This is a genomic window from Microbulbifer pacificus (assembly GCF_033723955.1).
Classification (GTDB): Bacteria; Pseudomonadota; Gammaproteobacteria; order Pseudomonadales; family Cellvibrionaceae; genus Microbulbifer; species Microbulbifer pacificus.
The window spans coordinates 2,503,700-2,965,072 of sequence record NZ_CP137555.1; the positions used below are offsets into that span (position 1 = coordinate 2,503,700).

A 461,373-nucleotide genomic window follows, 5' to 3' on the forward strand; every position below is an offset into this window, starting at 1 on the left:
TTTGTCTAGGGTACGCTGGCGGTTCTTCTGTGCGCTGGCGAGCGCCCGGTGTTTTTCTTCCAGTTGACTGCGCTCGCGGGCGAGGGTGTCCTGTTCGCGCTGGATGCCGGAACTGACGGTGGAGAGCTGGTCGAGGGTGCTGACGTATTCGTCGATGACGTGGCTGCGTTGCTTGAGGAAGTAGTCGTGGTAGCGGAGTTGGCGGGCGATGTGCTGGGGATCTTGCTGGTTGAGGAGCAGTTTGATCTGCTCCTGGCGACCGAGTCGGTAAGCGGCGGCGACTTCCTGCTCGACCCGCCGCTGCATACTTCGGCGGGAATCCTCGAGCTGTTTCTCTTCCTGTTTCAGTTCCTGCAGCTTGTCGCCGCGGCTTTTCATGTCCGCCTTGATCTTGTCGATGCGCTGCAGCAGTTCCGAGATGTCCTTTTCGTTGGCTTCCAGGTCTTTCAGCAACTGGTCGCGCTCACCTTTTACCTGGTTCAGCTCCCGCTGCAGGGTATCGATGCGCTGCTTGATTTCCGCCAGCCGCGCCTGTTGCTCTTCATCGGCCGCCTGCGCAAAGCCGGCGGGGATCAGGGCGAGCGACAACAGCGCGGCGAGGACAAACCCGGAAAATTTCATTATTAGAGTGACACCGTTGCAGGGGCTTGCGGCCCCGGGTTAATTAATCTTGATCAGCGGCTCGCCGCTCATTTCCACCGGCTGTGGCAGGCCCATCAGCGACAGCATGGTGGGCGCCACATCCGCGAGGCTGCCGCCGTCGCGCATAGTGACGTTGCGCTCGCCAATGTAGACGAAGGGCACCGGCAGGGTGGAGTGCTGGGTGCTTACCTGGCCGGACTCGCCGTCGAACATCTCCTCGACGTTGCCGTGGTCGGCAGTAATCAGCACTTCACCGCCGGCCGCCAGCGCCGCCTTGGTGACGCGATCCACGCATACGTCCAGCGCTTCCACCGCTTTCACTGCCGCTTCGAACACGCCGGTGTGGCCGACCATGTCGCCGTTGGCGTAGTTGCAGATGATCGCGTCGAACTTGCCGCTGTTGATGGCCGCCACCAGCTGGTCGGTTACCTCGAACGCGCTCATTTCCGGCTTGAGGTCGTAGGTGGCCACGTCCGGGGACTTGATCAGGATACGCTCCTCACCATTGTAGGGCTCTTCGCGGCCGCCGCTAAAGAAGAAGGTCACATGTGCGTATTTTTCTGTCTCGGCGATGCGCAGCTGGGTCTTGCCCTGATTCTGCAGGTATTCGCCGAGGGTGTTGCTCAGGCTCTCCGGCGGGAAGGCGCAGCTGGCGTTGATATTCGCGGCGTATTCGGTGGTCATCACGAAGTCCGCCAGTTTTGGGGTAACGGCGCGTTCGAAACCGTCGAAGTTCGCATCGGTAAACGCACGGGTCAGCTGGCGCGCGCGGTCCGGGCGGAAGTTCATGAAGATCAGTGCGTCGCCGTCGTGTACCGGTGCGGGTTCGCCGATCAGGGTCGGCGCCACAAATTCGTCATTTTCATCGCGGGCGTAGGCGGCGGCGAGACCGGCGAGGGCGTCGTCCGCCTGGTATTTGGCTTTGCCCTGGGTAATCAGGTCGTACACCGGCTGCACGCGATCCCAGCGGTTGTCGCGGTCCATGGCAAAGTAGCGGCCGCTGAGGCTGGCGATACGCGCGGTGCCGAGGGCGTCGCACACCTGGGTCAGGCGCGCCAGCGGGGTTTCCGCGCTGCGCGGCGGGGTGTCGCGACCGTCGGTAAAGGCGTGGATATACACTGCTTTGGCGCCGCGCTGGGCAGCGAGGGTGGCCATGGCAACAAAATGGTCGTCGTGGCTGTGCACGCCGCCATCGGACAGCAGGCCCATGATGTGTACCGCGCCGTTATTGGCTACCGCCTTGTCCACCGCGGCGGTGTAGGCCGGGTTGGTAAAGAAGTCGCCGTCCTTGATCGCCTTGTTGATGCGGGTGAAGTTCTGGTACACCACGCGGCCGGCGCCTAGGGTCATATGGCCCACTTCGGAGTTGCCCATTTGTCCTTCGGGCAGGCCCACCGCCATACCAGAGGTGTGAATCAGGGTTTTCGGGCGGCTGGCCCAGATCTGGTCCCATACCGGGGAATTCGCCGCCACAATGGCGTTGTACTCGGCGTGTTCGCTATAGCCGAAACCGTCCAGAATCAGCAGTACCAGGGGACGTTTGGGCGAAGACTCGGTTGCCATGGGGTCAGAATCCTTTGGGTTGAATGGGTGGTGGATCGTTCGGCTTCACTGCCGGAGGACGGAACTCTTGAACGAGTTGTACCGCAGGTGGCGGATTTTAACCTGTTTGCCCCATCGAGGTCAGTATTTGCGCAGCTATTGCCACGATAAAGCCGGCAAAAGGTTGATTAAGAAATGGTCATTCTCGTGTATACTGCGCGCCTTTCCGTATCCGGGTCGCAGGCGCTTCTTTATTCGAGTCGCCGGTACTCGGGCCGTCGGCGTTGTTGAATTACAATGCCCGGCGCAAACGTGACCGACCGAGCGGTCGGTGGTCGCAAACAGAACAACAAACCAGAGATTTTGGGGGCGGAGTTGGATTTTTTCGTCTTTATCAGCGAGCAGTGGCTGCTGGTGAGCCTGTTGGTGGCGCTGATTTACGCGCTGGCTATTTCCGAGCGGATCAAGGCGGGCAAGCCCGCATCGGCCCATCAGGCCACCCTGCTGATCAATAGTGACGGCGCCAAGGTGATCGACCTGCGCGACCGCGCCGAATTCACCGCCGGGCATATCGTGGATGCGATCCACATCCCCCACGGTGAGATCGAAAAGCGCATGGGCGAACTGGCACCCTATAAAGACAAGACCCTGATCCTGGCGGACAAGCTGGGCCAGCACGCGGGTCCTGTCGGTCGCCAGCTGAAAAAGGCGGGCTACACCGTGCGTCGTCTCGAGGGTGGCATGTCCGAGTGGGCAAACCAGAAGTTGCCACTGGTGAAGGGCTGATCCGCTCCCGAGAAAGGAGTGAATCGGCAAGATTTACATCGCGAAGAGGTTTCCGGTCGTGAAAGAAGTCGTCATCTACACCACCCGCTTTTGCCCCTTCTGCATCCGCGCCAAGTACCTGCTGGACAACAAGAACGTCCCCTACAAGGAAATTGCCGTGGACGGCAAGCCGGCTCTGCGCGCGGAGATGACCGCCAAGGCCGGTCGCCACACGGTGCCGCAGATCTGGGTCGGCGGCCACCATGTGGGTGGTTGCGATGACCTGATGGCCATCGAGCGCAGCGGCGAACTCGACAGGCTGCTGGCGTGACGAACGCCGCCCCGGTCGATCAATTCAGCCGAGAAATTTGCACACACGCCTTGAAAGGGTATTTCGAGGCCCCCATAAGTAAGACCCATACAGGGAGTCTTCTTTCAGGGAAGGCAGTCTACAAACTAATTTAATAACAGGCTTTAACATGGCTGAAGAACTCAACGGCGCTGCGGCGAACGCAGAAGCACAACAAGTCCAATTCGCAATGCAGCGCATTTACCTGAAAGACCTCTCCTTCGAAACCCCGATGGGTGCCGAGGTTTTCAAAAAGCAGTGGAAACCGCAGGTAAACCAGGAGCTGAACACCAAAACCGCAAAGATCGACGAAGATCTTTACGAGGTGGCGCTGACCCTGACCATCACCGTGAAACTGGAAGAAGAGACCGCTTTCCTGGTGGAAGTTCAGCAGGCTGGCCTGTTCGCGATCAAGGGCCTCGAGGGCGCTCAGCTGGCTCAGGCCCTGAACACTGCCTGCCCGACCATCCTGTTCCCTTATGCACGCGAAGTGGTAGACAACGTTGTAACCAAAGGCTCCTTCCCGGCCCTGATGCTGCCGCCGATCAACTTCGACGCCCTGTTCGCCGCTGCCCTGCACCAGGCCCAGCAACAGGCCGCCGCGCAAGGCGCAGAGAAAACCGACGCTTAAGTCGCGTTTTTTGCACAAAAGGCTCCTTCGGGGGCCTTTTTTGTATCTGGTAGCCTTATCGTCATGCGCGAAGGTGCTGATGCTTGGTACGCGTTTGCGAGACCTTCAAAAACAGGATGTTTTTGCAGAGCCCCCATGGATGGGTTGAGGGGGGGCGCCTAGCCCGTGTCTCGCAATTGCCCACCAGGTAGCAGTGCCGCAACGATCCATAAAACGGAGTGCCCAATGAGCTGGGATTTCCCCCAACCCTATATCTACAAAGTCCGTGTGGAACACGAGCATGTCGACGGTCTGCACCATGCCAACAACGCCGAATATGTACGCTGGTGTGAGCGCGCGGCCTGGTCCCACAGTGTCGAGCTGGGGCTGGATGTCACCAATTACCAGTCTATGGACCGGGGAATGGCAATCCGTCAGGCGGAGTACGACTATATACTGGCCGCCAGAGAGGGCGACGAGCTGTTGATCGGCACCTGGCTCACCATGGTGGACGGCCGGCTGAACATGACCCGGAAGTTCCAAGTGTTTCGCGCCAGCGACGAGGCACTGGTGCTGCGCGCTACCTGGCAGATGGTGTGTATCGAGCTCTCCAGCGGCAAACCCAAGCGGATGCCGCAGACCTTCAAAGACATCTATAGCCCTGCGGTGGTGTCGGAGCCACAACCGCAATAGGGCCTGATAGCAAAGCCAGCTAATCCCAACGGAGCGCCTGTATGAGCGAAGAGATCACCCTCACCAAAAACACCGGCGCCCTCAAGGGCAAGACCATCTTCATCACCGGCGCCAGCCGCGGTATCGGTCGCGCAATCGCACTCAAATGCGCCGCTGATGGCGCCAACATTGCCATCGCCGCCAAATCTGCCGAGCCGCACCCAAAGCTTCCCGGCACCATCTACACCGTGGCCGCGGAAATCGAGGCTGCCGGTGGCAAGGCCCTGCCCATGCAGGTGGATGTGCGCGAGGAGGACCAGGTCGCGGAGGCGCTGAAAAAGACTGCCGACACCTTCGGCGGTATCGACGCGGTGATCAACAACGCCGGCGCCATCAATCTCACCAACGTCGAGTCCACCCCGCCCAAGCGCTACGACCTGATGCTGGATATCAACGCGCGCGCTGTGTACCTCACCGCGCACCTCGCCATTCCCTATCTCAAGCAGGCGGAGTGTGGACACATCCTCAGTCTGTCGCCGCCGCTCAATCTCGAACCCCGCTGGCTCGGACCCTTTGCACCCTACGCACTGTCCAAATTCGGCATGACCATCCTGAGCCTGGGGCTGGCGGAGGAGCTGAGCAAAACCAATATCAGCGTCGCCACCCTGTGGCCGCGCACCCTGGTAGCCACTGCCGCGATCGAATTCGCCGTTGGCAGTCGCGAAATGTTCGACCAGAGCCGCAAACCGGGGGTGATGGCGGATGCCGCCTACGAGGTGCTGATCACCCGCAACCAGGGGCTGAACGGCGCCCAGCTGATCGACGAAGTACTGTTGCACGAACGCGGGGTGGAAGATTTCACCCAATATGCGCACAATCCCGCCAAGGCCGGCGAACTGGCGGTGGATCTGTTTCTCGATCCCTGAGCGTTTGCCGGTGCGTGAGAGAGGTATGCGGGGGATAGTGTGGAAAAGACTGATCTGGACGAGTTTCACGGCGCCATGGGTGCGCTTGGTGACGTAAAGCCACTGGCGCCCAAGCAGCGTGAGAGTGCGCTAAAGAAGGACACTGCGGATCCCCTGAACCAGCGCGCCCGCCGCGAGGCCGCTACCGCGCAGACCTACCGCGAACTGAACCCGCTTGGTGGCGAGTACGTCGAACCCGTCGAGCCCCACGACCCTATTGAATTCAAGCGCGACGGTGTGCAGAACGGTGTCTACCGCAACCTGCGCCTGGGTAAATACACCATCGATGCGCGCCTCGATCTGCACCACCACACCGTCGATATGGCGCGCAGCGCACTCTACCAGTTTGTGCGCGATTGTATGGAGGCGGATGTACGCTGCGCGCTGGTGACGCACGGAAAGGGCGAGGGGCGTAAAACCCCGGCGATGCTGAAGAGCTGCGTCAACGCCTGGCTGCCGCAGCTGCCGGAAGTGCTCGCGTTTCACAGCGCGCAGAAACAGCACGGCGGCCTCGGTGCCACCTATGTGCTGTTGCGCAAGAGCGAACGCAAGCGCCAGCAGAATCTCGAGCAGCACCAGCGACGTACCCGTCCTTAGTTAAGGGCACGAAACGCCTGAAAACGTAGCGAGCGGGTGGCTGACAGTGGCCGCCGGAGCGGAGGCAGCGGAGTGTATGAGCGATACATGAGCATGCTGAGCACCGCCGGACGCTGTCAGGCACACGCGCAGTAGTTTTCTGGGGTTTCGTAATCTGTTTGTCACGTCTGACAACTAATCTACCCCCACAACGAAATTTCGCTTGTCCGGCTGTTTCATCGCGCAGCCGCTTAAGTTTTCGTTGTTCTTCTCTCTTTGCATCGCACCAATTTTATTGGTGATTTTATGCTTCCAAGTTTGGGGGCTCCTCCAGTTGGAGGATTGGAATCGACATTCGCCCTGCGAATGGAGACCCTTCTTGAATAGTTTGGGCGGCCCCAGTGGCCGCCTTTTTTATTGAACGGCTTGATAGCCCGCCGGTTTGAACTCCAGGCGGGTGCCGTCGCTGCCCTCGAGGATCAGGGTGTCGCCGCTGGTGCGGGCGTGCGTGACGCGGGGCATGGCCAGCAGGAAATCTTTTTCCAGTTCGCCGCTGTCACGGCGGCCCACCATGCGTGAAATCTTCGGCGGCTTCAGCCAATGAATGCTGCCGCTATCCGCCAGTTCGAACTTGCCGAGGTAGGGGTTGGAGCCGGCACTGCCGCGCACGAAGCCGAGCTTGTCGCAGGTGAAATAGGGGCGGTCGCGCCACATCTTCTGCCAGAACATGCGCTGCTTGTGCTCGCGCCCATCCACTGAGAGGTTTTCCAGAATCCACTCTCGTTCACAAACACCGCTTTCTACGGTCTCGGCCATCGCCGCCGGCTGGCTGCTGTTGCTGCCACAGCCGGTAACAAAAAGAGTCATCGACAGCGAACAAAGCGCGGCTAGCCTGGTGGCCTTGTGCGCGGGGCGGAATGAGGGGAACAGGGGCAACTGAAACAGGGGAAGCATGATTCCATCCGGTGGCCGTTTGTGCCATTTAACATCAATTGACTGCCGGCGTCTGTGACCCAACCGCTCTCAATTTTGGCGGGTAATGTCAGTGTTGTAATGTGGGCGGGGCTGCTAAAGCCCCGCCTTGATGTATTCGATATAGATATCGCCGGACACGTCGCGCAGGATCAGGCGGCCGCCGCCGCTTTTCACAAACGCCTGGCGGGTGCCGGACAGCGCCCGCAGGTACTGGTTTTCCTGCTCCATCACTTGTGGCGGACCCGCCATTTTGGTGGAGGCAAAGCTGGCAGTGTCCCACAGCAGTCCGCCATTGGTGGTGACCTGCAGGGAGCCGCGATAGGTATTCAGGCCGCTCTTGCCCATGGCCTCGCCGCCGGGGCTGCACAGAAAGGTAAACTCCCGCGGCTGGTCGATGGGGATGGCCTGGCCGTTGATGCGCAGCAGGCGCAGCTCCCACTTGTCGCCGCATACACTGCTCACCGTGCCGGGCGTCTGGCTGGGGCCTGATTCCTTGTCCCCCATATTCATACAGCCCGCGATTACGATGGCGAGGCCAATAAACCACACCGGAACCACTTTGTTCATGCCCTTCCCCTTTCCTTGGCGTTGGCCGCTCCCTGCTGGCAGTTAAATCAAGCTTAGCCAGTCCAGCGCAGGGCGAGAGGTTTACCGCGCCAAGCGGACGTGGAGGCGGTCGCATAAATCGGAATTGTTCTGCGCCGGGTGTGGGGCGGCGGGATTAATCGGGTTGGCGCACGCAGCGCACCACCATTTTCGAGTCCAGTTCCTGCTCGAAGCAGCGGAAACGGGTGCCGTTGACATTCAATGAACGGGGCGCCTCGCGGCTGCCGCCGCGGGGCCTTCGATCGGATGACCTCACGGAGAGGTACGCCGGATCCATATGGGGGGGGACCGCGCTGCTGAAAGCGCGGTCTGCGTGACTTTCCCTGGGCTCGGTTGATGTACAACCGGCAACAACTCCTGTCGCGATCGCCACAGCCAGCAGAATACTTCTCAATTTCTGCACGCTGATACCTCGATGGCTGGTCCGAGAAGCGGCGTCACTGCCGCCCTCTCTTTTCAGGTTAGAAGAGGCTGCCGCCAAAGTGTGAAATTAGGCGCCAATTTGTTTAAGCCTGCGCCGGAAAGCGATTTGTTGCGACAGGGGTTGAGTGAGCCGGAGGGAACGCAAAATAAAAAAGGGGCCCGGTGGGCCCCAATCAATGAAAGTGCAATGCAGTTTCAAGATGACGTCAAAGACATGACTTAGAAGTTGTAGCTACCTGTGAGAGCAACAGTGCGCGGTGCGCCGTAGTAGCCGGTGACCCAGCCAAAAGCGTTGTAGCCAGCGTTGCGGTAGGTTTCGTCGCCGAGGTTTTTGCCCTGCAGTGAAACCTGCCAATTGCCGTCGCCGCTGAAGAAGGTAGCACCGGCATCCAGTAGGGTGACGGAGCCTTCATCCAGCACGCTTGGCGCAGCGTAGATCTGGATGCCGTCGCGGTAGGAAACGGAGCCGTTCAGCACCAGTTCGCCGCCGGCCATATCCATCGCGTAGCTCAGCTGACCCAGAGCGGTTTTCTGCGGGCTGTACTGAAAATTGTCCCAGAGGTCGGCAATGTTCTCGCCAGCGTTGATTACCTCGATGTACTCGGCATCGGTGTAGCCCAGTACCAGGTTGGAGGTCAGACGGTCGGTGATGGCTGCCATCATCTCCAGTTCGAAACCCTGAATTTCAGATTCACCCGCATTCAACACCGCACTGGAGAAGCTCTGGGTCGCCGCAGAGAAGCTCTGGACGGTGACCTGCATATCTTCGTAGTTGGTGTGGAACGCGGTGGCATTCAGGCGCACACGATCTTCCAGCAGCTGGGTCTTGATACCGATTTCGAAGGTATCAGCGGTTTCTGGGTCATAACCATCCACGGTCTCCGGGTTAACGGAAGCGTCACCGCGCATGTCGAAGCCGCCGCTCTTGAAGCCAGAACTGAAGCTGCCGTAGACCATGGTGTCTTCGTCGATCTGGTAATTCAGGCCGGCCTTGGGAGAGAACTGACCCCACTCGTCGCTGTTGCTGTAATCGGTCAGAACCGCGTAGGGAGTGGCCGAGGCAGGTGTGCCGTCGTAGTGATCGGCAAACATCGGAGAGTACAGGCCGAGGAAGTTCGCCTTGTACACGTCCCCAGACTTTTCATCGCGGGTGTAGCGGCCACCGAGAGTCATGTTCAGGGCATCGGTCAGGGCGTACTCGTAGTTCGCATAAACGGCCAGGCTTTGGGTATCCACCGCACCACTGACGTTCTGGGTAATACCATACATACCCAGCACAGCATCAAAACCACCCTCTGCGGTACCGTCGTAGTAGTAGATACCAGTTACCAGGTTCGCCTTGTCACCGGACCAGTTGAGCTGGAATTCCTGGGTGAACTGCTCGTCCTCGTAGTAGGCGGGAACGTCGAAGTCCGGGCGATTGATGGAGTCGAAGTCGATATTGGTTACCGTGTCGCCGGTGCGGCGGGAGGTCATGGACTTCACGGTGATACTGTCGGACGCCTTCCATTCGGCAACAAGGGAGATGCCGCCAGTCTCAACAGAGTTGTCCGACGGCATATTGGATTCGTGGTCGTAAACATTGCCGAGCGGTGTTTCGTCTCCGGTGGGCGCATTGGACATCAGGTAGCCAAAGCGTGCGTTGGAGTCGTCTTTGGTGGTGTCTGCGGCAACCCGTACCCACAGATCGTCGTTCGGAGTGAATTCCAGCGATACGCGACCGCTCAGAATATCTTTGTTGTAGTTGTCGGCTCCGGTATGGATATTTTCACCGTAGCCGTCACGCTGATAACTGGCGACGGCGAAGCCTACAGCGGCCTTTTCGGAAAGCCCGGTCTGTCCGCTCAGGATCAGGTCGCGCTGGTTATAGGAGCCGATGCCACCGCGCACGGAGAATTCTGTGTCGCCGCTCAGCTTCTTGGTCACGTATTTGACCGCGCCACCGATGGTGTTTTTGCCGTACAGGGCGCCCTGCGGACCGCGCAGTACTTCGATGCGCTCAACATCGAATACATCCATCACCGCACCCTGCGGGCGGGCAACGTAAATATCGTCCACGTAGATGCCGACACCCGGTTCAAAGCCCCACAGCGGATCCTGCTGGCCGATGCCGCGAATGTAGGCGGTCAGGGTGGAGTTGGTACCGCGGCTCACCTGCAGGGTGGTATTGGGGGTGAGCTTCTGGATATCGCTCAGGTCGGCAACGCCGTTCTCGATCAGGGCGTCTTCGCCGAAGGCGGTTACCGCCACCGGCACTTCCTGCAGGGACTGCTCACGCTTCTGCGCGGTGACGGTGACTTCTTCCAGCTGGGTATCCGCGTAGGAGAAGCTGGCACCACAGGCGATCATGACGCCCACAGCAAGGGGATTGAACTTGTTTAATTTGCGCATGACTCTCTCCGATCACCAGATTATGGTTTTTATGTAAGTTTCGGACTTGCACTGTAGCTGCTGTCTTTGTCCTTGCCTGCTAGACCAAGGTATGACGAGCGGGTGTACCCACGGACAGGACAGCCGCCCGCCTATCGGTTAGGCTTGAATCATAAACAGAATAACGAATGAGGCGCCAATTGTTCAGCCTTACCCTGCTGGCCGCCGTGGGCCTGAGCTATCTGCTGCTGCTGTTCGCCATCGCCTTCTGGGGCGACCGGCTGCCTATTGCCCAAATCCGGCCCATCAAACCCCTGCTGCTGGCGCTTGCCGGTACCTATACCAGTGCCTGGATGTTCTTTGGCGTGCCCGCACAGGCGGTGAGCGAGGGCTGGCTGCTGCCCCCCACCTTTGTCGGCGCGAGCCTGATGCTGATCTTTGGTGCGCCCCTGCTGATGCGCTTTGTGCGCCTGTCCAAGCAGCAGGGCTCCACTTCCATCGCGGACTTTATCAGCGCCCAGTACGGCGGCTCTCAGTGGCTGGCGGCGGCGGTGGCGCTGCTGGCGGTCGTGGCCATCGTGCCCTATCTGTCCCTGCAGCTGCGGGCGGTGGCGGACAGCTTCCTGCTGCTCGCCGATAGCGGAGTGGGCTCGGACAGCGTCGGGCACACCGAAAACAGCGCCTCGGTGGTGACCGCGGTAGTAGGTGCTACCCTCGGGCTCTTCGCGCTGCTTTTCGGCACCCGCCATATCGACAGCAGCGTGCACCGCAACGGCATGCTGCTGGCGGTGGCTTTCGAGGCACTGGTGAAGATCGGCGCACTGGTGGCGGTGGCCTGGTTTGTTGTCGATTCCGCCTTTGCAGGTACTGCGAACTTGGCGCGCAGTGCGCTCGCCAGTGAGCGGGTGGCGGCCATCGTCGATGCCCGCCCGGCGGATACCGGTTACCTGGCGGTGGTGGTACTGGGAATGGCAGCCATCTTCTGTCTGCCGCGACAGTTCCACATCCTGATGATCGAGAGTGACGACGAGCGGGATATTGGCCCGGTGCGCAAGCTGATCCCCCTGTATCTCGCACTGGTCTCCGCGGCGGTGTTGGCGGTGGGCTATGGCGGCCTGCTGTGGCTGCCCGACAGCTACACCAATGCCGAACGCTTTGTACTGGGAATACCGCTGGAGAGCGGCACGCCCTGGCTCGCACTGCTGGCGTTTATCGGCGGCCTCTCCGCCGGTTCCAGTATGGTGATCATCGCCACCATCGCCCTGTCCACCATGATCGCCAACACCATGGTGGTGCCCTGGTTGCTCACGCGGCTACAACAGCGCCCGGCGGGTGTGGCGCTCGGCAGCGACCTGCGCCGGGTGCGGCGGGTGATCATCGGGTTGCTGATGCTGGCGGCATTCGGGGTGAGCGAGCTGATCGGCTCCGGTGTCAGCCTCGGTACGTTTGGTTTGTTGTCGCTGGCACTGGTGGGACAGCTGGCGCCGGCGATGGTCGCCGCGGTGACCTGGCCCGCGCGCTGGCCGCGACTGCGCGCCGCCGGTGTGATCACGGGGCTATTGATCGGCGCGTTGGTGTGGGGGCTGTCGGCGCTGCCCGCAGCGCTCGGCCAGGCGGATCTTATCGCCACAACACTGGGCTTAGACTGGAATGCACTGACCTCCAGCTGCGTGTTTGGCCTCGGGCTCAACGCACTCGCGCTGGTGGGGGTGTCACTGCTGCAGGGGCGCTGGTTGCCCGGCGGTACCGCGGCGGCATCGGCACCTGTGGATAAAACGCGGCTGCGCCAGCTGCTGGCGCGCTTTGTGGGAGAGGATGCCGCGGGCCGCGCGCTGACATCACTGGATGCCGAGGGCAAGCCGGTGGCAGCGGACGCCCACGACACCGCCCAGGGCTATCGCGAGACGGTGGAAAAAATTCTCGCCGGCATCGTTGGCAGTACCAGCGCGCAGCGCCTGGTACGCCAGTTGAGCGAGCCGGAAATCACCGCGCAGCAACTGGATCAGGCATCGGACATCTACCAGTTCGGCCGCGGCCTGCTGCAGAGCAGCATCGACAATATCGACCAGGGTATCTCGGTGGTGGATGCCAACCTCAACCTAGTGGCGTGGAACCGCCGCTATCTCGAGCTGTTCCACTACCCGGCGGAAATGATCTACGTGGGCCGTCCGGTGGCGGAGCTGGTGCACTACAACGCGAGCCGCGGCGAGTGCGGTCCCGGTGAAGTGGAGGAGCATGTGCAGAAGCGGGTGGAACACCTGCGCAACGGCACCGCCTACCGCGTACAGCGCAACCGTACCGACGGCACCGTGCTGGAAATCCGCGGCAACCCGCTGCCCGGCGGCGGGTTCGTGACCACCTATACCGATGTGTCCGACTATCAGCGCGCGCTGGCGGAACTCACCGAGATTCGCAATTCTCTCGAGCAGAAGGTGGCCCACCGCACCGCCGAGCTGGAGACGGTCAACGATGAGCTGCAGGGGCTGAACCGCGAGCTACAGGCCGCCAGTGCCGGCAAGACCCGCTTCCTCGCCGCCGCCAGTCACGACCTGGTGCAGCCGCTGAACGCCAGCCGCCTGTTTATCGACGCCCTCGCCGGCCATCCGCTGGAAGACAGTAGCCGCCAGCTGCTGACCCGTGCCGATCGCGCGCTCGCCTCCGCCGAACAGCTGATCACCGACATGTTGCAGATCGCGCGCATGGATGCGGGGGACATCCGCCCGAGCTTTACTGCGGTGTCGCTCGACAGCATCCTCGACGACGCCGTGGCCCAGGCGCGGGTGGCCGCCGGCAACCGCGGTATCCGCCTGCGCTACCGCCGCAGCCACCTGTGGGTTCACAGCGATGAAAAAATGCTGCGTAGAGTGGTGCAGAACCTGCTGGATAACGCGGTGAAGTACACCGCCCGCGGCGGTGTGCTGGTGGCGGCGCGCAAACGCGGCGCGGACATTTCCCTCGAGGTGTGGGACACCGGGGAGGGTATCGCGCGCGAACAGCAGCAGGCCATTTTCCGCGAGTTCTGCCGTCTCACCCCCCAGGACAGCGACAGCGGTACTGCCCGCCAGCACGGTTATGGTCTCGGTCTCGCCACCGTGGAGCGCCTGTGCCGCTTGCTCAACAGCCCCATCAGCCTCTCCTCGATTCCCGCGCGCGGCAGTGTGTTCCGGGTGCGACTGGCGCGAGCCAGCGCCAGGGTGGAGCCGCGCCCGAATCTCGTCGCCGCCCACGGCCGCGGTGCCCGCCTGGACCTGCAGGTGCTGTGTGTGGATAACGAGCCCTCGATCCTCGAGGCGATGGCGGCACTGCTTGGCGGCTGGGGCTGCACCGTGCACTGCGCGCGCAACCGCGCCGAGGCGCTGGCGGCGGCGGAGCCGGATCTGCTGTTGATGGATTTTCACCTGGACGATGGCGACAACGGTATCGACCTGGCGGCGGAACTGCTTTCACGCTGGGGCGGGGGCATCCCCTGCGTAATCATCTCCGCTGAAAACACCAATACGGTAAAAAATCGCGCGCACAACGCCGGCTGGCAGTTCCTGCAGAAACCCCTGCGCCCGGCGGCGCTGCGCGCGCTGTTGCAGCAACGCAAGAATTCCCGCCACGGGGCCACTGCGACCAAGGTCGTATAGGCAAGCCGTTGTGCTGGACGCAGTCTGGCGGAGAGTGGTTTTAAAAAAATAAGGTATCCGAGCGATGAAAAAATACCTGTTGGAAATACTGATGTTCAGCGCCTATGCGCTGTTCGCGGCGAGCTGGGTGTCCGGGGCGATCCTAACCCCCGCCATCCAGTCATCCTTTGGCGAGGAAGGCTTCGCCAATGCCACCTGGGGCAGCAATGTCATCACCATTGCCAAGATCATCGGCAACCTCGCCGCCGCCGCGCTGTTGATGCGTCTCGGTGCCAAGCGCGCATTTGCCATTGCGATCGTTCTGATCGCCGCCGGCGGCCTCGGCGCGCTGGCGGGCAGCTACGGCGAATGGCTGCTGTCGCGCCTGGCCCTCGGTCTCGGCGGCGCCCTGGCCATTGTGTATTTCGCGCCGGTGGTACTGCACTATTTCTCCGCCGGTGAACGCCCATTGATCAACGGCATCAACGCCGCGGCCTTCAATACCGGTAACCTGTTGGCGCTGCTAACCACCACTACCCTGCTCAGCTGGTTTGGCAGTTGGCAGTCGCTGGTGGTGCTCTACGGCGTGATGGTGCTGGCGCTGGGGGTGCTGTGGTGGCTCAGCGCGGAGAACTTCCCGTTGTCCGGCAGCGGCGGCCAGCCTGTGGAGAATTACGGGTTCAAGCAGGGCGCCCGGGAGAGTTTCAACTGGTGGCTTCCGCTGGCGTACTGCGGTGTGCTGTTTTGCTATATCGCGGTGTTCGCACTCTTTCCGCTGATCGACGGCTTTGCGGTAGCTAGCCACCACCTTTCCGCGGTCATGATTGCTGCGGGCATGGTGGGTACCGTGGCCGGCATCATCGTCACCAAACGCTATCCGCTGCGTCTGCCGGTACTGCGCTACGCCGGCCTCGCACTGGTGGTGTTTGCCACGCTCATGGTCACCAGTCGCGACCCCATTATTGCCTACGGTGCCGCTGCCCTGGCCGGCTTCTGCATGTTCCTGCCGATGACCGCGCTGGTAACCCTGCCGCAGGAATTGCCGGGCATGACACCGGCAAAAATCACCGTCACCTTCGCCATGTTCTGGTCCATTTCCTACGGGGTGGAAACGGTGCTGATGTACGGTGCCGGGGTACTTGCGGACATTACCGGAGAGCCGGCAACGGCGGCCTACTTCGCGGTAGCCTGTTCCGCGTCACTGTTTGTTTTTTCTTTCCTGTTACCGGAGAGCGGCAAAAAAGCCGACGTGCAGAACCTGGAGGCCGACAATGCGACAGCTTGATCCAAAGCTTGAAGAATGGCTGGTGGCGGTCAATGCCCAGATAGCAAATTTGAAAGCCGCCGGCTTCGAAGCCACGCCGGTAAATGCGCGCGAAAGCTTGGCCAACCTGACCCGCACATTTGTCGAGCCGGGCCCGGAAATGGCGGTGTCGGATACGCTGGTCACCGGCGGCGAATACTCGGTGCCGGCACGGATTTATCAGCCTCGAGATCCGGTCGACGGTGCCGCGATCATTTACTGTCACGGCGGTGGTCATATGGCGGGGAGCGTTAGCGTCTACGACCCGATTTGCCGTCGGATCGCCGAGGCGTGCAAGCGCCGGGTGATTTCGGTGGAATACCGGGTCGCCCCGGAAAATCCCTATCCAGCGGCCCTGAATGATCTGCTCAGCGTGGTGCGCCATCTGGGTGGCGCACTTGATCGCAAGGGCATTCCCCACAATGGCCGCTGGATTTTGATGGGCGATTCCGGCGGCGGCGCCCTGTGCGCGTCGGCGAGCCGTTTGCTGCAACACCAGCCACACAATATCGATGCCCAGGTGCTGATTTACCCCAGCCTGGATTACACCATGCAGACCCCTTCCATTGAGGAAAATGGTCGTGGTTACCTGCTGGAGAAAGAGAAAATTCACTGGTATTTCCAGAATTATTTTCAGAATGCGGAGAATCCATTGCTGGTATCACCGCTGCATGGGGAATTCACGCGCAAAATGCCGGCGACGCTGGTGGTTACTGCGGAATTTTGTGCGCTGCGGGATGAGGGCGTGGAGTATGTGCGCAAGGTGCGTGACGGTGGCGCCAATGCCGAGCATTTGCACTTTAACGACATGATTCACGCGTTTTTGAATCTCGAGAATTTAGTGCCGGATGCCTGTGGGCAGTTATATCGCCATATTGCTGAGTATTTACGGGGCGTCTAGCTCAATGGGTAGGTGCTTTGATCTGGTTTTTTTTGCGGTCAGGCACCGGGTATCCGCTTTTGAAACCGCTGTGAATACGTCCCTGTACGCTGCGTCGGCAACATCCCTGTTGCCGACGCTTTCAAAAGCGGATCCCCGCCACCTGCCCTTCAATTCAAAGTAATTTCCTTCGTAAGTGAGTTGAGCACTGCTTACGAAGCGTGGAATCTCAAAGCGAAGGAGGAGCGCCGGGTGCGGGTTTTCAGGAGCGTCGCAAACAGGATGTTTGCGCCGCAGCGCCCAGGGATGGGTTGAAGGGGGGCGCCTAGCTCGGTCCTGAAAACCCGTACCCGGCGATCCACCGCCACAGAGCTGAGTTCAGAGTTCCCAGAAAAAGCTACGAAGTGCTTAAAGCTGAATCAGCGCCTGAGCCTCACGAATCAACTGCTTCCGATCCCGCAATTCTAGCTTGCGCAAAATCGCCGTGACGTGGCTTTTTACCGTGGGCTCGGTGATGTCCAGGTCAAAAGCAATCTGCTTGTTCAGCATCCCCTGCGCAATCATCTGGAATATTTTCAGCTGCTGCGTGGTGAGATAATTCAGTTTCTCTGCCAGGGCAGATTCGGTTTCCGCCTGCAAGGCCTCTTCGCTGAACCACTGGTCTCCCGCAAGTACACACTCGATACACTGCAGAATCTCATCCGGTCGCGCCGTTTTGGAAAGGAAGCCGCTGGCACCGAGGCCTGCGGCCTGCTGTACCACCGTGTGCTTGTCGCTGCCGGATACCACAACCACCGGCACCGCCGGGAAATCATTGCGGATGCGTGCCAGCCCGCTGAAGCCCTCACTGCCAGGCATATTCAAATCCAGCAGCAATAAATCGATTTCAGACTGGGAAAGACGCTGAAGCGTCGAATCCAGATCCTCGCTCTGCAGCAGATCCGAATTCGGGAAATGATTGGAAAGTGTGGTCGCCAATGCATCGCGGTAGAGCGGATGATCATCGGCGATCAGTAATTGGTAATTCACGGCAGCACCCTGAAGAATGAAAGAACCGGGTGCAAAAGATACTACTGCGCGGTCCATCCACCGTCCACCGGCAGGGACGCACCGGTAATGGTGCTGGCGAAATTGCCACACAGATACAGCGCCAACTCACCGATGGCTTCAGGGCTGGTGGCTTTCGCCACTGGCTGTTTCGCGCCCACTAGTTGCGCACGTGCCGTGTCCATATCCAACTGCTGCTCGCGGGCAATCGCCTCGATCTGTGGCTGGATCAGCGGTGTTTCCACCCAACCCGGGCAGATCGCATTGGCGGTCACATTGCAGTCCGCATTTTCCAGTGCCAGTACCTTGGTGAGCCCCACCAGGCCGTGCTTGGCCGCGCAGTAGGCCGCCTTGTTTTCGGATGCGACCAGGCCATGGACCGAGGCGATGTTGATGATTCGCCCCCAGTTCGCCGAGCGCATGGCGGGCAGTACGTCACGGGCGAGAAAGAAGCCGGCGCTCAGGTTGATCGCCAGGATCTGGTGCCACTTTTCTGCGGGAAAATCGTGGGCCGGCGCAGTGAACTGGATACCGGCGTTGTTGATCAGCACGGACGGGTTGCCGATGGCCTCGCGGGTTTCGGACACCAGCTGGGCACAGCCGGCTTCACTGGAAATATCGGCATCGCTGAAGCCGGTGCGACCGCTGTAACCGGAAAATTCTGCGAGCAGTGCCTGACTGGTATCGGCATCGGTGAGTCCGTGGAGCATCACATGGTGCCCCGCGCGGGCGAAACAGTGGGCAATGGCGAGGCCAATGCCGCTGGTGGAACCGGTGATGAGTACGGTGTGTGGCTGATTGGGCTGCACGGCAAACTCCCGCATGCTTATTCATTCTTTGGAGAAATCCTAGCAGCGGCGGGAGTCCTGGGTCTGTATGACCAAGGTATGACGTGTGCCGTCATACCTTGGGCATTTGAGGCTAGCTGCGTACCTCAGCGGCGGTGTACCGGACGGCCGGCGGGACGATGGTAGGCACCACCCGGGCGACCGGGGCGGTTGTAATAGTGACCACCGTGGCTCGGGCGATTGTAATAGTGGCCGCCATGGTAGGGGCGGTTGTAAGGACGGTTGTAGTAGTGGCGGCCGTGATAGCGGTAGTAGCCACCGCGGTAGTAACGGGGATAGGCACCGTAGCGATAGTAGCGCGGCGATGAGTAGTAAAAGGAGACATTGCCGGACGGGTAGACGTAGGGGGTTGAATAGGGGTAGCTGGAATAACCCACGCTACCGGAACTGTAGTAGCCATCGGATACACAGGCACCCAGAGTGAGGGCGCCGAGCACGGTTGCGGCCAGCAGGCCTTTCTTGACGATTCTGTTCATGAGGATACCTCCGCGGACAGACAGCCGGTGCGTAGCGCAGCCAGATGCACGGTTACACCGGGACGGATTCGATAGTGAAATGCGATTCAGCGTGGTTGGTTGATACGCGATGGGCGCATATCCATGCGGTAGTCACCGCCGCGCATGTAGTAGTTGGCATGCCGCACGTTATGGCAGTGGCCGTTGTCGTGGCAGTGGTAGTAGCGGCCCTGGACACTGTAATAACCCGGCCGCTTGTCCGGATTGATGGCCGTTGTGGTGCCGGTCATGTTCTCCATGCTGGTGCAGCCGGACAGCGTCAGCAAGGTCGCAGCCCCCAGAGCACCTGCTAATCCTGCGAATGAACGCTTCATGAAAACCTCCACGCCGAGTGGCGGGTGTACCTTTCAACTTTCTTAAACTTTCGATCCGATCACCGGCCAAAACTGGCAGGCAATAAACCGAAACCCAAGTGGAAGGTATTTAAGGGTCGCGAATCGGAGATCACGAAGATTTTCGGTGAATAGCAACAACCAAAAAGTAATTAAAGGCCGGCGGGTTAGGCTGAAACCAGCTGCTGCAGCTGGTTATCCAGCAGTTGCTGCAGCTTGGGATTCAGCCCGGTAACCTCCGCTCCCCAGCTGGTGGTGTGGCACTGGATGCGATTTTCCAGGGATTCGTCGCCCTGCAGTTGCGGGTGCAGCGTCAGTCCCCGGGACTGGCTCAGCAGCTGCTCGCCGTTCAGGTCGAATTGCTCCGGTTTGGTGGGCAGTACCGCCAGCGCCAACTGCAGGCCGGTGGCGCGGCTGGATTGCTGCAGGCCGCGCAGTAGCAGGCCGGCGCAGACCGCGCGGAAGGCGGCGTCGTCGCCGGCAAAACCGAGCCCCACGGCGGGACCGGCGCTGGGCAGCGGGCGCGCATCGTAGATACGGGTCAGCAGTTGCAGGCGCTGTTCCAGTTCCACCTGCAGGCTGTCCAGCGCGTTGCGCGACAGCTGGTTGCCCAGCTGCGCCCAGTTCAGCGGGCGCAGGTACAGACCGGCGGTTACTTCCGGTGGCGGTTTGGGTTGGGCCCTGGGGACCAGCAGCGGTTTGCGCTTGTGCGGCTGCGCCGATTGCAACTGGGTGACCGCCAGCGCACAGGCGGCGCTGAACGGCAGGGCGAAGATCAGGCACAGCAACAGGCTGGCCCAGGGATAGCCGGCGGAGGCACCGGGCTGGATATTCAGTGCCACACTGCCGGCGAGGCTGTCGTGCAGTACCACCGGTTCGGTGATCATCTCGCCACGGTCGCGCTCGCCCGCTTGTGCCAGCGGGCTGGAGTCCACGTCCTGGATGGTGACACCGCGTATCGACGGCAGGGCCAGTGCCTGCTGGGCCAGCAACTGCAGGCTGATACGATCGCCGGCGACGATCTGTTCCAGGCTCTGGCTCGCCAGCAGCTTGGCTGCAGCAGTGGCGCTGGCGCGGTCGCGCAGGGTGGCGGCGGCCTTCTGCTGGCCCCAGGCGTGGCCTAGAGTGGCGAGACAGAAGCCGGCGAGGGTCAGCCAGATGGTGGCGGCCAGCAGCTGGCGCTGCTGGTTGCGATTCAGGCCGGCGAGCCACTGGGGCAGGCCGGTGGACAGTGCAGTGAGACTGGCGAGGAGTTTTTTCATCTTGTTATCAATCGCGATCAGTACATGGCGCTGATTTTAGCGCGATTCTTCAGCGAAAAAACGCGCCGGGCTATAATGCGCAGCTATTTCCGGCCGCGGTGATTTCCCAATCGCGGCGGCCATCCCAGGCAGAATCCAGCAATAATCAGTCCAAGAGTCAGACATGGAAGCAAACGCTCACTCCCCTTTCTTCTCCTCCCTGGCCGCGCTGTGCCAGCAAAGCTTCGCACTGCAGGCTGTGGGCGATACCCCGGCGGCGGTCACCGCGCCCTGGTGTCTTACCCTGCTGGCGATGGAGATTGAGGGCGCGCAGCTGCAGAAACTCGCGGAGTTTCTGCGCGAATGTCATTGGCAGGTAGTGGCGGTGGATATCCTCGCCGCCCGCCCGGGGTGCAGCGTTGTGCGCCTGCAGCTGGATGGGGATATCGCGTTCGACGACGCGCGCCTGGCGTTGCTCGAGCTCGGTCAGGAACTGGGACTGGAGCTGGCGTTGCAGGCGGGCCACACCCAGCGCGCGCCCAGGCTCGCCTGTTTTGATATGGACTCCACCCTGATCCAGGCGGAAGTCATCGACGAGCTGGCCAAGATCGCCGGCGTCGGCGACCAGGTGGCGGAGATCACCCTGTCCGCGATGCGCGGCGAGCTGGATTTCCAGCAGAGCTTCCGCAAACGCATGAGCCTGCTGAAAGGCTTCACCGAAGCGAGCCTTGCGGAAATTGCCCCGCGCATCCCGCTGATGCCCGGAGCCCAGCGCCTGTTGCTGGCGCTGCGCGCGCTCGGCTGTAAAACCGCCATCCTCTCCGGCGGCTTCACCTACTTTGCCCACTATCTGCGTGACAACCACCTGGCAGTGGATTTTGTGCACGCCAACCAGCTGGAATTCAACGGCGGCGCGCTCACCGGTGGTGTGATAGACCCGATTGTGGACGGCGCGCGCAAGGCGTTGCTGTTGCAGCAAATTGCGTCAGAGCTGGAGCTGCCCCTGGAGCAGGTGATTGCGGTCGGCGATGGCGCCAACGATCTGCCGATGCTGTCGCTGGGGGCGCTGGGAATTGCCTTCCACGCCAAGCCGAAAGTGCGCGCCGAGGCGCCACAGGCCATCGATGGGTTCGGGCTGGATGCGGCGCTGTATCTGTTTGGTCTGAACGACCGTCAGATCAGTGCGTTACTGGGTGAGTCTGCAGAGTAATGTTCAGAACGGCTGGGCGAGCGCCAGTACCGGGGCGAAGTCGCTGCTGATGCTGGCAAAGGGAATGGAAGGCTTGCGTTCCCGCTCACCATCGCGGTAACACACATCCCGGTCACAGGCGACCGCGGCCAGTGCCATGAGTATTACCAGTGCCGTTGCGGTGAGCTTGCGCATGGGATTCCCTGTATGCGAGTTGCTGTGTCTTCCGGGTTGATGCCAGTTAGACGACCGCTGGCGAAAAATAGTTGCGGTCGGGCGCAAGAGATTAAGAGAAATGCGCCGGAGGTGATAGTCCGGCGCAAAAAATGCCGCCACTCAATCTTGTTGTGTGATTGGGTGCTCCGATTCCAGCTCCGCGACCTCACGTGCAACCTGCCCCGGCGAACCGGTGCGGCGCGCCAGCACATCGTAGGCCACCGGAACGATGTAGACCGTAAACAGGGTCGCCGCCAGTACCCCGAACAACACCACGGTACCGATCACCGCGCGGGTTTCCGAGCCGGCGCCGGAGGACAGCAGCAACGGCAGTGAGCCCGCGGCGGTCGTAATACCGGTCATCAGGATCGGGCGCAGGCGGGTTTCCGAGGCCTGGCGCAGTGCCTGGCCGAACTCCATACCGCGATCCCGCAGCTGATTGGCAAATTCCACGATCAGAATGCCGTTCTTGGCCGCGAGTCCCACCAGCATGATCAACCCCACCTGGCTGTAGATGTTCAGGGTCTGATTTGTGAGCAGCAGGCCTGCCAGCGCGCCGGCCATGGCCAGTGGCACGGTAAACATGATCACCAGCGGGTGCACGAAGCTCTCGAACTGGGCGGCGAGTACCAGGAATACCACCAGTGCGCCCAGCAGGATCGCAAACAGAATGGTGCTACCGGAATCCTCGAAACTTTTCGACTGGCCCTTGTAGTCAATCACCGGGGTGCCGTCGATGTTTTCCGCCACCAGCGTGTTGAGGTAATTCAGCGCTTCGCCCAGTACCAGCCCGTCCGCCAGGTTGGCATTCAGGGTAATGGCGCGCACCCGGTTGTAGCGCTGCAGTTGCGGTGAGTCGGCGTACTCGCTGACCTCCACCAGGCTCTGCAGCGGAATCAGCGCACCGCTGGTGCTGGAGCGCACGTAGATGTTGTCCAGGCTGTCCGGGGTGCGCTGCAATTCGCGTTCCCCCTCGAGGATCACGTCGTACTCCTCGCCACTGTTGATAAAGGTAGTGGCGCGCAGCGAGCCGAACATGGTCTGCAGTGTGGTGCCCACGTCACTGATCTGTACCCCGAGATCCGCAGCGCGTTCGTAATCCACATTGATACGCAGCTGCGGCTGGGTTTCCTTGTAATCCCAGTCGACCCCCAACAGGCCCGGGTTGGTGTTTTCCAGCGCGCGGTTCAGCTGGTCGCGCCAATCCGTCAGCTGTGGATAGCTGCTGCCGCCGAGCACAAACTGCACCGGCGTGCCGAGGCCGCCACCGAAGCCCTGGCGCATTACGGGTATCGCGCGCACCCCGCTCAGGTCGCTCACCGCCGCGCGCACCTGGTTCATCAGCTCGAATCCCGAGGGGCGTTCACCCCACGGCGCCAGGGTGAAGATCACCATGCCGGTATTGAAGGTGGCGGAGGTGCCGAAGGAGCGCGGCGAGCGCACCAGCAGTCTGCGTACATAACCTTTTTCCACCAGCGGCATCATGCGCGCCTCGATGATGTCCATGTACTCCTGCATGTACTGGTAACTGGCGCCCTCGGGGCCATTCACCAGCAGGAAGAAGGCGCCGCGGTCTTCCCGCGGCGCGTACTCGCTGGGAATCAGGCGGAACGACAGCGCGGCAAATGCCATCACCGCCACAAATACACAGCCGGCAATCCAGTGGTGGCGCAGGATGCCGTCCAGCCCGCGGCGGTAGCTGTGCTGGATGCGGGTCAGCTTGTCGTCCATAAAGCGGGTGACCGGGCTCTGCTGATCACTGGGGCGGATAAATTTGGCCGCGATCATGGGCGACAGGGTGAGCGCGGTGATGGAGGAAAAAATCACCGCCGCGGACATGGTCAGGGCGAATTCGGAAAACAGCCGGCCTATGTCACCTTCGAGGAAGGTGATGGGCACGAATACGGCGACGAGTACCAGAGTGGTCGCCACCACCGCGAAACCCACCTCGCGGGTGCCGCGATAGGCGGCAAGCAGCGGCGGCTCGCCGTATTCGTCCATACGCCGGAACACGTTTTCCAGCACCACGATCGCGTCGTCCACCACCAGGCCGATGGCCAGCACCAGTGCCAGCAGGGTCAGCAGGTTGATACTGAAACCGAAGGCGTACAGCAGGATGGAGGTGGCAATCAGGGATACCGGCACCGTCACTGCCGGTACCAGAGTGGCGCGCCAGTTGCCAAGAAACAGGTAGATCACCAGCACCACCAGGATCACCGCGGTGATCAGGGTGGAATACACCTCGCTGATGGCTTCGGACACAAACACCGATGAATCGTAGCTCTGGCTTAAGCGCATGCCCTCGGGCAGGGTTTTGTTGACCTTTTCCATCTCCGCCTTGGCGGCGTCCGCGACGGCGATGATATTGCCGGTGGACTGGCGGGTAATACCGATGCCCACCATGGGCTCGCCGTTGCCGCGGAAGGTGGAGCGCTCCTCCACCGATCCCAGTTCCACCCGCGCCACGTCGCCGAGCCGCACCACATGGCCGCTGTCGCCGGTAGCGACGGCGAGACGCGCGAAGTCCTCGGCGCTCTGGAACTGGCGCTGCAGGCGCAGGGTGAACTGGCGATCGCTGGACTCCATATAACCCGCCGGCAGCTCGCGGTTTTCTGCGCGCAGCGCGCGCTCGATATCTGCACTGGTGATGTTGTGCGCGGTCATTGCGCCGCGGTCCAGCCAGATTCGCATGGCGAAGTCTTTGGCACCGCCCACCCGCACCCGGGCGACGCCGTCCAGTACCGAGAAGCGATCCACCAGGTAGCGGTTGGCGTAGTCGGAAAGCTCGGGAATGGTCATGCGATCGGACGTGAGGTTGAGCCACAGCACCACGTCGTCATTGCTGTCGACCTTCTCGATCTCGGGCGGATCCGCCTCCACCGGCAGATTGTTCAGCACACCGGCCACCCGGTCGCGCACATCGTTGGCCGCGCCGTCCACATCGCGGTTGATGTTGAATTCGATGGAGATGGTGGAGCGCCCGTCGGTGCTCGATGAGCTCACCGTCTTGATGCCCTCGATACCGGCGATACGGTCCTCGATCAGGCGGGTAATACGGGTCTCCACGATATCGGCGGAGGCACCCGGATAGTTGGTGGTGATGGAGACAATGGGTGGGTCGATGTCCGGGTATTCCCGCAGCGGCAGCCGCTCGAAGCTGATCAGGCCGAATACCACCAGCAGCAGCGACAGGACAAGGGCAAATACCGGGCGTTTGACCGCCGTATCACTGATGATCATTGCGCGCCAGCCTCGCTTTCAGTCTGTACCTCTACCGCCTGGCCATCGCGGATGTGCAGGGTGCCGCGGGTGACCACCTGCTCTCCCCGGGACAGGCCGGCGAGTACCTCCACCTTGCCCGGATAGCGGTGGCCCAGCTGTACCTCGCGCTGGCGTACCACGTGGCCGCCCTGGGTTTGCTCCACCACAAATACAGACTGGTCGCCGGCCAGTGGCACCAGCGCCGCCTCGGGAATGGTGAGGGCGTCGCGGGGATCGCTGATAATCCGCACCCGCAGCAGCATGCCCGGTTTCAGCCGTCCATCGGGGTTGTCGATGCGCGCGCGCGCGGTGAAGGCGCGGGTCTGCGGATCCACCCTGGCCTCCACAATCATCACCTCACCGTTGAATACCTGTCCGGGGTGGGCCTGGCTGACGGCCTCGATGGCCATACCTCCATCGATCGCGGAAAGTTGCCGCTCGGGCACGGTGAAGTCCAGTTTCAGACGGGCAATATCCTGCAGCGTGGTGATTTCCGTGGTGGGGGTTACCAGGCTGCCGAGACTGATATTGCGCAGTCCCAGCTGGCCCGAAAACGGCGCGCGGATAATGCGGTCATCGATGCGCGCTTGCAGGCCGTCGATCAGTGCGCGGGTTTCCGCCACCTGGGTGTCCGCGGTTTCCAGTTGTTCGCGGGTGACGAGGTTTTTGCCCGCCAGCCCGCGCAGGCGCTGTGCATCGCGCTGATGGCGTTGCAGGGTGGCGCGGGCGCCGGCCAGTTCCGCCAGCTCTTCGGCGTGGCTCAGTTCCACCAGTACATCCCCGGCCTTGACCTGCTGCCCGCTCTCGAACGCAATGCGACTGATATGTTCGGTAACCGCCGCGCGCAGCGAGACAAACTCCCACGCATTGGCGGTACCCAGCGCTTCGATAGGATTGGAGATCTGTTCCTGTTCCACCGCAGCCGTGCGCACGGGTACCGGTTTGCTTTCGCCCCCTCCCTGAGCCAGGGCGGAAGTGGCGATAACGGAAGTGAAGAACAGTGCGAGAACAGGGCTGAGTACGCCGGTCGTTTTCATGTGTCGGGGGGTACCTGATTTGCAAGGCACAGAGACCGGGGTCATTACTGGACCGGTGTCTGATCAGTGTATTTATTGCGAAACGATGGTTTATATCCCGGCTTTTTTACGTGGCGATTTTATATGCACAGGGCCGGGTAGTTTCTGCTGCGCGTATTGCAGCAACATCTGGACCAGATTGGTAGAGAGAAAAGGCAGGAGTAGGGAGTTTTGCGGTGACTTGCCTCCGGCCGCTTCCGCGGCAGCGGAAGTGGACGGAGGCGAAGGCTAAGGCGAAGGGGGCGGCGGTTACTCGCCGTCGTCACCGTAAATGATTTTGCTGTTCACCTTGACGGTCAGCGGGTGGTAGCCGGGCTTGGCTTTCTCGAAAATGCGCTTGGCCTCGTCTTCCTTGCCGGTTTCCATCATCGCGCGGTACAGCGGGCGCACGAACTTGTTGCGGCCGATGCCGATCAGAAATTCCTCCAGGCGGGCATTGGCCGGGGCGTAGTCGTTGCGCACCGCGATCATCAGCCAGCTGAACGCCACTTCATTGTTTTTGGACTCGGTGAGATTGAAGGTGCTGTCCAGTTCCTTCAGCTGCTCCTCACTCAGTTTTTCCGGCATACCGTCGAGGAAATATTTCCACTGGTGGAAGGTCCAGCCCTTGGTGTCGATGTCGCTCGCCTTGATCTCGCCGTTCAGCCACTGCTGGCGCAGCGGGTCGATCTTGGTAAACGCATCGGATTGCGGGTGCGGGGCCCCTTCCGGAATGCCCGGTTCGAACACCCACTGGTTGATGCGCTCCGCGCTCAGTTTGTCCGGGTACTGCTTCAACAGGGTGTCGTTCAGGTACTTCAGGAAATCTTCCGTGGTGATGCTCTGGAAGGCGAAGTTATTGAAGTAGCCGAGCAGGAACTTGTCGAAATTCTCGCGGCCGACCTTCTGTTCCAGTTCGTACAGGAACAGGGAACCTTTCTCGTAGGGAATATTCGAGAACACTTCGTCCGGATCGCGGCCGCGCATGTCGATGGCCATGATCTCGTCCTTGTCCTCGCGGTCGTCCAGGTCCGCTTTCAGGTCGTCGTAACCCAGTGCCATTTCCATCTGGTAGCGGTCGTCACCGTACACCAGCTGCATGATGCGGTTGGTGAGGTAGGTGGTGAAGCCCTCGTTCAGCCACAGGTCGCGCCAGCTGGCGTTGGTCACCAGGTTGCCGGACCAGGAGTGGGCCAGCTCGTGGGCGATCAGTGCCACCAGGCTCTTGTCACCGGCGATCACGGTGGGGGTGATGAAGCTGAGGCGCGGGTTTTCCATGCCGCCGAAGGGGAAGCTCGGGGGCAGGATCAGCAGGTCGTAGCGGTCCCAGCGGTAGGGGCCGAAATTCTCCTCGGTGGCCTCCAGCATGGACTCGGTGTCTTCGAACTCCTTGGCGGCCGCTTCCAGCAGCTCGGGCTCGGCGTACACGCCGGTGCGCTCACCCATGGGCTTGAAGTCCAGGTTGCCGATGCCGATGGCGATCAGGTAGGACGGAATCGCCTGGGGCATATCGAATTCAAATACGCCATCCATTTCCGAGTCCGGATCGTTGTTGGCGCTCATTACCGCACGCAGATCTTTCGGGGTGTGGATGGTGGCCTTGTAGGTCATGCGCACCTGGGGTGAGTCCTGTAGCGGGATAAAGCTGCGCGCGTGGATGGCCTGGGCCTGGGTGAACAGGAAGGGGTGCTTCTTGCCGGCGGTCTGCTGCGGCTCCAGCCACTGCACGCCGGAGGCGCCGGGGGAGGTCTGGTACTGGATGGCGACCCTGTTGGCGCCCTTGGGCAGTTCGATTTTCAGCGGGGTGCCGAGGTGCGGGTCGGTTTTGCCGAGGCTGAACTTCACATCCTGTAGATTGCTGCCGACACCGGCGCGCACGGCTTTGATGTCGATATCGCGGGTATCGAGGATCAGCGCCGGGTTTTTCTGGGTGAGGCGCTGGATGTCGAGAATGGCCTCACCCTTGAGAACCTTGCTGTCGAAGTCGGCGGTGAGGTCGAGGTCAAGGTGCTTGACGCGGTAGTCGTCGGTGTTGGCGAAGGAGTGGTAGTCGACGCCGGACTTGGGCTCGGCACCAGAGGCGAGCGGTGCGTCTTTCTGCAGGTTCTCGGGTTTGTAGTCGGTGACGCTGTCGGGGATCTGGTCGCCATTCTGGCTGGCTGCCGGGCGCTCTTCGATCTGCTTCTGGTGGGCGCTATCGTCGCTTTTACTGCAGGCGGTGAGGGTGGCGAGGCTGCAGGCGAGCAGTCCGGTGCCGATCAGGCGGCCGAGGCTCGGGTTGAACAATTGGGGCAGCATGCAGGGCTCCGTGATTGTTGTAGGTGAGAATTGGGAATTGGGTAAATTCGTCGCGGCACAGAATAACCAACAGAAAGGGCGACGTGGAAATCCGGCGTCTGCCCTTTCGTTTTTGGCTTTGTTAGCTCCGGTCAGTCCAGGCTGAAATCAAAGTCCATCTCATCCGCCGGTGGCTGTACATAGTAGCCCTGGATGTAGTCGGTGCCGGACTGCCACAGGGTGGGCAGCATGCTGGCCTGTTCGACGTGGGGGACGATGACTTTGGTGTCGATGTCCTTGAGCTGTCCGACCAGCTTGACCAGGGCCTCGCTGTCCTCGCCTTCATCCTGTACTTCGCGCACAAACGAGGCGTCGATCTTGGCGATGTCGACCTTGACGTGCTCAAGCGCCTTGAACGGGCTCAAGCCAGTGCCGAACTGGCACACGGCGATACGGCAGCCCATGTCCTGTATCTGTTTGGCGAAGTCGCGGGCGGCGTGCAGGTTGCTGTTGATGTCTTCGGCACGCAGCTGGAAGGTGACGACTTTGGGCGCCACCTTGGAGGCCTTGAAGGCGACGCCGAGCCAGGCGGGGAGGCTGGGGTCTTTCAGTGAGGCGCCGGTGAGGTGCAGCAGCAGGGAGACGTCCTGGCCTTTGGCGGTCTGCGCGGCGGCGGCTTTCATTGCGGCGAGGATTACCCAGCGGTCCATTTTGCTGGACAGGCCGGCGTCGCCGAGGGCCTCGAGGAAGGCCATTGGGGCGAGTTGCTCCTTGCCGTCGACTAGGCGTACCAGCACTTCGTAAATTTTTTCGCCGCTGCCCTGCAGGCTCAAAATCGGTTGGAACAGCAGTTTGAGGTTGCCGGCTTCCAGCGCCTGGGTGACGCGCGCGCGGTGGTAGGTATCGGTGTCGCCCTGGGTTTCGCTGTCGGGCTCGAACAGGGCGAAGGTGTTGCCGTTGTCCTTAGTCACGGCCTGGCTGTGGGCCTTGGTGGCCTGTTCCAATACCTTGTCGGCGTTGCCGGAGGTTTCGCTCAGCAGGGAGATACCGGTGGAGGCGGTGATGTGCAGGGTTTTGCCGGCGGCTTCAAAAATGGTGTCGGCGACTTTCTGCAGTAATTCCCTGGCGCGGGACTCGGCACTGTCCGGGGTGGTTTCCGGCATCAACAGGCAGTAGCTCTGCTCGCCGTAGCGGGCGGTGACGTCACCGCGGCGCATACTGGACTGCAGCAGTTCGGCAAATTTCTTGTGCAGGTCGTCGGCACCGGCGACGCCGACAATCTGCTGAACGGACTCCTCGAAACGGTCGATTTCGATATACATCAGGCCACCGGTGCGCTGGGAGCCGGCGGCGGACTGGATGGCATTGTCCAGCAGTTGTACAAAGCGCTGGCGGTTGTACAGGCCGGTGGCGGCATCGCGGAATTTGGCTTCGCTGAGCTGGGCTTCCAGCTCCTCGGTGTTGCCGCTGCTGGCGGCAATGCGCACCTGCAGGCAGCGCTCTTCCTCATACACGGTGGAGAGCACTTCGGCGCGTGTGGGCAATGGTGTGCCACTGACCGTGCGCGCGGTAAACCGCCACTCGCGGGCTTCCACTTCGTTGTTGCTGATGGCGCACTGGCGCAGGAACTCGCGGGCATCCGGCTGCTCGCCCTCGGTGAGCATGTCGATCAGCGGCTGGTATTCCACATCGTCGCGGTCCTTGAAACCGAAGCGCTCGGCAAAGGAGTCGTTGGCATAGACGATCAGGCCGTCGGATACGTAGGCGATGGCGTCCTTGGAGCTGTCGAGGAGCTCGCGGGTTCGCTTGAGGGTGGCGTGGTAGCGGCGGTCGTTGAGGCGCGATTTGCGGCGCTCTTCCAGGGCGGTGAGTTCGCGCTGGATCACCAGCAACAGGTGCTGGTCTTCATCTACGGTGACCACGTCGCGGGCGCCGATCTTGAGTCCTTCCACCGCCGGCTGTGAACCCTCGCGCTCACTCAGCAGAATGGTGGGCACATCCTTCTGCAGTTTGCTGATGGTGCGAATGGCGTTGGCTGCCGCTACCTGTTTGCTCAGCTCGGTCGCGATCAGCAGGTCCCAGGTGTGTTCCTGCAGGAGTTTGGTGAGGGCCGCCTCGCTCGCCACGTGCTGGGCCCGGTTGGGGCGGCCGGCGTTTTGCAGCATGCTCACCAGGCGCTGTGCTTCGGCCGGGTTGTCGTTGATCAGAAGAAGGCGGATGGTGTTGTCGCTGCTCATTGTATTCCTGTTGTACTGCGTTGCGGCGGTGCTGTCTGTTTGTTTAATACCGCTTCCATGCCGTACCTGGGATCTGTCGGGAATCTATCGCGCAGGGCGGCCCAGGTGCTCCTGCGATCAGCCGCGAACCCGGTAGTGTGTCTGCCGCGGGCCGCGGGCACAAGTGTGGGGAATACAGTCTGAGATACGGTTCCCCAATTCCGCACAAAAAACCGCTGGCGGGCCCGTTGCGTCCGCCCTTCAGGAAAACTCAAAAATCGCGATGCTGCCGGTAGTCATACTGCGCTGATGCAGGGTGACGTTGCGGGTCTGGCCGGCGGCGACAATGTCCACGCTGTCGCCGCTCTGGAACAGCGGGGTGGGCAGTACCAGCTCCGGGGGCAATCCCGCGTTGCCGGTGAGCAGCCCTGCCATCGGGCCGGTGCGGCGCCCGTCTTTAGTGTACCGGTGTACCCGCACCGCACTGGTGTAGCCGCCGAGAAGTTCCACGCCCACGCGGCACTGGTCCGGCAGTCCGTAATGCCAGCGCACCAGCGCCACTTCCCAGCGCTCCTTTACCTGCACGGCGATAAGGTCGCCACTGTGCAGGCGTCCCTGGATGTCCGGTGGCAACCGCAGGCCAGCACCGTTGTCACTGGTATTGAGCAAGGTCGCGGGGATTGGCTGGTAGCGCTTCTGTACGCGCGCGTTATCGGTCTGGCGCGCGGTGGAGGGGGCGCTGGGCAGTGCGCTGGAATACGCATCCGGGACCGACACCTCGTAGTCTTTGAGCGCGCGACCGGTGTGGAAGTCGATCGAGCCCACCTCCATCACCAGGTTTTTGCTGCGGGACGCACTGTCCCGGGTATCGAAAGCTGCAACCAACTCCGGGGCCACTTCGTCGCCCTGTTTCAGGTGGTGGCAGATAGCGCTGATGCCGAGGATCACCTCGCAGCGGATATCCACCGGGGTGCGCTGGTCACTGCGGCCTTTTTCCCCCGCCCACAGGCCCTGCACCCGGCTCAACAAGTCCGGCGACAGCTTGCCGGGTCGTCGCAGGCGTCGCTGCAGCTGTCGCAGGGGGGCAGTCAGGTCGATGGACCAGCCGAATGGCGCGGTGAAATGTTTCAGGTCCACCCGGGTGTGTTGCAGGCGCACGGCGGGAATGGGCGCCTGGTCGAGCCTCAGGTTCGCCAGTAGGCTCCGGACCGCAGGGTTGATCTGATCCTGCAGTCTCGCGCCCGAGGCCCAGCGCGCACAGCAGGACCACAGCTGGCGCTGGTCTTCAACCGTGAGTTGCAGGGGGTTCGCACTGGCGAACAGCGCGGACTGCAGGTAGGGCTGGATGACCTTTTCCCCGCGGGTAAAGCGGTTGGCGCTGGCCCGGGTGCGCGCCAGCGGGTCCAAAACCCTGCGCTGGTCCAACTGCTGCTCGCGGGCCAGCTGCACCAGCTGCTGCATACGGCTCCAGCCGCTTTTGGGGGTGGCGAGATAGAAGTGGCTGCTGATCTGCACCAGGCTGCGGTAACTGTCGATACCACGGTGCAGTGCGCGAGCCAGGTGCCGGCGGAAAAACAGTGTGTGCGGCTCTTCCGATACCAATTGCAGGCAAACACTGGTGTAGGCCAGCGCCTGGTGTTGAAACAGGATCGCGGCGATGAGCAGGTCGCGGCGCTGCTCCTGGGGGTGTGGTCCGGAGCCGCCGCTGTCGGCAGTGGCCCGCGTCAAGGCATCGCAGTGGGCGGCCACGATCGGGCGCAATACCTCGAGGCTCGCCAGGCGCAGGCGCGCTGGCGCGTTCCAGCGGGTTATTTCCGCCAGCAGGCTGCGTAGTGTGCCGGCATTGCGCTGGGCTTTGCCGTCGATAGGGTTTTGCTGCAGGAGGCTGTCAATCCAGCGCCTTAGCTGGCGGTGGTTGCGGCAGCCGCAGGTGAGCGCTGTCAGGTCGCGGGGGCCGGTGGCGAGTTTTTCCTGGGCGCTGGGCGCACGCGCGGCTTTGCCGCCGACGGACTGGGCGGGTTGATCGGTGCGCGAAACGTGCGCAGCAGCGACGCTGTCCGGATCGGTGTCGATTCCGGTGCTGTCGGCTCTGGCTCGATCGTCGATGTTGGTCTCTGAAGTTCCCGAGGCGTCACTGCCGGGATGGGCGCGATGCCCGATTTCTAGTTCTGCTGCATCCTGCATGGGAATAACCGGGTGTTATGTGCCTGCAGTATAAAAGGCGCCCGGATATACACAAATGTGTCAGAGGTATATTGCGACGAAAATGCGTATTTAATGCCAAAAAAAGGTTTGAAGATTCGTGAAGCGGGCGCCAATTAGCTCTTTTGGGCTAGCCCTTTTTTGCTGATTGGCGTGTGGCTGCCCGTTACAGTGGGGTCTTGGATTTTTCCGCCGGGATCTCGCGCACCAGCTTTGGCACCAGATAGCCGGGCAGGCGCTGGCGCATGGCTTCCACCAGGGCAAGCGCGCGCTCGTCACTCACTTCGAAATGCGCCGCTCCCTGCACCCGGTCCAGCTGGTGCAGGTAGTAGGGCAGCACGCCGGCGTCGAACAGGGTTTCCGACAGCTCCGCCAGCGCATCCTCGCAGTCGTTCACGTCCTTCAACAATACGGACTGGTTGAGCAGGGTGACTCCGGCGGCCCTGAGTTTGCCGAGCGCCGCGCGCACCTCGCCGTCGATCTCATTGGCGTGGTTGCAGTGCAGTACCAGTACCGGTTTGAGACGACTGCCGGCGAACCAGGCGAGAAATTCTTCGTTGACCCGGGACGGCGCCACGATGGGCAAGCGGGTGTGGATGCGCAGCTTGTCGAGCTGCGGGATCTGCGCCAGCTCGCCGGCGAGCCAGGCAAGCTGGCGATCGTTCATTACCAGCGGATCGCCACCACTGAGGATCACTTCGCGCAGGTCCGCCTGTTCGCGGATATAGTCCAGCGCCTGCTGCCACTGGTTGCGGTTCAGGTGGTTGTCGCTGTAGGGAAAGGCGCGGCGGAAGCAGTAGCGGCAGTTGACGGCGCACTGGCCGGCGGCGATCAGCAGCAGGCGGCCGCGGTATTTGTGCACTACACCCGGTACCGGGTTGGCATTGGCCTCTTCCAGCGGGTCGTCGCTGAAACCGGGGGTGGGCTGCAGTTCGGCAGCGGTGGGCAATACTTGCAGTAGCAGCGGGTCGCGCGGGTTGCCGGGCTGGATACGGCGCAGCAGCGGGCGCGGTACCCGCAGCTGGAACAGCTCGGCGGCGGCGCTGAGTTGTGGCAGTTGCTCCGGGGCCAGTTGCAACAGTTCAAGCAGTTCCCGCGGGTCGGTGACCAGATCGGCCATTTCGTCCTGCCAGCGGCGCGCGGGCAACGATTCGCCGCCACTGGCGGTGATTTCGATGCTGCTAATTTCACGGGTGGGCTGGGCGTGCTGTATCATAGGCGGCTATTTTTGGCGCGGTCGGCGGCGGTACTGCTTTTTTGACGGGTATCTTTACTGGTCTGACCCGGTGTGGGGCGCGCGAAGTTTAATCAATCTGACGGCAGAATGCTGATATTTCGAGGAACCCATGGCTAGTTATTCCACTAACGAATTCAAAGGCGGTCTGAAGGTGATGTTGGACGGCGACCCCTGCTCCATTGTGGAGAATGAGTTCGTGAAGCCCGGCAAGGGCCAGGCCTTCAACCGTGTGAAGCTGCGCAACCTGAAGACCGGTCGCGTGTGGGAGCGTACTTTCCGCTCTGGTGAGAGCCTGGAGTCCGCGGACGTGATGGACCGCGAGATGGAATACCTCTACAACGATGGCGAGTTCTACCATTTCATGGAGCCGGAGTCTTTCGAACAGCATCAGGCGGATGTCAGTACCGTAGGCGATGCGGCGAAGTGGCTGAAGGAGCAGGATATCTGCACCGTGACCCTGTACAACGGCTCGCCACTGGCGGTGACTCCGCCCAACCACGTGATTCTGGAAATCGCGGAAACCGATCCGGGCGTGCGCGGTGATACCGCTCAGGGCGGCACCAAGCCGGCGACCCTGGTGACCGGTGCGGTGGTAAAAGTGCCGCTGTTCCTGGAGATCGGCGATTCCATCAAGGTGGATACCCGCTCTGCGGAATACCTGGGTCGCGCCAAGGAAGACTGATCTTTGCTCGCTGCCATTTTCGCCATTCTTTTGGTGCGGTAGCGGCGAGCCACCGGGGATGGGTTTTCAGGACCGCTGTGAACCCATCCCTGGGCGCTGCGGCGCAAACATCCTGTTTGCGACGCTCCTGAAAACCCATCCCCGGCGCCTCGCCTTCAATTCTGATTTCTGTGCCTTTCGGAAACTAAACTGAATCCGCATCCAGTTTTTTGGATTTTTTTTGCATGCCCGAAATTTCCTCCTGGCAGCCCACTGCCTCTCTCGACAATCTCCGTCGCCGCGCAGCGCTGCTGGCCGATATCCGTCGCTTTTTCAGCGAGCGCCAGGTGCTGGAGATGGATGTGCCCATCCTCTCCCGTCGTGCCACCAGCGATCCGCACATCGATTCGATCACCGCGAATTGCAGTGGCGAGGTGGCATATATGGCGACCAGTCCGGAGTTCGGGCTGAAGCGCCTGGTGGCAGCGGGTATCGGTGACTGTTACTACCTCGGCAAGGCGTTTCGTAACGGTGAGGCCGGTGGTCGCCACAATCCTGAGTTCTCGATGCTGGAGTGGTACCGGGTGGGCTGGGATGACCATCGTCTGATGATCGAGGTTGGGGAGTTGCTGTCGTGGGTGCTGAAAATCCCGAAGGTGTACTCCTATAGTTACCGCGCGCTGTTTCTGCAGCATATCGGGGTAGATCCGCACCGGGCATCGTTCGAGGAGCTGCGCGCGGAGGTGGCGCGGGTGCTGGAGTTGTCGTTTGAGCCCGCGGGGCGGGATGAGTGTCTGGATCTGCTGATGAGCCATCACATCGAGCCGAATATGGGTGACGGGATCACGCTGGTGTACGACTTCCCGGCGACCCAGGCGGCGCTGGCGCGGGTGGAGGAGGATGAACTGGGGGTGCCGGTGGCGCGGCGGTTTGAGGCTTATGTGAAGGGCATGGAGCTGGCGAACGGTTACTGGGAGCTGACAGATGCGCCGGAGCAGCAGCGGCGCTTCGAGGCGGACCACCGCTACCGCGAAGATAACGGCAAGCCGGTGTATCCGTTCGAGGATCGCCTGGTACAGGCACTGGAAGCGGGGCTGCCGGATTGTGCGGGAGTGGCGCTGGGGTTTGACCGTCTGCTGATGCTGGCCTGCGGTGCAGGCCGCATCGATGAGGTGATTGCGTTTCCGATCGAGCGGGCGTGATGTCCCGATAGGTGCTGTCCGGGTACGCGGGAATCAGGCGCTCTGGCGATCGTCGTCGAGGGGGCTGTTTTCCGCGTCGCTGACGATGTGGGCACTGCCGCGTTCGGGGGTAAAGTCATAGCGGGCCACTTCGCCGACGGCGTAGAAGCCGACGTTCAGCCATACATCCTGCTGGTCCTCTCCCACCAGTGCCACCGCGTGTTTGTGGTGACTGCGCAGCACTTCGTTGACCAGGTGCTGCACCATGGTGCTGCCGATTCCGCGGTCGCGGTATTCGGGCAGGGTGCCGAGGTCATAGAAGCCGAGGGCGTCGGCGGACGAAAACAGGCAGCCGGTGGCGGCAGGTTTGCCCTGAAATGTACCGAGGAAGTACTTGAGGCGGCTGTGCTTGTGTTCCGGCAACTCGGCGAGCTGACGGTAGAATTTCTTGATCTGGGCGGTTTCCCGCGGGCAGTTCTGCATTTCCGCGATCAGCTCGCCGTAGGCCAGCAGGTCGTCGGCGTTGTGCACCGCCTTGATCTCCAGCCCCTCCAGCGATTTCTCATCGGTGGCGAGCTGCTTCACTTCCGCCGCCATCGCAATCACCGGCGCCTGCCGGACCAGTTGCAACTCCGCCAGCGCCTCGTCGTCCAGCGGTTTGTTGGCGCAGTGCCACAGGGAGAAGGGGCTGTGGCGTTCGGCGAAATAATCCACCACAAATCGCTGCAGGATGCGCGGCTGCATCACCGCATTGCTGACCACCTGGTTGAAACGGGTGGAGAGCAGGCCGCTGTCGGTGCGCAGCAGACCGGTGATTTCCTTGCTCTGTTGCGGGTTGAGCAGATCGGCGCAGTACCCGGCTTTGTTTTCCAGGTTACGGCACACGAGATTCTTGGCGCTGAGACTGTATTTCATGGTTACAGGATAGTCTTGCCGGTTGTTGGGCGTATCATTGTTCGCAACCTGTGACAGCAGAATCAGCCCAATTGATCCACCTGCGACAGCGCGCACTGGTCCATCGACAGCGCCGGCTGCTCGCAGCTGGCGGTGCCGATCACCTTCGCCGGTACCCCGGCCACCAGGGCTTTCTCCGGCACTGCTTTCAACACCACACTGCCCGAGGCAATCTGCGAGCAGCGGCCGATCTCTATATTGCCCAGGATCTTGCTGCCGGCGCCGATCAGTACGCCACAGCGCACCTTCGGGTGGCGGTCGCCGGACTCCTTGCCGGTACCGCCCAGGGTTACCGATTGCATGATCGAGACGTTGTCTTCCACCACCGCGGTTTCGCCGATGACGATGCCGGTGGCGTGATCCAGCAGAATCCCCTGGCCCAGTTGCGCCGCCGGGTGAATATCCACCCCGAACACCACCGAGATACGGTGCTGCACGAACAGTGACAGCGAACGGCGCTGTTGTTGCCACAGCCAGTGCGCCACGCGCCAGGCCTGCAGGGCGTGGAAGCCTTTGAAAAACAGGAAGGGCTCGTACAGCGACTGGCACGCGCTGTCGCGCTGTTCGATGGCGGCGAGGTCCGCGCGCGCTGCCAGGCCAATGCTGGGGTCCGCTTCCAGTGCCTCGTCGATCACCTCGCGGATCAGTAGCGCTGGCGCAACCGGGCTGTCGAGCTTGTTGGCGAGGTGGAAGCTCAGCGCCGACTCGAGGGTCCCGTGGTTGAGAATGGTGGCATGCAGAAAGCTCGCCAGAATCGGCTCCCGCTCCACCTGCACCGCCACATCCTGGCGGATCTGCTGCCACAGTTGGTCCTGCGCTACCGCAGGCATGAGAATTTCCATTCTGAACAGCTCCTTTTACTTGTTACATGGCACCTGTTACACCGCTACGGTTATACCGCACCGAGGGTGAGCGGCGGCTCCTGCAGTGCCGACAGCTGCTCGCGCAGTGCGAGTATATGTTCCGCCCAGTAACGCGCGGTATTGAACCAGGGGAAGGCGCGTGGAAACGCCGGGTCCTGCCAGCGCCTCGCCAGCCATGCCGCGTGGTGCATCTGGCGTAGGCAGCGCAGCGGCTCGATCAACTGTAGCTGCTGTGGATCGAAAGCGTAGAAGGTTTCGTAACCCTCCACCACCGCGTCGAGGTAGGCGGTTTGCTCGGCGCGATTGCCGGAAATCAGCATCCAGATATCCTGGATCGCCGGGCCCTGCAGGCAGTCGTCCAGATCCACAAACCAGGGCGTGTCGTCGCGCCACAGGAAGTTGCCGCTGTGGCAGTCGCCGTGCAGACGCAGGGTGGTCCACTCGCGCTCGAACAGCGGCGCAATGCGTTCGATGATGTGCGCGGTGGTGGTCTCGTAGGCTTCGCGATTTTCCCGCGGCAGGAAATCACCGGCGAGAATGAACGCGCGACTGTCGCGGGCAAAGTGTTGCAGTGACAGCGACGGGCGATGGTCGAATGGCTTGGCCGCGCCGAGGGCGTGGATGCGCCCGAGCATGGTGCCCACCTGTTCCAGGTGGTCAAAGTTATCCAGTTCCAGCTGGTGCCCGCCGCGGCGCGGAAACAGCGCAAAGCGGAAGCCATGGGCTTCATGCAGGGTGCGGCCGTTGTATTCCAGCGGTGCCACCACGGGAATCTCCGCCTCTGCCAGCTCCTGCGCGAAGCTGTGTTCTTCTAGAATCTGCGCGTCGGTCCAGCGCCCCGGGCGGTAGAACTTGGCAATCAGAGGCTGCGCCTCGTCGATTCCCACCTGGTAGACGCGGTTCTCGTAACTGTTGAGTGGAAAAATGCGCGCGTCGGAGAGGAGGCCGACGCTTTCAACGCAGTCGATCACCCGGTCCGGGGTGAGCGCATCGTAGGGGTGTGACATTTCGGTCATGTCGGTCATGGCGGCGCTCCGGTGAGCCTCGGGAAGCTCATACAAATTGGGGCGCTATGCTAACGCGGTTGGCGGATACCACCAACACCATCACTTCCCCGGAGCACGGTGTGCCCCGGGGCGAGACGCCGGTTTATTCCCGCAGCTTATTCCGAGGCAGTTTGCGGGCCGATGATGCCGCTGACCTCGACGATCTTGTCCGCGGGGAATCCGCCCAGCTTGGCATGCTTGGCAATGATCTCCTTGTTGGGGGCCTGATACACGCAATAAAACTTGTCTTCGGCGACGTAGCTCTGCTGCCATTTGATATCCGGCCCCAGTGTTTCCAACACCGCGCGGGACTTCTGCGAGATGGATTTGAGTTCGTCCTGGGTGAGGTTCTGCGCGCCGGGAATGGTGCGTTCGATGATGTACTGGTGGCTGTCGGCGGAAAACGCGGTGGCGCTGGCAATCAGTAAGGCAAATGCAATCAGTGAGTAACGCATGGGAGTATCTCCTGTGGGGAAAATTTTCATTGGATAACAGCTCGGTGAACAACCTCGATTGCTGTATGAGGTCTGCCCGTTATCCAAGCAGCCACTGGTCGCGCTCACAATGAATTCCCTCCTGACCTTTACCTGAACTGGTGATTGCCGTTAAATCAAGGCGTTAGCAGTAGAAATGAACTGCTCACACTGTGCGGAAACGGCAGCAGACCGGATTCGGGGCGGCATATGACGACACTGTGTTTCGGCGAGTTCGAACTCGACAATAAAAAAAACCGTCTGCTGCGTCGTGGCAAGAAGGTGGCGATCCAGGAGCAACCACTGCGCCTGTTGTCCCTGCTGCTGGCGGAGCCAGGGGCGCTGGTGACCCGGGAACGGATTTACCGTGAGTTCTGGCCGGATGACGCCACCGGCATCCTCGATGACAACCTCAATACCCTGGTGCGGAAACTGCGCCAGGCCCTCAATGATTCGGCGCGCAGCTCGCGCTTTGTGGAAACCATACCCAGGCAGGGCTATCGATTTATCGCTCCGGTGGTTGTGCAGGGAGCAGAGCCGGGTATCGAGCAGAGTGTCAAGCCGACTGCCGAGCAGCAATCCGCGCGCATCGAAACGGGAGTTTCGCGTCACTTTGTGCGTCCCGCGGTCGCTGTGGGCGCGCTGATGCTGCTGGCTGTGTTGGGTTATTTGCTGTCACCTTATTTTGTTGCTCCGAGTAGTGCGGACCGGCACTTCAATTCCGTCGCCGTGCTGCCCTTTGTGAACGCCAGTGATGACTACCAGCGGGATTATTTCAGCGACGGTCTCGCCGACGACATACTCAATCGCCTGTCCGGTTTTCCCGGATTACATGTCGTTTCCAGAACCTCCTCCTTTGCCCTGCAGCAGTCCGGTCTCGATGCGCGCAGCATCGGTGAGAAGCTGAATTCCGATGCGCTGGTCGAGGGCAGCGTGCGCAGGGATGAAGAACAGCTGCGCATCAATGTGCGGCTCATCGACACCGGCAATGGTTATCAACTGTGGTCGCGCAGCTACCAGCGGGAGCTGACGGATATCTTCTCGGTGCAGGAGGAGATCGCGCTGGAGATTGCCAGTGCACTGGCCGGTGAATTGCAGAGTGGCGTGGAGGCCAACTTGCAGCCGGACCGGATTCCTCCCGCCGCTTACGACAACTATCTCAAGGGGCGTTTCTACTGGCACCAGCGTTCGGAACGCGATCTGCATGCGGCGGTGGATTGTTTCGAGCAGGCCATTGCGCTCGCCCCGGAGTACGCACCGGCCTGGGCAGGGCTTGCGGACGCTCTCGCGGTACTGGGTTTCTACGATTACCTGCCGCCATCCGAGGCGTTTACCCGCGCCCGCGGCGCCGCCCGCCGCACCCTGCAGCTGGACCCGGTCAATGCCTCGGCGGAGGCCAATCTCGGTTATGTGGCGCTGTATTACGACTGGGATCTGGCGGAGGCGGAAGCGCGCTTCCTGCAGGCGATCGCGTTCAAGCCGGACTCCTCCAAGGCGCATCAGTGGTACGCGAACCTGCTGGTGGCGGCGGGGCGGTTTGCGGAAGCGGAGCGGGAGATGCGCAGGGCCACCGAGCTGGACCCGCTGTCACTGATTGCCAATGCCGCCCTGGGCTGGGTGCTGTATCACGCGGGGTCTCACCAGGCAGCAATGGAACAGCTGGCGCTGGCGCAGGAGCTGGATCCGGATTTCGAACTCATTTACCTGTGGCGAGGCTGGACGCTCGAAGACATGGGTGACCTCTCCGGCGCTGTGGATTCCCTGCGGGAAAATGTAGCGCGCTCCGGCGGCAGTGCCATCGGCGTGGCCTCGCTGGCGCGGACACTGGCGCTGGCGGGGGATGAACAGGAAGCCCGCGACCAGCTGGCGGAACTCGAACTCTCCGGTGGGTATCTGCCGTCTTACGAAATGGCCAAAGCCTATCTCGCTTTGGGAGATTTGGCCGAGGTGGATCGCTGGCTGCAGCGCGCGAGGAACCAGCGCTCACATTCACTGGTGTTCCTCAATGTGGATCCGCAGCTGGCGGCGTTTCGCACCACGCAAGACTATGCGCAGCTTGCCCGACAGGTGCTGCCGAAGCCTTAGCCAGGCTGGCATTACACAGTGGGATTTGAGGAGGGGAAGCCGGGGGCCGATGTTGTCGAGCCCCCGGACAAGGGCAGTCAATTAAACCGCGACTTTTTCCAGCGCCAGACTGCCGATGGAATAGCCCGCACCGAAAGAACAGATCACGCCCTTGCTGCCTACCGGCAGATCATCGCTGTGCAGATTGAACGCGATCACCGAACCCGCGCAGGCGGTGTTGGCGAAGCGGTCCAGCACGATCGGCGCGCGTTCGATGCTGGCGTCGTCACCCATTAGCTTTTTTGCAATCAGGTTGTTCATGTTGATGTTGGCCTGATGCAGCCACCAGCGATCGATGGCGGCCGGGGTCATGCCCAGCTCCTGTACCTGGTTCTCCAGGTGTTCAGCGGCCATCGGGCAGACTTCCTTGAACACCTTGCGGCCATTCTGGCGGAACAGCTTGCCGTCGCCATAGGGGTCGACATCCGCGGCGCGGGCGGTGTAGCTGAAGTTGGAGCGAATATTGTTGGAAAAGACGGTCTTCGCCTTGGTGCCGAGGATTTCCCACGCGGTGTCTGCGTTGCAGAGATCCTTGCGCTCAACCACCGAGGCCACCGCCACATCGCCAAAAATAAAGTGGCTGTCGCGATCGGTGTAATCCACCTGGGGTGACGCCAGTTCCGGATTGATCACCAGCACCGCCTTGGCGGAACCGGAGCTGATGGCGTCTACGGCGCGCTGCAGGGAAAAGGTCGCAGAGGAGCAGGCGACTTCCATATCGAAGGCAAAGCCGTCGATGCCGAGTGCACCCTGGATCTCGATGGCGATGGCGGGATAGGAGCGCTGCAGATAAGAGGCGCCGACGATCACCGCATCGATGTCTTCCGGTTTCTTGTTGGCCTTTTCCAGTGCCAGCTTGGCCGCCTTCAGACCCATTTCCGCCTGCAGGCACAGCTCGTCATCGGCGCGCTCCGGCAGGTAGGGGCGCATACGCTCGGGGTCGAGAATCCCCTCCTTGCTGACCACATAGCGGCTCTTGATACCGGAAGCCTTTTCGATGAATTCCGCGGAGGAAAAGGGTTTGGCTTCCAGCTCGCCCGCCTCGATAGCGGCGGCGTTTTCGCGGTTGTACTTTTGCGCGAAGGTATTGAGTGCCGTCACCAGCTCTTCATTGGTAATGGTGTCCGGGGGGGTCCACAGGCCGGTACCGCTGATCACAATGCCCCGGGGCATCTTGTATTCGCTCATCATGCTAAATCCCGTACTTCACGCCTGCTCGGCGAGCTTCTTTTATAACGTTAGCAGCCGGTGATTTTTTGCACAGTGGCTGCAAAGGGCGACTATTGTGCCGCCGCGGGTCGGCCCGGTCTAGGAATGTGTACTAGGGTACCGAATGGTCAGAGGGGGGAATTGGCTGGATATCAAGGGGTTCTGGCCAGGGCGTAAGCACTCACCCGACTTGCGCCGCTGTCCAGGAGTGACTGGGTGGCCGCCTCGAGAGTGGCGCCGGTGGTGATCACGTCGTCCACCAGGCCGATATGCAAGCCTTGCACCCGGGAAGAGGCGGCAAAGCTGTGTGCAAGATTCTTCAGCCGTTCGTTGCGGCGCAGCTGCTGTTGGCTGTCGGTCCGGGTCACCTTGCGCAGGGCGTGGTTATCCACAGGGACCTGCCAGTGCTTGCCGAGGATATCCGCGATCAGCTGCGCCTGGTTGTAGCCACGGGTGAGTTGCCTGCGCCAGTGCAGCGGTATGGGAACCAGTAGATCCGGGGGGGCGGCGGAGTGAAGCTTCTGCCCGATCTGTTCTGCGGCCAGTTCGGCCAGGGTGCGCCCGGCGGCGAAGTCCCGCTGATATTTTAGGCGCTGGATCAGCTGTGCCACCGGATAGGCATAACTCCAGCAGGCATAGCTGAGCTTTTGCGGTGGCGGCTGTTGCAGGCACCGTGGGCAGGTTCGGTCGCCGGTGTTCTCGAGCGGCAACGCGCACTGGGTGCAGGCGTGGCGGATGATCGGCAGGTCGCTGCGGCAGGGCGCACAGATGCCGGAATGAATCTGCTGACTCGCGCCACACAGCAGGCAGCGGGCGAGACTGGATTCCAGACTGCGGTCAAGCAGCTGGCCAAAGAGTCGCAGCATCCTGGGGCAATCCTCCCTGATTGCTTGGCCGTGTCACCGCAATTGCGGACTTGTAAACCTTGCCTGGTTCTCTCGGTTGACAGCGAAAGGGCCACCGCTACACTTGCAGGCCTTCACAGACCGAAAAGTCCGATCCCCGGCCAAAATTGACGCTTGAGTCGAGTGGCCTCCGAGGAGAGTAATCCCAGTGACTGCCAACCCGCAAATGTCCAACGCTTCTTCCAATTACGGCGAGGTTCGCCACGACTGGACTCGCCAGCAGGTGCTGGACCTGTTCGCACTGCCGTTCAGCGATCTGATGTTCACCGCGCAACTGGTGCACCGCCAGCACTTTGACGCCAACCGGGTGCAGGTGAGCACCCTATGTTCCATCAAGACCGGCGCCTGCCCGGAAGACTGCAGTTACTGCCCGCAGAGTGCCCGCTACGACACCGGCCTCGAGCGCGAGAAGCTGATGAAGGTGGAAAAGGTGGTGGAGGAGGCGCGCGCGGCCAAGGCCAGCGGCGCCACCCGTTTCTGCATGGGCGCCGCCTGGCGCTCGCCCAAGAACAAGGACATGCAGTACGTCACCCAGATGGTGCGTGAGGTGAAAGCCCTGGGTCTCGAGACCTGCATGACCCTCGGCATGCTGAGCGACGAGCAGGCCAGGGGCCTGGCGGACGCCGGGCTCGACTATTACAACCACAACCTGGATACCTCGCCGGAATACTACGGCGACATCATTACCACCCGCACCTACGAAGACCGCCTGAACACCCTGGCGAATGTGCGCGCGGCGGGTATGAAGGTGTGTGCCGGCGGCATTATCGGCCTCGGTGAAGAGGAAAAGGATCGCGCCGGCCTGCTGATGCAGCTGGCCAATCTCCCCGAGCACCCGGAATCCGTGCCGATCAATATGCTGGTAAAAGTGGCCGGCACCCCGCTGGAAAACAACAAGGACCTCGACCCCTTTGAGTTTATCCGCTGTATCGCCGTGGCCCGCATCATGATGCCGAAATCCCACGTGCGCCTTTCCGCCGGTCGTGAATCCATGAACGACGAGATGCAGTCGCTGGCGTTCCTCGCCGGCGCCAACTCTATTTTCTACGGCGAAAAACTGCTGACCACCGCCAACCCCGAAGCCAACAAGGATATGCAGCTGTTCGCGCGCCTCGGCATCAAGCCGGAGGAGTACCAGCAGTACGAGGACGAGACAGTAGTGGAAGCGGGACTGCAGGCACAGATTACCGAGCAGCAGAATGCCCCGTTCTTTTACGACGCCGCCAAGGCATAAGTTTTAAAACGTTGTGACTGATGCCGTGAACAGCCTGCAGGATTTTCTCGACGCGCGCCTGGCGGAACGCCGGGCGCAGCAGTTGTACCGCAGTCATAAAACACTGGCTGCCGCCCCCGGGCCGGTGGCAATCGTCGACGGCCGTGAGCTGGTCACCTTCAGCAGCAATGACTACCTGGGTCTCGCCGTCCATCCGGAAGTGATAGCCGCCCAGCAGCGCGGCGCTCTGCTCGGTGCCGGTGCCACCGCTTCCCATCTGGTCAATGGCCATTTCGAAGTCCACCAAAAACTGCAAGACAAAATTGCCGAGGTCACCGGCCGCGAAGCGGCGCTATTGTTTGGCAGCGGCTATATGGCCAACATGGGTGTAATCAACGCGCTGATCGGGCGCGGCGATTATGTGGTGCAGGACAAGCTCAATCACGCCTCGCTGATCGACGGCGGGCGCATCAGCGGTGCCGAATTTCTGCGTTTTGCCCACAACGATCTCACCGCACTGGAACGACAACTGCGGCGCGCGCGCGAAAAAGGTAATGGCAAAATCCTGCTGGCGGTCGACGGCGTCTACAGCATGGACGGCGACACCGCGCCGCTCGCGCAGATGGCCGAGCTGTGTCATCGGTACGACGCCTGGCTGATGGTGGACGAGGCCCACGGCTTTGGCGTCATGGGGAGTGAGTTTTTTCCCTGTGCCGGCAGCGCCGCTGCCGCGGGGCTCGACCAGAATACGGCGCCCATCGTTATGGGGACCCTCGGCAAGGCGGCCGGTAACGGCGGTGCATTTGTCGCGGGTTCGCGGGCACTGATCGACTACCTTACTCAGTTTGCGCGCACCTATATCTACACCACCGGTATGCCGCCGGCGCTGGCTGCCGGCTGTCTGAGGGCGCTGGAGCTGATGCAGGAATTACCCCTGCGCCAGACATTAAATAAACGCATCCAGTATTTCCGCGAGCGCGCGGCGCAGTTGCAATTGCCGCTGGAAAATTCCACCAGTGCGATACAGCCGCTGGTGCTCGGCTGTGAAAAAAAAGTATTGGCGGTCAGTGCGCAGCTGCAGCGTGCCGGTTATCTCGTCGGCGCGATACGTCCACCCACGGTGCCCGCGGGTACCGCGCGCTTGCGCATTACCCTTTCCGCGTCTCACGGTGAGGCACAGATCGACGGCCTGCTGCAGGCGTTGGTGAGCGCACTGGTTGCGGTGGAGGCAACGGTATGAATATTGCGTTGATCCACGGCTGGGGTGGGGATTCCCGCTGCTGGCAGCCGCTGCTGCGTGAGCTGGATGGTTTTTTCAACGAGACAGTGGCGCTCGATTTGCCGGGGTTCGGCGCGCGCGCGCAGGAACCCTGGCCAAAAACTGAAATTTTACTGGAACAGCTGGACGCACAATTGCCGGAAAACTGCCTGCTGCTGGGCTGGTCCCTGGGTGGCATGCTCGCGGTGCAACTCGCAGCACGCAGCAGAAAAGTCCGAGCTCTGGTCACCATCGCCGCCAACGGCAGTTTTGTTTCGCGCGACGGATGGCCGGGAATGGAAGCGGAGGTGTTCGCAGAATTCTGTAATGCCCAGCGCGAGCAGCCGGAAAAAAACTGGCAGCGGTTCTGTGGGCTGGAAGCCCGCGGTGATTCTGATATGCGCGGGCTGGTGAAGATCCTCAAGGGCTGGCAGCCACCATCCATTCCGGAAGGCTGGTGCGATGCGCTGGAAGGTCTCGGCGACCTCGACAACCGCACAGTGCTGCCCGCGCTGAAGATTCCGGCATTGCATATTTTCGGCAAGGGCGATGCGCTGGTCCCGTCGGCAGCGGCAACAGAGATTGAAAAAATGGGCTGCGAGGTGGCGTTAATTGCGGGGGCGGGGCACTGCCCGCATCTGAGCCGCCCGGCAGAGATCGCCGCACTGGTAACCGGTTTTTCCGGGCGCGAGAGCGGACAGCGGGCGCCGATGGATAAAACCTCGGTGGCGCGGGCCTTTGGCCGCGCTGCAGAAAGCTACGATGCCGCCGCCCATCTGCAACGCGCCGTTTGCCGGGAGCTGATAGACCGCGAACCGCAAAACCGTGTTGGCGAAAACAGGTCGCCCAAGCGGATTCTCGATCTCGGCAGTGGCACCGGTTACGGCAGTGAGTTATTGCGCAAGCGCTACCCGGATGCGGAAATCATTGCACTGGATCTGGCACCGGAAATGCTGAGTTACGCCCGCACCCATCGACCGGTCAGCAACGGCTATGTGGCCGCGGACGCGGAGCAGCTGCCACTGGCGGACGGCTGTATCGATCTGGTGTTTTCCAGCTTTGCGCTGCAGTGGTGCTATCGCCTGCCGCAATTGTTTGCGGAAATCCGCCGCGTGATGGCACCGGGCGCCAATGCACTGATTTCCACGCTGGTGCCGGGAACCCTGCGCGAACTGGAGCGCAGCTGGACGGCGGTGGACGACAACGTACACGTCAATCGCTTCCTGCCGGCGGAGGAGTGGCAGCGTGCCTGCGAACACAACCGGCTGGATTGCACGGTGACCACGGAGCAGCGCGTGTTGCATTTCGACAACATCAAGACCCTGATGCGCGAGCTGAAGAGTATCGGTGCCCACAACGTCAATCGCGATGCGGGCAAGGGATTGCTGAGCCGTGAGAAGCTCTGCAAACTCACCGCGGCATACGAGCAGCAGCGCAGCGATACCGGCCTGCCGGCGACCTATCAGGTGCTGTATCTCACCCTGGCCCAGCGGCAGTCGCAAACGGCCACGCTGCACGCGGCTGCCTCCCGCTGAGCGGGGTTATTTTTCTGGAACGAACGCGACAATCCGTGTCGGTCCACCGCTGCCACCGCGAATTTTCATCGGCAGTGCAATCAGCGTGAATCCTGTTTCCGGCAGGTCCGTCAGGTTGGCGACATTTTCCAGCGCCGGAATATTCTTGGCGAACAGGGTGCGGTGGGTTTCGAACAGGCGTGAGGCGCCGTAGTCGATGCTCGGCGTATCCAGACCCACCGCTTTTATCTCGCGCTTTTCCACCAGAAACTGTGCCGCCTCCGGTGACAGGCCGGGAAAATTCAGTTTTGCCACTGCCTGCTCGCCGCGCTCGGCGGTACCCATATATTTCTCCGGGTCCGGCCAGAAGCGCGCAGTACCGGTGTCGAACAGCACGATACTGCCTTTTGCGATATTGCCGTGCCGCGCTTCCCAGCGCTCGATATCGGCGACGGTGATCAGGTAATTGCGGTCCTCACCGATGCGGTCCGCCACACGGATTACTACACCGGGGCCGATCAACTGTTGCAGTGGGATCCTGTCCACAGACAAATGATCGCGGCTGAAATGTACCGGCGCATCCACATGGGTGCCGCCGTGCTCTGCGCCGGCCAGATTGTAGGCGGAGTAGTAATAGCCCTTGTCGGTTTCACCCGCGAACACGGTGGTCTTGGCAAACTTGTCGGCGGTGGGCCAGTAGATAGTGTCGTCGGCAAAGTCGTGAGAGAGGTCTACCCAGCGTCCCTGCGGAAAGTTCTCCGCAGCGGCGACATTCGCGAGCACCAGGCAGAATACGGTGAGCCAGCGGGTAATTGTTGCGGGGCAATGGCGCGTCTTGCCGTTCATTCAACTCTCCGTGTTTTTCCGATTATTTTCTCGCTGCGCGGAACTTGAACCGGTTCGCCCGTGAGGGGATAGTGATCAGCTTATTCGTCATCCCAAATTGATCAACGGACGCACCAGCAGTTGAAAGCCTATACCAAAGCGCCGTCTCTGCCAGCCGACCGCACCCGCGCGCTGGTGCTGGCGCGGCAGTATGTACACAGCCCGTGGAGTGGCGACGTCGCCGGCCTGATCGGGTATCTGGGCGCGTTGCAACTGGATGCCATTCAGGTGATCACCCGCGCCCATCTGCACCAGCTGCATGTCCGTCTGCCGCGGCTGCGAGAGGCTAATCTGATTGGCGCGCTGGAAAGCGCCGAGCGTGAGCGGCAGATTTTCGAGTACTGGTCCCACGCCGCCGCCTACCTGCCTGTGGATAACTACCGCTTTGCGCGCATCCGTATGGATCGTATCCGCGACGGGCAAAAACACTGGTTCGAGAGGAACGCCAGGCTGTGCCGTTTCGTACTGGATCGCATCCGCGCCGAGGGCCCGCTGAAGGCCAGTGATTTTGTGCGCGCCAAGGGCGGCTGGTGGAGCTGGAGCGAGGAGAAAAAAGCGCTGGAGCAGCTGTTCCACGAGGGCGAGCTGATGGTGAGCCACCGCGAGGGCTTCCAGAAGGTGTTCGACCTGCCGGAGCGCCTGCTGCCCGCAGATGTTAAGACGTCAGCGGCGAGCGAAGCCGAATACGGACGCCATCTGGTGGGCAGCTTTTTGCGCGCCCAGGGGCTGGGCCGTGCGGAAGAGATCAGCTACCTGCGCAAACATGACAAAGACCTGGTTGTGCAAGCAGTGGAAGGGATGCTGAAAAGCGGTGAATTGCTGCCAGTGGGCAAGGAACTGATACTGACCGAGGATATGGAGGTAGAGCCGCCAGCGGCGCCGCGCAAGGTGCGGTTGCTGTCGCCGTTCGACCCGCTGGTACTGCAGCGCAAACGCCTGAAGCGGCTGTTTGGTTTCGACTACCAGCTGGAATGCTACGTGCCGGGCCCCAAACGGAAATTCGGCTACTTCTGCCTGCCGATCCTCTACCGGGATGGCTTTGCGGGGGTGGTGGACCTGAAGGCGGACCGGGAAGCGGGCCTGTTGCGGGTGAAGGCCCTGCACTGGCGAAGTCCGCCGGGCAGCGCTCTGCTGTCCGGATACAACAAGGCCCTCGGCGATTTCGCCCGTTATCACGGACTGGCCGCCGAGGGCCTCTGATCTATTAACGGGATCGCAGCTACTCGTCGTCAGACCTGAACGACCACATACACCTCATGACCATCGCGCTGGGTGGGCATAAAGTAGTGGCCGCCGTAGCGGTAATACTGGATACCGTTGATCACTTCTGCGGTGTAACCCACCGGCAGGTTATCCACTACCTGGCCCGGTGCGTAAGCCGGCTGGGTCGCGCCCACCACCGGGGCCACAGCCACTGGTGCGGCGCTGGCCACTACGGTTGCCGGTTGCGGTACCACCACATAGCGGCCCATATGCGGATGCCACTGGTAGTAGGCGCTGCCGTACTGGTAATAGGTAAATCCGCCAATCTGGACCTGCACCGCGCTCGCCGGCAGTGTCAGCACCGCCGCACCGAGGGGCGCGTTCACCACCATGTATCCGGCGGGCGCCGGGCGGTAGTAATAGCCGCCTTGGTAGTAGTAGGGCACGCCACCCACTGCCACGTTCACGAAACCGGCCGGCAGAATGGGCACGGTAACGCCAATGCCGATACGCGGGCCGCCAAAGCGCGGGCCCCAGTAACCGTGGCCGTGATGGTGGCCGCGGTAGCCTGAATGCGCGTCTGCTGGTGCCGCGAAGGCAAAAGAGAGCAGCGCGACAAGTCCTGTTCCGAACAAAAGGAATTTGGCCGCTTTGTTCATGGAATCCCCCTGCGAGCGAGTGCTTACTATTGAACAAATAATAACCGCATTTACGAAGGGGCGCTACGTGCCACGTCCGCACCTGCGTTAAGAATTGTCAGCCCACCACGGAAGTTATCCACAGGATGTGGAAAAGTCTGGTGGTAAATTCGGGCGTCGGTTACCCGCAGGGGAGGTACCGGTTCGGCGCAAAATGCACCGAACCGGTTTGTTGATTTCAGCGCTGGTTGCGCTGAACGATACCCATCAGCTTGTACAGCAGGTGCGCGGCCCCGAATTCATAGGCGTGAAAACCTTCGATGGGCGCGAACTCCAGCAGGTCGAAACCGATGATCTGCCGCTGTTTGGCCACCGACTCGAACAGGTTCAGGGTCTGGTACCAGCCGAGCCCGCCGGGCACCGGAGTGCCGGTCGACGGGAAGACCGAGGGGTCCATGCCGTCGATGTCCAGGGTGAAGAACACCTTGCTGGGGAAGTTCTCCGGCAGCTCAAACGACTGCACCTGGGTCGGTACCAGCTGGTGCGCGTCCAGGTAGCCGACGTTGTACTGCTTGCGCGCGTCCATCTCTTCTTCGCAGTAGGCGCGGATGCCCAACTGGAACAGCGAAATACCCGCCTCACACACCAAGCGCATGACGCTGGCATGGCTGTGCTTGTGGCCTTCGTAGCGGTCGCGCAGGTCGGCGTGGGCGTCGATCTGCACCACGCCGAAGTCGGTGATCCCGGCATCCAGGTAACCCTTGATGATCCCCCAGGTGACCGAGTGTTCGCCGCCGATGCCCACGGGCATTTTGCCCATGGCCAGGATTTCGCGGGTGGCGCTGGCGATGTTCTCCATCACCTGCTCGGCGGGGCCGCTGACATCCACCGCTTCGCGGGTGTAGATCCCGAGCTCACAGGGGGAGGAGAAGTTGTCGAAGGTTTCCAACTGGTGGGAGGCTTCGATGATCGCCGCCGGGCCCTTGCCGGTGCCGCCGCCGTAGGAGACGGTCTCTTCGTAGGGGATTGGCAGGATGTGAAACAGGGCGTCTTCTGGCCTCGGTTGTTCGATTTCGGAGCCGAGGAAAATATTGGGGTCTTCGGTGTGCATAATTTTGGCCTGGTGCTTCTAGGTTGAGTGGTCCTATAGAACCTCTAGTGGCGGCCGAGCACCGGGTATCTGTTTTCAAAACCGGGCTAGGCGCCCCCCTGGGAATACATCCCTGTACGCTGCGTCGGCGACGTCCCTGTCGCCGACGCTTTTGAAAACAGATACCCGGCACTCGGCCTTCGCATTGCGTGTATACCTTCGTAGCCTCACTCACATGGCCTTACGAAGTAATTAAATTGGAATTTAAGGGAAAGTACCGGGTACAGGTTTTCGGGAGCGTCGCAAACAGGATGTTTGCGCCGCAGCGCCCAGGGATGGGTTCACAGCGGTCCCGAAAACCTGTACCCGGTGCTTTCCCGCCACCGAGCTCGCTAAAAAGCGAGAAGCAGCGGGCTATCAAAAATCAAGAAAGACGACCCTTAAAGTCCTCATAACCGAATTCTTTAATGAGCCTGAGCTCATCGGTATCGGAATTCCACAAAGCAATCGAAGGCAGTGGGATGCCGTTGAACGTGTTTGTCTTGACCATGGTGTAGTAGGCCATTTCCTCAAATACGATTTTGTCGCCGATTTTCAGCGGATCAGCAAAGCTGTATTCGCCAATACGGTCGCCGGCGAGACAGCTCTGCCCGCCCAGCTGATAGCTGTGTGGCAACTCCCCTGGCAGTGATGCACCGGTGATTTCCGGGCGGTACGGCATCTCGATCACATCCGGCATGTGGCAGGTGGCAGACACATCGAGGATCGCCTGGTTTTTGCCATTCCAGGTCAGGTCTACAACCTCGCCCACCAGCACGCCGCAAAACAGCGCTACCGCTTCGCCGGGTTCCAGATACACTTGCACGCCGTGCTTCTCGGAAAACGCCTTCACCGCGGCAATCAGCTCTTCCACCTGATAATCACAGCGGGTGATATGGTGGCCGCCGCCAAAGTTGATCCACTCCATCTGCGGAATCAGATCGCCAAATTTTTCCTCTACGGCTGCAATCGTGCGCTCCAGCGGTTTGAAATCCTGTTCACACAGGGTGTGGAAATGCAGGCCGCTGATGCCGGTGAGATCCTCACCGTCAAACAGCGAGCGCACTATACCCAGGCGCGAGCAGGGGGCGCAGGGATCGTAGATCGGCGTGTGACCTTCGGAATGTTCAGGATTGATACGCAGGCCGAACTGCAGCTCGGGACGCTTCTTCTGCGCTTCCAGGCACAGGGACTTGTAGCGCTTCCACTGCGAGAAGGAATTGAAGATCACATGGTGGGCGAACTCGAGAATTTCCTTCAGCTCCTGCTCCTTGTAGCCGGCGCTGAACACGTGAACCTCTTTGCCGAGATCCTTGCCACCGTACTCCTCGAATCCCAGTTTCGCCTCGTTAATGCCACTGGCGCAGGTGCCGGAAAGATATTCAGCGACAATGTGCCCGATGCTGAACATGGAAAACGCTTTCAGCGCGGCCAGTACCTTGGCACCGCTGCGTTGCTGCACATCGGCCAGGACTTCGAGGTTGTCGCGCAGGGCGATTTCATCCACCACGAAGCAGGGTGTAGGCACACGGCTGGGGTCAAATTCGCCGAAGTAGTCTTTGCGGGGCGTCAAATCCATAACAATTTTTCTTACAGCTGCAATTGGCAAAAATCCCGGACCTTGCGGCCCGGGATTGGCGGTCTTAGACGAACGGCTTGTCGAGCCAGGTCTCCTGCCAGGGCAGACCGTACTTGTTCAGGTCGGCCATAAAGGGATCCGGATCCAGCTGCTCCATGTTCCACACGCCGGGCTTCATCCACTTGCCTTCCATCATCATCTTGGCACCGATCATTGCCGGTACACCGGTGGTGTAGGAAATTGCCTGGGACTGGACTTCCTTGTAGCACTCCTGGTGGTCGCAGATGTTGTAGACATAGTAGATCTTGTCTTCGCCGCCACCCTGCGGGGTGCCCTTGATGATGTTGCCGATACAGGTCTTGCCCTTGGTCAGCGGGCCGAGGCTGGCCGGGTCGGGCAGCAGCGCCTTCAGGAACTGGATCGGCACGATCTGCTGGCCCTGGAATTCGATCGGCTCGATGCCAGTCATGCCCACGTTCTGCAGTACTTCCAGGTGTTTCAGATAGCTGGCACCAAAGGTCATCCAGAAGCGCGCACGCTCGATTTCCGGGAAGTGTTTGGACAGGGACTCCAGCTCTTCGTGGTACAGCAGGTACAGGTCTTTTTCGCCGATGCCTTCGGGGAAGGCAAACACCCGCTTTTCTTCCATCGGCTTGGTGGTTACCCACTGGCCGTTTTCCCAGTAGCGACCGTTCGCAGTGATTTCGCGAATGTTAATTTCCGGGTTGAAGTTGGTGGCAAACGGCAGGCCGTGATCGCCGGCGTTGCAGTCGAGGATGTCGAGGGTCTTGATGCGGTCGAAGTGGTGTTTCTTCGCGTAGGCGGTGAACACACTGGTGACACCAGGGTCGAAGCCACTGCCGAGCAGCGCCATCAGGCCGGCTTTTTCGAATCTGTCCTGGTAGGCCCACTGCCAGCTGTACTCGAACTTCGCCTCGTCCAGCGGTTCGTAGTTGGCGGTATCCAAGTAGTGCACGCCGGTTTCCAGGCACGCATCCATGATGTGCAGGTCCTGGTAGGGCAGTGCCACGTTGATGACCATGTCGGGCTTGACCTTCTCGATCAAGGCGACCATTTCGCTCACGTTATCGGCGTCCACTTCCGCGGTGTCGATTTTGCGCGGCAGCATGTCTGCGATTTTGTCGCACTTGGCTTTGGTACGGCTGGCGAGGGTAATGTTCTCGAACACTTCCTCTACTTGCGCACACTTGTGTGCTACCACCTGACCGACGCCACCGGCGCCGACAATCAGAACGTTGGCCATTTTGTTCTCCCTTTTTTTAGCTTCTTTCAGGTCTTGTGAAACCTGGTAGACAAATTTGTGGCGAGTCTGCTGGTGGTACCCTTTTACTGGGCCACCAGCAGGTCCTTCCCATCACGTTCAGCACTTCGAAGTAACCAAGGAGTAAAAAGGCTACGAAGTACGAAATCAAAATAGAAGGAAATTAACCTTCTACCTTGAGACTTATTTAACGTGACGAATCACTTCTCGAAGTAGGTATACCCACTCATGCTCGCCGTATAAGTGTGCAGAATTTCCTTGCGCTGCTGCGCGGTAATTCTGCCACTCTTCACCGCGCTTTCCGCCAGCTTGCGGAAACGCTCGAACAGGTCCTGCGGCGAGTACTCAACATAGCTCAATACATCGGCAATGCTGTCACCGTGAATTTCACGGCTGTAATTCACATGGCCGTCTTCTTCAATGTGCACACTTACCACGTTGGTATCGCCAAACAGGTTGTGCAGGTCGCCCAGGGTCTCCTGGTACGCGCCAACCAGGAACGCTCCGAGAATATACTCCTCGCCGTCCTTCAATGCATGCAACGGCAGTGTCTTGCGCACATCCTGACGATCGATGAAGCGGTCGATCTTGCCGTCGCAGTCGCAGGTAATATCCGCAATGATTGCCGAGCGCGTCGGCGCTTCATCCAGGCGGTGTACCGGCGCCAGCGGGAACAGTTGATCGATCGCCCAGATATCCGGCAGCGACTGGAACACGCTCATGTTGGCGTAGTAAATGTCCGACAGCACCTCCGGCAGTGCCTGCAGGTCCATCGGTACCTCTTCCACTTCGTCCAGCAGTTTGCGGATCTTCTGCGCACACTGCAAAAACAGGTTTTCCGCCAGCGCGCGGTCCCGCAGGCTCACCTGCCCGTGCAGGTACAGCGCGCGGATCTCATCGCGGTAGTAGAGCGCATCGTTGTAGCTTTCCTGCAGGTTCTTTGTCGCCGCGTTTTTCAGCGCGTGCTGCAGGTACTTCAACATCGGGTGGGAATCCTCGCCGATGCGGTCGTCCTCAAGTTCGATGGGCTCGAAGCTGGTGGTGTCGAGAATGTTGAACAGCAGCACCGACGAATAGGCTACCGTCGCGCGGCCCGACTCGGTAATGATCACCGGGTGCTCCACGCCCTCGCTGTCCATGGTGCCCATGATGGCTTCCACCACGTCCACGCAGTACTCGTCCAGGGAGTAGTTCTTGGAGTGGGTATAGTTGGTCTTGGAGCCGTCGTAGTCCACCGCCAGGCCGCCGCCCAGATCCAGGAAGCCCATGGCAGCGCCTTCCTCCACCAGATCCGCGTAGTAACGGCAGGCTTCCAGCACGCCGGTGCGGATATCGCGGATATTCGGTACCTGGGAGCCCAGATGGTAGTGCAGCAGCTTCAGGCAGTTCAGCATGTTGTGTTCGCGCAGCTTGTCGACCATCGCGATCAGGTCGTTACTGCCGAGACCGAAAATGCTGCGGTCGCCACTGGTGGCATTCCAGTAACCGCCCACCTTGCTCGCCAGCTTCACGCGCACACCGATATTGGGTTCCACTTTCTCGCGCTCTGCACAGCGGATGATGGTGTCCACCTCTGAGGGGGTTTCCACCACAAAGAACACCTGCACACCGAGACGCTGGGCCTGCAGGCCCAGGTTGATGAACTCCTCATCCTTATAACCGTTGCACACGATCAGTGCCTCGGTGTTGTCGAGGATCGACAGCGCTGCAATCAGTTCCGCCTTGCTGCCCGCTTCCAGGCCGTGGCCGAACTGGCGACCGACCTTGGCGATCTCCTCGATCACCTGGCACTGCTGGTTCACCTTGATCGGAAACACGCCGCGGAACTTGTTGCGGTAGCCGCAGCTCTCGATAGCGCTGCGGAAAGAATTGTTGATGCGCGCGACCTGCGCTTCCAGCAGGTTCTCGAAACGCACCAGCAGCGGCATACCCAGCCCGCGCTCGTTGGCGCCGTGGGCGATGTCCATCAGCGACACGGAATGCGTCGTGCCGGCCGTGTTGGTTACCTCAACCGTGATCTCACCGGCGTCGTTCAAATTGAAATAGCCAGCACCCCAGTTGCGGATGCCGTAGAGGTCTGCGGAGTCTTCGCAGGTCCAGTTTTCGATCTGTTGCTGTTTCATGGCGCCTCGTTCGTAAAATGAGGGACGGTAAGGATAATCAGGGGCGCGAATCTTGGGGCCTGAGTATGTGGAAAGCAATAACTATAGAAAAGAAACATGGCCGTTTTTTAAAGGATAAAACTAAATTTTTATTCAGTTTTTTAGTCCAAATTAAACTATAGGACCGAAAAACTAACCTGGTGATAGGAAGAGTCTCCGGCGCCACAAATAAAAAAGGCGACTCGAGAGAGTCGCCTGGGCAATAACCGAATTTTCATTCGGTTGTTGGGGTTGGATGTGACAATCCTTACCTGAGAGAAACCTGTGATCTTTGCGCGTCAAATAAATCCGGGGTTGGCGACGACCAGGTAACCGTGACGGTGGTTGTCCCAGCGGTAGTAGGTGTCGTAGGCCACGAAATAATTGAGGCCGCCGAAGTTGACGCTTATCGCAGTACCCGGCAGGGCTTGCACAAAGGCACCGACGGGAGCCTGGGCTACGACATAGCCTGCGCCATAAGGACGGTAGAATATGCCGTCGCTGAAGTAGTAGCCGAGGCCGGCGAAGGTCACGCTCACGTAAGATCTGGGCAGGCGCGTCCAGCGATAGCCATAGCCGTAGTGCGCCGGGCGGTAGCGGTGTTTGTGCGCCAGCTGCACCGGGCGGTAGGGACCGTGGTGATCGTGACCATTTCCACGGTAGTTGTGACCGTGGTTATGTCCGCGATTGTCGCCGCGGCCGCGATCATGGTCACGGTTCTTGTCGTAACGGCGATCGTAGCCGACGTACTTCACAAACTTGTGGTCGTCCTTTCCGTTGTGATGGTCGCGGCGCTCATCGCGTCTGTCGTCACGTCGATCTTCACGACGGTCCTCGCGGCGCACTTGCTGCCGGTCTTCGCGGCGATCATCGCGACGATCACTACGGTCATGCTGTTGCTGCGCGATTTTGCGGCTGTGGTCATTGGTGTGGTGGCGGTCGTCTCTGTCCGCCAGTGCCGGGGCAGCGCTGATAAGCAGGCTGGCGGCGATAAAGGCTGAAGTCAGTGTTTTCATGGTCGCTCTCCACGGCCGCCAGGGGCGGCTTCGGTGTGTTTTCGCTTACTGTGGGGGCCATTCTGTCCCCTTTACACTGAATCCTTCCTGAACCGTATCCACTCTTTTGCCAGGCAATGCGCGAAAAACCGAATCAGGCCGCGGTTTTTTGTGGTGAATTGCGCATTTGTTCCCGCTCGCGCCGGGGGGTAATATGCCGCGCGTAGCAACCTCTGGCGGAATCCCGACAATGCAAGTCTTTCACCATGTGGCCAGCCTGCGCGAGGCGCTGAAGGCGGCCCGTCGCGACGGCAAGACCATCGGCTTCGTGCCCACCATGGGTAACCTGCACGATGCGCATATCGAACTGGTCAAGCGGGCCCAAACCATGTGTGACGTGGTGGTCGTGTCCATTTTCGTCAACCGGCTCCAGTTCGGCCTGAACGAGGATTGGGACAAGTATCCCCGCACCATGGAGCAGGACATGGCGCGCCTGCGCGGCGCCAACTGCGACTTCCTGTTTCACCCGGATGAGAGCGAGATCTATCCCAACGGCATGGACCTGCAGACCAAGGTGATCTGCCCGGCGATGACCGATGTGCTGTGCGGCGCCAGTCGCCCGGGGCACTTCGAGGGGGTGACCACGGTGGTGGCGAAGCTGTTCAACATCGTGCAGCCGGACAAGGCCATCTTTGGTATCAAGGACTTCCAGCAGCTGGCGGTGATCCGTCGCATGGTGGAGGACCTGTGTATTCCAGTGGAGATCGTGGCGGCGCCGGTGCACCGCGAGGACGACGGCCTGGCGATGAGTTCCCGCAACGGCTATCTCACCGAGGAGGAGCGGCCGAAAGTGGCGATTCTGAACCAGACCCTGAACTGGGCACGCGGGGAGATCGAAAACGGACGCCGGGATTTTGCCGCGCTGGAAGCTGAGTCAAAAAGCCGCATTGAGAGCGCGGGCTTCCGGGTGGATTATTTCTCCATCTGCAACAGCCGCGACCTGCAACCGGCGGCGCACGACGACCGCGAGATCACGCTGCTGGGAGCGATGTACACCAGCGCCGCGCGCCTGATCGACAATGTTTCTCTGAGTATGTAACGGGAGGCTGGTATGCAAATCGAGATGCTGAAGGGCAAGCTGCACATGGCGGCGGTGACCCAGGCGGAACTCTGGTATGACGGTTCCTGCGCGATCGATCAAGATCTGGTGGAGCTGGCGGGCCTGCGCGAGTTCGAGAAAATTGATATCTACAATGTTTCCAACGGCGAGCGTTTTCACACTTACGTGATTCTGGCGGAGCGCGGTTCTGGCATCATCTCCATGAATGGGGCCGCAGCGCGTCGGGTCCAGGTCGGCGACCGTGTGATTATTGCGGCCTATGCTCAGATGTCGGAATCCGAGGCGGATTCATTTAAACCGAAACTGGTTTATCTGAATGAGAAAAATCGGGTTGAACGTAGTACCAATACGATCCCAGTGCAGATGGCTGAGCCTGCCTGATTTTTTGAAGTTCGGTGGTTTGGGGTTTTTGTAGTCCTGTGGTGGCAGAGCGCCGGGGATTGGCTTTCGGAACCGAGCTAGGCGCCCCCCTTCAATACATCCCTGTACGCTGCGTCGGCGACGTCCCTGTCGCCGACGCTTCCGAAAGCCAATCCCGGTCACTATGCCTTCAAATTGAAGTTTTCCACTTCGTTAGCATTTTTCTTTAAGTCGCCCTTGCTATAAACAAAACCGCTTAGAGTCTACGGCTCTGTCTGCCAGAGGGTTGTGACGGACAAGTCACCCGCCTACCATGAACACAACAAAAAGGTAGGAAGCCCCCAAAGCCAATGTCATCCCTGACCCAACCGAAAACCGGCGATCCGATCCCGTGGACGCAGCTGCTGAAAAGCGGCTACCGGATTTTCGTCGGTTCCCACGCCGCCGTCCCCAACGAGCTGATGGCAGACCTTATTGCCAACAGCCGTGGCCTCAACGATATCGAAGTCACACAGGTATTCACCCTCTCCGACAATATCTGGGCCGAGCGCAAATACGCCGAGCTGTTTACCGTCAATGCGCTGTATATTGGTGGAACGTCTATCCGCAATGCGGTAGCGGAAGGGCGTGCGGATTACACGCCGACGTTTCTCTCCGAAGTGCCCAAGTTATTTAGCGACAACGTATTGCCACTGGATGCCGCACTCATCATGGTCAGCCCGCCGGATGAGCTGGGTTACTGCTCCCTCGGCGTCAGTGTGGATGTAGTTTCCTCTGCGGTAAAAAATGCCACCAAGGTTATCGCCCAGATCAACCCGAGCATGCCGCGTACCAACGGCCACAGCTTTATCCACCGCGACCAGATCCACGCCTGGATGACAGCGGATGCACCGATACCAGAATCACCGCCACCGGAAATGGATCAGGCCGTTGAGCAGATTGGTCAGTACGTGTCGGTACTGGTGGAAAACGGCTCGACCTTGCAGATTGGCATGGGCAAGGTCCACGACGCGGTGCTGCGTTATCTGGGTAACCACAAGGATCTCGGTGTGCACTCGGAAATGATTTCCGACGGTGTCGCGCGATTGATGAAAAGCGGCGTCATCAACAACCGCAAGAAAACATTTCACCGGGGCAAAACCATCACCAGCTACTGCATGGGCTCCAAAATGCTGTACGACTTTGTCGACGGCAATCCCCATGTGGAGCTGTACCCGGCAGAGCATGTCAGCTCACCGGTAAATATTGCACGCAATGAAAAAATGGTGGCGATCAACAGCGCTATCGAAGTAGACCTGACTGGTCAGGTGGTTTCCGATTCCATCGGGCGCTTGTTATACAGCGGTATCGGCGGGCAGGTGGACTTTATCCGCGGTGCGGCCCTGAGCAAAGGCGGCAAACCAATCATCGCGCTGCCGTCCACCGCGCAGGATAAAAACGGCAAGTTGATTTCCCGCATTGTGGCCTCTCTAACTCCAGGGAGTGGTGTGGTCACTTCCCGTGCACATGTGCACTACGTCGTCACCGAATACGGTATTGCCTCCCTGCGTGGGAAAAGTGTTCGGGAGCGGACCCTGGAAATGATCCGGATCGCCCATCCGGAATTTCGACGGGAGCTGCTGGAGAAGGTGCGGGAGTTTTACTGGGTGCCGGAATACCAGGCGCAGGCACCTACCTCGATTGCTGAACTTGGGCCGGTGGAGCAGAAGGAGTATGTTTTCGATGACATTACTTATACGCTGCGCCCACTCAGGCCAGCGGACGAGCGTTTGTTGCAGGAGTTTTTCTACACCCACAACAAGGAAACCCTGCTGATGCGCTACAACCACCACGTCACCCAGATGTCGCGGGAAAAATCCTGCAGCCTGGTGAGTGTGGACCAGCGCCGGGATCTGGCCTTGTGTTTTACCGACCGCGACGGCGCGCGCGAAGTGATTCAGGGCGTGGGCCGCTATTATTTTTCCGAGGCCGATAACAGCTGCGAAGTGGCATTTGTCATCAAGGAAAGTCGCCGCGGCAAGGGCATTGCATCCACACTGCTGAAAGAAATGGAGAGCATCGCGCGCAAACGCGGTATTGCAAAAATGTTTGCCTGCGTGCGCCGGGACAACAAGCCCATGCTCTCGATTTTTGAAAACAACGGTTTCACTTATCGCCCCGGCGATACCATGGACGAACTCTATCTGGAATTGGCACTGAGCGGAGAAAAGGACTGAGCATGCCCACCGTAGGATTTTTTTCAGACCCCGCCTGCCACCGCCACGACATGGGCGACGAGCACCCGGAAAGCCCCGCGCGCCTCGACGCCATCCAGGACCAACTGCTCAGCAGCGGTATGGAATATGTACTGCGCTTTTTTGACGCCCCCCAGGCCAGCCGCCAGCAGCTTGAACGGGTGCATACCCCGGAATACGTCGAATCCATTTTCGCCCGCGCACCCAGCGACGGTATCGAAGTTCTCGACGAAGACACCCGCATGTGTCCGTATTCATTAACCGCCGCACTGCATGCCGCGGGCGCCGGCATTGACGCCGTCGACCGCGTCATCAATGGCGAAATCCACTCCGCTTTCTGCGCGGTCCGCCCCCCCGGCCACCACGCCGAACGCGACAAGGCCATGGGCTTCTGCCTGTTCAACAACATCGCCATCGCCGCCGCCCATGCCCGTGAACATCACGGTCTCGCCCGTGTCGCCGTCCTCGACTTCGACGTACACCACGGCAACGGCACCGAGGACTTTGTCGCCGGTCGCGAGGGCTATCTGCTGTGTTCCAGCTTCCAGTCCCCGCTCTACCCCTTTACCGGCACCGGCGACCTCCCGGACAACATCATCAATACGCCGCTAGAGGCGGGCGCCGGCGGCGATGCATTGCGCCAGGTGGTGGAGCAGCAGTGGCTGCCGGCACTGGAAAAATTCCAGCCGCAAATGCTGTTTATCTCCGCCGGTTTCGATGGCCATATCGAGGACCATATGGCGCAGCTGCGCTTCAAGGAGGACGACTATTTCTGGGTGACGGAAAAACTGCGGGAATATGCCGATAAAAACTGCGAGGGTCGAATCGTTTCGTCACTGGAAGGCGGCTATGCGCTATCCGCATTGGGGCGAAGTGTGGTTGCACACTTAAAAGGCCTGATCGGCAGCTAAAAGATCGAACACTCAACACTAGATGTAAAGGTTGAGTGGCGGGTTTGGGTTTTCAGGATCGTCGCAAACAGGGCCGAAGGCGCCGTGCTAAAGCGGCCGGGTACTTTGCGCCGAAGCGCCCAGGGATGGGTTCACAGCGGTCCTGAAAACCCACACACGGTGCTCTGCCGCCACCGACGTATCACAAGTGGATACCCCGGAGCAAAAATCACTCCTCATAAATCGAATAGAACTTCTTAACGGACCCGATCGTTTCCCAGGTTCCGCTAAAACCGGCCGGAATACAGAACGCATCACCGGCAACGACCCGCTCACTCACCCCCTCGGAATCGGTAATCTCCGCCTCACCCTCGATGATGTAGCAGAACTCATCCTCAGTGTAAGTAAGTGACCATTTGCCCGCGTCCGAAGACCAGATGCCGCAAAAGAAATTCTCTTTCTTGTTGGTAAAGAAATGCTCTGTCCATTGCTGCGGATTTCCCGCCAGTACCTTCTCCGGCGCCACCGGCCCCGCTTCCCGCACTGCATTACCTTCCGCCACCCGCAACAATTTCGCAGCCATATCTACTCCAAATCAAAAATGTGATCACTTATTTATGGGTATTGTGCCTCCCCATCCTAAAAAAGGCACGGTATTCCAAGCATCGAGTGGGAAAGCGAAAAGTGGTCAGGCTATGATGGTACGACACGGCTCGTGACAGCGTTGTCATTCGGCAGTCGCCAGTGGTATAACTTATCGTGATAGCTGTACCAAATCGCCGCTTAGCCGCGCCTATCGCTGAACGCAACAGGCCGCTAAATGACCGCGATATCTGCAAATACTGCCTCACTGAGTGAGGCCGTACAGCATCCCGATAATACTAATAAGGGAGAAAACGATGTCTGAAGTGCACATTTACCCGGTGCCCGAAACCTTTGCCGCGAATACCCTCGTCAACAGCGACGACTACCAGCGGATGTACCGCCAATCCGTGGAAGATCCGCAAGCATTCTGGTCCCAGCAAGCCAATGACTTCCTGCAGTGGAGCAAGCCATTCACCAAAGTGGTGGACGAAGATCTAACAAAGGGCCACGCAGCCTGGTTCGCCGACGGCGAGCTGAACGTCTCCGCCAACTGTATCGATCGCCACCTGCCTGCCCGCGCCGAGCAGACCGCACTGATCTGGGAGGGCGATGATCCCGCCGACAGCAAGCACATCACCTACAAGGAATTGCACGAGCAGGTGTGCCGCCTGGCCAACCTGTTGAAGGCCCGTGGCGTGAAGAAGGGCGATCGCGTGTGTATCTACATGCCCATGATCCCCGAAGCGGCCTACGCCATGCTCGCCTGTACCCGTATTGGCGCCGTGCACTCTGTGGTGTTCGGCGGCTTCTCTCCCGATTCGCTGAAAGACCGCATCCTCGACTCCGACTGCCGCTTGGTGATTACCGCCGACGAAGGCGTGCGCGGTGGCAGAAAAGTGCCACTCAAGGCGAATGTGGATAAGGCGCTGGCCCACTGCCCAAATGTGCACACCGCCATCGTGGTGAAGCGCACTGGCGCCAATATCGACTGGGACAGCAAACGCGACATCTGGTACGGGGAATCCGTCGCCGAACAGAGTGCCGACTGTGCGCCGGAGCCGATGAATGCGGAAGACCCGCTGTTTATCCTCTACACCTCCGGCTCCACCGGCAAACCCAAGGGTGTGCTGCACACCACTGCGGGTTATCTGCTGGCCTCCACCATGAGTTTCAAGTACACCTTCGATTACAAAGAGGGCGATGTATTCTGGTGCACCGCCGATGTGGGCTGGATTACCGGCCACAGCTATATCGTGTACGGCCCGCTGTGTGCCGGCGCCATTTCCCTGATGTTTGAAGGCGTGCCCACCTATCCGGACGCCTCCCGCTGCTGGCAGGTGGTGGAAAAGCACAAGGTAAATACCTTCTACACCGCACCCACCGCGATTCGCGCACTGATGGGCGCCGGCGACGACTTCGTCACCAAGTGCGACCGCAGCTCCCTGAGACTGCTGGGCACCGTGGGCGAGCCGATCAACCCCGAGGCCTGGGAGTGGTATTACCACGTGGTGGGAGAGAAGCGCTGTCCGATTGTGGATACCTGGTGGCAGACCGAAACCGGCGCCCACATGATCACCCCGCTGCCCGGCGCCACCGCGCTCAAGCCCGGTTCGGCCACGCGTCCGTTCTTCGGCGTGCAACCGGCGTTGCTGGATGAAAAAGGGCAGGAAATCGAGGGCCAGGGTGAGGGCGCGCTGGTAATGAAGGCCAGCTGGCCGAGCATGATCCGCAGCGTGTACGGTGATCACCAGCGCATGATCGACACCTATTTCTCCACCTTCCGCGGTTACTACTTTACCGGCGACGGTGCGCGCCGCGATGCCGACGGTTATTACTGGATTACCGGGCGCATCGACGACGTACTGAACGTCTCCGGCCACCGGTTGGGCACCGCGGAAATCGAGAGCGCGATCGTGCTGCACGAGGATACCGCCGAGGCGGCGGTTGTAGGTTACCCGCACGATATCAAGGGGCAGGGTATTTACTGCTATGTGACTCTCAAGAATGGCCGCGAGCCTTCCGAGGAGTTGCGCAAGGAGCTGATCGACCTGTGCGTGAAGGAGATCGGTCCCATCGCCAAGCCCGACATCATCCAATGGGCCCCGGGCCTGCCGAAAACCCGCTCTGGCAAAATCATGCGCCGCATCCTGCGCAAGATTGCCTGCAATGAACTGGATTCTCTGGGTGATACTTCCACTCTTGCTGATCCTTCGGTGGTCGATGAGTTGGTGGACCACCGGGCTAACAAATAACCTCCGTTCTCCGTCGCTACGTCTGGTCCTTCTTAGCCGGATTGGTGGCGGCGGAGTACTGGGGATTCGTTTTCGAAACCGCTGTGAATACATCCCTGTACGCTGCGTCGGCGACGTCCCTGTCGCCGACGCTTTCGAAAACGAATCCCCAGCATTCCACCTTCAATTCGTATCTCAATACTCCGTAAGTCTCCCCTGAAACAGCTGCAGCAGAAATTTTCAGGTAGAAGGCTAAAAGTGTATTACTCAATACTTTTTACGTAGTCATTCGGTTCATGCGAAGGGCAAGTGCTGGGTGAGGGGTTTCAGGAGCGTCGCAAACAGGGATGGGTTGAAGGGGGGCGCCTAGCCCGGTCCTGAAAACCCTCACCCAGTGCTTGCGCGCCACCTGACGAAAACAATGCGTACCACTGACTATCAGTTCGCGGAAAGGCAGACAAACCCCCCAACCGGTGATTTAATTGCTCCCAATGGTATTGAACCTAATCAAGCAGCACCGGAGGCAGCATGCAGAATATTCTCGTCATCCTCGACAAGCCCAAGCACGAACAGATCGCCTTACAGCGGGCGCTGGAACTGGCGGAGAAGTCGGGGGCGAATTTGCATCTGGTGAGTTTTGTGTACGAGCCGCTGGTCTCCATGCCCATGCTGTCCGGCTCCATTCTGAATATCAGTGAGGAATTGGAGAAAGAGCGCGGCAAGTGGCTGCAGGCACTGCAGAGCGAGTACACACTTCCAGCTGGTTCCACCGCCGAAGTTGCCTGGCACCACGACATCCCCTACTGGACCCTCGAATATCTGGAAAATAACGCCTGCGACCTGGTGGTGAAAACCGCCCAGAAGCAGTTCGGTCGCGGCGGCTTTGGCTCCATCGACTGGCGCCTGATCGAAAGCCTACCAACTCTCCTCTGGCTCGCCGTCAGCACCCATTGGGTCAAGCGCGACCGCATTGTTGCCGCTCTCGACCCCGCAGTGAGCAACCCCCTGCATGTGGAGCTGAACCAGCGCGTGCTCGCCCTCGGAGGCGCGCTCAGCCAGTTGCTCGGTGCCGAGCTGGAATCGGTCGCCTGTGTGCCGATCCACAGTGAAGTGGCCGACCTGGACGAGTTTCGCGAGCAGACCGGTGCCCTGTTACAGGCAGTGGACAAGGTGATCGCCGAAAGTGGCGTCACCTGTAGCAGAACCCATTTTGTCACCGGCAAGCCCGCCGCCGAAGTCAACCGCGTGGTGGACCGAAACAAGGCGCGCGCGATTCTCGTTGGACGTGGTGTGCGCAAGGGGCCGCGCGGCTTTGTACTGGGCAACACCGCCGAGCGCATACTCGGTCGTGCCAATACCGATGTGTTGATCGTACCCTGATTGTTCAGGCTCGAACCAAATAACAACAAGCGAGCAGGCCCATGACACTTCGTAACTGCATTGCCACAGCCTTGGCCATGCTGATGCTGTCCGCAACTGCGTTAGCGGCAGATACCAGCAAAACAAAACCGACATTTGACCCGCAGCTGGCGGCAGAGTTGGGGGCCGATGAATACGGTATGCACAAGTACGTGATGGCGTTGCTGAAGGCCGGGCCCAACCGCGATCAGGATCAAGCCACCGCCGCCGAACTGCAGCGGGCGCATATGGCGAATATCCAGCGTTTGGCGGAAGAGGGCGTGCTGGTGCTGGCAGGCCCGTTTCTGGATGGCGGCGAGCTGCGCGGGATTTACATATTCGATGTGGATTCCGTGGAAGAGGCGCGCAAGCTGACAGAAACCGATCCCGCGGTGAAAGCGGGGCGCCTGGTGATGGAGTTGCACCCCTGGTACGGATCCGCAGCGGTAAAGAAGATTAACCAGCTACATGGAATCATCGCCAAGCAGGCGCCGTGATCGCCAAAAGGAAGCGCCCCAGTCGTGAATGAGCAGCAGTATCTGTGTGAGCACTACCGCTTCAATGCGGAGCAGCGATTAAATGCATTCAATTTTTTCGTGGTCCTGTCCATGTTTGTTGATGGCGGCGTATTCACCGCAGTGGAAAAGAATTTCCACCCGCTGATTGTGATGCTGCTGGGCGGATTTGTGGTGATCGTCTCTGCGGTGTTCTGGGTCATGGATCTGCGCAGTCGTCAGTTGTTGAGTCTGGCGGTGCCCGGGCTTCGCGCCATGGAGCAGCAGTTACCGGAACAGGCGCGGGTGTTTACCCGTGACCTGAATTCCCACGGTCGCTTTATCCGCTATACCACCGCCATCCGCGCGCTGATTTTGGGGCAGCTCGCGTGCGGTACTGCGGTGGTATTTTACGGTCTGCTTTCGTATTTAAATTTTCTGTAATCACTTTCTCTCCCCGTCATTTTTCATCCCACCCGGATATTTTCCCTGTCGCTTCTATACTGAGTTTCCGAAACGCGGAGCAGGTTACGACAGGAGATTCCCATGCTGGACCATATTGGTCTGATCGTACACGACTACCAACGCAGCAAGGCATTTTACCAGTTTGCACTGGCGCCACTTGGCTACGAGCTGGTGATGGAGATGGGGGACTGGGCGGGGTTCGGTTGGGGCGGCAAGCCGCAGTTGCTGATCAAGGGGGGCTCCAGTACCGCGCCGCCGGTGCATATCGCGTTCAGTGCCGAAGACCGGGATACAGTTCAGTCATTTTTTGATATGGCGCTGCAGGCCGGCGGCAAGGACAATGGCGCCCCCGGGTTGCGCCCCGAATATCACGACAATTACTTCGCCGCCTATGTGCTTGACCCGGATGGGCACAATATCGAAGTGGTGTGCCACATTCCCGCGGATGCCTTTTAGCGTACCGCGGCGCCAGCATTTGAATGAATAGCGATAAATAACGAGGTTTGCATGTCTCTAGCTCTGATCCTGTCCTTTGCCGCCAACGGCGCTGTCGCTGCCGCGCAGTCACCGTCCGGTTCAGTCAATGAACAGGAGTCAGTGGAGGAAGTTACGGTCCTCGGTCGCCAGCTGAACCTGAATGGCAAGGCGATTTCCGCGTCGCAAGGGGAGGTGGGGCCGGCGGAGATCGGCGCCTGGCCGCTGATCCGCACCGGCGACCTGATGGAGTTTGTACCCGGTATGGTGGCTACCCAGCACTCCGGCAGCGGCAAGGCCAACCAGTATTTCCTGCGCGGTTTCAATCTGGATCACGGCACGGATTTCGCCACCTTTGTCGACGGTATGCCGGTGAACCTGCGCACCCACGGCCACGGTCAGGGCTACACCGATCTCAACTTCGTCATTCCGGAAACTGTCGAACGCCTGCGTTACCGCAAGGGGCCCTACTACGCGGAAGTGGGGGACTTTTCCTCCGCCGGTTCCGCCAGTTTTGTGCTGGCGGAAAAACTGGATAGCGGCCTTGCCGAACTGAGCCTCGGCGAGCACGGTTATCGCCGCGGTGTGGTGGCGGACTCGTCAGAATCCGGCGGCAGAGATCTGCTGTTCGCCGCCGAATGGCAGAGCTATGACGGCCCCTGGAGTGACGTCAGTGAGGACGTCAACAAGGTCAACCTGCTCGGCAAGCTATCCGCTGATGTTGTTGGCGGCCGCGCACAGCTCACATTCATGGGTTATGACAACCAGTGGAACTCCCCGGACCAGATTCCCGAGCGCGCCGTGGACCAGGGCATCATCGACGCCTACGGTTCCCTCGATACGAGCCTGGGCGGCGACACCCGTCGCTACAGTCTCTCCGGGGGCTGGACCGGTGCGCTGGCGGGCGGTGCGCTTGCCGCCAGCGCCTATGCCATCGATTACGACTTCAGCCTCTGGTCCGACTTCACTTACTTCCTGGATAACCCGGCCAGCGGCGATCAGTTCCAGCAGCGGGACGACCGCCGTATCTACGGATTCGAACTGGCACAGCAGTGGCAGCGGGAAGAAATTGGCTGGCAGCTGGGATTGCAGGGGCGCCGCGACGATATTGACCGCGTGGGCCTCTATCACACCGCCTCCCGCGAGGTACTGGGCACGGTGCGGGAAGACCGAGTGCTGGAAGACAGCCTGGGAGTCTTCGCGGTCAATCAGATCCAGTGGAGTGGCGCCCTGCGCAGTTATATTGGTCTGCGCTACGACCACTACGACTTCGATGTGGAGGCCGGGCTCGCCGCCAACAGTGGCCGTCGCAGCGACGGTAAATCCTCGCTCAAGGCCAGCCTCGCCTGGCAGCCCTGGCCGGTGTCCGAGTTCTATCTGAGCTATGGCCAGGGCCTGCACTCCAATGATGCCCGCGGCACTGTGATCAAGGTGGACCCGGTGTCTGCTGGGGCGGTGGATGCGGTGGACCCGCTGGTGGAATCCCGCGGGGTTGAGTTGGGTTCACGGCTGTTCGTGACCGACCAGCTGCACGCCACCCTGGCCCTGTGGCAGCTGGATCTGGATTCCGAACTGTTGTTTGTAGGTGATGCCGGCAATACCGAGGCCAGCCGTCCCAGCGAGCGACAGGGCGTGGAGGCGGGGCTCTACTGGTTTGCCTCTGAGCGCATCAGCGGCGAGCTGGAGGTGTCCTATACCGAGGCGAGCTTCGGGGATTTTGACCCGGCGGGGGATGAAATCCCCGGTGCCATTCCCCTGGTGGCCAGTGCCGCGCTCAACTATAGCGGTGACAACGGCTGGTTCGCCTCCGTGCACCTGCGTCACTTCAGCGCCTATCCCTTGATCGAGGACGCCAGCGTGGAGTCCGATGGCTCATCGCTGGTGAACCTGCGTCTGGGGCGGGATGTGCACAACTGGCGGCTGCAACTGGATCTGCTGAACGCCCTGGATTCCAGCGACCACGATGTGGACTATTTTTACGCGTCGCGCTTGCCCGGGGAGGGTGCCGATGGGGTAGAGGATATCCATTACCACACCTTCGAGCCGCGTACCCTGCGCGCCTCGTTGCGTTATCGCTTCTGAGGCGGTTTGAGGGAGGGCTCAGAGTGCGGTTGCCGGCCATTCAGCCTGCGCTGGTCTCACCGCCCTCGGCCATTTCCGCATCCAGCCGCGCCAGCAGCTGTTCCGCCCAGCCAATCCAGGCCTTCTCCGTCTCTATCCCCAGCAACAGTGGCTGGTGGGATATCCACAACTTCTGCTGTTGCTCCGGAGGGCGTTGGTAAAAGCGCGCGTTCTGCGCCTCGTAGGTGGCGAGTGTGGCGCGGTGCTCGTTGAGGTGGCGTTGCAGTTCCGCATGCATCTGCGCCGGGGGCAGATGGTGGCCGGCGAACACCTGGATCAGAAAGGGGTCGCGGATCTTCTGTGCTGCGGCGGGTTTCGCCGCCCAGGCTTCGAGGGCAGTGCGCCCGGCAGCCGTAAGGCTGTAAACTTTCTTGTCTGGACGACCGTCCTGCAATTCTTCCGCGCAATCCAGTAGTCCCTCACTGTGCAGCTTGTGCAGCTCCCGGTACATCTGCTGGTGGCTGGCACTCCAGAAGTGATTGACGCTGCGCTCGAAGCGGCGCTTCAGGTCATAGCCACTGCCGGGCTCGATATCCAGCAGGCTCAATACGGCGAATCTCAGTGACATGGTGTGGGCAATGGTGACTCTGGGATGGCGAGGATTGGCCGGCGCCGGGCTCGGGATGTGCGCATATGATGGCACAGTGCCCGCAGTGTACTGGCTCACTGGCCTGCTGGCACGGGATGCGTGGGACTTTGGGCTGAGCCCAATAGGATGGATTGGTCTCTAAATATTCCATAATGAGTTAGCCATCCTTCATTGTTTGAGTATTTAGGATGGTAATGGATTGGATAACAAAAAATTAATATACAGCCACTAGTATTTGCCGTGCCGACGGATATAATCGCCGGCGCCACCAAAAGTGGTTGAATAATGTGCAATTAGCATCTCAAACACAGTTCCGCGGCCGTTCGCCAAAAGCCCCACGCCGCCTATCGGGTCAGCAGTCACCATGTCGCCGCAATCTTTGTCTCAGGCCACCGAAGCCATCCCCGTCTCGCCGCCCGTTATGGTCCTGGAGGATGAGCAGCCGGTAGAGACGCCTCAGTCCACCAACACCCGGTTCAATGAGCAGCGCAACCGCCGCACCCGCTGGAACGAGTGGCTGCTGGATGTGTTTGCCATGAACAGCTTCTCCTGGGCGATCGCGATCCCCATCGAGCTGGTGTTGGCTGGCATGAGCTGGAGCGAGCACCTGAAGGTGCGTCTGCTGGCGGTGGTATTCAACACGCTGATCGCGCGTCCGTTCAGCCTCTACCGCAACTGGGTGGTGGGGCGTTTCGGCCGCGGCGGCGCCCTGCACAACTACGGCGTCGATACCTTTGTATTCCTCAGTTTCCAGCTGCCCCTGTATATCCTGAATATGTTGCTGGGGGGTGCTTCCAGTGGCGAGATCGCCACCGCCTGTATTACTTTCATGCTGATCGCCGGCGCTCTCGGCCGCCCCTACGGCATGTATCTCGACTGCCTGCGCCGCCTGTGGCTTAGTCGGCGGGTTGAGGCGGACAGCGCCGTGACCAGCTGAGGCCTGTGCCTGCGTGTAATGGCGCCACTCCTGACTTAGGTACTTCGAGTAACTAAAAAGGCGCCAACCATCTTTCGTCCATCGCCATCGGGATTTATGGCGTAAAATAGGCTTGTATGACCAGGGGCTTTGAGATAGAAACCATTTTTGGAACATGAGTCCCACGAATACAAACGATCTGTTCGTTACGCCGTAATGGACAGGACCAGGGGCCCCGGATAATTGCTGCTGACGCCACCAGGGCGCAGGTGAAAAAACACGGGGTTCGGGCCGGGTTGCAGGATTAACCCGAAATTTACCAGTGGTTACAAGGAACGTATGCCATGACCTACTGCCGTCCGGCGAGTAGTAGCTGTGCCAATGCCAGCTCAGACCAAGTTCACAACACCCATCCCCCGTTTGCCCGTGCGCAGCGGATCCTGACTGGCGGCCTACTGTCAGTATCGCCGCCACTGGCGTTTGCCTTCCCCGGCGAAGCCCTGCTGCTGGAACCCCGACTATCACTGATCTGGCTGCTGTTAGCTGGGGTTGTGGTGGTGGCAAGCGTGGTCGCGTGGCTGCGGGTGCGCGCTAAGCTGCAGGCTGTGGAAGATGCCGCTGCCGCCAAAGTCGCAGACCTGCAGGCGGAAAACGCCAAGCTTTTCCGCCAGGTACAGGCGCGGGTACAGGAATTGATGGAGCGCGACAAACGCCTCGAAGAGGCGCGGGTCTCCACGGAGCAGGCAGAGGAAGAGCAGCGGGATTTCCTCTCTCTCACCGGGCACCGAATGCGCAAACCCCTGGAAACCCTGGTCAGTACCCTCGGACTGCTGGCCCGCGGTGGCAATGAGGAAACCCGCCACCTGGCCGAGGCTGCCCTCGGTCAGTGCCGCAGTCTGCGCAGCAATATTGAAGAGATCCAGCGCGCCGGCCAGGCCATCCACGAGGCACCGGGGGCAATCCTGCCCCAGACATTGCTCGGCAGTGACGATTCCACACGCGAGCTGGAGATCCTGCTGGTGGAAAATGACGCACACTCCAGCCTGCGCCCGCGACTTGAGGCCTGCGGGCACAAGGTGCGCCGTGAAACCAACGGTGTGGACGGCGCCGAGGCTGCGCTCAAGGGCAACTTTGATCTGGTGCTGATCGACATACATCTACCGCTGATTGACGGCGTGGAAACGGCGAGCAAGATCCGCGGTGATTTCGCCAATGACAACCTGATCATGTTTGGCATGCTCGAGCAGGTAGGCAAGGGAGACAAGGAGCGCTACGCCGGACGTGGCCTCTCCGGTGTGCTGCCTTCCCAGCCCAGTGATAGCCAGTTGGCGCAACTACTGAGCTGGGTGGAACAGAAAACGCGTAGCATTACGCCCGCAAACGGCAAGTTCACTCGCGCCAACAAGGTGCTGAACCCCAGCACCCTGGAGCGCCAGCGCGATACCCTGGGGCATCTGGCCTTCGCCGAACTCTTGGGCGATCGTCTGGCCAATCTGCCGAAAAAGATTACCGTCTTGACCAGTGCTTTGACTGGCCGCCATTGGCTCGACGCCCAACACCAGGCCCAGGCTCTTGCTGCTGAAGCGGAGGGCGTGGGGCTGGAAGTGGTGGCCAGCCGTCTCAAGGCACTGGCGGCGCGACTCTCCATCGACAGCGAGCGAGAATATTGCCGACACCAGCGCACTGAGATATTGGGGCTGATGCGTACTTCTATCCAGCAGCTGAAATCCTGGCGGGAGAATAATGTACATACGGAGTGGGCTTTGAGGTAAACGCCGTGGCAGCCGCGACCGGGCGTGGCAGCATACGGTTATCGCCGAGGCAGATTGCGCCTACACTAAGCGCTCACTTTTATAATGGAACTCGTGCCCATGTCCGAGCAGTACCCTGCCCCGCAACAGCTCGAGCGCGAACGCGCCGGTCGTGATATCGCCACCCTGGTTTACCTGATCCAGGCGATCAGTCTTTTTACCGCGGTGCCTTTTTTCGTTGGGGTGATCATCAACTACGCCAAGCGCGGCGATGTACGCGGCACCCTGGCGGAGTCCCATTTCCGCTGGCAGATACGCACCTTCTGGTACAGCCTGCTATGGTTTGTGGTCGGGTGGGCCACCGTATGGATCCTGGTTGGTTTTGCGGTGTGGGGGATCAGCTGGGTGTGGATGGTATATCGTGTGATCCGTGGCTGGCTGACCCTCGCGGACAACCGCCCCGCTTATTCGTAAGCGAACAGACATTAACGAATTGATGTAACGCCGGAAAACGGTGAGAGAAAAGTAAGCGAAAATTTGATGAGAGAAATGTTGAGCGGCCAATTGGCCGCTCTTTTTTTGCCTTAAAAAATGCCCGGCACAAGCCGGGCATGCTGGGCAGGGTTAACGAAAGAAAATACGACGGCGACGCAGGACGCCGGCGATGCCGAGCATCAACAGCATCCACGTGGAGCTAGAGCCGCCTTTTTTCTTTTTCTTCTTGGGTTCTTGAACTTCAGGAGTTTCGGTAACGCCGGTTTCCACTTTGTTGATGGTCAAGTTGAAGGCCTGTGTGGCCGTATCACTCGGGGATACAGAATCTTTCACCACCAGGATGACTTCCTGCTCGCCGGAGAAATCGCCATCGGCATTGATGGTGACGGTACTGCCGGATTCGTGGCCGGAAACCTCGTAGCTAAAGCCTTCACCCTGCAGTTCGATAATGTTGCTGACGTTGTTTTCGTCGGCGTAATTCACCGTAAAGCTGGCTGACTCGCCTTGATCCATCACGATGTCATCCACAGGTGACAGCTGGATATTTCCGGTTACATCCAGAGTCAGTTCGATCACTTCGTTGTCGGAACCGACCAGACCGTTATTTAGCGCAATGTTGTGCACCGCACCTGCAGCCTGTTGCGATACATAGGCCTGGAAATTAACCGAAAATTTCGAAATCTCCGGGCCGGTGTAATCCATACAAACCACGGTTTCGTTGTCGATTTCACTGCTGATGTTATCGAAGGCAACACTCTCACCGCCGGAGATATCCACCGGCTGGTCGCCATCCACAATCATGCGTCCGATGTAGGATTTAAAGCCGATGGAGCCCTTGTCGTCCACGAGATTCAGGTTGTCGTACGCGAACATCATTTCGTACTCACCCGGCTCGTAGTCGATGTCGGTGCGCAGGAACATCTCGAAGTCCACCATGTGGCCCGGCGCGTTTTTGCGCTCGACGTTATCCCACTCCAGTACCAGCCACTTGCGGTCCCAGGTATAGGAGTTGGTCACACCGGCGTTGAGCTCGTGCTGGTTGTTGGTGCTGTCGAAGCGTGTCAGGGTCTGGTCGCCGACCCAGAACGGCGCGATCAGGTCTTCCGGCAATGGCATATAGCTCAGGCCTTCCGGGAGTTCCTGGTGGATCGACGGCAGACGACGATTGCCCCAGTAGACCGTGCCCGCGGGGCTGATCTTGATGGAGTCGTACTGCTTGGTGTTGAAGTACGGGAAGGTCACATTCTCATCGGTGGCCATCAGGTCCTTCAGCGAATACTCGAAGCCGCTGCTATAGGAACCTTCGACGCCTTCCAGGGTGCGCCAACCCAGCGGACGCAGGTCGAGGTAACCCGGGTAGGGGGAGCCCGCCGCTGTCAGTGAGCACATGCTGTCGTTTTTCGAAGTGGTGACCTTGTAGCTGCGCGCCACATCGCGAGTGGTTTCCTGAACACCGTCCAGCGCCAGGACATTGTTGTCCAGGGTCACTTCCGCCGGTGTACTGTGGCTGGCGACGACGGATTCCGGAATGATCTCAATGCCTTCCGGGAAGGCGACATCCAGTGCAAATGCCCGCGCTTCCGCTTCGTTGTTGGCAATGACGTTGATCGCGAAGTCGACGGTATCTCCGGCCTTGGCGGTGGGCTTGCTGGAAGTGAACGTCACATCGTCGTCGACCTGGGTAATGATCACCGGCACGAAACCGACATTGCCCGCGTCGTTGGCATTACTGCCAACATCAAAGCCGCCAAAGTAGTAATCGCCGATTTCCATCTCCGGCAGGTTGTAGCTCACATCGAGCTTGTACTCTTCAAAGCCGGAAACCTTGCTCGGCGCGGAAACGTTCAGATTGCCGTTGTCGTGGCCGACGACAGCGGTGACCAGCTGGATGTCCCGGCCCTCTTTTTCGCTGACGAGGTCGGATACCACTGTCCAGTAATTGCCCGGCAGCGGGTCATTGATGGTGCAGAAGTTGGCCGACAGGTAAGTCGTGGACATGCACAGCAGTTCGTCGTCGGAAGGCAGGCCGTCCCCGTTGCTGTCCATACCCATGAAGACCAGCGCGCGGTTGGTGTTTTCGCCAACCACATGCGCGGCAATCATCTTGCTGCCTTCTTCCACCGCAGTAAGGGTGACAAGTACATCTTCGGGATTATCGAATGGATCGGCACCGGTGGGGTCCGGGTACAGGAATTTACTCGTTACATCCCCTTTGACCAGGCCGAATGAATGCGAAGTAAAGTCGGTGATGTCGCCGGTTTTTACCGGACCCACGGAAACCCGACCGGAAGTGCGGTGCGCATCCACCTTCACGTAGCCTGGCAGGCCCGAGGTGTCTTTATAGGTCCACACCGGCAGTTCCAACACCGGGGAATTGCTGTTGGACGGGGTCAGTACCACCTGGCCCTGGTTGCCGGTGGGAGCGACGTAACTGACCGCTGAAGCAGTGTCTTTGTTGTGGCGGGCGGTGACGGTAATCGAAACTTCCTCACCTTTTTTCACGCTGAAGCTGGCCGGCTCTACGGTAATTTCAAACGTATCGGTGAAGGTTTCGGTGGACGCGGTCCAGTTGCCGTCTTCGGTCGCGGTGAAGGTGCGGACCCAGGAGCACTCCCTGTCGCAGGTGTTATCCACCATATACGCGGTATTCAGGCGCTTGGGGAATCCGCCCATGTTCGGATCGGCGGCGCCCATGTTCTCAATGGACTCATCCAGTAGCAGACCGGCCTTGTTGGCCTGATCGACGCGCATGCGGCCGGCGCCAGACTCCTGCAGCCCGGACATGTAGCCGTCGGATGCGTAGTTGTTCAGGAACATGGCCGATTCCAGATCGTTGGCGGCGGTCATGAGCAGCGCAGACTGGATCTGCATCGCACTCCAGTCCGGGTGCGACTGGCGCAGCAGCGCCGCGGCGCCGGCGACATGCGGGCTGGCCATGGAGGTGCCGGACATGGTCTGCCAGTCGGACGTGCGCGGGCTGTTGGTGAACGGCTGATCGTCGGAGGACGCCGCATAGATATCCACACCCGGTGCGGCAACATCGACAAACAGAGTATCGATGCCGAACCAGGAGGGGCCGCGGCTGGAGAACCAGGCGAGGTATTGCCCGTCTATGTTTTCTTCCTGGGCCGCCGCCGGGGTAATGGTGGCGGAGTGACCGCTGCCGGAAGACATCCACTTGACCAGCTCCAAGCCATCCGCGTTTTTGATATGAATGGCCGGAATGGTGTAGGAAACGAGGGGAAGTTCGTAGGTGTCCTGGTAGGAAGCCTGGCTGTACACCACGATGCCTTCCGCACCGCCCTTGGCCACGTTCACGCCCTTGTTGTACAGCGGCTTGGAGCTGCGCTTACACACGACGATGACATTCTGCTGGCTTTCGTCGATGTCGGTAGTGAGGGGGTCGTCCGCTAGGTCAAAAAAGCCTTCCGGATACTCCTTGTCACAATTTGCCTGGAAGGAGCTGAGAGGCTCGTTGGGGTTGGTGAAGTCGGCGGCATTGACCAGTACCCCGCTCAGTTCTTCAAAAGTGACGGCGCGCCCGGTGATGGCTTGCGGAGGCGTGGTGTCGCCACCGGCCATGTCTCTCAGTTCTTTATCCGAATAGCCCACCGCGGATTGGGCGGTGTGCGCGGCGACCGTGGTCAGCCAGGGCGAAGAGTGGTCTGCGGAATAGTACTCGGGGCCATTGTTACCTGCGGCCACCGCGATGAAGACGCCACTCTTGGCGGTGTTGTAGAACGCCTGCTCGATGGGGTCCATCCATGGGTCTTCTTCCAGGCCGCCGATGGAAAAGTTGATCACGTCGACATTGTCGATGGCCGCCTGCTCGATGGCCGCAACCAGTGTGCTCATTGGGCATCCGGCATACGGGTCGCCGGAACCGCCCGGCCAGCACACCTGGTAGGAAATGATATTCGCGTGTGGCGCCATACCGGAAATCTGGTCGAACACCAGATTGGTTTCGATACCGCTGGACTGTACGTCGCTGCTGGTGATCTTGTACGGCACATTGTGCAGGATATTACCGGCGGCGGTGCTGGCCACGTGAGAGCCGTGGCTGTTGTAGTCCTCACCCACCGGCGGGCGGGATTCTTCGTACACCGGATCGCTGAAGGTGTCGGTAATTTCCGGGTAAGAGTAAACGCCGATCAGTTTATCGTTACACATCTCCGGGTGGTCGACACAGTCGCCGAGGAACTGATCACCCAGCGGGTTGGTGTGTACGTAACCGTCGCCGCCCACTTCGGCAAAAGAGGGATGGTCGGTATTTACACCGGTGTCGATGATACCGACGACCACGCCTTCACCCTTGTTTTCGCCGGTGCCCGCGGCGCCGTTTGCCCACACGGCGTGGCCGCCGGTCTGCTCGATGGTATTGAAGGTCTGCAGCTGCTTGATGGTGTTGCGGGTAATGCGCTTGACGCCGGGAACCTTGGCGAGGCGCTTGGCCTCATCCTGGGTCATCTCGGTGGTGAAACCGTTCAGGGCGACGGTAAACGCGTTTTTGACCGGAACAGAGAGGCCCTGTTGGGTCATCGCATTGTTCAATACCTTCGCGCGCGCCTGTTCCAGATGCGAGCGATAGCTGGCGATCTCCGGCTGATTCAGGTTGAGCGGACCGCGCTGGTTGCGCGCAGCCTGTACCAGAGTGCGAGTGGCGGGTTGTCCCGCGATGCCACCCTCGTAGGCAGAGATCGGCGCTTCCTCGAGCTGCACGATGTAGGTTTGCTTACCGGTGATATTGCGCTCTTCGCTGAAAACGCGGTGCTGCTTTTTCACCTGTTGGTTGGTCTGCTGATCCCAATCGTATTGTTTTAATGGCTGGACAGTTTTCTGCTGATTGGGTGCTGCCCACTTCGCCAGGTTTTCCGTAGCGAAATCTGACTGGGTGGCACCTACCGTGGCGCTGATACATAGCGCCGAGGCAACGGCGATAGCCATTTTCTTCTTGTGAAACATTGATTGTCCAACCTCTGAATTACTTTGCGTGACCAATCGGGCATGCGGTTTTTATTGCATGTTTTGATTTTTAGGATTAACGAACTGAAGTGTCTTTTTGTCAGTCGCTAACCCCTATTTAACGATTACCCACCTCATCTTTCTTCCGTCTGATACAAGTCGTAACAAACGGTTGTTTTTTGAACGTCGGGGATTGCGGTGCGAGATCTGGTACTGGGCAATTCGAAAAAGAATTGGCGGCGTTTTGACTGGGAGTTCGCAAGGGGGCAGGAATAGCGGGAGACTGCAGGGCGCAACAGCAGCGCGATCGTGTTTCAGAAACAGGATAAAAAAAGGGCCTGCCTGTTTACCAACCGATAAAACAGGCAGGCCCCGATCGAACGCAAAAATTGCCCGGCGTGAGCCGGGCAAGCTGGTCCGTGATTAACGGAAGAAAATACGACGGCGACGCAGGACGCCGGCGATGCCGAGCATCAACAGCATCCACGCGGAGGTAGAGCCGCCTTTTTTCTTTTTCTTCTTGGGTTCTTCAACTTCAGGGGTTTCGGTCTCGCCGGTTTCCACTTTGTTGATGGTCAAGTTGAAGGTCTGCCTGGCCGCATCGCTCGGCGCTACAGAATCCTTAACCACCAGAGTGACTTCCTGCTCACCAGAGAAACCGCCGTCGGCGGTAATGGTGACAGTGCTACCGGACTCGTGGCCGGAAACCTCGTAGCTGAAGCCCTCGCCCTGAAGCTCGATAACGTTGCTGACGTTGTTTTCGTCGGCATAAGTCACGATGAACTGAGCGGACTCGCCCTGATCCAGCACAATGTCATCCACCGGAGACAGCTGAATGTTGCCGGTAACGTCCAGGGTCACTTCCAGCACTTCGTTTTCAGAGCCGACGAGGCCGTTGTTCAGCGCAATGGTGTGCACCGCACCGGCAGCTTTCTGGGATACGTAGGCCTGGAAGTTCACTGCGAACTTGGAAATTTCCGGGCCGGAGTAGTCCAGACATACCACGGTATTGCCATCTACCACTTTGCTGACGTCGTCGAACGCAACACTGGTTCCGGCGTTCACATCCATCGCAATATCGCCATCTCTTACCACGGTGCCGAGGTAGGATTTGAAGCCGATGGAGCCCTGGTCGTCCACGAGGTTTACGTTGTCGTACGCAAACAGCATTTCGTACTCACCCGGCTCGTAGTTGATCTGGGTGCGCAGGAACATCTCGAAGTCCACCATTTGACCCGGTGCGTTGGCGCGCTCGATGTTATCCCACTCCAGTACCAGCCACTCGCGGCTGTAGGTGTAACTCTGGGTTACGCCGGCATTGAGTTCGGCCTCGCCGTAGCCGGAGTTGTAGCGCGTAACCTGGTTATCACCTGCCCAGAACGGCGCGATGATGTGCTCAGGCATACCCAGGCCGTTGCCGTTGGGGAGTTCCTGGTGCATGGTGGACAGACGGCGATTGCCCCAGTACACCAGGCCCGCCGGGCTGATCTTGATGGAGTCGAAGTGGTTGGTGTTCAGGAACGGAATGGTGACATCCTGGTCGGTCGCCATCAGGTCCTTGAGGGAGTACTCGAAGTAGTTGCGGTAGCTTCCTTCAACGCCTTCCAGTGTGCGCCAGCCGAGGTCACGCAGGTCCAGGTAATCCGGATACGGAGAGTTGCCGGCCGTCAGCGTACACATGCTGTCGTTTTTGGAGGTGGTTACCTTGTAGGTGCGCTCCTCGTCGCGAGTGGTTTCCTGGATGCCGTCGAGTGTCAGTCGGTTGCTCTCCAGAACCGGCTCCACCGGGGTGCTGGCGGTGGGCGCAATGGACTCGGGAATGATCTCGATGCCTTCCGGGAAGGTGGTGTCCAGAGTGAACGCGCGGGCCTCTTGTTCATTGTTGGCAATGACGCTGATGGAGAAGTCCACGATATCACCGGCTTTCGCGGTGGCCTGGCTTGAGGTGAAGGTTACATCGTCATCCACCTGGCTGATGATCACCGGTACGAAGCCGATATTGCCCGCATCGTTGGCATTGGTACCGATATCGAAACCACCGAAGTAGTAATCACCGATTTCCATTTCCGGCAGGTTGTAGCCCAGGTCCAGGGAGTACTCGGCGTAACCAGTGGTCTGGCTCGGGCCGGACACGGTCAGGTTGCCGTTGTCCTGGCCGACGACTGCGGTCGCCAGCTGGATTTCGCGGCCCTCATCGGTCTGGCCGTAGCCAATATTCACCAGGCTGGAAACCACGGTCCAGTAAGTACCCGCCAGCGGCGCGTTTACGGTACAGAAGTTGGCTGCGGTATAGGTGGTGGACTGGCACAGCAGTTCGTCGTAGGACGGCAGGCCGTCGCCGTTGCTGTCCATCCCCATAAATACGATGGCGCGGGTGGTGTTTTCGCCGATAACGTGGGAGGCCACCATGGCGCTGCCTTCCGGCACTTCGGTCAGGGTAACCATGACCTGTTCCGCGTCGTCAAACGGGTCGCCGCCGGTGGTGTCGGTGTAGACCAACTGGCTGGTGACATCCGCTTTTACCATGCCGTAAGTGCGGGCGGTGAAATCGGTAATTTCATCGGTAGTCAGCGGGCCTACAGGAACGCGTGCGGAAGTCCGGTGCGCATCCACCTTAACGAAGTCCGGCAGGCCGGTGGCATCGCTGTAGGTCCATACCGGCAATTCCAGTACCGGAGAGTTGCCGGAAGTCGGGGTCAGTACTACCTGGCCCTGGTTGCCGGTCAGGTTGATGTACTGGGTTTCCGAGGCGGTATCGCGATGACGGGCAGTAACGGTCAGGGTGACCTGCTCGCCTTGCTTCACGGTGAAGCTCGCCGGCACCACGGAGATCTCGAAGTTGCCGATAAAAGTTTCGCCGCTCGCGTTCCAGCTGCCGTCTTCGGTCGCGGTGAAGGTACGCACCCAGGAGCACTCTTCGGTACAGGTGTTATCGACCATGTACGCGGTGTTCAGGCGTTTGGGGAAACCACCCAGATTCGGGTTGGCCGCTTCCATGTTTTCGATGGATTCGTCGAGCACCAGGCCGGCCTTGTCGGCCAGTTCCACACGCATGCGACCGGCACCGGTGTCCTGAAGGCTGGAGTTGAAACCATCGGTTTTGTAGTTGTTCAGGAACACCGAATTTTTCAGGTCGTTGCTGGCGGTCATCAGCAGCGCAGACTGGACCTCCATGGCGGACCATTCCGGGTGAGACTGGCGCAGCAGGGCGGCAGCGCCGGCCACGTGCGGGCTGGCCATGGAGGTACCGGACATGGACATCCAGTCGCCAGTGCTCGGGTTTTTGGTAAACGGCTGGTCGTCGGAACCTGGCGCGTAGATATCCACACCGGGAGCACCGATATCTACAAACAGGGTGTCGATACCGAAGTAGGACGGTCCACGGCTGGAGAAGTACGCGGTGTACTGTTCTTCGAGATCGCCTTCAAGCGCAGAGGCACCGGTAATGGTGGCGGTGTGCTCGGCACCGGAAGCCAGCCAGTTCACCAGCTTGAGTCCATCGCTATTTTTGATGTGGATGGCTGGGATCGTGTAAGGGACGTCAGGAATCGTCGTGTAGTTGTCGTAGTAAGACGACTGGTTATAAACGATTACGCCCTCGGCGCCGCCCGCGGCAACGTTGACCCCCTTGTTATACAGTGGGCTGGAGCTGCGCTTACACAGAACGATCACCGGTTGCTGGCTTTCGTCAATCGCGGTTTCCGGGTCATCCGGGAAATCGAAAAAACCTTCCGGGTATGCGGTGTCACAGTTGGCCTGGACATACGGCGAGGTGTTATTCGGGTTGGTGAAGCTGGCGGCATTCACCACCAGGCCGGTCAGATCTTCGAAGGTGATCGCACGGCCGGAAATGTTTGCCGGAGCTGTGGTGTCACCACCGGTCATGTCTTTCAGTTCTTTGTCGGTAAAGTCGACTTTGGACTGCGCAGTGTGGGCCGCGACGGTGGTCAGCCAGGGAGATGAGTGGTCGGCACTCTTCAGCTCGGGACCGTTGTTGCCCGCGGCTACAGCGATAAATACACCGCTCTTGGCGGTGTTGTAGAACGCCTGCTCGATCGGGTCCAGCCAGGGGTCTTCTTCCAGGCCGCCAATAGAAAAGTTGATCACGTCGACGTTGTCGATGGCAGCCTGCTCAATCGCAGAGATCAGGGTGATGGAGGGGCAGCCCGCGTAGGGGTCGCCGGAACCACCTGGCCAGCACACCTGGTAGGAAATGATGTTGGCGTGCGGTGCCATGCCGGAAACCTGCTCGAACGCCAGGTCGGTTTCCAGACCGGTGCCCTGTGCGGTGTTTTCGCTCAGCTTGTAAGGCACATTGTGCAGGACGTTGCCCGCTGCGGTACCGGCTACGTGGGAACCGTGGCTGTGGTAGTCCTCACCGACCGCGGGGCGGGTTTCTTCAAACACCGGGTCGCTGTAGGCAGCGGTAATTTCCGGGTAGGAATAAACACCGATCAGCTTGTCGTTACACAGGTTGGGGTTCTCGACACAGTCGCCGAGGAACTGTTCGCCCAGCGGGTTGGTGTGCACATAGCCGTCGCCGCCAACGGCTGCGAAGGACGGGTGGTCGGTATTGATACCGGTGTCGATGATACCGACAACGACGCCTTCACCCATATTTTTGCCGGCCGCAGTGGCAGCCTGTTCCCAGGTAGCCTGGGCACCGGTCTGCTCGATGGTGTTGAACGTCTGCAGCTGCTTGATGGTGTTGCGGGTAATGCGCTTGATGCCCGGAACTTTGGCCAGTCGCTTGGCTTCTTCCTGGGTCATTTCGGTGGTGAACGCGTTCAGGGCTACCGCGTAGGTGTTTTTCACCTGCAGTGACAGGCCCTGCTGCTGCACTGCATTGCTCAGCACATTCGCGCGGGATTGCGCGAGGTGGCTGCGGTAGCTGGCGATTTCCGGCTGGTTCAGGTTAAGCGGACCGTTCTGGGTGCGCGCGGCCTGTACCAGGCTACGGGTTGCAGGCTGGCCGGCGATGCCGCCGTCGTAAGCGGAGATCGGGGCTTCCTCGAGCTGCACGATATAGGTGTGCTTGCCGCTGATGTCGCGCTCTTCGGTAAACACGTGGTGTTGTTTCTTCACCTGCTGGTTGGTTTTGCCATCCCAGTCGTATTGTGCGAGCGGTTGAATCACTCGCTGCTCGTCGGCCGCGGCCCACTTCGCGAGATTCTCACTGATAAGGTCTGTCTGTGACGCGCCTACGGAAGCGCTGATACACAGAGCTGAGGCCACGGCCACAGCCATCTTGTTTTTATTAAACATAATTTACCCAATATTGGTTCTTGTCTTCGCACCGTCGAGGCATGCGCGTCATGCAGGACATTGACGTCACACTTGCTCGTTTTTTAAGCATCAATTCATGCCGGTGCCTTTCGTGCCTTTAAATTGCCACTGTGCATAACGAACGAATGTCTGATTTTTCCGTGGTGCGTGACAAACTGTTACGCTTGCTGACTTTTCCAGCAGTGAAATCGGCAAAGAAAAAACTGTATTGCGCGGCAGTGACAGAATTTACTGGGGGATGTGCGATGCGGAATTCGGGGGCGGGATGGCGAAACGCCGCAATTGAGTAGGCGGGGCGAGTAGTAAAACCTCAGTACAGTGCTAAAAAAATGCCCGATGCACATATTGTGGATCGGGCATTTTTGGCAGCGGTAAATTCCGGGGCAATCAGAATTTATTCAACATCGCCAGCATAAACAGGTCCGCCGGCAGCAGTTGCCCGTTCACCGTGAGATTGCCGTTTTCCAGTTGCAGGTGCATGGACAGCTCGCCATTTTTTTCCTGCAGGAAACCGTATTGCTTGAGTGCGCTGGCCTGCATGATCAGCGGCGACTGCATCAGTGCCTGCTCTGCCCCGCTGATATTCGCAGAGCCGTTCAGCGCGTCCAGCCAGAAAAGATTGTCGTTGGCGGTTTGGTTGCGCGGCATGCCTTTCCAGTCCACATCCAGTTGCAACTGCATCGGACCATTGGCGGTGGCGATATCCAGCTGCTGTTGCATCTGCAGCGGACGGTCGAACACCTGCGGCCAGCTGCGCTCGGCCGCCGGGGTCAGCAGCAGGCTGTAGAGGTAGTGGTGCAGGTCGTCGTAGCCGATCGCCGGCAGGTTGATCTGCTGGGTCAGGCTGCTCGCCGGGGTGGCGGATTGAATCTCCGGCAACTTCAGCGCGGTCTGTACGTTCAGGGTGCGGTCGGCCACCAGCTTGCCGCTGTAGTCGAAGGTCACACCCCGCAGCTCCAGCGGGCCGGAATCGTTGTTGGCGCGCACCAGAGGCAGTTTGAGCTGTAGGGTACCGGCACCACTGGCATCCAGCGCGAACTCGCCGCTGCCGGATTGCAGGTACAGCGCCTCGCGGTGGCCATCCATGCGCACGAACTCGCCGAGCTTGAAGCTGCTCTCCTGCTGCTGGCCCTGGTAGTCGGTAACCAGGCGAATTTTGGCTCCCTGGAACTGGATCTGCTGGTCGCCCTCGTTGCGGTCGATGGGCAGCAGGTGCACGGTGTTGGTGACGGTGTTGTTGGCGCCCACCAGTGTCTCCACCATCACCGGGCTGTTCTTGAGACCCGGCCCCAGATCGTCGAGGGAACCGTAATAGGCCTCAAGCTGGCGGCGCAGCGCCGGTTCCAGTTCGTTGCCGGTCAGTCGGGTTTTGGCATAGAGCACACCGATACGGGGGCCGCCGCTGGTAAACAGCACCGGACCATGCTTGATCTCGGTAAAGGCCTCGGTTGCACCGTCCTTGCCCTTGAGCAGGGTCAGGGCTTCGGCGCTGAACCAGCCGCGCTGGTAGCCGCTCAGCTCGATATTCGGCTGGTTGGCCAGTTGCTGTTGCAGAACCTCTTCCACCTGGGGACCGATCAGGCGCGGGGCGATCAGGGCGGCGAGCAGTACCAGGGCGGACAGGGTTATGAGGAGGTAACGTAGGGCTTTCATTTTTAACGCAATGTCACTGAGGCAAATAAAAAGGGCGTTCCCAATTTAATAGGGCGTTCCTTAGAGAACGCCCTACGAGAGGAGAACGCCCGATGGTAGCAGATCGAGATGAAACCAGAGACCGTTAATCGCCCTCGATGGTTCCGCACTCGCCGGCAATGGCCCTGGCGACTTTCGAGTTGCTTTCCCGCCCCAGGGCGCGGGAAATGAAGTTGCCCGCGGCCGCCAGCTTGCTCAGGTCTACCCCGGTGTGAATACCGAGTCCGTCCAGCATATACAGCACATCCTCGCTCGCCACATTGCCGGACGCACCGCGTGCATAGGGGCAACCGCCGAGTCCCGCCACCGCGGAATCCACCACGGTCACACCCACCTGCAATGCCGCATACAGGTTGGCCAGCGCCTGGCCGTAGGTATCGTGGAAGTGCACCGCAAGCTTGGCGAGCGGCACCTGTTGCGCGACCGTCTCGAGCATGTAGCGGGCCTTTTCCGGGGTGCCGACGCCGATGGTGTCGCCGAGGCTGATTTCATAACAGCCCATGTCCAGCAGCGCGCGGCTCACCTCTGCCACCTTCTGCGCTTTGATCTCGCCCTCATAGGGGCAGCCGAGCACGCAGGACACATAGCCGCGCACCGGGATACCGTCAGCGCGCGCCTGCTCAGCGAGCGGGCGGAAGCGCTCCAGGCTCTCCTCGATGGAGCAGTTGATATTCTTGCGGGTGAAGCTTTCCGAGGCCGCACCGAACACCGCTACCTCGTCGGCACCGGCCTCCCGCGCGCGCTCATAACCCACCATATTGGGGGTGAGCGCGCTGTAGATGACCCCGGGTTTGCGCTGGATGCCGGCGAGTACTTCCTCGCTGGCCGCCATCTGCGGCACCCATTTGGGGCTGACAAAACTGCCGGCCTCAATCACCTTGAGGCCGCTGTCACTCAGCAGATCGATCAGCTGCACCCGGGTGGCGACAGAGATGGGCTGCTTTTCATTCTGCAGGCCATCGCGCGGACCCACTTCGACGATCTTTACCCGATCTGGCAGGTTCATTGTGCGTCCTCCGCAGCGAAGTCGATCAGCAGGCTGCCGCCGTCCACCAGTTCGCCGGCTGCGCAGAAAAACTGGTTCACAATGCCGTCTGCCGGTGCGCGCAATGTGTGCTCCATTTTCATCGCCTCCATCACCAGCAGCGGCTGGTCTTTCTGCACCTGCGTACCGGGTTCCACCAGCAGGGTCACGATGGTGCCGTTCATCGGTGCGTCCAGGCCGTGGGCGGCATCTGCGCTCTCGCCGATATCCGGCGGCAGGATTTTGAAATCCAGCTGTTCGCCGCTGATAAACACCGTGCCCTCATCGCCGTTGGCGACGCTGGAATAATTCACCCGGCGGCCATCCAGCACAGCCACATTTTTCCCGTGCAGTGTGGTAATGGTACCGCACTGCGCGTCCACGGCGGCACTGCACTGCCACTGCAGGTTGTCTTCATTGCCGGCAAAGCGGATCTCGACTTCGCGACCGTGTACCTCCACCTTCTGGCTGCGCCACAGGGTCACGCCGTTGCGCCAGTTGCTGCCGCTGTGCCACGGCGAGAACGGGTCAGACTTGGGGGCCGCGCGGTGCTGTGCGCGGGTTTCCCGGTGCTGCAGGAAGGCGGCCATGGCGGCGCACTGCTGCGACCGCAGCTGCTGTTCCTGCTGCAGGATTTCCTGCTCAAAGTCGCCGATAAAGTGGGTGTTGACGCGGCCGTTGACGAAGGCGGTGTGATTGATCACCCGGCGCAGGAATTCGATGTTGTGGCGCAGCCCGGCGATCTGGTACTGCTGCAGTGCGCGGTCGAGCTTGGCCAGCGCCTCGCGGCGGTTGCTGCCGTGCACGATCAGTTTGGAAATCATCGGGTCGTAGTGCACGCTGATCTCATCGCCGGTCTGCACACCGGTGTCCACACGCACGGACGGGCTCTCTGCCGGTGGCTGGTGCCGCAGCAGTTTGCCGGTGGCCGGCAGGAAATCGTTGTCCGGGTCTTCCGCGTAGATACGCACTTCGAACGCGTGGCCGACGATGTGCAGGTCGTCCTGGGTGAGCGGCAGTCCATCGCCGGCGGCGACCGCCAGCTGCCAGGCCACCAGATCCTGGCCGGTGATCATTTCGGTTACCGGGTGCTCCACCTGCAGGCGGGTGTTCATTTCCATGAAATAGAAAGCCCCGCTGGCATCCAGCAGGAATTCCACGGTACCGGCGCCGACATAGCCGATGGCGTTGGCTGCGCGCAGCGCCGCCTCTCCCATTTTTTTGCGGGTTTCCGCCGGCAGACCCGGCGCCGGGGCTTCCTCGACCACTTTCTGGTGGCGGCGCTGTACCGAGCAATCGCGCTCGAACAGGTAGACGCCCTTGCCTTGTTTGTCGCAGAACACCTGGATTTCCACATGGCGCGGGTTGACCACGTAGCGCTCGATCAGCATATGGTCGTCGCTGAAGGCGTTCTGGGCTTCGCGCTTGGCGGCGGCGAGGGCTTCGTGGAAGTCCTTGGGGTTGTCGACGCGGCGCATGCCCTTGCCGCCACCACCGGCGGCGGCTTTCAGTAATACCGGGTAGCCGATGCGGTTGGCGTGGCCCTCGAGGATGCCCGGGTCCTGGTTGTGGCCGTGGTAACCCGGCACCAGCGGTACGCTGGCTTCTTCCATAATGCGCTTGGCGGCGGACTTGGAGCCCATGGCTTCGATGGCGGCGGCGGGCGGGCCGACAAAGATGATGCCGGCTTCTTCGCAGGCGCGGCAGAATTTGGCGTTTTCGCTAAGGAATCCGTAGCCGGGGTGGATGGCGTCGGCGCCGGTCTGTTTGGCGGCGGCGAGGACTTTGTCGATGTCGAGGTAGGATTCTCGCGCCGGTGCGGGGCCGAGATGTACGGCTTCATCGGCCTGCTGTACGTGCAGGGCGTTGGCGTCTGCGTCGGAGTAGACCGCGACGGTGGCGACGCCGAGGCGGCGCGCCGTGCGGATAATACGACAGGCAATTTCGCCGCGGTTGGCGATCAGCAGTTTGCGAATCATGTCTGGCTCTGTGGTGTGGTGCTCTGTTTGGAGTCCGTGGCGGCAAAGCACTGGGGACTGGTTTTTGAAACCGCTGTAAATACATCCCTGTACGCTGCGTCGGCGACGTCCATGTCGCCGACGCTTTCAAAAACCAGCCCCCAGCACTTTGCCTTCAATTTGAATTTCTGTACTTCGTAGCTTTTGGATACCGAACCTAATTCGGGATGACTGTCATCCCGGCCTTGAGCCGGGATCCAGCTTTGGGGTTTATTCCTCGCTGGTATTCATCCAGCTCGGGGCGCGTTTCTCTAGAAACGCGCTCAAACCTTCCTGCCCTTCAGGGGAAACCCGTACTGCCGCGATCAGCGCGCTGGTCTGTCCCTGCAGTTCTTCATTGATCACTCGGTTCGACATGGACATGGCCAACTGCTTGGCCATGGTGACGGCGTTGGGGCCGTTGTCGATGATGCTGTTCACCAGCTTTTGCACGGTCAGATCCAGATCGCTTTCGTGTACGACTTCGGAAACCAGGCCGATTTCCTTGGCGCGTTCTGCGGAGAAACGCTCGGCGGTAACGAAGTAGCGGCGCGCCTGGCGGGCACCGATGGCGTTGATCACGTAGGGGCTGATGGTGGCCGGCAGCAGGCCGATTTTGACTTCGCTCAGGCAGAAGCTGGCGCGCTCGGCGGCGACGGCGATGTCGCAGCAGCTGACCAGACCCACGGCTCCACCAAACGCGGCACCCTGCACGCGGGCGATGGTGGGTGCTGGGAACTGGTCGAGCTTGTGCAGCATAGCGGCGAGCGAGGCCGCGTCGCTGCGGTTTTGCTCTTCGCTGAACTCGGCCATGCGCTTCATCCAGTTGAGGTCGGCACCGGCAGAGAAGTTCTTGCCGTTGGAGGCGAGAATCAGCGCGCGGATGCCGCCACTGCGGGCGAGGTTGTCGAAGGTCTCGCCGAGCTGGCGAATCAGGTCATCGTCGAAGGCGTTATGAATTTCCGGACGGTTCAAAGTGACCGTGGCAACGCCTTCGTTATCGATTTCGCACAGCATTTTTTCGCTCATGGCTTTCTCGCTCACAATAGTTCCTTGCTTTCAAAATTTTCTACGGAGCTCGTAAGGTCCAGATACCGGGATTAGGTTGTGGGACCTTCGCCGGCATGGATGCCGGCGCAGAGCGTACAAGGATGTATTCACAGCGTGTCCCGCAACCTATTCCCGGTAGCTGGGCCCGCGCTGAAATATCCCGGAGCAGCAACCTACATTCGGAAGACTCCGAACTTAGTCTCTTCAGGCTCCTTATGCGTCGCCGCCGCTAAACACAGCCCTAGCACGGTGCGCGTGTCTTTGGGGTCGATAACGCCGTCGTCCCACAGTCGCGCGGAGGCGTAGTAGGGGTGGCCCTGGTGTTCGTAGTCGTCGATGATCGGCTGCTTGAACTTGGCGATTTCTTCCGCGCTCCAGTCCTCGCCCTGCGCTACCATCTGGTCCTTTTTCACCTGTGCCAGCACGCCCGCCGCCTGCTCGCCACCCATCACGGAAATACGCGCGTTGGGCCACATAAACAGGAAGTTGGGATCATAGGCGCGGCCACACATGCCGTAGTTACCTGCACCGAAAGAACCCCCGATCAGGATGGTGATCTTCGGCACTTTCGCGGTGGCCACCGCAGTCACCATCTTCGCACCGTGCTTGGCGATACCGCCGGCTTCGTACTGCTTGCCCACCATGAATCCAGTGATGTTCTGCAGGAATACCAGCGGGATATTGCGCTGCGCACACAGCTCGATAAAGTGCGCGCCCTTCTGTGCGCTCTCGGCAAACAGGATGCCGTTGTTCGCCACGATACCCACCGGGTAACCGTGGATGCGCGCAAAGCCGGTGACGAGCGTGGTGCCGTACAGCGCCTTGAATTCATCAAATTCGGAACCGTCCACCACGCGCGCAATAACCTCGCGCACGTCGTACGGCTGGCGGGAATCCTTCGGCACGATGCCGTAGATATCTTCCGGCGGATAAATCGGTTCTACCGGCTTGGTGATATCGAGACCGGGATTCTTCACCCGATTCAGGCGCGCCACGGAATTGCGCGCGATCTGCAGCGCGTGGGTATCGTTATTGGCAAAGTGGTCGGAAACCCCGGAAATCTTGCAGTGCACCTCCGCACCACCCAGTTCCTCCGCGGACACCTCCTCACCGGTAGCGGCTTTCACCAGCGGTGGACCGGCCAGGAAAATCGTGGCCTGCTCCTTCACCATGATGGACTCATCCGCCATCGCCGGCACATAAGCACCGCCGGCGGTACAGCTGCCCATCACCACCGCAATCTGCGGGATGTTCTTCGCCGACAGATTGGCCTGGTTGAAGAAGATGCGGCCGAAATGCTCGCGATCCGGGAACACATCGTCCTGGCGCGGCAGGTTGGCACCGCCGGAATCCACCAGATAAATACACGGCAGATTGTTCTGCTCGGCAATCGCCTGCGCGCGCAGGTGCTTTTTCACCGTCAGCGGATAATAGGTGCCGCCTTTCACGGTGGCATCGTTGGCCACAATCACACAGGGCTGGCCGGTCACGGTGCCGATACCGGTAAGGATGCCGGCTGCCGGCACGTCTTCACCGTAAACGTCATAGGCCGCCAGCTGTGAAAACTCTAGGAACGGGCTGCCCGGGTCCAGCAGGGTGTCGATGCGATCCCGCGGCAGCAGTTTGCCGCGGGAAACATGTTTTTCCCGCGCGCGTTCATTGCCGCCCTTGGCGATGGTTTCCAGCTTTTCCCGCAGGTCGTCGACGATCTTCTGCATCTGTTCGCGGTTTTCCGCAAACGCCGCATCGCGGGAATTAATCTTGCTCTGAATCTGATTCATAGATAACACGAGTCCAATTCGTAGTCAGGACCTGGATGCGAAGGTGCTGCTGCCGGTACGGGTTTGCTGGACCTTCTGCGACATGGATGTCGCGGAAGAGCCCCCATGGATGGGTTCACGGCGTGTCCAGTAAACCCGTACCGGCAGTGGCACCGCCACCGAATTCAAAAAAATACTTAGCGAGTCTCGTTAAACAACTCGCGCCCAATCAGCATGCGACGGATTTCGGAAGTACCCGCGCCAATTTCATACAGCTTGGCATCGCGCAGCAGACGACCGGTGGCGTACTCATTGATGTAGCCGTTGCCGCCCAGAGTCTGAATCGCCTGCAGCGCCATCTGCGTCGCGCGCTCCGCAGTAAACAGGATCACCGCCGCAGAATCCTTGCGCGAATCCTCACCGCGGTCACAGGCGCGGGCCACCGCGTACAGATACGCGCGGCTCGCGTTCAGGTCCGCGTACATATCCGCAACCTTGCCCTGCATCAGCTGGAACTCACCGATCGCCTTACCGAACTGTTTGCGCTCATGAAGGTAAGGCACCACGATATCCAGACACGCCTGCATGATGCCTACCGGGCCACCGGACAAAATCGTGCGCTCGTAATCCAGGCCGCTCATCAGCACGCGCACACCGCCGTTCAGCTGACCGAGAATATTTTCTTCCGGCACCTCACAGTCCTGGAACACCAGCTCACAGGTGTTGGAACCGCGCATACCCAGCTTGTCCAGCTTCTGCGCCTGAGTGAAACCCTTGAAGCCGCGCTCCACGATAAACGCCGTGATACCGCCGGAGCTGATGCCCGGCTCGGTGCGCGCGTAAATTACATAGGTCTCGGCATCCGGACCGTTGGTAATCCACATCTTGTTGCCGTTCAGGATAAAACGGTCGCCTTTCTTCTCCGCCTTCAGCTGCAGGCTCACCACATCGGAACCGGAGTTTGGCTCACTCATCGCCAGCGCGCCCACATGCTCACCGGAACACAGCTTCGGCAGATATTTCATCTTCTGCTCGTGGGTACCGTTCTTGCGGATCTGGTTGATACACAGGTTGGAGTGGGCGCCGTAAGACAGGCCGACAGACGCGGAAGCGCGGGAAATCTCCTCCATCGCCACCGCGTGCGCCAGGTAACCCATGTTGGTACCGCCGTACTCCTCTTCGACGGTCATGCCAAGCAGGCCCAGCTCGCCGAATTTTTTCCACATATCGGCCGGGAACAGGTTGTCCTCATCGATCTGCGCCGCGCGCGGGGCGAGTTCCGCCTGGCAGAACTTGTAGACCATGTCCCGCAGCATATCGATGTCTTCACCGAGGCCGAAGTTGAGGGTTGGGTATGGAGTATTCATTGGCTGCTCCGCTTTGAATCCGTCAGGGGTACTTATTCAGGTTGATTGGGTTGGGTTCAGGTCATCTGTTGTTTCAGCGCCACCTGCGTGCGGGCGGTCGCCTCGTCCAGCTGCGACAGCATCTTTTCGATATCGCGCTGCTGTTGCAGCAGCTGCTGGCGCTTGGAATCGATACGCTCGAGGAGGCGGTTGAGCTGTTCGACATTGCCCTTGGCGGGGTCGTACATGTCGATGATTTCGCGGCTCTCGTCGAGGGAGAAGCCGAGGCGCTTGCCGCGCAGGATCAGCTTCAGGCGCACCCGGTCCTCGGGGGAGTAGATCCGCGTCTGCCCACGCCGCTCGGGGCACAGCAGCCCCTTGTCTTCATAGAAGCGGATGGTGCGGGTGGTAATCCCGAATTCCTGGGCCAGCTCGGAGATGCTGTAGCTGTCGGCGGTGGTGTTGCTCATGGGGCCTTTCCTCAGAAGTGCCTGAAGGATAGTTGACGTTTACGTTAACGTAAACGTCAATCTGGGCCAAAATGTGACCAAACTGTTCTTTGGGGTTCTGTAGGTGGGGGCCGGGACTCGGGGCCAAGACAGGGTGGGAGCTGGAATCCAAGGTGGCAAAACTTGACAGGTAACATTCCGCTGGTCAGGTACATCAGAGCCCACACCACATGTCGCTGTGAGGGCTCTGATGCAGGATTGAAACGACTGCTGGTCAGTCTTCCTCAAGCGTGTTGGTTGCCAACAGCGCGATTCTCTTCAGGGCTTCATCCAGTCCGGGCACAAATTCAGCTCCTTCCACGACTTGAATGCTGGAGTTGGAAAGGTCGTCCCCAATTGGCTGATAACGTCCGCCGAGGCAGTCCGCAAGAAAAGATTCGCTTGCGGCAAAAAAAGACAGGCGGTTTTCAGGCTTCTGGAAACCATGCCCTTCATCGGGATACAGGATATAGGTCACAGGCAGATTGTTTGTCTGCATTGCGGCTACTATCTGATCGGATTCTGCCTGCTTTACTCGTGGATCATTGGCACCCTGGCCAATCAATAAGGGCTTGGTGATCCTGTCTGCAAAATTCAGCGGTGAGCGATCTGCAAGAAGTTTTTTACCTGATTCCGTTGCCGGGTCACCGAGGGCGGTATGCAATACCTTCTTGAATCCCTCCCAATAGGGGGGCACGGAATCAAGCAGCGTTTGCAAATTTGATGGCCCGACAATGTCCACACCACAGGCAAAGGTTTCCGGTGTAAACGTCATGCCGACCAGCGTGGCGTAGCCGCCATAACTGCCGCCCATGATTGCTACCTTGTCCTTTGTGGTTATTTTGTTGTCTATAGCCCATTGCACGGCATCGAGCAGATCATTGTGCATGGCGCCGGCCCATTCACCATTGCCCGCATTCACGAATGCTTTGCCGAATCCTGTGGATGAGCGGTAATTGACTTGCAGTACAGCGTACCCGCGATTGGCGAGCCAGCGGGTCGCCGAATCATCGGCAAAATTGTCACGACTCCAGGGACCTCCGTGAACCACCAGGACCAGGGGCACGGGAGATTTAACCTTGCCTCCTAAGTCCGCCTCCACTGGCAGTGTTAGGTAAGAGACCAAATCTAGGCCATCTCTCGACGCAATGGTCTGTGGATAAATCCTGGGCAACTCAAAATCATTCAGCTCTGGTTTACCTTCGAACAGTGTGTTCAGTTTTTGTGTACTGCGGTCGTAAACCTGATAGGCGTCTGATGCGGTGTCGCGGGAGGCGTTGATTAGCCAGTGCATTCCGTCGAGGGTTGTATCAAGGATCGTGAGGTCGCCATCGGCCTGCATTTCCAGTGCCGCGACTTCCTGCTTGATGTCTTCTGTCAGTCCCATCCACTCGTGCTTGTGATAATTGACGGAGTAGGCCATGGGTGCGTGGTTTACCGGGTTCATCACGACATTGGAGATATCCGCCTTGTCCGATTCAGCCAGCACCGTAAGTTTGCCGGATTCGAGCTCCATATGTGCAAGTGCCGCTTTGTCACGTCCGCGACTGTCCTGTAGATAAATCCCGCGATTGTCTTTGTCGAAGCCCAGGATTTGAGTAGTGAGCGCATCTTCACGGGGGATTTCGAAAAGATCGATCCATTCATTCTCCACTCGTTGCGAAACGTTGTATCCGCCCGCGGTTGTGGGCTTGAGGCCCAATCGGACCTGCAGGTTGTGATCGACAATAAATTCCGCAAAGCCGGTGTTTTCGACCAGTAAGGTTCGCTCAGCGGTTTGCAAATCGATCAAGTAGGGATCGTGCCAGCGGGAGTCCCGGTCATTTATGCCGGCGACAATTTGCCCGGGATGATCCTGGCTTTGCGCAAGCATGGTTGCGGAAATTTCGTTGTAAGGCGTGAGGTCTGTAACTGCATCGGTACTGAGATCGATGCTGAACAGGTGCCAGTTTTCATCGCCGTGGTTATCGCGAATGAATAGCAGGTGTTTACTGTCCAGCGCCCAGAAGTGACGCCTGATTCCACGACCTTTATCGGCGGTGACGGCTTTGGCAGAACTGAAGTCACCGGCGGGTGCAACCCAGATATTCATCACGCCATCCAGCGGCGCGAGAAAACTCATCATCTTGCCGTCGGGACTTAAACGTCCTTGCCAGCGTGTGGGGTTGCCGAACAGCAACTCCCGGTCGATCAGTGGCGCGGGCTTTTCTATTTCGTTAGCCGCATCAATATTTGCTGTAGTTTCTTCTTTTTTCGGGGCGCATGCCGCGATCATACCTGCGATTGCGAATACACCAATAACTCTCCAGTTTCTGTCCATGGCCAGATTCCTTCGGTATACGGGGGTTAATGGGGTACATCAGTGCAACAACGCAGCGAGCATTACACAGGAACAACGGGTAGGGCAATTTGCCGGGGAGGGATGAGGAGGAGCACAGCGGCGGGCGCCGCTGTGCAGAGGGGCGTGAGAAAACGGATTACTGATTGCTTGGTAGCATTTCAGTCGCCAGATACTCACGGTAGTAAGCACTGGCCAGCAGCTGCTTGGCTTCCTCGATATCCGGCGCGAAGTAGCGGTCCTTGTCGTAGAAAGGTACACGTTCGCGCAGGGCGGCCTTGGCGCTTTCCAGTTTCTCGGTGGTCTTCAGCGGTGCGCGGAAGTCCAGGCCCTGGCAGGCGGCCAGCAGTTCCACCGCGAGGATGCCGCAGGTGTTGTCGGCCATGTCGCGCAGGCGGCGGCCGGCGAAGGTGGCCATGGACACGTGGTCTTCCTGGTTGGCGGAAGTGGGCAGGGAGTCGACGCTCGCCGGGTGCGCGAAGGTCTTGTTTTCGCTGGCCAGTGCCGCGGAGGTGACCTGCGCGATCATGAAGCCGGAGTTAACCCCACCGTTGTCCACCAGGAACGGCGGCAGGCCGGACAGGTTGGAGTCGATCAGCAGGGCCATGCGGCGCTCGGACAGGGAGCCGATTTCCGCAATCGCCAGCGCCAGGTTATCCGCCACCATGGCCACCGGTTCTGCGTGGAAGTTGCCACCGGAAATGATGTCGGAGTTTTCCGGGTTCTCTTCATCGGTGAACACCAGCGGGTTATCGGAAACACCGTTGGCTTCCGCCAGCAGTACCTCGGCGGCGAAGCGGATCTGCTGCAGGCACGCGCCCATGACCTGGGGCTGACAGCGCAGGCTGTAGGGGTCCTGCACCTTGGCGCAGTCCACGTGGGAGTCGCCGATCTCGCTGCCTTCACCCAGCAGGTCGCGGTAGCTCGCGGCCACATCGCGCTGGGCCTTCTGGCCGCGCACCAGGTGAATGCGATCGTCGAACGGACGGCGCGAGCCCTTGGCGGCTTCCAGGGTCAGGGAGCCGGTTACCACGGCGCCGGCGAACAGGTCTTCTGCGGAGAACATACCCTGCAGGGCGAAGGCGGTGGACGCCTGGGTGCCGTTCAGCAGTGCCAGACCTTCCTTCGGTGCCAGCACCATCGGGCGCATTTCCGCAAAGCGCAGGCCTTCGGAAGCCGGCTTGCGCTCGCCGTTGATAAAGCATTCGCCCTCACCCAGCAGCACCACGCTCATGTGGGCCAGCGGCGCCAGGTCGCCGGAGGCGCCCACGGAACCTTTTTCCGGAATGGCTGGGTAAACGCCGGCATTCACCAGTTTGATCAGCGCCTCGATCACCGCCGGGCGCACGCCGGAGTAGCCGCGCGCGAGGGAATTGATCTTCAGCACCATCAGCAGGCGCACAGTGTCTTCAGTCATGAAGTTGCCGGTACCGGCAGCGTGGGACAGCACGATGGCGCGCTGCAGGGTTTCCAGGTCTTTCTTTTCGATGCGGGTGTTGGCCAGCAGACCGAAACCGGTGTTGATGCCGTACACGGTGCGGCCCTGCTCCAGCACCAGCGCCACGGTTTTGGCGGAGGCTTCAATGGCCGGGTAGGCGTCTTTGGCCAGGCTCAGTTGCACCGGCTCACGGGCAACGCGACGCAGTTGTTCCAGACTCAGTTGGCCGGGGTTGATTTCCAGTTTGTACATAACTCTTGCTACCGCAAATATTTGTTCATTGTCGTCATACCGGCGCAGGCCGGTATCCAGTGTTTGGGTGCGCTGCTTTCTGCTGGCACCGCAGCTGGATCCCGGATCAAGTCCGGGATGACGGTTTAAAAATGTTGGATCAGTCTTTCAGCATCGGCAGGTCTAGCCCCTGCTCGCGCGCGCAGTTCTTGGCGATGTCGTAACCCGCATCCGCGTGGCGCATGACGCCGGTGGCCGGGTCGTTCCACAGTACGCGGCCAACGCGTTTGGCTGCGGCTTCGGTACCGTCACACACGATCACTACACCGGAGTGCTGGGAGAAGCCCATGCCCACGCCGCCGCCGTGGTGCAGGCTCACCCAGGTGGCGCCGGAGGCGGTATTCAAAAGGGCGTTCAGCAGCGGCCAGTCGGACACTGCATCGCTGCCGTCCATCATGGATTCGGTTTCGCGGTTGGGGCTGGCAACAGAACCGGAGTCGAGGTGGTCGCGACCGATGACAACTGGCGCTTCCAGTTCGCCATTCGCAACCATCTCGTTGAACGCCAGTGCCAAGCGCGCGCGGTCTTTCAGACCGACCCAGCAGATACGCGCGGGCAGGCCCTGGAACTGGATGCGCTCGCGCGCCATGTCCAGCCAGTTGTGCAGCTGCGGATTGTCCGGGATCAGCTCTTTCACCTTGGCGTCGGTCTTGTAGATGTCTTCCGGGTTGCCAGACAGTGCCGCCCAGCGGAACGGGCCGATGCCTTCGCAGAACAGCGGGCGGATGTAGGCCGGTACGAAGCCGGGGAAGTCGAACGCGTTCTCCACGCCCACTTCGAATGCCATCTGGCGGATGTTGTTGCCGTAGTCGAGGGTGGCAGCGCCGCGCTCTTGCAGGGCGAGCATGGCCTGCACCTGGATGCCCATGGATTTTTTGGCTTCGCGCACCACCAGCGCTTCGTCCTGCTTACGCATTTCGGCGGCTTGGGCCATGGTCCAGCCTTTCGGCAGGTAGCCGTTCAGCGGGTCGTGGGCGGAGGTCTGGTCGGTGACGCAGTCCGGCAGGATGCCGCGCTCGACAATTTCCGGGAATACGTCGGCGGCGTTGCCGAGCAGGCCGACGGAAATGGCTTCGCCGTTTTCCATGGCTTCGTTGATCATCGCCAGCGCTTCGTCGAGGCTGGTGGCTTTCTTGTCCACGTAGCCGGTGCGCAGGCGGAAGTCGATACGGGTTTCGTCGCACTCGACGGCGATCATGCAGAAGCCGGCCATGGTGGCGGCCAGAGGCTGGGCGCCGCCCATGCCGCCGAGGCCGCCGGTGAGTACCCATTTGCCCTTGGCTTCACCGTCGAAGTGTTTGCGCGCAACCGCGGCGAAGGTTTCGTAGGTGCCCTGGACGATGCCCTGGGAGCCGATGTAGATCCAGGAGCCGGCGGTCATCTGGCCGTACATGGCCAGGCCTTTTTTATCCAGCTCGTTGAAGTGCTCCCAGTTGGCCCAGTGGGGAACCAGGTTGGAGTTGGCGATAAGGACGCGCGGCGCGTCGGCGTGGGTTTTGAAGACGCCGACGGGTTTGCCGGACTGCACCAGCAGGGTTTCGTCGTCCTCCAAGCGCTTCAGTACTTCAACGATTTTGTCGTAGCACTCCCAGTCGCGCGCGGCGCGGCCGATACCGCCGTAAACAACCAGATCTTCCGGACGCTCGGCGACATCGGGGTGGAGATTGTTCATCAGCATGCGCAGGGGCGCTTCGGTGAGCCAGCTTTTGGCGTTCAGCTGGGTGCCGGTGGGGGGAATGATTTTGCGGCTGGGGTCGTGGCGCTTGTCGGTCATGGTTGCCTCGTCTTTTTTCCAAATTCTTGAGTGGAATTTAGTTTTGTGGGCTTTTGGCCCGGAGTTTTAAATCTGGTTTTGTTGCGGCGGCTTGTCGGGTTCGGGGTTTCAGGACCGCTGCGAGTACATCCATGTACGCTTCGGCGCCGCCATCCATGGCGACGACGATCCTGAAACCCCAAACCCGACAAGCCGCCTTCAATTCGAATTTCTGTACTTCGATTCTCGTTTCTCGTCATCCCGGACTTGATCCGGGATCCAGTGGTCGGGCGGAGTTCCGACGCTGGATACCGGCTTTCGCCGGTATGACGCTGGGAATTAAAACCTCAGCTGTGCGCCCAATCGGTATCGGTTCCCGGGGTGTACCAGTCGCGCAAAGCTGACTGTGCCGGCACTGCTTTTGGTGCGTCGCCAAATCTGCAGGCAAGCGGTACCCGGTTTGATCTCCAAGGCTTTGCCGACCACTTCGTCCGCGCCAATCGCCTCTACGGTGGTGTCCACTTCGGTCAGTGGCGCCACGCGGGTGAGGTATTCGTTGGGGGTGGCGGCGCTGAAGTCCTGCTGCAGGTATTCCGGCACCAGTGTCGGGCTGGTATAGCGTTCCTCGAACTGGATCGGCAGGTTGTTGTCCAGGTGCACGATGATGGAGTGGTACACCGCGGCGCCTTCGGCGAGGCCGAGGGCGACGGCCACTTCGGTGTGGGCGACGGTCTGTTCCAGTTTGAGGATACGGGCGGCGTAGCTGTGGCCGCGGGCGGCGACTTCGTCGGCGATGTTGCGCACTTCCAGCAGGGAACCGGCGGGTACCGGTTCGGCGACAAAGGTGCCGAGGCCCTGGGAGCGGACGAGGACGCCTTCGTCGGTGAGCTCGGACAGGGCGCGGCGGGCGGTCATGCGGCTGACGCTGAAGTCCTGGGACAGCTGGTTCTCGGACGGCACACGGAAATGCGCGGGCCACTGGCCGCTTTCGATCTGCGCGCGGATATGCGCCTTGATCGCGGCGTAGCGGGGCTGGCTGCTTTCTGTGGCTGTCGCCTGACTGCTCATACTTGTATGGTCTTCGCCTGCTCGGGTAAAGTGCCTACCCAGTTGTACATTCTTGTATATACAAGTTTGTTGATGGCGCAACTATGGATTCAGACCTGACCGCTGTCAATAGGGGGTCAATAGGCGCCAAAACCGACAACTCGGGCTATCGTTAGAATTAACGCCAACTCAGTGAGCGAACATGACTGAACGCTGTGATCTGCTGATTACCAATGTCCACGCGGCCACCATGGACCCGTCCCTGCCGGGTGCCTACGGGGCAATTGAAGACGCCGCGGTGGCGGTGACCGGCAATAAGATTGTGTGGATTGGTCCGCGCCGCGAGCTGCCCGAGAGCACCGCCGATCAGATCATCGACGGCGAGGGGCAGTGGCTGACCCCGGGGCTGATCGATTGTCACACCCACCTGGTGTATGGCGGCCACCGCGCCGGCGAGTTCGCCCGCCGTCTCGGCGGCGAGAGCTATGAAGAGGTCGCCCGTGCCGGTGGCGGCATCCTGTCGACGGTGCGCGCAACGCGCGCGGCCAGTGCCGCGGACCTCTACCGCAAGGCCGAGCCGCGCCTGAAGGCACTGATGCACGAGGGTGTCACCACCATCGAAATCAAATCCGGCTACGGCCTCGATCTCGACACCGAGCTCAAGCAGCTGCGCGTTGCCCGCCGCCTCGCCCAGCATTACCCGGTGAATATCCTCACCACCTGCCTCGCTGCCCACGCGCTGCCGCCGGAGTACGACGGCCGCGCGGACGACTACATCACCCTGGTGTGTGAGGAAATCCTGCCCGCTGTGGCCAAGGAGCAGCTGGCGGATGCGGTGGACATGTTCTGTGAAAACATCGCGTTTTCCGTCGAGCAGTGCCAGCGTGTTATCGACGCTGCGCATCATCTCGACCTGCCGGTAAAGGTTCACGCCGAGCAGCTCGCCAGCACCGGCGCCACCCGTATGGCGGCGAAGGCCGGTGCCCTGTCGGTGGACCATATCGAATACATCACCGATGAAGATGTCGCCGCCATGGCCGAGAGCGGTACCGCCGCGGTGCTGCTGCCCGGCGCCTTCTACACGCTGAAAGAAACGCGCATGCCGCCAATCGAAAAATTGCGCGCTGCCGGTGTGCCCATGGCCATTTCCACCGACCTCAATCCCGGTACCTGCCCACTGGGTTCGCTGCGGTTGATGATGAACATGAGTTGCAACCTGTTCGGCCTGACGCCGGCGGAGGCTCTCGCCGGTGTCACCCGCGCCGCCGCCCGCGCCCTCGGTGTCTGCTGCTCCCGCGGCGTGCTGCGGGCCGGCCTGCGCGCGGACATGGTGCTGTGGCCGATGGAAAGCCCGGACCAGCTCGCGTATGAATTGGGTGCATTGCAACCTGCGGAAATATTTTTTGGGGGACGCCATGTTACAGCTGGCTGATATGCGCCTGTGGAGCGGTCGGGTCGACAGTGAAGACGGCAAGGCCGGGCGCCGCTGGCACCAGGACATAGTGCCGCTGCACCTCGATAGCCCGCCGGGCTTCGCCATTCTGGGCTTTGCCAGTGACGAGGGCGTGCGCCGCAACAAGGGGCGCGTCGGCGCCGCCAAGGGCCCGCGTATCCTGCGCCTGGCGCTGGCCAATCTGCCCAAGACGTTCGGTGCACCGCTGTATGACGCCGGCAATGTGCGGGTGGAGAAAGAGGACCTGGAATCTGCCCAGGCCATGCTCGGCGCCCGCATCACCGAGCTGATGAGTTCCGGCCACTTCCCCATGGTATTGGGTGGCGGCCACGAGATCGCCTTTGGCAGTTATCAGGGTATCGCGCGCTGGATGCGTGAGCAGCACCGGGACAGTACCCTGGGCATCATCAACTTCGATGCCCACCTGGATATCCGCCTGCCGGCGCCCAAGGGTTCTTCCGGCACGCCGTTTTACCAGATCGCCGAGCAGTGCGACGTGAATGGTCGTCCCTTCCACTACCTGTGCGTGGGCGCCGCCGCTACCGCCAACACCCCGGCGCTGTATCACCGCGCCGAGGAGCTGGGGGTGCAAGTGATCTCCGACCGCGAAATCGTGCCCTGGCGCCTGGAACTGGTGCAGAAGCAGATCGAGGACTTTATCGACCGGGTGGATTTCGTCTATCTCACCATCGATCTGGATGTGTTCCCGGCGGCGGTCATGCCGGCGGTAAGCGCACCGGCGGGTCGCGGCGTCGCGTTCGAGCTGTTCGAGCCGCTGCTGGATACGGTGCTGGAGTCGAAAAAGGTGTGCCTGGCGGATATCGCCGAGTTCAACCCCTACTTCGATATCGAGGACCACGCCGCGCGCACTGCGGCGCGGGTGATCTTCCAGATCGCCAACGGCATCAAGGGCTGACCGCACTCGCCAACTGGCGCCCCGTCTCGGGCGCCACCCACCCTTTTCCAAACCCCTCCTGAATTCGCCATCGGCGGTTGGTATTGCCCGCCAATTGGTACGCCCGTCCAGAAAGTGTGACGCGCGTCGCAATTTATTGCGGTTCACTGCGAAAAAACCGCAATAAAGTCGACACTTGCAACAAATATGTGGAATAAATTTTGCCGGTGCATAGTGGCGCCGCAATCATTGTGCTAATTTCCGGCCGCAGAACTCTGAGAATAATCCCGGGGTAGGGATTGCAGGGCAGTAGGTCGGTGAAACGTATCCGGCACCCTATAGCTGTGTATTTCGACAGAGCAATAAAAAACTTTTAGGGGATATTTATGAGCAAGTTCCAACTGAACGGGCGGCGTCCCATTGCGCTCGCGGTAGCTTTTGCCGCAGGTGCGGTGGTACCGGCTTTTGCCAATGCCGTCGAAATGGATGAAATCATCGTTACCGCGCAGAAGCGCGAGCAGAACGCGCTGGAAGTACCGGTAACCGTAGACACCTTCTCCACCGCCGATATGGAAAACACCAATGCGCTGAAACTCAGCGACATGGCGGACTATATCCCCGGTTTTGAAGCCGGCTCCGGCGTCACCCAGTCTGCGCTGAGCATTCGTGGCGTCAGCAGCTCCAACATCAGCGCCGGTGGCGACCCGTCTGTTGCCGTTTTCTATGACGACGCCTACGTGCCGGCGCCGGCCACTTCCATGTCCTTCTCCGACATGCAGCGTGTGGAAGTATTGAAGGGCCCGCAGGGTACCCTGTTCGGACGCAACGCCGCGGCCGGTACCGTCAACCTGGTACCGAATCCGCCACAGCAGGATTTCGAGGCCTTCGTATCCACCCGCGTTGGCAACTACGGTCTGACCCAGCTTGAAGGTATGGTCAATGCCCCGCTGGCGGACAACTTCTTCGTGCGCGGCAACCTGATGAGCTTCCAGCGCGACGGCTTTGTGGAAAACGTATTCCCGGGTGGCGATGACGCCGGCGCGGAAGACATCGTTACCGGTCGTGTTGCCGCCCTGTGGCAGATCACCGACAAGACCGCCGCCCAGCTGTCTTACGACTGGGACGAAGTGGACAACGCTGCGCGCCAGGCCATCGGTGTCAGCGAATACGCCTACAGCACCAATCCGTTTGACCGCAAGGTGGAAAACGACGTGGTAAACGGCGGCGAGACCCGCTCCATGTCCTCCGTCAACGCCAAGCTGACTCACGCGTTCGACGACGCCTGGAGCATGAAGTGGGTGTCCAACTTCCGTCAGTGGGAAACCACCAACCGTGAGGAAGAAGACGGCACCGCGGATATCACCCGCTACCTGGACACCAACAACGTGTTCGATTCCGATATCAGCTACCACGAGCTGCAGGTGAACTTCAGCGGCGACCGCCTGAAAGCGGTTATGGGTGCCAACTACTCCCACGAGAACATCTACCAGCGCACCGATGTGACCGCTTCCGCCGAGTCCATCACCCGTCTGGTGACCACCGACATCGTCAATAACCAGGACCTGCGCGATATGATCGCTTACGGTGCCGCCATGGAAGCGGGCGGTATGCCGGGCGATGGCGGTGTGGGTGACGCGGCCGCAGCTTACGCGCTGGGCGCGCTGGATACCGTCGACCACCTGTGGGAAGAGGGTGACTGGAACACCTTCACCACGCTGGTTGGCCTGGGCCAGGTACCGCAGGCAGACGCCTATTACGACGCGATCGCTGCCCAGCTGGGTACCGGCATGCTGTTCGGCCCGCAGGAGTTCGCCGGCAAATACTGGACCGAGTCCGTGGAAAACACCGGTGACTTCACCAACTACGGTGTCTACGCCGATTTTGACTACGAGCTGAGCGAAAACTTCAGCGTGCTCGCCGGCCTGCGCTACAGCACTGACGAGAAGTCCTTCACCTGGGAGACCCCCGGAACCAGCTTCCGCGATATGCGCGACGGTGTGGAAGAAGTGATTTTCTCTGCTGCGGACGCCTACAACGTGGGCGAGGGTGTGCGCCGCGCCTCTGACAAGTGGAGTGCCACCACCGGTCGTGTCGTGGGCCAGTACCACTTCACCGACGACGCCATGGCGTACCTGTCCTACTCCACCGGCTACAAGTCCGGCGGTTTCGACTCCCTCAACCTGCTGACCGCGGACAACCCGATCGAGCCGGAAGAGGTGGACAACATCGAGCTGGGCATCAAGGGTGATCTGCTGGAAAACCTGCGCGTGCAGCTGAGCTACTTCGACATGACCGTCGACAACCGCCAGCGCAGCGTCGAGAGCAAGCGTCCGGAATCCGCCAACGCGCTGCCGACCGTGATCAACGGCGACCAGCAGTTCAACGGCGTGGAAGTCACCGTCGACTGGATGGCAACCGAGTCCATGCGCTTCGGCCTCGTGACCACCGTGCGCGATGCGGATTCCAAGTGGGAGCCCTACTACGATGCACAGGGTGAACTGCAGTCCGAGCGCCAGAAGTCTTCCGTAGACACCGCCTACACCGTCACCTTCGACTGGGCGCCGGCAGTCTCCGTGGGCGACCTGAACCTGCACCTGGACTACATCTTCGCCGAGAACAGCGACCAGCTTGAGCCGGGCTTCGTTGCCAGCTTCAGCGACATCGAGGGCGTAGGTGCGGACGACAAGCGTCTGAACGGCCGTATGGTGTGGATGAGTGGCGGTGGCCAGTACGAGCTGGCGCTGTGGGGCCGCAACCTGCTGGACAACGAGCGCACAGGTATCCCCAGCGGTCGTACCATGTCGGTGTTCGGTACCCCCTACACCTCCGTGTCCGAGCCGCGCACCTACGGTGCCGAGGTTCGCTACAACTTCTAAGGGGTTTCATTACCCAGGGGTTGCGGGTCCAGCCCGCGACCCGGAAGTGCGAAAAAGCCGCCCGCTATGCGGGCGGCTTTTTTTGTGCTCGTGCTCAGCGCTCCGGTACCTCGGGCTCGCTGTGGGTGGGCTCCGGCGGCTGTTGCCGCGGCGGGCGCCGCGCCTCCAGATAGCGCTCGATATACGGCTTGTGGGTGTAGATCACATCTTCCGGCAGCCGGTGCAGGTCGAAGAAGCGGTAACCGTAGATTTCGCCGTCGCGGATCGCAATGTGCTGTTCCTTGAGACGCCCGCGGATGGCGATATTGATGATCCCCGAGCGCGGCACCTTGTTGACTTCCAGCACCTCGAAATCGTCGATCTTGATGTTGAGTTCCTCGCGCAGCTCCCGCCGCGCCGACTCCTCGAACGACTCGTTGCGCTCCACCCAGCCACCGGGCAGGGCCCACTTGTCCTGGTAGGTATGGCGCACCAGCAGCAACTGGTTGTTGCGTTCCACGAAATACACCATCCCCACCACAAACTTGTCGGTGAGCGCATAGGAGATATTCCAGCGGATCTTCGGCGGCAGCTTGCGGTAGAGCTCGTACTTGAGCCCGGGAAAAGCCAAAAACGCCCCCGTCACCAGCAGGCCCACTGCCAGCAGCACGAAAATGGTTCTTTTCAGGAGTGATCGCATGTTCCCGGGGCGGCTTCTTTCATGGCAATAACAGGTAGAGTGTATCCGACAGGTATCGGGGCTTTCGAGTTCTGTTTGGGAGGCGGATTTTTACCGGTACCGTTGCAGACCCGACATTTGTTCGGGCTATAGTGCTCTAAGCGCCCGCTTACCCGCTCAAGGGTCAGACAGCAATAATAATCCGCGGTTTCGCCAGTCCGGGTGTGTGATACATCCACCGCGCGATACCGCTGCCCAGCAAAGGAATGACTTAATGGCGTCAAAAACCTCGCGAATCACCCCGCCCCGAGGCGTTCTGCGTAATAGGTGCCGATTACTGGCTGGCCTGCTGATGGCCGTTGTCGCCACTTCTGTCACGGCGCAATCCCCGGCGTTGGTGGGCGAGGCTGCACCGGTCAAATCGACGCCTGCGGTGATCGAGCCGGCGCAGCTGGAAACCATTGTGGTAACAGCGATCCAGCCGCTGGTGGAGAAATATCAGGTGCCGGGCGTGGCGCTCGCGCTCACCATCGACGGCGAACCCTACTTTTTCAATATCGGCGACACGGCAATGGAGGGCGGGGCGCCGGTGACCGAGCGCACCCTGTTTGAAATCGGCTCGGTGAGCAAAACCTTCACCGCCACCCTCGCGGCCTATGCGGAAGTTAAGGGGGCGCTGGATTTTCGCAAGCCCGTGAGCGCCTACCTGCCAGCATTGCGCGGCAGCGCCATGGATTCCATCGCCGTGCTCAACCTCGCCACGCATACCGCCGGACATTTCCCTCTGCAGGTCCCGGCGGATGTGCGCAGCGACGAGCAGTTGCTGGATTACTTCCGCAACTGGCAGCCGCAATATACACCCGGCAGCAAGCGTACCTATTCCAACCCCGGTAGTGGCCTGCTGGGGCTGGTGGCCGCGCGCAGCCTGCACCAGCCCTTTGCCAGCGCAATGGAGGAGCATATTTTCCGCGGGCTGGGGCTGTCGGATACCTACATCCGGGTACCCGCCGAAAAAATGGCGGGCTACGCCGAGGGCCACAACAGCAAACATCAGCCAGTGCGTCTCGATATGGGGCTGTTGGGTGAAGAGGCCTATGGCGTGCGATCGAGCGCCGCCGACTTGACCCGCTATCTGGCGGCGCAGATGCAGCTGGTGAAGGTGAGCGGGGATCTGGAAAAAGCGCTTGCACAAACCCGCCGCGGTTATTTCGAAACCGACCACTATGTGCAGGATATGGTATGGGAACAGTACCCTCTGCCGGTAAAGGCGTCGCGGTTGCTCGCGGGTAATGCCCGGGACATGATCGGCGACCAACCGGTGGTTGCGATCTCTCCCGCGCTGGCCGTGCAGAAAAATGTACTGATCAACAAGACCGGCTCCACGGGCGGTTTCTCCACTTACGTGGCGTTTATCCCGGAAAAGCATTTTGGCTTTGTGCTGCTCGCCAATAAATATTTTCCCAACGAGGAGCGGGTGGAGGTGATGTACAAGATTCTGGAATCGCTCATGCCTGACGTCACTGCGGCGGAAACTGATGCAAAGCAGTAAGCTCCGCAGAGTTTCTTACCGGGGTTGGTGATACCGGCAGATTTTTGGCATGCTGCGTGCATTCAGTAATGCGTTTATTGGTGTACGTGGTACCGGGGAAAATTCGAATGCAGGAAGTAACAGCAAAGATTATGCCGCGGGATGACCGCCAGTTTATTGGCAAAGTGCACTCGGAAGTCGACAAAAGAACCGGCGTGCGCCTGGTTACCTGTGAATTTGATGCGGCCGGCTATCAGCCGGAGCTGTATGCAGAGCTGGGTATCGCCATGCCTGAAGCCATCGTGGGTTCGGTGCCCAAGCGTCAGGCGGAATTTCTCGCGGGCCGATATGCCGCGGCGCTGGCGTTGCAACATCTCGCCCCGGTGCGCAATCAGGATGTACAGGTTGGCATTGGTGAACAGCGCAACCCGCTGTGGCCGAGCGGTGTGGTCGGCTCCATATCCCACGTAGGCAGTGTGGCGGTGTGTGCGGTAAGCCGCCGTATGGACAAGGATTACCTGGGGATTGATGTGGAAGTGTTGATTCCCACCCGGGTCTGCCGCGAGATAGCAGCGATTGTGGCCACCAGGCAGGAGAGGGAACTGCTCAGCGTCGAGGGTCTGTCCGAGAGGGTGGCGCTCACCCTGATCTTTTCCGCCAAAGAGAGCCTGTTCAAGGCACTTTATCCGAGCGTGCGCGATTATTTCGGTTTCGAGGTTGCCGAGGCGGTTGAGCTAAGACTTGCGGACCATACGCTGGTGTTGCGCCTGGTCGAGCGCTTCGCCAACAAACACAATTTGCCGCGGGATTACCAATGCCAGTTCACCCTGGGGGAGCACTGGATCCAGTCGGTCACCTGCGGGCAATTTCCGCATCGAGCGAACCTGAAGGCGATCGACTGACCCAATCCCATGGGTTTTTGAATTGCCTATCCCAGTTTTACCAGCAACTCCACTGCCTTGCTTAGCTGGGTTTCACTCAATCCCGAAGTCAGCTCTTCGGCGATGTGCGTGAAACTCACACTGGCATCCTGGTAGAGCGACTTTCCGGTTTTCGACAACCTGACCAGGCTCTGCCTGGCATCGCGCGGGTTCTGCACCTTTTCCACCACACCGTTTTTCTCCATGGGCAGCAGCAGGCGGGTGACGCCGGATGCGCTCATACCGAGATATTCCGCGAGTTCTATTCTGGAAACCTCCTGTGGGCACTGGCACAGGTAGTCCATGACCAGATATTCGGTCAGGCTGATGCCGTGGACGCTTAAACGGTTGCCGGCCTTGCGGGCCAGTTTGGCGGAGAGAATGGCGTTCTGGATGATAAACGCTGAGCTGGTATTAGGCATGACAGTTATGCTGCATTAATAGTTGATCAAGCAAGTATATGTGCGGCATTTGTTCTGTCAAGGATAGTGTTGCCGCCTATTTTCCGACATCGCTTCCGGCAGTTGCTTCGATCACTTCGCGGATGCCATTGGCACACACGGGGCAAAACTGGTTGTCGCCGCCGTCGCGCAGCATCAGGCAGTTAAGTGTCGGCCGGTAGTACTGGGTGGGGCTGTAATTGGCTCCCTGAAAGGCACCGACTTCGTTGATGTAAGGCTCTTCCAGCAGCCAGCTCTGGTCTCCTTTCAGGGTATCGAGATAGCGCTGTTTCTGCCACGGCGTTGGCAGGGGCGTTGATGCTTTGATCAAGTGCGCCCACTTGAGATTCTTTTTATCCAGCAGTGCGGTGATATTGGGCTCGTGGGGTTCCACCACTTTTTCCGCGTCCGCGTAGCCGGGGGTTGCGTGGAAGTATTCGTCTGCGAGACCGGCGAGATGGTGGCCGAGTTCGTGTACCAGCAGGAAGCGCATGCGCGGCTCGAACACCGGAACCACGGTGTAAGCGCGATAGATGCCACTGGCACTGTAGGTGCTGGAATTGGTCAGGATCACGATATTGTCGTAGGGCACCTGCATGGCAGCGTTGCGCAGGCGATGGTCTTCCATGGTCAGCGCGTAGCGGGCCATCCCCAGTGCATTGGGGTTGACCTTCAGCGCGGTGTCGCCACCGAGCGTGGCTTCGCTTGAGGGAAGGAACAGGGCGCGCACATTGAATTTTTCCCGCAGGCTTGCGTATGGCTCGACGCCAAACAGCGTCTCACTCGCCTGCTGCGCGGCATCAAAAAATTTTTCCCGTTCTTTTTCGGTAAAGCCTTCAGCAATAAACAATAGATCCAGGTGGCTTTCCGGCGCGCCGTGAATTTCAAGATCCCGCGCGATCGTCGGCAGTTCAGATAGCGCAGTAACGGGTTTGGTATTTGCGTCGATGGAGGTCTGCCAGACGCGCTCGAAAGGCTGCCCCTCCTGATCCAGCTTTCTGCGCGAAATTATCAGAGTGGAATCATTTGCCGGGGCCGGAAAGCGCACCGATTCCTGGAAAGTCTTGCGGCTGCTGGTGGCCTCCACGCCGTGGGACCAGTCGGAATACACCGAGCTGTAGCTGTAGGAGAACCAGGGTTTCGCTGCGCCGATTTCAAACAGTTCGACCTTGTAGTCGCCCCGTTCCAGGCCATCTTGTGTGGGCCCACTCCAGCGCTGGGGTTCCTCCAGCAACTGCTCGATTGCAAAGGTTTCCGCGGCTGCGTTGCCGCCCTCATGCATGAAGTCCAGCCGCCATATGGGCGCGGGCGTAGGTGCCGGCGAACCGGCCGCAACCGGCAGGGCGATCAGGGCCGATAAGGTGAGAAGCAGCAGATGCAGGTTGCGCATGAGGGCACCAATACAAAATAAACCGGCCACACGTTAACGGCCGCGGCGCGCGACGGCAACCAGTGCAGCATTGCCGGACGTGGTACTCCCCCCATGCAGCCTATATGATGGACCGCAGGCGACAGCGCTCAATGTGCGGTCGCCTGCAGTTCATCTATTGCCTGTATGCAGTGAAAAATAATGAAGCAGATACTCCGGTCACGCCGCGTTACACCCACCCTGTGGTCATTCTTCGCTCTTTTGGTCGTTTCGTCGGTGCAGGCAGCGCCCTCAACTTCAGCGATAAAGCAGTCATCAGCCTCGATACAGCCCGCAGCCACGGCGGAATACCGGGTAGCGCCGCGCCCCGAGTGGGTACAGCCGCTGGAAATGCCAGAGGGCAGGGACCATGGCCAGGCACTGGCGGACGACGGTCTGCGCAATCTGCTGCTGGATACCCAGATCAACCTCACCGGTGACAAGAAAGAGCGTTTTTTCCGCATTGCGATGCAGCCGTTACGCCAGCAGGGTTTGCAGCAGATCTCCAGTATCAGCCTCGGTTTCTCTCCCGCTTACGAAGAACTGGTCATTCACGATGTGACCGTGGTGCGCGATGGCCAGCGCAGTGACCGGCTGGCAACCGCGGATATCAAACTGTTCCAGCGGGAAGAGGAACTGGAGCAGGATATGTACGCGGAGCACTGGACCGCGATGCTGCTGCTGAAGGATCTGCGCATCGGCGATATCGTCGAGTACAGCTACTCGGTGCGCGGCAGCAACCCGGTGCTGGGTGACAAAAATTTTGGCCGCGAATTGCTGGCCTGGGGCGTGCCCATAGAACACATGTACATCGGCCTGCTGACTCCGAAGGACCAGCCGCTGTACCTGCGCGCGAGCGACGGGACTACCGATATCCGCAAGCGCAATGAGGGCAGCCTCACCCGCTACTCGGTGGATATCCGCAACAGTGCGGCGCTGCGCCAGGAAGACGGCGTGCCCGAGTGGCTCACCCCCTATCCCTATCTCGAATACACCCAGTACGCCGACTGGCAACAGGTAAACGGCTGGGCGAACACCCTGTACGGCGCTGCTGCCGATCCGGTACCGGCGGAATTCGACCGCTGGCTGCAGGGCCTGCATGGCAGCCCCGCGCACAAGGCCGCGGCGGCAACCCAGTGGATTCAGGAACACATCCGCTATTTTGGCATCGAGCATGGAGTGAATTCCCACCTGCCTTCATCGCCGCTGGAAACCTACGACCGGCGCTTCGGTGACTGCAAGGACAAAACCGTGCTGCTGATCGCCGCACTGCGCAAGCTGGGCATCGATGCGTATCCCGCGCTGGTGTCTTCGGTGGAAAATCTGGAGCTGGACACGCGCCTGCCGTCCCCGGGACATTTCGACCACGTGATTACCACCTTCCTGCTCGACGGCAAGCGCTACTGGGTGGATCCCACGGCCACCAGCCAGAACGGTGAGCTGGAGGGTATGTCGTTGCCGGACTTTAACTGGGGGCTGGTGGTGAATGGCGAAAGTGAAAAGCTCACCAGAATTGAACCCGTAGTGCCAGCACAATTGAGCGGGCGCGTCAGTGTGGAGGAAACCTTGACGCTGGACGACAATCGCCAGTCGGCGGTGTTTGAGGTGGTCAGCCACTACGTCGGTTGGAGTGCCGAAGACATGCGTGCATATGCGGGCTACCGCGATGTGGATACCATCACCAATGATTTCCTGCAGTTTTACGCGCGCTACTTCCCCGGTATTGAAATGCTGGAACCGGTGGCCATCAGCGAAGTCGAGGGGCGCAACGAATTGCGCGTGCGGGAAAAATATCGCCTGCGCAACCTGGGTGAAAAAAGTGGTGGCCAGAACCTGCTTAAGCTTGCCGCTGCCAGCGTGGTGACAAACATCTCCCTGCCGAAAACCCGCCAGCGTGAATATCCTTTCCGCCTGCCGGGGCAGCTACAGGTGGACGAGCGCTTTACTGTGATTGCGAAAAACAGTGGCGACCTGCGTTGGTTGAACGGGCAGAGCGCCGAGAACATTACCAATCCGTGGTTTGAATTTTCCCGCGATGTAGAGAAAAGCCCGAAAAAACTTACGGTGAATTACCGCTACCAGTCGCTGGATAAGTCGGTAGCGCCGGAGCACTTCGGCGAATACCTGCAGGCCATCGACCGGCTCGACTCCGGCCTGACCTATTCCGTATGGCTGGCGCCGGCATCGGTGACGCCGAACGAGCGGCGCGACCGCGCGCGCAATCTCGCGCGAGACCTGCTCGAGCGCAAATAAGGCGCGCAAGTCAGACTCGGATAAAAATAGGCGGGTGGGAATAAATATGGTTAAGTTCAAAAAATACTGGCAGTGCGCGGGGACGGCTTCACTGCTGGTTGCACTGCTGAGCGGTTGTGCCGCACCGGTTGCTGTGGACGACGGCGCAACAGATTCCGGCGTGCGACGTGCGCAGGCATCACCTGTGCCGTCCGCTGAGGATCAGTTTTCCCTGGAAAATTATGCCGAAGCGGACGCGCAACTCGCAGCACTCGCGCAGAAAATCCGCCTGGATCCTGACTCGGTGCCGTACACGGATTTCTGGTCTGCCTACCTGCATAGCTCTCACCTGATCACCGCGGTGGATACCCGTGAGGCATTCCAGCAGGAGATGGCACAGCTCGCCGCCGACGACAGTGATTGTTCCGCGATGGACTGGGAGCTGTGGAGTGCGCGCAATTTCTTTGAGCTGGAACCGCACCTGGCGGCCGAAGAGTGTTACCAGTATCTCGGCGATACCGAACTGGCACGCCAGCATGAAAACGCCGTGCAATATATTCTGCGTGGTGTTTTGGGTAGTGGCGATGGCAAGGGTATCGATACCGCCTACGAAATCGCGTTACTGGATCACGCGGATGAAATTCTCTACCTCGCCGGCTACCAGGTGCGCGACTCGGTATTGCAGCCGGTGGCAGGTGGCGTGGGACTGATGTATGTCGTGACCGCGGAAGATCCGGAAACCGGCGTGCAGAGGGAGGTATTTTTCGAGAACGAGCGCGCAATCAATATCCTGCTAGGCGCCACCTATCCCTTTGCCGGTGTTGGTGGCAATTATGTCGCGCAGGTGCTGCGCCCGCTGGCGGAGGGCGGTACCCCCTCGGCTCAGGTGGGCCTCGGACGCATGCTGGAAGACCGAGGTGAGCTGGAGCAGGCAGCACAGCTGTTTCTGAATGCCACCAGTGCCGGCAGCGAAACCGGGGAATTCCGCCTCGGTGTACTGGCACTGTCCGGCAAGCTGGCTTCGCTGTCGCGGGAGGACGGGGTGGACTTCCTGATGTCCGCGGCGGAGAAGGGGAATGCCAATGCCATGATCGGGCTCGCGTTTGCCTATCGCCAGGGGCTCGGGGTGGAGCCGAGCGAGGAGTTGTTCGAGCAGTTTATGGCGGCGGCAGATCGGCGCCTCGAACCCGGCAGGGCGTGGATGCTGTTATCCACTTACTTTTTTGCCGAGCGCTGGGACGTTTCCCTGCAGCAGGGTATTCAGTTTGTACGCCGCGCCGCAGAGGAAGGGTTCCTGCCGGCACAACTGGTGGTATTGCAAGCGGACCTGAATCGGGAGTGGCAGAGCGCGGATCTGGAAACTCTGTTGCCACGCCTGCAACCGATTGCGGAAGCGGGAGATACCGCCGCGCAGGTCGCCTATGCAAGACGGGTGTTATCCGCGCCTTTACCACAGCCCGCGGAGCGCATTGCGCTGGCCAACGACTTCTTCGACGCTGCGCTTGCGGTGCACTCGGATGCCGCCCATGCCCTTGAGGGCGACCTGAAGTGGGCCGAGCGCGATTTCCACGGCGCAGAGCAGGCTTACTGGCAGGCAATGTCGGATACTGCGGGCCAGCTGGGCATGGCAAAACTGCACCAGCAGCAGCGCCTGCCCGGTGCCGATGCCGAGATGGCGGTGCTCTGGTACATGATGTGTGCCACTGCCGCCGATAGCGAGTGCCTTTACCAGCTGGGGAAATTGTTTCTGAATGGCGATGGCGTGGAGCGCAATCCCGAGCTCGCGCGTACCGCGTTTACCGAGGCGGCGCAGAAGGGGCACCGGCAGGCAATGTTGGAGTTGGAAAAAGGAAAATCGCGACAGTAATCGTGTTTCGCAATTAACTTGGGAAATTTGGACTATCGTCTGTAGACGAGTGTACGTCAGATGTGTGGAAGTCCGCGCAAGGCGGCGTTTCATTGCACATTTGACCAATAAATAACCTTTGTATAGGGTTGCGCCTTCATATACCTCTGTACAAGGTTTTTTCCAATTTTGCCCGAGGCTCGACGCATGGTTTCCAGTAGTGGAACTGAACAGAAGACTTCTGACCGCAGTGAGCATAAAGCCGCGGGTAACAAGAAGGCCGAGAAGCGCGAAATCGCCAAGGGCAAAATACTGCATGCCACCTTGGACCTGATCGCGGATGAGGGGCTGGCTTCCCTGTCCCACCGCAATATTGCCAAGGCCGCCGGCGTACAGCTGGCGATGACTACCTATTATTTCGGTACCCTGGAAAACCTGATCGAATCCGCGTTCGATTTACACGTTGAACGCGTGCAGCCATGGCGCGACGAAATCGAGCAGCGGGCGGACGATTGTTATCGGCAGTTTGCGTTGACCTCTGGAGGTGGCGAAACACCTGTCGAGGATATGGACGCCTATGTCGAGGCGTTGACGGCGCTAGTGGTCGAAATCATTTTCGAAGAAGCCACAGAAAAAAAGAAAATGATCTCCGCTGAATGTCAGTTTGTATTCGCGCAATACTTGCCGGATGCGCTGGACAAAAAAGTTCGTGCGCTGGATGAATCCCTGTGGGATATCGCCGAGAAAAGTTGCCGCCGACTCGGCAGCTCTTCACCGCGGGTCGATGGCCAACTGTTGCTGTTCACCATGCGCGAACTGCAGCTGATCTCGGTGAGAAGCCGGTTTCCCCCGGATCTGGAAATGATGACATCCTGTGTCGGTCGATTACTGCGTGGTTTTCAATTGCAGGACGTGCCGGCAGTGGCTGCCGATACTTAATATTGATCCTAGCGCCGGTGGCAAACGTCATTACCCGAAATCTGAGGTAATGGCAAAGTTACCCCCCACCGGCTTTCAATGGTCCCCAGTCAGTGCACGGGGGCCATATGCAAGATTTCTCCTTCACCACCACCAAAACCATTGCCTGTGCCGCGGGTGCCGCGGCACAGCTGGCAGAGTACTGTCGCGCTACCGGCGCCAGCCGGATTATGCTGGTGACCGATACCGGAATCCTCAACGCCGGGTTGCTGGACAACGTACTGCCGGGATTTGACGGCCTGGATCTGCGCCTGGGTATTTTCGACCGGGTGGAAGCGGACCCCAAAAGTGCCACAGTGGAGGCGGCGGTGCAGGCAGCGCGGGGCCTAGGGGCGGAAATGATTGTCGGCTTCGGGGGTGGCAGCTCCATGGATGTGGCCAAGGTGATGGCGGTGCTGGGGCACCCGGATTGCCGACAGTCCCTCGATGAACTCTACGGTGTGGACAATGTACGTGGCCCGCGCCTGCCACTGTTGCAAGTGCCCACTACCGCCGGCACCGGCTCGGAAGTAACACCTATCGCCATCGTCACCACCGGCAAAACCACCAAGGCCGGTATCGTCTCACCTCTGTTGCAACCGGACACCGCATTGCTGGACCCGCTGCTCACCCTCGGCCTGCCACCGGCGGTGACCGCCGCCACCGGTATTGACGCCATGGTACACGCGATCGAGGCCTACACCTCCGCCCACAAAAAGAACCCGGTGTCCGACATGCTGGCGCGTGAGGCGCTGCGCCTTCTCGCCGGCAATATCGCCACCGCTACCCACAACGGCGCTGACCTCGAGGCCCGCTCTAATATGCTGCTGGGGGCGCTCTATGCGGGGCAGGCCTTCGCCAATGCGCCGGTGGCCGCGGTGCACGCGCTCGCCTATCCCCTCGGTGGGCACTTCCATATACCCCACGGGCTCAGTAACTCGCTGGTGCTGCCGCAGGTGTTGCGATTCAATGCTCCGGTGGCTGCGCCGCTGTATGCCGAACTGGCGCCGCTTATCATGGGCGGTGACTGCGGCGGTGGTAGCCCACAACAGCTGACCGAACAACTGATTTGCTGGCTGGAATCTCTGATCGCCGAGCTGCGGCTGCCGAACCGGCTGCGGGACTGCGGGGTAACCGAAGACAGTCTGCCGCGATTGGCCGCCGATGCGATGGAACAGCAGCGCCTGCTGGTGAACAATCCGCGTGCCGTGAGCGCGGCAGATGCACTGGCAATTTACCGCGCAGCCTACTGAAAAACGGGAAACAATAAAATTCATGCAGCAACAAGCAACTCCTTCCAATGACCACTTCAGTCGCGGCCACTACCGGGTTTTCTACCCCATTACCACTCGCTGGCACGACAACGATATCTACGGCCATGTGAACAACGTGACCTATTACAGCTACTTCGACAGCGCGGTGAACCGCTACCTGATCGAGGAGGGTGGACTGGATATTCACAACGCCGATGTGGTCGGGTTTGTGGTCAACTCCAGCTGCGACTACCGCGCGCCGCTAGCCTACCCCGAAGCGCTGGAAGCGGGTATTTGCGTGGAAAAACTGGGTAACAGCTCGGTGATCTATCGCGTGGGAATTTTTCGTGCGGGTGCGGAGCGGGCGGCGGCCAGCGGCAGTTTTACCCATGTGTTTGTGGAAAGAGCGCAGAATCGATCCGTTCCCATTCCCGCGATAATTCGCAAGGCGCTTGCGGCCATCGCCTAGGATTTTGCAACGAGGCAGATGGGAAAAAGACGCTGCCCCGGTACCGTATCCTGTGTGGGCAGCGCAAAAAACGACGATCAGAGAGAACTGTTGTGGTGCCTGCTTGGGGGTTGAGTTGTTAGTGGGTGAGTATACCGTCCATTAGTTGAAGTATTTTTTTACTGATCGCGGTGTTGTCCTGAAAGCCGCGGAACAGTTCACTACCGTGGCCATAGGCAAATACCTGCACATCCACGGCGTCGTGACCGCGGGTCGTCCAACCGGTATTTGAATAGCGGCTGCTTATTCGCACCACGGCATCATAGGTGGCTTCGGAGCTTGCCTGGCTCTCCTTCAGCGCGAGCAGCTCCTGCGCCTGTAGTGGGTAGCCAAAATTTTCCTGCCAGCTTTTTCCCGGATCAGCATCCGATTGCAAATCGCGGCTGAATTCGGCCAGGCTCTTTCGCTGTTGCGCGATGACCTCGGTGCGCCATAGATATTCCTTGTCGGCTGCCAGACTCAGGCCACCGGTGGAGTGATCGGCGGTGAGCACCAGCAGAGTATCCGGGTTTTCCTGGATAAATTTTTCCACGATCTCAATACTGCGCGCGAAGTCATCCATCTCGCGCATGGCGCAGGCAATGTCGTTGGCGTGACCGCACCAGTCGATCTGGCTGCCTTCGATCATCAGGAAAAAGCCGGCCTTGCCACTGTGCTTTTTCAGCAGCGCGAGAGCCGCGCCGGTCATGTGGGAAAGACGCTGCGGCGTGTCGCTGTCGATTGCGCGCGCCAATCCTTTATCGGCAAACACACCGATGGCCGGAATCCCGGTGATGTTTTCCAGCTGGCTCAGCTCGGTTGCACTCTGGTAACCGAGATTGCGGAATTCCTGCAGGATGTCGCGATCACGGCGCTGGAAATACTGCTGGCCGCCACCCAGCATCAGGTCGACGGTGGGGCGATTGTTGATTTTGATATCGATGAAATCGTTGGCAATTGCATCCTTGTTGCCGCGGGAATTGTTGTGGGCGACGAAGCTCGCCGGGGTGGCGTGGTTCAGTTCTGAGGTCACCACGATTGCGGTGTTTTTCCCGAGCCGCTTGGCGTGTTTCAGCAGCGACTGCAGCGGCTTTTGCTCGGTATCGACACCGATGGCACCGTTAAATGACTTTATTCCGGTAGCGAGTGCGGTGGCCGAGGCGGCGGAGTCGGTGACGTAGGTGTCGTCGTCGGGATAGGTGCTGGCGGTGCCTACCAGCAGGCGGTCAAATACCGTGGGGTCGACTTCCTTGGTTTCGGGGTTGTCGACGAAATAGCGGTAACCGCTGGTGTAGGCGGGGCCCATGCCATCGCCGATCATGAAAATAATATTGCGCGGCTGGGGCTGGGATTGCGCCTCGGTTCGGGTATGGGATTGCTGTTCGGTTTTACTACAGCCAGCCTGTGCTGTGAGACACAGCAGCAGCAGCAGAGAAAGTCTTTTCACGGAGTACTCCAAAAAAGCGGTGGCCGGAATGAAGGGCGGGGCGGGATCGCCGCCCCGTCCAACCCGGTTACAGGTTGTGCTTGTAACGCAGGTACATGGTGCGACCGATCACGTCGTACCCCAGCCAGTCGGCGTGATACGGGAAGTCATTGCGATAGGTGTTGTACTGTTGGAACAGCGGCGGCATTTCGTCGGTCAGGTTGTTTACACCCACCGTCACACGCCCCTCCCACGGGAACTCGTAACTGGCGTTGAGGTTGACCGTTTTGTACGCATCCAGGGTGTCGTAGGCCTGCTCCTCGGTGCCGTCGGGGTACTCGAAATAGTCGTAGCCCTTGGCACTGCCGGTGTAGAAGTAGGTCAGGTTCACCGCGAGGTTGTCTCTGCGCCAGCCGATGCTGCTGTTGGCTTTCAGCTTCGGTGTGTAGAACAGCTTGGTGGCATCTTCCACTTCACCGCCCACATACTCCTGGTACAGTTTTTCCGCCACGTAGGAGGTTTCTACGGAGAACCTGAGCTCACCCAGGTCGCCGAGTTCGAAGTCCTTGCTGAACTTGGCATCGACACCGCGGGTGGATTCGAACGCGGCGTTGATCGGGCCCTTGCGGATACACAGCAGGTTTTCCACACCGTCATCGACGATGTTGATAAAGCCGAGTCCGTTGAACTGGCTACAACTGCTGTAGCTGCCGGTCATGTTGTAGTTCGGGTCCTCGATGATTTCGCGGTTGCTGACACTGCGCACCGCACCGCGCAGTTCGATTTCCCACACGTCGAGGGTCATCTCGATATCGTCGGTGGGGGTCCACACCAGGCCCAGGTTCCAGTAATCCCCTTTCTCCTCTTCCAGATCCATGTTGCCGGCGGAGTAGGCGTCGTAGGCATCCTCGATCACCTCACCGGTGGGCAGCACCAGGTTCTCGGCGCCGAAGCCGAGGGTGTCGCCGGCGTACAGGCGGTGCATGTCCGGGGCGCGGAAGCTCTTGCCCCAGCTGCCGCGGATTAGCATGTCCTCGTAGGGGTGGTACATCAGGCCGATCTGCGGAGTGTAGGCACCCCCCACACTGGAGTCGTCGTTGTAGTGGTCATAGCGCGCGGCGGTAGACAGTTCCAGGGATTGTCCGCCTGCGGTGTTGAGCAGTGGGATCGCCAGCTCCACCGCCAGCGCACTGCGGGTGCGATCGCCGCCGCCGTTGGTGCCGCCCTGACCGAGCAGGCCACCGCTTACGGTATCTTCGTCCTGCTTGTCCTCGTAGCTCTCGCTGGCCCACTCCACGGAAGTGGCAAACGCGATGGGGCCGGCGAAGCCTTCCATCAGGTCGCCGGACAGGGTGGCCTGGAACTGGTTGATGGTTGCTTCCGAGTCGGTGACCGACACATCCATGATGCGCGCAGCCTGCTCGTCGGTGAGCTGGTCCATCGGATACCACTTGTCGGAGGTATCGTTGGGATCGAAGGTGATCATCTCCAGCACAGCGGCACCGTTGACCATGTGGATCTTTTCACGGTCGTAAAGGTTGAGGCCAGAGGACCAGGACACGTCCAGGTCGTAATCGTTGAACAGGGTGCCGGAAGCGCCGGCGGTGAGCGCGTACTTCTGTACCGTCGAGTAGTACATGCGTTCACCGGGAAAGTCGACGAAACGGCGGCGCACCTGGAAGCGGTGATAATCGTCCATGCCCTCGGTGGTGTAGGCGAGGCGGCCGCTGTCGGCATCCATGTAAATGTCTTCGGCGATGCTCTTGTCGGTCTTGAAGCGGTCGGAAGTCTTGTAGGAGCTCTGCAGGGTGCCGAACAGGCTCCAGTCTTCGTTCAGTTCGTATTCGGTGTTCACTACCAGGTTGATGCGCTCGTCCGCGGGCATCACGCCCTCGGTGGCGTCGCTGTCGTAATAGCAGCGGTAGGATTGCTCCGGCAAAAATACGGCGCCGTCGCCAAGCACCTGGTTACACCCCTCTTCGGTGGCGTAGACCCGTGAATCCGGGTTGAACACGCGGTCGTAGTCGCGCAGGTAGAGCGCGGAGCTGGACGGGCTATCCAGATGGTCGGGACCATTGCCCCACATCGTTTCACCGTCTTCATTGGTGTAGTAGCGCGGGGAATAGAGGAAGTCGCGATCCCGGTTCAGCAGGGATTCGATCTTCTTGTACTCCAGCATCACCATGGTGCTGGTTTTTTCCGTGGCAAAGCCCTGGGTGAAGGCGAAGTCGGTCTGCTCGAACCCGCCCTGCTGCGGTGCGGTGTAGCGGGCATCGATCTCGGTGCCCTCGTAACCTTTCTTGAGGATGATGTTCACCACCCCGCCGATGGCGTCGGAGCCGTAGATGGCCGAGGCACCGCCGGTCAGGATCTCGATGCGCTCTACCGCACTGGCGGGGATGTCGGAAACGTCGGTGAAGTTGGTGGAGCCGCCGTAGGCGGTGGGGAAGGAAGCCTGGCGGCGGCCGTTGATCAGCACCAGGGTGCGGTTCACACCCATACCGCGCAGGTTTACCGAGCTGGCGCTCTCCACATATGAGCCGTCGCCGGTGAAGTTGACCCCCGAATTGGCGGTAGAGGTCTGCAGCACATCGGTGATGGTGGTGAGGCCGCTCGCCTCGATATCCACCGCAGATATCACCTGTACCGGTGCCACCCCTTCCAGGTCGATGCGCTTGATGCGTGAACCGGTGACCTCGATCCGCTCGATGATCTGGTCGTCGGTGGCAGGTGTGGTGTCTGCCGTTTGTGCGCTGGCGGCGCCAGCCAGCGTCCCGAGGGCACCGCTGGCGGTGAGCCCTATGGCAAGTGCGAGTTTGTTCGCTTTCAAGTTACATCCCTCCGAAGCTTGTCGTGTGGTTATTATCTGTCCGCTGCCACCGCTCACCTGGGCCGGGGAACTCCCCGAGCGCGGGACGGCGGTGATGCTGGAACTTCTTTTTATGGGATGGCGGGTTACACGAATAGAGAGTGGGTGTCCGGAAGACTCTGCTGAATCTCTTTTAATATCTTTTTTAAGAAAATCAGTGGGTTACAGGTTGCCGTATATCGGTTCGCGGTTTTCTGTACAGGGGCGTCAGGTATAATTTCCAGTCAGCCAACACGGGGTTAAGCGGGGAAAAACGGTGAGCCTGGGGAGAGTCAGCCGGTGAATAATGTGCCGGAATACCAACTCGGCGGCGTCCGGGTAAATCTCAAAGCGCAGAGCGTCTGCCATGGCGAGCAGCGACTGGAGCTTTCGCAGAAAAAGTATTTCGATGTGCTCCAGTGCCTGCTGGAGCAGTACCCCAATTGGGTCACCCGCGAGCAGCTGATCGAGCTGGTTTGGGCTGGCAATCACTACGTGGGCGACAAGGCGATCAACAATGCCATCTGGCATATTCGCAAGTCGCTGGCGGAAATCGACCCCGATACCCAGTACATCGTCACCAAGCGCGGCCACGGCTATCGCTTGGCGGTGGAGCCGGTATTGGTTGCCGTAAATCCCGAGCCGGAACCTGCAGTGAAGGCTGGTCGCATTCTTCCCAAAGGCTGGTGGGGACTGGGAACCGGGCTGGCACTCGCTGCGCTTATTGCCTGGCTGGGGGTGTTGCACCTGGCGCCGGAGCCTCCGCCGCAGTTGCTGCCCCCAGAGCGCCTGACCAATTATCCCGGCAGTGAGTTTACTCCCGCGGTCGATCCCGGCGGCCAGTGGCTGGCTTTCACCTGGGCGCGTCCAAACCGGGATACCGATCTGTACATCCGCGCGCTGAGCGGCGAGGGGGAACCCAGGCAGCTCACCTTCAGCGCGCAGAGCGAGCACAGCCCGGAGTGGGCTCCGGACGGCAAGGGGCTTTACTACGTCGAGCGGGACAGCGCCGGGCCCAGCTGCCGGGTCAACTATCTGGAACTGGCGACTCTGGCGCGCAGGACCATCAGCAATTGTGTGTTTGAGCTGAACACCCACCTCGCCATCCACCCCTCCGGTTCGCCACTGGCGGTCAACCGGGTGGAACCGGGCATCTTCAACAGCGGTATCTACCTGATTGACCTCGAGGATCCTTCGCTTCCCGCACGGCGTCTGTCCTGTGGTGACGGGTGCAAATACGAAGATCGGGACATGGCCTTCTCCAGTGATGGCGCCCTGTTGGCATTCACCCGCAGGTCGGACCTGCTGTCGGAAAATATATATCTGCGCGACCTGCGCTCTGGCAGTGAGCGCCAGCTCACCCGCAATGAGAGCGATATCAAGAGTTTCAGCTGGGATCGCAGCGGTCGGCGCATCGTCTACACCAGCAAAGTGGCGGGCAAACGCCGGGTACGTTTGGTAGACCTCGAACACGCCGGCATCCGGGATCTCGACCTGCCCGGGGCCAGCAGCCTGAGTCGGGTGCCTGGCAGTGACCGTTTTGTTTACAGCGCAGGGAATACTGGCAAGTTCATCAGCTATCTGGATCTCGGGGGCGATCTGCGCGCGGCGATGCCACTGCTGCACGCCAACTTCAACCAACGCAGCGCGCACTACTCGCCGGTGCATCGCAAGCTGGTCTACTGCGCCAACGAGTCCGGGGCGATGGAGCTGTGGGTCAGCAATCTGGACGGCAGCGAGCGCGAGCAACTGACCAGTCTCGGAGGCGAAGTGGTGACGCCGCGCTGGTCCCATCGCGGCGATCGCATCGTATTTACCGCTTCCGACAACGCCGAAGACGGAAACCAGTTGCTGGTCATTGACTTCACCACCCGCGAAATCCGCAAGGTGACACCCGAGCATCACAATTACAGCCACCCGACCTGGTCGCCAGACGATCGCTTCCTGTTCGCCTCGGTATCCGACGGCGGTGAATACTATGCGCACCGTTTTGATCTGGCCGCGGGCGCGGACGAGAAACTCGGTGACATGCCGGTACTGAAACTGCTGCCCATGGGCGATAACCGGGTGCTGTTTACCGCCGGGGCCGAGGGCGGGTTGTGGCAGGCCGGGCTCAATGCATCGGCAACCGAGTGGCAAAATCCGCGGCAGTTGCTGCCGCCAGCGACCTTCGCCTCCCTGTACAACTGGGATGTGCATGGAGATAACGTCTATTTCCAGCGCAATGCCGGCGGACAGAGTCAGGTAATGAAGCTGGATCTCGCGAGCGGTGCCACGACGGCGCTGGCACTGGTGCCGCGCGGTTCCCTGGACCGTCTTAGTGACTTCAGTTATGTGCCCGAGCGGGACTGGTTGCTGTTCACCCAGCGCGAAGCCTATCAGTCCGATATCTACCAGTTTGAACTGCGGGATTGAAGTTTCAGCAGACCACGAATCGCATGCTCGGCTAGAATCACTGCGGTCAAAGCGGAGGTCTGGTTATGCCAGAGTCGAATTCAACACCGGAAATTCTGTTTGTATCCCACGGTGGCGGGCCGTTGCCGCTGCTCGGCGATCCCGGGCATGGGGAAATGGTAGATTACCTGCAGAACATTTCCCGTCGCCTGCGTCGTCCGTCGGCGATTCTGGTGGTAAGCGCACACTGGGAAGAGCGTGTGCCCACCATCACCTCCGGCGCCAATCCTTCTCTGATCTACGATTATTATGGTTTCCCGCAGGAGTCCTACAGTATCCAGTATCCGTGTCCCGGTGACCCGGGGCTGGCACAGGACGTTCACGCATCGTTGACGCGGGCGGGTATCACTTCTGCAATGGATGAAAGCCGCGGCTTTGATCACGGCCTGTTCGTGCCGCTGAAACTCCTTTTTCCACAGGCGGACATTCCCTGCATCCAGCTGTCCCTGAACAGTAACCTGGACGCCGCGCAACACTTGGCCATTGGCGTGGCGTTGCGAGGGGTGGTGCAGGAAAACCTGCTGGTGATCGGTTCCGGTTTTTCCTTCCACAACATGCGCGCATTTTTTGCCCCTGAAACGGCGGAATCCAAAAGGCTAAATGAATCGTTTGAGCAGTGGCTGCACGAGACCTGCACCAGTGCGGCAATGAGTGAAGCCGAGCGCACGCAGAGATTTGTCGATTGGGAGAACGCAGCGGGTGCGCGCTTTTGTCATCCGCGCGAAGAGCACCTGCTGCCACTGCACGTGTGTTACGGGTTGGCGAGCAGGCCGAGCACGGAAGCGTTTACCCTAAACATTCTCAACAAGCGCGCGAGCATGTATCTCTGGCAATAAACAAGCTGACTCGAAGTCTACTCAATGCGCGCCGCCCGATACGGTGCTAAGTAGAAGGCACCACATACTTAACACCGCCAGGAAGTTAATCGTAAACACGACGCCACGCAGGCGGATGTTCGTGGTGAAGATTTGCACCGCGCTGTGGATAACTCTTCCGGCAATAAATATCCATGCTAATAAAACAAACGCCGGCTGATACAGCGCAGGTGCGGCAATCACCACAAGGCAGGCCGCATAAAAGAACAGCGGCCATTCAAACTGGTTAGAAAGATTGGCGCTGACTTTTGGCTCGATCGATTGCCACGGATTCGAGCCATCTTCCTTTTTCCCGATATTCCAAATTTTGGGTGCTCGCATCAGTGTTAGTACGGCATACAGCAAGGCTGTCCACGCCACATGCGCCGCCATCGGGATTAAAAGTTCATTGCTCATAGGGTTGTAACCGAATGCGCCGATAAAGTGGCCGGGTTGAAAATTTTTCGACCAGAACCTGATCCATTACTTATCGTCTCCATGTATAAATCTCGATTCATTGTCGGGACCGGGTAACAGACAGTGGTCGTATTTACCAAAAAACCGGTAGCGATTTAACGCAATCCGGTCGTATAGCCAGTCCCTGAGTTTCCGGGGAACCACTGCGAAAACAGCAAATGTCGGCCATGGGAGTGGCAGGGCGCGCAGGATTCCGAGCAGTGCCGTTGATTTTGTGTATAACCGCTCACCATTGATATATACCATGGTTTCGAAGGTGTCCGTAGGCAGGCCGTAGTACACGAGTATTGCCTGCCCCTCTCTGGATTGCACCGTGGCCAGTTTAAAGATTCTGTTCCTGTCGAACCTGATAAGGAATCTCGCCCACGCCGAGCAGAGCTTGCAGACGCCGTCAAACAAAACCACTTTGTCGTTTTTATGAATGTATGGGGCGGGCATTCAGGCGTGCCTTTCAGTTTGTGCTCATGATAGGGGCCGGAATTGAATTGTACGCGCGGCACGGAAAAATTGAGTAAGCTTGCGCAATTACCCCCAAAGTCCTGATGTATTGCCCGAGGCCGAGTTTTGCGCCCCTACAGTCCACCTACCGAACCCTATCTGGATGTCGTCTACAGCGATGCTTTTCTGCTGGTGCTGGACAAGCCCAGCGGCCTGCTCACCGTACCCGGCCGCGATCCCGCCCACAAGGACTGTCTCGCCAGTCGCGCGCAGGCGGAATACCCGGACGCCCTGATCGTGCATCGCCTAGATATGGATACCTCGGGGTTGGTGGCGATGGCCCGTGGGGCCGAGGTGCACCGCCAGTTGAGCGCACTGTTCCAGAATCGCCAGGTGGAGAAGAGTTATCTGGCGCGCGTGTGGGGTGAGCCGCAAGGGGACAGTGGCGAGGTGGATCTGCCCCTGATCTGCGACTGGCCGAACCGGCCCAAGCAGATGGTGGATTTCGAGCACGGTAAGCCGTCGCTCACCCGCTGGCAGAAACTCGACAGCGATGGCCAATCGAGCCTGCTACAACTGACGCCGGTTACCGGAAGATCTCATCAGTTGCGCGTGCACATGCAGGCGCTCGGCCACCCGATTCTCGGCGATCCTTTTTATGCCCATGCGGAGGCACTTGCGGCGGCACCGCGGTTGCTGCTGCATGCGCAGGAACTTGGCTTTGAACATCCCGTATTGGGAAAATCTATGTGCTTCCTGTGCAACCCGGGAGCGGAGTTTCAATTTGGGGGACGGTGATCGGGAAGGTAGTGGCAGAGGTGACTGATCCCGACTGAAAAGCTCCTTTGGATTCACTGGGGAAATCTACCGAGGTTGGCCTGCTTCGCAGGTTGTGCTGCGTTGGTGTTTTATTATTGAGTCTTCGGGGCTGGGCGGGTGTGCTTGGCGGAAGGGCGCAATTTGGTCGCACAGGACACAACTATCGATGTCAGTTTGTGCATGTTCAGCATTTACATCGGTGAAGAAGTCTGTGCGAAAATTTAATGTGCGAATGGTGTGGCCTGAAGAGAAATAAGAATTGTCGTCGGTCATGCCGCCAGAAATTTCTGGTGGAAAATTTCTGAATAGAGATTGTTTCATTTTTCATTTTATTTATTTCTGTTGGTCTATATTGGAACGGATGTGCTAAGGCCGTGGCGAAGTATGCGGTGCCACGGAAGAATAAAACGTCCTAAATAAGGATATTTAAATGAAAAAAGCAATCTTAGCGGTACTTTTGTTTTTTGGGGTGATCGCAACAGCATCGGCAAATGATGCGCTAATTGCCGAGCGTCTGAAAGAATATTGGGCGGCGTATTCATCAACGGACTTTGTGAAGGCTGCCGAATTTATCCTTCCTGCGGATCTAAATGATTTGAAAAGCGAATTGCTGCCGGTATTTTTGGCTGCTAATGAGAGCCAGGATGTGGAGGTTAGGCAAATGGCACAATATTTTTTTGCTGATATTCCCCCAGGGAAATATACCTCAATGACTTCATCGGATGTCTTTTCTGCAATGAATACGCTCATGGCAGGCCTTTCACCCGATATGTTTTCGCTGTTGCAGGGGGCTGAATTGGAGGTGGTTAGTACCTCAAAAAACGCTGATGGATCTGTTGCTGTAAATGTTGCGATTAAAGTAGCGGGAGACTTCGCGGAAGATGTCATGTATCTCCGTCAGGAAAATGGCGAATGGTTCATGCGCGTCAATGAAAAGCCCAGCGTTACCGCAAATGGCTTTCGTCAACTGTTTGGGCAATAAGCGAATTCCGTCCGCCTCAGTGGGGGGCATAACAGCTGCTTTTACTGGCTACAGTTAACAATTTAAATCGTGTGACAAGGGCGACCAGAGTCGCCCTTGTTGATGAATAAATTTCTTGTAATTTTTCTGCTATTCAACCGGCCTTACTGGGGAACGTTCTCCGGCGTTGCCAGCATATCCTCCACCAACTCATCGATCTGGGCACGGGTGACATTCGGCATGCAGATCACGTGGCTCTGGCCGTTGGCGGTGGCGAGCTGCCATTTCTGCTTCACCGACTCAGCTACCTGTGGGAAAACCACGGTAATGGCATTGGGATTGCGCCAGGCGCTGATGCCGGCATTGCGCATACGGGTTTCGGCATAGCTGGCAGTATCCAGGGAGTGCTGGACGCGTGCCGCCAGTCCCTCCACACCCTGTGAGCGAATGGTGTGCCACAGCACCAGTGGGGTGAAACCATTGCGGGAGCCGGTGATGGTGGTGTCCAGGTTGCCGATATAGGAGATGGAGCGCGCAATGCGATCCACATTGCACTTGCGCGCCAGCACGATACCGCAGGGAATCGGCGAGCCGAAAAACTTGTGGCCGCTGATGGAAATACTGTCGGCGCCATCGGCAAAGTCGAACGCCGGGCGCGGCTCCATGAACGGCGCCATGCCGCCGCACAGCGCCGCGTCACTGTGGACGTAGCGTTGGCTGAAAGCCAGCTCGTCGAGGATGTGGTTGATCGTGTTCAGGTCGTCGCGGGCCTCGGTCATGGTGGTGCCGATATTGGCGAAGATGATCGGCGGAATATCCCGGCGCGCGCGCAGGGTTTCGCGCAGATCGTTGTAATCCATTTCGCCGTTTTTTTGCGAGCGGATCATGATGTGCCGCATGCCGAGAAAATGCAGGTTTTTCGCCACGCTGTAGTGAGTGTCCTGGGAGTAGTACACGATACCCTTGGGCAGCAATTCGCGGGCGAGGTACAGGCCATACAGGTTGCCTTCGGTACCACCGTTGGTGACGTAGCCCCACCAGTCATTTTTCGGCGCGCGCAGCAGTTCGGCAAAAAAGGTAATGACTTCCCGCTCGAAACTGCGGCTGTCTACCCGCCAGGTGGAATCGCCGAAGGGATCGCCGAGGTTGTTGAGCGGATATCGCAGGAATTCCACCAGATCCTCGAATTCGAAATCCTTGGATACCGGGTAACCGAGATACGACTGGGTATTTAAGCGGGTGCTTTCCAGAAATGCCTGCAGGCGGGCGCGATCGGAAGTGGAGAGTGCCATTTTGAATAAACCGTTTTTTTTATAGGAATAGTTTTGCGGCCTTGAATGAAAAAAGGCGGTCCGAAGACCGCCCTTTTGCTTGCGCGGCCGGTTATTTTTTGCCTTTCATCGCTGCGGCCAGCAGGTCACCCATGCTGCCGCGGCCGCCGTTGCCGGCGGGCTGCTGGCGGCTCTTGTTGTTGTGACGCTGCGCCTGGCGGCTCTCGCGGTGATCGCCTTTCTGCACACCGCCACTGCCCTGTTCGCCGGGCTCGTCAGACATGCGCATGGACAGACCGATACGCTTGCGTGCCACGTCCACTTCCATCACTTTCACCTTGACGATATCGCCGGCCTTGACCACCTCGTGCGGGTCCTTGACGAATCGTTCGGACAGCGCGGAGATGTGTACCAGACCGTCCTGGTGCACACCGATATCCACAAACGCGCCGAAGTTGGTGACGTTGGTTACGGTTCCTTCGAGCACCATGCCCGGGCGCAGGTCTTTGATCTCTTCCACGCCGTCTTCGAACTTGGCGGTGCGGAATTCCGGACGCGGGTCGCGACCGGGCTTTTCCAGTTCCGCGATGATGTCTTTCACCGTGGGCAGGCCGAATTTCTCGTCGGTGTAGTCCGCCGGATTCAGCTTGCGCAGGAACGCGGAGTCGCCGATCAGGCTGTTGATCTCGCGGCCGTTTTTCTCGGCGATGCGCTTCACCACGATGTAGGATTCGGGGTGCACGCCGGATTTATCCAGCGGGTTTTCGCCGTTGTTGATACGCAGGAAGCCGGCGGCCTGTTCGAACGCCTTGGGCCCGAGGCGCGGCACTTCTTTCAGCTGGTCGCGGCTCCTGAACGCTCCGTTCTGGTCGCGGTAGGTCACGATGTTAGCGGCGATGGAGGCGGTGAGGCCGGACACCCGCGCCAGCAGCGGTGCGGAGGCGGAGTTCAGCTCGGCACCGACGCCGTTCACACAGTCTTCCACCACCGCGTCCAGGGAGCGCGCCAGCTGGGACTGGGATACATCGTGCTGGTACTGGCCGACACCGATGGATTTGGGGTCGATCTTCACCAGTTCGGCGAGCGGATCTTGTAAACGGCGCGCGATGGAGATGGCGCCGCGAATGGTCACGTCCAGATCCGGGAATTCCTTGGCGGCGAATTCGGAAGCGGAGTACACGGAGGCGCCGGCCTCGTTGACCATCACTTTCTGTGCGGTCAGCTTGTACTGCTTGATGGTGTCGCCGACAAACTTGTCGGTCTCGCGGCTTGCGGTGCCGTTGCCGATGGCGATCAGACCCACATCGTATTTGTTGCAGAAGGCAGCGATGATCGCCGCGGATTCCTGAATGCGATTCTGCGGCGGCGTCGGGTAGATCGCTGTGTGGTCCAGCACCTTGCCGGTAGCGTCCACCACCGCAACTTTCACCCCGGTGCGCAGGCCCGGGTCGAGGCCGATGGTCGCCTTCTGACCGGCGGGCGCCGCCAGCAGCAGGTCTTTCAGGTTGCGGGAGAACACCTTGATGGCTTCCTCTTCCGCCATTTCACGCAGCTGGCCCAGCAGGTCGGTTTCCAGGCTGGTGAGCAGCTTGATACGCCAGGTCCAGCGCACCACCTCACCAAGCCACTTGTCAGCGGCGCGGCCCTGGTCCTCGATCTCCACATGGCGGGCAATCATCACTTCACACGGGTGGGCCTGGCTCGGGGTGCGCTCTTCGTCACCCTCGAGGCCCAGATTGATGGCGAGGATGCCTTCATTGCGGCCGCGGAAGATCGCCAGCGCGCGGTGGCTCGGTACCTTGGCGAAGGGTTCTGCGTATTCGAAGTAGTCGCGGAACTTGGCGCCTTCCTCCTCCTTGCCGTCCAACAGCTTGGATCTGACCAGACCGTCGCGGCTCAGGAAGTCGCGCAGCTTGCCCAGCAGCTCGGCGTCTTCGGCGAAGCGCTCCATCAGGATGAACTTGGCACCGTCCAGCGCGCTCTTGATGTCTTTGACGTGCAGGGCGGCATCTTCGTTGTCGCTGTTGAGATACTTCTGCGCTTCCTCTTCCGGGTTCAGGGTCGGATCGCTGAACAGCGCATCGGCCAGTGGCTCGAGGCCGGCTTCGATGGCGATCTGGCCCTTGGTGCGGCGCTTGGGCTTGTAAGGCAGGTAGAGGTCTTCGAGGCGGTTCTTGGTGTCGGCGGCGTTGATCTGCGCGGCGAGCTCGGGGGTCAGCTTGCCCTGCTCGTCGATGCTTTTCAGGATCGCGGCGCGGCGATCTTCCATTTCGCGCAGGTAGCGCAGGCGCTCTTCCAGGGTGCGCAGCTGGGTGTCGTCCAGCTCGCCGGTCACTTCCTTACGGTAGCGGGAGATGAAGGGCACGGTGGCACCCTCGTCCAGCAGTCCCACGGCGGCGGCCACCTGTTGTGGACGCACGTTGAGTTCTTCGGCGATACGGGCGTTGATATCCAACATCTTGTTATTTACATCCTCGGAGTTTCACGGTTCGACGGCAGCGCCGGGCCCGGTCGCAAATACGGGCGCGCAATTGAGCTTTGGCAGCGATAGCGGATGGACGATGAGAGTCCAACTGCGGGTGCTGGCCGGAAAATTCGGCGGCCATTATGGGCCAAGCGGGAGCGCTGACCAACATTGACAGGCGTGGAAATTGCGCCGCAAAAATTGCTCACGGTGTCCGTTTGCGGTCAATCGCATTCTGCTGCGACGGCCTGCACCCGAGGACAGTTCCAATGTCGCACAACACCTGTAGAATGCCCGGCTAGTTAAATTTTGATCAATGGACGCGTCTGTGAATCCAACGAAGAAAAGCACAAGCAAAAACAAAGTTTTAGGGATCGTTGTTTTAGCAGGTATCGCTGCGGTAGCCGCAGTGATATTGATGGCTCCGAAACCTGAGGAAAAAGTTGCCGAGACGGCGGTTCCGCCGGTGGCGGACATCCTCTTTGCAAATCCCGGCCGCCACACCCTGCTGGTGCCCAGCCAGGGCTCGGTGCACGCGCGCCACGAGATTGAAGTGGTGGCCCGTGTGGGTGGTGTGATTGAAAGCGTGAGCGGATCTTTCGTGCCCGGTGGCTTCTTCCAGCAGGGCGATTCCCTGCTGCAGATTGAGGCGGCGGACTACCGTCACCAGCTGACCCGCGCTGAATCCCAGGTGGCCGCCGCCGCGGCGTCCCTAGCCCAGGAGCAGGGGGTGTCAAAGCAGGCCAAGCGCGAGTGGCGCGATCTGGGCACTACCGCTGCCAATGACCTGTTCCTGCGCAAGCCGCAATTGGCGGCGGCGGAAGCCGCGCTGGCCGCGGCCAAGGCGGACCGCGACCAGGCCAAGCTGGACCTGGAGCGCACCGGGGTGAAGGCACCGTTTGCCGGCCGCGTGGTGGAAACCCTGGTGGATATCGGCCAGTTTGTCTCCCCTGGCACCAAGCTCGCGCGTATTCACAGCACCGGCGTTGCGGAAGTGCGCCTGCCGCTGACCGACCACCAGCTGTCCCTGCTGGAGCTGCCGCTGGGTCGCGCCATTGAGAATGGCCCGGCGGTGCGCATGACCGCCAACCTCGCCGGCGAGCCGCGCGAGTGGCGCGGACAGATCGTGCGCACCGAGGCCGCGATCGATCCCAACAGTCGTTTCGTCTACGCCGTGGCCCAGGTGCAGAACCCCTACCAGGGCGACGCGCCGCTGATCAACGGCCTGTTTGTGGAAGCGCAGGTTGCCGGCAAGACCTATGACGACATCACCCTGCTGCCGCGCCAGGCGCTGCACGAGGGCAGCCATGTCCTGGTGCTGAACGAGGAAAACCAGCTGGGCTTCAGAAGCGTGGAGCTGCTGCAGGCGGTGGGTGATCAGGTGTGGCTGCGCGGTGAAATCGCTACCGGCGACAAGATTGTGGTTTCGAGCCTCGGCTATTCCCGCGAGGGCATGGTGCTGACGCCCAACCCACTGAATGAAAAGCCCACCTCCAGCCTGATACTGGGTAATGAAGCGCCTGTGGATAACGACGCTGAAGAATCCGCCGAGGAAGCTTCCGGCAGCACCACCGTATCCGCACAGGGAGCGCACTGATCATGGATGGCATCATCGGATGGTTCGTCCGCAACAGTAAAGCTGCCAACCTGCTGATGTTCATGATCATCATCGGCGGGATTTTCGGCATGATGCATATCGGCCGCGAGGTATTCCCGGCCATCAACCCCGGCGTGGTCAAGATCGATATCAGCTACCCCGGTGCCGGCCCCGCGGAAGTGGAGCAGCAGGTCACCCAGCGGGTGGAGCAGGCGATTGCCGAAGTGAAGGGCATCAAGGAGATCAACTCCTGGTCCGCCCGCAGCCACAGCACCGTGCGTATCCAGGCGGTGGACGGTTACGACGAGCTGCGCCTGCTAAATGACATCAAGGTGCAGGTGGACTCCATCAACACCTTCCCCGCGGATATCGAGCGCCCGGTAATCGCGCTGGAAGAGTGGGAACAGCAGATGATGATGATCGCCATCGGCGGTCCCGTCTCCCCGCGCCAGTTGAAAGAGACTGCGCTGGATCTGCGCGACAAGATGATGCTGCTGCCCGGCGTGCGCCGTGTGGATGTGTGGGGCGAGCGCGCCGATGAGGTTTCCATCGAAGTCTCCGAAGTGGACCTGCGCCGCTACAACCTGTCGTTCGACGATGTGGCCAGCGCCGTGCGTCGCTCCTCACTGGATCTGCCCGCCGGTCGCGTGCGCTCCGACCGCGGCGACATCCAGGTGCAGACCCGCGGTCAGGCCTACACCGCGGAAGACTTTGCGCGCATTCCGGTACTGAGTCGCGCCGACGGCACCCAGTTGCTGTTGCGCGACGTGGCCACCATCAACGACGGCTTCGAGGAAGAGGGTTCCGTCATCCGCTTCAACGGCAAGCCGGCGATGAACCTGCGGGTGATGCAGGGGGAGCCGCTGGACGTGGTGGCCACCGCCGAGGCGATCCGCGAATTCATGAAGGAGACCCGCGAGACCCTGCCCCCGGGCATGGAATTCGAAACCTGGTTCGACTTCTCCGACGCCTACGAAAGCCGCATGAGCATGCTGTTCTGGAACGCGGTCACCGGCTTGTTGCTGGTGTTCGTGTTGCTGATGCTGTTCCTGCGCCCGGCACTGGCGGTGTGGGTGACCATCGGTATTTTCACTGCATTTATGGGCGCCTTCTGGCTGCTGCCGGTCACCGGCATCACCCTGAACATGCTGTCGCTGTTCGCGTTCCTGATGATTCTCGGGATCGTGGTGGACGACGCCATTATCGTCGGTGAGGCGGTGCACGCCGCCCACGACCGCGGTGAGGTGGGCCTCAAGGCGGCGGAAGCGGGCGTGAAGAATATTTCCGCACCGGTGATTTTCGCCGTGGTTTCCACCATGGTGTTCTTCGTGCCGATGCTGTTCCTGCCCGGCTACACCTCGCAGATGATGATGTCACTGCCGGTGGTGGTGCTGCTGAGCCTGAGCTTCTCGCTGATCGAGTCCCTGCTGATCCTGCCGGCGCACCTTGTGGGCCTGAAACCGGAAAAACCGGCTACCTCCGGGTTCGGTAAAAAGATGCAGGAAGTGCGCGGCAAGTTCGCGGCGGGCATGAAGGCCGCGGGTGACAAGTATTACCTGCCGCTGCTGGAAAAAACCCTGACCAACAGCCGCGCCACGGTAATGGTCTTTTTCATGGCGCTGATCCTGTCGTTCGCGCTGTTTGCGGGTGGCTATATCGGCAAGGCGTTCTCGCCGGAAGTGCCGTCCGACCTGCTGGAACTCCGCACCACCATGGCCCAGGGCGAGTCGTTTGCCGAGTCCAAGCGCGTGCTGGAACAGTTCGAGCGCGCGGGCGAGCAGTTGGCGAAAGACCCGGAAATGCTGGCGCTGAACGGTGGCAAGGAGTTCGTACAGAACACCATGGCGTTCTTGTGGCGCGGCAATGTGTTGGTATTGCTGCAGCTGACCGACGGTGAAGAGCGGGATGTGACCTCCGAACAGCTGGCGCTCAAGTGGCGTGAATACGTGGGCAAGTTGCCCGCCAGCGTGGAAGAGATGAATATCCAGCACACCATCAACGATGGTGGCAAGGGTATGTCACTGAACCTCAGCACCGCCTCCGGCAATATGGACGAGATGCGCCGCGCGGCCGACGAGGTGAAAAAGGCCCTGAACAGCTTCTCCGGTGTCTACGATGTGCGTGACAACCTGATCGCTGCACGTCAGGACATCGAGATCCAGTTGAAGCCCCATGCCACCAATATGGGGATCGGCCTCGCCGACGTCGCCAAGCAGGTACGCCAGGGCTTCTACGGTGAAGAGGTCCAGCGCATTCCCCGCGGCCGCGAGGACGTGCGCGTAATGGTGCGCTACCCGCAGGAAGAGCGCACCAGTGAAGACCAGATCGACCGTATCCGCGTCCGTACCAACGACGGTGAAATCCCGTTCAGTGCGGTGGCCGAAGCGGTCTACGTTCCGGGTTACACCACCATTCGCCGCAATGACCGCGAGCGTACGGTGCAGGTCACCGCGGAACTGATCCCCGGTACTTCTCCGGCGAACGAGATCCTCAAGGAGCTGCGTGACAAGAACCTGAAGAAATGGGAGAGCCAGTTCCCCGGCTTCAGCCTGAAGACCGCCGGTGAGATGCAGGAAGAAGAGGAATTCGGCACCTCGATCGTGGCGTTCTTCTTCCTGTCGATCTTCGCGATTTACGGACTGCTGGCGATTGCCTTCCGCTCCTACTCGCAGCCGCTGCTGATCCTCACCGCGGTGCCGTTCGGCTTCTTCGGTGCGATCCTGGGCCACCTGCTGATGGGCTATAACATCAGCATCATGTCCATGCTCGGCTTCCTCGCCGCCGCCGGCGTGGTGGTGAACGACAACCTGGTACTGATGGATCGCATCAACCAGCTGCGTGCCGAGGGTATGGCGGTGATGGATGCGGTGGTGCAGGCGGGGCGCGACCGCTTTCGCCCGATCATCCTTACCTCGTTGACCACCTTCGTGGGCTTGTTGCCGATCATGTTCGAGCGCTCGATCCAGGCGCAGTTCCTGATCCCGATGGTGGTGAGCCTGGCGTTCGGCGTTCTCTGTGCGACCTTCGTCACCCTGCTGCTGGTGCCGAACCTGTACAAGGTCATCGAGACCATCCGCATCAAGGTCAAAGGCGACAAGATTGCCGATGAACTGCCAGTGAGTTTCGAGAAAGTCTGAGGAAATTGCGGAGCACAGTGGCGGCCATTTGGTGGCCCTGTGCTCCACAACCTCATCGGCAATCGTTCCGCACAGGGTCACCGAACGCCCTTCGCTTTCACTCTTGTCGATACCGCCTACAACTTCTTCCCCGCCTGTATTACCCTTCACGCAATTCTTTTCCGCGAATCAGGAAATTTCCTTGCGTATTCCCCGTATCTATTCCGCCGAGCCGTTGGCGGGTAAATCCGAAATTCAGCTGGATGAAGCGGCCTCCCGCCATCTGGTTAAAGTCCTGCGTCTTGGCCCCGGCCGCCCTTTGATCCTGTTTGACGGCGAGGGTGGTGAATACGAGGCGGAGCTGCTGGATGCGGGTAAAAAGGCGCTGGTGAAAATCGGTGCCCACTCCGAGGACGACCGCCAGTCGCCACTCGCCATTACCCTCGCCATCGGCATCTCCCGCGGCGACCGCTTCGACTGGGTGATCCAGAAGGCCACCGAGCTGGGGGTGACCGCTATCCAGCCCCTGTTTACCGAGCGCTGTGAAGTTAAGCTCAGCGGCGAGCGCCTGGAGAAAAAGCTCAGCCAGTGGCAACAGATCGCCATCAGCGCCTGCGAACAGAGTGCGCGCAATCGCGTGCCGGAAATCCTGTCGCCACAGAAATTCATCCAGTATCTGGATCAGTCCAAGGACGCCGCCGCGTTGAAGCTCGTGCTGCACCACCGCACCGATTCCACCCTGGTGGAACTGGAACAGCAGGCGGGCCGGCCAGACGCCGCGCTATTATTGGTGGGCCCCGAGGGCGGGCTCTCCGCGGAAGAAATCGAACTGGCGCTGCGGCAGGGATTCCACCCGCTGCGTTTGGGACCGCGGGTATTACGTACGGAAACTGCACCGGTAGCCGCGCTATCGGTGCTGCAATTTCAATGGGGCGATTTTTAATCGGAGCACACTATGAAAGCACTTGTCTGGCTGATCGGCGCCGCCATCACCGTGATGTCGATTCTCATCATTCTCAAACCGCAGATCGCCCGCGATATCGGCGAGCGTATGAATCCGCAGCTGTTTTACTTTGCCGCCTGGGCGCGGATCGTGATCGGTATGATTTTTCTGGCAATTTCAGATACCCGCAGCTGGGGTACCCTGTTCAATGTGCTGGGGATTCTCCTGATCGTGGTGGGTGCCTTTGCCCTGCAATCCGGTTACGAGCGCACGCGAGAGTTTGTATTGGGTATCGTCCACGGCAACGAAAATTTGGTGCGTGTGGCCGGCGCCGTTGGTGTGTTGATCGGTTTGTTGCTGATCTCCGCCAGCTGACAGAAAAAAATCGGAATATTCGATGTTGAATCCCTATTCAAATACCCGGCTGGTGATTTTCGACTGCGATGGCGTACTGGTGGACAGTGAATCCATCGTCTGCCGGGTGCTGGCCGAGGAAATGACAAAACTCGGCATGCCGGCGACCGCCGAGGAGTTGGATGAACAGTTCAGCGGCCGGCCGTCACAGGATTGCATTCGCGATATTGAAATCCGCTATGGTGGCCCACTGCCAACATCCTATTTCAATGCCACCGAGAGCCGTATCCGCGAGGCCTTCCACAGCGAGCTGGAAGCGGTGACGGGTATTTACGAGGTGCTGGAGAAATTAAAGGCTACCGATCTGCAAACCTGCGTGGCCTCCTCCGGGCCGCATGCAAAAATGCAGATCACCCTGAATAAAACCGGGTTGTGGGATTATTTCGCCGGGCGCATCTTTAGCGCCGACGATGTGGGGCGCGGCAAGCCGTGGCCCGACCTGTTCCTGCACAGCGCACTCCAGTTCGGCATCGCGCCCGAGCACTGCCTGGTGGTGGAAGATTCCATCGCCGGGGTAAAGGCCGCGGTGGCTGCCGGCATGCCGGTGATCGGCTACAGTCACAACGGCGCGCGCGCGCGGCAGCTGGAAGCCGAAGGTGCGCGGGTCATCAATGATATGCAGTTGTTGGTGGATTATTTCTAGGGAATCGCTGGAAAACGTAGCGATTCCCCAGGCGTTACTGGGTCAGTCGCACCAGCACCGAAGCGCTGCGCCGCGTGTTCTTGTCGTCGACAAACGTGCGGGTGTAGCGCAGTTCATAAATACCCTGGGACAGCAGCTCGTCTACCAGCCCCGGCGGTAACTCCACGGTTTCCTTCAGTGGCTTGCCCACCTCCGCCATCACCGGCTGTGAAACCTCGTACACAACCTGGTCGCCAACTACGAACTGGCCCGCGACCGAATAGGCATTGATCTCGCCGACATCGCTGTTGAGGTTCCAGGCCATCATCAGCTTCCGGGATTTGCCACTGGCCGTCTGGATTGCGGGTGAGGCCTCTACCTGCACCAGGCGGCCACCGGCGTCGATATCGAACAGGATATGGTTGGACAGGCTGCCGGCGGCACCGGCAAACACCCGGCGATAGCCGACCCGCCGCACACCCTTGGCGTACCAGCTGCGCGCCTGCACAGGTGAGATCTGCACCAGTTCGGTTATTTCCCCCCGGTCTCCGCTAAACTCGAGAATTTGGTCCACCACCGCCAGTTCCTGATTATTGTCGAGGTTCACGAACACGCCTCGCGGCGAGGCTGCACCGCCTTTGCTCGCCACCCGCCAAGTCACCTTTTCCTGATACCCCGCGCTGGCGTCCAGCCAGGCATCGCCTGGGTCGACAGTGACAATCTGCTGGGCCTGAATTACCGCTGTGCTGACAAAGACGGCTAGTCCTATTGCGGTGGCACCAAGCGTAGTAACGATGTTCTTGTTCATGGCGATCTCCCGTGGAGCCCGTGGAGATAGCCCCGCGCAGACGGGGCGTAGTGTTGCAAGAGTAAGGTGCAGCGGATCTTGTCAGAAATAGGCTGACGGGCACTTTGGCACTCCTTGCATTGGTCTTTTCTTCTGGCTCCTTTGGTGCGGGTAACCAGCACGCAAGTTTCTACGGAACGACAGCGCCTGATCCTACAATCCGCCGGACGCCTGCCATCTGAACTAAAGAGGAGCCGGCCCCATGCCCGATATCCGGCAGCGCCCCCGCTGGGCGCCGATACTGGTGGTTATTCCCGCCCTGCTGCTCTGCGGCTGTCCCGATCCGACCCGGAAATACACCCTTGATCCGCGCGATTTGGTGAGCAATGGGCTCGGCGAAAAAATCGCGCGCGAGTCCGAGCCATTTGGCGATGATATGGTGCGCTACCTGATGGGGCAGAAGCGCAGGGACGGTGCACTGTTCGTATTGAATGTGGATTTCGAGCCCGGCGGCTTTGCGCCGAAGATGGATACCCTCGGCGATATCGAGGCGCTGCTGGTGATCATGCGGGATTTCCCCGCGCTGAAAATCGTGATTGAGGGCCACACGGACAACGCCGGTGATCAGGACAAAAACCGCAAACTGTCGGAGTGGCGCGCCAGCTGGGTGCGGCAGTTCTTACTGGAGCGCGGCATCAGCGCCGAGCGGGTGGAGGCCGCGGGGCTGGGCGATTCCGATCCGGTTGCGGACAACAGCACGCCGAAAGGGCGGGAGCAGAATCGCCGGTTGGTGGTGCGGGTAGTGGACTACGCCGGCAAGCCAATCAATGTGCACCTGGATCGCAATAAATTGAACCGTGATAAAGCGAAACCGGAGAGATTGAACAAGGAAAACTGACCTGCTTTGCGCTCAGTTTTCCGTGCAAGCTTTCCCTCTCAGCTTTTTTTGGCCAGGTACCAGAAGCACAGTGCAAACCCGGCCAACCCGAGCCACGAAGACAGGGCGATGTCGCCGAGATACGGCACCTTGCCCGGTGCACTCACCGCGAGCACCGCGACAATCACGCCCATCAACGCCTCGCCGGTGATCAGGCCCGAAGCCAACAGCAGGCCATTACCCTCCGCCTCAGGGGTGCCGCGACGTTTCTGTTGCCAGTGTGCCAGCAGCCCACCGAGGAAAATCGGAATCGACAGCCCCAGTGGCAGATACACGCCCACCGCGACCGCGAGTACCGGAAAGCGGAACTCGGCACCGCGCCGCTTCTGGTATTGATCCAGCAGGATCAGCACCACCGCGAGAGCGAAACCGATAAAGATGTAATTCCACTCGATTCCCGCACCGAAAATGCCGGTGGACAGGTCGCGCATCAGGCTCGCCTGGGGCGCAGACAGCGGCGTCGCTTCGGGGTTGAGCGGGCTCACACGGCCAATACCGTAACCCTGGTCGAGTATCGACAGCACAAACGGAATCGCGCCGGCCGCCGCGAGCACACCGATAATCTGGAATACCTGCTGCCGCCAGGGGGTGGCACCGAGTATGTGTCCACACTTCAGGTCCTGCATATTGTCGCCGGCGATAGCGGCGGCAGAGCAAATCATGCCCGCGAGATACATCACCGCGATCGGGCCGAGCTTGGCGGCCATGCCCTCGTTGCCCATCAGCTGCAGCAGGATCAGTGCGGAGACAATAACGGTGGCAATGGTGACGCCGCTGATCGGGTTGTTGCTGGAGCCCACCAGGCCCGCCATGTAACCGGCCACCGAGGCGAACACAAAACCCAGCACCAGCATCAGGCCGGACATGATCGCGGCGATCCAGTAGCGCTCGGGGTATCCGTCCAGCGCGTACAGAAAAATAAAATACAGCGGCACCGCGGAAATGAGTATCAGCAGGCCCACATAGGGAATCGGCATATCCTGCTCGGTGCGAAGCGGCACCTCCCCGGCTCTGGACTGGCGGTGGGCATTCAGGGATGCCTTGACGCCGTCCACCAGCGGTTTGGCCAGGGTAATCAGCGACCATACCCCGCCCACCATCATCGCGCCGACACCGATGCGCCGGCACTGCTGCCAGGAGGTACCGGCGAGATTTTCCCAGTCCTCAGCGCTCCAGCTTGTCATATCACCGCTGACACCGGCGAGTTGCATCAGCTCGTCGCCGTTGATCAGCCAGTTTAGGGGTACCCCGATCAGCGTCCCGATAACACCGCCGATAAACACCAGTGCGGCCACGTTCAGGCCGACGATATAGCCCACACCGAGCAGGGCGGGACTGAGGGTAATATCGCCGGTGAATAGCCATTTGCCACCGAGCCAGCTCTTGGTGGTGGCGACACTGCCGGCCAGCAGGCCTATACCGGATTCCAACAGCTTGATCAGGCCGCCGAGCCCGGCAGCCGCGAGCAATACGCGAAAGCCACGCTTGGCCTCGGCGCTGGGGTGGTACTCCGGGTGGTCCTTGTCGGTAATAACGCCTCCGGTTTTAAGCACCTGCGAGGTGGCCACGCCCTCGGGAAACGCCAGATCCGTCTCCACAATCAGCGCCCGTCGCAGCGGGATGGTAAACGCGACCCCGAGTACCCCGCCGAGAATCCCGATCATGGTCATGGTGCCCCAGTGATAACCGCTCCAGGCCCCCATCATCACCAGTGCCGGTAGCGTGAAGATGATCCCCGCGGCCAGGGATTCGCCGGCGGAGGCAGAGGTCTGCACCATATTGTTTTCGAGAATGGTGGAGCGGCGGAACAGACGCAGCAGCCCCATGGAGGTGGCGGCGGCGGGAATGGAGGCGGAGACGGTGAGACCGACCAGCAGGCCGATATAGGCATTGGCGGCGGCGAGCACCGCCGACAGTATGGCGCCGAGGATCAGCGCCTTGATGGTGATTTCACTGATCACCTGGTCGGCGGGTACGAGGGGACGATCGGCCATGGACAACTCCCTGTCGGTGAGTTTTAAAATTATTTCCCCTTTAGATAGCAAAAAAAGGGGCAAATTGCCCCTTTTTTATTGGATTTGTGTGGCCAGATCAGGCTGCGCTTTCCTGGAATCCCAGTGCGCGCAGGATGTCCGCGCTCGGCGCCACCTGGTTCATGGTGTAGAAGTGCAGCCCCGGTGCGCCGCCTTCCAGCAGGGTTTCACACAGGTCGGTGACGATTTCCAGGCCGAGTTTTTTCACGTCTTCCGGATCGCGGTAGCTCTCCATGCGGTACTTCAGCCAGCGCGGAATTTCCGCCCCGCAATTGCGGGAGAAGCGCGCGAGGTTGGTGAAGTTGGTGATCGGCATGATGCCCGGGTAAATCGGCGCGTCGATGCCGGCCTTTTCGCACTGGTCGACGAAATAGAAATAGGCGTCCGGGTTGTAGAAGTACTGGGTCAGCGCGCTGTTGGCACCGGCCTCGAACTTGCCTTTCAGGAAACGGATGTCGGCATCGTAGCTGTCTGCTTCCGGGTGAATTTCCGGATAGGCCGCCACCTCCAGATGGAACTGATCGCCGGTGTGGCGACGGATAAACGCCACCAGTTCGTTGGCGTACACCAGCTGTGCGACCGAGCCCATACCGGAAGGCATATCGCCGCGCAGCGCCACGATGCGGTCCACACCGGATTCCTTGTAGCGTTCCAGCAGGCCGAGTACGGTTTCCTCATTGTCGCCACCAAAGGACAGGTGCGGTGCAATGGAGACACCATCCCGGCGCAGGTTGCAGACAATGTTTGCGGTGGTGTCGCGGGTGGTGCCGCCGGCACCGTAGGTCACTGAGAAAAACGCCGGGGTAAACGCCTGCAGTTCTTCGCGGGTCTTGTACAGTTTGTCCCGGCCCTCTTCGGTCTTGGGCGGGAAAAACTCAAAACTGATTCTTAAATCGCTCATTATTCAGTTCCATTCCCTCGGGCTTCCTGGATCCCGGATCAAGTCCGGGATGACGGTGGGCGTCATGCCGGCGCAGGCCGGCATCCAGCAAACAAGGGTCAATTAATATTTGTAGCTTTCCGGCTTGTAGGGGCCGTCAACAGAAACGCCGATATATTTGGCCTGGGTTTCGGTCATGCGGGTGATCACGCCACCGAAGCCTTCCACCATGTATTTGGCCACTTCCTCGTCCAGCTGCTTCGGCAGTACTTTCACGTACAGCGCGGAAACTTTGTGGTCCGCCGGCAGGTCGGCAAATTTTTCCTGGTACAGGTGAATCTGGGCCAGTACCTGGTTGGCGAAGGAGCCATCCATGATGCGACTGGGGTGGCCGGTGGCATTGCCCAGGTTCACCAGGCGGCCTTCGGACAGCAGCAGCAGGTGATCGTTGGTTTCCGCATTGCGCACAATCTTGTGCACCTGCGGTTTTACTTCCTGCCATTCCCAGTTCTTGCGCATGAAAGCGGTGTCGATCTCGTTGTCGAAGTGGCCGATGTTGCACACCACCGCGCCGCTCTTCAGTGCTTTCAGCATGTTGGCATCGCACACATTGACGTTACCGGTAGTGGTCACCAGCAGGTCGGTGTTGGCCAGCAGGTCCTTGTTGATGCAGGACGCATCGCCGGTGTTGACGCCGTCGATGAACGGGGACACCAGCTCGTAGCCGTCCATGCACGCCTGCATGGCACAGATGGGATCGATCTCGGTGACCTTCACGATCATGCCTTCCTGACGCAGGGATGCCGCGGAGCCCTTGCCCACGTCACCGTAACCGATCACCAGTGCTTTCTTGCCGGACAGCAGGTGGTCGGTGCCGCGCTTGATGGCGTCGTTCAGGCTGTGACGACAGCCGTACTTGTTGTCGTTCTTGCTCTTGGTGACGGAGTCGTTGACGTTGATCGCCGGTACTTTCAGGGTGCCGGCTTTCAGCATGTCCTGCAGGCGGTGCACACCGGTGGTGGTCTCTTCGGAAATGCCATGGACCTTGTCCAGCAGTTCCGGGTACTTGCGGTGCAGCAGCTCGGTCAGGTCACCGCCGTCGTCCAGGATCATGTTGGGCTGCCAGCCGGCGACATCGGCGCCGATGGTGCGCTCGAGACACCACTCGTACTCTTCCTCGGTTTCACCTTTCCAGGCAAACACCGGAATGCCGCGCGCGGCGATGGCGGCAGCGGCGTGATCCTGGGTGGAGAAAATGTTGCAGGAAGACCAGCGCACTTCCGCACCGAGCGCGACCAGGGTTTCGATCAGCACCGCAGTCTGGATGGTCATGTGAATGCAGCCCATGATGCGGGCGCCCGCCAGCGGCTGTTCCGCGCGGTATTTTTCGCGCAGGGTGATCAGCGCGGGCATCTCGCCCTCGGCAATTTCAATTTCCTTGCGGCCCCAGTTAGCCAGGGAAATGTCGGCGACCTTGAAATCTTTGAATTCGGTGCTCATCTGGTTCATGTCCTGAATCTCTGAATATTTATTCTCGTCAGACCGGCGCAGGCCGGTATCCAGTTTCGTGGCAGCTGGATACCGGCCTGCGCCGGTATGACGCTAGTGTGTAAGTGGGTGAAATTACAATCCGGCCTGCGCGCGCAGGGTTTCCGCCTTGTCGGTTTTTTCCCACGGGAAGGCGGTGAAGGTCTCGGTCTGCTCGTGACCGTTGCTGTCGATCCACTTGTAGGTGTGCTCGAACGGCTCGCGACCGAAGTGGCCGTAGGCAGCGGTAAGCTGGTACATCGGGTGCAGCAGGTCCAGTACCTTGGAGATGGCGTAGGGGCGCAGGTCGAAATTCTCGCGCACCAGCTCAATCAGTTTCTCGTCACTCACCTTGCCGGTGCCGAAGGTGTTGATGGCAACGGACGTCGGCTCGGCGACACCGATGGCGTAGGACACCTGGATTTCACAGCGCTTGGCGAGACCGGCAGCGACGATGTTCTTCGCCACATAACGGCCGGCATAGGCCGCGGAGCGGTCCACTTTGGACGGGTCCTTGCCGGAGAAGGCGCCGCCGCCGTGACGGGCGGAACCGCCGTAGGTGTCGACAATGATCTTGCGTCCAGTCAGGCCGCAGTCACCCACGGGGCCACCGATCACGAATTTGCCGGTGGGGTTGATGTGGAACTTGGTGTTGGCGTGCAGCAGCTCTGCTGGCAGCACGTGGTGCACGATCAGTTCCATTACCGCTTCGCGCAGGTCTTCCTGGGAAACTTCCGGGCTGTGCTGGGTGGACAGTACTACCGCATCGATTGCGCAGGGCTTGCCGTCTTCGTCGTAGCGGAAGGTCACTTGGCTTTTCGCATCCGGGCGCAGCCACGGCAGCAGACCGGACTTGCGCGCTTCCGCCTGACGCTCTACCAGACGGTGGGCGTAGTAGATCGGAGACGGCATGAAGGTGGGGGTTTCGTCGGTAGCGTAGCCGAACATCAGGCCCTGGTCGCCGGCACCCTGGTCTTCCGGCTTCACGCGGTCGACGCCCTGGGCGATATCCACGGACTGTTTGCCGATCACATTCAGCACACCACAGGTTTCACCGTCGTAGCCGACGTCGGAGGAGGTGTAGCCGATATCGGTGATGACCTTGCGCACCAGGTCTTCGAGGTCGACCCAGGCGGAAGTGGAAATTTCGCCGGCGATGACGGCGATGCCGGTTTTCACCAGGGTTTCACAGGCAACGCGGGCGTTCTTGTCGCGCGCCAGCAGTGCGTCCAGTACTGCATCGGAAATCTGGTCGGCGATTTTGTCCGGATGGCCTTCGGAAACGGATTCCGAGGTAAAGATGCTGTATTCACTCATTGTGAGTTTCTCCTTGTCCGCTGCTGGCGGTTTACGAAATTTTGATCTCAGCGTTCCGTCGTTTTAGTTAGGGAGCACTGGATCTGATTTTGGTTGTGTGAAGCCTGATGCTGAAAACGACGCACCAGAGCTACAAAGCTCAGGATTTAACAAATTCCTGGATCTGAATCTGAAATCCGTTGCGCAAAGCACTGTGAACACTGCGACCTTTCTGCAGTCCCGCGTCGGATGCCCATTCCACCAACTGCTGGGGCGCAAACCCGAGCCACAGGTCGCCACATGCGTCTCGCGCCCAGTCCTGTTCATGGTCGTGCAGTTCGGTAATCAACAGCTGACCGCCGACTTTCAGGGACCTCTGCAAATCCTGAAGAATCTGCGCCGGCTCCGGGGTGTGGTGTAAAACCATGTTCACCACAATGCAGTCCGCGCTCTCCGGCCGGGAAGCCGCCGCGCGGGTGTCGTCGCACACAAACTCGATATTCTGCAGACCCTTTTCGTCCGCAAACGCCTGTGCCCGCTCCAGCATCGTCTTCGACAGATCCAGTGCCGTCACCGTGCCGAACCGGTTCGCCAGCTCTTCCAGAAACTCGCCCTCACCCGGGCCGACCTCCAGGGCGTGACGTCCGGGTTTCAGCAGCTGTGCTACCTGTGGGCCGTACACGCTATAACTGGCGATCAACTCCTGCTGCTCGCGGAAGCGGTTGCCGTAGTCCGCAAAGAAACGACGCGACGCCTCCGCGCGCTCTGCGGCGATCTGCGCCACGGTTTCCGCACGGGCCTCCGGCATTGGCAGCAGGTCGAGGCCGGCGAACAATTGTTGTAGCAGATCACTGCTCGCGGTGCGGCGATAAAACAGGTTATTGCCCTCGCGGCGCTTGCTCACCAGCCCCGCTTGCGCAAGAACCTTCAAATGGTGCGAGAGCGCGGGCTGGCGCAGGTCGAAGATGCGGCACAGTTCCAGCACGCTGTAGGAGTCCTGGGCCAGCAGGCGCAGGATCTCCAGGCGCAGCGGGTCGCCGGCGGCCTTGAGGGTCGCCGCCAGTTGCGGAATGTCATCGCTGGCGTTGGTTTCGGTGCACGCAGGGGCACTGTTGGAGTCAAGCATGCGGGGGAGTCTAGCAGCGTCCCGAAACTACATCAAAGTTTTTTGATTTAGGTGTATCGAAAAACTTTGATAAAGCATGGACAAACCACGGGTTCGCCAATAGATGGCCCTTTGCTAGGAAATTGTTGCTGCCAGGAGCGGGGAATTGCCCCCGCAGCCTTTGCGCCGGCGGGGTGATTACGGGAAAATACGCCCCCCGTTTCACCACCGGCACCTTAACGCCATCGGCGCCGGAGGCGGCAGCGGGTCGCGGCAACTGGCCGTCAGAGCCGGGCTCGCAGCACATCTGATGAACCGAAAGATCCCAAACCGAGAGATCCCTATGTCTTCTACTCCGTCTCGCACAGAAAAGGCTAACGCCATCCGCGCCCTCGCCATGGACGCGGTCCAGAAAGCCAATAGTGGCCACCCCGGCGCGCCAATGGGCATGGCCGACATTGCCGAAGTGCTGTGGAACGACTACCTGAAACACAATCCGGCCAACCCCGAGTGGGCGGACCGCGACCGCTTCGTGCTGTCCAATGGCCACGGTTCCATGCTGCTGTACTCCCTGCTGCACCTGACAGGCTACGACCTGTCCATCCACGAGCTGCAGAACTTCCGCCAGCTGCACTCCAAAACCCCGGGCCACCCCGAGTACGGCTACGCCCCGGGTGTGGAAACCACCACCGGCCCGCTGGGTCAGGGCATCACCAATGCGGTGGGCATGGCGCTGGCCGAGAAAGTCATGGCCGCTCAGTTCAACCGCGAAGGTTACGAGCTGGTGGACCACCACACCTACTGCTTCCTGGGTGATGGCTGCCTGATGGAAGGCATCTCCCACGAAGCCTGCTCCCTGGCTGGCACCCTGGGCCTCGGCAAGCTGATTGCCTTCTACGACGACAATGGCATCTCCATCGACGGTGAAGTGGAAGGCTGGTTCACCGACGACACCCCGAAGCGTTTCGAATCCTACGGCTGGCACGTGATCCGGGGCGTGGACGGCCACGATCCGCAGGCAATCAAGGCCGCGATCGAAGAAGCCCGCGCAGAAACCGCCAAGCCCACCATCATCTGCTGCAAGACCGTGATCGGCTTCGGCTCCCCCAACAAGCAGGGCCGCGAAGAATGTCACGGCGCACCGCTGGGTGCCGAAGAAATCGCGCTGGTACGCGAGACTCTGGGCTGGAAATACGCACCGTTCGAGATTCCGGACGAACTGTATGTCGCTTGGGACGCACGCGGCAAGGGCGAAGCGCAGGAAGAAGAGTGGAACGACATCTTCGAGGATTACAAAGAGACTTACCCGGAGCTGGCGGAAGAGTTTGTGCGCCGCATGAAGGGCGAACTGCCGGCAGACTTCCTCGCCAAGGCCGACGAGTACATCAAAAAGTGCCAGGCCGACGCCGAGAAAATCGCCTCCCGTAAGGCCAGCCAGAATGCGCTGAATGCCTTCGGCCCACTGCTGCCGGAATTCCTCGGCGGCTCCGCCGACCTGGCCGGTTCCAACCTCACCATCTGGTCCGGCTCCAAAGGCGTCAGCGCAGACGATGCCAGCGGCAACTACGTCTACTACGGCGTACGCGAATTCGGTATGAGCGCGATCATGAACGGTATCGCCCTGCACGGTGGCCTGGTACCCTACGGCGCGACCTTCCTGATGTTCATGGAGTACGCCCGCAACGCCGTGCGCATGGCCGCACTGATGAAACAACGCGTCATCTTCGTGTACACCCACGACTCCATTGGCCTCGGCGAAGACGGCCCGACCCACCAGCCGGTTGAGCAGCTCACCGCCCTGCGCGTGACCCCCAACCTGCACACCTGGCGCCCCTGCGACGCCACCGAATCCGCAGTGAGCTGGAAAATGGCAGTGGCCCGCAAAAACGGTCCCAGCGCCCTCATCTTCAGCCGTCAGGGCCTCGCCCCGCAGGCGCGCACCGATGAGCAGCTGGCAGCCATCGAGAAGGGCGGCTACATCCTGCGCGACTGCGACGGCACCCCGGAAGCGATCATCATCGCCACCGGCTCCGAGGTAGAACTCGCCACCGCCGCCGCCGACAAACTTGCCGGCCGCAAAGTGCGCGTTGTTTCCATGCCCTGTGCAGAGGCCTTCTCAGCCCAGAGCGCCGACTACCGCGAATCCGTACTGCCGTCCTCCGTACGCGCCCGCGTTGCGGTAGAAGCCGGTCACAAGGACTACTGGTACAAGTTCGTAGGCTTCGACGGCGCCATCGTCGGCATGGACACCTTCGGTGAATCCGCACCGGCCGGTGACCTGATGAAGCACTTCGGCATCACCACCGATAAAGTTGTGGAAGCGGTTGAAGGACTGCTGAAGTAACAAACGATGACTGCTGACACTTCTCATACGTAGTGCGGCAGTCAGAATTGCAGGGCAGGTGCGGGGCAAGGGTTTTCGGAAGCGTCGCAAACAGGATGTTTGCGCCGCAGCGCCCAGGGATGGGTTTACAGCGGTTCCGAATACCCTTGCGCCGTGCCTGACCGCCACCGCACTGGAACAGAGCTAAACCGAGGGCGGTGGAATTAGCCCGAGGAATGCATGTCCACTCCAATAAGACTCGCCATCAACGGCTACGGCCGCATAGGACGAAGTGTCCTTCGAGCCCTCTACGAATCCAACCTGCGTGACCAGCTGCAGATCGTTGCCATCAACGAACTGGCCGACTGCGCCACCATCGCCCACCTCACCAAATACGACACCGTCCACGGCCGTTTCCACGGTGATGTGAGCGTGCACAACGACACCCTGCACATCAACGGCGACCCTATCGCCGTCACCCACCACAGCGAACTGGAAGACCTCGACTGGTGCAATCCGCAGGTGGACGTCGTCCTCGAATGCACCGGCAGCTTCAGCGAGCGCGAACGCGCCGAACTGCACCTAAAAGCCGGAGCCAAAAAGGTCATCTTCTCCCAGCCCGCCAGCCGCGACGTCGATGCCACCATCGTCTACGGCGTCAACGACACCGCGCTCACAGGTAGCGAGACCATCATCTCCGCCGCTTCCTGCACCACCAACTGTAGCATTCCCGTCATTGCGGCCCTCGAGAGCGCGTTCGGCATCGAAGCCGGCGTCATCACCACCATCCACTCGGCGATGAACGACCAGCCGGTAAATGACGCCTACCACCACACCGACCTGCGCAAAACCCGCTCTGCGCTGAACTCCATCATCCCGGTAGACACCGGCCTCGCCCGTGGCATCGAGCGTATCCTTCCCGACATGGCGGGCAAATTCGAAGCCCAGGCCATGCGCGTGCCCACCATCAACGTCTCTGCCATCGATCTGTCGGTGCAGCTGAAAAAGTCCGTCACCCAGGCCGAAGTCAATTCAGTACTCAGAACTGCTGCCGAAACCCGATTTTCCGGCGTGCTCGGTTACAGCGAAGAGCCTCTGGCTTCCTGTGACTACAACCACGATCCGCGCTCCGGTGTGGTCGACGCCGGTCAGACCCGGGTTGCCGGCGGCAAAATGGTGAAGGTGCTGATCTGGTTTGATAATGAATGGGGCTTTGCCAATCGCATGCTGGACGTGGCGAGAAAGATGCAGGTGTGAATGCGCCTTCTGTAAAGGCAGAAATTTCAGGGTAGAAATTTTTTGAATCGGACTTCAGACTGGTTCGACAAAGCACGACTCTGAGTTCTGCCTCTCATGAATATAAAATCCAAAGCCAGACTCGCTGCATTGCTTATTGCCTGTGTTTGCAGCACTTATAGTTTTCCCTCTGAATCTCCAGCTCCGGTTGCGCCGCCTGCAATGACCGATGACTGGTTGGCGACGCCTGCGGCCGAGGTACCACTGTCCGGCGAGCTGATGGGCAAGATGGATGGTGCCATCCGCAACGGGGACTTCGGCAACATCACCAGCGTGGTGGTGGCGTATCGCGGTCGCATTGCATTCGAGCGCTATTTTGCCGGAGATGCCGGCACGCTGCGCAATACGCGTTCGGCGACCAAGACCGTGACGAGTATCCTTGTCGGCCTGGCGCTGGCGGCGGGTGAACTCCCGGACTTGAACGCCAGGGTTTTGCCGTTACTACCCCAGAAACCGCATCTGTATCAGGAACCGCGCAAAAACGAGATCACGTTCGCCGATTTGATGACCATGAGCTCGGTGCTCGAGTGCGACGACTGGAATTCATTTTCCAGCGGCAACGAGGAGCGCATGTATCTGCGCGAGGACTGGCTGCAGTTTGCGCTGGACTTGCCCATCCGCGGTACGCCCCCCTGGGAAACACCGCCGGCACAGCGCCCCTATGGCCGCGCCTTCAGTTATTGCACCGCCGGGGTATACATGCTCGGGCGGGCGCTGGCAGGCGCCGTGCGCATGCCGCTTGAAGAGTTTGCCGCGAAAAACCTGTTCGCGCCGCTGGGTATTGAGCAATATCGCTGGCAACACTCCCCCACTGGTCAAATCCAAACCGGTGGTGGCCTGGAACTGCGCAGCCGTGACCTGTTAAAGCTGGCCCAACTCTATGCGAATGGTGGTGAATGGGGTGGGCGGCGCCTTCTGCCGAGTAGCTGGGTGCAGGCCTCGATTGAGCCTCGGGTGCAATTCGAAGGATCGGATGGCCGCAGCTTCGAGTATGGTTATTTGTGGTGGTTGCAGTCGTTTGCAGTCAATGGAAAGCGGGTGGCCACTTACCATATGGCCGGTGCCGGTGGGAATATTGTATTGGTGGCACCGGCGCTGGATCTGGCGGCAGTAATCACCAGTGAAAATTTCCGTCGCAGCGATGCGCACGCACTGACGCGAGCACTGCTCAGTGATCACATACTGCCGGCGGTTAATTTGTTGGAATAGTGAAACCGAAAAATATCCAACCTTAAAAGCCCGGAATAATTCGGGCATGCTGCCGCAGCCGAATTTTATAAGCAGCCTGACTTTGGCATTGCCTACTTCACTCGTGCCTGATGACGCGTTACCCGAGCTGAACACTATAGTTCAGCGCACCTCAGCCCCCTCCCATATATGCCTTTCGTGCCACTCCAGCTATTTGGCGTATAAATCAGTTCAATCGCCGCAATCTCACACAAATTATTCTTGCATCGCCTTCTGCAATGAATAATTCTTGTTTGGTCGATTGTCTTGGAATATTTTATTTCATCGGTGGTTGAGTCCCGCTGCCTGCAAAACAATAATCAATAAGGAGAGGTTGATGAACCGACTGCAACGAGCCATACGTCTGGCCAATATTTCGCTGTTTACCTTTGGAGCCATGGTTGCCCTTCCAGCTGCTGCACAAGACGAGAGCAGCAAAGAGTCACAACGGTTGGAGGAAGTGGAGGTCACCGGTTATCGGGGATCGGTGAAGAAAAGTCTGGATATCAAGCGCAATGCCGATGTGATGATGGACGCCATCTCGGCAGAGGACGTTGGCAAGTTTCCAGATCAGACCGTTGCCGACGCGCTGCAACGCGTGGCCGGTGTATCGGTGGAAAAATCCGAAGGTGAGGCGGACCGCGTAAGTATCCGCGGCACGCCACCTCATCTCAATATGACCCTGTTCAACGGCCAGCATGTGGCCACTGCGCTGGCGTCCGCGGATGTGGCGAGCCCACCAAGCCGCAGCTTCAACTACTCCCTGTTGCCTTCAGAGCTGATCAACACCCTGGAAGTACACAAGTCGCCACAAGCGAAAATTGAAGAGGGCTCGATCGGCGGCACGGTAATTGTGAAGACCCGCAGCCCTCTGTCCACTGCCAGTAATTACACGGCGCTGTCGGTAAAGGATATTTATCAGGAATCCAGTGGTGAGCACAGCCCGGCCATCTCCGGATTCTACTCCTGGAAAAACGAGGGCAATGACTTCGGCGTGAACATGTCGTATGTCAGCCGCGATAACCGTATCCAGCGGGATACCAGTGGGGTTGGTTACCGCGGTTTTATGGCGGGTGCAGACGGTAGCTATCTGCCGGACAACGTTCGCGCAACGCGCTACAACTCTGACAAGGACCTGCGCACTGCCACCCTGGCGCTGGAGTGGCAGGCGAATGACAGCCTGAACCTGCAGCTCAACAACCTGGTATCCAAAGTGGATCAGCTCAACCAGTTCATTAGTAACGGCGCCTGGAACTCAGGTGCTGCGGCGGGCTTCACCAATGTGCAACTGGCGGGGGACACTATCGTCGCGGCCGACGTGCCTGAAACTGCCGGCACCGGCACCTGGGCGGAAGAGAGCTTGTACAGCACCAACTACCATGAGGGTGGTTACGAGACTCGCGCACATGATCTGAAGGTGGAATTCACCGGTGAAGGTTACACGCTGGCCGGCCACCTGGGGCACACTGCAGCCGAGGGCGATATTGTCGACGACCAGGTGGAGTTTGAAGCAAGCGCCAATACCTCGTTCGAAATTATCGGTACTCCATCCTACACACTGGATGCAGCGCTGACGCCTGCGGACTACTCGCGTATCTACACACACCGCAATATCTTTGCCAACAGCGAAGACGAGACTTATGCCCAGTTGGATCTGAACCTGGAACTCCAGAATGACTGGATAAGTTCTGTGGATGTCGGGGTTAAACACCGCGACCACATGAAAAAGTCGGACTTCTGGAAAGAACAGTGGATCGGCAGTGCTACTCTCGATCAGTTCACCAGCGGCAATTCCGCCGATGACTTCATGGGCAACAGTGGATCTCCGGACGGGCTCTGGGACTTCGATGCGGCGGCCTGGAAACAGTGGACTGTTGACAACCCGGCACTGCGTGCGAACTACCGCCCGGACTACAGTTTCGAGATGGAAGAGAAGGTGACCAGCACCTACGTTCAGGCCAATTTGGATCACGGTCAGCTGCACGGTAACGTCGGCGTGCGCTACGCCAGTACCGATGCGACCAGTCGCGGTTTCCAGATGGTCAAGGTGGTGTCCTGGAACCCGGATACCTGGACGTTGGAACCCGGCCGGGTGGATAACGATTACAGCAGCGTATTGCCGAGTCTGAACCTGGCTTACGACCTGCAGGACGACATGATTCTGCGCTTTGCTGCCGCCAAGGTGATCTCACGTCCCGACTACGACAACCTGGCCATGCGTCGTGCCTATGCAAAAAGCGCCTGGGCAGGCGCGGGCTACGATGGCCTTGGGGCAGGTGGCAACCCGGAGCTCGAGCCGTATCGCGCCAACCAGTACGATGTTTCCGCCGAGTATTACTTCACCGACTCGTCGATCGTTTCCCTGGCATTGTTTTACAAGGATATCGAGTCCTATATCGATACCACTCAGTCGGCTGAGCAGCTTCCGGATGAGAATGGTGTGATTGGTTTGTACAACATCACCATCCCGGTGAACGGCATCGGCGGTCGCAACCAGGGTGTCGAGCTGACGCTTCAGCACGACCTGGGCAATGGTTTCGGTGTACTGGCCAACTACACCTACTCGGATGCGGACATGTTGGAAACCGCAGAGGAAAAGGCGGCAGGCATCGAAAAGCAACTGCCGGCCAACTCCAGTGATACTTACAACGCGACCGCCTATTACGAGGACCACGGCCTGTCGGCGCGACTGGCTTATAACTACCGTTCGCGCTACTACACGGGCACTAACCGCAATGGCCTGGACAAGTATGCCGACGGCTACGGTCAGGTGGATGCGAATATCTCCTATCAGCTCACCGACAATGTGTCACTGGTTCTGCAGATGTTGAATCTCACCGACAGCGAGCAAACGAGCTTTTGGGATTCCAGCGAACGGGTTGGTGATATCCACCAGTACGGCCGTCGCTTCTTTGCCGGAATCAACGCAAAGTTCTGACGAAAAAATTGCATTTCTCCTTTGGTCGTTTTGGGGCCGGTACCGAAAGGATACCGGCCCTTTTTTATACCGTTTATAGGCTACGACGCATGCCTGCATTGCAGTGCAGGGTATTGGTGCGAGCGCAGTATCGATGCTATTCACTGGACCCAAGCGCCGCTGCGTGCAGTAGAATGCCATTTCAATAATAAATGCGGGAACTATCATGCGCTTTTTGAAAATATCAATTCACTGCCTGAAAGGTGCGCTCATGGCATGCCTGCTGCAACCAGCCCTGGCCTCGGCAGAATTCGCCACCGGCCCGGTGGTGGAGAACTTTGGCGCGGTGGCCGATGTTGTGCAATCGGTGCCGCTCACCGGTAAAGAACGTTTCAAGGTTGTATTTGACGCAGCGGAGCAGGGCGAAGAGGGAAAGCGCAATCGCAAGTTCGAGAGCCTCGCCCGCTTCCTCAATATGCAGGCGCGCGCGGGCGTGAAACCGGAACAGATCGAGCTGGCGCTGGTGGTCCACGGCGGTGCGGGCTTTGATGTAGTAAACAGCGCCGCTTTCCAGAAAAAGTTCCAGCGCGATAATCCCAACGCTGAATTGCTGGCGGCGTTACAGAAACACAAGGTGCGCGTCATTCTTTGCGGCCAATCCGCCGCGTTTAACGGAATCGAGAATGATGACTTGTTGCCCGGCGTAGAGATGGCCCTGTCCGCCATGACGGCCCACGCCCTGTTGCAGCAACAGGGCTATACGCTTAATCCTTGGTGAGAACCGGTAAACCGATAGAAAACTCCAGGTATGCAGATCATACTCCTGACTCACGAACGCGAACTGGAGCGTCCGAGTAACACCGGCAAGCTGGTACTGTCCGCCGTAGCCGGTGAGGGAGTAGGTGTGGAGCGGGTGATCTGGCGGCGCGCAGAACCGGATAAAGCATTGCTGGCGACGCTGGATGATCCCGCGATGGGGCTGCTGTATCCCGATACCGAAGTGGCGGGTGAAGCGGCCGGTAACATGAGCATCGAAACCTGCGAGCGGTTTATCCTGCTCGACGCCACCTGGCAGGAGGCGCGCAAGATGTTCAATCGCAGCCCCTATCTCCACCTTGTGCGCAGAGTGAACCTGGTGCCAGCGCGGGATTCCCGCTTTCGCCTGCGGCGCAACCAGAAGTCGGCGGGGCTGTGTACCGTGGAATGTGTGGTGGAAATCCTGCGCTGCAAAGGTCACCTTGAACTTGCCGCTCTGCTGGAGGAGGAATTTGAGCGCTTCAATAGCGCAAATTAAAAAGCTGGCGATTAACGAAGAAGTAATTTTCCCGGATTGGCCCTGTCTGATTTTGGGGTGAAAAAGTGTACTTTTGCAGAGTTAACGGTTGAAATTATTGCCTGGATAAGGAGCTGGAGATGAAAAAACTATTCTGTTGGCTGGCGCTGTTGTTTGTCGCATGCCCTGCCGTGGCGATTGAGGTTGGCGAACCTGCACCGGAGTTTTCCCTGCAGGCATCCGATGGCAAGACTTATACCCTGTCTGACTTCAAAGACAAGCAGGCGGTGGTGATCGCCTGGTATCCGAAAGCGTTTACCAAGGGCTGTACCATCGAGTGCAAATCCCTAGCGGAAAATGGCCACCTGATTCGCGAGTACGATGTCACCTACTTCATGGCTAGCACCGATGAAGTGGAAGACAACAAAAAATTCGCCGATGAATACAAGGCAGATTTCCCGCTGCTGAGCGATCCAACCGGTGCTGTTGCCGAGGCCTACGACGTGAAAATGCCAGTGCTGAATATGGCCAAACGGGTTACCTTCTATATCGGCAAGGACGGGAATATCCTGAAAGTTGACCGCGATATCAAACCCGCTACCAGTGCCGAGGATATGGCGCGCACGTTGGGCGAGCTGGGTGTGGCAAAAAAATAAATTAAAAAAGGCCGCAAATAGCGGCCGAACACTTGGGGGTTTTACATAAATTTTGTGCGGGCCGGGGCAGGCCCGCACAAATTATTTCATGGTGATCAATTCCATGCCCTGCAGTGCAGGAATGGCCTGATGTAATTTTACTTCCAGTTCGTCCAGCGCTTGCAGCTGCAGACACAGCGCATCGGCACGAGCCTCCAGTCTTTCCGCTTTCTTTTCCACCTCGGCCTCGGCCGCTTCTGCCGCAGCCTCCGCGTCCCGTTCGATACTGGCGCCACCGGTAAACACTGCTTTCATGGCATGCCAGGCGATATTGCCGGCAGACTTTGCCGCGAGTTTTTCAATCTGCGGTTCCAGTTCCCTTTCAAACGTTTCGCCAAAGACGTCGTCAACCCACGGGCTGCCGAAAGTGTACACATCGCCCTGCTTTTTGGTCTGTGCCAGCAGTTTTTCTCGCAGTGCTTCGGAAGACTGCAGAAACTCCTGGGTATCGGCACTGTCCGGGCCGGCGAGCACCGCAAGCGCAATACCGACACCGTTCATCGCGATATCCATCGCCTCCACGGCAATTTCGGATACCTGACGTCCGGCGGTGTGCAACCCCTGCTGATAGGACTGCATCAACTCCTGTTGCCGACGGTCGAGGATCAGGCCGGTATCACCCACGGCCAGCTGGTCCGGAGCGTGGTAGGCAAACAGCGGCTGGTTGTCGTCCTCGTCACGGGTTTCCATGAAGTCGCGCCCGACGGTGATCTGCTGGTGGATATCCACATTGCAGCTGTGTTCGTCGCCTCCAGCCAGGTTGATCTCGGTTGCCTGTACCTGGGCGGCGAAGGGCAGGGCCAGTATGGAAGCGGCGGTCAGCAGGCGAATCTTGTTCATCGGTGTATCCAGCATGAATTTGTTCAAAGTGTCATTTGTGGCGTGATCTGCAGGTATGACGCTGCCCGGTTTTGATCCGGATGCAGTGCTTGCGAAAAAAGCCGAATATTTTTTGGCACGCATATTGCTCTTTCTCAGGTAGGCACCTGGTAATCACCTGGTGCACTCGTCAAGAGCGCCGGCCCTACTGGTCACAATGATCGTCACTGGCCCGGCACCAGAAGTATCCGTTGTACCCGATTTCCAGTTTAACCGCGCTTGCCTTGGCATACGCGGAACGGAGTTTCTTTGCCTGAAAAAAGGCTCAGGAAAGCGTCATTCAAAACAGGTTTTGGCATTTGTTCAATAAATGAGGGGTGGCTCATGAAGCGGAAAGCTCTAAGTTGTGCTGTGGTAGCTATCATTGCCGGGGGTGCCATGGCACCGATGCCGATGGCGGTGGCTGAAGAGGTGGAAGAAGTAGCGGTGACCGGGGTGCGGGGCAAGCCGCGCTCGGTATCTGACTCACCAGTACCGGTTGATGTATTCGGATCAGAAGCACTGGAGTCGGTATCCCATACCGATACCAACGACGTGCTGATGACTCTTGTTCCGTCCTACAGTCTGTCGCGCCAGCCGATCAGCGACGGCGGCACTTTTGTCCGCCCCGCACAGCTGCGTGGCATGCCTACGGATAAAACGCTGGTGCTGGTGAACTCCAAGCGTCGCCATCGCGCCGCACTGGTAGAGATTGGTGGTTCCGGTACCCAGGGTCCGGATATTGCGACTATTCCCAGCTCTGCTCTCAAATCCGTTGAGGTGCTGCGCGATGGTGCAGCGGCCCAGTACGGTTCCGATGCCATTGCCGGCGTGATCAACTTTATCCTCAAGGACAACGACGAGGGTGGCTCCTTCGGCGTGCGCACCGGCGAGTACAGTGAAGGCGACGGCTTCCAGACCACCGCAACCGGCAACGTCGGTATGCCCATTGGCAGTAGCGGCTTCCTGAGTATTTCCGGTGAAGTTTCCGCTGCGGATTTTACCTCCCGCTCCGAGCAATACTGTGAAGACTGGTTCTGTATGGCGGATCAGGATCCGGCATTTATTGAGGCGGCAAAAAATGCATCGCTGGAGGGCGATGTGGTACAGCCCTGGGGACAGCCGAACTCTGAAGGTGCGCGACTGTTCTTCAACGCCGGTTACGATCTCGGCGAGGGCAAGGAGCTGTATGCCTTTGGTAACTACTCCGAGAGCGAAGCCGATGGCAGCTTCTATTACCGCTACCCGAACAACGGCACCATTATGGACCTGCGCGAGCAGGATGGCTCCATTTACAGCCCGTTGGAAAAATTCCCCGGCGGCTTCACCCCGCGCTTTTTTGGTGAAGTGACCGACTACTCGATGGTGTCAGGATTTAAAGGCGAAATGGCTTCAGGTCTCGCATACGACCTGAGTGCGCGCTACGGCTATTCCGAAGTGGCCTACACCCTGAAAAATACCATCAACCCGTCCATGGGCCCGGATAGCCCCACGTCCTTCAAGCCGGGCACCCTGGCAAACGAAGAAGTCCAGATCCAGGCGGACTTTTCCAAGGAGCTGATGCTCGGTCTGAACAGCCCGGTTGTAGCGGCATTTGGTATCAGCTACATGGATGAATCCTACGAGCTGAGCGGTGGCGATGAGGCCTCCTATACCGCCGGTCCTTACGCTACCCAGGACCCCTGGGGTTTCTGTAATGACAATGGCACACCCACTGCCGATGGCCTTGCGGTAATGGTAGCGGGGTCGGGCCTCAACTGTGCAGATCCGGATGATCCGGTCTACCAGGTAGTGGGCGTGGGGTCCAACGGCTTCCCCGGCTACTCTCCGGAATACAGCGGCACCTACAGTCGCGACTCCTATGCCGTCTACGGTGACCTCAGCACAGACCTGACCGATCAACTGTTTGTACAGGCCGCAGTGCGCTTTGAGGATTACTCGGACTTTGACTCGGAGCTGGTGGGCAAGCTGGCGATGCAATACGACGTCACCGATAACTTCGGTCTGCGCGCATCGGTCGGCACCGGCTTCCGTGCACCAACTCCGGGCCAGCAGGGCACCACCAACGTCTCCACGCGTCTGCCCAATGGTTTCCCGGTGGCAACCGGTCTGTTCCCCGCCAGCAGCAGCGTTGCCCAGGCCCTGGGTGCCGAGGCGCTGAAGCCGGAAACTTCCACCAACTTCGCGTTCGGTTTTACTGCGGATTTCGACAAACTCAACCTGACCGTGGATTTCTATCGTATCGATGTGGATGACCGCACCTACGCGATTTCCACCCTGGATGTTTCTGCGGATAGCGACAGTGGTGCGGCCTACGACAATTATCTGGCGCTGGTGGATGCCGGAGTGGTGGGTGCCGAATCCATCGGCGGCGTGTTCTACTTCACCAACGCCTTCGATACCCGCACCCAGGGTGTGGATGTGGTGGCAACCTACCCACTGGAATGGTCGGCAGACAGCACCACCAACATCACTGCGTCGCTGAACTACAACAAGTCGGAGTTTACCTCCGACCCCAGTGAATATCTGAACGAAGAAGACCAGTACGACTTCGAGAACTTCGACCCGAAATTGCGCGGCGCGGTCACCGCCATGCACGATATTGGCCCGGTTTCACTGCTGGCCCGCGCCAACTGGTATGGAACTTCAGAAAACTACAATGGCGGCGAAGTGCAGAAGTACGGATCGGTGGTGCAGGTGGATCTGGAAGGTAAATACCACTTTACCGAAAACACCAGTGCCAGCCTCGGTGGCCGCAATATTTTCGACGAGTATCCGGACAAGGACCTGCTCGGCGATTACTGCTGTGGCGCTGTCTACCCGACCGGCTCCATCGTCGACTGGCAGGGCAGCTTCTACTACCTGAGCCTGAATCACAGCTTCTGATATTGAGGTGTCTTCTACGTGACTTGATCCCCGCTCTGCGGGGATTTTTTTTGCCTGATGGCTATGCCAAACCTATCGCCAAACCCTGGAAATAAAGCGGCGGATATGGAAGGTAAACTAAATATGGCCAGAATTAACTGGCTGGCTGGCTGGCTGGCTGGCTGGCTGGCTGGCTGGCTGGCTGGCTGGCTGGCTGGCTGGCTGGCTTGCTTGTGGTTGCTGGCTTGTAGTTGCGGGTATGAAGTCGCAGGCATAAAAAAGGCCAGCTAATGCTGGCCAGTGGAGCGATTGTTATTCTCGCAACTGCGGATCAGCCCATGCGGTGCAGAACCTTCGGCAGTGCAGAAGTGTATTTCTGCACATCCTCGATAAAGCCCATGCTGACGCGCGACCAGTTGGTGTAATCGCGGTAGATGCCGCGAATATGCACGTTCTCTTTCTCCATCTCTGCACGGAAGGTCTCCGCGTTGAGCTCGCCGAGATTGACGAACATGAAATTGGTAACCGACGGCAGAGCGGTGAGACCATTTTCCTTGACCGCGGCGCTGACCATTTCACGCGCTTCCTTGATCTTGCTGCGGCAGTAATCCATGAAGGTGTGATCTTCATAGCTGGCAATCGCAGCGGCAAGACCGGCCTGGTTGAGCCCGTACCAGCCCACACCGTACTTCTCTATCTCGGCGATTTTTTCCGGCTGCGCGATCAGGTAGCCCACGCGCATGCCGGCGAGGCCGTAAATTTTGGAAAAGGTGCGCGCGACGATGATGTCGTGACCCTGTTTCACCAGCGGGATTACCGAGTTGGCATCGCTGTTGTCGGTGATTTCGTTGTAGGCCTCATCCGACAGTACGGTGCATTTCTTGGAAGCCTTGATGCAGAAGTTATTCATGGCCACCGGGTCGATCAGCAGGCCGGTGGGGTTATTCGGGTTGGTCACCTGAACCATGGAAACGGAATCGTCGATGGCTGCGTACATGGCGTCCAGGTCAATCTGCATCGATTCCAGTTTTGGCAGGCGTTTGATTTCGCCCAGCTCCTGGATTTCCACCACACGCGAGGTGGTATCCCAGAACAGATCCGGGCCGAGAATATTGCCCTTGCGTCCAGCTACGATGGCGGCGGCGGTGAGGCCCGCACTGCTGCCGGAACCGATGCTGATATGCTCCGGGGTCAGGCCGTGGCGCTCGGCAATCATCTCCTTGAGTCGGATCACACTGTCGAAAACGTAGTAGGCGCCTTTCTGGCTCGCCTCCATCATGGCCTTGAGCGCGGCGGGGCTGGGGCCGTAAGGGTTTTCATTCGAGTTCAGTCTGGCAATCCCTGGGGGCGGTCCGTACAGCGGCTTGGGGCGCACGATTTCCTTGGCGGAAGCGGCGCTGGCCAGGCCTCCCATGGTGGCGGCAGAAAAGGCCGCAGTGGCCCCCTGTAAGAACAACCTTCTGCTCAGTGATTTGTGCATTATTTTATTCTCCCGGTTGTGTGTTTGTGCTTATGAATATTTGTGCAATCAGTTTTTATGCCTTGGCAAACATCGCCACGGATACCGCAATCAGGTAAACCCCGAACAGCCGCTTCAGGTGCAGCTCGTTCAGGCTGTGCGCCCAGCGCGCGCCGATGGGGGCAGAGATGATGGAAAAGGCGGAAATCGCGATCAGCGCGGGAATATTGATGTAACCGATGGAGCCCATGGGCAAATTTGGTGCGCCGAGTCCCATGATCAGGAAGCCGATGGCACCGGGCAGGCCGATCAGGAAGCCGATTCCGGAGGCGGTTGCCACAGCCTGGTGCGCCGGGCGGTTGCACAGCACCATGGTCATCACCGTAATGGTGCCGCCGCCGATACCGAGCAATGAAGAAAACCCGCCGAGAAAGCTGGCAAGCCCCGCGCGGGCGATACCCGTGGGCATCTGCAGTTTGCCTTTGAGGCCATCGAACAGATGGGGAAACAAAAAATAGATGGAATAGAGCAACACACCGCCGGCAAATACCTTCACCAAACTTTTGCTATCGGTAAAAGAGGCGATATACAGGCCCGCGCCCACTCCGAGCACAATCCATATCGACCAGTCACGCAGTACCTTGAAGTCCACTGCGCCCCGTTTGTTGTGCGCCTGCACCGAGCGCGCTGAGGAAATTACGATGGAGGCGAGCGAGGTGCCGACGGCCACCCGCATCATTTCATCCGTGGCGCTGTGCAGGAAGGGGAATACTGCGAGCAGCGCGGGCACCACCACAAATCCTCCGCCGTTGCCAAACAACCCCGCGGTAATTCCCGCAATCAAACCCGCGGCGCACAGCAGCAGGATAAACAGAGATACTTCCTCGATACTCATTGATTCCCCCGTTTGTTCCTCGTTGAATATCTGGGGAAAAGCATTAACCGTGCCAAGGCACGGGCAGATTCGTTGAGTGGGGATGAAACGAAGGGATTGAGGGCTCGGTCGAGGTCGATGCGCGAAAGCGCCGGGGAATGGTTTACTGAAGTGCGAGGGATTGGTTTACTGAAGCGCTGCAGCTGGTACTCTTTGGCGACAACAACAGTGCGATCACACGCGGGGGAGATATGTTCAAGAGGCTGATTATTGCCTTCACACTGCTGCTGAGTATTTCAGCGCAGGCCGAGCCCATCAGCAGCCTGACCGGTGGTATGGAGCGGCAGCAGGGGCTGTTTGATTTTTACTGGGATAAACAGAAAGGGCGTGTCCTGCTCGAGATCGACAGCTTCGATCGCGAACTGCTGCTGCTCACCGGTCTCGCCCAGGGGCTCGGGTCCAATCCAGTGGGGCTGGATCGCAACCAGGTAGGCGAGAGCCGCGTGGTGAAATTCGAGCGCATCGGCAACAAGGTCCTGCTGCACGAGATCAACCTGAAATACCGCGCCCTGTCCGATAACCCGGCGGAGCGCCGCGCGGTGTCCGAGGCCTTTGCCTCCTCGGTGCTGTGGGGGTTCGAGGTGCTGGGGGAAGAGGGCAGTGGCGTGCTGGTGGACTTCACGCCGTTTGTGCTGAGTGACCAGCACGGTATCGGCCAGCGTCTCAAGGATGCCAGGCAGGGTAACTACAGCATCGACGGCAGCAAATCTGCGGTCTACCTGCCGCGCACCAAGAGCTTCCCCCAGAACACCGAATTTGAGGCCCAGCTGACCTTTGCGGGCAGCGAGCCGGGCAATTACCTGAGAGAAGTGGTGCCCACGCCCAATCTGGTTACCCTGCGCCAGCATATCTCACTGGTGGCGCTGCCGGACGAGGACTACCAGCCGCGCCGATTCCACAGTCGCAGCGGTTATTTCCCGCTGACCTACCGGGATTACGCCACCGACATCGACCAGCCCATGGACCAGAGGCTGATCTACCGCCACCGCCTGCAGAAAAAACCGGGCAGCAATGAGCCGGTGAAGCCGATCGTGTATTACGTGGATTCCGGCGTACCGGAACCGGTGCGCAGTGCGCTGATCGAGGGCGCCAGCTGGTGGAACCAGGCGTTCGAGGCGGCCGGGTTTGAAAATGCCTTCCAGGTCAAAATCCTGCCGGAAGACGCCGACCCGCTGGATGTGCGCTACAACGTGATCAACTGGGTGCACCGCTCCACCCGCGGCTGGTCCTACGGTTACTCCATTGCCGATCCGCGCACCGGCGAAATTCTCAAGGGCAACGTCACTCTCGGCTCGCTGCGGGTGCGTCAGGACTACCTGATCGCCCAGGGGCTGCTGCAGCCGTACGGCGAGGAAAATGCCGATACGGAAAAACTGAAAGCGATGGCACTGGCACGTATCCGCCAGCTATCCGCCCACGAGGTGGGCCACACCCTCGGTATCGCCCATAACTTTATCGCCAGCACCGCCGGCCGCGCCTCGGTGATGGACTACCCGGCGCCGCTGGTCAGCCTGAATGGCGGCGCACTGGAAATCAACGAGGCCTACGACACCGGCATCGGTGCGTGGGACAAACTGGTGGTGCGCTATGGCTACGGCCTCGCCGACGGTGAGGGCGATGACAACGAACAGTTGTATCTCACCAGTATCATCGACGATGCCCGCGCGCAGAAACTGCGTTTTATTTCCGACCCGGACTCCCGCGCCATCAATAACGCCCATGCGAACTCCCACCTGTGGGACAACGGCGGCGATGCGCTGGACGAATTTGCGCGCATGACCGAATTGCGCCGTTATGCACTGGATCATTTCAGCGCGGCGGCCAACCCGCGCGGCAGCGCGCGCTCGTCGCTGGATGAAACCCTGGTGCCGGTCTATTACGGCCACCGCTACCAGGCCGAGGCTGTGGGCAAGCTGATCGGTGGTCTCGACTACGACTACCTGTACAACGACGCCGAAGCCGAGAGTTACTCGCTTGTCTCCGCCGACCGGCAGCAGCGTGCTATCGACGCACTGATGCAAACGTTGCAGCCGGAATTCCTCACCCTGCCGGAAAAGGTGCTGCAGTTGCTGCCGCCGAAGTCCTACGGCTACGACCGCACCGGCGAGAGCTTTCCCGCCTATACCGGCGTGGCGTTTGATGGCATCGCCATGGCCGAGGCGGCCGCCGGCCACACCTATTCCATCCTGCTCGACCCGGAGCGCGCAGCGCGGCTGCAGGAGCAGCAGGCGCGCCGCGGCGAAGGCCCCGGCTTCAATACCCTGCTGGCACAGCTCACCGAGCAGGCACTGGCACGGGATGAATTTCGCGGGTTGCAGGCGGCGATTCACCAGCGGGTAAACCATGTGTATATCCAGCAACTGATGCTGTTGGCGGACAATAAAAATGCAGCGGAATCTGCGCGTGCCCGCGCCAACTTCGAGCTGGCGAAATTCCAGCACGCCATCGGTACCATGAAACTGTTTGGCGACGATCCGCAGGGCTACAACGCCCACTACTTCTACGAGGCGAAACGTATCGCCGCCTTTATGGATGGGGATCTGGATGTGGAGGCCGGCGAGATCAAGCCGATACCGCCGGGTTCGCCCATCTGATAATGCCAATAAAAAAGCCGGAGTCACCTCCGGCTTTTTTATTGGCGAACATCCTGCGCAAGCGGATTCAGCTGCGCACAAACTGCGATTTTCTGATCCAGTGATTGCCGCGATAACTGCGGGTGGCGGCTGAAGTGGTTTTGGCCCAGAAATAATCCCGGTTGAACTGAAATTCCACCTCGTAGCCCTCCGCCAGTGCCGCGAGTGGCATGGCTTGCCAGCTGGGCTGACGACGTTTGCTGGTAGCTTCCAGCAGGTATTCGGTGTTGTTGACGATGGCTACCACCCAGGCGTGGCCCTCCCCTTTGTGGGTGCCGAGAGCTACCCGCGCATCCACGCCGAGATTGATCAGCCAGTCGGCTAGCAGGATGGCGTGGTCTTCGCAGTCACCGCGTTTCTGGTAGTAGGCCTGGCGAGAGGTCTGCCAGATATCCGCGAGGCCGGCGTACTGCAAATGGTCGTACTGATATTCCTTGCGAATGGCGAGAGTGTACAGCGGTATCCACAGTTCATTGGTAGCAAAGGGCTGGAAGCCGACCAGATAGCTGTTGGCAAAGTGGTGCAGGCTGTCGAGGCCGCGGGCAGACGCGGTGACATTTTCCAGCCCCTGCCAGTTCCAGATGGAAATGTAGCCGCTCTCGCTTTCGGAGCGCCGTCCCACCGCCTGTTGCACCATTTTTTCGGTGAGCGGTGATTGGCTGCCGGATACCAGTACCGAACCGCTCTGGTTGTCGCTGACTTCTGAGTCTTCGTTTTCACTCGCGCGCGCAGTGGTGCGCTGTTGGCTCTGCACCGCGCTCTCATGCAGTAACTGATTTCGCTGCTGGATCAGCTCCGGCAACATCAACAGAGAGCCCAGCAGAATTCCCACCAGCAGCAGGCGCATGGATATTCCGCCTCAGCCTTTCAGGCCAAAGGAAATAATCATCGCCACAAACACCAGAATGGTGGAGGCAAATATCGCTACGGCAATATTTCCATTCTTCAGCTCCTGCTGGATATCCACATGTTTCAGCAGTTTTTTGTCGATAACCAGCAGCGCAACCATGCCGACAAAAATGGCCAGTACGGTGTAGATCAGATTAATTCCGAGATTGAACAGAGTTGCGGTCAGAAATTCAGGTTGCACGTTTATTATCCAGTTGAAACCGTAAGAGCCCAATTAGAGCATATTGGAGGCTACTTTTCCGCTTTCCGAATAATGCGCGGTATTGACAAAAAATGGGGTGTGGAAAAGGGGCAGTTTCACCGGCGGTGGCTGGAAAAATTATCGGGAAATTTGTTGGGGACGACTTGTGGGCGTGAGTAGACTTCGTGACACGTTGGAAGAGGAGGAGTTTTCCATGCGTTACTTAATACCTGTAGTACTGTTCTGTTCACTGTCAGGTGCCGCCCTTGCGGGCCAACCGATTTCCCAGCTACCTGCTGGTGCGTCTGAGGTCCAGATCTTGGGTACCACCTACTGGAAAAGTGGCGATAATTTCTATCGCTTCAATCAGGAATCCGGCATGTTCTATGAGGTTCCCCAGCCCACTGTGCAGGCTCATCAGGATCGTGTGCAACAAGCGCACATGTACCAGCGCAGCCAGACCCTGCCGGGTACCGGCCTGACCAGCGATCAGATCGAAGGTTGCCGCAACGCGGCTGCGGATAAGTCCAATGAGGTTCCCAACCGCGGTAGCGACGTTTATATCAGTGAGTACAACAGCTGCGTGAGGGATCTGCAGCAGTAATTACTCAATGATCTTATAGAGATGAAAAAGGTTTGCCGGTTACCCGGCAAACCTTTTTAGTTCTGCATCACCTTTAAATTCGGTGTCAGATCCCAGCCAGGTGCGGGGCCACACTGTTGAAGTCCAGCGCCATGGTAACGCTGAGAGCGGTGATGATAAAAATCGAAAACGCAAACACCTGCCGCGCCCAGCCGTGGATATCCACATCTTTGCGGTATCCCCGCAACGCCATCGCCAGCCACCAGATACTGGTGGTGCAGGCCACCGCCATAAACGCCACGCCGGTATAACCATTCAGCGGTAACAGGATACTGGCCAGGGCAAACACCGCGATATACAACACTATGTGCAGTTTGGCCTTGCCGATGCCCTGCGCCACCGGTAACACCGGGATATTCGCCGCCTCGTAGTCGCGGTAGCGGAAGATCGCAATGGCATAGGAGTGCGGCATCTGCCACAGGCAGAACATCAGCAGCAGGATCAGCGCCGCGCCGTCGCACTCTCCAGTCACCGCACAGTAGCCGACCACTGGCGGCACTGCACCGGACAGCGCACCGACCAGGGTGCCGTAAACGGAGTTGCGCTTCATGTACAGGCTGTAAACCCCCACATAAACCACATACCCCAGTGCGGCGAAGACCACACTGACGGCATTGGTACAGAGCGCGAGCAGGGCAAAGCCGGCAATACCGAGCGCTGCGCCGAACAGCAATGCAGTGCGTGCGGCCAGGGCACCGGTGACGGTGACCCGGTTGCAGGTGCGCTGCATACACGCGTCGATATCGCGGTCGATGCAGTTGTTGATGGCGCAGCCGGAGGCCACCACCAGCGACAGTCCGATGACTGTCGCCATAAACAGGCCCCAGTCGATCTCGCCGCGGGCGGCGAGAAAAAATCCTCCCGCGACAGAGATCAGGTTGCCGGCAATGATGCCCGGCTTGGTGACGGCAAAGTATTTCAAAACAACGTATTTTGAGAAATGCTTGGACACAGTCATTACCTGAATCGTGGCAAAACCATCAATGCATCATCATGGCGTTGGAGGCGTAGATGATCCACACCGACAGCCCCACCACCATCACGATGATCAATGCGGTAAACAGGAAGGCAAAGGTATTTGCACGTCCCGCGACGGAAAAATTCAGGTGCAGGAAATATTTCAGGTGTACCACCACCTGCACGATCGCCATTACCACCACCAGCCAGATACTGGTGGCCTTGTCGAATTGCCCGGTCATCACCGCCCAGAAGGGAATGGCAGTGAGAATGACCGACAGTACAAACCCCACCAGGTAGGATTTGACACTGCCGTGATCGGCAGCATGTACGTGTTCAGTATGTGCGCTCATCACAGCACTCCCATCAGGTAAACCACGGTAAATACACACACCCAGACGATATCCAGGAAGTGCCAGAACAGGCTCAGGCAGGACAGCCGGGTAATGGTCGCCTTCCCGAGGCCGCGCTTGACCACTTCGATCATCATCACCGCCATCCAGACCAGGCCGGCAGTCACGTGCAGGCCGTGCATGCCGACCAGGGCGAAGAACGAAGACAGGAAGGCGCTGCGCGACGGGCCGTTGCCCTCGGCAATCAGGTGATGGAATTCATTCACTTCCATACCGATAAACACCGCGCCGAAGGCGAAGGTCACCAGCAGCCACCCGAGGGTGGCGCCTTTGTGCTGGCGGTGCGCAGCAATCATGGCGAAGCCGTAGGTGATACTGCTGAGCAACAGCGCCGCGGTTTCGATGGCCACGTAATCCAGTTCGAAAATATCGCGCCCGGACACGCCACCAGCGGTGTTCATAAACAGCACTGCGTAGGTGGCAAACACCGAGGCGAACAGCAGGCAGTCGGTCATCAGGTAGAGCCAGAAACCGAAAATAGTGTTCTCACTCGTGTCGTGGTGATGATCGTCGTGGTGATCGGACACCGCAGCGGCGCCCTGTGGTATTTGAGCTATCGCGGTCATGCGGACACCTCTTCAAAAGTTTCTTCGGTTGCCTTTTTGCGGCGCTTCGCCGGCGTGGCCTGGCCGTGACCAGGTACCGGCGTCGGTGCAGGGTTTACATGGCGCAGATGCGCGTATTCGATGCGCGCGATCTCATCCGGCTGCACGTAGTAATCCACATCTTTCGCATAGGCACGCTGCAGCAGGAACGCCACCACGGCCACCAGGCTCGCTGCGGCCAGCCAGGTGATATGCCACACCGCGGCAAAGCCGAAGGCGGTGGCGGCGCCGGCAATCAGGATGCCGGCGGCGGTGTTTCTCGGCATGTGGATCGGCGCGTATTTGACGGGACGCTGGTAGGCGGTGCCGTTCTCTTTCATATCGGTAAACGCGTCGATGTCGTGTACCTGCGGCAGTACCGCAAAGTTGTAGAACTGCGGCGGCGAGGCGGTGGACCATTCCAGGGTGTGGCCGTTCCAGGGATCACCGGTGAGGTCGCGGTTCTGCTCGCGGTCGCGGAATGCCAGGTACAGCTGCACAAACTGCAGCACGATACCGACGAGGATCACGAAGGCGCCGGCACAGGCGATATACAGCCAGATATTCCAGTCGGGGTTGTCGGAGTGGTTCAGGCGGCGGGTCATGCCGAGGAAGCCCAGCACATACAGCGGCATAAATGCCATGTAGAAACCGACCTGCCAGCACCAGAAAGACGCCTTGCCGATACGCTCGTTCAAATGGAAGCCCATCGCTTTGGAGAACCAGAAGGCAAAACCGGCCAGGTAACCAAACACCGCACCACCGATGATGGTGTTGTGGAAGTGGGCAATCAGGAACAGGCTGTTATGCAGCACATAGTCAGCACCGGGTACCGCGAGCAGTACACCGGTCATACCGCCGATGGTGAAGGTCACCATAAAGCCCAGGGTCCACAGCACCGGCGCGGTCATGCGCAGGCGGCCGCGGTACATGGTGAACAGCCAGTTGAACAGTTTCACCCCGGTGGGTACCGCAATGATCATGGTCATGATGCCGAAGAAGGCATTCACATTGGCACTGGAGCCCATGGTGAAGAAGTGGTGCAGCCACACGATGAAGCCGAGAATGGAAATCGCACCGCTCGCCCACACCATGGACTTGTAACCGAACAGGCGCTTGCCGGTGAAGGTGGAAATCACCTCGGAGAAAATACCGAATGCCGGCAGCACCAGGATGTATACCTCGGGATGTCCCCAGGCCCAGAACAGGTTGATATACATCATGGCGTTGCCGCCAAGGTCATTGGTGAAGAAGTGGAAATCCAGGTAGCGGTCGAGGGTCAGCAGGCCCAGCACCGCGGTCAGAATCGGGAAGGAGGCCACGATCAGCACGTTGGCCCAGGTGCAGGTCCAGGTGAAAATCGGCATATCCATCAGCTTCATACCCGGCGCGCGCATCTTGAACACGGTCACCAGGAAGTTCACCCCGGTCAGCAGGGTGCCGACACCGGAAATCTGCAGCGCCCAGATGTAGTAATCCACTCCCACACCGGGACTGAACGACAACTCCGACAGCGGCGGATACGCGAGCCAGCCGGTCTTGGCAAACTCACCGAGGCCGAGGGAAATATTGATCAGGATGGCGCCGCCTGCGGACAACCAGAAGCTCAGGTTGTTCATGAACGGGAAGGCCACATCGCGCGCGCCTATTTGCAGCGGCAGCACGATGTTCATCAGGCCGATCATGAACGGCATCGCCATGAACATGATCATGATCACCCCGTGGGCGGTGAAGATCTGGTCGTAGTGTTCCGGCGGCAGGTAGCCGGCGGATCCGTTAGTAGCCATGGCCAGCTGGGTGCGCATCATGATCGCGTCGGAAAAACCGCGGATCAGCATGATCAGCGCGAGCAGGATATACATCACCCCGAGGCGCTTGTGGTCGACGGAAGTGATCCAGTCAAACCACAGGATGTTCCACTGCTTTGCGCGGGTGATGGCGAGCGCGATGAGTACGCCGGCAATACCGACCACCGCGAGGGTGCCCATGATGATGGGCTCGTGATAGGGAATTGCTTCCCAGGATAATTTACCGAGCAGATTCATTTTTACTCCTCCGCTTTGCTGTTGTGCCTGGTGGGGTGCATGCCAGCGGAACCGTGTTCCATTTCATGCTCGGCCGGGGCCTTGTTCCAGGTGTTGTAGTGCTGCATGTACTTGAACATGACCTGGTGGAAGAGCCCGTCGCTGACCGCGCTGAAATACTCCACCGGGTGGTTTTCACTGGGCTCGGCGAGCTTCGCGTAGCGGGCGCTGTCGAGCGTCGGGTGGTCGCGCTTCATGTCGCTTGCCCAGCGCTCGAACGCGGCTTCGTCCACTGCTTTGGTTTCGAAGTGCATGCCGGAGAAGCCTTCACCGCTGTAGTTGGCCGAGAAGCCCTCGAAGGTGCCCGGCTCATTGGCGATCAGGTGCAGCTTGGTTTCCATGCCCGCCATGGAATAAATCTGGCTGCCCAGCTGCGGGATGAAGAACGAGTTCATGGTGGACTCAGAGGTGATCTTGAAATTCACCGGTCTATCCGTGGGGATCACCAGCTCGTTCACCGCGGCAATGCCCTGTTCCGGGTAGATGAACAGCCATTTCCAGTTCAGCGATACCACTTCCACGGTGAGCGGATCGCGCTCGTGTTCCAGTGGTTTGTAGGGATCGAGACTGTGGGTGGAGCGCCAGGTGATGACACCGAGGATGAGCACGATCACCACCGGCACCAGCCATACGGCGGCTTCGATCTTTCCGGAGTGGGCCCACTTGGGTGCGTAGATTTCATGTTCCCGTCCCTCGCGGTATTTCCACGCGAAGTACAGGGTCATGACGATCACCGGAATCACCACCAGCAACATCAGCAGGGTGGAGATGATGATCAGGTTTTTTTCGTCGACACCCACTTGTCCCTTGGGGTCGAGCACACCGCCGTCGCATCCCGCCAGTGCAAGCACGGCAGCAGACAGCGCAGCGTTTCTGAGGCTACGAGTTAACACGAGGAGCATTCCTCTCGGCATGGAGATTGACAACCACTACCTGGGGTAGTGAGAGAGGCGCTGACAAATTGCGAACGAACAGATCCACGGCCCGATGCCGCTGGCAGTCAGGTCACAGGTTTATATTGCGTCGAAAAATATCAGCGCGAACGGCCACAAAGACCGAACTGGTTACGCGCGGAAGGGGGGAGCCCGGGAGGTGTGGGCGGAGCGGTGTGCGGAGCACAGTGCCGGAGTCGGCGGTTGCAGTGCGCGGAGAAAATGTTTGAAGACCGCGCGCAGGCTTCTGAAAAAACTGAGCAGGAGCTGCAGCCAGAAGTGCCGGAAAATGAAAATACTGGTGATCAGCAGCGCCGCACCGGCGAGCGCGATAATGGTCTCGGAGGTCATGCCGCTTTCGAGAATCGGCATAAGCTCGGAAGGTGTCGGCGGAAAACCGAATTGCAGCAGCAAGCTGGAAAAACCGAAGAAGGCACTACCCAGCAGCCAGAATACGAATACAGCCTTGACTCGAGGGTCAAGGTTGGCCGGAAAAATTCCGCTCGCAGTGGTGAAGTGGCTGATCGCTTTCAAAAACTCATCCAGCGGGTAATGCTTGCAGCAGGGCTGCACTCTGAATCGGGAAGCTGCAGCCTGGTTTATAGGAATTTAAGGCCCCCGGACGGCTGCGCGCGAAGCCTACCAAACTATCCGGGAGCGCACAAAGGGAAACTGCCCACACCTCTGGTGGGCGCAGGCCGTATGTTCTGGAGATTTTTTCTATAGCGGAATCGCCGTCTGTTTTGATCGGCTATGGTGGAGATCAAATCCTAAGCGTGAGTGCTATTGGGTGTTTTTTTATCAGGTTCGCCGGGCTCAATAAGCGCCGCGGATCACTTCGATACCGGGTCCAATGGCGCGGCGCCAGCACAGGGCCGTGGTTTCATCAAACTGAGGATCGTATTGCCGCAAGGTAGCGAGCAGAGCGTCCAGCCAGAGGCCGTACCATTCGGGGCGGATGTTGAAGCCGGTGCGGGAGTGGCTGCAGCCGAGCGCGCGCAGTTTGGTGTCCGGCATACCGCGGGCGTGCAGCACCAGTTGCATGATGCCATTGCGCAGCAGGTGACGCTGTGCGGCCATGTTGGTGTTGGCAAACAATGCGCGAATCTCAGCGGAGCTGCCCATAAAGCGATCGTAAAAATCGATAAAAAAGCTCTCGTTGTTACAGCAGCGTCCATAGCTCTGAAACACCACATCGCTATCGGCATTTCCCATTCCTGAACTCCCTGTTTTTTCTGGCGATTAAATGCTGTTGGAGGTGCGCCGCTGCTCAGCGCTGGCGTCGGCTGTCGAGGCGGAAGATTCTAGCGGGGGGAGGTGTAGGGAAATTGATTTGGATCAAGGTGGGCACTCAAGTTGATCTAGATCAATTCGGCCGAGCCTGGCCTGGTGCCGTTATGTAAAAAGGGGGCACACGGCCCCCATTAGAAAGAGATGATCAGCGTTGATCAATTAGTGCAGTTTTTGCCTTTGCAGGGTTTGCCGCCGCCACTGCCACCACCGCTGCTGCCACCTGAGGAGCTGCCGCCGTCGCAAGGATTGGCAGTGAGGTAATCCACTGCCGCTTTCGCCTGCACCAGGCCATAGCCGTAGGCATTGTCGCGACCGGCCGCGCCGAGATCCTCTGCACTGTTGTCCAGTGCGGTGCGGATCTGGCTGGCGCTACAGCTGGGGAAGTTGCTCCACACCAATGCGGCCACGCCGACGACATGGGGGGTCGCCATGGAGGTGCCGTTGAAATAGGCGTAATCGCTGGCGGCGATGGTCAATGTGGCACTGGTGCCGAGTTGTCCGAGCAGCGCGGCGCCGTCGGTATCGGAAATGCCCGCCGAGGGAATGCTGGTGACGGTTTCGCCGAGAGTGCCGAACAGCATACCGGGCTCATTGTTGTACACCACAGCAGCGGCACCGCCACCGGCCTCTCACGCCAGTACCTTATCCGCAAAGCTGATGTTGCCGCGGGAAATCAGGCACACCTTGCCGGCGGCATTGGCGCACGCAGACTCGCCCAGGCCGCAATCCACCAGGGCGCCGGTGGCGCTGTCCAGGGGGCTGCCCTCCATGCCGGAGGCTTCGATGCTGTTGCCGCCAACGTTCAGCGTGGTGGAGAGGCCCATACCAACAGGAACCGAAGACAGCACGTCTACGCCGGGGCCGGACAGTTCTACCTGGTCGGTCTGCTGGGAGAAGCTCGCCACCACCTTGTTGCTGTCGACTGCGGCAACAGAAACTACCGAATCGTAGGAAGCCGGGTAGGAGTGGCGGGTATTGCCATCGTTACCAGCGGCGGCAATGGAGAGGATATTCTGGTTGTTGTACAGGTCGGCGAACGCCCTGTCTTCGGTGCGCGACTTGAAGGTACCACCGAGGCTCATGTTGATCACACTGGCACCGTTGCTGGCACATTCGTCTGCCGCGGCGACCAGTGAGGAGGAGTAAGCCCAGCCGTCGACGCCGAATACCTTGACGATATGCAGCTTGATGTTGCCGTTGGGCATAACACCGACCACACCCTTGTTATTGCCGCCGATGGCGGCGATGGTGCCGGCGACGTGGGTGCCGTGGCTGTTTTCATCGGTGTACCAGAAACCGGTGCCGGAGTCGTTGCTGCCTGAAACGCTATTGCTGGAAAGGTCCTCGTGGGAGAGATCGTAACCCGAATCGATGATACATACGGTCTGGTTGCCGGCCAGCACGTCGCTGACCTGATTCGCCTGCACCATGGGAATACCGAAAGGGGTTTCTTCCGCCATGGGGTAGCGCTTCACGTCCTCTTCCACATATTCCACGTTGGGATTGTTGCGCAGTGCGGTCAGTGCCCCCGCCGGCAGGTGCGCAGCCATCGCGTTACGCTTTTCCAGCGCCATTGCCGAGCGGCCACCGTTTTTTTCCATCATGGCTTTTACCGCCGGCCCTTTGCCCTCCTTGAATTTGACGATGTAGCGGTCATCTGCACTGTTGGCGTGAACGGAAATGGCCATTGCCAGGGTGCTGGCGATTAATATTGGAATGGTTTTGATCATTGTTGTTAAGGCTCCAGTATGCGCTGGTACTTTTTATAGTTAATGGTTGTGCGGGTGGTCGACAGCGGTGTTTTGGGTACTGGCGTACACCCGGTAACGGCAAATGTAGACCTTTTTTGTGAGGTCGCCATCGCGTGATAAAGCAACTGTGCAAAGGTATGCAATTCACCAATTTGAAGTTGAACTGCGTGACAAGGTGATGGAGGGAGTCGAGCTTGAACTCGTTTGGGCTAATTATCAGGGGCAAGAAAATAGTTGGTACTGCGGTGCCGAATTTGGCGCGAACCAAAAAATTTTATGCATGATAGATGGGGCAGGCAGCGGGGCTTCGCTTGAGTGTTCCAAGCGGATATCAAACAAGTGAAAAATCACCGGATGTAACGCCTGTTGGACGCACACCCGGTGATTTATATCCTCAAACTGGACGAGTGTTATCTATGGCAATTGCCGCAGACGAACGGGGTTATTGTCCACCAACGGTGCTGTCTGCCACCGGTGCGCCATCGGCATCCAGTTCGGTGATAGTGCCGATTTCCAGTTCGACCACCTTGTCCGCGATTTTTTCCTTGTCGCCGACAATCACCCACACAAACTGCTCAGGTTTGATGGTCTCCTTCGCCAGCTCATGCACCCGGTTCAGATCGATACTGCGCACCTGCTCGGCGTAGCCGTCCATATAGTTGAGTGGACGCTCGTACGTAACCAGGGATGACATTGCGCCGGCGACCGCATCAATGGTTTCAAAACGCCCGGGCAGTTCGTTGATGCGCTTGTCCTTCAGTTTTTGCAGCTCGTCCGCCTTGGCAGGGTTGCCGCCGATGTACGCGCGCAGTTCTTTCTGCAGTTCCGCCAGGGATTCGCTGGTTTTATCGGTCTGTACCGGTGCGTACACCAGCAGAGGCTGCTGGCCCTTGGCGCCGGTGAGGAAGGAGTAGGCACCGTAGGCCCAGTGCTTGTCTTCCCGCAGGTTCATGTTGATACGCGCGGTGAAAGTACCGCCGAGGATGTCATTCATCATGTGCAGCGCTTCGCGCTCGGCAATTTTTTCCGAAGGCGCGAGCAGGCCGCCGATGATGATGGACTGTTCCGCCCCGGGCTTGTCGATCAGGTAAACACTGGATTTTTCCGGCAGCGCCACCTGGGCCAGGTTTTTCGCCGGCTTGGTGGATTGTGGAGCTTTCCAGTCGGCGAAGTGCTGCTGCAGTTTTTCCTGCAACTGCGGCATGCTGATATCGCCGGCCACAATCAACGTGGCGTTGTCCGGGCGCAACCAGGTCTGGTGGTAGTTCACCAGATCGCTGCGAGTGAGCGCGCTGATGGACTCCTCGGTACCGCTGCCGGTAAACGGAATACTGTAGGCGTGGTTGTCGCCGTACAGCAGCGGGGGCAGGTTGCGCAGGGCCATCTGTACCGGTTTGGTTTTTTCCTGCTGGATGCCGGCGATCCAGCGACTGCGTTTGCGCTCGATTTCCTCATCGGCAAACGCCGGGTTCAGCAGCACATCGGCAAACAGTTCGATGCTGGCATCGAGGTTGCTGGAAAGTGCATTCAGGCTCACGCTGGAGGTGTCGAGGTCCGCGCTGGCACCGATGGTGGCTCCAAGTATTTCCTCGCGCGCGCTGATTTCCAGGGCGCTCAGGTGCCGGGTGCCCTCCTTCAGCATGGACATGGTGTAGCTGGAGGTGCCGAGGCGTGCGCCCTGATCGGCGGCATAGCCCGCGTCAAATTGCAGCTCCATATTCACCACTGGTACCGAGTGGCGCTCGGCCAGCACGATCTTCAGGCCGTTGGCCATCTCCGCGGTCTGGATCTTGGGGAAGGGCACGGAGGGGAATTCGCCCAGTTCCGGCAGCTTGCTGCGGTCGGCACCGCTGTCGGCGGTTTTGTATTCCGGGAAGGGGTGCACTTCGATCACGTGGTCGCCACTGGATAGCCACTGTTGCGCGGCGGCCTGCACTTCTGCTGCGGTGAGCCTTTGCCGCGCGGTCATCGCCTCCAGGTAACCGTTGGGGTTGTCCATGTAGAGTTCGCCGCGGGCGAGGATGACACCCTTGCCGCTCCAACCGCCCACCTGTTCCAGTGCGCGTGCGGTAGAGGCGTAATCGGTCATGTTGACCCGGGCCAGTTCCTCTGTGGTCGGACCCTCGACGAGAAACTTCTGCATCTCCTCGTCGATGGCGGCCTCAATCGTGGCCAGATCCACGCCGGGTTTTGCATCGGCGACCACCTGAATCATCGACGCCAGTTCAAATTCGTACTCCGCAACATACACATTGGTCGCAATCTGATCCTGGTACACCAGGCGCTTGTACAACCGCGAATTTTTGCCGTCACCGAGAATGGAGGCGGCGAGATCGATTGCACCCGCATCTTCATGGCCGATGTTGGGGGTGTTCCAGACCTTGTACAGGCGCGCCTGTGCCACCCGGTCGTGCATGGTTTCGCGGGTAGACTGGTCGCGCTTGGCAATCCAGGATTCCTTTTTGATCAGCGGCGGGCCCGCGGGGATATCGCCGAAGTATTTGCTTACCTTTTCCTTCGCCGTGGCGACATCGATGTCCCCGGCCAAAACCAGCACGGTATTGGCCGCGCCGTAATAGGTCTTGAACCACTCGTGTACGTCTTCAAGGCTCGCCGCGTTCAGGTCTTCCATCGAACCGATGGTTTCCCAGGAGTACGGGTGTCCGGCAGGGAAAATCGCCGCCTGAATCTTTTCATCCACTTTGCCGTAAGGCTGGTTTTCACCCTGGCGTTTCTCGTTCTGCACCACACCGCGCTGCTCGTCGAGCTTTTCCTGGGTAATCACGCCGAGCAGGTGGCCCATGCGGTCGGACTCCATCCACAGCGCCATATCCAGAGCGTTGCTGGGAACGGTTTCGAAATAGTTGGTGCGGTCGAGCCAGGTAGTCCCGTTCATACCGGTGGCGCCGGCCTGCTCGAAGGGCTTGAAGTACTCGTCGTCGTAGTTTTCCGAGCCGTTGAACATCAGGTGCTCGAACAGGTGCGCAAAGCCGGTGCGCCCGGGCCGCTCATCCTTGGAACCCACGTGATACCACACACCCACGGAAACGATCGGCGCCTTGCGGTCCTCGTGCACGATCACGCGCAGGCCGTTGGGCAGGGTGAACTTTTCGAAATCGATACTGAGTGCCTGAGGGGCTGCAGCCGCTGATCCGGTGACATCCACGGCCGCGATTTTGGGGGAGGTGGAAGATGCGTTGCCATTTTCTCCGGTGGTGTCGCCACAGGCAGCGATGGCCAGGGCCAGGGTCGCTGGAAGCCAGAGTCTGTTTGCCATAACAGGTATCCTTATTGTGTTGGCTTGCTGTTTTTATACGTACGGTGCGATGTGTTCGAGGCGTCGCGGGATTCCCCCGCGCATGCACGCCGAAGCCTGTTTATAGCCCTCTGCCGGCGAGGCTGCAAACGCGAGCGGGCAATGCGCTGCCTAGACGTCACCTTCGTGTTTGAACTGCGCCGTCCACTGCCCCTCCATATCCACACTCACCAGCACCTGAATCGGCCGACAGCATACGGCGCAGTCCTCGAAGTAATGCTGGCTGCCGGCGGAGGTGTCGATCAGTACCAGGATGGTCTCGCCGCAGTAGGGGCAGCGATCGCTGAATTCCTCGATCTTGCCCATTGATCTGTCCATAGAGCCTCCGTTGAAGCGGGTTTGCGGGGGGGGGATGCAGTTTACGGATTGGTCGGTGACCAGCCCCATACGGTAGTTGCATGTTTTTTGTGCTGTCTGGCAATGGTAGAGACCGCAAATTGACCGGGCAACGCGCTGCTGAAAACTTTTTTGCCTTCTTGTAAAAATGACAGCGGTGTCAGCTTGTTTTACAGAGTGTGCGGTAATTCATTTACAAAACGGGTTGATATACTCCGCGCCTACTGCTTCATTGGGTGCTCCGTTGGGGCCTGGTGCCCCCTCCATGTGGGCAGGGACAATCGCAACAGCTTATAATCCGCGCCCGCTTTCTTCCGGCCATGCCGGGATAAGGCCGGGGAGAGTAAGTATTCAGTAACCAGCAAAAGAGGATTGGCTATGGCGGTTAAATTGATGAAGGACCAGGATCTGGCGGGCAAGCGCGTACTGATTCGCGAAGACCTGAACGTGCCGGTAAAAGACGGAGTGGTAACCTCCGACGCGCGTATCCGCGCGGCACTGCCCACCATCAAGGCCGCCGTAGATGCGGGTGCCAAAGTCCTGCTGATGTCCCACCTGGGCCGTCCCACCGAGGGCGAGTACGAGGAAGAATTCTCCCTGGCGCCGGTCGCCGCGCACCTGGGCAAGCTGCTGGGCAAAGACGTGCCGGTGATCAAAGACTGGCAAAGCGGCGTGGAACTTGCAGCTGGCCAAGTAGCACTGCTGGAAAACGTGCGTTTCAACAAGGGCGAAAAGAAAGACGACGAGGCCCTGTCCAAACAGTACGCGGCCCTGTGTGACATCTTTGTCATGGACGCCTTCGGCACTGCGCACCGCGCCCAGGCTTCCACCCACGGTGTGGCCAAATTCGCCCCCATCGCCTGCGCCGGCCCGCTACTGGCTGCGGAACTGGATGCGCTGGAAAAAGCACTGGCAAATCCTGCGCGTCCGCTGGTGGCCATCGTCGGTGGCTCCAAGGTTTCCACCAAGCTGACCGTGCTGGAGAGCCTTTCCGACAAGGTGGACCAGCTGATCGTCGGCGGCGGCATCGCCAATACCTTCCTGGCTGCCAGCGGCAAGCCAGTGGGCAAGTCCCTGTGCGAGCACGACCTGATCGATACCGCCAAGGGCCTGATGCAGAAGTGCGATATTCCGGTGCCCACCGATGTGGTGACCGGCAAGGAATTCAGTGAATCCGCCGCGGCGGAGACCAAGTCTGCGGATGCGGTGGCGGACGACGACATGATTTTCGATATCGGCCCGGACACCTCCGCGGCGCTGGAGGAAATCCTCAAGAATGCCAAGACCATCATCTGGAATGGCCCTGTGGGTGTGTTCGAGTTCGACCAGTTCGGCGCCGGCACCGAGCATTTGTCCAAGGCCATCGCCGCGAGCGACGCTTTCTCCATTGCTGGCGGCGGAGACACCCTGGCAGCTGTGGATAAGTACGGCATTGCCGATAAGGTTTCCTATATTTCTACTGGGGGTGGTGCCTTCCTCGAGTACGTGGAAGGCAAGGTGCTGCCGGCAGTCGCCATTCTGGAGACTCGCGCAAGCGAATAATTACTAACACGTTTTTGCAATATCAGGTTTGTGCAGTTCCGGGGCGCCGCGGCGCCCCGCTCAAGCAGTAAGAAGTGCCTGTTGTAAGAAGTACCCATCATTAAAAAGAGATGCGACCAGAACCCGCTTCGGGAGTCGCACACCCGTTGTACCCCATACCAGCTAAATTTCGACGAGAAAGGGTTTTTTCATGGCTTTAATCAGCTTGCGTCAAATGTTGGACCACGCTGCCGAGTTCGGTTACGGCATTCCTGCGTTCAACGTCAACAACCTGGAGCAAATGCGCGCGATCATGGAGGCGGCGGACCAGACCGACTCCCCGGTTATCGTGCAGGCCTCTGCCGGCGCCCGCAAATACGCCGGTGCCCCCTTCCTGCGCCACCTGATTCTGGCCGCAGTGGAAGAATTCCCACATATCCCGGTGGTGATGCACCAGGATCACGGCACCAGCCCCGCGGTGTGCCAGCGCTCCATCCAGCTGGGCTTCAGCTCGGTGATGATGGATGGCTCACTGATGGAAGACGGCAAGACCCCGGCCTCCTATGAGTACAACGTCGACGTGACCCGCCGTGCGGTGGACATGGCGCACGCCTGCGGTGTTTCCGTAGAGGGTGAGCTGGGTTGCCTGGGTTCACTGGAAACCGGCATGGCCGGCGAGGAAGATGGCGTTGGCGCCGAGGGCAAGCTGTCCCACGACCAACTGCTGACCGATCCGGAAGAGGCTGCGGATTTCGTCAAAAAAACCCAGGTCGACGCCCTGGCGATCGCCTGCGGCACCAGCCACGGTGCCTACAAGTTCAGCCGTCCGCCGACGGGCGACATTCTCGCCATCGACCGCATCAAGGAAATCCACGCGCGTATCCCGGATACCCACCTGGTGATGCACGGCTCCTCCTCTGTACCGCAGGAGTGGCTGAAGGTGATCAACGAGTTTGGCGGTGAGATTCCGGAAACCTACGGGGTACCGGTGGAGCAGATCTGCGAAGGCATCAAGTACGGCGTGCGCAAGGTCAACATCGACACCGACCTGCGCCTGGCGTCCACCGGTGCCGTGCGTCGCTTCCTGGCGGAAAACCCGTCCGAATTCGACCCGCGCAAATTCCTCGCGGCCACCACCAAGGCCATGAAGGAAATCTGCATCGCCCGCTACGAGGCCTTCAACACCGCCGGCAACGCCAGCAAGATCAAGCCCATTAGCCTCGACGCCATGTTCGCGCGCTACGAGAAGGGCGAGTTGGTACCGAAGATCAACTGATCTCCGGGTGATATGAAAAAGGGCGAACTCCGGTTCGCCCTTTTTTTTGAAGAAATACAGTACCATTGAGTCATGACTCTGTTTGATGACCTCAATGCCGTGGCTACGGGGCCAGTGATCCACCGTCCGGATTACTCTGCCCTGCGCAGCCAACTGCCGAAGCTGGATTTCGCCTGCGGCCAGCCCCTGCCGCAATCGGTAATCTCCTACCGCAATTTCTATCGCCTGAATTTTGACGAAACCAGCGGCACTGGTATCGGCACCTTCAACGCCGCGGGCTTCGAACTCGTCGCGCAGTACTGGCTGGTGAACAACCCCAGGGGCACCCTGTTCATTTGCCACGGTTACTTCGACCATACCGGCATCTACGCCTCTGCCATCCATTTCGGTCTGGAGCGCGGTTTCAATGTCGTCAGTGTGGATTTCCCCGGGCACGGCCTGTCCAGTGGCGAGCCGGTGGCCATCGACAGTTTTATGCAGTACCGGGAGGTGCTGGAGGCCCTGCTGTGGCGGGCGAGAGACAGGATGCCTGCACCCTGGCACGGGATGGGGCAGAGTACCGGCGGGGCGACCTTGCTCGCCTACCTGCAGTTCAGCGATTGGCAGCCATTCGACAAGGTCATGTTGCTGGCGCCGCTGGTGCGCCCGGCCAACTGGCACCTGCGCAAGTGGATGTTCTACCTCGGACGCTTCCTGCTGCCGCACCCGAGCCGCGGTTTCAACATCAATACCCACGATGCCGAGTTCGCCCGTCGCCAGGCCCACCGCGATCCACTGCAGTCCCCGGTAATGTCCATTCGCTGGCTGGGGGCAATGGTGGACTGGCTGCATTTGTTTCCCAGATCGGAGCGCAATCGCAAGCCGATTCTGGTGGTGCAGGGCACCGACGACAAAACCGTGGACTGGCGCTACAACATGCGTGCGATTCGCGACCGCTTTCCCAACAGCAAGCGCGTGATCGTGCGCGGGGCGCGCCATCAGATGATCAACGAGACCCAGCCGTACCGGCAGCAGATCATCGCCGCCCTCGACGGCTGGCTCGCCCAGTAATCCCGCTCCCTAGCCTGCCGTCTTGCGCAGCTGGCGACGCTGGCGGCGCTGCGCCAGCGCGTCTACGGAATACAGCAGCAGCGCAAACCATACGATGGCGAAGGTGATGAGCTTGCTCTCACTGAGCGGTTCGCCGTAGTAGAAGGTGGCGAGCAGCAGCATCAATGTCGGCCCCAGGTATTGCAGGAAACCCACGGTGGAGAGATTGAGGCGGCGCGCGGCGATATTGAACAGCAGCAGCGGTGTCAGGGTGATGGGACCGGCGAGCAGCAGCAGGCTGTTCAGCTGCCAGGTATTGGTCAGCAGGTTGCTGGTGGGGCTGTCGGTCCACAACAGGAAGCCGACGGCGAGCGGCAGCATATACAGGGTTTCCACTGCGAGCCCGGTCAGGCTGTCCACCGGTGCGCGCTTGCGCACCAGACCGTAGAAACCGAAGGTCAGCGCCAGATACAGTGCGATCAGCGGCACCCGCCCGAACTGCCACAATTCATAGCCAATACCCACAGCGGCGATCGCCACCGCCAGCCACTGCAGCGGACGCAACCGCTCCCCCAGAAACAGCACCCCGAGCAGCACGCTGAGCAACGGATTGATGTAGTAGCCGAGGCTCGCATCCAGGATGTGCTGGTTGGTAATGGCCCAGATAAATACCAGCCAGTTGCTGCCGATCAGCAGGGTGGACAGCAATAGCGTGGCCATTTTTTTGCCGGAGCTGAGGGTGCTGCGGAAATCCGCCAGTTTACCGAGCGCGGCGAGCATCACCATTGCCAGCACAAAAGACCAGACGCTGCGGTGGCTGAGAATTTCCGGTGCGGAAATACCGCCCAGCAGATTGAAATACAGCGGTGCCAGCCCCCAGATGAGAAAGGCACCAATGCCCGCCAGCAGGCCGGCGGCAGCAGATTCGGAATTCTGGTTTTGCACGTGGAAACAGCCCTGGCCCACCGGGAATGAATGGCGGTGTGCCTGTGGTTGGGGAAGACAGAGAAAGAGAAACCCGGACTTCACAGCTGCAGATGCAGTGCGCCGTCCGGGTTTGCGGGAGTTTAACAGACGCGCTTGCGCCCGTCCTTCTGCACCTGTCCGATTGGAGATATCAGAAAAGGACGCGGCAGCGCAGGGTACCGGGAATGTTTTTCAGTTTCTCCAGTGCCAGGTCGGAGTACTCCGCATCCACATCGATCACCACGTAGCCCACGCTCTCGTTGGTCTGCAGGTACTGGGCGGAAATGTTGATGCCGTTTTCCGAGAACACCTGGTTGATGGCACCGAGCACGCCGGGCACGTTCTTGTGAATGTGCAGCAGGCGGTGGGCGCCGCCGTGGCCTGGCAGCGCCACTTCCGGGAAGTTCACCGAACTGGTGGTGGTGCCGTTGTCGGAGTAGAGCGCCAGTTTGTCGGACACTTCCACGCCGATATTTTCCTGGGCTTCCACCGTGGACCCGCCCACGTGCGGGGTGAGCAGCGCGTTGTCGAGGCCGCGCAGCGGCGACAGGAACTCGTCGTCGTTGCCGCGGGGCTCCACCGGGAACACGTCGATGGCGGTGCCGGCCAGGTGGCCGCTCTTCAGCGCTTCCGCCAGCGGCTCGATTTCCACCACGGTGCCGCGGGAGGCATTGATCAGGATCGCGCCCTTCTTCATTTTGGCGATCTGCTCGGCGCCGATCATCCATTTGGTGGAGGGTAGCTCCGGCACATGCAGGGAGACCACGTCAGACAGCGCCAGCAGTTCGTTCAGGCTGTTGACCTGGGAGGCGTTGCCCAGAGGCAGTTTGGTGACCACGTCGAAGAAAATCACGCGCATGCCGATGCCTTCGGCCAGTACGGATACCTGGGAACCGATGGCACCGTAGCCGACCAGGCCCAGGGTCTTGCCGCGGGCCTCGAACGAGCCCACCGCAGATTTCTGCCAGCCGCCGCGGTGGCAGACCATGTTCTTTTCCGGGATGCCGCGCAGTAGCATGATTGCCTCGGCGATCACCAGTTCGGCTACGCTGCGGGTATTGGAGTAGGGTGCGTTGAACACCGCTATACCCAGATCGGTGGCGGCCTTCAGGTCTACCTGGTTGGTGCCGATACAGAAGCAGCCCACTGCGATCAGCTTGGGCGCGTTCTCCAGCACCTTGCGAGTCAGCTGGGTGCGGGAGCGAATCCCGACAAAGTGCGCGTCGGCAATTTTCTCGATCAGTTGGTCTTCCGGCAGTGCGGATTTAACGTAATCCACATTGGTGTAGCCGCGGGAAGACAGCAGATCCACTGCGGACTGGTGAACACCTTCCAGCAACAGGATGCGGATTTTGTCTTTCTGAAGAGAAGTTTGAGAAGCCATAACGAGTCTCTTGGCCGAGCGCGAAAACAACGCGACTGAATTAGCGAAAGTCATTGAGGTTCCCGAAGTGGGAATCGCCGGGGACCCGGCGAGGGCGGCATCATAACACAAGGGCTTTCTAAAACTTTATACGCAATATCTATCCTAGGTATCGAATTTGGTTATGTATAAACATCAATTTACCTGCAATTCTCCCGTTGAACTGCCACTTGGCAAGATTGTGTGTGTCGGGCGCAATTACGCGGCACATGCGGAGGAGCTCAATAACCCTGTGCCGGAAGAGCCGCTGCTGTTTATCAAACCAGCCACGGCGGCGGTGCCAATGGCCGAGCCCGTGCACCTGCCCCGCGGGCGCGGCAGCTGCCACTTCGAGGGCGAGCTGGCGCTGCTGATCGGCGAGACACTGACCGATGCCAATGCGTCGCAGGTGGCACCGGCCATTGCCGGCCTGGGATTGGCGTTGGACCTAACCCTGCGAGACTTACAAGCGGACCTGAAAAAACAGGGCCACCCATGGGAGAAAGCCAAGGGCTTCGACGGCGCCTGCCCGCTGTCGCCGTTCGTGAAGCTGGACTGGTTGCCGGACTGGGACAATCTGACCTATACCCTGTGGCTGAACGGCGAAATCCGCCAGCGCGGCAAATCCAGCCATATGCTGACACCGATCCTGGATCTGGTGGCCTATATCAGCAGTTACTTCACCCTGCTACCGGGCGACGTGGTGCTGACCGGTACGCCCGCCGGGGTGGGCGAACTGCTGGTGGGCGACAAGATCGCCATGGGGCTGGAGGAGGACTGGCTGCGGGTGGAGACACAACTGGTGTGAACCGGAGTGGCCTGAATGGATTGGCGGGACCGGGAAACTAGGATTGTTCCATTCCTATCGCCCCACTAAGATGCGCGCAACTGTACTCAATCAGCGGGAAAAACGATGACAGATCTCAACTCAAAGACCACCATCCGCATCCTTACTACAGGTGGCACCATTGAAAAGAGCTACTGCGAATCCGACGGTACCCTCAAGAATCGCGCCTCGATCATTCGCGAGGGCCTGATCAGCAGTCTGCGTTTGCCCTACACCCATCTCGAGCTGGAGAGCGTGCTCAACAAGGATTCCCTGGAGATGGACGACAGCGACCGCGACCAGATCTGCGCCGCCATTGCGCGCACCGCGGAAAAGGGTGACCCCATTGTTATCCTGCACGGCACCGACACCATGTCGGTCAGTGCGGACTACTGCCACGCGAAGATGGGGACCCCCAAGGTACCGGTGGTGTTCACCGGCGCCATGAAACCCATGGGGTTCATTGATTCCGATGCCCGCCAGAACTTCACCGAGGCCCTGTTGGCGGCGCGACTGATGCCGCCCGGCTTCTACATCGCGTTCCACAACCGGGTTTTCCCCATCCCCGGCGCGCGCAAAAACCTGCAGACGGGTACTTTCGAGTCGATCTGAGTCGTGATACTTTGATTTGTGATCACATTTTATGTATAAACTGAATAATCCTTCAGTTTAACTTGTAACCCAGGATTCGAGGTGCGCATGACCGACAACCGGACTCAGAAGCCGACCCCGCAAACGCTCCAGGAGTGGCTCGCCCTGGCCGAGGCCCTCACCATTGAGGGTCGCGCCTTTATCAACGGCGAGTACGTGGATGCCCTGAGCGGCCAGACCCGCCCGTGTACCAGCCCGGCGGACGGCCGCGAGCTGGCGCAGATCGCCAACTGTGGCCCGGAAGATGCCGAGCGCGCAGTAAAAGTGGCGCGCGACACCTTCGAGTCCGGGGTCTGGTCCCATATGCCGCCGATGGCGCGCAAGAAAATCCTGGTGCGCTTTGCCGAGCTCATCGAAGAGAACAAGGTGGAAATCGCGTTGCTGGAAAGCCTCGACGCAGGCAAGCCCATCAGCGACACCATGAATGTGGACGTGCCGAGCGCGGTGACCACCATCCGCTGGAATGCGGAGGCCATCGACAAGATCTACGACGAGATCGCCCCCACCGGCCCGACCGAAATCGGCCTGATCACCCGTATGCCGCTGGGTGTGGTGGCGGCCATCGTGCCGTGGAACTTCCCGCTCTCCACCACTGCGTGGAAACTGGGGCCGGCGCTCGCTACCGGCAACAGCGTGATTCTGAAGCCCGCGTCCAATACCCCGCTCACCGCCATCAAACTGGCGGGACTGGCGAAAGAGGCCGGGTTGCCGGACGGCGTGCTGAACGTACTGCCCGGACCCGGTAGCAGCCTCGGCAAGACGCTGGCGCTGCATATGGATATCGACGGTCTTACCTTCACCGGCTCCACCGAGGTGGGCAAGACGCTCACCGAATACTCCGGCCAGTCCAACCTCAAGCGCACCTTCCTGGAGCTGGGCGGCAAGAGCCCGAACATCGTGTTTGCCGATGCGGACCTGGACAAGGCTGCAGAGGCGGCGGCGCTCGCGGTGTTCTACAACCAGGGTGAAACCTGCACTGCCGGTACCCGCCTGCTGGTGGAAAAAAGCATTGCCGACACGTTTATCGAGAAGGTGAAAAAGGCGGCCGAGCGCTTTGTGCCCGGCCACCCGCAGGACCCGAATACCGTGATGGGCGCGCTCATCGACCAGAGCCAGTTCGACACGGTCGAGTTCTACGTGGCCAAGGGCCTGGAGCAGGGCGCGCGACTGGTGTGCGGCGGCAAGCCGGTGGCGGCGGTTGAGGGCGGCCACTACTACGAGCCCACCATCTTCCGCGGCGTAAGTGGCGATATGAAAATTGCGCGCGAGGAAATTTTCGGCCCGGTACTGTCGGTAATCGAATTCGAGACCGAGGAAGACGCGCTGAAGATTGCCAACGATTCGATTTACGGTCTCGCGGCCGGCGTCTGGACCCGGGATATTGGTCGCGCCCACCGCATGGCGCGTGATATCCGCGCGGGCTCGGTATGGGTGAACAACTATTTCGGTGGCGACATCACCGTGCCCTTCGGCGGTTTCAAGCAGTCCGGCAACGGTCGCGACAAATCCCTGCACGCGCTGGACAAATACTGCGAGCTGAAGTCCACCTGGATTGATATCAGCTGATCATCGGATTCCTGTTTGACTCCATTGGGCCGCACTGCGGCCCTTTTTTGTGCCCGCAATCCGTTCAGCCTGCAGTCATGCGGCTGGAAATATCATGAAAATGTGACCTGCTGCGAATGCGGGCAAAGATTACCGGTTTACGATGGCACACAGTCAGTTCGTACTCCTAAAAATGAAAGTCAGAGGCGTTTTTATGTTCAAGCAGATCTCCGTCGCTCTCGTTGCCCTCACCCTGATCGGTTCTGCCGGCAGCGCGCTGGCGAAACCGGATAAAGGCGGTGAACTTCCCCCCGGCCTGCAGAAAAAAGTAGAGCGCGGTGGCGAGCTGCCCCCGGGCTGGAAGAAGAAGCTGGTGCGCGGCCATCGGATGGAAGACACCATTTATCATCACGCCGTGATCGTGCAGCCGGTGGATCGCCATGGTCTGGTTACCGTGCGTATCGAAGGTGAGCTGGTGCGACTGGTGCACGCCACCCACGAAATCGTCGATATCCTGTCCCACTGATCGCCGCCTGCGCTTGCCAATAGGGCGGTTGTACCCTATACCTTGGCGAGTACAACGTAGCGCAATGTGAAAAGAACATGGGCGAATATCACCACGGTTTTTCCGTCAGTATCGAACGCGCCGGCAACGAGCGGGTACTGCTGTCCCTGCGTGCCCGCGGCAAGCTGGAGCACCAGGACTACGAGACGTTGGTGCCCATGCTGGAATCCGCGCTGGCCGGAATGACGCATCCCAAAATCGATGTCCTGTTCGATATGCGAGAACTGGAAGGCTGGGAGATCCGCGCGGCATGGGACGACCTCAAACTCGGCCTCAAACACGGGCGTCAATTCGACAAGGTGGCGATGGTCGGCAGCAAACACTGGCAGGAAATCGCTGCCAAGGTCGGTACCTGGTTTATCGGCGGCGAAGCGCGGATATTTGAGCAGCGTGAAGAGGCCTTGGCCTGGCTGCGGGAAAGCGCATAAACTCCCTTCCCTAGCTTGTGAACAAACGGCTCCTGCCTCCGGGCATGAGCCGTTTGTTACATTGGCATCTCAAAAAACTCGAATAACCCTTAGGGAGAGCGCATGTTCGAATGGATTGCGAGTCCGGAAGCCTGGATAGCGCTGGCGACTCTGGCAGCCCTGGAGATTGTCCTCGGCATCGACAACATCATCTTTATTTCCATCCTCGTTGGCCGTCTGCCGGAAAAGCAGCGCGAGTCCGCGCGCTTTATCGGCCTGGCCCTGGCCATGCTCACCCGCCTGGCATTGCTGTTTTCCATTGCCTGGATCATGGGGCTCACCGCACCCTGGTTTACGGTGCTGGGTGAGGAAATCTCCGGGCGGGATGTGATCCTGATAGGCGGTGGCCTGTTCCTGCTGTTCAAGGCCACCCACGAAATCCACAACAGCCTCGAGGGCGCTGAAGGCGAACAGAGCACTTCCGCCACTGCGACCTTTGGCATGGTGCTGGTGCAGATCGCGATTCTGGATATCGTGTTCTCGCTGGACTCGGTGATTACCGCCGTTGGTCTGGTGGATCACGTATCCATTATGGCTATCGCCATCGTTCTGGCAGTGGGCGTCATGCTGTTTGCGGCAAAGCCCATCGGTGATTTCGTCGACCGCCATCCCACCATCAAGATGCTGGCGCTGTCGTTCCTGATTCTGGTGGGGGTGACCCTCATTATCGAGGGCTTCGATGTGCACGTACCCAAGGGCTATATCTATTTCGCCATGGCGTTCTCCGTGGCGGTGGAGATGCTCAATATTCGGCTGCGCAAGAAGCAGGTCGAAGTGGTCAAGTTGCACAAGCCAATCCGTGAAGACTGAGGTAGTGCACTTACCGTATAAAAAGGGGCGATTATTCGCCCCTTTTTATATTTGAGTATCGATTCCCTGTTTGCTGTTACGGGCAAAGACTGCGAATGCCGTGAGATTCCTGGGCTGCGTCCATCCACAGGTATTCATCATCGTCGCTAAAGTAGTAGTAGACGGTATTGTTGGGCAGGATCAGGATGGATATTCCACCGTACCCCGACATGAACGGCAGCCACAGTGGGGCGCTGCAGCCGGACATATCGTTGCTGACCTCGTGCGCCCAAAAGCCATTGTTGTACTTGTAGTCAGTCAGTGGCTGAAGTCCTCTATCCGCTGCATCCCTTTGTAGTGCCGCATCTAGCTGGGCCTGGTCCAGAACAGCCTGGCTGCTGCCGGCATAAAAGCTGCCGATTTTTGCCACATCATCCCTGAGCCACATAAGCCCCCACCCGGTAAACGGCTGCTGAACACTGTCATAGGTGCGGCGGCTGAATTCTGCGGTGGGGCTGACTCCCAGCGGAGACAGGATTTCCCCGATCAGGATGTCGGTAAATATGTCACTACTGCTGCCTTCCAGTCCTTTCACATAGGCGTTCATGGCGGTGCCGAGCAGATAGGTGTCGGAGGTGTGGTACACCCATTGGGTACCGGGCGTGGCCTTGCGTGGATACTCGGTGCAGCTGTAGCTAATTTTGCTGGCGTGGTCTTCCGGCAAGAACAGGTCGTTGGTATGGCTCGCGCCTTCGTCACTCATGTAGCCGGCGAGCTTGTAGTTGCCGGTTCCCATGTCGAGGGCATTACCAAAGGTCACATCATTCCAGTTGCCGTTGGTATTGCAGTCACTGATGTAACTGCCGATGGATTGATTGAATGTGCCGGGATATTTTTTCTCCAGGCGCATGAGTGTTCCGCCGGCAAATACCGATTTGGCTGTCGAATAAGACGGCACAACCAGTGAATCGCAATAGGGATAACTGCCCTGTCGAGAATTACAGCCGCCGACGTAGTGGGTTCCATCGATGACAAATCCCGCCAGGGAAATTGCCGCGGGGTCTTTGCCATTCGGTGTGGCAAAGTGCGTGAAATCCGTGCCTGGGTAGTCCTGATTCAGTGCACTCAAGGGTTTGCTCGGCATACGGCCGTTTATTTCCGCCTGATACGCGCTGATCAGTACCGCGCTGTTGCTCACACTGTGCGGGGTATAGTTGGCGGAGAGTTGGCCCCACATATCAAACTGGAAGTAGAGGCAGGTTTCCCCGGCAATCTGATAGGCCACGTCGGAGACCGAACCGTCGTCCCGGAACAGGAAGGTGAGGACACCATTGTGCATACAATTGGCATTTTTCTGTTGCAAGGCAAACGGCAGTGCCACCCGGCTGTAGGTTGTATCGCCGGTTTCATTCCATACCCTGCCAGGGGTCAACACATACTCCCACTCTGGATGTGCACTGGGGATTGAGCCTCGCTGCACGGGAAAGATGTGGCTACCTGTCTGAATAAACTCGAAATTGAATTCGGGCAGATGTTTGCGGGTAGTGTCCTGGGCGCCGACGTAGCGGAAAGTATCCTTGTGCTTTGTGAATGTGCCCCCGGTCGCTTCACCAACTAATTCCAGTGAGCCCTGGAATTGGTTGGTCGGCATGGCCGCCTGTGCGGGCAAGGCAAAATGGCTGTAATCAACCAGGTTGCCCGAGCCTGCACCGTTGATCAGGGTGTTCATACTCAGTGCCGTGCGGCTGACAGCACCATTACCCGTCAGTGGATCGAAATTTTCCACACTGCCGTTGCCGCCGCTGCTCGCTGCACCTGCCAGACTGATGACAGTGTTGGGTTCATCTGGATCGCTGGAGGCAACAAGAATATTGCTGGTGAAGCTTCCGGCTACAGATGGTGAAAAAGACACCCCGATACTGCAATTACCGCCGGCAGCAATGTTGTTGCAGTTATTGTTGGAAATACTGAAGGGCGCCGACGGGTTGCTGATATTGTTGATCACCAGCGCCGCGGTGCCGGTGTTTGAAATCATGATGTTTTGCGATGTAGTACCGCCGGGAGACAGCGTGCCAAAGTCTACCGCCGCGGGGGCACTGATGTCGGGTTCGGTCGCTGCACCGCCAATACCGGTTACCTGAGCTTGGTGTCCATAGCAGTAGTCGCCAGTGGTGGCTCCGGTGCCGCGAAATCGCAGCTGTAAACCTGGGTTGTTGTCGGCACCTGGCGAGGTACTGTTGCTATTGAACAGGGTGCCGTTGTCATTTCCATTCGCGATGGTCAGTGCCGTAGTCCAACTGCTGCCGCCATCCACGGAGATCTCACCGTAGCAAAATTCCCCGTTTTCCAGCGAGCTCGCAGACATGGTGAGGGCCACTGAAACGGCTGTGTAGCCCGCGGTAGACACGCTGCGGACCGCGGCTGAGTAACCGCGCAAGCGAAGGGTATTGTTTTGCGAATCCACCGTTCCGCTCGCGGACCAGTCCGCGATATCGCCGCTGTCAAAATTGTCGGAGTAGATGGTCTCTGCGCCGGCACGCAGCGAAGTGATGGCGCCGAACAAGACCAGGGTTGCGGCAAGTCTGGCGCGGTTTAGTTTTTTATTGGTTTCCATGGTTACACCTTGATAATTGTTTTCATCTGGGTGCAAGTTCTCCGGCACTGCAAGGTGAAACCTGCATCGCGCTAACATGCCGGAGATTATCGGGAAGCCATAGAACCAGCTATGGAACTGGGGTGGATCCAGATCGATAAAGCTACTAGCGCAAGTGCTATGCGGTCGTCAGCTTTACCAATTTAGATAGCGGAATCACTGCCGATGTCGAAATTGTTGAAACCGGGAGCAAGTTCCTTTGGTGTGACGGCGGAGGATTACATCAGAAGTTTGCGCTTTCGAAAATGGCGAACCCGTGGACACTCCGGACCGCAAGGTGAAGGTGTCCTTCAATCTCGCCAGGTAAGGCGCACAGTCTCCTGCAGGTTGCTCAGGCCACCTGCCGCAACCGCCGCCGGGGCGTGCTCGGGCGCGTCGGATAGTTGGGGCCGGTGGGCACCGAGCTCTGTTTCAGGTACTCCAGTATCGCATCCCGAAGTTTTGCCGTGCCGCCCTCGATTCCCTGGTTGCCGAACAGCCGGTTGAACTCGAACACGTAGGGGTGATCCCCCACCATGGCGATATCCCAGCCCGCGTGGTTGACGTCGAGGGTGCGTGCCAGGTGCAGTGCCAGATCGATGGCCGCCTGGGGTACCGGGGCGCGATCGACGGTGCCGCCCTTGGATACGTTGTTGTAAAACCCTTGTTCCGCCTGCAGTCGCCAGTAGGCCGTCACCACCTGGCCGCCCACGATCACAATGCGGATATCGCGGTCGATCGGCAGCCACTCCTGCACATACAGCACTTCGGTTTTTTCCAGGTAGCTGCGCCATTCTTCCCGGTTTTCGATCAGCCATACACCGCAGCCGCGGGAGGCTTTAGGCAGCTTGGCGACAAACGGGTGGTCCATGGCTTCCCACAGATGCTCGGCATTTTCCGGGGTGTTGGCGAGGATGCGGGTGCTGGGCGTATTGCCCGGTGCAACCAGCTCGAAAGCTCGGGTCATTTCGACTTTGTTGTGTCCCAGCCGATAGCTGGATTCACTGGGAAAGACGCGGGCCTTGAGGGCGTATGTGAGCGCGTTCAATTGCCAGTACTCGGGGAATAGTACCCATTCCGCATCGGCAATTTGCGTTTTGTATTTGAAGACTTCTTCGGGTTTCAGTTGCAGGGTATCTGCGAAACCGAGGGTTCTGAATACGTCAAAAGAGATCCAAGCCACCGGTTAAAACACACACAAGTTGAGATGCGCGTTTTTACGGTGGCCCGGGTTTTCCGTCAAGCAAATTTACACGGGCTGTGCAAAAAAACTGCTTATTTTGGTAACCGTGCGGTCACCTGAATCTCAATCTTCATGGCGTCGTTCAGCAGGCGCGCTTCGAACACGGTGGCCGCCGGGCGTACCTCGCCCAGCCACTTCTGGAACACCGGCCAGCAGGGCTCGAAGTCGTCGCGGTTCGGCAGGATGTAGGTCACGCGCACGATGTCCGCCACTGCAGCGCCGGCCTCTTTCAGGGCCTGCTCGATATTGGCGAAGCACTGGTCCGCCTGCTCCACCACGCTGTCGCTGATGCTGTTGGTGGCGTAGTTGAAACCGGTAGTACCGGAGACGAACACATAGTCGCCGTCCACAACTGCGCGGGAATAGCCGATCTTGCTCTCAAACTCCGATCCGCTGGAAATCAGTTTTCTGCTCACAAATTACTCCTTGTGGGAAAGGCCCGCGATCGGGGCCTTGAGATAGTTGGGGGCTGGATCATGCCATAGGCCACTGAAAACCCATAGCGGGATGTCGGCATGCGACCGAACTGCTGTTTACAGACCGATCGCACGAGTGAAATGCGAGTGGTAACTGCTGGGCCGGGTGCGTTACTTATCGGCGTCCGGCAGGTGTGTTTCCGCTTCCTTGCGCAGGAAGCCCGCGGCCTCCTCATCCTGTGCCAGGTTGTGATCGGTGGGCATGGCCCGGGTCTGCTGATTCAGCTGGTGAATCTGTGAGGCGTTGCCCAGGTCGCGGTTGCTGGTGATGGACGCGATGGACTCGCGATCCTTGAGGAAATTCACCACGTCGTTCTTGATGCTCTGAAGCTCGCGCTCGTCCCGGTGCATTTCCAGGATGTGGCGCGGGTGCTCCAGGTTCTTCATGCCGGTGGAGGCAAATGTGCTGGAGACGATGCGGGAGACCACTACCCAAGGCGTGATACTGCAGCGCACCAGGGTGTTCTCCGAGCGGGTGCTGTCGTGAATACCGGTGCCGGTGGAAATTTTCGACTCGGTAAAGGTGCCCTCACACTTGAAGTACACCAGCAGGGATTCAAACTGGATCTCGGCAAAGTGCAGGTGAGCGGCGTTGGCGAGCAGCTGGCCGAAGGATTTCATCAGGAATCCGATCAGCAGGATATGTAGCGCGCTCATGCCGAGGCCCAGCAACGCAAAGACCTGCTCGCTGTTCAGAATCTGGGTGAATGAACCGGTGGCGGGGCTGGCAATGAAGCTGTAGATATCCACCAGTTTGTAAGCCAGCATCAGAGTAAAGGCGATGGCGATCGCGCTCAGCACATTGCCCGCAACCAGTGCGGCAAAGCGCGCTTTGCGGAAGGTTTCGCCGAGATCCATGGGCTTCACCCGCGGTTGGACCTCCTGGATCATTTCACCGCGAAACCCGCCCTTGCCATCGGTCTGTTCCTGCAGTTGCGGATCGAGTTCGCGGTATACGCGATTGGGCACTTCCTTGTAGCGGCGGTTGGCCATTACCAGGTTGTCGAGATTGATGAAAATTTCGTTCGGGTGTACCGACTCCTGCCAGTTCTCGCGCAGCTCGGACACTTCCGCCACCGGGTCGGCGAGTGCGAGACGCTGGCGCAACAGCACGAAACACAGTGCGCCGCTGGCAGCGCCCAACAGCAGTGCGGCAACGATATACAGCCCCGGGTTCAGGTTGGGTACCTGGGCCAGGAAGCCGTCCAGCTGTTGCGGTGTCATGCGGCTTTTGGTCAGCATCCAGGAGGCAAAGAGGCCTGCCAGCACCGGCACAATCAGGGCCAGGGTGATGGCCCGGGACAGAGTGCCGCCACCGAGGGATTCGATGTTGTGTTCGGCGCTGCGCTGGATCGGCTTGCCCGCGCGCCGCCAGATCACCAGCAGATAGACCATCAGCAGCACGGAATACACCGGGAACAGCAGTTCTCCGGCGGTACCGGCAAATCCCGCGAGCGACACAAAGGCCACCAGCGCATAGGCCACCAGCGCAAACAGTGTGCTGGTCCAGGCACCGAACAAACGCTGGGCGAAGTTGCGCACCGGATAGGGCATGAACAGCAACTTGGGTACAAAGGTGTGCAGCAGGCGCGCCAGGAACCCCTGGGGCTCGGTAAACGTCGCATTCTTGCGGCCGATCAGCATTTCTTCCAGTTGCTGCGCGTTATAGGCCACATAGGCGGCCTCTTCCTTCGCGGTGCTGCTTTCGGATTTACTGCGGTTTGGGGCGAGCGAGGTGGGGTGGTTACGGCCGACGAAATAACGCAGCACCGCGTAGATGCCGCTCGCGAGTACGCGGATGCCCGCACCCAGCAGGTACAGGCCGAATGCCATCAGGATCCAGCCGGCGCCGGCGTTTTGCCTGACGGTGGCGGCGGCGGAAATCAATAGCACCAGACCGGAAATGGTCTGCAGGCCACCGCGGATGGCGGTGACGGTGCCCTCGGTTTTAAATGGATTTTTCAGCCCGAGGTCGATCGATCCGTAATCGAACGCCATGCTTCCCCCTGATGTTCATTAGTGCAGGAATCCACAGCAGGAACGTCGCGGAATGCCGGCATTATTGGTGAAAAAGTTTCTGGTTGGTTGTGCCGGAAGTTGTGATGTTCCACACAATTAGCTGGTCGAGGGGTTATACCACGCTCGGATTGCGGGGGCGAGAATTGAGATCTCGTGTGGCGAATGGCAGTGGCATTCGTCATTGGAGAGTTTGTCAGTCAGTCCCCGAAGTTCCGGGGACTGACTGAATGGCTTTAGCGACTTGCCGCTTGCTTCGCGTTCATGGCTTCACACCATTCGCTCTGCTGCCGGCGCTCCTGCAGTACACGGCCGAGTGCAGGCATCAGCTCGGTGTTGTCTTTCAATACCGTGCGGTAGCCTGCAGTATCTTCCTCGCCGCATACCACCGGGAACAGGCTGGCATAGGCCTTGTTGTACAGAGTGTCGCCGGTGGCGCTGACCTTGGGTACCGCATCGAACAGTTGTGCACTGAACTGGCGGTACAGTCCGAGCTGCTCCGCGGGGAACAGGTAGCCGGCCGCGGCGCGGATCTGGCTCAGTTTGAACTGCTCGCGTTTGTTGAGGATGTTATCCAGCCACTCGCGCTTGGCCTCCGCCGTCGGGCGCACGGCGCGGGCGCCGATGGCGGCGAGCTGGGCGCGATCGCTGTTGTCTGCTTTTAGCTGGTCGGCCACGCGTTTTTCGTAGTCGCCGTGCAGGTGGCGGTTCAGCAGCACAATCAGCGGCCAGCGGCGGTCCTGGTCGAGCACCAGGCCATCGATTGCCAGCTTGCCGTCCAGCATCTGCTCCGCGCGCATTAACGCCTGTTGTGAACCGGCGACATCGGCAAAGGTACCAAACCAGGTTTTCTGCACGTCGCTGCCCGCGGGTGCCTGTTGCAGCTGCTGCCAGGTGAAATTCTCGATGGCCTGCAGGTACTGGTCGCGCTCGGCCTGTGGCAGGTCGAGGCGGAACAGGTAGGCGTGTGCGGATTGCAGGCGGCCGCTGATCAGGCGGATGACGTTGATATCGCGCTCGCCGCCGGCATTCTGCAGGGCGAAATCGATCCACTCGGTAAGCGGCATCTGTGCATCGGTGACCGCATCGAACAGGCTCTGCCACAGCATCAGGCGGGTGAAGGTGCTGTCGATCTGGTTGATGTGCTGCTTGGCCTGCGCGATGGAATCGGCATCCAGGCGGGTTTTCACATAACCCCAGTCTTCATCGTTCAGATTGAGAATCTGCGGGCAGGGCATGCCGGCGGCATCCTTCACTTCGGTGCGCGCGCCACCATAGGTGACCGGCACCCGCGCCACGCGCGCCATCTTGTCGTCCTGTAGCTGGTAAATACCGAGCTGCACGCGCTGCTCGCGCAATACCGGGTACTGTTCCGGCGCGGTCTGCTCGATGGTCAACTTGCTGAGCTTGCCGTCGTGGCACTGGAAGTCGGCACTGATGGTGTTGACGCCGGCCTGGTACAACCACTTCTGGGTCCAGTCGTCGAGATCCTTGTTCGCCGCCTTGCCCAGCGCGCCCATGAAATCCTTCAGTTCCGCGTTGCCGTAGGAAAAGGTTTTCAGGTAATCGCTGACGCCTTGTCGAAACTCCTCTTTGCCCAGGTAGTAGGGCAGTTGATTCAGCACCGAACCGCCCTTGCCGTAGGTGATGCCATCGAAGTTGGAAAAGGCTTCGTCGGTGTTGCGCACGGTCACTTCGATCGGGTGCGTGGTCGGCAGCTGGTCGGCGCCGTAGGCCCACTGCTTGGAGCCCAGGTAGAAGTTCTGCCACACATCATCGAACTCGCTGTTTTCCGACAGCGCGAGCGAAGCCATGTAAGTGGCGAAGCTCTCCTTTAGCCACAGGCCGTTCCACCATTTCATGGTAACCAGATCGCCGAACCACATGTGCGCCATCTCGTGGGCGATCACATTGGACAGGCGCTGGCGCTGGGCCTGGGTCTGTTCACCGCGGGTCACATAGTTTTCGTTGAAGGTCACCGCGCCCACGTTTTCCATCGCACCGATGGTGAAGTCCGGCACGATCAGCTGGTCGTATTTGCCGAATGGATAGGGGATGTCGAAATACTTCTGGTAGAAGGCGAAGGATTCCTGGGTGAACTTGAACCAGTCCTCGGGCTTGACGTATTCCGCCATGGCCTTGCGTGCGAACAGGCGCAGCGGAATGCCATCGGCGTTGTTTTCCCATACCACGAAGGGGCCGGCGTGCAGCGGGAAAATATACGAGGAAAATTTCTTGGTCTGCGGGAAGTGCCAGCGCTTGAAGCCATTTTTCAGGTCGGTGATCTTGTCTTCACGCGCGGTAGTCACCACCTGCCAATCCGCCGGCGCAGTGACGTCCACGGTGTAGCGCGCCTTCAGGTCCGGCTGGTCGAAGTGCGGGAAAAAGCGGTTGGCCTTGTAGGGTTCGAAATGGGTGTAGAGGTAGGCGCTGCCGTCTTCGGTATCCTGGAAACGGTGCAGGCCGGACCCGTCCGTTGAGTACGGGTGACTGTACTCGATGACGATCTTGTTTTCGCCCTTGCGCACGTCGCGCGGTGCGATGCTGATGAAGTGGCCGTTGTAATTGAATTTAACCGGCTTGCCGTTGGCACTGACAGACTTCACTTCGCCGCCGGCAAAGTCGATGGTCAGCGGCTGCTTCAGGTCACGGGCGAGGGTGGTGTCGGCGGTGACCACACCGCTGAAATTGTCAGATTTGCCGTCGAGTTTTACCGCAATGGAGTAATCCACATTGGCGATCTGCTCGCGGCGCAGGGCAGCGTACTCTGCGGTGAGCGAGGATGCGGCCGCACGCGGAATCACACCGCTGGTGTTTTGTCCCTGGCCTTGCGGCTTGGCCGGTGAGGTGGCCAGCGCGCTGTGGGCGAGCAGTGCAGATATAGCGGTGGCCAGCACCTTGTGGGTCGCGCTTTTCTGGTTGTTATGGCGGGGCATGCAATTCTCCCGTGAAAGATTATTTGGCTGGGTGCCGTTATTGATTGGTAGCAAATATACGCAAATAAAAAAGGCCCCGCAGGGCCTTTTTTATTTGGTTGCCGATCAGCCAGCGCTGTGGCCGTTCATGGCTGCAGCCATGTTCAGACAGCTCTGGTTTCTGAAGCGGCGGTTTTTCAGCGCTTTTTCCAGCAGCGGGTTCAGGGTCTTGCCGCTGTCGAGGATTTCGGTCATCTGCTGAATGCCTTTCTCGCTGCAGCTCAGCGGGAACAGGCGTGCGTAGGTGCCGACAAACTCGGAGGCGTCGCTTGAGTTGACGTCGTCCAGTGCACCGACAATGCGCTCCACATTGGCGTCGTACAGTCCGCCCTGCTCGGTGGGGAACAGTGCTCCGGCGGCGTACTTCAGCTGTGCCAGCTTGAACTCATCGCGGTTCTGCAGCAGGTTTTCCAGCCACTTGGCTTTGATTTCCTGTTGCGGGCGAATGGCTTCCGCGGCGATGGCGTTCAGCTGAGAGCGGTCGGAATTGTCCTTGGCCAGCTCGGACTTGATCGCCTGCGCATAGTCGCTGTACAGGTGCTGGTTCTGCAGGGTGATCAGGCTCCAGCGCATATCCGGATCCAGCTTCAGGCCGTCGATGGTCAGCTCGCCGCGCAGCAGGTTGCGGGCATTGGCCAGCGCCTTGTCGGTGTGGGCAACACCGGTGAAGGTGCCAAACCAGGTCTTCTGGGTATCGCTGCCCGCCGGTGCTTTCTGCAGCTGCTCCCATGCGAAGGTTTCAATGGCCAGTTGCAGGCGGGTGCGCTTGGCGCCGTCCATCTGGAACTGGTCGAGGAACGCATAGGAAGTTCCCAGGTAGCGGGATACCAGGCGGATCACGTTGATATCGGTTTCCACACCGGCATTGCTGATGGCGAAGCTCACGAACTCATCCAGCGGCAGTTTTGCATCGGAAACGGAGTCGAACAGGCTCTGCCACAGCATCAGGCGAGTGAACGGCTTGTCGAAATCATTGATGTGCTTGGACATGTTATCCACAGATACCTTGTCCAGGTTCACCTTGGCAAAGGCCCAGTCGCCCTCGTTCGGGTAGACGATCTGCGGGCAGGCTTCACCCTTGGCCGCGGTCACTTCGGTGGAGGCACCGGCGTAGGTTACCGGGATGGCCTTGCTCAGTACCATCTGGCCGCCGGCCATGTTGTACAGGCCCACCTGGGTACGCTGTTCGCGCAGAACCGGGTATTCCTCCGGCGCGGACTGCTCGATGGTCAGGCTGGCAATCTTGCCGTCTTCACACTGGAAATTGGCGGCGATGGTGTTGAGACCGGCCTTGTACAGCCACTGCTGCTGCCACTGGTCCAGATCCTTGCCGGCGGCCTTGCCCAGGTGACCCATAAAGTCGTCGAGGGTGGAGTTCTTGTAGGACAGATCCTTCAGGTAGTTGGAAACGCCCTTGCGGAATTCCTCTTTGCCCAGGTAGTAGGGCAGCTGCTTGAGGATGGAACCGCCCTTGCCGTAGGTGATGCCGTCGAAGTTGGCGAAGGCCTCATCGGTATTTTTCACCGGCAGCTGAATCGCGTGGGTGGTGGGCAGCTGGTCTTCACCGTAGGCCCACTGCTTGGTGCCCAGATAGAAGTTTTCCCAGGCGTCGTTGAACTCGCTGTTCTCTGCCAGTGCCAGGTTGGCCATATAAGTGGCGAAACTCTCGTTCAGCCACAGGTCGTCCCACCAGTTCATGGTGACCAGGTCACCGAACCACATGTGCGCCATTTCGTGGGCAATCACGTTAGCCAGGCGCATACGCTGGGCCTGGGTTTTCTCGCCGCGGGATACATAGCCTTCGTTGAAGGTCACCGCCGCCACGTTTTCCATCGCGCCCGCGTTAAAGTCGGGCACGATGACCTGGTCGTATTTCACGAAGGGGTAATCCACTTCGAAATACTTCTGGAAGAATTCAAAAGACTGCTTGGTGAAGGTGAACCAGTCGTTCGGCTTTACGTATTGCGCCAGGCTCTTGCGCGCAAACAGGCGCAGCGGAATACCGTCGGCATCGTCTTCCCACTGGGTGAACGGGCCCGCGTGCAGGGAGAAAACGTAGGAAGAGAATTGCTTGGTCTGCGGGAATACCCAGTGATTCACCTCGCCCTTCTGTTCAATGTTTTTCTCACGCACGGAGGAGATCACGCTCCAGTCTTTAGGCGCGGTCACGTCCAGGGTGTAGTGGGCCTTCAGGTTCGGCTGGTCGAACTGCGGGAACAGGCGGTTGGCATCGTAGGGTTCGAAGTCGGTGTACATGTACACCTCGCCGTCCACCGGATCCTGGAAGCGGTGCAGGCCGGAACCGTTGGTGGAATAAGCGTGGGTGTAGTCCACGGCGATCGCGTGTTTGCGGCCTTTCAGGTGCTCGGGGGCAATGGTGATGAAGTGACCGTTGTACTCGAACGGCACGGTTTTGCCATCCACCTGAATGCCCTGTACTTCACCGCCGGCGAAATCGATGGTCAGCGGCTGCAGCAGGTTGCGACGGAACTGGGTATCGGCGATCACGCGGCCGGAAAACGCTTCGCCGGATTTGGCGATGGTGACGGACAGCTTGTAGTCCACCTGGGCGATCTGCTGCTTGCGCAGTTTCGCATACTGCTCGGACAGGCCCGGAGCGTTGTCGCGCGCGACTGCGGACTCGGCCAGTGCCTGGGCGGTGCTGGTACCGGCAGTGGCTTGCAACTGGTTCGGCTCCAGGCTGCAGGCGGCGAGCACCGCGCTGCACAGGACTCCGAGGGCGAATTTTCCGGATCTGTTCATGAGAACCCCTTGGTCACTTTTATGGGTATTTGTAAGCGCGGGTGCCCGCAATCTGCGCGGGGATTCCCACTTGGACAAGAGGCACCTTATATCACGGGGCCGGCAAGGGTGCGGGCGCTTTATCCCGCCTAACCAGCACTTCGTCGCGGCATGGTTTTTTCGGATATTTTTCACTGTAAAGCGTGAAATTTTTTACGTTTTGTTTTGTCTTTGGTTTTTTGTGTGGCAAATAATCCTGCCGGTCAGGAGCCTTTCCCTTTCGGTTCTCCCGGATTTTCCTCCCGGGTGAGTGCGCGCAACCCCTGTAGCTCGTATACCCTGCGCAGGTTGTTCTTCGCCGCGGCGTTACCGCCCTCCAGGTTCAGCGCCTGGGTGTAACTCATTTCCGCCAGTTCCAGCTCACCGGTCAAACGGTACAGATAGCCCAGGCTGTTCCACAGCATGCTCGAATCCGGGTCGATAGACAGTCCCTCGCGCAGCAGGGCAAAGGCTTCCCCGATGCGCTGTTGGTGGGAGAGCTCCAGTGCGCGGTTGTTGAGGTAATAGGTCTGGACTGTGGCATCCGACAGTTCGCGCTGCGGGAATCGCGAATAGGGACCGAAATTGAACTCGATCACGCGGGAGCTCCAGCCAATCGATACTTCCGCGTTGATATGCAGCACGTTCTGCACCAGGGCGCGTCCGTTGCCGCCAGTGGTGGTCCTGCGCGCCAGCGGTGCCTCCACCAGATTGAAATTTGCCTCCAGCCCCACTTCCCGTGCCAGCGCCACCATCAGCGCAGAAAACGAGATGCAGTTGCCGCGTTGCTGGGCAAATGCCTCCGCCGCGGTGGTGGTGGTATTCAGGTCATAGTCCAGCTCGAAACGATCCATCTTCAGGGTGCGCAGAATCCTGCGGAAGCGCTGGTTGGGGGAGAGCGTTGGATCGATGGAATCCACGAACGCCCGCATCTCCGGGCTCACCGCCAACAGCGCCTGGGCATGGCTGGTGATTGGTGGAGCGGTGGCCGGTGTGTCTGGGGCCGCCAGCGTAATTGCGGCTTCGCCGGCCGCGGCTAACAGCGTGGCGGTATCTACTTCCAGCGCTGCCCGGTTCACGCCGCCAGGGCCGCTGGCGCAACCAAATTGAATCAGTGAGATCAAAAGTGCTATCCATCGCATCAGAGGTTCCTCCTGTTGATGGATAAATAGATGCGAAAAAATATCGCCACGGATGCGATGTATCGACAAAAGCACTGGATCTGTCGGTGAGTGGAGGAGGGTGACGCGGGGAGCTACGAATAAAAAGAAAACAGCGCGGTGAGCCGAAATGCTGAACCGGTGACCGGTATGGATTGGGAGGTATCGAGTGGTTTTTGGCGATGGCGAAGGGGAGCGTCGGGTCTAAATGGTGGCGCAAGTTTGCCAGGTTTGTCGCCGTTGTTAGCGCTTGGTCGACTTGGCTTATCAACGCAAAAAGCCCCGGAAACTCCGGGGCTTTTCAATTGGGTTGTCAGTAACCGGTTAACGGAAAATCAGAATGCGCGGGACCAGCCGAAACGCAGGATATCCTGGTCCATGCGGAGCTCGGCTTCACCGCCGCCGAATGTCGCCGGAATGGAGTTTGTGCCCTGCACGGTATTTTCAAACGCGTGGGTGTAGGACACGGTGAATTCGCCGATGCTGGTATTCCAGTCTGCGCCCAGGCTCATGTGATCCTCGATTACTCCGGGGGCGAGAATATTGATGAACACCTCGGTCGCGGGAATGGGCTGCTCCGCATGGCTGATACCCGCGCGCAGGGTGAGCGCGTCGTTCAGTCGGTAGGCCGCGCCAAGCTTGGTGACGTCGACATCCTGCCAGCCAAAGCCGGGGCCGCCGTCGGCACCCAGTGGCTTGCCCGCAAACAGCAGGGCGAGTGAGTTCCCCACAGAGCCTGTGTCACTGTAGAGAATGCGCTGCCAGTCGGCCGCCAGCGTCAGATTTTGAGTGGCGTTCCAGCTCAACCCGGCACCGTAGCTTTCGGGAATGTCGAAGCCACCACCGTCCGCAAACAGTCCCCGATAGCGATCAAAATCACCGGTTTCGATTTCGGAGGACCAGGTGAGGCCGAAACTCAGGTTTTCATGCAGACGACCGATCCAGCCGAGTTTGATGCCCCAGCCGTGGGACGTGTCGTGGCCGCGATTGGTGACGTTACCGGCGCTGGCAGAGACGTAGGGATTGTCGAAGGCCTGCAGGCCTTTGGCTTCAAAACGCTGGACCGCAAATGTGGCGGCGATGCCGAAGGCGTGATCCGGAGTTGGACGGTAGGCCAGCGAGGGGGTGATAAACAGCTGCGACAGATCGACCCCGGCCGCGCCACTGGAGCCGAACGCGGCAAACGGATTGCTGGCGTAGCCGGTGTTCATGCCGCCATTTCCATACACCGCCACACCGTAGCTGAGGCTCGGCGACAGCGTGCGGGTATAGCCCAGCTCCGGGATCACAAAGCCGGATTTGTCATTGCCGTCGTAACTGCCATCCGCACCGGCCTGGTTGCCGCGGATCTTTGCACTGCGATCGGGGCTGAACCAGGTCATGCCGATATCCAGGCGATCCCCCACCAGTGCGGTGCCCGCCGGGTTGTTGGCGGCCGCCAGTGCGTCTTGCGGCAGCGCAATGCCCACGCCGGCCATGGCCTGTGCCTTGGGGCCGGTACCTTCAATAAAGTAGCCGTTGGTGGCGTTGGCGGAAACCGCGGTGAACAGGGAGGTGGCGGAAACTACAGCGGCGGACAGCCGGGCAAATTTGGGGCTCATGGGTCCTACTTTCAGGCTAAGCGACAGGTAAGAAATCGTGTGAAGGCGGGGAGTTTAAGAGTGCGGCCTTATAACCGGGAAATACGATTTGTTCCTATGCTTATGCCAAAAGCAGCAGAAGAGCAGGGGGGGAGGCTCCCCCGAAAAAACCGGGGGAGTCTGTTTGCGGATCAGTGGCTCGGGAAGGAGAACTGCGCACCCTCGCGCACGCCGCTGGACGGCCAGCGCTGGGTGATGGTTTTGCGGTTGGTGTAGAAGCGCACACCGTCCGGACCGTAGGTGCCGAGGCTGCCGAACAGGGAGCGCTTCCAGCCGCCGAAGCTGTGGTAAGCCACCGGTACCGGCAGTGGCACGTTGATACCGACCATGCCCACCAGGATGTTGTCGCTGAAGTAGCGCGCGGCTTCGCCGTCACGGGTAAAGATGCAGGTGCCGTTGCCGTACTCGTGATCGTTGATCATCTGCATCGCCTGCTCCATGGATTCGGCGCGCACCACCAGCAGAACCGGGCCGAAGATTTCCTCTTCGTAGCAGGTCATGCCGGGCTTCACCTGATCGATCAGGGTGCCGCCCACATAGAAGCCTTTCTCGTAGCCGGCGACTTGCGGGTTGCGGCCGTCCACCACAATGGTGGCGCCCTGCTGCTCGGCGCTGGCGATATAGCCATTCACCTTGTTCTTGTGCGCCTCGGTGATCACCGGGCCGAAATCGTTGCTGCTGTCGGTGTATGCGCCCACTTTCAGGCCGGTCATGGCCGCGGACATTTTTTCGATAAAGGTATCGGCGGCTTCGTCACCCACACATACGGCGACCGACAACGCCATGCAGCGCTCGCCGGAGGAACCGAAAGCGGCACCGGTCAGCGCGGCCACGGTGTTGTCCATGTCCGCGTCGGGCATGATGATCGCGTGGTTCTTGGCGCCGCCCAGCGCCTGGCAGCGTTTGCCGTGGGCGGTGGCGGTGGAGTAGACATACTCGGCAATCGGGGTGGAGCCGACAAAGCTCACCGCCTTCACCTGGGGAGCCGTGAGCAGGGTATCCACCGCCACCTTGTCACCGTTCACCACGTTCAGCACACCGTCCGGCAGGCCGGCTTCCTGCAGCAGTTGCGCCAGCAGCAGCGAGCAGGAGGGGTCGCGCTCGGAGGGCTTCAGCACGAAGGTGTTGCCGCACACGATGGCCAGCGGGAACATCCACAGCGGTACCATCGCCGGGAAGTTGAAGGGGGTAATACCGGCAACTACGCCCAGCGGCTGCATCTCGCTCCAGGAGTCGATACCTGGGCCCACGTTGCGGCTGTGTTCGCCCTTCAGCATCAGCGGGGCGCTGCAGGCGAATTCCACATTCTCGATACCGCGGGTCAGTTCGCCCATAGCATCGTGGGAAATTTTGCCGTGCTCTTCACCGATCAGCGCGCAGATTTTCTCTGCGTTGTCTTCCAGCAGCTGCTTGAAGCGGAACATGATCTTGGCGCGCTTCGCCGGCGGTGTGTTGCGCCACGCCGGGTAGGCGGCCTCGGCCGCGGCGATGGCTTCTTCCACGGTGCTTTTTGCCGCGATTGCCACCTGCCTGGTGACCTCGCCAGTGGCCGGGTTGAACACGTCCTGGGTGCGCTCGGCGGCTTCCACCACCTGGCCGTTGATAAAGTGACCCACAATGCTCATGTTTTTTCTCTCTCTGAATTCTGTAATTAATTAGCCGTTGGCGACTTCAGTGATGGCATCGCCCAACGCACTCACCAGGGTGTCCACCTCTTCCGGCTGTGCCACAAATGGCAGGCCCAGCTGGATGGTGTCGCCACCGTAGCGCACGTAGAAACCCTTCTCCCACATCTTCATCGCGATCTGGTAAGGGCGCAGCAGCGGCTCGCCGGGTGCGGCTTCGATAGTGAGGCCGGCGGCCACACCGCAGTTGCGGATGTCGCTGATCAGCGGGGTGCCTTTCAGCTGGTGTACGCGCTCTTCCAGCACCACTGCCAGTTCCGCGGCGCGCGCAAACAGGTTTTCTTTTTCCAGGATATCCAGCGATGCCAGCGCCGCGGCACAGGCCACCGGGTGCCCGGAGTAGGTATAGCCGTGGGGCAGCTCCAGCAGGTACTCGTGGCCACCCTGCTGCATAAACGTGTCGTAGATTTCCTGCTTCGCGATCACCGCGCCCATGGGCACCGCACCGTTAGTGAGCTGCTTGGCGACGTTGATGATGTCTGGGGTCACGCCGAAGGCCTCGGCACCGGTGGCGGCGCCCATACGGCCGAAGGCGGTGATCACCTCGTCGAAGATCAGCAGGATGTTGTGCTGGGTACAGATTTCCCGGAGGCGCTGCAGGTAGCCCACCGGCGGCGGCAGCACGCCGGCGGAACCGGCCATGGGTTCCACAATCACCGCGGCGATGTTGGAGGCGTCGTGCAGCGCGATCATCTCCAGCAGTTCGTCCGCCAAGTGCGCGCCTTCCTCCGGCATACCTTTGCAGAACTTGTTCTGCGGCAGCACGGTGTGCGGCAGGTGGTCGGCATCCACGGCGGTGCCATAGAGGGCGCGGTTGGCGCCGATGCCGCCGACACTGATGCCTCCGAAGTTCACCCCGTGGTAACCCTTGGCGCGGCCGATCAGCTTGGTCTTGGAGGCGAAGCCCTTCTTGCGCCAGTAGGCGCGGGCGATCTTCAGGGAGGTCTCGGCGGATTCGGAACCGGAGCCGGTGAAGAACACGCGGTTCATCCCTTCCGGCATGAACTGGGTGATGCGCTCTGCCAGCTCAAACGCCTTGGGGTGGCCGAACTGGAACGCCGGGGCGTAGTCCAGGGAACGCAGCTGCGCGCTCACCGCATCGGCGATTTCCGGACGGTTGTGGCCCGCACCGCAGGTCCACAGTCCGGACAGGCCGTCGAAGATACGGCGGCCATCGGCACTCAGGTAATAGCAGCCCTCGGCGCCGGTAATGATCCGCGGGTCCTTCTTGAACTGGCGGTTGGCGGTATAGGACATCCAGTGGGCATCCAGTTGAGACTGGCTCAGCCCGGCAAACTTGTCGCTCACTCTTCTTCTCCGGCTTGTTCGACTGTTGAGTTGCGGTAACTGTAGATGAGCTTTAATGTTTCATAGACTGCAATTAATAGATGTTTAGTTTCATAAATATGAAACTAAGTCGTGAGAGGTGAGGAGAGGTTATGGCGCGCACCCAAACCGCGCTGCTGGGGCAGCTGAGCGATATCGACCTGCGGCTGCTGCGGGTATTCCGCGCGGTGGCGGAGGCGGGCGGCTTCTCCGCCGCCGAGCTGGAGCTGAATGTGGGCCGCTCCACCATCAGTCGCCACATCAAGGACCTGGAAGTGCGCTTGGGCGTAACCCTGTGCCAGCGCGGCCGCGGCGGCTTCGCCCTGACCCGCGAGGGGCGCCAGATCTACCAGGCCACCCTGCGCCTGCTCTCTTCGCTGGACACCTTTCGCGGGGAGGTGGCGGACGTGCACCGGCGCATGACTGGCCACATCTCCATTGCCCTGTTCGACAAGATGGTCACCAACCCCGCCGCCCACGTGGGCGAGGCGCTGCGGCGGTTTGACGACCTAGCGCCGGAGGTGAGCCTGGATATCCACATCGAGCCGATCAACGAAATCGAGCGCGGGGTAATGGAAGGGCGCTTCCAGCTGGGGGTGATTCCCGCCCACCGCAGCTCCCCGAGTCTCGAATACCAGCACCTGTTCTACGAGCAGATGTACCTCTACTGCGGCTACCGCCACCCGCTGTTCGGTACCGCGGATATCTCCATCGACGACGACGCCATCCGCGCCAGTAAATACGCCGGCCTCGGTTACCACTCGCCGAACATGGAAGTGGGCAACCGCCTCGGCCTCGAGCGGGACATCACCGTCAACGACCAGGAGGCCATCGTCCACTGCCTGCAATCCGGGCGCTACATCGGCTACCTGCCGGACCACTACGCGGAAACGTTTTTGAAGAAAGGCGAGATCCGCGCGATCTGCCCGCAGCGCTATCACTACGAATGCGATTTTGTGGCGATCCAGCGGTTGTCACCGAAGCCTTCGCGGATTGTGAAAACGTTGTGGGATTGTCTGGCGGATGCGCACGCTCAGTAAATTTTCGCGAGAAAGGTCACTCGCCTTTGACGATATGAAACCGGCTGCGGCGCGCCGCGGCGTCTTCGGCACGCCGGCGTACCTGGCGCTCCAGCCGCTTGCGCAACTTTTCTTCATCGCTGGGCCAGCGGTCGGCCTCCGCGAGGGTGTGGCGCACCGCCTGCCACAGATGCTGGCAGTTCAGGCGCAGCGGGTTTTGAATGATGGGATAGCGGTGGGCCGCATCGCATACCTTGAGCCAACCGTGCAGCCGGTGCTGCACCATCAACGTCGCCTTTACCTCGCCGCCGAGGGCGGCGAGCTGGACGAAAGCGGCATGCAATTGCGCGCGAAAGCTGGTTTCGCCAGCGGTGAAATCCGCCGCGTGATCATGGAATTGCAGTTTTAGTCGATACCACTGACACGGAAGCATGATGGTGCTGATTTATTCGAATTTACAGGCGTTCCCGGGTGTCGGGAAATGACACTGCAGAGAGGAGGGAACAGTTGCCCGGAACTCTACCCGAAACCGAGATTCAAGTACATTTGGCGCGCGAAAGGTCGAACGGAATTCCAGAAAGTTTTAGAGGAATGAAACACACGCGCCGCTGCGTACCCTGAGTACCACCTGCTGCTGAAATTGCCGTTTGTACTCGCGAATAATTTCCGCAATCGCCAGATCCTTGTCCCGGCTGTAGGGGTAGATCAACGACAGCACATAGCTCGGCTCCCGCACGATATTCCCGCTCGCTCCCTGCCACTGCCCGGACCCCGCCAGCACCGTCAGCCCGTGGGGGAATTTTGGGGTAATTACCTTTTCCACAAACGCCGCCCACTCGGCCTTGCTGACAAACCCCTGCGGCGTGTGGGTGCCGAAATAAATGTGCTCTTGTACCTGCCAGCGCTCATCATCCCGGCAGTGCAGGTACTCGGGCTCGTTGCTGTCGGTAACCGTTTGAGTGGCACAGGCCGCGAGTACCAGGCACAGGGCAGCGACGGCAACGTGCCGGATTGGGCGGGGGATCAGTTGGGGAAACGGCCGCCGGAACCGGCGTCGAAAATGGAGCAAGCACCCTCCGAATGACTCTGCTGTCGATACACGAACAGGTCAGAGTATAGAGGGCGCCCGCTTCAGTCAGATCAGGCAGAGCAGACCGATCAGAAGAAAATGAACTTGGCGGTGAACAGCGCCGCCAGTGCGTAGACACTGATGCTGACGTCGCGGCCGCGACCGCTCAGGGCCTTGATCACCGCGTAGGCGATGAACCCGAGCGCGATACCGTTGGCGATGGAAAACGACAGCGGCATCATCACCGCGGCGATCACTGCCGGTGCGGCTTCGGTGATGTCATCCCAATCGATGGCGGACAGGCCGGAGGTCATCAGCACCGCCACATACATCAGCGCGCCCGCGGTCGCACAGGCGGGCACCATGCCCACCAGCGGCGAGAAAAACATCGCCAGCAGGAACAGTGCTCCGCACACCACCGCGGTCAAACCGGTGCGTCCGCCGGCGGCAATACCCGCAGTGCTCTCCACATAAGTGGTGGTGGTGGAAGAGCCGATCAGCGAGCCCACCGCAGAGGCGGAACTGTCTGCCATCAACGCCCTGCCCATACCCGGCAGCTGACCCTTGTCATCCAGCAACTTGGCGCGGTCGGCAGCGCTCAGCAGGGTGCCGGCGGTGTCGAACAGGTCCACGAACAGGAAAGCGAAGATCACACTGATCATGCCCACATTGAATGCGCCGGCGATATCCAGCTGCAGGAAGGTCGGCGCCATGCTCGGCGGTGCTGACACCAGGCCGGCGAACTGCACCTTGCCCATCAGCAGCGCAATGCCGGTGACCACAAGAATGCCGATCATCACTGCGCCCAGCATACGGCGATGCGCCAGTGCCGCGATCAGGAAAAAACTCAGCGCCGCGAGCGCGGCATCGCTGGAAGTCAGGTCACCCAGGGTCACCAGGGTGGCCGGGCTCGCGGTAACAATGCCGGCGCTTTTCAGCGCGATGATCGCCAGGAACAGGCCCACACCCGCCGCCAGCGCCTGGCGCAGCGACATGGGGATGCTGTCGATGATCCACTGGCGCACCTTGAAAATACTCAGCAGCAGAAACACCACGCCGGAGATAAATACGGCACCCAGTGCAACCTGCCAGCTGTAGCCCATCTCGCCAACAACCACATAGCTGAAAAACGCATTCAGGCCCATGCCCGGTGCCAGCGCGAACGGGTAGTTGGCGTAAAGGCCCATGATCAGGCAGCCCACCGCCGCCGCCACACAGGTCGCGGTGAACACCGCGCCCTGGTCCATGCCGGCCGCCGCCATCACATTCGGGTTTACAAAAATGATGTACGCCATGGTCAGGAAGGTAGTGAGACCTGCGACCAGTTCCTGGCGCACATTGGTATTGCGCTCACTCAGTTTGAACAGACGCTCGAGCAGGCTTGCACCACTGGTGGCATCCGCAGCAGATGGCGCAGAAGTTCTGAATTCAGTCATGGTGGAGTCCGGTTCCGGGATTAGAAGTGATACTTCAGCAGCAGGTTCACATTGCGCTCGTTGGAGTCGATACCGAAGGTGCCGTCCTTGATGCCGAACTTGTCATCCCAGTGCACGTATTCGAGACCCGCATACAGTTTTTTCGGTTTGCCAACACGGGCGCCGATATCCCACTTCAGCTGCGAGGTGAAGTTCATGCTCGCGTGCACGTCGCGCGATGCGCTGGCCCAGTCGAGGAAACCGTCGTAGAGGAACTGCTCGCTACCGAGGGTGAACGGCAGGCCCCACACCAGGGTCAGCTGCTCGTTGTCCGCGCGGTCGTCGTTTTCGCGGTGGTAGAAATTGGTCTGGAAATAGGCGAAGCCCGGCACCGCCAGGTCAAAGCCGATACCGGCCAGCTTGTTGGTGAAATGCGGACCGGTCGCGGTCAGGTGATCCGGGTCGTCCATATTGCCGAGCTCGAGCTGGCCCGCCAGCAGCACGTCTTTCACCGGTCCGAATGCCAGCTCGGTACCACTCAGCTTGCCGAGGCTCAGGCGCGGGGAGATCTCGGTGTACAGCTCGCTGGAGTCGTCATCGGAAACCAGGTAGTCGGAAAAGATGAACAGGTCGCCCCAGCTGTGGCCGCTGGCGTGCTCGAAGGTCAGTACGTTGCGGGTGCTATCGTCACTGCCGAGGCTGTAATCGACCTCGTAGTTCTTGCCGTGCAGGGCGGTCAGGCTGTTGTCACTCCACAGGGTTTCGGCGTGGGTGAGGGCGGCAAACGGCGCGCAGGCCAGGGAGAAGGAGAGCGAAAGCAGGGACAGGGACTTGGTCAGCTTCATGGTTACCTCTTATGTAGCTGGCGGAGTCCTTCCCGCGGCAATACGGGACCTTGCGGTCAGGTATTGGGCAAAAAATAAGCGCGCAATCTACCGGAATTGGCGGCGAATTTCCAAGACTTCGTGACGGATTAGCGCGCAGATCCGCAAGGAATACCCAACCAGAAGCGATATGTGCCAATACGCTGCGGACGGTGTAGCGAAGGAGAATCGGCGGACTACTTTTATAAGTTCAAAACGCGGGGAGTCAGAGGTGCCACGGTTCCTGCACCAACAATAATAGTTAGAGGGCACTATGACCATTCTTGCCATCGATCTCGGTACCACCAACAGCGCCTGCGCCATATGGCGCGACAATGAAGCTGTCGTCATTCCCAACAAGCTCGGCGAGCTCCTTACCCCATCGGTCATCGGTATCGATGGCAGCGGAGAGATCCTGGTGGGCCGCGCGGCCAAAGAGCGTTTGATTACCTGTCCCGACGATACGGTGGCTGTATTCAAGCGCTTGATGGGAACCAGTCACAAAGTGGTAATCGGCCGCCAGACATTCACCGCGGTGGAGCTATCGTCACTGGTGATCAAATCCCTGAAAGAAGATGCCGAGGCTTTCCTCGGGGAGCCCATCGAGCAGGCGGTCATTAGCGTACCGGCGTACTTCAACGACAACCAGCGCTACGCCACCAAGAAGGCGGGGGAACTCGCCGGGCTGAATGTAAATCGGCTGATCAACGAGCCAACGGCCGCGGCCATGGCCTACGGACTGCATGAGAAGAAGGAAGGCACCTTTGTAATTGTCGACCTGGGCGGCGGTACCCTCGACGTCACGGTGCTGGAATTTTTTGAAGGCGTTATGCAGGTGCACGCTTCTTCCGGCGATAATTTTCTCGGCGGCGAAGATTTTGTCGAGGCTATGGTGGAAGCGGTATTGAAGCTGGTGGAGTGTAAAGCGAGCGAGCTGACATCGGCGGAAAAGCACCAGCTACACATGAAAATGGAAACCGCCAAGCGTCGCATATCTTCTGCCCCCCAGAAAATTGAATTCAGCGTGGCAGGCACTTCCAAAACAGCCACTGTGGATAGCGATTGGTTCAACCGCGCAATGACCCCACTGCTGGTGCGCCTGCAACGGCCCGTCGAAAATGCCATGCGCGACGCGGGAATCTCACCTCAGCAAATTGACGAAGTGGTGCTTGTGGGCGGCTCTACCAAACTTGCGGCCGTGCGCTCTGCAGTGGGAAAAATTTTCCGACGGCTGCCCGCGTGTACCATTGACCCGGATTTCGCCGTGGTGCGCGGTGGTGCAGTGCAGGCCGGTCTCATGGAAAAAAATGCCGCGCTGGACGATATGGTGCTGACGGATGTCTGTCCGTTTACCCTCGGGATCGATTCGACCACCACGGTCAATGGCCAGCTGGTACCCACCTACACGCCCATAATCGAACGCAATGCCACGGTGCCGGTGAGCCGGGTGGAGCGTTTTTCGACGGTGAACGACAACCAAACGAAAATTGCCGTGAAGGTGTATCAGGGAGAGCACCGACAGACTTCAAAAAATGTCTTTCTCGGCAGTCTTGATGTGGCCGTTCCCAGTAACAAGGGCGGGGAGGAATCCATTGATGTGCGTTTCAGTTACGACATGAATGGAATCCTGGATGTGGACGTTACGGTGATCAGTACCGGGCGGAAATACAACAAGGTCATCAAGAACTCTCCAGCAAGCCTCAGTGAAGAGGAGTTTCGTAATTCCCTGAATCGCCTCGAAAAACTGAAATTCCACCCCCGCGACAGTGAAAAGAACCGTGCTCTTTTGGCCTGGGGGGAGCGGATCTACGAATCCTCCCTTGGCGACGAGCGCAACGCGATCGGTCAGTTGATTGCCGGTTTCGAAGCGGTACTGGATCGGCAAAATGAGGTTGAAATTGCCAAGGCGCGCAATGAATTCGAGCTCCGCCTGCAGCAGCTGGATCTGGAGGAGTGGGTGTGACCAATTGCTGGGATGTACTTGAACTTACCCATGACAGCGACCGTACGCAAGTCCGCAGGGCCTACGCCCGCCTTATTAAGCAGTTTCGCCCGGACGAATCCCCGCTGGAATTCCAGAAAATACATGATGCCTACGAGGAAGCCCTGAACTGGTTGCGATATCCCGAAGCGGTGCGGCAGACATTATCTGGCCACGAGGAAGCGGTAGACGGAGAAAGTGAGCAGGTCTCTGGTCAGGATGGTATGCGGGAACTTGCGGAAGGGTTTTTACCGCCGGGAATGACTCAGGAAATAATTGGCCGGATCAATGAAGCCATCGCCGGGCTTGCCGATAGCGAGATGATGGTCGAAGTCGATGGCTTCAGGATTTCCAGGGGAGAGATGCCCGAACAGGGATTCCGGGTTGAGCGAATTTACTCCCCTGAAAACGATGAGTGCCGGGACAATCTCGGCGAAGACTATCGCAATGCCCTGGACGAGGCACTTGCGACAGTGGACGAAATCCTTGAGAAGCCGGATAGGGCCAATGCCAAATATTGGGATTTTCTCGCCGACTGCCCGTTTTTACTGGATCAGGAGTTCCGCTTTCATTTAACTGGGAACCTGTTGCGGAAAATTGCGCGATTCAATCTTTCTCGGAAAGGTGCCAGTGAAGCCCCGGTTGGGGTAACAGCTATGCAGACACTGGATCGCTACCTGAATTTCAGCGGATTGAGTCACGAAGATTTTTACCAACTCAGTGAGCGAGAGTGGTTTGCACTGCGTATGCCCGATCAGACGCTCTCGGCTTCGAGCGTTGGAATGGCAGAACACGGGCTAAAAGGTGGAAAGCTACTCAAGGGGAAATCCCTGCCTGACCTCTCTGAGCGATCGGGTAGTTTCTGGGTTGACCTGGGAAAATTTGCCGTATTTGGTGCGGTGATGGCCGCCGTAATTCTCGGCGCGATTGTATTGGTTAGTATGGGGAAAGGATTACTGCTATATGGCTTTGTGGCCATAGGAGCCATAAAATTTTTTGCTGCCTTGTTTTGGGGGGAGCACGAAAAACTGTAAACCGGAATCTCGCACGTTACCGGAGTATTTATGAAATCCAACTGCATGCACCTGGCCATTCCCGCCGGGGACCTGGAAACCGCGAAGAAGTTTTACTGCGATGTGCTCGGTTGCAAGAGCGGCAATGGCGAAGCGGGGCGCTGGGTGGATATCGACTTCTGGGGCAACGAACTCACCCTGCACCAGAGCGAGGAACAGCTGCCCAATGTGCGCCACGATGTGGATATAGGTGCGGTGGCGGTGCCGCACTTTGGCGCGCATCTGCCGAATGATGAATTCCAGGAACTCAAGGCCCGCATTGAAGCCGCCGGCCTGGAATACCTGGATAAACCCTATCTTCGGTTTGCCGGCAATGAATACGAGCAGGAAACATTTTTCATCAAGGACCCCAACGGCAATGTGCTGGAGATGAAGTCGATGAAAAATCCGGAACTGATGTTCAAATAAAAAACGCCGCAGATGCGGCGTTTTTTATCGGGCAATTGCGCAGGCTCAAATCAGGCTGCGCGCGCCGTGCTCTCGCGGTGCGCCAGATACTCTTCGTAGGTACCCTGGAAGTCGATCAACGACTGATCCTTGATCTCCACTACGCGGGTCGCCAGCGAGGAAACAAACTCGCGGTCGTGGCTCACGAAAATCAATGTGCCTTCGTACTTCAGCAGCGCCTTGTTCAGCGCCTCGATGGATTCCATATCCAGGTGGTTGGTGGGCTCGTCCATGATGAGCACGTTGGTGTCCATCATCATCAGCTTGCCGAACAGCAGGCGGTTCTTTTCACCACCGGAGCACACGCGTGCTTTTTTGTTGGCGTCGTCGGCGGTAAACAGCAGGCGGCCGAGCATGCCGCGTACGGTCAAGTCATCGTGCTTGGGCTGGCGCCACTGGGACATCCACTCGAAGATGGTGAGATCGTTATCGAAGTCCGCGGAGCTGTCCTGCGGGCAGTAACCGATGGCCGCGTTCTCGGACCATTTCACGGTGCCGCCGTTGGCCTGGATCTCATTCACCAGGCAGCGCAGGAAGGTGGTCTTGCCCACACCGTTCTCGCCGATGACCGCGAGGCGCGCGCCGGCTTCCAGCAGCAGCTCACCCTTGTTGAATAATGATTCGCCATCAAAACCGTGGCTCAGGCTTTCCAGTTCCACTGCCTGGCGGTGCAGCTTCTTGCACTGCTGGAAGGTGATGTAGGGTTTAACGCGGCTGGAGGGTTTGATTTCTGCCAGCTGGATCTTCTCCATCTTCTTAGCGCGCGAGCTGGCCTGCTTGGCCTTGGACGCGTTCGCGGAGAAGCGGTTTACAAACGATTGCAGCTCTTCCAGTTCGGCCGTCTTCTTCGCGTTCTCCGCGTGCAGCTGGTCCTGGATCAGGGTGGAGGCCGCAACAAAATCCTCGTAGTTGCCGGGGAAGATGCGCAGGTCACCGTAGTCGATGTCCGCCATGTGCGTGCACACCTGATTCAGGAAGTGGCGGTCGTGGGAGATGATGATCATGGTGGACTTGCGCTGGTTCAGTACTTCCGCCAGCCACTGGATGGTGTGGATATCCAGGTTGTTGGTCGGCTCGTCCAGCAGCAGGATATCCGGGTCGGCAAACAGCGCCTGTGCCAGCAGCACCCGCAGTTTCCAGCCCGGGGCTACCTGCTTCATCAGACCGAAGTGAAAGGATTCCTCAATGCCCGCCTGCAGCAGGATCTCGCCCGCGCGGCTCTCCGCACTGTAGCCGTCCAGCTCGGCGAACTGCACTTCCAGATCCGCCACGCGCATGCCGTCTTCCTCGGTCATTTCCGGCAGCGAATAAATGCGGTCGCGCTCCTGCTTGATTTCCCACAGGCGTGTATCGCCCATGATCACCGCGTCCACCACGGTGTATTCCTCGAACGCGAACTGGTCCTGGCTCAGGATGCCGAGGGTGCAGCCGGGGGCAATGGAGACATTGCCGGCGCTGGGCGTGAGGGCACCGCTCAGGATCTTCATAAAGGTGGACTTGCCGCAGCCGTTGGCCCCGATCAGGCCATAGCGGTTGCCGTTACCGAACTTCGCGGAGATGTTTTCAAACAGCGGTTCGGCACCGAACTGCATGGTGATGTTGGCGGTGGTAATCAAGAGTCTGTCCCGGGAGGTGTAACTGAAAGGGAGCGCCGCGGTAATGATGTGCAACAGACATAGGGCGCGGGCCGCGCACTATACGGTGGCGGTGGCGGAGTGTCGAGTGATTTGTTTGTTAATTGAGCAGTTCGGGCCGCGCATAAATGCGGCCCCTGGCACAGTTAAAGGCCTGCAATACTGGCCAGTGCTGTGATGGTGGTGGCGGTGCTGAGCAGGATGAAGTACACCAACCCGAGCACCGAGAACTTCAGTGCGGTCATTGGCCAGCCCTGGCCATAGACACGCTTTTGCATCAACAGCAGATAAACCGGCATCCACAACCCCAGCGCGAGGAGTGCCAGGTTGAACAGCGCCTGCGGCAAGGTATGCGGCTCGGTAAGCCAGGCGCGCAGGTCAAACATCAGCACCATCAACAGCAGCGCGAGTGACAGAAAGGCGTGGCTGTGGAGTGCCACAATAAGATGCTCCATATAAAGGCGGCGCTTGAACACATACAGCAGGCCGAGGAACAGCGCAAAGAACGGCAGCATGACGAACAGGGTGGAGGGAATCGCACTGAACAGCGCGTCCTTGAGCAGGTTGGGGTCCTTGGCGATACGGGAAATGTTCTGCGGGAGCTTCGCGCTCTGGCGAGCAAACCAGGCATTCACTGCCTCGGGTGCTCCCTCGATCTGCGGTGCTGTGATCTTCTGCGATACCGTGGTCTGCTGGGATTCCTCTTCGGCCGGGCCCGCGACCACGGCAGGGTCGAGCTGTGCGATGCGCTTGGCGGCACGCTGGCGCACGAGCTGCTCGACGCCGCCCAGCAGCCCGGTCACTCCGGGTACCTCGCCACTTTCCGCGGAAATCTCGGCAATGTCTTTTATCGCCTGGTCGCGCAACCGCAAGACTTCCTCCACGCTGGTGGCCGAGGTGATGTCGAGCTCGACCGAGTTCAGGTCAACGCCGGGCGATGTTACATCGGCGCCAACCTGACTGAAGCTGACATCGGTTCGCCAGTCGCTGCTGAGATTTGCGGCGAAGAAGGCGGTCAGGCACAGGAACACAAACAGGCGTACCGGGCTTACATAGCGCACACGGCGGCCGGCGAAGTATTCGCTGGTCAGAAATCCAGGGTTCACCAACAGTGGGCCCAGCGTGCGCGCAATGCGTGAATCGAGCCCAAACACCGTGCCAAAAAAATCACCGATCAGCTCGGGGAATTGCCGCACCAGGCTCTTTTCCGGCTGGCCGCAGGCGTGGCAGTGAGGGCCGAGCAGAAGTACTCCGCAGTTGCCACAATGGGGGGCGGCAGGCGTGCTGGCGGAATCCTCGCAGGCTCGTGTTGCAAGGTCAGAATGCTGAGGAGAGGCGATCAGGTCCTGATCCGGCAGGGTATCGGTGTTACTCATGGCTTTCCCTGGCTCATGTTGTTCTTATTCAAACGGTCCAGCGGCCGTGCGCTGGCATTGAACGGGGCGTGTCACCGAATAGTGCCACGGAATGATGGCCCGGGTAATCTCCGGGTGATATAGCGGTAACCTTCAGCGGGTACCGGAAACAAAAACGGGCCCCGAAGGGCCCGTTTTTTACATGCGTAGCGCGATTATACGACTACGATGTTTTCAGCCTGCGGGCCTTTTTTGCCTTGAGTTACGGTGAACTCAACGGCCTGGCCTTCGGTCAGGGTGCGGAAGCCGGTGCTGGCGATCGCGCTGAAGTGTGCGAATACGTCCGGACCGGACTGCTGCGCAATAAAACCAAAACCTTTAGCTTCGTCGAACCACTTAACGGTTCCTTTCACTGTATTGGACATACTATTAAATCCTGAGATTAAATCGGGTTAATGCCTCTAAATAGGCGGGTGTTGCTTGGAAAATTAGCCGGGATTTAAAACTGCAGGACGAGGTGTTACGAGTAAAACAGCGAAATGTAGATTGTAAATGTGTGGCTTTCTTTCTAGCAGACGCACACTCTATAGGTAACTGGGCGTTTTGTCTACAAAACGCCCAGTCTGCACTTCAATTCAGACCCGGCAGTCTGCTGCGGTGTGAGGGCCGACTCTTCAGCCATCTTTGTCGATTTTTTCCCGCAACTTGCCAAACACATCGCGTATCAGCCGCTTCGCCGCCGGCATTTTTTGGTTGATCTCCTGGCGCAGCGCCAGCAATTCCGCATCGTCCGGCTGAATATTCAGACCGCGTTTGACATTGCGGTCGGCGCTCCCCAGGTCGTTTTCCAGCAGGTTGGTGCGGGCGCGGTGGGCGAATTCATCCACGATCTGGTTGATTCCTGCCTGTGCCTGCGGGTTCTCCGCATCCAGCGCCAGCGCCTCGCGATAGTAGTAAAGCGCACTGCTACCCCTGGGACTGTTGAGTTTGCCACGCTCCAGCGCCTCGGCACCGCGCGTCACATAGTCCTCCACCAGCTTTTCGGTCACTCGCACCAGGCCCTCGAGCGCATCGCGGTTGTCCTCGTCGAGCAGCAGTACCTGGCGGTAGTAGTAGCGCGCATTGTCCTGCTCTGGGGCGATATAGCGCGCATCCTGCAAGCGGACCTCGGCCTGCTGCAGCAGGCGTTTGATCTCGCGGTCGGTCTCGCTTTCGTAGCCCAGCGCAAACACCAGCAGTATCGCCGCGACCACACCCAGTACCGGTAGCAACAGGCGCGGCTTGACCGCGAGCCAGGTTGGCATCTTGAAGGTTGCGGGTTTGGTCCCGGCCACCTGCGCGGGGGCGGTCGGGTCGAGCAGCGGGTTGATTGCGGCCACCAGCGCATCGCAGTCCCGGAAACGGTCAGCGGGCGACTTCGCCAGCATCTGTGCCAGCAGCGGCGTCAGGTAGGCATATTTCGCCGGCAGTGGCGGCAGCGCTTGCTGGATATGGTTGATCGCGGTGCAGGTGTGGCTGTCGCCCTTGAAGGGGTTATAGCCCAAAAGCAGCTCCAGCAGGATCACGCCGAGGCTGTAGATATCCGTGGTGATATCCAGCGGCTGCCCCTGGGCCTGCTCCGGGCTGCTGTAGGACGGACTACCGAGGCTGAGGCCGGCCTGGGTGAGGTCGGAATTGTTATCCACATCCTTGGCAATACCGAAGTCGGTGAGCACCGCGGTGGCATCCTTGCGGAACAGGATATTCGCCGGCTTCACATCCCGGTGGATGATGCCCTGCTCGTGCACCACCGACAGCCCCTCGGCAATCTCGCGGATCAGTCGCAGAATCGCCGCCGGTTCGCGGAAGCGCCCGCGGTTCTCATCCAGGTCGCCACCGCCGAGAAATTCCATGGCGATGTAGTGATCGCCACCGGGCAGGGTAGAAATATCGTGGATCGTGATGATGTGTGGGTTGTTGAGGCTGGCAATGAAGTGCGCCTCATTGATAAAGCGCTCGTTCAGCTGCGCCCCACTGGTGTCATGCGCGCTGTTGCGCAGTACCTTGATCGCCACCTTGCGGTTGAGGGATTCCTGGGTGGCCAGATAAACCGATGCCATTCCGCCCTGGCCGATGGGGCCGTGCACGGTGTAACCGGGGATATGGAGATCGGAGTGGGTCATAGCAGCAGATTTGCCAACCATTCAAAAGGGGACCGCGCAACTGTGCGGCCGTCTGTACATCAACTGGGAAGTGGCAAGAATATCGCTGTGCCTGAAATAGATAAACCGACTCGGGCAAAAATCAGCAGGCTCAGCCGCCAATTAACGGTACAAAGTTACGCCTCTGTCGCCTGCCGAGAGGAAACTTTCCGCCATAGGTGGCCACACCTGACGCGACCAATATGCGCCGAGCGGCGCTGTGAGGCCAGGCACATGCCCGTATACTGAATGTCCGAATCACCCGGGTAGCCAGTATGTCGAACGCCGTCGAATCCGTCGCCAGCACCACAGCGCCGCAAGCAGAATCCACTAACGCCGCGAATATGAGCGCCCGCCAAATGATGGGTGCGCTCTGGCAGTTTGTCCGGCCGTACAAAGCGATACTCACGGGCGCGGTGGTGGCGCTGGTATTTACTGCGGTTGTCACCCTGTCTATCGGCCAGGGCGTTCGCCTGCTGGTGGACCAGGGGCTGACCGGGGATACCAGCGAGGCCCTCGCCCACGCGGTGCTGGTGCTCATGGTACTGGCGGTGCTGATGGCCGCGGGCACCTATGCGCGTCACTACCTGGTGTCTTGGTTGGGTGAGCGCGTGGTGGCGGATCTGCGCAACGCGGTGTTCGCGCATATCGTCACCCTGCACCCGAGCTACTTCGAGACCAACCGCAGCGGCGAGATCATGTCCCGCCTCACCACCGACACCACCCTGCTGCAACACATCATCGGCAGCTCCTTCTCGATGGCGCTGCGCAGCGCACTGATGTTTGTCGGCGCCCTGGCGCTGCTGCTGTTCACCAACCTGAAACTGAGCCTGCTGGTGCTGGTGGGGGTGCCGCTGGTGTTGATGCCCATCGTGCTCTATGGCCGCCGGGTGCGAAAGCTGTCCAAGGCCAGCCAGGACTCCATCGCTGATGTGGGCACTTACGCTGGGGAAATCATCCAGCACATCAAAACCGTGCAGAGCTACACCCGCGAGCAACACGAAACCCAGGCGTTCGCTAGGGAAGTGGAAACCGCCTTTGACGTGGCCAAGCGGCGCATACGCCAGCGCTCGCTGCTGGTGTCCGTCGTGATCCTGCTGATGTTCGGCGCCGTCGGCACCCTGTTGTGGGTGGGCGGCAACGACATGATTGCCGGGCGCATGAGCAGTGGCGACCTCGCCGCCTTCGTGTTCTACGCGATCATGATGGGCTCCGCCGTCGCCACCATTTCCGAAGTCTACGGCGAACTGCAGCGTGCCACCGGCGCTACCGAGCGGCTGGTGGACCTGTTGAATGTGAAAGCGGAAATTCCGGTGAGCGATGGCAGTGCACACCCAGAGTTATCCACAGAAAAAGGCGAAGCGCGCATGGCCTTCGAGGCAGTGGAATTCCGCTACCCCTCGCGACCGGATCACCCCGCCATACACGGCCTCAATCTCGATGTCGCCGCCGGCAAAAGCCTGGCGCTGGTAGGTCCCTCCGGCGCCGGCAAATCCACCCTGCTGGAACTGCTGCAGCGCTTCTACGACCCGCAACACGGGCGCATCACCCTGAACGGCACCGACATCCGCGAGCTGGATACCCATACCCTGCGCCGCCAGATGGCGGTGGTGCCGCAGCAGCCGGCGCTGTTCACCGCCGATGTCTGGTACAACATCCGCTACGGCAAGCCCGATGCCAGCGACGAGGAGGTTATTGCCGCCGCCAGGGCAGCCCACGCCCACGACTTTATCCAGCAACTGCCGGACGGCTACAACAGCCATCTGGGCGAGCAGGGCACGCGTCTCTCCGGTGGCCAGAAGCAGCGCATCGCTATCGCCCGCGCGATTCTCAAAGATCCGAAAATTCTGCTGCTGGACGAGGCCACCAGTGCGCTGGATGCCGAGAGCGAGCACCACGTGCAGCAGGCGCTGCAGGCACTGATGAAAAACCGCACCACCATCGTCATCGCCCACCGCCTGGCCACTATCCTGCACGCCGATCGCATTGCGGTACTGGATCAGGGGCAGGTGGTCGCACAGGGCACCCATGCGGAGCTGGTGCAGACATCGCCGCTGTACAAGCGCCTGGCGGAGTTGCAGTTTCAGAATGCAGAAATGAAAAAGCCGGTCGACGAAGTGTGACCGGCTTTTGAAAGTCACGGGCTGCGTAAACGAGCGCAGCCCGTTGATTATGCTTCCTGCTTGATATGCGGCGCGAGGTAGGTCATGTAATCGGCCTTGCCGATCGGGGCACCCAGCTTGCGCAGAATCGCGTAAGCCATGGAAATGTGGAAATACACATTCGGCACCAGGTAATCGTTGATGTACTGGCGTGCCGGCAGTTCGGCATAGCGGCCCGGGCCGAGGCCGATGCGCTTCACTTCATCCAGCTTGCTGTCATCGGCGGTAATGCCCTCAACCATTTTCTTGGTCTCAGCAATATGCGCGCGCGCTTGCTCCAGCGACGCCACCTCAATGCTCAGGTTCTCAACCGGCTGACCGGCGCACCATTGCGCGAAGCCGCGCGGCTGGTTGCACACCAGAGCCACCTGCGCGCCAAACGGGAACATATCCTCCGCCAGGCGCTCCTGCAGCAGCGCGCCGGTATCGGCAGTATGCTTCTCGCCGATTGACAGAATATGGTCGAGCACATCCAGTCTGGAAGTAAAGATGCGTTTGATCTCGGTGATTTCTTGGTTTGCCATGATGATCTCTTATTGGAGGAAGGGGATGCGGTTACGCCTACGCGTTATGGCGGCGACTTTGTGTGTTTCAAGGGCGGCCATTACAGGAATTCCAGAATGAAAGACCTAATGGTCATCCATCCTTGCGGTAGACGATAAAAATCACCAGGTCCTCGGAGCCCGTTTGCCGCAACCCGTGGGAATTCCCCTGTCGCGTCAGGATGGACGTGCCGGGGCCAACCTGCGACTTTTCCCCATTCATGGTCAGCTCACCGGTACCACTCGCCACATAATAGATTTCATCCTTGTGCTGCTCGTGATATCCAATCGCTGCGCCCGGGTGCAAGATGCGCTTGCGGAACACGATCTCCAGATCGGGTACGCCAGAAAAAAATGGAAATGCCGTGGTCGCGCCGCCGCCCTGGTGTGGACCGGGCTGCGGTACTGCGAGTTCCGATTCCTCTTCTATTGCGAAGCCCGCATCATCCGCATGGCTGGCAAGCCCCAGAAAAGCTGCAGTAATAAACGTGAGAGCAGTTAAGAAAATTTTCATGTTTATTTATTGTGAAAATTCGGTTCAGGGTTACTTAACAAAATTGAATCTATCGCGCACACGATAAGTAACCGCCGTCCTATTGCTGCTTACCGTTCATCGGTACGCCCAAAGGGTGTTGCTCGCCAGCCAGTCCTACGCCTGCTGGCGAACATCCCACGCTTCATGAGGGCCAATTATTCAGCCCGCCTGCTGCATCGCAGCAGCATCCATCCACACAAGTTCCCAGATGTGGCCGTCCGGATCGCGGAAGGCACGGCCGTACATAAAACCGTATTCCTCCGGCTCGCGGTAGGCGCTACCACCGGCCGCAATCGCTTTTTCAATCATCGAATCCACCTCTTCACGACTTTCCGCAGACAGGCACACTATTACTTCACTACTCTTCTCCGTATCGCAGATCTCAAGCCCGGGTGTGAAGCTCTTGTATTTCTCGCCGGTCAGCAGCATGACAAAATTGCTCTCGCCGATGATCATGCACGTCGCGGTTTCGTCGGTGAACTGGGGGTTGAACTCAAAGCCGAGCCAGGAGAAGAACTCGACGGATTTTCCCAGATCGGCGACTGGCAGGTTTACAAATATCTTTCTGGACATGGCATTTTCTCCGTTGGCGCCAGCGCTGAATTGCGCAGCTATCCAATAGTCGCAGCAGATAGTTCAAAATCGACAGCAGCAGTTAAATTATTGGCGGGTAAAACCACGAATGTGCCATTTCTATCCTTTGATATACACCGCGAAGTCTTTGCCGAACAGAAACCCTCCCATTGGCTAAATCACGGTTTAGTTGCACCGGGCTTGCAGCGTGCAATACTTTCGTCGGTCTGACACAGCGCGGCGAGATAGAGTTCGCTGGCCTGTGCGTATCCGTTATCGGTAAGGTAATCCACGATTTCCACAAACGGCGTCGGTGACAATCTTAGATCGTGTAGCGCATAGTCGAACATGGGCTCGAGCTGAGCTTGTAATTCTGTCGAGTCGGCAACTGAATAGCGAGCCGTAAGCTGTTGCAACATTTCCACCGATGGGAGTGCGGAAAGGCCATAGCGAGCGGTCAGCGTGTTGTAATGCTGTTTGAATGCCGCAGCTCCAGACATCATCACCTCGCGGGAAGGTGCCCACTCGGGGAAGCTTGCCTGCAGGGCAAACTTCATCGAGGGATGCTTGGTGCTGCGGTGTGTCTCTTCCGGGAAGTGACGGGACGAATACTGCTTCGGCAGTGCGGCCGTCAGGATGGCATCCAGCTTGGCATAGGGCGCATACATGTGCTCGCCTTCACTGGCCATGGTCAACAGCAGTGGCTTGTGTTTGCCCAGAGTGTCTTTCGGAAGGGTCTGAACCTTATCGAGGATGTAGCCATCGTCCAGCGAGGGGCTGAAGGCGAAATAGCGGGAAACTGGTAGGGTATCCATCAGCCACTGCTGCATCACATATTTCCCGGCATGGGAGTGGCCGGAAAGAATACGAAAATCCGCCGCGGGATATTCGCGCTCTATGAAAGAAAAGAGCTCTCGCTCAAGAAAGGCCGCGAACTTGTCCTCATCTTCCTTTACATCCAGTTCTGCCCCGAGACTGTCGATACCCACCACCATAAAGTCCGGAACCGTAGTGGCTATCAGGTCCAGCGTTGCCATCGCCGCCAGCATGTCCCACTGGCCGTGCAGCAGGTACAGCACCGGAAACTTCTGATTCGGGTGCCCGGTATCGGAAGGTAAATGGACCTGGATGGCCTTTTCTTTACCCAATATTTCCGATTTGATCGTGCGCGATTCGCCGTAAGAAAACGGCTCGGAGGATGCGCAAGAGGCAAATAACAGCAAAAAGAGAAGAGCGGAGAATGTCTTTATTGTTTTCATCTTGTTTCTCTAAAGGTTGAAGGTTTTAAGGCATGAAATGATCGGACTCAGAACGGAAAGCTGCTGTGGCTACCCAGCAACATACTTAGGTGCGCGGAACCATCAGCAGTATGCAACCATACCAGCGCGCCAATATTGGCGAGCACGGTGAGCCAGAAGATGAACCGGAACGGCTGTTTGCGGGATTTGTGCCGCAATTTTTGCTGGGCCAGCCAGGCACCGGGCCAGCCGCCCAGCAGGGACATCAGGTGGAGCGTGCTTTCCTTGGTGCGCCAGTTGCCGGCACGGGCGGCGGACTTGTCGAGGTAATAGAACAGGTAGGTCAGCAGGCTCATGCCGATGTAAAGCAGCAGCACCAGCGGGGGCAGCTTGCCGAGTGTTACCGAGGCGGCAACCAAGCCAATAAATACCAGGCCTACCAGCAGCGGTCGGGAATTGCCGGAGTTAGTGCTTGCTGACTTGCGCTTGGCCTGGGGTTTGGAAGTGGGCTTGTCCCCCGCCAGTGCTGCCTTCACCGCACAGGGGCGCCCCTGGCGGTCGGAAGACAGTTCGTAAGTCACCACCTCGCCGACTGCAGGCCGGCGCTGGCGATTGCCGAGCGCCTTGATATGGATAAATACCTGCTTGCCGCCGAGCATCGGTTCAATAAAACCGAAACCCTTGTCGTCATTCCAGGTGCGGATCTTGCCCTTCACGCGGCCAGCCGCCGGGGATCTTTTCTCAGACATACTGCCAGCCTGCAATCAATCAATTAGCTGGATAGTGCCCGATTGAAGGCCGGGATCAAAGTGCGTAGCGCGCAATATAGTGCGCGATATCCATCAGCCGCGATTTGCCACTGAACTCGAAGCGCACCTTGCCCACCGCGGAAAAATATAGTTCCAGCTCGCTGTCGATATCCAAGGTGCCGGAGGTCTCCACAGACCAGGCGACGATGTTCTTGTAAGGCAGGGAGGTAAAATCCTTCTTGCTGCCGGTGATGCCCTGCACATTCAGCGCGATGATGCGCTTGCTGGTGAACACCACGCCGTCACGCATGGATTTGAACGAATCCAGCACTTCCTCACCATCCAAAAGCAGCGGCGCTACCTTTTCGGCGAAGTCGGCATTCTGCTTGAGTTTGAACACGCTCTTGTTATTGAAGTCGATCATTTCCTAATACCTCCCCATGGCGTTTTCGCTGCTGGCTGTTCCGCCTTCGCGGTTTGGTTTTCTTTTTTCGGGTGTTTGGACGTTTTACCACTTTTGGGGACAAAGTTTAAATTTGATGGCGGCAGGTCTTTGACCACCGGGAATTCCTCGATGATTACCCGATCGATGATTTTCCCCAGCCGACGTTCCACCGCACACAGCCGCTTGAAATCGTCCTTCGACACCAGCGATACCGCCTCACCGGACAGGCCGGCGCGGCCGGTGCGGCCGATACGGTGGATATATTCGTCGGCCTCGTCGGGCATATCGTAATTGACCACCCGCTCCAGCTCGTCGATATCGATACCGCGTGCGGCAACGCCGGTGGCGACGAGTATGTTCAGTTCACCGGATTTGAAATCGGCAAGGATCTTCGAGCGCGAGGCCTGGCTTTTGCCGCCGTGGATCGCCTCCGCCTTTATGTCGCGCTTCTCCAGCTGACTCACCAGTTTGGCCGCGCCGTGCTGGGTGCGGATAAAAATCAGCGCCTGCTTCCAGTTGCGCTCCTTGATCAGGTGGCTGAGCAGCGCCGACTTATTGTGTTTGTCGACCGCGATCAGCCACTGGGAAATCTTCGGTGCGGTTTTCTGGTTGCTGGCAACGGAGACATCAACGGGATTGTTGACCACTGATCTCGCCAGCGACTTGACCTGGCTCGACAGGGTCGCGGAGAACAGCATGCTCTGGCGCTCCGCCGGCAGGCGCGCAATGATTTTGTCGAGGTCGTCGATAAACCCCATATCCAGCATGCGGTCGGCTTCATCCAGCACCAGTATTTCCAGCTCGTCAAAATAGAGTGCGCGCTGGTACGCGAGATCCAGTAGGCGACCCGGTGTGGCGACCACAATATCCACGCCCTCGATCAACTGCTGCTTCTGTGGCTCCAGGTCCACCCCGCCCACCATAGACATGGAGGTGACCGCCAGATGCTTCCCATACAGCTGGATATTGTCCTGCACTTGTATGGCGAGTTCGCGAGTCGGCACCAGAATCAGCGCGCGGAAACGCTTGGGGCGGCGTTCGCGCTCCCCACCGAGCGCCTGCAGTATCGGCAGCACAAACGCGGCGGTTTTACCAGTACCGGTCTGTGCGGTCGCGAGCACGTCGCGCCCCTCCAGAATGGCGGGAATCGCCTTGCGCTGGATCTCGGTGGGGGTAGCGTAGCCCTTTTCTTCAAGGGCCTGCAGGATCGGGTCACTCAGTCCCAGGGTGTGGAATGTCATGTGGATTCTCAATTCGGGCAATGGTCGAAAAATGATCGGCGGCTGGTTTAAGCGCGGCATGGTAACAGTAAAGTCGAGACTAGATGCTGCTCCTTACAGTGCAGGACAAAGGCTTTTCATGCTGTCGCCATAGTCAGCGGCGTAGGCTCGTGTGTCGTCGGGTTCCACGTGACTTACCCCCGGTTCAATGTATTGGGCGGTATATCGCTTCATTGGCGGTTACAGTAACCGCGTTCGGATTACACACCCTCACAACCGAAGACAAATCAAGAGCTAGGGAGAGCAGGCATGCAAGATGAAGTTATTCTCTATACCAACCCCCAGTCCCGCGGCCGCATTGCGCGCTGGATGCTGGAGGAGGTGGGAGCGCCCTATCGCACGGAAGTGCTCGAATACGGTGGCAGCATGAAAGCGCCCGCCTACCTCAAGATCAACCCCATGGGCAAAGTGCCGGCCATTGTGCACCGCGGTGAAGTGGTGACCGAGGGCGCCGCCATCTGCGCCTACCTGGCGGAAGCCTTCCCGCAAGCGGGGCTGGCACCCACGCCGGAAGAGCGCGCCAGCTACTACCGCTGGCTGTTCTTTACCGCGGGCCCATTGGAGTCAGCGATCATCGACACCAAGACTTTCGGTATCGAGCCAGATGCGCAGAAGCAGATGATGGTGGGCTACGGCAGCTACGCCGCGGTGCTCGACAACCTCTCCAACTGGTTTACGGGACACAAATATGTGACTGGGGAACGTTTTACCGCCGCCGACGTGTATGTGGGAGCGCAGATCAACTGGGGATTGGAGTTCGGCACCATTGAAAAACGTGCGGAATTTTCTGATTACGCCAAGCGCGTCACCGATCGCGACGCGTATAGTCGCGCTACGGAAAAGGACAACGCGTTGGTGGAGAAAGCATGATGACACAAAACAGGGCAGCCGTAGCTGCGGCGTCGTGAAACACGAAGCGGAAATCGACCTGGGCGGCCAGCTCAAGTAAAAAGGCGCCGAATGGCGCCCTTGCTGAGTCGCATCACATTTGATGCGCTTATAGCATCAGTACTTCCTTGGAGAGCACTTCGACACATGCATTAGATGCTTTGGCCAAATACTCTTTCAACAATTTGGCATCTTCGTTCAGAAGGTCGTCTTTTGTGGGAGGGGCGTTATCGTCACCTTGCACAGAACTGCAAAGCGTCTCTGAAATCACGCTCTGATTAACACTATCAATCAATCGCATTCTGGCGTTGTAGGTAACCTTGTAGTGCGTCCAGTCCGCGGGATAGTAGTTGAACATCCAACCTGTGGTTTTTACATCGAGAATATAGTCTGCACCAGGATACTCCGACACGAGCGTGGCGATCTTGTCATTCGCTGCGACAGTGCCATTATTTTCCTTCAGTTCCATCGCGCGAGATGCTGCCAGACGCTCCATAAGTCCGGCGCTAATGGAAAGCGCCGGGTCTTGCACCTCATTTTCACGGACAATCTCGTTCCCCGCAGAAACCATTGCGGCCGCGCCAATCAAGCCCAAAGTCGCTTTGCCGGCAGTAAAAGCCGTAAAGTCCGGGGTCTCGAACTGAGTGGCGACCACGGTTTTACCTTGTAATGCCTGCGACGATTCTGCAGTAAGTGGTACGTGCTTAACGCTTACACATCCAGTGAAAAGGGTGCTCAGGAACGCCGTCGCTGCGATTTTCTTAAACATATATTTCCCTAAAACTTCGTTATTTTACGTATTTTTACGTGATTTTTATTTCCGCTCAAATAAAGCGAACAAAAAGCTAACATGATCAATCCATTCCCGCAATCCTACCTAGTCTATATGTCGACAATCTTTTGATGCTTCTATAATCACAAGATTGGCAATTTTTTATGTCTGAAATTTTGAATATCACCCATAAATTTTATTTGCCACCAGGGACAGATTTGAGACTTAAAATTTCCGTATGAGACGTCGTCAAGCGGGAGCTGACGGCGTAGGAAGTGCGACTTACTGGAAGTGACAAAGCCGAGAGTAATTCTGATTGCCGGTCCAAACTTTGCTCGGAAATATTCTAACCAGTATGTTTATGGGGATTGGTTGGAAATTATGATTCGTCAGTTCTTGAAACACTGAGAGCTGCAGGGTTTCAGAAACGAGTGTTCAGGTCAGATCTAGCTCCATCTCCATCTCCATATAGGTATGATCCACAACCCGATCAAATTGCGACTGCAATGTAGAATTTTTGGTGCGCTGCGGAATGAACCCCAGGCGCTGATACAAAGGCCACGGATGACAACACGCGCAACTGTGAACAGAGAATAAAAACGCACGATGTCTCGGGAGGCTGTAATCGTCAAGCGCAGATTCCGCGCACTGTTACGCATGCCACCAACAGCCACAGCCTCACCGTCAATCACCGCTGCTGTATGTTGGCATTAGCCAAATTCCGAATCGCCGCGGACAAACGCATGGAAGAAAGTCCCGCGCCTGCTACGAGTGCCCGTCGCGGAACACATAGTCGAATGAAGCTGTCCCTCAGCTGTAGATCAGCGGCACCGCGGCGTCCACATCCTCCGCACGACAGGGGCGGTAGCTGATCACAGGAATTTCATTGTTTATCGTTGGTCCTGGTTTGTATTGCTGGATCAAAATGGAAAATTGCCATAGTTGTCGAGTATTGCGCAAAGTGTAGTGGCGCTCTTAGCTCTGGGCGAAGAATGCCTTGTGGTACGCAACCTCTCCCTGCGGAAAGCTGCCGGTAAAGGCTCGCGCCTGAAAGTACTCCGGCGGCACGCCAGGGTATACCAATCCCTCCACTACCTTGAATCCAAAGCGGCCGTAGTAGCCGGGATCGCCAAGCACCACACAGCCAGCCGCGCCCATTGCTTCAAGGTCAGTGAGTACTCGCTGCATCAGTCTGGAACCCACGCCCTGCTGCTGGAATTCCGGCAGTACGGAGATCGGCCCCAGCCCGAACCAGCCGCGCGCGCCATCACTGATGGCGACGGGCGAAATGGCCACATGGCCGATCACTTCGTTGCCGACTTCAGCGACAAGGGAAAGTGTGAGTGCCCCGGCACGCTGCAGCGCCGCCACGATAAATTGCTCGGTGTGGTCCGTATGCGGGGCATCCCGGAATGCCAGCTCGGTGACGCGGTGGATGGCGTCACTGTCACCGGCGTTCTCTGTGCGAATTTGAAATTTCAAATTTTGGCCTGCGTTGATGGCGGTTTCGACCAAAGCCTTTTGTTGCGCTTAGGGCGCGGCCAGTGAGGCCATGTCGATGACAAAACGGTAGCGTACGTCGGAGCGCTTGAGTCGCTCAAGCGCATCGTTCACCTCACTGATATTTATCACCTCGCATTCCGGCAGGATATTTTTCTTGGCACAAAAGTCGATCAGCTCCTGGGTCTCGGCTATGCCGCCGATGGCGGAGCCGACAATACAGCGGCGGCCCATTACTACCGGTTCGCTGTCCATTTCCTCGATCGGGCCTATCTGGCCAACCAGCACCAGCCCACCGCCCACATCCAGCAACCGCAGGTAGGGCGTGAGGTCGTGTTTGACGGGAATGGTGTCGATGATCAGGTCGAACGAAGACTGCGCCGCTTCCATCGCCGCGGCATCGCTGGAGACCAGCAGGCCATCGGCGCCGAGGTCCCGGGCGTCGGCTTCCTTGTCTTCGGTGCGGCTGAGCACCGTCACATCCGCACCCAGGCCCGCTGCCAGTTTTACCGCCATATGCCCGAGACCGCCGAGGCCGATCACGCCTACCTGGCTGCCGGGGCCGATGTTCCAGTGGCGCAGCGGGGAATAAGTGGTGATGCCTGCACACAGCAACGGTGCGGCGCGCGAGAGGTCGAGGCCATCCGGTATGTGCAGTACAAATTCCTCGCGGCACACCAAATGCTTGGAGTAGCCGCCCTGGGTGGTCTCGCCGGTAATGCGGTCGCGGCCGGCGTAGGTGAGGGTCATGCCCTCGCGGCAGAACTGTTCCTCGCCGTGGTGGCACTGGTCGCACTCCAGGCAGGAGTCCACCATGCAGCCCACGGCGACGGTGTCGCCTTTCTTGAACTGGCTGACGTCTTCGCCCACGTCGATCACGCGCCCGATAATTTCATGCCCCGGCACCATCGGGAAAATACCCCAGCCCCAGTCGTCCTGTACCTGGTGGATGTCGGTAAAACAGATGCCGCAGTACAGCACCTCCATGGCCACGTCGTTGGGGCGCAGGTCGCGGCGCTCGAATTCCCAGGGGGCGAGGGTGTCGCCGGCGCTCTGTGCGGCGTAACCGATGGTTTTCATGCTGGTGCTCCGTGGCGGATTTGCGGGTTGCATCCAGTGTAGGTAAGCGGATTTCTCAGCAGCGATGAGATCCAGTGATTTTGCTGCCGGATGTGCTGTTGTCACGGCAGGAGCGTTTTTCGGGATTAAAGCGCGGCGGAGCCGGTCGCCTATCCCCATGCTGCCTGTTATCTTCCTGCGCATAACTACGTACAGGAATACACCATGTTAAGGAATCTTCTCAGCTCGGCGGTACTGCTGGCTGCGGTCTCTGCTTCTACGATCGGCCTGGTCGGGTGCGACAGGTCCGGCACTGAATCTGCTGCGCCGGCGCAGTCGTCCTCCGAGTTCGTCATCGATTACGACGAGTTCCAGCTGGATAACGGCCTGCAGGTGATCTTCCATGTGGACCGCTCCGACCCAGTGGTGGCGGTGTCGCTCACCGCCCATGTGGGTTCCGCGCGGGAGAAGGAGGGGCGCACGGGCTTTGCGCACCTGTTCGAGCACCTGTTGTTCCTGGAGTCCGAGAACCTTGGTAAGGGCGGGCTGGATGCGATGAGTGCGCGCATCGGTGGTTCGGGCGCCAACGGCTCCACTTCCCGCGATGTCACCAACTACTACCAGACGGTGCCGAAAGACGCGCTGGAAAAAATGCTGTGGGCCGAGGCCGACAAGCTGGGGTGGTTTATCAACACCGTGACCGAGCCGGTACTGGCGAAGGAAAAGCAGGTGGTGAAGAACGAGAAGCGCCAGAGCTACGACAACCGCCCCTACGGCCACATCCAGTACGTGATCGACCGCAACCTGTACCCGGAGGGCCATCCCTACCACTGGCAGGTAATCGGTTCGCTGGAAGACCTGCAGAACGCCACCCTCGACGATGTGAAGGAGTTCTTCCGCCGCTGGTACGTGCCCAACAATGTGGTGCTGGTGGTGGCCGGGGATTTTGACACGGTGCAGGCCCGCAAGCTGGTGGAAAAATATTTTGCGGAAATCCCCACCGGCCAGGACATCGAGCGCGCCGCCAAGCAACCCGCGAGCCTGAAACAGAGCGTGCGCCGCTACTACGAAGACAACTTTGCACGCGAGCCGGAGCTGACCCTGGCGTGGCCGGCGGTGGAGCGCTACCACCCGGACAGCTACGCGCTGGCGGTGCTGATGGAATACCTGGCGGAAGGCAAGCGCGCGCCGCTTTACAAGGTGCTGGTGGAAGACAAGCAGGTCACCGCGGACGTGGCGATGGAGGGTTACGAGTCCGAACTGGCGGGGCAGATCCAACTGCAGGTACAGGCATTTACCGGGCGCGATCTCGACGAGGTCTACGAGGGCATCCAACAGGCCTTTGCGCAGTTTGAAAAAGACGGCATTGCGGAAGAGGACCTGGAGCGGATCAAGGCCGGCCAGGAAGTGGCGTTCTACGAGGGCCTTTCCAGTGTGCTCGGCAAGGGCTTCCAGCTCGCGCAGTATCAGGTGTATACCGACAACCCCAGTTATGTCACCGAGGATATCCAACGCCTGCTGGCGGTCACTGCGGATGATGTAAAGCGGGTTTACGAGAAATACATCAAGGGCAAGCCGTTTGTGGCCGCGAGCTTCGTGCCGCGCGGGCAGGTAGAGCAGGCGCTGGCGGATTCCTCACAAGCGGAAATTGTGGAGGAGAAAATCGTCAACGGCGCCGAGGAGCAGTTTGATGCTTCCGCCGCAGCGGAATTTGAGAAGACCTCGTCCACGTTCGATCGCTCTAAAGAACCGGCCCTGGGGGCCCCGGCAGAGACAGCGGTGCCGACGGTGTGGCGCGACATATACGGCAGCGGGATGAAGGTGTTCGGTATCGAGAGCAGCGAGGTCCCCGTAGTCAATTTAAGTATCGTGATCGACGGTGGCCAGCTGCAGGAGCGGCTCGACAAAACCGGCGTGGCCAACCTCGCTGCCATGCTGATGGAGCGCGGTACCGACAAGCGCACCCCGGAGGAACTGGAAACCGAGATCCAGAAACTGGGTGCCAGCATCAACGTGTCTGCCAGTAAGAATTCCATTCGCTTTGACGTCACCACGCTGGCGCGCAATTTCGACAAGGTGTTCGCGCTGCTGCAGGAAATGCTGCTGGAGCCGCGCTGGGATGCCAAGGAGCTGGAACTGGCGAAGAAGAGCGTTGCCAGCCTGATCCGGCGCCAGGCGGCGGAACCCAATGCCATTGCCTGCCAGGCATTCGCGCGCCTGCGCTACGGCAAAGACAGTATTCGCGGCTACGACCTGCTGGGTAGTGAGGAGTCCGTGGCGGCCATCACCATGGATGATCTCAAGGCCTATTACCGGGATTACCTGTCGCCGTCGGTGGCGCGTGTCCATGTGGTGGGAGATGTTCCGGAGATGGAATTCCGCAAGGCCCTCGGGGCATTGGCCAAGAGCTGGCCGGCGAAGCCGGTAACTATCCTCAATGCGAATTCCGAGCCGGCAAAACCGGGTATTTATTTTGTGGATGTGTCGGGGGCGAAACAGTCGGTACTGCGCATCGGCCGCCCCGCCATGTCGGCACTGTCGGATGACTATTACCCGGCGGTATTCACCAACTACATCCTCGGCGGCGGCGGCTTCGCCTCGCGCCTCACCCAGCAGCTGCGCGAGGGCAAGGGTTACACCTACGGCATCCGCTCCATGGTAGACGGGGAAAAAGATCTGGGCACCTTTGCCATCGGTACCGGCGTGCGCGCCAACGTCACCGCGGAATCCGTGCAGCTGATCGACGAAATCCTCAAGGACTATGCGCCGACCTACACTGAGCAGGATCTGGAAACCTCGCGCGCCTATCTGGTCCGCAGCAACGCCCGCGCGTTTGAAACTGCCCGCGCCAAACTGAGCCTGCTGGAAAAAATGAGTGAATTCCGCTGGCCCGCCGACTATGTGCGCAAACACGAGGCCATCGCCAAAGCCATGAGCGTAGAAAAAGTGCAGCAAATCGCCGAAGAATACATGCAACCGGATTCCATGATCTGGGTGGTGGTGGGCGATCGCGCCACGCAATTTGGTCGGCTCGAAGAACTCGGCTTGGGTGAAGTAACGCTACTGGACAGCAATTAATTGTCGCAGATGGGGACGAGGTATCCCCATGCAAGTAACGGGTACGTCAGGCTCATTAGCATGAATTTAGCCGGCTTCAAAAATAAGCCGGCTTTTTTATGAGGGTTTGTTTAAAAGTGCACATATCGATGACGTATTGGTCGCAATTTGGGGGCATAGACTGCCGTATCGGGCGATCGGAAATGTATACTGCGCCATCTCCTGCAGCGACTTCACCAGTGGGTGGCTAGGTCCGCAATGGGAAAATAACAACAACTGCGGGCGCAAGCCCAGGAACCTGACTGCTGTGAAAAAACTGTCTTTTCTTCCCCTTATTGTGTCACTGGCTGCCTGCGGCGGCGGTGGTGGTTCCGATAACGCCTCCGAGGATCAGGGCGGCAATGGTTCTGGTGGGCAGGGTCTCAGTGCACCATCCATCAAGCTTTCATCCACGCTGGGTGACATTACTCGCGAGAACACTCCCAAGCTAGCCAGGGTAGTGGTAGACCTGCTGCACGCAGGGCGTGATGTGCATCAGATATGGGACAGGGGGCAATACTTCAATAATTTCACTCGGGGAGAAGAGTCCGGCAGTTGCGAAGGTGGTGGTAAATACAAGATCCGACTCTCTGACGATGGCAAGCGCCTTCGAGAGAGCTACGACAATTGCAGTCTGTTCGACTATTCCACGCAGCAGGAAATCACCGTAAATGGTGACATGCAGACGGATTTTTCCGGTATCGACGCCAGCGGAAATTTTCAGGTAAATCAGATTTATCGGGATTACAAAATCACCGAAGGCAGCGGCCAATGGGAAACCGTTGACGCGATCATCGCCTACAAAGGCAACAATATTGCGGATTCCGGTGTGCAGCCTCAGGTCACTTTAACCCTGCGCGCGGTGAACAGCATTGAAGGCACTATCAATGCAGAAGACTTTCGCATATCCATAACCGACAGCCTGGATTTTATTAGTAACCTCAACGGGGCAGTCGGTGTCGGCGGTGCCGTGGAGTATGTTGGCATCGGTACCACGCAACTTGGTTTCGATGAAAACCGAGGCAGTTTTCTGTTGAGCGGCAGCGGTAACGATCGTGGGGAAGTTGCGATCAGATATGGTGCTGTGGATGTCTTGTTTGATGCAGGTGGCGACGACCAAAGCGAGTACGGTCTGCGTATTCCCATGGGCGAAACGGGTGGCATTCCGCTCTTCGGAACCGAACCGTCGCAACCCTATGTTCAAACCCAGCAGGTGGGGAATCAGGAAAGGCGCAATGTCGATGGCAACGCGACTACAAGTGTTTCAGTGTTGCCGAATTTTGGCGATGCGGGTGGCCGCCTGCTGGGGTTTACGCTTCAGGTAGACGCCGTCCGCCTGCAAGGTAGGCCGGATGACTACCATACGCCACCGGCTGAAGAATTACCGTTTGAATACACCATCACCCAGCCAGTAGCTGGCCTATTCCGGATCGAAACCCACGGCGATCTCGGTGCCGATGTGGCGGCGTTCGAGGCGACGTTTTTCGCCACGAACGCGCTAGGCAACGAGAGCAATCCTCCTCTTCCCGCTATGATCTATCTCTATCGGGATACGGATTCCGATGGTATCGCCGATTTCACCGACGATGACGATGATAATGATGGCGTCCCTGATCACCGAGACGCACTGCCGAGAGATCCCACGGAAACCGAGGACGCCGATGGCGACGGTATCGGTGACAACGCCGACCTCGACGACGATAACGATGGTATTGAAGATACTGCTGATTTTTACCCGTACGACCGTTACTGTTACTTGGAGGCAGATGGTGATGGTGAACGCTGCTTACTCCATAGCGTGGGCGGCAACAGCTATGGAAAGATCCTGGACCGGAATGGCATTGTTTACTTCTACAAAACGGGAAGCCTAGAAGTGAAGCGCTGGGATTCCCTTACTCAACACTTCTTGCCTTCAATCCATCTGGAGCCTGCGTCGGTCGGATCCGTCGGGCAATTCAACACGTTGTATTACGCGGAGCCGCAACATGCGCTCTACATTAAATACGATGACAGGGTGTATTCACGGATTGGCCTCAATGCCACCACTTTGGTGGAAAATTTCTACGTGCGAGGACCGTCTACTGAAGAGGCGTGGGAGCTGTACGGAGTAGACTTTGCCGAAAACTATGTGGTGTTGTTGGGGCAGAGTACCAATGGTTATGAACGTTATAGCTATGACTTGACAGGTGCCTTGGGAGCGACTTATTCGGAAGCTCGCCAACACTATGATGCCACCCAGTACCGGTATGTTGATTCCGCGCGCTTCTGTACGATCGGCTACAAGCTGGATGTGGTGACCGGTGGCTTTATCGATATCGCCTCTGGCAGCGACTTTGACGGCCCGTGTGGTTACATGCGTATCCAGACCGGCCGCCAGCCAATCGTATCGCCAGACGGCACACGTGCGGTGATTTCAGGCGGTGTTATTATCAATGCCGATCAGGAAGTTGTGGGAACCGGTAATGTCTCTTTCCGTACCCATGATATCGGCTGGACCAATGCTGGGATCTACTATCTGAACTCGACCGCCGAAACACTTGATCGCTACGACAACAATGGGGAGCTGCTGGAGAGTCTGCCGCTAGAGCGTCAGGAAACTGTTGGCAAGCTACTGATCAATGATGACCATCTGATCTGGTTCGACGGTGCGCTGCCAAAAGTGGTGCGTCTGCCATTATCTAGCAGTAAGAACTAAGAGTGTGTTCCTGAGGCGAATAACAGCGTTGTCGATTGTGATGGAGAACTAGCGCTTACATTTTCAGGTAACGCTATAGGAAGCTAAAGCGATCAGAATCGAGCGCCGTATGATGGCGGCGTTTGTCGCCCAGTTATGAATGGAATCATGAACAACGTATGCAAGCCATTTCTATTGTTGGAAATATTGGTCGGCTTCGCGCCGACCGTATTTTTCTTGCTGATCGACTCATTTCTGGCGATGTGGGGAGTTTTCGCCGTCGGTGCGCTTGGTGAGGATTTCAATATTCATGCGGGCTTTGAGTATTTCGTCATCCTTGCTCAATGGTTGGGGCTCTGGGGCGTCCTCTACGTAGCCGCGCTGGTATGGCACGGGGTAACGTCATTTACTATTCCGCGCAGTATCAGAGTGTTTCTCGTATTCGGGCTGTTTTCTCTCGGATATAGAAACTTTCCCTTCTTCGAGTCACTGGTCATTGACGGTGTCTATCACTCCCCGATTACCTGGATCGTTCTGCTGCCAGCCGCGGTAAGTATTCACATCCTGTTTTTAGGTCGCGCCTACCTTATGCGAAATAACGCCTTAAGCGACGCCTAGCCGGTTGGAATGCGACATTTACTATCTAGTGGGGCCCAATCACGCGGCGTTGGAGGGTTGCTAAACTTCTATTCCCCAACCTGAATCCAACGCGGTATCCAGAAAGTGCTGGACTACAAACTCTACTACTGGGACCTGCCATTTCGTGGTGTGTTCATCGAAATGTTTCTGGCGGATGTGGGTGCCAGTTACGCGCTCCACGATGCCAGTGAAATTTACCCAGAGCGCAGCCTCAAGATCGAAAACCCGGGCATGGCGCCCCCCTACCTGTACGATTGGAAAAGCAAAAAGTACTTTGCCCAGCTGCCGGCGATTATGATGCACCTGGCGCGTGAGTACGACTATCTTCCCAAACGCGCCGAGACCCACACCCTCGCCCTGAAAATCCTCCTCGACTGCAACGACGTGCTGCTGGAAATCACCAATTACCACGGTATGGTGATGTGGAACAAAAACAGCTGGGACGAATTCCGCAACGGCCGCCTTGCGGACTGGATGGAAATCTTTGAAAAGACCGGCTTGGAACACGGCCTTAAAGCCGGCGGTGGCTATCTGCTGGGCACAACCATTTCCGTGGCGGATATCGCGACCGCGGCGCTGTTCGGCACCATGGTGTATGCCTTCCCCGTTCTCGAAGAGGACCTGCAGGAAAACGCGCCCCACATTGCGCAGCTGGTAAAGCATGTCGAGGCGCGCAAGCCCATTCAGGCAATGCTGGAGAGGCGCCGGGTGGTGTGGGAGCGGGGCTATTGCGGGGGGCAGATCGAGAGCTCGCTGCGCAAGGTGTTGGGCCAGTAATCAGGCCAGCAGCTGGAATGCAATCAGTGCTGCGCACAGCAGGAAACCGGCCGCAGGGCACCACAGTGGATAGCGGGTTACGCCCGCTTCCACCGGCTCCTGGCGCAGCTTGATCACCACCAGGCAAAGGTTCACCAGCGAAAATATTATCAGCATGATAAATGCGGTGATTTTGGCCAGGATCGTGAGTGGCAACCAGAGGGCGAATACCAGAATGCAGCCCGCCACCAGCAAGGTCGAAACGACCGGGGTCTGTGTCCGGGCATTGAGCCGGGAAAATAGTGTCGGTGCCATGCCTTTATTTGCCATGCCATACAGCAGCCTGGATGCCATGATGATCTGTACCAGCGCGCCGTTCACCACCGCAAACATGCTGATGACTCCGATAAACTGCGTCGAGTAGCCGGCATTGCTCACCATGGTCGCCAGCGGCGCGCCACTCTGTGCCAGTGTATGGATGGGGATGGTGCGTACCGCGAATGCCGCCACCAGTATGTAGAGCAGGGTGGATACGCCAATGGCGATCAGTATTGCCCACGGCAGTGTCCGGCGCGGGTTCTTCACTTCCTCGGCAATATTCACCATATCCTCAAAACCGATATACGCATAAAACGCCAGGAAGCTGCCGACAAGTAGTCCGGGCCAGGCGGCCATTTCGGGGAAAGCGAACACCCGTTGCCACTCCTGCACCGCTGGAGCCTCGCGGCTGACGAAAATGACAAACAGCAGGCCGCCTACTTCCACCAGGGTGATGAGGGTTACCGTGAGCGCAGATTCATTGATGCCCCACAGCGCAATCAACGTGAGCACCACTAACAGCAGGGTGATGGCGAGGTATTCCGGTACCTGGATAAAGAGTTCCAGGTAACCGACGAAGCCGTTGGCAATGGTCGCCGCCGAGACGATGCCGGTGATCGCCACCAGCACGCCGACCAGCTGCGCGAACCAGCGCCGCTGCCAGGCCTGATAGATGTAGGCGGCCGAGCCCGCGCTCTGTGGATAACGTGAAGAAAGTTCGGCATAAGACAGAGCGGTAAATGCGGCAATAATCCCCGCCAGCAGGAAGGCGTAGGGCAGGGATAGCCCGGTTTCATCTGCCACCTTGCCGATCAGGGCATAGATGCCGGCACCGACGATGGTACCGATACCGTAGAAGCTGGTTGCTGGCAGGGACAGTGATCGTTTCAGGGCGACCCGTTCTGACACGCTATTCCTCCGGCAATGGTTCTAACCAGTGTAGCGGTATAAAAAAGGGGAGCCTAAGCTCCCCGAGGGACCTCACAGGATGAGGGTTACATCAAAAGAACCCGAGCGGGTTGGTGTCGTAACTGACAAGCAGATTCTTGGTTTGCTGGTAGTGTTCCAGCGCCTTTTTATGGGTCTCGCGGCCGATACCGGATTTCTTGTAGCCGCCGAAGGCGGCGTGGGCTGGATACTGGTGGTAGCAGTTGGTCCATACCCGGCCGGCCTGGATATTGCGCCCCATACGGAAGGCCAGATTCATATCCCGGGTCCACACACCGGCGCCGAGACCGTATTCCGTGTCGTTGGCGATTGCCAGCGCCTCGGCCTCGTCTTTGAAGGTGGTCACGCCCACTACCGGGCCGAAAATTTCTTCCTGGAAAACTCGCATCTGGTTGTGACCTTTTAGCAGGGTCGGCTGCACGTAGTAACCCTTCTGGAACTCGCCGCCGAGATCTGCCGCGCCGCCGCCGAAGATCACTTCCGCGCCCTCGCGCTGGCCGATTTCGATATAGGTCATGATGCGGTCGAACTGCTCAAGTGACGCCTGGGCGCCAATCTGGGTTTCCATATCCAGCGGGTTGCCGCGCTTGATCGCCTTGGTGCGCTCCACCACACACTGCATGAACTCGTCGTAGATGGATTCCTGGATCAGCGCGCGCGATGGGCAGGTACACACCTCACCCTGGTTGAAGAAGGCCAGCACCAGACCTTCCACCGCCTTGCTGATGAATTCGTCTTCCTGCCGCATCACGTCGGCGAAGTAGATATTGGGGGATTTGCCGCCCAGCTCGACCGTAGACGGGATCAGGCTTTCCGCGGCGCATTTCAGGATATGGCCGCCCACCGCGGTGGAACCGGTGAAGGCAATCTTGGCAATGCGCTTGCTGGTGGCCAGTGCCTGGCCGGCTTCCTCGCCAATACCGTTGACGATATTTACCACGCCCGCGGGCAGCAGGTCGCCGATCAGTTCCATCAGAACCAGAATGGACGCGGGAGTCTGCTCGGCGGGCTTCAGCACCACGCAGTTGCCGGCGGCCAGCGCCGGCGCGAGTTTCCACGCGGCCATCAACAGCGGGAAGTTCCACGGAATAATCTGGCCGACAACACCAAGCGGTTCGTGTAAGTGATAGGAAACGGTGTGTTCGTCCAGCTCCGCCATACTGCCCTCTTGGGCGCGCAGGCAGCCGGCGAAGTAGCGGAAGTGATCCACGCACAGGGGAATATCCGCAGCGATGGTTTCCCGCACCGCCTTGCCGTTGTCCCAGGTTTCCGCCACCGCGAGCAGTTCCAGGTTCTGTTCGATGCGGTCGGCAATTCTCAGCAGTAGGTTTGAGCGCGCTGCGGCGGCCGTCTTTCCCCAGGCGCTTTTGGCGGAGTGGGCGGCGTCAAGCGCCAGTTCGATATCGGCGGCGGTGGAGCGGGGTACCTCGCAGAATGCCTCGCCGGTGACCGGGGAAATATTTTCCATGTAATCGCCGGACACCGGAGCGACCCATTCGCCACCGATGAAATTCTCATAACGCGGTTTGAAGTTGATAAGTGCGCCATCTCGGCCGGGTTGTGCATAGATCATCGCTGTTTTCCTCTTCGGGATGCTTATTGTGTTTGCCACTCCTGCAGGCGTTGTTATCTGCCGTTGCCGGGAGTAGTCTTGAACACCGGGCGTAAAGCCCGGTTATTCCGGTTTGAGCGATGAAAAAATATAACTTCCGGTGATTCGCGGCTTTCCTCTGAGTACAGATCAGTTGACCCTGAATCCAGCCTGCGGGCACCGACAGCAATAAAATCGATAAAAACCATGACTGAAATGACGATCCGCGGTCGCGCACAGCCGCGGGAACTGGTGGAGAACCGGGTGTCGTTCGCCGGTCCCAGTTCCGAACTCAGTGTTTACGATACCTATTTGCCCGCAGAGCGGGTCGGGCTATCTGCGGGTGAGCTGCTGTACTGCGGAATGATCAGTGGCCGCAAGATCATGCACGCGGCGGGCAATTACAGTGCCGAGTTTGTGCCGCGGGAGTCGTTTGTTATGGCGCCCGGCGAAAAGGTACACATCGACTTCCCCGATGCCCGTCTGGAAAATCCCACCTCCTGCCTCACCATCGAAATCGCCCGCGAGCGCGTCGGCGCCATCTGCGAAAAACTGAATGCTGCGGCACCGCTGCAGCGGGAATTCGACGACTGGCGCTACCGCCCCGATTCCCTGATTCACACCCAGCACAGCCAGGCCACCCAGGCACTGCTGCAACGGCTGGTGACTACTTTTACCGAAAATTCCAGCGACCGGGATTTCCTGGTGGATCTCGGGGTGAGTGAACTGGTGGTGCGCATGCTGCGCGAGCAGATGCGCAGCTTCCTGCTGAAGGTGTGTGAGAAAAATCCCGAAGTGAACGGTCTCGCCGCTGCGCTAAACCAGCTGCAGTCCAAGCTGGACCAGTCGTTGGATATCGATCAATTGAGTCGGATGGCGTGCATGAGCCGAACGCGCTTTTACAACGAATTCAAAAAACATCTCGGCTGTACACCCGCGGAATTTCAGCAACACCTGCGCATGCAGGCGGCAAGGGATCGCCTGGCGCGCGGGGAATCGGTGACCCGGGTGTGTTTCGATCTTGGCTACCGGCACCTCAGCCACTTCAGCCGCCGCTTCCACCAGCAGTTTGGCGTAAGCCCGAAGCAGTACCGTGACGCCTGTGAGGTTGAGGTCCGCCGGTAACCCTTTTCCTCTTTTTTTCCGCTCTTACTCGCTCACCCTTTTCAAGCGTGAAGGGCGACCTCGCAATTCTGTGATTCCGCGTCCCATCCTGCGCCATTTATCCGGGATTTCCCGTACGCACGTCTATTCTGGCTTTTGCCCGGGAACTCCGCAGATGCATGGGCAGCAACGTCTCTTTCATCCTGATTTGGCCGCAGACGGTTCAGCCGGAGAAGGGAGCTCAACGTACAAAGGGGAAAACGATGAAGAACGCGATCGGTAAAACACACCATAGGGCGATGGCTCTGGCCTTGGTGGGTAGCTTGGGATTTGCAGGCGCTGCCAGTGCCAAAGAATACACGATCAACAAAGGCGAGTTTGCCGGGTCATTTATAACCTCGTATCTGACCTTCGCGGCGGATAATAGAACCATCTCGACAACAGCGACCGGCACTGCGGGTGGTGGCGGCCTGGGAGAGTTCCAGAGTCACACCGTATCGGATTTTAATTTGCTGGGTGGCCCCTGCGACTCCGAAGCGGAGGAAAACCCGCTCCGCCCGGAGTTACATTTCAGTGTGGTCCAGTCTCAGGTCGTGTTGACCTTCAAAAACGGGCAGGTGTTTCTGAAGGCGCCGCCCGCCTCAGCGGAAGACGTCCCATTGGGTTGCGTATTCTTCAATATTAGCCCCGACAGCGATGCGGACAATATTATCCTGCAGGACATTGCTGGAGGCTTGGAGCTCACTGTTACCTACCAGATCATCGGCGGCACTGGAGAGTACGCCGGTGCGAAGGGGGAGCTGACCAGTACGACTACCGGTACTGTACTGGAATTCAATAGTGTATCTGACGGCGACAGCTGGTTTGGCGGCGTGACTGGTACGCTGAAAGGAAGTTTTTGTACTGACTGCCCCTAGCAAGGTGACACGCTTTGAATTATGCCTAGATTCAGTTCGAGAGCGTCATTCGTTCTGGGAAGCCTGCTCTACCGCGTGCATCAACAGGCTCAACGCATCGTTAAAGCATCCGTCACCATGCTGGTGTCGGATGCCAAGATTATGCGCATCGTGCGTATTTCTATTCGGTAGTGTCACGCCAAACATAGCGGGTGAGGGCGCTGATGCGGTTGCTGAGTCTCGCTTGTAAACCGAAACACCCTCCTTGTAAGTCTCCATCACCTTGAGGTTAGCTAGCTGGTCTTCCGATACCGTCAGCGGGTTATCCGAAAGCACCACTAGATCCGCGAGCTTGCCAACTTCGATCGAACCTTTGCGCTTTTCCTCAAAGTGCTGCCACGCGGGCCAAAGGGTCATTGCCTTTAACGCGGTTGCTACCGGTACGCGGTGCTCGGGCCCGATGACACGACCGCTGCGGGAGCGGCGGGTGACGGTGGCAGACAGCACGCGCATGGAATCCGGCAATGCCACCGGCGCATCGTGGTGGGTACCGAACATCATGCCTTCAGCCAGCACCCAGCCAGTGGGAGAAATATTCGCCGCGCGCTTAGGCCCCAGCACAGAGTCGCGGTGATAGTCACCCCAGTAAAAGGTATGCATTGGGAACAGCGAGGGGAAAATCCCCAGCTTCTTGATTTCGTCCACCTGATCCCGCCGCAGCGTCTGCCCGTGAATCAGCACCGGCCGGTTGTGTACATTGGGGTGCTTCGCTTCTGCGGCCTTCACCGCCTTGATCATCAGGTCGATGGCGGCATCGCCATTACAGTGCACCAGAATCTGCCAATTATGGGCAAAGGCCTTTTCCACTGCGTCCATCGCTTGCTGTTCGGTGATCGCGGGATATCCTCGGTAATCCTTGTCCTGCCCCGGCGGCGGTATGAAATAGGGCTGTGTCAGCCAGGCGGTTTTTCCCTGTGGTGAGCCGTCAATGGTGAGCTTGGCGCCGCCTACCCGTAAACGATTGTGGTACTCGAGTGTCGGGTGTATATCCGGAATTTCGAGAATGTCCGGGTACACGACCAGATCGATTTTCAACGCGCCGCTGTCTGCGACCCGCTTCAGTGCATCGAGCGATGCCTGGGTTGCGCGCCCCTCCTGTGCGGTGGTGTAGCCATAAGAGGCGAGCAGCTTGGTGCCCTCAATCCCGAAGAGATCATTCACATCCTTGTTGAGCGATTTACCAAATGCGCCAACCAGTTGAAAGAATGCATACTCTTCGGCGACGCCATTGGGGGTTTTGCCATCGGCCTCCCGCTGGAATACGCCGCCTTTCGGATTTTGGGTATTTGCAGATATGCTTGCGATTTCCAGCGCCTTGGAATTGGCGACGCCGAGGTGACCGGATTGGTGGATGATCAGAATGGGAATATCGGCAGAGACCAGATCCAGATCCTTGCGGGTGGGATGGCGCTGTTCCGCCAGTTGTGAATTGTCGTAACCGAAACCCACAATCCAGCCAATCTGTTTGACGGCATCCTGGTTGGCGGCTGCCCAACCCTGCAAGAGCTTGATCAATGACGTTATGTCTTTGCCTGTACCATCCGGCGGGGGTAACAAGTTGGCGGTCATGGACTGGAAGCCGATCATCCAAGCGTGGCCGTGGGAATCGAAAAATCCGGGAAGCATGGTTTTGCCTGCGAGATCGATTTTCCGGGTATTTTCGTTGGCGGTTTTAAGTACCTGGTCGCGTTTACCGACGGCGATTATTTTGCCGTCTTTTACCGCCACGGCTTCCGCCGTGGGGTGCTTATCGTCAATGGTGATAATCACGCCGTTGTGGAATATGGCGTCTGCGGTCTCAGTCGCCATTGCAAGTTGCGCGGCACAACCTAAGAGTAATCTGCTAAGTATGCGAAGCAGGTGAGGCATCGGGCTGGCTCGCTCAAGTGGGTTTTGCAACTCATTTCAATATAGCGTTTGCCGACGAGCCTGGTTGAATACGATAGGTTAAAACGAATCGGGGTTGCGAATGATCTGGCGGGCCCGGTCCTGCAGCGCTTTCAATTCCTCCGTATCCATTTTTTCCAGCAGGCTCAGCATCATCGCCATGCGGTGGTTGCCTTGAAAGTGCTCGCGCTTGTCCGCGAGGAAATTCCAGTACAGGCTGTTAAAAGGACAGGCATCTTCGCCGAGCTTTTCCTTCACGTTATAACGGCAGCCCTGGCAGTAATTGCTCATCTTGTTGATGTAACTTCCGCTGCTGATATAGGGCTTGGTGGCGACCAGACCGCCGTCGGCAAACTGGCTCATGCCGCGGGTGTTGGTGATTTCGACCCATTCGATGGCGTCGATGTAAATTCCCAGATACCAGGCGTCCACGTGGTTCGGGTGTACCTGGGTGAGCAGGGCGAAGTTGCCGGTGATCATCAGGCGCTGGATATGATGCGCGTAAGCGTGATCCAGGCTGTTGTCGATGGCGTGGTGCAGGCAATTCATTTTGGTGTCTGCGGTCCAGTAAAACGCTGGCAGTTCCCGGTGGTTGTGCAGGCGGTTACTGCGGGCATAGCCCGGCATTTCCCGCCAGTAAACCCCGCGCATGTATTCCCGCCAGCCGAGAATCTGCCGCACGAAACCCTCTACCTCATTGATGGAGATGCTCTTCCGGTGCTGCTGCCAGTGGTAAATTACCGCATCGATCACTTCCCGCGGATGCAACAGCTTGCAGTTCATGGCGAAGCTCAGGCGGCTGTGGAACAGGAAGGTCTCGTCCGGGTCCATGGCATCCTGAAAGTCTCCGAAATGCACCAGCAGATGCTCGCAGAAATGGTGCAGAACGCTGAGGCAGTCCTCGCGGGTGGTCGGCCATGAAAAATGCTCCGCATCGATACGGCCAAATGTATTTACCCCGGCGCTTTCTATACGCGTGACGGTCTCGCGCACATCCTTGCGAAAGCCGCGCGCATGGGGAATGGGAGGATTCCCCTTCCACTTGTTGCGGTTGCTCTTGTCGAAATTCCACTGTCCTCCGACGGGTTCACCGTTTTCCATGAGGATGTTGTGCTTGCGGCGCATATGCCGATAGAAACTTTCCATCAGCAGTGATTCTTTGCCCTGGAAAAATTCGGCAAGTTCATCGCGGTTGGTGAGGAAGTGCTCGCTGTCGAAGGCCTCACTCGGGATGCTGAGGTCATCCGCCAGCTGTTTCAGCTGCTGGTCCAGGCGGTATTCGTCCGGCAGCTGATATTCGAATTTCTGTATTCCGTGCGCATGGATCAGGCGCGCGATGTTGCTGCCGAGCGCTTGTGTGTTTTCGGAATGGTCGAGCCGATAGTGGATCACCTGTTTGCCGCGGGCGCGCAGCCAGCCGGCAAAGGTTTCCATGGCTTCGAAGAAGGCCACCACTTTCTGGATATGGTGTGTTACATAGTCGGTCTCCTGGCGCATCTCGGCGATAAAGTACAGCGTGTCTTTATCGTCGCTGCGGTACCAGGAGTGTTTGTGGTTGAGCTGGTCGCCCAGAATGAGTCGCAGGGTTTTCACGGTGAGCCAAGAGCCCGGTATTACATGGAATACCGGGCTGTACGCTGGGAAAAAAACTTCAGATTAGTGGTCTTTGAGCAGTTCCCGGGAAATGATCAGCTTCATGATTTCATTGGTTCCGGCGTAGATACGCTGCACCCGCGCATCGGCCCAGGCGCGCGCGATGGGGTATTCCCACATGTAGCCGAATCCTCCGTGCAGCTGCATACATTCATCGAGCAGCTTGCACTGGAAATCCGTGGCGAGCAGCTTGGCTTTGGCTGCGGTGGAAACGTCAAGTTTTTCCTCGTAATGCAGTTCCAGACACTTATCGATAAACACCCGCAGGGCGGTGAGTTCGCTGTCCAGTTCTGCCAGTTTGAACTGGGTGTTCTGAAAGGCGGCGATGGGTTTGCCAAATGCCTTGCGATCCCTGACGTATTCTATGGTCCAGCCGATGGCCGCCTCGGCGTTGGCAATGGCATTGACCGCGACGCTGAGGCGCTCCTGGGGCAGTTCCTGCATCAGGTAGATAAAGCCCTGACCTTCGCCACCCAGCAAGTTATCCACAGGCACTTTTACATCGTCGAAGAACAGCTCGGAGGTGTCCTGGGCCTTCATGCCCACTTTTTCCAGGTTGGTGCCTTTCTTGAATCCTGGCCAATCGGACTCTACCAGAAACAGGCTGACGCCCGCGGCACCGGCGGCGGGATTGGTTTTGGCCACCACCACCACCAGGTCGGCGTGCTGGCCGTTGGTAATAAAGGTTTTGGAACCGTTCAGCAGGTAGTGATCGCCGTTTTTGACCGCGGTGGTGCGCACTCCCTGCAGGTCGGAACCAGCACCGGGTTCGGTCATGGCAATGGCGGTGACGATGTCGCCGCTGATACAGCCGGGCAGGTACTTCTGCTTTTGTTCCTCGGTGCCGTAATTGACGATGTAGGGCACCGCGATATCCGAGTGCAGGCCCCAGCCAATTCCGGTGAGCCCCAGGCGGGAAATTTCCTCATCGACGATGGCGTTGTAGCCAAAATCCAGTTCCAGGCCACCGTAAGCTTCCGGCACCTGCGGGCACAGAAAGCCCATGGTGCCGGCCTTGCGCCACAGCTCTCTATCTACCTGGCCGTCTTTCTCCCATTGGTGGTGAAAGGGCGCGGCCTCGGCTTCGAGGAATTTGCGCACGCTGTCGCGAAACTGTTCGTGTTCCGGGGTAAATACGGTTCTCTGGATCATGGCGACTTCCAATTATTGTTGTGTCGTTCGAGTTTACAGCCTCTGTAACGGGAAAATCCGCTCACATAACTTAGCCCATTAGCGCGGCGCAGGTATGGCTTGAGGGTCAAGTTCGGGATCAAATAGGTGCCATGCGGAATCCTGATATTCCATTCGAGAGCTTATTCTGAATCAACCTAACCAGAAGATTTGGCTGCCGTACACTGATGAGAGTGGTTTCACCGCAAGCAACGCGAGGTACGCAAATGGCTGACAATCTTCTGGAAATGGCGGTGCGCCATTTGGGTTCAACTGGTCTCAGTGCGCTCGGTAACGCCCTGGGGCTGCCGGATGGCAAGAGTGAATCGGCGTTCACCGCCAGTGCAGCGTCCGTGCTCGCAGGGATGCTGAACAAGGCCGGCAGCGAGAGTGGGCTGGGCACGCTGCTGAACATGGCCACCAAAAGCACCAGCATGGATCTGTCCTCCCCGGTCGATATTTTTACCACCCCGGACAAGATGACCAGTCTGCAGGACCTGGGCGGCAATATTGTCGACACCCTGTTTGGCCACAAGCGAGACGGCGTCGTCAACTTGCTCACCAGTGCGCTGGGCCTGAGCGGTAACAAAGGTGGCAGCCTGCTGCGTATTGCCGCACCGGTGATCATGTCGCTGGTGGGCAAGCTGGTGAAAAGCAAGGGCCTGAATATGGAGGGCCTGGCGGCGCTGTTGCTGGGTCAGAAAGCCTACGTCAAAGACAAGATCCCCGCGGGTCTGTTGAAAGAACTGGGTGTAGCCAACTTCGACGAGCTGGCCGAGCGCACCGTGGTGGAAACCACACCGCGCCATACTGCGCGCGCGGCGACGCCGCCACCACCGGTGAAGAAAAGTGGCTGGGGCAAGTGGCTGTGGCCGCTACTGATCGCACTGGGCGTGCTGTGGGCACTGAATATGTGCGCGAAGAAAGAACGGGTGGATGACGGCACCGGTGGGGTGATCATTGAGGAGAAAGAGGTAGAAAAGGCTCCGCCCATGCCACCGGAAGAAACCATTACCACCCCGGCTCCGGAAGTTACCGAGGAGACCGTGATTGTTGAAGATTTCGGCCAGCAGCTGCGGGATTACCTGGCCAGTGCCAGCCGCGACCCGAACCGCGAGTTCCCGCTGCAGATCGAGTTCCCCACCGACGGCAGTATGCCCAATGTGGAATCCCTGCCGGATGTGCAGACACTGATCACGATCATGCAGGAGAACCCCGGCCTGTCCATCGCCATCGAGGGGCATACCGATTCTGACGGCGATGCCGCGGCCAATCAGAAGCTGTCTGAGTCCCGCGCCCAGGCGGTAATGAAAATGCTGGTGGATGCCGGTATCGAAGGCAGCCGCGTCACTGCGGTGGGTGTTGGCTCCGCCAATCCGATCGCGGACAACAGCACCGAGGAAGGCAAGCAGAAAAACCGTCGCATCGCAGTGAAGGTGACTTCCTACGAGCAGCAGTGATGTTTGGTTGACTTGAAGGAAAAAACCCGCGGTTCGCCGCGGGTTTTTTTATGTGTGGAAAAATCAGCCGCGGTGTTTTTCGCGGTAGGCGCCGGGAGCGAGACCGGTCCACTTCTTGAACGCGCGGTTGAACGCGCTAGGCTCGGAAAAGCCGAGGCGCTCGGCAATTTCCGCCACCGCGGTTTCCTGTTGTTTCAGCTGGTACATGGCCATGTCGCGGCGCACGGAATCCTTGATGTCCTGCCAACTGTTACCCTCGTCTTTCAATCGCCGGCGCAGGGTCTGCGGGGACGTGAACAGGCGCTCGGCGACGTCGTCCAGTGACAGATTTTCGATGCTGTTGTGGCTCTGCAGCATGCGGCGGATGCGACCGGTAAAACTGTTGTCGGATTTGTACTGGGCCAGCAGGCACTCCGGCGCGCGCGCAAGAAATTCACTCAGCTGCTGGGCATCGCGCACCAGTGGCATACTGAGGTAGCGCGTGCTGAACACCAGGCAGGTTTCCCGCTGGTGGAAATAGTGCCGGCAGGGAAACATATCGTTGTATTCCTCGTCGTAATCCGGCGGCGGAAACGCGAGGTGTACCCGCTCCAGCAAAATAGTGCGATCGATCAGCCAGCTGAAAAAACGCAGCCAGATAACCGCGAGGGATTCGACAAAATTCTGGTTCTGCAGCCGCTTCTGGTTGCCGTGATGGATGATGAGTTTGGCCTCCTCACCATCTTCCACCAGCTTGATATGCAGGTCATCGCTCACCATGGCGACAAAGCGGGAGGAGCGCAGCAGCGCGCGGCGCAGGGTGGGGCTGCTCAGGGTGGCGTGACCCATCATGGCAAAGGTGCCGGGCAGCCAGGGGCGCGCGAGATAGCCGCCGGATTCGTCTCCCAACTGGTCCCACAGCAGGCGCAACAACCGCGCCAGCTGTTCACGGCCGATTCGGGCGTCTGGTACCTGCGCACTGGCGGGGGCAATACCGGCATCCAGCAGCAGCTGGTCACAGTCGACGCCGGCGGCGCGGGCGCCAGCCAGGTGTGCATATACCGCAGCGGCGAGAATGCCGCGGGCCTCAAAGCCGGCGGTGGATGCCTGCTGTTCTGTGGATGCTTGGTGTTCTGTTGTTATGGATTCTGTCTCCACGGTCACGCTTCCCGATGGCGGTATCTGTGCTGTGTATGACCGGATTATGCAAAAGAGTGCATAAAAAGTCCCGCCCGGGACGGTGTTATGAGACGAAAACAGGTTGGGGGCTTGCGGAACTGGGGAGGTAGTGTGCTACAAATGTCCGGTCGAAAGCGGACGGTATTGCCGCACTATCGACACCACATTTTCAACACCGGAACAATGGAACTGCCATGGCTGCACCTGCCTACAGCGAGCTCAATCCCACCATCTGTCGCCGCCTGCTGATCGCCTACCTGATCGAACAGCTGCCGCGCCCGAATAACCCGGCGCTGGAGGAGGTGACGGGCTGGCCCCGCCGCACCATCCAGGATGTCATCGCCAAGGGGCTGCCGGGCCACGGTACTCTGGTTGAGTTTGTGCAGCAGGGAGTGCGCAATAACGATGGTTATTACGAATTGAAAGACTGGGGATCTATCGACGGCGACTGGGTGCGGGCCAATCTCGATGCGATTGCCCGGGTGCTGGAACTGGCGCCGGAGCGTCTACCGGCGCCATAGTGGAGCGCGAGATCAGGGGGCGGCAGCAGTTCTCTGCAGTATGTCGTTCACCTTCTGCAGCAGCGCCGGATCGTTGCGCAGCTGGGTCGCAATGTTCTGGTACTCGTCTTTGCTCAGGCCCGCGCCTTCAACCGCAGCAAGCATTTTGGCCTGCGCCTCCACATTGATTGCCTCGGCGGCAGCAGCATCGGCGGCGGTCTTGATCTTGGGTGCGTATTCCTGACTCAGGGTCACGATGGAGCGGTAGGCGTCGGCGAATTTCTGCAGCTGTGCGTCGGTCACGGCGGTGTCCGCAAACGCGCTGGACACGGCGAGCGCCAGGGCGAGTGCGGCGGAGTAGATGGCGGTTGGCTTCATGAGCACCTCTGATTGGGAAAATACGCTTTTGTGCAAGCTACACGCCCAGCGTCGGTTGAGGGCCACAGAGCCTTGGCCGCTAATCGGAGACAGCTGTTTCGGGAACAGCTGTCTTGAGAACAATTGGGTGATTTGGCAAAGCGCTGTCCTGCAAAGGGTAGTTGGTATTCCGGCGCGCTTGCGTTTTTCGCCGCCAGTCTGCGCGTCCCTGCGTCAGCCCGGCTTGTTGATGCTGCGGTTGGCTCAGAACAGGCCAAGGAATTTTTTCCGCTTTTTAAGTGACGCTTCACAACTGTTTAGCTGTCGCTGATAGTTTTGTGCCCGTGCGGATACCTTGTGGGCCACATCCTGTAGCCATTTCTTGTTGCGGTAGGTGCGGCGGTTATAGCCGCCCTGGCCCTCGTGATAGGCGAGGTACAGGTGGTAGGTGTCGTTGGGCTTGATGCTGCACTGGCGCTGGCTGGTGTTGTGGTACCAGCCCACAAAGTCGATGGCATCGGCAAAGTCGTCGCGGTCGGCGCCGTAGTTGCTGGAGTCGCGCTGGTAGCTTTTCCAGGTCGGCCCGAGGGCCTGGGCGTAACCGTAGGCGTCGGACGGGCGCGGACCGGGAATAAACCACAGAATCTTGGTGCGCGGCGGCTTGGCGTCGTGCACAAAGCGGGATTCCTGATGCAGCGTGGCCATCATGGTGGCGATCGGCGTGTTCCAGCGGCGCGCGGATTTGGCGGCGTCGTGATACCAGTCGTCCTTCTCGCGGAAAATTGCGCACAGGTCGTCGGGATTGCTGGGCGGCGTGGTGGCGCAGCCCGCCGCCAACAGGGTTGGCAGGGCGAGCAGCGCCAGAGTCAGTTTCTTATTCTTTTCGATCATCAGCTCACATGCAGGTTATTAGACTTTTGACTTGATGGTCTTCACACCCTCGGCCGTGCCGAGCAACAGGACATCCGCCGGGCGCGCGGCAAACAGGCCGTTGGTGACCACGCCGGTGATGTTGTTGATCGCGTCTTCCAGCGCCAGCGGTTTGGCGATTTGCATATTGTGCACATCGAGGATGACATTGCCGTTGTCGGTGGTCACACCCTCGCGGTACACCGGGTCACCGCCCAGCTTGACGATTTCGCGGGCCACATACGAGCGCGCCATGGGGATGACTTCCACCGGCAGTGGGAAGTTGCCCAGTACTTCCACCCATTTGCTCTCGTCGGCAATACACACAAACTCCTCGGAGCAGGCGGCGACGATTTTCTCGCGGGTAAGCGCCGCGCCGCCGCCCTTGATCAGTTGCAGCAGCGGGTTGGTTTCATCGGCACCGTCCACATAGACGCGGATGCCGTCTACCGCATTGAGGTCGTAGACCGGGATGCCGTGGGACTTGAGACGCTCGGCGGAAGCCTCGGAGCTGGCCACGGTGCCGTCGAACAGGCCCTTCTTCTCCGCCAGGAAATCGATGAAATAGTTGGCGGTGGAGCCGGTGCCGACGCCGACGATGGTGTCTGCCTCCAGCATCGGGGTGATGTATTCCACCGCGGCGCGCGCGACGTCCTGCTTGAGCTGATCCTGATTCATGGGCTTACTGGGTCCTTGTGCAATATTTGCGATAAAAACACCCGTTTCCGAATATTAATTTGCGCAAAAATGGCTTTAAAGTGGCTTTGATGCTGCTTAGGGATTAGACTGGCGGGCTTGTAAACATCCACCGGCTGCCGGTTTTTGTCATGCCCAAGTCCTATATCAAGCGCATTTTAGACGCGCGTATTTATGATGTCGCCATCGAAACCCCGCTGGACCCCATGCGCCAGTTGTCCCACCGCCTCGGCAACCGCATTCTGCTGAAGCGCGAAGACCTGCAACCGGTGTTTTCCTTCAAGATTCGCGGTGCCTACAACAAATTGCTGAAACTGCCGCCCGAGCAGCGTGCCAAGGGGGTGATCTGTGCCTCCGCCGGCAACCATGCCCAGGGCCTGGCTCTGGGTGCCCAGCATCTCGGGGTGCGTGCCACCATCGTGATGCCCTCCACCACGCCGGCGATCAAGGTGAATGCGGTGCGCATGCGCGGCGCGGAAGTGGTGTTGCACGGCGATACCTTCGATGAGGCCGCGGCGCGCGCCCGTGAGCTGGTGGAAGAGCGCGGGCTGGTGTTTATCCACCCCTACGACGACCCGGATGTGATCGCCGGCCAGGGCACCGTGGCCATGGAGCTGCTGCGCCAGCTGCCGGGCAATCTCGATGCGGTGTTTATTCCCGTGGGTGGAGGCGGTCTCGCCGCGGGCATGGCGGCCTACATCAAATACGTGCGCCCGGAGATCAAGGTGTTCGCGGTGGAACCGGAAGATGCCGCCTGCCTTAAGCTCGCCATGGACGAAGGCAACCGCGATAGCCGCCTGCCGCAGGTGGGCCTGTTTGCCGACGGTGTGGCAGTGGCGCAGATCGGAGAGGAAACCTACCGTGTGCTGCGCGAGACCATCGATGGCGTCCTCACCGTGACCACCGATGAGATCTGTGCGGCGATCAAGGATATCTTTGAAGACACCCGCTCCATCGCCGAGCCGGCCGGTGCCGTGGGCCTTGCCGGCCTGAAGAAATACGCGGAGCAGCAGGGGGAGCAGAACCTGACCCTCGCTACCGTGTGCAGCGGCGCCAACACCAATTTCGACCGCCTGCGCTACATCAGCGAACGCACCGAAATTGGCGAGAAGCGCGAGGCGGTGCTGGCGGTGACCATTCCGGAAAAGCCCGGCAGTTACCTGCAGTTCTGCCGTGACCTGGGCGACCGCTCCATCACCGAGTTCAACTATCGGTTTGCCGGCGGCGCCGGGCGCTATGCCAACGGCAGTGAGGCGCATATTTTCGTCGGCATGCAGGTGGCGACCGATGTGGATCGCGCACAGTTGGTATCGCAGTTGCAGGGCAAGGGGTACGAGGTCACGGATCTCACCGACAACGAAATGGCCAAACTGCATATCCGCCATCTCGTGGGGGGGCGCGCGCAGGGCATCAGTGACGAGGTGGTGTACCGTTTCGAGTTCCCCGAGCGCCCGGGAGCACTGCGCAAGTTCCTCGAGCAGCTGGCGGGGCGCTGGAACATCACCCTGTTCCACTACCGCAACCACGGTGCGGCCTACGGGCGAGTGCTGGTGGGGCTGGAGGTAGCCGAGGCCGAGCGCCCGGCGCTGAGGGCTCTGCTCGACCAGCTGCAGTATCCATTCTGGGAAGAAACGGAGAACCCGGCTTACCGCTTCTTCCTTTCGCGAAGCGAATAACCGGGATTTGGCGTTCGGAGTGAGTGAATTCGGGCGCCGTCGTCAGACTTTGCGGTGAGTAGTTCACATCTACGGATCTGTCGAACTTGCATTTCTTGAAATGTGAGGTTTCTCACAAAAAAAAGTTCTTGACGGGTTACTATTTGGCCATCAATCGAGTATCTTTTGACCGCTGTTTAGCCCTTATGGGTCAGGCGAGAGTCGGGTAATAAGTCGTGGGTTGTCGCGGGTATGTATTACCGCAAGCGGCGGAACTTTAGCCCGGTCTCTGGTCTAACACCGCACTGGCGGCGCAGATCGCCAGGCACAAAGAACTCGATTTAGAAGTTCAGAAACTACAAGAATTCGATACCTTACAGGATGGTCCCCATGAAACCCGATGCATTGACACTCGCGGTAGTTGTCTTTGTTGCGGGCGTACTGCTGAGCAGCAGTGGTTTGACTGAGGTGTTTTCTTCCGATCAGGAAGAGGCCCCGTCTGCCCTGCAGCAGGGTGTAGTCACTCGCTGATTACCCCCGGCAGAACGCCACCGAAAAAGCCGAACCCCAGTTACTGTGGTTCGGCTTTTTTGTGCCTGCAGGAAACTTGTGCCCTTGGAAGGGCTGATCGGGGAACTGTGGTCGTTTAGCGACAGCGGTACAGGCGCTCGTCGGTGGCCACCAGCACCAGCGGAATATCCCAGCTCTCCACCGGCAGTTCCGCCACGCACTGCAACTGGTGCGCGATGCCCACAAGCACCGGGCCCTTGCCCGGGTTTATCCGTTTGAAGGCGAAACTGCGGTCGTAGTAGCCGCCGCCCATGCCGAGGCGCGCCCCTTTCGGGTCGAAAGCCACCAGCGGCAGCAGTACCAGATCCAGCTGGGCCGGGGTGCGCTGATCGCTGCGGCCCGCGACCGGTTCCGGAATGCCGTAGCGGTTGCGGTAGCGCAGGCGGGCGCCGGGCCAGTGCAGGAAGGTCATGGTGCTGCGGGCAGCGCGCGGCAGTACCGGCAGGTAAAAGCGTTTGCTGGGGAAGCGCTGCAACAGCGGGCGGGGGTCTATCTCACCGTCCATCGGCCAGTAGATGCCGATGTGCTGTGCCCGCTTCAGTTCCGGGCTAAGTGCTAGGCGCGCGCACAGGCGCCGACTGGCCAGACGCTGGTGATAGCGACCGAGTCCGCGGCGTGCGGCGCGGATCTGCTGGCGCAACTGTTGCTTGGAGGGCGCGGCGTCGCTATCAGGCATAGATGTTTACGGGCAAGGGAACTGGCAGTGTGGCAGAGCCAGTGCCGGGAGGGCGAATACCAGAAAAGAAAATTAGGAGCCCCGAAATGCGGCTGAAGACGTAGCCTTGAACCGTAAGGCTCAAGGTGGGGGCTCCCGGAATGCATTAGGCTTTCCGCTACAGGGCGGACTTGCACACCAACACCCGCTGGAAACCTCCAGGGTAGAATTATCGGCTCGAGGACATAGTCAACTGGCCAACACTTCAGGGCGAGGAAGAAGTATACCCCTTCGTGGCGGACTTGGCTAAACGCACTTTCGCGCCAAATTGTGCTTTTTTGCGATAGTCAAGTATCGGCGGCCAGCGCAAAGAAATCGCCGATCGCGAAGAAAGAAATTCTGGAAAAACGCGGCGCGAAGTTACGCCTTGTCGATTTTTGCCAGCGCCGCCTGGACCTTTTCGTGCAGGCGATCGAGCAGCTGCTCTTCCACCGGCTGGCGTGCCAGCTCGGCCTTGGCCTGGATCAACTCGTGGGCGATGTTCAGCGCGGCCATCACCGCAATGCGCTCGGCGCCGATCACCGAGCCGCTGTTGCGGATTTTTGCCATGCGCTCATTGAGGAGCTTCGCGGAAGCCTGCAGCCCGGCCTGTTCTTCTTCCGAGCAGGCAACACGATACTCTTTGTCGAGGATCGTTACGGCTACGGTGGAAGAGTTGTACGATTTGCTGCTCATGAGGTTTCTTGGCTCAGGCCTTTAAGCCGGCTGATCATGGTCTCAACCCGGCTGCGGGCCACTTCGTTGTTTTTGATCAACCGCTGACGTTCGCGCTGCCACTCGCTTTCCTGCTCGCGCAGTGCGCGGTTGTCCGCGGCCAACTGCTGGCATTGCTGTATCAGGGAGTCCAGCTTGTGTTCCAACGCCTGTAGTTTGTCCATAATTCCTGCGTATTCAATGCGCCGCCTGCTCCTGTGACCTGCGCAAGCTGGGGGATTCCGCTACTATATTGCCGGCGTATTTGGGGGTCAATTCTCCCGTAGTGCCAAAAAAACTGTGCGCCAGTTACTATTTCGCCAGATTGGTGAAATATTCGCACATTCGTTTTTTCACCCCCGTATTGTCCGGTAGTGCCGGCACCATTTCCCGGTTACCGTTCAAATTTCCGGCAGAAAAAATGGTGTAACAGTTTTCGAATCTGCCCGCTGCAGTTGCCAGGAGTTTTTTATGTCCGCATCGCAATTATCGTTCGACGATCTCGCCAACCAGATAGTGGCGGCGGGGGGCAGGATCGGCCCGAGCGAGCTGCACGGTTTTATCTGCGGCCTGCTGGCTGCCGGAGCGCGTCCCGACAAGTCCCGCTGGCAGAAAGAACTGGCGGAGTTTCTCGACCTGGAGGCGATTCCCGCCGACCTCGCGCGCAATGCACTGGCGCTGGCGGAGCAGAGTGAACACGATCTTTCCGACAAGGATTTTTCCTTTCAGCCACTGCTGAGTGGCAGTGATGAACTGGCCGAGCGCGGGCAGACCCTGTGCCTGTGGTGCGAGGGCTTCCTGCACGGTTTTGGTATCGGTAAATACTCCGGCGAGTTGCTGCCCACCAGCAGCGAGGCCCTGAGGGATCTGGCGGAAATCGCCCAGCTGGATGCGGGGTCGATGGAGAACGGCGCGGAGCAGGAGCGCGAGTTGTTCGAGGTACAGGAGTATGTGCGTATGGCGGCACTGAATATTTTTGTCGAGTGCAACCCTTCGCTGGCTGATGACGGCGACGACACCTCCAGCCCCACCCTGCACTGAACCGCAACTGACAATGAGTATCAGCAAGGCCGAATACGCCCGCCGCCGACAGCGCTTGATGGAGGGGCTGCCACCGAACAGTGTCGCCATAGTGCCCGCCGCCCGCGAGCAATTGCGCTCGCGCGACACCTATTTTCCGTTTCGCCAGGACAGCGACTTCCTGTATCTCACCGGATTCTGTGAGCCGGAATCGCTGCTGGTACTGGCACCCGGGCGCAGCGTCGGCGAGGCGCTGCTGTTCTGCCGCGAACGCGATGCGGAAAAGGAAATGTGGGACGGCCCGCGCCTCGGTCCCGAGTGCGCCGCGGAGCAATACGGTCTGTGCGATGCGTTTCCCATCGGCGACCTCGACGATATCCTGCCGGGTTTGCTGGAGGGGCGTGATTTCATTTACTACACCATGGGGCGCTTCCCGCAACTGGACCGGCGCCTGCAGGGCTACCTGAAGGCCATCGAGGGCGCAGCGGGCAAACACAGCGTGCCGGGGAAAGACGGCGCTGCTGAAATGGTCAGCCTCGATCCCCTGCTGCACGACCTGCGCCTGTTCAAGAGCGCCGCGGAACTCCGCCTGATGGCCCGCGCCGCCGAGATCAGCGCCGAGGGCCACCGCCGCGCCATGCAGCGCTGCCGCCCGGGGATGCATGAATACCAGCTGGAGGCAGAGCTGCTGCACAGCTTCGCCACTGCCGGCGCCCGCGAGCCCGCTTACCCGTGTATTGTCGGCGGTGGTCGCAATGCGCTGGTGATGCACTACATCGCCAACAGTGCGCCACTCAAGAACGGGGACCTGGTGCTGATCGACGCTGGTTGCGAATACCGCGGCTACGCGTCCGACATCACCCGCACTTTCCCCGTCAACGGGCGCTTCAGCGGACCGCAAAAGGCGGTGTACGAAATTGTCCTCGCCAGCCAACTGGCGGCCATCGACAGCATTGCTGCCGGCAACGACTGGGACCAGCCCCATCTCGCCAGCATCGAAGTCATCGTGCGCGGACTGAAAGATCTGGGCCTGCTCAGTGGCGACGTCGACGGCCTGATCGAGACCGGTGCTTACCGCCGTTTTTATATGCACCGCGTCGGCCACTGGCTTGGGATGGATGTACACGACGTGGGCGACTACAAGGTGCACGGCCAGTGGCGCCAGTTGGAGGCCGGTATGGTCATGACGGTGGAGCCTGGGATTTACATCGGCGCAGAAGAAACTGCAGTGCCAGAGAAATTCTGCGGCATCGGCGTTCGCATCGAAGACGATGTGGCGCTGCTTAAAGACGGCGCGCAGGTACTCTCCGCGGCGGCGCCGAAAACCGTGGCGGATATTGAATACCTGATGCGCGAAGGCGATTTGATCCAGGAGGCGCTGTTGTGACCGGTGCGGAATTGAATACGACCCCAAACGATGTGACAAACACGGATATCGCCATTGTCGGTGGCGGTATGGCCGGCGCCTGCCTTGCGCTTCTCCTGGCCCACCACTGCCCGGAGCAGCGGGTGACCCTGCTGGAACGTCACCCGCTGCCGGACAGCGGTGCAGCGCTGAACCTGCCGAGCTTCGACACCCGCGCCACCGCGATCGCCGCCGGCAGCCTGAGGATATTCGACGAGCTGGGGCTGTGGCCGCAGCTGCGCGAATTTGCCGCGCCCATCCGGCGGGTACAGGTAACCGACCGCGGCCACAGTCTCGGCGCCAGCCTGGATGCGGCGCGGGAAGCGGCGGCGAGTTTCGATGGCATGCTCGGCGCAGTGGTCGAGAACGCCGCCCTAGGGCCGCTGCTCTATCGCGCACTGGCAGGTACCCGCACGGAAATCTTGGCGCCGGCGGAAGTCACCGGGGTCACTATGACTGCTGCGGGGGCTGCGCTCGCGCTGGCGAATCGCAGTGAGCCGTTACATACAAAATTACTGGTGGTGGCAGACGGTGTCGGCTCGCCGCTGTGCCGGCAGCTGGGTATCGCCAGTGAGGAAGTGGACTATCACCAGGAGGCACTGGTCACCACTGTCGGCCTGCAGAAAGACCACGCCGGTGTGGCCTTTGAGCGCTTCACCGATACCGGCCCGATGGCGTTGCTACCGTTGCCACGCCGCGACGGAATACATCGGGCGGCGCTGGTGTGGACCTGCGAACGCGAGGACCGTGCGCGCCTGGAGTCGCTGCCGGAAGCGGAATTTATCCAGCACCTGCAGCGCGCCTTCGGCTGGCGCGCGGGGCGGATACTGCGGGCCGGGCGGGTGCAGGGCTACCCGCTCAAGCTGTCGCTGGCGCGCGAGCAGGTGCGCCGCGGCCTCGCGCTGGTGGGCAATTGTGCCCATTTCCTGCACCCGGTGGCGGGGCAGGGGTTCAACCTGACCCTGCGGGATTGTGAGGCGCTGGCGCTGGCAATAGCCCGCAACGGGGAGAAAGACGGTACGCACGAAAGGCAAACCGGCCCCGGCGAGCTAGACTTACTTCAGGCTTATTGGCGCGAACGTCAACATGACCAGCAGCTCACCATCGGCTTCAGCGACCGGATACCGCCGCTGTTTGCCTCCCAGAGCCTGCTGGTGGGCGGTCTGCGACAGGCGGGATTACTCGCCCTCGCTCTCGCCCCGACACTGCGCGCCGCATTTGCCCGCCAGGCGGCTGGGCTTGCGCTATAAGCACACTATAACGGTGCAGGTCGACCATAAAAGGGACCGGGGAGTATGCGACCCTCGAGACCGAACTCCTACAACATCCAGCCCGGAGAACTTCTGCCTATGAACAGACAGCGAATGGACGTGACCATCGTCGGTGGCGGCATGGTGGGTATGGCGCAGGCGGCACTGCTGGCGGTGCGCCATCCGCAGCTGCGAATTTCGCTGTTGGAGGCCTCTCCGGTGGAGCCGCGGGTCAGCCCCGACGGTTACGATGCGAGGGTCGTTGCGCTCACCGAGGCGTCGCGAGCGCTGCTGGAAGAGGTTGGGGTCTGGCAGCATATCGCCGGCCAGCGTGAGTGCCCCTATACCCAGATGCGGGTGTGGGATGCGGAGGGCACCGGCTCGGTGTATTTCGACTGCGGCGACGTCAAGCTGCCAAACCTCGGCCACATTGTGGAAAACAACGTGATTCTTGCCGCCCTGCGCGCGCGCATCGACGAGCTCAGCAATGTGGAGTTGGTCACCGGCTTCAAGCTGGAGAGCTGGTGGCGCGACTGCGGACTGTGGCATCTGCAATCCCGCAGTCCGGAGCGGGATGTAGTGGAGGGGCTGGATAACCAGTCGCCGGTATTCACCACCCGCCTGCTGATCGGCGCCGACGGCGCGCGCTCGCGGGTGCGCGATATGCTGCGCATCCGCACACGGGATGTGGAGTACCAGCAGACCGCGCTGGTGTGTGTGGCCAAGTGCGAACAGTCGCACCAGTCCACTGCCTGGCAACGCTTCCTGAATACCGGTCCGCTGGCGTTCCTGCCGCTTTCCGGCCTCGGCGACGACCGCCACTGTGCGGTGGTGTGGTCAGCCGATGACAGTCTTGCGCGCGAGCTGGTGATGCTCGACGACAAGGCGTTTGCCCTGAACCTCGAGAAGGCGTTTGAGAGCCGGCTCGGCACCATCGAATCTGTGAGCGAGCGCTTTTCCTTTGCCCTGCGCGCGCGCCACGCGGAATCGTACTTCGGTCCCGGCGCGGCGCTGATCGGCGATGCCGCGCACAGCATTCACCCGCTTGCCGGGCAGGGAGTCAACCTGGGATTTATGGATGTTCTGGTGCTTACCGAAGAGGTCGGTCGCGCGCTCAAGCGGGAAATCTCACCGGCGCACGCGTCGGTGTTGTCGCGCTACCAGCGCCGCCGGCGCGGCGAAAACGCGGCCACCCTCAAGGCCATGAGTACCTTCAAATCGCTGTTTGGTGCCGGTGACCTGCACTGGCGCTGGCTGCGCAACACCGGCCTCAGCATGGTGGACGCGAGCCCGCTGCTGAAAAAGCGCATCATCATGCGCGCCATGTCGGTGTAGCGGCCGGTCGACAACGGATAAAACGCGGCGTGTTCGCCGCGTTTTTCATATGCATGCTGTGCCTCAATCCCGCGCTTTATTTTGTTACAGTCCCCGTCCGATATTTATGTGTTGCCGTATTTCTGAAAGGGCCCGGAATTGAGTAACTGGATTACCGTGTGTGAATTCCCGCTGCAACAAGACCTGTCTGCGCTGGCGGCGTTTATCCAGCGCCACCAATTGCCGCTGCGTATTAGTGAGGAAAACAATCGCCAGCGGGTGGCGAGCCTGGCGCCGCAGCTGGTGCAACCGATGCAGCAACTGCTCGAACGCTGGCAGGCGGGCGAGGTGGATCTGGCGCAGCTGACGGTTCACGTATACGACGAAACCCCGGCGCAGCCGCAACAGGAAGATTCTATTTCTGCGCAGGCAGAGGCAACCGCGGGTGCGGGCGTTGACGAAAAAACGCCGGAGACCTCCACTGCGGGCGAGTCGAGTCAGGAAATATCTCTCGCTGTGATTCCGCAGTGGCCGCTGCGGCAGACACCGGTTTGCCTGCTTCTGATTGCCCTGTGTTTTCTTGGCTGGCTTCTTCAGCGGTGGGGATTGGACTCCGGATTGATAATCTCCCCGCAAATTTCAGGGGACTTCAGTGTCAGTGATTCGAGTTTGGTGAAACACATAGAAGCGGGAGAGTACTGGCGATTATGGACACCGGCCATCGTGCATTTTTCCCTGCCCCATGCGCTGTTTAACAGTCTTGGCGTCTGGATCGTTGGACGATCAATGGAGGCTAGAGCGGGATCTTTATTGTTTGCGCTATTAGTTCTTTTGGTCGCACCATGTGCCAATTTCTTACAATTCATTTGGTCTCCAGAAATAAAGTTTGGAGGCATGTCCGGTGTTGTTTATGGATTGGTTGGGGCAGTCTTTGTGATCCAGAGGTGGCAGCCGAGCTGGAATGACGTTCCAAGGTCGGTGATCTGGTTGATGATCATTTGGCTGGTGTTATGTGCAATTGGGGTTATAGAAAAAATATTTTCTGTGGGCATCGCCAACGCCGCGCATATCGGCGGCTTTGCCGCGGGTCTGCTGCTCGGCCTGCTGTTCTGTGTTGCCGGCGGTGGGCGGCGCTACTTTACCGGGTGTGATACCGGCACCGCGGAGACTGGACGGATACGCAAGACCTTCTGATTTTGCCATGCTGCTACTGATCATCTACGTACTGGTCGCACTGGGGTTTTCCTTTCTCTGTTCCATCGCCGAGTCGGTGATTCTCAGTGTGACCCGGCCCTATATTTCGCTGCTGGAACGTGACGGGCACAAATCCGGGCGGCTGTTGCGGCAGTTGAAAGATGATATCAACGCGCCGCTCGCGGCGATTCTCACCCTCAACACGGTTGCCCACACCGTCGGTGCCGCCGGCGCTGGCGCACAGGCGGCGGCGGTATTCGGCAGCCACTATCTCGGTATCGCATCTGCGATTCTGACGCTGTTGATCCTGGTGTTTTCCGAAATTATTCCCAAGACACTGGGGGCACTGTACTGGCGTCAGCTGGCACCTGTCAGCGCTTACGTGTTGCGCTATCTGGTGATACTGCTAAAGCCATTTGTGTGGCTGTCGGAGTGGCTCACCCGCGGGCTTTCCCGCGGTCCGGTATTGACCGGGTTCAGTCGCGAGGAGTTTGCGGTAATGGCGGAGCTCGGTGAGGCGGAGGGGCAGCTGGAGCGCCACGAGTCCAGTATTCTGCACAACCTGTTTTTTACCCTGCGGGATCACACGGTGCGCGAGGTGATGACACCGCGCACCGTGGTGTTTTCCCTGTCCCAGGATATGACCCTTGAGGATGCTTACGAGGCGGTGGAGAACAGTCGATTTTCCCGTATTCCCATCTACGAGCACGATGACACGGATCTGGTGGTGGGGTTTGTGTTGAAACAGGACCTGCTACAGGCGTATTGCCGCGGCGAGCGCGACAGCCAGCTGCGGGTGCTGCGCCGGGATCTGTTGATGCTGCCGGAAACCGCCGCCATTTATCAGGCATTTCACAAGATGCTGGCGCGGCGGGTACAAATCAGTGCGGTGGTGGACGAATACGGCGGTCTCGAGGGGCTGGTGACGCTCGAGGATATTCTCGAGACCCTGTTGGGGGAAGAAATTGTGGACGAGGCGGACAAGACCCCCGACCGCCAGGAACTGGCCAAACGCCTGTGGCGCCTGCGCGCGCAACGCCACGGTCTGCGGGTGGATGAAGCCGCCCGGCGCGAACAGGAAGGCCCGGATCCCCAGGAAAAACTGCGCGAGGAAATTCGCCGCCAGTTGCAGGAGAGCGAAAATTTGCTTGGGGAACAGGATTTCCCTGCACGCGATAGCGACGCACCTGCTGCACATAAATCTGCGGATAAAAAAGAAAAAAAATAGAACGCCGACGTGATTTGACGGTCTCAGTGACCGAGAACCGCAGCGGATTTTCCTGCCAAATGTGTTTCCAGAGAACGATATTTTGCAACGGTTCATCGCAAGCCACTTGAAAAAGACCGCCAGTGGACGGATAACAACCTAACGAAAACAACGAATTACCTGGTGAGCCTGTAACGTGCGTTTCGGAATCCTGTTAATACTGCTGCAATCCATGCTGCTCTGCGCCGAAGGCCGCGCAGAGTCGCAACTGTTGCAGCTGGATTCCTCTGACAAAGTCGTGCGTGTGCTGCTGCTGAATAGCAGCCAACAACAGCAGGAAGAGACCGACGATCCCGCCGCCGTTGCGCCACCGCAACCCAGGATCATCCTGGCTGCGGTCGCCGCACCGGATTCAAAACCTGTCGCTATCCCGTCTTCCGCGGCGCGCGCCGCACACTCCATCCGCGGGCCTCCTACCCGGCAATAATTTTCCTTTGTTGATCTGTGTTATCGAATGGTGTCGGCGGCCATCTATTGAGCTGATGGCTCTCCGCTTCGCCGCTGGCACCAACAGAATAATCGGGCTCAAACATACGGGATTTCCCGCTTTATCCCGACAGCTGCAGTTTGCGCCCGGACAAACCGAAGAGAATTGTTGTTATGAAAAAACTGGATCTGATTCCGCTGGAAGATGCGGACCAACTGGTTTTCCCGGAAGAGTTTCACGAGCTCACACTGAATTCCCCGGCGCTCAAATTCGTCACGGATTTCAAGAAACACCATCCGGCGGTGCTGACCGCTTCCATGTCGGCGCTGGATGCCGCGCAGGTGCTGCGCACCGGACACCTGTCATGGGTACTGGTGATGGATCATCGCGGGGATTTCACCGGCCTGCTCACCGCGGAAGATGTTTCCTACCAGCGAGTGATGCAGTGTGTAGCGGCGGGGCAGAACCGCGGTGACCTGACGGTGGGTGACCTGATGCGCCGCCGCAACCGCCTGCAGCAGTTGAGCTACCAGCAGTTGCGCAGTGCGTCGATCCGGGATGTGCTGGAAACCATGCGCCGCGGCGGCCAGCGCCACTGCCTGGTGGTGGATGTGGACAATCATCACGTACGCGGAGTGATCAGCGCGGAAGATGTGACGGCACGCCTACACATGGAGTATCCGATCGACAGACCGGAGAATTTCGCCGAACTGCTGCGCGCGGTGGCGGCAGTCCACTAAAAGAAGCTTATTTTTACTTTATCGAACCGGCCCTCAGCGGGCCGGATCGATGGTCTCGCCGAGACTGTTGTTCACCCGGAACCAACCGGTAACGCTATAGCGCGGCCGGTTGCTGGTCAGCACCTCGTGGGGGAATTCCTCCGACAGGAAGATCACCATCTGCCCGAAGCGCGGCGCCACCTTTTCAATTACCGTATCGCTGTCCGGCGCATAGATCTGCAGCTCGCCGCCATCCTGCGGTTGCCAGTTCGGTGTCAGGTACAGCACGGTACTGACGATGCGGTTGGTACTGCCCTTGAAGGCATCCATGTGCTTTTTGTAATAGCTGCCGCGGTCGTAGCGCGCGTAGTGGCACTCGTAGTCGAACAGGCCGAGGAACAGCCTGCGGTTAAGCCCCAGGCGCAAAGTTTCTGCCCAGTTTAGATAGGCCACCACGGCCGGGTTGGATTTATCCAGCCAGAAAATTTCATCGGTACGCACAAACTGGTTCAGCTGGTGTTCCTGATCACGGCCGACGCCGGCGCTTTGGAAGCGGGCGCGGTCGATGGAGCGGAAGTGCCGCAGCAGCGATCCCAGCAAGGCCGGCGGCAGCGGCGCTGGCAGTACGATATAGCCAGTTTCGCGCAGTGCGCTGGCAATGCGGTCCAATGGATCTTCATCATCGGGGCCGCGGCGCCAGATTTCATCAGCGGGGATGGGCAGGGGTACAGCGTTCAATCGGGTATTCCGCGAAGGGCCGGAGCGGCGGGTTGGGGAGGTCGCTATTTATACAGACGAGGCCGCTTTATACCGCTGAAGGCTCAACCGCGCCAGCAAAAATACCCGGTGCGCGCTTATTTCACCGCTGTAAGATCCCAGCCGGTGAGCAGGACGGTGATGGTCACCACGCCCACCAGCAGGTTCATCGGCAAACCCACCTTGAGATAATCCGAAAACTGGTAACCGCCGGGGCCATATACCATCAGGTTGGTCTGATAACCCAGGGGGGTGGCGAAGCTCGCGGAGGCGCCCATCATGATCGCGAACATGAACGGTTCCGGGTTCAGTCCGGCGCTGCCGGTCATCTGCAGTGCGATGGGTACCATGATGATGGCAGCGGCGTTGTTGGTGATCATCTCCGTGAGCATGGATACACACAGGTACACCAGCACCAGCATCAGCCAGGGATGGCCGTAGGACAGGGAGATGACGTTTTCTGCTATCGCCGCGGCGACACCAGTTTTCTGCAGGGCCACACCCAGGGCAAAGGACGCAGAGATGGTGATGAGTACCGGCAGGTCGACGCTCTTCTGGGCCTGATTTACCGAGCAGCAGCGGAAAATCAGCATGGCGCCGGCGCCGAGCAGCGAGGCGTTCAGCATGCTGATCACGCCGGCACCAGCGGCGAGCACAATGGCGATGAGGATCAGCCAGGCGGTGAGGCCTTTCTCGTGGCGCGGACTCTCCGCTTCCAGGTCGTTGATCAGCAGGAAGTCCCTGCTGTAGCGCTGGCGCAGTACGAAACCCGGACGCGCTTCCAGCAGCAGGGAGTCACCCGCTTTGAGCTTGATGCTGCCGAGATTGCCCGGTACCCGCCGGCCCTCGCGCGCCACCGCCAGCACCGCGGCGCCGTAGCGCTTGCGGAACTCGGAGTCGCGAATACTGCTGCCGATGACATCGCAGTGCGGGGATACCACGACTTCCACCAGGCGGCGCTCTTCTGCGGGGGCTTTTAGGGAGGCCTCGCCGTCGGCGTGATCCGAGGGCACGATGCCCCGCAAACGCAGCAGGTCTGAAATGGCTTCGGTATCGCCGGCAAACACCAGGCGGTCGCCACCGCGCAGGCGCTCGTCGGGGCGCACCGGCGCAATGGCGCGGTCGTCGCGCTCAATTTCCACCAGGTAGACCCGTCGCAGTCCACGCAGGCCAGCACTTTCTACGGTCTGACCGACCAGTGGGCCGTTGCGGTCCACCGCCACTTCCAGGGTGAATTCCCGCAGGTTGCCGAAGGGCTTTTTCTCGCGGCGGTCCGGCAGCCAGCGGGGGAAAAAAATCAGCATGAATATCACGCCGATCAGGGCGGCCGGCAGCCCCACGGCGGCGATGGAAAACAGCGAGAAGCCCTCATTACCGGTAAGGGACTGGTACTGGCCATTGACCACCAGGTTGGTGCTGGTGCCGATCAGGGTGAGGGTGCCGCCGAGAATGGCACCGTAACTAAGTGGGATCATCAGCTTGGAGGGCGCCACGTCAATGCGCTTGGCCCAGGCGTTCAGCGCCGGGATCATGGTGGCCACCACCGGGGTGTTGTTGAGGTAACCGGAGAGCGCCACCACCGGCGCAAATACCCGCAACATGGCGCCGCGGGTAGTCTTTGGCCGCCCCAGAAGATGTTTGACCATCATGTCGATACCGCCGGAGGCGTGGATGCCGGAGGCCACCACAAACATGGCGGCGACAGTAATGAGGCCACTGTTACCAAAGCCGGCGAGCGCTTCATCCGGGGTGAGAATACCTGAAGCACTCAGTAGCGCGAGCGCTGCCATCATCACCAGATAGGCGGGGATACGGGTAAAAATCAGGGTGGCCAGTACGGCAAATACGAGAATAAGGGAAAACCAGCCAGACCAGTCCATAGCAGTGTGTATTCGTTCTTAGAGGCAATTGACGGCTAAAACTACTGCAATCGCTTTAGCACCAAAAGTTCTTTTTTCACATATTGATATAGCGGCACTGCCGTGGGTGCACAGGGCCAGGGGGCGAACAGTGCTGCGTGACTGGGCAGAAGGGGAACAAACGCTGCTTAACAATGGCGTCCGGGTAATATTTTCCACTGCGGCTGCTAGTCTTTGCAGAGTATTGGCATCTGGTATCCGCCGCGGCGGCGCCGGTAGAATACGCGGCTTTGCCGGCGGGCTGCAGCCCCGCTTCCACTTCGTTTTACGACACGGGATTCAGCACAGAATGGGAAATAAAACCGCGCTTTACGATGCCCACGTTGCCATGGGCGGCAAAATGGTGGACTTCGGTGGCTGGGACATGCCGCTGCACTACGGTTCACAACTGGAAGAGCACCACAAGGTGCGCAACGACGCGGGCATGTTCGACGTTTCCCACATGACCGTCGTGGATGTGGATGGTGCTGGTGCGCGCGATTACCTGCGCACCCTGGTGGCCAACGACGTGGCTAAACTCGACGGCAACCCGGGCAAGGCGCTGTATACCGGCATGCTGAATGACAAGGGTGGCGTGGTGGACGACCTGATCGTGTACCTGCGCGATCCCAGCTACCGTGTGGTGGTGAACTGTGCCACCCGCGAGAAAGATCTGGCGTGGATGAACGAACAGGCCAAGGCCTTCGACGTGACCCTCACCGAGCGTCCGCACCTGGCAATGGTCGCCATCCAGGGCCCGCAGGCCATCGACAAGGTGAAGCAGGTACTCGACATCGAGTGGACCTCCGCCATCGAAGGGCTCAAGGTGTTCAGCAGCGTCGCCCGCGGCGACTGGTTTGTGGCGCGCACCGGTTACACCGGTGAAGACGGCCTGGAAATCATGCTCAACAACGAAGACGCCCCCGGTTTCTGGCAGGCGCTGGCGGATGCCGGCGTGGCTCCCTGCGGCCTCGGCGCGCGCGACACCCTGCGCCTGGAAGCGGGTATGAACCTCTACGGCCACGAGATGGACGACGATACCTCGCCGCTGCAGGCCAACATGGCGTGGACCATCGCCTGGGAGCCGGCAGAGCGTAAATTCATCGGTCGTGAAGCGCTGGAGCAGGAAAAAGCCGCGGGCGTTGCCAACAAACTGGTGGGCCTGGTACTGGAAGAGCGCGGCGTTCTGCGTGCGGGACAGCAGGTTGTGGTAGACGGCACCGAAAGCCGCGGTATCATCACCAGCGGCACATTCTCCCCCACCCTGGGTTACTCCATTGCCATGGCCCGGGTGCCGGTGAGTGTTGGCGACACAGCGCAGGTAGAAATCCGCAACAAACTGATTCCGGTGCGGGTGGTGAAGCCGAGCTTTGTGCGCAACGGCAAACCGTTGGTGTGAGCCCGGTGAGAGCGGCGCCGCCGCCCACCGAATTAAAAACTGAATACACTGTTTAGCAGATTATTTTTGAGCCAATTTTTTTGAGGGAATAGCTCATGAGCGAGATTCGCAGCGAACTGAAATACGCCTCCAGCCACGAGTGGGCGCGTCTGGAAGAAGACGGCACCGTAACCGTGGGCATCAGCGACCACGCCCAGGACGCACTGGGTGACGTGGTATACGTGGAAACCCCGGAAGTGGGCCAGACCCTGTCCGCCGGTGAAGAAGCTGGTGTGGTTGAATCCGTGAAAGCTGCCAGCGACATCTACTCACCGATTTCCGGTGAAGTGGTTGCGGTGAACGAGGCTCTGGAAGACGCGCCGGAAACCGTAAACTCCAGCCCTTACGACGACGGCTGGTTCTTCCGTATCAAGCCGAGCGATGAAAGCGAGCTGGACAAGCTGCTGGACGCGGACGCTTACAAAGCGGAGAGCGAAGAGGACTGATTTTCCTCTTGTGCAGATTCAAAAACGCCGGGCAGAGCCCGGCGTTTTTGTTTCCGTTAACTGTTCGAACTGGGCTCAGTCTGTTTGGGCTGCACCAGCCCGCCGATCCCCAGATCCTCCAGATAGCCCCGCAGTTTTTCCTCGATCTGTTCCGGGGACTCCATCAGCAGTACCTGTTGCAGCAGGCGATCCAGATCCGATTTGTTCACTTCCCTGAGCGCCGCCTTTACCCGGGGCAGGTTGGTAGCGTTCATCGAGAGCACGTCGTAGCCCATCGCCACCAGCAGCAGCGCGCCGCCGGGGTCGCCGGCGAGTTCACCGCAGATGCCCACCTTGGTACTGGTTTCGTGACCAGCGGTCACCACCTGCAATAGAGCCTGCAGCACCGCGGGGTGGTAACTGTGATAGATACTGGCGACGCGGCTGTTGTTGCGGTCCACCGCCAGCAGATACTGGGTCAGGTCATTGCTCCCCACCGACATAAAGTCCACGCGCTTGGCCAGTTCGCGCGCCTGGTATACCGCGGAGGGGACTTCCACCATGATGCCGAGAGGTGGCCGCTCAATCTGGTAGCCCTCCTCGAGCAATTCGTTGTAGGCGCGGTCCACCAGTCTGCGCGCGGCTTCCAGCTCGCCCACGCCGCTGATCATCGGCAGCATGATGCGCAAATTGTCGAGGCCGACACTGGCTTTCATCATCGCGCGCACCTGCCCCAGGAAGATTTCCGGGTGGTCGAGGGTCACGCGGATGCCGCGCCAGCCGAGGAAGGGATTGGTTTCCTCGATCGGGAAATAGGTCAGTGCCTTGTCGCCGCCGATATCCAGGGTGCGCATGGTGACCGGACGCGGGGCGAAGGCTTGCAGTTGTTCGCGATAGATCTCGCGCTGCTCCTCCTCCGACGGAAAGCGGTCCCGCAGCAGGAACGGCACCTCGGTGCGGTACAGGCCGACACCTTCGGCGCCACGCTCCAGCGAGCGCACCACGTCCGCCATCAAACCGGTGTTTACCCACATGCGCACGCGGTGGCCGTCGGCCGTTTCCGCGGGAAGCTTGGCGAGGTGATCCAGGTTGCGCGCCAGTTCGCGCTCTTCCTCGACAATGGCGTCATAGCGACGCTTGAGTTCCGGGCCGGGGTGTATGTGCAGTTCGCCGCGGTAGCCATCCACCACCAGGTCCACACCATCCACCTGTTCCCACGGCAGCTCCTGGGCGCCCATTACCGCGGGCACACCCATGGCGCGGGCAATGATGGCGACATGGCTGTTGGCGGAACCCTTGACCGAGACCAGACCGGCGAGTTTTTCCCGCGGCACTTCGGCCAGCACCGAGGCGGTGAGCTCCTCGCCGATCAGGATGGTGTTTTCCGGGTAATCGCGCCGGCTCTGTTCCTGCTGTCGCAGGTGCATCAATACCCGCGCGCCGAGATCGCGCACATCGGCGGCGCGGTCGCGGAAATAGGAGTCGGACATGGCCTCAAAGCGACGCACATGTTCCAGCATCACCTCTGCCCAGGCACGGCTGGCGGTGAGCTGCTGGCGGATGCGTTCGCACACTTCGACGGCGATGGAGCTGTCGTCGAGCATGCTGATATAGGCGTCAAAGAGGGCGCGCTCTTCCTTGTTCAGGTCGTTCTTGAGGCGCTCGCCCACATCGCGGATTTCGCTGCGCGCCGCACTCAGCGCCTGGTGAAACAGCGCCAGTTCGGCTTCGGTGTCCATACTGCAGGCATAGGGCACTGCGGCCAGATTGGCGGGCGGGGCGATGATGTGGGCGCGGCCGATAGCGATGCCGGGGGAGGCAGCGAGGCCGGTAAATTTGGTTTCGTTGCGCTGCTGGCCGATGTTGGCAAGGGCACCGGTGGCCTCGGCGTGGGCGATGACCCCGGCGAGCTGCGCGGCGAGGGTGACGAGATAGGCCTCTTCGCCCTCGTCGAAACGGCGTCGCTCCGCCTGCTGCACCACGAGTACGCCGAGTACAGCGCGGTGGTGAATGATGGGGGTGCCGAGAAACGAGGAGAAACGCTCTTCGCCGGTGGCGGGGAAATACTGGTACGCGGGGTGGGCTTCGGCCTGTTCGAGGTTGATGGGTTCCTCGCGGGTGACAACGTTACCCACCAGACCCTCGCCGGGTGCCAGGTGCACCTGGCCGACCGCATCCGGGTTCAGGCCCTCGGTGGCCATCAACACGTAATTGCCGGACTGCTTGTCGCGCAGGTACACAGAACACACCTTGGTGTGCATGTCCTCCCGTACCCGGCGGACAATGATGTTCAGTACCGACGGCAGGTCCCGTGCGGTGTTGACTTCCTGAACGATACTGCGCAGTGATCCAAGCAAAGTGGCTTTCCTCGCCTTTTTCATCCGGCTCCGCGCTGTGGCGGAGCCCCGCTGGGCCGTTGCCGGCCCGTGCTGCCCGGTGCAGTCCGGGTGGACACGGGCTTATTGGTCGCGATTCAGCCAGCGTCTTTCCAATTGTATTTGCGTGGGCGCAAGCTCGGTAAGCGCGCGCCGGTAGACCTCCCGTTTGAAGGTCACGACCTTGGTCAGTGGGTGCCAGTAACTCACCCATCGCCAGTGATCAAATTCCGGTTTGTAACCGTTATTGAAGCTGATGTTGCTTTCATCGGTGTCCAGCTGCAGCAGAAACCATCTCTGCTTCTGGCCGATGCACAGCGGTTCGGAGCGCTTGCGCACCAGCCGCGATGGCAGGCGGTAGCGCAACCAGCTGCGGGTACTGCCGAGCAGGGTGACCTGACTGCGGGTCAGCCCGATTTCCTCGTACAGTTCCCGATACAGCGCCTGTTCTGCGGTCTCACCGGGATTGATCCCCCCCTGGGGGAATTGCCACGCGTCCTTGCCGCCTACCCTGCGCGCCCAAAGGGCCTGTCCACGCTCGTTCAGGACAATGATGCCGACGTTGGGGCGGAAGCCCTCGCTGTCGATATTGCTGCTGTTGTCCGAAACGGTACCAGCGGTCTCCACGCCCGGCCTGCGGGCAGGTTTGCCGCCGGATTTGTCCTGTTGCGCGGAGGGTCTGGCGGGTCTGCGGCGGTTCTTTCGCCCGGCGGATGTCTGCTTGCCGTCGCCCAAAATGCCGTCCTCAATTTTTCGCGGTGTGGATTGCCGGGGCCATTGGATCACCCCGCACACCATAATGTTCTGCATTGTTCCACAGGGACCGATTTACGGCAATTCAGTGACGCCGGTCGGTGTAAGTGCGCCGCCGCCGGGGTAAAATCTCCCGCCTTGGGCCCTCTCAACGCATGCGCTCAGAACCGGTTTGGGTACCCGGCTTGATACAGCCCCGAAATGGAATTGTCGGGCGTCAAAAATGCCCCCGGTGCCCTATAGTCAAACAAGGAGATTTTTGTGCAGCTGGCGATTTTTGATCTGGATAACACCCTGATTGGTGGCGACAGCGATCACGCCTGGGGCGAATTCCTGGTGGCGCGCGACTGCGTGGATAGCGAGCGCTTCCGCAGTGAGAACGACCGTTTCTACCGCGACTACCAGAGCGGTGTCCTGGATATCTTCGCCTACCTGTCATTTGCGCTGGAGCCGTTGGCGCAGTTGTCCCGTGGCCAGTTGCAGAACCTGCAGCGGGAATTCATGCAGGAAGTGATCAGCGAGATCTGGCTGCCCCATGCCGAGACCCTGATCCAGCGTCACCGCGACGCCGGCCACCACATCATGATCATTACCGCCACCAACCGCTTCGTGGTGGAGCCCATTGCCGCGCGTTTGGGCGTGGACACCCTGCTGGCCACGGAGCCGGAGGAAGTGGATGGCCACTTTACCGGGCAGGTGGCGGGGCATCCCTGTTTTCAGGAGGGCAAGGTTGTGCGTCTGCAGCAGTGGCTCGACCAGCACCCGCAATACGCCCGCGGCGAAAAGTGGTTTTACAGCGACTCCATCAACGACCTGCCACTGCTGTCGCAAGTGGAACACCCGGTGGCGGTGGACCCGGACATACGCCTGCGCGATGAGGCGCTCAGCCGTGGCTGGCAGGTGATCAGCCTGCGCGGCGACACCGAAGCCTTTGCCAGCGCGATGGACATTTGAGCGGGCGAATATTCGACGTACACGGCGCAAACGTATCAGCCAGATAGATCGAACCAGACACTCAGAATTCAGGGACTCCGAAAGCACGTGAAAAACGCAGTCAACAAGCCTTATTTCTCCCGCATAACTCCGTTCCCGCGCGCAAAGTTGCCGCTGGCAATGGCGGTGTGCGGGCTGCTGCTGGCGGGCGCCGGTTGCGAGCGCAAACAGGTTGAAACCGAAGTGGAACAGAGCGCGCCGGCGGCTACCGTACCGGCCGTCAATGTAGCGGCGGCCGAAGCCTTTTCCTCCGAATACTGGCAGGCCGGACAGGCCCAGGTGATTGACGCCGCGGCAGCCGCTCAGGCGCTCGCGCGCGCGGTCGCGCAGCTGCTGGAATCGCCGACCGAAGACAGCCTGGAAACGGCCAAGCTGGCTTGGCTCGACGCACACCGAGAAATGGCCGCCTCAATGCCGTTTATCAAGGTGGCCTTCTCACCGGCCGACCTGCAGCAGAGCGGTAACGAACTGCTGCTTGCGCTCGACAGCTGGCCGGCGCAGGCCGGTTATCTGGATACGGTACCGGGATATTCCAGCAGTGGCATTGTCAACGACACTGCTATCGAGCTGACGTTGGCCAATCTGCGCAAGCAGCACCGCCTCACCGCCCACGAAGAAGCCAGCACCGGCTTTCACGCACTTGAGATCATGCTCTGGGGCCCCACCAGTGAACGCAGTGCCGAACAGTTTGTTGCCGCCAGTGGCGGTGAACAACCGGAAGCCCTGGCGGCCAATCGCCGCCGCGAACTCACTCGCCTGATCGCCCAGGGCATCGACGAGGACCTGGCGCAATTGTCCGCGCGCTGGCCGGTCACCGCCAACGACCTGTCCCAGCGCTACCTGGCGCAGGCACCGGTGGCGCGGGTGCAGAGGATTCGCTCTGCGCACCTGGACATGCTGCGCAACGAAGTGCTGCCGCGTCTGCCGGAAAGCTCCGAGAGCGACGTGGAAAGCGGCCACGCGGCGGACTCCAAGCAGGCGCTGCTGGCGATGTTGCGCAACCTGCAGGCCTGCTGGTTGCCCGAGGGCGGCGGCGGTCTCGCCGATCTGTTACTGGACCGTCACCAGACCGCCGCTCTGGCGAAGACCTTCGGCGAGCTGGAAGAGCGACTGCTCAAGATGGAAGATCCCATTGAACTCGCCGCCCCGGCGGAACTGCAGCGCAGCCGGCAGCAGGTCGATGCGCTGATCGGATTGATCTCCGGCGACACCCAGGTTCCGGCGCGGGATGAGGAAATGACGCCGGTGAGTCTGCAGGCGCCAGAGGAATAACCAGACTTTTGAATCAGGCATAAAAAAACCCAGGCAAAGCCTGGGTTTTTTCGTTGTCGGTCGCGATCGGCGCTTACCAGCGGCGAACCGGGCCGGTATCTACGTGCACGAAGTTGCTCTTCGGGTAGTAGCCCACACCGCCGGCCTTCAGATCCAGCGCGGCCTGGCGCAGTTTGGCCAGCGGGACACCCGGCATGCGGATATCCAGTGCCATACCGCGGGTGTGATAGCTGCGGCGTGCCACACCGCGACCCGCTGCACGCAGCTTGGCGTTGGTCTTCGGTGAACGGTAGCCGGAGATGATCTCGACCTCACCGTTGTAGTTCAGCTTTTCTTTCAGCTTGTACACGATGTCGAACAGCTTCGGATCCATGCGCGTCACTTCGTTGGCGCGGTGGTCACGCAGCAGGCGGTTGAATTGCTTCAGGCCGCTGCTATCGTAGTCGCCATCGGCCCAGAAAGCGGTGCTCAACCGCTCACCGGTGTGCAGATTGCGCATCTTGAGGGCGCGTGCATTACCCACTTTGGCCAGTGCCGGGCCGGCCGCAACTGTCGCCGCGGTCGCTGCAGAAACTGCCAAAAACCTGCGTCTGGAAAGTTCTTTCATACCCTGTTACCGCCTCTGGTTTAGTAATTCGTGATGCCTGTTAAAGCCTCTGAATCTCGAGTAGCTTCGTTGGCTACTCTCAATGCCTGCACTGTACAAAAAATAATCTTTGGTTACAAATCGATCAGGTGTAATGACAAATTGATCGTAAAACAGTCTGGCTATTTTTTTCTAGCACGCTACGCGTCACGGATTTTTTTTGCCCGTACGTGTGTATAAGCACGGCTTTTCATGGTGACAACGCTGTCATTGTTGGAACTTTATTTTTTCGCGACCGGCTGGTTCGGATTTGGGCGTTTCCGGTGCTGTGGGGGGCAACTGTTACGGAAAGCTACGGTGGATAAGGCTTTAGCGGCAGGTCGGTATTGAAAAAGGGAGGCTTCAATATCGTCGGAGGGGAATTTGCGCCGACGCCAGGGGCGGACAAATTACTCCGTTGGCGACCGGAGAGAAGCCGGTATAGGCGTTTGCCAACGGAGATTACGCGCTGGTCACAGTTCCCGCTGGTCGCGGTGGTAGATGTCCGGGCGGAACTGCACCCGCCCCAACGCGTCCACCCAGGCGGTCAAGTAGGTGATGAACAATCGCGGCGGGTTATCTACCTTTATCGTGACCGATTCGTCACCGACGGTGGCCTGGGCGACCTGTGTGCGGTCCCAGCCCTGGGGTCCGAGTAGCGCATAGGCCAGCTCCTCTGGCTGCTGCAAGCGGATACATCCGTGGCTATAGGCTCTGTGGTGCTGCTCGAACAGGCTCTGGGCCTGGGTGTCATGCAGGAAAATCGACTGCTTGTTGGGAATCACGAACTTCACCCGCCCCAGGGTGTTGCCGGGTCCGGAGATCTGGCGCAGGGTGGCCTCGCCACTGGCGGCGCTCTCGATACTCTTCTCACTGATGGGGGTGGTGGTATTGGTGCCGTATTTCACCACCCGGTAGCCGCGCTTGTGCATGGCCTCCGGATTGTTGCGCGCCTTTGGCAGCAGGTCGGTGAGTAGAATACTGCGAGGTACTGTCCAGGTGGGGTTGAACACCACCGACACCACTTTGGTGGTCATCTCTGGGGTGCGCTTGCTGCTTTTTCCCACCACGGTTTTCATGCTCAGCACCACTTTGCGCTGGTCGACCAGCTGCAGCTGGTAGTCGGGCACATTTACAAAGATATAGCGGTTACCGGGGGCGGAGGGCAGTTTGTCCCAGCGCTCTGCGTTCAGTTCCAGCAGCCGTGCCAGTTCCTGCGGTGGGCGCGCCAGCTCTCGAAGCGTGGCCTTGTTCACGCGGCCGGTGACTTCCATGCCGTGGCGGCGTTGGTAGGACTCCACTGCCAGTTGCAGGCCGGCGTCGAAACGCTGGTGGTCGCTATCACTTGCCTTCAGTGGGCCGGGCGGCCCGATGTAGTCGCCGTATTGCTGCAGTATTTTACGCAGTTGCGCCACCCGCGGACTCCGGTCGCCGGGTTTTAGCGTTGCCCCGGGGGCGATGGCCTGCCAGTGGTTCGTGAGTGTGCGGTAGCGCGCTGCCTGTGTACGCAGGGCATTGCCGGCGGTGGCGAAGTCGATGGCGCGGTCTTTGTCCGGGATTGGCGCGTCCGGTTCGCTTGCGGCTGCGGTGCTGGGGGCCGGCGCTGGCGTTGGTTTGGGTGCAGTTTCGGGTTTTGGGGGGGGTTCTGGCTCGCTTTGTTTGTTGTTGGCTGCGGCATCTTTGGTGCCAGCTTTGTCAGTGGCAGCTTTGTCGGCGTCGGTCTTTTTTGATTCTGGTGTGTCTTCTTCCTTGGCCGCTGCGTCGCTGTCAGTGTCTGTTTCTGCGTCTACCGCAATATCCGGGTCGTCCACGATTTCACTGGCGTGGGCGGCCAGGCCAGTTTCTTCTTCGGGCTGTTTCGCGGGCTTTTTCTCGGGTTGAGACGGTGTGGTAGTTGTGCCTTCGACAACATCCGAGGGGTTCACCGGGGTTGCCCCTTGCGCGCTTTCCATTAGCGGTAGCAGGGCGCAGCAACCGAGGGCGGCAATCACCGAAAAATGAAGGGCATAGCTGCCCAGCGTGCCGTGTAATGCGGAGCAGTTTCTGTGGCGCAAGGTTTTATGGTGCATGGAAACCCCCGTACCTCACTCTTCCGCGGCGCGCGGATCTTCTTCGTCACCAGAGTCCAAATCGGCGCTGACATCGGTGGGCGTATCGCCATCCATACTGTCGCGTCCGTAAATGTCCGGGCGGAAATTCAGTAGCCCCTCTTCATCAACCCACGCGGTCCAGTAGGCGATATGTACCGGTATTGGCCGCTCGAGGGTAACCGCACGGGTGCGGGTGCCGCTGGTATAGCGGGTCAGGCGTTCGTCGTTCCACTTACCCGGTTTCGAGGTCTGGCTGGCGAGGACGATCTGCGCCAGTTCCAGCGGTTTTTCCAGGCGCACGCAGCCGTGGCTGAAGGCGCGCTGGCTGCGGCCAAACAGCTCTTTTCTCTGGGTATCGTGCAGGAAGATCGCCTGCTGGTTGGGGATGATGAATTTGAAGCGCCCGAGGGCATTGCCTTCACCGCCGCGCTGTTGCAGCGTCACGCCGCCGAGGCGCAGGGCACGCAGATTGCCGCCGCTGAAGGGGACAGATTTACCGCGGTTGTTCACCAGCCGGTAGCCACCGGCACTGAGATTGGCGCTGCCCTTTGGCAACAGCTCGCGCACCGCGATATTGCGTGGCACCGTCCAGGTGGGATTGAACACCACTTGGGTCATACGGGTGCTGAGTTGTGGTGTCGGATGCTTCGCCTGCCCAACCACCACGCGCATGCGGTACTGCTCCTGTTCTCCCTCCATCAGGCGCAGGGTGTATTCGGGAATGTTGACCAGAATGTAGCGGGGACCGAGGTCCTTTGGCATCCTCTGCCAGCGCCGCAGGTTGGCTTCCAGTGTGGCGAGGCGGCGCGCCGGTGGCGTGTTCAGATACTCGCGGGTGGTGCGGTCGACAATGCCGTCGGCGCGCAGTCCATGCCGGCGCTGGAATCGCTCAACCGCTTGGCGCACCTTGCTGTCGAAGAGTTCTGCGTTCGATTTGTCCTTTTTTTCCCCGGTCGTTTTGTCTGCGGAAAGTGCGGCACGCGCCATGTCATCCCCCAGTGACAGGTCGCCGTACTGCATGAGCAGGCCGCGCAATACCTTGACCCGGGCGTCGCGCGCGCCGGGGGCCAGAGTCTGTCCTTCCGGCAGCGGTTGCCACTGATCCCCCTCGCTGAGGGCGCGGTAGCGGGCAAGCTCTTCACGCATCAGCGCGTACTGGCGCCCATAGGGGGTAAAGGGGCTATAGGAATTGAGAGGGGTTTCAGTGGTGTCGGCAGTGGGGGATGGTTGTGGCGTCGCCGCTCCCGCTGACTGATCGGCCAGCGCCTCTGCGGTGAGCGACAGGATCACGACCGCGCTGAAACCCAGCGGAATTCCCAGCTTGTTACCCATCTCTGACCCCTGATCTGCCAATGACAAATACCAACATTCCGCAAGCTCGCTGTGGGCGAAGCCTGTGTTTCTAATTGGTAACTTGTGACCGGATTGGCACCAAATAAGATTGGGGTATGCGCGGAGGGGCGTTCGGGTGTTTTCGGAATAACTGCCGGGTGGTTCCTCCACCCGGCAGTGCGGTGGGGCAGTGAGAGTAGTGGGGTTAGCGGGCGACTGGACTCGCGATCAGTCGAACTGGTTGGCGGCGAGTCCGTCCTTGCCGTAGATGTCTGGGCGGAAGTTCATGCGTCCCTGGCCATCTACCCAGGCGGTCCAGTAGGTGACATAGACCTTCACGTTCTGGCTCATATTCACCTCGGTGGTTTCATCGCCGGTGGTCAGCTGTTCGATGCGGTAGCGGCTCCAGTCGCCGGGTTCATCCCGCAACAGTATCTCGGCCAGCTGGCGGGGTTTCGCCAGGCGCACACAGCCGTGGCTGTAGTCGCGGTCGGTGAGCCCAAAAAGACTCTTGGCGCGGGTGTCGTGCAGGTAGATGTCCTCCGAGTTGGGGATCTCGAATTTCACCCGACCGAGGATGTTCTGCTCGCCGCCCTTCTGGCGCATCAGGAAGCCACCGGCGGCCGCGGATTTCAGGTTCTGGGAAGTCAGAGGCAGATAGTCGCCACTGCCGTTCACCACCCGGTATCCCATGTTTTCCATCCCCGTGGGGTTGGCGCGGGCCTTGGGCAGGATCTCGTTCACCAGAATACTGCGGGGCACGGTCCATGTGGGGTTGAACACCACACGGGCGACGCGGGTGCTGATCTCCGGGGTCTGGTGCACCTTCTTGCCCACCACCACATTCATCGACAGTTTTACCCGATCCTGCTCCACATAGTTGAGGGTGTAGCCGGGCACGTTCACCTGGATGAAGCGGTTGCCGAGATCCGCGGGCAGCTGTTCGCGGCGGCGGATATTGGTCTCGATAATGTGGGCGCGCGCGGACGGAGAGATATTCATGCGATCCCGGGTCTGCTTGCCCACGATGCCGTCGGGCTTGAGGCCGTGGCGGACCTGGAAGCGCACCACCGCTTCGTGCAGCCGCTGGTCAAACTTGTTGCTGCCGTAATCACCGCCGTAGCCGTAATAGTCGCCGTACAGGCTCAACATATTGCGCAGGTGGATGACGTTCGCGTGCTTGGCGCCGAGGGTCATCGCAGGGCCCGCGGGAATCGGACGCCACTGGCCGCTGTTGGCCATGTCACGGTAGCGTGCCAGCTGCTCACGCAGCGCCTGGGCGTCGCCGCCAAACGGGGTGTTTTCCTCGATCAGCAAACCTTCGCCATGGGCGGGCGCGAGGCCCGAGCCCTCATCCTGCAGGCTGCGAAAATTGGGCATCACCCGCGGGTAACTCTGCGGGTAGGCACGGGTGGAATAGCGCGGCGCATAGCTGCCACCGTAGCTGGAACCGCGGCTGTAGGTGTTGCCCTGGGTGGTATAGCGGGAGCGGTCGATGGTCTGCGCGTTCGGGGTTTCACGGTTGTAGCCGCGGAAGTACTGGCGCCCACTATCGTTGGCCGCGTAGAGAGATTGCTCCTGTGGATAACTGCGGGCACTGGCCATCTGGAACCCGCCCTCGGTGAGGTTTACCGGGGTGATGTCGCGGCCGCGCAGACGCGGATGGTTTTTCGGGCCATCCGGATTGAGCTTGTCCAGCTGGGTATCCTGGGCGTAGGAAATGAACGCATCGGTGAGCAGTACGTCCAGCACTGCGGCCATCTGCAGGCGCTGCGGGGTGTCGCGCAGGGTACGGTCGAAGTATCCCAGGTGATAGCGGTAATCCACCATGCTGCTGTTGCCGGAACTGGAAGCGGTGAGCTGCTTGAGCAGGTCGTTGGCGGTATCGCTCAGGTTGTAGTTGTCGAACCACAGCAGCCGGTAATCGGTACGGCGGTATATGCGGCGCACCGCTACCGGGTTGAAGATCGGGTCCTGGGCAGGCCATGCGTCGGGGTTGTCTTCCAGCCAGTTGACGAGATGCGGGCGCACGGCATTTTCCGGTAGTACCGGTACCGTTTGTGTATTGGCATTGAAGGCATAGTAGAGCGCAAATGCGCAGAGGCCGCCGAGGAAAATGGCCGGCAGCGGGGATTTGCGTTTACGTCGCTCTGGAATGAAATATGACATGGTACCTCAGCGATACTGCAGGGCGCCGGTTTACAGTGCGGAAGCCGGGGCCCGATCGTTCATACCTTCCCAACCTTCGGCGCGCCTCTCCGAAACCCCGACGGCAAAATCACCATCGACGGCGCACCTAAGTCGAGCATCCCGCGCGACCTTCCTTTGTTATAGGCGGATTTCGAGCGCGCATTGCGCGTTTCTCAACATCCGCCTGCCTGTGAAATTAAGTATGGCAACAAATGCGAAATTTGCTTGGCGCGAACTTCACTTCACATTAGCTGGGCAGGGAGGTTGTAGAGGTGAATGGCGACGGCGATGAGGGCGGCAGATGGAAATAGCGGGGTGCGCCGCTGACCCGCCCGTCGGTATAACTCTGTTCCCACAGCTGCACGGCGCCCTGGTTGTCCACCGTCACCAGGGTACTGGCGCGGGTGCCATAGCCGCCGCTAATGACCGGGCGGTGGTGGGTATTCAAGTCGTCCGCTTCCACACGCACGAAAATGGAGGAAAGTGCGGATTCCATCGCTGTACCCACGCCTGTATCCGGCAGTTGTGACTGAGGTGCGCGTTCGGAGTCAGCGAGCAGTGCCAGCGACAGCGTGACAAAGCTTTGCGCGTTCACTGGGTTGGGAAGGCCCGCAACCAGGGTTGCCAGTGATTCACAGCCCCGGGTTACTTTGGGCCAGGGATCGTCTGGTGCGCCGTTGGAGATGCCATGGAAGCCGGTGGTGATCGCAAAGGGGCGGTGGCGGTTGCCGGCACATACCAGTGGCTGCTCTGCTAGCGGGTCGAACAGCAGCGCGTTGAAGCCTCGATAGCGCTGGCCGGGCAGGGCGTTCGCATAGGCGCTCGGGTAGCGATTGCCGGCAAGAAAACCGGTGGGGATTTCTCCGCGGGAGAGGACATCCGGGGGCTCGGGCATGCCCGGTTCGCGGATATTGGTCACGGCCGCGACCCGCCCCCCGGGCGCAACGCCCAACCACGTGCCCCCGGCCTCCAGGTCCCGTCCGGCGACGATGCCGCCCTGTTCCCACGGGTGTGCGGGTGCGGTGGGGCGGTGGTAGAACTCGTCGCGGTTGGCCAGCAATAGCAGCGGGTATTGGGGGTGCTGGCGGTAAGCAATCAACAGCAGGCACATGGCAGTTCGTATTCGTCAATTTGTCATCGTAAGTGCCATAATAACGCCCACTTTGAACAACTGTGGTTTGAGCATGCTGACTTACCCCGAGATCAACCCCGTTGCCCTGGCCATTGGGCCGCTCAAGATCCACTGGTACGGCCTGATGTATCTGGCGGGGTTCGCCGCTGCCTGGTGGCTGGCCATGCGCAGGGCCGCCAAGCCCTGGTCGCCGGTGATCAAGTCCGAAGTGGAAGACCTGATCCTGTTCTGCGCCATCGGTGTGGTGGTGGGCGGCCGGCTCGGTTACATGTTCTTCTACAACTTCCATGAACTGATCGCGCACCCTCTCAGTCTGTTCAAGGTGTGGGAAGGAGGCATGAGTTTCCACGGTGGCCTGATTGGCGTGATGGTGGCGGCTACCCTCTACGCGCGCAAGATCGGCACTACCTTCCCCTCCCTGATCGACTTTGTCGCGCCGCTGGTCCCAATCGGCCTCGGCCTCGGGCGTATCGGCAACTTTATCGGCCAGGAATTGTGGGGCCGCGAGACCGATGTGCCCTGGGGCATGGTGTTCCCCCGCGATCCCGCGCAGCTGGTGCGCCACCCATCCCAGCTGTACCAAGCCTTCCTCGAGGGGCTGGTGCTGTTTTTGGTGCTGTGGATCTTCTCCAGCAAGCCGCGCCCGCGCCTGGCGGTCGGCGGTATGTTCATCCTGTTTTACGGTATCTTCCGCTTCCTGGTGGAATTTGTGCGCCAGCCGGATGTGGGCATCCCGGTGATGTTCGGCTGGCTGACCCGCGGCCAGTTGCTGAGCCTGCCAATGATCGCCGCCGGCATCATTATTCTGGTTTGGAGCTACCGCACTCAGCCGCTGCCCGAGGGGCGTGGTCAGGGTGAGGAGGCAGATAGCGGTACCGTCGAGCCCCAAAAAGGTGCAGGCAAGTAGAAGAAGGGCGACGCCAAACTGAAAAAGAGCGCCGCCAAGTAAACCGGATCCAGAATACCGATATACAAGAACACCTATATAGATGAAGCAATATCTCGACCTGATGCGCCACGTGCGCGACAACGGCACCCTCAAGAGTGATCGCACTGGCACCGGCACCCGTAGCGTGTTCGGCTACCAGATGCGCTTTGACCTGTCTGAGGGCTTCCCGCTGATCACCACCAAGAAGTGCCACCTGCGCTCCATCATCCACGAGCTGCTGTGGTTCCTGCAGGGTGATACCAATATCGGTTACCTGAAAGACAACGGTGTGCGGATCTGGGACGAGTGGGCCACCGAAGATGGTGAACTCGGCCCGGTCTACGGCTACCAGTGGCGCTCCTGGCCCACCGCCGACGGCCGTCACATCGACCAGATCAAGGAACTGGTGCAGCAGCTCAAGACCCGTCCGGATTCCCGCCGCCTGATCGTCAGCGCCTGGAATCCGGCGGATCTGCCGGATGAAGGTGTGTCCCCGAGCGACAATGCCCGCGCCGGAAAAATGGCGTTGGCGCCCTGTCATGCCCTGTTCCAGTTCTACGTGGCCGATGGCAAGCTGTCCTGCCAGTTGTACCAGCGCAGCGCGGATATCTTCCTCGGTGTGCCCTTCAATATTGCGTCCTACAGCCTGCTCACGCTGATGCTGGCGCAGGTGTGTGGTCTCGAGCCCGGGGACTTTGTGCACACTTTTGGTGATGCCCATCTCTACTCCAATCACGCGGAGCAGGTGGAGGAGCAGTTGTCCCGCCAGCCCCTGCCACTGCCGCGAATGGTGCTGAACCCGGAAGTGAAAGACCTGTTCGCGTTCCGTTTTGAGGACTTTGAGCTGCGCGGCTACGAGGCCTATCCGCACATCCCCGCGCCGGTGGCAGTGTAATGGTGGGGCAGCAGGCGCCACTGGCAATGATCGTCGCCATGGCAAGCAACCGCGCTATCGGTCGTGAAAACACTCTGCCCTGGCGGATTTCCGGGGACCTGCAGTTTTTCAAGCGCACCACCCTCGGCAAACCGGTGGTCATGGGGCGCAAGACCTTTGAATCCATCGGTCGCCCGCTGCCCGGGCGCCAGAACATCGTCATCACCCGCAATTCCGCATGGAGCGCAGAGGGCGTGACCGTCGCCGCATCTCTGGAGCAGGCGCTGGAGCTGGCGCAGCAGGTGGCGGCGCGCGACGGTGCTGAGGAGGTTATGGTAATCGGCGGGGCGGAGATCTACCGCCAGGCGATGCCGCTGGCACGGCGTTTGTATGTCACGGAAGTGGATGCGGAGGTGGACGGAGACGCCTTCTTTCCGGTACTGGATAAAACCTGGCAGGAGTCCGGGCGGGATTGTTACCCGGCTTCGGAAAAGGATGAATACAACTACTGCTTAGTCCAGTACGACAGGTTTATTTAAAAACAAATTGACCAAATTTTGCCCTCTCGGGTAGATTTGGTCGATTGTTGCACAGCGTATCCCGCCGCAAATGTGTGCATGAAACCCGAGGGTGTTACCAAGGTGTTACCCAGCTACACAGCTGCGGCGGAGCAGTCAATCGGCATTTGAATAATCAAATCGGCTGTTTACAATGTGCGGCTCTTAGCTGTCTTCAAGCCAAAATTTACCGCGTTGTGGCAGCTAATTCATCGCGACCATGTTGTGAAATATCGAACCCACTGGGGGGTCTAATGAAAACCAAGCGATTCATGGCTGTGGCGCTGACCACTGCGCTGTCTGCCGGCGCACTGTACGGTAGCGTAGCCACTGCGGATACTCTCGATACCGTTCTGAAGGTCGGTGAGCAGAAAACTGCTGCCGCAACTGCATCTCAAAAGCGCATCGACAAGATCGCTCAGGAAACCTCTGACCTGCTGCAGCAGTTCAAGGTAGTGAACAAAGAGATCGACGGTCTGCGCGTGTACAACCGTCAGCTCGAAAAGCAGCTGGCCAACCAGCTGAGCGTGATCAAGGATCTGGACGAGTCCATCGACCAGGTAACCGTGATCGAGCGTCAGATCCAGCCCCTGATCCTGCGTATGCTGGACGGCCTGGAGCAGTTCATCGAACTGGATGCCCCCTTCAAACTGGCCGAGCGTAAGGCCAACCTCGAAGGCGTGAAGAACAATATGGACCGTTCCGATATCACTGTAGCGGAGAAATTCCGTCAGGTGCTGGAACTGTACAACTTCGAAGCCGAATACGCGCGTAAGATCGACACCTACAACGACACCCTGAACGTCAATGGTCAGGATCGTGAAGTTAGCGTGCTTCAGGTCGGCCGTATCGCACTGGTAGCTCAGACCACCGACTCCAAAATCTCCCTGGCTTACGACAAAGCTCAGAAAGCATGGGTTGAGATCGACGCTGGCGAATACCGTCGCGCCATCCTGCAGGGTCTGAAAATCGCCAAGAAACAGGCTACCACCGACATCATGACTATGCCGATTCCGGCTCCGGAGGCTGCGCAATGAAAACCATCGCCAAACGCGTATTGGCTGTAGCTGCCGCTGGCCTGATCAGCGTTTCCGCTGTAGCCCAAGACAAAGCTACCGACCTGGACCAGCTGCTGAAGATGGTTCAGAGCTCCAAGATCGCTGAATCCGCCGAGCACAAAAAGCGTGAAGACGACTTCCGTCGTCAAAAGGCCAACCAGGCCGGCCTTCTGAGCCAGGCTGAAAACACCCGTACTTCCGAAGAAGCCCGCTCTGCGGCGCTGGAGAAGAAGTACGAAGAACAGGAACTGCTGGTTCAGCAGAAGCGTCAGCAGCTGGACGAGCGTCTCGGCTCTCTGAAAGAGCTGTTCGGTCACCTGACCTCTACCGCTGGCGACCTGCGCGCCAACCTGGACACCTCTCTGGTATCCGCCCAGTACCCGGGCCGCGCCGAGTTCCTCGATCAGCTGATCGACAAAATGAACTCCGCGACCAAGCTGCCGACCATCCAGGAAATCGAGCGTCTGTGGTACGAACTGCAGCGTGAAACCGTGGAATCCGGCAAAGTTGTTAAGTTCAACGGTACTGTGATCAAGCCCGATGGCGAGCAGACCGAGCAGGAAGTTGTACGTGTTGGTAACTTCAACCTGGTTTCCAACGGCAAATACCTGGAAATGAACGACAACCTGAAAATGGCCGAGCTGATCCGTCAGCCCGACGGCAAGTACCTGAGCATGGCTGCTGACCTGCAGTCTGCTACCAGTGGCTTCAGCCCCTTCGGCGTTGACCCGACTGGTCCTACCGGCGGTTCTTACCTGAAAGCCATGATCGCCAGCCCGAGCATCATCGAGCGTTGGCACCAGGGTGGCATCGTAGGCTACATCATCAGCGCGGTTGGTGTTGTTGCTCTGCTGCTGGCCATCTGGCGTCTGCTGGTGCTGTCTGGTGTGAACTCCAAAGTGAACGCCCAGCTGCGCTCTTCCACTCCGAACACCAACAACCCGCTGGGTCGTGTTCTGGCCGTGGCCGAAGAGAACAAAGGTGTAGACGGCGAGACCCTGGAACTGAAGATGGAAGAAGCGGTGCTGAAAGAGCGTCCGGCCATCGAATCCGGTCTGAACCTGCTGAAGATCATCGCCATGGTAGCCCCGCTGCTGGGTCTGCTGGGTACCGTTACCGGTATGATCATCACCTTCCAGGCGATCACCATCTTCGGCGCGGGCGATCCCAAGGCAATGGCCGGCGGTATCTCCTCTGCACTGGTAACTACCGTTCTGGGTCTGGTCGTGGCTATCCCGACTGTACTGCTGCACACCATCGTTAATGGCCGTGCCAAGCGTATCCTGCACATTCTGGACGAGCAGAGTGCCGGTATCGTTGCAGAAAACGCTGAGCGTAAATAAGAGGAGGCGGCAACATGCACGCATTGAATGACGCATGGGCCGCCGTCAACGCCTTTATGGCGTCGGGCGGGCCAGTATTACTCCTGATCGCCGGCCTGACCTTCTTCATGTGGACGCTGATTTTCGAGCGGATCTTTTACTTCAAAGGTGGTCTGAAACGTGATGTTCAGACCGCTATGGACACCTGGGAAGCGCGCCCCGAGCGCAAATCCTGGAATGCCCACCAGATCCGCCATGCGCTGGTTTCCCGGGTTTCCGAGAAGATCGACAGCAATATGGACATGATCCAGACCTGTGTTGCCCTGGCGCCGTTGTTCGGCCTGCTGGGCACCGTATGGGGCATGATCAACGTGTTCGAAGTGCTCGCGATCACCGGTGGTGGTGATGCAAAGCAAATGGCCAGTGGTGTATCCATGGCCACCATCCCGACCATGGCGGGTATGGTGACCGCACTGTCTGGGGTGTTTGCCAACACCTATATCACCCGTACCGCGCAGCGTGAGACTCAGCTGCTGGCAGACCATCTGACGATGGATCACTGACGGCACCACAATAAAGGTGTGCGGGTGCTGTTCTCAGGAATAGGCCCCGCAGACCGGAAGGTTTAGCCAATTCAGGGAGTTTTCACTAACACTTAGGGTGCGGTGAGAACTCCACGAGGCCAAATCTCGCTATTAGCATTTCGCTAGAGAGAGTTGCAATGAGCAGAAAACAGACTACGGCAGAAGAAGAAGGCCAAGCGATTGACCTCACGCCCATGCTGGACGTGGTGTTCATCATGCTGATCTTCTTCATCGTCACCGCGACCTTTATCAAGGAGCCGGGCGTCGATGTTGTTAAGCCGGAAGCGACAACCGCTGAACTCAAAGCCGCCTCTATTCTGGTAGCGATTAACGACAACAACGAAATCTGGATTGCCAAAGAGCAAGTAGATGACCGCCTGGTGAAAAACACCCTGGAGCGTCTCTACGCAGAAAACCCGAAAGGGTGGTTGGTAATTCAGCCCGATAAAAAGGCGAGTATCGAGAAGGTTGCCCTGATCGCGGACGCGGCCAGGAAGATCGGAATCGAGAAAGTGTCGGTCGCTACAGAGAAGAGTTAACAGCTTATGAACCCGGTAAGACTAGTTGGGGCGGGTGCGCTGGCGGTAGCCACCACTTTTGCCCTGATCTTCACCATGCATGCGCTGATTGAGGCAAACCTGGGAGCTCCGAAAGAAGAGGAGCAGATCAAGGTTGCCGACATCGTCATGCCGGAACAGAAGATCGAAACCCAATACGATACCAGCAAGCCGGACAAGCCTGACGAGCCCGAGCAGCCGCCACCCGACATGCCGGAGCCGGAATTTGACCAGCCGGATGTGGACAATGCATTGAACATGTCTGCGCCTAGGGCCAATGCCGACCTGAAGGTGGGTGGTATCGGTGGTTTCGCCACCGAAGGTGACTACCTGCCGATCGTTAAGGTTCAGCCGGAGTACCCGCGCCGCGCACTGCAACGCGGAATCGAAGGCTGGGTGGTTGTTGAATACACCGTGACCAAAAACGGTTCTGTACGTGACCCGATTGTGGTGGAAGCCTTCACTCTGGACGGCAACCCGACCACGATCTTCAACAGCGCTGCCGTGAAGTCAGCCCTGAAGTACAAGTACAAGCCGCGGGTTGTTGACGGTGAGCCGATTGAAGTGCCTGGTGTAAAAACCAAGATCAGCTTCAACCTGGCCAAGAACTGATAGGGGACGCATATGAACATGACGACCGTGACGAAAGGCCTGTCCAAACTCGTCCTGCGCACGTCCGTAGCGCTGCCCCTGCTGCTAGCACCGGCCGTGAGTGTGACCGTACTGGAAGCTGTCGGCGTATCCGGTTCCTTTGCCCAGGCGCAAGCCGCCGAGCAGAAGACCCGCAAGACTCCGGCCATGCGTGAGAGTGCGTTCAAATACCTGGGCAAGGCACAGGAAGCTGCGGAAGCACAGAACTTTCAGGGTGCTCTGGCGGCGCTGAAGGAAATGGAAGCCGGCAAGGACAAGCTGAACGGCTACGAAGCCGCGCAGATGTACTACTTCTACGGCTACGTTTACTACAGCATGGAGAAGTATCCGCAGGCGATCACCTACTACAAAAAAGTGCTCGAGCAGGGTGAAGAAAACCTGCCGGTAGCACTGGAAGTGGGTACCCTGTTGACCATCGCCCAGCTGTACTTCGTGACCGAAGACTACAAGCAGGCTGTGAACTACCTGAACAAGTGGTTTGCTGTGGCCGACAACATCAATGCGGACTCCTACGCCCTGCGCGCCCAGGCTTATTACCAGCTGGGTGACAACGCCAAGGCACTGGCTGATATGAACAAGGCCGTGTCTATGTTCGAGCAGGAAGGCAAGGTGCCGAAGGAGAACTGGTACGGCTTGCAGCGTTTCTTGTACTACGACAAGAACGATTACAAGCAGGTCACCAATATCCTTGAGAAGCTGGTGAAGCACTACCCGAAAGGGGAGTACTACAAGCAGCTGGCAGGTATGTACGGCGAACTGAAGCGTGAAGACGATATGCTTCACATGATGGAAGCCGCTTACATTGCCGGTGCCCTGCAGAAAGAGAAAGAGCTGTTGAACATGGCTTATCTCTACATGGGCGCGGAAATGCCGTACAAGGGTGCCAAGGTCATCGACAAGGGCATCAAGGAGAAGAAGATCGAGCGCACCTCCAAGAATCTGGAAACCCTGGCTCAGGCGTACCAGATGGCTCAGGAGTTGCAGAAGTCGATCCCCGAGCTGGAAGCAGCTGCCAGCATGTCTGACAAGGGTGATATCTACTCTCGTCTGGCCGGTATCTACCTGGACCTGGACAAGAACGATAAAGCCGTAGACATGGGCGCGAAAGCGCTGAAGAAGGGCGGTATCAAACGCCCGGATCAGCTCTACATCGTACTGGGTATGGCCAACGCCAACCTGAAGAAGTACGACGACTCCTTGAAGTTCTTCAAGAAAGCGCTGGATGACAAACGCTCCGAGAAGTTTGCCAAACAGTGGATCACTTTCGTAGAAAGTGAACAGGAGCGGGAAAAACAGCTGGCGATGTAATTGATGCATCTGCCGGAAGTTTGATCCGCGCCGCAAAGGCCGCACTGAGTGCGGCCTTTTTTTTCGCCCGAAATCCGCTCATTGCTGGCGCAAATATAGACAATTATTGAGAATTATTTGCACTTTCGCCCAAATCAACTAAATACTGAAAGTAGCTGATCAGCTTTTTCCAAAGCGCCACTGCATGCGAGCTGGCGCTACCTTTCAACACCTGAAAATAAAAAGGAGAGGTGTTTATGGAACAGGCCTATCCGCTCAATTCCAGTCCTCAATTTTCCAATCCAATTTCCATCCCGTTCAGATCGGCACAGCTGCTGCGCAGTGGTGGGTTTGCCCTTGGCGTAACCGGGCTGTTGCTGCTTGGCATGACGCAACTGATCGCCACGGATTACCAGGCACCGGTGGACGACCCTTTGCCAAAGGTGCTGAGTATCCATATGCCCGAGGTAAAACCGACGGTGTACAAATCCGAACCGGCACTCAAGCAGCAGGAGTTGCCGCCACCCATGCAGCGCGTCGAGGTGCAGCACAAGGTAGACCCGGGGGAAATTCCGCTGACACTGGATCCTCCGGTGGTTGATCGCAGCACTATCGGGCCGGCCGTCGTGAGTGCGGACCCGCTTCCGATCTACAAGCCGGCGCCGCAGTACCCGCGCCGCGCACTGGCGCGTGGGATCGAAGGCTATGTGGTGGTGGAGTTCACCATAACCAAAAACGGCAGCGTGAGAGACCCGTTTGTAGTTGGCGGCTACGACAGTGCGGGTCTGCCGACGGATGTGTTTAACAGCGCAGCGCTGAATGCGGTGGAGCGTTTCAAGTACCGCCCGCCGATGTCAGAGGGGCAGCCGGTGGAGCAGCACGGCGTGCGTAACCGGATTTCATTCAAACTGGCGCAATAACGAGAGGCGCATAAAAAAATAGCGGGCAATGCCCGCTATTTTTTCTACCAAGAAGATCAGTCGATCTCCCGCACCGCTCCCCGGTCGGCGCTGGTGGCGAGCAGGGCGTAGGCCTTGAGTGCCTTGCTGACCTTGCGCGGACGGGGCTTGGTCGGCTTCCAGCCGTCGGCGCCCTTGTGGTTCATGGCCTCGCGGCGGCGGTGGAGTTCCGCTTCTGGAATATCCACTTCGATCAGGCGCTTGGGGATATCGATGCGCACCAGGTCGCCATCCTGTACCAGGCCGATGTTGCCGCCACCTGCCGCTTCCGGGGACACGTGGCCGATGGAGAGGCCTGAGGTGCCGCCGGAGAAACGGCCATCGGTGATCAGGGCGCAGGATTTACCCAGCCCTTTGGATTTCAGGTAACTGGTGGGGTACAGCATTTCCTGCATACCGGGGCCGCCCTTGGGACCCTCGTAGCGTACGATCACCGCTTCGCCTTCCTTCACCTTGCCGGCGAGAATATTTGCCACCGCATCTTCCTGGCTCTCGACGATGTGTGCCGGGCCCTCAAAGTGCCACAGCTCTTCTTCCACCCCGGAGGTTTTCACCACACAGCCGTCCGGGGCCAGGTTGCCGAACAGCACCGCCAGTCCGCCTTCCTGTGAGTAAGCGTGCTCAACGGAGCGGATACAGCCGTTTTCGCGGTCGCCGTCCAGATTGTTCCAACGGCAGTCCTGGCTGAACGCCTGTTGGGTGGGAATGCCCGCAGGACCGGCACGGAAAAATTTGTGCACTTCCGGATTGTCGGTGCGGCGGATGTCCCACTCCTCCAGCGCGTCGCGGAAGGTGCGGCTGTACACCGTGGGCAGGCTGGCGTCGAACAGGCCGCCGGCTTCCAGTTCGCCGAGAATCGACATTACGCCGCCGGCGCGGTGCACATCCTCGATATGGTATTTCTGGGTATTAGGCGCCACCTTGCACAGCTGCGGAATCTTGCGCGACAGGCGGTCGATATCCGCGAGGGTGAAGTCCACCTCGCCTTCCTGGGCCGCGGCCAGTAGGTGCAGGATGGTGTTGGTAGAACCGCCCATGGCGATGTCCAGCGCCATGGCGTTGTTGAACGCGGCGCGGCTGGCGATGGAGCGCGGCAGTGCGGAGAGGTCATCCTCTTCGTAGTAGCGCTTGGCCAGCGCGACGATCTCGCGGCCCGCGCGCAGGAACAGTTGTTCGCGATCTGCGTGGGTGGCGAGCATGGTGCCGTTGCCGGGCAGTGACAGGCCCAGCGCCTCGGTCAGGCAGTTCATGGAATTGGCGGTGAACATGCCGGAACAGGAGCCGCAGGTGGGGCAGGCGGAACGCTCGTATTCCGCCACCTGTTCGTCGGAGGCGGAGTCGGTGGCGGCGATTACCATAGCATCCACCAGGTCCAGCTTGTGGTCGGCGAGCTTGGTCTTGCCCGCCTCCATGGGGCCGCCGGAAACGAAGATCACCGGGATATTCAGGCGCAGCGCGGCCATCAGCATACCGGGGGTAATCTTGTCGCAGTTGGAGATACACACCAGCGCATCGGCGCAGTGGGCATTCACCATGTACTCCACCGAGTCCGCGATGATCTCGCGGCTGGGCAGGCTGTAGAGCATACCGTCGTGGCCCATGGCGATACCGTCGTCCACGGCGATGGTGTTGAACTCCTTCGCCACGCCGCCGGCCTTTTCGATCTCCCGCGCCACCAGCTGGCCCATATCTTTCAGGTGCACGTGTCCGGGCACAAACTGGGTAAACGAGTTGGCGACGGCGATGATGGGCTTGTGGAAATCTTCATCCTTCATGCCGGTGGCGCGCCACAGGGCGCGGGCGCCAGCCATGTTACGGCCGGCGGTGGAGGTGCGGGAACGGTACTGAGGCATAGTGATTCGCGTTGTTCTGATAAGTGACAGCATTCAGTAAAAACGGCCGCCCGGATTGCGGGCGGGAAGCGCGACAGCGTAGCAAAATGCAAGAAATTTTGCGCGGCCACCGGCTGGTGGATAAAACCGCGCAAGGTCTATCCGAAAAGATTGCCGGTCTCGGCAAACCTATTGCTTGGCGAGGCGTTTGCGCAAAACGCGGGAATTGCGCTGGATGTTGTACAGGGATTTGCGGGTGGCAGGCAGGTCACTCACTTCCACCTGGGTAAATCCATGCTCGATAAACCAGTGTTCGGTCTGGGTGGTGAGCACGAAAATTTCCGGCAGATCCAGTGCCTTCGCCTGTCGCTCCATATGCTGCAACAGTTTGGCACCGCGGCCGCCGCCGCGAAATTCTGGATGAATCGCCACGCAGGCAATCTCTGCGGCGATGGTGTCGCCCTGTTCGTCCAGAATCGGATACAGCGCAGCGCAGGCCACCGTAGTGCCGTCCACTTCCACCAGGGTGAAATGATCGATCTCCGCCTCGAGCTTTTCCCGCGAGCGGCGCACCAGGATGCCCTGCTTTTCCAGCGGCCGGATCAGGCCGAGAATGCCGCCGACGTCGTTGATCCGCGCGCGCCGCACTACCTCGTAGCTGTCGCGGTAGATCATGGTACCGGTGCCCTCGCGGCTGAACAGCTCCTGCAACAGCGCGCCGTCTTCCGCGTAGCTCAGTAGGTGCGCGCGCGGGGTGCCCGCGTTACAGGCGACGAGCGCGCAGTTCAGGGTTTCGCTGTCGATGGCCTCTGCGGCTTCCTCCGCCTGATTAATGCTGAGGTCATACACCGCCTCGCCGTCAATCTCGAGAAACGGCTGGTCGCGGAACAGAATCAGCTTTTCCGCCTTGAGTGCCTTGGCGGCCTCGGCGGCGAGATCCAGATAGTTGAGACTGAACAGCTCGCCGGTGAGCGATGTACCGAGCGGTGAAAGCACCACCAGCGAGCTCTCGTCCAGCGCGCGGGTAATCGCGGGTACTTCCATGCGCCGCACCTTGCCGGTCCAGCCCATGTCGGTGCCGTCGATAATGCCGACTGGACGCGCGGTGACGAAGTTGCCGGAAATTACCTTCAGCGCGGCGCGCGCCATGGGGGAATCCGGCAGCCCTTGGGAAAACGCGGCCTCGATTTCGAAGCGCAGTTTGCCGATGGCGGCCTTGATGATTTCCAGGGTATCGCGGTCGCTGATGCGGGTATTGCCGAAAAAACGGCTCTGAATACCGGTGCTCTCCAGTGCACGATTCACCTGCGCGCGCGCGCCGTGTACTACAACCAGGCGCATGCCGAGGCTGATCAGCAGCGTCAGGTCGTGCACCAGGTTGCGGAAGTTTTCGTGCTCAAAACCCTCCCCGGGAATCGCAACCACCAGGGTTCGCCCGCGCAGGTCGTTGATGTAGGGCGCGGCGTTTCGGAACCAATTGAGAGTTGAGTTTTCGGTATCCACTATCTCTTCGCTTCAGCAGGTGAATTCGTTAGGGGTGCAATATACCGCATTTTCTGCGGACACCTATCTTTGCTGGAGGCAAAAGCGCCCGATCATCTCTTTCAGAATGTCCACCATCGGATCAATGCGCTCGAGACCCAGGTACTCATCCGGCTGGTGCGCCTGGTCGATATCGCCGGGGCCGAGCACAATGGTCTGCATCCCCAGCTTCTGGAGAAAGGGTGCCTCGGTGGCGAAGGCCACACTCTCTGCAGTGTGGCCGGTCAGCTTTTCCGCCACTTTCACCAGCTCCGATTGTGCCGGCTCCTCATAGGGCTCCACATCGCCGATCAACGGCACCAGATCGAAAGAAATTTTTTCGCCATGGATGCAGTTCTTCAGGCGCTGGTGCAATTCCCCGCGCAGCTCCTCCATGGGCATCCCCGGCAGCGGGCGCAGGTCGAACTGCAGCTCGGTGTGGCCGCAGATACGGTTGGGGTTGTCGCCGCCATGAATGCAGCCGAGATTTAGCGTCGGCACCTGCACCGCAAAACCGGGATTCTGGTAGCGGCTCTGCCACTCGCTGCGCAGCTTCAGGATTTCCCCCATGGCCCCGTGCATGGCTTCCAGGGCGCTGGCGCCGTATTCCGGGTTCGACGAGTGACCCGCCTGGCCGGTGATACGCAGCGCGTGCATCATCATGCCCTTGTGCATACGAATCGGCTTGAGGCCGGTGGGTTCGCCGATGATGGCGTAACGCGCTTTCGGAATACCGGCCTTTACCAGTGCGCGGGCACCGGCCATCGAGGTTTCCTCGTCGGCGGTGGCGAGAATAATCAGCGGCTGCTGCAGCGGTTTATCGACAAAGGCCTTCGCCGCCTCGATGGCGATGGGAAAAAAGCCCTTCATATCTGTACTGCCGAGACCGTAGAAACGGTTGTCGCGTTCGCTGAGTTTGAACGGATCCGACTGCCAGCGGTTGTCATCGTAAGGTACGGTATCGGTGTGGCCGGAGAGCACCAGCCCGCCATCGCCGCGGCCGAGCGTGGCGATGAGATTGGCCTTATGCGGCTGGCCGTCGATGGGCATGATCTGCACCTCGAAGCCCAGGGTGTCGAGCCAGGCGGCCAGCAGGTCGATGACACCGCGGTTGCCCATATCCAATTTCGGATTGGTGGCGCTGACACTGGGGCTGGCTACCAGTTGTTGCAGCTGTTGCTGCAACGAGGGCAGTGTGCGGGCGTTCATGGTAACTATCCTTGCGTGAACGATTTATCGGGTTATCGGCGCTTACTGTGCCATTCGCTGAGGGCGACGGCGACAAAAATCAGCAGCCCGCCGGCGAACAGCCGCGGCAGATTCGCGTCGCGATTCCAGATCAGCAGGTTGACCAGCAACCCGGCGGGAATCAGCGCGTTGTTCATCGCTGCCAGGGTGCCGGGGGAAACCTGCGTTGCGCCCTTGTTCCAGAGAAAATAGCCCACTCCCGAGGCCACCGCGCCGAGCCAGGCGAGTACGCCCCACTGGGTCACATTTGCCGGGTATTTGGGGGTGCCGAGTGCAACCCAGGCGATGGTGGCGACAATACTGGCGCCGATAAAAAACCAGCCGAAGGTCTGCCGCGGTGGCAGTGGCTCCGTGCGCGCGCGGGAGGATTGCATAAACTGCCTGTAGGCCACCTGGCCTGTGGCGAAGCACAGGTTGGCGCCCTGCACCACAAAAAAGCCTTGCCAGTAGTCGCCGCTCAGGTTGTCCCAGCGGATGATCGCGGCACCAATGACGGCGGTGGCGGCCACCAGCAGGTTCCACCAAGAAAAGCGGCGTGCGAGCAGGTCGTAGATCAACGCGATATACACCGGGGTGAAAATGGTGAACAGCAGCACCTCGGGCACGCTGAGCAGCAGGAACGACTGGTAGTAGAACAGGTACATGAGCCCCAGCTGCACGGCGCCGATGGCCATCAGTGTGAGCGCGGTGCGCGGTGGTGTGCGCCAGTTGAGAAACGGCAGGAATACCAGGGTGGCGAGCAGCACCCGGGTGAGTACGGAAAAATAACTATCGACCTGGCCGGCGAGATAAACGCCGATCAAGCTGAAGGAAAAGGCCCAGAGCAGGGTAACGAGGATCAGCAGTAGCATGATTGGAAAAATACTTTGGTGAATATGCAGGCGGATTACAAATCCCTGGCGGCGCTAGCGCAACTCTGTGAGCGCCTGAAAAAGGTCCGCGCCTTCAGTTTCAACGCCAGCAACGGCCCGGGATCGAAAACCAACTGGCGCGGCCACGGGCGCGGCGAAGTGAACGTTACCAGCTTCGGCGCACATATTGTGTTCGATGAGCAGGCGGAATTTACCGATGCCGATGGTCATATAGTCTCGCTGCAAAACCGCTACCGCTGGACCCGCTGCCTCGATTCTGTACGTCTGGAACATTTGCGCCGGGAAACTCCGGTGCTGCTGTTTAACCTGGTGCCGGTCACCGAGCATGGCTTCCGCCATCAGGCGCCACATCTGTGCGGTGACGATACCTACACCGCCGAGCTCCTGCTACACAGCGACAAGATCGAGCTTATCTGGCAGATCCACGGTCCGCGCAAGAACGAACGCCTGCATTACCACTACTGGTAGTGTCTGTATTTCTATCGTCTCTGTCCCCCGTCTATACAAGCCACAATGCCAATCTGTTGCGATGAGCGCCCCTGTTTTTCCTGTCAAATCAGGATACTCTCTCGGGCGTGCAAACTGGCGCCGCGCCAGAAATAACCGATGCTACTGGCAGATGTGGGGAGAGATTTCATGCCGACCAAACGCCAATTACTTAAAGCTGCTGCGCTGCTGGCGGTTACTCCGGGGCTGCCACTGCGTGCGGCCGAATCGCCGGCGACAGAAAAAAAGCCCAAATCCCTGCTCGCGGGCGTACAGCCAATTAGCGTCGCTGAGCGGCAGGCGCGGGTGGTGCGGGCACAGCAGCTGATGCAAAAGTACGGTATCGACGCCATCGTGCTCGAACCGGGTGCGGCGATGCTGTATTTCACCGGCATTCGCTGGTGGCGCTCCGAGCGTCTGACCTGTGTGGTCATTCCAAGACGCGGTGATATCGCGGTGGTGACCCCCTTCTTCGAAGAGCCCTCCGTGCGTGAGTCCATGACATTCGGCGAGGATGTGCGCACCTGGAATGAACACGAAAGTCCGTTTGCGCGCATCGCCGGGGTGTTGAAGGACCGGGGCTTCAAATCCGGTGTCATCGGTCTCGAGGCCACGGTGCGCTGGTTTGTCGCTGATGGCATTCGCGACGCGCTGCCATCGTTCAAGCTGGTGAGCGCGGACCCTGTCACCCGCGGCTGTCGTATGCTGAAGAGCCCGGCGGAGCTGGCGCTGATGAAAAAGGCCAATGAGATTACCCTCGCCGCCTACGGCATGGTGTGGGATCAGCTGCGCCCGGGGATGACGCCGGCCGACGTGAACCAGCGGATGCACGATGCGCAGAGCGCACTGGGCGGGCAGGGTGTCTGGACCATGGCCCTGTTCGGCGAGGCCAGTGCCTATCCCCACGGAACCGATCAGCCGCAACAAATCCGCGAGGGTCAGGTTGTACTGATGGATTGCGGTTGCAGTGTCGAGGGCTACCAATCCGATATTTCGCGGACTTTTGTTTACGGTGAGCCCAGCAAGAAACAGCAGCAAATCTGGCAGCTGGTGCGGGAGGGGCAGAACGTGGCGTTCGAGGCGGCCAAACTCGGCGCCCCCGCGGGCAACATCGACGACGCGGTGCGGGCGTTTTACTTGAAGCATGGTTTCGGGCCCGACTACCGCCTGCCCGGGCTCTCCCACCGCACCGGACACGGCATCGGTATGGAGGGACACGAGCCGGTGAATTTCGTGCGCGGGGAGAAAACCGAGCTAGCGCCCGGCATGTGTTTTTCCAATGAGCCGGGCCTCTATCTCCCCGGCGAGTTCGGTGTGCGCCTCGAGGACTGCCTGTACATGACCGCCGACGGCCCCGCCTGGTTTACCGTGCCTCCGGAAAGTCTCGCCAGCCCGCTGGGGCGCCTGGGGTAACCCTTTCTGGGGTGACCTTTGGGGGAGCATGCGGCAGCCCGTTGCCCGCTCCCCCCCTTCACTTCTGTTTTCCGCTTCGTTTACAGGCTGATCTGGCCGCGCAGGTAGGTGACCGCGCGCCCGCGCATGATCACCCGGTCTCCCCTCAGCTCACAGTCCAGGTCACCGCCGCGGGGCGAGATCTGTTTGGCGTACAGATTCGTCTTTTCCAGCTTTTGCGCCCAGAACGGCACCAGCCGGGTGTGTGCGGAGCCGGTCACCGGGTCTTCGTCGATACCAATGGCGGGGGGCGAAGAAGCGGCTGACGAAGTCGCAACCAAATCCTTCGCCGGGCGCGGTGCAGATCAGACCCTTGTAGGGCAGCTTCAGCAGCTCACGCATATCCGGTGACAGGCCGGCGACCACCTCGGCAGAGGCGAACTCCAGCAGCAGCTGGTCGTCGAGCCAGCGGGCCAGGGGGACATAGGCGGCGGGGTTGCCTTTGAACAGTTCGGAGGTGAAAGCGTCGGCCTGGTAGATGGGCAGTTGCATGGTTAGTTGCATGGGGGAGGCCTTCTCTCAAATGCCGGAAATAAAACCAATAAAAAAGGGAGCCAGAGGCTCCCTTTTTAACAGGTGAAGTTGGCAGTGGCTATTGCCAGCCAAACACACCCTTGAAGAAGAAGAAGAACAGGATGGCGAGGCCCGCGCCCGCGGGCAGGGTGACGATCCAGGAGGCGACGATGGTGGTGATCATGCGCAGGTTGAGTGCGCCGATGCCACGCGCCAGGCCCACGCCGAGCACCGCACCCACCAGGGTGTGGGTGGTAGAGATTGGCAGACCGGTGCCGGAGGCCAGTACCACGGTGGAGGCGGCACCCAGCTCGGCGGCGAAACCGCGGCTCGGGGTCAGCTCGGTGATCTTCTGGCCGATGGTGGCCATCACCTTGAAGCCGTAGGTGGCGAGACCCACCACAATACCGATACCCCCCAGCAGCAGGATCCACGAGGGCATGACGGCTTTGGCAGTCACTGCGCCCTGCTGCACGGTGTTGACGATCGCCGCCAGCGGGCCGACCGCGTTGGCCACATCGTTGGAACCGTGGGCAAAGGCCATGGCACAGGCGGTGAAGATCATCAGGATGGCGAATACGCGCTCCACGTTGGCGAAGCGGTTGCCGCGCTCGCGCTCGGGATCGCGCTTGATGCGCTTGATCATCGCCATACCCACGCCCATCACGATCAGGCCCGCTACGCCGGCAATCAGCGCATCCTGCCAGAAGCTCAGCTTGATATTGGCATCTGCCAGCACATGCTTGAGACCTTTGGTGAGGGTCACCATGGCGATCATCCAGCCCACCGCGAACATGTAGATCGGGATGTAGCGCTTGGCGTTGGTGAACGGATCTTCGGTATTGAGGATCAGGCGCTGCACGCTTCGGAACAAGAGGAACGAGAAGGTGCCCGCCAGTAGCGGGGAAACCACCCAGCTGGCGACGATGCTGCCCACCTTGCCCCAGGACACCGCGTCCACGGAAATACCTACCGCAGAGAAGCCGACAATGGCACCGACGATGGAGTGGGTAGTGGAAACCGGCCAGCCCAGAATACTCGCGATCATCAGCCAGGTGCCCGCAGCCAACAGGGCCGACAGCATGCCGTAGATCAGCAGTTCCGGTTTATCGGTAAACAGGTCCGGGGAGATGATTCCCTTGCGGATGGTGGCGGTCACTTCGCCGCCCGCCAGATACGCACCGGCGAACTCGAAAATCATGGCGATGATGATCGCCTGCTTGATGGTAAGCGCGCGGGAACCGACGGAGGTTCCCATGGCGTTGGCCACGTCGTTTGCGCCCACGCCCCAAGCCATGAAGAAGCCGAAGACGCAGGCCAGGATCAGGAAGATGTGGCCGTACTGAGCAATGATATCCATGAAGTGTCCTCTATTAACGCGCCAGCAGCAGCTGTAGTCGGTTGCCGACAGCGTGAGCGCGGTCGGCCAGGTCGCCGACCCACTCGATAACGCGATAGAGGAAGATCACGTCCACGGGAGGCAGTTCTTTTTCGATCTTGAACAGGGCGGAGCGCACCTGCACTTCCAGCTTGTCGGACTTGCGCTCGAGCTCGTCCAGCTCTTCGGTCATGCGCTGGGCGATGTCCACTTCACGACCTGCGAAGCCGGACTCCAGCAGTTCGTCCAGTTCGTTGATGGCGGTGAGCGCCTGGGCGGAGGCGGCCACGGCACTTTCCACGAAGGTGGTCATCATGGCCTGCAGCGTTTCCGGCACTTCCATCTGGCGGCCAATGGCGAGGCCGGCGATGTCCTGGGCGGTGTTGGCCACTTCGTCCTGGGCGTGCAGCAGTTCCAGCAGGTCGGTGCGGGACACCGGCATGAACAGGCTGTCCGGCAGGTGCAGGCGCAGGTCTTTCTTGATGTCGTCGGCGCGGTTCTCGGTGGCGGAGATACGCTGCTGGATAGTTTTAGCAGTGGTGTAGTCGCCCTGCATAAGGGCTTCAAAGAATGGCACCAGATCCGCTGACGCCTTGTGGGCAGTCGCCATGTGCTCCTTGATGGGCTTGATCGGCGAGCGGCCGAACAGGTTGGCGATATTGGACAGGGGCATGGTTTGTTCCTTTTTCCGGTCCTGACAGTTGGTCGAAAAGCCACCACGGGTGGCCAAATTTGGCGGCATGGTACCCCAACATCTGCCGAGGGCACAGTGACGCTTTGGTTTCGTGAGTTTTCAGCGGACCTGCTGCACTGTTGCCGTCCGCCATAAGAGCTACAATGCGCCTTCACAATAAGCGTAGACGGGTGCAAGGAAATGGCTGTGAGCAAAATGGCGGACCGGATTCTCGACCTGCCGGGGCTGCTGGAAGACCTGGTGAGCCAGGGGTATGTCGGTCGCCCGGACGCCAACCGCCTGATCGGCACCCCGCGCTCTGCCGAACAGGCGCAGATGCACCCGCTCACCTATATCGCCAGCTGCGAGCTGCCCAACCAGAAAAGACCGGGCAAGGCGCTGGACGCCGCAACCCTCACCCAGTGGCTGGCGGATACTTCTTCTCACGGGCTCTACCATATCGATCCGCTCAAAGTGAATGTGGCGGCGGTGACCGAGGTGATGAGTTTCCAGTTCGCCAAACGCCACCAGATCCTGTGTGTGGAGGCCAGCAAGGAAATGCTGCTGGTTGCCACCGCCCAGCCCTACACCGCCGGCTGGGAAGAGCAGCTGGAGCACACCAGCGGGCGCACGGTGCAGCGGGTGGTGGCGGACCCGGCGGATATCAAACGCTACTGCACCGAGTTCTACTCCCTGGCCCACTCCATCACCGGCGCCAGCGGTCTCAAGGGCACCTCTGGCGCCAACAATTTCGAGCAGCTGCTGGAGCTCGGCAACCTCAAAGACCCGGAGGCCAACGACCAGCACATCGTCAATATCGTCGACTGGCTGCTGCAGCACGCCTTCGATCAGCGCGCCAGTGACATCCATATCGAACCGCGCCGGGATATCGGGCGCATCCGCTTCCGTATCGACGGCATCCTGCACCCGATCCACGAGTTGCCGGATGCGGTGAACGCCGCCGTCACCAGCCGCCTGAAAATCCTCGGGCGCATGAACGTGGCGGAGAAGCGCAAACCCCAGGATGGCCGCATCAAGACCAAGCGCCCGGACGGCAGTGAGGTGGAGCTGCGCCTCTCCACCCTGCCCACCGCCTTCGGCGAAAAACTGGTGATGCGGATCTTCGACCCCGAGGTGCTGGCGCGCTCCTACAACGACCTTGGCCTCGCCGGTGATGACCTCGACCGCTGGCAGACCATGCTCGGCCGTCCCAACGGTATCGTGCTGGTGACCGGTCCCACCGGCTCCGGTAAAACCACCACCCTGTACACGGCGCTCAAACAGCTGGCCTCCACAGAGGTGAATGTCTCCACCATCGAGGACCCCATCGAGATGGTGGAGGAGAGCTTCAACCAGACCCAGGTGCACCACAGTATTGGCCTGGATTTCGCCGCCGGTATCCGCACCCTGATGCGCCAGGACCCGGACATCATCATGGTGGGGGAGATCCGCGACCTGGAAACCGCGCAGATGGCGGTGCAGGCCGCACTCACCGGCCACCTGGTGATCTCCACCCTGCACACCAACGATGCGCCCACCGCGGTTACCCGTTTGCTGGACCTGGGGCTGCCCCACTATCTGCTGAAATCCACCGTGCTCGGGGTCATGGCCCAGCGCCTGGTGCGCACCCTGTGCCCAAGCTGCAAGCGCAAGGCGGAGATCAGTGATGAGGACTGGCAGGCGCTGGTGAAGCCCTGGCGGGCGCCGAAACCGGAAGTGGTGTATCAGCCCGAGGGCTGCCTCGACTGCCGCAACACCGGCTACCGCGGCCGCCAGGGCATCTACGAAATCCTGCCGTTCAGCGAGGGCATCCAGGCCCTGATCACCCACGACTGCGACCTGCAACTGGTGCGTAGGCAAGGCATGCGCGAGGGCATGAGCAGCCTGCGTTTATCCGGGGCGAAAAAAGTCGCCGCAGGCATTACCACGGTACAGGAAGTGCTGCGGGTGGCACCGCCGCCGGATATCGCCTTTTAAGCGGCCATAGTGCGCGGACCTACTGGTCCGCCGGTCGGCTTTTTATACTTACCCAAATCTCTGCATCCTCAAATTCACGTAAAAGGACTCTTCCGTGCTGCCCTTTCCCGACGCCGTCTGTCCCGAGCATCTGCAATCCCGTCTGCAACAGCAGTGGCAAAGCTGGTGTGAGCAGGTGGGAAATGAGGCTGCCGGCGCAGTAAGTGGACTGCTGGAAAACGATGCGGCGCGACAGATCGCTGTGGCGCGAGCCATGGTCGGCTCGGACTTTTTTATGCAGCAGTGCAGTCGCAACCCCGCGCTGCTGCAGCAGTTACTGGGCAGTGATGATCTCGGCATTGCTGCGCCCGATCTAACAGCTTTGGATTCCGAGCAGGCACTGGAAAAGACCTTGCGCCAGCTCAGGAACCGGGTGAATGCGGAAGTGATCTTCCGGGACTTTGCCGGCCAGTGGGATATTCCCGCGGCGTGTGCGCGGCTGACGGAACTGGCGGAAGTCTGTATCCAGGCCGCGCTCGACTGGCACCGGGAGAGAATGCTCGAGCGTCACGGCGAGCCGCGCAACCGGGGCGGTGTAGCGCAGCCGATGGTCGTGCTGGGCATGGGCAAGCTGGGAGCGCGGGAACTGAACCTGTCCTCGGATATCGACCTGATCTTCGCCTATCCGGAGCCCGGCCAGAGCGACGGGCAGAGCCCGCTGGAAAATCAGGCTTACTTCCAACGCCTCGGTCAGCGCCTGATCAAGACCCTGGATGCCACCACCGCCGACGGTTTTGTCTTTCGCGTGGATATGCGCCTGCGCCCTTACGGCGACAGCGGCCCGCTGGTGAGCCATTACGCGGCACTGGAAGACTACTACCAGACCCAGGGGCGGGAGTGGGAGCGCTACGCGATGATCAAGGCACGACCTGTGGCCATGGCGGGCGAGGGCGCCGCAGAAGCGGCGGAAGACTTGATAGAACTGCTGCGGCCTTTCACCTACCGCCGCTATATCGACTTCAGTGTGATCGAGGCGCTCAGGGAAATGAAAACCCTGATCCAGCGCCAGGTGCGCGCGCGCGGCATGACCGACAACATCAAGCTTGGGCGCGGTGGCATCCGCGAAGTGGAATTTATCGCGCAGGCGTTCCAGCTGATCCGCGGTGGCCGCGAGCCGGATCTGCGGGTGCGCAATATCCTGAAAGTGCTGCCACAGCTAGAAGCGGGTGGCCATCTGCCGGCGGGCTGTGCCGCGCAGTTGCGCGATGCCTACCTGCTGTTGCGTCGGGTGGAGCACGGCCTGCAGGCGGACAAAGACCAGCAGACCCAGACGCTGCCGCCGGAACCCGCGCGCCGCGAGCAGCTGGCGTTTGCACTGGGCTACGAAAATTGGCCGGCACTGGAAAGCAAACTACTGGAGGCCCGCACGGTCATCGAGCGTGAATTCGACGAGGTGATCGCACCGCCGGAAGAGAGCGGCGAGATCAGCCCCGGCGAACAGTGGCAGATGTTGTGGGCCGGTTGCGCGCGCGCCGAGGAGCGGGATAGCTGGCTGGAGCAACTGCACGAGGGTGGTTTCCAGCCGGCGTCCAAGGCGCTGGATCTTCTGCTGGACCTGCGTGGTGATCGCATTGTCGCGGCTCTGCCGGCGTCCGGTCGTCAGCGCCTGGACCAGACCATGCCGCTGTTGCTGGCGGCGGCGTCCGAGGTGAGTGAGCCATTGCTGGCGTTGGGCCGGGTGATGCCGCTGCTGCGTTCCATTTTGCGCCGCAGTGCCTATCTGGTGCTAATCATCGAAAATCCGCCGGTGCTGACCCAGTTGCTGCGGTTGTGCAGCGCCTCGCCGTGGATCGCCGAGCAGTTGGCGCGCCATCCCATCCTGCTGGATGAAATGCTCGACCAGCGCCGGCTGTTACAGCCTTCCACCGCCAAAGATATTGCCGACGACCTGCGCCAACATATGCTGCGGGTGGACCCGGAGGATCTGGAGGCGCAGATGGAAGCGCTGCGCCATTTCAAGCAGGGGCAGAGCCTGCGTATCGCCGCCCAGGAAATTACCGGCGCGCTGCCGCTGATGAAAGTGAGCGATTCCCTCACCTGGCTCGCCGAGGCGATTCTGCAGCAGTCGCTGCAGCTCGCCTGGCAGCAGGTAACGGAAAAGCACGGTGCACCCGCGGGCACAAGTGCGGAGGAAATGCGCTTTGCCATCGTCGCCTACGGCAAGCTCGGCGGTCTGGAACTCGGCCACGGCTCGGACCTGGATATCGTGTTTGTGCACGACGCCGAGGCGCAACAGTACACCGACGGTGAAAGATCCATCGACAACCTGAGCTTCTACACCCGCCTCGCCCAGCGCCTGATTCATATCCTGCAGACGCGCACGCTAAGTGGCTCGCTGTACGAGGTGGACACCCGCCTGCGTCCTTCCGGCAATTCCGGTCTGCTGGTGACCTCGCTGGTGGCGTTCGAAAAATACCAGCGCGAGAGCGCCTGGACCTGGGAGCGCCAGGCACTGGTGCGCACCCGTGCGGTTGCTGGTAGCGAGCGACTCGGTGCTGCGTTTGAAACCCTGCGCATTGAACTGCTTTGTGCGCCGCGAGATGAGCAGAAATTGCGTGAAGAAGTGGTGGATATGCGCAATAAAATGCGTGCGCAGCTCGATAAGAGCAATGATCGGGAATTCGATCTCAAGCACGGTCGGGGCGGTATTGTCGACATTGAATTTATGGTTCAATATGCCGCATTGGCCTGGGCGCACAGCGCCCCATCAATCGTGCGATATACCGATAATATTCGCATTCTTGAAAGCCTCACTGAGGCGGGCCTGATGCCGGCTCACCAGGCCGCGCATTTGATCGACGCCTACAAAGCCTACCGATCTGAAGGTCATCGCCTGGCATTACAACAGCTGCCCGGGGTTGTATCCGGTGACCAATTCGAAGCGGAAAGAAAGACCGTTGAAACAACCTGGCAGCAGATACTGGGCTGAGCCATCTCCCTCGGGAGAGAGTGTTTTCCCCGGTGTTTTATTCGCTGCCTGCTTAAACTGTTTTTCACTGGCTCTGTGCTGTAGGAGCCAGCCTGCTGGCGAACTGGTTCGATCTGCCCAATGTCCGGGCTCGACTTCCCTCCCCAGGCAAAAGCTCCTACAGAGTGCGTAACTGAATTCTTGCAGGAGTTTCCCATGTCATTTGCCGATAGAGACGGCGTTATCTGGTTTGACGGTGAACTGGTTCCGTGGCGCGATGCCCGGGTACATGTACTCACCCACACTCTGCACTACGGAATGGGCGTGTTCGAGGGCGTGCGCGCCTATCAGACCGCCGACGGCGGCACCAGCATCTTCCGCCTTCACGAACACACCCGCCGCCTGTTCCGCTCTGCCAAGATCATGAACATGCCCATGCCGTGGGATGTGGAGCAGTTGAACGAAGCCCAGCGTCTGGTGGTGCGGGAGAACGGCCTCAAGGAAGCCTACCTGCGCCCTATGGCATTTTACGGCTCCGAGGGCATGGGCCTGCGTGCGGACAAGCTGCAGACCCACGTGATTGTCGCCGCCTGGGAGTGGCCGAGCTACATGAGCCCGGAGGCAAAAGAGCTGGGTATCAAGGTCAACACCTCGTCCTATACCCGCCACCACGTGAACATCGCCATGTGCAAGGCGAAGGCCAACGGCAACTACATCAACTCCATGCTCGCGCTGCAGGAGGCGATCCGCAACGGCTGCGAGGAGGCACTGCTGCTGGACCCGGAAGGCTATGTGGCCGAGGGCAGTGGTGAGAACTTCTTCCTGGTGAGCGACGGCGTGATCTATACCCCGGAACTCACTTCCTGCCTCGATGGCATCACCCGCAAGTCGGTGATCCAACTGGCGGAGGAGTGCGGTTACAAGGTGGTGGAGAAACGCATCACCCGCGACGAGGTGTACATCGCCGACGAGGCCTTCTTCACCGGTACCGCCGCAGAAGTACTGCCAATCCGCATGCTCGACGGCCGCACCATCGGTTGCGGCCGCCGCGGGCCCATAACCAAGCGCCTGCAGCAGATGTATTTCGACGCGGTGCAGGGCCGCAGCCCGGCGCATATGGGCTGGCTCAGCGATGTGCACGAGGGCTGCCAGCCGCCGCAGGCGGCATCTGCCTGACGGTTGAAGCTATCGCAGTCAGAAAAGGCGGAGTCCGCAAGGTCTCCGCTTTTTTTATGCCTGCTGAGGTGTGATCCGTGCGGTGGAGGCACCAGCGCATATCCCTTAAACTCTCCGTCCAGTGTAATTGGGCGCCGCAACAGCCGGCGCCGCGCAGGACAGGTCTCACCGCATGTTTTCCTACTTTATGAAGAAGCGTCTGCGCAAGCATGACGCAGTCAATAACCGCAAGCTGGAGTCCATCCTGCGGGTTCAACTGCTGCAGCAGCAGGCGCTGAACAGCACCACCCCGGGTGTCGGCAACGACAAGGAGCATCATATCGTTGTCTCCCTCACTTCCTTCGATAAGCGTATCGACAACTTGTTCTACACCGTGGAAAGCTTGTTCCAGCAGTGGGTGAAGGCGGATGCTGTGGTGCTGTGGCTGTCGACAAAAAATTTTCCGGATCGAGTCCTCCCAGCGAGCCTGGAATCGCAGAAAAAGCGCGGTCTACAAGTTCATTTCGTAGAGGAAGACTTCGGTCCGTATAAAAAATACTGCTATGCATTCGAACATTTCCCCGACAGCCTGATTATCACTGTCGATGATGACACTCTGTATCCGCCGGACATGATCGACCAGCTATACCGCGCTTGGCTGCGCAACCCCAATTGGATTCACTGCCACCGTGCGCACTTTATGCGCAAGGACAGGCGGGGCAAGCTGTTGTCCTACGACGACTGGGATTCCGACTGGCGCTGGAGTGGCAATGATGGGGAACCATCGCTGCTTGTGTTCCCCACCGGGGTTGGTGGTGTACTGTACTTTCCCGGGGCGTTACACCCCGATGCGTTTGACCACGAAAAATTCATGCGCCTCTGCCCAAATGCCGATGATGTGTGGTTGAAGGCGATGAGTTTGAAGCAGGGTACGCTTTGTGCGCGGGTGCCTGACTCGCGCAATTGGTCGCAAAGGTTTTTGTCACTGGTCGGGAGCCAAGACTCGGCCCTAAAAAAAGAAAACTGGCGCAAGCGCGGAGGCAATGACTGCAAGATCCGCACTGTATTTGAGTATTACGACCTGTACAAAATGCTCGATTGAGCTGTGTGCCGCTGGCAATTGCCGGCGGCACTGGCGGGTAATGATTACGCGCTCGCCACCTGAGGACGACCCACACAGAAATATTCAAACCCGGCCTCTGCCATGTCCAGCGGATCGTAGAGGTTGCGGCCGTCGAACACCACCGGCGCTTTCAGGCTGTTGCGCACGGTGTTGTGGTCCAGTGATTTGAACTGCTGCCACTCGGTGGCAATGATCAGCGCATCGGCGCCGGACAGCGCGCTGTCGCGGGTGCCGCACAGTTGCAGGTCTTCGCGGTTGCCGTAAATGCGCTCGCACTCGTGCATCGCCTCCGGGTCAAACGCGCGTACCTTCGCACCCATTTCCCACAGGTTTTCCATCAGCACGCGGGCGGGCGCCTCGCGCATGTCATCGGTGTTGGGCTTGAACGACAGGCCCCACAGCGCGAAGGTCATACCGGAGAGATCCTGGCCGTAACGCTGCTGGATTTTTTTCAGCAGGTAATGCTTCTGGCTGTGGTTGCGCTCTTCCACCGCGTTCAGGATTTTCGGGTCGAGTCCCAGTTGCGCGGCGGTGGTTTTCAGGGCCTGCACGTCTTTCGGGAAACAGGAGCCGCCGTAACCGATACCGGGGTAAATGAAGTGGTAGCCGATGCGCGGGTCCGAGCCGATGCCCTGGCGCACGGATTCGATATCCGCACCGACGCGGTCGGCGATCACCGCCATCTCGTTCATGAAGCTGATCTTGGTGGCGAGCATGCAGTTGGCCGCGTACTTGGCCAGTTCCGCGCTGCGCACATCCATCACAATGACCTTGTCGTGGTTGCGATTAAACGGTGCATACAGCTGGCGCATTTTCTGCTCGGACGCGTGCTCGCTGGTGCCGATGATGATGCGGTCGGGTTTCATGCAGTCGGCTACCGCGGAGCCTTCTTTCAAAAATTCCGGGTTGGAAATGACATCGAATTCAAGGTTCAGCGCATTGCGCTCGGCCAGGGTGCGGGTTACCTGCTCGCGCACCTTGTCCGCGGTACCCACTGGCACGGTGGATTTGTTGATGATGTATTTCTTGCGGTCCATGTGTTCGGCAATGGTGCGTGCCACCGCGAGCACATAGCGCAGGTCCGCGGAGCCGTCTTCATCTGGCGGGGTGCCGACGGCGATAAAAATCAGGTCGCCATGGGCCACACCGGCGGCAGCGTCAGTGGTGAAACTGAGGTTACCGGATTCGTTGTTGCGCTTGACGATGGGCTCCAGGCCCGGTTCAAAAATCGGGATATGGCCCTGCTTCAGGCGCTCGATCTTGTTTTCATCGATATCCACACAGGTAACCCGGTGGCCGGCTTCCGCCAGCACCGCAGCCTGTACCAGGCCCACATAGCCGGTGCCAAAAACGGTAACGTTCATTGTTGATTTTCTCCAGTGTCTGCCGCGGGACCCGACAAAAATTCCAGGGCGTTGTGGCGGACGGGTTAAACGGGTTAAAAGTTAAATTCGAAATTCAATTGTTCACTGCACCCACACATAGTCGTGACTGAAGGCCGCGCCGGTGGTGGCCTCGACGATGTACTGTGCGTACAGGGTGTTGTTCATCTCGCGGTGAAAGAAATCGCGGCAGCGGGAAGCCCAGTGCTGCCGGCGCGCGTCGTCTCGGTGAAACTCGACGATCTGTTGTTGCAGTGTCACGGCATCGCGAAAATAGACCAGTGTCTCCGCGGGCATGAAATCATCAAACCCGGCGGATTCGTGGGTAAATACCAGCAGGCCATTGCCGGCCAGCTGTGCGATACGTGCGGAGGAGTACCACTGGTAGCCCTCCTGGCGATTCAGGTTCAGGCCCATTTTGCTGTGGGCCAGTTTGCGTTCGTAATCCCGCCCCCACAGCGCCGGCTGCTCAAATAATCCGGGAGTATGGAAGCGCAGGTCACCGGGCAGCTTTTCTTTCAGCTCGGACACCAGCGCGCCGCGTTCGGTGAACTGACGGGAGTTGCTGCAGAACAACAGGTCGGTTTCCAGCGCGGGGTCGTCCGCGGCGAGTAGGCTGACATCGGCGTTTTCTACCGACGGGTCCACCGGGTTTGGCATATGCCACAGGCTCGCGCGCTTGCCGGCAAATCGCTTCAGTTCCTGCGGACCGGTGGAGACAAACATGGCGTCGGCGATTTCGCAGCGCCTGGCGATATTAGCCGCATTCCGCGGTACAAACAGCGGATCGTTGTTGCAGGCTGCCAGCAGGATGTGCGGGTGGCGGCGGCGGATTTCAGCAAAGGTATCGTTGCCGATCAGGTCGCAGTGGCCGAAAACGATCAGTTCGGGCTCAAACGCCTCAACGGTCTGCAACAGGCGCCGGTTGGTTATCTTCTTGCCCAGCTCGCGGATACCCAGGGGCGCCTCGAATCGGGCCACGTCGCGGTCGCTGAAGGCCAGCACATTGTGGCCGGCACGGACCAGGCCGGAATACAGCTTGAGCGCCCAACTGACGCGGAGCTGACCGTATTTTCGCTGCTGGTGGTTGTCGACGTGGAGAATGCGCATAAAGTGAACTAAACCAGCAATAACATAAGCTCGGCGGACCCTGTGGTTTCAGGGTGATACACGGGCCCTGGCAGCACCGGCAAAACGGATTTAATCCGGCATTATACTGCCGGCCCTCGCCAGTTCAATTACAGCGGGGTGTCCGTCAGGTATCCCGGGGGCGTCTGGCTGGTCGTTTGGTGGATTGGCTGGCTGGTCGGCGGGTGGATTTTCTGTGCCTGTATTCCCCCGGATGGCTGCGGTAGCATGCATTTTTTCTGTGCGACGGTGCTGTGGAGGCGGGTGTTGCTGACAATCTGGCGTTTTATGGATGGCAATCGCGCCCACGAAAAGCAGAGCGCGGCGCTGGTGAGCGGGTTGCGCAGCTGCCTCGGCGCGGATGCCGTCAGGTGTCACGATCTCGCCTGTTGCGAGTTGAATATTTCCCTGTGGGGCAGCCTGCCCGATTCTCTGCACCAGCTGCCCAGGCCCGATCTGATCCTCGGCGCCGGCCACGGCAGTCACTGGCCGGTACTGCGCGCGCGCCGCGCGTTTGGCGGCCGCAGCGTGGTCATTTTGCAGCCGAGCCTGCCACTGTCCTGGTTCGACTTCGTCATAGTGCCCGAGCACGACCGCCCGCCGCCGCTGCCCAATGTGATCCTCACCCGCGGCGCTCTTACCGAGCCACTGCCGGAATTACCGTTTGAGTCCCAGCGCGCGCTGTTACTATTCGGCGGTCCCAGCAAACACTTTTTCTGGGATGCCACGCGGGTGGCGACGGCGACGGCACAGTTGCTCAAACAGCCGCTGCAGTGGCAGGTGTCCGATAGCCGGCGCACGCCGGAGGGCACACTGGTGCACTGCGCAGACAACGGTGCCGAGTTGCACCCTTGGCAGCAGTGTCCACCGGGATGGCTGGCGGAGCAGATGGCTGCCGCGGGGCAGATCTGGGTGACCGGCGACAGTGTGTCGATGATCTTCGAGGCGCTGCAAAGCCGCGCCCGGGTTGGTGTCATTACCCTGCCCAGTCGCCATTCCCGCAACAAGATTCGCAGTGCGGTACAGCGACTGCTGGACGATGGCCTGGTACACGAGTGGACCGGCAGTGATGCGGATCTGCCGGCGGGTATCCCGACCCCTGGGGTGCCGTTTGCCCAGCAGGTATCCTGTGCGCGCGCACTGCTGCGCCGCTGCGGTTGGCCGCTGTCTTCGCCGTCTTACCAGGTGAGTGCCGGAGTTACCCAGTGATCCTGATCGCGACGCAAAATTTCCCCCCGGATCGCGGTGGTATCGAGATCCTGATGGGTGGTCTGGCGGAGGCGCTCGCGGCAGCTGGGCACGAGGTCCGGGTGCTGGCGGATGCCTCCCATGTGGCCGAGGCGGCCAGGGCCAGGCCCTTCCAGCTGCAGCGTTATGGCGGCATGAAGCCCCTGCGCCGCTGGCGCAAGGCGCGGGCGCTGCGCCAGGCGGTGCGCGCGGGCGCGGTCGAGGGGGTGTTTGCGGATTCGTGGAAGAGTGCGGAACTGCTCGGCGACCTGGGTGTGCCGCTGGCGGTGCTTGCCCACGGTATGGAATTTCCCGAGTGGCAGTCCCCGCGCAAGGCCGAGCGCATCCACCGGGCGCTCTTCCTGGCGGATTCGGTGATCGCCAATTCCCGCTACACCGCAGAGCAGGTGCAGCCCTATTTACAGGGCGGTACCCGCCTGACGGTGATCAATCCCCCTATCTGGCCGCAGCCGACCGCCACCGCGCAAAGCCTGGCACGACTGCGCGCGCGTATCGGTGGCGGCGATCCGGTGCTGGCAACGCTCGCCCGCCTGGAACCGCGCAAGGGTGTGGATATGGTCATCCGCGCACTGCCGCAGATTCGCGCCCGGCACCCGCAGGTGGTCTATCTGATCGCGGGGTTGGGGGATGACCAGCCGCGCCTGAAAAGGCTGGCGGAAGAGCTGCAGGTGGCGGAGTGTGTGCACTTTCTCGGCCCCATGGACGAGGGCGACAAGGCGGCGCTGTACGAGGTTGCGGATCTGTTCGCGATGCCGGCGCGCCGCGAGGGCAATTCTGTCGAGGGCTTTGGTATCGTCTACCGCGAGGCCCAGTGGTACGGAGTACCGGTGCTGGCCGGTCGCGACGGCGGTGCAGTGGATGCGGTAGCTGGTGGTGAGCTCGGTGCCCTGTGTAATGGTGCCGACGCCGGCGACGTGTGCGCGCAGTTGCTGCGGCTGCTGGATGACGACGCGGGTCGCCGCGCGCTGGCGGAAAAAGGGATGGCGGTGGCTCGCGGCCCGGCACAGTGGGCACAGTCCGTGGATGCGTTTCTCGCAGAGCTGCGGCGCTCTTGTTGAAAGCGCTTTTATCTCTTACATCCGCTCCGCTTTTTTCCAGGGAATCGCGCGGTCGGAAATCTCCCAGTGAATACGCTTCCACATTTTTTCGATACGGCGCTCGATATAGCGCCGGCGGGAAAACGCGAAATATTCTGAAAATGGCAGGAAGGCCGCATTGCCGAGGCCGTCCACCAGGAACAGCTCCGGCTGGCCGTCGCGGGAACTGAGCACCAGATTGTGCGGCAGCAAATTTTTGGTCAGTACGCCGGTGCTCCGCAGCCACTGGGAAAAGCGCTCCAGCGCGCCGCGGATGGTGTCGTCCAGACCGTGTAGCTGCAGGTATTTTTCCAGCGTCATCCCGGCTTCGCCGTGTTCGTCCAGTAACAGCTCGGATACCGCACCGGGGCCGATGTTCGTCTCCTCCATACCGTACCAGCGCGGCAGGTGTGCCCACACCGGGCTGTCCGGCTGCGCATGTTTCAGTACCTTCTGACCGTAACCCACCACCTCGCGCGCGTTGTCATCGAACTGGCTGTCGCTCGCCAGCGCCTTGTACCAGGGCGCGCGTTGACGCAGTTCGGCAATACGCCCGGGGCGCATTACCTTGACACAGCGGTCGGCAAATTGCGGGTGCCGGTAGCAGTGGCGGTTACCGCCGGAGGCGAAGGGTTGGGCGTGGGTGAGATCGATCAAAACGTCAGCTCTATTGGTCCGGTTGGCGCTGCGCCAGCATGCGCTGGTAGAGCGCCATGGTTTTTTGCGCGAGGGTGTCCAGGGTAAATTCCGGATTGAGGTGTGAAGCTTGCGGGTGGGCCAGCAGCGCGCAGGTTTTTTCCAGCAGCTGTTGATGGTTGCCGTTTTCCACCAGCCCCTGCGGGAAACACGCGCGCAGGGATTCCGCCGGGCCGCCGATGTCGTAGCCGATGATCGGTGTACCCATGGCGGCGGCCTCGATCACCGTGCGCCCGAAGGGTTCGGGTTTTTTCGACAGGTTGTAAACCAGTGCCGAGTAGCGGTACCACTCGCGGATATCGCTGCGGTGGCCGGTGAAGGTGATCCGGTCTGCGATGCCGAGCGTTGCCGCCAGCGCTCGCAGTTCCTCCGCGTAATGTTCCTTGTTCTTTTCCGCCCCGCCGAGAATTACCCCCTGAACATCGCTCTGCTGTTGCGACAGCGCTGCGATCAGGTGGATGAAATCTTCCTGTCCTTTCCAGCGGCTCAGTCGTCCGGGCAGCAGTAGCCAGCGACGCTCGCGCAACTCGGGGAATTCTCCCAGGGTACTTTCCAGCCAGTCTGTAGGCGCGGGGATTCCCGGGAAAAATTCCGCAGTGTCCACACCGCGGTAAATCACTTCGGGTTCCGCGCGCAGCTCTGCGCGGTAATTTGTGAGCAGATAGTCCTTCACGCAGTCGGAGATCGCGATCACCTGTTCGGTCTTCGCCATGATCGCACTGTAGCGGTTGATCGAATACAGACCGTGGGCAGTACTTACCAGGTGCGGGCGGGAGCGCGGGTCGAGTTTTTTCCAGGCGAGATAGGTGAGCCACGCCGGCACGCGCGAGCGCACGTGCAGTATGTCAGGCTGCAGTTCGCGGATCAGCCGCCTAAGCGGTCGAACCTGCAGCAGGCTCGCGAGGGATTTGCGGTGCACCGGCAGCGCGATATGCCGGCTGCCCTCCATTTGCAGTTGCTGCACCAGACGGCCGCCATTGGACACGACGATGGATTCGTGGCCGGCGCGCACCAGCGCGCGCGCCAGATCCAGGGTACCTCGTTCCACCCCGCCGGAATTGAGCGCGGGCAGCAGCTGGATGACTCTCAATTTGTGACTCCCAATCTGTTGCCGGATATACGACCGATTCGAAGCGGCAGATTATAGGGGAGTTTGCCCGCCCATGTCGGCGGCCTGCCGGCGCTTCGCCGCCCACAGCTGGGTGAGCAGCCCGCCGCCGACCAGCGCCAGCAGCAGTCGCCCGCTCTCGAAAAACAGGTAGGACTCGAACAGGTTGATGATGCCGAAAAACACCGCGAACGACAGCGCGAAAACCAGGTTGCTGCCGGACAGCAGCCCCGCGCGATAGAAGCGCAGGCAGCGGCTCACCAGCCAGTACACCAGTGCGCCGAGGAGCAGCAGTCCCAGCAGCCCGAAATTCACCAGCAGGTCCAGATAGCTATTGTGCAGGTGGCCAAACCGCTGCTTGACCTCGTCCGGCAGATTGGGGGAGTAATCGAAGATCAGGCTGCGGCCGTTGCCGCCCCAGCCCACCAGCGGGCGCTGGGCAATCCAGTTCAGGGCCTCGGCCCAAGTATGCAGGCGGATACCGACGCTGGTGTAGGGCACTTTGTCCAGGTCACCCTGTTGTAGCAGGGCGAAGGTATTGCGCTCGCCCTCTAAACGTTTTTCGACAATTTCCCCGAGACACAAATAGCCGACCAGCACCGACGCGCCGCACGCGGCCACTACCGCCGCGGTGATATAGCGCCGGTGGCTTAGGTAATACTTTTGCAGCGTGATAACGGCCGCACACAGTGTGACCAGCAGTGCCAGTAATAAACCAACCCAAACGCCGCGGGTCTTGGTCAGGATCACTGCGGTGATACAGATCGCGAGCGCCAGCAGCCAGGCGGCGCGATACAGCCAGCAGCCGCGGCGGTTGCGTAGGATCGAGGGGGCGAGCGCCAGCAGTCCCAGTGCGCCAGTGCCGAACAGCATGGCGGTGTGCTGGGCATTGTGCAGGCCAAAATCCACTCGCCTCCACCAAGTTAAGCCTAGGCGCCACTCCGTAAGGCCGCCACCGGAGATCCAGGGTGAAAGTAACAGCCCTAGCAGTGCCAGCCCCCAAAGTAGATATGCATTGCGCGCCTGGCCCCCCAGCAGTACCGCCACCGGGATCATCGCAAACCAGTTGGCAAGCCGGTGTACCTTGAACGAGGACTCTGCCCACTGCGGTTGCAGTATCCACGACGCGACCCACGAAATCAGTGAAACCCCGATGGCGGCGACCGCGAGCCACACAATGCCCGAACGGCGCAGGGATACACCGTGAAGCGGCTTGCCGTAGATGGCGAGTATCACCAGCCCGCACAGGTTGGCGAGCTGGAAGGCCTTGTCCGGCACGCTATCCAGAGCGATGCCGAAAAAGCCGTAAACCAGCAACGCCAGCACACCGGTGAACTGCAGCCAGGGGCGCGGCTGCATCAGTTGGTTGGGGCGCCACCAGAGGCCGCGGTGGAAACTTACCGGTGCAGTGCCAATGGCCGCAGTCGGGCTGGCGGAGTGGGGTGGAGGGTTGCTCATGAAACGGTTGACTCGGATACAGCAGAGTTCGACACTGCAGGACTTTGGTTGCACCAGTGCGGCGCAGACATGGGGTAGAATGCTACCAAACGTTGGGTCCTTTTCCACGGAATTCGTCCCATTTCGCTTCCAATCACTTGGTACCCGTTTTCGATTTGATGCGTTACCTCTATACTTGGTTTTTCCGCCTCATGCTCCCGCTGATGTTGTTGCATCTGTGGTGGCGCGGTCGCGCGGACCCCAACTACCGCAAACGCTGGAGCGAACGCTTCGGACTGGTGCCTTCCCGCCCTGGAGCGCGCCGCCGCTGGCGCGAACGTTTCGGCGTGGTGCCGGATCGCGCCAGCCGCGCGCCGTTGATCTGGATTCACTCGGTTTCTGTGGGCGAGACCCTCGCCGCGGTGCCGCTGATCAAGGAACTGGCGCATCGCCACCCCCGCTGGCAGTGGCTGGTGACCACCACCACGCCCACCGGTTCGCAGCGGGTGCACGATGCGCTGGATCCGATTCTGCACGGGCGCCTGCTGCACTACTACCTGCCGTTTGACCTGCCGGAATGCCTGGCACCGTTTCTCGATGCCCTGCGCCCGAACATCCTGGTGAGTATGGAAACCGAGCTGTGGCCGAATTTGCTGGCGGCCTGTGACAAGCGCCGTATACCAGCGGTACTGGTGAACGGCCGTCTCAGCGCCAAATCCGCCAGGGGCTACCGGCGTTTTCCCCGCCTGACCCGGGACATGCTGAATCACCTCAGCAAGATCGTGGCCCAGTATCCCGCGGATGCCGAGCGCTTTGTGGCTCTGGGGATGCCTGCGGAGCAGGTGGTGGCCGTGGGCAATATCAAATTCGACCTGCACATTGGCTCCGGGCTTGAGAGCGAGGCGCAGGTGCTGTCGCACCAGTGGCGCGGCGCGTCGAAGCGGCCGGTGTGGCTGGCCGCCAGCACCCACGGCGGTGAGGATGAAGTGGTCCTGGAGGCACACCAGACGCTGTTGCGGGATTTTCCCGATCTGCTGCTGGTACTGGTGCCGCGACACCCGGTGCGGTTCGACAGTGTGGCGCGCCTGTGTCGGGAGCGGGACCTCGCGCTGGTGCGGCGCAGTGACAAGCGAGCACCGAGCGCGGACGACCGGGTACTGCTGGGCGATACCATGGGCGAGCTGCTGCGTTTCTATGGCGTCTGCGATGTAGCCTTTGTCGGTGGCAGCCTGGTACCGGTGGGCGGCCACAATATGATTGAGCCGGCGGCCTGGGGCGTGCCGGTGGTGTGCGGCCCGCACCTGCACAACTTCAGCACCGTGGCGAGCCTGATGCAGGAGGCCGGTGGACTGGCGGTGGTCAACGATGCGGCCGAGCTGGCGACCCAGGTTGCAACATGGCTGCGGGACCAAGCGCTGCGCGAGGACGCCGGTGCCCGCGGCCGTGCGGTGGCGGAACAGAACAGCGGCGCGCTGGCGCGCACTGTGGAAGAGGTTGAGGCACTGATGCCGCGGTGACCGGTTCCAGTGGGTAAAAATTTGCGGCAAATAAAAAAGGCCGATCGCTCCCGCGATCGGCCTTTTTTGATTTGTGTGTTTCGCACCGGCTACTGGTTCTTGTCCGTCGCCTTGCGCACGCTGCTGCGGATCTGGGTATTGAGCTTGCTGCCGGTGTAGCGCCCCTTGCTGATATGGCGAATACGGTAAACCCCGGGGATTTCCAGTGGCGTGCCCTGGGTGCCAAGCAGCCAGCGGAAGGCCCGGTCCTCGTGGGCCTTGCACCAGGTGTCGGCGGGCTTCTGGTAATAGCGGAGGCAGTCGCAGTAACCGCCGGCGCGGGCCACATCGCCGTGGGCAATCTGCAGCGGGCCGGTGGCGCGGTCGCGGGTCTGCTCCACAAAGCGCGAGTCGTCGATCTCGATTACTCGCAGCTCCGCCGGGTCGAAATTCAGCATGGGGTCGTCGTCTTCCAGCAGCGAGGTGATGCGCTCGCGAGACGGGAACACCAGGCTGTCGCGGCGGCCCTGCAGCAGCTCGGCCAGGCGGTCGATACAGTTTTCCCGGAACATCAGGTCGCAGTCGGTGAACCAGATCCAGTCCGCCTTGGTGGCGAGCGCCGCCTGGTTGCGACCGATGGCACGGCGGAACAGGGATTCCTTCGGCAGCTCGCACCAGTTCCAGGTCACGCCCGGTACCTGCTGGCGGCCGATGAAGTCCAGCACCGCGGCGGTGCGGGTGTCCTCGCCGTTGTAGTACGCGGTCATGGTGACCGTCGCCTTGGTGGGCGGGTACAGCACCAGGGAGCTCAGCTGGTAGATCAGGAAGTGGGAGTACTGCCAGCAGTGGCTGACGATCTCGATATCCAGCACGCCGGTGCGCGCCGCGCGCTGCTTTTCTGTGGGCAGCGGCTTCTGGAACAGCGACGGCGGCACCAGACCGCTGGCGGCGAGGCGCAGGAACTGACTGACAATCGGGTCGGACCAGTGTTTGTAGCTTGTCATGGGAACTCTGGCTTTCGGAAATTGGGGATTTGTTGGAATCTGGCGTCTTTCGGGGCGCGGATTATTCGGGAGAGTAGCCGCTTTCCAGCAGCTGGCGGATACCCTGCGGGGTTTCAATAATCCCCTCTTTGGCAACGCGCAGGCGCATCGCCTTATTGCGCGCCACAATTTCCCGGTCCGCATAACCGCGCGGGTGGTCCAGGTGCACGCAGATGGCGTCGAAACGCACGTGGCGTGGCTTGATCCCGGCATTTTCCAAGCGTACACCGAATTCGCGGTCGAGCCCGCCCCAGGCCATGCGCTCGTCGAAACCGTTCACTTTCAGGATGTCGGCCTTCCACGCGGAGGCATTGGAGCCCTTCAGGTTGCACGCGGTGGGGGTGAGGCGGTTGAGCAGCGGCGCCCAGCGCTCACCGGCGCGGAGTTTCAGGGTTTTGCGGCGGGTTTTCAGACCGTTGGCGCAGAGCCACTCGTAGTCGAAGCAGCGCCCGGAGACAATGTCGTCCCTGGTGATGGCTTCGCTGGTGCTCATGGGCAGCTTGAAGTAACTCCCGGACAGGAAGTAGCCCTTTTCGGCGCGGCGCTTGTGCACTGCGAGGAAATCCGCGCGCGGAATACAGTCGCCATCGGTGAACACGATGTAGTCGCCGCGGGCGTGAAGGATGGCCTTGTTGAGAATCCGGCACTTGCGGAAGCCGTCGTCGCGCTGCCACACATAGCGGATATCCATCCCGGTCTCCTCCCGCAGTCTTGCCACCAGTTCACCGGTTTCCGGACGGGAGCCGTCGTCGGCGACGATCACTTCCAGCGGCTTTTCCGTCTGGCAGCTGTAACCCCACAGCACTTTTTCCAGCCATACGGGGGAGTTGTAGGTGGTCATGATGACGGACAGGTTCATGTAAATTCCGAGTAGTTCCGCTGTTGCTGTGTCAGTACCCGGCGCCGCCGGGGCGGGGGAATTTAACCCATCGCCAAGGGTATTGCGAATATCCCGCAGGTCCCACAGCACGCAGCCCCCGCAGGATATCGCGAGGGCGGTGCCATGCAGATTCAATACGGGGTGGTCAGAGTGTGTAACCGTAGCGCTCGGCAGCGAGGATAAGTTCTGCGCGCACTTCGTCGGACAGCAGGTCGAGGGTGATGTCGCTGCGCTTCTCACCGCGGGTATTCACATTGCGAGGCAGTGACTCGAAAGTCTCTTTCACCCTGGCCGGATCGTGGGGAAAGTCGATGCGCTCCAGCATGGCGAGGAGCTGGGACAGGTCAAAGTCCTCAATGCGGTAGCGATGGTACTGTTTGGGCGCGGCGCGCGTCTCCACCAGCGCATTCCAGTCGATCCAGAAGCGGGCCAGCTAGTTTACCTGCTCGCCGAGTGGCAGTGCGGCAAAGCCGGCCTTGTCCATTTTCGGGATATGGGGCAGGTGGCGGCTGCGACAGCGCCCGTGCACCCAGCCTTTCTTCTGGCGCGAGCGGATGAATTCCAGTGGGTGGCGCAGCTGGTGGAACACCAGGGTTTCATCTGCCAGCAGCGGCAGCCAGGGGGCTGCCTCCCAGGCGGCCTCGCCGCGAATCTCCGGGCACCACGCCAGTTTATGCAGTCCCAAACGGGCCAGGGCGCCGCGCGCCAGCGAGGGCTTGCTGCCGGTGAAAAACTGCTCGTGGGTGCAGGAGCAGCCCAACTGGGTCAGGAGCTTGGCGGTGTAAGTGGTTCCTGAGCGGCCACAGCCCGTGATCACAAAGGGTCTGGCGGTTCGGGGGGCGGGCTCGTGGGCTTCAATTGCGATATCGGTCATTCGGATCTCAGTCTGGTGGTATATCCCGGCCGAGTCCATGGCCTAATGCGTGCTTCGGGGTCCTGTATCCGGGCGGGTGCTATCTCACTGGCACCTGCATACCGGGCGATAAGTCACGGCAGTGACAGGTGGCTTTTGGTATGCTGCGCCAGCCTAGCGAAACAGCAGAGCGTAAGCCGACAACTCATGCATATTTTTGTCTTTTCCTTCAACCGTGGTCTATTCCTGGACAACTGTGTCCGCTCCATCGAAGCCTGCGCACCGCAGTGCAAGCTGACGGTGATCGACGACGGCAGTGACGACCCGGAAACCCGCGCGGTGCTGGCGGATGTAGCCAAGCGGCACCGGGTGGTCGATAAAACTGCTGAGTCAGGTCACAAGCTCGGCGGCCTCTATGCCAATATGCAGGCGGCCTATGAGATGGCCGCGGACGACGAGCTGATGTGCTTTCTGCAGGATGATACCCAGATGGTACGCCCGCTCACAGATGAAGATATCCAGCATCTGTGCCAGAGCTTCGAGCAACAACCGGACCTCGGTTTTGTCTCGCCGGCCTTCGTGCGCGGCTTTTCTCTCAGGAAGAAGGCGGACCGGGATTTCCGCTTTGATCGCGAGCGCGACTTCTGGTTCTGGTATCCGAAGAAGCGCTCTACCGGTACCTGGTTTTCCGCGCTGCTGATCGCCGACCCCAAGCGCCTGCGGCAGTTGAACTGGCAATTTGAGGTGGGGGAGTCTGTGAACAACCGCCGGGCGGCGAAACTGTTCTGCCGCATGGCGCGTATGCGCGCGCCGTTTTCCATGTGGCTGCCCAATGGCCGCGCTTACCGCGGTAAGCAGAAGTCCATGGCGCTGCGCTTTGGGGAGTGGTCGCGCCGCTGTGGCCTGTACCCGCTGCAGATCATGTCGGATCAAGAGGTGCAGGCACTGAAACAGGCCGAGCCCGCACGTTTGCCGGTGGCGGAAGAGTTCCTGAAGACGACTCGCGGCAACATCAGCACGCCCTGGGCCTACGATCCCATGCAGGGTGCCGGCTGGCTCAAGCTGCTGGATCGTCTGGAGCGCAAGCTGCGCGGGCTGTTCCGCTGACATCCGGCTCGCGTGCTATTGGGGGGAAGAAGGCGCGGCATTAGAATACGCCGGATTTTCGTTTCCCAAACAAGGCCTGGAACGGAACCGGGTTGTAATAAAAACAGGAAGGCAACAAATTTAAGGTATATGTTCCGTGGGGTATCGGCAGTTCAAAAGCAAACTCGCGCGGGTGATCTACGACGACGAAGTGGTGGATGCCGACTGCGAGAAACTGTTCCATTGCGACTGGCATAAGGCCAATAGCGCCTGTGCGCTGGTGGAGCGCGGCAAGGCGGTGATGTTCAAATACCGCGAGTGGGAGCTGGTGTTCAAGCAGTACCATCGTGGCGGCCTCGCCGGGCGACTGGTGGAAAAGTCCTACCTGTACAGCCGCTTGCCCAACACCCGGGTGTGGCGGGAGTTCAATATGCTGCGCGCCATGCGTGAATTGGGCCTGCCGGTACCGCGCCCGGTGGCGGCACGTTGTGTGAGCCTGCCGCCGCTGGCCTATCGCGGGGCGCTGATTACCGAGCGGGTACCCGATTCCCGCACCCTGACGCAAGTTCTGTGTGACAGACCGGTGGATAACGCGCAGTGGTCAAAGCTGGGGGCGTTGATCGCGCGCTTTCATCAAAAAAATGTGTATCACGCGGATCTGAATGCCAGCAATATCCTGCTCACCGGCAGCGGCGATTTCTACCTGATCGACTTCGACAAGGGATCCATTCGTAACTCCCTGAGCCGCCAGGATGCGGATGCCAACGTGGCGCGCCTGCGCCGTTCCCTCGACAAGCTGCAGAAGCGGCACAGCGAATTCCATTTCTCGGAAGACAACTGGCAGGCGCTGGAAAGCGCCTACCGTGCCGCAGTCGCTGATTGATCTCCTGAATCCGGAATATGCCTAGACCGCGTAATAGTCCCGGTACCACTCCACAAACTTCCGCACTCCCTCGCGCACGCTGGTATCCGGCTTGTAGCCGATCGCCTGCTGCAGGCGGTGGGTATCCGCGTGGGTGTCGGGAATATCGCCCGGCTGCATCGGCAGCAGTTCGCGGATCGCGGTTTTCCCCAGGGCCTCCTCCAGCGCGTCGATATAGTCCGACAGTTGCGCGGGATTACCGTTGCCGATATTGAAGATGCGGTAAGGCGCGTTACTGGTACAGGGCGTGGGCGCTGCCCCGGACCAGCTGGCATCCGGCGTGGCGATCTGGTCGCTGGACTGGATCACCCCCTGCACTATGTCGTCGATATAGGTGAAATCCCGGCTGTGATGGCCGTGATTGAACACCGGGATGGGTTTGCCCTCGAGAATCAGGCGGGTGAACTTGAACAGCGCCATATCCGGGCGGCCCCAGGGGCCGTACACGGTAAAGAAGCGCAGCCCGGTGGTGGGCAGGCGGAACAGGTGGCTGTAACTGTGGGCCATCAGTTCGTTGGCGCGCTTGGTGGCGGCGTAAAACTGCAGCGGGTGGTCGACGCCGTGATCCTCACTGAACGGCATGCTGGTGTTGCCGCCGTACACGCTGCTGGTGCTGGCGTAAGTCAGGTGCGGGGTGGCCGCGTGGCGGCAGGTTTCCAGCAGGTTGGAAAAACCCACCAGGTTGCTTTCCACGTAGTCTTCCGGGTGGTCGATGGAGTGGCGCACCCCGGCCTGGGCGGCGAGGTGGATAACGCGGTCAAACTGGTGCTTTTCGAAGCAGCGATCCAGGGCGGCGCGGTCGGCGATATTCGCGCGCACGAATTCATATTCGACGCCGTGCTGTTGTGCGGCGCTATACAGCGCGCGCAGGCGGTCTTCCTTGAGGGCGGTGTCGTAGTAGTCGTTGACATTGTCGAGACCCACCACGGCATAGCCCCGCGCCATCAGGGTTTTCGCCACGTGAAAGCCGATAAAGCCCGCATTGCCGGTAATCAGATACTTCATGGATAGAGTCAGGTCGCAGTTAGCCCGTGGGGGTGGCCGACAGAATTTCCGGTGTTCCGCAATTGTAGTCAGCCCATAAAAAAGGCCGGCACTATAGCAGTGCCGGCCTTCGATTTCTGCGCGGTTCTACCGCTTTAACAGCCTTACTTGCTGAACGGCGCCGCACCGCTATCGAGGATATGTTCGCGGGAAACCGGCATCGCCGGGTTCAGGCGCGCATCCAGCTCCTGCAGGTCATCCGGGCCCAACAGGCCGGCCACCAGCTTGAGGTTCAGGGTGTTGAGGATGTAGTCGTACAGCGCGTTGGCATAGTCGGTTTTGGACAGGGCCAGGGTGCGCTGGGCCAGCAGCACATCGACGATATTGCGGGTACCCACCTCGTAACCAGCCTGGGTCGCATCCAGTGCGCTCTTGGCGGAGATCACCGCCTGCTCGCGGGCTTCCACGCGCGCGGTGTCGGTGGTGACTGCGCGGTGCAGGGTGCGAGTATCCTGGATGGTGTTGCGCTCGGTCAGGTTGCGGATGTCTTCCGCCTGGAACGCCTGGTTGCGCGCCTGGCGCCGGCTGGCACTGAGGCGGCCGCCGGTGTAAAGCGGCATGTTCAGGGTGATTGCTGCGATCTTGGTTTCGCTCTCATCATCGATTGGGGTTGCGCTGGAAAAGGTCGGGAAGCCGGGAAACCTGACATCTCCCGAACTGTCACCGTCGCGGTAGTTCTTGTCGTAGGCAAGGGTTCCGCTCAGCGTTGGCAGGTGTTCGGCGGCCGCGGCGCGGGCGCCGTAGCGGGCGGCGTCGGCGGTCAGGCGCGCGGCCTTGAGAGTGTTGTTGTTCACCAGGGCGAAATCCACCCAGGCGGCGCGGTCAGCGGGGTCCGGCGCGACGACCGCGAAACCCTCTTGCAGCGGTGCCACCACATCGTGGTTAATGCCGGTGAGTACCGACAGTGCGTCGAAATTGCTCAACAGGTCGTCCTGCGCGGTGAGGCGGCGGGCGACGGCGCTGTCGTAGGCGGAGCGCGAGTCGTACACGTCGGTGATCGCCGTCAGGCCCACTTCGAAGCGCTGTTGGGTCTGTTCCAGCTGCTTGGCCAGCGCCTCCTCTTCGGTAATGGCCGCTTGCAGCACGTCGTGGGCGCGCAGTACGTCAAAGTAAGCGGCGGCGACGCGGATCATCATGTCCTGCTGGTTGGCGCTGAATTCGGCAGTGGCCTGTTCGCTGACAGTCTTGCCCTGCTTGTAGCCGAACCAGGCCGGCAGATCGAACAGCGCCTGGTCCAGGCGGGCGCCATAGCCGTGGCTGTCAATATCGCTATCACTACTTGAAACACCGGTGATCAGATCGTCTCGCGAGCACAAGCGAGTTCCATCGGGGCATATCTGGGTGATTGAGCTTGAGTTCGTGCGGGTTTTGGTCACGTCGGCAGACGCATTAACCTGTGGCAGCAGCGCGGAGCGGCCGAGATTCTTCGCCTCGAGGCCGGCGCGGTAGGCGGCGCGGTCGGCGGCAAGCTGCGGGTCGTTGTCGAGGGCCTGCAGGTAAATTTCCCACAAGGTGTCCGCCTGGGCCTGTACCGCGGCGAGACCGGTACTCAGGCCGATGACAGCGGCGGCGAGCATGGATTTGAGCGGGCGACCAAATTGGTGAGCGAGGCGCCCTTTTGCACTTCTTGTCATTACTGTTGATTTCCTGTGACAGCTGCGGTCTTCAAGTTTCCGGTAGCGATGGAATCGGCCCCGGGCTCAAGGGGATCTGCGCCCCCGGCTTTCCTGTAAACCCCGCTTTCCTTTTTGTTAAGGAGTGGAGCCAGTCTGTAATGTGCTCTGAAGGCGTCGCTGGCTTGGCCCGGGGCAATGTTGTATTTCCGTTCGGTACATCGAATCAAGACGGAATCCGGGCCTGCGGTCGCGAGAGTGTACCCTCAGGCCGCAGGAGCGTCGAGGCGACGGTCGCGGCAAATTGGTATATCTTCGTTAAGCTGACGCGAATGTGCGTCCAGTAACAGAACTTAACCACGGACCGGCTCGCCTGGGCGTTTCCCGACCTCTGAGACGCGGTATCGACCGCTGGTGGATGCAGCCCGGGTGCGACCGCGGTGAAATCACTTACAAACAGGGCATCGGCGGGAATGGGGCAGGATTCAGCGCACTACAGGTCGCGTGCATCGCACACCGCACAGCCCCGGGCCTGGAAGCGCGCCTGTCACCAGTGCGACCTGCTGCTCACCCGCGACCACGCGCCGGTTGGCCAGCGCCTGATCTGCCCGCGCTGCGGGGCCACCCTGCACCGCAATATGGAGCGCAGTGTCGCCCACACCGCGGCCCTGAGCCTCAGCGGCCTACTGCTGTTTGTCCCCTCTGCTACCCTGCCGCTGCTGGAGTTCTCGCTGTTTTCATTTGGCGCCGAAAATACCCTGCTGAACGGGGTGCAGGCGCTGTTTGCTGCCGGTTACCTGTGGCTCGCCTCGCTGGTGCTGTTCTGCAGTGTGATTGCACCGCTGGGCAAGTTTCTGTTGCTTGCATTTATCAGCTGGGGCAGCGCCTGGGCTTCACTGGCAAAGCCGGTGGCGCGGGCGCTGCGCTGGTACCTCCACCTGCAGGAGTGGGGCATGCTGGATGTGTACCTGCTGGGGATTCTGGTGGCGCTGGTGAAAATGTCGGATCTGGGCAAGATGTCGGTGGAGCCCGGGCTTTACTGTTTTGTGGCGATGATGGTGGTATCGAGTGCCGCCACCGTGTCATTTGACGCGGAAACCGTGTGGGCGCGGCTCGCCCGTCGCGCCGCCGCTGCGGGCAGTGAAAATGACCCGGAGGCGGTACAGTGAACCGACCGGCGCGCGCCCTGTCTCATGGGTTCTGGACCTGCCTCGGCTGTCGCCAGCTGGTGAAAGTGTCCCGCGAAACCCGCACCTGCCTCTGTCCCCGCTGCGGTGCGCGCATGCACGGGCGGGTGGACGGCAGCATCATGCTGACCTGGGCGCTCACGATTACCGGCGCCCTGTTGTTGATTCCGGCCAATATCCTGCCGGTAATGACGGTGATCTACCTGGGTTCCGGCGATCCGAGTACCATCATCGGCGGAACGCTGGAGCTCTACCACAACGGCCTGTGGGGGATTGCCCTGATTGTATTCGTGGCGAGTATCGCGGTGCCGGTAATGAAGCTGGTGGGGCTGGTGATCCTGTGCCTGATCGTGCAGTTGCGGCTCAATGTGGCGCCGCGCCAGGCGATGCGGATCTACCGGGTGGTGAACGCGATCGGCCGCTGGTCGCTGCTGGACCTGTTCATGATTTCCATTCTGGTGGCGCTGGTGGATATGGGCGCCATTGCCGAAGTGGCTGCGGGCGCCGGCAGCACCGCCTTCGCCACCGTGGTGGTGGTCACCATGTTTGCGGTGCGCGCGTTTGACCCACGTTTGATATGGGATGTTTACGAAGAAAAAATGTCGGCAGTTGAGTCTGAGAATACTGGCGCGAGTCATCAAAACCACAACGGGGAGCGCGCATGAGCGACGCGTCGATGGGAAACGACGCCCAGCCTGAAGGTATCGCGCGCCGCAGCCGCGGGCTTTCGCTGGTGTGGCTGTTGCCCCTGATCGCCGCGCTGATCGCGGTGTGGCTGCTATACAAGGATTTCACTCAGGGGGATATTCGCGTCACCATCCTGTTTTCCAGCGGCGACGGCCTGGTGAAGGGCAAGACTGCGGTTAAGTACTCCGGGGTGGAAATCGGCGTAGTGAATGATTTCCGCCTGGTACAGAGTGCCAGGGAGCTGAATGGCCAGGACGGCGTACTGGCGGAGGTCACCTTCAATCGCAGTGCCGGCTACCTGCTCACCAAGGGCAGCAAGTTCTGGGTGGTCAAACCGGAAGTGTCGCTCACCGGGGTGCGCGGGTTGGAGACGCTGGTTTCCGGCAACTATATCGCGGTCGAACCGGGCAGCGGTCCGGCCCAGAGGCACTTCGTTGCGGTGGCGGAACCGCCGGCCTATGTGCGCGGCGATGGCTTGCGCATTACCCTCAAATCCCCGCGCCTCGCCTCCCTCAACCGGGGCTCACCGGTGTATTACCGCCAGTTGGAAGTGGGGCAGGTGGAGAGCTATCACCTGGCGGAAGACGCCAGCGAGGTGGATATCAACCTGTACATCCGCCGCGAGTACGCAGATCTGGTGCACCGTGGCAGCCGCTTCTGGAACACCTCCGGGGTTTCGATTCAGGGCGGGATCAGCGGGGTCAATGTAGAACTCGAATCCCTCGCCTCGCTCATTGCCGGCGGGGTGAGTTTCTATACCCCGGATGCGCAGCAGCATTCACCGCTGGCGGTGGATGGCAACGAGTTCAAGCTGTACAAAAGTTTTGCCGACGCCGACGCGGGCATTCCGATCACACTCAATTTTGATCGCGGGGTCAGCCTCGCCGAGGGTTCCACCCAGGTGATTTACCAGGGGATCAAGGTGGGACAGGTGAGCAGCGTCAAGGCCAACAAGAGTATCAATGGCATGGAGGTGAGGGTGTTGATGGACCCCACCACCGACGACCTGTTGAGTGAAAACACCCAATTCTGGCTGGCGCCGCCGACGCTGGATTTCTCTTCCGGGGTCAACGACCTGCTCAAGGGCAACCGCATTGAAGTGGACCTGCGTCGCGGTCAGCGCTCGGTGCGGGAGTTCGACGCCCACTCGGTGCCGCCGCCGCGGGATCCGCGGGTGCCGGGTTTGCACCTGACACTCACCGCGCGCAATACCGGATCGCTACAGCGCGGTGCCTCGGTCTACTACCGGCAAATGGAAGTGGGGCGGGTGCAGGGTATGGCATTGAAGGAAGATGGCTCCGGGGTCGAGGTGTATGTGGTCATCGACCCGCCCTACGCCTATCTGGTGAACAACGAGAGCCGCTTCTGGAATGTGAGCGGCCTGCGCGCCAGCGCCAGTCTCAAGGGGATCGAGGTGGAAACGGATTCCCTATTGTCGATGGTGCGCGGCGGCATTGCTTTCGGCAGTGGGCCCCACGACAGCAAGAGTGCCGGCCAGGCAATGAATGGCGACAGCTTCCAGTTGTATGCCAGCCGCGACGACGCCATGGAAGAGGGGATCAATATCTATATTGACCTCAGCGGCGACGAGGGGCTGAAAGTGGGCGCACCGCTGCGCTATCGCGGTATCCAGGTGGGGGAGATTACTGCCATGCGCCTCACCCTCGACCTCGACGGTGTGCGGGCCAGGGCGCGCCTCTACCGACGCGCAGAGCGTTTCGCCCGCAGTGGCACCCGCATGTGGGTGGTGGGGCCGAAAATCGGCCTCGGCGGTGTCGATCATCTGGATACCCTGGTGACGGGCCCCTTCCTCGAGCTGGAGCCGGGTGCCGGCGGCGAGCCGCAGACGGATTTTGTCGCCCTCGCCGCGAAGCCGGAACCGGATCTGGCGGACACCATGATGATGCCGGGACTGGCGCTGATTCTGGACGCGCCGCGGCGCGGTTCTTTGAAGCGCGGCAGCCCGGTCTATTACCGCCAGGTACAGGTGGGTCAGGTGACCGGCTACCAGTTGGGGGAACTGGCGGACCGGGTTTACATCTATGTTTATATTGAGCCGCAGTACCGCACCCTGGTACGGGAGCACTCCAGGTTCTGGAATGCCAGCGGGATGGAGGTCAATTTCGGTGTGATGACCGGCCTCGATGTACACACCGAGTCCGCCCAGGCACTGCTCGCCGGCGGCATCGCCTTCGCCACCCCGAACAATCCGGAGATGGGCCTTGAGGTAGAGTCCGGCAGCCACTACCCGCTCTACGGCAAGCCGGACAACGAATGGCTGCTGTGGAGCCCGAAAATCGAGCTGTACCCGGCACTGGAAGAAAATTTCAAATAAGTTGCGGATCTCGCAGGCGGGATCCCACGCAATTTCAAGATGATTCACACAAGAACATTCAAGAAGGAACAACGGATGCGCAATGCAAGCACAGGCCTGAACGTCACCAGCCTGCTGACAGGATTTGTTTTGTCCCTCGGGCTCGCGGGCTGCGGCACCCCGACACAGATAGACCGCATCGAATCGCGCAGCGCGCCGGTCAGCTTCCAGACCTACGCCTGGGGCACGGAGGCGCTGAGTGGTGAATCCGGCGCACCCGCGCAGCTGGTGGAACTGGATGCAGAGCTGCGCCAGGTGGTGGGAGCAGTGATGCTGGCGCGTGGATATCGCCAGGTACAGGGGGCCGACCATGCGCAGATGGTGGTGGATTACCAGATTGCGATTGTCGAGGAGGAGTTCGCGGGCGATCCGAAAGACGAAAGCTGGGACGCCCAGTTCGACAGCAATGCCCAGCGCGGCGTGGTGGAACTGCCCGCCCGCACCGGCGCGCCGCGGGTGACCCTGTCGGTGGGTATCGGTCCCCAGCACGGCATGCCCATCTGGGGTGGCAGCGCCACCAAGCTGATGGTGCGCCCGGAAGACAAAAACGAGCGCCAGCGCATCCTGAACAATGCCGTCAACGAACTGCTCAGGGACTTGCCGCCAGCAGCCTGATACAGTTGGCCCGAGAATACTTCCAATAACGGAATTTCCAATAACGGATCGGCAGGGACGCCGTCCTCGCAACCCAATAGCGGGAGAACATATGGCTTCACTGCGCAAACTCTTTTCCGTGGCCGCCCTAGGCCTGCTCGTGATTGTAGGTCTCGGCGGTTGTGCCGCTCCCAACCCGGTAGCCGTCGACTACGACCCTGGCTTCAAGTTCGCCAACCTCCGCAGTTACTACCTGCTGGATACCCTGGCCAACGGCCCGGTTTCCCCGTTTGAAAGCAAGCGCGCCAACCAGGCGGTAGACGAAGTGCTTCGTGGCAATTACAGCCCCGCCGCCAGCCGCGAAGAGGCGGACTTCCTGGTTAGGGTGCAGCTGTTGAGTGCCGACAAGATGGCGGTGTACCAGGACCCGTTCAGCATCTACGGCGGCTACCGCTACTTCGGGTTTGGCTGGCGCGCGCCGCTGCGGGTGCACGAGTACCGCGAGTCCACCCTGATCGTCGACGTGCTGTCGCCGGATGAAGCGCCGTTGTGGCGGGGCAGCATGCCGTCCACCGCTGCGCGCCACGACTCTCCTGAGCAGCAGATGTTCCGCCTGCGGGAAGAGGCGGGCATGATCCTGGCGCGCTTCCCGCCCTACAACGACGTCGGCTACGACTGAGTCGGGCGCGGATCTGTCTCGATAAGGAATTCCATGAGTGACAAAACGGATTTGAAGCCGCCGTTTACCCGCGGCGCGGTGGATATCATTTCCCGCAAAACCGTGTACGACGGCTTCTTCAAAATGCACAAGTTGCGCCTGCGCCACCGCCTTTATCGCGGAGGCTGGGGCGGAGAGATGGAGCGAGAGCTGTTCGTGCGTGGCAATGCGGTGGGGGTGCTGCTGTATGACCCAGAGCATCAACTGGTTGCCCTGACCGAACAGTTCCGTATCGGTGCGCTGGAGCGCGAGGGCGGCCCCTGGTGCCTGGAAGTGGTGGCGGGAATGGTGGAGGAGGGGGAATCCCTCGAGGACGTCGCCCGCCGCGAACTACAGGAAGAAGCGGGGCTCGAGGTGCAGGCGCTGCACTTCATCCGCAGCTACCTGCCCAGCCCCGGCGGCGCCTGCGAGCGCATGCACCTGTTCTGTGGCTGTGCGGATCTGCGGGATATCGAGGGCTACTTCGGTCTCGCCGACGAGCACGAGGATATCCGCCTGCGTGTGTTTCCCCTGCAGACGGTGCTGGATGCGGTCAACCGTGGGGATGCGGCCATCGACAACGCGGCCAGTATCATCGGCCTGCAGTGGCTGCAGCTGAATCGAGAACGCCTGGGCGGGTAATATTCCCCTGTATTTGCCAAGGGGAAATTTGCGTCAAGTGACCCGCCGGGCCCTACAATTCGCCGATTGATACCGCGAATGCGGCGAATCGCGGACAATTTGAGAGATCAATCACGGCGCGGACTTAACAGGAGTGTCGATAATGGCGGTACCAGCAGACACAGGCCGCAGCAGAATTTCCGTTCAGGCCCGCACGGGTGTGGGCACAGGAACGCGGGGGAGTGTGCGAGAGCGCTACCGCGTCGACTTGCCGGATTATCACGCTGATTGCGACGCCAATTACCTGCGCCTGTGCAAACTGATGCCGGAGTTCGAGAGCAATCACTGTTGGCGCTATCAGGTGCCCGGCGGCACCCTGCAGGTCGCAGTGCTCGAGCGCAGCCGCTACACCACCGAGGTCTGTCTGCAGGCCTCCGCGGACGCCGCGGCAAAAGTTGATGCTGGAAAGGACAAAAACTGGCTGCGGCCGCCGCCCATCACCGTGCGTATGTACCACGACGCGCGCATGGCGGAAGTGGTGGCGGTAGATGGTCAGGGGCCGGTTGGGGGGGATGGGTTGAACTTCAGCTACCCCAACCCGGCAATGCACAAAGAAGATGAACGCCAACAGGTAAATCGCTATCTGAGCGAATGGTTGGCCCACTGCCTGGCAAATGGCCGCGTCGACGTCGACCTCACCTTTGGTGACCGGAGACGTTGAACGCATGCCGGGCATCGCACAGATGACACGGATGTTTCGGCAAGGTGAGAAAGTGAAGATCGAGGCAGTACAACCGGCAAACCGGCTGATCCAGATAACCGACCCCCATATTGGTGGCCGGCCGGATTACCAGTTGCTGGGCCTGGATACCGGCCACACCCTGGAGGAAGTTCTCCGCACCATTGCCGCGATGCCCACTCAGCCCGAACTTATGGTGGTGACCGGCGACGTTTCCGCCAACGGCTCCGAGGCCGCCTACCGCCGCTTCCTGCACAAGATGCAGGCTGCCACCTGCCCCTGGTACTGGCTTCCGGGCAACCACGACAATCCCCAGCGCATGGACGAGATTGCGCCAAAGCGGCGCCCGGAACTGGTCGCCCTCGGCAACTGGCGTCTGTTGCTGCTGGACACCAGCGTGCCCGGGCAAATTTCTGGTGGCTTCAGCCCCGCGGAACTGGCGCGTATTGAAAAGTTGATCGACGCACACCGCGAATACCCGATCATGCTGACGATGCACCACCAGCCAGTCCCCGTTGGCAGCCACTGGATCGATGGTCATATGCTGAAAGAGGGGCGCGAGGCCTTTGTCGACCTGATCCAGCGCTCCGATAATGTCCGCGCCGTATGTTGGGGCCACGTGCACCAGCAGTTCGACTGCCGGCTCGGCCCGGCGGGCCTGCACGCGACCCCCTCGACCTCGGTGCAGTTCACCCCCGGCAGCGGACCCTTTGCAGTAGACAGCGAAATGCCCGGCTATCGCTGGTTCGAGCTGCATGACGACGGCAGTTACGAGACCGGCGTCGAGCGGGTCGCCATCGCCGAATACAGTGTCGACCTGGCATCCTCCGGCTACTGATACCAGCCCACCAGATACCGCTCGCTAGCCGATTCTCGATCTATCCCTGACTTTCGTGACTCCACAGCCTGTTCTTTACTTTAGAATGGCACCGGAATCCGCGGTTGTGTGGTACCGGATTCGGACAGCGGTGTGAGATATTGTGCCGGCCGCTTGTACAACACCCAGTAACAGGAAGTGAGGTCACCATGCAGACAATCAAAAACAAATTGCTGTCCCCGCTACTTCTTTCTCTGGCGCTGCTGGTCGGCTGCGCCCAGCAGAGCAGCGTCAACCCCAAGGATGCCGAAGACGGCCTGCTGCCGCGCCAGACGGGGCTCGATAGCGTCAGTGCCGCCTACGCCTTCGACCTCAGTGGGGCCAAGGTCTACCTTGAGCCGGTGGCTGTCGCCTACAGCAAGCGCTACCCCACCCCCGGTTCGCCGCTGCGCGCGGAAGATTACGAACTGAGCGAGAAAGACCTGGCGCGACTGCAGGAACTGATGGGGGAGACCCTGAGCGAACGCTTCCTCGCCCCGCGCCAGAGCCTGTTGGTAGCGGATAAAGCGGAGGCAGACTTTGTCCTGCGGATGGACCTGAGTCGCTTTGCCCTCGGCGCACCCCTGGATCCCCAGCCCTGGTTGTGGCGTGTTTACACCGACCAGAGCGCCTACGGCGTGCTTTCCGGTGAGCTGCAGGACAGCGACGGCAACGCGGTAATGCGCTTCAGCGACCGCCGTGATATTGGCGACAATTTCAGCGGTATGGGGTTCGCCGGGCGTATGGACCGCTTTACCAGCGTCACCTTCTGGCACGATATGAAAGTCGACCTGCGGCGCGCCTTCGCCAGCCTGGACGAATCCCTGCGCTGAATCGCCGTATCGGGGCAAGCCGCCGGTACATAAACTGGCGGCACCGCTATAATCCCCACCCATGTCAGAACCACAAAACCCAACCAGTGAACGTCCGCTGCTGATCTATCTGCACGGTTTCCTGTCCTCTCCGCAGTCCTTCAAATGCCAGCTGCTGAAAGACTGGCTGCAACAGTCGCGCCCGGAAATCGTGTTCTATGCGCCGTTGATCTCGCCTTACCCCGGCGAGGCGGCGATGGCGCTCGGGCAGATGCTGCAGGATTTCCGCAGCAACCACCGCGGCCCCATCGGCCTGGTGGGCAGCTCCATGGGGGGCTTCTGGTGCACTTGGCTGGCAGAACAGCACGGATTGCCCGCGGCAGTGATCAACCCCGCGATCAAGCCCTCCCGCTTTATGCCCGGCTATGTGAACCAGGACCTGAAACCCTACAGCGGCGAGATGCACACCTATCGCCTGCGCCCTGCAGATGTGGATAACATGCGCAGGCTTGAAGCCTCGATTCCATCTGTGCTGCAGGGGCGCTACTGGCTGCTGGCGCAGCGCGGCGACGAGACCCTGGATTGCCGTGACGCCGAGCAGTTCTACGCGGGACAGCAGCAGACCATCGAAGACGGCGGCGATCACAGCTTTCAGGGATTTGCCCGCTACACCGAGGCACTGGTAAATTTCCTGTTTCCGACGAATTGAAAATCACAAAGCAGTACGGCGAATAATAACTTTATGGCCAATTACTCAGCAGAAGACATTGAGGTATTGACGGGGCTCGACCCGGTGAAAAAACGCCCGGGCATGTACACCGACACCACTCGTCCCAACCATCTGGCCCAGGAAGTCATCGACAACAGTGTCGACGAAGCCCTCGCCGGCCACGCCAAGAAAATCGAAGTGGTGCTGCACAAGGACCACTCCATCACCGTCAGCGACGACGGTCGCGGCATGCCGGTGGATATCCACCCGGAACAGGGCCGTCCCGGGGTGGAAGTCATCCTCTCCACCCTGCACGCGGGGGGTAAATTTTCCAACAAGAACTACCAGTTCTCCGGCGGCCTGCACGGTGTGGGTATTTCGGTGGTGAACGCCCTGTCCAAGGTGCTGGAAGTCACCATCCAGCGCGAAGGCCAGGTACACCGCATCGGGTTCCAGAACGGCGACAAGGCCTCAGATCTCGAAGTCATCGGCGAGTGCGGTAAGCGCACCACCGGCACCAGCGTACGCTTCCTGCCGGACCCGCAGTATTTCGATTCCTTCAAGTTTTCCGTGCCGCGCCTGCGCCATCTGCTGCGCGCCAAAGCGGTACTCTGCCCGGGCCTGAGCGTTACCTTTATCAATGAGCAGGACGGCGAATCCGATCAGTGGTATTACGAGGACGGCCTGAAGGACTACCTCGCTGCAGCAAACCAGGGCTGGGAAGTGCTGCCGGCGGAACCGTTCGTGGGCAGCTTCAGCGCCACCACCGAAGCCGCGGACTGGGCCGTGCAGTGGCTGCCGGAGGGCGGTGAGGTTGTCGCCGAATCCTACGTAAACCTGATCCCCACCGCCCAGGGCGGTACCCACGTCAACGGCCTGCGCGCGGGCCTGCTGGACGCGATGCGCGAATACTGCGAAATCCGCAATCTGCTGCCGCGCGGCGTTAAGCTGGGACCGGAAGACATCTGGAACCAGTGCAGTTACGTATTGTCCGCCAAACTCGCCGATCCGCAGTTTTCCGGGCAGACCAAGGAGCGCCTGAGCTCCCGTGAGGCCACCGCGTTTATTTCCGGCGTGGCCAAGGATGCGTTCGGCCTGTGGCTGAACCAGCACACCGAAGAGGGTGACAAGCTTGCGGAGCTGTGCATCAACAATGCACAGAAACGCCTGCGCTCGGCGAAAAAGGTCGCGCGCAAAAAGGTCACCCAGGGCCCCGCACTGCCGGGCAAGCTCGCCGACTGCTCCAGTGGCGATGCCACCCGCTCCGAGCTCTTCCTGGTGGAAGGGGACTCCGCGGGCGGCTCCGCCAAGCAGGCGCGCGATCGCGAATTCCAGGCCATCATGCCGCTGCGCGGAAAAATCCTGAACACCTGGGAAGTGGATTCCAACGAAATCCTCGCGAGCCAGGAGGTGCACGATATCGCCGTCGCCCTCGGCGTCGATCCCGGCAGCGACAATCTCGAAGGCCTGCGTTACAACAAGATATGTATCCTCGCCGATGCCGACTCCGACGGCCTGCACATCGCGACCCTGCTATGCGCGCTGTTCCTGCGTCACTTCCGCCCGCTGGTTACCAACGGCCACGTGTATGTCGCCATGCCACCGCTGTTCCGCATCGATATCGGCAAGGATGTCTATTACGCGCTGGACGACGCCGAGCGCCAGGGCATTCTCGACCGCATCTCCGCGGAGAAAAAGAAAGGCAAACTCCAGGTCACCCGCTTTAAAGGCCTCGGCGAAATGAACCCGCTGCAACTGCGGGAAACCACCATGGACCCCAACACCCGCCGCTTGGTACAGCTGTATATCGATGCTGGCGATGACAGCAACCAGTTGCTGGATATGCTGCTCGCCAAGAAACGCGCCGGCGACAGGAAACAGTGGCTGGAGTCGAAAGGCAACCTCGCCGAAGTGAGCTAAACCGAACACAAAGCCCCATGAAATGGGGCTTTGTTGTTTCTGTCTAGCCAAAAACGAATGTCGGCGGGATTAGTGTCGTCGGTACTACGATTAAAATCGTTATGTGTAATCGCGTATGAAGAAACTTCCCATTTTGCTAATTTCGTTGATTGTTGCCTCCTGTAGCATCCCTGTGACTTACAGCTTCTTCAATAATAGTGGAAGTGTTCAGCTGGTCGTCATTGAAGATAAATCAATACAAATAAAGGATGGAAAGTCCGAATATATAAAGGGCGCAGAATACGTGGAGTTTTCTGTAAGCTCAGAGAAGGCTGGCCATACTTACTCTGTTCAAGGTGTCCCCCTTTCAAAAATCATATGGCGTGGTTGGGGGCCATTCTCAAAGCGTGTATTTTATGTTCAGCTAGAACCAGACGGTAAAGTTTGGGCTACTGATTCTAAGGATCGCGTAGAAAAATTTAGTGAACAGCCAGAAGGCTTTCCACTTGCACCAAATACATAACATACGTTTTTAATCGCCGCGAAGACACGGCTGGGACGGTCTGCGCTATGCTCCACCCGTCTCTAAACCGAGCGTTATGTGTAATCAGATATTAAATTAAATTTAAAAATATAAGGAATAGTTATGGAACAGATGGTTGCAGTAGGTACATTTTTAGGTGGGCTGGGGCTCTTGCTTTTAAGCTTTGGGGTATTTTGGCTGGGCTCGTTGTATAAGCAGGCAATAGAAAGCTCTAAGTAATATCTTTCGGAGGCTTCAAGAAGGCCGATATTAAAATTCAGCTGTCCTTGAACGTCCATGGAAGACGCGCGCCTAGCTCTGGGGTATCTCACAATAATTCAAGGCAGCAAGGGCTGGCCCTCACCTACGACAGATATCATCAAACCAAGGTCGGAGACCCAGAAAAATGCATCCAATTGCCCGTTTCCGCCCAGCTACACCTGAAGATGTAGATGCGGTGGTTCCCCTGATCTACAGTTCCGGGCCGGATGCGTTCAATTATGTATTTTGCGTTCCGCAAAAAGCGAGTGCCCAAGACTTTTTGCGCGCGGCATTTCTCGGTGGCGATACACAGTTTGGTTGGCGCAATCATAGCGTGGTCGAACTCGATGGGTGTGTGGTCGGTGTTGGGGCGGCGTGGGGAGCCGAGCAAACGCTACGTTTTAGCCTGCAGGCGGTTAGGCGATTCTGGCGTATATATGGCTGGCGCCATGTGTTGGGCGTTTTGGTGCGCGGATTGCGCACGGAGTCGGTCATTCGTCCGCCACGCCCCGGCTGTCTGTACGTCGCGCATCTTGGTGTTGCGCCGGAATATCGCAGTCAAGGACTGGGCCATGCGCTGCTGCACTGGTTTGCCGAGCGCGGACGTGCAGCATATCGGACGCTGGCGCTCGATGTCGCGGTGACCAATTCACGCGCTCAAGCGCTCTACGAGAAGCTGGGGTTTCGCGTATGCGCGGAACGCCCCTCGACCTTGAGCAACGCGCATGGTTTCGTTCCTGGCGCGAGTTACATGGAGCGGCCGAACGCTAACTAGCTACCGTCGCGCTAGGTGCCTGCTGAGCGCCAATAGCGTGAACGGCCGAAAAATTCACGCAAGCTGAACCCGTTTCGCGGGTCGGCTTAATTCAGTAGTTAGACTTTTAATTCAATTGCGAACAGGCCAGTGGAAAACAAATCCAGTTTCGACGCAGTCCTTTTCCGGCCTGTGAGCGCAGATGGTGCAAGCTCGTGGGCATTTGTACTCCTGCCGAAGGCTGCCAGTGAAAAACTCCCGCGACGCGGCAGGACAACGGTTGAGGGCACGATCAACGGCTATGGCTTTCAGGCCACACTGGAGCCAGACGGGAAGTTGAGCCATTGGCTGCGGGTTAGCCAAGAGCTTCAGGAGGCCGCTGGTGTCGCTGTCGGGGATACCATCTCTCTGGAGATCCAGCCAGTGGAAAAAGAACCCGAGCCCGAAATTCCGTCAGATCTTGCAGATGCGCTTGCTGCCAATCCAGAAGCGCATTGTATTTGGAAGGCGACCACCACGATTGCGCGGGTGGACTGGATACATTGGATCACCTCTGCCAAGCAATCCAAGACCCGTGCTAAACGTATCGGTGATACGTGTAACATGCTTGCGGAGGGAAAAAAGCGGGTTTGTTGTTTCGATCCCTCGGGTTTCTACAGCAAGGCGTTGCGCGCGCCCGAACACGAATAGGCCGCGCGCATGCCTGCATTTTTCAGTGTCTCCATAGGCACTTAGCAAATTTATTCCGGGTTTATTCCGGAATTGGTGTGGCGCGGTCGGCACCCAGTTGCGGATCGCTTTTCTCGCCTTTTACCATCCAGCGACCGAGGGCGACCAGCAGGAAGCCAATGGGAAACATGATCACGCCGTAAATCGCGGAGGGGATGGACATCTCGCTGGATTGCAGCAGTGTGAGTGTCACCATCAGTCCCAGGGTGCCATTTTTGATGCCGAGTTCCGTGGCGATGGCGATACCTTCGCGTTTTCCCAGCCCTACCAGTTTTGCACTCAAAAGTCCGAGTCCGATGCCGAGCAGGTTCAGGGCAATGGTTCCGGGGCCCGCCTGAATCATCAGGTCGAGGAAGCGATCGCGAATTCCATACACGATAGCAACCACCAGTGCCGCCAGCACCACACCGCCAAAGATACTCACCACACCTTCCGCGCGGGTGGCGAGGGAGGGGCGGAACCACTTGATGAGCATGCCAATGGCGACCGGCAGCAGTACGATCAGCGAAAGCATCAGCACGGTCTTCACAAAGGGCAACTCAATCGCCTGCTGGGTGCCGTAGTGCAAACCCAGGGCATAGTTGGTGAAGATCGGCAGGGTCATGATGGTAATCAGGCTGGCGGAAATCGTGAGCACGATGGAGAGCGCGACGTTACCGCGCGCCAGCAGGGTGAACAGGTTGGAGGTGGTGCCGCCGGGGCAGGCAGCGATGATCACCAGTCCCACCGCCATCGCCGGGGAAAGTTGCAGTGCCCAGGCGAGGGCAAAGGCTGCCGCGGGCATCAGCAGAATCTGGGTGATGGTACCCAGGATCAGGCCGGCGGGTTTGACGGTGACCTGGTGAAAATCACGTGCGGTCAGGGTCATGCCAATCCCGATCATGATGATGAACAGGGAAATAGGCAGGCCGATAGAGATCAGCGGGCTCGATTCCATGGGGCGCTCCGATAATTATTTTTAGATCTTTTTGTATATAGCCCAAATGGATGGGCACATCGCTTCAGGCATTCTAGAAAACGTGCTTGGGGCGAGAATGTCAACAAGTTTACGTTTGGGTAGATGCAGAATGACTGCAGAGGAGGTGAGCGTGTTAAAGGGGATAGCGCGGGTGGCGCCATCCCCACGTTTCGGGTCGTTCGCTAACAGCTCGAGACTGATTTCCCGTATTTGGTTCTCAATGCAAATTCAGGCTGTAGCGCACCATGGTGTAGTCGCGGGGGTCCGACTTGCAGTTGAATCCCAATTCTCTCGCCACATGATCGATGGCAGCGTTACTGGCGGATTCAATGGAGTAGATTTCATCCAGGCCATCCAGCTTGGCGGCATCTACCAGCTCCTGCAGCAGGAATTTATCCAGCTCGGTTTTCTGCCATTCATCGGCGACCACAATCGCACATTCACAGGTGCGGCCATCTGGATCACAGGCAAAGTTGGCTACGCCCACCGCGTGCTGCTTGCCACTTTCATCTTTGCCCAGCGCAATAAAGGCCTCGTGGCGGGAATCGTTGTCGGTCAGTATCTTGATCAACTGCCGGCTGACCTGGCCGATACCCCCCAGAAAGCGCATGCGACTGGTGTCTGCAGAAAGGTGCTCAATCAGCTCTTTTTCCAGGGCGCCGTCAGATGGTTGTACTGGGCGAATGAGAACCTGTCGACCGTCCGTGAGTGTGTAGTGTTGTTCTTCCCAGACCGATGTGGATTCAGATGTGGGCCCAGAGCGCCCGCGCATCGTCGTGCCTGTCATGTTGTTACCCTCCCCGTTGTGGTTCGATCGGTTTTCATGCGAATAGCCATAAAGTTGCACTGCTTGCGGCCTGTATCAAAGGCTATGGTGAATGACCGGTAATACCCAAGATTCGAAGACTGGCGCCCACGCCGTTGGCCGAAATAGTGCACGCGACGCATCACTGAAGTTAAAACTGGGCAGTCTGTTGCACTGTGGTATAGTGCCGCGGCTGGCACTAGCGCCAGTTGCGTCATCTGTAGGCTGGAATGTTTTCCGGCTCATTTCTGGAACACTGTGCTCAACAGTGTGTCTGAACCCTATCTACTGAATGCCGCACCGGGTCGAATTGGAATTTTCGACCACAGCCTTTGGCGGCAACCTGAGCTCACCCGTAGCACAGTAGAGTTTTCTGCTTCTACCTGGCGAGTTACCCGAATTTTTACCCGGCTGCTTTGTGTGGTTTAGAACCAGGCACCGGTCATCTGCAAGAAGAACCGTTATGTTGTTTGAAGATCTCGGCCTTGTGCCGGAAATTGCCCGCGCCGTTGCGGAGCAGGGCTATACCCAACCTACCCCGATTCAGGAGCAGGCGATTCCTGTGGTGATGCGCGGTGGCGATGTCATGGCCGCGGCCCAGACCGGTACCGGCAAGACTGCGGGCTTCACCCTGCCACTGCTGCACCGCCTGTGTGCGGGCGAGCGCGCGCGCAATAACCAGGTGCGCGCGCTGGTTCTCACGCCCACCCGCGAGCTGGCGGCACAGGTATTCGACAATGTGCAGAGCTATTCCAAGTACCTGCCACTGCGCCACAGCTGCGTATTCGGTGGGGTGAAAATCAACCCGCAAATGATGCGCCTGCGCGGCGGTGCGGACATTCTGGTGGCGACCCCGGGCCGTCTGCTGGATCTGTATAACCAGCGCGCGATCAAGTTCGACCTCCTGGAAGCGCTGGTGCTGGACGAAGCCGACCGCATGCTGGACATGGGCTTTATTCACGACATCAAGAAAATCCTGAAACTGCTGCCGGAGCGACGCCAGAACCTGCTGTTCTCCGCGACCTTCTCGCCGGAAATCCGCGCCCTCGCCAAGGGCCTGGTGAAAGACCCGGTGGAGATCGACGTAAGCCCGCGCAACAGCACCACCAAGACCGTGCAGCAGAAGCTGCACCCTGTGGATAAGTCGCGCAAGACCGCGCTGCTCAGCCACCTGATCCGCGAAAACAACTGGCACCAGGCACTGGTGTTCAGCCGCACCAAGCACGGTGCCAACCGTCTGGCACAGCAGCTGGAAAAGGACCGCATCACCGCTGCTGCCATTCACGGTAACAAGAGCCAGAATGCGCGCACCAAAGCCTTGGCGGATTTCAAAAGCGGCAAGGTGCAGATTCTGGTGGCGACAGATATCGCCGCCCGCGGTATCGACATCGACCAGCTGCCGCAGGTAGTGAACTTCGACCTGCCGAATGTGCCGGAGGATTACGTGCACCGTATCGGCCGCACCGGTCGCGCCGGCGCGAGCGGGCAGGCGGTTTCACTGGTTTCCGCGGACGAGATCAAGCAGCTGCGGGATATCGAGAGGCTGATCCAGAAGCCGATTGAGCGCGAAGAGGTGGAGGGCTTTGAGCCGGATCACCAGCTGCCGGAGTCCGGTGGCAAGATCGGCAAGGGCAGCCAGGTGCGCCGCGGCGGCAACCCGCGTCCGCAGTCCGCTGGCAACGGCAGCTCTACCGGGAATGGCAAGCCGTCCGGCAATCGTTCGGGCAACCGCTCCGGTAATCGCACTGGAAATGGCGGCGGCGAGTCGCGCGGTGGCAATGCCAATGCCCGTTCCGGCAACCGCTCTGGTGGCAATAACTCCGGGGGTAATACGTCCGGTGGACAAAACCGCAATCGCAACCGCAGCGCCGATGGTCAGGGCGAGAATCGCTCCCAGCCGAACCGCCGCAGGCGCAGCCCGCAGCGCCGTCCGGAAACGGCCTGAGCGTTGAACATATAGAAACAAAAAAGGCGATCACTGATCGCCTTTTTTGTTGTCGCCAACTTTCAGTCAGCGTTTCGCCTGATTGGCAAAGTAGTCCAGGGTCAGCTGGGTAATGGCCCTGGTTCCCACCTTGAGCGCATCCTCTTCCACATAGAAATTCGGCGAGTGGTTACTGGCCGCCGTGGCAGGATTGGTGCCCTTCGGGGTTACACCGAGGAAGTAGTAAAAACCCGGGATCTCGTTGGCGAAAAACGAGAAGTCTTCCGCGCCCGTCACCTTGGGCACTTCGATCACATTGTTTTCGCCGGCGGCTTCTCTCAGCACCGGAACCACAGCTGCGGTCAGCTCGCGGTCATTTACGGTGACCGGATACCCTTCCAGAATTTCCACTTCCGCTTTGGCGCCGCTGCTGTCCGCGATTTTTTCCGCAGTGACTTTCAGGCGTTTGAAAATTTCCTGGCGGTTGTCCATGTCGAAATTGCGGATGGTGCCATTCAGAAACACGCTGTCGGGGATGATGTTATTGCGCACGCCGCCATCGATCTTGCCAAAAGACACCACCGCAGGTTCCTTGGTGATATCGATCTGGCGGCTGACAATGGTCTGGGCGCCCACAATGATCTGCGCGGCGGCAGTGATCGGGTCCACGCCGCCCCAGGGGCGGGAGCCGTGGGTCTGGCGCCCCTGCACATTGATGCGGAATTCGTCGGAGCTCGCCATCAGCGGACCGGAACGATACCCGATCACGCCAGCGGGCAGGCTGGATGACACGTGCTGGCCAAAGGCCACCGCCGGTTTGTATTTCTTGAACAACCCTTCCTTCAGCATCAGCTCTGCACCGCCTTCCTCGCCATCCGGCGCGCCTTCTTCTGCGGGCTGGAAGATAAACAGCACGTTGCCAGCGAGTTCATCGCGCATATCTGCCAGCACCTGCGCAGCGCCCATCAGCATCGCTACGTGGGTGTCGTGGCCGCAGGCGTGCATCACGCCGACCTGTTCGCCGTTGTATTCGGTCTTGGCCTTGGAGGCGAAGGGGATATCCACACGCTCGGTCACCGGCAGTGCGTCCATATCCGCGCGCAGTGCCACCGTGGGGCCGGGTTTGCCGCCCTTGAGGAAGCCGATCACCCCGGTGTGGGCAACACCGGTCTCCACTTCGATACCGAGGGATTTGAGATGTGCGGTGACGTACTTGGCCGTTTCGAACTCGCGGTTACCCAGTTCCGGGTTCTGGTGCAGGTGACGGCGCCATTCGATGACCTTGCTTTCAGTCTGTGCCAGTTGTTTGTCGATATCGGCAGCCTGTGTGTGGACCGCGACGGAGGCGGCGGCGAGGGCGAGAGAGAGCAGTGTTTTTTTCACGGCAGATTCCTGAAGGGTTTTATATAAGTTTTTCTGCGTTGCAGTGCATGGCCGTCATCAAGGAAACCATGCACTGCGGCGGGAATCAATCCTTGTGCGCGATTACGGATTTCACCCGCTCGGCAAAGTCTGCAACACCCCGCTCGGTGCGCCGGACCTTCTGGATGGTGCCGTCGTCATTGAAGTACAGGTATTCCGCGGCGGAGTGACGCTGGCGTTTCTCACAGCTGGATGCGGCTGTATCCAGCCAGCGGTGGTAAAACAGCAGCCACTGCCCTTTGTACTCGACGATGGAGTGATGGTTGTTGCTGTTGTGCTCTTGCTCCATAAACACCCCCTGGTACTGCCAGGGACCGGCGGGGGAGTCGGACATGTAGTAGGCGAGGGCGCGGTTGTTTTCCGGCATGGTGAAGTAGTACTTGTCGCCGCGCTTGAAAACCCAGGGGCCTTCCATTTTCGGCTCGTAGCCGCCCATATCCATTTTCTGGAAAGCGCCCCTGATACTGCGCATATCTTCGGCCATCTCGACCACGTAGTAATCGAAGTTGGTGCCGTGGAAGTACAGGTAGGCCTTGCCGTCGTCGTCTATAAACAGTGCCGGGTCGTTGGCGTAGGGCTCGCGCCACAGGGGGGCGCCGATGGCATCCTTAAACGGGCCGGTGGGGGAGTCGCTCTCCGCGATGCCGATGCCCATCCATTTGGTGCTTTTCTCGGGGTTAACACGGTCCTTGTGGCCACTGCCGGCGGGGAACACAAGATAGTACTTGCCGTTTTTGTACGCGGCGTCCGGCGCCCAGGCGTAGTTGTCGGCCCAGCTGAGGTCGTCGACCGACAGCACCGCACCGTGATCTTTCCAGTTCACCAGGTCTTCCGACGAGAACACGTGCCAGTTCTTCATCCAGAAATCTTGCTGGCATTCCTCGTCGTGGGAGGTGTAGAGATACATCTTGCCGTCCTGCCACACGTGCGCGGACGGGTCTGCGGTTTTGATGTCGCTGCCGAAGTTCAGGGGGTTCTGTGCGTGACTGGCGGTAGCGCCGATCAGCAGGGAAAGCAGGGCTAGCCGCAGTGTGTGTTTCTTCATGGGGTACTCCTTCATCGCCGCCGGGCGACGGTCAGGCCGTTTATTGTTTTGGTCTGGCCGATTCTACAGGGTGAAGGAACGAATGGAACCTTGGATCGGGTACGCGGAAGGGCGCTGAAACGGAAAGAAAAGGTGAAGCAAGCCACGGGCGCCGCCAGGCGCCCGTGGCACAGGGTCAGAATTTGTAGCCGAGACCGACGGAGTAGACCCAGGGATCCACGTCCACATCGGTGGAAATGCGGGTGGTAAAGCCCTGGTCGTTGCGGAAGTAGATCTTGGCATCGGTGTCGATATCCAGATACCAGACAGCGGCGTTGAACAGCCAGTTGCTGTCGCGACCGAACATGATATCTACCCCGAGTTCGCCGGCGAGCCCCCAGGAGTCGTCCAGATTCAGGTCTGCATTGCTGACGGCCCCCAGCACATCTTCAAAATAGGATTGCGCTACGCTGCTGATATCCTCATCCATAAAGGTGGTGAAGTTCACGCCGAAACCCACGTAGGGCTGCACCCAGGATTCCTTGCACACCGGGAACCACTGTACGGTAAGGGTCGGCGGCAGGTGCTCCAGGTCGCCGAGGTCGACCTTGCCCAGGCGCGCACCTGGATTGACCGGGTCGGGTAGCCCGCTCACTTCCAGATCGTGCTCAAACGGTACGGCGGCAAGCAGGCCGAGGCCAAAGTGGTCGGCGAACAGCCAGGTGGCGGTAATGGTGGCGCTGTCCCCGGTGTCGACATACACGCGGGTATCCGGTAACTGGCCGACCCCGTTAATATCCAGCAAGTCGGAGTCGTCGCTCGGGTCCACATAGCCCCAGCCGATACGCAGGACGAAGTCGCCCTGTTCGTAATCCGCGAGACACTGGCTGGCGCCGAGGGTGGCGGCCAGTGCGGCGCTGATGACGCCGATAGCCTTGTTGGCTGCTTTCATATCATTCGCTCCTTGAACTTCCCGGGAATGAGGCGCAACACTTTCAGTCTAGCCGGGCGATCTAATGCGCAATATTTTTGCGTTTTTTTGCGCGTCAGCCTGGGGCGGGTTGAGGCCGGAGGGCGCTGGCGCAATAATGTGATCACAAATTCAAGGCAGTCAGTTGTCCCTCTATGTTGTCCCTGATGTGGGTGAAAAGATGAAAATTGGTGTTCTGAAGACCGACGATGTGCGTCCCCAACTGGTGGGGGAGTTTGGCGAGTATCCGGATATGTTTGCGGCGCTGTTGCAGCGCGAAGAGCCGTCGCTGGAGTTTGTGACCTATGAAGTGCAGCACGGGCATTATCCGGCGGATATCGATGAGGTGGATGCTTACCTGATTACCGGCAGCAAGACCGGGGTCTATGACGACAAGCCGTGGATTGCGCCACTGATGGATTTTGTGCGCGAGTTGCGCCGGCGCGAGAAGCCGACCCTGGGAATCTGCTTCGGGCATCAACTGATTGCCCATGCGCTGGGTGGTGAGACGCGCAAGTCGGAGAAGGGCTGGGGTATTGGGGTGCACAGTTATGAGGTGCAGGAGACGCCGGTGTGGATGGTGGAGCCGCAGGAGAATTTCAGCCTACTGGTCAGCCATCAGGATCAGGTGATGGCGTTGCCACCGGATACCAGGGTTATTGCCTCGAGCGATTTCTGTCCCTTTGCGATGCTGCAGGTGGGTGAGCACATGCTTACCATGCAGGCCCATCCGGAATTTACCAAGACATACTCCCACAGCCTGATGGAGTTGCGCCGCGAGGCGTTTGGCGAGGAGATGCTGGAGAAGGGCAAGGACTCCCTGCAGAACGACATCCACGCCAGCGCGGTGGCGCGGTGGATGTTGGCGTTTTTGCGTCGGTAATTCTTTGGTGCCGTGGGTGCCAGATTTTGCCCTGTCTCTGTTCGTCGTTGGCTAGTTCGGTATAGTTCTTTCTGTGGGGCGCTCGTTATCTGCATATGGGCGCCACCGCGGGGCTAACATAGGGTATTGGATGGGTTTCAAATGCCAATAGTCCGTTTAGGAAGGGACACATGATGCGCTGATCTCTAAATGTGACAGAGAGGAGAAATCAAAGTGATCTCTTCTTGTTGTGTTTACAGTGTTTACTCGGGTTTAGTCTGTTGTTTTTTTATGGTTGATCTAGCGTGTTTGTTGTGGAAGAAAAAATAAAAGAGATTATGAGTGCGGCGAGTGCCGGCGACAGAAAGGCAGTCGAGTCTCTCTTTGGTGGCTTGTTGAATCAGAAATCACTTGGCGATAAAGAGCTTTTTGGCGCAGCTCGTGCAGCGAAAGTGATCGGTGAGTTTTCAATAGCGGAGCAGGCGATCTGCCGATTTATTGATGAAAACCCATTGGAGTCACTTCGGGTTGTTCACGGATGTGCGCTGCTGGGAGAGTGTGGTCGAGCTGAGATTGCGGCAGAATATTTAGAAAATTTATTAAAGAAAAAATCATCCGATCCTTCAATTTTACATATTTCTGGAACGTTGTATCAGCAATTAGGTAGGTTAGATCTTTCAGAAATGTATTTGCGTTCAGCGCTTGAGGCTACGGGTTTTCGTAGTGCGCCGACTTGGCTTACATTGTCTGCTCAAGTTGATTTTTCTTCCGATGAATCCCTGTTTGCTCGTCTGCTCTCCTGCGAGCCGAAATTCAGCGGTCTGAGAGATGCATCTGGTGCTCCTTATTTTTATGCTTTGGGTAAAGCTTTGTGCGATCGCGGGCAGGAGGATACGGCATTCGATAAGTTCTCCGTCGGAGCGGAATTGTTAAGGAGGGGGCGCGTATTTAATGCGGCTGCAGAGAAAAATTATGCTGATCGATTGATCGCAAATTTTCCTTGTGAAGAAAAGCTTGTTGCATGTGGTCGAAGTTACGTTGGTCGGAGCCCAATCTTTATTGTCGGTCTTCCTAGGTCAGGGACGACGTTGCTGGAAAAAATTTTCAGTGCTCATTCTTTGCTCTCTAGTGGCGGTGAATTTGGTGGGGTCGGCTTGGCGACTGCGCACCTGGGGAAAGCGATTGATATTGGTGCCAAAAAGTTGTCAGAGCTTAATTCTTGCAGTGGGTTGGACGGCGCTCAAGAGATTTACGCACAAATAGCCAAGAAAAGATTTGGTGAATCTTCCGGGATCGTAGATAAATCTATCAATAACGTTTTTTACCTGGGAATGATAGCGTCCATTTTTCCAGAATCGCCGATTATCGTGCTTAAAAGAAATGCTATGGATGTTGCATGGTCTTGCTACAGGACGTGCTTCAGTCAGGGAATGCTGTGGAGTAATTCTATGGAGCACATAGCTTCACATTTCAATATTTACGATTCATTGATTCGTCATTGGAAGGCCTATTTAGGTAACAGGCTTGTAGAAGTTGAGTATGAAGAGCTTGTCGGGAATCCAAAGATGGAAATCCCCCGGGTTTTAAGTAAATGTGGCCTTGCCGCTGAAGGTGGTTTACTGGATTTCTATCGGAATAAAAGTGTCGAAGTGACTTCAAGTGCTGTTCAGGTGAGGAATCCCATTTATACCTCTTCTGTGTCAGCATCGAAACCCGTAGCCCATAGAATGACTGGTTTCATGCGTTCGTATAAAAACATCAGCTAATTTACTCGTTCTTCAATGCTTTCGGGTTCCGGGTTTATTGTGCGAATACTTGCAAGTACTCACTGTGTCCATAATAGTGAAATTCTTCCAATGCGCTGTAGGCAAGTTTGATGACATGATCATCGTCGCTGCCCAAGGCCTTCTCCCGGATCTCTGACTGTCGTTGCGAAATATCTTTTATCTCTTCTTTCGCCGCGGGCTTAATGGTTTTCGGGCCGGTGCTCAGATACGCAACCACCAAACCCTGCCAGAAATAACGCAGTGCAGCCTCTTTGTCATTGCAATAGGGAAGTATCAATCGCAAGGCGTGGCAGCCGGTAACACCGTGGAGCAGGGTAAAGTCCCTGGTACCAAGGTAGGCGTCGACGGCAACGGCGGCGACATTTTCCAGGGCGATTTGACTGGGTTGGATAGGGGTTTCCATCCAGCCCGGCTGGCCGGTGACGGAGTGCATGTGATCGGCGATGTTGCCTGGAGCCAGCGAAATTTCGGGATATTGCTTGGCCAGCCGCAGGATGATTTCGGAGGTGGTAGTGGGAATGGTTTCTGCGCTGCTGTGAAGTTCTTGATAATCCAGGTTCCAGTAGGCGAGGCCCATGGCGACTTCTTCCAGGTGGCGGGCGTCGATGCCGTAGGCGGTGCGGATAAGGCCGTGGAAGGCCGCGGTGGCAATCGCTGGGAGCAGCGCGGGAAGTTCCTGTTGTAGGCAGCGGGCGATGCCAAATTGCCTGAGCTGTTGTTCGTAGTAGTGCAGTGCGCTGGGGAAACGGTCGTCGCGGTTGCGGCAGGAGGCGGGGTTTTCGATTTCATCGACCGGGCTGCCGGGGCGCGGATGAAGGTGCGGGGTGCTGCGATCGAAGGCGTGTTTGAGTGGCACCGGCCCCGCCCCTAATTTGTCCAGGGCGATCAGAACCATCGGCAGGTGGTTGGCGAGGCGGTCGCCGTAATGCACATGGTAGCGGCTGCCGGCTTCCAGCAGTTGTACGCAATCGCGGGTGACGCTCATGGTTGAGTCCCCCGTTGGTTGATCATCCAGTCTCAGCTGACTTCCACTTTGTCGTTCAAGTTTATGGTCGGTGAGTTCTGGTCACAAAGCAGCGCGGCAGTGGCTTCGCTAGGGGTGAGGTTCATACCGAAGTAAATCTGTCCGTCTTCCCACCGGCGATAGCTGGCCAGGGTGCGCAGTGGCTCTTTCTGTGCACGGCCGGTGAAGGGATGCAGCCCCGGAATGGCGCAGCGGGCACAGGGGTGGGTGCAGTCGAACACCAGTGGGCCGTCATAGGTGTGAATGGTGATCGTTTTCCAGTTGTCCTCCGCGAAGGGGGAGCAGCCGCTCACGACCAGGTTCGGGCGGAAGCGCAACATGGACACCGGTTCGCTGAGGCGGCTGTTGAGGTCATCCAGAGATGCCTGGCTAATCACCAGCAGTGGCGCGGCATCGGCAAAGCCTACCTGGCGATCGGCGCGGGGGGCTTGCAGCGGACGGGAGAACTCCTTCCCCATGGCAACCAGGCGCACCGGGGTTTGCAACTGCTCACTCAGCCAGTGCGCGGCGGCATCGCCGGCATCGCGGGCAGTGACGTTGTCATCCCATACGCGTACGGTTCTTAAATCCGCTTCACTGCCCGGCTGGCGAATTTCGATGCGCTCACCCTCGGCGTTCTCCAGTCGCAATCCGTCTCTGGCGACGGTGGCCTTGAGCTGCGCCATCGAGCGCAGGCGGCGCTGGGTGACGAACTGGTTATCCGCATCCACCAGCATCCAGCGACGGTCGTTGACGGCCCCGAACTTGTCCAAGGGCAGGGATTTACATTTGTGGCCCTGCATGGATTTGACCGGGAAATGGTAGAGCGCGGAAATTTTCACCACTGGGTCCTGAACACATGACTGAGTTGGCAAGGGTATAGGTAAGCATGCAAACATAAAAGAGTGGGCGTTTCGATCCTGACTCTGCTGTTGGTGTTGGTGGCGCTTGTGGTGATGGTGGTACTCTTCGGATCGGCGGCATACTAATTGCTTCGCACAGCCCGACGTAAAATCGAAGCGACGTGACAATAAAGAGGCTCTTATGCTGGAAGTTCAGCGCATAGATGCGATCGAAGTGGGCAACACCCTGGGTGAGGGGGTGCTGTGGAACCACAAGGAGCAGAGTGTTTGGTGGACGGACATTCAAGAATGCAAGCTCTACCGCCTCAGCTGGCCGGGGCGCGTACTTGAGGTGTTCAACACCCCCGAACGGCTCTGCGCCTTTGCCTTCACTGACCGCGACAACTGTATCGTTGCAGCCTTTGAAACCGGTTTTGCGCTGTTCGACTATCGCCGCGGCAAAATTCTGTGGCAGAAGACCCTGCTGGAAAAGGGCAGCGGTGTGCGCTTCAACGACGGCAAGATCGACCGCCAGGGTCGCTTCTGGGCCGGCACTATGGCCGAAGACGGCCGCACAGAACCCGCAGGGGTGCTTTATTGCCTCGAGCCCAATGGTGTGGTCAGCGAGCAGGTGAAAGGCGTACACATCTCCAACGGTTGCTGCTGGGACGTCAACTCCAGCCATTTCTACTTTGCCGACTCGCTGCGGCGCTGCATCTACCGCTACAAATTTGACGCCCGCCGCGGCGATCTGGGCCAGCGGGAAATTTTTTCCCGCACCATGTTCGGTACCTATCCGGATGGAGCCACGGTGGATTCCGAGGGCTACCTCTGGTCTGCCCAGTGGCGCGGCGCGCGTATCCAGCGCTACAGCCCCGAGGGCAAACTGGCCGGCGCGATTCCTGTACCTGTCAGCCAGCCTACCTGTGTCACCTTCGGCGGCCCGAATATGGACCTGATGTTTGTCACCAGCGCCAGGGAGTCCCTCAACGAGTGGAATCTGGACCGCGAGTGGCAGGCGGGCAACCTGTTTGTATTCCAGACACCGTTCAAGGGCGCAATGGGCTTCCGCTTCAGCACCACGCAGCTGCTGGAAAAAATTGCCGAACCGAAACCGGCCTGAACGTATACCCAATAGAGCAACTCTCACCACAAGGGCAGACAAATGGAATTGTCGCTCCCACGGCACGCCGGCATACCGGCGGCACTTCGCTTCCATATCCACGCACATTTATCCACAGGCCCACGCTTGTGGATTCTGTTACTTCTGCTGATTTCCCGGTCGGTTTTCGGTGTCTGCCCGGATTGGGAGGCAAACCGCGCACAGAAAGAACTCGACCAGCTGAGTGCGCAGCTGGCGCGCTGGGACCACGCCTATTATGTGGAGCATCAAGCGCTGGTGGACGACGGGGTTTACGACCAGGCCCACAGCCGCTTACAGCAGTGGCAGAACTGCTTTCCCGAGCTGGCGGTACACCGGGCGCTGCCGAAACAGACAGAACCCTATACCCTGGCGCACCCGGTCGTTCAGACCGGGTTGAACAAGCTGCGGGATGAGGCGGCTGTCGCGCAGTGGCTACAGAAAAACAGCAGCGAAGCGGAAATCTGGATTCAGCCCAAGGTTGATGGCGTCGCAGTAACGCTGGTTTACCGTCACGGCAGGTTGGCACAGATGATCAGCCGCGGCGATGGCGAACATGGACAGGATTGGACCGCCCATGCGCAGGCGATTGCTGCGATTCCCAGGGAAATTGCCGATCGGCAAGGTGAGCTGGTGTTGCAGGGGGAGCTCTACTGGCGGCTCAGCGAGCATGTTCAGGCTGGAAGCCGGTTCAATGCCCGCGGCCGCGTCAGTGGTGCGATGGCATCGCAGGAACTGTCCGCCGAGCAGATGCGGTCCCTGGCGCTGTTTGTCTGGGAGTGGCCGCGCGGACCGGTTTCCATGATCGAACGTTTGCATAGGTTAACGACATGGGGATTCGATACCGCGTCCCACTCCCACCAGGTACGGACGCTCGAAGAGGTACGCCACTGGCGCGAGTACTGGTACCGCTCTCCCCAATTCTTTGCCACCGATGGCATCGTACTGCGACGTGGTGATCGTCCCCGGGGTGAAATCTGGCAGGCGCAACCGCCCCTGTGGGCGATCGCCTGGAAGCACCCGGCCGCTACCGCCCTTGCGCAAGTGATCGCTGTGCAGTTCCCTGTCGGACGCACCGGCAAGGTTGTGCCGGTTATCGAACTCGCGCCAACCGAGTTGGGAGATCGAGAAATCCGCCGCGTCAGCAGTGGTTCGTTCGCCCGCTGGCAGACATTGGATATTCGCCCCGGCGATCAATTGCGGATTGCACTCGCGGGCCAGACCATCCCGAAAATCCTCGACGTGGTAATGCCTTCTGTCGAGCGTCAGGTACTGGTTGTGCCCGACCCGAAAGATTATGGCCCACTTACCTGTTGGCACGGGGTTGCTGGCTGTGAGGAACAGTATCTGGCTCGCGCGCAATGGATGGGGGAAAAACTGGGGCTGCGCGGTATGGGTGAGGCGCGCTGGCGCGCCCTGCAGGAAGCCGGGCTACTGCCCGATCTATTGGCCTGGATGACGTTTACACAAACACAATTACTGGAGGTATCCGGAATTGGGAAAGTGCGTACGCAAAAATATCTGAGCAATTTTGCGCGCGCCCGACAGCAGCCCTTTGGTCGCTGGATGATTGCTCTCGGTATGCCTGCGGCGGAATTTCTTCCAGACGAATTCTGGCGCAGCGAGAGCTACAGCACCCTTGCCGCGCGCGATACGCGAGACTGGCAGTCTTTGCCCGGCATAGGGCCCGGACGAGCGTCGGACATCTCCGCTTTTTTACGCCACCCAGAGGTCTTGGCACTCTGTGAACGATTACAGGCACTCGGAGTTGCGGGCTTCACCGAAGCGACCGCGCTCTGATTACACGCACACCGTAGCAGCAAGGGGATCTTCACCTGACGGCCGGGTTTATGATCCATGTGATAGTATCGCCTCCAAAACATAAACTCTGGCCAACACCTGCAGGAAAGGCGGAAGTGGCTGGTAAGGCGGCGATATATGGTAATGCAGGTCACATGCTGGATTTTGGGGCTATCGCTGTTGTGTCTGTCGTCCTTGGCCCAGTCCGCACCATTTTCGGTGGCACAGGAACAGCAGCCTGCGGCCCTGACGGAAAATCTGCTCCTGCTGCAGGACCCGGAACAGAAACTCAATTTCAGTGACATTCTCTCCCCCGAACAAAAACAGCAGTTGCAGCCGTTGCACGGGCACTCGCCCAATTTTGGTTTTACCGGAGCTGCGTACTGGGTTGCGGTTACCCTGCACAATCCGCTGCCTGTGCAGCGGGAACTGATCCTGCGGCAGGATTACCCGCTGATCGATAGACTGGATTTCTGGTATCAGGACTCTTCCGATCAGTGGCAGCAGGTCGCCACGGGTGATCGCCTGCCATTTGTCAGTCGCGTGCTGGACCTCAGGGATTTTGTTTTTCCGGTGACGCTGCCGGCCAACGCAAACCGCACCTTTTATTTCCGTTTTGCTACCGAGGGGGCGCTCAACATTGGGCTCTCGGTGAGCGATCCGACCGCATTCCTATCGCAGTTGGCGCTGGAGCAATTTCTGTTGGGAATTTACTACGGCGGGTTCCTGGTGCTGGTTATCTATAACCTGTTTCTGTTTATTGCGGTGCGCGACCGTGCCTATGTCTATTACATGGGGTATGCGATCAGCTACGGGCTCTATTTTGGCGTCCACAACGGCATATCGTTTCAGTATGTATGGCCCGGCAGCCCGTGGCTGGCGAATCAGAGTCTGGTCATCTTGTTGGGGATGACGTTGATTTTCGGTATCCAGTTCGCCCGTACTTTCTGCAGTAGTCGTTTGCTGGCGCCGCGCACAGACCGCATGGCACGCGGCCTGCTGTATGTCATCGTTCCGCTGACCGTCATTTCCCCGTTTGTCAATTATGGGCCAACGATACTGAGCCTGGCACTACTGACCCTGGTGGTGGCGGTGTTGCTGTTGGCGGTGGGGGTTATCAGCCTGCTCAAAGGCTCGTTGTCTGCGCGCTATTTCCTGGTGGGGTGGGCCACACTGCTGGTCTGCGTGATCGTGTACATGCTGAAAACCTTTGGCTTGATACCCCACAATGCAATTACCCATAACGCGTTTCAGTTTGGCGCCCTGCTCGAGATGGTGTTGCTGTCGTTGGCACTGGGGGCCAGAGTCAACGAAATCCAGAAGCGCGGTTATATCGACCAGCTCACCGGACTCTACAACCGCGGTTACTTCGACCAGCGGCTGCCGCGGGAACTCGCGAACGCGACGGTCACTGGTGCACCGCTTTCACTGCTGGTGCTGGATATCGATCACTTCAAATCCATCAATGATGATTACGGCCACGCCCGCGGTGACGCAGTACTGCAGGCTGTCGGCCGGTTGATACGGCGATTAGTGCGCAAACCGGTGGTGGCCTGCCGCTATGGCGGGGAAGAATTTGCCCTGCTACTGCCGCGCACCGATTGTGCGGCGGCACAAGTAGTGGCGGAGCGGCTGGTGCGGGAAGTGGCGCAGACGGATTTTGACGGCTTGGCGCTGACCATCAGTGTGGGTGTGGCGAGTACGGAACCTTCTGTGGATCTATCGGCGCCTGAGTTTTTCGAACTGGCGGATAGGGCGCTCTATAAAGCGAAGCGGAATGGGCGCAATCGCTATGTCGTCGCCGATTCCAGTATTGCGAATAGTGGCGTGATGCTTTCCGTTGGCAATGTCTGATTAACGGCGGAACAGAAAGAAACTAGCGTAGTAATCCCTGTTGCACCACCTCGCCCCGATACAGGTAGTTGTTGATGTGTCCGAACCAATCGAGAGTTTCGCGATGATATTTACTGTAGCAAGCACACCTTCCACACGGGCAAAAAAATGGTTGCGGGCTTGTCTGCTGCCGGTAATTTTATCTACTTCGTTTGATGCGTCCGCCCAGCCGTTTTCGGTCGTCGAGGGCCTGTTCAATGGCGCCATGCCGGAGACAATGGGGCTGCGGTTCCCGGTAGCTGTGGAACACACCACGGTGTTCCGGGGCGAGCAGGGAAAAAGCCAGTACAACCACGGTGCGGTACTTTATGGCTTTGGAGACAAGCTGTATCTGCAGTGGCAGAGTTCCGCCCGTGACGAGGACGCGGCAGATACCTCGGTGCTCTATGCATCCAGCCGCGATGGACTTCACTGGAGCGAGCCCCGGATATTGGAAAAAGCCCGTGATAATGCGGTGGTCACCAGCGGTGGCTGGTGGTCTGCGGGCAATACTCTCTACGCGTTTATCAATGTGTGGCCGAACGATCTGCAGCCCCGCGGCGGCCACGTGGAAGTGCTGGCGAGTAGTGACGGCATACACTGGAAAAATATGGGCCGCCCCACCTTTGCCGATGGCCGCCCGCTGAATGGGGTTATCGAGCAGGATTTTCACCGCTACCACGGCGGCCGTATTGTTACCGCGCTGCACCGCCAGCCGGGCCTGCGCGCAACCCCGATTTACACCGATGATCCCTCCGCGCTTTCCGGTTGGAAGCCAGGGGAGTTTGCCAACCTATCTGTCGAGAACGACGTGAGCCGCGAGCTGGAACCCAGCAGCTTTCAGCGTGCAGACGGCGCTCTGGTGATGGTGTTCCGTGACCAACAGAGCAGTTTTCATGTGCTGGCGTCGGTGAGCAAAGACAACGGTGCAACCTGGTCGCAGGCGGAATGGACCAACCTACCGGATTCCCGTGCCAAACAGAGCGCGGGCAACCTGCCCGACGGCAGCGCATACCTGGTGAACAATCCCAGCAGCTCGAAAAGCCGTGAGCCGCTCGCGATTTCACTCAGTCGCGATGGCAAAACCTTTGACCGGGCCTTTCTGCTGCGCGCTGGTGGCAATCAGCTTGCGGACCCGCGCTATGAAGGATTGTATAAACGAAAGGGTTTTAGCTATCCCAAATCTTTTGTATGGAAAGACAACTTGTATGTGGCCTACGGGGAAAACAAGGAAGACATCGTCGTCACCCGGATTCCGCTCACGAGCCTGATGGCGGATTGATGGTTTTCTGTCCGATGAATTGTTGTCGTCTATAAGGCTGATATTTACTGGCTATTTACCTCGGCTATTAGATTGTTCGTATTAATAAGATCGATAACAACGTCTAATTACAACGTGATTGCGTGCCCCTATAGGATGCTCTGGTCCGATTGATGAGACTATAAGGAACGCAATCCCATGCTCAAGAAATCCCTCTCTCTGGCGGTAGCCCTGGCTACAGCACTCGCCGTCAACGCGAATGCAGCCCCCGCCACCGAAGCCATGTCCAACCAGGACTGGTGGCCGAACCGAATCGACCTGCAGCCGCTGCGTATGAATGCAGAGAAGTCCAACCCGATGGGCGAAGACTTCGACTATGCCGAAGCCTTCAGCAAGCTGGACCTGGCAGCAGTCAAGAAAGACATCCAACAAGTCCTCACCACCTCCCAGGACTGGTGGCCGGCTGACTACGGCCACTATGGTCCTTTCTTCATCCGTATGGCCTGGCACAGTGCCGGTACCTACCGTGTATACGACGGCCGTGGTGGCGCCGGTGGCGGCCAGCAGCGTTTCGAACCGCAGAACAGCTGGCCGGACAACGTGAGCCTGGACAAGGCCCGCCGCCTGCTGTGGCCGGTAAAGCAGAAGTACGGCAATGCGATTTCCTGGGCGGACCTGATGGTGCTGGCCGGTAACGTATCCCTCGAATCCATGGGCTTCAAAACCTTCGGCTTCGCCGGTGGCCGTGAGGACGACTGGGAAGCAGATATCGTTTACTGGGGTTCCGAGCGCGAGTGGGTCGGTAACGACAAGCGCTTCAACGGCAAGATTCTGGAAAGACCGCTGGCTGCGGACCACATGGGTCTGATCTACGTGAACCCGGAAGGTCCCAACGGCAACCCGGACCCGAAACTGGCTGCCGAGCGTATCCGTGACACCTTCGGCCGCATGGCCATGAACGACGAAGAGACCGTGGCACTGATCGCCGGTGGCCACACCTTCGGTAAGGCGCATGGTGCGCACAAGCCGGAAGAGTGTGTCGGTGCGGCACCGGGCGGTGCCGCGATCGAAGAGCAGGGTTTCGGCTGGAAGAACAAGTGTGGCAAGGGCCACTCTGAAGACACCGTTACCTCCGGCCTGGAAGGCGCCTGGTCCGTGAACCCGATCGCCTGGTCCTCCCAGTTCCTGGACAACCTGTTCGGTTTCGAGTGGGTTAAAACCAAGAGCCCGGCGGGCGCTACCCAGTGGGAGCCGAAGAATGCCGAGCAGGTGAAGTTTGTTCCGGATGCGCACGTTGAAGGCAAGCGTCACGCGCCGATGATGTTCACCACCGACCTGTCCCTGCGTTTCGATCCGAAATACCAGAAGATTGCCGAGCGCTTCCACAAAAATCCGGAAGAGTTCCAGCTGGCCTTCTCCAAGGCGTGGTTCAAGCTGACCCACCGCGACCTGGGTCCGCGCGCGCGCTATCTGGGTAACGAAGTACCGGCCGAAGTACTGGTGTGGCAGGACGCGATTCCGGCGGTAGATCACAAACTGATCGGCGATAAGGAAATCGCAGCACTGAAAACTGAAGTGCTGAAGAGCGGCCTGAGCGTACCGCAACTGGTACGCACCGCCTGGGCTTCCGCCTCTACGTTCCGCGGTACCGACATGCGTGGTGGTGCCAACGGCGCGCGCGTGCGTCTGGCGCCGCAGAGCGACTGGACTGTGAACAACCCGAAAGAACTGGACCGCGTGCTGGACCGTCTGGAGAAAATCCAGAAGGACTTCAACCGCAAGGCCAAAGGCGGCGTGCAGGTATCCCTGGCTGACCTGATTGTTCTCGGCGGTGCGGCCGCGATCGAGCAGGGCGCGAAAAAGGCCGGTTACGAGGTAACCGTTCCGTTCAAGCCGGGTCGCAACGACGCCACCCAAGCGCAGACCGACGTGCAGTCCTTTGCGTTCCTGGAGCGCAAGGCCGACGGTTTCCGCAACTACTACAGCGAAGACGCGCACATGATGCCGGTGGACATGCTGATCGACAGCGCCAACCTGCTGACCCTGAGCGTGCCGGAAATGACTGCGCTGGTGGGCGGTATGCGTACCCTGGGCGCCAACTACGACGACAGCAAGCACGGTGTGTTCACCGACAAGCCGGGAACCCTGAGCAACGACTTCTTCGTGAACCTGTTGAGCATGGACACCCAGTGGTCCAAGTCCTTCAAGGAAGATGGTCTGTACCAGGGCGTTGACCGCAAGACCGGCAAAGTGAAGTGGACCGCTACTCCGGTGGACCTGATCTTCGGTTCCAACTCCGAGCTGCGCGCGGTGGCTGAGATGTATGCGACCAATGACAACGACGAGAAGTTTGTTAACGATTTCGTCAAGGCGTGGACCAAGGTGATGACTCTGGATCGTTTCGATCTGAACTAATCCGATCTTTCACAGGATGGATTTCCAGGGATGGAGAAAGGCCGCAATTCGGAAGCGGCCAAAATAAAAAAAGGGCGACCAGTGGTCGCCCTTTTTTATTACATTGATCTCAATGTGCGTGTATTTGCAGGTGCTTTTGCATCGCGGAAATCAGCTGTGGAAAGGCAATGGGCTTGGTCAGGTAATCGTCCATGCCGGAATTGAGCGCAGCATTTTTCTGCTCACTGAAGGCAGCGGCAGACAGGCCGATGATTGGTGTACGATCGATTTCCGGTATCTGGCGAATTTTCGCCGTCGCTTCAATACCGCTGAGTCCCGGTAGCTGTACATCCATAAAAATGATATCGGGGCGCATTTCCCGTGCCTTTTCGATCCCCTGGCGACCATCGCTAACAAACGTCGCTTCAATACCCAGATCATCACAGAATGCGCGCATCAACATTTGATTGACGGCATTGTCCTCAAATACCAGAGCGCGAATTCCTCTCAGTGCGCTGAGTGTCCGATGGGTGGCTGTGGGCAGAGGAGGGGGCGCGCTGCCTTCCTGTAGCGGCAGTGTCACTGTGAAACAAGTACCAACATTGGCTTCACTTTCGAGGCGGATATCGCCACCGAGTAACTCCACCAGGCTGCGCGTAATTGGCAGGCCAAGGCCGGTACCGCGACATTGCCCATCGAAGGTTTTGTCTACCTGTTCAAAGGGCTCAAAGATAATGGCTTGCTGCTCGGGTGGAATGCCGATGCCGCGGTCAACGACCGCAATAGTCAGTCGGTCTGCTGCCTGTCTGCTCAGCTTCAAGTCGATAACGCTGTTGGCCGGAGAAAACTTGATGGCATTGCCGATCAGGTTGATCAGGATCTGGGACAGCTTGCCGCGATCGATGCGAATGAACTCCGGCACGTCCGCGGCAATTTCACTTTTCAATGTCAACCGTTGTTGGTTGGCCTGGGGCTCACAGGAAACCAGAATACATTTGATCAGTCCCGGTAGCTGTACGTCTTCGTCTACCGCTTCGATTTTTCCGGCTTCGATACGGGAGATATCCAGCACATCGTTGACCAGCTCCGCCAACCCACGACCGCTAATCGCAATTTTTTCCAGGAAGTCTCGGAACTCTCCCGGCAGTTCGCCGCTGCGGCTGCGCTGCATCAGGACCTGGCTGAAACCGACAATGGCGTTGAGTGGTGTGCGAATTTCGTGGCTCATATTGGTCAGGAACTGGGTTTTCGAGCGGCTGTAGAATTCCGCCTTTTCCTTGGCCTGGACCAGTTCCCGCTCCAGTATTTTGCGCTCGGTGATGTCGAGAATCACGCCGATCAATCCACCCAGGCGGCCGTCCGCCAGTTCGTAGGCGGCCTTATTGAAAATGACATCGTGCAGGGTTCCATCGGCATAGACCACCGACGACTCATACACCTGGTGCCCTCTCTGGTGCATCAGCTCCAGATCCTTTTCGTGGTAGACCTGGGCCTGCGGCCCGGGCGAGACGCCGTAAACAGAGCGCCCAACGATTTCCTCCCGGGGTTTTCCCAAGAAAGCTTCAAAGGCCCGGTTGCAGCCGGTGTATATGCCTTCGGCATCCTTGTAGAAAATGGGGGCGGGAATGGCATCAATGAGGATTTGCAGAAACTGCAGCTGGTCCGACAGCGTCTGTTCGGTTGCCCGCCGCTCATGCAATTCCTGCTGGTACTGTTTATTCAGGGTGTCCCGATGCGCGAGCATGGTGCCCAGACGATTGGTGAGCTGCCGCTTGTGATGAAGTAACAGGTAACTGGTAATCCCCACCAAAAGGGTTGCCAACAACACCCTCACCACAGAACCGGCGGCCTCGCTCGCAGGCAACAATGTCAGTGCCCATTCGCACACGCCCATAACAAGGAATGCAACAAGGCAACACGGGAGAAGTTTGCGCATCAGAGGTAGTGGTGACCCGGTTGTATGCTTTTTGGCAAGCTCTGGGGCGGCTAGCTATTGCCGGTTATTTGCTCACCCTACTCAAACTCGCCGACATCGGCAATATTTGTACTTCATTATGCTGCACAAAGAAGACAGCAGTATCGAATCAGACGATCGACTTGATTAGTCCACCCTCGGCCCGGATCGCGGCGCCGTTGATCGCGGAACTGAGGGGCGAAGCCAGGAACGTAACGACATTGGCAATTTCGTCGGGAAGCAGGAATCGCTGGATCAGTGATGTGGGCTCTGTTTCCTGAAAAAACTCTCTGACAAACTGGTCCTCGGACTTCCCCTGTACGGCGGCGCTCTCCTTCAGCCAGGTTTTTACCCCTTCGGTCAATGTAGGGCCGGGCAGTACCGAGTTGACCGTAATGTCCGCTGCACTTCCCTTGGTCAAATTGGCGAGACCGCGCCCGATTACCACCTGCGCGCCTTTTGTCATCGAGTAGTGCACCATACTTTCCAGGCCGCGTATTCCCGCCTCACTGGCGATATTGATTACACGCCCAAAGTCCCGCTGCAGCATTGCTGGAAAAAAGTGCCGCGACAGGCGCACAGTGCTCATCACATTGACGTCGAAAAACTTTTGCCACTCTTCATCGCCGATCTCACTGAATGGCTTGGGTTCGAAGATGCCCATGTTGTTGATGAGAATATCCAGTGAACCAAGCGCATCGACTTGTGCACAGATTCGCTGAGTTTCCTCCGGATTCGCCAGATCACCTTCAAGCCCGATCACATCGCCGTGTACGCGCAATTCGTCGGCGAGTAATTCTGTGCCACTGCGGCCATTGACTATAACGCGGGCACCCTCTTTCAGCAGCGCGGTGGCAATGGCCTTGCCGATTCCCTTGGTCGAGCCGCTGATAAACGCAGTCTTTCCGCTCAGATGTAGATCCAATATACGGCTTCCTTGGTTGGTGTGTCGCTATCGCGCAAGAGGTGGAGGTGTATCCGCTGAGTATAGATCGGAGCTCGGTGTGAAAGTCTGGTGTTGGTTTGCCTGTAAGAACGTGGGACAGCAGTGCTCTTCTGGCTACTTGTTCTGCCTTGTAAAAGACTACCGGGCAAAATTCGCGGTGCTTGAAAGACAAGAATTTCCATTTTTTGGGAAGATGGGTGGTTGATGTTTGGTCAATTCGGCATTTGGATGCAGCAAATTCAATGAAATTTTAAATTTGGTTAAATATTTTCATTATTTGCAAATAATCAAGACGTTGTTTTCGGAGTTGGTTATAAAGGTAAAATTTCAGGTGTTTTTTTGTTGATTTTTAGTATGTGTATCTTTTGTTTTTCGGAAGATGCTGACACCCGACTTTATCGCACAGATCCTCCATGGATTCCTGTAAGTGCCTTGTAAGTTAATGTTTTTAAAGGATTTATTTTCATTATTCACGATTGCCGCCACATTTTCTTCCGCATTTGGCGCACATTTCAACACCCCGATGTGGCCAATTTGTGATCACCTGACTATTGAGGATGATGAGGTCCTGTTCGTTGATGTTTATGTGTTGGGAATATGGCCGCTTGGGGGTAGCCATATACCACTAACCCCATAAACAACGACGATCAAAGAGGGGGCTCCTACATGAGTTCTACACGCAATCTGCGTCACAACCTTGCTAGAAGCGCATTGGCGCTTGCTATTGGTACAGCAGCTATCGCTGGTGCACCGGCGGTATTTGCTGACGATACTACTGGTACCATCCGTGGTGCCGTGATTGGTACCGAGGCCGGTTCCGTAATCAAACTGACCGATATTGCTCGTGGTATTACCAAGGAAGTTACTGCCGATGCCGATGGCAGCTTCCGTTTCGGTAGCCTGAACCCGGGTAAGTACGAGCTTAAAGTATTTAAAAATGGCGAGCTGATCGACACTCAGCAGGCAGTAGTGGGCCTGGGTGCTACCACCACCATCTACATGGGCGATTCTTCCTCCGTAGAAGAAGTCATGGTTACCGGTGAGCGCATCGTTCAGGCGGACGTTGGTATTGCCGAGTCCGGCATGGTGATTTCCTCTGAACAGCTGAACGAGCTGCCGGTTGCCCGTGACCTGACTTCCGTTACCATGCTGGCACCGAGTGTGTCCCGTGGTGATAGCGCTTTCGGTAACAACGCGAGCTTTGCCGGTGCCTCCGTTGCAGAAAACACCAGTTTCATTAACGGCCTGAACACCACCAACTTCCGTAACGGTCTGGGTTTCTCCAAGGTTCCGTTTGAGTTCTACGACAACATTCAGGTGAAAACTGGCGGTTACTCTGCCAAGTTTGGTCGCTCCACCGGCGGTGTAATGAACGCCACCACCAAGAGCGGTACCAATGAATTCAAGTTCGGTTCCAGCTTCTACTACAACCAGGATATCGACACCTCTCCGAACACTTACACCGCTGACAACGATAAAGATGTCAACGACGATACTGAAGCGAATATCTACGCATCTGGCGCGCTGATCGAAGACAAGTTGTTCTTCTACGGCCTGTACAGCAACACTGTAGATAATTCCGAGTACTACGGAATGCTCAGCGGCCTGGGTTATAAGTCCAAAACCAAAGCGGATTTCTGGGGCCTGAAGCTCGACGGCTTTATTACCGAAGACCACCGTGTTGAACTGACCGCGTTCAGCGATAAGCGTGATATCGTTGAGGGTACCTATCGCTATGATTCCGACACGGAAACCGTAGGCGATTACCTGGGCGATAACGTATACAGCCGCGGCGGCCTCAACTGGATTGGAACCTATGTTGGTAACCTTACCGACACCATGACCCTGTCTGTTTCCTACGGTGAAAACGAGCAGGATCGCACGTCCATTCCGGGTAACCCGGATTCTCCCTATGTGGCGATTTATCCTTCCTACGCGAACGTCGGTGAAGCGCTTGATCTGTCCATTGAGCAAGGCCTCGATAAGCGTGAAATGGCGCGTGTCGACTTCTCCTGGGACCTGAACGACCACTTTGTAGAAGTTGGTCTGGACCGTGAGTTGAACTCCTCTGAAGCCGACACCAGCTATGCCGGCAATTCATACTGGCTGCTGATCCCTGTATCAGACCCCTATGTACGCCAGCGTATCTACCATGCGGATGGTAGCTTCGAGGTTGAATCCAACGCTTTCTATCTGCAGGACACCTGGCAGGTTACCGACGGCCTTGAAGTTCAGGTCGGCCTGCGTAATGAAACCTTCACAAACAAGAACGTAGAAGGTGTTCCCTTTATCGAAGTGGACAATCAGTGGGCGCCGCGTCTGGCTGTTTCCTGGGATCCCACCGGTGCTGGCAACCAGAAGATCTTTGCTAACTGGGGTATGTACTACCTGCCGATCGCGTCCAACACTAACGTGCGTATGGCCGGTAACGAACTCTACTCCTACGAGTATTTCGAGTGGGACGGTGAGAGCCTGAATGCTGATGGCAGTCCGGTTATTGGTGATTCTCTGGGTGGTGGCTACTATGCCGATGGCAGCGTTGCCGATACCCGCTCCTTGGTGGACACCAACATCGAGCCGATGTACCAGTCTGAATTCATTCTCGGTTACCAGTTCTCACTGGATAACGGTATGGAATTCGGGGTTAAGGGTATGTACCGCAACCTGGAAACTTCCATCGAGGACGTGGCAATCGATGCAGCTGTGATCGATTACTACAACTCTAACGGTACTTGGGACGCCTCCAAGGTGGGCGGTGACAGTGTGGAGGACGTATTCAGCGGTTTCCACCAGTACGTGCTGACCAACCCTGGCAATGATATGAATGTCTATGTCTCGGAAATGGACGAGTACATTAGCCTGACTGCGGATCAGCTGCGCTACCCGGAAGCCAAGCGTCAGTATGGCGCGGTTGAATTTACCTTCGCGCGTCCTTTCGATGGCAAGTGGGGTATGAACGCTTCCTACACCTGGGGCCACAGCTGGGGTAACAACGAAGGTTACGTGCGTTCCGACAACGGTCAGGACGATGCTGGTTTGACCACCAACTTCGACCAGCCGGGACTGCTGGATGGCGGTTACGGTAGCTTGCCGAACGACCGTCGCCACACCATCAAGGCATACGGTAACTACGCGTTCGACATGGGTCTGCGCCTCGGCGCCAACTTCATGTGGCAGACTGGTCGTCCGAAGAACTGCTTCGGTATCCACCCGACTGACGAATTCGCTCAGGCGTATGACGACGAGTCTTTCTACTGCATGGGTGAGTTGAACCCGCGCGGTAGCCTGGGCCGTACCGATAACGTCTGGAACTTGGACCTGAACGCCCAGTACCCACTGGAGTTTGCTAATGGTCAGCGTGTAATGCTGTCTATGGACGTGTTCAACCTGTTTAACAGCGACGCCGTGACCGAGGTGCAGGAAAGTGGTGAGCGTGTGCAGGGTGAAGCCTACCAGTACTATGGTGAGCCGACCTCCTACCAGTCTCCGCGTGCGGTTCGCTTCGGCATTCGCTACGACTTCAACTGATCTGATTAGTTGAAATAAAACGACAAACCAAAGGGGTGGCCCTAGGGCCATCCAATTGGAAACTCTCTTGCTTGAGCCAGTCCTTTGGGACTGGCTTTTTTATTGCCGGAAATTAAGCCAGCAACAAAAAAGCCCGCAAAATGCGGGCCCTTTTATTTCCACTAAAGCCAATCAGGTCTTCAGTTTCTTGTACTGCATTCGATGCGGCGTGGCATTGTCGCCGTTGCGCTTCACGAAATCCTCGTGGTACTCGGTGTAGTTACCTTCGAAGAACACCACGTTGCTGTCGCCCTCGTAGGCCAGGATGTGGGTCGCCACACGGTCCAGGAACCAGCGGTCGTGCGAGATCACCATGGCACAGCCGGGGAAGCTCAGCAGGGCTTCTTCCAGTGCGCGCAGGGTTTCGATGTCCAGGTCGTTGGACGGTTCGTCCAGCAGCAGCACGTTGGCGCCCTGTTTCAGGGTGTACGCCAGGTGTAGGCGGCCGCGCTCACCACCGGACAGCTCGCCCACGCGCTTCTGCTGATCACTGCCCTTGAAGTTGAAGCGGCCGATGTAGTTGCGCGATCCCACTTCGTAGTTGTTGATCTTGAGAATATCGTGGCCGTCTGAAATGCATTCCCACACGGTCTTGTTGTTGTCCAGGTTTTCGCGGCTCTGGTCGACGCTGGCGATCTGCACGGTTTCACCGATTTTGATCTCACCGGAATCCGGCTGCTCTTTGCCGTTGATCATGCGGAACAGGGTGGACTTACCGGCGCCGTTACCGCCGACGATTCCCACGATCGCGCCCTTGGGTACACGGAACGACAGGTCGTCGATCAGCAGGCGATCACCGAATCCCTTGCTGACGTGATTGAACTCAATCACGTTGTCGCCCAGGCGCTCGCCCGGCGGAATGTAGATTTCATTGGTCTCGTTGCGGGCCTGGAATTCCTGGGACTGCATCTCCTCCAGACGGGCGAGACGGGCCTTGCTCTTGGACTGGCGGCCTTTCGGGTTCTGGCGGGCCCATTCCAGTTCTTTCTGCATGGCCTTGGCACGAGCCTGTTCGCCTTTCTGCTCCTGCTCCAGGCGCTTCTCTTTCTGCTCCAGCCAGGTGGTGTAGTTGCCTTCCCACGGAATACCGTAGCCGCGGTCCAGTTCCAGAATCCAGCCGGCGACATTGTCGAGGAAGTAGCGGTCGTGGGTAATCGCAACCACGGTGCCGTCGAAGTCGTGCAGGAAGCGCTCCAGCCAGTAGACGGACTCGGCGTCCAGGTGGTTGGTGGGCTCGTCCAGCAGCAGCATATCCGGGCGGGACAGCAGCAGGCGGCACAGGGCCACACGGCGCTTCTCGCCACCGGACAGGTTGTTCACATCCGCATCCCACGGCGGCAGGCGCAGGGCGTCGGCGGCGACTTCGAGACGGTGCTCAAGGTTGTGTGCATCCCAGGCCTGGATGATGTCTTCAAATTTCTGCTGTTTTTTCGCCAGTGCGTCGAAATCCGCGTCGGGCTCGGCGTAGTCGGCGTAGACCTGTTCCAGGCCGGCGAGGGCATCGATGGCCTCGCGCACGCCGTCTTCCACGTTGCCGCGCACATTTTTGGCGGGATCCAGCTGCGGCTCCTGGGGCAGGTAGCCGACCTTGATACCGGGCATGGCGCGGGCTTCGCCGTTATAGTCCTGATCCACGCCGGCCATGATTCGCAGCAGGGTGGATTTACCGGCGCCGTTCAAACCCAGCACGCCGATTTTGGCGCCGGGGAAGAAGGACAGGGAAATATCTTTCAGAATTTCGCGCTTGGGAGGAACAACCTTGCCCACGCGGTTCATTGTATAGACGTACTCAGCCATTAGAGCTCGATTCCACTCGGTCAGAATTTGGGCGCAAGTTAGCAGTTTGTTGGAAAACTTCAACCTACTGGTTTGGGTTAGCCCCATAGCTGCGAAGCTACGAAGTGATTAACTAGATGCGAAGGCGGGGTGCCGGGTAGAGGTTTTCAAAAGCGTCGGCGACAGGGACGTCGCCGACGCAGCTTACATGGATGTACTTGCAGCGGTTTTGAAAACCTCTACCCGGTGCTCCGCCGCCACCGGGTCTGCGAAAGAACATACCACCGTGCTACCAAAAGCCTAAGGAGGAAAGAAGGAGGTAATGCCACCACCAGCCCATCTATGTTTAACTTTGCCCCAAACCAGACAACCGGGAACCAGTATGACCCAGGAATCACCCGTCATCGTCGAACGCCAGGGTGCGCTCGGCAAATTGACGCTCAATCTGCCGAAAGCCCTCAATGCCCTCAACCTCGACATGATTGACCTCATGGCCGCACAACTGGATGAGTGGGAGAGCGACGACAGTCTCGCCTGCATCTGGATCGAAGGTGCCGGTGACAAGGCCCTGTGCGCCGGTGGCGATGTGGTGGCATTGCACAGGGAGTCCGGCAGCTATGGCGACGACAAGGCCGGCCAGTTCGTCGAAGACTTCTTCACCCGCGAATACCGCCTCGACTATCGCATCCACACCTATCCCAAACCCATCGTGGTCTGGGGCAGCGGCATCGTTATGGGCGGCGGTATCGGCATCATGAGCGGCGCCAGCCACCGCATCGTCACCGAAACCACCCGCATGGCCATGCCGGAAATCTCCATCGGCCTGTTCCCCGATGTGGGTGGCAGCTGGTTCCTGAACCGCATGCCCGGGCGCACCGGCCTGTTCCTCGGCCTCACCGGCGCCCAGTTCAACGGCACGGATGCGCTTTACTGCGGTATGGCCGATCGCCTGTTGCCTAGCGAAAGCAAAGACCTGTTGCTGAATGGCCTCGCCGCACTCGACTTCACCACAGATCCAGCGCAGAACCACGTGCTGGTCAGCAAACAGGTCCAGTCCCTGGAGCTTGCCGCAGATGCACAGCCCGCACCGAACTTGCGCACCCATTACGACGTGATCCAGGAACTGACCGACGGTGCCACCTTGCCGGAGGTTTACCGGGCGATCGCCGCGTACAGCGGCGACGATAAGTGGCTGCAGCGCGCCTCCGCCACCATGCAAGCGGGTTGCCCGCTGACCGCGTGGATTGTGTGGGAGCAGTTGCGCCGCGGCCGGCACATGTCGCTCGCGCAGGTTCTGCAGATGGAGCTGGCGCTGGCGGTGAACATGTGCAGCAGCGGCCAGGTAAAAGAAGGTGTGCGCGCACTGTTGATCGACAAAGACCGGAACCCCCGCTGGCAACCGGCGACGCTGGAAGAGGTTACCTGGGAGCAGGTTGAGCGCTGCTTCAAATCACCCTGGTCAGAAAGTCCCCTTGAGGATTTGTAAGCGCGGACGGTGACATAAAAAGCGCGGTACCTCTACGGAGATACCGCGCCAGAGGTTACCGCCGTTGCTTAATCGCGATAGAGCACGGTAACCGCCGTACCCTCCGCCGCCACCGTGCCACTCACCACCCGGCCATTGCCGGCAGCGGGGTCGGATTTTTCCATCGCCACCTTCCACTCTCCCGCCGGCAGGTTGTAAGTGTAATTGTCGGCACTGTTGTAAATCACGATGACCTCGCCCCAGCTGTCGCCCACCGCCGCGCCGTCGATGTGATTGACCACCACGCCGTAGCGGGGCCGGTTGCTGGTCATGTGCTGGTCGATTTCATCCCAACTGGTCAGGCGGAACGCAGGATGTGCGCGGCGCAGGGCGATGACGTCCCGGTAGTAGGCGTAAACATCGGCGTTGTCGATCTTCCACTGCCAGTAGTACTGGTTGATCGCGTCGGGAGAATCGTAGCTGTTGTGGTCTTCCTGCTTGTCCCGCATCAGCTCGACGCCGCCGTGCAGAAACGGAATTCCCTGGCTTGTCAGTACGATGCCATTGGCAAACATCTGTATCCGGCGCAGGTAGCTGCTATCCCGGTTAACACCATTTAGGTCTGCCCACTGCAGTATCTTGTCACGCAGGGTCAGGTTGTCGTGGGCCGATACATAGTTGATGCTCTGTTCCGGGTCCATGGCAAACATCGGGTCCCAGGTGTCGATCGCCGTGTCCTTGTTTTTCGTGTAGCGGATGCCGCCACGACTACCGACTTCAATACGCCAGGTGTCGGGGCTGCTGTTCAAGGCGAAGCAGTCACCGGAATTGCAGCCACCGTTATCGTTCTGCCCCTTGATCGCCTCGCGGAATTTGGGGTTGAACACACCGGCGTGGGACTCATGAATACGACCGATGGTGCCCAGGCGCACGCGGTAGGGTTGGCGCGAGTCCGCGGCAAACCCGTTCCAAGGTTCGCCATAGATCAGCAGATTTCTATCCGGGAATTTGCCGTTGAGATGATTGGCCCAATCTTCCACCTCGTCGTAATCGAAAATGCCGATCAGGTCGAAGCGGAAGCCATCAATGTTGAATTCATCCACCCAGTATTCCAGTGAGTCGCGGATCATGCGGCCGACCATCGGCACATTGGCGTCGATACTGTTGCCGGTGCCCGACAGGTCGGTGGGTGTGTAGTAGCTGCTGGAGATGGGCTCGAATACGGATTTGGCGTAGGTGTGGTTGTACACCACGTCCATGATCACGCGGAGGCCTGCCTTGTGGAATGCATCCACCATCGACTTGAACTCGCGCACGCGATTTTCATAGTCGTCAGGCGTCAATGAATAGCGTTCCTCCGGCACGTTAAAGTTGCGCGGGTCGTAGCCCCAGCTGTAGCAACTGGCGTCGGCGGGATCGGCGCAGGCGTTGAAGTCGTATACCGGCATTAACTGCACGTGGGTAACGCCCAGCTCCTTTAAGTGGTCGATACCTGTTTTTACACCATTAAACGTGGTGCCGGACTCCACCATGCCCATGAACTTGCCGCGTTTCTGCGAGGACACTCCGGACTCGGGGGCGATGGTAAAGTCGCGCACGTGCACCTCGTATATCACCGCATCCTCGCGCTCTGCGAGAGAGGGACGTGCAGACCAGCCGCCTGGCAGGTCGGTGCTGTCGAGATCCATCACGATATTGTTGTCGGTATTCGGCTCCACCATCCTGCCGTAAGGGTCGCGAACCGCGACGCCGTTGACGACAAAGTAGTAGGGCTTCAATTTCCAGTCACCGCTGACCGTCACCGAGTAGACATCGGTGAGTCCATTGGCATCTGCCACTTTGCCCATCGGGTAATTTTGCCCATCCAGTACCAGTTGCACGTTGGCGTGATCCGGGGACCAGAGAGAGAAAGTGGTTTCCGTCGGTGAATACAGTGCGCCCAGCTCCTGCGGGTTACTGCCGCAGTTTTCCGTGCAGGCCACCGGTTCCAGGGTGTAACCCAGGGTCGCATCGTTGACCGTCAACAGATAGTTGCCCGTCGCGCTGGTATAGATATCGCTACCGGCCTGCTCCAGCACGCCGTCGCTGTTGTTATCGCCGTAGTTCTGGCTCCAGTCCCCGTATACATCCAGCTTGAAACGCTGGTTGGCCTGGCCGTCCAAACTGACCTGCAACTGCCATATGTTGTCATCGACCAGTTCCATTGCACTGGTGCCCCAGCCGTTGGGGGTGCCACGAAAAGACAAACTCGGGAAGTTGCTGTCGGGGCCTGCGGGATTGTCCCCACCACAGCTGGCCACCTCGGTGACCTGGATGGTTTTGCTGTCGCTGTAAAAAGTGATGTCGTAATTCTTGTTCGCCGCGACGGTGTAATCGGAAGCGGGGTAGGCCTCCTGCCAGTTGGCATAGCGGTCTATCTTGAAGCGTGGGCCGCCGCTGGCGTCGCCTCCGGAAAACTGCTGGCAGGTTTTATATTGTGTGCCACCGACAAAGGACAGGGCTTCGGCGGACCAGCTGTTGGGGGTGCCGCGGAAATGCCAGTCGGCGCTGGCGTTTGCACTGGCAAGCAGCAGTGCGGTAACAATCAGTTTTGTTTTCATCGCTGTTTTCACTTTTTGTTTTTTATGGAATGGAAGGCGCGGCCTGAGCCGCGCCCTCAAGTGAAATGGTGATTAACGCAGGTAGGCGCCGTCGCTGCCGATCTTGCCGGGACCATTCAACACATAGATGCCGGCGGAGTAGGTCTTGACGGTGAAACTGATACTGCCGTTATTCACCTGCACCTGTGCACCGGTGACTGCATCTGTGTAGGTGCCGTTGGGAATACCGGAAACCGTAATGCCCTGGTTGCCACCGGCTGCAAGGCCCACCACCGCATAGGAACTCCCCGCGCTGTCATTGCGTACAAAACTCATACCCGCGCCCCACTCGCTGACCTTTTCCATCTGGCCTTTCTGCAGTGCCGGGATGGCGTGGCGAATCTGGTTCAGGCGTTTGATGTGTCTGTACAGGTTGTGGTTTTGCGTCGCCGCCAGGTTGTCCAGGTGCGGGCCGAAGTAGGCGCGCCCGGTCTGGTCGATGGTGTCATTGGCAGACTGGATATCCTGCGGCAGTCCCGCCTGGAACATGATTTCCTCACCGTAGTAGAGCGTGGGGATACCGCGGATGGTCCACAGCAGGTTGTAGGTCATGGCCGCATCCGACTCGGCACCACCAAAGCGGTACTTGAAGTCGTTGTCCGGGCCCACGTCGTGGTTCTGGAAGAAGGTCACCAGTTCGGTGGGATCGGCGTAGGTCCAGTCCATATCCAGCGCGCCCTTGATGCCGCCGAAACTGCCGCGGGTGACGTTGTCGCGGAAGGTTGAAAACAGCGGAAAGTCGATCATCGCAAAATCCGAATCCCCCTGCGGATTGGACGGGTCTGCGCCGGTGCGGGTGTACCACCAGGGGCGGATCACTGCAGAGGCATTGTCGTTGCCCAGTTCGGAACCGAAGCCGAGGCCCTTGACCAGCGCTTCGCCGAACACGAACAGCCCGGGCTTGTGTGCCTGCCACTCGTGCACGTAGCTGAGCAACTCGTCGCGCTCCACATGCTTGACCGTATCCACGCGGATCGCATCCACACCCATGTCGAGATACTGCTCGATGGCACCGTTCAGGTAATCCTTCACGTTCTGGTTGCCGGTGGCGAGGTCGATGGTGTCACCGGCCATGTGCTTTTTCTGCAGCGCGGTGGGGTTTTCCCAGTCGCCGCCGGACATGAAGCCATCCAGGTGGTACCAGGCGGGATCGAGATTGTTGGCGTCGATGCCGAAAAAGCGGTTGGGGTCATAACCCGCCAGCGGCACGCTGACCCCGGTCTTCGGATCTATCAGCGGTACGAGACCATCCGGGTCGGAGGTGTGGCGGTCGCGGAACCACTGCGGCGCCACCGGGTTGTCGTTGTCGTCGCGGAACGGGCTCAGGTAGTCGCCGAGGTTGCCGAAGTAGGGGTTGTTGCTGATCATGCCCTGGCTGCTGCCTTGCGGGACGTAGTATTTGATCGGCAGGTGGTCTATCCAGACCTGATTGCGGATGCCGTACTGGCTGGAGTGGTTGACCACCACGTCCTGGATCACCTTTATGCCCTTGGCGTGAGCGGCATCGATAAAGTCCTGATAGGTGGCATCCACGGATTCCAGGCGCGGGTCCACTTTGGTCCAGTCGTAGGCGTGGTAACCGTGGTAATCGAGGCCACTGCGATTTTCCACCGGCGGGGTTACCCAGATGGCGGTGAAGCCGAGGTCCTTGATGTAGTCCAGCTGCTGGATCAGTCCCTTGAAATCGCCGCGCCACTGCGGATCACCGGGCATGATGCGGTCGCGGTTGTAGTAGTTGTTGCTGGGGTCGCCGTCATAAAAACGCGCGGTGAGGACGAAATAAATGGTTTCGGCGCGGAAATCACTGCCGTCGCCCACTGGCGGCGGGGTAGTGGTGCCCAGTTGGGTGACCGCAATGGTGTGGCTGCTACTGTCGAAGCAGATTTCGTAATCGGAGTTGGCACTGACGGTGTAGTCGGTGCTCGGGTAACTCTCGGTCCAGTCGCCGTAATGGTCGATCTTGAAGCGCGGGCCACCGCCGCCATCACCGCTGCCAAAGCTCTGTTCGGTACAGAAGCTGGTGCCATCGCTGGAACCCATCTCTGTCGCCGCCCAGCCGTTGGCGGTGCCGCGGAAGTACCAGCTGTCGTTGCCACCGCTGCCACTGCTGCTTCCGCCACTACTACTTCCGCCGCTGCTGCTACTGCTGCTGCCGCCATTGCCGATCAGCTGGTAAGTGAAGTCGCTGTCGTTGACGCGCAGCAGATAGCTGCCGCTGACCCCGGTGTAGATGTCACCGCCACCGGCATCCAGAAGGTTGTCGCCGTCGTTGTCGCCGTAGTTCTGGGTCCAGTCGCCGTAGAGATCAAGCTTGTAGCGCTGGTCTGCCTGGCCGTCGAAATCAATCGCCAGCTCCCAGGTATTGTCCGCCACCAGTGCCAGCGCGGAAGCGCCCCAGGCGTTGGGGGTGCCGCGGAAGAACAGTGAAGGGAAGTTCGCGGCAAATCCACTGTCGTCGCTACAGCTGGCGACCTCGCTGACGGCGATACTGTGGCTGTCGCTGTAAAAGGTTATTTCGTAGCTCCGTTCGCCGGCCACACTGTAATCGGCAGTGGGATAGTTTTCGCTCCAGTCACCATAGCGGTCGATCTTGAAACGCGGGCCGCCACTGCCGTCGCCGCTCGCGAAGCTCTGGCAGGTGCGGTACTCGTTGCCGGAGATATGGGTCAGGGATTCGGCAGACCAGCCGCTGGGTGTGCCGCGGAAATACCATTCTGCCGATGCACTGGCAGAGCCGGTTGCAATTAAGAGGCATGGGAGTGCGAGCAGCCGGGGGCGGCCGCGCAATAGGGGCTTTATCATCGCTGGGTACCGTTATTTTTTATTGGATTTATCGGCCGATTGTCACGATACCGCTGTGGCTTTGACGGCTTTTATCTAGCGTCACCAGACTAGGGCTGCGTGGCAAAACTGCGCATCCTCCCCCACCGGGGCGTAGCGAAAACCGATGACAATCTGGCGTGGATGAGCAATTTGAGTAAGATGGTGGCTACCCCAAGTCCAAAATAGGAATTGGCCAACGCCATTTTGTGATGGGGTTCACGGAGCGTGTATAAAAAATAATAAAGGTAGTTCTTATGGAAAAGGTTGCATTTATCGGCCTCGGCAATATGGGTGGACCCATGGCGGCGAACCTGGTGAAAAAGGGGTTTGCGGTCACCGCCTTTGATCTGTCACAACCGATGCTCGACATGGCGGTGAGCAATGGTTGCAAGCGAGCCGATAGCGCCCATAGCGCGCTGGAAGGCGCGGACGTGGTGGTGTCGATGTTGCCCCATGGCGAAGCGGTGCGATCCCTGTATCTGGGGGTGCACGGCTTGCTGCAGGGGATGAATCCCGAAACCCTGCTGATTGACTGCTCAACTATTTCTGCCAGCGACGCCCGCCAGCTCATCGCCGCTGCCGGTGAGCGCGGGATCGAGGCGCTGGATGCGCCGGTTTCCGGTGGCACTGCGGCGGCGGCCGCCGGCACTCTGTCATTTATGTGTGGTGGCGAGGAGAAGACGCTGGAGCGCGCGCGGCCAGTACTCTCGGCCATGGGAACAAATATTTTTCACGCGGGGCCTGCCGGCAGTGGTCAGGTAGCAAAAATCTGCAACAACATGCTGCTGGCTATCCATATGATCGGCACCGCCGAGGCGCTGCAGTTGGGGGTGGATAACGGGCTCGATCCCAAGGTGCTGTCGGAAATAATGCGCGCGAGTTCTGGCGGCAACTGGTCGCTGGAAAAATACAATCCCTATCCCGGGGTCATGGAGGGCGTGCCCGCATCGCGGGATTATGCCGGCGGATTTTCGGTGGCGCTGATGCTGAAAGATCTCGGCCTTGCCATGGATACCGCGGCCGGCAGTGCTTCCTCCACACCGCTGGGAGCGCTGGCAAAAAACCTGTACCAGTTGCACGGCGGCGATCCCATCAATCGTGTGCTGGATTTTTCCAGTATCCAGAATCTGTTCCGCCGCCCGGCGGGTGACTGACTGCCTGCCCCCACCCGGGGGCGGTGCGCCGATCTGCATTTTCCATTTCTGTCTTCATCCAATTTTTGGTGTTTTTTCCACACACGCAACGCGATTGATTTGCATCAAGCCGTGTTGCGTGGCCCGTGTTTATTCTGCGACAACCTCGAGGCATCGATAAACCAATAACGCAAAAGCCAATCCTCGGGCGAAAAAACAACGACTAAGGATTTGGAGATACATATGAAAAAAATGGCTTTCTGCTGCGCCCTGGTTTCCCTGGTAAGCGGTTCGGCTTTTGCTTATGAAAGCGGTGATTTAATTCTGCGCAGTGGCGCGGCAACCGTAAGTCCGGAAGTGAGCTCCAGCGCTCTTGCCCTGGGTGATGCCACACTGGATGGCACCGCAGCGGATGTTGAAAATGGAACCGCACTGAGTCTGATCGGCACATATATGCTGAATAATCACTGGGGATTGGAAGTTGTGGCCGCTACCCCGTTCAGCCACGACCTGAAAGTGTCTGGATTGGGGGAAACCTTCGACCTGGGGGAAACCCGGCATCTTCCTCCCACAGTACTGTTGCAGTACTACCCGCTGGCACCATCCTCCCGTGTGCAGCCCTATGTCGGCGTGGGACTGAATTACACCGTGTTTTTTGATGAGGAAATTGCCGCCGATGCAAACGACGTGTTTGCAACAATCGGGGCTACCGGCAAAGCCGAATTGTCGCTGAAAAACTCCAGTGGCGTGGCCGCCGAAGTGGGTGCGGATATCGCGTTTGGCGCCGATGATCGCTGGCTGTTCAATGTCGCGCTGTGGTGGATGGATATCGACACCAAGGCGCGGGTCAAGGTACCGGGTGTTGGTGTGGTAACTGCCGACGTGGCGTTGGACCCGCTGGTCTATACCGCCGGGTTCGGATACCGCTTCTGAGCCGCGGGTTCCGGGCGCAACGCCCGGCCAGAATCCGCCGCCCCTTGATTGAGATCAAGAGGCGGCGGTACATCTCCGGATAATTTTCCACTCCTCCCTCACCCGCGATTCAACCCCTGAGGTTTTCTGTCGATGGACGATCAATGTGAAAGTGCAGTCAGCGCTGCGCCCAGTCAGGAACTGCCCGCACTGTCGCCGCAACTATTGGCGCGCTATGCCGGGGCCTGCCCGCGCTACACGTCCTATCCCACCGCCGACCGGTTTTATCCGCTGAGTGGAACTGCGGGGGGGGAGCAGCCGTGGGACGCGCTGAAAAACGTGGAAACCCTGTCGCTGTATGTGCACATCCCGTTCTGTCGCTCGCTGTGTTACTTCTGCGCCTGCAACAAGATCATCACCAATCAATACGGCCTTGCTTCCAGTTATCTGGACAACGTTTTGCGCGAGGCCCAGTGGTATCGCGAGCGGGTGGCGAAGGCGCCAGTGGTGCAGTTACACCTGGGGGGCGGAACCCCGACCTTCCTGAACGACGGCGATCTGACGCGCCTGATGGCGGGACTGGGGGAAATCTTCGACCTGCGTGCCGGTGATGACGTGGAGTACAGCATCGAAGCTGACCCTCGCGTGCTGGAGGATGAAACCCTGGATACCCTGCGCGAATTGGGGTTCAACCGCCTGAGCCTGGGTATCCAGGATTTCAACCTGGATGTACAGCGTGCGGTCAACCGCATCTGCAGTCCCGAACAGGTGCGCGCGTTGACCGAGGGCGCGCGGGCGCGGGGCTTTGGTTCCATTTCCTACGACCTGATCTACGGCCTGCCGGGGCAGGACGTTGCGAGCCTCGAACAGACCATCGATGCCGTTATGGATCTGGCTCCAGATAGGATCGCCTTGTATCACTACGCCCACCTGCCGGAGCGCTTCAAGGCCCAGCGCCTGATCAATACCGACCTGATTCCGTCGCCGTCGGCAAAGATCGCCATGCAGCTCGCTGCCAGCCGCCGGCTCACCGAAGCGGGCTATGTGTTTCTCGGCATGGACCACTTCGCCCGCCCGGACGATGCGCTGGCACAGGCGGCCGCGGAAAGGCGCCTGGCGCGCAACTTCCAGGGTTACACCCTGATGCCGGCGGACGCACTGGTCGGCCTTGGGGCTTCCGCCATCAGCTACAGCCGCGACGGCTACTGGCAGAATCATCACAGCCTGAAAGAGTACGCCGCCGCGATCGGCGAGCGCGGTGAAGCCATCTGTCGCGGATGGCAACTTAACCCGGACGACCGCCTGCGCCAGTGGCTGATCATGGAGCTGATGTGCCATCTGCGCATTGATAAGGGGGAAGTGGAGGCGAAAACGGGGCAGTCATTCGAGTCTGCATTTGGCGCGGAACTGGCGCGATTGCAGCCCATGTTCGCCGACGGACTGGTGGGACAGTCAGAGTCTGACCTCTACGTCACCGAGCGCGGCCGCTGGTTCCTGCGCAATGCCGCCGCGGCGTTCGACGTCTATCTGCACGGCCAGCAGACCGGCGCCCGCTACTCGCGGGTGCTTTAACACGGTTAAGCGGATAGAATAACGGCGACTATTATTTCGGCTTCGAAAACTCATTTGCAAAGCGGCGAACCGGGCACTCAATGAAAGAGACTTCTTCTGCAGTCAGTTGTAGCAATTGTTCCGTGCGGCGACTGTGCCTTCCTGTAGGCCTGAGTGAGGAAGATATTGCGCGCCTCGAGCAGGTCACCCGCAAGAAAAAAATCGTCAAGGCCGGCGAGACTCTGTTTCGCGCCGGTGATCCCTTTATCGGCCTGTTTGCCATTCGCTCCGGCAGCTTCAAGTCGGCGGTGATCGGTGCCGACGGTGATACCCAAGTAACCCATTTTGCGCTTCCCGGAGAACTGCTGGGGCTGGACGCCTACAGTGGTGGCAGCCACCCGGGCTACGCCGAGGCGCTGGAAGAGAGCAGTGTGTGTGTGCTGCCCTTCAGCCAGCTGGAAAGCCTCGCCCAGGAAATTCCCGCGCTGCAAAAGCAGATCTACAGTATTTTTTCTGAAGAATTGAAGCAGGAAAATGAAGCCCTGTTGCTGCTGGGCAAGCGCTCGGCGGACAGCCGCCTGGCGGCACTGCTGATCAACATTTCCAGCCGCTACGCGCGCCGCGGTTATTCCGCCAGTGAATTCATCCTGTCGATGCCACGCATGGATATCGCGAACTATCTCGGCCTCACCGCAGAAACCGTCAGTCGCCTGATTTCCCGTTTTCAAAAGCAGGGGTTGATCAAGGTGCAGGGCCGTTCGGTGTCCATCCTCGACCTGATTGCGCTGAGCGAGCTGGCGGGTACGCACTGCAGCTACGAAAGCTGAAGCCGCACTGCGGGCCAGGTTCTCCAGCTAAGCCCGCTTCCGCCAGTTTTCCCAAACTCCTCAACCGATTGCCGGTGCGCTCGCTTCAGGCAACGGCCTCGGTAGCGAGTTCGGCGAGCCCCCGGTAGGCGGATTCATACAATTTTTTCACGCCTTCGGTGAAATGCGCGGATTGGCGCTGTTCCAGCTTGGTGCGGATGTCGTGCCAATCCGCTGGTGTCAGCAACTCTGCTACCAGCGGAAACAGGATTTCGTTTTCCCGCTTGAGGTGTCGGCGCTGCAACTCGATGTAATCCCTGGCCGCGCCAAACAACAGCTCCCGCTCCACCGCCGCATCGTTCGCCACTGCATAAAACAACTGGTTCATACGACGGGTTGCCGCGGCGATTTTTTCATGTTCGTTCAGTGTCTTGTGGATAACATCGCGCACATCCACAGGTTTACCCAGCAGATGTTCAAAAACCAGGTCCTCTATCGGGTGATGCCACTGATCCGGGTATACGGAAAAATAATCCAGCGCGTCCATTATCAGGCTCAGGGTGGCGGGATCGCGATCGTGTTTCCCCAACTGCTGCAGTAAATGCTCAAACACATCGAGCAGTGTCTGCATATGTTTGTGATCGCTGCATAGTTGCTTGAAGGTACCGTTCATCGCCTGTCTCCGTGACTGAAGTCTTTTTTGATCTCTTCATTGTTGTCAGACGGGACGGAAGGCGATTGATGTGGATCAAGTTGCGGTGAACTGATGGGGATATTGCCGCCCTTTGCCGGAGGGGGTGGCAAGAGGCGGCAATTCGGACGGTGGCAATGGGCGGGATTAGAAGAAATAATCCTCCAGATCGATTTTCTCCCAGTCGTACACCAAACGGGCGCCATCGGCGGTAACCAGGCTCACCTTGTTTGCCACCAGGCAATCCGACCAGTCCACCCGGTTCAGATCCGCCATCTCAGCACCGCCCGGTCCCTTCACGATGGAGTCCTCCCACGCCTGGTGGCAGTAGCTGGGAATCTCTCCCTGAATCACCAGCTCGCGCCCGAGGTATTTCTCGTAATTCAGTTGCGGCATACGGTTGAGGTGAAACCGGTCCTGCTCCCCCAGCAAAAAATATTTACCGTTTTCCTCCACCAGAGTACCGGTCGCGGTCAATGGCTGCTGGGCCGGATTGGCGGCACAGGCGGAGAGGAAAACGAGTGGTAGCAGATAGCCTTTTCGGGAATCCATAATTGTTACTCTTTGGTTATTTGTGACCAAAATAGCAAGTGACGATTGCAGTTGCGTTTCAGTTTCATTTCACCTGGCGGATGAATACAGGCTGACGAAGTAGTGTGTCTTGAATGGAAGGCAAGACGGCGGGTATCGGTTTTCAGAAGCGTCAGCAACAGGGAAGTCGCTGACGCAGCGTACAGGGGTTAGGCAAGCGTTTGCGAAGCACCGCTTCGCGTGCAGCCTAACGACGCCAATCTCTGATTGGCGGCCGGGCCCGCTTGCGGGTATTCATAGCGGTTCTGAAAACCGATACCCGGTGGCTTGCCGCCACTGACCAGCTCAGAACCGCACAATAAAAACATCAGGCCGCGTCGCTGTCCTTCTCGCGGTGGCCATCCTTGAGGTGCAGGGCTACCTGCTTTTCCAGACCTTCCAGAGCATACGCCTGGCCGAAGCCCTTCACATAGCGGCCCGCGCTCGGTTTCAGTTCGAACAGGTGGAAATCCTCAAGGTTTCTGAGGTGATCCATCACCGGCCCGAACTTGTCCCGCAGCTGCTCGATGCGCTCCTGCCACAACGGCGATTCGCGACCGATCATTCCCGCCTCCACATTGAACGTCACCCGCAAGCGCGCAAACGCCTGCCTGGTATCCGCCTCGTCCGCATTAAATATCACAGAAGCCTTACGATGCGCTTTCAGGTTCGCCGCATGCTCGGAAAGATCGGAAATAAACAGGTAAAAATTGCCATCCGCCGCCAAAAATGGCGCCGTGCTCGCGTGCGGGTGACCGTCCGGTGTCAGACTCGCCAGATTCAGCAGCCGGCGGCTGGCGATAAAATCGCGGACTTCCGCTACCAGATCCGCCCCGTCGTTGGTCTTGGGTGAATCGATGTTTGCTGACTGGATATCTTGTTGTGAAACCTGCTGTTCGCTCATGACGCTATTCCCCCTCAGGAATGCGCAGTGCCGTTGACGGCCAGCTGCTGCTTTAACTGTTTGAAACGCTCTACCTGCTCCGGGATCAGCTGACGCTCCGCATCCCGGCCCAGAAATACCTTGAATACACAATTGCCGCTGGGGGCCAGAAACACCATCGAGTGGCTCTCCGTGCCGCGGTGGGGCTTGCTCACAAAGGCGACCTCCGTAATGCCGGCCACCAGCAGGTGGCCGTGGAACGGGTTTTTGTGATGCATAAAGTTGTAGTAACCGTGGGCAATGCTGCCCTTCGGGAATTCGCCCTTGAACTCGAACACCGAGCCCTCGCTCTGTACGATCGCGGTAACCTTGCCCCAGCTCGGCAGCTCCCCGATCAGTTGCCAGACAGCTTCGCTCCCGGCCAGCGAGGCCATTTCCTCGGGCAGATGGGCGACGATCTCGCGCACACTGGTGTCGAGTTTTTCCGCCATCTGCTCCAGGGTGTAACCGGATTCACTGGCGAGCAATTCCCGAATTTTTTCCTGTCGCTGTTGCTGCATAGGCAATCCCAAAAATATTTCCGTGTGTGTGAATTCAGACACTTACTTCGAATCCGTCAAAAACGGTAGCTCGCCGAAAGTTTAATGTTGCGACCCGGCATATACAGTTCCTGGAACGCCACGCGGTATTCCTCATCTGCCAGGTTATCCAGCGCCAGGCCCAGTTTCAGGCCGTTCAGGCTGCCCGTGGCCGGCTCCCAGGTCACGTAGGCGTCCGCCAGTGTGTAGGCGTCAAATGTGCGGGCTTCACTTTCCGGCAGTTGTTCCTGGGCGGAAACCACCGAGGTGCGCAGGCCCGCTTTCAGGTCGCGCTGCAGGAAGTAATAGCCCAGATCCAGTACCCATTTGTCTGCGGGGATATTGCTCAGGTAACTGTCGTCGGAGAGATTGCGGCCCTCGGTCTGGCCGTAGCTCAGGCCCAGCTCGAGATTGTTCAACAGATAGTTGGCGCCCAGCTCGAAACCTTTCAGTTCCGCCTCGTCCACATTCCGGTAGGTGGTGTTCATGGGGAAACCGAACATCGGGTGCGGGTTTATCACCAGCTGCTCGATAAAGTTGTCCACCTTGTTGCGGAACACGGTCGCGCTGGCGCTCAGCTGGTCGTTGCCATTCGCGAGGTCGCTGAAGGAAAAGTCTGCGCGCAACTCGGCGTTGCGGGCTTCTTCCGCCTCCAGGTCCGGGTTGGGGATAAAGGTGTTGGCGAGGAAGCCCAGTCCCATAAAACTGAAGTCGCCGTAGGCGTAGTGAGAGCCCTGGGTGTACATCTCCTCCACGCCCGGAGCGCGGAAGGCTTTGGCGTAGCTGGCGCTCAGGGTCATCCAGTCGGTTGCTTTGAGGGATGCGGCGAGGGAAGGGGACACCGCGGTGTCATCGCGGGTAGAGTCCGCCAGTTGCCGACTGCTGGCTTCAAAGCGGTCGTAGCGCACGCCCGGGGTCAGGGTGAAAACGTCGGCGAAGGAGAAATCCACCTGGGCGTAAACACCCAGTACGTCGGTGTCGGCATTCAGGTTGGCGGGACGGTTGTCGCCGTCGCGCACGGTGGTCACGTCGTCGTGATACCAGTCGATGCCATATACCCACTGGCCGCCGAGCGCTTGTGTGGCATTGGTGATGGCGATGCCGGTGGTTGCGACTTCGGTGTTGTCCTGTTGTCCGCTCTCACCCTGGGTGGGGCGGAATTCCTCGAACTGGGTGTCGTTGCGGTACAGGGTGAATTTGGATGTGTGTTTGCCTTCCAGCGCCTGCGCCAGGTAGTTGGCGGTTACGTTCTGGTCGGTGATATCGCGCTCCACCAGCGGCGAGCTGGTGCCCACTACGCTGTTGGGGTTGGAGGGCACGCCCTCTTCGCGGTTGTTGTGGCGCAATGAAATATCAAAGCGCTGGTTGTCGTTGACCTGAATGCCGCCGCGGGCGAGCAGCGCGGTGTTTTCACTGGCACTGTTGGCAAGCTCTTCGCCGTCGCCGATTTCCAGGTTGTCGTGATCGGATACGCTGCCGTTTACCAGGTAATCAACGCGGCCAGACTGGCCGTAAATCGCTGCACTGGTCTCGCTGGAGTCACCGTTACTGCCGAGTTCTTCTTTCAGGTAACCGCCAACCGTCTCGCCGCTTCTCAGCAGGTCTGCGGAGCTTTTTGTGGTCATTGCCACCACGCCACCGACGGCACCGGAGCCCCACAGGCTGGAGGCGGGGCCTTTTTTCACTTCCACCTGCTTCAGCAATTCCGGATCCAACTGGTAAGTGCCGCGATGGCCGGAGTTGAAGTTCTGGCGCGCGCCGTCGATGGTCTGCAGTACGCGCCGACCAGACAGGCCGCGAATGTTTGGCGACTGGTTGGAGTAGCGGGGGCCGCCCTCCACCTGCACATTCGGTTCATATTTCAGCGCCTGGGCGATGGATTCCGGCTGCTGTTCGTCGAGTTGCATGCGCTCCACGACCACGGTGCGCGCGTCTTGTTCTCTGGCGGCCGGGTTGCGCTCGGCGGCAACCACCACTTCGCCAAACTGGATAACCGGCTGCTCGCCACCGCCGGCTTCCGCCAAGGCAGCGTTTGCGCCCAGCGCGACTACGGCGGCGGCCAGAGGGTTGAGGTTGAGAGTCTTGAATTGGCCCATGACGGTGCCCCCTTACAGAAAGTTGTCCATTTTTTGTTCGCAAAAATTTCCGCAATCATCCGCCCGCGGTGTGCCGGCCTTCGCTGCGAGTGCGTCGAATCATAGTCGCTTCAAATACAAATGCAATTGCAAATGCAAACAATTACTATTTGAGTTTGTGCGTAGGGGTTGCTAATCTCTCGCTCATGCTGGGTCGATATGGGGTGGACGTGCCTGTTTGCCTTCGCATGGGTTTTTAAATTTCGTGGCTTGTGAATTTCTATGGCGTCGATGGGCGCGGACAAGGGGAGCGTGAAATTGCGCCTGACAGTAATGCTCATCTGTTCCTTTGTGCTGCACCTCTCGTTGTTGTGGGCGTTGTTGTGGGCGGCGCCGGCGCAGGAAGTTCAGGGCCCGTCTGGCACCGTGGCGCTGAAGCTGGGGCAGATGCGGCTGGCGACGGAAGTGACGCAACGGCAGTCGGCAGAAAAGCCGGCAGAACAAAAAAGCACTGCGAAGCCTGAGCCGGTAGCGCAGAGAGCGCCGGCCAAAGTGATTGCAAAAGAGCCGGTAAAAAAACAGTCGCTTAAACAGCAGGTCGCGCAAGTGTCGATGGAAAAAACACAGCCGATCGCCAATGAGGCCGTCACCAAGCCAGAGGCCAAAACAGATTCTGGTGCAGAGGCAAGCGTCGCCACGGCCCAGCAAAATACCCAGCAGAGTGTGAGCGAGGAGCCGGTGCTCATAGAGCGCCCGGCGTTTGCGAGTCCGCCCGGTGCGCCGGTATACCCGGAACTTGCGCGCCAGCGGCGTCAGCAGGGCACGGTGGTGGTTGAGGTGCAACTGGATCGCACCGGTGCGCAGGTGCTGCGCCGGTTACTGCAGTCCTCCGGCGTAGACAGTCTGGATGAGTCCGCACTCAACGCAGTGGCGAGCTGGGAATTCTTGCCCTACCGGGAGGGTGGGCGCGCGCGCCTCTCGCGGGTGCGGCTACCAATCCGCTTTTCCCTGTAAAGCATTTAGCGGCGCGCGGCCGATGTAAAAACGCCGCAGCCAAAAAAAAAGCCGCGGCCAGTTAAATAAAACGCCGTTGGCAAATTAATAGAGTGCGAAATGTTCGAGCATCAAACCTGGTCTGAATTTTTTTCCCAGCTCGGCCCCATGGGCTGGCCTTTGTTGCTGGCGTCTGCGCTGGCGTTGGCGGTGTTGGGGGAGCGTCTGTGGTTTCTGTTGGGCACGGCGCACCGCGGCATCAGCGGCTCATTCAAGCGTCTGCAATGTACCGCCGAATCCGATCTGGATGCGCTAGCGCGCGCGTGTGAACGCGAGCGCGCGCTGGCGAGCCGCGCCACCGCACTGCTGCTGCAGCACCGTAACGTTCACAAGCCGCAGCGCGAGGAGATCGCCGCGGTGTGGCTGCAGGACCAACGCCGCCAGCTGCACAGTGGCCTGCGCCTGCTGATGGTGATCGGTGTCATCAGCCCGCTGATGGGGCTACTGGGTACGGTGCTGGGGCTGATCGGTATGTTTGCCTGCATCGAAGGCAGCAGCGAGTCGGTGACCCCGGCGCTGCTGGCGGATGGCCTTGGCATGGCGTTGAGCACCACGGCCGCCGGCCTTGTAGTGGCGCTGCCGGCCATTGCCGGTGCGCACCTGCTGGCAATCTGGAGCGACCGCGTGGTGGCGGACCTGGAACACCTTTTCAACCGCGGCAACCTGTGGCTGCAGGGGCTGGATCCCTGCTGCAAAGGCCCGGATGCGTGCGCGCGCGAAGCGGTCAACCTGGCGGTGCCGGCGCCGTGATCAGCATCAATCCCGCGGGCCGGGGGGAGTTCTCCCTGGCCAATCTGGCACCGGATCTGACGCCGCTGCTGGACATCATTTTCATCGTGCTGGTGTTCCTGCTGCTCACCGCGAATATGCGTCTGGCATCACTGCCCATGGACCTGCCTGCGAGTGAGCATGTGGCGGCGGTGTTGCCGGTGGACCCGCTCACCGTGTCGCTGTCCAATCGCGGCCCGGATCTTTGGGGCATAGACGATCGCCGCTACCGTTCGCAGGCGGAATTTGAGCAGGCACTGGTGGCCGCACTGGCGGCGGCGCCGGAGCGCCCGGTGGCGCTGGCCTCCGACCGCAATGTGCCGGTGCAGCGCATGCTGGATCTGTTGGCGTTGCTGCAGAAGCGGGGGGTGGAAGTGGCCGAGATTGCGCTGCAGCCCGGCGCCGCCCACTCACCGTAAATCGTTTGCCATAACCACTGTTTAATCGACTGGATTCGAAACATGAGATTTTCCATGCCCCGACTGCCGAAGTGCTCGCTGTACCACTGGATCTTTGTCGCTGCGCTGATGTTTAGCGGCAGCGCCGCCGCTGCGGCGCCGGAGCGGGTGATCAGTGCCGGTCACTCCATCACCGAACTGGTACTGGCGCTGGGGGGCGGCGACAGCCTGATCGCGGTGGATTCTTCCACCCGTCTGCCGGCGGATTTTCGCCCGCTGCCGGTGGTGGGTTATTACCGGCAATTGCCGGTGGAGGGCCTGTTGGCGCAGAACCCGCAGTTACTGGTGGGGGGCGACCATATGGGGCCTGCGAATACCCTGAAGTTGTTACAGGAGTCCGGGGTAAGTGTGTTGCAGTTGCCGGAAGCGGAAACTGGCGAACAGCTACTGGAAAACATTGATCGACTTTCTTCGGCGCTGGAAAAGCCGGCGGCGGCAATCAAACGGCAGGTAGCGGATCAACTGCGATCCCTGAAGCTTGCCAGTAAAGCGTTGGCGCAGCCGCCGCGAGTTCTGTTCGTGCGCGCGCAGCAGGGGCGCGGCCTTAAGGCCGCGGGGACGGGCACCAGCCCGGACAGCCTGATCCGCCTTGCCGGCGGTGTGAATACGGTGGACTTCGACGGTTATAAACAATTGTCGGATGAGGCGCTGCTGGAACTGCGTCCGGACTGGATTCTGTTTTCCAGCGACCAGGCAGAGCAGTTGCAAAACGGCTCGGCACTGCTGGAGTGGCAGCCCCTGTTGAAGCTGACTCCTGCGGGCAGGCGCGGTGCTTTCCTTTCCGTGGATGGTTATGCACTGCTGGGAGGGATTGGTCTCGCCAGCCTCAAGGAAGCAAAAACACTGAACGAAAAATTATCCGCTCGGTGATTTCGCCGTAGTTGGATTGATAGAGGTATCGCGCCGATGGAATTTCGCCTGAGTGATAAAAGCCTGTTGCCGACACTGATCGCACTGCTGCTGGTGGGCAGCTGCGTGTCGCTGGGGGCAGGCGCAATGACCATCGGTTGGCGGGATGTATTGAGCGGTTTGATGCACTGGAGCTGGCCGGGCTTTCTGAATTTCGATGTACCCGAACAGTACGCGCTGGTACTCGGCGAAATTCGCCTGCCGCGCCTGCTGTTGGGGTTGATTGTCGGTGGCACCCTTGGGCTCTGCGGTGCAGTGATGCAGGGGTTGTTCCGCAACCCGCTGGCGGACCCGGGGATTATCGGTGTATCCGCCGGTGCCGGTGTGGGCGCTGCACTGGTGCTGGTGTTTGCCAGTGGAGCGGCGCTGACCACCTTTGCCGGTGGACTGTTCACGGATCTGCACTGGCTGCTGTTGCCGGCGGCGGCGAGCCTCGGTGGGGCGCTTTCCACCTGGCTGGTGTACCGCCTGGGTGATCGCGGCAAATCGGTGGTGATGATGTTGCTGGCGGGGGTCGCCATTAATGCACTGGCCGGCGCCGCCATCGGCCTGCTCAACTACGTGGCGGACGACCGCGCGTTGCGGGATATCACCCTGTGGCAGATGGGCAATCTGGGTGGTGCCACCTGGGGGGCGGTGGCAATGTCTGCGCTGGTACTGGTGATCGCCGCTGCGCTGCTGTGGCGGCGGGCGCCGGCGCTGAATGCACTGCTGTTGGGGGAGTCGGAGGCCCGTCATCTGGGGGTGGATGTGATGCGGCTCAAGCAGTTGATGATTGTGTTGACCGCCGTGGCCATGGGCACTGCGGTTTCCGCGGTAGGCATGATCGGCTTTATCGGTCTGGTGGTTCCGCACACCATGCGCCTGCTGCGCGGGCCGGACTACCGCTTTCTGCTGCCTTACTGTGTGCTCGCCGGTGGCCTGTTGCTGGTACTGGCGGACACCGCGGCGCGCACCCTGGTAGCACCGGCGGAAATGCCGGTGGGTATTCTCACCGCGATACTGGGTGCGCCGTTTTTTATTTACCTGCTGTGGCAACAGCGCCGACAGATTTTTTAGGAAGGCGCCGTGCCGCTAGAAATTTCCAAGCTCGAAATAAAATATCCGCGCGCGGCATCGCCGCTGCTACACCAAATTTCCCTGGATTTCGCCTGCGGTGAAGTGACCGCGCTGCTCGGTCCCAATGGCTGCGGCAAGACATCTCTACTGCGCGCCATCAGTGGCGAGCTGGATTTCCGCGGTCGCGTCCAGCTGTTCGGGCGCCCGCAGGCAGACTGGTTTCGCAGCCCGCAGGATCGCCTGGCCCTCGCGCGCCGCTATGGCCTGCTGCCCCAGCACTCGAATCTCAACTTTGCGTTTACCTGCCGCGAGGTGGTGCAGCTCGGCCTGGCCCCCGGCAGTTTGTCGCGGGCAGAGCAGGGGGAGCGCATCGAGCGCTTTATGCGGCGCACGGACGTGTGGCAGCTGCGCGCCCGGCTTTTCCCCAGTCTCTCCGGCGGTGAAAAACAGCGGGTGCAATTGGCGCGGGTGCTGGCGCAACTGAGCCTTGGAGCCGCCGGCGACGCAAAGATCCTGCTGCTGGATGAACCCACCTCCGCCCTGGATCTCAAACACCAGCACCAGGTTCTGGCGCTGGCGAGGGAAGTCGCCAGAGAAAACACCGCAGTAGTTGCGGTACTCCATGATCTCAACCTCGCCGCCCGCTACGCCGACCGCCTGGTGATGTTGGCCGACGGCCGGGTACAGGCCGACGGCACCCCCGCCGAGCTGCTGCAGCCGGAACTGGTTGAGCGGGTTTACGGTTACCGCGGGCAGCTGGTGAACATGGCTGGTTACCGTGCACTGCTGTAATGCGGTGTAATCCCAAAGCGCTATCTGCCCCAGATGGTTTCAAATAGAATGCCGCCACCAAAAACAACGTATAAACATTTTGGGGTTTTTATGATGAAGAAAGCGTTTGCTGTCGCTGCGCTGGTTTGCTGTTCCGCAGCTGCTCAGGCGTCGGAAGGTGGTTACTGGGGTGGCGTGGGCGGCATCATGAACGTCGATATTGATGGCGACAATCCGTTCAACGCCGGTGTGCGCGCCGGTTACAACTGGGCTTCCGGTTGGGGTGTCGAGGGTGAGCTGACCGGTTCCCTGGCTGATGGTAAAGCGGAGTACCGCTACTGGGGCGGGAACTACGGTGTGGATTACTCCATTACCACGCTCGCGGCATACGGAACTTACCGAAGCAGTGGCCAGATATACTTCAAAGGCAAGCTGGGTGTCCTGAGCGAAACCGTCAAATTTTCTGACGATGGCGACAGTTACAGCGAGAGCGACAGCGGCCTGTCACTGGGTCTGGGCGCAGGTTTTAACCTCAGCGACAACCTGAACCTGGAAGCTGAATACACGGTAGTGGAAGAGGACGTAGGATTTTTCTCCGGTTCTCTGGTTTTCCGTTTCTGATTTTTATTGGTCACTCGACCAACCAAAACGCGGCTTTCAGGCCGCGTTTTGCATTCTGGGCACTCGGGTCCAGCGGGGCAGCGGGTGCCAGTGACTGGCGCATCTCCCGGGCCCTTCCCAACTTGAATAAAGCCCGGTGCTGAATTGAATTTGTTTCACGTGCACCCTTTGCACCGCGGGCTACCCCTTGGTGTACAATGCGCGCCTTTCTGGGGCGGGCCGGTCACAATCAGGTCGGTAAATGCCCTGGTCGAGATTATGCTTGCGCGATCTGCGCCTTATCCGAGGGAATACCATGTTTGATAAATCAGTGACTCTTGCCTCTTACGACGCCGAGCTGTGGGATGCGATTCAGGACGAAGACCGCCGCCAGGAAGAACACATCGAGCTGATTGCCTCGGAAAACTACACCAGCCCGCAGGTAATGGAAGCCCAGGGCACCAGCCTGACCAACAAGTACGCGGAAGGCTACCCGGGCAAGCGCTACTACGGTGGCTGTGAGTACGTCGACAAGGTTGAGACCCTGGCCATCGAACGCGCCAAGGCACTGTTCGGCGCCGACTACGCCAACGTCCAGCCGCACTCCGGCTCCCAGGCCAACGCCGCGGTTTACCAGGCGCTGTGCGCCCCCGGCGACACCGTGCTGGGCATGAGCCTGGCCCACGGTGGTCACCTGACCCACGGTGCCAAGGTCAACTTCTCCGGCAAGATCTACAACGCAGTGCAGTACGGCCTGAACCCGGAAACCGGCGAAGTGGATTACGAAGAAGTGGAGCGCTTGGCGCTGGAGCACAAGCCGAAGATGATCGTGGCCGGCTTCTCCGCCTACAGCCGCATCATGGACTGGGCCAAGTTCCGCACCATCGCCGATAAAGTTGGCGCCTACCTGATGGTGGACATGGCGCACGTGGCCGGTCTGGTGGCCGCGGGTGTTTACCCGTCGCCGGTCCCGCACGCGGACGTGGTGACCTCCACCACCCACAAGACCCTGCGCGGTCCCCGCGGCGGCATCATCATTGCCAAGGCCAATGAAGAGATCGAGAAGAAGCTGAACAGCGCGGTGTTCCCGGGCGGTCAGGGCGGCCCGCTGATGCACGTGATCGCGGCCAAGGCAGTTTCCTTCAAGGAAGCCATGAGCCCCGAGTACAAGGCTTACCAGAAAAAGGTAGTGGAAAACGCCCGCGCCATGGCCGAGACCTTCCTGGATCGCGGCATCAATATCGTGTCCGGCGGTACCGACGACCACCTGATGCTGGTGGACCTGATCGGCAAGGAATACACCGGTAAGGATGCGGACGAAGCCCTCGGCAACGCCAACATCACCGTGAACAAGAACGCCGTTCCCAACGACCCGCGCTCCCCGTTCATCACCAGCGGCCTGCGCGTTGGTACCCCGGCCATCACCACCCGCGGCTTCGGTGTGGAAGAGACCAAGCAGCTGACCAACTGGATCTGCGACATTCTCGACGCACTGGAGAAGGGCAACGCCGACGCGACCATCGCGGAAGTGAAAGCCAAGGTGCTGGAAATCTGCGCCAAGTTCCCGGTATACAAGGGCTGAAACACCTGCCCAGGCTAACCCCAGCCCACAAAAAAGCGACTCCTCGGAGTCGCTTTTTTTATGTCTATTTCGACCACTGCCGTATTTGTTGTTTTTAGCGCTACATCCATTGGTGTCAGATGGGGTCGGTTTGGTCACTTTCCACCTTCTGGCAATTTGTTAGATCAATATTTCTGTATTTGCCTTTCATTTGATTTTTTATTCGATTTTCAGTGGGTTCGACTGTAGAATTGCGCGCTTATATAGCAAATGTGAATAAGTCGGTTGTCATTTATTTCGAAGTGCGCATGCTTCTTGCTGCATCGGCGCGCCTCAAAAATTAACCGTGGACAACAAAAAAATCTAATCCACGGCCCTGCGGTTTTTGGGTCGGAACATTACCTGGCTGTAGGAGAACAACATGCGTAGCCGTAAATCCCTCTCCCCGCTTGCGGGTCTGATGCGACGCCTGGGAGCCGCTCAGGAACTGGCTGACAAGACCGGCATCTCTTCCGATGAGAGTCTCGATATCATCAAAGAAGGTGCCCAGTATCGAGGTGCAAACGCTTCCGAAGAAGGGCGTCGTCAGTTTCTCAAACAGTTGGGAATGGGTGCGGCTGCGATAGGTATCGGCGGTACCGCCAGCACTATTTCTGGGCCAGCGCGCGCAGCCCCCGGTAGCTCAAACCCGGGTCGTGTTGCGGTTATCGGTGGCGGTGTAGCCGGTGTGCGCTGTGCGCATCGCCTGCAGCAGTACGGTATCGCCAGCAAGGTATTTGAAGGCAACACCCGCCTGGGTGGCCGGGTAAACACCAACCGCAGCATTTTCGGACGCCCGGTAGAGCGCGGGGGAGAATTGATCTCCACTGAGCACACCTATGCCCGCAACCTGGCAAGCAACCTGGGGCTGGATGTCGAAGATGTAAACGGCAATGCGGTTCCCGGTGGCAACGAGCTCTACTGGGTAAATGGCCAGCACTACACCGAGCACCAGCTGAATGCAGAGTGGCGCGATGTGTACAGCATCTTTAAGCGCGTCCAGCAGTATGTGCCCTGGGTGCCTACCTATGAAAGCAGCAATGCCATGCATCGCGACCTCGACTATATCGATGTCAACACCTGGCTGGATCAGGTAGGTATCGGTGCCAGCTCCAACATGGGCAAGGTATTCCAGGCGGATATCGTGGCGGAATACGGTATTCAGCCGGAAGAAACCACCGCCCTGAACCTGATCTACCTGCTGGCCTGGAACCCGATCAACACGGCCCTGCCGCTGGCGGGTACCGACGAGCGCTTCCGCATCGCCGGTGGTAACGACCAGTTGGTGACCCGCATGGTGGAAGCACTGCCGGAGGGCACCATTGAAACCGCGCGCAAACTGGTGGCGATTCAAGGGGATATTAACGGCCCGTATAACCTGGTGTTCGAAGACGGCTACGAGTACGCCTGTGATCGCCTTGTGCTGGCGCTGCCTTTCTCCACCCTGAAAGATGTGGAAATCGACTCCCGAATCTACGACGGCTTCCGTCCGGAAAAGCGCATGGCCATCGAACGTATGGCATTTGGTTCCAACGGCAAGATGGCCGTGCACTGCGCATCTCGCCCCTGGACCCAGCCGCAGGTGGTTAACGGTGAAATGTTTACCCCGAACGGTGTGACCTATGTCGGCCGCCCTGAGCTGTTTGATACCTGGGACTCCACCTCGGTAACCGGCTCTACTGACGGTATTCTGGTGAACTTCTTCGGCGGTAATTACGGCAAAGAAATTGGTAGCGATCAGCCGTTCGCGGCGCCCACCAGTGCCGACCTCAATCATTTCCTCGGCATCGTGGACAATGTATTCCCGGGTACCAGCAGTGCGTTCACCGGCACTGCAATGATGTCCAAATGGGCGGCCAACCCCTGGTCCAAAGGCTCATATTCCACCCAGACCTTCGGTGACTACACCGAGTGGTGGGGCGCGGCCGGCTTGCAGGAAGGCAATATCCACTTCTGTGGCGAGCACACAGCGCTGGAGACCTTCGGTTATATTGACGGTGCTATCAGCACTGCCGAACGGGCTGCCAAGGAGATTCACCAGGCCTGATCCGGTCCTACCGGCCCGGCGCCGCTGCAGAGGCGCCGGGTCCGGAAGTTGCACCTGGAATCTGCAGAGCGAGAGTAGACAATGCGTCCAATATCCCATGTATTGGTCATCCTGACCGCCGTTATCGGGCTGAATTTCAATGTGCCGGTGAGTGCGCAGACGAAAGAACTGCACTTCGCCAACTGGTCCGAATCCATCGCCGAAGACACCATCTCCGACTTCGAGGCCGCCACCGGCATCAAAGTGCATTATTTCGAGTTCGACGATATCGAAGAGCTGGAAGAGGTGTGGCTGCAAGAAGGGCGCCGCTTCGACGTCATCGTGCCCGGCTCCGACAACATCCCCAAATACATTGCCGCCGGCCAGCTGCAGAAGCTCGACCGCAGCCGCATCCGAAACTGGTCCCAGAACGATCCCAAATTCATGCAGCGCCTGGCCCTGTTCGACCCGGGCAACGAATATGCAATACCGTACCTCTGGGGTACCGTGGGCATTGGCTACAACGTGCAGGCCGTGCGCCAGGCTTTCGGTGGCCGCTTGCCGGAAGATAGCTGGGATCTGCTGTTCGAGCCGGAAAATCTGGCCAAGCTCGACCATTGCAACGCGACCCTGATGCGCTCACCGGAAGAGATCTTCGACGTCGCGCTGAAATACCTCGATAAAGATCCCAATTCCATGAGCGTTGCCCACCAATACATGGTGGCGAACCTGCTCTCCAAGGTGCGCCTGCACATCACCGACTTTGATTCCGGTGAATACGTGGAAGACCTCGCCAGCGGCAAACGCTGCATCGCCCACGCCTGGAGCGGTGATGTGCTGGAAGCCCAGCAGCAGGCGAAGGAAGCGGGCAAAACCTTTGATATCCGTTACATCATGCCGAAAGAGGGCTTCCCGCTGTGGATCGATGTGGTGTCGGTACCCTCCAACGCGCAAAACCTCGACGCTGCCTACCAGTTCCTGAACTACCTGATGCAGCCGAGCGTGATCGCAACCATTAGCAACGAGACCCAGTACGCCAATGCCAATATGGCGGCCCAGGATCTGGTGGACCCGGAATTGCTCAGCAACCCGATCGTCTACCCCGGCCGCGAGGAAATCGAGCGCACCTGGATCCCCGCCGCCACCAACAACCGCGTACTGGCCCTGCGCCACAAACTGTGGCAACGGATTATCGAGCGCGAAGAGATCTGATTGCGACGGAAAAATCCGAGTCCATTTAGGCTACGAAGTCACTCACCCGGAATAGAAGTAAGGGTGCTGGGGATGGCTTTTCAAAACCGTCGTCGCCATGGATGGCGGCGCCGGAGCGTACATGGATGTACTCGCAGCGATTTTGAAAAGCCATCCCCAGTGGCCTTGCGCCACCTCACTCTCGAGTGGTTACCCCTAACTTTGGGTAGTTCTTGGGCACTACAGGCCTAATTTTTCGCCTTGTGGTAAACTGCCGCCCATTTTCCAAAGGGCCCACTCCCCATGCACTGTCCATTCTGCAGCGCAGAAGAAACCAAAGTCGTAGACTCCCGCCTTGTCGCCGATGGCGACCAGGTGCGCCGTCGCCGCGAATGCCTGCAGTGCCACGAGCGCTTCACCACCTTTGAAACCGCCGAATTGCTGCTGCCGCGAGTGGTGAAGCAGAACGGCCAGCGCGAGCCCTTCAATGAAGACAAGCTCCGTGCGGGCATCCAGCGCGCGGTAGAGAAACGCCCGGTCAGCACCGAGCGGGTAGAAGCCGCCGTTGCCCAGATCAAACACGCTCTGCAGGCCACCGGCGAGCGCGAGCTGCCCGCCATGCATATCGGCGAGCTGGTCATGGAGCAGCTGCGGGAGCTGGACCAGGTGGCCTTCGTGAGATTTGCCTCCGTGTACCGTAGGTTTGAAGACGTCAGCGATTTCAGCGATGAGATCGAGCGCCTCAATACCCGCAAGTCCAAGAGCGAGGAGCGCGGATGAGCCCCAGAGAACTGATGGCCCGTGCGATCCAGCTGGCGGAGCGCGGCCTGTACACCACCATGCCGAACCCCCGGGTCGGCTGCGTGATTGCGGATGCCGAGGGCAATATCCTGGGCGAGGGTTGGCATAAGCGCGCGGGCGAAGGCCATGCGGAAGTAGAAGCCCTGAAGGACGCTGGCGAGAAGGCCGCAGGTAATATCGCCTACGTAACCCTGGAACCCTGCAGTCACAGTGGCAAGACCGGTCCCTGTACTGACGCACTGATCGCCGCGGGCGTCGCCAAGGTGGTGTATGGCATGGAAGACCCGAACCCGCAGGTCAGCGGCAAAGGGTTACAAAAACTGCGCGATGCGGGTATTGAAGTGGAAGGCCCGTTGCTGGAAGAATCCTGCCGCGCGCTGAACCCCGGGTTTATCAAGCGCATGACCCTCGGCCTGCCGCTGGTGCGCTGCAAGTCGGCGATGAGCATCGACGGCCGCACCGCCATGGCCAGTGGCGAATCCAAGTGGGTCACCGGCCCCGCCGCCCGCGCCGATGTACAGCGCCTGCGCGCGCGCAGCTGCGCCATTGTCACCGGCGTGGAAACGGTCCGCCACGACAACCCGAACATGAACGTGCGCGCCGACGAAATTGCCCTGGAGATGCTCACCGCGGAAGCCGCCGCTGAAAAGCAGCCACTGCGGGTGGTGGTCGACAGCAAACTGCGCACCCCGGCCAAGTCCTTTATTTTGCAGGGCGACGCCCCCACATTGTTGGTCACCACCGAAGCATCGGACCCGGAGCGCCGCGCGCGTCTGCAAAAGACCGGGGCCGAGGTGCTGGTGCTGCCGGCGGACAAAGACGGCCGCGTGCACCTGGGCGAACTGCTCAGGGAACTCGCCCGTCGCGAGTGCAACGAAGTGCTGATCGAGAGCGGCGCGACCCTCTCCGGTGCCTTTATGTACCAGGCCCATGTGGACGAAATCATCATCTATGTGGCGCCCAAGATTCTCGGTTCCAGCGCCAGGCCGCTGTTTGAGCTGCCGATCGAACGCATGGGCTCCATGTTGCCCATCACGATTACCGATATGCGCGCCGTCGGCCACGACTGGCGCATTACCGCGACCACGGATATCGAACGCTAGAAGGTAACCCGATTTGTTTACCGGAATCATTGAAGCCGTCGGCACCATCACCGCGCTGCAGCCGAAGGGCGGCGACCTGCGCCTGCGGGTGAACAGCGGCAAGCTGGATCTCGCCGACGTCAAACTCGGCGACAGCATCGCCACCAATGGGGTCTGCCTCACCGTGGTGGACCTTCCCGGTGACGGCTACTGGGCAGATGTGTCCGCCGAAACCCTGGCGGTTGCCAGCCTGAAAAACTGGAAGCTCGGCGACAGGGTCAATCTGGAAAAGGCACTGACGCCCCAGACCCGCCTCGGTGGGCATATGGTGAGCGGCCATGTGGATGGCATCGGCGAAGTGCTGTGGCGCAAGACCACCGCCCGCGCCGAGCAGTTCCGCCTGCGCGCCCCGGACGAACTGGCCAAATACATCGCCCACAAGGGCTCCATCACCGTGGATGGCACCAGCCTCACGGTGAATGCGGTAGATGGCGCCGAGTTCGAACTCACCATCGTGCCCCACACCATCGCGGAAACCGTGATCGGTGGTTACCAGGCGGGTACGAAAGTGAACCTGGAGGTGGACCTGATAGCGCGCTACCTCGAGCGGCTACTCTTGGGGGATGCCGCGGCCAAGCCCAAAAGCGACGGACTGACCATGGAATTCCTGGCCCAGCACGGTTTTTACAAAGCCTGAATATCGTTCGGGTCGATTATCTGTTCCTACGGGAAACACCAGGTAAGCCCAACAGACTTGCCAAATACGATTTGAGAGAGTTATGGAACTGAACAGCGTTGAAGAACTGATCGACGACATCCGCCAGGGCAAAATGGTCATCCTGATGGACGACGAAGATCGCGAGAACGAAGGCGATCTGGTGATGGCCGCCGAGCAGGTCCGTCCCGAAGACATCAACTTCATGGCCACCCACGCCCGCGGCCTGATTTGCCTGACCCTGAGTGCAGAGCGCTGCAAACAGCTCGAGCTGCCGCTCATGTCCCGCGACAACGGCGCCCAGTTCAGCACCAACTTCACCGTCTCCATCGAAGCCGCCGAAGGCGTAACCACCGGTATTTCCGCTGCCGATCGCGCCCGCACCATTCGCGCCGCCGTCGCCCGCAACGCCAAACCATCCGACATCGTGCAGCCCGGCCACATCTTCCCGATCCGCGCACAGCCGGGCGGAGTACTGAGCCGCGCCGGCCACACCGAAGCGGGCTGCGACCTCTCGCGCCTCGCCGGTTTCGAACCCGCCGCCGCCATCGTCGAAATCATGAACGCCGACGGCACCATGGCGCGCCGCCCGGATCTGGAAAAATTCGCGCAACAGCACAATCTCAAGATCGGCACCATCGCCGACCTGATCAACTATCGCGCCCTCAACGAGAAAACCGTCGAGTGCGTCAACGAGCGCAAGGTGCACACCGAGTTTGGCGAATTCAAACTGCGCACCTACCTCGACAAAGCCCGCCGTGAGCGCCACTTCGCGTTTTACCTCGGCGACTTCAAACCGGAAGAGCCCACCCTGGTACGGGTCCACGTCGCCAGCACCCTGCGCGACGTCTTCAGCCTGCGCCGCGGCGACGAGAAATACGCACCCTGGACCTTCCGCAGTGCACTGAAAAAAGTCGCGGAAGAGGGCAAGGGCGTTGTGGTCGTTATCTGCCACAACGAAACCACCGATGAAATCGAAGACAGCATCGACTGGCTGATCAGCGGCAAGCAACAGCGCCCGAGCCAGGACCTGGTGTACAAACAGGTGGGCACCGGCTCGCAGATTCTGCGCGACCTGAAAGTGCGCAAAATGCGTTTGATGAGCGCGCCGTTCAAATTCAGTGCTATTTCCGGCTTCGATCTCGAAGTCGAGGAATACCTGAACGCCGAAGAAATTTAATCGGTTAGGTAAAACTCAAACCTGCAAATCGAAGGTGACGTGCCGGGGCGAGCTTTTCAGGACCGTCGCAAACAGGGATGTTTGCGACGGAGCGTACAGGGATGTATTCACAGCGGTCCTGAAAAGCTCGCCCCGGTGCGGCACCGCCACTGCATCAGCTACGAAGCACGAGTATCTGGCAGTGGGGAAAAATTAGAAAACGGAAGAAAAGATCATGAGCAATATCAAAGTCATCGAAGGGGATTTCGTAGGCTGTACCGGTAAATTCGCGCTGCTGGTCAGTCGCTGGAACAGCTTCGTCGTGGAAAGCCTGAAAGACGGCGCGCTGGATACCCTGCGTCGCAAAGGCATCAAAGACGAAGATATCACCATCTACTACGCCCCCGGTGCCTTCGAATTCCCGCTGGCCGCGCAGAAAATTGCCGAAACCAAAAAATTCGACGCGGTAATTGCATTGGGCGCCGTCATCCGCGGCGGCACCCCGCACTTCGAATACGTCGCCGGCGAATGCACCAAAGGCCTCGCCCAGGTATCCATGAACACCGGCATCCCTGTGACCTTCGGCGTGCTGACCGTAGACTCCATCGAACAGGCCATCGAACGCTCCGGCACCAAAGCCGGCAACAAAGGCTGTGAAGCCGCGGAAACCGCCCTGGAAATGGTTTCCCTGCTGGGCAAAATCTGACTGAGAAACGACTGAAATGACCGTAACCGCATCCGCCCGCCGCAAGGCCCGCCACTACGCCATGCAGGCGCTGTACCAGTGGCAAATGGCCGGCGCCAGCCTCAATGCCATCGAAGCCGAGTTTCATACCGACAACGATATGAGCAAAACCGACGTGGCCTACTTCCGTGAGCTGCTCCACGGCGTGGCGAAAAACCTCGACGACGTCGAAGGCACCTACGCCCAGTACCTCGACCGCAGTGTCGAAGAACTGGACCCGGTGTCCCGCGCCCTGCTGCGTATGTCCACCTACGAACTGAAAAGCCGTATCGACGTACCCTACAAGGTCGTGATCAACGAATCCGTCGCACTGGCGAAGAAATTCGGGCCCACCGACGCCTTCAAATTTATCAACGGCATCCTCGACAAGGTTGCGGCCAAAGAGCGCAGCGTCGAAGTCAAAGCCGATAAAGGCTGACACCCTCGCCATGGCCGGGCCCGGTGAATTTGAACTGATTCGGGATTATTTCTCCTCCCGCTTTCAGCCAGACGCAGAAAGCACTTCACAGGGTACTGGTGTGGAACTCGGCATCGGTGACGACTGCGCCCTGCTGATCCCGCCCGCCGGCAAAATGCTCGCCACCAGTGTGGATACGCTGGTGGCGGGTGTGCATTTTCCTGAGAATGCCGACCCCTACCGCATCGCCAGCCGCGCGCTGCGTGTGAACCTCTCCGACCTCGCCGCCATGAACGCGGAACCCCTGTGGTTTACCCTGGCGCTTACCCTGCCGGAAAGCAGTGATACCTGGCTGGAGCCATTCGCACGCGGACTCGCCGATACCGCGCATCAATTCGGCATTACCCTGGTGGGTGGCGACACCACCAAGGGCCCGCTGTCGATCACCATCCAGGTTACCGGTGCCTGCGATAAGCCCCTGCGGAGGGATGGTGCCGGCGATGGCGATATCGTGTTCGTGTCCAATGACCTCGGCGCGGCCGCCGCGGCTCTGCCCCTGGTGCTCGGGCAGATGAACGGCAGCGAGCGGCAGCAACAGCTGGCCGACGCCGCCTATTATTTTCCCGAGCCTCAGTTCGGCACCGCCCGTGCGATCGGCGAGTATGCCAGTGCTGCACTGGATATTTCCGACGGCTTGCTCGGGGATATCGGGCATATCTGCAATGGGAGTGGGCTCGGTGTCGAGCTGTATCTGGAAAAGGTGCCGCAGGCGGAACTGGTCGCAGAAATAAAAGGTAATGGTGCAGACGCACTGGAAGCGGCACTCACCGGCGGCGACGATTACCAGCTGTGTTTTACCGTCCCGGAAAAACATTTGGCCGCAGTCGCCGGCCTGCAACTGCCGCTGACCGCGATTGGTCGCATGACCGCCGAGCGGGGTGTGCGCTGTATGTTGAATGGTGAACCCTGGCAGCCGCACGGCACCGGTTACCGGCATTTTTGAGCGGTGGAGAACGAGAACAAGATGACTCCGACATTTTCCCAACTGATCCGCAGCCCGGTGCTGTTCCTCGCGTTCGGCTTTGGCTCCGGCCTTGCCAAAAAGGCCCCCGGCACCTTTGGTACCCTCGCCGCGGTACCCCTGTGGTATGGGCTGCAATTCCTGTCGCCGCTGGCATACATGGCGGTGATCGTTATCACCTTTGCCCTCGGCTGCTACCTGTGCGGGGCCGCCTCGACAAAGCTCGGTGTACACGACCACGGCGGCATTGTGTGGGATGAATTCGTCGGTTACTGGATCACCATGTTCATGGCGCCGGCGGGCTGGTTGTGGGCGCTGTACGGCTTTGTACTGTTCCGGATTTTCGATATTGCCAAACCCCAGCCCATCGGCTGGGCCGACCGCAAGGTACACGGTGGTCTGGGAATCATGCTCGACGATATACTTGCGGGCATCTACGCCGCGCTGGTGTTACAGGGCACGGCTTATCTGATCAGCCATTTTTAAGGCAGGACGCCCGGGACCATGGCCATGAAAGCACTGCACATATTGCTCGCCTTATTGACCCTGTCGGCATTGCCGCCGTTGGTCTTCGCGCAGCAGGTGCGTCTGCAGGCCATTTTCGGCACCAGTGCCATGTTCGACATCGACGGCCGCCAGCGGCTGTTGAAGTCCGGCAAAACATCGCCGGAAGGCGTGAAACTGCTGTCGGTCACCAGTGATTATGCCGTGGTGCAGATCGACGGGCGCGAACAGAAATTAACCCTGGCGTCACCGGTGGCGGCGAGTTACGCCACGGTGGACCGGGCGGAAGTCCGCTTGAACCCCGACAGCCGTGGCCACTACAACACCACGGCGTGGATCAATGGCCGCCGGGTGGATGTGATGGTGGATACCGGCGCGAGCAGTATTGCGTTCAACTATCCCACGGCCAAAAGTCTCGGCCTGGACCTGACTCGTGCGCAGCCGATCACGGTGTCCACCGCAAGCGGCGTTGAGCGGGCTTACCGGCTGCAATTGAGCAGCGTCACCATTGGCGGCATCACGGTGCACAATGTGGAGGCGACGGTGCTGGGCAATGATTTTCCGCAGGTGACCCTGCTGGGTAACAGTTTTTTGAGCCGCGTGGATATGCAGCAACGGGATGGTCTGTTGCTGCTGCGCGCGCGCGATTGATGGAATACGAGGTATCGGTTTGACCATTCGCTACGTGGAATCCTCCAAGCTGCCTACTTCCTGGGGCATGTTCAATATGCACGGTTTCGAGGAAGTGGAAACGGGCAAGGAGCACGTCGTCCTGACGATGGGCGATCTGGATACGGATGAGCCGGTGCTGGCCCGGATTCACTCTGAGTGTCTGACGGGGGATGCGCTGTTTTCCCTGCGCTGCGATTGCGGTGCGCAGTTGCAGTATGCGTTGCACCGTATTGCCACTGAGGGCCGCGGGGCAATTTTCTATCTGCGTCAGGAGGGTCGCGGTATCGGGCTGCTGAACAAGATTCGGGCCTATCATCTGCAGGATGCGGGTGCGGATACGGTGGAGGCCAATGAGCAGTTGGGCTTTGGTGCGGATATGCGGGATTACTCGATCCTGAAGCCGATGATTGAGCATCTGGGTATCAAGTCGATTCGGTTGATGACGAATAATCCTCGCAAGGTGAAAGCGCTGCAGGATTTGGGCATCGAAGTTACCGAGCGTTTGCCGCATCAGTCCGGTCGCAACCCCCACAATCTGAATTACCTCTCTACCAAGAAGGGCAAGCTCGGCCATCTCTTCGATGATGAAGAGAAGTAATCCTCCGCTTCCCGTTCTAATAACCTGAAGTAGCGGCACTGCTACCGGGGATTGGCTTGCGAGACACGGGCTAGGCGCCCCCCCTCAACCCATCCCTGGGGGCTCTTCCGCGAGGTGGCCCGGCCGCTCCATGTATTCGCGGCGCCTTCGGCCCCTCTCGCGGAAGGTTTCGCATAAAGCCCCCGGCAGCAGTCTCTTCACTTCGACCTTTTAGCTTCGTTAGAACCTTGAGAAAAAGTTTTTAAGGCGCTTCAGCAGGTGTGATACCGCTTCCTCTCTATCTCCCTTCGACTTCTCAATCTCGTCCCGGGTTTCGACAAACACAGCTGTGCTTCTTCCCGGCAGGGTGAAGGTTCCTGTGTCGTGATCGAACGCAGTATTTTGCAGTGCTGAATCCGCCGAGTTGCGTTGCAGCGGGTGCAGTTTCAGCTTGGCGCCGGCGAGGGCTTCGCTCGAGAAGGTGACAGTTTCCTTGTCGCCGTTGAACAGCACAACGATACGCTGGTAGCGACGGTCGATGTCACCGGTCTGGTCTTGCAGCTGCATCGCGATCAGTCCCGGTACCTGCTCCGGACCGGTATTGAGGAAACTCAGGTGATCCTGGATTTGCTCGGCGGTGGTCAGGCGGAACAGTGGGGAGCTGTTGCGGATGGCCAGTTGCTCGCGGAAGATCGCGGCGGTCTGTTCGCGGTGGGATTTTTGCGGGGTGAGCGCGGGGTTGGCGAGCAGTGGCTGCATGATCCACCAGCTGTCCCGGTTTTTATCCGCAATGGGCAGGCCTTTGCCCCAGTTGCTGGTTTCCAGTGAGAAGTCCATGGCGTTGAACCAGTCGCCCGAGTTGTAGCTGTCGCGGTCCATGGATTTGGAGCGCAGGATGTCCTGGCCAGCGTGGATAAATGGAATGCCCTGGGCGAACAGCACTAGTGAGTTGCTGAAGGCCTGTATGCGTGCGCGGTCTTCGATGGTGGCGGTGCTGTTGGCCTTGATCTGGATGCCGTCGAATAGGGTTTCATTGTCGTGGGCGGCGATGTAGTTGATGGATTCCTGCGGGTCGGCAGTGTATCCGGTGGGCTGGCCGTTGTAGATCAGCTGTTCGCCGTTGGTGGTGTTGCCGTAGGAATCGGTGACGCTGTAGTGCTTCAGGTTGCCGGCGAGGGATACACGCACCTTGTCCGCCAATGTCAGCAGAGTCTGGCGTTCGTCACCCCAGAACTTTCCGTTGCTATCGGTAAACAGGCCGTTGCCAAAACCCTGCTCCTCAAATCCGCCGAACGGATTACCGCCGCGTACGCTGTCGCGCAGGCGGTCGTTGAAGGTGCCGATGCCGGTGCCGGCCATGTTGCCCTGGCGCGCCTGTGGGAAGCGCGCGTCATTGGCGACTTCGCCGAAATTCCAGCCCTCGCCGTAGAGATAAATATCGCGGCCATCCACGCCCGCAGTGCGCGGTGTCAGTGCGTCGAGCATGGCGCGGGTTTTAAGCAGGTTGTCGAGGCTGTGGTGGCCCATCAGGTCGAAGCGGAAGCCGTCCACCTTGTAGTCCTTTGCCCATACTTCCATCGAGTCCAGCATGAGTTTTTCCATCATGCGGTGTTCGCTGGCGGTGTTGGCGCAGCAGCTGCTCATCTCGACGCCGCCCTCGTTATTACGGCGGTGGTAATAGCCGGGGACGATCTTGTCCAGCACGGAGTTCTGGTACTGACCATAGGAACTGGTGTGGTTGTAGACCACGTCCATCACCACGCGCAGGCCGCTGCGAGAGAGGCTCTGCACCATTTCACGGAATTCACGGATACGCGCAGTGCCGCTGGCGTCGGTGGCGTAGCTGCCTTCCGGTACGGTGAAGTGCAGCGGGTCGTAACCCCAGTTGAAACCATCGCTGTCACGGGTGTTGTTGACCGCTTCCTGCTGTTCGCTGCCATCTGCAGCGTACATGGAAAGATCGCCGACCTGTTGCTGTTGTGCTTTGTCTTCATTCACCGTGGCAAAGTCGAAGGCGGGCAGCAGGTGGATGTGGGTCATGCCTGCCTTTGCCAGCTTTTTCAGGTGACGCATGCCATCGCTATTTTTTTCGGTGAAGGCTTTGAAGGTGCCGCGCTCGCTTTGCGGCACGGTGTCATCCGCGATGGAAAAATCCCGCACATGCAGTTCGTACACGGAAATGTCTTCGGGATTTTTGAGTTTCGGTTTGCGCAGGTGGCGCCAACCCGATGGCTGCAGGTCGCGGTCATTCAGGTTGATGATCTGGCTCTTGCCGCTGTTGATGGAGAGGCCGAGGGAGTAGGGGTCGGTAACCAGGTTGGTTTCGATCTTGTCGGAGAAATAGGAAAAGACTTCCACTTCATACAGGTAGTAAGCGCGGTCCCATTCCTTGCCGACCTGTGCCTGCCAGGCGCCATCCCGTTGTGTCATTTCCACCACCATATCGGCGGCGCTGGACTGGGGGTTGTTGAACAGGTGCAGTTTTACCGAGCGCGCAGTGGGTGCCCAGAGGGCGAAGTCCACAGCGTTGTCGCCGACACTCGCACCCAGTTTTCCAGCGTAATAAAAACCGTCGTCGAGCAGGCCGGCGAGCTGGATGCCGGTGGCATCCTTGAGCCGCCCCTCGCTATCGTAATGCGCAAGCGCCACCTGGCCGGTGATCAATGCCGCAGGATCAATGTCTGCGTCGAGGGTGAACGTGCTGTGGCCATTGAGATGCGGAAATTTCTGCAGGGTATCCGCCGACAAGCTGCCGGGGCTGAGCGGATAACTGGCATCGGCATCGATGCCGTCCGGGGTGATCTGCAGATTACCTGCGGCACTGTAGAGCAGTTTTACCTGGTCGCCATCGGCGGGGCTGATATTCCAGGCAAAATGCTTGGCGTCGAGCCAGTGGGCCTTTTCCTGGGTGAGATCGCCGCGGGGAATACCATTGGTGCTAATGACCACCTGTTTACTATTGGCGTCGAAGGCGAAATAAATTTCGTCACCATCGCTGGGCACAGTAAAAGCAATATTGCCACCGTTATTGCCGTAGCTCTCGCTCCAGCCTTCATTGAGCGCGACTTTGAATTCGTAATTGCCGGCGGGAATGCCTGACGTCAGAAAGGTATAGATCCCATCGCCATCGCTGTCCTGCATCCAGCTGCGCAAACAGTCCGGTTGCCAGTCACCGGGGCAACCGAGCTCACTCTGGAAATTGCCCGCCACAGTGGCGATGGTGCTGTTGGCACTGCTGGTGATCCAGTGGCTTTCATGGTCGTAGTAAAACTTTACGTCGGTGCTTTCAGCCAGCTGCAATCCGATATTGCCGCCATTGCGGTAACCGTTTGCACCGTAGTTCTCATCCCAGCTGCCGTTCAGGGCCGCTTTGTATTCCCAGTTGCCGGCGGGCACGCTGAAGATCCCCAGCCATTTGTCGTCGGCGGCGTCGTAGCCGAGCTGGGTGACAGAGCATTCGGGTTGCCAGTCTCCGGGGCAGCCCAGTGCCATTTGCAAATTGCCAGGAATACCGACGCTCACGGGATTGGGGGTATCGGATGCGATGGCGAGATTGGCGTGCAGGATGGCCTGGGACAACAGGCTGGCAGTCAGGAGCAGGCCGGCGGCGCGGGGATGCGCGGTACGGGTCGCGTGCATGGGATTCTCTCTGTTTCGATTTTTGTTATTTGTGTCTACAGGGCATCGCCTGCCCGCGACCATTGAACGGAAGTTGGACGCTGCCTGCCTCCTCCCCGGGGGAGGGTGAAGGATTTAGGCGCCAGGCTGGGATTGCAGATTGGATAAAACAGGTGAATGCGAGCGGCTTGCGTTGTCACAAAGCCTTCACGAAAGTGTCACCTGGGGGAAATCGATTAACGCCATTCTGTGCTGGAGCAAGACGCTGATCCCGCGCGTTGCCAGGGAAGGGCAAAAAATAGTCATTGATGAAATGGCGGGATCAGAAAGTGTGTCTATACTCATCCCATCTGAAAACTGCAGGTCGAGAAAGGTGATGCACCAGCAGCGATCCGATATCAAGGCCGGCTTTATGCCGGCTTTTGTTTTTTTATGTGCCGTCGACAAAAATGACATCCATGTCATTTTTATCTCCGACGCAGTCGAAAACGCTGGCGCAGAGGCGTCGCTCTGCTGGGTTTTCGTCTGCTCGCGCCGGCCTGTGGCCGCGACCGGTACCTCCTGTACCGATGGGCACTCCGTAGAAAGCTCGATTCCCCAAACTATTGCGACAGGCAGGCTTGCCTGCTAAATTGCGCGAAATTCCACCAGCGGAGGATTGTTGATGATTGCATCCAAGCCCCGCCGGGCCAGCCGCGACTAAATCGCCACTCGCCCGGCAATGTTCTTTTGTCGGGTTTCCCCATCCCATTGGAAACCCTTTTCGATAGCGCCCAAACTACATGGGCTTGAATGACGTGTGCCTGCATAAAACGTGTGCAGGGCACTTTTGAGGGTTCAGACCTTGAGTAAATCCCTGATTTCGCGCCGCCCGGTAATCCGGCGTGGCGCTTCCTCTGGTGGGCAGGAAAAGGCTGCCGGCGCACAATCACTGTTGCGCGTTCTGGGCTGGAAGCCGTTTTTCCAGCAGCAGTTGTCACTGGATGAACTGACCGATTGCGAACCGGTGCGGGTGATGGCGGTGCATCGCGGCCAGTTAGAGGTGTCCGGTGAGCGCGGTGACGAAGTGGTGCTGGTCCACGGCCCGCTGTTTGACGACGCCGAGGAAAAGCCCACGGTGGGCGACTGGCTGCTGCTTGAGCGCGACAGCCGCAAACCCTTGCGTCGCCTCGAGCGCAGCAGCCTGTTCCGACGCATGGCGCCGGGCGCGAAGCAGGTGCAGCTGATTGCGGCGAACATCGACAACGTGCTGATCGTCACCTCCTGCAACCACGACTTCAACCTCTCCCGTATCGAGCGCTACCAGGCGCTGGTAAAGGAAGCCGGTTGTCGCGCTTGCGTGGTGGTCACAAAGGCCGATCAGAGTGACGCGCACGAGCAGTACCGCGAAGCCCTGAAAAGCTATCGCGACCTCCCGCTGGTGCTGGTCAACGCGCTGGACAGCGCAAGTGTGGAAGTCCTGCGGGAATACTGCCGCAGCGGCGAAACTCTCTCACTGCTCGGCTCCTCCGGCGTTGGCAAATCCACCCTGTTGAACAGCCTTGCCGGCAGCGAACTTGCCGCCACCGCGGGCATCCGTGAAGACGACAGCAAAGGCCGCCACACCACCCGCCACCGCGCCCTGTACGCCATCCCCGAGGGCGGGCTGCTACTGGACAGTCCCGGTATGCGCGAACTCGGCCTGGCAGATGTCAGCGAAGGACTCACCGCTGTCTTTTCCGATATCAGCGAACTCGCCGCCAAGTGCCGCTTCGCCGACTGCGCTCACGAGACAGAGCCTGGCTGTGCCGTGCGCGCGGCGATGGACTCCAACGAGTTGGATGAGCGACGCGTACGCAACTGGCGCAAGCTGGAGCGGGAAGTAAAACGGAATAGCCGCACCCTGGCGGAAACCCGTGCGGAAGAGCGCGCGTTTAGTCAGTTAGTGCGCACCGTGGGAGGACATGCGCGTTCAAGAAAAAGTGGAGAGAATTGACGCTAACGAAGCGTAAAACTCGGACGTGAAGGCAAATTGCCGGGGGCCTGTTTTCAGAAGCGTCGGCGACAGGGAAGTCGCCGACGCAGCGTACAGGGATGTATTCACAGCGGTTCTGAAAACCGGCCCCCGGTGATTTTACGCCCGGAAGCCTGCTAAAAAGGCACGTGTTTTTGGGACGGGAATTTATATATTCAGCGCCGCCTGACCCGCAGAATCACTTACCGGTGTCGTGACGCTAATCTCCCCGCCCTGAGACTCAATCCAGGCATTCATCCGTTTTTCCAAAACATTCAACGGCAGCGCACCAGCACCCAGCAGTGCATCGTGGAAACGGCGAATATCGAAATTATTCCCCAGTGCCTTCTCCGCCCGCGCGCGAATTTCCTTGATCTTCAACTGTCCAACCTTGTAAGCCAGTGCCTGGCCCGGCCATACCAGATAACGGTCAACCTCCACCACAATATCGTGCTCAGGCTTCGGGCTGTTCGCCATAAAATACGCAATTGCCTCATCCCGGCTCCAGCCCAGCTGGTGCATGCCCGTATCCACTACCAAACGCACCGCGCGCCACATATCGTAAGTCAGCGCACCAAATTCGTTGTAGGGATCCTTGTACAGACCGAGATCGTAACCCAGGCTCTCTGAGTACAATCCCCAGCCCTCCACAAAGCCTGTGTACATCTTGGTGCGCCGCAGGCGGTGAATATCTTTCTGCTCCTGCGCCAGTGCAATTTGCAGGTGATGGCCCGGCATTGCCTCGTGCACCGTCAGCGCCTCCATCTCCCAGGTCGGACGGCTATTCAGATCGTAAGTGTTGGCAAAGAAAACCCCCGCGCGCCCCGCCTCCATCGAACCCGGCATGTAATAGGCCGTGGTCTGGGATTTTTCTGAATACGCCGGAATCGGCTTCACACCATAGGGCAGGCGTGGCAGGGTGCCGAACAGCGCCGGCAGCTCACCGTCGATACGCTTGGCAATGTCACGGTAATTCTTCAGTAACTCGTCTTTGCTCTGGTAAAAAAAGCGCGGATCACTGCGCAGGAAATCGGTAAATTCCTTGAAGCCACCGGTGAAGCCTGTTTTCTTGATGATCGCTTCCATTTCACCGCGAATACGCCGCACTTCCTCCAGGCCTATACGGTGAATTTCTTCCGGGCTCAGCTCGGTGGTGGTTTCCTCGCGCACCTTGTATGCGTACCAGCGGACACCATCATCGTTCCTGGTAAAGGCGGTTTCGGTATTCGCGTTGGGGATATATTCCCGCTCCACGAACTCGGCAAATGCCTGCCAACTTGGCACCAGGGATTTCTGGTAAATATTCTGTGCGCGGGAGCGCAGGCGCGTCTGCAGCGAGGCGGGAATGGTTGCGGGCATTTCATTGAATGCCTTTAGCAGCGGGCTCTGCTGCGGATCGGCGGGAATCAGTGCGCGGATCTGGCCGGGCAGTTCACGCAGGGTAATTTGCGGCGGGGTCAGTTTTTGCTTCAACCCCTTTTCCATCAAAACTTGTGTCTGCTCAATCAGCTGCGGCAGCTTTTCCAGGCGCGCGAGAATATTTTCGTAATCCGCCGGGTTGCGCTTGGGCATGGTGTTCAGTACCCCGGGGACACTGCGCTGGATACCACTCATATGGTTTACCGGCAGCAGGTGTTCGGGAAACTGGTAGCCGCGGACTTGCGTCAGCAGGTCCTGGTAGAGCAGCTGGTAGTCGAGCTTTTCGTTATCCGCCAAATTGTCTTCGTCGATGTGGCGGCTGGCCGCCAGCAGTTCCCGGGTCTGCCCCTTGCGCTGTTCAATCCCTCTGGTGGACTGATCTGTCCACATCTGTTCCACGCCGGGATAGCCCTGGTAAGTGCCGGTTTCGGGATAGCTCTCCATGATCCAGCGGTAGCGCAGGTCCTGCAGGGCCTGAAGCTTTTCACTGGCGCCCTTTTTGGGGATTGCATTCAGATCCTTTTCAAAGGCTTTTTGGTCCATTGCCTGGACATTGACGCTCGCGGCCATGATGGCTGCGGACAAACCAATGAATTTAGAGTTCAGGATTTTTTTAAAAGAATTGGAAAAGAACATCGTACTTCCTGTCTCTGATTGTTTTATTGATGAATTGTTATTTATTTTCGGGACGCTTAACTTGGATGTTAAGGCAGAGCACAGGGTGGTGCATTTGGAAACCGTCGCAAACAGGGATGTTTGCGACGGAGCGTACAGGGTGTATTTAAGGGGGGCGCCTAGCCCGGTTCCAAATGCACCACCCTGTGATCTGCCGCCACTAATTTTTTCGGAGCCTCGTTGCGGGGCTCTATTCGGAGCGCGGTGGCGGTCGGGCACCGGGGGCGGGTTTTCAGGACCGCTGTGAACCCATCCCTGGGCGCTTCGGCGCAAACATCCTGTTTGCGACGATCCTGAAAACCCGCCCCCGGCACCCGGCCTTCGCTGTAAGCTTTGTACTTCGTAGGCGATCAGTAATTAGATCGCGGCGGCCTGGCCGTTGAAGCCGTTATTGTTGTTGGCCATGGCATCGATTCGCGTGCGAATCTGTTCTTCGATGCCTTTGGCATCCAGGCCGATTTCTTCCAGCAATTTCTGATGTTTGCCGTGCTCGATAATCTTGTCCGGCAGGCCCAGTTGCAGCAGCGGTACCGGCGTTACACGGCGGTTCAGATACTCGGCAACCGCGCTGCCGGCGCCGCCGGCAATGGTATTTTCTTCCAGTGTCACCAGCAGGCTGTGGCTGTCGGCCAAGCGATCGATCAGCTCTTCATCCAGTGGTTTGACCCAGCGCATATCCACCAGCGTCGCGCCGAGCCTGTCGGCGACTTCACGGGCAGAAGCCAGCAAGGTGCCGAAGCTCAGGATGGCCACATTGGATCCTTCCTGAATCACGCGTGCCTTGCCAATTGGCAGCTCGGTCATGGTTTTTTCAATTTCCACACCCGGGCCGGTACCGCGGGGGTAGCGCACCGCGGCGGGGCCGGGGTGCTGGTAGGCGGTGTAGAGCAGCTGGCGGCACTCGTTCTCGTCGCTGGGTGCGGCGATCACCAGGTTGGGCAGGCAGCGCATAAACGTGAGGTCGAAACTGCCCGCGTGGGTGGGGCCGTCTTCGCCGACGAGACCGGCGCGGTCGATGGCGAAGGTCACGTCCAGATCCTGAATCGCCACATCGTGCACCATCTGGTCGTAGCCGCGCTGCAGGAAGGTGGAGTAGATCGCCACTACCGGCTTCTGACCCTCGCAGGCGAGGCCCGCACCGAGGGTGACCGCGTGCTGCTCGGCGATCGCCACATCGTGGTAGCGCTCGGGGAAGCGCTCGGCGAAGTCCACCATGCCAGAGCCCTCGCACATGGCGGGAGTGATGGCGATGAGCTTGTCATCCTGCTCCGCGGTGTCGCACAGCCACTGGCCGAATATATCCTGGTACTTGGGACCCTTCTTCTTCTGCTCTCCAGCTTTTTCTGGGGGCACCGCCACCTGGACCTTGGGTTCCGGCTCCAGCTTGTTCAGCGCGTGGTAGCCCACCGGGTCCGCTTCCGCGGGGCCGAAGCCCTTGCCCTTGGTGGTGACGATATGCAGCAGCTGCGGGCCGCGCTGATTGCGCAGGTTGCGCAGGGTGTGCACCAGGTCCTGCATGTTGTGGCCGTCCAGCGGGCCCACATAGTTGAAGCCCAGTTCCTCGAACAGGGTGCCCGGGGTAATCATGCCTTTCACGTGCTCTTCCGCACGGCGCGCCAGTTGCCACGCCTTGGGAATCACCGACAGTACCTTGCGGCTGCCCTCGCGCATGTTCAGGTAGGTCTTGCTGGCGAGGATGCGGGCGAAGTAGGTGGCGAGGCCGCCCACGTTCTTGGAGATCGACATGCGGTTGTCGTTCAGCACCACCAGCATGTCTTTGCCGGTGTGCGCCGCATGGTTCAGGGCCTCGAAGGCCATGCCCGCGGTCATTGCACCGTCGCCGATCACCGCTACCACCTTGCGCTCGTCGGGGGAGCCCAGCGCCATGCCGAGGGCGGCGCTGATGGAGGTGCTGGAATGGCCGACGCCGAAGGTGTCGTAGGGGCTTTCACTGCGCTTGGGGAAGCCGGAGAGGCCACCCTGCTGGCGCATGCTGAGCATCTGCTCGCGGCGACCGGTGAGGATCTTGTGCGGGTAGGTCTGGTGGCCCACATCCCACACCAGGCGGTCTTCCGGGGTGTTGTAGATGTAGTGCAGGGCGATAGTCAGCTCGACGACGCCGAGGCCGGCGCCAAAGTGGCCGCCGGTCTGGCCCACGCAGTACAGCAGGTATTCGCGCAGTTCGGTCGCCAGCTGCGGCAGTTGTTTTTCCGACAGGGCGCGCAGTTGGGCCGGATCGTCGATCTGGTCGAGGAGCGGTGTGTACGGGCGCTGGCGGGGTATCTGGTCGAACATCGAGGGTCCTGAATTCGGGCGTTTGGGCCCGTTTTCCTGTGCGGCTTGGGGATGGCAAGCGGCACTGGGCCCAAAGTATCAATTGCAACTGATAATGGTGGGGATTGTATGCCCACAGGCGCGAGATTGCATCCTGTGGGGCCAAGTACCGGGGGGCGTAGGAAATTGGGCTCAGTGATCCCGGTGAACGATATAGTCCGCCAGCTGCTGCAGGATGGCGGTGTTGCCCCCCAGCTGTACCAGCGCGTCGCTGGCTTCGCGGTACAGTTCGTCTGCCTTGGCGCGGGCACCGTCGAGGCCGAGCAGGGAGACATAGGTGGGTTTGTTGCGCGCGGCATCGGCGCCCTGGGTTTTGCCCAGGGTTTCGGTATCCGCGGTCACATCGAGGATGTCGTCCTGCACCTGGAACGCCAGGCCGATGGCCTCGGCGTAACGGGTGATGGCGTCGAGCTGGCCGGCATCGGCGCCGCCGATCAGTGCGCCCATACGCGCGCTGGCACAGATCAGGGCGCCGGTCTTGAGGCGGTGCATCTGCTTCAGTTGCTCGAGAGTAAGGGCCTGGTCGACCGCTGCCAGGTCAATGGCCTGTCCGGCCACCATGCCGCGGGCACCGGAGGCCTGCGCCAGCTCGGTCACCAGGCGGATACGCAGTTCCGCGGGCAACGGGGCAGCGGCGAGAAGCTCGAAGGCCTGGCACTGCAGCGCGTCACCGGCGAGGATCGCGGTGGCTTCATTGAACTGGATATGACAGGTGGGACGGCCGCGGCGGAGGTCGTCGTCATCCATCGCCGGCAGGTCGTCGTGTACCAGGGAATAGGCGTGTACACATTCCAGCGCCGCCGCCGCCTGGTGGCTCTGGTTTGCCGCCGCGGCACCGCCCAGGGCCTGGGCCGCGGCGTAGACCAGTGCCGGGCGCAGGCGCTTGCCGGGGCCGAGGGCGGCGTAGTTCATGGCGGCGAACAGGGTGTCGGCAGTGGAATGGTCAGCCAGTGCCGCCTTCAGGGTCTGTTCGACCTGCTGGCCGGAAGACTGCAGGAAAGCCTTGAGCTTTACCGGAATCGCAACAGGGGTGGAAGTGCTCACTTACTCCGCATCTCCGGAGAAATCGTCTTCCGCGTCGAAGGGCAGTTCCTGCACCTTGCCGCCTTCTTCCATCAGCACCTTCACCTTCTGCTCGGCGCTCGCCAGCTTCTGCTGGCACTCGCGGGTGAGCTTCACCCCGCGCTCGAAATCCGCCAGTGCCTCGTCCAGCGGCAGGTCGCCACTTTCCAGACGCTCCACCAGCTGTTCCAGTTCTTCCAGTGCGCTCTCGAACGAAGCGGCTTTCTTTTTGGCGGCCATGACCTAGTCCCGAAAATAGTCTCGATAAATAGCGAGGGTATGCAATTGCGGGCAACCTTAGCGGCTGCGGGGTGGAGGGTCAATTGGAGCGCCGGGGGACCATTGGGTCCCCCGGCGGTAACCGGGTGTCACGGCAAATAATTCTGCAGCTCCCGCCCGCCCCCTTGAATCTCCTGTTCCATCAGATAATGCGCCAGCGCCCGTTTCTGGGTGTTGCTGAAGCCGTAGTTGGGCATCGGTGGCGTCGGCGTATCGAAGTAATCCGCCAGCTCTTTCAGGGTGTACTTGCGGCTCAGGTTTTGCAGTGGGATCTGCTGGTGGCAGCGGATGCAGTTGCGGCGTTCGAAAATCTGCGCGCCCTGGCGGGCGGCGTCGCCGTCGATGGCCAGCGGCTTTTTCGGCGCGCTGATGGGCGGGCGTGTGCCGGCGGGAACGCGCGGTGCGTTTGAATTGGCCGCACCCGGCTGAATCCGGTACACCGCACCCGCGTAATCGTCGGAGACGTAAATATTGCCGCGCGCATCCTCGACAATATCCACTGGGCGGCCGTACACCGTGTTTTTGTCGTCCGCCAGAAAACCCCACATAAAATCTTCTGCGTGAATCTTGCCGCGCTCGTCCCAGTGCAGCGCCACCACCTTGTAGCCGTCCTTCACATCCCGGTTCCAGGAGCCGTGCAGCGCCACCAGTGCTACGTCGCGATACGCGTCGGGTTGTTCCGAACTGCGTAAAAAGCGCATTCCCAGCGGCGCATTGTGGGCGCGGAACTCGAATGCGGGGGGTATCGACGCGGCAATTTTCTGCTGGACCTCCGGGTTTTTCCCCTCGCCAAAATCCGGGTCCGGCACCCGGTTGCCATTGGCGTAGGGCCAGCCGTAAAACCCGTCCTGCTCAATGCGATTCAGCTCGCAGGGTGGGAAGTCATTACCCAGCCAGTCGCGGCCGTTGTCGGTGGCGTAGAGCGCACCGTCCTTGGGGGACCAGTCGAACCCCACGCTGTTGCGCAGGCCCGTGGCATAGATCTCGAAATGGCTGCCGTCCGGACGGAAACGCATGATGGTGGCGCGGCGCGGGTCTTCCTCCTCGCACACATTGCAGGTGGAACCGCTGGACAGGTACATCCAGCCATCCGGGCCCATGCCGATGGTCTTGGTCCAGTGGTTACCGCCATCCCCGAGATCGGTCACGATCCTCTGGTAACGGCTGGCAATGCGGCCATCGGAGTGGTCGAAGAGCGCGCGGCCGACGCCATTGCTCTCGGCGATATACAGCCAGTCCTCATGCAGTGCCAGCCCGTGCGGGCGCTGCAGACCGTCGATCAGTACCCGCTGGCCGTCGGCTTTGCCGTCGCCGTTGCGGTCCGCCAATAGCAGGCTCACCCGGCCGAGCTTGGGTTGGGACACCAGCAGATCGCCATTGCGGGTCACGGCGAGAAAACGCGCGTTGGGAATTTCCTCGCTGTAGAGATCCAGCCGGTATCCCGGCGCCAGCTGCAACTCGCGCTCCACCGTCGTTTTATCTGTCCTCGCGCCCAGTAGCTGGCCCCAGGGCACGTTGACGCCGGGTATCAGGCCGGCGGCAACGGCGGCCACCAGCAAAATGATGCCAATGGCGGCTATTGCTACCAGGCGATAAAAAGTTAGCGCGTTTTTCGACGTGGGTCTCACGATCGTCTTGATCTCGTAACAAAAGTAACTATAGTTGGCCGCTAAATGTCGCACAGCAGTACCAGTTGCGATACGCGCCACCAGTTCCCTCAAATCCCGCCTACGAAAAGTGTGACGCCAGTCACTCGTTTGTAAGACATCTCTTACAACAAGTTCAGCATTTTCCCACTACCCGAATTTTCTCCAGCGACCATAATGTAATTGCAAGGACGGAGAACGGATTGCACCGGCGGCAAGGACAGGTCACCAAGGAATGGAGACCGCGCTGCCAGCCTGAAGGGACTTGGGCACCATCCTGTGAGACGCACCGCTTGGGCTGGATTGCTCAAGCGGTGTTTTCATTTTGGGCCTGTGTATTATCGTCACTCGCACTTCCTGTGTTCAATTTTCCCTGTCAGTACAAACGAAATAGCCGGCCTTTTCAAAAGATCAGCACCGGATTTCGTTCATTGTCTGGAAATCGTAACAAACCTCCGCTTTAATCAGCACAAGACGGTCCAATTATTGTGGCCGCGGAGGATGAAGCATTCAGTAAGTTATTGCTCTACCCGTTCTTATCGCTGCCACCGTGGCCTCACTGGTGGTCGAGCCTTCATTGCCTCCAAATTTCGCCACTCTGCTCCAGCGCCGCCGCACTTTCCCAGATTTCCCGACCAGATTATCTGTCTCAACACTTCTTCCTGTTCCAATCCCTTTCCCTGCATCGCCACCAGAGCCCCGCCGGAATTCCCGCGGGGCTCCGTTGCTTTCAGGGTATGCCAATTTCGGAGGTGAACACATGCAAGCACAGATCCTGAGGTTGAATCTCGCCGGGCAGCCGCTGGAGTGGGTGAGCTGGGAAGAGGCCGCCTGCCTGTATGTACGGGACCTGGTCACCTGGACCCTGGGCGGCGTGGTGCAGACCGTGCATGGCGGAATCAACCGCCAGGGCGAGCGCTCAAGGCTGGACCTCGCCGCGATCATCGCCTGCGGCGGCGAGCGCATGGCGCGTCCGCGCACCCGGCCTCCACTCACCAACCGCGCGCTGTTTGCGCGGGACGAACACACCTGCCTCTACTGCGGCAGCTGGTTTCCGCTGCGCGACCTGACCCGGGACCATGTGCAGCCGGTATCCAAAGGCGGGCGCGACGTGTGGGAGAACGTGGTCACCGCCTGCCGGCGCTGCAACCAGCACAAGGGCAACCGGTTGCTGCAGGACCTGGATATGGAACTGCTGGCGCTGCCATTCGTGCCGAACGCCGCCGAGTATCTGGCGCTGATCAACAGTGTGCGGATTCGCGGTGACCAGATGGAGTTTTTGCGCGGCCAGTTTTCCCGGCCGCGACAGGAGGGTTGGTTGGTGGACGGACTGCCGATAGCGGGTTGATCCCCGCTGGCTCCGTCAGACCGCGGCTCGGATCAGCGCGGTGAGGTAGGTGCAGAAGTCGTGCCCGTTGTTCTGCAGCATTTTCGGGAACATGGAGATGGAGGTCATGCCCGGGAAAGTATTCACCTCGTTCAGGTAGATTTCCCCGTCATCGGTAAGGAAGAAATCGATGCGCGACAGGTCTTCCAGCTGCAGACCGATAAACGCGCGCTTTGCCGCCTCGTAAATCCAGCCCAACTGGCCATCGGATAAGCCTTCCGCCACCACGTGGGTGAGCGCGCGGCTGCCCTCCGCGTATTTTTCCTCGTAACTGTAGAACGTGTCCGCGGGCGCACAGACTTCACCGGGCGCGGTGATCACCAGTTCCCCCTCATAGGTGTAAGCCGCCACTTCCAGCTCGCGCACCTTCAGGCACTTTTCCACCAGCACATAGGGGGAGAGGCGGAAGGCATCGTTCAGCGCTTGTTCCAGTGCCTCCTCGTCGCTCACCTTGTAGCAGCCCACGGAAGATCCCTGGTTGGACGCCTTCACGAATACCGTGCCCCACTGCTGCAGTGCGTCTTTGGCCTTGGCGGTTTCCTCCGCGGTATTGGTACAGAGAAACTGGTAGGGCGTGTTGTCGACGCCGAGCGCGGTGAGCCACAGCTTGGTGGTGATCTTGTTGAAGCAGATCTTGCTCGCCTCGGAGCCGCAGCCGTAATAGGGCAGGCCGAGGATCTCCAGTTGCGACTGCAGGTCGCCGGTTTCACCGGGGTAACCGTGAATGGAGGGAATCACATAATCCACCGGTTGCGCGCTGCCACTGGCACTGTAGAGCAGTTTGTCCGAGCGCAACTCGCGCAGCATGCCGTCGCTGTCCAGCAGCTGGCCGTTTTCGTTCATGGTCACACGGGTGAGCTGAATGTCCGGCGCGCCCGCCAGTTCGCGCTGGATGAAATCCGCAGTGCGCAGGGAGACATCGTGCTCGCTGCCGCCACCGCCACAGATCAGCAGGACCTGGATGTTGTTGTGGTTATGAGTCATCGGGTTCTCATCAATCAATTACTATGGCGCCGCCGGTGCGGTGAGTACCTGAGCGCACTGCGCGGGCATGTCCGGCTTTTTCGGCGGCTTTTCCGGTTTCGGTTTCACCGGCGCAGTGCCGTTGAGGATGGCGTAAAAATCGTCACTAAACCACCAGTCGAGCCCGCCCTCGCAGGGCTTGCCACTCACCTTAGGCTGCGGCACACAGTTTTTGTCTTCCGGCGGACAGTTCAGGCGCACATGGAAATGATAGTTGTGTCCCCACCAGGGGCGCACTTTGCGCAGCCATTCATTGTCGCTGCCTGCAATATCGCACATTTTCCGCTTGATGGTCGGGTGCACGAAAATACGCGCGACACGGGGATCTTCGGAGGCAATGCGCAGAATGCCGGGAATGCGCTGGTCCCAGTTTTTTTCCAGCAGCATATGCCTGCGATCATCGGCGATGGGAACCGCTGAGATATTGTCCCGCTCCCACGGGGTCAGTGGGCGCTCGGCGGCGCGCTCGTCCTGGGAGAACCAGATATCCGCGTCCAGCCCCATCTGATGGCTGGCGTGGCCACTGCTGAATGGCCCGCCGCGAGCCATGGACATATCGCCAATCTGCAGGCGGCCGAGATGTTTTTCTTCCACGGCGTTGGAAAAGTCCTTGAGGAATTCCACCAGGTACGGATTGCCGTAGTGGCGGTTGCGCCCGGTGCGCACCAACTGAAAACCCTCGCCGCGCACCGGCATTTCCTCGGCGCCGCTGAGGCAGCCGTTGCTGTAGCCGCCAATACTTTCGGGCAGTTGGTTGGTGGGCGTGCGCGCCACCTCCCAGGGATTTTTCGCCAGGGTGGGGATGGCTGCACTGACTAGCAGTGCGCTGAATATGGTCTGGAATAGGAATCGGGTGGAGATCGACATGATTTACTGCGGTGGTGTCGGTTTAGTTTTTTGTGCCCTAAGAATTATAGAAGTTCCGTCAATGGGTTCTGTGGAATGGTCCGCTTCGGTGGCTTTTCGTGGTTGGGTCGTTGGGTGGTTTGTAGTTGGCGAGTTGGGTGGCGGCTTGGCTGGGCGGTGCTCCCTTGCGAGACACGCCCATCCCAAGCCTTAGCGAAAAACTTACAGAACCTCGCGGCAGGCCGCCACCAATGCCGCCATCTCCTCATCCGTACCGATGCTGATGCGCAAGTACTCACTAATCCGCGGCTTATTGAAATAGCGCACGATGATGTTGCGCTCGCGCAGGGCCAGGAACAAATCCTCGGCGGAAATCTTTGGCGGTTTGGCGAAGATGAAGTTGGCGGTGGAGGGGATGATCTCGAAGCCCAGCTCGTTCAGTTGTGCACAGGTGTCTTCACGGGTGGCGATGACTCTGGCGCAGTTATCCACAAGCCAGGTGCGATCCGCGATGGCGGCGGTTGCCACCTTCTGCGCGATACCGTCGATCGGGTAGGAGTTGAAGGAGTTCTTTGCCCGGTTCAGGCCCTCGATCAGGTGCGCCTGGCCCAGTGCATAACCCACACGCAGCCCCGCCAGCGCGTGGGACTTCGACAAGGTGTGCACCACCAGCAGGTTCGGGTAGCGGTCGATCAGTGCGATTGCGCTGTCGCCACCGAAGTCGATGTAGGCCTCGTCGATCACCACCACCCGCTCCGGGTGCAGCTTCAGCAACTGCTCGATTTCCGCCAGCGGCAGGTAGCGGCCTGTGGGCGCGTTCGGGTTGGGGATGATCACACCGCCGGCGCCGTCGATCGCGTAGTCCGCAACCGCGATGGAAAAGTCCTCCCGCAGCGGCAGGGTGCGCGCCTCGATACCGTAGAGTTCGCAGTACACCGGGTAAAAGCTGTAGGTGATGTCCGGGAACAGCAGTGGCTCGGGGCGCTGGAAGAAACTGTAAAACGCGTGCGCCAGCACCTCGTCGGAGCCATTGCCCACAAAAACCTGTTCCGCCTGCAGGCCAAACTGCGCGGCGATGGTAGTGCGCAGTTCGGTGGATTCCGGGTCGGGATAGAGGCGCAGGTGGCTCGGCAGTTGCGGGTCCTGCAACACGGCCTGGGCCTTGGGCGAGGGCGGGTAGGGGTTCTCGTTGGTGTTGAGCTTGATCAGGCGCGCGGTGGTTTTCGGCTGCTCCCCCGGCACATAGGGGTGGAGCCGGGCAACGGCCGGGCTCCAGAACGGATTGTCGGTGGTCTGATCGGTGGTGGGCTCGGTCATGGCATTCACTCCTTGTGCGCGCCGCGAATTGCTTGGGTGGGCGGGCGGAGATTTTATGCCGTGTGCGCGCAGACTTCGACGGCTATTCGCCGTGAATTTCCTCTTCAGTGTCTTTCTTTGCGCTCTTCTTCTTGCCCTTTTTCGTGTCCTCTTCGATGGGGATATCGAACAGCTCCGGCGCATCGGCGAGGAATTCTTCCAGCGGCACCGGCCGGCGGAACAGGAAGCCCTTGTACTTCAGCTCCCTGGATACCGGCGGAGACTCGCTAAACTCGCCCATGTTGCCGATCTCCACCGCCGCAGCGAAGCCGAGGAAGCTCCACGGAATCAGGATCGAACCCAGGAAGCGCCAGTGGGGGGCAATATTCAGTGCGAGATACGCCGCGCACCACAGCATTACCGGCAGCAGCACCGCCAGCACCAGGATATTCAGCAGCGGCAGTACATGCTCGAGGTTGAAGTTGAAATTGAGCAGGCCGCCAAACCACTGCCACACGGCGTAAACCAGTGCCGCGGCGGCGGCGATGGAGAGGTGCGGCAGGAAGTGCGCCTCGTGCTTCACCACCTTGCCGATAAATGCCCAGGCGGCGGCGTACACCAGCAGGCCAATGATCACATCGGTCAGCACCTTCACCACACCGGTCCACTTGAATTCGCTGCTGGTGCCGAGCCACGCGAGCCACAGGCTGAGCCCCGCCACCAGCAGGCACAACAGCGTGGCCACCAGCGGCGTCGCCAGGCGGTCGAACACCGTTTCCGCCGAGTGCAGCGGGATCGCCGGCGCCACACTCATTTCCGTGTCGATAAAACGCACCCGGCTCTTGCCGAGCTGGATCTCGTCGCCGCACTGGATATGGCGCTCAGTGATCGCCGCCGGCTTGATGGACTTGTCGCGGAAATTGCGCACCAGGCGCACGCCGTTCAGGCTGTTGAGATCCCGCAGCACATAGCAGCCATCTTCATCCCGCACCACTTCCGCGTGCACCGGGTCGACATGGGGGTCTTCCAGCATCACCGCGTTGTCGTAGCAGCGCCCGAGGGTGGCGCGGTCCCCGTCCAAGCGGTAGCGGGTACTAACCCGGTGGGCACGATTGATTTCTTCGATAATCAGTGCCATTGAATTTCGCTCACAAATTTCTCGGTGAAGGCGCTGGCGGACTCCTTGGTGAAACCGGAAAGGGTGAAGTGGCTCACCAGCGCGCGGTTGGCCTGATCTACGGTCAGGCTCACGTAAAACACGTCGTAGAGTTCCGGGAACTCCTTATAGCGGCGCACACACACCGAGGTACGGGCGATGGCCGGCGCGCTGTTGCCGTTGGCCTTCGGCGGCTTCTGCGCCGGTTCCGCATCGTCTTGCGCGTCCTGTTCCTTGCCGCCGGCGCCATCGCGCGGATGGGTGGTGAACTGCTGCTTGCAGTTGAAGTTGGTCACATCGTCTTCGCCGGCGCTGTTACCCGGGTAGAAGCCGCTCATCTCTTCCGCGTAGCCGCTGTAAAAGCGCGACGGTGAGAGCTTGCCGTTGGATTCGAGCCAGAAAAATTCGTACTCCACCCGCCCGGTGTCGAAGCTCTCCGACAGGTACACCACGTCCTGCCCGGTGCAGCCCTTGGCCACCTGCTGGATCGGTTCGTCCTCATCGTCGGTGGAATTGCCCCAGCACTGGATCGCCGGCACGATTTCACCCACCACCAGCGCATCGCCCAGCGGGCGCAGCTGCCAGTCGGCGTTGAGAATCTGGTCGATGATGCGCTGCTGGTTCTTGAGCAGCTGGCGGTTGATCACCGGTTGCAACACGATGGCGCCGTTGCCTTCGCTCATCTCCTGCTTGAAGTCCTCGAGCAGCGCCGCCAGCTTGTCCACCGGCACCAGGAAACTGATCTGGTTGCCGGCGGTGGCCACATTGATACCCACCACCTCGCCGTTGCGGTTGATCACCGGGCCGCCGCTCATGCCCGGATTGATCGATCCGGAAAAATGGATGCGGTCGTAAAAACTGCCGGTGGCGATGCCATTGTAGGTACCGGGCACGATGGTCATGCCGAGATCCAGCGGGTTGCCCATGGAGACGATGGTCTCACCCTTGCTCGGTGCGGTCTTCGCCAGGCGCAGGTGATCCTTACCCGCCTCGCCCTTCTGGCGCAGGATCGCCAGGTCGTTGATCACATCCACATCCAGCAGCTCGAGGTCGCCCTCCTGCCCGTCCACCGAGAGGTATTTGAGGGAGTAGCGTTCCGGCTGGTGCACCGCTTCCGACACCACGTGGTAATTGGTGGCGATCAGGCCGTCGGCGGTAATCTGGAAACCGGAGCCCAGCCCCGCCTTGGAATTGGAGGACTGTTCGATCAGGCGAATCTGGTACAGGCTGCCGCGGTAATCGCTGTACAGCTGCTCATAGCTCTGCGCCAGCGCCGCACCGGCGCAACACCACAGCAGTATGGCCAGCAGGGGCGAAAACAGACGCGTATAAAGGTCGGACATATTGTGATGCTTTTCGTGGTGCTTTTCGTTGTGTACTGGCGATAGCGAAAATTCAGGCGCCAGCAACCTGCGCGGAAAAACGTGGCAGTAACGCGGCGACAAGTACTGATTAAATTGTGGCCGAAAAGACGACCGATATTACGGGATCGGTCGCGGCCCAACAAGCGAGCCACAGACCCGGCAGCAGCTCCCGCCAAATGACTTTTTCGACTGTTGAGTGTAGTGAATACCGCGGAATTTCGTGTAATGAGAAAAAAACTCGCGATGAAAGTGAGTGAATACTCCGCCGCTGTCGCCCGCCGGCACGACATTTTCCATTTGGTGTAATGGCGTGTAATGGCGTGTGATCGACGTGTAATAAGGTTCGGCGTATTTTGGCGTTCAAGGTTGAAGGAGTTGCGCTGCCCGGCCGTCACAGGAGCCGCGGCAAGGTGGATTGCAGACACCCGGTTACCGGTGTCCATCACGGAAGGTGGAACCAATAAGGGAGGCGACGGAACTGCCTCCCTCACCGGCAACGGTACCGCGCCCTTCAACCAGGCCTGCTCACACTAAATTCGATAGCCGCGTTGCAGTGCCGAAGCGTGCTAGGCAAGGCGCTAGGAGCGCAGTTTAGTAACACTAAATAAGCGACAAGCAACGCAGCATAGCGCGCTTTGGCGCGCAACCCGCAGGGAAGGGGCTGTCGAATTTAGTGTGAGCAGGCCTTAGCCAAAGGATTGGTAGTTGCCCGTTTCCGCAGAGCCATTAGCGGCTGCAGGCAACAAATCAGGAAGACTTCAGCGCAAGCTGAACGGTCAGGTCGCCCCGGTAACCACAGAGCCTAGGAAGCCGGGATCGTGGAAGGGCCTGACAGAGGCACGGATGCCTCATTTCGCTCTTGATAGTGTTGTTGTAACCGTAGATGGCTGGGACCATCTTTTTTGTACCGGCAGTAAGCTTGCTTACTGCCGGTTTTTTTTGTCAAAAATGTGATGGAGTTCCGGCGCAATTTTCTTTTATGCTACAGCGCGCAGTCGAATGCTCGCAGAAGGTATTGGGGGTGGCTGCGCGAACCATTAGAGAGTAAACGCGCTTTCCAAGCGGTATCCAGGGAAGCATCGAAATATTGGGATACAACTTAGGGGAAATCACCATGGCCAATATCTGTGCCGACAAGCCGACTTTTGTCGCCGACCTGAACGTAAACGACACTTTCGACCTGACACTGAAGCCGGTAGCACCGGTGAACGGCGAAGCCCAGTACTGGCCGCTGTACAACGCCGCCAACCCCGGTGAGGAATTCGGCAATATCCTGTTCCAGTTCCGTGGGCAGAACAAGAAGATCACCCTGAATATCACTCTGGACACATCAGAAGTGGAAGGTATCCAGTTTACCAAGACAAACCAAGGCAATTTCGACGGGATTGTTGGTCTGAGCACCGATTTCAAACAAGAATTCAATGCCAAGGCTGGCAAGCCTAAAGGTGGTACTGATTATACCGAGCTGACCGTGACGGCCAGTATTCAGACTAGTGAGCTTGCGGAGGCAGGGAACAATTTCTCGTTTCTGTGGCTGTGCGAGATGATCGATACCGGGATGAATATTGTTTCCGGTGACCCGGATGCTCAGTACGAGCCAGAGTAATTATTTGCACAAGCTGGCCTTTACCTGATTCGATACATGGGGCTGGGTGCAGAGCTGTCGGAAAGCCGGAAGATTGAACCATTCTGCACTCATGCCCTGCTCGATAAGCTGCTCCAAGTAGTAGTTGGCCGATGGCCACTGGTTACTCAGCGCATAGACCTGGGCGGAAAAGTATTTGACATCCGTATCCTCAGGCGATTCTTGCTGAAGCTCTAGTGTCAAGGAAATCGCATCCGAGGTTCGCCCTAAATGAGCCAGTGTCAGCGCACGGTATCTGCGTTCGCGAAGCCCCTCTGCACTTTTGGTGATTTCTATAGCATCATTAAAAGCCTGATGCGCATTCTCTTGCTGTCCGAGCATCACGTAGGTTTCGGCAATAAGCACTTTTGCTGAAACATCATTAGGAATTTGATCTAAAACACTACGAAATTCTTTTTGTGCATTTGAATAAAAGCCTTGAAGGAAATAACAAACGCCTAGGTTTAGGCGCGTGCGCCAGCCGCGCAAATGTTCCGGTATCGATGTGATGGCAGTTTCCGCAGCAGCCAAATTGCCACTTTCCATCTCAATATTTCCAAGCGTGGAATAGGATGACCAGTGATCAGGAAAGGCCCGTAAAAGTTTTTCCAAGACTGAGCGAGCCTGGGGGTAATTGCCGGCTACTGCGTTATTGAGAGCGACTAAATATAAGTTGTCGGCAGATGGGTTAAGTGCAGATGCTTGTTCTGCATAGTGTAGGCCAGATTCATATTCTCCTTGCATGAAAAAAAAACGTGCATATCTGGCAATCAGATCCGCGGAGGGACTAGTGTCCTCGTCTAGCTGTTTCAGGAGTTTGTTGAACCCATCTTTATCACCTGTGTAAGTGCGTAACCAAAGTTCTTGCTCCAGCAGCTGTTGTCTATTTAGTTTGTGAGCGCGCCCTCTCTCTATTACGGCGAGACCTCGCTCAATGAAAGCATTTTGATCCGTTTGTACAAATAGCTTTGCCGATACGCTGGTAAAAGCTTTGTACAAGTTCGTATTTAGAGGGTACCGGTCAATTAGTAATTGGAGTAATTCGAGATCCTTAGGCTTGAGATCTTTTTGATCTAGTCTGCTCAATATGTCCAGATAACTGTCGTAGTCTTTGTCGGACATTACGACGCGCTTCTCTTTTTCAGTCAGATAGTTTTCGGAAAAAACGGCCTTTGTGCTATTACTTATACGATATTCGGCTTCTTGCCGCTTATCTGTCAGAAATGTAAAACTGCTCTGTTGCTTGATCTCGCCTGCCATCGGCGCTATTAGCTGTAGCTCTATTTCACAGCGCACCTGCGCACACTCAAGCTTTGCAAACAACGCATCTGTAACTCCTTTATTCCGCAACGCCTGCAACTGCGCCTCAAAATCCTGCCCTTCCTTCGGCTCAAAACTCACCAGCGCACTGGCCTTCAACTGCGAAACCGAATTCATCAACGCCTGTCGCACCATGGTCCGGGTCAGCGCTACGGCATTTTCCTCGCCGCGGATCTCGCCGTTGATCTCCACCGGCATCACCGCGATGTATTGCGGCTCCAGCCGGGTGATTTCCTGCCAGCCCCAGTAACCGCCCGCGCCCACCACCAGCGCGGCGGCGATACCGGTCGCAAGGCGTAGCCAGCGGCGACGCTGTTTCACCTGCTGGCGGGTGAACAGGTCGGTCAGCGTCGCGGTGAAATCTTCGCTGTCGGATTCCAGCCCTTGCTGATGCAGCAGCTCAAAACCCTGGTACACAAGCTGCGCGCTCTGCGGGCGCTGCGCCGGGTCCTTGGCCAGCAGTTTGTCCAGCAGGATCGTCAGCGGCTCGGGAATATCCGCCCACGCCTGCTGCGGCGGAATATGGGGTTCGTTGGTGATGCGGTTGGCCATGGCCAGCGCGCCGGCGTCGTGCTTGTCAAACGGGCGGCTGCCGCACAGCAGCTCATAGGCAATGGTGCCGAGGCTGAACAGGTCGCTGCGGGCATCCAGGGTTTTGCCGAGGATCTGCTCCGGCGACATGGCGGTGATGGTGCCCGCCAGCTGGTTTTCCGCGGTGAGGGTTTTTTCGTCCAGCTGCTGGGATTTGGCGATGCCGAAATCGGTGATCTTGGCGGTGAGCTTGCCGCTGGCACCGGTGGTGATCAGGATATTGTCGGACTTGAGGTCGCGGTGAATGATGCCGAGGCTGTGGGCCTGCTGCAGGCCCTGGCAGATCTGCATCAGCAGGCTGAGTTTCTGCTGCAGGCTGGGGCTGTGCTCGCGCATCCAGGCACGCAATGTGGTGCCATCGATATATTCCATCACCAGCGCGATATTGCCATCTTCCTCCAGCACATCGTGCAGCGCGACGATGTTCGGGTGATTGAGCTGGGCGAGGAGGCGCGCTTCCTGCTGGATGCGCGCGCGGGCGTTGTGGCTGGCGACGTCGTCCTTCAGCTTCTTGATCGCTACCTGCCGGTGCAGCTTGCGGTCTTCGGCGAGATACACAATGCCCATGCCGCCGGCACCGAGGGTGCTGTGGATAACATAGCGCTCGCTGTCGACGGCCGGTTTGTGCGCGGCGCTGGCCTGCGGTCCAACCTCGGGATCGGCAATATCCATCTGCGTGTGTTCTTGTTCTGGTTATTTGTCGCAGCGAGGCGCGCTCGAATCAATCGGCTTACAGCTTCGCGCCCGTCTCGCTGTTGCTGGCAACCTGGGATTTGCCCGCATTGTTGTTATTGCCCCCGTTACACAGACCCGGATATTGCTGTCGCAGGTCGTCAAATGCGGGGATGCCGCAGATTTTGACAAAGCGCGCGGTGCAATACCAGATGGGGGAGATGCCCTGTTCCAGGGTCTTGCGAATATGCACCTTGGCGGAGAGCAGGTCGCCGGTGGTGATGTACACCTGGGCGCGGGCGTAATTTACGTAGAGGTCATCCGGTGCGTCGCGGCGGATCCTGAGCAGGTTTTCCACCGCTTTTTCCGCCTCGCCCAGTTCCGCGTAGGCGCGCGCCTGCATCAACAGCCCCTCCCAGTCGCTGCGCTCTGCGGTCAGCTCAAGGGCGGTGTGCGCCAGTTCCAGCGCCTGCTCGGGCTGGTTCAGCTCGCGCGCGATTTCCGCGCGGTACAGCAGCGGGTCGGCGTCCTTGGGGGCGAGGCTGGAGACCCGTGCGAAGCAGGTCTGGGATTCCGCATACTGCTGCTCGATGAAGTAGGCGAGACACAGGTTGTAGGTATCCATCGGGCCGATGCGCTCGAGGCCGGCCTCGCTCAGCAGGCGGATGGTTTCCGCAGCGTTGCCGCTGTCGAGCATGTTGCCGGCGAGCAGGGAGATGGCGTCGATGGATTCGCTATTGAGGGCAATCGCCTGCCGCAGCACTTTATTCGCCGCCTGCATGTCGCCGCTCAGGGTCAGGGTAAGCGCCTTCTGGTCCAGGTAGGCGTAGCTGGTGCGCAGCGCCAGGGCGCTGTCGATATGTGCGAGGGCCTTGTCGTATTCGCCGCGGTGGTGGTGGTAAAAGGCCCTCAGCTGGTGATAGCTGGCCTTGTCCGGCAGGGTGAGTTTGAGTCGTGCCAGCAGCGCTTCCGCCTGGCCTGGCTCGTTGCGCAGGGTGGCCAGGCGCAGCTGGTTGATCAGGATTTCCGGGGTGTCGGCGAGGCTGGCGGGTGCGCGCTCCAGCAGCTTGGCGAGGCGCGTGTCCGCCTCAGCGGCGCGGGTGTTGAACTCCTGGTCCATCACCATTTCACCGTAGAGCTCGTACAGCGGTGCGAACAGCACCGCGCGATCCTGCAGGGTGTCCAGCCGATCCAGCAGTTCACCGAGGTGCAGGTAATCCTGGCGGCGCTCGTGGATTTCCAGATAGGTCAGGTAATCCTCGGCGCTGATGCGCGCGCTGCTTTCACGGTTGCGGGCGGGGAACTCCGCCAGCAGGTCGTCCAGCTGGTGCTGGGTGCGCGCGCGGCTCTCCAGGCCTTCCTCCACCACCAGGCGGGTGCTGCGGCTGTTGACCACGGTGAGGGTGTCGCTGTCGAGCAGTTCCAGCGACAGTTCGCAGCTGCGCGCGTCGCAGTCGATGGCGGGGATCAGCAACAGGTCGGCATTCAGGGATTTGGCCTGCGCCGCCAGTGGCTGGCCGCGCAGGCGGCGCGATTCGGAAAACGACACCAGTTTCAATCCCTGGCGCCCGCTGAGCCCCTGTTTCAGAGCACTCTGCACGTTGCTTACCAGCAGGCGCTGGGTGCGCACAAAGGCGGAGTCGTCGGAAATTTCCAGCGGCTGCGGCTCCAGCACCGCGATGTATTTGCTCGATTCCGGCAGCGGCGGGGTGGCGAATTCGCTCAGCGCAAGCCAGGTCCCCGCGCCCGCGGTGCCGATGGCCAGCAGGGCGATGGCGGCGCGGTGCAGCCAGGTGCGGCCGCTGTGGTGGTACTGGTAATAACTCTCCGCGGTTACCGTGGCGGTGACGCTGTGGGTGCGGGTAAAACTGCTGCCGCTGCCCCGGATCTGCAGCAGTACGGCTTCCAGTTCGGTGGCGACGGCGGCGGCATTCAGCGGGCGCTGCTGTGGGGTTTTTGCCAGCAGGCGATCCAGCAGCGCACACAGCGCCTGCGGCAGTTCCGGTGCGAACTTGGCCGCCGGCGGGTGCGGGCTTTTGACGATGCGATCGGCAATGACGTAGGGGCTGTTGTTGTCGCCAAACGGGTTCTGCCCGCACAGCAGGCGGTAGGCCAGCACCCCGAGGGCGAACAGGTCGCTGCGGTTATCCAGGGGCTTGCCCTGGGCCTGCTCCGGCGACATGGCGCCCCAGCTGCCGGCGACGTGTTGCTCGCGGGTGAGGTCGCTGTCTTCCTGCCAGTGCTTGGCGATGCCGAAATCGGTGATCTTGATGGTACCGCTGCTGTCCACCAGGATGTTCTCGGCCTTGAGGTCGCGGTGGATGATGCCGGCACTGTGGGCGCGGGTGAGACCGGCGCAGATCTGCTTCAGCAGTTGCAGCTTCTGTGCGAGGTCGGGGCTGCGCTCTTTCTGCCAGCGGTCGAGGCTGCAGCCGTCGACGTATTCCATCACCAGCGCGATGCCGTTTTCGTCCTCCACCACATCGTAGAGCTGCACGATATTGTTGTGGTTGAGCTGCGCCAGCAGCAGGGCCTCGCGGCGGATGCGCTCGCCGGCGTTGCTGCTGTTGGGATTGTGGAGCAGTTTCTTGATGGCGACCTGACGGTTCAGGCGCTCGTCGGTGGCGAGGTACACCACGCCCATACCGCCGGAGCCAAGGCGGGCGGTGGCGCGGTAGCGGCCGATGTAAAAAGGTAACTGCTCTGATTGCATGTTGTGACTGCGGTAATTTTTTTTCTTACTGGTAAACTGCCGTCCTTGGATCAAAGTCCGTCCCTGCAGAGTCGGTTTTTACTGGCTGAATGCGTTGCCGGTTAAATGGTCTCCACTTCCGCAATTGCATATTCCCCGGTGCTGGCTTCCAGCTCTTCTTTTTGCGAGCCCTTGAAAATATCCAGCAGGTAACAGCCGAGGCGCATCTCGTAGGAGCGGCGTTCTACCAGGTGCGAGGTGTCGATGGCGTCCGGCAGGCTGTCGGCAATCTGCTTGCGCGCGCGGAAGATCTGGGTGTTCAGGTGATTGACGGTAATGCCCAGCTCGCGGGTGGCGAGGTCGGCGGATACCCAGCCCTGGTCGGCGTGGTCGATGCCGCGCTGGATGTCGCGGATGCGCGCCCGCGCCAGGTACAGCAGCAGGTAGTTGTGGGTGCGTGCCGGCAGGTCGAGGCGCGTGTCGTCGCGCGCCAGCTGCAGTTGGATATGTTCTTCGTGGTGGCTGACGGAAAAGCGCAGGCGAAAATCCGACACACACAGATTCTGGAACGAGAGCTCGGTGGTGGTGTTCTGGCTGTTGCCGAGGAACAGTTCCCAGCTGTGGCGCGCGCAGTCGATGCGGTTGCCGTGTCGCACCAGCTTGGCGGTGCTGCTGTTTTCCGAGCCGTCGAGCAACTCGTAGATCCACACCCCGTTGACCGGGTTGAAGTGCAGGCTGGCAATGGGGTCGTGCTCATCCGGCAACAGGTGGTAGGACTCGAGCGCGGTGGCTTCGCCGCTGTGGATATCGATCAGCAGGTTTTCCGGCGGGTCCAGGTTCTCCACCTTCCAAACGGAATTGGTGGAACGGCCGAAGGTGATCTTGTCGCCGATCTGCAGTGGCTGGTTTTTTGCGGGAATAAGCTGCTGGCCATTCACCCAGGTGCCGTTGCGGCTCAGGTCGCGAATGATCCAGTGGCTGCCAGTCCATTGAATGGCGGCGTGGATGCCGGAAATTTCCGGCAGGGTGATGCGCGTATCGGCAACCCCCTGACGGCGGCCAATAGTGTGGTGCGCCATCAGGAAAACGGGTTGATCCCGGTCGGGATGTTGCAAGCTGGCCATGTTCAGTCCCTTCCCCAAAAAACTGCATCGTTAAATCCCGCGCGGCGCAGTGCCGTGAAACGGAGGTAAATGCAGGAATTATCAAGACAGGGCGGCCGGAGAGTGGTTCTCTCCGCATACAGCCGTGTGCACGGAAAGTGGCCAGGAGTCGAGCCTTAATAGGTGGCCGGAGCCCGTTTTAATACGGACACTCACCAACCGATTTATTTTTCGCCGGGGCGCAGTCGCGGTTTGGAGCAGCTACAGCATTTACCCTACACGGTAAAGCGCGCCACCTCTCATTTTTATTGCCGCGACAGAGCTTTGCACCGCTGTCTTGAGTCAGTGTTCGCTAACCAATAGGCGAGCGTCCACTGTAGTGTTGCCGGACCATTTATACCGGACTGCGAGCCGAATGCAATCACTGGATGCGAATTGATACGAAGTATGTACGGGCGTGCCTGTCCGTTTTTGACAATTGTCGGTCGGCACGAAAATCAACATGCACCGGCGGCGATCGGTATCAGTGGTCGTCGCGGTTTTCCTGTTCGTCCGCGTCGTCTTCTTCCGGCAGTTTGCGTCCGTCCTTGCGGTCGAGGTCACCCACGTCGAGTACCGGCGACGCGTCGATATGTTCGGCATCCATCATCAGTGCCACCCGCTGCAGCGACGAAATGATCATGGACTGCTCCCACTCACGCAGGTCGCGGAACTGTTTGACGAAGTGATCCTGCAGTGGGGTGGGGGCGTCGCGGATGTTCTCCATACCTTTTTCGGTCAGGTAGGCGTGCACCTTGCGCTTGTCTTCCTCGGAGCGCTCCCGGTACACCAGGCCGCGTTTTTCCAGGCGGTCGAGAATGGTGGTGACGGTGGCTTGGCTGAGGCTGATCTCCTTCGCCAGCGCGCCGATGGTCACCTGGCCGTGCTCGCGAATCGCCTGCATCAATAACAGCTGCGGCGCGGTAAGGCCGGCGGTTTTTACCAGCTGCCGGGAGTGCAGGTCGGTGGCGCGGATCAGGCGGCGCAGGGTAATGAGTACTTCTTCGATCTTGTCCATCAGCAGCAGGGTCTCGATTTCACGGTGGCAGGCGCGGTGGTAGATGTGCCCGCGCCCGACTTTAGGTTCTGCGCCGCTTTTGTCAAATCCGATACCCGGGTTCCGGCGATCTTCCGCCGTCGCCGGGGCGCGAAAGTCACCTCCGGTGGACTCCGGCGTCTCTTTTTTCCCAGCGCCCGATATTGGTGCCGGCTGCCCGCCGATGGTGCGTGAGCCCCCGTGGTTGCTGGTCTTGCGGTGGTTTCGTGCGCCGCCGGATGCTTTGTGGTTGATCGTATTTTGATCATGTTGCATGAGTCTTGGCCTTGAACCCTCCTGAATGTTTAGAGTACTATGAATTCAAATATTTAGATCAGTAAATAATTTTTGGTGGGTCAGGTCAAATTTTAATCACAAATTGGCTTTTGTTCGATCTCTTTTGCGGGTTGAGCAATTTTTTGGCGGTTGTTTCTGAAATTTGCCCCTGATTTAACATTTTGATGACTAAAGGTATTGGTTTGAGTGCCAGCAGTGAGCTAAAAGAAGACGATTCATTTGACGACAAAGTAAACGAGGCGCGGCAGGTAAAGCCCCTGGGGTTAGAGCGTGAGGCTTCCCGGATTCTGCTGCGCCGCCCGTTCAGCGAGGATGGTGCCGCCGTGCACCGGCTGATCGGCAATTGCCCACCGCTGGATACCAACTCCCTCTATTGCAACCTACTGCAGGCCAGCCACTTTTCCGCCACCAGTGTGGCCGCGGAGCTGGATGGCGAGCTGGTGGGTTTCATCTCCGGCTACCTCATCCCCGAGCGCCCCGACACGCTGTTCATCTGGCAGGTGGCGGTGGCCGAGCAGGGCCGCGGACTGGGGCTCGCCGGGCGCATGCTGCGCGAAATTCTTGCGCGCCCGGCGTGCACGCAGGTTCGCCACCTCGAAACCACCATCACCCCGGACAACGACGCCTCCTGGGCGCTGTTTCGCAGCCTCGCGCGTAGGCTCGATGCGAAGTGTGCGGATTCGGTGCTGTTCGATCGCGAGCGCCACTTCAACGGCCAGCACGACAGCGAAATGCTGCTGCGCATCGGGCCGTTTACCGCGCGCTGATACGCGTTTCCACCTTTTCTAATTTTTACGCATTTAACTCAATCACCACTTAGGGGTTGTCGACATGAAAGTTTTTGATGAGATCGAATCTGAAGTAATGAGCTACGCCCGCGCTTTCCCGCGGGTTTTTAACAAGGCTCAGGGCGAATACCTGTACGACGAGGAGGGCAACCAGTACCTGGATTTCCTCGCCGGTGCCGGCACCCTGAACTACGGCCACAACAACCCGGTGTTCAAGCAGGCGCTGCTGGACTACATCCAGCAGGACGGCATTACCCATGGCCTGGACCTGCACACCAAGGCCAAGCGCGAGTTCCTGGAAACCTTTTACGAAAAAATCCTGCAGCCGCGCGGCATGAGCTACGTTATGCAGTTCACCGGCCCCACCGGCACCAACGCGGTGGAAGCGGCGCTGAAGATCGCGCGCAAATACAAGGGCCGCGAAAACATCATTTCCTTCACCAACGGATTCCACGGCTGCAGCCTGGGTGCGCTGGCGGCCACCGGCAATTCCCACCATCGCGGCGCCTCCGGCGTGAGCATGAGCGGTGTGTCGCGCATGCCCTACGAGGGTTACCTGGGGGATGACATCGACACCACTGCCTACCTCGACAAGGTGCTGAGCGATTCCTCCAGTGGTATCGACCACCCCGCCGCGGTGCTGGTGGAAACCGTGCAGGGCGAGGGCGGTATCAACGCCGCCAGCGTGGAGTGGCTGCGCAACCTGCAGGACGTGTGCAAAAAACACGACGTGTTGCTGATCGTCGACGACATCCAGGCGGGCTGTGGCCGCACCGGCAGCTACTTCAGTTTTGAGGAAGCGGGCATCCAGCCAGACATCGTCACCCTGTCGAAATCCCTCAGTGGTTACGGCCTGCCGTTCGCGGTGGTGCTGATGAAGCCAGAGCTGGACCAGTGGAAGCCGGGCGAGCACAACGGCACCTTCCGCGGCAACAACCTGGCCTTCGTTACCGCCACCGCGGCGATCGACCACTACTGGAGCGACGACAAGTTCTCCAAAGAAGTGCTGCGCAAGGGTGACTACATTGAGCAGCGCCTGCAGCGCATCGTCGAGAAGTACGGCGACGGCAACATGACCACCCGCGGGCGCGGCATGTTCCGCGGCCTCAACTGCGTGAGCGGCGAGCTGGCGGACAAGATCACCAGCGAGGCCTTCCGCAACGGTCTCGTCATCGAAACCAGCGGCGCCGACGACCATGTGGTGAAAACCCTGTGCCCGCTGACCATCAGCGACGACAACCTGAAAAAGGCGCTGGATATCGTCGAGGCCGCGGTGGCCAAGGTGTTGAAGGGCGAAGAAGTTCCAGAGGAACACGATTTCTTCGCCAGCAGCGAACCAGAGCCGACCAGTGTGCTCGCCGGTGCCGCCTGATCCAGGCGCCGCGCACCAGCAAATACAACGCAACCAGTAACGCAAAGAGTTAAGTAATGATCGTAAGAAGACTGCAGGAAGCCGAACAATCCGAACGCCGTATCGTCTCCGAGGGCTGGGAGAGCACCCGCCTGGCGCTGAAAAACGACAACATGGGCTTCTCCTTCCATATCACCACCATTTACGCCGGTGCCGAGCTGCACCTGCACTACCAGAACCACCTGGAAGCGGTGTACTGCATTTCCGGTGAGGGCTCGGTAATGGCCGAAGCCGATGGCGTGGTGCATGAAATTTCCCCGGGCACCATCTACCTGCTCGACCAGAACGACAAGCACGTACTCAAGGGCAAGACCGAAATGAAAATGGCCTGTGTGTTCAACCCGCCGCTGCACGGCAAGGAAGTACACAACGCGGAAGGCGCCTACGAGCTGGATGCGGAAGAGGTACGGGACGAAAAATAACGTGGCCATGTTCAGTGCGGCGGCGGAATTCTGGGGCACTAGCCGGGACTATTTCGCCGCGACGGCGAAACCGAAATTCGAAGATGGTCAACGCAGGGACTTCATGAAGACGCATACGGTAGAAAAGATCGGCGGTACGTCCATGAGTGACTACCGCGCGGTACGCGACAACATTGTTTTCAAAAACGGCAGGGCCAAAGGCGAAGGCCTGTACCGGCGGGTTTTTGTGGTCTCCGCCTACGGCGGCATGACCGACATGCTGCTGGAGCACAAAAAATCCGGGCGCCCGGGCGTGTTTGCGCTGTTCGCTGGTGCCGATGACGAGCGCGAGTGGTCGGACGCCATGGCGGGCGTGCGTCAGCGCATGGAAGAGATCAACGCGTCGCTATTCGCGGACGATGTCACCCTCGCCAAGGCCAACGCGTTTATCGGCGAGCGCCTGGACGACGCCGCGGGCTGCCTCGCGGATCTCGAGCGCGTGTGCCAGCACGGCCACTTTGCGCTGGAAGGGCATCTCGATGTGGTGAGCGAAATGCTCGCCAGTCTCGGCGAGGTCCACAGCGCCTGGAACACCGTGCAGCTGTTGCGGCAGGAAGGGGTCAACGCGCGTTTCGTCGATCTCACTGGCTGGCGCGATGGCGAACACAAAACCCTGGATGACCGGATCCAGCAGGCGTTTGCGGATGTGGATTTTGCCAGTGAGCTGCCCATCGCCACCGGCTACGCGCACACCGCCGACGGCCTGATGAAAACCTTTGCGCGCGGTTACAGCGAGATGACCTTCAGTCGTATCGCGGTGCTGACCGGTGCCAGCGAGGCGATCATCCACAAGGAGTATCACCTGAGCAGTGCCGATCCGCGCCTTGTGGGTGAGGCGCAGGCGGTGCCCATCGGCCGCACCAATTACGATGTGGCGGACCAGCTCGCCAATCTGGGTATGGAAGCCATTCACCCGCGCGCGGCAAAGGGCCTGCGCCAGAATGCCATTCCGCTGCGGGTGATGAACACCTTCGAACCGGAACACCGCGGCACCCTGGTAACCGGCGACTATGTAAGCGACACACCGCGGGTGGAGATCATTGCGGGGCGTAAAAACATCTATGCTGTTGAATGTTTCGATCAGGACATGATGGGCAGCATGACCAGTTACGACCGGGCGATCAACGACACCATCGCGCGCTTCAAGGGCGCGGTGGTGACGAAGGACATCAACGCCAACACCATCACCCACTACCTCGCCAGCACGCTCAAGACCGTCAAGCGGATCAAGAGCGCGATCAACGAGCGCTTTCCGGATTGCGATATCCAGGTGCGCAAGGTGGCGGTGGTTTCCGCGATAGGCAGCGATATGCAGGTTTCCGGCATGTTGTCGCGCGCGGTCTGTGCGCTGGCGGCTTCCGGTATCAGCATCCTCGCCGTGCACCAGTGCATGCGTCAGGTGGATATGCAGTTCGTCATTGATGAGTGCGACTACGAAAGCGCCGTCAAAAGTCTGCATGCCGCGCTGGTGGAAGTGCACGAGCACGGCGACGCCATATGCGCCGCCTGATACCCAACAGGCTTTCATTACTGCCGCCGGCTATGCTGGCGGCAGTTTGCGTTGTGGCCTCGCTACTGCTGTTGCTCGCGCTGCCTGGCGCCGCCCAGGACCAGGTCAAAGACCAGACCGAAGTTCCATCACCACCCAAGGTGACCAGCGAGGAAAAAGCGCAAAACCAGCAGAAACAGCAGGAACTGGACAAGGTTGCCGAGGCTGTGGATAACCTGGACAAGCCGCTGTATTCCGCATTTATCGAGCGCTATGTGCTCGACGAGCTGAAGCAGCTGCGCATCGATATGGCCGCGCAGAAGGTATCGCTGACGGAAAATATCGTCGACCGCCAGTTGAGCGCCGCCGACAAGGCCATCACCTACGCCACCGACACCATCACCTATTTCTTTTACCTGATAGCCGGCTTCAGCTCCCTGCTGGTGATCATGGGCTGGACCTCGATTCGCGACGTGAAGGAAAAGGTGCACACCCTCGCCAACCAGGAAATTTCCAAGCTGGTGGAACAGTACGAGGCGCGCCTGCGCAGTATCGAGGAGCAGCTGTCGGAAAAAACCCAGCATATCGAGAACAACCGCGACGAAATCGAGCTGACCCGGGAAATTCACTCCCTGTGGCTGCGCGCCGGGCGCGAGCAGACGCCCACCGGAAAAATCGCAGTGTACGACCAGATTCTGAACCTGCGCCAGGAAGACGGTGAGGCGCTGACCTACAAGGCGGACGCGGTACTGGAATTGGACGAGCCGCAGTGGGCCATCAACCTGTGCCTGCAGGCGCTGCAGATCGACGGCGAAAACGGCAACGCCTATTACCAGCTGGCCTGTGCCTACGCCTATCTGGAGCAGTGGGAAGAGTCGATCAACTACCTGAAAGAGGCGCTCGCCATTTCACCGGCCTATCGCGACGAGGCGCTGGAAGATCCCGCGTTCAATGCGCTCTACACCCGCAAGGAATTCGCCCAGCTGATGGGCATCCAGCCGGAAAAACCCAAACCGAAAGATGCCGATTAACGGCACATTGCCGTCATTCAAAAAATATAACGATTAAACGCCAATAGTCCGGGGGCCAGTCATGTTGCTCAGTTTCCTGTTTTTTCTCAGCCTGTTTGCCGCCGTCGGCATCAGCTCCTACCGCAAAAGCCGCGGCACCAAAAAAGATTACTACCTCGCCAGCCAGGACGTGTCGCCGATGCTGGTGGGGTTGTCTGCGGTGGCCACCAACAACAGCGGCTACATGTTTATCGGTGTTATCGGCTACACCTACGCCACCGGCCTCGCCTCCATCTGGCTGATGCTGGGATGGATTCTGGGGGATTTTCTCGGCTCCCTGTGGATACATAAAAACCTGCGCGAGGCCGCCAGGCGCAGTGGCGAATCCAGCTACGCCGGCGTACTTGCCTGCTGGCAGGGCACACGCTTCGGGGTGTGGCAGAAACTCGCCGGTGTGCTCTCGCTGTTGTTCCTGCTCGCCTACGCCAGCGCGCAGCTGGTGGCGGGCAGCAAGGCGCTGTATGTGGTGCTGGAACTGCCGATCTGGAGCGGAGCGGTTATCGGCGGTGTGATCGTCGCGGCCTACTGCCTCGCCGGCGGCATCCGCGCGTCGATCTGGACCGACGCGGCGCAGTCGCTGGTGATGGTGGTGGCGATGGGGTTGTTGCTGTTTGTGGCCACGCAATCGGTCGGCGGTGTCGCATCGGCCTGGCAGGCGATGGGGCGGGTTGAGGGATTCCTCAACTGGTATCCACAGGATCTGTTACTGCCCGGGTTGGCGGGCGGCATCCTGTTTGCGCTGAGTTGGCTGTTCGCGGGCATTTCGGTGGTGGGCCAGCCCCATGTGATGGTGCGCTTTATGGCCCTGAACGACTCCCGCCGCATGCTGCACGCGCGCTGCTGGTACTACCTGTGGTTTACGGTGTTCTATTTTATGGCGACGGGGGTGGGGATGCTGTCGCGCATTCTGCTGAGTGACGCGGGCGCATTTGATGCGGAGCTGGCGCTGCCGATGATGGCGATGGAGCTGTTGCCGCCGGTGCTGGTGGGGCTGGTGCTCGCGGGCATTTTTGCCGCGACCATGTCGACGGCGGATTCCCTGGTGCTGAGCTGCTCGGCGGCACTGACCCACGATTTGCTGCCGCAGCGCACGGAAAACACGCGCATGCTGAAACTGGCCACCCTGGGGATAACTTCGGCGGCGGTGGGCTGGGCGCTGTTGAACAAGCAGAGTGTGTTCAGCCTGGTGGTGATGAGCTGGTCGGCGCTGGCTTCGGCGTTTGCGCCGTTGCTGATGGTGCTGGCGGCGGGCGGAAAGCCTTCGCAGCGGTTAGCGGTTGTGATGAGTGTGCTGGGATTAGTGACCGCGCTGGTGTGGCGCTGGGTTGGCTGGCACGCGCATGTCTATGAAGGGATGCCGGGGATCTTGATGGGGCTGCTGGTATTTGTGGTTGGTCGAGTTTTGGAAAGGGAGCCTGTAGGTCGTGCGGTAAACGCCTGAAAAACAAGAAACCCGGCACTGAGGCCGGGTTTCTCGTCCATCCTGTGAGACGGAAATCGGTATTTACCAAAAGGTTACTGGCGAACGCCTTCCACATCCAGAATCAGCTCAACAGTCTGGGAAGCCGGGCCCAGGTCGTAATCGATGCCGAAGTCTTTCAGTTTGAACTCGGTCTTGCCGGTGAAGCCCTGGCGGTAGCCGCCCCAGGGATCCTTGCCGCCGCCGATTTCGGCCACGTCAATGGCGATCGGCTTGGTCACGCCGTTCAGGGTCAGTTCGCCTTTCAGCAGCGCCTTGCCATCACCTTTGGGTTCAAAACTGGAGCTCTTGAAGGTGGCGGTGGGGAACTTGTCCACGTTCAGGAAGTCCTTGCCGCGCAGGTGCTTGTCGCGCTCTGCGTGGTTGCTGTTCAGGCTGGTGGTATCCACAGTCATTTCAATGGAGGAGGCTTCCGGCTTGGCTTCGTCATAGGAAAAGCTGCCATCGAACTTGTCGAAGCGGCCGTACAGCCAGCTGTAACCCAGGTGCTTGATGCGGAACTGGACAAACGCGTGTGCGCCCTTGGTATCAACTTTGTAAACGGCAGCCTGGGCAGTGGTGCCTACCAGGGCAGCAAACAACAGAACAGCAAGTTTTTTCATGGTGCGGTTTCCTTTGATTGGATTCGAGTTAATTAGAACTGATCAATCTTTTCATTGAGAAAAATCAATTGAGTGGTTTTAGCCTTTTCGCGGTGCCAGCCCAAGCATTTTCCTGAGAGTTCCGTCTTTATTGACAAAATGGTGTTTGAACGCCGCAACGCCGTGCAACAACACCAGCCCCATCAGGGTCCACGCCAGATACTTGTGGATCGCCCCGGCGATATCTTCCTGATTTTCCAGTCCGTGCAACGTCGCCGGTACCGGGAACCAGTTGAACACTTCGATCGCGCGCCCATCGGCGGTGCTGATCAGGTAGCCGGAGACGGAAATGGCCAGCAACAGGGTATAGATGATCCAGTGCGCAGCGCCCGCAGCGCGCTGCTGCCAGCGCGGCGCCGGCTCCGGCGCCGGGCTCACATTGGCCCAGCGCCACAGCAAACGCGCAACCAGCAGGATCAACAGCAGAATACCCACGGACTTGTGGATATCCGGCCCCTGCCGATACCACGGGTCGTAGTAGCCGAGCCCGCGCATCCACCAGCCCAGCGCAAACATGCCGATGATGGCCGGCGCCATCAGCCAGTGAAAAGCGACGGCCACCCAGCCGTAGTGGGATCTACTATTGCGGGTCTGCACGTCTGACTCCGTTGCCAAATCTACTGCGCGTGCGCCTGACGGCGTCCGGCGGTGCTCAGAATGCTCATGTATGACCTATACACTCCGCTTCTTCCGCTCCGGCGACCACCGTCAGCCACCCGCTCGCTACGATTTTTAGTTACATGAATGGCTCGCATTATAAAAATTCTATGGCGCCGGAATAGCGCAAAAAGCTGGAACTATTTTTCGAAAAATTCGCACAGGTGCCTGGTGTGGCCGCTTTTTGACCACGAATGGGGCTGTCTATGGTGGGATAGGAAAGATCACAACGCGGAGTTGCGCTGGGGGTGTCAGAGGTGCGTGCTGTGCTGGCGCTCCGCGGCGTGCAGTATTTTGCCCAGCAGTATTGGGTCGAGGTGTGAGCGGTCACTCAGCTGATGGGTGAGCCAGTCCAGGTCGTGTACCGGCGCGCGGTCGCCGCGGCCGTTTTCCATCGCCATCTGTTCCAGTTGCCAGATCACGTCCAGCAGCAGGTCCGGTGCCAGTGGTTGTTCATCTTCAGCGGAGAACAATTCATTTTCCAACCGGTCCAGGTCCCGGCGCCGCACCACAAGTTCGCCGTAATTGGGATACCAGCGGCTGCTGAAGGGCTCGGGGCGGTTACGGAAATCGAAGGTGATGCGCAGGCGGTTGCCGTCGGTATCCTGGAGGGTGGGGGTATCGTTTTCTTCTGCCGGCAGCGCGGGGCGCTGGCGCAGGATGCCGACGATTGCACGCCAGTCGCTGTTGTGTGTGGGGCTTAAGCGCATAGGGTGCTTGAGGACGACGTTGGGCTTTTCTGGCTGGTCCAGGTACCGGAGCTGCTGTCCGGGGCGGTACCAGTAAAGATCCAGCTGGTGGTCTTCGGCGAGGCGGGCGAGGTCGTCGCTGGTCAGCGGTTCTTCCGACAGGGCGCTCAGGTGATCCACCGCCTGCTGGATACTGAGCCAGCGGCGCATGTGGAATGGTCTGTCGCTTGGTGTCCCCGCACGTTTACCGCTCACCGTTGCCATGATCGCCCCGCTTCCCTGCGATTTCTGCCACCCATTAAGGTTAGCAGTTGGCGGTGAATTGGGCGGTTACAACCAGCCCTTCTTTTTGAAATACAGGTAGGGTGCCATGCCTGCCATGAGCATCAGTAAAAGTGCCCAGGGGTAGCCAAGAAGCCACTGCAGCTCAGGCATATGCTCGAAGTTCATGCCGTAGATACTCGCGACCATGGTCGGCGGCAGGAAAACCACCGCGGCGATGGAGAAGATCTTGATGATCTTGTTCTGCTCGATATTGATGAAGCCCTGGGTGGAGTCCATCAGGAAGTTGATCTTCTCGAACAGGAAGGTGGTGTGGGACATCAGTGTGTCGATGTCGCGCAGGATGCCCCAGCAGTCCTCGCGCAGTTCCGGGTCGTCTTTCAGGTGGCGCTGCAGGAAGGCGATGGAGCGCTGGGTATCCATCAGGCACAGGCGGATTTTACCGTTAGAGTCCTCGAGCTTGGCGAGGTGGTCGATGGCGTCTTCCAGGTCTGCCTCTTCCTCTTCCAGTACCAGGTGGCTGACCTCGCCGAGTTTCAGGTAGTTGTCTTCCAGCGCGTCGGCGAGGTTTTCCACTTTCTGTTCAAACAACAGAATCAGCAGTTCCTGTGCATTGTGAGCTTCCACCTGATTGCGGCGCGCGCGCATGCGCAGCAGGCGGAAATCCGCGAGGTCGGCTTCGCGCACCGTGATCAGGCGCTGGGGCTGCAGGATAAAAGCCACGGTAGCGGTGTCGTGGCGGCCTTCGCTCTGGGTCAGGTACAGGGAGTGTACGTGGATGCCGGCGGTATCCACGAAGTAGCGCGCGGAGGATTCGATCTCGTCCACATCCTCGGATTCCGGCAGCTCGGTACGCAGCAGCTGCTCCAGCAGGTCGCGCTCGTCGTCTTCCGGGTCCTGCAGGTCGATCCAGGCCGCATCGGCCAGGGGCTGGCTGTGGTAATCGCTGCCCGCATAGGTTTCTTTGATCTTGCCGCGCCGGGTTTCAAACAGTCTCAGCATTACCGCTTCCTTGGTCGTCAGGTTTGCGCCGGGGCCGGGCCCCGGGGAGTGTGGGGCATGGTGTCAGGCCATCGGCAACAAATCAATTATCGCCACCCGCAGGCGCTGCAGGTGGCGATGGGCGCGGGGACTTAAAGCCACGTGGGCAGATGTGCGCGGATTTCCTCGCTGTCACAAGTGGTGAGGTTTTTGCGCGACTCGCCGGCGATGGTGGCCAGGCAAGGGGTGCTCATGGAAGAACGCAGGCTGCCGGCCATGGAGGGCTCGGCGACGATGTACAGGCGGTCAAAGCGACCTTCCTGACGCCCGCGCTCCAGGGTGTGGGCGATATCGCGGGCGAACTTGCGCGCGCCTTCCTTGCGCAGATCCGTGGGCTTCGCCATGCCGTGACGACCCTGACCATTGCTGTCGAAGGCGCGCCCCGGGGCATCACTGATCAGTTCGTGCCCCTTCATACGCCCCTCGGGGTAAACCAGAGATTCTACTTCTTGGAGAGAACCCGCACGTTTTTCCGCTTCGAATACGCGGGCATGAGTATGGTTGGCTACCAGAACCCAGGCTTTTGACATGGCCGTATACCTCTGTTTTTGCTGAGTCTTACCTCCAAATGGTAGGCCGTTGGTGGTCGGGTTCGTAGTCGTGATGCGGGCTGCTCTCACTATCATTTCTGGAAATCGCTATACATTCCGATGGGAGAGGAGGTGTGCCGTGAAAGTCGAACAAGCCATGCACCGGGGTGTCACCTGGTGCACGCCGGATACCCCGCTGTGGAAAGTGGCGCAAATGCTCAGGGATCACGATGTGGGCGCCATCCCTGTCGGTGAGAATGACCGCCTGGTTGGCATGGTTACCGACCGCGATATTGTCTGCCGCGGGCTAGCCGAGGGCGGGGACATGCGCGAGATGACCGCCGGGGATGTAATGACCGAGGGCATCGAGTACTGCTACGCCGATGACAACATGCAGGAGGCCATCGATCACATGGAGCAGAAGCATATACGGCGGCTGCCGGTGATCGACGGCGCGCACAGAATGGTGGGTATGTTGAGCATGGGTGATGTTGCCCACGCGGTTAATGATGAGTCCTGCCAGCGCTACGCCGCGGCGGTGTCCGCGCATCACTGATCCTGTGTCGTAGCGGGGTCATCGGTTTGTCATGAAACGTACATAGACTGGCGTTCAATGACGGTTATACACGCTCCCGATGACTCCGCTATTTCTCGCAAACCGCAACGTACACTGGACCGCGCTGGGGCTGCTACTGGCCGCGGGCGTGGCACTGTGCCTGTGGATTTCGAGCCAGCGGGTGGCGGCGCCGGAGCTTGGGGATTATCACCTCTATCGGTGTGAAACCCGCGCGGAAGCTGGTACTGGCTCCGCGGATGGCGATGTGTTTTCGACGCTGCTGGTTTCCTCGTCTCACGCGCGGGAAATTGCCGACCGCCTGTGCGCGGCTCCGGCAATACGCCGGCACTACGGCGCAGTACAGGTCTCGTGGAAGCCCCGCGGGCGCCTGGGGGCGGAAGAAATACTGAGCGAGACCTACGACCTTATCTGGAGTCGCGGCCACACCATGGCGGGGCTGGTGCCCGAATATGGCGACTACTACGAGCCGTTGATGCGTTACGACCATTACCGCGTGTACTGGTTCAGCCGCGGTGGCGCGCCCGAATTGACCGCGGAATATTTTCACGGCAAGCGTATCGGTCTACTCAATGACAAGCTCAGTCACACCCTCTATTTATTGCCACTGGCGTCGCTGAAGGAAGCCGGCATCGAGTTCAGTGCGGAAAACCTGGTCTACTTCGATGATGCGGTGAGCCTATACCAGGCCTTCGCCCGGGATGAGCTGGACCTGGTGAGCGGCGGTGACTATGTGCAGCAGGATCTGGATATCCCGCTGTCACGCACCCTCATTTCCAGTGAGGCCAATGCCGCCACCCTGTTCGTGCGCCGCAAGCGCGCGGTGGGGATCGATTGCGCACTGGCGGCGGCCTTCGACGGCTTTGCCAATGAGTACCTGCAGGGGCAGCGCGCCTTTGAGGGAGCTGAGCACTGTGTTCCTTAATCGAATCCATCGCTACCACGTGCTGCTGTGGGTGCTGCTCAGCATAGGTTTCTGTGCGCTCGCCGCGTGGCAGGCTGAGCGCAGTCTTGCGCGGGATCTGTCAGCCCAACTTAATCAGAGCCTGCCGGAAAAGCTCGCGCTCGCCCTGCAGGCGAGGCTGAGTGACGACGATCTATCCCAGTGGGTGGCGCATCGACTCGATCAGGATTTGCAATCGCTCACTCCTGCCAGCGGCTTGCCGCTGGTCCGCCACTGTGCCGCCCGGGTAACGCAACTGGTTGACGATGGCGGTGCCGCGGCGTGGGGGGATATCCGGGTGCTGTGGCATATGGGCAGTGAACCTCGCAGCACATGGCTGGCGCTGGATTGCCAGTACAACTGGCCACTGCTGGCCGCGAGCCAGTCGCTGCTGGCCCTGCTGTTAATCGTCGCGATAGCACTGCTGCCGCGACCACTTTCCCGCGCGCAGCGTGGGCGCATTGCACAGCTCACCGAGCGGGGGCTGTCCCCGCTGCAGGCGCGCAGCGTTTCCGAAACCCTAACCGATGACCAGTTACTGTGGTTCGACCGCGCGCTGCAGTGCAACGGTGGCGACACCGACCAGGCACTTGCCGCGGCGGCCATGGATCACCAGCTGGAATTTGATTGCGCCTCACAGCAGGTGCGGGTGCACGGCATCCTGGTGAAGCTGGCGAAGACCCCGTTTTTTTATTACCTCTGGTATGCCCGCCTGCGGCAACAGGGCGATGGCTGGCTGCTCAATCCACCGGTCAATCGACCGGACCGGGAAGGGGCCGATTCTTTAATCGAATTGATGTCTGAACACGGCGGGCATGCTAAATCCATCAACGATTTGCGGGACAACGGCCTGCGCGCAAAGACCCTCGACCAGAACCGTAACAAGATCCGCGACGAACTGATTTCTGCTCTGGGTGAAGACCTTGCCGCAGCCTACCTGTTTGAGTCCGAGCGGGATATGAAGAGCGGTCGCTATCGCTACCGCCTGGCTATTGCTCCCGCCCAGGCAATCTTTGTAACCATATGATTTTTAGCGTTTTTTTGTTTTAGAGATATCTCTTTCGACAAAAAAACATCGCTGTAACCCAATTGTCACTCCCACTTTCGATCATCTGCGCCAAGCGGTCAGGGACAACCCCGGACCAGATTCTGACTAGCCCAGTGACCGGGCAAAAAAGAAAACCCAGCCCATATTTGGAGCAGAACAATGATCAGCAAATGTAAAAATGAATGGCCCCGCAATAAACTGGCTCTGCTGGTTTCACTGTCTGTGTGTGGCGCTGCTGCACCGGCTCTGGCGCAACAGGCCGTCGACGCCACTGCCCTGGAAGAAGTAACCGTTCTGGCCTCTCCGATCCGCGACAGCCAGAAGGCCGCGATCGATGCCAAGCGCGACGCTGACAACACCGTCGACGTAATCTCTGCGGACACCATCGGCCGCTTCCCCGACCAGAACCTCGCGGACTCCCTCGGCCGCGTACCGGGCCTCGCCATCGAGCGCGACCAGGGCCAGGCGCGCTACATCAACTTCCGCGGTGCGCCTTTCCGCTACACGTCGCTGGCCATCGACGGCCTGAGCATCCCGGGTGCCGAGAACGGCCGCGTGCCGCGCTTTGACAGCTTTCCCTCCGTAATCACCAGCCGCATCGACGCCAACAAGGCGATCATGGCGGATATGCCCGGTGACGCGGTTGCGGGTTACATCAACATCTCTACCTTTGACCCGTTCGTGAAAGACGGCTGGGCTTTCTCCACTGACGTGGGCATGGGTAACCAGGAGCTGGGCGACGGCGATATCTCCAAGGTAGCCCTGCGTACTTCCTGGTCCAACGACAACTTCGGCTTCTCCCTGTTTACTTCCGAGAACAGCCGCGAGCAGACCACCGACAACCGCGAGTACGATATCGAGCGCGATGAGACCGGCGAGCTGCTGGTAAATGAGCTGGACTTCCGCAGCTACAAGGTTACCCGCGAAGACCGCGCCTACGGTGGCCGCTTCGAGTTCCGTGGTGACGGCGCGCTGGAGCGTGTGTTTGTTTCCACCCTGTACAACGAGTTCCAGGACTTCGAAGAGCGCAACCAGTTTGTGTTCGACTTTGCCGGTGGTGCAGAGGCCGTGGGTGCTCCCCAGGCCACCGGCGCCGTGGGTGAAAACCAGTTCGCGCTGGTAGGGCGTGCTCTGGAGTACGGCCTGTACGAAAACTCCACCTTCACCAATACCCTGGGTGCAGATTTCGCCGTTGGCGAATGGCAGATTGAATCCCGCGTCAATTTCACCGAAACCGAAAACAACATGTTCCTGCCGCTGCCGCGCAGCGCCGGCGGTTTCGTAATGGCGAGCTTCGATGTCAGCGACCTGTACGATCCGGCAGTAACCGGCCTGTTCGACCCGCGCACCCAGTCCCCGATCGACGTCAACGGCGTCAACTACGCGGTTGACCTGGGCATGCTGATCGGCTCCGAAATGACCATCGATGCAACCAAGTTCAAGCTGGACGCAGAGCGTGAACTGCAGATGTTTGGTCACGACGCGGTGGTAAAAACCGGTATCGAACTGGACTCCCGCGAGGCCGACGGCTTCGGCATGGTGCTGTCTTATGGCCTGTTCCCGTCTGAAGTGAACATCGCCGACTACGCTACCAGCGAAACCTGGGATAGCCAGTTCAGCAACGGTATTGCCGGCGCGACCTACTACGACAACAAGGGGCTGCGTGCAGCCTGGGATGCCGCGGTCGATGGCCTGAAAGTTACCCCGAACGACTCCCAGGCGATCCGCCTGGAAGAAGACATCACTGCGGGTTACGCCATGGTTACCACCCACTACGACTGGGGTAACCTGGTGCTGGGTGCGCGTGTGGAAAACACCGATTATCTGAGCGAAGGCCCCACCGGCAACTTCGAAGACAGCTTCACCAACGTACTGCCGAGCGCCCACCTGAATGTGGATCTCGCGGACGACGTGAAACTGCGTATGTCTGTCTCCACCGGTGTAAGCCGCCCGACCTACTCCGAGTGGCGCGGCGACGACATGGTGGATTTCATCCAGAGCAGTGTAACTGCGGGTAACCCGGCGCTGAAAGCCGAGGAATCTGTCGGTGCGGATCTCTCCCTCGAATGGTACGCGGGCGACGCCAGCCTGCTGAGCGCCGGCCTGTTCTCTCGCAGCATCGACAATGTGATTTACGCGCAGAGCGATGTAATCGCCGGTGATGCCTACATGCCAGAAGTAGGCGCCGACTACTGGGTTTACACCCAATACGTAAACGGCAGCAACGGCAAAATGAGCGGTGCCGAGTTCAATGCCATCGCCCAGGCTGCAGACTTCCTGCCGGTACTGGAAGGCTTCGGTGTCAGCGCCAACCTGACCCTGCTGGACAGCGAATTTGAAACCGCAGAAGGCACTCGCCACAGCCTGCCGGGTACTTCCGACACCATCTTCAATGCCTCGGTGTTCTACGAGATGGAAGGCTTCTCCATCCGTCTGAACCACCAGTTCCGCGACGCCTGGCTGTCTACCACCGAGAACGTCGGCATGACCGATTACTGGGCCGAGCAGAAGCGTGTGGATCTGTCCGTGAGCTACGACCTGCCGATGTCGGTATTCGGTGCGGACGTCACCCTCTATGCCAACGCCAACAACCTGACCGACGAGCAGGACGTGCGTTACACCGGTGACGAGAGCACTCCGAACCAGGTGGAAAGCTACGGTCGCCGTTACCTCGCCGGCTTCCGCGTGAACTTCTGATAATCGACATCAAGTCAAATCCAGGCGGCCAGTCAAGTACTGGCCGCCCGTCACATAAAAATTCGATAGGTGATTTATGCAAAACAAATTCATGAATGGAATTCTGGCCGCCGCGGTGGCCGTTGCCCTGGGTGCGTGCACGGCAACTGCACCGGTAGCGGACAAGGCGCAGAGCGCTGCGGTACAGGCGGAAGTCGAACAACTGCGTGTTCTGCCGCTGGAAGGCGGACGCAACTTCCGCGATCTCGGTGGCTATGAAACCACCGACGGCAAAACCGTAAAGTGGGGCAAGGTGTACCGCTCCGGTATCCTGACCAACCTGACCGCGAACGATTACGACTACCTGCGTGATCGCAACATCGCCACCATTGTTGATTTCCGCTCAACCAAGGAGCGCACCCAGGAGCCGGACAACTGGCGCGGCAGCAGTGCCATCACCCTCGAGTGGGACTACGAAATGAACTGGGAACAGGATTTTGCGAAGGTTTTCGCCAAGCCCGGTTTTACCAAGCAGGATCTCGTGGAACTGATGGACAAGGGTTATACCGACCTGGTCAAGCAGCAGACCCCGGCCTACCGCGCCATGTTCCAGAAGCTGATCGATAGCGATGACGCCCTGCTGTTCCACTGCACCGCGGGCAAAGACCGTACCGGTATCGGCGCTGCGCTGATCCTGACCGCGCTGGGTGTGGATCGCGAGACCGTGAAGCAGGACTACATGCTGTCCAACAAGACCCTGGCCGGCGTCAAGATGATGGAGCTGCCGGAAGATGCGAGCGAGCAGGAAAAACGCATGTACGCGTTCTTCGCCCAGCTGCCGGAAGACATTCGCGGCGCTATGTCCGGTGTAGAACTTTCCTGGCTGGAGAGCGCCTTCGCGGAAATGGAGCGAGAGCACGGATCTGTGGAAGGTTACATCGAGCATGCTCTGGATGTGGATGCGCAGGAACTCGCGCTGCTGAAAGCCCGCTACCTCCAGTAATTTCAGTAATTGGAATTATCACCAGGCCCGCGTAAATACGCGGGCCTTTTTTTTTGGGATTTTCGAAGAAAAAATGGAGAGTAGAATGAAAAAAGTATTCACCAACGGCATTCTCGCGGCCGCAGTGGTACTGACACTTGGTGCCTGCAGCGCGACCGCGCCGATTGCGGGCAAAACGCAAAGCGCTGCGGTTCAGTCCGACGTTGAACACGTGCGCCTCCTGCCGCTGGAAGGCGGCCGCAACTTCCGCGACATCGGCGGTTACAAGACCGTGGATGGCAAGGAAGTGAAGTGGGGCAAGATCTACCGATCAGGAGTTCTGATACACCTGACAGAAAACGATTACGAATACCTAAAGGATCGTGAAATTGCGACTATTGTAGACTTTCGCTCAACAGAAGAGCGGAGCGAAGAACCTGATAATTGGCGTAGTGGTGAGGTGACGACCCTAGCCTGGGATTACGAATTGGGTAACTTTGAAGAAGAGTTTACCAAAGTCATTGCAACGCCTGGCGTTGTCAAAAATGATCTGGTGCAGGTGGGCAATCGGGCATACATCGATCTGGTAAGACAGCAAACACCCGCTTTCCGAGCTATGTTCCAGAAGTTGATTGAGAGCGATGAACCGCTACTAATTCATTGTACTGCGGGCAAAGATCGAACCGGCATCGGAGCGGCATTGATACTGACGGCTCTGGGCGTCGACCGTGAAACTGTAAAGCAAGATTATATGCTGTCTACAGAAGTTCTGAAGAAATCAAACTTATTTCAGCAATCTGATGGCGCGAATGAAAAAGAAGATCGCAGGCAAGCGTTCTTTTCCCAATTGCCACAGGAAGTTCGGGATTTTTTGATGACCCCTGATGCATCTTATGTGGATACGGCCTTTGGTGAAATGGAGCGACAGCATGGTTCTGTGCAAGGTTACATCGAGCACGCTCTGGATGTAGACCACCAGGAACTGGCTCTGCTTAAAGCCCGTTACCTCCAATAAGTTCAGAAATAGGTGTCGTCACACAGGTTGCGTAAGCGCGGCCCTATAGTTCCTATGTCCTCGAAAATGAATATAGAGAGAAGTATGAAAAAAGTTTTAACCAATGGCATTCTGGCGGCCGCAGTGGCAATGGCACTGGGTGCCTGCAGCGCGACCGCGCCGGTAGCGGACAAGGCGCAGAGCGCTACAGTTCTGTCCGAAGTTGAACACGTGCGCCTGCTACCGCTGGAAGGCGGCCGCAACTTCCGCGACATCGGCGGTTACAAGAACGCGGATGGCAAGGAAGTAAAGTGGGGCAAGATTTACCGCTCCGGTGTACTGGAAAACCTCACGGCGAAGGATTTCGAGTACCTGCGCGACCGTGAAATTGCCACGATTGTTGACTTCCGCTCTTCTGAGGAGCGCGAAGACGAGCCCACCAATTGGCAGGCCGGGGAAATCGAGCTGCTTGCGTGGGATTACGATATGGGTGACTGGCAATCGGAATTCGCCAAGGTATTTGCCAAGCCCGGCTTTGCCAGGACGGATATCGTCCAGCTGATGGACGAGGGCTACAAAGGCACCGTTCACCAGCAGGCTCCGCACTATCGCGCCATGTTTGCGAGGCTGATCGAGAGTGATGAGCCCCTGCTATTCCACTGTACCGGCGGCAAGGACCGTACCGGGATTGGTGCCGCACTGGTGCTGACCGCGTTGGGCGTGGATCGCGAGACGGTAATGCAGGACTACCTGTTGTCTACGGAGATTCTCAAGAACTCTGATCTGAAGGCACTGCCGCAGACCAGCAATGAGAAGGAAAGCCGTATGTACGCGTTCATCGCCAGCTTGCCGGAAGATGTCCGTGACGCACTTATCGGCGTGGAGGCATCCTACCTTGAGTCTGCCTTCGCGGAAATGGAGCGTGAGCACGGCTCTGTTGAAGGTTACATCGAGAATGCGCTGGATGTGGATGCGCAGGAGCTGGCGCTGTTGAAGGCTCGCTACCTGCAGTAAGGCATTTTGTTGAGGCTTTGGATGGATTCAGGCTGTTTTTTGCCCCATCCAATGCCACTGGTTCCATTGCAGCGCAAACTGTAGTGGTTCAGTTCCGAGTTGAGGTAACCCGGTGATGCCCATCAGCGGGTGACTTTGCTATGTATGTCGCATTTTTTTGTGATGTGGCCCGCAGGTTGCAAGGGTTAGTGTTCCGGCATTTCTGGCCAGCGCCAGCATTTTGCCAGTTCATCAATTCTGCAGCGCTCGGGAGCAAAGCCATGTCTCTGAATCGACACTTCCTCTCCACCGTCTGGGTAAAAACTCAAATTCTGTTTCTCGCGGTGTCCGCCTGCTTGCCGTCGGCGGCATTTGCCAAGGTTTCATCTGTCTGGCCGGGCTACAACGGTAGTGATGCCGCGACCTGGTTGGCGGTTGCTCCGGTGGAGATTCGAATCGAAGCCCCCACCCCACTCACGGGCAATAATCTGCAATTGCTTCTCGCGCTCTCGGGGGACGGTGACCTGGGTGAATTGCGGCAAAAGGCGAGTCAGGAATTCAGTGACTACCTGAATCAGCAGGTGCAGAAGCGCTTCGGGGATTTTTTTATCGATGAACGGGTACATCTGGTGGACGAAGGTGCGCTGCTGACCCTGTCCACCAATTTTGACGTGCGCATCCGACAGAAAATTAGCGATATTGTCAGTCGTAAAAACTACGATCTGGAAAAAGGCATCATGATTGCCTATGGCAAGTTCCACTATCGCCTGGAGGGGCCGGTGGTAGGTGCGCAGGCACTGCGAGAAGGCACGGTAGATATTTCAGAACTGGCGTTGCAGACAAACTACAGTACGCTGGTTCCGAAAGATGCCGGGACGGTAGAAGATACCACCCGCGAGGCCACCGAGCGGTTGCTGGCGGATATCGCCGAAGAGGTCCTCGACCAGATCGAAAACATATTGGAGGCGGATTCGTTGGTGGTATTGGCCCGAAGATAAGTTCTGCGGGCCCGATTTCAATTGCCATGCTGGTGTGGCGCATGGGTGTGCAAAAATTAACCGGGTTTTGTGTAGTTGTGACAGGCAGCCAAGTCCTGATCTGTTAAGCTTTCTGCCAACTTTGGCATTTGCCCAACGAGGCTGGAAAGGAGAGTTTTATGTCAGCGGAACCCATCAAGTGCAAAGCGGCGGTAGCCTGGAAGGCAGGTGCGCCACTGTCTATTGAGGAAGTGGAAGTGGCACCGCCCAAGGCAGGCGAGGTGCGTATCAAGCTGATCGCCACCGGTGTGTGTCACACCGATGCCTTTACCCTGTCCGGCGACGACCCTGAGGGCGTGTTTCCGGCAATTCTCGGTCACGAGGGCGGCGGTATCGTCGAGTCCGTGGGCGAGGGCGTTACCAGTGTGGCGGTGGGCGATCATGTGATCCCGCTGTACACCCCCGAGTGCGGTGAGTGCAAATTCTGCAAATCCGGCAAGACCAACCTGTGCCAGAAAATCCGCGCCACCCAGGGCAAAGGCCTGATGCCCGATGGCACCACGCGCTTTTCCATTAATGGCGAGCCCATCTACCACTACATGGGCACCTCCACCTTCTCCGAGTACACCGTACTACCGGAAATTTCCGTGGCCAAGGTCAACAAGGACGCGCCGCTGGAAGAAATCTGCCTGCTGGGCTGCGGTGTGACCACTGGTATGGGTGCGGTGGCAAACACCGCCAAGGTGGAAGAGGGCGCAACCGTGGCCGTGTTCGGCCTCGGCGGTATCGGTCTCGCCACCATTATCGGCGCGCGCCTGGCGAAAGCGGGCCGCATCATTGCCATCGACATCAATGAGGGCAAGTTCGAGCTGGCCAAGAAACTCGGTGCCACCGACTGCATCAACCCGAAAAATTACGACAAGCCGATTCAGGAAGTGATCGTCGAACTGACCGACGGCGGGGTGGATTACTCCTTCGAATGTATCGGCAATGTGAATGTCATGCGCTCGGCGTTGGAGTGCTGCCACAAGGGTTGGGGTGAATCCATCATCATCGGTGTTGCCGGCGCCGGCCAGGAGATCTGCACTCGTCCGTTCCAGCTGGTAACCGGTCGCGTCTGGCGCGGTACGGCGTTTGGTGGAGTGAAGGGCCGTTCACAGCTGCCGGGTTATGTGGATCGCTACATGGCCGGTGAGTTCAAGCTGGACGACTTCATCACCCACACCATGCCGCTGGAACAGATCAACGAGGCTTTCGACCTGATGCACGAAGGCAAAAGTATTCGCAGCGTAATCCATTACAAATAAGGTGCGCCGATGACTTTGCAACTAGTCAGCAAAACCCAGTGCTTCGACGGTGCCCAGTGCCAGTACACACACCGTTCGGATGTGCTCGACTGCGAGATGCGCTTTTCCGTTTTTCTGCCTTCACAGGCGGAAAAGGATGAGAGCTTTCCGGTAATCTACTGGCTCTCCGGCCTGACCTGCACCGATGAAAACTTCTCCCAGAAGGCCGGTGCGCAGCGCATGGCCGCGGAACTGGGCATTGTGCTGGTGATTCCGGATACCAGCCCACGCGGGGACGATGTGGCGGATGATGAGGGCTACGACCTGGGCAAGGGCGCAGGCTTTTATGTCAACGCCACGCAAACGCCGTGGAAGCCTCACTACCGGATGTACGATTACATCGTCGACGAATTGCCGGCATTGATCGAGGCGAATTTTCCGGTGGGTGATCGCCGTGCTATTTGTGGCCACTCCATGGGTGGCCACGGTGCACTGACCATTGCGCTGAAAAATCCCGGGCGTTTTACTTCGGTCTCGGCCTTCAGCCCGATCTGCAATCCCATTGCCTGCCCCTGGGGTGAAAAAGCATTTTCGGCTTATCTTGGCGAAGACCGTTCAACCTGGGAGGAGTATGACGCGACGGTACTGCTGAGCCGTGCCACCGAGCGTTTGCCGATGCTGATTTCCCAGGGTGAGGAAGACCAGTTCCTGGAACAGCAGCTGAAACCCAATGCACTCGAGGCTGCCGCCGAGGCCGCGGGTTATCCGGTGAAGATCGAGCATCACGCGGGCTACGATCACAGCTATTACTTTATTGCGTCTTTTATCGAGCAGCATCTGCGCTTCCATGCGGATTATCTGCTGGCACACTAGCCAAATAATTTAAGTAGCTAGTAAAAAGCATTGTTGTGATGCGATAAAGCCTGAAGTTCATTTGAACTTCAGGCTTTTTTATTTATGGTGACACGCTCTCTTTCTGCTTGCTCTCGGCATCCGGTGTCTTTAGAGAATCAGGAGAGGTCAGCCACTCTCGCCCCTTAAGCATTCCCTGCCAATAAAATTCCGGTAAGAACTTTGCCTTGAGCGCCCACGCCAGCGATGTTGCCTTGGTACCGTCATTCAGCCATTTCGGGAAAGTCGGCAACAGTTTGCCGCCGTAGCCGAATTCCGCCAGCACAATCTTTCCGCGCTCTACCGTCAGTGGGCAGGACCCGTAGCCATCGTAGGCGACCACTGGCTCATCGCCGTCCAGCACACTGCAGAGATTCTCGGCCACTACCGGGACTTGCTTGCGTACAGCCGCCGCAGTTTTTGCGTTGGGAGTGTTGGTGACATCACCTAGTCCCCAGATATTGGAAAACCGTTTGTGGCGTAGGGTGGCTGAATCGACATCCACCCAGCCTGCCTCATCCGCCAACGGGCTGCTGCGAATAAAATCCGGCGCACACTGCGGCGGGCAGACGTGAATCATGTCGAAATCACTTTCAACCAGGTGCTCGGAGCCGTCTTCCGCCTTCGCACTGAACCAGGCTTTGCGGGCATTGCCATCGATCCTGACCAGATTGTGGCCGAAGTGCAGGCCGGCGTGATACTTCTCCATATAGCTGGAAAGCGCCGGGACATAGTCCTGCACACCGAACAACACGGCACCGGCGTTGTAGAAATGCACCTGAATATCGTCCAACGAGCCATTCTTATGCCAATGGTCCGCAGACAGGTACAGGGCCTTTTGTGGTGCTCCCGCGCATTTGATCGGCATGGGTGGCTGGGTGAACAGCGCCTTGCCGTCCTTCAGGCTCCTGACCAGTTCCCAGGTATAGGGCGCCAGGTCATATTGGTAATTGGAGGTTACGCCATTTTTGCCGAGTGTTTCGGGCAGGCCTTCTACCGCCGCCCAATTCAGTTTGAGCCCGGCAGCCACGATCAGCTGGTCGTAGTAAACCGCCCCTTTTTCGGAGAGCAGCAGCTTGTTTTCCTGCGGTACGAATGTCTCCACCGCATCTTTGATCCAGTTGGCGCCCGCTGGAATCACGCTTTGCATGCTGCGCTTGGTGGTGTCGTTATCGAAAATTCCTCCACCGACCATTGTCCAGCCCGGCTGGTAGCAGTGAACCTCGGAAGGGTCAATCAGCGCTATCTTTAACTGCGGCTTGCGTTTCAAAAGGCCTGCGGTTATCGCTATACCACCCGAACCGGCGCCCACCACCACAACGTCAAAGTGAGCACCCGCGGTACCCGCATTTGAAGCAGAAGGTTTTTCGATCTTTGTTGTTATCGTCATCATCGCATCTCCATCAGTCGCTTTTTAATCGAACGCGTTCACTGGAACCTTTAGATACACCGTTCCATTGGTTTCTGCTTCGGGGAAATGGCCCGCCCGCATATTGACTTGCAGGGAAGGGAGAATAAGCCTTGGCATTTCCAGCCCGCTGTCCCGAGCCTGTCGCATTTCCACGAATACCGATTTTCCAATACCGGATTTAACATGGATATTCCCGCCTTTTTCCTCTTCCACGCTGGTGAGGTACTCAAGGCCGCGGGTTTCGGGCGGATAGTCGTGACACATGAAAATACGGGTTTCATCGGGCAGGCTGAGGATTTTCTGGATTGAGTCGTAGAGCACGCCCGCATCGCCTCCCGGAAAGTCCGCGCGTGCGGTGCCGAGGTCAGGCATGAATAGCGTGTCGCCGACAAAGGCCGCATCGCCCATCACATGCGTCATACAGGCCGGCGTGTGCCCCGGTGTATGGATTGCCTTACAGTGCAGCTCGCCCACCTGATAATCTTCGCCGTCCTTAAACAGGCGATCGAACTGTGAACCATCGCGACGGAATTCGCTGCCCTCATTGAAAATACTGCCGAAAGTTTCCTGCACCGTCAGAATATGTTCGCCAATCCCCAGCTTGCCGCCGAGTTTTTCCTGAATGTATGGCGCAGCCGTTAAGTGATCGGCGTGAACGTGGGTTTCGATCAGCCATTCGAGCTTCAGGTTATTTTTCCGCACATAGTCGATGATGCTATCAGCGCCCGCATAGCTGACTGCTCCGGACGCGTAATCAAAATTGAGCACCGAGTCGACGATTGCGCAGGATGCCGAAGATGGGTCTTTCACCACATAGGAAAACGTATTTGTGTCTTCGTCAAAAAAAGGAGTCACATGTGGCTTCTGATTGCCTGCCATTGTCATAAATGCACCTTCCAAATTGCCTTATCACCAGCTCGCACTGGCCGTACCAGCAGAATTCCGGGCGGGCAAAATCTAGCCCGCGGGGGCCGACGAGAAGGGCGCTGAGAGATACACAGCCCATCTGGGAGTTGCGTGTGCCTCTACAGTCACCCCTCTCCCTTGATGCTTAGCAGAACCCGTGCCAATCCCATGAGTGGCGCTAAGCCATTGTTTTACATTGATTTTATTTTCCTGGGGCCAAATTGATACTTGACACTCTCACGGAAAATTGTCATTTGTGGCAAACAATTTGCCACTTGTGACAGTCCGCCATGACCTTGATAGTCTCCGACAGGAAACCTTTTGCAGAAGCCGGCGCCATTCTGGAGGGCTTCGACTGCCCGGCGATTCTCGTCGCACCGGATTACACCATTCTCGCCACCAACAGCCATTACCAGGCCCAGTTCGGTGAAATTGATCCGCGTCAGGGGCACCACTGCTTCGAGGTGTCCCACGGCTTAAGCGTCCCCTGTGACCAGGCCGGTGAGGACTGCCCTCTGGCTGCCGCCATGGCATCTGGTCACAAGGAGCGGGTGCTGCACATTCATCGCAGCCCCCGCGGTAGGGAACACATCGATGTAGAGATGCTGCCGATCCTGGACGACGATGGGGCCCTCATTTGTTTTGTCGAGTTGCTGCATGCGGTCCCTACTGCCGGTGCGGAAAATATCGATCAGACAATGGTTGGCAGCAGCAAGGCGTTTACGGACATGCTCGCCAAAATCAGCCGCGTCAGTGCGACGGATGCGGCGGTGCTGCTGTTGGGGGAGTCGGGTACCGGGAAGGAACTGGCGGCCGCCGCAATTCACCAAGGCAGCAGCCGCAACGAGAAACCCCTGGTGACTCTGGAGTGCGCAGGCCTAAGTGATTCGCTGTTTGAGACAGAATTGTTCGGGCACGTTAAGGGCGCCTTTACCGGAGCCCACGCCGACAAGACGGGGCTGGTGGAGCTGGCGAATGGTGGAACCCTGTTTCTGGATGAGATAGGAGATGTGCCGCCATCAATGCAGGTAAAACTGCTCCGCCTGCTTGAAAGTGGTACTTATCGGCGAGTGGGGTCGTCACAGCTGCGTTCGGCCAATTTCCGGCTGATCTGTGCTACACACAAGGATATCCGTACCCTGGTTGAAGCGGGGGAGTTTCGCCAGGACCTCTACTACCGTATCAATGTCTTTCCAATCCGCCTTCCTTCTCTCGCTCAAAGAACGGAGGATCTCCCTTTGCTGGCAGAGGCGCTGCTGAAGCGTATCAGCCCCCACAAGCGCTTTCATTTGACCGCTCCGGCAATGAACGCTCTGAAGTCCCACTCCTTCCCGGGTAATATCCGCGAGCTTCGAAACCTGCTTACCCGGGCAATTGTACTTAGCGATACCAACCTGATTGACGACGCGCTAATACGCGAGAGCCTCGAAGTGGAAGTTCCGGTGGAAGCAACCCCAGATCGCCGAGAGGGTAACCGCAGCCATCCAGAATGGACGGACCTGAAAACAGCAGAAGCCCGCTACCTTGAAGAGCTGATGGTTGCCCACGGTAATGACAAAGAGGCTGTAGCCAATATTGCCGGTATCAGCCTGCGTTCCCTCTACCGGAAGCTGGATCAAATACGCATCAAATAAAACCGCAGGCAACAATCGGTTCTAGAGGTGGAACTTATCTTTGCCTGCCGTGTTATTTTTAACATCAGTTATGTTCTACACCGCGATACCAACTTGTAGCGTCGCCACGTAACCGTTTTCAATATCTCCGGTGACCTCTGCCAGCTGATAGGTAACGCCGTCGCTGAACACATTGTCTGCAGCAAAACTGCCCACGGAACTGTTCTGTCCGTGGGCTGCATACAGCGTGGAGTTGTACACCGCACGGGTAATCTCTTCCGGGAAGGCAAGCTGTGAAGTAGCCGTTGCGGTCGAGCTGCTGAACAGGAACACCTGGAAATGGATATGGGTGATGCGCCCGGTATACCAGCCGGGGTAAATGGTTTCGAACAGCACCATGCCGTCACTGTCCGCATCCTGAATACCTCGGCAGAAGGTTTGCCCCACGGTATTTGCTCCCGGCTGTGAATAGCCGGAATACACCCCGTCCTTGTCGCAGTGCCACACATACACGGTGGCATTGGTGATCGGTGCGCAATTGTTGTTTACGTCCACCAGATTCAGCACCAGTGTCAGTGGCACCCCGGTTTTACCCTCGGTAATGTCGGAGCGCACCATGGCGGAATTGCTCAGTACTGCGGTGAGCGGGTAGGGGCCTTCGGTCTCCCGGGGGATCAGTGTGCAGCTGCCGGGCGTGCCACCGGACGAGCTGCCACTGGAAGAGGAGCTGCCGCTGGAGGATGAGCTACTGCCGGAGGAACTTCCTCCGGAGGAAGAGCTTCCGCTTGAACCTCCGGAGGAGGAACCGGATCCGCCACTGTTTCCGCAGGCGGCGACAAATGCCGCACCGGTCAGGCCGAGAGCGGAAAGCATCTGCCGGCGATTCCAGGTTTTCTCGGGAGCCCGCAACGCCGTGGATGGCTCCGCGGCATTGTCTTTGCTAACACCACTTTCCGTTTCAGTTTCAGTTTCTTTAACCATTTATTTCACCTTGTATTCTGGACTTGCACGTCACTGCGGTGGTGTCAGCCTGCGCGGCACTCACCCCTGATTTCCACCGAACCCTGCAGGTTGCTCTTCTCGATGACAAACCAGCCGTGGGGGCAGTACTTGGTGTCGGCGAGGACTTCCTCCAGGCGCTCCTGCGCGGCCTTTTCCGGGTTTTCCCGCATCTTGCTGCTCATGCCGCCGCCACCAGGGCCACCGCCCATACCGCCACCGGGACCACCACCCATGCCACCACCACCAGGACCGCCACCACCACCTGGGCCGCCGCCACCCGGGCCGCGCCCGCCACCACCCATGCCTCCGCCGGGGCCGCCGCGTTCGCCGCCGCCATTGACGGTGGCCGAGTAAGTGAACATGCGGTTGCCCTGTTCGGTGATATTGGTGATGAACGATTCAGAGAAGACCGGCGGCGCCTTGGGGGCGCTGGCACAACCGGCAGCCATAGCGATGGCTGCGAAGGCCATGGCAGGGTAGATAGGTTTCATGGAGACTCCTGTGGGTTGTTGGAGTCATGAGACCACAGGATCAGCGCGAGATTGAGCGCGGATGGGTAAAGTTTGGTTAGCGAGTGTTAAGGCGTTGGGGGGCGTGCCACTAACGGCGGCTGCGCTAATTCTGCGGCGACGTTCGACGCCGCAAATGGTCATATTGCCGCAAATTCTGGCGCTGAAATGAGCAGCCCCCTATTATCTCCCCACTGAATCGGGGGAGCTGTGTTGCAGTTTCCACTTATAAAAAATCCAGATTGCGAGAGATTGCATGAAACGGAAACTGTTTTTCCTGCTGGGCTGTGCTTTTGCCAGCTATTCTTCTGCCGAACAGCTGTCCATCGACAGAATATTCTCGGACCCCGCCCTGAGCGGTACCAGCCCGCGCGCGCTGCAGTATTCCCCGGACGGCAGCCGGGTCACCTTCCTGAAAGGCCGCGACGAAGATTACAACCGCTATGACCTGTGGGAATACCGCCTGAAAGATGGCGAGACCCGAATGCTGGTGAACTCCGACAAACTCCACTCCGGTGAGGAAAACCTCTCCGACGAGGAGAAGGCCCGCCGCGAGCGCCAGCGTATCTTCGGCAGCGGCATCATGGAGTACAGCTGGTCGAAAGACGGCAAATCCCTGTTGTTCCCCCTCGCCGGTGATGTTTTCTATTACGAGCTGAACAACGGCAAGTCCAAGCGCCTGACCGAAACCGAAGCCTTCGAAACCGATGTACGGGTTTCCCCCAAGGGGCATTTCGTTTCCTTTATCCGCGACCAGAATATTTTTGTCGTGGACCTGGCAACCGGCAAGGAGCGCCAGCTCACCACCGACGGCAAGGGCCCGATCAAGAACGGCATGGCGGAGTTCGTGGCCCAGGAAGAAATGGACCGCATGACCGGCTACTGGTGGTCGCCGGATGAAAAGCGTATTGCCTTCCTGCAGGTGGACGAGAGCCCGGTGGACGAGGTGACCCGCAGCGAGATTTATGCGGACCGCATCGACATGATCCAGCAGCGCTACCCCGCCGCCGGTCGCCCCAACGTGAAGATCAAGCTGGGCGTGCTGGACCTGGCCAGCGGCAAAACCCAGTGGCTGGATCTGGGCAAGGATCAGGATATCTATATTGCGCGGGTCAAGTGGGCGCGTGACAACCTGCTGTCCTACCAATGGCAGAACCGCAGCCAGCAAAAGCTGGAACTGCGCTTTGTGGATATCCCCAGCGGCAAAACCCGTGTCGCCCTCACCGAAACCAGCGATACCTGGATCAACCTGTTCAACGACCTGCGCTTCCTGAAAGACAGCGATCGCTTTGTCTGGGCGTCGGAGAAGGACGGCTTCAAGCACCTGTACCTGCACGACTTCAGTGGCAAGCAGCTGGCGCAGCTGACCCGCGGTGACTGGGCCATCGACCAGCTGGAAGCGATCGATGAAAAGGCCGGCAAGGTGTATTTCACTGGCCGCAAGGACACGCCGATCGAGCGTCACCTGTACGTCACCGACCTGAACGGCAAGGGCAAGATCGACAAGATCTCCTCCCGTGCGGGCATGCACGGTATCGAATTTGCCGACGATGCCTCCGGCTATATCGACTTCTACTCCAACCCCACCACTCCGCCGCAGGTGAGCCTGCACGGTGTTGATGGCAAGCGCGTTACCTGGCTGCAGGAAAACAAGGTCGAGAAGGGCCACCCGCTGTATCCGTACATGAGCGACTGGATTGTGCCGGAGTTCGGCCAGATCAAGGCGCCGGAAGGTCACACCCTCCACTACCGCATGTACAAGCCGGCGGGCTTCGATCCGAAGAAAACCTATCCGGTGCTGGTGTTCCTGTACGGCGGTCCTCACGCGCAGCTGGTAACCAACAGCTGGGATCGCCCGTTCAACCAGTTCATGGCTCAACAGGGCTATGTGGTGTTCACCCTGGACAACCGCGGCTCCGCCAATCGCGGCAAGAAGTTTGAAGACCCGATCTTCAAGAAAATGGGTACCGTGGAAGTGGACGATCAGGTGACCGGGGTGAAATTCCTGCGCACCCTGCCGTTCATCGACCCGGAGCGTGTCGGTGTCTACGGCCACAGCTACGGTGGCTATATGGCGCTGATGACCATGTTCAAGGCTGGGGATTATTTCAAAGCGGGTATTTCCGGTGCGCCGGTAACCGACTGGGGCCTGTACGACACCCACTACACCGAGCGCTATATGGGCAACCCCAATGAAGTGCCGGAAGCCTACGAGGCGTCGTCCGTGTTCCCCTACGCCAAGGACCTGAAAGGCTCGCTGCTGATCTATCACGGCATGGCGGACGACAACGTGTTGTTCACCAATACCACTAAACTGATCAAGCAGTTGCAGGACAACGAACAGCAGTTCGAGCTGATGACCTATCCGGGCAAAAAGCACAGCATGCGCGGCAAGGAAACCGGCAAGCACTGGCACAAGATGATGAAGGACTTTTTTGATCGCACCCTGAAACGGGGCGAGTAAATAAAAACGGGGGCTGTAAGCCCCCTTTTTTTTGGCCGAAATTTAGCGTTTTTTGCGCTTTTCGGTATTTTCTTCACAGTTGCCAATTATCGGGAGATATCGCAGCACCTTCATTTCCGGATCAATCACTACATGGTCTTTT

Annotated in this window: 376 protein-coding genes, 1 other RNA gene and 1 pseudogene (2 of these 378 only partly in view); 189 read left to right on the forward strand and 189 right to left on the reverse strand. The window is 59.4% G+C overall.

Annotated elements, in window-relative coordinates; translation table 11 throughout:
- On the reverse strand, positions 1–621 hold the 5' portion of the coding sequence (locus R5R33_RS10845) for a murein hydrolase activator EnvC family protein (protein ID WP_318952718.1). It extends 522 nt beyond the left edge of the window; 621 of the gene's 1,143 nt are visible here — the first part of the coding sequence; it begins with the start codon at positions 619–621; the stop codon falls past the left edge of the window.
- 39 nt (positions 622–660) lie between these two features.
- On the reverse strand, positions 661–2,205 hold the full coding sequence (gpmI, locus tag R5R33_RS10850; protein WP_318952719.1) for a 2,3-bisphosphoglycerate-independent phosphoglycerate mutase: 1,545 nt from the start codon (positions 2,203–2,205) through the stop codon (positions 661–663).
- 354 nt (positions 2,206–2,559) lie between these two features.
- Here gpmI and R5R33_RS10855 point away from each other — a divergent pair, with 354 nt between their 5' ends.
- The 6 genes from R5R33_RS10855 (at position 2,560) to smrA (ending at position 6,142) form a co-directional block, all read left to right on the forward strand.
- Positions 2,560–2,970, forward strand: a complete 411-nt coding sequence (locus tag R5R33_RS10855; protein ID WP_318955724.1) for a rhodanese-like domain-containing protein — start codon at positions 2,560–2,562, stop codon at positions 2,968–2,970.
- A gap of 58 nt (positions 2,971–3,028) precedes the next feature.
- Positions 3,029–3,280, forward strand: a complete 252-nt coding sequence (grxC, locus tag R5R33_RS10860) for a glutaredoxin 3 (RefSeq protein ID WP_318952720.1) — start codon at positions 3,029–3,031, stop codon at positions 3,278–3,280.
- Between the two features lie 148 nt (positions 3,281–3,428).
- Positions 3,429–3,929, forward strand: a complete 501-nt coding sequence (secB, locus tag R5R33_RS10865; RefSeq protein WP_318952721.1) for a protein-export chaperone SecB — start codon at positions 3,429–3,431, stop codon at positions 3,927–3,929.
- 225 nt (positions 3,930–4,154) lie between these two features.
- Entirely contained in the window at positions 4,155–4,601 is a 447-nt protein-coding gene (locus tag R5R33_RS10870; protein ID WP_318952722.1) for an acyl-CoA thioesterase, read from the forward strand.
- A gap of 41 nt (positions 4,602–4,642) precedes the next feature.
- Complete coding sequence (locus R5R33_RS10875) at positions 4,643–5,506, forward strand: SDR family oxidoreductase (protein ID WP_318952723.1); 864 nt, start codon at positions 4,643–4,645, stop codon at positions 5,504–5,506.
- A gap of 39 nt (positions 5,507–5,545) precedes the next feature.
- Positions 5,546–6,142: a DNA endonuclease SmrA gene (smrA, locus tag R5R33_RS10880; protein ID WP_318952724.1), complete on the forward strand. Its 597-nt coding sequence runs from the start codon at positions 5,546–5,548 to the stop codon at positions 6,140–6,142.
- A 393-nt stretch (positions 6,143–6,535) separates the two neighbouring features.
- Here the strand turns inward: smrA and R5R33_RS10885 are convergent, their stop codons facing one another.
- From R5R33_RS10885 to R5R33_RS10895, 3 genes are all read right to left on the reverse strand, one after another.
- On the reverse strand, positions 6,536–7,075 hold the full coding sequence (locus tag R5R33_RS10885; protein WP_318952725.1) for an META domain-containing protein: 540 nt from the start codon (positions 7,073–7,075) through the stop codon (positions 6,536–6,538).
- Between the two features lie 114 nt (positions 7,076–7,189).
- Positions 7,190–7,663, reverse strand: a complete 474-nt coding sequence (locus tag R5R33_RS10890; RefSeq protein WP_318952726.1) for an META domain-containing protein — start codon at positions 7,661–7,663, stop codon at positions 7,190–7,192.
- A gap of 681 nt (positions 7,664–8,344) precedes the next feature.
- Positions 8,345–10,516, reverse strand: coding sequence for a TonB-dependent receptor (locus R5R33_RS10895; RefSeq protein WP_318952727.1), 2,172 nt, complete (start codon positions 10,514–10,516; stop codon positions 8,345–8,347).
- Between the two features lie 167 nt (positions 10,517–10,683).
- Here R5R33_RS10895 and R5R33_RS10900 point away from each other — a divergent pair, with 167 nt between their 5' ends.
- From R5R33_RS10900 to R5R33_RS10910, 3 genes are all read left to right on the forward strand, one after another.
- A complete protein-coding gene (locus R5R33_RS10900; protein ID WP_318952728.1) occupies positions 10,684–14,124 on the forward strand; it encodes a PAS-domain containing protein in 3,441 nt (1,146 codons plus the stop codon).
- A 64-nt stretch (positions 14,125–14,188) separates the two neighbouring features.
- A complete protein-coding gene (locus tag R5R33_RS10905) occupies positions 14,189–15,388 on the forward strand; it encodes an MFS transporter (RefSeq protein WP_318952729.1) in 1,200 nt (399 codons plus the stop codon).
- Complete coding sequence (locus tag R5R33_RS10910) at positions 15,375–16,307, forward strand: alpha/beta hydrolase (protein ID WP_318952730.1); 933 nt, start codon at positions 15,375–15,377, stop codon at positions 16,305–16,307. Before R5R33_RS10905 ends, R5R33_RS10910 begins: the two co-directional genes overlap by 14 nt.
- Positions 16,308–16,694: 387 nt before the next feature.
- Here the strand turns inward: R5R33_RS10910 and R5R33_RS10915 are convergent, their stop codons facing one another.
- The 5 genes from R5R33_RS10915 to R5R33_RS10935 all read right to left on the reverse strand — a co-directional run bounded on the left by R5R33_RS10915 (position 16,695) and on the right by R5R33_RS10935 (position 20,290).
- Positions 16,695–17,315 (reverse strand): response regulator transcription factor, encoded by a 621-nt coding sequence (locus R5R33_RS10915; protein ID WP_318952731.1) that lies wholly within the window; start codon positions 17,313–17,315, stop codon positions 16,695–16,697.
- A 41-nt stretch (positions 17,316–17,356) separates the two neighbouring features.
- On the reverse strand, positions 17,357–18,142 hold the full coding sequence (locus R5R33_RS10920; protein WP_318952732.1) for a 3-hydroxybutyrate dehydrogenase: 786 nt from the start codon (positions 18,140–18,142) through the stop codon (positions 17,357–17,359).
- A gap of 125 nt (positions 18,143–18,267) precedes the next feature.
- Positions 18,268–18,657, reverse strand: a complete 390-nt coding sequence (locus R5R33_RS10925) for a hypothetical protein (protein ID WP_318952733.1) — start codon at positions 18,655–18,657, stop codon at positions 18,268–18,270.
- A gap of 86 nt (positions 18,658–18,743) precedes the next feature.
- Positions 18,744–19,010 (reverse strand): hypothetical protein, encoded by a 267-nt coding sequence (locus tag R5R33_RS10930; protein WP_318952734.1) that lies wholly within the window; start codon positions 19,008–19,010, stop codon positions 18,744–18,746.
- Positions 19,011–19,195: 185 nt separating this feature from the next.
- Positions 19,196–20,290 (reverse strand): hypothetical protein, encoded by a 1,095-nt coding sequence (locus R5R33_RS10935; protein WP_318952735.1) that lies wholly within the window; start codon positions 20,288–20,290, stop codon positions 19,196–19,198.
- 163 nt (positions 20,291–20,453) lie between these two features.
- Between R5R33_RS10935 and serB the strand changes: the two genes are divergently transcribed.
- On the forward strand, positions 20,454–21,479 hold the full coding sequence (serB, locus tag R5R33_RS10940) for a phosphoserine phosphatase SerB (RefSeq protein ID WP_318952736.1): 1,026 nt from the start codon (positions 20,454–20,456) through the stop codon (positions 21,477–21,479).
- 3 nt (positions 21,480–21,482) lie between these two features.
- Here serB and R5R33_RS10945 read toward each other — a convergent pair whose 3' ends face one another.
- From R5R33_RS10945 to epmB, 7 genes are all read right to left on the reverse strand, one after another.
- The gene (locus tag R5R33_RS10945) at positions 21,483–21,653 is read right to left on the reverse strand and encodes a hypothetical protein (RefSeq protein ID WP_318952737.1); all 171 of its coding nucleotides are present in this window, start codon (positions 21,651–21,653) and stop codon (positions 21,483–21,485) included.
- A 141-nt stretch (positions 21,654–21,794) separates the two neighbouring features.
- Entirely contained in the window at positions 21,795–24,914 is a 3,120-nt protein-coding gene (locus R5R33_RS10950) for an efflux RND transporter permease subunit (RefSeq protein ID WP_318952738.1), read from the reverse strand.
- Entirely contained in the window at positions 24,911–25,972 is a 1,062-nt protein-coding gene (locus R5R33_RS10955) for an efflux RND transporter periplasmic adaptor subunit (protein ID WP_318952739.1), read from the reverse strand. Before R5R33_RS10955 ends, R5R33_RS10950 begins: the two co-directional genes overlap by 4 nt.
- A 288-nt stretch (positions 25,973–26,260) precedes the next feature.
- The gene (locus R5R33_RS10960) at positions 26,261–28,288 is read right to left on the reverse strand and encodes a M1 family metallopeptidase (RefSeq protein WP_318952740.1); all 2,028 of its coding nucleotides are present in this window, start codon (positions 28,286–28,288) and stop codon (positions 26,261–26,263) included.
- A gap of 131 nt (positions 28,289–28,419) precedes the next feature.
- A complete protein-coding gene (locus tag R5R33_RS10965) occupies positions 28,420–30,504 on the reverse strand; it encodes an EAL domain-containing response regulator (RefSeq protein WP_318952741.1) in 2,085 nt (694 codons plus the stop codon).
- Between the two features lie 240 nt (positions 30,505–30,744).
- Positions 30,745–32,667 carry a hypothetical protein gene (locus tag R5R33_RS10970; RefSeq protein WP_318952742.1) on the reverse strand — a complete coding sequence of 641 codons (1,923 nt, stop codon included), beginning with the start codon at positions 32,665–32,667 and terminating at the stop codon, positions 30,745–30,747.
- 184 nt (positions 32,668–32,851) lie between these two features.
- Entirely contained in the window at positions 32,852–33,901 is a 1,050-nt protein-coding gene (gene epmB, locus R5R33_RS10975) for an EF-P beta-lysylation protein EpmB (protein ID WP_318952743.1), read from the reverse strand.
- Positions 33,902–34,031: 130 nt separating this feature from the next.
- Here epmB and efp point away from each other — a divergent pair, with 130 nt between their 5' ends.
- Together efp and epmA are read left to right on the forward strand one after the other, a co-directional pair.
- Complete coding sequence (efp, locus tag R5R33_RS10980) at positions 34,032–34,604, forward strand: elongation factor P (protein ID WP_318952744.1); 573 nt, start codon at positions 34,032–34,034, stop codon at positions 34,602–34,604.
- 224 nt (positions 34,605–34,828) lie between these two features.
- A complete protein-coding gene (epmA, locus tag R5R33_RS10985; RefSeq protein ID WP_318952745.1) occupies positions 34,829–35,785 on the forward strand; it encodes an EF-P lysine aminoacylase EpmA in 957 nt (318 codons plus the stop codon).
- Between the two features lie 33 nt (positions 35,786–35,818).
- Here epmA and R5R33_RS10990 read toward each other — a convergent pair whose 3' ends face one another.
- From R5R33_RS10990 to R5R33_RS11005, 4 genes are all read right to left on the reverse strand, one after another.
- Entirely contained in the window at positions 35,819–36,679 is an 861-nt protein-coding gene (locus R5R33_RS10990; RefSeq protein ID WP_318952746.1) for a GNAT family N-acetyltransferase, read from the reverse strand.
- Positions 36,680–36,741: 62 nt separating this feature from the next.
- Positions 36,742–37,560 (reverse strand): serine O-acetyltransferase, encoded by an 819-nt coding sequence (gene cysE, locus R5R33_RS10995; protein WP_318952747.1) that lies wholly within the window; start codon positions 37,558–37,560, stop codon positions 36,742–36,744.
- A 50-nt stretch (positions 37,561–37,610) separates the two neighbouring features.
- Positions 37,611–38,597 (reverse strand): serine/threonine protein kinase, encoded by a 987-nt coding sequence (locus R5R33_RS11000; RefSeq protein WP_318955725.1) that lies wholly within the window; start codon positions 38,595–38,597, stop codon positions 37,611–37,613.
- 146 nt (positions 38,598–38,743) lie between these two features.
- Entirely contained in the window at positions 38,744–39,082 is a 339-nt protein-coding gene (locus R5R33_RS11005; RefSeq protein WP_318952748.1) for a DUF4242 domain-containing protein, read from the reverse strand.
- A gap of 228 nt (positions 39,083–39,310) precedes the next feature.
- On the opposite strand from R5R33_RS11005, the gene R5R33_RS11010 reads away from it, so the two are divergent.
- Complete coding sequence (locus tag R5R33_RS11010) at positions 39,311–41,185, forward strand: winged helix-turn-helix domain-containing tetratricopeptide repeat protein (RefSeq protein WP_318952749.1); 1,875 nt, start codon at positions 39,311–39,313, stop codon at positions 41,183–41,185.
- An 81-nt stretch (positions 41,186–41,266) separates the two neighbouring features.
- Here the strand turns inward: R5R33_RS11010 and R5R33_RS11015 are convergent, their stop codons facing one another.
- Both R5R33_RS11015 and R5R33_RS11020 read right to left on the reverse strand, forming a co-directional pair.
- On the reverse strand, positions 41,267–42,412 hold the full coding sequence (locus R5R33_RS11015) for a beta-ketoacyl-ACP synthase III (protein WP_318952750.1): 1,146 nt from the start codon (positions 42,410–42,412) through the stop codon (positions 41,267–41,269).
- Positions 42,413–42,585: 173 nt separating this feature from the next.
- A complete protein-coding gene (locus R5R33_RS11020) occupies positions 42,586–43,299 on the reverse strand; it encodes a ComF family protein (RefSeq protein WP_318952751.1) in 714 nt (237 codons plus the stop codon).
- 205 nt (positions 43,300–43,504) lie between these two features.
- Here R5R33_RS11020 and bioB point away from each other — a divergent pair, with 205 nt between their 5' ends.
- Genes bioB through bioC form a run of 3 tightly spaced genes read left to right on the forward strand, consistent with a single transcriptional unit; the run spans position 43,505 to position 47,344 of the window.
- Complete coding sequence (gene bioB, locus R5R33_RS11025) at positions 43,505–44,572, forward strand: biotin synthase BioB (protein WP_318955726.1); 1,068 nt, start codon at positions 43,505–43,507, stop codon at positions 44,570–44,572.
- Between the two features lie 13 nt (positions 44,573–44,585).
- The gene (gene bioF, locus R5R33_RS11030) at positions 44,586–45,791 is read left to right on the forward strand and encodes an 8-amino-7-oxononanoate synthase (RefSeq protein ID WP_318952752.1); all 1,206 of its coding nucleotides are present in this window, start codon (positions 44,586–44,588) and stop codon (positions 45,789–45,791) included.
- Positions 45,788–47,344, forward strand: coding sequence for a malonyl-ACP O-methyltransferase BioC (bioC, locus tag R5R33_RS11035; protein WP_318952753.1), 1,557 nt, complete (start codon positions 45,788–45,790; stop codon positions 47,342–47,344). The genes bioF and bioC overlap by 4 nt, the downstream gene beginning before the upstream one ends.
- Before the next feature lie 6 nt (positions 47,345–47,350).
- Here the strand turns inward: bioC and R5R33_RS11040 are convergent, their stop codons facing one another.
- Entirely contained in the window at positions 47,351–48,169 is an 819-nt protein-coding gene (locus R5R33_RS11040) for a cyclase family protein (protein WP_318952754.1), read from the reverse strand.
- Positions 48,170–48,289: 120 nt separating this feature from the next.
- Here R5R33_RS11040 and R5R33_RS11045 point away from each other — a divergent pair, with 120 nt between their 5' ends.
- Positions 48,290–49,408 (forward strand): winged helix-turn-helix domain-containing protein, encoded by a 1,119-nt coding sequence (locus R5R33_RS11045; RefSeq protein ID WP_318952755.1) that lies wholly within the window; start codon positions 48,290–48,292, stop codon positions 49,406–49,408.
- A gap of 29 nt (positions 49,409–49,437) precedes the next feature.
- On the opposite strand, the gene R5R33_RS11050 is transcribed toward R5R33_RS11045, so the two are convergent.
- The 6 genes from R5R33_RS11050 to R5R33_RS11075 all read right to left on the reverse strand — a co-directional run bounded on the left by R5R33_RS11050 (position 49,438) and on the right by R5R33_RS11075 (position 57,196).
- Positions 49,438–50,070, reverse strand: a complete 633-nt coding sequence (locus tag R5R33_RS11050) for a DUF6515 family protein (protein WP_318952756.1) — start codon at positions 50,068–50,070, stop codon at positions 49,438–49,440.
- A 217-nt stretch (positions 50,071–50,287) separates the two neighbouring features.
- Positions 50,288–51,160, reverse strand: a complete 873-nt coding sequence (speB, locus tag R5R33_RS11055) for an agmatinase (protein WP_318952757.1) — start codon at positions 51,158–51,160, stop codon at positions 50,288–50,290.
- A 403-nt stretch (positions 51,161–51,563) separates the two neighbouring features.
- Positions 51,564–52,757, reverse strand: coding sequence for a carboxynorspermidine decarboxylase (nspC, locus tag R5R33_RS11060; RefSeq protein WP_318952758.1), 1,194 nt, complete (start codon positions 52,755–52,757; stop codon positions 51,564–51,566).
- A gap of 64 nt (positions 52,758–52,821) precedes the next feature.
- Positions 52,822–54,021 carry a saccharopine dehydrogenase family protein gene (locus tag R5R33_RS11065; protein ID WP_318952759.1) on the reverse strand — a complete coding sequence of 400 codons (1,200 nt, stop codon included), beginning with the start codon at positions 54,019–54,021 and terminating at the stop codon, positions 52,822–52,824.
- Between the two features lie 218 nt (positions 54,022–54,239).
- Entirely contained in the window at positions 54,240–56,162 is a 1,923-nt protein-coding gene (gene speA, locus R5R33_RS11070) for a biosynthetic arginine decarboxylase (protein ID WP_318952760.1), read from the reverse strand.
- 317 nt (positions 56,163–56,479) lie between these two features.
- A complete protein-coding gene (locus R5R33_RS11075) occupies positions 56,480–57,196 on the reverse strand; it encodes a DUF6515 family protein (RefSeq protein ID WP_318952761.1) in 717 nt (238 codons plus the stop codon).
- A 229-nt stretch (positions 57,197–57,425) separates the two neighbouring features.
- Here R5R33_RS11075 and panC point away from each other — a divergent pair, with 229 nt between their 5' ends.
- From panC to R5R33_RS11095, 4 genes are all read left to right on the forward strand, one after another.
- Complete coding sequence (panC, locus tag R5R33_RS11080; protein ID WP_318952762.1) at positions 57,426–58,274, forward strand: pantoate--beta-alanine ligase; 849 nt, start codon at positions 57,426–57,428, stop codon at positions 58,272–58,274.
- Between the two features lie 12 nt (positions 58,275–58,286).
- Positions 58,287–58,676 carry an aspartate 1-decarboxylase gene (gene panD, locus R5R33_RS11085; protein ID WP_318952763.1) on the forward strand — a complete coding sequence of 130 codons (390 nt, stop codon included), beginning with the start codon at positions 58,287–58,289 and terminating at the stop codon, positions 58,674–58,676.
- Between the two features lie 329 nt (positions 58,677–59,005).
- Entirely contained in the window at positions 59,006–60,871 is a 1,866-nt protein-coding gene (locus tag R5R33_RS11090; protein ID WP_318952764.1) for a GNAT family N-acetyltransferase, read from the forward strand.
- Between the two features lie 2 nt (positions 60,872–60,873).
- Entirely contained in the window at positions 60,874–61,800 is a 927-nt protein-coding gene (locus R5R33_RS11095; protein ID WP_318952765.1) for a histone deacetylase family protein, read from the forward strand.
- A gap of 208 nt (positions 61,801–62,008) precedes the next feature.
- Here the strand turns inward: R5R33_RS11095 and R5R33_RS11100 are convergent, their stop codons facing one another.
- Positions 62,009–62,362 carry a cupin domain-containing protein gene (locus R5R33_RS11100; protein ID WP_318952766.1) on the reverse strand — a complete coding sequence of 118 codons (354 nt, stop codon included), beginning with the start codon at positions 62,360–62,362 and terminating at the stop codon, positions 62,009–62,011.
- A gap of 316 nt (positions 62,363–62,678) precedes the next feature.
- On the opposite strand from R5R33_RS11100, the gene acs reads away from it, so the two are divergent.
- The 6 genes from acs to R5R33_RS11130 all read left to right on the forward strand — a co-directional run bounded on the left by acs (position 62,679) and on the right by R5R33_RS11130 (position 69,508).
- On the forward strand, positions 62,679–64,616 hold the full coding sequence (gene acs / locus R5R33_RS11105; RefSeq protein WP_318952767.1) for an acetate--CoA ligase: 1,938 nt from the start codon (positions 62,679–62,681) through the stop codon (positions 64,614–64,616).
- Between the two features lie 507 nt (positions 64,617–65,123).
- Entirely contained in the window at positions 65,124–65,975 is an 852-nt protein-coding gene (locus R5R33_RS11110; RefSeq protein ID WP_318952768.1) for a universal stress protein, read from the forward strand.
- A gap of 41 nt (positions 65,976–66,016) precedes the next feature.
- On the forward strand, positions 66,017–66,490 hold the full coding sequence (locus R5R33_RS11115) for a YciI family protein (RefSeq protein WP_318952769.1): 474 nt from the start codon (positions 66,017–66,019) through the stop codon (positions 66,488–66,490).
- 24 nt (positions 66,491–66,514) lie between these two features.
- On the forward strand, positions 66,515–66,931 hold the full coding sequence (locus R5R33_RS11120) for a RipA family octameric membrane protein (protein WP_318952770.1): 417 nt from the start codon (positions 66,515–66,517) through the stop codon (positions 66,929–66,931).
- 102 nt (positions 66,932–67,033) lie between these two features.
- A complete protein-coding gene (locus R5R33_RS11125) occupies positions 67,034–67,408 on the forward strand; it encodes a VOC family protein (protein WP_318952771.1) in 375 nt (124 codons plus the stop codon).
- 51 nt (positions 67,409–67,459) lie between these two features.
- Positions 67,460–69,508, forward strand: coding sequence for a TonB-dependent receptor (locus R5R33_RS11130; protein ID WP_318952772.1), 2,049 nt, complete (start codon positions 67,460–67,462; stop codon positions 69,506–69,508).
- Between the two features lie 40 nt (positions 69,509–69,548).
- Here the strand turns inward: R5R33_RS11130 and R5R33_RS11135 are convergent, their stop codons facing one another.
- Positions 69,549–70,115 carry a PadR family transcriptional regulator gene (locus R5R33_RS11135; RefSeq protein ID WP_318952773.1) on the reverse strand — a complete coding sequence of 189 codons (567 nt, stop codon included), beginning with the start codon at positions 70,113–70,115 and terminating at the stop codon, positions 69,549–69,551.
- A gap of 385 nt (positions 70,116–70,500) precedes the next feature.
- Between R5R33_RS11135 and alaE the strand changes: the two genes are divergently transcribed.
- The 3 genes from alaE (at position 70,501) to R5R33_RS11150 (ending at position 73,277) form a co-directional block, all read left to right on the forward strand.
- Positions 70,501–71,073 carry an L-alanine exporter AlaE gene (alaE, locus tag R5R33_RS11140; RefSeq protein WP_318952774.1) on the forward strand — a complete coding sequence of 191 codons (573 nt, stop codon included), beginning with the start codon at positions 70,501–70,503 and terminating at the stop codon, positions 71,071–71,073.
- Between the two features lie 323 nt (positions 71,074–71,396).
- A complete protein-coding gene (locus R5R33_RS11145) occupies positions 71,397–72,824 on the forward strand; it encodes an ATP-binding response regulator (protein WP_318952775.1) in 1,428 nt (475 codons plus the stop codon).
- A gap of 99 nt (positions 72,825–72,923) precedes the next feature.
- Entirely contained in the window at positions 72,924–73,277 is a 354-nt protein-coding gene (locus R5R33_RS11150; protein ID WP_318952776.1) for a DUF4870 family protein, read from the forward strand.
- A 150-nt stretch (positions 73,278–73,427) separates the two neighbouring features.
- Here the strand turns inward: R5R33_RS11150 and R5R33_RS11155 are convergent, their stop codons facing one another.
- From R5R33_RS11155 to hutC, 13 genes are all read right to left on the reverse strand, one after another.
- A complete protein-coding gene (locus R5R33_RS11155) occupies positions 73,428–78,260 on the reverse strand; it encodes a S8 family serine peptidase (protein WP_318952777.1) in 4,833 nt (1,610 codons plus the stop codon).
- Positions 78,261–78,683: 423 nt separating this feature from the next.
- Positions 78,684–83,525: a S8 family serine peptidase gene (locus R5R33_RS11160; protein WP_318952778.1), complete on the reverse strand. Its 4,842-nt coding sequence runs from the start codon at positions 83,523–83,525 to the stop codon at positions 78,684–78,686.
- Positions 83,526–83,933: 408 nt separating this feature from the next.
- Positions 83,934–85,199: a DUF945 family protein gene (locus R5R33_RS11165; protein ID WP_318952779.1), complete on the reverse strand. Its 1,266-nt coding sequence runs from the start codon at positions 85,197–85,199 to the stop codon at positions 83,934–83,936.
- A gap of 124 nt (positions 85,200–85,323) precedes the next feature.
- A complete protein-coding gene (locus R5R33_RS11170) occupies positions 85,324–86,244 on the reverse strand; it encodes a hydroxymethylglutaryl-CoA lyase (RefSeq protein WP_318952780.1) in 921 nt (306 codons plus the stop codon).
- Complete coding sequence (locus R5R33_RS11175; protein WP_318952781.1) at positions 86,241–88,241, reverse strand: acetyl/propionyl/methylcrotonyl-CoA carboxylase subunit alpha; 2,001 nt, start codon at positions 88,239–88,241, stop codon at positions 86,241–86,243. The genes R5R33_RS11170 and R5R33_RS11175 overlap by 4 nt, the downstream gene beginning before the upstream one ends.
- Before the next feature lie 249 nt (positions 88,242–88,490).
- A complete protein-coding gene (locus R5R33_RS11180) occupies positions 88,491–89,288 on the reverse strand; it encodes an enoyl-CoA hydratase/isomerase family protein (RefSeq protein WP_318955727.1) in 798 nt (265 codons plus the stop codon).
- A 194-nt stretch (positions 89,289–89,482) separates the two neighbouring features.
- Positions 89,483–91,090 carry a carboxyl transferase domain-containing protein gene (locus R5R33_RS11185; RefSeq protein WP_318952782.1) on the reverse strand — a complete coding sequence of 536 codons (1,608 nt, stop codon included), beginning with the start codon at positions 91,088–91,090 and terminating at the stop codon, positions 89,483–89,485.
- Between the two features lie 176 nt (positions 91,091–91,266).
- On the reverse strand, positions 91,267–92,436 hold the full coding sequence (locus R5R33_RS11190) for an isovaleryl-CoA dehydrogenase (RefSeq protein ID WP_318952783.1): 1,170 nt from the start codon (positions 92,434–92,436) through the stop codon (positions 91,267–91,269).
- A 56-nt stretch (positions 92,437–92,492) separates the two neighbouring features.
- Positions 92,493–92,885 carry a MerR family transcriptional regulator gene (locus tag R5R33_RS11195; protein WP_318952784.1) on the reverse strand — a complete coding sequence of 131 codons (393 nt, stop codon included), beginning with the start codon at positions 92,883–92,885 and terminating at the stop codon, positions 92,493–92,495.
- A gap of 253 nt (positions 92,886–93,138) precedes the next feature.
- A complete protein-coding gene (locus R5R33_RS11200) occupies positions 93,139–95,223 on the reverse strand; it encodes a S9 family peptidase (protein ID WP_318952785.1) in 2,085 nt (694 codons plus the stop codon).
- 157 nt (positions 95,224–95,380) lie between these two features.
- Complete coding sequence (gene hutH / locus R5R33_RS11205) at positions 95,381–96,931, reverse strand: histidine ammonia-lyase (protein WP_318952786.1); 1,551 nt, start codon at positions 96,929–96,931, stop codon at positions 95,381–95,383.
- Between the two features lie 139 nt (positions 96,932–97,070).
- A complete protein-coding gene (gene hutU / locus R5R33_RS11210; RefSeq protein ID WP_318952787.1) occupies positions 97,071–98,744 on the reverse strand; it encodes a urocanate hydratase in 1,674 nt (557 codons plus the stop codon).
- A gap of 318 nt (positions 98,745–99,062) precedes the next feature.
- Positions 99,063–99,791 carry a histidine utilization repressor gene (gene hutC / locus R5R33_RS11215; protein ID WP_318952788.1) on the reverse strand — a complete coding sequence of 243 codons (729 nt, stop codon included), beginning with the start codon at positions 99,789–99,791 and terminating at the stop codon, positions 99,063–99,065.
- Positions 99,792–99,972: 181 nt separating this feature from the next.
- Between hutC and hutI the strand changes: the two genes are divergently transcribed.
- From hutI to R5R33_RS11230, 3 genes are all read left to right on the forward strand, one after another.
- Positions 99,973–101,202, forward strand: a complete 1,230-nt coding sequence (hutI, locus tag R5R33_RS11220) for an imidazolonepropionase (RefSeq protein ID WP_318952789.1) — start codon at positions 99,973–99,975, stop codon at positions 101,200–101,202.
- A complete protein-coding gene (gene hutG, locus R5R33_RS11225; RefSeq protein WP_318952790.1) occupies positions 101,186–102,139 on the forward strand; it encodes a formimidoylglutamase in 954 nt (317 codons plus the stop codon). Before hutI ends, hutG begins: the two co-directional genes overlap by 17 nt.
- A 365-nt stretch (positions 102,140–102,504) precedes the next feature.
- Positions 102,505–104,994: a TonB-dependent receptor gene (locus R5R33_RS11230; RefSeq protein ID WP_318952791.1), complete on the forward strand. Its 2,490-nt coding sequence runs from the start codon at positions 102,505–102,507 to the stop codon at positions 104,992–104,994.
- 94 nt (positions 104,995–105,088) lie between these two features.
- Here the strand turns inward: R5R33_RS11230 and R5R33_RS11235 are convergent, their stop codons facing one another.
- Positions 105,089–105,673: an NUDIX domain-containing protein gene (locus R5R33_RS11235; RefSeq protein ID WP_318952792.1), complete on the reverse strand. Its 585-nt coding sequence runs from the start codon at positions 105,671–105,673 to the stop codon at positions 105,089–105,091.
- Between the two features lie 253 nt (positions 105,674–105,926).
- Between R5R33_RS11235 and ampC the strand changes: the two genes are divergently transcribed.
- Together ampC and R5R33_RS11245 are read left to right on the forward strand one after the other, a co-directional pair.
- Positions 105,927–107,201, forward strand: a complete 1,275-nt coding sequence (gene ampC, locus R5R33_RS11240; RefSeq protein WP_318952793.1) for a class C beta-lactamase — start codon at positions 105,927–105,929, stop codon at positions 107,199–107,201.
- 107 nt (positions 107,202–107,308) lie between these two features.
- Entirely contained in the window at positions 107,309–108,082 is a 774-nt protein-coding gene (locus R5R33_RS11245; protein ID WP_318952794.1) for a 4'-phosphopantetheinyl transferase family protein, read from the forward strand.
- Positions 108,083–108,108: 26 nt separating this feature from the next.
- Here the strand turns inward: R5R33_RS11245 and R5R33_RS11250 are convergent, their stop codons facing one another.
- Positions 108,109–108,522, reverse strand: a complete 414-nt coding sequence (locus R5R33_RS11250; RefSeq protein ID WP_318952795.1) for a MarR family winged helix-turn-helix transcriptional regulator — start codon at positions 108,520–108,522, stop codon at positions 108,109–108,111.
- A gap of 76 nt (positions 108,523–108,598) precedes the next feature.
- Positions 108,599–109,930 carry a M64 family metallopeptidase gene (locus tag R5R33_RS11255; RefSeq protein ID WP_318952796.1) on the reverse strand — a complete coding sequence of 444 codons (1,332 nt, stop codon included), beginning with the start codon at positions 109,928–109,930 and terminating at the stop codon, positions 108,599–108,601.
- Positions 109,931–110,110: 180 nt separating this feature from the next.
- Between R5R33_RS11255 and R5R33_RS11260 the strand changes: the two genes are divergently transcribed.
- The 5 genes from R5R33_RS11260 (at position 110,111) to R5R33_RS11280 (ending at position 116,705) form a co-directional block, all read left to right on the forward strand.
- On the forward strand, positions 110,111–112,201 hold the full coding sequence (locus R5R33_RS11260; protein ID WP_318952797.1) for a DUF3857 domain-containing transglutaminase family protein: 2,091 nt from the start codon (positions 110,111–110,113) through the stop codon (positions 112,199–112,201).
- Between the two features lie 46 nt (positions 112,202–112,247).
- Positions 112,248–114,047, forward strand: coding sequence for a hypothetical protein (locus R5R33_RS11265; RefSeq protein ID WP_318952798.1), 1,800 nt, complete (start codon positions 112,248–112,250; stop codon positions 114,045–114,047).
- Between the two features lie 186 nt (positions 114,048–114,233).
- Positions 114,234–114,965, forward strand: coding sequence for a TetR/AcrR family transcriptional regulator (locus tag R5R33_RS11270; RefSeq protein ID WP_318952799.1), 732 nt, complete (start codon positions 114,234–114,236; stop codon positions 114,963–114,965).
- Between the two features lie 107 nt (positions 114,966–115,072).
- Positions 115,073–116,236, forward strand: coding sequence for an iron-containing alcohol dehydrogenase (locus R5R33_RS11275; RefSeq protein ID WP_318952800.1), 1,164 nt, complete (start codon positions 115,073–115,075; stop codon positions 116,234–116,236).
- Between the two features lie 22 nt (positions 116,237–116,258).
- The gene (locus tag R5R33_RS11280; RefSeq protein WP_318952801.1) at positions 116,259–116,705 is read left to right on the forward strand and encodes an acyl-CoA thioesterase; all 447 of its coding nucleotides are present in this window, start codon (positions 116,259–116,261) and stop codon (positions 116,703–116,705) included.
- A 118-nt stretch (positions 116,706–116,823) separates the two neighbouring features.
- On the opposite strand, the gene R5R33_RS11285 is transcribed toward R5R33_RS11280, so the two are convergent.
- Both R5R33_RS11285 and R5R33_RS11290 read right to left on the reverse strand, forming a co-directional pair.
- Positions 116,824–118,170 carry an alkaline phosphatase gene (locus R5R33_RS11285; protein ID WP_318952802.1) on the reverse strand — a complete coding sequence of 449 codons (1,347 nt, stop codon included), beginning with the start codon at positions 118,168–118,170 and terminating at the stop codon, positions 116,824–116,826.
- A gap of 67 nt (positions 118,171–118,237) precedes the next feature.
- Complete coding sequence (locus R5R33_RS11290; RefSeq protein ID WP_318952803.1) at positions 118,238–120,979, reverse strand: TonB-dependent receptor domain-containing protein; 2,742 nt, start codon at positions 120,977–120,979, stop codon at positions 118,238–118,240.
- Positions 120,980–121,297: 318 nt separating this feature from the next.
- On the opposite strand from R5R33_RS11290, the gene R5R33_RS11295 reads away from it, so the two are divergent.
- The gene (locus R5R33_RS11295) at positions 121,298–123,412 is read left to right on the forward strand and encodes a winged helix-turn-helix domain-containing protein (RefSeq protein ID WP_318952804.1); all 2,115 of its coding nucleotides are present in this window, start codon (positions 121,298–121,300) and stop codon (positions 123,410–123,412) included.
- 65 nt (positions 123,413–123,477) lie between these two features.
- Positions 123,478–124,287: a DODA-type extradiol aromatic ring-opening family dioxygenase gene (locus tag R5R33_RS11300; RefSeq protein ID WP_318952805.1), complete on the forward strand. Its 810-nt coding sequence runs from the start codon at positions 123,478–123,480 to the stop codon at positions 124,285–124,287.
- 21 nt (positions 124,288–124,308) lie between these two features.
- Here the strand turns inward: R5R33_RS11300 and R5R33_RS11305 are convergent, their stop codons facing one another.
- The gene (locus R5R33_RS11305; RefSeq protein WP_318952806.1) at positions 124,309–124,722 is read right to left on the reverse strand and encodes an MAPEG family protein; all 414 of its coding nucleotides are present in this window, start codon (positions 124,720–124,722) and stop codon (positions 124,309–124,311) included.
- A gap of 66 nt (positions 124,723–124,788) precedes the next feature.
- A complete protein-coding gene (locus R5R33_RS17775; RefSeq protein WP_404810364.1) occupies positions 124,789–125,220 on the reverse strand; it encodes a thiol-disulfide oxidoreductase DCC family protein in 432 nt (143 codons plus the stop codon).
- Positions 125,221–125,346: 126 nt separating this feature from the next.
- Between R5R33_RS17775 and R5R33_RS11310 the strand changes: the two genes are divergently transcribed.
- Both R5R33_RS11310 and R5R33_RS11315 read left to right on the forward strand, forming a co-directional pair.
- Positions 125,347–126,018, forward strand: a complete 672-nt coding sequence (locus tag R5R33_RS11310) for a pseudouridine synthase (protein ID WP_318952807.1) — start codon at positions 125,347–125,349, stop codon at positions 126,016–126,018.
- Between the two features lie 451 nt (positions 126,019–126,469).
- Positions 126,470–127,021, forward strand: coding sequence for a hypothetical protein (locus tag R5R33_RS11315; protein WP_318952808.1), 552 nt, complete (start codon positions 126,470–126,472; stop codon positions 127,019–127,021).
- A gap of 143 nt (positions 127,022–127,164) precedes the next feature.
- Here the strand turns inward: R5R33_RS11315 and R5R33_RS11320 are convergent, their stop codons facing one another.
- On the reverse strand, positions 127,165–128,292 hold the full coding sequence (locus R5R33_RS11320) for a histidine decarboxylase (protein ID WP_318952809.1): 1,128 nt from the start codon (positions 128,290–128,292) through the stop codon (positions 127,165–127,167).
- A gap of 91 nt (positions 128,293–128,383) precedes the next feature.
- Positions 128,384–130,729, reverse strand: a complete 2,346-nt coding sequence (locus tag R5R33_RS11325; protein WP_318952810.1) for a Tex family protein — start codon at positions 130,727–130,729, stop codon at positions 128,384–128,386.
- Between the two features lie 424 nt (positions 130,730–131,153).
- Between R5R33_RS11325 and R5R33_RS11330 the strand changes: the two genes are divergently transcribed.
- From R5R33_RS11330 to R5R33_RS11350, 5 genes are all read left to right on the forward strand, one after another.
- The gene (locus R5R33_RS11330) at positions 131,154–132,332 is read left to right on the forward strand and encodes an efflux RND transporter periplasmic adaptor subunit (protein WP_318952811.1); all 1,179 of its coding nucleotides are present in this window, start codon (positions 131,154–131,156) and stop codon (positions 132,330–132,332) included.
- Between the two features lie 2 nt (positions 132,333–132,334).
- Positions 132,335–135,469, forward strand: a complete 3,135-nt coding sequence (locus R5R33_RS11335) for an efflux RND transporter permease subunit (RefSeq protein ID WP_318952812.1) — start codon at positions 132,335–132,337, stop codon at positions 135,467–135,469.
- A 181-nt stretch (positions 135,470–135,650) separates the two neighbouring features.
- Positions 135,651–136,391: a 16S rRNA (uracil(1498)-N(3))-methyltransferase gene (locus tag R5R33_RS11340; protein WP_318952813.1), complete on the forward strand. Its 741-nt coding sequence runs from the start codon at positions 135,651–135,653 to the stop codon at positions 136,389–136,391.
- 12 nt (positions 136,392–136,403) lie between these two features.
- Positions 136,404–136,766 (forward strand): hypothetical protein, encoded by a 363-nt coding sequence (locus R5R33_RS11345; RefSeq protein WP_318952814.1) that lies wholly within the window; start codon positions 136,404–136,406, stop codon positions 136,764–136,766.
- 22 nt (positions 136,767–136,788) lie between these two features.
- Positions 136,789–137,448, forward strand: a complete 660-nt coding sequence (locus R5R33_RS11350) for an HAD family hydrolase (protein ID WP_318952815.1) — start codon at positions 136,789–136,791, stop codon at positions 137,446–137,448.
- A 34-nt stretch (positions 137,449–137,482) separates the two neighbouring features.
- On the opposite strand, the gene R5R33_RS11355 is transcribed toward R5R33_RS11350, so the two are convergent.
- Complete coding sequence (locus R5R33_RS11355; protein ID WP_318952816.1) at positions 137,483–138,235, reverse strand: hypothetical protein; 753 nt, start codon at positions 138,233–138,235, stop codon at positions 137,483–137,485.
- Positions 138,236–138,476: 241 nt separating this feature from the next.
- Between R5R33_RS11355 and R5R33_RS11360 the strand changes: the two genes are divergently transcribed.
- Positions 138,477–139,112: an OmpA family protein gene (locus R5R33_RS11360; protein WP_318952817.1), complete on the forward strand. Its 636-nt coding sequence runs from the start codon at positions 138,477–138,479 to the stop codon at positions 139,110–139,112.
- Positions 139,113–139,150: 38 nt separating this feature from the next.
- Here the strand turns inward: R5R33_RS11360 and R5R33_RS11365 are convergent, their stop codons facing one another.
- The 5 genes from R5R33_RS11365 to R5R33_RS11385 form a co-directional block, all read right to left on the reverse strand.
- Positions 139,151–141,145, reverse strand: a complete 1,995-nt coding sequence (locus tag R5R33_RS11365) for an OPT family oligopeptide transporter (protein WP_318952818.1) — start codon at positions 141,143–141,145, stop codon at positions 139,151–139,153.
- 97 nt (positions 141,146–141,242) lie between these two features.
- The gene (metF, locus tag R5R33_RS11370) at positions 141,243–142,085 is read right to left on the reverse strand and encodes a methylenetetrahydrofolate reductase [NAD(P)H] (RefSeq protein WP_318952819.1); all 843 of its coding nucleotides are present in this window, start codon (positions 142,083–142,085) and stop codon (positions 141,243–141,245) included.
- A gap of 102 nt (positions 142,086–142,187) precedes the next feature.
- Entirely contained in the window at positions 142,188–143,573 is a 1,386-nt protein-coding gene (gene ahcY / locus R5R33_RS11375) for an adenosylhomocysteinase (RefSeq protein ID WP_318952820.1), read from the reverse strand.
- Positions 143,574–143,687: 114 nt separating this feature from the next.
- Positions 143,688–144,908, reverse strand: coding sequence for a methionine adenosyltransferase (gene metK, locus R5R33_RS11380; RefSeq protein ID WP_318952821.1), 1,221 nt, complete (start codon positions 144,906–144,908; stop codon positions 143,688–143,690).
- Between the two features lie 139 nt (positions 144,909–145,047).
- Complete coding sequence (locus tag R5R33_RS11385; RefSeq protein ID WP_318952822.1) at positions 145,048–146,013, reverse strand: metalloregulator ArsR/SmtB family transcription factor; 966 nt, start codon at positions 146,011–146,013, stop codon at positions 145,048–145,050.
- 322 nt (positions 146,014–146,335) lie between these two features.
- On the opposite strand from R5R33_RS11385, the gene tkt reads away from it, so the two are divergent.
- The 7 genes from tkt (at position 146,336) to R5R33_RS11420 (ending at position 155,684) form a co-directional block, all read left to right on the forward strand.
- Positions 146,336–148,336 (forward strand): transketolase, encoded by a 2,001-nt coding sequence (tkt, locus tag R5R33_RS11390; protein WP_318952823.1) that lies wholly within the window; start codon positions 146,336–146,338, stop codon positions 148,334–148,336.
- A 219-nt stretch (positions 148,337–148,555) separates the two neighbouring features.
- Positions 148,556–149,572, forward strand: coding sequence for a type I glyceraldehyde-3-phosphate dehydrogenase (gene gap / locus R5R33_RS11395; protein WP_318952824.1), 1,017 nt, complete (start codon positions 148,556–148,558; stop codon positions 149,570–149,572).
- 201 nt (positions 149,573–149,773) lie between these two features.
- On the forward strand, positions 149,774–150,820 hold the full coding sequence (locus R5R33_RS11400) for a serine hydrolase domain-containing protein (protein WP_318952825.1): 1,047 nt from the start codon (positions 149,774–149,776) through the stop codon (positions 150,818–150,820).
- 355 nt (positions 150,821–151,175) lie between these two features.
- Positions 151,176–153,776 (forward strand): TonB-dependent receptor, encoded by a 2,601-nt coding sequence (locus R5R33_RS11405; protein WP_318952826.1) that lies wholly within the window; start codon positions 151,176–151,178, stop codon positions 153,774–153,776.
- Between the two features lie 205 nt (positions 153,777–153,981).
- A complete protein-coding gene (locus tag R5R33_RS11410) occupies positions 153,982–154,533 on the forward strand; it encodes a DsrE family protein (protein ID WP_318952827.1) in 552 nt (183 codons plus the stop codon).
- 30 nt (positions 154,534–154,563) lie between these two features.
- Entirely contained in the window at positions 154,564–155,049 is a 486-nt protein-coding gene (locus R5R33_RS11415) for a tRNA-uridine aminocarboxypropyltransferase (protein ID WP_318952828.1), read from the forward strand.
- A gap of 119 nt (positions 155,050–155,168) precedes the next feature.
- Entirely contained in the window at positions 155,169–155,684 is a 516-nt protein-coding gene (locus R5R33_RS11420; protein ID WP_318952829.1) for a peroxiredoxin, read from the forward strand.
- 81 nt (positions 155,685–155,765) lie between these two features.
- Here R5R33_RS11420 and R5R33_RS11425 read toward each other — a convergent pair whose 3' ends face one another.
- A complete protein-coding gene (locus tag R5R33_RS11425; RefSeq protein WP_318952830.1) occupies positions 155,766–156,563 on the reverse strand; it encodes a DUF2884 family protein in 798 nt (265 codons plus the stop codon).
- A gap of 363 nt (positions 156,564–156,926) precedes the next feature.
- Between R5R33_RS11425 and R5R33_RS11430 the strand changes: the two genes are divergently transcribed.
- Positions 156,927–159,467, forward strand: a complete 2,541-nt coding sequence (locus R5R33_RS11430; protein ID WP_318952831.1) for a TonB-dependent receptor plug domain-containing protein — start codon at positions 156,927–156,929, stop codon at positions 159,465–159,467.
- A 123-nt stretch (positions 159,468–159,590) separates the two neighbouring features.
- On the forward strand, positions 159,591–159,737 hold the full coding sequence (locus tag R5R33_RS11435) for a hypothetical protein (protein WP_318952832.1): 147 nt from the start codon (positions 159,591–159,593) through the stop codon (positions 159,735–159,737).
- Positions 159,738–159,777: 40 nt separating this feature from the next.
- Here R5R33_RS11435 and R5R33_RS11440 read toward each other — a convergent pair whose 3' ends face one another.
- Entirely contained in the window at positions 159,778–160,926 is a 1,149-nt protein-coding gene (locus R5R33_RS11440) for a pyridoxal phosphate-dependent aminotransferase (protein ID WP_318952833.1), read from the reverse strand.
- A 55-nt stretch (positions 160,927–160,981) separates the two neighbouring features.
- Positions 160,982–161,800: a sulfite exporter TauE/SafE family protein gene (locus R5R33_RS11445; protein ID WP_318952834.1), complete on the reverse strand. Its 819-nt coding sequence runs from the start codon at positions 161,798–161,800 to the stop codon at positions 160,982–160,984.
- Between the two features lie 230 nt (positions 161,801–162,030).
- On the opposite strand from R5R33_RS11445, the gene R5R33_RS11450 reads away from it, so the two are divergent.
- Positions 162,031–164,433, forward strand: coding sequence for a zinc-dependent metalloprotease (locus R5R33_RS11450; protein ID WP_318952835.1), 2,403 nt, complete (start codon positions 162,031–162,033; stop codon positions 164,431–164,433).
- Between the two features lie 67 nt (positions 164,434–164,500).
- On the opposite strand, the gene R5R33_RS11455 is transcribed toward R5R33_RS11450, so the two are convergent.
- Both R5R33_RS11455 and R5R33_RS11460 read right to left on the reverse strand, forming a co-directional pair.
- Positions 164,501–165,319, reverse strand: a complete 819-nt coding sequence (locus tag R5R33_RS11455; RefSeq protein WP_318952836.1) for a transglutaminase domain-containing protein — start codon at positions 165,317–165,319, stop codon at positions 164,501–164,503.
- A gap of 12 nt (positions 165,320–165,331) precedes the next feature.
- Entirely contained in the window at positions 165,332–165,562 is a 231-nt protein-coding gene (locus tag R5R33_RS11460; RefSeq protein ID WP_318952837.1) for a DUF350 domain-containing protein, read from the reverse strand.
- 214 nt (positions 165,563–165,776) lie between these two features.
- Between R5R33_RS11460 and R5R33_RS11465 the strand changes: the two genes are divergently transcribed.
- Positions 165,777–166,166, forward strand: coding sequence for a hypothetical protein (locus R5R33_RS11465; RefSeq protein WP_318952838.1), 390 nt, complete (start codon positions 165,777–165,779; stop codon positions 166,164–166,166).
- An 85-nt stretch (positions 166,167–166,251) separates the two neighbouring features.
- On the opposite strand, the gene cyoE is transcribed toward R5R33_RS11465, so the two are convergent.
- From cyoE to R5R33_RS11520, 11 genes are all read right to left on the reverse strand, one after another.
- A complete protein-coding gene (gene cyoE, locus R5R33_RS11470; RefSeq protein WP_318952839.1) occupies positions 166,252–167,157 on the reverse strand; it encodes a heme o synthase in 906 nt (301 codons plus the stop codon).
- A gap of 28 nt (positions 167,158–167,185) precedes the next feature.
- Positions 167,186–167,515, reverse strand: a complete 330-nt coding sequence (cyoD, locus tag R5R33_RS11475) for a cytochrome o ubiquinol oxidase subunit IV (RefSeq protein WP_318952840.1) — start codon at positions 167,513–167,515, stop codon at positions 167,186–167,188.
- Positions 167,515–168,141: a cytochrome o ubiquinol oxidase subunit III gene (gene cyoC / locus R5R33_RS11480; protein WP_318952841.1), complete on the reverse strand. Its 627-nt coding sequence runs from the start codon at positions 168,139–168,141 to the stop codon at positions 167,515–167,517. Before cyoC ends, cyoD begins: the two co-directional genes overlap by 1 nt.
- Positions 168,138–170,204 carry a cytochrome o ubiquinol oxidase subunit I gene (cyoB, locus tag R5R33_RS11485; RefSeq protein WP_318952842.1) on the reverse strand — a complete coding sequence of 689 codons (2,067 nt, stop codon included), beginning with the start codon at positions 170,202–170,204 and terminating at the stop codon, positions 168,138–168,140. The genes cyoC and cyoB overlap by 4 nt, the downstream gene beginning before the upstream one ends.
- 2 nt (positions 170,205–170,206) lie before the next feature.
- Positions 170,207–171,136: a ubiquinol oxidase subunit II gene (gene cyoA / locus R5R33_RS11490; protein ID WP_318952843.1), complete on the reverse strand. Its 930-nt coding sequence runs from the start codon at positions 171,134–171,136 to the stop codon at positions 170,207–170,209.
- 171 nt (positions 171,137–171,307) lie between these two features.
- The gene (locus R5R33_RS11495) at positions 171,308–171,709 is read right to left on the reverse strand and encodes a hypothetical protein (RefSeq protein ID WP_318952844.1); all 402 of its coding nucleotides are present in this window, start codon (positions 171,707–171,709) and stop codon (positions 171,308–171,310) included.
- A 282-nt stretch (positions 171,710–171,991) separates the two neighbouring features.
- Positions 171,992–172,390, reverse strand: coding sequence for a globin (locus R5R33_RS11500; protein ID WP_318952845.1), 399 nt, complete (start codon positions 172,388–172,390; stop codon positions 171,992–171,994).
- A gap of 233 nt (positions 172,391–172,623) precedes the next feature.
- A complete protein-coding gene (locus tag R5R33_RS11505) occupies positions 172,624–173,073 on the reverse strand; it encodes a S8 family serine peptidase (RefSeq protein ID WP_318952846.1) in 450 nt (149 codons plus the stop codon).
- Between the two features lie 24 nt (positions 173,074–173,097).
- Positions 173,098–174,198, reverse strand: a complete 1,101-nt coding sequence (locus R5R33_RS11510; protein ID WP_318952847.1) for a S8 family serine peptidase — start codon at positions 174,196–174,198, stop codon at positions 173,098–173,100.
- A gap of 463 nt (positions 174,199–174,661) precedes the next feature.
- Positions 174,662–177,496, reverse strand: coding sequence for a M16 family metallopeptidase (locus tag R5R33_RS11515; RefSeq protein WP_318952848.1), 2,835 nt, complete (start codon positions 177,494–177,496; stop codon positions 174,662–174,664).
- A 150-nt stretch (positions 177,497–177,646) separates the two neighbouring features.
- Positions 177,647–177,853 (reverse strand): CPXCG motif-containing cysteine-rich protein, encoded by a 207-nt coding sequence (locus R5R33_RS11520; protein WP_318952849.1) that lies wholly within the window; start codon positions 177,851–177,853, stop codon positions 177,647–177,649.
- 396 nt (positions 177,854–178,249) lie between these two features.
- Between R5R33_RS11520 and R5R33_RS11525 the strand changes: the two genes are divergently transcribed.
- The 3 genes from R5R33_RS11525 to R5R33_RS11535 all read left to right on the forward strand — a co-directional run bounded on the left by R5R33_RS11525 (position 178,250) and on the right by R5R33_RS11535 (position 181,718).
- A complete protein-coding gene (locus tag R5R33_RS11525; RefSeq protein WP_318952850.1) occupies positions 178,250–179,413 on the forward strand; it encodes a phosphoglycerate kinase in 1,164 nt (387 codons plus the stop codon).
- 190 nt (positions 179,414–179,603) lie between these two features.
- Positions 179,604–180,668: a class II fructose-bisphosphate aldolase gene (gene fba, locus R5R33_RS11530; RefSeq protein WP_318952851.1), complete on the forward strand. Its 1,065-nt coding sequence runs from the start codon at positions 179,604–179,606 to the stop codon at positions 180,666–180,668.
- A gap of 72 nt (positions 180,669–180,740) precedes the next feature.
- Positions 180,741–181,718, forward strand: a complete 978-nt coding sequence (locus R5R33_RS11535) for an alpha/beta hydrolase (RefSeq protein ID WP_318952852.1) — start codon at positions 180,741–180,743, stop codon at positions 181,716–181,718.
- A 9-nt stretch (positions 181,719–181,727) separates the two neighbouring features.
- Here R5R33_RS11535 and rarD read toward each other — a convergent pair whose 3' ends face one another.
- Positions 181,728–182,642, reverse strand: coding sequence for an EamA family transporter RarD (rarD, locus tag R5R33_RS11540; protein ID WP_318952853.1), 915 nt, complete (start codon positions 182,640–182,642; stop codon positions 181,728–181,730).
- Between the two features lie 172 nt (positions 182,643–182,814).
- A complete protein-coding gene (gene serA, locus R5R33_RS11545) occupies positions 182,815–184,047 on the reverse strand; it encodes a phosphoglycerate dehydrogenase (RefSeq protein WP_318952854.1) in 1,233 nt (410 codons plus the stop codon).
- Positions 184,048–184,210: 163 nt separating this feature from the next.
- Here serA and R5R33_RS11550 point away from each other — a divergent pair, with 163 nt between their 5' ends.
- From R5R33_RS11550 to R5R33_RS11575, 6 genes are all read left to right on the forward strand, one after another.
- A complete protein-coding gene (locus R5R33_RS11550; RefSeq protein ID WP_318952855.1) occupies positions 184,211–184,873 on the forward strand; it encodes a fumarylacetoacetate hydrolase family protein in 663 nt (220 codons plus the stop codon).
- A 105-nt stretch (positions 184,874–184,978) separates the two neighbouring features.
- Positions 184,979–185,503 (forward strand): asparaginase, encoded by a 525-nt coding sequence (locus tag R5R33_RS11555; RefSeq protein ID WP_318952856.1) that lies wholly within the window; start codon positions 184,979–184,981, stop codon positions 185,501–185,503.
- Positions 185,504–185,590: 87 nt separating this feature from the next.
- Entirely contained in the window at positions 185,591–187,108 is a 1,518-nt protein-coding gene (locus R5R33_RS11560) for an aldehyde dehydrogenase (RefSeq protein WP_318952857.1), read from the forward strand.
- 193 nt (positions 187,109–187,301) lie between these two features.
- Positions 187,302–187,613: a hypothetical protein gene (locus R5R33_RS11565; RefSeq protein ID WP_318952858.1), complete on the forward strand. Its 312-nt coding sequence runs from the start codon at positions 187,302–187,304 to the stop codon at positions 187,611–187,613.
- A 77-nt stretch (positions 187,614–187,690) separates the two neighbouring features.
- Positions 187,691–188,080: a SpoIIAA family protein gene (locus R5R33_RS11570; RefSeq protein WP_318952859.1), complete on the forward strand. Its 390-nt coding sequence runs from the start codon at positions 187,691–187,693 to the stop codon at positions 188,078–188,080.
- A 102-nt stretch (positions 188,081–188,182) separates the two neighbouring features.
- Positions 188,183–188,929, forward strand: coding sequence for a TerC family protein (locus R5R33_RS11575; protein ID WP_318952860.1), 747 nt, complete (start codon positions 188,183–188,185; stop codon positions 188,927–188,929).
- 76 nt (positions 188,930–189,005) lie between these two features.
- Here R5R33_RS11575 and R5R33_RS11580 read toward each other — a convergent pair whose 3' ends face one another.
- From R5R33_RS11580 to R5R33_RS11625, 10 genes are all read right to left on the reverse strand, one after another.
- On the reverse strand, positions 189,006–191,522 hold the full coding sequence (locus R5R33_RS11580) for a choice-of-anchor D domain-containing protein (RefSeq protein WP_318952861.1): 2,517 nt from the start codon (positions 191,520–191,522) through the stop codon (positions 189,006–189,008).
- A gap of 370 nt (positions 191,523–191,892) precedes the next feature.
- Positions 191,893–192,723 (reverse strand): ATP-grasp domain-containing protein, encoded by an 831-nt coding sequence (locus R5R33_RS11585; RefSeq protein WP_318952862.1) that lies wholly within the window; start codon positions 192,721–192,723, stop codon positions 191,893–191,895.
- Between the two features lie 92 nt (positions 192,724–192,815).
- Positions 192,816–193,199 (reverse strand): RidA family protein, encoded by a 384-nt coding sequence (locus R5R33_RS11590; RefSeq protein WP_318952863.1) that lies wholly within the window; start codon positions 193,197–193,199, stop codon positions 192,816–192,818.
- Positions 193,200–193,370: 171 nt separating this feature from the next.
- The gene (locus tag R5R33_RS11595) at positions 193,371–195,257 is read right to left on the reverse strand and encodes a hypothetical protein (RefSeq protein WP_318952864.1); all 1,887 of its coding nucleotides are present in this window, start codon (positions 195,255–195,257) and stop codon (positions 193,371–193,373) included.
- A gap of 254 nt (positions 195,258–195,511) precedes the next feature.
- Positions 195,512–198,211: an aminopeptidase N gene (pepN, locus tag R5R33_RS11600; RefSeq protein WP_318952865.1), complete on the reverse strand. Its 2,700-nt coding sequence runs from the start codon at positions 198,209–198,211 to the stop codon at positions 195,512–195,514.
- 105 nt (positions 198,212–198,316) lie between these two features.
- The gene (gene pepN / locus R5R33_RS11605) at positions 198,317–201,013 is read right to left on the reverse strand and encodes an aminopeptidase N (RefSeq protein WP_318952866.1); all 2,697 of its coding nucleotides are present in this window, start codon (positions 201,011–201,013) and stop codon (positions 198,317–198,319) included.
- Positions 201,014–201,255: 242 nt separating this feature from the next.
- Positions 201,256–202,173: a transglutaminase domain-containing protein gene (locus tag R5R33_RS11610; protein WP_318952867.1), complete on the reverse strand. Its 918-nt coding sequence runs from the start codon at positions 202,171–202,173 to the stop codon at positions 201,256–201,258.
- A 353-nt stretch (positions 202,174–202,526) separates the two neighbouring features.
- The gene (locus R5R33_RS11615) at positions 202,527–203,792 is read right to left on the reverse strand and encodes an OmpP1/FadL family transporter (RefSeq protein WP_318952868.1); all 1,266 of its coding nucleotides are present in this window, start codon (positions 203,790–203,792) and stop codon (positions 202,527–202,529) included.
- 170 nt (positions 203,793–203,962) lie between these two features.
- Entirely contained in the window at positions 203,963–205,456 is a 1,494-nt protein-coding gene (locus R5R33_RS11620; protein ID WP_318952869.1) for a CoA-acylating methylmalonate-semialdehyde dehydrogenase, read from the reverse strand.
- Between the two features lie 30 nt (positions 205,457–205,486).
- Positions 205,487–206,773 carry an aspartate aminotransferase family protein gene (locus tag R5R33_RS11625; RefSeq protein WP_318955728.1) on the reverse strand — a complete coding sequence of 429 codons (1,287 nt, stop codon included), beginning with the start codon at positions 206,771–206,773 and terminating at the stop codon, positions 205,487–205,489.
- A 182-nt stretch (positions 206,774–206,955) separates the two neighbouring features.
- Between R5R33_RS11625 and R5R33_RS11630 the strand changes: the two genes are divergently transcribed.
- On the forward strand, positions 206,956–207,882 hold the full coding sequence (locus tag R5R33_RS11630) for a LysR family transcriptional regulator (protein WP_318952870.1): 927 nt from the start codon (positions 206,956–206,958) through the stop codon (positions 207,880–207,882).
- Between the two features lie 16 nt (positions 207,883–207,898).
- Here the strand turns inward: R5R33_RS11630 and R5R33_RS11635 are convergent, their stop codons facing one another.
- From R5R33_RS11635 to R5R33_RS11650, 4 genes are all read right to left on the reverse strand, one after another.
- Positions 207,899–208,294 (reverse strand): hypothetical protein, encoded by a 396-nt coding sequence (locus tag R5R33_RS11635; protein WP_318952871.1) that lies wholly within the window; start codon positions 208,292–208,294, stop codon positions 207,899–207,901.
- Between the two features lie 150 nt (positions 208,295–208,444).
- On the reverse strand, positions 208,445–208,930 hold the full coding sequence (locus tag R5R33_RS11640) for a DUF3574 domain-containing protein (RefSeq protein ID WP_318952872.1): 486 nt from the start codon (positions 208,928–208,930) through the stop codon (positions 208,445–208,447).
- Positions 208,931–209,019: 89 nt separating this feature from the next.
- A complete protein-coding gene (locus R5R33_RS11645; RefSeq protein ID WP_318952873.1) occupies positions 209,020–210,366 on the reverse strand; it encodes an NCS2 family permease in 1,347 nt (448 codons plus the stop codon).
- A 20-nt stretch (positions 210,367–210,386) separates the two neighbouring features.
- Entirely contained in the window at positions 210,387–211,190 is an 804-nt protein-coding gene (locus R5R33_RS11650) for an outer membrane protein OmpK (RefSeq protein WP_318952874.1), read from the reverse strand.
- Between the two features lie 292 nt (positions 211,191–211,482).
- On the opposite strand from R5R33_RS11650, the gene R5R33_RS11655 reads away from it, so the two are divergent.
- Genes R5R33_RS11655 through R5R33_RS11665 form a run of 3 tightly spaced genes read left to right on the forward strand, consistent with a single transcriptional unit; the run spans position 211,483 to position 214,670 of the window.
- A complete protein-coding gene (locus R5R33_RS11655) occupies positions 211,483–213,171 on the forward strand; it encodes a molecular chaperone HscC (protein WP_318952875.1) in 1,689 nt (562 codons plus the stop codon).
- Complete coding sequence (locus R5R33_RS11660) at positions 213,168–214,223, forward strand: J domain-containing protein (RefSeq protein WP_318952876.1); 1,056 nt, start codon at positions 213,168–213,170, stop codon at positions 214,221–214,223. Before R5R33_RS11655 ends, R5R33_RS11660 begins: the two co-directional genes overlap by 4 nt.
- A 30-nt stretch (positions 214,224–214,253) precedes the next feature.
- Positions 214,254–214,670, forward strand: coding sequence for a VOC family protein (locus tag R5R33_RS11665; protein ID WP_318952877.1), 417 nt, complete (start codon positions 214,254–214,256; stop codon positions 214,668–214,670).
- Positions 214,671–214,720: 50 nt separating this feature from the next.
- On the opposite strand, the gene R5R33_RS11670 is transcribed toward R5R33_RS11665, so the two are convergent.
- From R5R33_RS11670 to R5R33_RS11685, 4 genes are all read right to left on the reverse strand, one after another.
- Positions 214,721–216,325, reverse strand: a complete 1,605-nt coding sequence (locus tag R5R33_RS11670; protein WP_318952878.1) for an ABC-F family ATPase — start codon at positions 216,323–216,325, stop codon at positions 214,721–214,723.
- 164 nt (positions 216,326–216,489) lie between these two features.
- Positions 216,490–217,719, reverse strand: coding sequence for a DUF3667 domain-containing protein (locus R5R33_RS11675; RefSeq protein ID WP_318952879.1), 1,230 nt, complete (start codon positions 217,717–217,719; stop codon positions 216,490–216,492).
- A 194-nt stretch (positions 217,720–217,913) separates the two neighbouring features.
- The gene (locus tag R5R33_RS11680; protein WP_318952880.1) at positions 217,914–218,123 is read right to left on the reverse strand and encodes a cold-shock protein; all 210 of its coding nucleotides are present in this window, start codon (positions 218,121–218,123) and stop codon (positions 217,914–217,916) included.
- A 249-nt stretch (positions 218,124–218,372) separates the two neighbouring features.
- A complete protein-coding gene (locus R5R33_RS11685) occupies positions 218,373–219,860 on the reverse strand; it encodes a serine/threonine-protein kinase (RefSeq protein ID WP_318952881.1) in 1,488 nt (495 codons plus the stop codon).
- 362 nt (positions 219,861–220,222) lie between these two features.
- Between R5R33_RS11685 and R5R33_RS11690 the strand changes: the two genes are divergently transcribed.
- Entirely contained in the window at positions 220,223–222,001 is a 1,779-nt protein-coding gene (locus tag R5R33_RS11690) for an ABC transporter transmembrane domain-containing protein (protein WP_318955729.1), read from the forward strand.
- A 47-nt stretch (positions 222,002–222,048) separates the two neighbouring features.
- On the opposite strand, the gene R5R33_RS11695 is transcribed toward R5R33_RS11690, so the two are convergent.
- The 7 genes from R5R33_RS11695 to R5R33_RS11725 form a co-directional block, all read right to left on the reverse strand.
- Positions 222,049–222,564: a DUF1993 domain-containing protein gene (locus tag R5R33_RS11695; RefSeq protein WP_318952882.1), complete on the reverse strand. Its 516-nt coding sequence runs from the start codon at positions 222,562–222,564 to the stop codon at positions 222,049–222,051.
- Positions 222,565–222,676: 112 nt separating this feature from the next.
- Positions 222,677–223,096, reverse strand: a complete 420-nt coding sequence (locus R5R33_RS11700) for a cupin domain-containing protein (protein ID WP_318952883.1) — start codon at positions 223,094–223,096, stop codon at positions 222,677–222,679.
- Between the two features lie 180 nt (positions 223,097–223,276).
- On the reverse strand, positions 223,277–223,690 hold the full coding sequence (locus R5R33_RS11705; protein WP_318952884.1) for a VOC family protein: 414 nt from the start codon (positions 223,688–223,690) through the stop codon (positions 223,277–223,279).
- A 179-nt stretch (positions 223,691–223,869) separates the two neighbouring features.
- The gene (locus tag R5R33_RS11710) at positions 223,870–224,949 is read right to left on the reverse strand and encodes an alpha/beta hydrolase (protein WP_318952885.1); all 1,080 of its coding nucleotides are present in this window, start codon (positions 224,947–224,949) and stop codon (positions 223,870–223,872) included.
- A 47-nt stretch (positions 224,950–224,996) separates the two neighbouring features.
- Positions 224,997–225,677, reverse strand: coding sequence for a DUF1294 domain-containing protein (locus R5R33_RS11715; RefSeq protein WP_318952886.1), 681 nt, complete (start codon positions 225,675–225,677; stop codon positions 224,997–224,999).
- A 55-nt stretch (positions 225,678–225,732) separates the two neighbouring features.
- On the reverse strand, positions 225,733–226,101 hold the full coding sequence (locus tag R5R33_RS11720; RefSeq protein WP_318952887.1) for a PH domain-containing protein: 369 nt from the start codon (positions 226,099–226,101) through the stop codon (positions 225,733–225,735).
- Positions 226,098–227,363 (reverse strand): DEAD/DEAH box helicase, encoded by a 1,266-nt coding sequence (locus tag R5R33_RS11725; RefSeq protein WP_318952888.1) that lies wholly within the window; start codon positions 227,361–227,363, stop codon positions 226,098–226,100. The genes R5R33_RS11720 and R5R33_RS11725 overlap by 4 nt, the downstream gene beginning before the upstream one ends.
- 288 nt (positions 227,364–227,651) lie before the next feature.
- On the opposite strand from R5R33_RS11725, the gene R5R33_RS11730 reads away from it, so the two are divergent.
- A complete protein-coding gene (locus tag R5R33_RS11730) occupies positions 227,652–228,272 on the forward strand; it encodes a glutathione S-transferase family protein (protein WP_318952889.1) in 621 nt (206 codons plus the stop codon).
- A gap of 127 nt (positions 228,273–228,399) precedes the next feature.
- Here R5R33_RS11730 and R5R33_RS11735 read toward each other — a convergent pair whose 3' ends face one another.
- From R5R33_RS11735 to R5R33_RS11745, 3 genes are all read right to left on the reverse strand, one after another.
- The gene (locus R5R33_RS11735; protein ID WP_318952890.1) at positions 228,400–229,059 is read right to left on the reverse strand and encodes a hypothetical protein; all 660 of its coding nucleotides are present in this window, start codon (positions 229,057–229,059) and stop codon (positions 228,400–228,402) included.
- A 978-nt stretch (positions 229,060–230,037) separates the two neighbouring features.
- On the reverse strand, positions 230,038–230,544 hold the full coding sequence (locus R5R33_RS11740; protein ID WP_318952891.1) for a GNAT family N-acetyltransferase: 507 nt from the start codon (positions 230,542–230,544) through the stop codon (positions 230,038–230,040).
- 48 nt (positions 230,545–230,592) lie between these two features.
- Positions 230,593–231,642, reverse strand: a complete 1,050-nt coding sequence (locus R5R33_RS11745; protein ID WP_318952892.1) for an NAD(P)-dependent alcohol dehydrogenase — start codon at positions 231,640–231,642, stop codon at positions 230,593–230,595.
- Between the two features lie 204 nt (positions 231,643–231,846).
- On the opposite strand from R5R33_RS11745, the gene R5R33_RS11750 reads away from it, so the two are divergent.
- From R5R33_RS11750 to R5R33_RS11765, 4 genes are all read left to right on the forward strand, one after another.
- Positions 231,847–234,699: a M16 family metallopeptidase gene (locus tag R5R33_RS11750; RefSeq protein WP_318952893.1), complete on the forward strand. Its 2,853-nt coding sequence runs from the start codon at positions 231,847–231,849 to the stop codon at positions 234,697–234,699.
- Positions 234,700–234,985: 286 nt separating this feature from the next.
- Positions 234,986–237,412, forward strand: a complete 2,427-nt coding sequence (locus R5R33_RS11755; protein ID WP_318952894.1) for a thrombospondin type 3 repeat-containing protein — start codon at positions 234,986–234,988, stop codon at positions 237,410–237,412.
- Between the two features lie 147 nt (positions 237,413–237,559).
- Positions 237,560–238,009, forward strand: coding sequence for a hypothetical protein (locus R5R33_RS11760; protein ID WP_318952895.1), 450 nt, complete (start codon positions 237,560–237,562; stop codon positions 238,007–238,009).
- A gap of 105 nt (positions 238,010–238,114) precedes the next feature.
- On the forward strand, positions 238,115–238,807 hold the full coding sequence (locus tag R5R33_RS11765) for a glutathione S-transferase (RefSeq protein ID WP_318952896.1): 693 nt from the start codon (positions 238,115–238,117) through the stop codon (positions 238,805–238,807).
- On the opposite strand, the gene R5R33_RS11770 is transcribed toward R5R33_RS11765, so the two are convergent.
- Together R5R33_RS11770 and exaC are read right to left on the reverse strand one after the other, a co-directional pair.
- Entirely contained in the window at positions 238,808–240,013 is a 1,206-nt protein-coding gene (locus tag R5R33_RS11770; protein WP_318952897.1) for an APC family permease, read from the reverse strand.
- Between the two features lie 91 nt (positions 240,014–240,104).
- Positions 240,105–241,625, reverse strand: coding sequence for an acetaldehyde dehydrogenase ExaC (exaC, locus tag R5R33_RS11775; RefSeq protein ID WP_318952898.1), 1,521 nt, complete (start codon positions 241,623–241,625; stop codon positions 240,105–240,107).
- A gap of 225 nt (positions 241,626–241,850) precedes the next feature.
- Between exaC and R5R33_RS11780 the strand changes: the two genes are divergently transcribed.
- Both R5R33_RS11780 and R5R33_RS11785 read left to right on the forward strand, forming a co-directional pair.
- Positions 241,851–242,768 carry a helix-turn-helix domain-containing protein gene (locus R5R33_RS11780; RefSeq protein ID WP_318952899.1) on the forward strand — a complete coding sequence of 306 codons (918 nt, stop codon included), beginning with the start codon at positions 241,851–241,853 and terminating at the stop codon, positions 242,766–242,768.
- A 158-nt stretch (positions 242,769–242,926) separates the two neighbouring features.
- On the forward strand, positions 242,927–243,664 hold the full coding sequence (locus R5R33_RS11785; protein ID WP_318952900.1) for a hypothetical protein: 738 nt from the start codon (positions 242,927–242,929) through the stop codon (positions 243,662–243,664).
- Between the two features lie 45 nt (positions 243,665–243,709).
- Here the strand turns inward: R5R33_RS11785 and R5R33_RS11790 are convergent, their stop codons facing one another.
- From R5R33_RS11790 to R5R33_RS11800, 3 genes are all read right to left on the reverse strand, one after another.
- Complete coding sequence (locus R5R33_RS11790) at positions 243,710–245,512, reverse strand: amidohydrolase (protein WP_318952901.1); 1,803 nt, start codon at positions 245,510–245,512, stop codon at positions 243,710–243,712.
- Positions 245,513–245,650: 138 nt separating this feature from the next.
- Entirely contained in the window at positions 245,651–247,183 is a 1,533-nt protein-coding gene (locus R5R33_RS11795; protein WP_318952902.1) for a cryptochrome/photolyase family protein, read from the reverse strand.
- A 63-nt stretch (positions 247,184–247,246) separates the two neighbouring features.
- On the reverse strand, positions 247,247–248,395 hold the full coding sequence (locus R5R33_RS11800) for an acyl-CoA dehydrogenase family protein (protein WP_318952903.1): 1,149 nt from the start codon (positions 248,393–248,395) through the stop codon (positions 247,247–247,249).
- A 245-nt stretch (positions 248,396–248,640) separates the two neighbouring features.
- On the opposite strand from R5R33_RS11800, the gene R5R33_RS11805 reads away from it, so the two are divergent.
- Complete coding sequence (locus R5R33_RS11805; RefSeq protein WP_318952904.1) at positions 248,641–249,873, forward strand: OmpA family protein; 1,233 nt, start codon at positions 248,641–248,643, stop codon at positions 249,871–249,873.
- Positions 249,874–249,936: 63 nt separating this feature from the next.
- On the opposite strand, the gene R5R33_RS11810 is transcribed toward R5R33_RS11805, so the two are convergent.
- Positions 249,937–251,010: an AraC family transcriptional regulator gene (locus R5R33_RS11810; protein ID WP_318952905.1), complete on the reverse strand. Its 1,074-nt coding sequence runs from the start codon at positions 251,008–251,010 to the stop codon at positions 249,937–249,939.
- Positions 251,011–251,225: 215 nt separating this feature from the next.
- Between R5R33_RS11810 and R5R33_RS11815 the strand changes: the two genes are divergently transcribed.
- Positions 251,226–251,552, forward strand: coding sequence for a helix-turn-helix domain-containing protein (locus tag R5R33_RS11815; protein WP_318952906.1), 327 nt, complete (start codon positions 251,226–251,228; stop codon positions 251,550–251,552).
- 12 nt (positions 251,553–251,564) lie between these two features.
- Here R5R33_RS11815 and R5R33_RS11820 read toward each other — a convergent pair whose 3' ends face one another.
- The 3 genes from R5R33_RS11820 to rpiA all read right to left on the reverse strand — a co-directional run bounded on the left by R5R33_RS11820 (position 251,565) and on the right by rpiA (position 253,475).
- Positions 251,565–251,909 (reverse strand): DUF4168 domain-containing protein, encoded by a 345-nt coding sequence (locus tag R5R33_RS11820; RefSeq protein WP_318952907.1) that lies wholly within the window; start codon positions 251,907–251,909, stop codon positions 251,565–251,567.
- A 243-nt stretch (positions 251,910–252,152) separates the two neighbouring features.
- Complete coding sequence (locus tag R5R33_RS11825; protein WP_318952908.1) at positions 252,153–252,779, reverse strand: transglycosylase SLT domain-containing protein; 627 nt, start codon at positions 252,777–252,779, stop codon at positions 252,153–252,155.
- Between the two features lie 18 nt (positions 252,780–252,797).
- The gene (gene rpiA / locus R5R33_RS11830) at positions 252,798–253,475 is read right to left on the reverse strand and encodes a ribose-5-phosphate isomerase RpiA (RefSeq protein WP_318952909.1); all 678 of its coding nucleotides are present in this window, start codon (positions 253,473–253,475) and stop codon (positions 252,798–252,800) included.
- Positions 253,476–253,624: 149 nt separating this feature from the next.
- On the opposite strand from rpiA, the gene ilvA reads away from it, so the two are divergent.
- Both ilvA and R5R33_RS11840 read left to right on the forward strand, forming a co-directional pair.
- Positions 253,625–255,169 carry a threonine ammonia-lyase, biosynthetic gene (gene ilvA / locus R5R33_RS11835; RefSeq protein WP_318952910.1) on the forward strand — a complete coding sequence of 515 codons (1,545 nt, stop codon included), beginning with the start codon at positions 253,625–253,627 and terminating at the stop codon, positions 255,167–255,169.
- A gap of 369 nt (positions 255,170–255,538) precedes the next feature.
- Positions 255,539–255,679 carry a hypothetical protein gene (locus R5R33_RS11840; RefSeq protein WP_166214653.1) on the forward strand — a complete coding sequence of 47 codons (141 nt, stop codon included), beginning with the start codon at positions 255,539–255,541 and terminating at the stop codon, positions 255,677–255,679.
- Positions 255,680–255,794: 115 nt separating this feature from the next.
- Here the strand turns inward: R5R33_RS11840 and R5R33_RS11845 are convergent, their stop codons facing one another.
- From R5R33_RS11845 to R5R33_RS11860, 4 genes are all read right to left on the reverse strand, one after another.
- A complete protein-coding gene (locus R5R33_RS11845) occupies positions 255,795–256,394 on the reverse strand; it encodes a 5-formyltetrahydrofolate cyclo-ligase (protein ID WP_318952911.1) in 600 nt (199 codons plus the stop codon).
- Between the two features lie 74 nt (positions 256,395–256,468).
- A non-coding RNA gene (ssrS, locus tag R5R33_RS11850) (6S RNA) lies at positions 256,469–256,648 on the reverse strand.
- Positions 256,649–256,793: 145 nt separating this feature from the next.
- Positions 256,794–257,108: a cell division protein ZapA gene (locus R5R33_RS11855; protein ID WP_318952912.1), complete on the reverse strand. Its 315-nt coding sequence runs from the start codon at positions 257,106–257,108 to the stop codon at positions 256,794–256,796.
- Positions 257,105–257,311 (reverse strand): TIGR02449 family protein, encoded by a 207-nt coding sequence (locus R5R33_RS11860; RefSeq protein ID WP_318952913.1) that lies wholly within the window; start codon positions 257,309–257,311, stop codon positions 257,105–257,107. Before R5R33_RS11860 ends, R5R33_RS11855 begins: the two co-directional genes overlap by 4 nt.
- Positions 257,312–257,597: 286 nt before the next feature.
- Here R5R33_RS11860 and R5R33_RS11865 point away from each other — a divergent pair, with 286 nt between their 5' ends.
- From R5R33_RS11865 to R5R33_RS11900, 8 genes are all read left to right on the forward strand, one after another.
- Positions 257,598–258,167, forward strand: a complete 570-nt coding sequence (locus R5R33_RS11865) for a UPF0149 family protein (protein ID WP_318952914.1) — start codon at positions 257,598–257,600, stop codon at positions 258,165–258,167.
- Positions 258,168–258,180: 13 nt separating this feature from the next.
- Positions 258,181–259,533: a Xaa-Pro aminopeptidase gene (pepP, locus tag R5R33_RS11870; protein WP_318952915.1), complete on the forward strand. Its 1,353-nt coding sequence runs from the start codon at positions 258,181–258,183 to the stop codon at positions 259,531–259,533.
- Between the two features lie 11 nt (positions 259,534–259,544).
- The gene (locus R5R33_RS11875; protein ID WP_318952916.1) at positions 259,545–260,801 is read left to right on the forward strand and encodes an FAD-dependent oxidoreductase; all 1,257 of its coding nucleotides are present in this window, start codon (positions 259,545–259,547) and stop codon (positions 260,799–260,801) included.
- A 99-nt stretch (positions 260,802–260,900) separates the two neighbouring features.
- Positions 260,901–262,136 carry a UbiH/UbiF/VisC/COQ6 family ubiquinone biosynthesis hydroxylase gene (locus R5R33_RS11880; protein ID WP_318952917.1) on the forward strand — a complete coding sequence of 412 codons (1,236 nt, stop codon included), beginning with the start codon at positions 260,901–260,903 and terminating at the stop codon, positions 262,134–262,136.
- 138 nt (positions 262,137–262,274) lie between these two features.
- Positions 262,275–263,309 (forward strand): rhomboid family intramembrane serine protease, encoded by a 1,035-nt coding sequence (locus R5R33_RS11885; RefSeq protein WP_318952918.1) that lies wholly within the window; start codon positions 262,275–262,277, stop codon positions 263,307–263,309.
- A gap of 7 nt (positions 263,310–263,316) precedes the next feature.
- The gene (locus R5R33_RS11890) at positions 263,317–264,537 is read left to right on the forward strand and encodes a hemolysin family protein (protein ID WP_318952919.1); all 1,221 of its coding nucleotides are present in this window, start codon (positions 263,317–263,319) and stop codon (positions 264,535–264,537) included.
- A gap of 175 nt (positions 264,538–264,712) precedes the next feature.
- Positions 264,713–265,003 (forward strand): hypothetical protein, encoded by a 291-nt coding sequence (locus R5R33_RS11895; protein ID WP_318952920.1) that lies wholly within the window; start codon positions 264,713–264,715, stop codon positions 265,001–265,003.
- Positions 265,004–265,176: 173 nt separating this feature from the next.
- Complete coding sequence (locus R5R33_RS11900) at positions 265,177–265,743, forward strand: CBS domain-containing protein (protein WP_318952921.1); 567 nt, start codon at positions 265,177–265,179, stop codon at positions 265,741–265,743.
- A gap of 33 nt (positions 265,744–265,776) precedes the next feature.
- Here the strand turns inward: R5R33_RS11900 and R5R33_RS11905 are convergent, their stop codons facing one another.
- Both R5R33_RS11905 and R5R33_RS11910 read right to left on the reverse strand, forming a co-directional pair.
- The gene (locus R5R33_RS11905) at positions 265,777–266,460 is read right to left on the reverse strand and encodes a 2OG-Fe(II) oxygenase (protein WP_318952922.1); all 684 of its coding nucleotides are present in this window, start codon (positions 266,458–266,460) and stop codon (positions 265,777–265,779) included.
- A gap of 116 nt (positions 266,461–266,576) precedes the next feature.
- Positions 266,577–268,358: an SLC13 family permease gene (locus R5R33_RS11910; RefSeq protein ID WP_318952923.1), complete on the reverse strand. Its 1,782-nt coding sequence runs from the start codon at positions 268,356–268,358 to the stop codon at positions 266,577–266,579.
- Positions 268,359–268,686: 328 nt separating this feature from the next.
- Here R5R33_RS11910 and gcvT point away from each other — a divergent pair, with 328 nt between their 5' ends.
- Together gcvT and gcvH are read left to right on the forward strand one after the other, a co-directional pair.
- Positions 268,687–269,775, forward strand: coding sequence for a glycine cleavage system aminomethyltransferase GcvT (gcvT, locus tag R5R33_RS11915; protein WP_318952924.1), 1,089 nt, complete (start codon positions 268,687–268,689; stop codon positions 269,773–269,775).
- A gap of 95 nt (positions 269,776–269,870) precedes the next feature.
- A complete protein-coding gene (gene gcvH, locus R5R33_RS11920) occupies positions 269,871–270,260 on the forward strand; it encodes a glycine cleavage system protein GcvH (protein WP_318952925.1) in 390 nt (129 codons plus the stop codon).
- Positions 270,261–270,316: 56 nt separating this feature from the next.
- On the opposite strand, the gene ptsP is transcribed toward gcvH, so the two are convergent.
- The gene (gene ptsP / locus R5R33_RS11925) at positions 270,317–272,596 is read right to left on the reverse strand and encodes a phosphoenolpyruvate--protein phosphotransferase (RefSeq protein WP_318952926.1); all 2,280 of its coding nucleotides are present in this window, start codon (positions 272,594–272,596) and stop codon (positions 270,317–270,319) included.
- A 102-nt stretch (positions 272,597–272,698) separates the two neighbouring features.
- On the reverse strand, positions 272,699–273,400 hold the full coding sequence (gene rppH / locus R5R33_RS11930; protein ID WP_318952927.1) for an RNA pyrophosphohydrolase: 702 nt from the start codon (positions 273,398–273,400) through the stop codon (positions 272,699–272,701).
- Positions 273,401–273,628: 228 nt separating this feature from the next.
- Between rppH and R5R33_RS11935 the strand changes: the two genes are divergently transcribed.
- Positions 273,629–274,321: a histidinol-phosphatase gene (locus tag R5R33_RS11935; protein WP_318952928.1), complete on the forward strand. Its 693-nt coding sequence runs from the start codon at positions 273,629–273,631 to the stop codon at positions 274,319–274,321.
- A gap of 87 nt (positions 274,322–274,408) precedes the next feature.
- Complete coding sequence (locus R5R33_RS11940) at positions 274,409–275,632, forward strand: imelysin family protein (protein WP_318952929.1); 1,224 nt, start codon at positions 274,409–274,411, stop codon at positions 275,630–275,632.
- Between the two features lie 73 nt (positions 275,633–275,705).
- Here the strand turns inward: R5R33_RS11940 and R5R33_RS11945 are convergent, their stop codons facing one another.
- The 5 genes from R5R33_RS11945 to R5R33_RS11965 form a co-directional block, all read right to left on the reverse strand.
- The gene (locus R5R33_RS11945; protein WP_318952930.1) at positions 275,706–276,239 is read right to left on the reverse strand and encodes a DUF882 domain-containing protein; all 534 of its coding nucleotides are present in this window, start codon (positions 276,237–276,239) and stop codon (positions 275,706–275,708) included.
- Between the two features lie 491 nt (positions 276,240–276,730).
- The gene (locus R5R33_RS11950) at positions 276,731–278,326 is read right to left on the reverse strand and encodes a L,D-transpeptidase family protein (RefSeq protein WP_318952931.1); all 1,596 of its coding nucleotides are present in this window, start codon (positions 278,324–278,326) and stop codon (positions 276,731–276,733) included.
- Between the two features lie 15 nt (positions 278,327–278,341).
- Positions 278,342–279,679 carry a L,D-transpeptidase family protein gene (locus tag R5R33_RS11955; RefSeq protein ID WP_318952932.1) on the reverse strand — a complete coding sequence of 446 codons (1,338 nt, stop codon included), beginning with the start codon at positions 279,677–279,679 and terminating at the stop codon, positions 278,342–278,344.
- A 228-nt stretch (positions 279,680–279,907) separates the two neighbouring features.
- Entirely contained in the window at positions 279,908–281,848 is a 1,941-nt protein-coding gene (locus R5R33_RS11960) for a L,D-transpeptidase family protein (protein ID WP_318952933.1), read from the reverse strand.
- A 268-nt stretch (positions 281,849–282,116) separates the two neighbouring features.
- The gene (locus tag R5R33_RS11965; RefSeq protein ID WP_318952934.1) at positions 282,117–282,980 is read right to left on the reverse strand and encodes an NRDE family protein; all 864 of its coding nucleotides are present in this window, start codon (positions 282,978–282,980) and stop codon (positions 282,117–282,119) included.
- Positions 282,981–283,053: 73 nt separating this feature from the next.
- Here R5R33_RS11965 and lgt point away from each other — a divergent pair, with 73 nt between their 5' ends.
- The 10 genes from lgt (at position 283,054) to R5R33_RS12015 (ending at position 291,739) form a co-directional block, all read left to right on the forward strand.
- Positions 283,054–283,908 (forward strand): prolipoprotein diacylglyceryl transferase, encoded by an 855-nt coding sequence (gene lgt, locus R5R33_RS11970; RefSeq protein ID WP_318952935.1) that lies wholly within the window; start codon positions 283,054–283,056, stop codon positions 283,906–283,908.
- A gap of 82 nt (positions 283,909–283,990) precedes the next feature.
- Entirely contained in the window at positions 283,991–284,824 is an 834-nt protein-coding gene (locus R5R33_RS11975; protein ID WP_318952936.1) for a thymidylate synthase, read from the forward strand.
- On the forward strand, positions 284,824–285,342 hold the full coding sequence (locus R5R33_RS11980) for a dihydrofolate reductase (RefSeq protein ID WP_318952937.1): 519 nt from the start codon (positions 284,824–284,826) through the stop codon (positions 285,340–285,342). Before R5R33_RS11975 ends, R5R33_RS11980 begins: the two co-directional genes overlap by 1 nt.
- Positions 285,343–285,614: 272 nt before the next feature.
- On the forward strand, positions 285,615–286,397 hold the full coding sequence (locus R5R33_RS11985; RefSeq protein ID WP_318952938.1) for a DUF3450 domain-containing protein: 783 nt from the start codon (positions 285,615–285,617) through the stop codon (positions 286,395–286,397).
- The gene (locus tag R5R33_RS11990; protein WP_318952939.1) at positions 286,394–287,761 is read left to right on the forward strand and encodes a MotA/TolQ/ExbB proton channel family protein; all 1,368 of its coding nucleotides are present in this window, start codon (positions 286,394–286,396) and stop codon (positions 287,759–287,761) included. The genes R5R33_RS11985 and R5R33_RS11990 overlap by 4 nt, the downstream gene beginning before the upstream one ends.
- A 14-nt stretch (positions 287,762–287,775) precedes the next feature.
- On the forward strand, positions 287,776–288,303 hold the full coding sequence (locus R5R33_RS11995; protein ID WP_318952940.1) for a MotA/TolQ/ExbB proton channel family protein: 528 nt from the start codon (positions 287,776–287,778) through the stop codon (positions 288,301–288,303).
- A 158-nt stretch (positions 288,304–288,461) separates the two neighbouring features.
- The gene (locus tag R5R33_RS12000) at positions 288,462–288,863 is read left to right on the forward strand and encodes an ExbD/TolR family protein (protein ID WP_318952941.1); all 402 of its coding nucleotides are present in this window, start codon (positions 288,462–288,464) and stop codon (positions 288,861–288,863) included.
- A gap of 6 nt (positions 288,864–288,869) precedes the next feature.
- Complete coding sequence (locus R5R33_RS12005; protein ID WP_318952942.1) at positions 288,870–289,493, forward strand: energy transducer TonB; 624 nt, start codon at positions 288,870–288,872, stop codon at positions 289,491–289,493.
- A 12-nt stretch (positions 289,494–289,505) separates the two neighbouring features.
- Positions 289,506–290,840 carry a tetratricopeptide repeat protein gene (locus R5R33_RS12010; protein ID WP_318952943.1) on the forward strand — a complete coding sequence of 445 codons (1,335 nt, stop codon included), beginning with the start codon at positions 289,506–289,508 and terminating at the stop codon, positions 290,838–290,840.
- Between the two features lie 236 nt (positions 290,841–291,076).
- Positions 291,077–291,739, forward strand: a complete 663-nt coding sequence (locus R5R33_RS12015) for an energy transducer TonB (RefSeq protein WP_318952944.1) — start codon at positions 291,077–291,079, stop codon at positions 291,737–291,739.
- A 56-nt stretch (positions 291,740–291,795) separates the two neighbouring features.
- On the opposite strand, the gene ilvD is transcribed toward R5R33_RS12015, so the two are convergent.
- The 4 genes from ilvD to R5R33_RS12035 form a co-directional block, all read right to left on the reverse strand.
- Entirely contained in the window at positions 291,796–293,631 is a 1,836-nt protein-coding gene (gene ilvD / locus R5R33_RS12020) for a dihydroxy-acid dehydratase (protein ID WP_318952945.1), read from the reverse strand.
- A 168-nt stretch (positions 293,632–293,799) separates the two neighbouring features.
- Positions 293,800–295,113, reverse strand: coding sequence for an amino-acid N-acetyltransferase (gene argA, locus R5R33_RS12025; protein ID WP_318952946.1), 1,314 nt, complete (start codon positions 295,111–295,113; stop codon positions 293,800–293,802).
- Between the two features lie 63 nt (positions 295,114–295,176).
- Positions 295,177–296,340, reverse strand: coding sequence for an acetylornithine deacetylase (gene argE, locus R5R33_RS12030; RefSeq protein WP_318952947.1), 1,164 nt, complete (start codon positions 296,338–296,340; stop codon positions 295,177–295,179).
- A 32-nt stretch (positions 296,341–296,372) separates the two neighbouring features.
- Positions 296,373–297,230 (reverse strand): carboxylate/amino acid/amine transporter, encoded by an 858-nt coding sequence (locus R5R33_RS12035; protein WP_318952948.1) that lies wholly within the window; start codon positions 297,228–297,230, stop codon positions 296,373–296,375.
- 24 nt (positions 297,231–297,254) lie between these two features.
- Here R5R33_RS12035 and R5R33_RS12040 point away from each other — a divergent pair, with 24 nt between their 5' ends.
- Positions 297,255–297,719, forward strand: coding sequence for a DUF6314 family protein (locus R5R33_RS12040; RefSeq protein ID WP_318955730.1), 465 nt, complete (start codon positions 297,255–297,257; stop codon positions 297,717–297,719).
- 168 nt (positions 297,720–297,887) lie between these two features.
- Positions 297,888–299,150: a M24 family metallopeptidase gene (locus R5R33_RS12045; RefSeq protein WP_318952949.1), complete on the forward strand. Its 1,263-nt coding sequence runs from the start codon at positions 297,888–297,890 to the stop codon at positions 299,148–299,150.
- Between the two features lie 80 nt (positions 299,151–299,230).
- On the opposite strand, the gene R5R33_RS12050 is transcribed toward R5R33_RS12045, so the two are convergent.
- From R5R33_RS12050 to R5R33_RS12065, 4 genes are all read right to left on the reverse strand, one after another.
- The gene (locus R5R33_RS12050) at positions 299,231–299,383 is read right to left on the reverse strand and encodes a hypothetical protein (RefSeq protein ID WP_318955731.1); all 153 of its coding nucleotides are present in this window, start codon (positions 299,381–299,383) and stop codon (positions 299,231–299,233) included.
- Positions 299,313–299,693 carry a hypothetical protein gene (locus tag R5R33_RS12055; protein ID WP_318955768.1) on the reverse strand — a complete coding sequence of 127 codons (381 nt, stop codon included), beginning with the start codon at positions 299,691–299,693 and terminating at the stop codon, positions 299,313–299,315. Before R5R33_RS12055 ends, R5R33_RS12050 begins: the two co-directional genes overlap by 71 nt.
- 88 nt (positions 299,694–299,781) lie before the next feature.
- The gene (locus R5R33_RS12060) at positions 299,782–301,062 is read right to left on the reverse strand and encodes an inorganic phosphate transporter (RefSeq protein ID WP_318952950.1); all 1,281 of its coding nucleotides are present in this window, start codon (positions 301,060–301,062) and stop codon (positions 299,782–299,784) included.
- A 13-nt stretch (positions 301,063–301,075) separates the two neighbouring features.
- Positions 301,076–301,753, reverse strand: a complete 678-nt coding sequence (locus R5R33_RS12065; protein ID WP_318952951.1) for a TIGR00153 family protein — start codon at positions 301,751–301,753, stop codon at positions 301,076–301,078.
- 201 nt (positions 301,754–301,954) lie between these two features.
- Here R5R33_RS12065 and R5R33_RS12070 point away from each other — a divergent pair, with 201 nt between their 5' ends.
- The 4 genes from R5R33_RS12070 (at position 301,955) to R5R33_RS12085 (ending at position 308,934) form a co-directional block, all read left to right on the forward strand.
- Positions 301,955–303,730 (forward strand): GspE/PulE family protein, encoded by a 1,776-nt coding sequence (locus R5R33_RS12070; protein WP_318952952.1) that lies wholly within the window; start codon positions 301,955–301,957, stop codon positions 303,728–303,730.
- Positions 303,731–303,824: 94 nt separating this feature from the next.
- Positions 303,825–306,698: a bifunctional [glutamate--ammonia ligase]-adenylyl-L-tyrosine phosphorylase/[glutamate--ammonia-ligase] adenylyltransferase gene (gene glnE / locus R5R33_RS12075; protein ID WP_318952953.1), complete on the forward strand. Its 2,874-nt coding sequence runs from the start codon at positions 303,825–303,827 to the stop codon at positions 306,696–306,698.
- Between the two features lie 195 nt (positions 306,699–306,893).
- Positions 306,894–307,853 (forward strand): branched-chain amino acid transaminase, encoded by a 960-nt coding sequence (locus R5R33_RS12080; RefSeq protein WP_318952954.1) that lies wholly within the window; start codon positions 306,894–306,896, stop codon positions 307,851–307,853.
- Between the two features lie 172 nt (positions 307,854–308,025).
- Positions 308,026–308,934 (forward strand): glycosyltransferase family A protein, encoded by a 909-nt coding sequence (locus tag R5R33_RS12085; protein ID WP_318952955.1) that lies wholly within the window; start codon positions 308,026–308,028, stop codon positions 308,932–308,934.
- A 44-nt stretch (positions 308,935–308,978) separates the two neighbouring features.
- Here the strand turns inward: R5R33_RS12085 and R5R33_RS12090 are convergent, their stop codons facing one another.
- The gene (locus R5R33_RS12090; RefSeq protein WP_318952956.1) at positions 308,979–310,319 is read right to left on the reverse strand and encodes a UDP-glucose dehydrogenase family protein; all 1,341 of its coding nucleotides are present in this window, start codon (positions 310,317–310,319) and stop codon (positions 308,979–308,981) included.
- A 102-nt stretch (positions 310,320–310,421) separates the two neighbouring features.
- On the reverse strand, positions 310,422–311,447 hold the full coding sequence (locus R5R33_RS12095) for a glycosyltransferase family protein (protein ID WP_318952957.1): 1,026 nt from the start codon (positions 311,445–311,447) through the stop codon (positions 310,422–310,424).
- A gap of 282 nt (positions 311,448–311,729) precedes the next feature.
- Here R5R33_RS12095 and R5R33_RS12100 point away from each other — a divergent pair, with 282 nt between their 5' ends.
- Together R5R33_RS12100 and R5R33_RS12105 are read left to right on the forward strand one after the other, a co-directional pair.
- A complete protein-coding gene (locus tag R5R33_RS12100) occupies positions 311,730–312,674 on the forward strand; it encodes a mitochondrial fission ELM1 family protein (RefSeq protein ID WP_318952958.1) in 945 nt (314 codons plus the stop codon).
- Entirely contained in the window at positions 312,671–313,771 is a 1,101-nt protein-coding gene (locus R5R33_RS12105) for a glycosyltransferase family 4 protein (protein WP_318952959.1), read from the forward strand. The genes R5R33_RS12100 and R5R33_RS12105 overlap by 4 nt, the downstream gene beginning before the upstream one ends.
- Positions 313,772–313,786: 15 nt before the next feature.
- On the opposite strand, the gene R5R33_RS12110 is transcribed toward R5R33_RS12105, so the two are convergent.
- From R5R33_RS12110 to R5R33_RS12120, 3 genes are read right to left on the reverse strand one after another with little or no spacing between them, the layout of a single operon-like run.
- Entirely contained in the window at positions 313,787–314,446 is a 660-nt protein-coding gene (locus R5R33_RS12110; protein ID WP_318952960.1) for a YrbL family protein, read from the reverse strand.
- 10 nt (positions 314,447–314,456) lie between these two features.
- Entirely contained in the window at positions 314,457–315,575 is a 1,119-nt protein-coding gene (locus R5R33_RS12115; RefSeq protein ID WP_318952961.1) for a glycosyltransferase family 4 protein, read from the reverse strand.
- 51 nt (positions 315,576–315,626) lie between these two features.
- Complete coding sequence (locus R5R33_RS12120) at positions 315,627–317,051, reverse strand: O-antigen ligase family protein (protein WP_318952962.1); 1,425 nt, start codon at positions 317,049–317,051, stop codon at positions 315,627–315,629.
- A 203-nt stretch (positions 317,052–317,254) separates the two neighbouring features.
- On the opposite strand from R5R33_RS12120, the gene waaA reads away from it, so the two are divergent.
- A complete protein-coding gene (waaA, locus tag R5R33_RS12125; RefSeq protein WP_318952963.1) occupies positions 317,255–318,547 on the forward strand; it encodes a lipid IV(A) 3-deoxy-D-manno-octulosonic acid transferase in 1,293 nt (430 codons plus the stop codon).
- Between the two features lie 89 nt (positions 318,548–318,636).
- Here waaA and R5R33_RS12130 read toward each other — a convergent pair whose 3' ends face one another.
- From R5R33_RS12130 to R5R33_RS12145, 4 genes are all read right to left on the reverse strand, one after another.
- Positions 318,637–319,530, reverse strand: a complete 894-nt coding sequence (locus R5R33_RS12130; protein ID WP_318952964.1) for a glycosyltransferase family A protein — start codon at positions 319,528–319,530, stop codon at positions 318,637–318,639.
- A 61-nt stretch (positions 319,531–319,591) separates the two neighbouring features.
- Positions 319,592–320,428 carry a glycosyltransferase family 2 protein gene (locus R5R33_RS12135; RefSeq protein WP_318952965.1) on the reverse strand — a complete coding sequence of 279 codons (837 nt, stop codon included), beginning with the start codon at positions 320,426–320,428 and terminating at the stop codon, positions 319,592–319,594.
- A gap of 166 nt (positions 320,429–320,594) precedes the next feature.
- A complete protein-coding gene (locus tag R5R33_RS12140; protein WP_318952966.1) occupies positions 320,595–320,849 on the reverse strand; it encodes a hypothetical protein in 255 nt (84 codons plus the stop codon).
- A 33-nt stretch (positions 320,850–320,882) separates the two neighbouring features.
- Positions 320,883–321,323, reverse strand: coding sequence for a hypothetical protein (locus R5R33_RS12145; RefSeq protein ID WP_318952967.1), 441 nt, complete (start codon positions 321,321–321,323; stop codon positions 320,883–320,885).
- Between the two features lie 186 nt (positions 321,324–321,509).
- On the opposite strand from R5R33_RS12145, the gene R5R33_RS12150 reads away from it, so the two are divergent.
- Both R5R33_RS12150 and R5R33_RS12155 read left to right on the forward strand, forming a co-directional pair.
- Positions 321,510–322,409, forward strand: a complete 900-nt coding sequence (locus R5R33_RS12150) for a glycosyltransferase (RefSeq protein ID WP_318952968.1) — start codon at positions 321,510–321,512, stop codon at positions 322,407–322,409.
- A gap of 136 nt (positions 322,410–322,545) precedes the next feature.
- Complete coding sequence (locus R5R33_RS12155) at positions 322,546–323,271, forward strand: 3-deoxy-D-manno-octulosonic acid kinase (RefSeq protein ID WP_318952969.1); 726 nt, start codon at positions 322,546–322,548, stop codon at positions 323,269–323,271.
- Between the two features lie 21 nt (positions 323,272–323,292).
- Here R5R33_RS12155 and R5R33_RS12160 read toward each other — a convergent pair whose 3' ends face one another.
- Together R5R33_RS12160 and R5R33_RS12165 are read right to left on the reverse strand one after the other, a co-directional pair.
- Complete coding sequence (locus R5R33_RS12160; protein WP_318952970.1) at positions 323,293–324,315, reverse strand: NAD-dependent epimerase; 1,023 nt, start codon at positions 324,313–324,315, stop codon at positions 323,293–323,295.
- A 143-nt stretch (positions 324,316–324,458) separates the two neighbouring features.
- Positions 324,459–325,988 carry a TolC family outer membrane protein gene (locus tag R5R33_RS12165; RefSeq protein WP_318952971.1) on the reverse strand — a complete coding sequence of 510 codons (1,530 nt, stop codon included), beginning with the start codon at positions 325,986–325,988 and terminating at the stop codon, positions 324,459–324,461.
- A 452-nt stretch (positions 325,989–326,440) separates the two neighbouring features.
- Between R5R33_RS12165 and R5R33_RS12170 the strand changes: the two genes are divergently transcribed.
- The 14 genes from R5R33_RS12170 to R5R33_RS12235 all read left to right on the forward strand — a co-directional run bounded on the left by R5R33_RS12170 (position 326,441) and on the right by R5R33_RS12235 (position 339,370).
- Positions 326,441–327,136 (forward strand): paraquat-inducible protein A, encoded by a 696-nt coding sequence (locus R5R33_RS12170; RefSeq protein ID WP_318952972.1) that lies wholly within the window; start codon positions 326,441–326,443, stop codon positions 327,134–327,136.
- Positions 327,133–327,819 (forward strand): paraquat-inducible protein A, encoded by a 687-nt coding sequence (locus R5R33_RS12175; RefSeq protein WP_318952973.1) that lies wholly within the window; start codon positions 327,133–327,135, stop codon positions 327,817–327,819. Before R5R33_RS12170 ends, R5R33_RS12175 begins: the two co-directional genes overlap by 4 nt.
- Entirely contained in the window at positions 327,816–330,176 is a 2,361-nt protein-coding gene (locus tag R5R33_RS12180) for a PqiB family protein (RefSeq protein ID WP_318952974.1), read from the forward strand. Before R5R33_RS12175 ends, R5R33_RS12180 begins: the two co-directional genes overlap by 4 nt.
- A gap of 75 nt (positions 330,177–330,251) precedes the next feature.
- Positions 330,252–330,830: a DUF4136 domain-containing protein gene (locus R5R33_RS12185; protein WP_318952975.1), complete on the forward strand. Its 579-nt coding sequence runs from the start codon at positions 330,252–330,254 to the stop codon at positions 330,828–330,830.
- A gap of 91 nt (positions 330,831–330,921) precedes the next feature.
- Entirely contained in the window at positions 330,922–331,488 is a 567-nt protein-coding gene (locus tag R5R33_RS12190) for a DUF4136 domain-containing protein (protein ID WP_318952976.1), read from the forward strand.
- 33 nt (positions 331,489–331,521) lie between these two features.
- Positions 331,522–332,148, forward strand: a complete 627-nt coding sequence (locus R5R33_RS12195) for an NUDIX domain-containing protein (protein ID WP_318952977.1) — start codon at positions 331,522–331,524, stop codon at positions 332,146–332,148.
- Between the two features lie 142 nt (positions 332,149–332,290).
- The gene (locus R5R33_RS12200) at positions 332,291–332,848 is read left to right on the forward strand and encodes a DUF1249 domain-containing protein (RefSeq protein ID WP_318952978.1); all 558 of its coding nucleotides are present in this window, start codon (positions 332,291–332,293) and stop codon (positions 332,846–332,848) included.
- Between the two features lie 52 nt (positions 332,849–332,900).
- On the forward strand, positions 332,901–333,704 hold the full coding sequence (locus tag R5R33_RS12205) for a phosphodiesterase (protein ID WP_318952979.1): 804 nt from the start codon (positions 332,901–332,903) through the stop codon (positions 333,702–333,704).
- Positions 333,705–333,892: 188 nt separating this feature from the next.
- Positions 333,893–334,555, forward strand: a complete 663-nt coding sequence (locus tag R5R33_RS12210) for a hypothetical protein (RefSeq protein WP_318952980.1) — start codon at positions 333,893–333,895, stop codon at positions 334,553–334,555.
- Between the two features lie 61 nt (positions 334,556–334,616).
- Positions 334,617–335,243, forward strand: coding sequence for a YqiA/YcfP family alpha/beta fold hydrolase (locus R5R33_RS12215; RefSeq protein ID WP_318952981.1), 627 nt, complete (start codon positions 334,617–334,619; stop codon positions 335,241–335,243).
- Between the two features lie 33 nt (positions 335,244–335,276).
- Positions 335,277–337,163, forward strand: a complete 1,887-nt coding sequence (gene parE, locus R5R33_RS12220) for a DNA topoisomerase IV subunit B (RefSeq protein ID WP_318952982.1) — start codon at positions 335,277–335,279, stop codon at positions 337,161–337,163.
- 115 nt (positions 337,164–337,278) lie between these two features.
- Complete coding sequence (locus tag R5R33_RS12225) at positions 337,279–337,665, forward strand: hypothetical protein (protein WP_318952983.1); 387 nt, start codon at positions 337,279–337,281, stop codon at positions 337,663–337,665.
- 406 nt (positions 337,666–338,071) lie between these two features.
- On the forward strand, positions 338,072–338,701 hold the full coding sequence (locus tag R5R33_RS12230) for a GNAT family N-acetyltransferase (RefSeq protein ID WP_318952984.1): 630 nt from the start codon (positions 338,072–338,074) through the stop codon (positions 338,699–338,701).
- A gap of 129 nt (positions 338,702–338,830) precedes the next feature.
- Positions 338,831–339,370 carry a YdeI/OmpD-associated family protein gene (locus R5R33_RS12235; RefSeq protein WP_318952985.1) on the forward strand — a complete coding sequence of 180 codons (540 nt, stop codon included), beginning with the start codon at positions 338,831–338,833 and terminating at the stop codon, positions 339,368–339,370.
- A 61-nt stretch (positions 339,371–339,431) separates the two neighbouring features.
- Here the strand turns inward: R5R33_RS12235 and R5R33_RS12240 are convergent, their stop codons facing one another.
- Both R5R33_RS12240 and R5R33_RS12245 read right to left on the reverse strand, forming a co-directional pair.
- Entirely contained in the window at positions 339,432–340,346 is a 915-nt protein-coding gene (locus R5R33_RS12240) for a bile acid:sodium symporter family protein (protein ID WP_318952986.1), read from the reverse strand.
- A 238-nt stretch (positions 340,347–340,584) separates the two neighbouring features.
- Positions 340,585–341,154, reverse strand: coding sequence for a GNAT family N-acetyltransferase (locus R5R33_RS12245; protein ID WP_318952987.1), 570 nt, complete (start codon positions 341,152–341,154; stop codon positions 340,585–340,587).
- Between the two features lie 481 nt (positions 341,155–341,635).
- On the opposite strand from R5R33_RS12245, the gene R5R33_RS12250 reads away from it, so the two are divergent.
- Positions 341,636–343,117, forward strand: a complete 1,482-nt coding sequence (locus R5R33_RS12250; protein ID WP_318952988.1) for a DEAD/DEAH box helicase — start codon at positions 341,636–341,638, stop codon at positions 343,115–343,117.
- Between the two features lie 66 nt (positions 343,118–343,183).
- On the opposite strand, the gene R5R33_RS12255 is transcribed toward R5R33_RS12250, so the two are convergent.
- From R5R33_RS12255 to R5R33_RS12265, 3 genes are all read right to left on the reverse strand, one after another.
- Positions 343,184–344,479, reverse strand: a complete 1,296-nt coding sequence (locus tag R5R33_RS12255; RefSeq protein ID WP_318952989.1) for a M20 family metallopeptidase — start codon at positions 344,477–344,479, stop codon at positions 343,184–343,186.
- An 85-nt stretch (positions 344,480–344,564) separates the two neighbouring features.
- The gene (locus R5R33_RS12260) at positions 344,565–345,563 is read right to left on the reverse strand and encodes a family 43 glycosylhydrolase (RefSeq protein ID WP_318952990.1); all 999 of its coding nucleotides are present in this window, start codon (positions 345,561–345,563) and stop codon (positions 344,565–344,567) included.
- A gap of 175 nt (positions 345,564–345,738) precedes the next feature.
- A complete protein-coding gene (locus R5R33_RS12265; protein ID WP_318952991.1) occupies positions 345,739–346,494 on the reverse strand; it encodes an OmpW/AlkL family protein in 756 nt (251 codons plus the stop codon).
- A 199-nt stretch (positions 346,495–346,693) separates the two neighbouring features.
- Here R5R33_RS12265 and R5R33_RS12270 point away from each other — a divergent pair, with 199 nt between their 5' ends.
- Together R5R33_RS12270 and R5R33_RS12275 are read left to right on the forward strand one after the other, a co-directional pair.
- Positions 346,694–347,395 carry a glutamine amidotransferase-related protein gene (locus R5R33_RS12270; protein WP_318952992.1) on the forward strand — a complete coding sequence of 234 codons (702 nt, stop codon included), beginning with the start codon at positions 346,694–346,696 and terminating at the stop codon, positions 347,393–347,395.
- A gap of 293 nt (positions 347,396–347,688) precedes the next feature.
- Positions 347,689–349,140 (forward strand): tetratricopeptide repeat-containing sulfotransferase family protein, encoded by a 1,452-nt coding sequence (locus tag R5R33_RS12275; RefSeq protein WP_318952993.1) that lies wholly within the window; start codon positions 347,689–347,691, stop codon positions 349,138–349,140.
- A gap of 34 nt (positions 349,141–349,174) precedes the next feature.
- Here R5R33_RS12275 and R5R33_RS12280 read toward each other — a convergent pair whose 3' ends face one another.
- Together R5R33_RS12280 and R5R33_RS12285 are read right to left on the reverse strand one after the other, a co-directional pair.
- Complete coding sequence (locus R5R33_RS12280; RefSeq protein ID WP_318952994.1) at positions 349,175–350,146, reverse strand: questin oxidase family protein; 972 nt, start codon at positions 350,144–350,146, stop codon at positions 349,175–349,177.
- Between the two features lie 32 nt (positions 350,147–350,178).
- Positions 350,179–351,006 carry an MOSC domain-containing protein gene (locus tag R5R33_RS12285; protein ID WP_318952995.1) on the reverse strand — a complete coding sequence of 276 codons (828 nt, stop codon included), beginning with the start codon at positions 351,004–351,006 and terminating at the stop codon, positions 350,179–350,181.
- A gap of 202 nt (positions 351,007–351,208) precedes the next feature.
- Between R5R33_RS12285 and R5R33_RS12290 the strand changes: the two genes are divergently transcribed.
- The 5 genes from R5R33_RS12290 to katG all read left to right on the forward strand — a co-directional run bounded on the left by R5R33_RS12290 (position 351,209) and on the right by katG (position 359,495).
- On the forward strand, positions 351,209–352,129 hold the full coding sequence (locus R5R33_RS12290) for an SMP-30/gluconolactonase/LRE family protein (protein WP_318952996.1): 921 nt from the start codon (positions 351,209–351,211) through the stop codon (positions 352,127–352,129).
- A 42-nt stretch (positions 352,130–352,171) separates the two neighbouring features.
- Positions 352,172–353,947 carry an NAD-dependent DNA ligase LigB gene (gene ligB, locus R5R33_RS12295; protein WP_318952997.1) on the forward strand — a complete coding sequence of 592 codons (1,776 nt, stop codon included), beginning with the start codon at positions 352,172–352,174 and terminating at the stop codon, positions 353,945–353,947.
- A 138-nt stretch (positions 353,948–354,085) separates the two neighbouring features.
- A complete protein-coding gene (locus R5R33_RS12300) occupies positions 354,086–355,801 on the forward strand; it encodes a diguanylate cyclase (RefSeq protein WP_318952998.1) in 1,716 nt (571 codons plus the stop codon).
- A 103-nt stretch (positions 355,802–355,904) separates the two neighbouring features.
- Positions 355,905–357,101 carry a sialidase family protein gene (locus R5R33_RS12305; RefSeq protein ID WP_318952999.1) on the forward strand — a complete coding sequence of 399 codons (1,197 nt, stop codon included), beginning with the start codon at positions 355,905–355,907 and terminating at the stop codon, positions 357,099–357,101.
- 177 nt (positions 357,102–357,278) lie between these two features.
- Entirely contained in the window at positions 357,279–359,495 is a 2,217-nt protein-coding gene (gene katG, locus R5R33_RS12310) for a catalase/peroxidase HPI (RefSeq protein WP_318953000.1), read from the forward strand.
- A 109-nt stretch (positions 359,496–359,604) separates the two neighbouring features.
- Here katG and R5R33_RS12315 read toward each other — a convergent pair whose 3' ends face one another.
- Complete coding sequence (locus R5R33_RS12315; RefSeq protein ID WP_318953001.1) at positions 359,605–361,296, reverse strand: ATP-binding protein; 1,692 nt, start codon at positions 361,294–361,296, stop codon at positions 359,605–359,607.
- A gap of 262 nt (positions 361,297–361,558) precedes the next feature.
- Positions 361,559–362,353 carry an SDR family NAD(P)-dependent oxidoreductase gene (locus R5R33_RS12320; RefSeq protein WP_318953002.1) on the reverse strand — a complete coding sequence of 265 codons (795 nt, stop codon included), beginning with the start codon at positions 362,351–362,353 and terminating at the stop codon, positions 361,559–361,561.
- Between the two features lie 687 nt (positions 362,354–363,040).
- Between R5R33_RS12320 and R5R33_RS12325 the strand changes: the two genes are divergently transcribed.
- Entirely contained in the window at positions 363,041–365,902 is a 2,862-nt protein-coding gene (locus R5R33_RS12325) for a TonB-dependent receptor (protein ID WP_318953003.1), read from the forward strand.
- A gap of 171 nt (positions 365,903–366,073) precedes the next feature.
- Here the strand turns inward: R5R33_RS12325 and ettA are convergent, their stop codons facing one another.
- The gene (gene ettA / locus R5R33_RS12330) at positions 366,074–367,738 is read right to left on the reverse strand and encodes an energy-dependent translational throttle protein EttA (protein ID WP_318953004.1); all 1,665 of its coding nucleotides are present in this window, start codon (positions 367,736–367,738) and stop codon (positions 366,074–366,076) included.
- 361 nt (positions 367,739–368,099) lie between these two features.
- Here ettA and R5R33_RS12335 point away from each other — a divergent pair, with 361 nt between their 5' ends.
- A complete protein-coding gene (locus R5R33_RS12335) occupies positions 368,100–369,203 on the forward strand; it encodes an enoyl-CoA hydratase/isomerase family protein (protein WP_318953005.1) in 1,104 nt (367 codons plus the stop codon).
- Between the two features lie 68 nt (positions 369,204–369,271).
- Here the strand turns inward: R5R33_RS12335 and R5R33_RS12340 are convergent, their stop codons facing one another.
- Both R5R33_RS12340 and R5R33_RS12345 read right to left on the reverse strand, forming a co-directional pair.
- Entirely contained in the window at positions 369,272–371,782 is a 2,511-nt protein-coding gene (locus R5R33_RS12340) for an alpha-amylase family glycosyl hydrolase (protein WP_318953006.1), read from the reverse strand.
- A gap of 72 nt (positions 371,783–371,854) precedes the next feature.
- On the reverse strand, positions 371,855–374,623 hold the full coding sequence (locus tag R5R33_RS12345; RefSeq protein WP_318953007.1) for an alpha-amylase family glycosyl hydrolase: 2,769 nt from the start codon (positions 374,621–374,623) through the stop codon (positions 371,855–371,857).
- A gap of 275 nt (positions 374,624–374,898) precedes the next feature.
- On the opposite strand from R5R33_RS12345, the gene mmsB reads away from it, so the two are divergent.
- The 4 genes and pseudogenes from mmsB to fnr form a co-directional block, all read left to right on the forward strand.
- On the forward strand, positions 374,899–375,798 hold the full coding sequence (gene mmsB / locus R5R33_RS12350; protein WP_318953008.1) for a 3-hydroxyisobutyrate dehydrogenase: 900 nt from the start codon (positions 374,899–374,901) through the stop codon (positions 375,796–375,798).
- Positions 375,799–376,020: 222 nt separating this feature from the next.
- Positions 376,021–376,710, forward strand: coding sequence for an OmpW/AlkL family protein (locus R5R33_RS12355; RefSeq protein WP_318953009.1), 690 nt, complete (start codon positions 376,021–376,023; stop codon positions 376,708–376,710).
- A gap of 132 nt (positions 376,711–376,842) precedes the next feature.
- Positions 376,843–378,261: an oxygen-independent coproporphyrinogen III oxidase gene (hemN, locus tag R5R33_RS12360; protein ID WP_318953010.1), complete on the forward strand. Its 1,419-nt coding sequence runs from the start codon at positions 376,843–376,845 to the stop codon at positions 378,259–378,261.
- 74 nt (positions 378,262–378,335) lie between these two features.
- Positions 378,336–379,067, forward strand: a pseudogene (fnr, locus tag R5R33_RS12365) (fumarate/nitrate reduction transcriptional regulator Fnr); the annotation flags it as partial.
- Between the two features lie 85 nt (positions 379,068–379,152).
- Here the strand turns inward: fnr and R5R33_RS12370 are convergent.
- From R5R33_RS12370 to R5R33_RS12390, 5 genes are all read right to left on the reverse strand, one after another.
- Positions 379,153–379,719, reverse strand: coding sequence for a hemerythrin domain-containing protein (locus tag R5R33_RS12370; RefSeq protein WP_318953011.1), 567 nt, complete (start codon positions 379,717–379,719; stop codon positions 379,153–379,155).
- 165 nt (positions 379,720–379,884) lie between these two features.
- On the reverse strand, positions 379,885–380,289 hold the full coding sequence (locus R5R33_RS12375; protein ID WP_318953012.1) for a hypothetical protein: 405 nt from the start codon (positions 380,287–380,289) through the stop codon (positions 379,885–379,887).
- 346 nt (positions 380,290–380,635) lie between these two features.
- Positions 380,636–381,211: a HugZ family pyridoxamine 5'-phosphate oxidase gene (locus R5R33_RS12380; RefSeq protein ID WP_318953013.1), complete on the reverse strand. Its 576-nt coding sequence runs from the start codon at positions 381,209–381,211 to the stop codon at positions 380,636–380,638.
- A 14-nt stretch (positions 381,212–381,225) separates the two neighbouring features.
- On the reverse strand, positions 381,226–381,750 hold the full coding sequence (gene hutX, locus R5R33_RS12385) for a heme utilization cystosolic carrier protein HutX (RefSeq protein WP_318953014.1): 525 nt from the start codon (positions 381,748–381,750) through the stop codon (positions 381,226–381,228).
- A 56-nt stretch (positions 381,751–381,806) separates the two neighbouring features.
- Positions 381,807–383,864, reverse strand: a complete 2,058-nt coding sequence (locus R5R33_RS12390; protein WP_318953015.1) for a TonB-dependent hemoglobin/transferrin/lactoferrin family receptor — start codon at positions 383,862–383,864, stop codon at positions 381,807–381,809.
- Positions 383,865–384,161: 297 nt separating this feature from the next.
- Here R5R33_RS12390 and R5R33_RS12395 point away from each other — a divergent pair, with 297 nt between their 5' ends.
- The 20 genes from R5R33_RS12395 to ribA all read left to right on the forward strand — a co-directional run bounded on the left by R5R33_RS12395 (position 384,162) and on the right by ribA (position 401,972).
- Positions 384,162–384,857: an energy transducer TonB gene (locus tag R5R33_RS12395; RefSeq protein WP_318953016.1), complete on the forward strand. Its 696-nt coding sequence runs from the start codon at positions 384,162–384,164 to the stop codon at positions 384,855–384,857.
- Between the two features lie 99 nt (positions 384,858–384,956).
- Positions 384,957–385,646, forward strand: coding sequence for a MotA/TolQ/ExbB proton channel family protein (locus R5R33_RS12400; protein ID WP_318953017.1), 690 nt, complete (start codon positions 384,957–384,959; stop codon positions 385,644–385,646).
- Positions 385,643–386,083 (forward strand): ExbD/TolR family protein, encoded by a 441-nt coding sequence (locus R5R33_RS12405; protein ID WP_318953018.1) that lies wholly within the window; start codon positions 385,643–385,645, stop codon positions 386,081–386,083. The genes R5R33_RS12400 and R5R33_RS12405 overlap by 4 nt, the downstream gene beginning before the upstream one ends.
- Positions 386,084–386,125: 42 nt before the next feature.
- Positions 386,126–386,992, forward strand: a complete 867-nt coding sequence (locus R5R33_RS12410; protein ID WP_318953019.1) for a heme/hemin ABC transporter substrate-binding protein — start codon at positions 386,126–386,128, stop codon at positions 386,990–386,992.
- 36 nt (positions 386,993–387,028) lie between these two features.
- Positions 387,029–388,090, forward strand: coding sequence for a FecCD family ABC transporter permease (locus R5R33_RS12415; RefSeq protein WP_318953020.1), 1,062 nt, complete (start codon positions 387,029–387,031; stop codon positions 388,088–388,090).
- A gap of 9 nt (positions 388,091–388,099) precedes the next feature.
- Complete coding sequence (locus tag R5R33_RS12420) at positions 388,100–388,882, forward strand: heme ABC transporter ATP-binding protein (RefSeq protein WP_318953021.1); 783 nt, start codon at positions 388,100–388,102, stop codon at positions 388,880–388,882.
- A 90-nt stretch (positions 388,883–388,972) separates the two neighbouring features.
- Positions 388,973–389,482, forward strand: a complete 510-nt coding sequence (locus tag R5R33_RS12425; protein WP_318953022.1) for a porin family protein — start codon at positions 388,973–388,975, stop codon at positions 389,480–389,482.
- A gap of 295 nt (positions 389,483–389,777) precedes the next feature.
- The gene (gene glyA, locus R5R33_RS12430; protein WP_318953023.1) at positions 389,778–391,043 is read left to right on the forward strand and encodes a serine hydroxymethyltransferase; all 1,266 of its coding nucleotides are present in this window, start codon (positions 389,778–389,780) and stop codon (positions 391,041–391,043) included.
- Between the two features lie 400 nt (positions 391,044–391,443).
- The gene (locus R5R33_RS12435; RefSeq protein ID WP_318953024.1) at positions 391,444–393,108 is read left to right on the forward strand and encodes a flavin monoamine oxidase family protein; all 1,665 of its coding nucleotides are present in this window, start codon (positions 391,444–391,446) and stop codon (positions 393,106–393,108) included.
- 81 nt (positions 393,109–393,189) lie between these two features.
- A complete protein-coding gene (locus R5R33_RS12440; RefSeq protein WP_318953025.1) occupies positions 393,190–394,299 on the forward strand; it encodes an extracellular solute-binding protein in 1,110 nt (369 codons plus the stop codon).
- A gap of 282 nt (positions 394,300–394,581) precedes the next feature.
- Entirely contained in the window at positions 394,582–395,058 is a 477-nt protein-coding gene (nrdR, locus tag R5R33_RS12445; RefSeq protein WP_318953026.1) for a transcriptional regulator NrdR, read from the forward strand.
- A complete protein-coding gene (ribD, locus tag R5R33_RS12450) occupies positions 395,055–396,182 on the forward strand; it encodes a bifunctional diaminohydroxyphosphoribosylaminopyrimidine deaminase/5-amino-6-(5-phosphoribosylamino)uracil reductase RibD (RefSeq protein ID WP_318953027.1) in 1,128 nt (375 codons plus the stop codon). The genes nrdR and ribD overlap by 4 nt, the downstream gene beginning before the upstream one ends.
- Before the next feature lie 13 nt (positions 396,183–396,195).
- A complete protein-coding gene (locus tag R5R33_RS12455; RefSeq protein ID WP_318953028.1) occupies positions 396,196–396,858 on the forward strand; it encodes a riboflavin synthase in 663 nt (220 codons plus the stop codon).
- A gap of 82 nt (positions 396,859–396,940) precedes the next feature.
- The gene (gene ribBA / locus R5R33_RS12460) at positions 396,941–398,056 is read left to right on the forward strand and encodes a bifunctional 3,4-dihydroxy-2-butanone-4-phosphate synthase/GTP cyclohydrolase II (protein ID WP_318953029.1); all 1,116 of its coding nucleotides are present in this window, start codon (positions 396,941–396,943) and stop codon (positions 398,054–398,056) included.
- 214 nt (positions 398,057–398,270) lie between these two features.
- Entirely contained in the window at positions 398,271–398,741 is a 471-nt protein-coding gene (gene ribH, locus R5R33_RS12465) for a 6,7-dimethyl-8-ribityllumazine synthase (RefSeq protein WP_138235557.1), read from the forward strand.
- 16 nt (positions 398,742–398,757) lie between these two features.
- Positions 398,758–399,198 (forward strand): transcription antitermination factor NusB, encoded by a 441-nt coding sequence (gene nusB, locus R5R33_RS12470; RefSeq protein WP_318953030.1) that lies wholly within the window; start codon positions 398,758–398,760, stop codon positions 399,196–399,198.
- 10 nt (positions 399,199–399,208) lie between these two features.
- Positions 399,209–400,180: a thiamine-phosphate kinase gene (gene thiL / locus R5R33_RS12475; protein ID WP_318953031.1), complete on the forward strand. Its 972-nt coding sequence runs from the start codon at positions 399,209–399,211 to the stop codon at positions 400,178–400,180.
- A 21-nt stretch (positions 400,181–400,201) separates the two neighbouring features.
- On the forward strand, positions 400,202–400,684 hold the full coding sequence (locus tag R5R33_RS12480; RefSeq protein WP_318953032.1) for a phosphatidylglycerophosphatase A family protein: 483 nt from the start codon (positions 400,202–400,204) through the stop codon (positions 400,682–400,684).
- A gap of 24 nt (positions 400,685–400,708) precedes the next feature.
- Complete coding sequence (locus tag R5R33_RS12485) at positions 400,709–401,353, forward strand: retropepsin-like aspartic protease family protein (protein WP_318953033.1); 645 nt, start codon at positions 400,709–400,711, stop codon at positions 401,351–401,353.
- A 19-nt stretch (positions 401,354–401,372) separates the two neighbouring features.
- Positions 401,373–401,972, forward strand: coding sequence for a GTP cyclohydrolase II (gene ribA / locus R5R33_RS12490; RefSeq protein WP_318953034.1), 600 nt, complete (start codon positions 401,373–401,375; stop codon positions 401,970–401,972).
- A gap of 219 nt (positions 401,973–402,191) precedes the next feature.
- Here the strand turns inward: ribA and pulA are convergent, their stop codons facing one another.
- Positions 402,192–405,590 carry a pullulanase-type alpha-1,6-glucosidase gene (gene pulA / locus R5R33_RS12495; RefSeq protein ID WP_318953035.1) on the reverse strand — a complete coding sequence of 1,133 codons (3,399 nt, stop codon included), beginning with the start codon at positions 405,588–405,590 and terminating at the stop codon, positions 402,192–402,194.
- Between the two features lie 139 nt (positions 405,591–405,729).
- Here pulA and R5R33_RS12500 point away from each other — a divergent pair, with 139 nt between their 5' ends.
- The gene (locus R5R33_RS12500; protein WP_318953036.1) at positions 405,730–406,200 is read left to right on the forward strand and encodes a hypothetical protein; all 471 of its coding nucleotides are present in this window, start codon (positions 405,730–405,732) and stop codon (positions 406,198–406,200) included.
- A gap of 213 nt (positions 406,201–406,413) precedes the next feature.
- Positions 406,414–407,544 carry a ribosome small subunit-dependent GTPase A gene (gene rsgA, locus R5R33_RS12505; RefSeq protein WP_318953037.1) on the forward strand — a complete coding sequence of 377 codons (1,131 nt, stop codon included), beginning with the start codon at positions 406,414–406,416 and terminating at the stop codon, positions 407,542–407,544.
- 186 nt (positions 407,545–407,730) lie between these two features.
- Here the strand turns inward: rsgA and R5R33_RS12510 are convergent, their stop codons facing one another.
- The 5 genes from R5R33_RS12510 to R5R33_RS12530 all read right to left on the reverse strand — a co-directional run bounded on the left by R5R33_RS12510 (position 407,731) and on the right by R5R33_RS12530 (position 415,013).
- Positions 407,731–409,551, reverse strand: coding sequence for a DUF885 domain-containing protein (locus R5R33_RS12510; RefSeq protein WP_318953038.1), 1,821 nt, complete (start codon positions 409,549–409,551; stop codon positions 407,731–407,733).
- A 462-nt stretch (positions 409,552–410,013) separates the two neighbouring features.
- Positions 410,014–411,951, reverse strand: coding sequence for a 1-deoxy-D-xylulose-5-phosphate synthase (dxs, locus tag R5R33_RS12515; protein ID WP_318953039.1), 1,938 nt, complete (start codon positions 411,949–411,951; stop codon positions 410,014–410,016).
- 171 nt (positions 411,952–412,122) lie between these two features.
- Positions 412,123–413,010, reverse strand: a complete 888-nt coding sequence (locus R5R33_RS12520) for a polyprenyl synthetase family protein (protein WP_404810399.1) — start codon at positions 413,008–413,010, stop codon at positions 412,123–412,125.
- A gap of 24 nt (positions 413,011–413,034) precedes the next feature.
- Positions 413,035–413,292, reverse strand: coding sequence for an exodeoxyribonuclease VII small subunit (gene xseB, locus R5R33_RS12525; RefSeq protein ID WP_318953041.1), 258 nt, complete (start codon positions 413,290–413,292; stop codon positions 413,035–413,037).
- Positions 413,293–413,420: 128 nt separating this feature from the next.
- The gene (locus tag R5R33_RS12530; RefSeq protein ID WP_318953042.1) at positions 413,421–415,013 is read right to left on the reverse strand and encodes a PQQ-dependent sugar dehydrogenase; all 1,593 of its coding nucleotides are present in this window, start codon (positions 415,011–415,013) and stop codon (positions 413,421–413,423) included.
- Positions 415,014–415,737: 724 nt separating this feature from the next.
- Here R5R33_RS12530 and R5R33_RS12535 point away from each other — a divergent pair.
- On the forward strand, positions 415,738–416,325 hold the full coding sequence (locus tag R5R33_RS12535) for an HNH endonuclease (protein ID WP_318953043.1): 588 nt from the start codon (positions 415,738–415,740) through the stop codon (positions 416,323–416,325).
- A gap of 15 nt (positions 416,326–416,340) precedes the next feature.
- Here R5R33_RS12535 and R5R33_RS12540 read toward each other — a convergent pair whose 3' ends face one another.
- The 5 genes from R5R33_RS12540 to R5R33_RS12560 form a co-directional block, all read right to left on the reverse strand.
- Positions 416,341–417,348 carry a D-alanine--D-alanine ligase gene (locus tag R5R33_RS12540; protein WP_318953044.1) on the reverse strand — a complete coding sequence of 336 codons (1,008 nt, stop codon included), beginning with the start codon at positions 417,346–417,348 and terminating at the stop codon, positions 416,341–416,343.
- Positions 417,349–417,369: 21 nt separating this feature from the next.
- Positions 417,370–418,254 carry a penicillin-insensitive murein endopeptidase gene (gene mepA / locus R5R33_RS12545; RefSeq protein WP_318953045.1) on the reverse strand — a complete coding sequence of 295 codons (885 nt, stop codon included), beginning with the start codon at positions 418,252–418,254 and terminating at the stop codon, positions 417,370–417,372.
- A 201-nt stretch (positions 418,255–418,455) separates the two neighbouring features.
- Entirely contained in the window at positions 418,456–419,550 is a 1,095-nt protein-coding gene (gene hisC / locus R5R33_RS12550) for a histidinol-phosphate transaminase (protein ID WP_318953046.1), read from the reverse strand.
- Between the two features lie 82 nt (positions 419,551–419,632).
- On the reverse strand, positions 419,633–420,667 hold the full coding sequence (locus tag R5R33_RS12555) for an FHA domain-containing protein (protein WP_318953047.1): 1,035 nt from the start codon (positions 420,665–420,667) through the stop codon (positions 419,633–419,635).
- Positions 420,658–422,028, reverse strand: a complete 1,371-nt coding sequence (locus R5R33_RS12560) for a S1C family serine protease (RefSeq protein WP_318953048.1) — start codon at positions 422,026–422,028, stop codon at positions 420,658–420,660. Before R5R33_RS12560 ends, R5R33_RS12555 begins: the two co-directional genes overlap by 10 nt.
- 1,135 nt (positions 422,029–423,163) lie before the next feature.
- Here R5R33_RS12560 and R5R33_RS12565 point away from each other — a divergent pair.
- On the forward strand, positions 423,164–423,655 hold the full coding sequence (locus R5R33_RS12565; RefSeq protein WP_318953049.1) for a hypothetical protein: 492 nt from the start codon (positions 423,164–423,166) through the stop codon (positions 423,653–423,655).
- Here the strand turns inward: R5R33_RS12565 and R5R33_RS12570 are convergent, their stop codons facing one another.
- The 4 genes from R5R33_RS12570 to R5R33_RS12585 all read right to left on the reverse strand — a co-directional run bounded on the left by R5R33_RS12570 (position 423,656) and on the right by R5R33_RS12585 (position 431,108).
- Entirely contained in the window at positions 423,656–426,256 is a 2,601-nt protein-coding gene (locus R5R33_RS12570) for a protein kinase domain-containing protein (RefSeq protein ID WP_318953050.1), read from the reverse strand. It lies immediately after the preceding gene.
- Between the two features lie 58 nt (positions 426,257–426,314).
- A complete protein-coding gene (locus R5R33_RS12575; RefSeq protein ID WP_318953051.1) occupies positions 426,315–428,969 on the reverse strand; it encodes a protein kinase domain-containing protein in 2,655 nt (884 codons plus the stop codon).
- A 101-nt stretch (positions 428,970–429,070) separates the two neighbouring features.
- A complete protein-coding gene (locus tag R5R33_RS12580) occupies positions 429,071–430,072 on the reverse strand; it encodes an FHA domain-containing protein (protein ID WP_318953052.1) in 1,002 nt (333 codons plus the stop codon).
- 502 nt (positions 430,073–430,574) lie between these two features.
- Entirely contained in the window at positions 430,575–431,108 is a 534-nt protein-coding gene (locus tag R5R33_RS12585) for a MarR family winged helix-turn-helix transcriptional regulator (protein ID WP_318955732.1), read from the reverse strand.
- A 497-nt stretch (positions 431,109–431,605) separates the two neighbouring features.
- Between R5R33_RS12585 and ectA the strand changes: the two genes are divergently transcribed.
- The 6 genes from ectA (at position 431,606) to R5R33_RS12615 (ending at position 438,083) form a co-directional block, all read left to right on the forward strand.
- Complete coding sequence (gene ectA, locus R5R33_RS12590; protein WP_318953053.1) at positions 431,606–432,190, forward strand: diaminobutyrate acetyltransferase; 585 nt, start codon at positions 431,606–431,608, stop codon at positions 432,188–432,190.
- 64 nt (positions 432,191–432,254) lie between these two features.
- Complete coding sequence (gene ectB, locus R5R33_RS12595) at positions 432,255–433,583, forward strand: diaminobutyrate--2-oxoglutarate transaminase (protein ID WP_318953054.1); 1,329 nt, start codon at positions 432,255–432,257, stop codon at positions 433,581–433,583.
- Positions 433,584–433,639: 56 nt separating this feature from the next.
- Positions 433,640–434,044, forward strand: a complete 405-nt coding sequence (locus tag R5R33_RS12600; protein WP_318953055.1) for an ectoine synthase — start codon at positions 433,640–433,642, stop codon at positions 434,042–434,044.
- A gap of 7 nt (positions 434,045–434,051) precedes the next feature.
- A complete protein-coding gene (locus R5R33_RS12605) occupies positions 434,052–435,593 on the forward strand; it encodes an aspartate kinase (RefSeq protein ID WP_404810400.1) in 1,542 nt (513 codons plus the stop codon).
- Positions 435,581–436,603, forward strand: coding sequence for a tetratricopeptide repeat protein (locus tag R5R33_RS12610; RefSeq protein ID WP_318953056.1), 1,023 nt, complete (start codon positions 435,581–435,583; stop codon positions 436,601–436,603). Before R5R33_RS12605 ends, R5R33_RS12610 begins: the two co-directional genes overlap by 13 nt.
- Before the next feature lie 61 nt (positions 436,604–436,664).
- Positions 436,665–438,083 (forward strand): sodium/proline symporter, encoded by a 1,419-nt coding sequence (locus R5R33_RS12615; protein WP_318953057.1) that lies wholly within the window; start codon positions 436,665–436,667, stop codon positions 438,081–438,083.
- A 74-nt stretch (positions 438,084–438,157) separates the two neighbouring features.
- Here R5R33_RS12615 and R5R33_RS12620 read toward each other — a convergent pair whose 3' ends face one another.
- From R5R33_RS12620 to R5R33_RS12640, 5 genes are all read right to left on the reverse strand, one after another.
- The gene (locus R5R33_RS12620; RefSeq protein ID WP_318953058.1) at positions 438,158–438,724 is read right to left on the reverse strand and encodes a YceI family protein; all 567 of its coding nucleotides are present in this window, start codon (positions 438,722–438,724) and stop codon (positions 438,158–438,160) included.
- Positions 438,725–438,802: 78 nt separating this feature from the next.
- Positions 438,803–439,360: a cytochrome b gene (locus R5R33_RS12625; RefSeq protein ID WP_318953059.1), complete on the reverse strand. Its 558-nt coding sequence runs from the start codon at positions 439,358–439,360 to the stop codon at positions 438,803–438,805.
- A 311-nt stretch (positions 439,361–439,671) separates the two neighbouring features.
- Complete coding sequence (locus R5R33_RS12630) at positions 439,672–440,319, reverse strand: hypothetical protein (RefSeq protein WP_318953060.1); 648 nt, start codon at positions 440,317–440,319, stop codon at positions 439,672–439,674.
- Positions 440,320–440,439: 120 nt separating this feature from the next.
- A complete protein-coding gene (gene corA / locus R5R33_RS12635) occupies positions 440,440–441,393 on the reverse strand; it encodes a magnesium/cobalt transporter CorA (protein WP_318953061.1) in 954 nt (317 codons plus the stop codon).
- Positions 441,394–441,524: 131 nt separating this feature from the next.
- Positions 441,525–441,962 (reverse strand): host attachment protein, encoded by a 438-nt coding sequence (locus R5R33_RS12640; protein ID WP_318953062.1) that lies wholly within the window; start codon positions 441,960–441,962, stop codon positions 441,525–441,527.
- Positions 441,963–442,101: 139 nt separating this feature from the next.
- On the opposite strand from R5R33_RS12640, the gene R5R33_RS12645 reads away from it, so the two are divergent.
- The 10 genes from R5R33_RS12645 to fghA all read left to right on the forward strand — a co-directional run bounded on the left by R5R33_RS12645 (position 442,102) and on the right by fghA (position 453,308).
- Positions 442,102–442,518, forward strand: a complete 417-nt coding sequence (locus R5R33_RS12645; protein ID WP_318953063.1) for a CBS domain-containing protein — start codon at positions 442,102–442,104, stop codon at positions 442,516–442,518.
- A 79-nt stretch (positions 442,519–442,597) separates the two neighbouring features.
- Complete coding sequence (locus R5R33_RS12650) at positions 442,598–443,461, forward strand: substrate-binding domain-containing protein (protein WP_318953064.1); 864 nt, start codon at positions 442,598–442,600, stop codon at positions 443,459–443,461.
- On the forward strand, positions 443,451–444,506 hold the full coding sequence (locus R5R33_RS12655; protein ID WP_318953065.1) for a hypothetical protein: 1,056 nt from the start codon (positions 443,451–443,453) through the stop codon (positions 444,504–444,506). Before R5R33_RS12650 ends, R5R33_RS12655 begins: the two co-directional genes overlap by 11 nt.
- A 180-nt stretch (positions 444,507–444,686) precedes the next feature.
- Entirely contained in the window at positions 444,687–447,224 is a 2,538-nt protein-coding gene (locus R5R33_RS12660) for a TonB-dependent receptor (protein ID WP_318953066.1), read from the forward strand.
- A gap of 76 nt (positions 447,225–447,300) precedes the next feature.
- Positions 447,301–448,206, forward strand: coding sequence for a tyrosine-protein phosphatase (locus tag R5R33_RS12665; RefSeq protein ID WP_318953067.1), 906 nt, complete (start codon positions 447,301–447,303; stop codon positions 448,204–448,206).
- Between the two features lie 85 nt (positions 448,207–448,291).
- On the forward strand, positions 448,292–449,200 hold the full coding sequence (locus R5R33_RS12670; RefSeq protein ID WP_318953068.1) for a tyrosine-protein phosphatase: 909 nt from the start codon (positions 448,292–448,294) through the stop codon (positions 449,198–449,200).
- Between the two features lie 84 nt (positions 449,201–449,284).
- Positions 449,285–450,193 (forward strand): tyrosine-protein phosphatase, encoded by a 909-nt coding sequence (locus tag R5R33_RS12675; protein WP_318953069.1) that lies wholly within the window; start codon positions 449,285–449,287, stop codon positions 450,191–450,193.
- Positions 450,194–450,453: 260 nt separating this feature from the next.
- A complete protein-coding gene (locus R5R33_RS12680; protein ID WP_318953070.1) occupies positions 450,454–451,170 on the forward strand; it encodes a hypothetical protein in 717 nt (238 codons plus the stop codon).
- A 158-nt stretch (positions 451,171–451,328) separates the two neighbouring features.
- Entirely contained in the window at positions 451,329–452,456 is a 1,128-nt protein-coding gene (locus R5R33_RS12685) for an S-(hydroxymethyl)glutathione dehydrogenase/class III alcohol dehydrogenase (RefSeq protein ID WP_318953071.1), read from the forward strand.
- Positions 452,457–452,465: 9 nt separating this feature from the next.
- Entirely contained in the window at positions 452,466–453,308 is an 843-nt protein-coding gene (gene fghA, locus R5R33_RS12690) for an S-formylglutathione hydrolase (protein WP_404810365.1), read from the forward strand.
- An 82-nt stretch (positions 453,309–453,390) separates the two neighbouring features.
- Here fghA and R5R33_RS12695 read toward each other — a convergent pair whose 3' ends face one another.
- Together R5R33_RS12695 and R5R33_RS12700 are read right to left on the reverse strand one after the other, a co-directional pair.
- A complete protein-coding gene (locus R5R33_RS12695) occupies positions 453,391–454,716 on the reverse strand; it encodes an NAD(P)/FAD-dependent oxidoreductase (protein WP_318953072.1) in 1,326 nt (441 codons plus the stop codon).
- Between the two features lie 24 nt (positions 454,717–454,740).
- A complete protein-coding gene (locus tag R5R33_RS12700) occupies positions 454,741–455,616 on the reverse strand; it encodes an MBL fold metallo-hydrolase (protein WP_318953073.1) in 876 nt (291 codons plus the stop codon).
- A 317-nt stretch (positions 455,617–455,933) separates the two neighbouring features.
- Between R5R33_RS12700 and R5R33_RS12705 the strand changes: the two genes are divergently transcribed.
- Positions 455,934–457,277 carry a sigma-54 interaction domain-containing protein gene (locus tag R5R33_RS12705; protein ID WP_318953074.1) on the forward strand — a complete coding sequence of 448 codons (1,344 nt, stop codon included), beginning with the start codon at positions 455,934–455,936 and terminating at the stop codon, positions 457,275–457,277.
- Between the two features lie 75 nt (positions 457,278–457,352).
- Here R5R33_RS12705 and R5R33_RS12710 read toward each other — a convergent pair whose 3' ends face one another.
- Both R5R33_RS12710 and R5R33_RS12715 read right to left on the reverse strand, forming a co-directional pair.
- The gene (locus R5R33_RS12710) at positions 457,353–458,237 is read right to left on the reverse strand and encodes an intradiol ring-cleavage dioxygenase (RefSeq protein WP_318953075.1); all 885 of its coding nucleotides are present in this window, start codon (positions 458,235–458,237) and stop codon (positions 457,353–457,355) included.
- Positions 458,238–458,281: 44 nt separating this feature from the next.
- The gene (locus R5R33_RS12715; RefSeq protein WP_318953076.1) at positions 458,282–458,749 is read right to left on the reverse strand and encodes a hypothetical protein; all 468 of its coding nucleotides are present in this window, start codon (positions 458,747–458,749) and stop codon (positions 458,282–458,284) included.
- Between the two features lie 274 nt (positions 458,750–459,023).
- Between R5R33_RS12715 and R5R33_RS12720 the strand changes: the two genes are divergently transcribed.
- Positions 459,024–461,231 (forward strand): S9 family peptidase, encoded by a 2,208-nt coding sequence (locus R5R33_RS12720; protein ID WP_318953077.1) that lies wholly within the window; start codon positions 459,024–459,026, stop codon positions 461,229–461,231.
- A gap of 42 nt (positions 461,232–461,273) precedes the next feature.
- On the opposite strand, the gene R5R33_RS12725 is transcribed toward R5R33_RS12720, so the two are convergent.
- Positions 461,274–461,373, reverse strand: partial view of a M1 family metallopeptidase gene (locus R5R33_RS12725; protein ID WP_318953078.1) — the 3' end only. 1,610 nt of this gene lie beyond the right edge of the window; only the last 100 of its 1,710 coding nucleotides appear in the window; its start codon lies beyond the right edge, outside the window; the stop codon is at positions 461,274–461,276.

Coding starts and splice junctions, on each gene's coding strand:
- R5R33_RS12045 (WP_318952949.1), top strand. CDS start 297,888: ATGCCGACCAAACGCCAATTACTTAAAGCTGCTGCGCTGCTGGCGGTT.
- R5R33_RS11430 (WP_318952831.1), top strand. CDS start 156,927: ATGAAGCGGAAAGCTCTAAGTTGTGCTGTGGTAGCTATCATTGCCGGG.
- R5R33_RS11680 (WP_318952880.1), bottom strand. CDS start 218,123: ATGTCCAATACAGTGAAAGGAACCGTTAAGTGGTTCGACGAAGCTAAA.
- R5R33_RS11995 (WP_318952940.1), top strand. CDS start 287,776: ATGCACGCATTGAATGACGCATGGGCCGCCGTCAACGCCTTTATGGCG.
- R5R33_RS11305 (WP_318952806.1), bottom strand. CDS start 124,722: ATGAGCAATGAACTTTTAATCCCGATGGCGGCGCATGTGGCGTGGACA.
- corA (WP_318953061.1), bottom strand. CDS start 441,393: ATGCTGAGACTGTTTGAAACCCGGCGCGGCAAGATCAAAGAAACCTAT.
- R5R33_RS11760 (WP_318952895.1), top strand. CDS start 237,560: ATGAACAACGTATGCAAGCCATTTCTATTGTTGGAAATATTGGTCGGC.
- R5R33_RS12660 (WP_318953066.1), top strand. CDS start 444,687: ATGATCAGCAAATGTAAAAATGAATGGCCCCGCAATAAACTGGCTCTG.
- R5R33_RS11570 (WP_318952859.1), top strand. CDS start 187,691: ATGGGCGAATATCACCACGGTTTTTCCGTCAGTATCGAACGCGCCGGC.
- R5R33_RS11525 (WP_318952850.1), top strand. CDS start 178,250: ATGGCGGTTAAATTGATGAAGGACCAGGATCTGGCGGGCAAGCGCGTA.
- hisC (WP_318953046.1), bottom strand. CDS start 419,550: ATGACCGAGCCCACCACCGATCAGACCACCGACAATCCGTTCTGGAGC.
- R5R33_RS11815 (WP_318952906.1), top strand. CDS start 251,226: ATGGCTGCACCTGCCTACAGCGAGCTCAATCCCACCATCTGTCGCCGC.
- R5R33_RS11945 (WP_318952930.1), bottom strand. CDS start 276,239: ATGAAAGAACTTTCCAGACGCAGGTTTTTGGCAGTTTCTGCAGCGACC.
- katG (WP_318953000.1), top strand. CDS start 357,279: ATGCTCAAGAAATCCCTCTCTCTGGCGGTAGCCCTGGCTACAGCACTC.
- R5R33_RS12710 (WP_318953075.1), bottom strand. CDS start 458,237: ATGGTTAAAGAAACTGAAACTGAAACGGAAAGTGGTGTTAGCAAAGAC.
- R5R33_RS12680 (WP_318953070.1), top strand. CDS start 450,454: ATGTCTCTGAATCGACACTTCCTCTCCACCGTCTGGGTAAAAACTCAA.
- pulA (WP_318953035.1), bottom strand. CDS start 405,590: ATGCACGCGACCCGTACCGCGCATCCCCGCGCCGCCGGCCTGCTCCTG.
- R5R33_RS12390 (WP_318953015.1), bottom strand. CDS start 383,864: ATGGGCCAATTCAAGACTCTCAACCTCAACCCTCTGGCCGCCGCCGTA.
- R5R33_RS11195 (WP_318952784.1), bottom strand. CDS start 92,885: ATGAGCAACACCACCGCCGACAGCTACAGCATCTCCGAGCTGGCCCAG.
- R5R33_RS11710 (WP_318952885.1), bottom strand. CDS start 224,949: ATGAAAACAATAAAGACATTCTCCGCTCTTCTCTTTTTGCTGTTATTT.
- R5R33_RS11200 (WP_318952785.1), bottom strand. CDS start 95,223: ATGGACAGAAACTGGAGAGTTATTGGTGTATTCGCAATCGCAGGTATG.
- R5R33_RS12565 (WP_318953049.1), top strand. CDS start 423,164: ATGGCCAATATCTGTGCCGACAAGCCGACTTTTGTCGCCGACCTGAAC.
- R5R33_RS11280 (WP_318952801.1), top strand. CDS start 116,259: ATGCAGCAACAAGCAACTCCTTCCAATGACCACTTCAGTCGCGGCCAC.
- R5R33_RS12245 (WP_318952987.1), bottom strand. CDS start 341,154: ATGACAGGCACGACGATGCGCGGGCGCTCTGGGCCCACATCTGAATCC.
- R5R33_RS11950 (WP_318952931.1), bottom strand. CDS start 278,326: ATGCACCATAAAACCTTGCGCCACAGAAACTGCTCCGCATTACACGGC.
- R5R33_RS11685 (WP_318952881.1), bottom strand. CDS start 219,860: ATGACCCACTCCGATCTCCATATCCCCGGTTACACCGTGCACGGCCCC.
- R5R33_RS12355 (WP_318953009.1), top strand. CDS start 376,021: ATGAAAAAAATGGCTTTCTGCTGCGCCCTGGTTTCCCTGGTAAGCGGT.
- R5R33_RS11270 (WP_318952799.1), top strand. CDS start 114,234: ATGGTTTCCAGTAGTGGAACTGAACAGAAGACTTCTGACCGCAGTGAG.
- ribBA (WP_318953029.1), top strand. CDS start 396,941: ATGGAACTGAACAGCGTTGAAGAACTGATCGACGACATCCGCCAGGGC.
- R5R33_RS12580 (WP_318953052.1), bottom strand. CDS start 430,072: ATGGCCAGCTTGCAACATCCCGACCGGGATCAACCCGTTTTCCTGATG.
- R5R33_RS11520 (WP_318952849.1), bottom strand. CDS start 177,853: ATGGACAGATCAATGGGCAAGATCGAGGAATTCAGCGATCGCTGCCCC.
- exaC (WP_318952898.1), bottom strand. CDS start 241,625: ATGATCTATGCACAACCCGGCCGAGATGGCGCACTTATCAACTTCAAA.
- R5R33_RS11510 (WP_318952847.1), bottom strand. CDS start 174,198: ATGATCAAAACCATTCCAATATTAATCGCCAGCACCCTGGCAATGGCC.
- R5R33_RS11990 (WP_318952939.1), top strand. CDS start 286,394: ATGAAAACCATCGCCAAACGCGTATTGGCTGTAGCTGCCGCTGGCCTG.
- R5R33_RS12130 (WP_318952964.1), bottom strand. CDS start 319,530: ATGACAAGCTACAAACACTGGTCCGACCCGATTGTCAGTCAGTTCCTG.
- R5R33_RS12425 (WP_318953022.1), top strand. CDS start 388,973: ATGATGAAGAAAGCGTTTGCTGTCGCTGCGCTGGTTTGCTGTTCCGCA.
- R5R33_RS12060 (WP_318952950.1), bottom strand. CDS start 301,062: ATGGATATCATTGCTCAGTACGGCCACATCTTCCTGATCCTGGCCTGC.
- R5R33_RS12560 (WP_318953048.1), bottom strand. CDS start 422,028: ATGTCCGACCTTTATACGCGTCTGTTTTCGCCCCTGCTGGCCATACTG.
- lgt (WP_318952935.1), top strand. CDS start 283,054: ATGCTGACTTACCCCGAGATCAACCCCGTTGCCCTGGCCATTGGGCCG.
- R5R33_RS12555 (WP_318953047.1), bottom strand. CDS start 420,667: ATGGCACTGATTATCGAAGAAATCAATCGTGCCCACCGGGTTAGTACC.
- R5R33_RS12440 (WP_318953025.1), top strand. CDS start 393,190: ATGCGTCCAATATCCCATGTATTGGTCATCCTGACCGCCGTTATCGGG.
- nrdR (WP_318953026.1), top strand. CDS start 394,582: ATGCACTGTCCATTCTGCAGCGCAGAAGAAACCAAAGTCGTAGACTCC.
- secB (WP_318952721.1), top strand. CDS start 3,429: ATGGCTGAAGAACTCAACGGCGCTGCGGCGAACGCAGAAGCACAACAA.
- R5R33_RS11750 (WP_318952893.1), top strand. CDS start 231,847: ATGTTAAGGAATCTTCTCAGCTCGGCGGTACTGCTGGCTGCGGTCTCT.
- R5R33_RS12240 (WP_318952986.1), bottom strand. CDS start 340,346: ATGGAATCGAGCCCGCTGATCTCTATCGGCCTGCCTATTTCCCTGTTC.
- R5R33_RS11190 (WP_318952783.1), bottom strand. CDS start 92,436: ATGAATACTCCATACCCAACCCTCAACTTCGGCCTCGGTGAAGACATC.
- R5R33_RS12290 (WP_318952996.1), top strand. CDS start 351,209: ATGCTGGAAGTTCAGCGCATAGATGCGATCGAAGTGGGCAACACCCTG.
- R5R33_RS11575 (WP_318952860.1), top strand. CDS start 188,183: ATGTTCGAATGGATTGCGAGTCCGGAAGCCTGGATAGCGCTGGCGACT.
- R5R33_RS12720 (WP_318953077.1), top strand. CDS start 459,024: ATGAAACGGAAACTGTTTTTCCTGCTGGGCTGTGCTTTTGCCAGCTAT.
- R5R33_RS11730 (WP_318952889.1), top strand. CDS start 227,652: ATGCAAGATGAAGTTATTCTCTATACCAACCCCCAGTCCCGCGGCCGC.
- R5R33_RS12585 (WP_318955732.1), bottom strand. CDS start 431,108: ATGGACAAGATCGAAGAAGTACTCATTACCCTGCGCCGCCTGATCCGC.
- R5R33_RS12665 (WP_318953067.1), top strand. CDS start 447,301: ATGCAAAACAAATTCATGAATGGAATTCTGGCCGCCGCGGTGGCCGTT.
- R5R33_RS11260 (WP_318952797.1), top strand. CDS start 110,111: ATGAAGCAGATACTCCGGTCACGCCGCGTTACACCCACCCTGTGGTCA.
- R5R33_RS11335 (WP_318952812.1), top strand. CDS start 132,335: ATGGATGGCATCATCGGATGGTTCGTCCGCAACAGTAAAGCTGCCAAC.
- hutX (WP_318953014.1), bottom strand. CDS start 381,750: ATGCAGCAACAGCGACAGGAAAAAATTCGGGAATTGCTCGCCAGTGAA.
- gcvH (WP_318952925.1), top strand. CDS start 269,871: ATGAGCGAGATTCGCAGCGAACTGAAATACGCCTCCAGCCACGAGTGG.
- R5R33_RS12705 (WP_318953074.1), top strand. CDS start 455,934: ATGACCTTGATAGTCTCCGACAGGAAACCTTTTGCAGAAGCCGGCGCC.
- R5R33_RS10935 (WP_318952735.1), bottom strand. CDS start 20,290: ATGAAAAAACTCCTCGCCAGTCTCACTGCACTGTCCACCGGCCTGCCC.
- R5R33_RS11630 (WP_318952870.1), top strand. CDS start 206,956: ATGGCGCGCACCCAAACCGCGCTGCTGGGGCAGCTGAGCGATATCGAC.
- R5R33_RS11580 (WP_318952861.1), bottom strand. CDS start 191,522: ATGGAAACCAATAAAAAACTAAACCGCGCCAGACTTGCCGCAACCCTG.
- R5R33_RS10905 (WP_318952729.1), top strand. CDS start 14,189: ATGAAAAAATACCTGTTGGAAATACTGATGTTCAGCGCCTATGCGCTG.
- R5R33_RS11015 (WP_318952750.1), bottom strand. CDS start 42,412: ATGAGCGAATACAAGATGCCCCGGGGCATTGTGATCAGCGGTACCGGC.
- R5R33_RS12370 (WP_318953011.1), bottom strand. CDS start 379,719: ATGAACGGTACCTTCAAGCAACTATGCAGCGATCACAAACATATGCAG.
- R5R33_RS11075 (WP_318952761.1), bottom strand. CDS start 57,196: ATGAAAACACTGACTTCAGCCTTTATCGCCGCCAGCCTGCTTATCAGC.
- R5R33_RS12225 (WP_318952983.1), top strand. CDS start 337,279: ATGAAGAAACTTCCCATTTTGCTAATTTCGTTGATTGTTGCCTCCTGT.
- ampC (WP_318952793.1), top strand. CDS start 105,927: ATGGCGTCAAAAACCTCGCGAATCACCCCGCCCCGAGGCGTTCTGCGT.
- R5R33_RS11235 (WP_318952792.1), bottom strand. CDS start 105,673: ATGCGATCACTCCTGAAAAGAACCATTTTCGTGCTGCTGGCAGTGGGC.
- R5R33_RS11455 (WP_318952836.1), bottom strand. CDS start 165,319: ATGCGCCTGCTGCTGGTGGGAATTCTGCTGGGCTCTCTGTTGATGTTG.
- argE (WP_318952947.1), bottom strand. CDS start 296,340: ATGAACGCCCGCACACTGCCCTCGTTGCAGCAACAGCTGCAACAACTG.
- R5R33_RS11650 (WP_318952874.1), bottom strand. CDS start 211,190: ATGAAGCTGACCAAGTCCCTGTCCCTGCTTTCGCTCTCCTTCTCCCTG.
- R5R33_RS12070 (WP_318952952.1), top strand. CDS start 301,955: ATGGCTGTGAGCAAAATGGCGGACCGGATTCTCGACCTGCCGGGGCTG.
- R5R33_RS10970 (WP_318952742.1), bottom strand. CDS start 32,667: ATGCAGGATGCAGCAGAACTAGAAATCGGGCATCGCGCCCATCCCGGC.
- R5R33_RS11160 (WP_318952778.1), bottom strand. CDS start 83,525: ATGTTTAATAAAAACAAGATGGCTGTGGCCGTGGCCTCAGCTCTGTGT.
- R5R33_RS12630 (WP_318953060.1), bottom strand. CDS start 440,319: ATGCGCCGCTGGCTCAGTATCCAGCAGGCGGTGGATCACCTGAGCGCC.
- R5R33_RS12195 (WP_318952977.1), top strand. CDS start 331,522: ATGAGTGACAAAACGGATTTGAAGCCGCCGTTTACCCGCGGCGCGGTG.
- R5R33_RS12540 (WP_318953044.1), bottom strand. CDS start 417,348: ATGACTCATAACCACAACAACATCCAGGTCCTGCTGATCTGTGGCGGT.
- R5R33_RS12340 (WP_318953006.1), bottom strand. CDS start 371,782: ATGAAAACAAAACTGATTGTTACCGCACTGCTGCTTGCCAGTGCAAAC.
- R5R33_RS12000 (WP_318952941.1), top strand. CDS start 288,462: ATGAGCAGAAAACAGACTACGGCAGAAGAAGAAGGCCAAGCGATTGAC.
- R5R33_RS11635 (WP_318952871.1), bottom strand. CDS start 208,294: ATGCTTCCGTGTCAGTGGTATCGACTAAAACTGCAATTCCATGATCAC.
- R5R33_RS11745 (WP_318952892.1), bottom strand. CDS start 231,642: ATGAAAACCATCGGTTACGCCGCACAGAGCGCCGGCGACACCCTCGCC.
- R5R33_RS10960 (WP_318952740.1), bottom strand. CDS start 28,288: ATGCTGCCCCAATTGTTCAACCCGAGCCTCGGCCGCCTGATCGGCACC.
- hutI (WP_318952789.1), top strand. CDS start 99,973: ATGACTGAACGCTGTGATCTGCTGATTACCAATGTCCACGCGGCCACC.
- R5R33_RS11435 (WP_318952832.1), top strand. CDS start 159,591: ATGGCCAGAATTAACTGGCTGGCTGGCTGGCTGGCTGGCTGGCTGGCT.
- R5R33_RS12535 (WP_318953043.1), top strand. CDS start 415,738: ATGCAAGCACAGATCCTGAGGTTGAATCTCGCCGGGCAGCCGCTGGAG.
- R5R33_RS12160 (WP_318952970.1), bottom strand. CDS start 324,315: ATGAAGTATCTGATTACCGGCAATGCGGGCTTTATCGGCTTTCACGTG.
- R5R33_RS12230 (WP_318952984.1), top strand. CDS start 338,072: ATGCATCCAATTGCCCGTTTCCGCCCAGCTACACCTGAAGATGTAGAT.
- R5R33_RS11050 (WP_318952756.1), bottom strand. CDS start 50,070: ATGAACAAAGCGGCCAAATTCCTTTTGTTCGGAACAGGACTTGTCGCG.
- R5R33_RS11910 (WP_318952923.1), bottom strand. CDS start 268,358: ATGGACTGGTCTGGCTGGTTTTCCCTTATTCTCGTATTTGCCGTACTG.
- R5R33_RS11675 (WP_318952879.1), bottom strand. CDS start 217,719: ATGAGTAACACCGATACCCTGCCGGATCAGGACCTGATCGCCTCTCCT.
- hutH (WP_318952786.1), bottom strand. CDS start 96,931: ATGTACAAACTGGAAATCAACCCCGGCCAACTGAGTCTGGAACAACTG.
- R5R33_RS11465 (WP_318952838.1), top strand. CDS start 165,777: ATGCGTTACTTAATACCTGTAGTACTGTTCTGTTCACTGTCAGGTGCC.
- R5R33_RS11330 (WP_318952811.1), top strand. CDS start 131,154: ATGGCTCCGAAACCTGAGGAAAAAGTTGCCGAGACGGCGGTTCCGCCG.
- R5R33_RS11090 (WP_318952764.1), top strand. CDS start 59,006: ATGTCATCCCTGACCCAACCGAAAACCGGCGATCCGATCCCGTGGACG.
- R5R33_RS11360 (WP_318952817.1), top strand. CDS start 138,477: ATGCCCGATATCCGGCAGCGCCCCCGCTGGGCGCCGATACTGGTGGTT.
- R5R33_RS12575 (WP_318953051.1), bottom strand. CDS start 428,969: ATGCAATCAGAGCAGTTACCTTTTTACATCGGCCGCTACCGCGCCACC.
- R5R33_RS11000 (WP_318955725.1), bottom strand. CDS start 38,597: ATGACCGAAATGTCACACCCCTACGATGCGCTCACCCCGGACCGGGTG.
- R5R33_RS12650 (WP_318953064.1), top strand. CDS start 442,598: ATGACTCCGCTATTTCTCGCAAACCGCAACGTACACTGGACCGCGCTG.
- R5R33_RS11350 (WP_318952815.1), top strand. CDS start 136,789: ATGTTGAATCCCTATTCAAATACCCGGCTGGTGATTTTCGACTGCGAT.
- R5R33_RS11820 (WP_318952907.1), bottom strand. CDS start 251,909: ATGAAGCCAACCGCCATCTACTCCGCCGCACTCGCCCTGGCGCTCGCC.
- R5R33_RS12615 (WP_318953057.1), top strand. CDS start 436,665: ATGTTGCTCAGTTTCCTGTTTTTTCTCAGCCTGTTTGCCGCCGTCGGC.
- R5R33_RS12620 (WP_318953058.1), bottom strand. CDS start 438,724: ATGAAAAAACTTGCTGTTCTGTTGTTTGCTGCCCTGGTAGGCACCACT.
- nspC (WP_318952758.1), bottom strand. CDS start 52,757: ATGGATTTGACGCCCCGCAAAGACTACTTCGGCGAATTTGACCCCAGC.
- R5R33_RS12485 (WP_318953033.1), top strand. CDS start 400,709: ATGAAAGCACTGCACATATTGCTCGCCTTATTGACCCTGTCGGCATTG.
- R5R33_RS12120 (WP_318952962.1), bottom strand. CDS start 317,051: ATGAGCAACCCTCCACCCCACTCCGCCAGCCCGACTGCGGCCATTGGC.
- R5R33_RS11845 (WP_318952911.1), bottom strand. CDS start 256,394: ATGCCTGATAGCGACGCCGCGCCCTCCAAGCAACAGTTGCGCCAGCAG.
- R5R33_RS10945 (WP_318952737.1), bottom strand. CDS start 21,653: ATGCGCAAGCTCACCGCAACGGCACTGGTAATACTCATGGCACTGGCC.
- R5R33_RS11185 (WP_318952782.1), bottom strand. CDS start 91,090: ATGAATCAGATTCAGAGCAAGATTAATTCCCGCGATGCGGCGTTTGCG.
- R5R33_RS11800 (WP_318952903.1), bottom strand. CDS start 248,395: ATGATCCAGAGAACCGTATTTACCCCGGAACACGAACAGTTTCGCGAC.
- parE (WP_318952982.1), top strand. CDS start 335,277: ATGGCCAATTACTCAGCAGAAGACATTGAGGTATTGACGGGGCTCGAC.
- R5R33_RS11005 (WP_318952748.1), bottom strand. CDS start 39,082: ATGCGTTACTCACTGATTGCATTTGCCTTACTGATTGCCAGCGCCACC.
- R5R33_RS11170 (WP_318952780.1), bottom strand. CDS start 86,244: ATGAACCTGCCAGATCGGGTAAAGATCGTCGAAGTGGGTCCGCGCGAT.
- R5R33_RS10910 (WP_318952730.1), top strand. CDS start 15,375: ATGCGACAGCTTGATCCAAAGCTTGAAGAATGGCTGGTGGCGGTCAAT.
- serB (WP_318952736.1), top strand. CDS start 20,454: ATGGAAGCAAACGCTCACTCCCCTTTCTTCTCCTCCCTGGCCGCGCTG.
- pepN (WP_318952865.1), bottom strand. CDS start 198,211: ATGCCCCGCCATAACAACCAGAAAAGCGCGACCCACAAGGTGCTGGCC.
- R5R33_RS11415 (WP_318952828.1), top strand. CDS start 154,564: ATGCAGATCATACTCCTGACTCACGAACGCGAACTGGAGCGTCCGAGT.
- R5R33_RS11840 (WP_166214653.1), top strand. CDS start 255,539: ATGAAACCCGATGCATTGACACTCGCGGTAGTTGTCTTTGTTGCGGGC.
- R5R33_RS10925 (WP_318952733.1), bottom strand. CDS start 18,657: ATGAACAGAATCGTCAAGAAAGGCCTGCTGGCCGCAACCGTGCTCGGC.
- R5R33_RS11385 (WP_318952822.1), bottom strand. CDS start 146,013: ATGCTTGACTCCAACAGTGCCCCTGCGTGCACCGAAACCAACGCCAGC.
- R5R33_RS11695 (WP_318952882.1), bottom strand. CDS start 222,564: ATGGCAAACCAAGAAATCACCGAGATCAAACGCATCTTTACTTCCAGA.
- R5R33_RS11535 (WP_318952852.1), top strand. CDS start 180,741: ATGACTCTGTTTGATGACCTCAATGCCGTGGCTACGGGGCCAGTGATC.
- R5R33_RS12085 (WP_318952955.1), top strand. CDS start 308,026: ATGTTTTCCTACTTTATGAAGAAGCGTCTGCGCAAGCATGACGCAGTC.
- R5R33_RS10955 (WP_318952739.1), bottom strand. CDS start 25,972: ATGAAAACGACCGGCGTACTCAGCCCTGTTCTCGCACTGTTCTTCACT.
- glyA (WP_318953023.1), top strand. CDS start 389,778: ATGTTTGATAAATCAGTGACTCTTGCCTCTTACGACGCCGAGCTGTGG.
- R5R33_RS12415 (WP_318953020.1), top strand. CDS start 387,029: ATGGAATTTCGCCTGAGTGATAAAAGCCTGTTGCCGACACTGATCGCA.
- R5R33_RS12685 (WP_318953071.1), top strand. CDS start 451,329: ATGTCAGCGGAACCCATCAAGTGCAAAGCGGCGGTAGCCTGGAAGGCA.
- R5R33_RS12400 (WP_318953017.1), top strand. CDS start 384,957: ATGTTCGAGCATCAAACCTGGTCTGAATTTTTTTCCCAGCTCGGCCCC.
- R5R33_RS11155 (WP_318952777.1), bottom strand. CDS start 78,260: ATGTTTCACAAGAAGAAAATGGCTATCGCCGTTGCCTCGGCGCTATGT.
- cyoB (WP_318952842.1), bottom strand. CDS start 170,204: ATGAATCTGCTCGGTAAATTATCCTGGGAAGCAATTCCCTATCACGAG.
- R5R33_RS11620 (WP_318952869.1), bottom strand. CDS start 205,456: ATGAGCATTGTGGGTCACTTTATCAACGGCCAGGTGGTGGAAGCCGCC.
- R5R33_RS11560 (WP_318952857.1), top strand. CDS start 185,591: ATGACCGACAACCGGACTCAGAAGCCGACCCCGCAAACGCTCCAGGAG.
- R5R33_RS11275 (WP_318952800.1), top strand. CDS start 115,073: ATGCAAGATTTCTCCTTCACCACCACCAAAACCATTGCCTGTGCCGCG.
- R5R33_RS12570 (WP_318953050.1), bottom strand. CDS start 426,256: ATGGATATTGCCGATCCCGAGGTTGGACCGCAGGCCAGCGCCGCGCAC.
- R5R33_RS11130 (WP_318952772.1), top strand. CDS start 67,460: ATGTCTCTAGCTCTGATCCTGTCCTTTGCCGCCAACGGCGCTGTCGCT.
- R5R33_RS11230 (WP_318952791.1), top strand. CDS start 102,505: ATGAGCAAGTTCCAACTGAACGGGCGGCGTCCCATTGCGCTCGCGGTA.
- hutC (WP_318952788.1), bottom strand. CDS start 99,791: ATGAGCAGTCAGGCGACAGCCACAGAAAGCAGCCAGCCCCGCTACGCC.
- R5R33_RS12165 (WP_318952971.1), bottom strand. CDS start 325,988: ATGACAAGAAGTGCAAAAGGGCGCCTCGCTCACCAATTTGGTCGCCCG.
- ettA (WP_318953004.1), bottom strand. CDS start 367,738: ATGGCTGAGTACGTCTATACAATGAACCGCGTGGGCAAGGTTGTTCCT.
- R5R33_RS11780 (WP_318952899.1), top strand. CDS start 241,851: ATGACTGAAATGACGATCCGCGGTCGCGCACAGCCGCGGGAACTGGTG.
- R5R33_RS11690 (WP_318955729.1), top strand. CDS start 220,223: ATGAGCGCCCGCCAAATGATGGGTGCGCTCTGGCAGTTTGTCCGGCCG.
- R5R33_RS10890 (WP_318952726.1), bottom strand. CDS start 7,663: ATGAACAAAGTGGTTCCGGTGTGGTTTATTGGCCTCGCCATCGTAATC.
- mepA (WP_318953045.1), bottom strand. CDS start 418,254: ATGTCGATCTCCACCCGATTCCTATTCCAGACCATATTCAGCGCACTG.
- R5R33_RS12480 (WP_318953032.1), top strand. CDS start 400,202: ATGACTCCGACATTTTCCCAACTGATCCGCAGCCCGGTGCTGTTCCTC.
- hutU (WP_318952787.1), bottom strand. CDS start 98,744: ATGACCGACAAGCGCCACGACCCCAGCCGCAAAATCATTCCCCCCACC.
- R5R33_RS11165 (WP_318952779.1), bottom strand. CDS start 85,199: ATGAAAGCCCTACGTTACCTCCTCATAACCCTGTCCGCCCTGGTACTG.
- R5R33_RS12055 (WP_318955768.1), bottom strand. CDS start 299,693: ATGCAACTAACCATGCAACTGCCCATCTACCAGGCCGACGCTTTCACC.
- cyoC (WP_318952841.1), bottom strand. CDS start 168,141: ATGACCGCGATAGCTCAAATACCACAGGGCGCCGCTGCGGTGTCCGAT.
- R5R33_RS12260 (WP_318952990.1), bottom strand. CDS start 345,563: ATGAAGAAACACACACTGCGGCTAGCCCTGCTTTCCCTGCTGATCGGC.
- R5R33_RS11700 (WP_318952883.1), bottom strand. CDS start 223,096: ATGAAAATTTTCTTAACTGCTCTCACGTTTATTACTGCAGCTTTTCTG.
- R5R33_RS11135 (WP_318952773.1), bottom strand. CDS start 70,115: ATGTCACTGAGATTCGCCGTATTGAGCCTGCTGGATATCGAGCCCGGC.
- R5R33_RS11610 (WP_318952867.1), bottom strand. CDS start 202,173: ATGCGATGGATAGCACTTTTGATCTCACTGATTCAATTTGGTTGCGCC.
- R5R33_RS11515 (WP_318952848.1), bottom strand. CDS start 177,496: ATGGCAAACAGACTCTGGCTTCCAGCGACCCTGGCCCTGGCCATCGCT.
- R5R33_RS10950 (WP_318952738.1), bottom strand. CDS start 24,914: ATGATCATCAGTGATACGGCGGTCAAACGCCCGGTATTTGCCCTTGTC.
- R5R33_RS12150 (WP_318952968.1), top strand. CDS start 321,510: ATGCATATTTTTGTCTTTTCCTTCAACCGTGGTCTATTCCTGGACAAC.
- R5R33_RS11665 (WP_318952877.1), top strand. CDS start 214,254: ATGAAATCCAACTGCATGCACCTGGCCATTCCCGCCGGGGACCTGGAA.
- bioB (WP_318955726.1), top strand. CDS start 43,505: ATGTCCAACGCTTCTTCCAATTACGGCGAGGTTCGCCACGACTGGACT.
- R5R33_RS11555 (WP_318952856.1), top strand. CDS start 184,979: ATGACAGATCTCAACTCAAAGACCACCATCCGCATCCTTACTACAGGT.
- R5R33_RS11100 (WP_318952766.1), bottom strand. CDS start 62,362: ATGGCTGCGAAATTGTTGCGGGTGGCGGAAGGTAATGCAGTGCGGGAA.
- R5R33_RS11300 (WP_318952805.1), top strand. CDS start 123,478: ATGCCAGAGTCGAATTCAACACCGGAAATTCTGTTTGTATCCCACGGT.
- R5R33_RS11705 (WP_318952884.1), bottom strand. CDS start 223,690: ATGTCCAGAAAGATATTTGTAAACCTGCCAGTCGCCGATCTGGGAAAA.
- R5R33_RS11040 (WP_318952754.1), bottom strand. CDS start 48,169: ATGAACGGCAAGACGCGCCATTGCCCCGCAACAATTACCCGCTGGCTC.
- gcvT (WP_318952924.1), top strand. CDS start 268,687: ATGGGAAATAAAACCGCGCTTTACGATGCCCACGTTGCCATGGGCGGC.
- R5R33_RS12185 (WP_318952975.1), top strand. CDS start 330,252: ATGCGCAATGCAAGCACAGGCCTGAACGTCACCAGCCTGCTGACAGGA.
- R5R33_RS12600 (WP_318953055.1), top strand. CDS start 433,640: ATGATCGTAAGAAGACTGCAGGAAGCCGAACAATCCGAACGCCGTATC.
- R5R33_RS11150 (WP_318952776.1), top strand. CDS start 72,924: ATGTCCGAGCAGTACCCTGCCCCGCAACAGCTCGAGCGCGAACGCGCC.
- R5R33_RS11245 (WP_318952794.1), top strand. CDS start 107,309: ATGCAGGAAGTAACAGCAAAGATTATGCCGCGGGATGACCGCCAGTTT.
- R5R33_RS11645 (WP_318952873.1), bottom strand. CDS start 210,366: ATGACTGAATTCAGAACTTCTGCGCCATCTGCTGCGGATGCCACCAGT.
- R5R33_RS17775 (WP_404810364.1), bottom strand. CDS start 125,220: ATGCCCGCCCCATACATTCATAAAAACGACAAAGTGGTTTTGTTTGAC.
- R5R33_RS11400 (WP_318952825.1), top strand. CDS start 149,774: ATGACCGATGACTGGTTGGCGACGCCTGCGGCCGAGGTACCACTGTCC.
- mmsB (WP_318953008.1), top strand. CDS start 374,899: ATGGAAAAGGTTGCATTTATCGGCCTCGGCAATATGGGTGGACCCATG.
- R5R33_RS11445 (WP_318952834.1), bottom strand. CDS start 161,800: ATGAGTATCGAGGAAGTATCTCTGTTTATCCTGCTGCTGTGCGCCGCG.
- R5R33_RS11900 (WP_318952921.1), top strand. CDS start 265,177: ATGAAAAAACTGGATCTGATTCCGCTGGAAGATGCGGACCAACTGGTT.
- metK (WP_318952821.1), bottom strand. CDS start 144,908: ATGAGTGAATACAGCATCTTTACCTCGGAATCCGTTTCCGAAGGCCAT.
- R5R33_RS11825 (WP_318952908.1), bottom strand. CDS start 252,779: ATGATCGAAAAGAATAAGAAACTGACTCTGGCGCTGCTCGCCCTGCCA.
- R5R33_RS11550 (WP_318952855.1), top strand. CDS start 184,211: ATGTATAAACATCAATTTACCTGCAATTCTCCCGTTGAACTGCCACTT.
- R5R33_RS10870 (WP_318952722.1), top strand. CDS start 4,155: ATGAGCTGGGATTTCCCCCAACCCTATATCTACAAAGTCCGTGTGGAA.
- alaE (WP_318952774.1), top strand. CDS start 70,501: ATGTCGCCGCAATCTTTGTCTCAGGCCACCGAAGCCATCCCCGTCTCG.
- R5R33_RS12305 (WP_318952999.1), top strand. CDS start 355,905: ATGATATTTACTGTAGCAAGCACACCTTCCACACGGGCAAAAAAATGG.
- epmB (WP_318952743.1), bottom strand. CDS start 33,901: ATGATACAGCACGCCCAGCCCACCCGTGAAATTAGCAGCATCGAAATC.
- xseB (WP_318953041.1), bottom strand. CDS start 413,292: ATGGCCGCCAAAAAGAAAGCCGCTTCGTTCGAGAGCGCACTGGAAGAA.
- efp (WP_318952744.1), top strand. CDS start 34,032: ATGGCTAGTTATTCCACTAACGAATTCAAAGGCGGTCTGAAGGTGATG.
- R5R33_RS11175 (WP_318952781.1), bottom strand. CDS start 88,241: ATGATTCGCAAACTGCTGATCGCCAACCGCGGCGAAATTGCCTGTCGT.
- thiL (WP_318953031.1), top strand. CDS start 399,209: ATGGCCGGGCCCGGTGAATTTGAACTGATTCGGGATTATTTCTCCTCC.
- R5R33_RS11965 (WP_318952934.1), bottom strand. CDS start 282,980: ATGTGCCTGCTGTTGATTGCTTACCGCCAGCACCCCCAATACCCGCTG.
- R5R33_RS11410 (WP_318952827.1), top strand. CDS start 153,982: ATGCGCTTTTTGAAAATATCAATTCACTGCCTGAAAGGTGCGCTCATG.
- R5R33_RS11450 (WP_318952835.1), top strand. CDS start 162,031: ATGTTCAAGAGGCTGATTATTGCCTTCACACTGCTGCTGAGTATTTCA.
- bioC (WP_318952753.1), top strand. CDS start 45,788: ATGAATATTGCGTTGATCCACGGCTGGGGTGGGGATTCCCGCTGCTGG.
- acs (WP_318952767.1), top strand. CDS start 62,679: ATGTCTGAAGTGCACATTTACCCGGTGCCCGAAACCTTTGCCGCGAAT.
- R5R33_RS12190 (WP_318952976.1), top strand. CDS start 330,922: ATGGCTTCACTGCGCAAACTCTTTTCCGTGGCCGCCCTAGGCCTGCTC.
- R5R33_RS12170 (WP_318952972.1), top strand. CDS start 326,441: ATGGGGCAGGATTCAGCGCACTACAGGTCGCGTGCATCGCACACCGCA.
- R5R33_RS12145 (WP_318952967.1), bottom strand. CDS start 321,323: ATGACCGATATCGCAATTGAAGCCCACGAGCCCGCCCCCCGAACCGCC.
- R5R33_RS11735 (WP_318952890.1), bottom strand. CDS start 229,059: ATGTTTAAGAAAATCGCAGCGACGGCGTTCCTGAGCACCCTTTTCACT.
- rpiA (WP_318952909.1), bottom strand. CDS start 253,475: ATGAATCAGGATCAGCTCAAGCAGGACGTCGCGCGCGCCGCGGTGGAA.
- ribH (WP_138235557.1), top strand. CDS start 398,271: ATGAGCAATATCAAAGTCATCGAAGGGGATTTCGTAGGCTGTACCGGT.
- R5R33_RS12510 (WP_318953038.1), bottom strand. CDS start 409,551: ATGGCCGCGAGCGTCAATGTCCAGGCAATGGACCAAAAAGCCTTTGAA.
- cysE (WP_318952747.1), bottom strand. CDS start 37,560: ATGGAAATTCTCATGCCTGCGGTAGCGCAGGACCAACTGTGGCAGCAG.
- R5R33_RS12715 (WP_318953076.1), bottom strand. CDS start 458,749: ATGAAACCTATCTACCCTGCCATGGCCTTCGCAGCCATCGCTATGGCT.
- R5R33_RS12640 (WP_318953062.1), bottom strand. CDS start 441,962: ATGTCAAAAGCCTGGGTTCTGGTAGCCAACCATACTCATGCCCGCGTA.
- R5R33_RS11860 (WP_318952913.1), bottom strand. CDS start 257,311: ATGGACAAACTACAGGCGTTGGAACACAAGCTGGACTCCCTGATACAG.
- speB (WP_318952757.1), bottom strand. CDS start 51,160: ATGCACACCGAAGACCCCAATATTTTCCTCGGCTCCGAAATCGAACAA.
- R5R33_RS11355 (WP_318952816.1), bottom strand. CDS start 138,235: ATGAACAAGAACATCGTTACTACGCTTGGTGCCACCGCAATAGGACTA.
- R5R33_RS12700 (WP_318953073.1), bottom strand. CDS start 455,616: ATGGCAGGCAATCAGAAGCCACATGTGACTCCTTTTTTTGACGAAGAC.
- R5R33_RS11145 (WP_318952775.1), top strand. CDS start 71,397: ATGACCTACTGCCGTCCGGCGAGTAGTAGCTGTGCCAATGCCAGCTCA.
- R5R33_RS12005 (WP_318952942.1), top strand. CDS start 288,870: ATGAACCCGGTAAGACTAGTTGGGGCGGGTGCGCTGGCGGTAGCCACC.
- nusB (WP_318953030.1), top strand. CDS start 398,758: ATGACCGTAACCGCATCCGCCCGCCGCAAGGCCCGCCACTACGCCATG.
- hutG (WP_318952790.1), top strand. CDS start 101,186: ATGTTACAGCTGGCTGATATGCGCCTGTGGAGCGGTCGGGTCGACAGT.
- R5R33_RS11065 (WP_318952759.1), bottom strand. CDS start 54,021: ATGGCCAACGTTCTGATTGTCGGCGCCGGTGGCGTCGGTCAGGTGGTA.
- epmA (WP_318952745.1), top strand. CDS start 34,829: ATGCCCGAAATTTCCTCCTGGCAGCCCACTGCCTCTCTCGACAATCTC.
- R5R33_RS11250 (WP_318952795.1), bottom strand. CDS start 108,522: ATGCCTAATACCAGCTCAGCGTTTATCATCCAGAACGCCATTCTCTCC.
- R5R33_RS11855 (WP_318952912.1), bottom strand. CDS start 257,108: ATGAGCAGCAAATCGTACAACTCTTCCACCGTAGCCGTAACGATCCTC.
- R5R33_RS12095 (WP_318952957.1), bottom strand. CDS start 311,447: ATGCGCATTCTCCACGTCGACAACCACCAGCAGCGAAAATACGGTCAG.
- R5R33_RS12200 (WP_318952978.1), top strand. CDS start 332,291: ATGGCGGTACCAGCAGACACAGGCCGCAGCAGAATTTCCGTTCAGGCC.
- R5R33_RS12040 (WP_318955730.1), top strand. CDS start 297,255: ATGCAGGCGGATTACAAATCCCTGGCGGCGCTAGCGCAACTCTGTGAG.
- serA (WP_318952854.1), bottom strand. CDS start 184,047: ATGGCTTCTCAAACTTCTCTTCAGAAAGACAAAATCCGCATCCTGTTG.
- R5R33_RS11805 (WP_318952904.1), top strand. CDS start 248,641: ATGGCTGACAATCTTCTGGAAATGGCGGTGCGCCATTTGGGTTCAACT.
- R5R33_RS12010 (WP_318952943.1), top strand. CDS start 289,506: ATGAACATGACGACCGTGACGAAAGGCCTGTCCAAACTCGTCCTGCGC.
- R5R33_RS11655 (WP_318952875.1), top strand. CDS start 211,483: ATGACCATTCTTGCCATCGATCTCGGTACCACCAACAGCGCCTGCGCC.
- R5R33_RS11790 (WP_318952901.1), bottom strand. CDS start 245,512: ATGGCGACTGAGACCGCAGACGCCATATTCCACAACGGCGTGATTATC.
- cyoD (WP_318952840.1), bottom strand. CDS start 167,515: ATGAGCGCACATACTGAACACGTACATGCTGCCGATCACGGCAGTGTC.
- R5R33_RS12135 (WP_318952965.1), bottom strand. CDS start 320,428: ATGAACCTGTCCGTCATCATGACCACCTACAACTCCCCCGTATGGCTG.
- R5R33_RS12035 (WP_318952948.1), bottom strand. CDS start 297,230: ATGCTACTGCTGATCCTCGTTACCCTGCTCTGGGCCTTTTCCTTCAGC.
- R5R33_RS11980 (WP_318952937.1), top strand. CDS start 284,824: ATGGTGGGGCAGCAGGCGCCACTGGCAATGATCGTCGCCATGGCAAGC.
- speA (WP_318952760.1), bottom strand. CDS start 56,162: ATGAAACAGCAACAGATCGAAAACTGGACCTGCGAAGACTCCGCAGAC.
- R5R33_RS10900 (WP_318952728.1), top strand. CDS start 10,684: ATGAGGCGCCAATTGTTCAGCCTTACCCTGCTGGCCGCCGTGGGCCTG.
- R5R33_RS12410 (WP_318953019.1), top strand. CDS start 386,126: ATGAGATTTTCCATGCCCCGACTGCCGAAGTGCTCGCTGTACCACTGG.
- waaA (WP_318952963.1), top strand. CDS start 317,255: ATGTTGTTGCATCTGTGGTGGCGCGGTCGCGCGGACCCCAACTACCGC.
- R5R33_RS11865 (WP_318952914.1), top strand. CDS start 257,598: ATGTCCGCATCGCAATTATCGTTCGACGATCTCGCCAACCAGATAGTG.
- R5R33_RS10885 (WP_318952725.1), bottom strand. CDS start 7,075: ATGCTTCCCCTGTTTCAGTTGCCCCTGTTCCCCTCATTCCGCCCCGCG.
- R5R33_RS11315 (WP_318952808.1), top strand. CDS start 126,470: ATGAAAAAAGCAATCTTAGCGGTACTTTTGTTTTTTGGGGTGATCGCA.
- R5R33_RS11720 (WP_318952887.1), bottom strand. CDS start 226,101: ATGATCGACTTCAATAACAAGAGCGTGTTCAAACTCAAGCAGAATGCC.
- R5R33_RS11405 (WP_318952826.1), top strand. CDS start 151,176: ATGAACCGACTGCAACGAGCCATACGTCTGGCCAATATTTCGCTGTTT.
- R5R33_RS11020 (WP_318952751.1), bottom strand. CDS start 43,299: ATGCTGCGACTCTTTGGCCAGCTGCTTGACCGCAGTCTGGAATCCAGT.
- ahcY (WP_318952820.1), bottom strand. CDS start 143,573: ATGAACCAGATGAGCACCGAATTCAAAGATTTCAAGGTCGCCGACATT.
- fba (WP_318952851.1), top strand. CDS start 179,604: ATGGCTTTAATCAGCTTGCGTCAAATGTTGGACCACGCTGCCGAGTTC.
- R5R33_RS12280 (WP_318952994.1), bottom strand. CDS start 350,146: ATGAGCGTCACCCGCGATTGCGTACAACTGCTGGAAGCCGGCAGCCGC.
- ilvA (WP_318952910.1), top strand. CDS start 253,625: ATGCCCAAGTCCTATATCAAGCGCATTTTAGACGCGCGTATTTATGAT.
- R5R33_RS12435 (WP_318953024.1), top strand. CDS start 391,444: ATGCGTAGCCGTAAATCCCTCTCCCCGCTTGCGGGTCTGATGCGACGC.
- R5R33_RS12180 (WP_318952974.1), top strand. CDS start 327,816: ATGAGCGACGCGTCGATGGGAAACGACGCCCAGCCTGAAGGTATCGCG.
- R5R33_RS12335 (WP_318953005.1), top strand. CDS start 368,100: ATGACCCAGGAATCACCCGTCATCGTCGAACGCCAGGGTGCGCTCGGC.
- R5R33_RS11440 (WP_318952833.1), bottom strand. CDS start 160,926: ATGCACAAATCACTGAGCAGAAGGTTGTTCTTACAGGGGGCCACTGCG.
- R5R33_RS11890 (WP_318952919.1), top strand. CDS start 263,317: ATGCTGCTACTGATCATCTACGTACTGGTCGCACTGGGGTTTTCCTTT.
- R5R33_RS12265 (WP_318952991.1), bottom strand. CDS start 346,494: ATGAAAGCAGCCAACAAGGCTATCGGCGTCATCAGCGCCGCACTGGCC.
- R5R33_RS12675 (WP_318953069.1), top strand. CDS start 449,285: ATGAAAAAAGTTTTAACCAATGGCATTCTGGCGGCCGCAGTGGCAATG.
- R5R33_RS11265 (WP_318952798.1), top strand. CDS start 112,248: ATGGTTAAGTTCAAAAAATACTGGCAGTGCGCGGGGACGGCTTCACTG.
- R5R33_RS12375 (WP_318953012.1), bottom strand. CDS start 380,289: ATGGATTCCCGAAAAGGCTATCTGCTACCACTCGTTTTCCTCTCCGCC.
- R5R33_RS11420 (WP_318952829.1), top strand. CDS start 155,169: ATGAAAAAACTATTCTGTTGGCTGGCGCTGTTGTTTGTCGCATGCCCT.
- R5R33_RS11985 (WP_318952938.1), top strand. CDS start 285,615: ATGAAAACCAAGCGATTCATGGCTGTGGCGCTGACCACTGCGCTGTCT.
- ectB (WP_318953054.1), top strand. CDS start 432,255: ATGAAAGTTTTTGATGAGATCGAATCTGAAGTAATGAGCTACGCCCGC.
- R5R33_RS11725 (WP_318952888.1), bottom strand. CDS start 227,363: ATGACATTCCACACCCTGGGACTGAGTGACCCGATCCTGCAGGCCCTT.
- ligB (WP_318952997.1), top strand. CDS start 352,172: ATGGAATTGTCGCTCCCACGGCACGCCGGCATACCGGCGGCACTTCGC.
- pepN (WP_318952866.1), bottom strand. CDS start 201,013: ATGAACAGATCCGGAAAATTCGCCCTCGGAGTCCTGTGCAGCGCGGTG.
- R5R33_RS11115 (WP_318952769.1), top strand. CDS start 66,017: ATGACACTTCGTAACTGCATTGCCACAGCCTTGGCCATGCTGATGCTG.
- R5R33_RS11615 (WP_318952868.1), bottom strand. CDS start 203,792: ATGAGCCCCAAATTTGCCCGGCTGTCCGCCGCTGTAGTTTCCGCCACC.
- R5R33_RS11625 (WP_318955728.1), bottom strand. CDS start 206,773: ATGTCCTATACCGCCAACCGCCAGTTCAAGAAGGACCCGCGGATCATT.
- R5R33_RS12670 (WP_318953068.1), top strand. CDS start 448,292: ATGAAAAAAGTATTCACCAACGGCATTCTCGCGGCCGCAGTGGTACTG.
- R5R33_RS11095 (WP_318952765.1), top strand. CDS start 60,874: ATGCCCACCGTAGGATTTTTTTCAGACCCCGCCTGCCACCGCCACGAC.
- R5R33_RS11425 (WP_318952830.1), bottom strand. CDS start 156,563: ATGAACAAGATTCGCCTGCTGACCGCCGCTTCCATACTGGCCCTGCCC.
- R5R33_RS11785 (WP_318952900.1), top strand. CDS start 242,927: ATGGGCAGCAACGTCTCTTTCATCCTGATTTGGCCGCAGACGGTTCAG.
- R5R33_RS11110 (WP_318952768.1), top strand. CDS start 65,124: ATGCAGAATATTCTCGTCATCCTCGACAAGCCCAAGCACGAACAGATC.
- R5R33_RS11960 (WP_318952933.1), bottom strand. CDS start 281,848: ATGTCATATTTCATTCCAGAGCGACGTAAACGCAAATCCCCGCTGCCG.
- hemN (WP_318953010.1), top strand. CDS start 376,843: ATGGACGATCAATGTGAAAGTGCAGTCAGCGCTGCGCCCAGTCAGGAA.
- R5R33_RS12610 (WP_318953056.1), top strand. CDS start 435,581: ATGCGCCGCCTGATACCCAACAGGCTTTCATTACTGCCGCCGGCTATG.
- ribD (WP_318953027.1), top strand. CDS start 395,055: ATGAGCCCCAGAGAACTGATGGCCCGTGCGATCCAGCTGGCGGAGCGC.
- R5R33_RS12215 (WP_318952981.1), top strand. CDS start 334,617: ATGTCAGAACCACAAAACCCAACCAGTGAACGTCCGCTGCTGATCTAT.
- panC (WP_318952762.1), top strand. CDS start 57,426: ATGCAAGTCTTTCACCATGTGGCCAGCCTGCGCGAGGCGCTGAAGGCG.
- ilvD (WP_318952945.1), bottom strand. CDS start 293,631: ATGCCTCAGTACCGTTCCCGCACCTCCACCGCCGGCCGTAACATGGCT.
- metF (WP_318952819.1), bottom strand. CDS start 142,085: ATGAGCGATTTAAGAATCAGTTTTGAGTTTTTCCCGCCCAAGACCGAA.
- gap (WP_318952824.1), top strand. CDS start 148,556: ATGTCCACTCCAATAAGACTCGCCATCAACGGCTACGGCCGCATAGGA.
- R5R33_RS12605 (WP_404810400.1), top strand. CDS start 434,052: ATGTTCAGTGCGGCGGCGGAATTCTGGGGCACTAGCCGGGACTATTTC.
- R5R33_RS12210 (WP_318952980.1), top strand. CDS start 333,893: ATGCAGACAATCAAAAACAAATTGCTGTCCCCGCTACTTCTTTCTCTG.
- tkt (WP_318952823.1), top strand. CDS start 146,336: ATGTCTTCTACTCCGTCTCGCACAGAAAAGGCTAACGCCATCCGCGCC.
- R5R33_RS12380 (WP_318953013.1), bottom strand. CDS start 381,211: ATGAGCGAACAGCAGGTTTCACAACAAGATATCCAGTCAGCAAACATC.
- R5R33_RS12015 (WP_318952944.1), top strand. CDS start 291,077: ATGGAACAGGCCTATCCGCTCAATTCCAGTCCTCAATTTTCCAATCCA.
- R5R33_RS12270 (WP_318952992.1), top strand. CDS start 346,694: ATGAAAATTGGTGTTCTGAAGACCGACGATGTGCGTCCCCAACTGGTG.
- R5R33_RS11125 (WP_318952771.1), top strand. CDS start 67,034: ATGCTGGACCATATTGGTCTGATCGTACACGACTACCAACGCAGCAAG.
- R5R33_RS12090 (WP_318952956.1), bottom strand. CDS start 310,319: ATGAACGTTACCGTTTTTGGCACCGGCTATGTGGGCCTGGTACAGGCT.
- dxs (WP_318953039.1), bottom strand. CDS start 411,951: ATGTTCGACCAGATACCCCGCCAGCGCCCGTACACACCGCTCCTCGAC.
- R5R33_RS11010 (WP_318952749.1), top strand. CDS start 39,311: ATGACGACACTGTGTTTCGGCGAGTTCGAACTCGACAATAAAAAAAAC.
- R5R33_RS10895 (WP_318952727.1), bottom strand. CDS start 10,516: ATGCGCAAATTAAACAAGTTCAATCCCCTTGCTGTGGGCGTCATGATC.
- R5R33_RS12250 (WP_318952988.1), top strand. CDS start 341,636: ATGTTGTTTGAAGATCTCGGCCTTGTGCCGGAAATTGCCCGCGCCGTT.
- R5R33_RS11320 (WP_318952809.1), bottom strand. CDS start 128,292: ATGGCACTCTCCACTTCCGATCGCGCCCGCCTGCAGGCATTTCTGGAA.
- R5R33_RS11365 (WP_318952818.1), bottom strand. CDS start 141,145: ATGGCCGATCGTCCCCTCGTACCCGCCGACCAGGTGATCAGTGAAATC.
- R5R33_RS12345 (WP_318953007.1), bottom strand. CDS start 374,623: ATGATAAAGCCCCTATTGCGCGGCCGCCCCCGGCTGCTCGCACTCCCA.
- R5R33_RS12065 (WP_318952951.1), bottom strand. CDS start 301,753: ATGCCCCTGTCCAATATCGCCAACCTGTTCGGCCGCTCGCCGATCAAG.
- R5R33_RS11565 (WP_318952858.1), top strand. CDS start 187,302: ATGTTCAAGCAGATCTCCGTCGCTCTCGTTGCCCTCACCCTGATCGGT.
- R5R33_RS12300 (WP_318952998.1), top strand. CDS start 354,086: ATGGTAATGCAGGTCACATGCTGGATTTTGGGGCTATCGCTGTTGTGT.
- R5R33_RS11255 (WP_318952796.1), bottom strand. CDS start 109,930: ATGCGCAACCTGCATCTGCTGCTTCTCACCTTATCGGCCCTGATCGCC.
- R5R33_RS11500 (WP_318952845.1), bottom strand. CDS start 172,390: ATGGGAAATGCCGATAGCGATGTGGTGTTTCAGAGCTATGGACGCTGC.
- R5R33_RS12080 (WP_318952954.1), top strand. CDS start 306,894: ATGTCATTTGCCGATAGAGACGGCGTTATCTGGTTTGACGGTGAACTG.
- R5R33_RS12325 (WP_318953003.1), top strand. CDS start 363,041: ATGAGTTCTACACGCAATCTGCGTCACAACCTTGCTAGAAGCGCATTG.
- panD (WP_318952763.1), top strand. CDS start 58,287: ATGCAAATCGAGATGCTGAAGGGCAAGCTGCACATGGCGGCGGTGACC.
- R5R33_RS11595 (WP_318952864.1), bottom strand. CDS start 195,257: ATGGCGTTCGATTACGGATCGATCGACCTCGGGCTGAAAAATCCATTT.
- R5R33_RS11715 (WP_318952886.1), bottom strand. CDS start 225,677: ATGTCTGAGAAAAGATCCCCGGCGGCTGGCCGCGTGAAGGGCAAGATC.
- R5R33_RS12695 (WP_318953072.1), bottom strand. CDS start 454,716: ATGACGATAACAACAAAGATCGAAAAACCTTCTGCTTCAAATGCGGGT.
- R5R33_RS10965 (WP_318952741.1), bottom strand. CDS start 30,504: ATGAGCAGCGACAACACCATCCGCCTTCTTCTGATCAACGACAACCCG.
- R5R33_RS10990 (WP_318952746.1), bottom strand. CDS start 36,679: ATGAAATACAGTCTCAGCGCCAAGAATCTCGTGTGCCGTAACCTGGAA.
- R5R33_RS11955 (WP_318952932.1), bottom strand. CDS start 279,679: ATGGGTAACAAGCTGGGAATTCCGCTGGGTTTCAGCGCGGTCGTGATC.
- R5R33_RS10930 (WP_318952734.1), bottom strand. CDS start 19,010: ATGAAGCGTTCATTCGCAGGATTAGCAGGTGCTCTGGGGGCTGCGACC.
- R5R33_RS11880 (WP_318952917.1), top strand. CDS start 260,901: ATGAACAGACAGCGAATGGACGTGACCATCGTCGGTGGCGGCATGGTG.
- pepP (WP_318952915.1), top strand. CDS start 258,181: ATGAGTATCAGCAAGGCCGAATACGCCCGCCGCCGACAGCGCTTGATG.
- R5R33_RS11325 (WP_318952810.1), bottom strand. CDS start 130,729: ATGTTGGATATCAACGCCCGTATCGCCGAAGAACTCAACGTGCGTCCA.
- R5R33_RS11345 (WP_318952814.1), top strand. CDS start 136,404: ATGAAAGCACTTGTCTGGCTGATCGGCGCCGCCATCACCGTGATGTCG.
- gpmI (WP_318952719.1), bottom strand. CDS start 2,205: ATGGCAACCGAGTCTTCGCCCAAACGTCCCCTGGTACTGCTGATTCTG.
- fghA (WP_404810365.1), top strand. CDS start 452,466: ATGACTTTGCAACTAGTCAGCAAAACCCAGTGCTTCGACGGTGCCCAG.
- R5R33_RS11975 (WP_318952936.1), top strand. CDS start 283,991: ATGAAGCAATATCTCGACCTGATGCGCCACGTGCGCGACAACGGCACC.
- R5R33_RS10875 (WP_318952723.1), top strand. CDS start 4,643: ATGAGCGAAGAGATCACCCTCACCAAAAACACCGGCGCCCTCAAGGGC.
- R5R33_RS11180 (WP_318955727.1), bottom strand. CDS start 89,288: ATGAGCGAAAAAATGCTGTGCGAAATCGATAACGAAGGCGTTGCCACG.